The following is a 455,629-nucleotide window of genomic DNA, read 5'->3' as shown; positions in this document are numbered from 1 at the left end:
ATAGGGGTCGGCGTCGGAAGTGATCGTCGTCACCACCGCCTGAACCGGCGCCAGCCACATCGGGAAGCGTCCCTCGTAATTCTCGATCAGAATGCCGATGAAGCGTTCGAGCGAACCCAAAATCGCGCGATGCAGCATCACCGGGCGATGCTTGTTGCCGTCCTCGCCGATATAGGACGCATCGAGACGTTCCGGCAGCACGAAGTCGAGCTGCAGCGTACCGAGCTGCCATGAGCGGCCGATAGCGTCGCGCAGATGGAATTCGAGCTTCGGCCCGTAAAACGCGCCCTCGCCCGGCGCGAAGTCGAACTCCTTGCCAAGCGCCTTCAGCGCCTCTTCAAGTGCCTTCTCCGCCTTGTCCCACGTCTCGTCCGTACCGGCCCGCACATCGGGCCGCGTCGCCAGCCGGAGCTTCGTGCCCGTGAAGCCCATATCCTCATAAACGCTTTCGAGCAGCGCCACGAAGGCTTCCGTCTCTTCCTTGATCTGGTCTTCCGTGCAGAAGATATGCGCGTCATCCTGCGTCATCTGGCGCACACGCATCAGCCCGTGCAGCGCGCCATGCGGCTCGTTGCGGTGGCAGCAGCCGAACTCCGCCATCCGCAGCGGCAGGTCGCGATAGGATTTCACGCCCTGCTTGAAAATCTGGATATGCGCCGGGCAGTTCATCGGCTTGATCGCCATGAGCTTCGCCTTGCCGGAAAGCACAGGCGCGTCCTCATCCGTCGACGGCACCTCGTCCGGCACCACGAACATGTTCTCGCGATACTTGCCCCAATGGCCGGACTGCTCCCAGAACTTCGAGTCGAGAAGCTGCGGCGTCCTCACTTCCACATAGCCCGCCGCGTCGATCCGCCTGCGGACATATTGTTCCAGCGCCTGCCAGATGCGCCATCCCTTCGGATGCCAGAAGACCGAGCCCTGCGCTTCCTCCTGCAGATGGAACAGGTCCATCTCGCGGCCGATCTTGCGGTGGTCGCGGCGCTCCGCCTCCTCCACCATCGTGAGGTAAGCCTTGAGGTCGTTCTCGTTCGCCCAGCACGTGCCATAGATGCGCTGGAGCATCTCGTTGCGGCTGTCGCCCCGCCAGTATGCGCCCGCGAGCTTCGTAAGCTTGAACGCCTTGCCGAGCTTCCCCGTCGAGGGCAGATGCGGTCCCCGGCAGAGATCGAGCCAGTTCCCCTGCCGGTAGACGGACACCTGCTCGCCCGCCGGAATGGAGGCAATGATCTCCGCCTTGTAGATTTCGCCGATCTTCTTGAAATACTCGACCGCCGCGTCGCGGTCCCACACTTCCCGCGTGATCGTCTCGTCGCGGTCCACGATCTCGCGCATCCGCTGCTCGATCTTCTCGAGGTCTTCCGCCTTGAAGGGCTCTGCCCGCGCGAAGTCGTAATAAAAGCCGTTCTCGATCACCGGCCCGATCGTCACCTGCGTGCCCGGAAAAAGCTCCTGCACGGCTTCCGCCATCACATGCGAGGCATCGTGGCGCAGCAGGTCGACGCCGTCCGGCGTCTCGCGCGTCACGATCTCCACCTCGGCATCGCGGTCGATCACCGTGGAGAGGTCTTTCATCTGGCCGTCGATCTTGATCGCGACCGCCTTCTTCGCCAGCGACTTCGCGATGCTCTCGGCAAAGGCGAGCCCGTCGAGCGGCACTTCATGCTCGCGAACGGAACCGTCTGGAAGTTTCAGCTTTATCATTTGTCTCTCTCAATGCGTTCCGTGCGTGCAGTCGCGTTGTTCTTCCATCCGCCAGCTTCCATATCGCCACGGCGCCCAGAAAGGCTGGTCCGCCAGCCGCTCCGGCACCGGGTCGAAACCGTGGCTCCCCCATGGGTGGCACCGCGCGATCCGCGCCAGCCCCAGCCATCCGCCGCGCCATGCTCCATGCCGCTCGATCGCCTGCATCGTATAGTCCGAGCAGGTCGGCAAATGCCGGCATTTCGGCCCGATCAGCGGCGATATGAACCACTGATAGAACCGGATCAGCCCGCGCATGATGAGCGACAAAGGATCGCGCCGCATGGGATCGGAAGTCCCCTTGTTACACGCACTTGTTAGCTTTTAATTGGAATCGGCACAACTTGCAGGCACCCTCGGCGCCTTCCGGCCTATCCGTCTGATTCGTCTGGGAAAAAGCCGCCCGGGCGCGGGGTCGCGCGGGAGCGGTCGGGCCCGGCGCCTAAGCGGCCGGGCCGGTGCTAGTGAGGGTCCCGGTCTGCGGCGCAGTACCACTCCCTTTTTCGGCCAGCGCGGCGTCCACCGCCTCTTCCACCGCGTCGAATACGAGCAACGTCGAGGCATGCCGCGCCTTGTACTCGCGCACAGGCTCCAGCACTTCGAGGTCTTTCCACTTGCCGCCATAGATCTCGCGCGGCGGCTCGCCGCCTTCCTTCAGCATCCGCCTCATCGCAGCGCCGATCTCGTGCAGCTCGGCCGCGCTCGCGCCGATCACATGCCGCGCCATGATAGAGGACGACGCCTGCCCCAGCGCACACGCCTTCACGTCGGCGCCGTAATCCACAACCCGACCCTCGCCGTCGAGCTTCACATCGACCGTCACCTTGGAGCCGCAGAGCTTCGACACCGCCGTCGCCGAGGCGTCAGGCGCGGCAAGCCGCTCGCCATGCGGAATATCCGATGCGAGTTCGAGAATGCGCTTGTTGTAGATTTCGTTGAGCATCTAGCTCGCCACTCTCCAGCTTGTGCCTTGCGGCCCATCTTCGATCGCCACGCCCATCTCGGCAAGCGCGCCGCGGATGCGGTCGGCCTCGGCGAAATCCTTCGCCTTGCGGGCGGCATTGCGCGCCGCGATCAGCCGCTCCACTTCCTCCCCGTCTATATGGGAAGCCGCCCCCGCCCCTGCAAACCAGGCTTCGGGGTCCATTTCGAGCACGCCGAGAAGCCGGCCCGCCCCGATCAGCGCCGCCTTGAGCTGCGCCTTCGTGCCGGGGTCCGTCTCCGTATTGGCCCGCTTGGCTAGGTCGAACAGCACCGCCAGCGCCTTCGGCGTGTTGAGGTCGTCCGCCAGCGCCTCCATGAAGGCATCGGGCGCCGCGTCGTTTGTCGGCTCCGCCTTCACATCCGAAAGCGCCCGCAGCGCGCCGTAAAGCCGGTCGAGCATCCGCTTCGCCTGCGCCAGCCCCTCATCCGACCAGTCGAGCGGCTGCCGGTAATGCGCGTTGAGCAGCGCAAGCCGCACCGCCTCGCCCGGCGCCTGCGCGAGCAGCTCATGCACCAGCAGCACATTGCCGAGCGATTTCGACATCTTTTCGCTGCCCATGTTCACGAAGCCGTTATGCAGCCAGAACCGCGCGAGCGGCGTGTGGCCATGCGCGCAGGACGATTGCGCCAGCTCGTTCTCGTGATGCGGGAACTGCAGGTCGATGCCGCCGCCATGAATGTCGATTGTCTCTCCGAGATGCTTCTCGATCATCGCCGAGCATTCGATATGCCAGCCCGGCCGCCCGCGTCCCCACGGGCTATCCCAGCCCGGCTGCTCCGGCGTCGACGGTTTCCACAGCACGAAATCCGCCGGGTCCTTCTTGTAGGGCGCCACTTCGACGCGCGCGCCCGCGATCATGTCGTCCCGGTCCCGCCCGGAAAGCCGCCCATATTCCGCAAAGCTCGGCACGTTGAAGAGCACATGGCCCTCCGCCGCATAGGCGTTCCCGCTCGCGATCAGCCGCTCCATCATCGAGATCATCTCGGCGATGCTTTCCGTCGCCTTCGGCTCGATATCCGGCGCCAACACGCCGAGCGCGCCCATATCCTCGCGGTATATCCGCGCATATTTCTCCGTGATGACGGAAATATCGACGCCCGCCTCTTTCGCGGCGGCGATAATCTTGTCCTCGATGTCCGTGATGTTCCGCGCATAAACGACATGCCGGTAAAGCCGCCGCAGCAGCCGCGCCAGCACGTCGAACACGACCGCCGGCCGCGCATTGCCGATATGCGAGCGGTTATAGACCGTCGGCCCGCAGACATACATCGTCACGCGGTCGGGCTCCGCCGGCTCGAAGATTTCCTTCTGCCGCGTCAGCGTGTTGTAGAGCGAGAGCTTCAACTTGTTGGGCTGGGTATTCATCGGTCAGGCCTTGATGTGGTTCGGCGTGGGCTTCCCTGGCGGCCCGCCTTCATCACGGGCCTTCAGTCGGCGGTGCGGGTGCCTGCGCAGCAGTCCGCGCATCCACCCCAAAAAACGAAGGAGGGGTGGAGCGAAGTTCGACAACATGTCGTCCGGCGCGTCATGACCATCAAATCCTGTGGACCGTCTGCCACTCTGTTAGCCGAGCCGATGCTGCCCGGCAAGGTTTAAGAATTAACCAAAAACGCCGCAAAAGAGAACCGGCAGCCGCTTTTCTGCGTCCAAAACCCTGAAAATACGAACCGGCCCGCCCCCCGATTTTGCGCAACCCTGCGTTTAACGCACCCTTGATAGCCCCTTTCCGCAAGGCTATATGCATGGTTGAGACGATGTCACATCAGCTTCAGCATGGCATAAGACCCCGTGCTTGATGGGCAAAATGGGCGGTTCCGGCAATGGAACGGCCTGTGACTTGAACCGGACGAACGGTCCCGAAAGAAGGGCCGTATGGCCGGGAAACCCCTAGACGAGATTGGTCGAATGGACATGAATGCTGCAGTTGATGGGCTCCGCGCCCAGCCGGATGACGAGCGCCTGACGCAAGTCGAGAAGCCGAGCCGCGAGGCGGCGGAAGCCGCCGTGCGCACCCTCATCGCCTGGGCGGGCGACAATCCGCAACGTGAAGGCCTGATCGACACCCCCGGCCGCGTCGTGCGCGCCTATGAGGAGTTCTTCGAGGGCTACAACGAAGACCCCTACAAGGAACTGACCCGCACCTTCGAGGAAGTCGAAGGCTATAACGACATGGTCATGCTCCGCGACATCAACATCGAGTCGCATTGCGAGCATCACATGGTGGCCATTCTCGGCAAGGCACATGTCGCCTATGTCCCGACCAAGAAGGTCGTCGGCATATCGAAGCTCGCCCGCGTCATCGAGATCTATTCCAAGCGCCTCCAGACGCAGGAGACGATGACGGCCCAGATCGCGGAAACCATCAATGCCGCGCTCCAGCCGCAAGGCGTCGCCATCCTCATCGAGGCGAAGCATCAATGCATGACGACGCGCGGCATCAAGAAGCCGGATGTCGCCACCATCACCACGCAGTTCACCGGCGTCTTCCGCGACGATCCCCGCATGGAAAGCCGGTTCATGCAGATGATCCGCGGATACTGACCTTCAAAAGCCATACGGCTTTGACAAGAGGCCCCGCCTTCATCTGAATGGCGGGGCCTTTTCAATTGGAAACGAGAAATATGACTGGCACATCCCCCTTCGCCCCGCGCGGCACCGCGCAGGAAATCGAGGAAGGCACAACCTTCTCGCCCAAATTCGACCGCGACGGCCTCATCACCGCCGTCACGACCGACGCGAAGACGGGCGAGCTTCTCATGGTCGCCTGGATGAACGCCGAGGCGCTGGCCCGCACCGTCGAAACCGGCGAAGCCTGGTACTGGAGCCGTTCCCGCAACGAGCTCTGGCACAAGGGCGAAACCTCGGGTCAGGTGCAAACCGTTATCGAGCTTCGCACCGACTGCGATCAGGACACCGTCTGGCTCAAGGTCGATGTCGCGGGCGATGGCGGCTGCTGCCACGTCGGCTACCGCTCCTGCTTCTATCGCCGCGTTCCGAAAGGCGAGCCCGCGAAACTCGAAGCCACAGGCGCGACGAAACTGCACAGCCACGAGCACTGAACTTAAATAGTCCTGTCATTGCCGGGCTTGACCCGGCAATCCAGTAGCCGCAAAGCGGCGTCTCTCTTCACAAGACTCTTACGCCTCACTTCCTCGCCCTGGATGCCCGGGTCAAGCCCGGGCATGACATTGTATTTTTATCGTCACCGCCACTGACATCCTCCGCGCTCGAATTCCGTCACATTTCATCCCCATATACCGTCTGCCGCTTGGTATGAGAGCGGCCTTGTTGCATTCTTTCGAGTACCCTTGACCATGAAGCAGTTACGTATGCCCCGCCCAAAAATCGGCATAGCTCTCGGCGCCGGCGTTGCGCGCGGCTGGACCCATATCGGCGTCCTGAAAACGCTGAAGCGCGCGGGCATAGAAGCCGACATCGTCTCCGGCACCTCCATCGGCGCCCTGGTCGGCGGCTGCCTCGTCGCCGACAAGCTCGAACCGCTTGAGGATTTCGCGCGCTCGCTGACGCGCCGCCGCATGTTGGGCCTTCTCGATTTCCGCTTCCGCTCCTCCGGCCTCATCGGCGATTCCAAGCTCGCCGAACTGATGCGCGAACAGCTTGCCGACATCAACATCGAAGACCTGAAACAGATTTTCGTCGGCGTCTCGACCGAGCTCACCACCGGCCATGAACTCTGGCTGCACAAGGGCAATCTCATTCAGGCGATCCGCGCTTCCTATGCGCTCCCCGGCGTCTTCCCGCCGGTCGCTGTCGATGGCCGCTGGCTGATCGATGGCGCGCTGGTGAACCCGGTCCCCGTCTCCGTCGCCCGCGCGCTCGGCGCCCGCGTCGTCATCGCCGTCAACCTCAACACCGATCCCTTCGATCCCGCCGCGCGCCGCCGCGCGCATGAGGCGGTCTATCCGGGCTATATCCGCTCCTCGCCGCCGCGCTTGCCCGATGACGATCTTTTCCACGACATCGAGGAGAAGATCGAAGAGGAACTGAACCTGCAGAATGCCGCGGAACAGGAAGAAGACGGGGCCGCCACCGAAGGCGCGGCCGAGCTTGTGAAGGACGCCGCTGAAACGACCCCCGCCGTGGCCGACAGGATCAGGCAGGGTCTCAAGAATTTCAGCTGGAAACGCAATCCCGAAAGCGAGTTGATGCGCCGCGTCGTCGGCGGCAGCCAGCGTGGCCCCGGCATCGCCAGCGTCATGCTCGCTTCGCTCAACATTGTGCAGGACAGGCTGGCGCGCATGCGCATGGCGGGCGACCCGCCCGACATCATGATCGCGCCGCAGGTGGGACATCTGAGCCTGCTCGATTTCGACCGCGCCGACGAGTTGATAAGGCTCGGCGAGGAGGCCGCCGAGGAGGCGATCCCTCGGATCCTCGAAACCATCGAGATCATGCAGTAGAGCGTCTAGCCGTTGGCGATATAGAGCCGCAGTGCTTCCGTCTCCATCACCGTCTCGGCGATCCGGTGCTTCACCACGTCGCCGATCGACACGATGCCCACAAGCTCGCCATCCTCGATCACGGGAAGGTGGCGGAAGCGGCCCATGGTCATGGAATCCATCAGCTCGTCGACGGAATCATTGAGGCCGCAGGTCACGACACGCGACGTCATCACGTCCCGCACCGGCGCGCCGAGCGCCTGCGCGCCGGTGCGCGCAACGGCCTTCACGATGTCGCGCTCCGAAACGATGCCCAGCACCTTGCGGTCCTGCATGACGACAACAGCGCCGATGCGCCGCTCGGTGAGGAACGTCGCGACCTCCGACAATGTGGTCTGCGGGCTCACGGTCGCGACATCGGAGCCTTTGGCCTTCAGGATGGCTGCAACATTCATCGGCATTTCCTCCCAGTTGGACCGTCGAGCGGCCCCCCTTGCCGTTGCGCACCCCCCAGCAGCACCGGCAACCTTTCTGGCCAATGATGCGACATTCCGCCGCATCCGACAAGGAGATACATGCAAATCGCAGGAATCTCCCGTCCTTGCCGCCGTCCCGATCCGCGCTTTGACTTCGGGCCCCCGCCCCGGATAATCGGCTCCGTATCGGGTTTGAGTCGTCATCAGCCGTTTTCCCACCCGGAGAGAAACAGGGCTCCCCATGTGGCAGCGCATCTACTTGCAGCGCCTGAAGCACGATCTCGATCTGTGGATCGAGCGGGGCTGGGTCACACCGGCAAACGCCGAATCCATCCTCCTCTCCGCCCGCGAGCCTGCCGCCACGCGGCGCATGCCCGGCGTCCTCGCCATTCTCGGCGCGGTGCTGATCGGCTTCGCCGTCATGAGCTTCGTCGCCGCCAACTGGGCGGAGATTTCAAAGCTCGCCAAACTCATCATGATCTTCGGCGCCATGTGGGCGGCCTATATCGCCGCTTTCCTCCTCCAGAAGCGCGATCATCCGGCTCTGGCGCAAGCCGCCGTGCTGATAGGCCTCGGCCTTTTTGGCGCAGGCATCATGCTCATCGCCCAGATTTATCACATCGTCACCGACGATCCGGCGGGCGTGCTCGCATGGTGCATCGCCGCCCTCTCCACCGCATGGCTCCTTCCGTCACGCCCCGCCCTTGCCCTCGGCATTCTACTTACTGTCGTCTGGACATATTTCGTGGTGGAAATGCCCGGCGCCGTCTCGCCGCATTGGAGCTTCTGGCTGCCCTGGGCCGCCGCCCTCGTTTTGTCGCTGCGTCTTTCATGGTCGCCCGGGCTGCATCTCTCTCTGATCGCCGGCCTCATCTGGCAGGCGATGAACGCGCAAGCCATCGTCGAGACCTATGGCATCGTCGAAACGCAACTCGCCATCATTATTCTGCTGGAAATGCTGGCGATCTGGCTCGCCGCTGTCTTGCTCTCCGAGCGCGGCCCGCGCTTCGCTTCCATCGCGGAAGCATATGCAATCGCCTTTGCCTTCGCGATCTTCTGGATTTTCCAGACCGCGCCCTCCGATAATGAAATCGCCTCCTCCGCCGCCGGCCCCTTGGTGACGGGCCTCATGGCCGTGGTCGTCGCCGGGCTCGCCTTCCTCTGCATCGCAAGAAGCAAGCTCGAAGCCCGCCACATCATCGGCATCGGCGCGCTGGCGGTCCTCGCTCTTCTGTTCCCCGTGCTGAGATCGGGCGCCGGGGAAACCATTCCCTGGCTCTATGCCGCCGCCTTCCTCGTCCTCGCCGCATGGCTCGTCTCCTATGGCACCGGGCGCGGCAGCCGCTTCGCCGTCAATTTCGGCTTCGTCGCTTTCGCCGCCGAGGTCCTCTACCTCTATTTTGAAACGCTGGGCGATCTTCTCAGCACGGCGCTCTTCTTCGCCCTCGGCGGCGTTCTGCTCATCGCCGGCAGCATCGTCATGGAGCGAATGCGCCGCCGTCTGGTGAAAGCCGCGAGCGAAGGAGACGCGCCATGAACGCCCGCTTCGGCCTCGCCCTCATCGCCCTCGCGCTCGGGCAATCGCTTTTCCTCGCTGTCATGGTCTGGGACCGCGTCTCGCTGCTCCGCTCCGAAAGCGTCGTCACATTGAAGACAGAGCCCGTCGACCCGCGCGATCTCTTCCGCGGCGACTACGTCATCCTGAACTACGAAATATCGCGCCTCCGCCTCGACACCCTTGAAGGCGACGATGGCTTCGCGCAGGGCGACACGATCCATGTCGAACTCGCGCCCGCCGGCGATCTCTGGCAGCCCGTCGCCGCATGGCGCGACCATCGCGAACCGGCAGCGGGAAATGAAATCATCCGCGGCCGCGTTTCCTGGGTCATCGACGCCCGCCCCGTGGCCTCGCCCGCCGATGGCGAAGAAATGCCCTGCCTCGATTGCGGCACCGCCACCATCGCCTATGGCATCGAAAGCTACTTCGTACCCGAAGGCGAAGGCCGCTCGCTGGAGGACCAGCGCAACGCTGGAAATCTCACCGTCGATGTGGCGCTCGGCAGAGACGGCGAAGGGGCGATCAAGCGCCTTCGTCTCGAAGGCGAACCCGTCTACGAGGAACCGCTTTTCTGAAGCGGTTGCCGTCAGTCGGCCGCCTTGAGCGGAACACCCGCATCGAACGTCACGAACCATGAATTGACCTCGGCGGTGAAGATGCCGCCGGCAATCGCCGGATCGGCGGCAAGAAGCTCCGCCGCCTCATCCCTGTCGCGTGCGCGGATGACGGCAAGCCCGCCATTCGTTTCCAGCAAAGGCCCCGCCGCCAGCAGCCGTCCGTCGTCCATCAGGCGCTGCATGAACTCCGCATGCGGACCCAGCGCCTGTTCTCTCATGCTTCGCCCCTCTTCCCATGCGGGGCCCTGCCGATAGACAAATGCGAAGAGCTTCATCTCGTTCTGCGCTCCCTGTTCCGGCGACGCCGGTGCCGGCCCCGCCATGCCGAAGGAAATTGCGGCAGCCGCCGCGATCGCAAGTTTTCGCACCATGAAGACCGTCCTTTGGCTCAAGCTGGATTTGGCATGTGGCTAAACTGGATTGACATGCTTCCAATAACATACGATACCGTATGGTATGAAAGAACGGGAGTCCACACCTCGCGGCGGTAGCCGCTGGAACCGCGATCATTGGGTCGAGTTCGGCGTCCGCAGCCTCGCCCGCCACGGTCCCGGCGCGCTGACGGTCGACCGCCTCTGCGAGCGCGCAAAGCTGACGAAGGGCTCCTTCTATCATCACTTCAAATCGGTGGATGATTTCCTCGTCGCCGTCGGCGAACGATGGCGACGCACCGAAACCGACGCGATCGCACGCAATGCCCTGGCTGGCCCTGGCGCGGCCGAAAGCCTGAAAAAGCTCGCAAGCCTCTCCGACAGCGTGAACCATCGCCTGGAGATCGGCGTCAGAACGCTGGCGGCAAACAATCGCAAGGTCCGGGATCTGGTCAACAAGGCAGACATAGCGCGCGAAGCCATCATCTCGACCCTGCTGCAGCGCGCCTATGATCTGACGGAAGACGATGCGGCGAATGCCGCGCGTCTCTTCCACTCGCTTCATCTCGCCGCCTTGTTGCGCGCACCTTCGGATGTCGGTGGCTTCTCGTCCGCCTCGGCAAGGTTCCTGACCGCTCAGTTGCGGGACGCCGCTCCCTCCCGCACGACCCGCAAATCCATGCGCGCCCGCTAGCGCCCTTCAAAACGGGGATAAGTTTTTTCAGCCTGACGTGAACACGCACCATTGACTTACCGCCAGGATGTACGCTGCGCGTGCGCGCACATGTACGCATAAACGTCCGCGCGCGCGTATCGCCGCGCGCACGTCCGCCGTCACACGCGTGGCCTGACTTGCCGTCCGAAAGCCGTTTGCAACAGTTTGATGACGGTTCGATGACAGTCGCGGGGATAACCCGCTTTTATGCCCCGTTTCGCCAGTTCCCGTGGAAGCCGAAAGGCACCCTCATTGGCAGCTCTACTCGCGCCACCGGGCCCCTGGAAATATCGTCCGTGTCGAGAACGATGAAGTCGCTGATGTTTCGCGCCGTGTCGTAGCAGAGCGACACCAGAAAGCCGTCACCCTCCGCCGCACTCTCCTTGCGCGGCACGAAAACCGGCTCGTGCACATACCTCCCTACACCCGGCTCCCACTCACGCCGCTTGCCGCTTTGAAGATCGATATGCACAAACGTGTCGTAGGACGCACCCGGCGCTTCCTTCGGCCGCCGCATCGCGGCGTAATAGCCATGCCGGTTCTTGTGTCCCGCAAACCGCTCGTCGAAGCGCGGAAACTCGCCGCCGAGATCGGTCAGAACTTCTTCCGTGTAGGAATCCGAATTGCTGTCGAGATCGAACGTCCAGCGCACCAACAGGCTCTGCTCGTCGGTGAGACTGGCCGGCGCCTTGCTGCCATCCGCATTCGGAAAGAGCGGCACGCGGCTGTACTTCATCACATCCGCGATGACCCGCGTGCGCCCGCCTTCATGCGTCGTCCATGCGTTCATCGGATGATAGACATAGCAGGGGTCGCCCTTGAACCAGCGGATCGTATCGACACTCGCGTCCCGCGCCATGATGCCGATATGCGAGCCTGCATCGGGGTCCCATGCGATCACCGGTCCGCCCTTCATGATCCGGTCGACGTCGATCGTCGCCGGAAAGATCGGAAAGATCACATGCTCGTCGGTCACGATGAAGTCATGCACCATGCTCGCATAAGGCGCCTTGAACATGTCGCTGCGGATGAGCGCGCCATTGCGGTCCACCACCTGGTAGGAAATATCGGGCGTCGCCGGGCCTGCCGCCATATAGCCGAAGAAATGCATCTCGCCCGTGCGCGGATCGAGCTTCGGATGCGCCGTCATCGGCCCCTGGTATTTTCCCTCGAAGGTCCACGGCCCCGCCGTTTCCAGCGTGTCGCCATCCATCGCCACCGGCGAATTTCCCTCGTCCAGCGCCAGCAGCTTGCCGGCGTGCCAGACGATATTGGTATTGGCGACATTACGCTTCACATTCTCCGCGCCCTCCACCGGCGCTTCGCCGAAGCCCGTCGGCAGCAGGCGCTTGCCCGCCTTCCGCTGCGCTTCGTATTGCTCCGTATGCACCCATTTGTTCCGGTAGCTCGCCTTCCCGTCCTCCACGCGGATCGCATGGATCATGCCTTCACCGAGAAACCAGTGATGCTGGTTGCCGAGGGGCGGAAACATCGGGTTCGGTCCATTGCGGTAAAGCGTGCCCGTCAGCTCGCGCGGCAACTCCCCTTCCACCACCACAAGGTCCGGCGCATCGCACTCCGCCTGCACCGGCGCAAAATTCGCCTGTAGAAACGGATTGTTCGGATAAGGCTTCGACATGGTGGCTCTCCTCGCCCTCTGCCGCACGCATGGCGCAGCATCCATAACAGTGTTATAATCTCGTTATAGTTAGCGCTGGACTTGAGGTCAAGCCTGTTCGATAGAAAGGCCCATGAGCAACGAAACGTCCCCCGCCGCCGACAATCGCCGCACCGCGCAACGCGAAGCCCTTCTCGATGCCGCAAGCGAAATGCTGATGCTCGGCGGGCCGGACGCCATCTCCCTGCGCAAGCTCGCAACGAAAGTCGGCACCTCCACCATGGCGGTCTACACGGCTTTCGGCGGCAAGGAAGGCCTGATCACCGCGCTTTTCGAAGAGGCGTTCGATCGTCTCGCGGCGACAGAACTTGCCGTTCCGCGCAACCCGGAGCCCCTGCTCTGGCTGGCGGATCTCGCTCGCGCCTATCGTAGCTTCGCCCTGAAAAACCCGTCCTATTATGCGTTGATGATCAGCGCCACCTTGCCGGTGCCCGCATCGCTGCGTCATAGCAATCAGGCAGAAGGCGAACCGCCCGCGCGCAGCATCACGCGCCATCCCTCGTACCAGACATTGCTGGATGCAGTGGAGGCTTGTGTCGCCGACGGCAGTCTGCCCTCCGACATCGAGGCCGAAATATTGGCGGATGCCTTATGGGCCGCGGTTCACGGCTTGAGCAGCCTCGAACTCGCCGGCTTTCACATCAGCGCCGAGGCCGCGGAGAAGCGCTTCAACGTAACGGCTGGAGCGGTCCTGCGCGGCCTGTTGACGCCAGCGGGCCTGAAAAAACTGGACGGATTTACGCGGGGTTCGTGACCGACGGAAACCTGCCGAGAGGAAACGGCTTTTCCTCACGCGCAAACGTCACGAAGGCCAGGCACTCCCAGACATACTGAATGAGATTGCGGCTGAAGCTCCGCAGTTCCTCGTTCTTTTCGCCCGTCACGAGAATGACGATGAATTGCACCGCGCCCAGAAAGATCGCAACCGAGAAAGCAACATTGCCGAGAAACCAGAACGCGATCATGTAGAGAAAGCGAATCCACAATTCTTTGCGGCCAGACGATGCGTCATCGCTGTGAACGGTACGCTCATCCTCCGGCCCGGCGCCCGGATATGCGGATGTGTCGCTCATTGGACCTCCTCCTGAAAAGAACCCTTCATAAAGGGCCTTTCTTTTATGTGGTTCAGCCCGATCCGAATTCAACACGCATCTAGTCGAAGCGGTTCAGCCACTCGCCATAGCCGACATTGCCGGGCCCGCCGGAAGGCGACATCCGCGGCGGATCGAAAAAGCCGAAAAGCAGCAAGCCGAAAAGGAAGCCGCCCAGATGCGCCTCCCACGCAACCTGCCCGGCCACCCCCAGCACGCCGCTGAGCGGCGTTGCGCCGAAAAGAAAATTCACCCCGATCCAGAGCCCGACAAAGATCAGCGTTCGCCTGTCGGCGAGGGCCGCGAGTATGCCGGCCCGCCGCGTTGAGTGCCCGCCCCGGCCGCCAAGTCCACCCAGGGGGCCGCCGGCGAGAAAGACGAACCGCGCCGCTCCTCCCATCAACCCCGATATGGCGGCCGAGGCCCCCACGACAGGGATCGGCGATCCGGGATAAAGCAGCACATGGAGAAAGGCGCCCGCTGCGCCGCAGGCGAAATAGAAAATGAAAAATCGCGAAGCGCCGAAACGCCTTGCGACAGGCGTCCCGAATGCAAGTAGCCAGACGCCGTTCGCAATCAGATGCTCCCAGCCGCTATGAAGAAACGTATAGGTGACGGGGGTCCATAGTTCCGCCCCGAAGCCACCCGGAAGTTCTCCGTAAAGCGACAAGGCTTGCGGCGAATAGCGCGCCGGGAAGAGCGCGAAAAGCAGGATCGCCTGCTCCACCGTTTCCGGCGGCAGCAAACTCATCGCGAGGAACACGCCCACAATCAGCACAAGCAGCAGACCCACCGGTCCGGGCACGTTGAAGGCCGGCGGCTCGCGCCGCGCTTCGGTATCGGACGGCAGCGGTTCAGCCATTGGCGAGCGCAGCCTCGACGAGCGGCAGCCGGTCATTGCCGAAATACATATCCGTCTTATTGACGAACATCGTCGGCGAACCGAACCCGCCCCGCGCGATCACCTCTTCCGTGTTCGCCCGCAGCCGCCCCTTCACATTCTCTTCCTTGATGCGCTGGTTAACCATGTTCCAGTCGAGGCCCACCTCATTGCAGATCTCTTCCAGCACTTCCGGCTGGCTGATGTCCTTCAGCTCGCCCCAATAGCTGCGAAAGGTCGCCCAGGCAAAAGCCGGAAGCTTGCCCTCGTCCTGCGCCACAATGGCGGCCCGCATGGCATCCACCGACCGCACCGGAAAGACCGGCGGCTGGCCGATCTCCACGCCGCAATAGCGTGCCCAGTCCCTAAGGTCCTTGACGTAGTAGCGGCCCTTCACCGGGTGCGGGTTGGCGCGTGCTTCGTAAACGCTTTCGTTAACCGCGTTGAAGACCCCTCCGACAAGGATCGGCCGCCATTCGATTGTGGCTCCCGTCCGTTCGGCCACCGCCTCCACTCGCGCGAAGGCGAGATAGGTCCACGGACTGGAGCAATCGAAGAAAAATTCGAGGGTAGCCAAGGCTTTCGTCCACTTCATCTGTCTGAATTCCACTGCGCGGAGTGTCGCCCGCACGCATCCAACCCGCAACCCCGCCCGCCCTGTCCCGGCATTGGCACAATGAACCCTTGGCGTATCGAAGCGGGACGCGGGGCCGTGCCAGACCCGTAACGAAGCGGCTTCGCGCCAGCCTGCCCTGGTCCGGATCATCGGTCTGTGCCATTGAAAACCCGAGGTTTTCTGCGGTTCTTAACGAAAGGTAAGCGCTGGCATGCCGGTTGCAATCAAGCCTGCAACCAACCGGTCGGCGGCGCGCCGAGCAAGATCAAAAAATGATCGCCTGCGCTGACCTCCAACCGATGACCACCAGGAGGCCAAAGTGCTTACAACGGTTCTGTCGATCGCGAAGAAGAAGGGAGCACCCAAGCGTACGCTAGGCGCCCTCGCCATGGCATTCGCCCTCACCGGCTGCGTCAGCGCCAATGCGGGTTCGGATGGCCGTTACGTGGCGCCGATCGGCAACGCACCCGTCATCACCAACGAAACCCCCTATTCCAGCGCGCTTCGCTGCCTCGCCGGCCACGTGCCGTCCGCAGCCAATACGACGCGTATCGCCGTGGGCAACATCCGCGACTACACGGGCAAGGCCGAAGCCGACGGCACCGGCATGAAGGTCACTCAGGGCGCCTCGCTGATGGCGATGTCCGCGCTCGGCAAGGCCGGTGTGCCGCTGGTGGAGCGCTACGACACGTCGATCTCCGAACTGGAGATGAAATATACGAACAACAAGCTTATCGGCGACGCGGTCGACGGCGAATACCGTAAGATCTATGCGGGCGAAATCCGCGGCAGCGACTACTATCTCGTCGGCGGCATCACCGAACTGAACTTCAACATCCAGTCCGGCGGCATCAACGGCTCCTACGCCGAAGGCGGCGATATGGGCGCTGCGGCGAATGCGTCGGCCGCAACCTACGTCATGAATATCGGCCTCGACCTGCGCCTCGTGAACAGCCGTACGCTCGAAGTCGTCGACTATGTGTCCTACCAGAAGCAGATCGTCGGCCGCGAAATCAAGGCTGGTGTGTTCGACTTCTTCGGCGGCAACCTGTTCTCGCTCGGTGTGGGCTCCAGCGCCCAGGAGCCGATCCAGCTCGCGGTGCGTGCGGTTGTCGAACGTGCGGTCCTGAAGCTCCTCGTTCCGCTCTACGGCGTGAAGCCCGCCGACTGCGCCCGTTTCCCTGGCAACAAGGACCCGATGGGCGAGATCGACTACCGCCAGGCCAATCCCGGCGCCAAGGTAAAGCCCGCCGCGCGCATGGCGGCAAAGCAGCCGGAAACCGAACCCTACGCCTACTACAGCGAGCTCGCCTTTGAAGACAGCGGCCTTCGCGGCGGCGCCTACTGATCCTCTGACCAAAACAGCATTACCGGCGGCACCGCCGCCGGTTCAACCCCTCAAGCCTGTTCGGCCCGGCGGCCTCCGGTCGAACCTTGAGAGCTACGGCGGAGCTTTGCCCGCCAACCGGAACGGGGCCTTTTTGAGTTTCGTCTCATTCCGGAAGACCACTTGGGGAGGGCTGTGCCCTCCCCCTTTTTTCCGCCGGACGGCCGGCCTAGCCCTCCACCACTTTGAGCATCACGACCCCGGCGACGATTAAGGTAATCGCCCCGAGCCGCGCTGGCGAAGCACTCTCTCCCAGAAGAATAACGCCGAGTATGGCGGCACCGACGACGCCTATACCCGTCCAGACGGCATAGGCAGTGCCGAGCGGCAGGGTACGCATCGCCTGCACGAGAAACCAGACCGCCACCAGCAGCGCCGCGATATTCAGTGCAATCATCGATGGCCGCGTAAAGCCCTCGCTCGCCTTCAACGTGAAGGCCCAGACGATTTCTGCCGCGCTTGCAATGAGAAGATAAATCCAGGCCATGCCGCCTCTCCTTCCGGAAGAAGCGAGGCCGTCCCCGCGATGGGATGAGGCCTGTGAAGCGCCTCACGCAGGGTCGTCCCTGCCTGCGGCATATATAGCACCCCGATACGGAACTGGAAGCCTTACCCCGCGTTCACAACCAAGAAATCCGGAGCGTAAGGGGCGTTTCGTGAATTCATGGGAACAATGAACATGTTTGCCAGTCACACATTCATCGCCGTGGGATCCGCCGTGTTTGTTGCTGTCGTCTCCCACACTGCGCTCGGCACCCTCGCCCAGGCGGTTACGCAGGAAACTCCTGTGGGCACCTGGCGGGTGATCGACGATAAATCCGATCGTGCGAAAGGCATCGTCGAAATAAGCGAAGTTAATGGCGAACTGAAGGGCAAGGTTGTCCGTGTGCTTGATCAGGAAAATCAGACAGGACCGGCCATCTGCAAGAGTTGCCCGGGGGAGCTGAAAGGTGAGCCGATAGAAGGCATGACCGTCCTTTGGGGTTTTGAGCGCGAAGGCGACCAATGGGCCGATGGCAAAATTCTCGATCCGAGCAATGGCCGGATTTACAGCGCCTCTCTCCAGATGGACGAAGCAGGCGAGAAGCTCGACGTGCGGGGCTATGTCGGGATTTCGTGGCTTGGCCGCACCCAAGTCTGGGAACGGGCGGACGAGGCAGCCGAGCTCGAAAATAAATAGACACACCGACTGCCATAACCTCTTGGCGGCCCGTGTGAGCGGTGTTATAGTGGCACACACAATGCCAATATAACGGCTGGGAGAAAAACATGACAGTCAGAGGCTTTGGAGCGGCGCTGCTGCTGGCGGGTGCCTGTACCTTTTCGGCGGTGCAGCCCGCCGCGGCCGACACATCGTCGCCGGGCGGCAAATGGCGCATCTATCATCCGCAGAGCGGCCAGCCCCACATGATCATCGAGATCGAGGAAAAAGGCGGCGCGCTTGAGGGCCATATAGTGGAACTCGCGGACGGACCGAAAGATGCGGTCTGCTGGAGCTGCTCCGGCGAAAATCACAACAAGCCGCTCGCCGGCATGAAGATCATCTGGGACGCAAGACAGGACGGACAAGGCTGGAGCGGCGCCCTGCTTCGCCCCGCGACAGGCATGGTCTCCCCCGCCTATTTCGAGCTTGTGCCGGGCGGCGCAGCCCTTCAGATGACAACCGGCCGGGGACCGCTCCGCGTTACGCAGAAATGGGAACGGATCGAATAAGACGATTCATGAAACGCGGCTAGACTTGAACCGGCCTTCCGGCTTGTTCGGTGCTACACATGTCAAAGATCGCAGGGGAGAGAAACATGGCTTTACGTGGTTTGACTGCAACGCTGCTCCTCGTGGCGGCGTTTGCGATACCCGCAGCAGCGGACACACCCTCGCCCCTCGGCAAATGGCGGACCTTCGATCCCGATACCGGCGCCCCAAAAACCGTCGTGGAGATCACCGACGCCAATGGTGCGCTTGAGGGGAAGATCATCGAACTGCTGGACGACGGTGAGACCGTCTGCTCGCAATGCGACGGTGACCTGAAGAACCAGCCGCTTGTCGGCATGATTATTCTCTGGGACGTGAAGCCGAAAGGCAACGAATGGACCGGCGGCACCATCCTGCGCCCCGCCAACGGCAAGACAGCAAACGCGAGCGCGACACTCCTTGATGGCGGGCAGAAACTTGAGGTCACCGGCTCCAAGGGAATAATGAGCCGTTCGCAAACCTGGGAACGGGTTGAGTAAACACAGGCAAGACCGCGAGCGGCTGCCCCTCCGCCGTTCGTCCCTTGCTCTCGCTGTTTTCCGTCTCGCGGCTTCACATTCCTCGCAATGCGACAGCGGAATCGGCGAGAGCTTTTCTTTGCTCCGCGCCAGAACGAAAACGGGGAGAGCTTTCGCTCTCCCCGTTCCTCGTGCCCCCGGTGATCCCCACCCCGGTTGTCTGATTTAGTAGCCCACACCGCCCGAGAAGAAGGCGCCGCCCGTGGCGGCCACTTCCTCGCCGCGTTCGTTCTTGCGGATGAGAACTTCCGCATAGGCCATGCGAGTGCGCGCGGGAATTTCGCTGTAGCCATATTTCTGCTGCGGCACGCAGGCAAGCATCCCGTTCGAACCATGGCGCAGGGCCTCGCCGGCGCGGCACTCGATGACATAGCCACCCGTGTAATCTGCGCGTGCGTTTTCGTCCTTGCCGGCCATGCGGCCCAGCGTGGCCACAAGCATGTCGCCGGCAACGCAATGGAACAATTCGATATCATCGGCCGGATCGACTTCCGTGACGTTGGAGCTCATGCGCGCGGCTTCTTCAAGACCCTTCGCGCTGACGCAGATCGCCTTGACCGGCTTCACAACGCGCGCGGTGCGGACGATGACATTGAGCGAGCCCATCGGTGCCGCCTGGGGCGCGGAGACGTAGAAGCTGGAACCGCCGCCGCCATATCCGCCGCCGCTGCCATTGCCGACGGCAACCGAGCTTGTACGGTCGAGGGCCGACGAGGCGCTGTCCGCCGCCGCATTGGCATTCGCGATCGCCGTCGCGGTGGCGCTCACCTGATTGTTCACGTTCACAATCACATCGATGTTGTTCTCGTTGTGGTTGTTGTTCGTGTTGGTATTGGTGTTGTTATTGACGTTGGTGTTCTTGTTGTAGTTGTAGTTGTAATTCTTGTTGTAGTTCTTGCCGCCACCCTTGCCGCCGCCATCGCAGCCGCAATCATGGCTCGGCGGGGGCGGAGGAGGCGTGCAGCCGCCGCCGCACGAACCGGCCTGCGCCGTGCCCGCGAACGCATAAAGAAACAGGGCGGCACCAGCCACCATCGAAGTCAAAGCCAGCTGGCCGCTGGTAAGGGGGAAATTCATCGTCTTCATTCCTGACACTCCCGGCCCATAAGGGCACGTTGGCCTGCGTCGTTGAGAGTTCTGCGGGAGAGAATGCAGAAGCCGTGCCGGTCGAAACGGATGTTGAGCACCCCTTACTGACGCTCCTTTCGATACGCGGCGCCGGTACGAGCTGTCCCGGAAATTAACGTTTACGCTTCCCCCTCCCTGACCAAGCGCGAAACAACCTCCTGATTTAATTGATAAAACTCCATCCGCGCCGCGCCCTTCCCGTCACGCGTTAACGGCTGGCATGTTTTCTGCTCCTCCACCCACGTCCGCGGGGACCGGCGCCAAACGCCGTACCGGATCGAAACGAAGACCGGGAGCGAACCAGCGGAAGACGGTGAGACCCGAAACGGGACGATCCGCAGGGAATGAGCTAGTATCTCGTTTTGGGGCAATCGGGGGTTTTCTCCAGCCGGAACGGGACCAGGCCGGCAGGGGAACGAGTATGAAGCACAAGACCAATCAGGCGCTGTTCGACTATTGGAACGCCCTCCGCGCGGGCCGTCCGGCGCCGCGCCGTGCCGAAATCGAGCCCGGCAGCATCCGCCGCATCCTGCCCTATGTGTTCATTCTCGAGCGGAAAGACCGGAATGATTACCGCTTCCGCCTGGCCGGTACCGGCCTTTGCAGCGTCTACGGGATGGAGTTCCGCGGCCACAACATGCTTTCCATGTGGCAGGACGATTGCGTGGAAAACCTGAAAGAGGCGCTGGACGATGTGGCGAACAACGCAACCATCAGCGTTGTAGAATATACCGCAGCGACCAACGACAAGCGCGAAGCAACTTTCGAGATGATCCTGCTGCCGCTTGCGCATGAAGACGGCTCTATCTCGCGCGTTCTCGGTGCCGCCGTCCCGATCGACCAGTTCCAATGGATAGGCGACCGTTTGCTTGCTCGTCAATGGATCGACCGCCTGCGCCGTCTCGACCCGGAGCGTATGCCGAAGCGCAAGCCCACCGCCGAAACCGTTGCGCGCCGGATCGTTGCCGAAAAACCGCCGGTAGCGATTTCGAGCATCGCCAGCCACGCCGGCCGCACGCCGCCACTCAGAAGCGAACGATCCTATCTGCGCCTTGTGAAAAATGTGCTCAGCGGGGACGAAGGCCACGGATAGGTCTGCGTCCACCTGAAACCAGACAGCAAAAAAGCCGGTGTCCTTCGACACCGGCTTTTGTCTTCTTGGGAGACGTCCGTCAGGCTGCGTTGCCGATACGGTCTTCCGCAATCGTCACATTTTCGGCCGGCAGTGGCGCCTTGCCGAGCATGTCATCGGAAATTTTTTCCGCGATCATGATCGTCGGAGCATTGGTGTTGCCCCCAACCAGTGTCGGCATCACGGAGGCATCGACGACACGGAGCCCTTGGAGCCCATGAACGCGGCATTTCGCGTCGACCACAGCCATCGGGTCCGTGCCCATCTTGGCGGTGCCGACCGGATGATAGATTGTCTCCGCGGTTTCGCGGATCCACGCATCGATTTCCGCGTCCGACTGCTTGCCCGCACCCGGCCAGAACTCCGGCCCGCGATAGGGGTCCATCGCGCGCTGCGAAATAATATTGCGCACCATTTTCACACCGTCGCGCATCACCTTGCGGTCGTATTCGGCCGCCAGATAATTCGGCTGGATCAGCGCATAATCGGACGGGTTGGTCGATTTGAGGCCGATATAGCCACGGCTTTCCGGTCGAAGTTGACAGATGTGCACCGTGAACCCGTGACGATCAGATTTTATCCGCGCATGATCGCGCATCATTGCGGCCACGAAGTGAAGCTGGATATCGGGAATTTCGAGCTCCGGCCGCGTCTTCAGGAAAGCGCCGGATTCAAGACCGTTCGACGTCGCAAGGCCGGTTTTGAAGAAGGTGTACTGCATGCCGCTCATCAGCTGCTTCAGCGGATTGCTGACCGTGCTGTGCAGTGTGATCGGCTGCGTGCATTCGTTGATGACGACGCAATCAAGATGGTCCTGCAGGTTCTGGCCGACGCCCGGTAGGTCCGCGACCACGTCGAGGCCGAACTTGCGCAGATACTCGCCCTTGCCGATGCCCGAAAGCATGAGGATTTGCGGCGTGTTGACCGCACCGCCGGAGACGACGATTTCCTTCGCCGCACGTGCGACTTTCGTTTCGCCCTTCTGCGTATATTCGACGCCGACTGCCTTCTTGCCTTCGAAGATCACGCGTGAAGTAAGCGCTTCAACCTCGATCTTGAGGTTCGGACGGTTGAGGGCCGGCACGAGATAACCCTTGGCGGCGCTGCAGCGCTGACCGTTCTTGATCGTGAGCTGGTAAGGACCGACGCCTTCCTGCTGCGGCCCGTTGAAATCTTCCGTATAGGGATGCCCCGCCTGCTTGCCCGCTTCGACAAAGGACTCGAAGAGCACATTGGTCTTGCGCGGATTGCTGACGCCGAGCGGGCCTTCGCCGCCATGAAAGGCGCTGTTGCCGTTCTCATTGCCCTCCGACCGGCGGAAATAGGGCAGAACATCGGAGAAGCCCCACCCTTCCAGACCAAGCTGACGCCACATGTCGTAATCGCGCGCATGACCGCGAATATAGATCATGCCGTTGATAGAGGACGACCCGCCGAGAACCTTGCCGCGCGGCCAATAGAGCTTGCGGTTGTTCAGGTGGGGCTGGCCTTCCGTGTCGTAGCACCAGTTGGCGAGATCCGTGCCGATCAGCTTGCCGACGCCTGCCGGCATGTGAATCATGAAATTGGAATCTTTCGAGCCTGCTTCGAGCAGCAGCACCTTGTTCGCCGGGTTCTCCGACAGGCGGTTCGCCAGCACGCATCCCGCGCTGCCGGCACCGATGATGATGTAGTCGAAATCGCTCATACGCTTGTTTCCAGTTATTTGTTGTTTTGCCGTTCGCGGTACCGCCCGCCGCGACGTCTGATGCCTGTGCGGCAACATCGGCGCGCGGCTCCATTCATGGCCGGCTCCCTGCCGATTTCCTGCAATCAGCGTGACTGATCGGAATTTTCACGATTGTCGGGAATAGCGGAAGCTGACGCAAGCGTCATTTTGTTGAAAGTCGGTCCAAAAGCTTCGGTTCGGCTGGAAAATATTCGAGTCCGCCACCACCCCGGTAAAAAATCGTTAACCGTGACGCGGGTACTCTGGCCGGAGATTCGGCGCCTCAGCGCCACCAAATTACAGGCGACCCGATGCAGCCAGAGCAGGAATCAGACAGGAACGGAGACGAGCGCCGCCGCTATCCACGGGTTGCCGTGGAAACGCCCGGACGCTTTCTCGCTCCCGACGGCTCCGAACATCAATGCGCCCTTCGCGATATTTCGATTGGTGGCATCGCCATTTCGTCGCCCGTCCCGCTCCAGATAGGGGCGCAGATCATCGTGTATATCGACGATTTCGGGCGTTTCGAAGGAAAGATCGTGCGCGTCTTCGACGGGGGCTTCGCCATCGAAACCGCGATCAGCGGCCCGCGCCGCGAGCGTCTGCAGCAACGGCTTGAAGCCCTTGCCCGCGGCGAAAAGATCGACGTGTCAGCCCGTCGTGCCTTCGCGCGCTACGTGCCGGGCGAGGCTGGTCTGGAAGAAAGCTCGGTGCTGACGATGACGGACGGCTCGTCCATTCCATGCCGCATCATCGATATGTCGCTGGGTGGCGCGCAGGTGGCTATCGATCCCCGTCCCATGATCGGCACCCAGGTCTCGATAGGCAAAATGCAAGGCCGCATCGTGCGTCACACCGAAGAGGGCGTCGGCATCCAGTTCACGAATGTGCCCGAGCACTCCAACGCACTTTCCCGGCCTTTCGGCTAGGAACGCGCCGGTCTAGAGTGCCCCAAACAAATGGGGGGCAACATGACCGGATCTATTCTTTCCACCGTCATCGAAAACGATATCGCTATTCTGACCATGGATGATGGCCGCGCCAACGCGCTCGGCTTTGCCATGATCGGCGAGATCAACGCCGCGCTTGACCGCGCCGAGAACGAAGCGAAAGCCGTGCTGATTGCCGGCCGGGAGAAGCGCTTTTGCGCCGGCTTCGACCTTGAGGTCATGGCTTCTGGCCCCGACAATGTGCGCAAGCTCGTCACTGCGGGTGCCGAACTTCTCATGCGCCTCTACGAATTCCGCCTGCCCGTCGTCATCGCCTGTACCGGACATGCCCTCGCTGCGGGCGGCTTGCTGCTGCTTGCCGCCGATAGCCGCCTCGGCGCAGAGGGTGATTTCAAGATTGGCCTGCCGGAAGTGGCCATCGGCATGACCATGCCGGTGTTTGGCCTCGAGCTCGCGCGGGACCGGTTGGCACGGAACCGGCTGACGGAGGCCGTCACCCAGGCTCGCATCTACGCTCCCGCCGAAGCTGTCGCTGTGGGCTACCTGGATGAGACCGCGCCCCTCGCCACGCTGATCGAAGCGGCAAAGACTCGCGCCGCCGCCCTCGCCGCCCTTTCCCAACCCGCCTTCGCGAATACGAAGCGGAAGGAAAGGTTCTTAACCATTAAAGGCGTGCGTGAGACACTGAATGCGGATTCGGAGACATTCAACGGCGCAAACCCCTCCTGAAAACGGCAGAAACCCGCGCTGCGACAATTTTTCGCAAAAAATCCCGCAGGAGTAAAAGTGTCTCGCGAAACACCCGCCTATGGCAAATCATTGCCTCCACTTGAAACATTCGTGTCGGCTAAGTGGTTGAAAGAAAAATATTTTTCCTGTGTGAGTGAATGGTCGAAATTTTACTCAAACAGAAACGATTCAAATTTTATGAAAAGCTGAATCCACTTTGATCCGTATTTACGTCAAAGACGTTTCACACGTTTAAACAGACGCAAATTCATTGGCTTCATTGTGCACCTCAGCGACCCGATAGGCGGGGTCGGTTGTTGAGGTGAACGGAAATGTCGTGGTTGCGTATCGTTGCGTTGGTGAGTGTCGCTGCTGGAATGGTCGGCTGTCAGGCGCCCGGCCAGGTCGGCAGCATCGGCCCCTCTTTTTTTGATGAAACGGCGAGCGTGCAACTGGTTGTCGCCTCGATGCCGGAGGGCCAGCGGGTCATGGCGCCCTACGGCTATATCGGCTTCTGCGTGCGCAATCCCGATGAGTGCGGCGGTGGCACAAACATGCCGCAGGATACGGCGCTGACGCCCGAAAGCTGGGCCGAGCTCAACAAGGTCAACGACTACGTCAACCGCTCGATCCCCCAGGTCTCCGATTCCGCGCTTTATGAGCGCGCCGAATGGTGGGCCTACCCGACCGCGAGTGGCGGCGATTGCGAAGACCTCGCGCTGATGAAGCGCAAGCTCCTGATCGAGCGCGGCTGGGCGCCGGAAAACCTGCTGCTCTCCGTCGTGCGCGAATGGAATGGCGACGGCCACGCGGTTCTTGTCGTTAAAACCGATCGCGGGGAATTCGTTCTCGACAACAAGAACTGGGAAATCGTCGCCTGGTCCGATGCTCCCTATCAGTGGATAAAGCGGCAGTCGCGCGAACGGCCCTATCTCTGGGTGAACCTTGACGCCAGAACCTTCAGGAACGTGGCTGAGGCCGAGTTGCCGCCTCTCGGCGAACCCGCGCCCTTCCTCGCCGCGATCCAGAAAAACAATCCCGCCATGCTTCGCCCCGGCGTGGCCGACGCGCCCACCGCCGCATTCAATTGATCTGCTGACCGGGCTCCGCCGCCCCCCGCTTGGGGCCTGGTCCTGTCGAGGCCGGCTCTGCTGCTCCCCCCGCAGCAGGGCCGGTTCTTTATTGCGTGCCTACTTGCCCTTCCAGACAGGCTTGCGCTTCTCGGCGAAGGCGCGCGGACCCTCGATGAGATCCTCGCTTTTGAAAAGCGCCGCAACCGCCGGGTACTTCCCGGTGACGGCCTTTTCCAGATTGGCTTCATTGAGCCCCTGATAGACAGATTCCTTGGACGCCCGAATGGACATGGGCGAGCATTCCATGATGAGGCCTGCCCAGCGCTTCGCGGCGTCGAGCAGCTCGGCAGCGGGAACCACTTCATTCACGAAGCCGAGCTCTTTCCCCTCCTTCGCCGGCACCTGGCGGCCGGTAAGGATCATGCCCAGCGCCTGCTTGGTGCCGATCTGTCGCGGCAGCCGGTGCAGACCGCCCGCAAGCGCGGCCAGTCCGACCTTCGGCTCGGGCAGAGCGAAAACAGCGTTGTCCGACGCAATGATAAGGTCGCAGGCAAGCGCGATTTCAAACCCGCCGCCCATCGCAACGCCATTGACCGCCGCTATCACCGGCTTGTTCAGGTCGTAGCGCGAGGTGAGACCGGCGAAGCCCGACTTCGGCACTTCCATCTTGTTGCCTTCGGCCTGCCAGCGAAGATCGTTGCCGGCGCTGAAGGCGCGTTCGCCCGCACCCGTGATGATCGCAACCCACAGGTCGTCATCGGCGGCGAAATCGTCGAAAATCTTTTCCAGCTCGAAATTCGCCGGTGGATGCAGGGCGTTCATGCGTTCAGGTCGGTTGATGGTGACGATGAGCATGTGCCCGTCGCGCTCGGCCTTGCAGAATTCGGTCATCGGCGTTTCCCGTTAAAATCTATTAATCATTGGCGCTTCTAATGCGCTTCGGAGGGGACTTTGCCTCGTTGTCCCGACCCCGGCAAGCGTCGCGCGTTGACGTTGCGGTAACCAAAATTCTCTAAAAATAGAAACAGAAAACCGGTTCAAGGGTCGCGCGAGCGATCCTCCAATCTCATGAATGAAGAGCGATGGCGCAGACCGACATGGCGCAAACAAACGAAATATCGTCCCAGCCGAGCGTCGACAATGCCGCCGCACAACGGTGGGTGTTGAAGTATGGCGACCGCGTTTACGGGCCCTACAGCTTCGAAACGATGAAGACCTATGTCGCCGAAGGCCGTGTCGCGGAGCACAGCCTGCTCGCGCCCGAAGGAACACCCGCCGGCGCCGGCATGTGGCGCTATGCGATCGACCTGCCGCTTTTCGCCGAACTTCTTCGAAATCTTTCCCAGCCTGAAGCGGAACCGGATGCAGACGCGAGCGTTGACCCGGAAGCGCTGCAGCCCCAATCCCCCGCGGAAGCGGCGCATGAAACTGCCGTCAGGGCGGAAGACACAGATCTGACGGAACGCGACGAGGCCGATCCCGTTGCTGCGGCGGATGAACCCGGGCAACAGGATCGGCCCTTCGCGGAACCTGCCTCTATCACCCAGCCCGCCGATGAACGCCGTGTCTACGGCCCAGCCAAGGGCCAGGTCGACAGACGCAAGCAGCCCGAAACGGCAAACTTCCTCATCATCATGGACATCAAGGCGCGCTTCGCAGGCCCGCTGGAGCAGGCGATCATGTCGCTTGGACCCGCCTACAAGCTCGCCGCAAATGTCTGGTGCGTGAACACGGACGCGACAGCGCCCGGCCTGCTCAATGATCTGAGCCCCTATATCGGCCGTTCCGACAGCATGTTCATCGCCGACACAACGCGCGATCGTACAGCCTGGAGCTCGATGGGCCCGGAAGTTGACGCGAAAATCCGCCGCGTTTGGCGCAGGACTTATTGATCCGAAAGGTGGCCACGCCCGCCTTCGGCTGTTAAAGTTTGTGTGGCGATGATTTGGGGGCCTTCAGGTGCAACACCTGAAGGCCTTTTTCGTTTTAATCAGGTCTGATCGGCCCGCTGATACATCAATAGCGCGGACCTTGGCCAAAAGGACATGGCCGCGCGGAAAGGCACGCAAATGGCAGCACAGAATGGCGACAAGGTTCGGGTGCATTACACTGGCAAACTGAAAGACGGCACGGTGTTCGACTCGAGCCAGGGCGGTGAACCCATAGAATTCGCGATCGGCAGCCAGATGGTCATTGCCGGTTTCGAAAACGCAGTCGTTGGCATGGAACCGGGCGACACGAAAAGCGTGACCATTGCTTCGCAGGAAGCTTATGGTGAGCATGATCCCCGCCTTGTGCAGGATATCCCCCGCACCGAGCTTCCGCCGGAACTCGAGCCGCAAACAGGCATGCGCCTGACGGCGAGCGGCGGAGATGGACGCGAAATTGCGCTCGTCGTAACGGAAGTGAACGACAACGTGGTGCGGCTCGACGCCAATCATCCGCTTGCGGGCGAGGACCTCACCTTCGAGATCCAGCTCGTTGCGGTCGCCTGACGGCGACTGAGAATCCGGCTAGCGCGGCCTCGCAAGCGGCAGACGATAATTTGCCGCCTCGCGGGCCTGTGTGGCCGCGACATCCGGCTCGAAATCCGAAACGAACTCGCCCTCCGCTGTGGAAGGGTTGCCGCCCGGTCGTGCAAGCGGCACGGGACCTTGTATCTCCGGCGGCACGGCTAGCCCGGTGCCAGAAGGGGCCTCCTCAGGTATCGCTTCTTCTGTTTCAGCGGTGGGCTGCGCTGCCACGCGCTGGTCCGCCGGCACAAGCCCGCCCATAATGGCTTCGGCGCGCCGCCACCGCAGAATGAGCGGGGCGCCAAGTGCACTTACATCAGCACAACGGGCGGCGGCGGTTTCCCGGCGGTCGCATAACACCGTCGCGCGCACCAGCTCGAGCTGAAACTGCGAGCGCCTGAGAAATTCCGGAAAGAGTCCCCCGTTGCGCGCCGCTTCCACCAGCTGCAGATAGGCGGTGCATTCCGTGTGTTGCCGCTCCTGCATTTCCGCAAGCCTGATCGCTTCAAGCGATGCCTCGGCAGGCGCCGCCTCGCAAATGCGCCACATCAGTTCCGCCGTCGCATGGTCGTAAAGAAGGATGAGGCCGCGGTTGCGGTCGTCGAGTTGCGCATAAAGCCGCGCCGTATCGCTGGGGCTCCAGCCGCGAAAGCCGTCGAGAAACACAAGAATATCGACAGGCTCCGAAGGCGCCGGACGGTATCGCTTCTCCTCTTCCGCGGTGATGGTCGGCCGTACGCCGCGCTTCAGAAATGAATATTCCCGCGCCGAGCCAAGGTCCGGCGTACCGTCAGCCCCGGCCGGAATGAAGAGGAACTGCAGGCCGAGCGGCCGCTCCTCGATATGGAAGAAAGCGCCGTCATTATCCGCGCCCACGGCTCGCAGCGCACCCTGCGCACTACCCTCATATACGTCCGCACGCTCGCCGTTCAGCGTGTAACCCGTCCCGCCCGGCGTAGTGAACCGGCCGACGACCCGCTTTTCGGATTGCGTCAGCGTGAGCGTCATACCTGCCGCCTCGCCGATCCCGTCGAAACCGCCGCCAAACTCTGCCGCGCCCGAAGGCGGCGCAAGCATGATGAAAGCCAGCAAAGCCGCCGCTATGCATCTTGCCCTCGCCCAAGTCTCCGTTGCCGCGAAAGTCGCGGCCAGCCCCCATATCATTCGTCTTTGCTACTCTCCGGGCGTCCAGCACCGCCACTTCAGACGCCAACTCTACAGCATTCACCGCAGTGGCGGCGATCACCTGCCCTTGAACTTTGGCTCCCGTTTCTCGACGAATGCCATCATTCCCTCTTTCACGTCTTCCGTCCGCATCAGCGGCAGAAGCTGAAGATAGACGTGATGCACATGCTCCGGGAAAGGCTCGTTGAGCCCCATGCGCATCATCCGCTTCGCTGCCTTCACGGCGAGCGGCGCATTGGCTGCGATCTCTCCGGCAACCGCGCGTGCGCGCGCCATCAGCTCCGCATCCTCGACAACTTCGGAAGCAAGGCCCCATGCGACCGTTTCATCCGCCGACAAGGTACGGCCCGTAAAGATCAGCTCAGCCGCTTTCGACCAGCCGATGAGGCGCGGAAGATACCATGTGCCGCCCGATTCCGGCACAAGACCGCGCTTGCAGAAGGCCGCCGCGAGTTTCGCCGACCGGCCCATGATCCGGATGTCGCAACCGAGCGCCGTATCCATGCCATAACCGGCAGCGCCACCATTTACGGCGCAGATCGTCGGCGTTTCCATTTCCTGCAGCACGGTGGGCGGCGTGTTCTTGAGATCAAGCGTCGTCGAGGTGACACCGCCACTCGAGCCGATCGAAAGGCCGCCGCCCTGTGTCTGCGCGCGAAGGTCGAGCCCGGCGCAGAATGCGCGGCCAGCGCCGGTAAGGATCACGCAGCGCACCTCCGGGTCCGCGTCCGCTTCCTGAAGACGCTTTGTGAGCTGGTTCAGCATCGGACCCGAAATCGTGTTCATGCGCTCGGGCGCATTGAGCGTGATGGTCGCTATGTGCCCATCCACGCCGTAGAGAACTTCCTGTGCTTCCTGCGTCGCCGCCTGTGCCTGGCTCATGGCCCCTCCCGATGTTCTGGTTTTGACGGAATATGTGTTGCGCGCAGTCTAGCCGATAAAATCAGCCGCAAGTAGCCTTGCCGCCCTCGCCGAACCACGGATGGCGGACATAGTCTCCCTCGGCAATGCCCAGACGCTGCGTCAGCCCGCCATTTATTTCGAGCACACCGTTTACCGGTCCGGCCGAGCGATAGATGGCGAGTGTTTCCGGCTCCGTATTCCGCTCGATCCCGGAAATCCGCCCATCCGCTTCGATGAAGATCATGTCGAGGGGGATGTAGGTATTCTTCATCCAGAACTGCGCCGTGTCGCATCGCGGATAAAAGAAAAGCATGCCCCGCTCATCGGCCAGCTTCTCGCGGAACATCAGCCCCCGCTGCTGCTCCTCGTCGTCGACAGCAAGCTCCACGATGAATTCATGCACCTCGCCGCCTGCCGTCTCGATCGTTAGGTTGGCGTCCTGCCCCGGCTTCTCCGTACATCCGGATGAAACAAGAACGGCGCCAAGCACCATCAAAAAGGCATATATGCGCATCAGTCGATCCGCTTCAGTCCGGCGGCGTAGCGTTTCCAGTTCTGGACGTAATGATCGGCGGACAGACGCAGCGCCTCTGCGGTTTCCTTATCCAGTGTACGAACGATCTTGCCGGGCGAGCCGAGCACCATCGAATAGTCCGGGATATCCTTGCCTTCCGAAATCAATGTATTCGCGCCGATCAGGCAGCCCTTGCCGATTTTCGTATTGTTGAGAACGATGCTGCCGATACCGATGAGGCTTCCGTCGCCGATGGTGCAGCCATGCAGCATGACCATATGGCCGATGGTGACGTCGCGCCCGATCGTGAGAGCGGAACCGGGATCGGTATGCAGAACCGAGCCGTCCTGTACGTTGGAGTTTTCGCCGATGGTGATGAGGTCGTTGTCGCCGCGCAGCACCGCGCCGAACCAGACGCTGGCATTCTTCTCCAGCTTCACATTACCCATGACTTCGGCATTGGGCGCGATCCAGTAGTCGCCGGCAGCGGGCAGGATCGGTTTCGTATCGCCGATAGCATAGACGGGCATGAGCTTTCTCCCTGACGGTTGCTTTTGATGCGACTATGGCACGGGCGCGGCCGGGAGACGAGACTTGCGAAACGCTGTAAAACAAGGCTGTCATCGGAGCGTCAAGGCGGAAGCCTAGGGTTGGGTATACGAAACGGGGGCTGAAGGATGAGTGAGTGCGATTCGCGAGGCGAGCAACTCGAAGCCGCGGACGACGAGCCGGTGGCGCGCGCAACCGCGCCCTCGCTCGCCACGCTCTGGCAACGCCGCATCGGCCGGCGCGATCTCCTCTCCGGCTTCGGCAAGGCGGCTCTCCTCGCCACGGTTTCGCCCGCCATCCTCTCGCTCGCAGCCTGTGACGACACGCCCCAATACACGCCCGATGATATTTTCGGTTTCGAGGAAGTGCCGCACGGCATCGACGAAACCCACCACATAGCCGCGGATCACAACGCCGGCATCCTCATCCGCTGGGGCGACCCCGTCCTGCCGGGCGCTCCGCCCTTCAACGTCCTCGAACAGAGCGCCGCTTCTCAGCTTGCACAGTTCGGCTACAACAACGACTACATCGGCTTCATTCCCCTGCCCTATGGGTCGAACGCCAGCGATCGCGGCCTGCTCTGCATCCATCACGAATATACCAATGACGATCTCATGCATGCGGGCATGGCTGACGCGGACCCGCGCGAGTTCTACACGCGCCGCATCGCGGAAATATCGATGGCCGCGCATGGCGGAACGATCGTCGAGGTCGCGCGCGACGGCAACGGCAACTGGCAGGTCGTGACGGAAAGCAAATACAACCGCCGCATCACTCCGCTCTCCACCACCATGAGCATCTCCGGCCCGGCCGCCGGCCATCCGCGCCTGCAGACGAGCGAGGACCCCACCGGTCACAATGTCATGGGTACGTTCAACAACTGCGCCGGCGGCATCACGCCTTGGGGCACATGGCTTATGTCGGAGGAGAACTTCAACTTCTACTTCATCGGCCAGCCCTCCGACGAGGCGGAAGCCGCAAACCATGAACGCATGGGTTTCCCCGCCGGCCGCGCCTATCCCTGGGGTGCCTATCACAAGCGGTTCGACCTCGCCGCCGAACCGCGAGAGCCAAACCGTTATGGCTGGGTGGTGGAGGTCGATCCGCTCGATCCCGCCTCCACGCCGGTCAAGCGTACGGCGCTCGGCCGCTTCAAGCATGAAGGCTGCGAGAACGCGCTGACGAAGGATGGCCGCCTCGTCGTTTACATGGGCGACGACCAGCAGTTCGAATATCTCTACAAATTCGTCACCGCCGGAATGGTCGATGCCGGCGATCGCGCGGCGAATGCAGATCTCCTCGACAATGGCACATTATATGTCGCCCGCTTCGAGGAAGACGGCGGCAGATGGCTGCCGCTCGTGCACGGACAAAACGGCCTCGACGAGACGAATGGCTTCGCCTCCCAGGCGGATGTGCTGATCGAAGCGCGCCGCGCGGCCGATATTCTCGGGGCAACCCCGCTCGACCGCCCTGAAGATGTGACCCCCAGCCCCGCCACCGGCAAAATCTATGTCGCGCTCACCAACTCGAAGGAGCGAGCGCCCGAACAGGTGGACGCCGTAAACCCGCGCGCCGCAAATCTCTGGGGCCAGATCGTCGAGATGGAACCCGAAGGTGGCGATCACGGTGCGGAGAATTTCGCCTGGACGCTCATCGTCAAATGCGGCGATCCGCGCTTCCCCGCCATTGGAGCGGCGTGGCATCCCGATACGGGTGAGAACGGCTGGTTCACCTGTCCTGACAACATGGAGGTGGACGCGAAAGGCCGCCTCTGGGTCGCGACCGACCAGGGGTCCGGCTGGAGCGCCTCCTCAGGCGGGGCCGATGGGCTCTATGCTCTGGCAACGCAGGGCGAAAAGCGCGGCCTCGCGCGGCGCATCTTCCGTGCGCCCATCGGCGCCGAAGTATGTGGCCCCTGCTTCACCCCCGACGGCACCACGCTCTTCCTCGCCGTTCAGCATCCAGGCGCCGACGGAACGAAAAGCTTCAAGGGCTTCGAGCGCACCTCCACATTCGAGGATCCGGCAACACGCTGGCCCGATTTCGATGCCGCCATGCCGCCCCGGCCCTCGGTTCTCGTCATCACGGCGAAGAATGGCGGCCCTGTCGGCGGCTGATCCGTGGACGGCACTTCCGCTCCCGGATGGAACCAGGTCCCGAGCCGCGGGTTGCGTATGGGGCCATGATGGCCCAAGCTTGCCACGCGGCTTTCAGCATGGGCGTTCCTGTATGCGATTTCTCTTCACTCTCGTCATTTTCCTGCTCGTCCTGCCGCTTGTATTCTTGTTCGCCTTTCAGCAAGGCCTGCTTGATGACTATGTGGCGGATGATGAAATTCCCGCCGAACCCTTCATCATTGCGGAGCTGCGGCAGGAGACCAGCGGCGCGGATCTGAGCCGCCGCATCGACAAGGCGCTCGACGAAAACGCCTATGACGATGCCGTGATGTATGCCGAAATCGCGAACTATATCGAGGAGCCGCTCAACGCCGACACGGCCATGCGCCTCGAAGCAGAAGACGCCTATGCCCGCCGCCTCACCCGCAATACAACGAGCTTCGCTCAAGGCTTCGTCACTGGCGAGGGCAACGACACGCCCGCCTTCATGGGCGCCGTGGCATCGGACCTCACCGTCATCGGCGACGTCCGCGACATCGGCTCCGAAGGCGCGAAACTCGCGCGGGGCGAGGAATACTCAAAAATGATCCTCGGCCTGTCGGTCGTCGGCCTCGCCGCGACGACGGCAACAGTCGCAACCGGCGGCGGCGGCCTTCCCGCCCGCATCGGCGTCTCCCTGCTCAAGATCGCCCGCAAGACGGGCACCATTACCGCCGGCCTGACGCGCGACGTGACGCGGGCGCTCCAGGAAGCCGTCAATTTCGAGAAACTCGGCGGCACCCTCCGCGCAGTGGATCTCACCAATCCGCAGGCGACGCGACGCGCCGTGACCGAATATGCCGATGGCATTTCGATGGCCCGCATCACCCCCATCCTCGACGATGTGGCGGTGCTGGAAAAGAGTGTCGGCCCGGCCGAAACCGTGCGTGTCATGAGATATGTGGATAGCGCCGACGATCTCGCCCGCGTCACGAAGATGAGCGGCACACTCGGCACCAAGACGCGCGGTATCATCGAGATCACCGGCAAGACCAGCCTGCGGGCCTTCAAGACCGCTTGGAATCTGTTGCTGGTCGCACTTGAATTCGTCTGGGCAATCGTCGCGGGCATCGGCGCCCTCTTCGCGACTGCGCTTGGCCGCCGCGTGGTGCGCGGCCGCCGGCAAAGAGCTTAGGCTGAAAGCATCACGCCGAGCAGGAAGACGCCGGAGAGAAAGCTCCACATCATCGCGATGCAGCCGGAAAGCACCATCCAGAATGGCGGGCGGTTCTCGAACACCTGCGCGCGCAGCGCATTGCGAAGGATGACCGTCGGCCCGGCGAAGATCAGCGTGACGATGCCAACGACCTGCCAAAGCATCGTCTCAGATGCGAGCTGGAAGCTCGGCGGCTTGTTCGTCACCAGTCTGTAAAAGCTGCTGACCAGACCCGCCGCGATGAAGCCCGTCGCGACCGAGAAGAATAGTGCCGAAAACTGATGCATGTGCCCCTGTCCGCCCTGTATCGTTCGATCCGGCCGCCTCAGCGGGCGCCGGTTTCGATCCCCGCAATAAGTTGAGTTGCAACGGCCGCAAGGCGGGTGTGTGCCGCCTCCACCGCGAAATCCGGAATGACCTGTTCGTCGAGCAGGCTGGCGAGGCGCGGATCGGCAAGCGACCGCCTGAAATCTTCGGCAGGGTTGCCGTGTGCCCGCGCGGCCAGCGCCGCCATGAGCGGCGAACGGTCGCCGAGCGCGACTTCCGTCTCGCCAAGCCGGCAGGAACCGAGATCGGCCTCACAGGCAAATTGCGGCACCGCCAGCTCTGCATCTCCCGGCAGCGGCAGATGTCCCCCGAAAAACAGGAAGGCCCCGGCAATCATCAGCGATTTGAAAACGAACTTTGTCATGCCCCCTTGTCCGCAAGCGCCATACCAGCCGCCTCGGGGGAGCGTCCAAGGCGCGAGAATTTGAAATGATCTTTTAATTTCAGCGGGTTATAAGAAGAGGACGGCCCGAAAGGCGGGCACTGGGAATGTGCCCTGTGGGCCGGGCCGTACCGGATTGCGCCGCAACCTGTACCAATTGGAGACAGGCCGCAGGCCATGGTCAGGGAGAATGAAGGTGGCGCGGGGCGATAGGAACAGGAGAGGATCGGGCGACGAACTCGTTCGCGAGCGCCCGGCCTGGATTATCCCTGTCCTCGTCTTTATCGGCGTACTGACCTTTTCCGGTGTCTTCCTCTATTATTATTTCGGCCCGACACCTGCGGAACTCCTCGGCCTCGACCCTCGCGCCAGCACCCGCAGCAGCCGCGTCGAGGCAATCGTCGGAGATACGCGTTTCCTTATCCCGGAACATTATACGCGCTACCCCAGTCAGCGAGGCGGCGGCCGCCAGATGCGGGTGGACATGCAGGCGCTGCTGCCGGACATGACCCCCTACCAAACCGGGCTGCAGGAAGAATTCGGCGACCACTCCGCCGAATCCGACGTCGTGTTCTTCTCGCTGAGTGAAACCTCGACACCGTTGAACGCCACGCGGCGCCTGAAGGACATCTATTCGAAATATCTGGAAAGCTCGGAGCCGCGGCCGGGCCCGGCGGGTCTTCAGCTCTTCACCTTCCGCTCCGACAGCGGATATGCCAATCAGGACCTTCTCGTCGGCAAGGACAAGGAGGCGCGGATGGTGCTCATTGTGTGCGACCGGACCGGTGCCCTCGTCGACAGTCCCAATTGCTCACGCTCTCTCCTGCTCGGCAGCGAGCTTGAACTCGTCTACCGCTACAAGCGCGACCATCTGAGTGACTGGTACGAAATAGACGAGGCCCTGACTTCCCTCGTCGCAAGCTTCGAGACGGTCGAGCCGACGGACGACCTGCAGGGAACGATCCTGGACTGAAACTACTCTTCCAGATCGATATCGAGGATCGCCATGTTGAAGGCGTAGGATGTCTCACCCTCATCCACATCCTTGAAAATGACGCCGATGAATTCGTCGCCGATATTCACCTCGGCCGAGTCGTCTTTCTGCGGCCGCTGCCGCACCGAAATCGCGGGCAGCTGGAATTTGCGGCGAAGATAGGCCTCGATACGTTTGATTTCGGTCTTGTCCAAGAAGGTCTCCCGTCACCGCGTAATTGAAAAGTCAGGCCTGAATGGCGTGGAGGCGGCCCCTCCGGCCGCGCCTGAGGTTGTAACCATTTGGCCCGTGTCATGTAAACCCGCGCCTGCGGCGGTTCGTCCAATAGCGGGGTTTTCCGGTCCGTGCCACGGTTCTCACTTGCCGTGGGGGCCCCGGGAGAAGCGGAATGTCGCAGCGCACTCGAAAATGGCTGACAATTTTCGCGGTCGCCTTGACCGTCGGCGCCCTCGTGGCCCTGTCGCAAAGGGGCGAGGGCGCGCAAGAGGCTCACATCATCGCCGAACCATCCGGCAAGGTGGTATGGGCACCGCGCTAGCGGGTCGTATATCCCCCATCCACCACGACTTCCGATCCGGTCATGAAGGTGGATTCGTCGCTCGACAGGAACAGGATCGCGTTTGCAATTTCCTCCGCAATACCGAGCCTTCCGATCGGATGCTGCATGATCAGCATTTCGCGCATCTCGTTCGCGCCTACGGTCGCACCGCCCATCACGCCGCGATTGATGACGTTCTTCACCATCGGCGTATCTATGTAGCCGGGATGCACGGAGTTCACGCGAATATTGTAGCCCGCATCGGCGCATTCCAGCGCAGCCGATTTGGTAAGAAGCCTGACGCCCCCCTTCGCCGCATTGTAGTCGCTGGCGCCGGACTGCCCGACAAGTCCGAGGATCGAGGAAATGTTGACGATTGCACCGCCCGCGCCGCCCTTCGACGTATATTTCTTGATCGTGCGGATGCCGTGTTTGCAGCCAAGAAACACGCTGTCGAGATCGACCTCGATCGTGTGCCGCCAGTCGGCCAGCGTCTTCTCCTCGATGGGGCCGGCCTCCGGCGCGATGCCTGCATTGTTCACAACCACATGAAGCCCGCCGAATTTCTCCTCCGCCAGCTTCACCACGGCTTCCCATTGCGCCTCGTCGGTCACGTCATGCCGGAAGAAGGTTGCCGTCCCACCCTCGCCCGCGATTTCGTCGGCGACAACCTGGCCGTTCTCCGCGTCGAAATCGCTGCACACGACCTTCGCCCCCTCGCGTGCCAGCGCCTTGGCGGTCGCCGCCCCGATCCCCTTTGCCGCGCCCGTGACGATCGCTACCTTGCCCTGCATACGAGCCATTTTCGGCTGTCTCCCCATTATTTATGTTTGTTGAGCGCCATTCTGCCGCGCTCTTTCCCACCCGCAAAGCGCGAAAGCGCCGCACCCATATGTTATAGAACGGCACCGCCAAGGAACCGCCCGCTCGAACGGGCAACAAAGAGGAATACCGATGCCCGTCGCCCTGCTGATTACCTTTGAAACCTCGCAAGCTGACCACATCCTCACACAGCTCCGCGCTTACAAGGAGCGCGAGTTCGATCGGAATCCGCCCCGCGGCTTCCTGCGGTCCAGCGTCGAGGAAAGCGCAGGCAAGGTTGTCTTCCGCAGCGAATGGGAAAACGACGACGCGCTCGAATATGTCCGCGACAGCGCCCCCTTCGAGGCCTGCCTCGACCTTTGCGACATCTATGCCGATGACCGCAAGGACGAGAAAATCGAGATATAAAAGCGCATGGCTTATCCCTCCTCCTACTACGCTGCAACAGCGAACGACACGCCTCCCCTCGTCTCCCTGAGCGGCGACGAGACGGCGGATGTCTGCATTGTTGGCGCGGGCTACACCGGCCTCTCCGCCGCGCTTCACCTCGCGGAGCGCGGCTATTCGGTGGTGGTGCTGGAGGCGGAACGTGTCGGCTGGGGTGCATCGGGCCGCAATGGTGGTCAGCTCGGAGCGAGCCAGCGCAAGGATCAGCGTTCGCTGGAAGAAGCCCTCGGCAAGGAATGGGCGCGCCGGCTCTGGGATCTCGGCCTCGAAAGCAACGCGCTGGTGAAGGACCTGATCGCACGTCACGAGATAGACTGCGATCTGAAGCCCGGTCTCCTTCAGGCGGGCTGGAAGAGAAGCTGCGCCACATGGCTCCGGTCAGAAGTCGACTACCTCAATACGCATTACGGCTATGACGCGGTGCGCTATGTGCCGCGCGCGGAAATGCACGAGATGCTCGCGACGGATCGCTATCATGGCGGCCTTCTCGACAGCAACGGCGCCCATCTTCACCCGCTGAATTACGCCCTCGGCCTCGCCCGCGCCGCCCGCGAAAAAGGCGTGCGTATCTATGAGGAATCGCGCGTCCTCGACATAACGCATACCGATCCCGCGGATGTGAAAACGGCCGTCGGCAAGGTCCGCGCGCGCCACGTCGTCCTCGCCTGCAATGCCTATCTCGGCAAGCTGGAGCCGCGTGTCGCCGGCTACATGATGCCGATCAACAATTTCGTCGCGACCACCGAACCTCTCGGCAATGAGGCGCGCCGGCTCATCCGCGACGATGTCTGCGTGCAGGACACGAAATTCGTCATCGACTACTACCGGCTAACGGCGGATGGCCGTCTCCTTTTCGGCGGCGGCGAGAGCTATTCGCCCTCGCTTCCCGCCGACCTCGCCGCCTTCGTGGAAAAACCCATGCTGCGCGTCTTCCCGCAACTTGAAGGCAAGCGCATCGACTACGCATGGTCGGGCGCCGTCGCCATCACGCTGAAGCGCATGCCGCATTTCGGCCGCCTCGCGCCCAATGTGGTATTCGCGCATGGCTATTCCGGCCAGGGCATCAACATCGCCACGCTGGGCGGCAAGCTGATCGCGGAAGCGATCGCCGGACAGGCCGAACGCTTCGACTGGATGGCAAACCTCAAGACGCCGAAATTCCCCGGCGGCACATGGCTGCGCTATCCGGCGCTCGTCGCCGGCATGATCTTCTATGCAATGAAGGACAGGTTGCCTTGAGGCAACCTTAGATGCCGTCGCCCTCTTCCCGGATCATCTGATCCATGGAATGGCTCGGCTTGTCGCAGCCCGCGCAGCCGACGATCTTGGCCGGCACGCCGACAGCCGTGCAATGCGGCGGCACCTCGTGAAGCACCACGCTGCCTGCCCCGATGCGGCTGAACTCGCCCACCTCGATATTGCCGAGCACCTTCGAGCCGACGGAAATCAGTACACCGCGCCGCACCTTCGGATGGCGGTCGCCGGTTTCCTTGCCCGTCCCGCCAAGCGTCACGCCATGCAGCATCGACACATCGTCTTCCACCACCGCCGTCTCGCCGATCACGATGCCGGTCGCATGGTCGATGAAGATGCCGCGCCCGAGCTTCGCGGCGGGATGAATATCCACGGCGAAAAGTTCGGAAATGCGGCTCTGCAGATAAAGCGCCATCGCCCGGCGGCCATTGCTCCACAGCCAGTGCGCCACGCGGTAGCCCTGCAGCGCGTGGAAGCCTTTGAAATAAAGCAGCGGCTGGATATAGGAGTGGCAGGCCGGGTCACGGTCGAAATAGGCGACGATATCCGCCCGCGTCGCCTCGCCGATATCGGGCGCCTCCGTCAGCGCCTCGTCGAACAACTCGCGAAGCTGCATCGAATGCACTTCGGCATTGCCGAGCTTCTGCGCCAGGTGATACGCGACCGCATCGTTGAAACTGCGATGATTGAGAATGGTGGAATAGAGGAAGCTGGCAAGGATCGGCTCGCCGAGTGCCATTTCGTCGGCCTCGGCGCGCACGCGCTCCCACACGGGATCGCACACGGACAGCCCCTGATTCTTCTCGACCGGCTTCGACATGACCCCGCTCCTTCCCTACCGGGCCCGCCCGCCCGCAAGGGACGTGAGACAAGGCCGCAACAGCGGACAGCCCATAAAAGAGCATGGGCCACCTTATAAGAGCTTAATACATAGAACCGCCCCATGCGAGTTCAATGGCGGAACCCTCACGCCCCTTGTGTTAATCTTTTCAAAAGCAACAGGGAGCGCACCATGCCATTCGCCAAATCGGGCGGCATCGACATTTTTTACGAGCGCATGGGCTCCGGCCCCCGCCTCCTGTTCATTTCCGGCACGGGCGGCGATCTCCGTAATCGGCCGAACGTGCTGGATGGGCCCTTCCCGAAGAGCTTCGACATGCTGGCCTATGACCAGCGCGGCCTCGGCCGGACCTCGAAGCCGGACACCCCCTACAGCATGGCGGAATATGCCGAAGACGCCGTCGGCCTCATGTCCGCCATCGGCTGGGGCTCTGCCCTCGTCATCGGCGTCTCCTTCGGCGGCATGGTCGCGCAGGAGCTGGCGATCAATCATCCCCATGTCGTGGAAGGCCTCGTCCTCGCCTGCACCTCTCCCGGCGGCGCGGGCGGCGCGTCATACCCGCTCCACACACTCCTCCATATGAGCCGCGAAGAGCGCGCCCGCCACATGATCCCGATTTCAGACACCCGCCACGACGCCGGATGGGCAAAAGCCTATCCCGAGACATACGAAACGCTCGTCGCCATGGCCGCCGCCGATCCGTATACGGATGAACCCGGCCACGAAATGGGTCAGCGCCGCCAGCTCGAAGCCCGCGCCGCCCACGACACATGGGACAGGCTCGGCGAAATCCGCTGCCCCACCCTCATCTGCGCCGGAAAATACGATGGCATCGCCCTCCCCGAAACGCAGGAGAAAATGGCCTCGCGCATCAAGGGTGCCGAACTCCGCTTCTTCGAAGGCGGCCACCTCTTCATGCTGCAGGATCGCGAGGCGCTCCCCGCCATGACGCGTTTTTTGAAGGGCGAAGACGCGAACTGATCCGAAACGGTACAGCGCGCAAAGAAAGCATTAAGGCCCGAAGTCTAACCTCGGCATGAAATCCGCTTCATGTCCCGGGGCCTCATGTCCGTATCGAACCTCGCCGCCGCAGCCGCCGCCAGTCAGCAGAGCCAGCTTCAACTGGCCATGCAGACGGCCATGCTGAAAGCCGGTCACAATCAGGACATGGCACTGGTCGAGATGATCGCGGAATCCGCCGAGACCGCCGCCAAACTCAACGCCAGCGCCCCGCCCGGCACGGGAACGCAACTCGACATCAAAGTCTGACCCCGGGCTGCCGCCATGGCGCAGATCCTCCCCTTCTCCCCACCTGCGCGCCGGAGGCACTTCCGGCAAGGAAACATCGGACGCGGCGCAACGCTGCGGCGGCTTCTCTCCCTCGTGCCGCGCTACGCAGGCTTCGTCGCTCTCCCTTTCCTCCTTGCGGCCATGCTTGCCCTTACCCTCCAACGCTATCCAGTCTTTCCGCTATAGCCGGAATAACCGCTGCTGCAACGAAACTATTCACGCCGGTGATAAAACTATTCGCCGCGCCTCGGTAAGATATAAACGCTGAAAAATCGGCATCCCTCTTGCCGTATAGCCGCCTCGCCCTCTAACATAATGAATAACATTAATGCGACGCGGGCGAGCGAAGCCGGCGCTGGAGAAACCCATGGGCCGGAAAATTCTTTTCATCACCACCGATCAGATGCGCTTCGATGCCATCGGCGCGAATGGTCAGAAGGTCGCGCGCACACCCGCCATCGACGCGCTGGCAAAAGCCGGCATCAACTACACCCGCGCGCATAATCAGAACGTCGTCTGCATGCCCGCCCGCTCCACCATGATCACCGGGCAATATGTGTCGACGCATGGCGTCTGGATGAACGGCGTGCCGCTTCCCGTCGATGCGCCCTCCGTCGCGCAATATCTCAACGAAAAAGGCGGCTACAAGACGGCGCTGATCGGCAAGGCGCATTTCGAGCCCTTCCTCGATCTCCATCAGCAATTCTACGAAAGCCAGATGGCGCGGCGAGGCGAAAACGGTCCGCATCGCGGCTTCGACTACATGGAGCTCGCCACGCATTCGCCGCTCATCCTTCACTACAATGAATGGATGAAGAAGAACGAACCCGAGGCGCTCAATTATTTCTACCAGAACCTCAACGACAAGTTTCAGGTGAACGCTGCCGGCGGCGGCGAGACCGGCGGCTGCCAGCTCCATTTCAACAAGATCGCGCGCGAGCACTACCACACCGACTGGGTCGCCGACCGCACCATCGACTGGCTCGCCTCCGTCGGCGCAGGCGACGACTGGTTCTGCTGGATGAGCTTCCCCGATCCGCACCACCCGTGGGACCCGCCGCAATCCGAACTTCACCGTCATCCCTGGCGCGATACGCCGCTGCCGGAATTCTATCCGGGCTCGAAGGAAAAGATCGAAGCCGTCCTCGCGGACAAGCCGCGCCACTGGATGGAATGGTACACCGGCGAGCGCGTGACGAACTTCGAAGCCCCGCCCGAATTCCGCGCGCAGGACATGACCGCCGATCAGGTGCAGGAGATCAACGCCTTCACCCATGTCGAAAACGAATTGATCGACGAAGCCATCGCGAAAGTCATGGCCTATGTCGAAAAGCGCGGCTGGGGCGATGATGTCGATGTCGTCTTCACCACCGACCACGGCGAATTCCAGGGCGAATTCGGCCTGCTCTTCAAGGGCCCCTATCACGTCGATGCGCTGATGCGCCTCCCCATGATCTGGCGCCCCGCGAAATCCGCGAAGGTCGCGCCCGCCGCCGTCGAAAAACCCGTCGGCCAGGTCGACCTCGCGCCCACCTTCTGCGAAATCGCCGGCCTCCCCGTGCCCGAATGGATGCAGGGAAAGCCGATGCCGAAAACCGATGCCGAAGGCGACGCCCAGGGCCGCGAGCGCGTCTTCACCGAATGGGACTGCAAACATGTCGACGGCACCACCGTCGGCCTCCGCACCATCTATCGCGACGGCTACACCATCACCGCCTATCTCCCCGGCACCATCTACGACGGCAGCGAAGGCGAGCTTTACGACCACGCCAACGATCCGCGGCAGTTCCGCAACCTCTGGAACGACCCGGCCTACGCCAAGCTGAAATCCGATCTTCTCGCCGATCTGAAAGACAACCTCCCCCCCGTCCGCGACCCCCAGCTCGAATACGTCGCCCCTGTTTAAAACAAGAATGTCATTGCCGGGCTTGACCCGGCAATCCAGGGCGGCACGGCTCGGTGCAAGAGACTCCTGGATGCCCGGGTCAAGCCCGGGCATGACAGATTGGGTAGCCTGTTGCCAGCATCCCGCCCCGCCTGTATCCCAGACGGCAGCGAAACATCTGATCCGGGAACAGCCTCTTGTCCATCTCCTCCCCCACCTCGAAAATGATCGCCGAGAAAACCGGCGCGATCGGCTGGATGATCTTCAACAATCCCGAACGCCTGAACGCCGTCGGCCTCGAGATGTGGCAGGCCGTGCCGCAAATCCTCGCGGATTTCGAGAGCGATCCGGAGATCCGCGTCATCGTGCTGAAGGGCGCGGGCGGCAAGGCCTTCGTCGCCGGCGCCGACATTTCGCAATTCGGCGAAAGCCGCTCCACGGCGGAAGGCATCCTCGCCTACGAAACGGCAACCGAAGTGGCCTTCAACGCCATCGCCGATACTGCAAAGCCCACCATCGCCATGATCGACGGCTACTGCATCGGCGGCGGCCTCGGCATCGCGCTCTCTTGCGACATGCGCATCGCCGCCGAAGGCTCCACCTTCGGCATTCCCGCCGCAAAGCTTGGCCTCGCCTATGGCGCCGGCGGCACCGGCCGCCTGGTGCATGTCGTCGGCCCCTCCTTCGCCAAGGAAATCTTCTACACCGCCCGCCGTTTCACGCATGAGGAAGCCCTCGCCATGGGCCTCGTCAACCGCGTGACGACAAAGGACGCATTGGAAAATTTCGTCCGGGATTACTGCGCCCTCATCGCCGAAAACGCGCCGCTCACCGTCGGCACCGCCAAACAGGTCGTGGACGAATTCACGAAAGCACCCGGCAATTTCGACGCCGCGAAATGCGACGCCCTCATCGCCCGCTGCTTCGCCAGCGACGACTACAAGGAAGGCCGCGCCGCCTTCATGGAAAAAAGAAAGCCGGTGTTCAAGGGCCGGTAGCGCGGCCGTACATCTTCCCACCCGCCCTGGGGGGCGGGTCGAAAAATCCGAGCGGAACGCGAAGGATTTTTCGGGGCGGGGGCACGGCCTCGCAGCTCACCCCGCCCCGAAATTTGTTCCGCTAATGCTTCACAAATTTCGACCCTCCCCCAAGGGGAGGGTGGCCGTTAATATGCTCTTCAAAACAATCACAACAAAACAGGGAGAAACATCATGGGACGTCTCGACGGCAAGGTCGCCATCATCACCGGCGGCACAAGCGGCATTGGCCGCGGCACGGTCGATCTCTTCCTGAAGGAAGGCGCGAAAGTCGTCGCCGCCGACTTGCAGGATCACAAGGGCGAGGCGATGGAGCGCGAACTGGGAGAGAACTTCTCCTATTGCCGCGCCAATGTCGCCCATGAAGACGAAGTGAAAAACCTCGTCGATCACACGGTGAAGAAATTCGGCAAGCTCGACATCCTCTTCAACAATGCCGGCTATGGCGGCGTCGGCGGCGAGCTTCAGGAAATCGACATGAACGGTTTCGATGAAACCGTCGGCGTCCTGCTGAAAGGTGTCGTGCTCGGCTACAAATATGCCGTGCCGCACATGAAGGCGCAGAAATCCGGCTCCATCATCTCAACGGCTTCCGTCGCCGGGTTGCAGGCAGGCTACGGTCCCTTGGTCTACTCCGCCTGCAAGGCCGCCGTGCATCACTTCTCGCGCTGCGCCGCCCTCGAACTCGCGCCACATTTCGTGCGCTCGAACGCGATCTGCCCCGGCGGCATCGCCACCTCGATCTTCGGCTCGGGCCTCGGTCTCGGCACGCAGGTGGCCGACCAGTTCGCCGAAGTCATGAAAACGCATCTCGCGAAAATCCAGCCGACGCCCCGCTCCGGCCTGCCGGAAGACATCGCGAACGCCGCGCTCTTCCTCGCCAGCGACGAATCCACCTTCGTCAACGGCCAGACCATCGCCGTCGACGGCGCGCTGACGGCGGGCCCCATGGCCACGCTCGGCAAGCGCATCGACTTCGAAAAGGTGATCGGCGATTTCCTGTCGAGCCTGCCGGAAGACCAGCGCAAACCGGCCTGACATATTGCCGGCCTGAGCAAGCCTCAGGCCGGCTCCACCTCGAACTCGACCTTGTTGGGATAGAACGCCAGATAATCTTTTATCTCGGCCATCTCGACAAACGGGTCTTCGTAGGACCAGACCGCGTCCTGCCCGCCCTCGCCTTCGAGCGACCAGTAGCTCGCCTCCCCCTTGAACGGGCACCAGGTCACGCTTTTGGTCGGCGTCAGCAGCTCCATTTTCACGTCCTCGCGCGGCAGGTAGAAGACCGGCGCATACTCCCCCTCGAAAAGCTCCAGCGCCCTCGTGCTGTCGGCCAGCAATTCGCCGTTGAAGCGGACACGGACGCGCCGTCCGGCGGGCATCAGGCGCAACAGATGGCCGGGATGACTTTCATAGCCAGATTTATGTTCCTTGCCGGACATCAATTGACCCATGGGTAAAGCTCCTGCTTCCTGTCGAAACCTGTTTTCCGCTGCGCCCTGGAAATGGGGGCCCGGCAATCATTTGGCAACCTGCCTGCCTTAGCTTCGGGGCAGGAGTGTCTCATGGCCGAACCGCTGCACCATCCGCAATCCACAACGCTCGAAGACCGCCGCCGGTTTCGTCGCATCGCCACGCGTGTCGAAGGCCGCATCGTCTTTGCCGGGGTCGATGCCGAATGCCTCATCCATGAAATGTCTGCCACCGGCGCCGTTGTGGAAGTCGCGCCGCTGCCCGCCCTCGGCGCCGAAATCGCTCTCGATGTTCCTGGCGTCGGCTTCGCACGCGGCCGCGCCACGCGCTATCCGGCCGATGGTCTCGTCGGAATAGACCTCGCCGTCCCCGAAGACCGTCAGGACAAGCTGACCGACCGGCTGATCCTCGCCGCCTTCCGAAACCCGCCCCTGCACGATCCGGCTGACGAATAGTCGTAATCCGGCCCTTCGCGCGATCTCCTGTTGGGCCCGGCCGCTGCCCTCGCTACACTCCCCGCAAATCAAAACGCAGGGAGAACATCATGTCGGCGCTCAAGAACAAGGTTGCCATCGTCACAGGCTCGGCCACCGGCCTCGGCGCCGCCGTCGCGCTGCAGCTCGCGGACAAGGGCTGCAATGTCGTCATCAACTACACAAAAAGCGAAACCGAAGCGAAGGAAACGCTTGCCGCCTGTCAGGAAAAGGGCGTCGAGGCGATCCTCGCGCAAGGCGATGTCGGCGAGGATGCCGATTGCCGCCGCATCGTGGATGAAACCGTGAAGAAATGGGGCCGCGTCGATGTGCTGGTCAACAATGCGGGCGGCACGAAATTCGCCAACCATGCCGAGCTCGACGAACTGAACGCCGAAGACTTCCTCTGGATCTACAAGGTGAACGTCGTCGGCGCCTATCAGATGATCCGCGCCTGCGCGCCGCATATGAAAGAGGCGGGCAAGGGCTCGGTGGTGAACGTCTCGTCCATCGCGGGCGTCACAGGCATCGGCTCTTCCGTCGCCTATGCCGCATCGAAGGGCGCGCTCAACACCATGACGCTCTCGCTCGCCCGCTCGCTCGCTCCGAAGATCCGCGTCAACGCGGTCTGCCCCGGCTTCATCGGCACGCGCTGGTTCTCGGATCGCTTCGGTAGCCAGACCTTTGAAGGCATCAAGCGCCAGCAGGAAGAATCCACCCCCCTCCAGCGCGCCGGCACACCGGAAGACATCGCCACTGCCGTCGTCTTCTTCTGCGGCGAAGGCTCCGACCACATCACCGGCGAAACATTGATCACCGACGCCGGAATGCACCTCGGCTTCGCTCCGCTGACGGCGCGGTAAGAAGACGCCGCGCCTTTTCTTCCCACCCTCCCCTTGGGGGAGGGTCGACAAAATTCGAGCGGCACGCGAAGAATTTTTCGGGGCGGGGTCGCCGAAGAACCCACACATACAATCGGCAGCGTTCACTCCACTTGCAAGCCGAGCCCCCGCCCCAAACGGCTTTCAGCCGTTTGACCCTCCCCAAGGGGAGGGTGGGAAGATTTAGCGCGCCGTCTCACCCCTCCAGAAACTTCAGCACCGCTTCTTTGTAGGCGCGGTCGCCCACCGTCTTCATGTGGTCGCGCTTGGGCACCGTGAAGCCGCGCGCATTCGGTATCCGCGCCGCAAGCACCCCCGCCGCGCCTGCTTGGCTGTCCGTCTCCCCCGCCACCACCAGCACCGGCCGCGAAATCCGCGAAAGCCCCTCCGCCGGAAAGGGTGCCCGCACCGCCTCGAAACAGGCCGCAAGCGCCGCGCGGTCCTGCCCGTTCTGATCCGCGAACACACGGAACATCCGCGCGCCCGCGTCCTCCACGCTTGCGGGGTCGTCCGCCAGCAGCGCCTCGATCACCGGCCTCGGGTCGCGGTCCGCCGCGAGCAGCCGCGCGCCCACGCCCGCCGCGATCACCCGGTCGAACCGGTCCGGCCATTCCGTCGCCGCGACCAGCGCCACCATCGCCCCCATCGAATAGCCCATAAGGTCCGCGCCCGGCTCGCCCAGATGATCGAGCAGCGCCACAAGATCCGCCGCCATCGCGGAGAGTGTGTAGTCCTCCGCATCATGCGGCTTGTCGCTCTCCCCATGTCCCCGCATGTCCGGCATGATGACGCGAAACCCCGCCTCCATCAGCGCCCGGCTCCACCCCGTCGCGATCCAGTTCACCCGATGCGTCGAGGCAAACCCGTGCGCCAGCACGATCGGCGTCCCCTCGCCCTCCGCGAAATAGGCCAGCCTCAACCCGTCGGATTCGAAATAGTCCATGTCGCCCTTCCCGCATGAATTCCAGCGCCGCCGCATGGCTGGAAAACCATGCCGCAACAGTCTACGCTTCGTCAAAACGGGGAGAAGAAAAATGACCGAAGCCGCCGCCCTCAAGCGCGAAGTCTGCGATGCCATCGACGCCATGTCCGCCGAGCTCCTCGGCGTCAGCCATGAAATCCACGGCAAGCCCGAACTCGCCTTCCATGAGCACGAGGCCGCGCGCATCCTCACCGCCCGCCTCGACGCGGCGGGCCTTCCCGTCACCCGCGGCGCCTTCGGCCTCCCCACCGCCTATGCCTCGCGCTTCGGCGAGCGCGGCCCCGAAGTCGCGATCCTCTCCGAATATGACGCCCTTCCCGGCATCGGCCATGCCTGCGGTCACAACATCATCGCGACGACAGGCCTCGGCGCTTCGCTCGCGCTTGCAAAGCTCGGCGCGAAACTTCCTGGCCGCGTCCGCTATCTCGGCACCCCGGCCGAGGAAATGGGCGGCGGCAAGGAGTTGATGGCGCGCGAAGGCGCCTTCGACAGGCTCGACGCCGCCATGATGGTGCATCCGGCCGGCGTCGATCTCGTCACCATGCCCTGCATCTGCGTCTCCGAAGTCGCCGTCACCTATCGCGGCCGTTCGGCGCATGCCTCCGCCATGCCGCATATGGGCCTCAACGCGCTTGATGCGCTCATCACCGCCTATCAGGCAATCGCGCAGCTCCGCCAGCACATCAGGCCGACCGAGCGCATCCACGGCATCATCAAGAAGGGCGGCAGCGCGCCCAACATCGTGCCGGATGAAACCTCCGGCCTCTTCTATGTCCGCGCCGCCTCCGCCGAAGAGCTCGCGCCGCTGAAAAAGCGCGTACAGGCCTGCTTTGAAGCCGGCGCGCTGGCGACCGGCTGCACCGCGGAAATCATGTGGGCCAAGGCCGACTATCTCGACCTGAAGACCAGCATGGCGATTGCGGATTCATACGAAGCCAATGCCCGCTCGCTTGGCCGTGACTTTTTCCCCCTGTCGAAAATGCCCTCCGGCTCCGCCGGCAGCACCGACATGGGCAATGTCAGCCACCGCGTGCCGTCGATCCATCCGATGATCGCCTGCGCCCCGCCCCATGTCGTGATCCACAATCCGGAATTCGCGAAATGGGCCGCCTCCGAACTCGGCGACAAGGCCTGCCTCGACGGCGCCAAGGCGCTCGCCATGACCGCCATCGACTTCATGACGGACGCCGCGATGCGCGAAAAGGCGAAGGCGGATTTCGCGGTAACGGCCGAAAGCTCCGCCCGCTCCGTCGCCGCCGCCTACGATCCGGACGGCGCCGCCCATATCGGCGGCTGCGGCTGCATGTAACGCCTCACGGCAGGTTCGGCACCCGCTCCGTCTGCTCCACTTCCTCGACGAAACGCTCGTCGAGCTTGCGGCGCAACTCCGCCTGCTCCTTGAGCCCGATCGGATAGAACCAGATGATCGCCGCCACCAGCGCGTTGCAGATCATCGGCACGGCGACGAACACATAGGACAGCCCTTGCACCGCGCCCGGCGCATTCTCCCCTTCCGGGTTGAAGCCGATCAGCGCCAGCGTCCAGAACACGACGCCGACCGCCACCGCCCCGCCGATCTTCTGCGTCAGCGTCAGCAGCGCATAGAAAAGCCCCGTCCGCTTCTGCCCCGTCTCCAGCTCGTCGAGATCGGCCACATCCGCCATCATCGAGCGATAAAGCGTCGTCGTCGTACCGACATTGACGCCGAGGAAGAACAGCACCGCCGCCGCCACCCAGACATTGCCGAAGGGAATGAGGAAAATGACCGGCGGAAAGCAGACGTTGAACAGTCCCGCCACCACCACCGTCCGGTGCTTGCCGAGATAATAGCTGAGCTTCAGCACCAGCGGGATGAAGCCGATGCCGCCGAAGAAATAGAGCAGCAGCAACAAGCTCGCCGACGAACCGACGCCCCAGACCAGCGTCGCCTCATACATATACATCGACGCCAGCGCCGTGCCAGCGAAGCCCGAAAGGAAATCCGCCGCCAGCAGCCGCCTGAGCGGGCTGTTCCGGAACAGCGGCACGACCGACGCGATGAAGCTCACATGCCGCTCTGGCTTCGCCTTCTTCTCCGGCACCAGCCAGAGGTTGAGGCCGATCGCGATGGGCAGCACGATGATGATGAACCAGCCCATCGAGGCGACGCGCGCCGCCTCCATGTTCTCCGGCCCCATCCGTTCGATCATCGCCGGCAGCAGCAGCACCAGCGGCACACCGAGCAACTGGAACGCCTCGCGGAAACCCTGAATGCGCGAGCGTTCGTTATAATCGTCGGAAAGCTCCGCCGCCCACGCCATATGCGACAGCGTCAGCAGCGTCCAGCCGATATAGAGAAAGAACATCCATGCCAGCAGATAGAAGCTCGACACCGGCGCCGTCGGTACGAAGACCATATAGGCCGAGAGCATGAGGATCGGCACCGACAGCACGATCCAGTGCCGCCGCCTGCCCCAGCGCGAGGGAAACTTGTCGGAGAGCACCCCCATCGCCGGATCGGTGAAGACGTCCCAGAACCGCGCCAGCATGAAGATCGTGCCGACCGCCGCAAGTCCGAGCCCCATCGGCCCGGCATAGAAATGCGGCAGGTAGACGCCGATCGGAAGGCCAAGCGCGCCGATGGGAATAGCGGGCCCAGAGAACGCGGCCAGACGCCACGACGACAAGCGGGTCATTTACGGTTGTGCCTCGACAGTTCGAACTCAAACATAGCCGGTGAGAAAATCCATCACCGCGCCCTTGAACATCGGGTTCGGCAGCGCGAACATATGGTCCGTACCCGGAATGGTTTCCGCCTTCGCGCCTGGAATGCGCGCCGCCAGCACCGCCGGGTCGCCCGCCATGTCGTCCCGCGCGCCTGCGATCACCAGCGTCTCGTTGCGTATCTCGCCGAGAAAATCCGTTGCCGCCCCCTCGCGCGGCGCCCGCGCGCAGGCGGCAATCGCGCGGAGGTCCTGGCCGAGCCCCTCGGCATAGAGTCGGAAGCCCCGCGCCGTCCGGTCGCTGATCGTTTCGGGGTCTGCGGCTTCGAGCGCCTCGGCCGTCGCCGCGCCGAAGGAGGACGGCTCCAGCATCCGCCCGCCCACGCCGCCCAGCACCACGAAGCGGAACCGCGCGCCGTGCCGCGCCGCAAGCCGCATGGCGATCCCCGCGCCCATCGAATAGCCGATCAAGTCCGCCCGCTCGATCCCCAGATGGTCGAGCAGCGCCACCGCGTCCCCCGCCATCTTTTCCATCGTGTAATCGGTGGGCTCGTAAAGCTTGCCGCTCTTGCCGTGTCCGCGCAGGTCGAACGTCACGACCTGCCGCTTCGCCCGCGTCAGCGCCTGCACCCATCCGGTGCGGCCCCAATTATCCTCGGCCGTGCCCGCGAAGCCATGCACCAGCAGGATCGGATAGCCCTCCCCCGCGACTTCATAGGCAATGTCGGCGCCGCCTGACGAAAACACCGCCATCTTCAGTCCGCCGGAATGCCGGAGGATTGCGCGTCGGAGGGATGCCCCGTCCGCATGGCAACGGCGGTCGCCGCCGCTTCGATGCCGCGCATTTCGAGGATGCGGCGGTTCTCCACCTGCTGCTTCTCGTCGATCGGATAGAACCAGAGAATGCCCGCCACCGCCGCGCTGATGATGCAGGCCGGCCAGACGTAAACCGCCCGCAGGCTGTCGAGCACGGATTGCGAGTTCTCGCCGCCCGCCTGAAAGCCGATTGAGTCGAGCAGCGAATAGGCGATGAAGATCGCGAAGGCCGCGCCCACCTTGCTGGTCGAGGTCAGCAGCGAATAGAACAGCCCCGTCCGCTGCTGCCGCGTGATCACCGTGTCATGATCCGCCACATCCGCCATCAGCGAGCGGAACAGGAACGGCCCCGCCGCCATGTTGACGCCGCACAGCACCCAGACGCCAAGCGCCATCATCGCATTGCCCTGCGGCACCAGCAGGATGAGCGGCACGGTCAGCGCGTTGAACACCGCCGATGCGGCCGCCGTCTTGTGTTTGCCGAGCCGCCGGCTCACCGCCAGGATGAGCGGAATGAAGCAGACGCCGGAAATGAAATAGCCGAGCAGCATCAGGCTCGAATATTGCCCGAGCTTCAGCGCGTCCTCCGCAAGGAAGAGGAACATCGACGCCACAAGCCCGCCCGACACGCCGCCGAGAAGATCGGCCGCCAGCACCACCTGCAGAGGCCGGCTCTGCACCAGCGCGCGGATCGCCTGCCGCATCGGCACATGCGCCGGCGCCGTCGTCGGCCGCTCCGGCACCTTCCACACGGCAAGGCCGACAGCGATCGGCAGCAATATCAGCACAAACCAGCCCATGGAGGCGACGCGCGCCGCCGCCAGGTTTTCCGGGTTCGTCTGCTCGATCAGCACAGGCAGCGTCAGCACCAGCACCATGCCGAGAACAAGCGCCACTTCGCGTGCGCCCTGCACGCGCGAGCGTTCGTGATAGTCCGGCGTCAGCTCCGCGCCCCAGCTCATGTGCGAGATGGTGAGCAGCGTCCAGCCGACATAAAGAACGAAGAGCCAGAAGATGAGATAGAAGGCCGTCACCGCGACGGGCGGCATGAAGATCATGTAGACGGAGAGCAGCATGATCGGCACCGACAGCACGATCCAGTGCCGCCGCCTGCCCCAGCGCGTCTCGAACTTGTCGGAAAGAATGCCGAGCACCGGGTCGGTGAACACGTCCCAGAAGCGCGCCAGCATGAAGATGGTGCCGACAACCGTCAGCCCCAGCCCCAGCGAACCCGCATAGAAGGGCGGCAGGTGAACCACCAGCGGCAGCCCCATGGCCGAAATCGGCGCCGCCGGCAGCGCAAAGGCAAACAGCGTCCAGCGCGAAAGGGGCCCCTGTGCGCCGCGCGCATCGGCAGGGCCCTTCGAGGCCGCGTTCGTCATCGTGAGGGTTCCTCCCATATGAGTGGCCGCGGGCTCTTGGAGGCCCGTCTCGCCGCGCCGCGATTATGCCGATGGAACCCCGCCCAACCAAGCACCTTCGATCCCCCGACCCTCACATTTTCGTATGCTCATACGGAGGTGGGGGCATTATCCGTCGGTGGGCACCCGCTCCCGACGCGGCGCGCCAAGAATGCGGTGCAGCATCGGCTCGAAAAATTCCAGCGGAAGCGAGCGGTATTCGGGATCGAAGGCCGGCGCATCATACTTCGCGCAGAACTCGGCCGTCCGCTCGTAAAGCGGATTGTCCTTGAAACGGTCCCGCCCGTTCCGGTCCATGCCGAGATAATGGAAAAAATAATAACCCTGGAAAATTCCGTGATGCGCCACCATCCAGTGGTTCTCCGGGCTTACGAAAGGCTTCAGGATCGCCGCGGCGATGTCCGGGTGGTTGTAGCTGCCCAACGTGTCGCCAATGTCGTGCAGCAGCGCGCAGACGACATATTCCTCGTCCCGCCCGTCGTGATGCGCCCGCGTCGCCGTCTGCATGCTGTGCGTCAGTCGGTCGACGATGAACCCGCCATAATCCCCGTCCAGCAGCCTCAGATGATCGAGCACCCGCAGCGGCAGCTTCGCTGCGAAAGGCAGAAACTCATCGGCGATCCGGCTCCAGTCCTCCTGCGTCCCCTCCGCCATATCGGTAAATGTCGCGCGCTTGTTCATGGACATATCTCCTTCAATTGCGTTGTTCTTCTCCCACCCTCCCCCTGCGGGAGGAGCCTGCCCCCGGGCTCGCCCCGGGGGTCATACCGCTTGCAGCGGTTTGGGGAGGGTTAAGGCTCCGGGCGCTCACTCCCGGAACGAAGAATCGAGCCGCTCCATCTTCCGCATTACCGCCGGCCACACACGGTTCGAGCCGCTGTTGCCGAGCGTCTGCTTCACCTGGGCGCCGATGCCGTCGAGGATCGCGCGCGGTATCTCGATCAACTCGGCCCCGCCCGCCTCCGCCATCACCTGCACTTCGCAGGCGCGCTGCAGCGTGAACATGGCGAGAAAGGCGTCGCCGACACTCCGCCCGCATGTGAGCAGCCCGTGATTTTCGAGGATCATCATTTTCGCTCGCCCGAGATCGGCTTGCAGCCGCGGCTTCTCATCCGCCTCCAGCGCCACGCCCTCGTAAGGGTGATAGGAAATCGACGCCAGCGCGTAGAGCGCCGTCTGCGACACGGGCCTCAGCCCGCCCTTCCGGCACGACACGGCAACCCCCTCTGGCGTGTGCAGATGGATGACGCAATGCGCATCTGGCCGCGCATCATGCACCGCGCTGTGGATGGTGAAGCCAGCAGGTATCACATCATAAGACGACGGCAGAACCTTGTTGCCCTCGATATCGAGCTTCACAAGCGAAGACGCTGTCACCTCTTCGAACATCAGCCCATAGGGATTGAGCAGGAAATGCCCCGCCTCCCCCGGCACCCGCGCCGAAATATGCGTGAAGACGAGATCGTCCCAGCCGAGATGCGCGATCATCCGGTAGCAGGCCGCAAGCTCCACCCGGAGCGCCCATTCCGCCTCGCTCACCAGCTCCCTCACCGGCGTTTCCGCCAAAGCGCTCATGGCCATTCCGCATCTCCTCTTGTTGATGCGGCCGAGGCTAGGCCCCTTCGTCAAATCGAATTGTCAGGTACTTGACAATTCGCGCGCTTTTCCCGCCAATGCCGGTCTGCCGGATGTATAGGTGCCGAATGAACGGGAAAGCCCTGCGCCATATCCTCGCGCGCTCCGAATGGTTCGCCTCCCTGCCGCCGGCGCTGGCGGAAGGCATCGTCGCGGAAGCCCGCATCCGCCGCTTCCGCAACCGGCCGATCTATCTCACGGGCGACGCACCGAACGGCCTCTTCCTCCTGCTCGCGGGCGAGGTCCGCATCGTCCACCACGCGAGCGACGGCAGCCCCGCCCTTCTCGGCGCCACCAATCCCGGCACATGGTTCGGCGAATCCTCCATGCTGGATGGCCGCCCCCGCTTCTCGGACGCCGTTGCCATCGGCGAGGCAAGCGTGCTCCAGCTCACCCCCGCCGCCTTCCGCAAGCTCACGGAGGGAAGCGCGGCGCATTACGCCGCCTTCACCCGGCTGCTCTGCGAGCACTACCGTCTCGCCATCGCCCATATCGTGAGCACGGCCACGCTCCCCGCCATGACCCGCCTCGCCCAGCGCCTCCTTTATTTCGCCGAGGAAGAAGGAAAATCCCTCCCCGGCCGCCGCGCCGTCGAATTCCGCCTCTCCCAGCAGAACCTCGCCACAACGGTCGGCATCTCCCGCCAGACGCTGAACGGCCTCCTCAAGCAACTGGAATCGCAAGGCCTCATCGAAACCGGCTACGCCAAAATCACCCTGAAAAAACCCGCCGCCCTGCAACGCCTCGCCAGAAGAGAGCCGGAGCAACTACCACCAGGCGGAAGCTGAGGGCGCTCCTCTCCTACTTCCCACCCTCCCCCTGCGGGAGGGTCAAAATTCGCTCTCGCGAATTTTGGGGAGGGGTAAGCCTCACACACCGGCAAAGCGAGAGCGCATCCCCGCCCCTCCGACACAAAAGCTTGACCCCGCCCCCGCGAAAGGCATGCTCTCCCCCAAGGCAAATCGGGGGAACGTATGCGGCTGAGCTGGAACGAGATTCGCGCCCGCGCAGCGCGTTTTTCCGAGGAATGGAAAGGTGTCACGCGCGAACGCGCCGAGACGCAGACCTTCTATAATGAGTTCTTCCAGATTTTCGACATCCCGCGCCGTCGCGTCGCCTCTTACGAAGAGCCGGTAAAGGGCCTTGGCGACAAGCGCGGCTATATCGACCTTTTCTGGAAAGGCACGCTTCTTGTCGAGCACAAGACCACGGGCCGCGACCTCAAAAAGGCAAAGATTCAGGCGCTCGATTATTTCCCGGGCCTGAAGGACAAGGAACTCCCACGCTACCTCCTCCTCTGCGATTTCCAGAGCTTCGAGCTTTACGATCTGGACGAAGACACCGAGGTCCGTTTCCGCCTCGCCGATCTGAAAGATCATGTGGAAGCCTTCGGCTTCATGATCGGCGTCCAGAAGCGCACCTTCAAGGATCAGGACCCCGTCAACATCGAAGCCTCGGAGCTGATGGGCAAGCTCCACGATGCACTGAAGGAATCGGGTTACGACGGCCACGACCTTGAGCAATATCTGGTCCGGCTTCTCTTCTGCCTCTTTGCCGACGACACCGGCATTTTCGAGCCCAAGGACATCCTTCTCGATTTCATCCAGAACCGCACAAGCGCGGATGGCAGCGATCTCGGCTCCCGCCTCAATGAATTGTTCGAGGTGTTGAACACGCCGGAAGACAAGCGCCAGAAAACCCTTGATGAAGACCTCGGAAATTTCCCTTATGTGAATGGCGCGCTTTTCGCCGAGCGTCTGCGCACGCCTGCCTTCAACGCCGCCATGCGGCTGATCCTTATCGAAGCCTGCGAGTTCAAATGGGAGGCAATCTCGCCTGCCATTTTCGGTGCTCTGTTCCAGTCCGTCATGAACAAGACAGAGCGCCGCGCCCTCGGCGCGCATTACACGACCGAGAAAAACATCCTGAAACTCATTCAGCCGCTTTTCCTCGACGGCCTGCATGAAGAGTTCGCGCGCGCAAAGGCGCTGAAGCGCGGCCGCCAGCAGGCGCTGGAAGCCTTGCACGAGAAACTCGGCCAGCTCACCTTCTTCGATCCCGCCTGCGGCTGCGGTAACTTCCTCGTCATCGCCTATCGCGAGCTACGCGCGCTGGAACAGGAAATTCTGCGCGTCCTGCACGACGGCAAAGACCAGCGCATTTTCGACGTGGCGCAATTGTCGAAAGTCAATGTCGATCAGTTTTACGGCATCGAAATAGGCGAGTTTCCCGCCCGCATAGCCGAAGTCGCGATGTGGATGATGGACCACATCATGAATAACAGGCTCGGCCTCTCCTTCGGCTCCAACTATGCGCGCATCCCCCTTCGGACCTCACCGCACATCCTCCATGCCGACGCGCTGGAAGCCGATTGGGCCGCTCTCCTCCCGCCGGAAAAATGCTCCTATGTCTTCGGCAATCCGCCTTTCATCGGCTCAAAATTCCAGACGGCGGAACAGCGTCGGCAAGTGCGTGACATCGCAAAGCTCGGCGGCTCCGGCGGCACGCTTGATTTCGTCACCGCATGGTTCCTGAAGGCCGGCGAATATGTGCAGCATGGAAAAGCGGACATCGCCTTCGTCGCCACCAACTCAATCACGCAGGGCGAACAGGTCGCCCAGCTCTGGCCGCTCCTCTTTCAGCGCTGCAAGCTCGAAATCGCCTTCGCCCACCGTACCTTCGCCTGGGGCTCGGACGCGCGCGGCGTCGCCCATGTTCATGTCGTCATCATCGGCCTCACAAGGCGCGACCGCGAATGGCCCGAGAAGCGCCTCTTCTCTTACGCCGACATCAAGGGCGATCCGGTCGAGACACGCCACAAGGCTCTGACGGCTTATCTTTTTGATGCCGTCAATGTAGCTGACAGACATCTAGTAGTCGAAGAACGAAACACTCCTTTGTGCGAAGCGCCGAAACTCAAAACTGGCGTTCAGATGATCGACAACGGCATCCTCACTTTCACGACAATGGAAAAGGAGGAATTTCTTCGTCAGGAGCCGGAAGCGGAACCGCTGTTCCGCAAATACATCGGTGGCGATGAGTATATAAATGGATTTTTCCGATGGATACTCTATCTCGCAGATGCCGAGCCGAGTTTTCTTCGACAGCTTCCGCTTGTTCAAGAAAGAATACGGCAGGTACGTCAATACCGGTTATCGAGTTCTCGGCCCAGCACGGTGAGAATGGCGGACTATCCAACGCAGGTTGGTGTGGACGAGCGATTGAGCGGACCCTATTTGGTGATACCCAATACAAGCTCGGAGCGACGCGACTACGTACCGATCGGCTGGCTGACTCCCGAGGTAGTAGCCAATCAGAAATTGCGCATTCTTCCTGACGCAGATCCGTGGATATTCGGTTTGCTGACAAGCGGCATGCACATGGCTTGGATGCGCGCAATCACCGGTCGCATGAAAAGCGACTACATGTATTCTGTCGGCGTCGTCTACAACACTTTCCCTTGGCCGGATATTACCGAAGCTCAGAAACAGAAAATCCGTGCGCTAGCGCAAGCTGTGCTCGACGCCCGCGCGCTTTATCCCGGTGCAACGCTGGCCGATCTCTACGATCCCGACCTGATGAAACGCGAACTCCGTCAGGCTCACCGAGCCCTCGATGCCGCCGTCGACAAACTCTATCGCGGCCAAGCCTTCGCAAATGACCGCGAGCGTGTCGAACACCTCTTCGGCCTATACGAAAAACTCTCCTCCCCGCTGACAGCAGCACCGAAGCCCATTAAGCGGAAACGAAAGAAAGAGTAGCAACGCTAGATGGAAAGGCGGACCGATAGTGCGTGCGCATCGGTGCTTGTCTGGAAAAAGCTGTCAATTCTTCCTGCTTTCTAGCTCTCGTCTGGTGCACTCGCGCGCCATTTCTGCTCCGCGAACTAAATCGTGGACAAGCTCATGTCCATCAACAAGTTGATCTCGACGCTCACCTCTGGCGGTGTGATATCGCGCTTCCAATCTGTACGCAAAACTGGTCGTCAGATTCCCTGCGTCTATCGAATCTGTAATACGTGCCGTCAAAGAGATGCGGCGGCGGGAGAGCCTCTCCTCTGACAGAAATTGCATCTCTTCCGAGCGCACCTCAGAAGCGTCTTCTGTGCTGGAATAGACGCTAAGCACATTTGTTTGCACGAGATCGACGAGATGGCTCGAATTGCAGTCTCTCCATCCCTGTTCGTCGAGCAAGCACGCCCGCCGTGCACGACTTTGAGCATAATTTATTTCTGTATAAAAACTGTCTGGTGCAGGGAAGATGTAATAATAGTAAGGTTTCGGGGTGCCTTCTGAATAATGAGCCAATACCGCTCGAGCTGCAGCATCCCTTACATAACAAGAATACTCCCCGGTAAAAGTATCCGTGGATTCAGACATATGCCAATTGGCCTTATCCTCTTTCCAGCCTGCTGTCTCATTTGAACGACCGATACTCCACACTGCCGTCAATAAAACGAGAAAAGACGCGGAGACAAATCCTGCTATCTTCCATTTTTCTTTTAACATTCCCCGCCAACCCCTTGGTTTTCCCTGCCCTAAAATTTCTTCTTAGTATGTACACGAACCTCTCAACGCTAACCCAGCTAAAAGCACCATTCGATTACTGTCTCTAAATCTTACCGCCGACGTCCCACTCGCGTTGGAGCCGCCGAGAAAATCGAAGTCGCGAAGCCGCCTTCGCTGGCATCTGATTTCCCTCCCCTTATCCCCGCTGTGACCCCATCGCCACGCATTTTCCATTCGCAGCGGTCCCCCTTCGCTCCTCGCCTCCCCGGGGATAAAGCATGCGCCTGCGTCCGCCGCGCTTCATCCCCTCCTCTCTCTTTGCGCCTCTCCTCGGCCCGCGAGCGAGCGCGGACCCGTGGACGTGCCACCCTCCCCCCACCCGGCAATTCCCCGTTTCAAGTGGGGATATCCCGAAAGCCGCCCGCCTGCCTCCCGCCGCCCTCGCCGGGGCGCGACAGTCATCCGCCTACGGAACATATACCGCTTTTCCGCCGCCCGCGCGCGGGCTTGTCCCCGCCCCGCCGCGCCGGGCGATCCGGTGTTCAAGTGGGGAAATCTCGGGCCCTTTTCCGGCCTCCCGCACCCCGCCGGAGACCCCGGAAAACGCTTTGTGACAGTCTCGTTACAGTTCGATGACAATCGGCCCGAAAGAGCCCCCGGATCGCCCTTGCGGATGCCCCCCGGCGGCTCTAGTTTGGCCTCGATTTCACGCGGAAACGGAGCAGCGGAAGATGAGCGGCGGAGCCACCCCGAAATTCAGCAACCAGGCCGGCGTCCGGGAAATCCGTACTGGCGTCAAGGAGTTCGAGTGCATCGGCGCCTTGCCGCCCTTCGACCATCCGCATGTCTTTCTCGACATGGGCCGCGAGAACGAGATCGTCTGCGGCTATTGCTCGACGCTCTACAGATTCGATCCGGCCCTCAGTGCCGATGCCAGCCTGCCGCCCGAGGCCCGCTACCACGAGCCCACCTACGCCACCAAAGGCCACCGCTAGCCTATCGCTCCGGCTTGCCAACCCTTTGATTTTCCTGCCAATTCGGCGCGTGATAAGCGTCCGCCGTCGAAGCCGGCAGGAGCGGCTTTCCGAGAATATGGTCCGCCGCCTTCTCGCCGATCATGATCGTCGGGGCATTGATGTTGCCGTTCGGCAGCGTCGGCATGATGGATGAGTCGACCACCCTCAGCGCCTCGATGCCATGCACCCGGCACTCGCTGTCCACCACCGCCATGCCGTCCGCGCCCATCCGGCAGGTGCCCGCGGGGTGATAGGCGGTCTCCGCCGTTTCCGCCACCCACTGGTCGATTTCCGCATCGGTCCGCACTTTCGGCCCCGGGGATATCTCGTCCCCCCGATAGGGATCGAAGGCCTTTTGCGCGAAAATCTCGCGCGTCAGCCGCAATCCGTCGCGATAGGCCTGCTTGTCCGCCTCTTCCGTCAGGTAGTTGAAAACGAGCTTTGGCGGTGCTTCGGGGTCGGCCGAGTTGAGGCTCACCCGGCCGCGGCTTTTCGGCTTGTTGGCGCCCAGATGGACCTGGAATCCATGTCCCTCCGCCGCGCTGGAGCCGTCATAAGCGATGGCGCCGGCAAGGAAATGATACTGCAAATCCGGATACTTGAGGCCCGCGCGGCTCCTGATATAGCCGTTCGACTCGAACTGGTTGGAAATGCCGAGGCCGCGCTTGAGGAAGAACCATTCCATGCCGATCAGCAGCTTCGAAATGGGCCCCAGCGTCCCGTTCAGCGTGATCGGCTGCGTGCAGGTTTGCTGCACCCAGACCTCCAGATGGTCCTGCAAGTTATCCCCAACCCCCGGAAGATCGTGGATGACCGGAATTCCGTGTTCCTTCAGATGCGCCGCCGGGCCGATGCCGGACAGCATCAGCAGTTTCGGCGAGTTGAAGGAGCTCGCCGAGACGATGACCTCGCGCCGCGCCTTTACGCGATGGAGCTTGCCGCGCCGCCTGTATTCGACGCCGACCGCGCGCTTGCCCTCCATCAGAATGCGCGTCGCCAGCGCGTGCATCTCCACTTCGAGGTTGTCGCGCTTCATCGCCGGTTTCAGGTAAGCCACTGCCGTAGAACAACGAATCCCGTCCCGCACGGTCATGTCCATGCGGCCGAAGCCCTCCTGCCGGTAGCCGTTATAATCCTCCGTCATGCCATAGCCGGCCTGCCGCCCCGCCTCGATAAAGGCGCGGTAAAGGGGGTTTTTCATGTTGTTGCCATTGGTGATGCCGACCGGCCCGCCTGTGCCGCGATAGGCATCCTCGCCATAGAGGCAGTCCTCGGAACGCCGGAAATAGGGCAGCACGCTCGCATAGTCCCATCCCGCCGCGCCCAGCTCCGCCCATTCCTCGAAGTCGCCCGCGCAGCCGCGCACATAGGCAAGCCCGTTGATCGACGACGATCCGCCGATCACCTTGCCCCGCGCCTGGTGCAGCCGCCGCCCATTGAGCCCCGGCTCCGGTTCGGCATGCATGCCCCAGTCGTATTTCTTCATGCCAAGCGGGATGGAAAATGCAGTCGGCATCTTGATATAGACGGAGTTGTCCCTTCCGCCCGTCTCAAGCACCAGCACCTTGTGCCTGCCCTCCGCGGTGAGACGGTCCGCCAGGACGCAACCCGCTGATCCGGCGCCGACAATCACATAATCGGCCTCGCGTTCGAAGGATTGGTCCCTCATCGTTCACTCTCCTTGCTTGCTCTCCATGAAGGTGTGCTGCCTTCAGTCCGGCCCCTTGGTGCTGTCGTCCGGCATCCGGGTTGCCCCGCCCGGCGCCTCGCGCTGCGTATGAAGGAAATGCATGTGCCGCTCGAACTGATCGAGGATGTCCTCGATCACTTGCTCCTTCGTGTAGCCCATCAGGTCGTAGCCCTGGCTGCCCTCGAAGAGATGCACCTCGGCGCGGTAATACTCCGAAGCCGTCTGTTGCGGCCGTACCGCGAAGGCAGGCATCGTGCCGCATACCGGCCAGACCTCGTAGGTGAAGTCCTGGTCGTCGGCCATTGCGACATTGAGCGACAGGCAGCCATCGTCCCCCTCGCCCTCGACGATCCGGGCCGGAAATCCCCGCTTTTCAAGCGTTTCCCGGATCTCTTCCATCGCCGGCCTCACGGCGTCCCGCATGAAGCGCCGTACCTGCGCCAACGTCGGGAAGCTCGTCGCCCGCGCAATCCGCTGCCGCCAGTTGGACGCAGGCGCGCCGATCCTGCCGGAGAGGTAGCCGGAAAGACTGGCGCGATGGCTGTCTTCCTTCATGCCCTCGACCCTGAGCGCCCTGAAGAGGCCCAGCATCATCAAGAACAGCACGATGGAGAATGGCAGCCCCATGATGACGACCGTGCTCTGCAGCGCCTCAAGCCCCCCTGCAAGGAGCAGCGCCAGCGTCAGCACGCCGATAATGGTCGCCCACAGAACCCGCATCCAGACCGGCGCATCGGAATTGACGTCCTTGAGGGTCGACGTGAAGTTCGAAAGCACCAGCGAGCCTGAGTCACCCGAAGTGATGAAAAAGACGATGCCGAGAAGCGTAACGACGATGGTCGTAACCGTGGCTAATGGCAGGCTCTGCATGAACAGGTAGATCGCGGAACCTGGATTGGCCATCGCCTCATCACCGAACTCTGTCGCACCGGACATCACAAGTTCGATGGCGCTGTTCCCCATGATCGACATCCACCCCATCATGAAGACGAGCGGCAGGATCAGCGTGCCGGCCACAAATTGGCGAATGGTGCGGCCGCGCGAAATGCGGGCAAGAAAGAGCCCGACAAAGGGTCCCCATGCAATCCACCACGCCCAGAAAAAGACCGTCCACGCATTCAGCCAGTCGACAGGCGGGTCAAACGCATAGGTGTTGAAGGAAAGGCTGACGAAGTCGGAAAGATAATCCCCGATATTCATCACCAGCGCATTGAGCAGGAAGGTCGTCTCGCCCACGAACAGCACGAAAAGCAACAGGAGCAGCGCCAGCGCCATGTTGAATTCCGAAAGGCGGCGAATACCCCGCTCCACACCCGTCGCGGCCGAAAGCGCGGCGAAAACGATGATCAGGATCACCAGGGCGCCTTGGGTAAGGGTGCTCTGCGGAATACCGAACATATGCTCCAGCCCGTAGTTGAGCTGGATGATGCCGATGCCGAGGCTCGTCGCGATGCCGAACACGGTCCCGATAACGGCGGCGATATCGACCGTATGGCCGATCACGCCATAGATGCGCTGGCCGAAAATGGGAAAGAGCGCTGAACGAATGGTCAGCGGCAGGCCGTGCCGATAGCTGAAATAGGCAAGCGACATCCCGACCAGCGTGTAAACGCCCCACCCGGACAAGCCCCAATGGAGAAAGGTGAGCTGCATCGCGTGCCGCGCCGCCTCGACCGTGCTGCCCTCGCCCTCGGGAGGCGCAAGGAACTGCGTGACAGGTTCGGAGACGCAGAAGAAGAGGAGATCAATACCGATACCCGCCGCGAAAAGCATTGCCGCCCAGGTGATCGCGTTGAATTCCGGCCTGGCATGGTCGGGACCGAGACGTACCTTGCCGAAGCGGGATAGTCCGATGCCGATCACAAAAACCAGATAGAGAACCACGGCAACGAAGTAGAACCAGCCGAACACATCGGAAATCCACGCCAGCACTGAATTGATGACGAAATTCGCGGAATCGATGAAAAACATCGTCCAGATGGCAAAAAGCGCGATGCCGACGGCGGATGTGTAGAAGACGGCCGGATTGATCCGGTCTTCTCTGTCCTTCGTTCCGGCGCCGTCCGTAACATCGCTCATTGCATGTCTCCTTCGGCCGCGATGCTCCGCGCCAGGCCGGTTTCAGTGTTCCCTAAAAAGCAAATGAGACGCTGCCCACCACGGCACCGACATTGTCGCTGCTTGCCAGCGCCGATGTGACGCCGACAGCATCGTGCCAACGCAAATCGAGCGTGATGTCGTTCCAGTCCTTGGACACGCCGAAGTCGTAATAGGTGTAATCCTGATCGCCGATCCCGCCCGTCTCATCGAAAGTCTGGCGGCCAAGCGTGCCGGACACAGACAGGTCCCACGGCAACGCCTGTGTGACCGTCACGTCGACGGCGGTAGCCGAAACGTCATTGAAAAAGTCCTCGCCGAAATAATTGTCGGCATACCAGACGGCGCCCGCGACGCTCGTCGTCTCGAAGTCGTAGGTCAGGATTCCGTAGACTTCCCAGTAGTCGTAATCGAAATCGGAGCCTGGATAGGCGTAGTACCAGAAGCCCAGATCGTAGGTAAAACCGCTGTCGCCGATCGGGTTCGAAAAGCCGATGAACGGGTCGATTTCCACCGAATTGCCGGGCCCGCCAGCGTCGGTATTCGAGGCCCACATACCCACATAGAGCCCGCTGTCATGAGTCCACGTCACATCGCCTTGTAGCTGCGGACCGTCATCCGTTTGGGAAATTCCACGGAACATGTAGTTGGTCGCGAGACGGAGATTGCCGCTGATCGATCCGTAGCCGCTGCTTTCATCCTCCAGCGCAAGCTCCCCTTCATCTTGCGCCAGCGCGTTCCCCGGTTGAGTAACACTGATTGCGACGAGTGCAGCAACGCTCAGTCGGTGCCAATCGGTCATCCGCCCCTCGATTCTTATGGAGATTTCAGGGGAATAACTTCAGGCTTGATAAAAGGTTCCATAGAAACGGTTTTCTACGCGAACCTGAAATTTGCTTGGTCGCAGACTCGGTATCCCGCACGATGCTGAGCCAGCTGTGTGACTGGAGTAAATGGTGGCCCCTGCGGGACTCGAACCCGCACTCCCTTACGAGAAGCAGATTTTAAGTCTGCTGCGTATACCAGTTTCGCCAAGGGGCCTGCCGCTGTGTGCGCGACACTAGGTATGCCCGCTCGCGGGCTTCTGCGCAAAAGCAAAGAAAAACGGCGGTCCCGAAGGACCGCCGTTTGTCATTCCGTCGAAGCGACGAGAGCTTAGCCCTCAAGGCCCTGCCATACCGGCCAGCAATTCGCGCCGGCGCTCGCGGCGAGCGAAGCCTGAGCTTCTGCGGCGTTGGAGCCCTGCGCGGTTTGTTCGCTGTCCGCACCGCCGGTGCACCAGACATAGAACTTGTGAGTGCCCGACTTCGACTGCGCGTCGAAGCTCGAGTCAAGGGCCGAGGCAGCGCTCGAAAGCATCATCGCAGCGCCGGCAACCAGGCCCAAAATTCCGATGGTCTTCTTCATGTCGTATCTCCCTCCGGGTACCGTGACCCTAAATCGTTCCCAGGCTATTTTTTTAGGTCGAAGCCTGTTTCCCCTCTGCCAGCCTCTCGTGCGAAACAAGCCGCAGATCGCGACCGACAGACCCTTCAAGCCCAGAACTCTAGTCGGTTCGCTGGAAATTGTATCGCGCCTGAACCGGCCGGGATGCTGAAACTTTCGTAATGTTGCTGCCGCTGTTGCAGATATGCGACAGAAAACCCAGCTTTTCCGCCATTTACGAGGTAGGATCGCCAATAGCGGGCTCCACACCGAAGCCACGCATCATTTCCGCCACCTCACCGGCGACGATATCGAGCTCCGTCGAATCGACGGCGCGCATGACGATGCTGGTGCCGAAAACCTTGCCCTTGTAGTAGGGATAGCTGCCAATGCCGACATCCGGGTGGCGGGCTTGCAGGTCGCCTAGTTTTTCCGCGATGGTGCCTTCGCCGATCTGGGCGGTGACGGTGCGGCTTTGCATGGCTGCGCCGCCCTTGAGGCGGCCGGTCAGACTGTCCAGCATGACCTGCATGACCATGGGCACGCCGGCCATCACGAAGACATTGCCGATCTGGAAACCGGGCGCCTTGCTCAAGGGGTTCTCGATCATGGTGGCGCCTTCCGGCAGCCGCGCCATCCGCATCCGCGCCTTGGTGAACTCGCCGCCGGTCGCCGCGTAATGATCGCCGAGCAGCTTCACGGCTTCGGGATGATAGTCGATGCCGACGCCGAACGCCTTGGCGACCGCATCCGCCGTGATGTCGTCATGCGTCGGACCGATGCCGCCGGTCGTGAAGACATAGTCGTAGCGGGCGCGGACTTCGTTCAGCGTCGCGACAATCGTCTCCTCTATATCGGGAATGACGCGCGCCTCGCGCACCTGCACGCCGATCCTGTTCAGATGCGTCGCGATATAGCCAAGGTTCGAATCCCTGGTCCGGCCGGACAGGATCTCGTCGCCGATCAGCAGCACACAGGCGGTGACGAGTTTCGTATCAGACATGGGTCGCATCCTCTGCTCGGCGGGCCGGCCGCTATTTATACAGGATAGCGCCCCGCGCATCGCCCTTTCAAATGCGCAGGGAAGCCCCGAAAAAAGGCGGAAAATCGGGGGCTAGGCCCGGCGCGCGGCCGATACTATGTTAGGGTCGGAAAACACGGTTCTTTCTATTTGCGAGACGAGATGAGTTTTACCGACGCAGCCGAAGCCCCGGACATCAATATCGGCCGGATCAAGCTCCACGACGCCGAAGCCTTTGAAGGCATGCGCCGCGTCGGCCGGCTTGCCGCGAGCGCGCTCGACATGCTGGTCGCCGAAGTGCGGCCCGGCGTGACGACGGACGCGCTCGACAAGCTCGTCTTCGACTATGCGATGGACCACGGCGCCTACCCCGCGCCGCTCAATTATCGCGGCTTCCGCAAATCCTGCTGCACCTCGATCAACCATGTCGTCTGCCACGGCATTCCCGGCGACCGCGTGCTGCGCGACGGCGACGCGGTCAATATCGACGTGACCTACATCCTCGATGGCTGGCACGGCGACACCAACCGCATGTATTTCGCCGGCGAAGCGCCGCGCAAGGCGCAGCGGCTTGTCGATGTAACATATGAATCCATGATGCGCGGCATCGCAGCGGCAAAGCCCGGCGCGACGCTCGGCGACATCGGCTGGGCGATCCAGGAATTCGCCGAAAGCCAGCGCTGCTCGGTGGTGCGCGAATTCTGCGGCCATGGCCTCGGCCGCGTCTTCCACGATGCGCCGAACATCCTCCACTACGGCCGCAAGGGCCAGGGCGCGGTGCTGAAGCAGGGCATGTTCTTCACCATCGAGCCGATGATCAATCTCGGCAAGCCGGGCGTGAAGATCCTGTCCGACGGCTGGACGGCGGTCACGCGCGACCGCTCGCTCTCCGCGCAGTTCGAACATTCGATCGGCATCACGGCGGACGGCGCGGAAATTTTCACGAAATCGCCGGCGGGCCTCGACTGCCCGCCCTACGCCTGAGCCCGACGAATGGATAGCGGCGCCGCCGACGCCAAGCCGCATTATGCCGGACATCGCGAAAGACTCCGCGAGCGCTTCCTGAAATCGCCGGAAACGCTGCCCGATTACGAACTCCTCGAACTCGTCCTCTTCCGCGCCGTGCCGCGCCGCGATGTGAAGCCGCTCGCCAAGGAACTGATCGCACGCTTCGGCGGCTTCTCCGAGGTGATCAATGCGGAACCTTCGCGTCTGCGCGAAACGAAAGGTGTGTCCGACGCCATCGTGACGGAATTCCGTATCGCGCGCGAAACTGGTTTGCGGCTCGCGCAGGCGAAGGTGATGAAGAAGGAAGTGCTCGGCTCATGGGCGGCACTTCTGGATTATTGCTCCGCGTCCATGGCGCACAACCCGACCGAACAATTCCGCATCCTCTTTCTCGACCGCAAGAATGTTCTGATCGCGGACGAAGTGCAGCAGAAGGGAACGGTCGATCACACACCGGTCTATCCGCGCGAAGTCGTCAAACGCGCACTCGAACTCAACGCCTCCGCCCTCATCCTTGTGCACAACCATCCCTCAGGCGACCCGACGCCCTCCACCGCCGATGTCGAGATGACGCGACAGATCGTCAATACGGCAAAGCCGCTCGGCATCGAGGTGCATGACCACCTCGTCGTCGGCAAGGGACGGCACGCGAGTTTCAGGACTTTGGGACTGATCTGAGTACGGACGATCAGGCTGAAAAACGCGGTTTTCGCGCGAAAACTGTCGAATGGCGAAAATGCCCATCAACCTGTTGAAAGATCACGTCTTTCCGGCTTGCCCCCGGTCCGACCGTCATCGAACTGTCATCAGACTGTCATGAAGGGGCGTTCGGCTTGTTATCCCCGTCTCCCGACGCAGTTTGCGCGCACTAATCCCCGGGGTGATTTCGACGGCCTCTGCATGGAAGACGGACCATCGGTGGCAATGGCAAAGCGCCTGAAACCGGGGATAAGAAATCTCGGCCCTGTGTCCGGTTTGCACACTGTGACATTCCGGTTTTGACGCGATTGCCACAGATGGGGAAAAGATTCTTGTCCCCGGTTTTTGGAAGCGGGCACCCTGAAAAAGAAATGTCATCCCGGCGAAAGCCGGGACCCACTCGCAGATCAACTTGCCGCAGCCACTGGCTTGTATCGGACCGTGGCTGCGACGAATGCCTCCTTCGACATCCCTTGCCAAGGGAACCAATGGGTCCCGGCTTTCGCCGGGATGACATTTATTATTTGGACAACCTTCTGGAAGGCCGCCGTCGGAAGAGCGATAGCTACCCGGCGAAGACCGGCGGCATTTTGTCCGCCCACGGACGGGCTTGCTCCAGTTCGAAGGCGAGTTCGAGGAGGACTTTTTCCTGCCCGGGCAGCGCAGCGAATTGCGAGCCGATGGGAAGGCCGGCCTTGTTCCACGACAGCGGCACGGACATGGCGGGCGTGCCCACCACATTGTGGAGCGGCGTGTAGGTGACGTAGTTGAAGACGCGCTCATAAAGCGTGTCGAAAGGCACGGTGGGCGCCTGCTCGCCGGTCTTCGGCGGCACCGTGGCCAGCACCGGTGTCAGCCAGACATCGTAATCCGCCATGAAGGCTTCGGTCTGCGCCGTGACTTTCGCAAAATGGGCGAGCGACTTTTCCAGCGTGCCGGCGGGCTTGCTGTTGAAGAGTTCGGCAAGGCCGAGGGTCCAGGGCTCAAGCACGGCTTCAGGATCGAGGCCCATCTGCTTCACGAGCGCGACAAGCTCCGCCGGGCCCGACGCCCAGGCCGCGAGGAAGGCATCTTCGAAGGCAGGACCGTCGATCCGGTTCTGGGCGGGGACAATCTCGTGACCGAGATCGGCGCAAAGCTGCGCGACATCTTCGAGTGCCGCCTTCACATCCGGCGCGGGCTCCCGGCCCTTGTAGTCCATGGTGCCGAAAGCGATCCTGAGGCGCTTCTTGCCCGGACCTTCGACACGGCCGACCGGCGGCAGCACGGCATCCTTGCCCGTGAGCTCGGTGAGCGAGAGCAGCGTCGCACTGTCGCGAACCGAACGGCTGACGCAATGCTGGAAACCGATATCGCCCGGCAATTGGCGCTCGCCGAGATAGATGCGGCCACGGCTCGGCTTCAGCCCGAAAACGCCGCAACAGGAGGCGGGAATGCGGATCGAACCGCCGCCATCCGTTGCATGGGCGACAGGCACCATGCCGGAAGCGACCGCCGCCGCCGCGCCGCCCGACGAACCGCCCGGCGAATGCGCGAGGTTCCATGGATTGTTGCAGGCGCCGAGCAGCAGCGATTCCGTCGTGCCGAGCAGGCCGAATTCCGGCGTGTTGCTCTTGCCGACCATGACGAAGCCGGACTTCTCCTTGCCCGCGATGATGGGATCGGTTTCCGGCGAGATATTCTGCGCGAGAAAGCGCGAACCGGAGGTGGCGCGCGTGCCTTTCAGATTGTCGAGATCCTTCACGAGGTTCGGGACGCCGGTGAAAGGCCCCTCGGGCAGCTTGCCCTTGGCCGCTTCGCGCGCCCGGTCGTAGAATGTCTCCACCACGGCGTTGACCTGCGGATTGACCTGTTCGATGCGCGAAATGCCGGCTTCCACCAGCTCCAGCGCCGTCAACTCGCCCTTGCGCACCAGTTCGGCCTGCGCGGTCGCGTCGAGCTTTGCGAGTTCCGGCATGACCGGCTTCGCGCCCTTCAGATTGCTGTCCATGAGCCCCTCCCTCGTTTTTGTTTCCGCTCGTGCGGTTTAACCCAAGGGTAACGCCGGGAAGGCCCCGAAAGAAAGGGTTTCCACCATGAGTGTTGAGGGAGAGGTGCCCAAGTGCTAAACCCTGCCCATTCCTTCCCCCTGCCCCGCCAACCTTGAGAGGCGCCTGATGATTCCGCGCTATTCGCGGCCCGAAATGGTCGCCATCTGGGAACCCGATACGAAGTTCCGCATCTGGTTCGAAATCGAGGCGCATGCCTGCGAGGCGCTGGCGGAACTGGGCGTGATCCCGAAGGAGGCCGCGAAGAACATTCGCGAACGCGGCGACAAGGCGGTCTTCGACGTCGCGAAGATCGACGAGATCGAACGCGAGGTGAAGCACGACGTCATCGCGTTTCTGACGCATCTCGCCGAATTCATCGGCGAGGATTCCCGCTTCGTCCATCAGGGAATGACGTCTTCCGATGTTCTGGACACTTGCTTCAATGTGCAGCTTGTCCGCGCCGCCGACATCATGCTGAAGGATATCGACGAGCTGCTGGCCGCCATCAAGCGCCGCGCCTTCGAGCACAAGGACACGGTTTCCATCGGCCGCAGCCACGGCATCCATGCCGAGCCCGTGACCTTCGGCCTGAAGATGGCGGAAGCCTATGCCGAGTTCACGCGCTGCCGCGAGCGGCTGGTGAACGCGCGCAAGGAAGTCGCGACCTGCGCGATCTCGGGCGCGGTCGGCACCTTCGCCAATATCGACCCGCGCGTGGAAGAACATGTCGCGAAGGCGCTCGGCCTCGAGCCGGAGCCCGTGTCGACACAGGTAATCCCGCGCGACCGGCACGCGATGTATTTCGCGACGCTCGGCGTCATCGCCTCCTCCATCGAGCGAGTGGCGACGGAAATCCGCCACCTGCAGCGCACCGAGGTTCTGGAAGCGGAAGAGTTCTTCTCCGAAGGCCAGAAGGGCTCGTCGGCGATGCCGCACAAGCGGAACCCCGTGCTGACGGAAAACCTGACCGGCCTCGCCCGGCTCGTACGCGGCATGGCGTTGCCCGCGATGGAGAACGTGGCGCTCTGGCATGAGCGCGATATTTCGCACTCCTCCGTCGAACGCATGATCGGCCCGGACGCGACAGTGACGCTCGACTTCGCGCTGGCGCGGCTAACCGGCGTCATCGACAAGCTGCTGGTCTATCCCGAGCAGATGCAGAAGAACCTCGACCGGCTCGGCGGGCTCGTCCATTCGCAGCGCGTGCTGCTGGCGCTGACGCAGAAGGGTGCCTCCCGCGAGGACGCTTACCGCCTCGTGCAGCGGAACGCCATGCCGGTCTGGCGCGGCGAAGGCAATTTTCTCGAACTGCTGAAGGCGGACAAGGACGTCTCGGCGAAGCTTTCCGATGCCGAACTCGAAGACCTGTTCGACCTCGGCTACCACACCAAGCATGTCGACACGATCTTCGCGCGGGTGTTCGGGAAAGAGGCGATGGCCAAACAGGGCAAGGCGGCGGAATAGGCTTCCTCCCCTTGCCTGACGCCGAGAGAAGTATTACTATCAATTCAAAGGTAATACTTTCAAGGCAAGTTGATGGGCACAATCGTCACAAGCAAGGGGCAGGTCACCATTCCAAAGGCGGTTCGCGACCGTCTCGGGATCAAGCCCGGCACCGAGGTACAGTTCGAGCCAACGGAAGACGGCCGCTTTCTGCTGACGACGGCAGGACGCAAACGCAGCCTGAAAAAAAGTCCCTTCGCGCGCCTTCGTGGAACGGCGACCGTAAAGATGAGCACGGAAGAGATCATGGCTCTCACGCGGGGCGAAAGTTGAAGCCTTGATTCTGGTCGACACAAATGTGCTGCTCGACCTCGTCCAGGACGATCCCAACTGGGCTGACTGGTCCCAACACCAGCTGGAAGTTGCCGCCGCCCGCGACCGTCTCGCGATTAATACCGTCATATATGCCGAGCTTTCCGTCGGTTTTGCGCGCATCGAGGAAACGGATAACTTTCTCGATGCGGCAGGCATTACTGTGCTCGACATTCCGCGCCCCGCTCTCTTCCTTGCCGGCAAGGCCTTCCGCGAATACAAAAAGCGCGGTGGAACGCGCACTGGCGTGCTTCCCGATTTCTTCATCGGCGCACATGCCGCCGTTGCTGCGGTGCCTTTGCTGACGAGAGACAAGGGCCGCTACGAAAACTATTTTCCCACTGTCGATCTGATCGCGCCCTGAGAGGCTTCACCTCTCCGTCACATTCCGCCCTATACTGCGCGGCATCGACATTCCGCTACCGGAGGGCTTTTCATGCTTCGCACCGCTTTCGACGGCTCGCGCCGCCGCCGCATCTATCTGTTCCGCCATGGCGACGTTTCCTATGTCGACGACAAGGGGAACCGGGTGGCGGATGCCTCCGCCGTGCCGCTGACGGATTGGGGCCGCGAGCAGGCGACGCTGACCGGCAAGGCGCTTCAGAAAATTCCGTTCGACCGGGCGGTGACGTCGAGCTTTCCGCGTTCGGTGGAAACGGCGCAGCTCATCCTTGAAGGGCGCGGGCTCGAAATCGAGCCGCTGGAACACTTCGTCGAGTTCCAGAGCAACAGTTCCTTCCGAGACCAGATCAAGGACCTGAACGACATCGCCTATTCGTTCCGCGACGCGCACCTGCCCGGCGCGCGCTACAATGGCGGTGACAGTTTCGAGGAAGTGAATACGCGCGTCGTCTCCGCGCTTGAAGAGGTGATCGCCGAACCCGAATGGGAGACGCTCGCCCTCGTCGCGCATGGCGGCATCAACCGCCTGGTGATCGGCTGGGCGCTTGGCTCCGGCCTCTCGACCTTTGCCGCGATCGACCAGAACACCTGCTGCGTCAACGTCATCGACTTCGACGAGCACCCGGAGACGAGACAGATCGTCCGCAAGACGCTCCGGGCACTGAACGTCACGGTCTATGACGTCGTGAAAGAAGGCAACCACCTCTTCTCGCTCGAACAGATCGCGGCACGGCTGAAGGTGAAGGAAGCCGTCTGATCCTCACTCCGGCAGCGCGAAGGCGACGACGGAGTCGCCGAGCCTCGTCGTCGCGCGAGCATGGCCGCCGGCGGCGATGACGACATATTGGCGGCCTTCCCATTCATAGGTCATGGGCGTGGCCTGCCCGCCCGCGGGGAGACGACCTTTCCAGAGTTCCTCGCCTGACGCCGCATCGAAGGCACGCAGGTAATCGTCCATCGCCGCGCCGATGAAGACGACGCCGCCCGCCGTGACGATGGGTCCGCCGAAATTCGGCGTGCCGAGTTTCCACGGCAGGGGCACGGGCGCGAGGTCGCGCACAGTGCCGAGCACGCTTTCCCATGCGATGGTGCCGTCGGAAAGATCGACCGCCGTCAACATGCCCCAGGGCGGCGGATTGCAGGGGAGATCGAGCGGCGAGAGCACAAGCTCGCGCTTCACCGCCCAGCGCGTCGGCGCCTGCGGCGAGATTTCCTCGTTCGGCTCGGCCGCCTTCGCGGCGGCGAAATCTTCCGACGGGATCAGCGTGATGAGATGCGCGGCGCGGCTCGTGTTGATGTACATGAGCTGGCTTTTCGGATCGAACGCCATGCCGCCCCAGTTAGCGCCACCACCGGTGAAGGGATACATGATCGTGCCTTGAGGGCTCGGCGGCGTGTAGAGACCTTCGGAGCGCGCGCCGGCGATCTTTTCGCGGCAGGCCTTGCGGTCCCAGTAAGTGAGGCCCCAGGCATCGTCCGGCGACAGCGTTTGCGGCACCAGCGGCGGCGGCGCGACGGGGAAAGGCTGCGTCGGCGAGAGAAACTCGCCCGCCGCGCCGCCCTGCGGCACGGGACGCTCTTCCACTTCGAAGATCGGCTTGCCCGTATCGCGGTCGAGCACGAAGACGAAGCCCGTCTTCGTCACCTGCACCACGGCATCGAGTGGCTTGCCTTCGCGCGTCAGCGTGACGAGGCTCGGCTGCGCCGGCAGATCGTAATCCCAGACATCGTGATGCACGGTCTGGAAGTGCCAGCGGACATCGCCGGTGCGCGCATCGAGCGCGACGACGGAATTCGCATAGCGGTTGTCGCCGGAACGCTCGCCGCCGAAGAAATCGGGGCTCGGCGATGATGTCGGCAGGAAGAAAAGCCCGCGCGTCTCGTCCGCCGACATCGGCGCCCAGACATTGGCATGGCCTGTATGTTCCGCGACGCCGCGCGGCCAATCCTCGGGATGATCCTTCGCGCCGCGTGTCACCGGATTGAAATCCCAGAGCGGCTTGCCCGTGCGCGCATCGAAGGCGCGGACGGTGCCCTTCGGCGCATCGACGCGGCGATTGTCGCTGATGGCGGAGCCGATGACGACGACGCCATCCGCAACGGCGGGTGGCGACGTGATCTGGAATTCGCCGGGCCATTGGAGATCCATGCCGGGATCGATACGGACTTCGCCATCCATGCCGAAACCAAGGCAGGGCTGGCCTGTCCCCGCATCGAGCGCGATGAGGCGGCTGTCGACCGTACCCATGAACAGCCTGGTGGCGCAGAGGTCGCCCTCCCCCGCCGCCGCATCCACCCAGGGCGTGACGCCCCGGCAGATGAACTGGTTGCCCGGCCGGTAGCCGGTCGTAACCTTCGGGTCGTAGCGCCACTTCTCGGCACCCGTGCCGGGATCGAGCGCAATTACCTCGTTGAAGGGCGAGCAGAAGATGAGCGAGCCTGCGACGAGAACCGGCGTGCCCTCGAAGGCGCTGCTCTTCATGTCGTCAGCGCGCGCCGTCAGGTCGCCCGTGGAGTAGGTCCATGCGGGCGCGAGATTGCCCACATTCGCCGGGGTGATCTGCGCCGAGGCCGAATGGCGCTGCCCGCCCGCATCGCCGCCATAATGACTCCAGCCCGCAGCCTGCGCGGGCAACGACATCAACAGGATGGACAACAGGAAAAACGCGAAGCGGGTCATGATCTCTCTCCCAAGCTATCTTGACTGAATGATTCATTCATTTATTCTAAGAGTCAAGACGATTCGGGGAGATACTCGCGTCGAGGCAACAAAGGAGCGAGGAATGGCCCGGAAGAAAACGCCGCAGAAAGTGGACGACATCGCGGAAGCCGCGATCGCCTGCTTTACCGACCTCGGCATCCGCCGGACCCAGATGGCGGACGTGGCGAAGGTTGCAGGCGTCTCCGCAGGTACGCTTTATCTCTATGTGACGAGCAAGGAGGCGCTCTTCCATCTGGCGATCCTGAAGGTCTGCGCGCGGCCGCTGGAAAACCTCGCCTTCCCGCTCGCCGACCCGGGCATGAAGGCGACAGCCGCCATTTTCGCTGCACGAATCGCTGAGGTCCGCCACTGGCCGGCGCTCGACGAGGCCTTGAAGCCAAACGCCAAGGCCGGCATGGAGACGCTGCGCCAGATCGGACGCGAGCTTTACGACATGCTGAGCGAGGCCCGCCGCGCCATCTGGCTGGTCGACCAGTGTTCTTCGGAGATAGCCGAGTTCGAACAGATGCATGCACGCGATCTCCGCGCCCGGCACCGCGACCAGCTCGCGGAGGCGGCGGTGAAAGCCGCCGGACGGAAAGCCGCCCCCTCGCCCGCCCTCATCCTCGCGGCACGGCTCGGCATCGAAGTCGTGGCCTGGGCGGCGATGCACCGGCTGCGGGAATCGCCCGTCAATTTCATTCGCGGCTTGAGCGAGGCGGACGCAAGGGAAACGGCGGCCCGGAGCTTCGCCACCATGCTGATCTCGGCGGCAGAGGCGGAATGATGCCGATCTGGACCCAACAAGGCGTGTTTTAAGCGGATTTTATCGCTTTGCTGGTCACATCGAAGCAGGGGCCGGCAGGCGGTCCCGATAAAAACCGGGATAGCGGCGATGTATGCCGATGCGCGACCCAGAAATCACGAAAATCCGGCGATACGGATCGAGACGAATGTGGCGCCGATCCCGGCCGCATCCCACCCTCTTTCGCTGGCGCTGATCGACTTCTGGGAGCGGCATCGCAAGGACGGCCGCCTGCTCAGCCGCGCCGAACTCCCCTGCCGCGAGGCAGCCCCTTTGCTTCCCAATGTTTTCGTGCTGGAGCCGACCGACGCCTCGGCCCGGGACTGGCGCCTGCGCCTCGTCGGCACAACGCTGACCCGTTGGCTCGACTTCGATCCGACAGGCATGACAATCTCAGAGTTCTACCACCCGGACCATGTGGACCATAATGCCGGCGTCTACCGAAAGGTCACGACGCAGCAGGAGCCGCACATCACCCGGGGCCGCCTCTGCGGCGTCAAACGGGATTTCCTGGAACTCGAAATCGTCCACCTGCCGATGGAAGGCGCGTCGAAAGACGAGATACTGCTGCTTGGCTGCGTCTCGATCTTCCAATAATTCCGTGCGTCAGGCCTGAATCTGGCGGACGGCTTCGTCGAGCAGGCGGGCCATGGCGGCGCGGATGTCGGCATCGGACTGGGCCACACCCTTCGCGTCGAAATCGCGGCGCACCTTGCGGAAGACATCTTCCTCGCCCGCTTCCTCGAAATCCGCCGAAACCACCTCGAGCGCATAAGCCGCGGCCGCATCGCCCGACAGCCCGAGCAGCTCCGCCGCCCACAGGCCGAGCAGCTTGTTGCGGCGGGCCGTGGCCTTGAAGCGCAGCTCCTCGTCATGTGCGAACTTCTTCTCGAAGCCTTCCTCGCGCTTGTCGAAGGTGGTCATAAGCGGGTCTCTCCGTTACATGATGCAAAGCCTGCTACCGGAAAATGGCGGCAAGCCTGAATTCTGCCCTAGGCATAGCCGCCCGGCCTCCCCAAATCAACCGTGATCGGAGGCGGCGCGGCGGCCTGCGACGAATTAGCTAAAGCCCTGATTTCCAGCCGTTTTTCGCAAGGGTTGCGCCGCACCAAAGGCTCGTTGTATCGCTTCTGGCCTTGGGGTACTTTGCGCACGCCGGAGGGCCGATTCCGCTGCCTCTTCCGGCTCTCCTACCGCTTTGGAGCGGCCCCAAAATTCGCGCGGGCGGACCTCGCGCACCCACCTCCGGGCTAACCGATTGGAATCATGACATGAGCCGGCGCAGACGCGTTTATGAAGGCAAGGCAAAGGTACTTTACGAAGGCCCGGAACCCGGCACGCTCATTCAGCATTTCAAGGACGATGCGACTGCCTTCGACGCGCAGAAACGCGCCACCATCGAGGGCAAGGGCGTTCTCAACAACCGCATCTCCGAATTCATCTTCACGCGGCTGAACGAGATCGGCGTGCCGACGCATTTCATCCGCGCGCTCAACATGCGCGAACAGCTCATCCGCGAAGTCGAGATCATCCCTTGCGAGGTGGTGGTGCGGAACGTGGCGGCGGGCTCGCTCTCCAAGCGCCTCGGCATCGACGAAGGCACGGTGCTGCCGCGCTCCATCATCGAGTTCTATTACAAGAACGACGAGCTGCACGACCCGATGGTGTCGGAAGAACACATCACAGCCTTCGGCTGGGCAACGCCGCAGGAAATCGACGACATGATGGCGCTCGCCTTGCGCATCAACGACTTCCTGACCGGCCTCTTTCTCGGCATCGGCATCCGCCTCGTCGACTTCAAGGTCGAGTTCGGCCGCCTCTACGAAGGCGAGATGGTGCGCGTCGTTCTCGCGGACGAGATCAGCCCGGACTGCTGCCGGCTGTGGGATACCCGAACCAACGACAAGATGGACAAGGACCGCTTCCGCCGCGACATGGGCGGGCTGATCGAAGCCTATTCGGAAGTCGCAAGGCGGCTCGGCATCCTGTTCGAGAATGAACCCAAGCGTAGCGGCCCGAAACTGGTCAAGTGACACGAGGAAGTATGAAAGCGCGTATCAAGGTCACGCTCAAGAACGGTGTTCTCGACCCGCAGGGTAAGGCGATCGAGGGGGCGCTCGGCTCGCTCGGTTTCTCCGGCGTCGAAAGCGTGCGGCAGGGAAAATACATCGAGGTCGAACTGGCCGAGACCGACCGCAAGAAGGCCGAAGCCGCCATTGACGAGATGTGCAAGAAGCTTCTCGCCAATACCGTCATCGAAAACTACGCGATCGAGCTGGACGAGAAGTGAGCATGAAATCTTCCGTCGTCGTCTTCCCCGGCTCGAACCGCGAGCGCGACATGATGTACGCGCTTGAAACCATCACCGGCAGCAAACCGACCGCCGTCTGGCATGCGGACCGGGAACTTCCCGAGACGGACCTCGTGGTCCTGTGCGGCGGCTTTTCCTATGGCGACTATCTGCGCACCGGCGCCATTGCCGCACGCGGCAACATCATGCCCGCCGTGGCGAAGGCAGCGGACAGGGGCGTACGCATACTCGGCGTCTGCAACGGCTTCCAGATTCTCTGCGAAGCGGGACTTCTGCCCGGCGTGCTGATGCGCAATGCCGCTCTCAAATTCGTCTGCAAGCATGTCGATCTAGAAGTTGCGAATGCCGATACGGACTTCACGCGCAAATACGAAGCCGGTCAGGTGTGGCGCTGCCCGGTCGCGCATGGCGACGGCAACTACTTTGCGGATAGCGAGACGCTGAAGCGCCTCGAAGGCGAAGGCCGCGTCGGCCTGCGCTATGCGCGCGGCACCAACCCGAACGGTTCGCTGAACGACATTGCCGGCATTCTCAACGAGCGCGGCAATGTGTTCGGCCTGATGCCCCACCCTGAAAACATGATCGAACCGTTGAACGGCGCGACCGACGGACGCGCTCTCTTTGAAAGCGTGCTGGAGGCTGTGGCGTGATACCGAACGATGTCAGGATCACCCCGGAGCTGATCGCCGAGCACGGCCTGAAGCCCGACGAGTACCAGCGCATTCTCGACCTGATCGGGCGCGAACCGACGCTGACCGAACTCGGCATCTTCTCCGCCATGTGGAACGAGCACTGCTCGTATAAATCCTCGAAGAAGTGGCTGCGCACGCTGCCGACCACGGGGCCGCGCGTCATCTGCGGGCCCGGCGAAAATGCGGGCGTCGTCGATATCGGCGACGGACAGGCGATCATCTTCAAGATGGAAAGCCACAACCACCCCTCCTACATCGAACCGCATGAAGGCGCGGCAACGGGCGTCGGCGGCATTCTGCGCGACGTCTTCACGATGGGCGCGCGCCCCGTCGCGGCGCTGAACGCGCTGCGCTTCGGCGCGCCGGATCATCCGCGCACGCGGCACATCGTGTCGGGCGTCGTCGCGGGCATCGGCGGCTACGGCAACAGCTTCGGCGTGCCGACCATCGGCGGCGAGGTGAATTTCGATCCGAGCTATAATGGCAACTGCCTTGTGAACGCCTTCGCGGCGGGCCTCGCCGATGCCGACAAGATTTTCTATTCGGAAGCGAAGGGCGTCGGCCTCCCGATCGTCTATCTCGGCTCCAAGACCGGACGCGACGGCATTCACGGCGCGACCATGGCCTCCGCCGAATTCGGTGAGAACTCGGAAGAGAAGCGCCCGACCGTGCAGATCGGCGATCCCTTTTCCGAAAAGCTGCTGCTCGAAGCCTGCCTTGAACTGATGGCATCGGGCGCCGTCATCGCCATTCAGGACATGGGCGCGGCGGGCCTCACCTGCTCCGCCGTCGAGATGGGCGCCAAGGGCGACCTCGGCGTCGAACTCGACCTCGACAAGGTGCCGTGTCGCGAAGACGGCATGACGGCCTATGAAATGATGCTGTCGGAAAGCCAGGAGCGCATGCTCATGGTGCTCGATCCGGCGAAGGAAAAAGAGGCCGAGGCGATCTTCGTCAAATGGGGCCTCGACTTCGCGATCATCGGCAAGACGACGGACGACCTGCGCTTCCGCATCAAGCGGCACGGACAGGTCATGGCCGATCTGCCGATCAAGGACCTCGGCGATCAGGCGCCGGAATATGACCGGCCATGGATAGCGCCTGTGAAGCCGGAGCCTCTCGACCCTTCCAGCGTGCCCGCGCCGAACAATATCGGCGAGATACTTGTGCGGATGCTTGGCCTGCCGGACATGTGCTCGCGCCGCTGGGTCTGGGAGCAATATGACCACCTCATTCAGGGCAACACGGCAATCGGACCGGGCGGCGACGCCGCTGTGATCCGCGTGGAGCGCGGGCCAAAGGGCCTCGCCTTCACGCTCGACGTGACGCCGCGCTATTGCGCCGCCGATCCGCGCGAAGGCGGCAAGCAGGCAGTCGCCGAATGCTGGCGCAACCTGACGGCTGTCGGCGCCGAGCCGCTTGCCATTACCGACAATCTGAATTTCGGCAATCCCGAGAAGCCGGACATCATGGGCCAGTTCGTCGGCTGCATCGAAGGCATCGGCGATGCCTGCCGCGCGCTCGACTTCCCTGTCGTCTCCGGCAATGTGTCGCTCTACAACGAGACCAACGGCAAGGGCATCCTGCCGACGCCCGCCATCGGCGCGGTCGGCCTGCTCGACAATTTCGAAGAGCGCGTCACCATCGCCTTCAAGGCGGAAGGCGAAGCCATTGTGCTGATCGGCGAGACGAAGGGCCATCTCGGCCAGAGCATCTATCTGCGCGACATCGCCGGAAAGACCGACGACCGCAGCGCGCCGCCGCCTGTCGACCTTGCCGTCGAACGCCGCAATGGCGACTTCGTGCGCGCCGAAATCCGCGCCGGAAGAACCACCGCCGTTCACGACATTTCGGATGGCGGAATTCTGGTGGCGCTCGCCGAAATGGCGATGGCGGGCGGCATCGGCGCAAGCGTCAAACCGGAGACCGCCCTTCCCCTCCACGCCTGGGCTTTCGGCGAGGATCAGGCACGCTACCTGGTAACCATGCCGGAAAATGAGGCGAAAGCCTTCATCGCACGGGCGGAAAAGGCAGGAATTCCCGCCACCCGCCTCGGCACGACCGGCGGTAACGAATTGACACTCAACGGGGGCGTTCCCATATCATTGGCGGGTATCAAAGCCGCCCATGAGGGCTGGCTGCCCGCCTATATGGCGGCAGGCGCCGAATTGTGAACGCCAACGCCAAACGGGAGACCCGCACGACATGGCCATGACCGCCTCGGAAATCGAACGTCTCATCAAGGAGGCCCTTCCCGATGCGATCATCGACATTCGCGATCTGGCAGGCGACGGCGACCATTACGCCGCGAACGTCGTCTCCGCCGCCTTCAAGGGCAAGACCCGCGTGCAGCAGCACCAGATGGTCTACAGCGCGCTGAAGGGCGGCATGGGCAACGAGCTTCACGCATTGGCGCTGCAAACCAGCGCGCCGCAGGACTGACACAAGCGCCGGCATCGAGCCGCGAAAGGACGAAACGACATGAGCGAAAATCCGGTCTTCGACCGCATCAAAGGCGAAGTGGCGAGCCAGGACGTGGTGCTGTTCATGAAGGGCACGCCGGTCTTTCCGCAATGCGGCTTCTCCAACGCCGTCGTGCAGGTGCTGACCTATCTTGGCGTTCCCTTCAAGGGCATCAACGTGCTGGAGGATGACGACATCCGCCAGGGCATCAAGGAATTCTCGGAATGGCCGACCATTCCGCAGCTCTATGTGAAGGGCGAATTTGTCGGCGGCTGCGACATCGTCCGCGAAATGTTCGAACAGGGCGAACTGCGCGACTACCTTGCGCAGAAGGGCGTCCAGACGGAAGCCGCGTAAGAACTCCCCGCCATCGGGCAACAAAAAAGGCCGCGCAGTGCGCGGCCTTTTCTTTTGCCGTGACGCGGCAGACTAGCTGCGCGAATAGAATTCGATAACGAGGTTCGGTTCCATGTGAGCGGCGTAGGGAACGTCGCTGAAGGCCGGAATACGGACGAACTTCGCAACCATCTTGTCGTGATCGACTTCGATGTAGTCCGGCGTGTCGCGCTCGGCCGACTGCGAGGCTTCGAGAACGATCGCGAGCTGCTTCGACTTCTCGCGCACCTCGATCACATCGCCTTCACGAACGCGGTAGCTCGGCACGTTGACGCGCTTGCCGTTGACCAGAATGTGGCCATGGCCGACGAACTGGCGCGCGGCGAAAGGCGTCATCACGAATTTGGCGCGGTAGACGACCGCATCGAGGCGGCGCTCCAGCAGGCCGATCAGGATTTCGCTGGTATCGCCACGGAGACGGTTCGCCTCCTTGTAGATGCCGCGGAACTGCTTTTCGGAAATGTTGCCGTAGAAGCCCTTGAGCTTCTGCTTGGCGCGCAGCTGCACGCCGTAATCCGAGAGCTTGCCCTTGCGGCGCTGGCCATGCTGGCCGGGGCCGTATTCGCGGCGGTTAACCGGGCTCTTCGGACGACCCCAGATGTTTTCGCCCATCCGGCGGTCGATTTTGTACTTGGACTCCTGGCGCTTTGTCATCGCGGTTTCCTTGGTCAAGAATGACGGAAACGCGCCCTCCTCTGCCCTTTTTGGGCCGACAGGGGATGGCTACAAGCGTCGCCTTCCCCGCGGGTGCGTAGTTAAATAAAACAGGCCCCCAAATCCGGGAGCCCGTTTCGAGGCGGGTTTTAGCCCGGCCCGTGCCTGCTGTCAAACAGCCGCCACCCTGACCACAGGGCCAAAACCGCCATCGAGCGGGCGGCGGAAGGTGAGGAGGAGGTCCTGGCCGACGGGGCTGCCGTCGGCGAGGAGCTTGCCCTCGCCCGTCAGCGCCACATTGCGCAGGCGCAGGCTCTCACCTGCCGGTCGCCCGAGGATAAGAATATTGACCATGCCGTCCCGCTGCGTGAAGCGGACGGGGAGGCCGTCCGCCGTCTCCGTGTCCGAGGTCTCGCCGGCCTTGCCCCATGGCTTGCTGCCATAGACCGCCGATCCATTGGCGCCGAGCCAGTCGCCAAAGGCGCTGAGCCGCGAGAGCTGCGCCTCCGGAATGCCGGCATCCGCACCGCGCGGCCCGATATTCAGCAGGAGATTGCCGCCCTTCGAAACACCGTCGATGAAATCGCCGAGCAGCGTGTCCGCCGCCTCATAGTCTTCGTCCTTGTCGTCGCGGTTGAAGCCGAAGGAATAGCTCATGCCGCGCGTCGCTTCCCACTTCTTCTTCTGGATGGTGGAGAAGCGCGTGTATTCGGGCGTCCGGAAATCGCTGTGCGGAATGGGCTGCGGAATGATGCCCTCGACCGCTTGCGGATTCTTCGCGATGTAGCGTTTGGCGAAATAATCGACGAGGCGGCGTACCGGCTTTTGCCGCAACAGGCGCGAGGCGAAGCGTGCATGCGGCCAGCGGTCATTCACCACGCCTTCCGGCACGGCATTGTAGTAATCCGCAAAGAGCGTCAGCAATTCATCGAGCCCCGTCGGCCAGGATATGTCGTTCCACAACACGCTCGGCTCATACCGCTCGATCAGTTCTCGCGTCTGCGCCAGCGCATAGGCCGGATAATCGCCCGCCGGCATCGACCCGAGGAAATCCACCAGCGTGCGCAGCGGTTCGCGATTGAAGGTCCAGTCGATGCCGCCGGAATAATAGACGCCGAAGCGCAAGCCCTGCGCGCGGACGGCACGCGCGAGTTCGCCGACAATGTCGCGCTCCGTCGTCCAGCCTTGTTCGTGACGGTTCGCGACGCCGCTCGGCCAGAGGCAGAACCCGTCATGATGCTTCGTTACCAGCACGAAATATTTCGCGCCGGAGCGGGCGAAGGCTTCGGCCCAGCTGTCCGGATCCCAGCTTTTCAGGCCCGCGGCGAAGGCTTCCCGGAAATCGCCATAGGGCCGGTTGCCATAATGCTCGGCGTGAAACTCAGCCGAGGGCGTCCGGGCACCTTGATCGCGGTCGCATACCACTCGGTGTAAGGCGTCATCGCGACGGCGCGATCGTAATCCTTCTTGAAGGCATCCGAGATGCTGCCGAGGCGGGGCGCGAAGGCGGGAATTGAAAAGAGGCCCCAGTGAATGAAGATGCCGAACTTGGCGTCGTCATACCATTGCGGCAGCGGCCGCGCGCCCAGCGACGCGAGCGTACCCGAATAGCGCTCCATGTGTTTCTCCCCCTTTGGCGAATCCCTCATCCGCCAGCATATCAGTCCGGCGGCCCCTCGCCTTTCGGATAGCGCCGCGTCAGCGCCGCGACGACACCGCGCAAGGTGCGGACCTCTTGCTCGGTGAGGACCGCGCGCTGGAACATGTTGCGCAGGTTCCGGATCATCGAGGGCCGCTTCTCCGGCGGCTTCAGGAAACCGAAGCGGTCAAGCTCGCCCTCGAGGTGATGGAAGAAGCCGACAAGCTCCTCCTTGGTGGCGGGCCGCGTCTGCGGATATTCGATCCGCGCGGCTTCCGTAGCGTCACCCGCCTTGTGCCACTCATAGGACATCAGCAATACGCATTGCGCGAGATTGAGCGAGGCGAAGGCGGGATTGACAGGCACCATCATCAGCGCATCGGCAAGGACAATGTCGTCATTCTCGAGCCCCGTGCGCTCCGGCCCGAAGAGGAGCCCGGCACGCCCGCCCGCGCCGAAGGCCACGCGCATCTGAGTAGCCGCCGTCTCCGGCGTCAGGATCGGCTTCACCATGTCACGGGAGCGGGCTGTCGTCGCAATGACATAATCGAGATCCGCGATGGCCTCTGCCGTGGTGGCGAAAAGCCGCGCCCCGTCTATCACCTCGTCCGCGCCCGAAGCCGCCGCGCGGGCACGCTCGTTCGGCCAGCCATCGCGCGGCCGCACGAGGCGCAGGTCGGTGAGCCCGAAATTCAGCATGGCGCGCGCGGCCGTACCGATATTCTCGCCGAGCTGCGGCGCCACGAGAATCACCGCAGGCCCTGCTTCCCGGAGCGCCTCGTCTTTCCTGGTTTGATCCGTGCCGGCCATGCCGCTCCGCCATATTCTCTCTGTTCCCTAGGGGAACTCGGCCCGCGCTCAATAAGCGATTGCCCGCCTTTAATCAATCGGCCCGCAATGTTATAGGAAGAGGGCCCTTTACCGGCCCCGCGCGCCTGCCCGCGCATCCCGCCCGTTACAAGTTCGAAGGATCCCCCATGCCGAAGATCAAAGTCGCAAACCCCGTGGTCGATCTCGATGGCGATGAGATGACCCGGATCATCTGGCAGATGATCAAGGACAAGCTGATCTTCCCCTATCTGGATCTCGACATCGACTATTACGACCTCGGCATGGAGCACCGCGACGCCACCGACGACAAGGTGACGGTGGAGAGCGCGGAAGCGATCAAGAAATACGGCGTCGGCGTCAAATGCGCGACCATCACGCCGGATGAGGCGCGCGTCGAGGAATTCAAGCTGAAGAAGATGTGGAAGTCGCCCAACGGCACCATCCGCAACATTCTCGGCGGCACCGTCTTCCGCGAGCCCATCATCTGCCGCAACATTCCGCGCCTCGTGCCCGGCTGGACGGAGCCGATCGTGATCGGCCGTCATGCCTTCGGCGACCAGTACCGCGCCACCGACATTCTGATCCCCGGCAAGGGCAAGCTCACCATGAAGTGGGTGTCCGAGGACGGCAAGGACACGATCGAGGAAGAGATTTTCGATTTCCCCTCCGCCGGCGTCGCCATGGGGATGTACAATCTCGACGACAGCATCCGCGACTTCGCCCGCGCCTGCATGAAGTTCGGCCTCGCCAGGAAGTATCCGGTCTACCTCTCGACCAAGAACACGATCCTGAAAACCTATGACGGCCGCTTCAAGAACCTTTTCCAGGAAATCTACGAGAAGGAATTCAAGGCCGATTTCGAGGCCGCGAAGATCACCTATGAGCACCGCCTGATCGACGACATGGTGGCCTCGGCGATGAAGTGGTCCGGCGGCTATGTCTGGGCGTGCAAGAACTACGATGGCGACGTGCAGTCGGACTCGGTGGCGCAGGGCTTCGGCTCGCTCGGCCTGATGACATCCGTGCTGCTGACGCCGGACGGCAAGATCATGGAAGCAGAAGCCGCGCATGGCACGGTGACGCGCCACTTCCGCGCCCATCAGCGCGGCGAGGAAACCTCGACCAACTCGATCGCCTCGATCTTCGCCTGGACGCGCGGGCTCACGCATCGCGCCAAGCTGGACGGCAATGACGAATTGGCGAAGTTCGCCCAGACGCTCGAAAAGGTCTGCGTTTCGACAGTGGAAAGCGGCCACATGACGAAGGACCTGGCGCTGCTCGTCGGCTCCGAACAGTCATGGCTGTCGACGGAAGGCTTCCTCGACAAGGTCGCCGCCAATCTCGACAAGGCGCTCGCGAAACAGGCGTAATCTGCAGACGAACAGACCAGCCAGCGAAAGAACGGCAGGATCACCGCTCAGCACGAACAGCCCCGCAAGGCACGCGCCTTCGGGGTTTTCTTTTCGTTTGCGGCCTTCAGGAAAAGAAGGTTGCGCGGAGCGGCGGCGACGCCGCCTTTGTTTGTTTATATTGGCGGGATGCGTCCTCCTCCGACGCTCCGCGCACGGCGATTCTTGAACCTGCCACCCATAACCCAACGGTGCTCCGGCTTTTATCGGCCGGCCGCTTGCGGATCGTAGTGTCCGCTCCACAATCAGATCCTCCCGGGATGCACGGTACGTTACTCCGCACACCGCAGGACGCCGCTCCCTCTCCACGCAACCGGCCGTCCGGACGCGCCCTTCGCGGAGCGAGATGAAACTAATATGGGGACGGAGGAATGGAGGGGGACAAGTTTATTTTCGCGGACGCTCCTCTCTACCACCCTCCCCTTGGGGGAGGGTCAAACCGCTGCAAGCGGTTTGGGGCAGGGTCGCGGCTTGACTGCAATTACGAGCGGGAAAGTTCATCGGGGCGGAAGCACAGCCCCCGCCCCGAAAAATTCGGCGCGTTCCGCTTGAATTTTGTCGACCCTCCCCCAAGGAGAGGGTGGTAGAGAGCGAGGCGCTTCTCTACGCAGCACCGGCAAGTTCGCCGACCGCCGCCTTCACCGCGTCGAGCGCGGCGTCGGCCTTTTCGGCTTCCGGGCCGCCGGCCTGCGCCATGTCGGGCCTTCCGCCGCCGCCCTTGCCGCCCATTGCCGCCGCACCCGCCTTCACGAGTTCGACCGCGTTGTAGCGCGAGGTGAGATCGTCGGTGACGCCGACGGCGATGGCGCCCTTGCCGTCTTCCGAAATTGCGACAAGCACCACGACGCCGGAGCCGAGCTGCTTTTTGCTCTCGTCGATGAGGCCGCGCAGATCCTTCGGGTTCACGCCTTCAAGCTTGCGCGCAATGAGCTTCACGCCGCCGAATTCCTGCACTGGTGATTCCTGCCCGCCGGAACCGCCGCCGCCGGACATGGCAAGCTGCTTCTTCGCCTGCGCCAGCTCGCGCTCCAGCCTTTTGCGCTCTTCCATCAGCGAGACGACGCGGGCCGGCAGGTCTTCCGTCGAAATGCGAAGCGCGCTTGCCGCTTCCTTCGCGATCCTGTCCTGTGCGACGAGATAGGCGCGAGCGCCCTCGCCCGTCAGCGCCTCAATGCGGCGGATGCCTGACGCGACCGCACTTTCGCTGACGATCTTGAAGATCGCGATGTCGCCGACGCGGCGCACATGCGTACCGCCGCAAAGCTCGACCGAATAGGTGCCGTTGGGGTTTTCGTCATCGAGCCCCATGGCCAGCACACGCACTTCCTCGCCATATTTTTCGCCGAAAAGCGCCAGCGCGCCCGCCGCGATCGCATCTTCCGGCGTCATCAGCCGCGTCGTCACTTCCGCGTTCTGGCGGATCACGCGATTGACGATGGTCTCGACCTCGGAAATTTCTTCCGGCGTCATCGGCTTCGGATGGCTGAAGTCGAAGCGCAGCCGCTCCGGCCCGACCATCGAGCCCTTCTGCGTCACGTGATCGCCGAGCACGCGGCGCAGCGCCTCATGCAGCAGATGGGTTGCGGAGTGATTGGCGCGCGTTGCATCGCGCAGGGATTTGTCGACCTTCATCTCGACGATGTCGCCGAGCTTCAGCGTGCCGCGCGCGAGCTTGCCGATATGGACATGCAGCGCACCAAGCTTCTTCATCGTGTCGATGACGGGGAACTCCGCGCCATCGGCCGAGAAGACGATGCCGGTGTCGCCGACCTGGCCGCCGGACTCCGCATAGAACGGTGTCTGGTTGGTGATGAGGGCGGCGTCCGTGCCGGCCTCCACCTTGTCGACAGGCTGGCCATCCACGAGGAGCGCGACGACCTTGCCTTCCGCAATCTCGCTTTCATAGCCGAGGAATTCCGTGGCGCCGACCTTGTCGCGGAGCTCGAACCAGACAGCTTCCGTTGCCTTCTCGCCGGAACCCGACCAGGCGGCGCGCGCATCCTGCCGCTGCTTCGCCATTGCCTCGTCGAAGCCGGTCTGATCGACGCTCATGCCGCGCGAGCGCAGCGCATCCTGCGTGAGATCGAGGGGGAAACCGTAAGTGTCGTAGAGCTTGAAGGCGACCTCGCCCGCCAGCACGCCCTTGCCGCCGAGGCTTTCGATTTCCTCGTCGAGCAGCTTCAGCCCGCGCGTCAGCGTTTCGCGGAAGCGCGTTTCTTCGAGCCGCAGCGTTTCGGTGACGAGCGCCTCGGCGCGCCGCAATTCGGGATAGGCATCGCCCATCTGGCGGACAAGCGCCGGAACGAGCCGCCACATCAGCGGCTCGGCAACGCCGACGAGCTGCGCGTGGCGCATGGCGCGGCGCATGATGCGGCGAAGCACATAGCCGCGGCCTTCGTTCGACGGCATCACGCCGTCGGCGAGGAGGAACGAGCTTGAACGGAGATGATCCGCGATGACGCGGTGGCTGACGGCGTGCGGCCCGTCCGGATCGCTTTTCGAGGCCTCGGCGGAGGCGACGATGAGCGAGCGCATCAGGTCGGTCGAATAATTGTCATGCGTGCCCTGCAACACGGCGGCGATGCGCTCGAGGCCCATGCCGGTGTCGATCGAGGGCTTGGGCAGCCGCGTGCGCGAGCCGTCTTCATGCTGCTCATACTGCATGAAGACGAGGTTCCAGATTTCGATGAAGCGGTCGCCATCCTCGTCCGGGCTGCCGGGAGGGCCGCCGGGGATCTTGTCGCCGTGATCGTAGAAGATTTCCGAATTCGGGCCGCAGGGACCGGTATCGCCCATCTGCCAGAAATTCGACTTGGCGCCGAGGCGGACGATCTTGTCGTCGCTCAGGCCGGTGATCTTCTTCCAGAGCCCGTGCGCCTCGTCATCATCCTCATAGATGGTGACCATGAGGCGGCTTTCGGGCAGCGCCAGTTCCTTCGTGATGAGATCCCAGGCGAACTCGATCGCCTCGGCCTTGTAGTAGTCGCCGAAGGAGAAGTTGCCGAGCATCTCGAAGAAGGTGTGATGGCGCGCCGTATAGCCGACATTGTCGAGGTCATTATGCTTGCCGCCCGCGCGCACGCATTTCTGCGAGCTCGCCGCGCGCTTGTAGGGCCGCGTCTCCTGACCGGTGAAGACATTCTTGAACGGCACCATGCCGGCATTGGTGAAAAGCAGCGTCGGGTCGTTATTCGGCACAAGGGGACCGGAGGCCACGACCTCATGGCCCTGCGCCCGGAAAAATTCCAGATACTTGCTTCTGATCTCGTTGACGCCGGCCATTTTCCGCTCGTTTTCGGGATAAGGGGCGGAAGGGACGAGGCCCGCAATCCGCCCGTTTCTCAAGGATATATAGGGTGTCAGCTTTTACCTGTCGCCCCGTCCCCTGTCCAGAAAGGCCCTGAGCGGCGCGGAAAGGTGAAATGACGGGACAAGGGCGCAAAAAGAAAGCGGCGCCGGAGGGTACCCGGCGCCGCCCTGCACATTCGGCTAGAGAACCGAAGTAAAACCCTATGCGCTGGCTTCCATGTCGCCGGCATCCTCGTCGCCATCGCGCTCGCTGCCGGGAACATCCATGATCTTCTCGGCAATGAGGCCCGCATTGGCGCGGATCGCCGCCTCGATCTCGGCAGCCATCTCGGGATTGTCCCGGAGGAACTGCTTGGCGTTCTCGCGGCCCTGTCCGATACGCTGGCTGTTATAGGAGAACCAGGAGCCGGACTTCTCGACGATGCCGGCCTTGGAGCCGAGATCGACGAGCTCGCCCATCTTGGAAATACCCTCGCCATACATGATGTCGAATTCGACCTGCTTGAAGGGCGGCGCAACCTTGTTCTTCACCACCTTCACGCGGGTCTGGTTGCCCACCACCTCGTCCCGGTCCTTGATCGCGCCGATGCGGCGGATGTCGAGGCGGACGGAGGCGTAGAATTTCAGGGCGTTGCCGCCGGTGGTCGTTTCCGGGCTGCCGAACATCACGCCGATCTTCATGCGGATCTGGTTGATGAAGATGACCATCGTGTTCGACTTGGAAATCGAACCGGTGAGCTTGCGGAGCGCCTGGCTCATCAGCCGCGCCTGAAGGCCCGGCAGGCTGTCGCCCATCTCGCCTTCCAGTTCGGCCTTCGGCGTCAGCGCCGCCACCGAGTCGATCACCAGCACGTCGACCGCGCCGGAGCGGACCAGCGTATCGGCGATTTCAAGCGCCTGCTCGCCGGTGTCGGGCTGGGAAATCAGCAGGTCGTCGAGCTGCACGCCGAGCTTGCGGGCATAAATGGGGTCGAGCGCGTGTTCCGCGTCCACGAAGGCGCAGACGCCGCCGCTCTTCTGGGCCTCGGCCACGGTCTGCAGCGCCAGCGTGGTCTTGCCCGACGATTCCGGCCCGTAAATCTCGATGATGCGGCCGCGCGGCAAACCGCCGATGCCAAGCGCGATGTCGAGGCCGAGCGATCCGGTCGAAACCGACTCGATCTCCACGATCTGCTCGTTCTTGCCGAGCCGCATGATGGAACCCTTGCCGAACGACCGCTCGATCTGGCTGAGAGCGGCGTCCAGCGCCTTCTTCTTGTCCGAATCGTCTTTCACGAGGCTCACTACATTCTTTGACATGACCGATTTCCCCTTATTCCATCACCCGCCGAGTCGCGCAACGCGCCGTTCCTTGACGGTCAATGTACTTATTTTGTTCTCATTGGCAACGGATTTTTCAAGCCATTGAGATTAAAGGGAAAATCAGCACATGTTCGCGCGGCGTTCCGCTTCGCTGTCCGCGACGGCACGACCCGGCGCCTCTGCCGCCACGCCGGCCCGCGCCATGCGCGCGCCCGGCGCGACGCCCGCCAGCGGCCGTGCCGCCAGCCCGCCGCGCTTCCGGTCCCAGGCATGGGTCCAGTCATGGATGACCGCCCCTTCCGCCTCGAGGATCGGCCGCATTTCATGGAAGGCGGCGCCGATCCGGTAGAAGGGGATGCGCGGGAAGAGGTGATGGATGAGGTGATAGGTCTGGTACATGTCGAGCACCGTCACCAGCCGGTGAATGGCGCGCGGCAGCAGGAAGACGCCGCTGTCCTTGTAACGCTCCTGCGAGAGATGCGGCCGGTGCGGCAGGTAGTTGAAGACGAGCCCGATCAGCGCGACGTTGAGGAAGGTCGGGAAGATCCACAGCATCAGGATCTCCCAGCCCCATCCATAGACGAAGCCGACGGCAACAAGCGTCCACGCCGTCAAATGATGCGCGCCGGCGATGAAATACTGCTTCCGGTGCGCCGGGTCTTTCCACATGCCCATCCGCGTCATCATGAAGACGTAGTGCGGCGTCTGCGTGAAGAAGCGGAACACCAGCACCAGCGGGTTGCGGGAGGCGCACCATGTATCCGGGTCGCGCTCGAAATCATTGGTATAGCGGTGATGGACGAGATGCATCACATCGTAGCCGCGATAGGGAATGAGCGTGGCGATGCCGCCGATCCAGGCGAGCGTATCGTTCAGCCATTTGTAGCGCCGGTCGTCGCCCGAGATCGCGTCATGGATGCCGTCGTGAACCGCCATGAACTGCATCAGCAGCAGATAGCCATTCACCAGCATCGACACCCAGAGCGGCCATGTGCCCGTGAGCCCCGCCGCCGTCGACACGGCAAGCGCCACCAGCGAGCCGAGCGACACGAACACCGTCGGCCAGGCGACATGCCCCGTATGCCGCCGCGCCACGGCGAGCGCGGCCCGGTGGTTCTCCGCGCTCGTGCGCGCCGGCCGGGAGCTGTCCGGCTGGAGGGTACTCAGATCAATGGACATCAGGCGAAACCGCTTGCCCCGTCGTTTCATACCGGCACAGGATACATGGTCCCGCATGGTGAAACCAGCATTCGCTACTTCGCGCTCATGACTTCCTTAACGGCGGCGGCCAATTGCTTGAGCGAAAAGGGTTTCGGCAGGAAATGAAACTCCTGGCTCGGGTCGAGGCTCTTGGCGAAGGCGTCCTCCGCATAGCCCGAAACGAAGATGATCGGCGTGTCGGGAAGCATGCCCTTGAGCGCCTTGGCCATGGTGGGCCCGTCCATGTTCGGCATCACGACGTCCGACACCACGAGGTCGATCCGGCCCTCATATTGTTCGACCACGGCCAGCGCCACCTCGCCGCTTTCCGCCTGCAATACGTCATAGCCCCGCGTCTGAAGCGCCCGCGCCGCGAAGGTCCGCACCGCATCCTCGTCCTCGACGAGAAGGATGGTGCCCTTGCCGGTGAGATCGGCCGGCTCCACCCGCGTCGCCGCCGCAGCCGCCTCCTCCGCCACACGGTCGGCGGCGGTCTCGACATAGCGCGGCAGATAGATGCGGAAGGTCGTGCCCTTGCCGATCGTCGAATAGGGGAAGATGAAGCCGCCGGTCTGCTTCACGATGCCATAGACCGTCGACAGGCCGAGCCCCGTGCCCTTGGAAGGATCTTTCGTCGTGTAGAAGGGCTCGAAGATCTTGCCGAGATTTTCCTTCGGGATGCCGTGCCCCGTATCGGCCACTTCGATCAGCAGATATTCGCCATGCGGCATCAGCGGGTGATCGAGCGCGCGGCTGTCCGCCTCCGACACATTGGCGGTGCGGATGGTGAGCTTGCCGCCATCCGGCATCGCGTCGCGCGCATTGACGGCGAGATTGATGATGACCTGTTCGAGCTGGTTCTGGTCGACCTTCACAAGGCCGAGATCGCGGCCATGCACGATCTTGAGTTCGACTTTCTCGGTGAGGAGCCGCGCCAGCAGGTTCTGCAGTTCCGCCACCGCGTCGGTGAGCGAAAGAACCTTCGGCCTGAGCGTCTGCCGCCGCGAGAAGGCGAGCAATTGCCGCGTCAGGTTCGCGGCGCGATTGGCGTTCTGCTTGATCTGCACGACATCCGCGAAGGAAGGATCGCCCGCCTGATGCCGCGCCAGCAGCAGGTCGCAAAAACCGATGATCGCCGTCAGCAGGTTGTTGAAGTCATGTGCGACGCCGCCCGCGAGCTGGCCCACCGCCTGCATCTTCTGCGACTGCGCGAATTGCAATTCGAGCGACTTCTGCTCCGTCGCGTCGATCAGGTAGACAACGAGGGAAGCGCCCGCCCCGGTATCGACGCGCGCGGCATAGAGCTGCCCCACCCGCTCGGCATTGCGCACGAGGCGTACATCCACCGGCGCCGCCGAAAGCCGCCCCGAAAGCGCCTGCCCGATCGTTTCCGCAACGGCCGCACGGTCTTCTTCCACCACAAGATCGGTGAGCTTCGTACCGCGCTCCACACCTTCGCCGACATAGGCAACAAATGACTTGTTGGCGTTGTCGATCCGGCAATCCGCATCGACGGTTGCAATGCCGATCGGCGCATTGTTGAAGAAGCGCGCAAAACGCATCTCGGCATCGCGCGCTGTTTCTTCGGCCTTGTCGCCCGTCGTCCGGTTCAGCACCAGCGCAAAAATGCGCCCCTGCCGTCCATTCTCCGCCCTGACGCGCGTCCGCATGATGCGAACCGGAATGATCCGGCCTTCCGCGCCCCGCAGGTCGACATCGAGCGGCGGCAATTGTCCGCTTTCCTCCGCCTCACCTTCCGCCAGCGCCGGCGCCTCGCCCTGCACAAGCTCGTCGAGCTTCATTCGCCGTTGGACGATGCTGAGAGGTTCCATGCCGAGCCAGCCGCCGAGGCGGGCATTCATGAAAATGAGGGTGCCGTCGCTGTCCGCCGCGAAAAAGCCGAACGGTGCATGTTCGACATAGGCGAGCGAACGCTTGTGTATGTTTTCCGCCGCTTCCGCCCGTTCGCGCTCCGCCGTCAGGTCGCGGAAAAGCCAGACCGCGCCACCCGCGCGCCCGCTGAGCGGCCGGACGACGACACGGTAGATGCGTGGCCCCCCGCGCGGCCCGAGCCGCACTTCTTCCTCGGCGGCAAATCCCGTTCGCGCCGCCTGCGCCAGCCGGAACACGACCTCCGCCGCATCGCCCTGCCCCGCCAACAACCGTTCGAGCGGCGCCGGCCGCCCGGCATCGAAATCGCCGGCCAGCGAGCGATAGGCCTCGTTTGCAAACAGCACCGAACCGCGCCGGTCCGTCACATAACAGGGATCTGGAAGCGCCGTCAGCGCATCGGCCGCGGCAAGCGGCGAGCGGGTCAACGCATCGGCATTGCTGCCGGAAAGCCCGTAAAGCACCACGGTGGCGATGGAGAAGAGGCCGAAAACGGTGAGCCCGCCAGGCACGCCGAACGCATGGACGCCCAGGGCATCGAGAAGCGTCGCCACGATACCGATGGCCACCCCGCCGATGACGATCCAGCGCCGCGCGGGCAGCGCCCAGCCGCTCTCGCCGGCGGCTTCGTCGCTGTCATCCAAATTATCGATCGTGTCGGCGTAATCGGCCGGTGTCTCGGCCATGAGCCGCTCCCGCTATAGTCCTGAAGCCCGCGAGCCCCGAAGCCCGCGCCCCGGCTCGAATCATCTCCGGCCGCGCCCGCCGATCTTAGCCTTAAGACGCATGACATATCCAATAACCTCGGCCACCGCCTTGTAGTGCTCCGGCTGGATTTCCTGGTCGATGTCGACGGTCGCGTGAAGGGCACGGGCAAGCGGCGGATTTTCGATGATCGGCACCTCGTGCTCCTGACCGACCTCGCGGATGCGGAACGCGACGGCATCGACACCCTTGGCGACGACGACCGGCGCGCCCATTCCCTGCTCGTATTTGAGCGCCACGGCATAATGCGTCGGGTTGGTGATGATGACGGTCGCGGTCGGCACCGCAGCCATCATGCGTTTGCGCCCGCGCTCTGCACGGATCTGGCGGAGCTTCGCCTTCACCGTGGGGTCGCCTTCCATCTGCTTGTATTCGTCCTTCACTTCCTGGATCGACATGCGCTGCTTCTTCATCCACTGCATCCGCTCGAAGAGATAGTCGAGCGCCGCAACGACAGTCATGACCGCGATCACGCCGGCAAACATCTTCAGCGCCAGCATCTGCACCAGCGGCAGAAGTTGCGCAATCTCCCAGGTCATCATCAATGCCAGCCGGTCGCGTTCCGGCCAGATGATGAGCACCGACACGGATCCGACGATGGTGAGCTTCAGGATTCCCTTGGCGAGGTTCATCAGGCTCTTCGGCCCGAACAGCCGCTGCAGCCCTTCCTTCGGCGAAATCTTCGAAAGTTTCGGTTTCATGTTTTCGGCGGTGAAGACCGGCGCATGCTGGATCAGGTGGCCGACCAGCGCGGCACCGACCAGAACGGCCAGCGGCCCGATCATCGACATGAAGGCGCTGCTGCCGACATTCAGCCAGATCCGCCGCAGATGCTCGGCATCCATCGGGATCGTTTCCGGCTGTGCGAGAAAAACGGTGAGCGAGCCCATCAGCGACGATGCCGTGGACGGCGCCATCAGCGCGATCGCCGTCGCGCCGCCGATCATCACAAACCAGGTGCTGACTTCCTGGCTTTTGACGAGGTCGCCCTTCTTGTGGGCTTCCTCTAGTTTTCGGTGGGTTGGTTCTTCTGTTTTTTCCGAATCGTCCTGGTCGGCCATCTGTCTCTCTCCGGCCTAACCGACGAACATCGAAATATACTGCTCGAAGCCCTGCAGGAACCAGGTCATCAATGCGCCGAGCAGCAACAGAAGCAGAATGAAACCGAGCGCGATGTTGGCGGGCATCGCAATGAAGAAAATCTGAATCTGCGGCATCAGCCTCGAAAGAATGCCGATGCCGAGATAGAAGATCAGGCCGAAGACGAGGAACGGCGCGGCAAGCTGAAGGCCGAGCCGGAACGAGCCCGACACCATCTTCACAGCCATCGCCAGGAAATCGCCGACCGGGATCGGCTCGCCCGGCTTGAACAGTTCATAGCTGTCGCGCATCGCCGCGATCAGCACGTGATCGAGATTGGTCGCGAAAATAAGCGTCACGCCGAGCAGCGACAGGAAGTTCGCGATCAGCACGCCCTGCTGGCCCTGCGAGGGATCGACGTTCATCGCGAAGGAAAGGCTCATCTGCGCGGCGATGATGTTGCCCGCCACATGCAGCGCACTCATGATGAGGCGCGCGGCCGTGCCGATAAACAGGCCGACGGCGATTTCCGAGCAGACGATGAAGACGAGACCGGGCACCGTTGCCGGGATCGCGCCATAGCTGCCCGCGACCAGCGGCATCATCACGAAGGAGAGCAGCAGCGCCAGCATGAGCCGCACCTGCGCCGGAATGCTCGCCTCGCCAAGCGCGGGCATCAGCATGATCATCGCGGCAAGCCGCGAGAACACCAGCATGAAGGTGAAGGCCGTTTGCGGCAGGAAATCTATGGTGATCATAACGGCCCCGCCCCGTCAGCCCGTAACGATCTTCTGGGCGACCAGGGTCATGAAGCCGGAAAGAGCCTGCGCCATGAATGGCAGGGATATCAGCATGGTAAGAAAGATCGCGACGATCTTGGGCACGAAAACGAGCGTCATTTCCTGCACCTGCGTCAGCGCCTGCAAGAGCGCAATGGCAAGACCCACCAGCAACGCTACCGCCATCATCGGCGCCGACACGATCAACTGCACGTAAATCGCCTGTCGCGCGAGATCGAGAACTTCAGGTCCGCTCATACTCTGTTCTGCCCTGCCCAGCTGCGATCTTTTTCAGATCGGCATCCTCAAGATTTCCTGATAGGCGGCGATCACCTTGTCGCGAACGGTCACGACCGTCTGCAAGGTGGTTTCCGCTTCCGCGACCGCCGTCACCACATCGACGATGTTGCCGTCGCGGGTGCCGGTCAGGGCCGCCATTTTCATTTCGCCGGATTTCGACGTTTCAACCGTCTCGTCGAGCGCCTGCTTCAGCATGTCGCCGAAGCCGCCGCCTGCTTCCTTGAGCCCGCCCGTCTGCGGCGACTGCGCGCCGCCGCCCATTCCCGCGGCGCGGGCATAGGCGTTGAGAGCTGTGGATGCCGGTATGGTGGTCATGGTCTAGCTCCCGTCACTTCCGCAGAATGTCGATTGTCTGAGAGATCATGCGGCGCGACGCCTGAATGAGATTGAGGTTGGCCTCGTAGGAACGCTGCGCCTCGCGCATGTCCATCGCCTCCACCATGCCGTTGACATTCGGCATTTTGACGTAGCCCGCCTCGTCCGCGGCCGGATGGCCCGGCATGTATTTGAGCTGAAATTCGGTCTTGTCGAGGACCGGCCGGCCGAGCGACACGGTATTGGCGCCGATCTCCCGGTTGAGCTTGTCCTCGAAGGTTACGATCTTGCGGCGATAGGGATCGCCGCCCGCCACGCGCGAGGTCGAATCCGCGTTGGCGATGTTTTCCGCGATCACGCGCATGCGGCCGCTCTGGGCCTTGAGGCCGGAAGCTGCCACCATCATCGATTTGATCAGGTCCATGGCGCTCATGTTCGATATTCCTTTCAGCGCGGCTCAGCTACGGCCGAGCGCGATCCTGATGAGGCCGAGGCTCTTCGAATAGAGCCCCGTCACGGTCTGGTAATCCATCTGCGTCTCGGCGACCTTGATCATCTGTTCTTCAAGCACGACCGAATTGCCGCTCGGCGAGGTTTCGAAATCCGCCTTCTTCACCACCTGCCCGCCCGTGGACTGCCCCGGACGGAAAAAATTGCCATGGCCGGAAACCGGGCTGCCGATATGTCCGCCCTGCGTCGCTACCGGCGTCAATGAGGGGCCGCTGCGCTTCACCAGCGCGCCGAAATCGAGTTCCTTCAGATCCTTCGCGGCATAGCCCGGCGTGTCGGAATTGGCGACGTTCTGCGCAAGCACCTGCTGGCGCGCTGTCAGCCAGTGCAGCCGCTGCTTCATCATGTCGAAGATGGGAAGATCGCCGATTGCCATTAGCCCGCGTGCCCCCGCGACCGGCTCATCGCGCTCTCATTCTGAGTGCTTGAACGTCCGGATCCGAAGCCACGCATTTCTTGGCGGCAACCCGGAGTCTTGCTCTGGAGAGTTAAGATCATGCTAACGCGGCAAAATGGTTCTAGTGCGTTCATAAATCGGTAACCAGAGAAATGCGCGGAAACGCTTGCCCTTAACCCGGCATTAAGCCTGACGCGGCAAATTCTTCCCATGACAGGGCGTGCCGGGCGGCCGCTCTTTGGTGGGGATGCAATCCAAAATGGACTTCTCGGAAATCTTCCGGTTCGTCGCCGCGCTTGCTTTTATCATCGGCCTGATCGGCCTTTGCGCGGTTCTGGCGAAGCGTTTCGGCCTTGTGCCGGGTGGCGTCACGGCGCCGGGTTCGCAGCGCCGCCTCGGCATCGTCGAGGTAAAGCAGATCGATCCGAAGCATCGTCTCGTGCTCATTCGCCGCGATGGCAAGGAACATCTTCTTCTGACGGGCGGCGACCATCCGCTTCTCGTCGAAACCGGCATCGAAGCGCCCGTGCCGGCAGAGGTTGCGCCCGCCGAGGCCGCGCCCGTTCTGCCGTTCGAGCGCCCCGCCGCCCAGTTCCAGCGCATTGTCGATTTCATCAGGGAGCGCCGCGCGTGATCCGTACCCTTTGCAAGTTCCTGCCCGCGCTCGCGCTCGTCCTGCTGAGCTTCGGCGTCGCACAGCCCGCCTTTGCGCAGGCGATCCAGGTGGATCTGTCCGACAATCTCGGCCTGACCGATCACATCGTTCAGATCGTCGCCCTGGTCACGGTGCTCAGCCTCGCACCCTCGATCCTGATCATGGTGACGTCCTTCGTCCGCATCATCGTGGTGCTCAGCCTTCTGCGCACGGCGCTCGGCATGCAACAGTCGCCGCCCAATGCCGTGCTGGTCAGCCTCGCGCTTTTCCTCACCGCCTTCGTCATGACGCCGACTTTCACGACGGCATACAATGAAGGCATCGAGCCCTTGATGAACCAGCAGATCGAGACGGCGGAAGCCTTCGAGCGGTCGAGCGTTCCTTTCAAGACCTTCATGCTCTCCCAGGTGCGCAAGCAGGACCTGCAGCTTTTCGTGGACCTCTCACAGACCGAGCAGCCCGAGGAAGCAACCGATATCGGCCTTCAGGTGATCGTTCCCGCCTTCATGATCAGCGAGCTTCGCCGCGCCTTCGAGATCGGCTTCCTCGTCTTCCTGCCCTTCATCGTCATCGACATGGTTGTCGCCTCGGTGCTGATGTCGATGGGCATGATGATGCTGCCGCCGGTGATCATCTCACTGCCGTTCAAGCTCATCTTCTTCGTGCTTGTGGATGGCTGGTCGCTGATCGCGGGAAGCCTCGTCCAGAGCTTCGGGACCTAGTTCAGCACCGTCGCGTCGTCCGTTTTCAGCGAAGCGAGAAACCGGTCGAGCGTATCGATCGATGCGATGCGGCTTGCCATCTCGCGGAAGGCGACGCCTTGCTGCACGATCGGATCCGACACGATCGCAAAGGCGCTCGCATCCGGGCTCGCCGCCATCGCCTCACCGAATTTCGTCCTCAGCCGCGAGAGACCGCCCTCCTCTCCGGCGAGCGAATAGGCAATGGCGCCACGCATCACCAGAAGCCGCATCTCATCGGACAGCGGCTCCTCCGTCTTCCATGCGTCGCCGAGAAGGGCCTCGATTGCCGGTCCGGCATCCTGCCAGCGGCCGCTGTCCCACAGCACATCGACCCGCAGCCGCACGGAGAGATCGTCCGTCTTCTCCTCCAGTAGATCGAGCGCATTGTCATATTGCTTGAGGTCCGCCAGGGCGCGCGCTTCGAGCAAACGCCGCCGCTCCGCCAGGGCCTCCGGCAGCAGGTTCTGCTTCGTCGCCCGAAGCGCCGCCAGCGCCCGGTCGGCCTTCTGGTCGAGAAGGTAGATAGCCGCAAGCCGTGCCGCGACCTGCGCCTTGGCGATGCCGCCATGCAGCCGGTTTGCCACCTGATAATCGAGCAGATGTTCGGCTTGCGGCAGGAGATCGACCGCAACCAGGCGTTCCGCCAGGTGGCGGATCATCTCGTCGCCCTTGCTTCCGATGGGCGTCAATTCCTTGAAGGCATCGAAAAAGGCGAGCGCCTGCACCGGCGGCATCTCGTTCGCCTTCTCGCTCAGGAAATAATCGGCGAAGATGTCCGACATGCGCATGTTCATCCGGTGCGCTTCGTCGCTGTCCGGATAATTCGCCGTCGCGATCTGCATGAGCTTCAGCGCATCCGCGATCTCGCCTTGCTCCAGCCGCAGCGCCGCCAGTTGCGTCAGCACATCGAGTTCCAGATCGTCGCCGCGCCACGCGAAACGCAGCGACTCGAGCTCTTTCGCATAAGCCTCGTCGTCGAGCTCGCCCGCCTTGTGAAGCAGCACCGCCTTGCCGAAACGGGCCCGCGCCGCAACCGGCGGATAGCCGTTTGCGATGGCCGCCTCATAGCGCCTGACCGCCTCTTCCTTCCCGCCTCGCGCATCCGCGATCATCGCATTCACGAGCAGGATTTCGGCTTTGGCCTGTTTTCCGGGGGGCGCTGCGGGAAACCCTTCCGCGTAATGCTGCGCGGCGGCCAGATCGCCGCCCCTCAGCGACGCCTTCGCCGCCCGCGACCGGAACAGCGTCCGCAGATCGTCGTCGAAAGCGTCTATGACCGCACCGGCCAGGCCGAACTGCGCCCGCGCCGCTTCCCAATGCCCGAGCTCCGTCCGCGCGAGCCCGCGCCAGACCGCCGCATGGGGCGCGTTCTCGAGGCCGGTGGAGGAGAGATCGTTGATCGCGTCCACATAGCGTCCGCTCATCACGCCCGCCACGCCCTTCACCGCGCGGTAAGTCGGGTCGATCCCATAGCGCGTATTCGCCTCCGCCGCCTTTTCGAGCATGGAGCGTGCTTCCGGTGCGAGCCCATAGGCCAACAGGAACCGCCCATATTCGAACCGCAGCTTGCCGAGCTCATGCGCCTGCGCCTGCACGAAACGCGAAAGATAATGCTGGCGCCGTTCCGTGAACGTCTCGCCCGGCGCCTTGCGCCATTCCTCGAAATTCATCAGCGACGTCACCGGCACCGACGCAACGGACGCGCTTTCGCTATCGCCGCTCCCGTCCCGGTGATCGTCGGCGGAGAGTGTCAGCCCCTCACGCCGCGACACGAGCACATTGTCCGGCGCCGCCGCGACATTCACATCGTCGGCCACGGGCACGATGGCGATCCCCTGCGCCGTCTGCAATGCCTGGAATTCGACATAGCTGCGCGCCGTCTGCAGCGATTGCACCGGACCGCGCGCCGTCGCAACAACGATCGTGTCGCGCACCAGCGGGTCGCCCACCGTCAGAATGCGCCGCGCGCCGGCGAAATCGAATGTCACGCTGCCCCGCCCGTCGTCCCGCCAGTCCCGCGAAGTCGCAATCGGCCGCCCCGTCGTCGTCAGCGTCTCGCCCGCCGATATCCGCCAGGACGCGCCTTCCTCGATGGCGCCCACAAGCACCCGCTCGCGGAGCGGCAGCACCAGCGCCGTTCCTCCCTCGAAACGCACTACTTCCGGCGCGCCGAAGGGACCGGACGTTTCCGCCTCGATCCCGGAAATATCCATCGGCAGCGCGGCATCGAACACCGCCCACAGCCGCCCCGCCCGCTCGAAGACCGCCGCGCCGACAGGCTCCGGCCATGCGACAATGACATCCATGCCGCTGCGCCCCGGCTGAATGCGGACGACGGCCTTTCCTTCAGGCCGCCCGCCTTGCGGCATCGCATTCGTCTTCCCCGGCGCCGCCGCCATCTCTTCCGCCGGCGGAACATCTTCCGGCGCCTCCGCCGTGGCGGCCGGCTCTTCCGCTCCCCGCGCGGTCTCAGGCCTGATGTCCCTCGGCGCGGGCGCCTTCTTCTCATCCGTCAATGCCGCGGCTGCGGCTTTCGCTTCATCCTCGATGCCGCCCTGCGCGGGCTTCAGGTCCAGCACCACGCCCATATCCTCGCGGAAGTCGGCGATACTCACGCCGGGCTTCAACGTCAGGATCACGGCGAGGCGTCCGTCATGTTCGGTCGCGCTGGCATGGCTGAGATAAGGCGGCGGATCGACACGGAGCGACGACAGGTCGACCTTTGCCGTGCGATCGAATGTGATGGTTGCGAGCCCCTGCCGCTGCACCAGCGAGTAAAGCACCGGCTGGTTCCAGTCGAAGACGAGCCGCGTCATGCCATCGCGCGCAACCACGCGCACGGCAAGGCCCGGCGGCGGCGCATCGGGCTCGACGATGCCCTGCGCCTTCGCTAGTCGCGCGGCTTCTTCCGCCTTCTGTTTCGCCTCTTCCGCAGCCGCGACACGCGCGACCACATCGGCCGGCAAGGGCGGCGCCTCGCCCGCCCAGTCCGGCGGCAACAGGTCTACGTAAACGGCGTTCTCGGCCTTTTTGACATCAAGCCGGAACTCGGTCGTAAGAGCGAACCGCAAGGTGCTTTCATTGCCATCCTGCCGCACCATTGCGAAATAGCGCGGCATGGTCCGCAGGAAGAGATCCGGATCGAGCCCGCTCGCCTTGCCGAACGCGATCACCAGAACGCCTGAACTGATGGAAGCGCGAACGCTGGGCTCCCCGCCCGGCGCGGTGAAGACCATTCGGCCGTAGCCATCCTTCTCGCTCAGCGCAACGCGCATGGCTTCCGCCCGCGCGTCGGGAACGAAGGCAGCGAGCATCAGCAGCAGGGCGGCCATTCCCATGAGAAAATGGCGCGGCCTTCCGACCCCGCTGTGTCGCGCGATATGTGGGTGGATTCGGTTCACGCCCGGTATGCCCCTGAAGCTTCTGCTGGCTCGCAACGGCTTTCTGCCGCGCATGACCCGCAGTTTATGGGGCTGTCGGTTAAGTGGGATTTAAGGCCGAACCGTATTTTCGCGGATTAGCTGGCTTTTTGCGCAGGTGCCAGCGCCGCTTCCGGTGTTGCCTGCGGCATCTCGTCCTCGGAGGCTGCGGGCGCCACGTTCAGCCGGTCGCCCACCGCAAGTTCTACCGTCAGATCCTGTGCCACAACGGGATCCATCGCCGCGAGCACGGCGGCCATCTTGCGCGGCTGCATCCGCTTGACCACGTCGAGCAGCACGCCCATGTCGAGCCGCTCGAAAATGCGCGCGGCATCCTTCGGCTTCATCGTTTCATACATCGACACGAGCCCGGCCAGCCGCTCTTCGCCCTCGGCATCCTGGCGGCTGATCTGCTGGTTGATCCGCGCCTCGATTTCCTTCAGCTCGGCGACCCGCTCCTCCACGCGCTTTTCGGCGGCGGCCAGCAGCCGCTCCCGCGTGTCGAGACCTTCGGCGCGGCTGTCGAGCTCCTTGCGGCGCTCGGCGAGGCTTTCGAGGACGGAAATTTCGGATTTGCTCAGCCGCGGCGCCGCTTCTTCCGCAGCTGCGGCTTCCGGCTGCATGCCGGCCGTTTCCGCCTCACCCTCCGCCGCTGTTCCGGCCTCGGCCTCGGCCTCGGCCTCGGCTTCCGCTTTCGGCTCTTCCGCCGGCTCCGGTTCGGGCGCATTCGCATGAGCAACCGAGATGGCCCCGAGCGATGCCGTGCTTTCACCACCCGTCGCCACTTCGGCGAGTTTCAGCACCAGCAGCAGCGAGGCGCAGAGGATGACGGTCGGCAAAAGGCGGAGACGGTCGAGCATATGCGTTAGGCCTGTTCCTGTGTCTCAGCGGCTGCGCTTCAGCGCATCCAGAAGCTGGTGGGCGGCACGCGCGGCCGTGGCCGAGTCGCGGCCGGAGGCGGGTTTGGGCACCGGCGTCGAACGCGGTCCGTTGCCGGGCTGGAAAGTGGCCGAAGGCGACGGCGCGCGCGGCAAAGCCGGGCGGTCGCCATGTCCAAGCCGTTCCGCGATGCTGTTTCCCGCTTCGATCATCAATGTCAGTTCGTCGGCAAGAATGCGCCCTGTCCGCACCCGTTCGCCCAGTTCGTCGTTCGTCGCGGCGCTTGCCTGCTTCAACCCGTCGATGGCCGTTACCGCGCGCTGCGTCGCCACGTTGAGTTCGCGAACAAGGTCGCGCAATCCGTCCTGGCCGGAGCGCATGGCGCGCAACCGCCGGTCGAGCATCGCGCAATAGGCGATCGTGGCCGCGAGAAACACGCAAACGATGATCTCGAGGAATACCCCGAGCGGCAGATCTGGCGTCATTTCCCAGCTCCTCCGGGCTTGACTGCGGGTGCATGAAGTTCAAGCGGCACCGAGGGCGCCGCCGCATCGGGCGCGGCGGCGAGAACGGCGCGCCGCGCATTCTTTATCGCCTGCTCCACGCGCACGGCGACATGATTGCCGACCCGGCCCATCTTGCCCTTGCCGAGGCGCACGCCGCCGCAGCGCAGGTCGATCGCGCCCTCCGGCCCGCTATTGAGCATCAGCGTCTGTCCGACGCGGAAATCCATCACTTCGCGCAGCGAAAGCTGTTGTTCGTCGAGCACCGCCTCCAGCGGCACTTTCGTCGCCCACAACTCCGTCGCGAGATGGCTTTCCCAGATCGTGTCCCGGCCGAATTTCTCGCCCATGAACATCTGCAACAGCAGCTCGCGGATCGGTTCGAGCGTCGCATAAGGTAGCAGCAGCTCGATGCGGCCGCCGCGGTCTTCCATGTCGACGCGCAGCTTCACGAGAATGGCGGCGTTTGCAGGCCGCGCAATGGCCGCGAAGCGCGGATTGGTTTCCATCCGGTCGAGTTCGAGCGTCACCGGCGACAGCGGCTCGAAAGCCGACTGCACGTCCTGCAGCACCACTTCGATCATGCGCTGGACGAGATTGAGTTCGATGGTCGTATAGGGCCGCCCTTCGATCCGCATGGCTGCCGTGCCGCGCCGTCCGCCGAGCAGCACGTCGACGATCGAATAGATCAGGTTCGAGTCGACCGTGAACATCCCGTAATTGTCCCACTGCTTCGCGCGGAAAACCGCAAGAATGGCGGGCAACGGAATGGAATTGAGGTAATCGCCGAAGCGAATGGACGACACATTGTCGAGCGACACTTCGACGTTGTCGGATGTGAAGTTACGCAGCGAAACCGTCATCAGGCGGACAAGCCTGTCGAACACGATTTCAAGCATCGGCAGGCGTTCATAGGAGACCAGCGCCGAATTGACGATGGCATCGATGCCATGCCGTTCCGGCGTGGAATCGCCGTCGAGCTCGAAGCCCAGCAGGCTGTCGATCTCGTCCTGGTTGAGCACGCGCTCAGGCGCCTTCGTCGCGGCCTCCGCGGCGGCGGCGAGCGCTTCCTGTCCTTGTTCCTGAAGATCGGTGGCGGTCATGTAATCTGTTCCCGCGCCTTCTGCTGCTTATTGAACGATGATTTCCTTGAAGAGCACGTCCGTCACCAGCGGCTCCTGCGTGGCGAGCGCCAGGCGGCGCATGAGCTCTTCCTTGAGGTTGAGCATGCCCTGCGATCCTTCGAGATCTTCCGGGCGCAACTCGCGCAGGAATGTCTGAAAACCGTCGAGCACGCGCGGCATCTCCGCTTCGAGACGCGCAACGGTTTCCTTGCTCGGCACTTCGAGTGCGACGCGAAGCTTCAGGTAATGTTGCGGCGGCGGCCCGCTGAGATTTACGAGAAAGTCGGGGAGATCGTAAAAGACAGGTGCGGGTGCGGCCACGACCGCATGTTCCTCTTCGGAAGTGCCGCCCAGAATGCCGGACATGTAGACGCCCACGCCCGCGCCCACCAGAAGCAGAACCGGCAGCACGACATAGAGCACCAGCACCTTGCCCGCGAGCCGGCGCTTCGCCGGCGGTGCGGAGGCGTCTTCCTCGTCTTCGGAGATGTCAGCGTCGACTGCTGCCATTTGAAATACCCCAGCTGAAACCGGCACCGGATGTCATCCGGCGCCGCAAGCGCGCGGCATATTTGCCGCTACAACCGGATGCTCGCCGACTTTGGTTAACGAAGCGTTGGCGGATGGCGCTCTCGTGTAGTTGTCTTAATAGAATATGTCTGCCTCCCCGCCCGCTTCGCCGCCGCATCCGGCAGAAACTGCCCGGTAAAGCCTTCCGCGAGCCACCCCGCAAGCCCCAGGGCACAACACAAGCCATTGATTTTATTTGATTTTCAGAGTGGCACAGCCCCTGCACATCTGCGAGCGGCGCCATGCTTGCGCCAGGAATTCAACCGGACGCCGGCTTCGACATGGAAAACGCTCTTCTCATAGGTCTTTCGCGCCAGATGGCGATGTCGCGCGAAATGGCGACCATCGCGAACAACATCGCGAACATGAACACGACCGCTTACAAGTCGGAAGCGATGCTGTTCGAGGAGTTTCTGGCGAAGGACGCTTCCGAAGACAGCCCCGACAGCACCATCCGTTTCGTCCAGGATGTCGGCCAGCACCGCAATCTCCGCGACGGCGCGCTCCAGACGACCGGCAACCCCTTCGATGTGGCAATCACCGGCGAAGGCTTTTTCCGCGTCGAAACCGGCCAGGGCGTCCTCTATACGCGCAACGGCAACTTCCAGCTCGACGCCGACGGCCAGCTCGTAACCTCGAACGGCGACCCGATCCTCACCGATGCCGGCACACCCATCACCTTCGCCCGCGACGAAATCGGCATCACCATTGCCCGTGACGGCACGATCTCCAGCGATCGCGGCCTGCGCGGCAAGCTCGCCATCGTCACCTTCGAAAACCAGCAGGAAATGAGAAAGGCCGGCAACAGCCTCCTGAGCACCGCGCAGGAAGAAGTCCCGGCTGAAAACATCAGGCTCGTGCAGGGCGCGCTCGAAGGGTCGAACGTCAATCCCATCCTCGAAATGACCAACATGATCGAGGTTACGCGCTCCTACGCAAGCGCACAGAAGCTTATCGACCAGGCGGACCAGATGCGCCGCAAAGCCATTCAGGATCTCGGAGCGGCGGCGTAAGGCCGGCCCGCAAGTAAGGAAGAAAGTCCATGCAGTCGCTCAGCATCGCCGCCACAGGCATGATGGCCCAGCAGCTCAATGTCGAGGTGATCTCGAACAACATCGCCAACATGAGCACCACCGGCTTCAAGCGCGGCCGCGCCGAATTCCAGGATCTGCTCTATCAGAACCTGCGGCGCGTCGGCGCGAACTCGTCGGATGCGGGCACCATCGTCCCCTCCGGCGTGCAGGTCGGCCTCGGCGTCAAGACGGCTGCGGTCAACCGCATCATGACCCAGGGCAACATGAACAACACGGAAAACAAGCTCGACGTCGCCATTCAGGGCCGCGGCTATTTCCGCATCGAATTGCCGAGCGGCGACGACGCCTATACCCGCGCCGGCACCTTCGACATCGGCCCCGACGGACAGCTCATCACCGCCGACGGCTATACGCTCGCCCCCGGCATCACCATTCCGCCGGAGGCGACCGACATTGCCATCAGCGCCGACGGCCAGGTGCAGGTCGCCATTCCCGGCCAGACCGCGCCGCAGATCGTCGGCCAGATGGAACTCGTCGCCTTCGCCAATGAAGGCGGCCTCGATCCTCTCGGCGGCAATCTCTTCGCGGAAACGCCTGCCAGCGGCGCGCCGACCATCGGCACACCCGGCAATGACGGTCTCGGCAGCGTGCTTCAGGGTTTCCTCGAAACCTCGAACGTGAACGCGGTCAGCGAAATCACCTCGCTCATCACCGCCCAGCGTGCATATGAGATGAATGCCAAGATCATCACCGCCTCGGACGAGATGATGTCCGTCACCTCGAACATGAAATAAGGGCTGAGAGATGTTGTCGCGTATCCTTTCCCTCGCCGCCGCCCTTCTCGCTTTCGCCTCTGTCGCGCAGGCGGCCGAACTTCGCCCCGCCATCACCGTCGCAGGGCCGGTCGTCACGCTCGGCGATCTCTTCGATGATGCGGGCAACGCCGCTTCCGTCGCTGTCGCCAATGCGCCCGCGCCCGGCCTTCGCGGCGAGATCACCGTCTCGCGCATTTCGCTTGCCGCGCGCCGCAACGGTATCGAGTGGCGCAACGATGCAGGCCTTACCCATGTCGCGGTCGCGCGCACCGGCGTTGCCGTCAGCGACGAGGACATTGCCGCTGCCGTCGCTGCCGCCGTTGAAACGCGCTCTTCGAGCCTTCCCTCCGCCGCCCGGCTTCAGGTCGACTTCACAAACGGCATGGCAGGCATCCAGGTCGCCGAGGGCGAGGAGCCGACGGTCAGCGTCGAACAGATTTCCTTCAACACGCGCAGCGGCGCTTTCACGGCCATTGTCCGCGCACCCGCGCATGACGCGCTGAGCCCGCTCCGCCGCGTCACCGGCCGCGCCTATCCCGTTCTCGACGTGCCGGTCCTCGTCCGCGACATGCAGCCGGGAGACATCGTCCGCCATCAGGATATCGACTGGGTGCGCATGCCCGCGAACCGCGTCAGCCAGAATATGATCGCCTCGATCGATCATCTCGTCGGCATGTCGCCGCGCCACCCCGCCCGCGCGGGAGAGCCGCTGCGTCTTTCCGACATGCAGCCGCCGCTCGTTGTCGAGAAAAATGCTCAGGTGGACATGACCTTCGTTTCCGGTGCGCTGACCTTGACCGCACGCGGGCGCGCGCTCCAGAGCGGCGCCGTTGGGGACATCGTCAATGTACTGAACATCCGGTCCAACCGCACCGTCCAGGGCATCGTTACCGGGCCGAACCTCATCCGCATCGACGCGCCCGGCGCCGCCCACGCGGCGAGCATTGCCGGCACAGCAAACAATTCGTAACGCCGATCGCAAAGGCAGATAAAATGTACGGTAACGCTTCCCGCCTCGTTTCGATCGTTCTCATCGCCGCCGCGCTTGCCGGCTGCAATGCCGCCGACCGCGTATCCAACATCGGCAAGGCGCCGGACTTCGCGCCCATTTCCTCGCCGGCAACCACCATCGCAATGCCGATGCCCGAGCCCGAGCAGATCGTCTACCAGCCGAACTCGCTCTGGCGCTCCGGCTCGCGCGCCTTCTTCCGCGATCAGCGCGCCGCCCGCGTCGGCGACATTCTGACCGTCCTTATCGGCATCGCCGACAGCGCCAAGGTCGACAACTCGACAAAACGCAGCCGCGCCAACGCCGAGGACGCGGAACTCGGCAACCTGTTCGGCTACGAAAATTATCTCGGCAAGGTCTTCCCTGACGGCGTCGACAACGACAACCTCGCCCGCCTGGGCAGCAGCAGCTCGAGTGCCGGCGCCGGCTCCGTCGACCGCAAGGAAAAGATCGACCTCACCGTCGCCGCCGTGGTGACGCAGGTCCTCCCCAATGGCAACCTCGTCATCGCCGGCCGCCAGCAGGTCCGTGTGAACTACGAAGTGCGCGACCTCGAGGTGACGGGCATTGTCCGGCCGGAAGACATTTCCAACACCAACACCGTCGCCCACACCCAGATCGCCGAAGCCCGCATCGCCTATGGCGGTCAGGGCCAGATCAGCGACGTTCAGCAGCCGCGCTACGGCCAGCAGCTCTTCGACATCATCATGCCGTTCTGACGGCAACCAGGCGCACCAAAAGAAAACGCGGCCTCGCAAGGGCCGCGTTTTTCATTTCACGCTTGTGAAGAAAGCGCCGTCAGTCGTCGCGGTAGACCTTCTCGCGCCGCTCATGCCGCTCCTGCGCCTCGATCGACAATGTCGCGATCGGCCGCGCATCGAGCCGCTTCAGGCTGATCGGCTCTCCCGTCTCTTCGCAATAGCCGTATGTGCCTTCGTCGATCCGGCGGATCGCGGCGTCGATCTTGGAAACGAGCTTTCGCTGCCTGTCGCGCGTCCGCAGTTCGAGCGAACGCTCCGTCTCGGAGGAGGCGCGATCCGCAATGTCGGGATGCTGAACGGAATCATCCTGAAGATGCTGCAGCGTCTCCCGGTTTTCCTTGAGGATATCCTCTTTCCATTTTTCGAGCTTGCGGCGGAAGTATTCCTTCTGCCGCTTGTTCATAAACGGTTCGTCGTCTGAAGGCATATAGCCCTTGGGCAAACGGACAGCCATCCTTGGCGATCTTTCTCGTAACACGGAACCCCAGCCGAAACGCGGCGGAGTATAGGGACGGGCTTTGCGATTCTCAACCGCTCAAAACCCGCCAAGCCGGTGAAATATCTGTGAAATCTCGAAAGCCCCGGCTGCGCCGGGCGGACGGCAGGACCTAGCCTTTAGTATAGGTCCCGAACTTCGCCAGTTCCACCCGCGCCCGCAGCTCGATCTGGTCGAGCACCTCGCGCAGCATCGGGTCGGCAACCGCCCCCATTTGCCGCTCGACAATGCTGAGAAGCCGCGAAAGCTTCGCCTTCGGCACCCCGCCCATCAGCAGCGCCAGCTTGATATCGTCCAAGATGTCTAGCATTTCCTCGCCCCGGGCCACCGCCTTGCGGCGTGGCGCGTGCAGCGCGTCGTCCGTCTCCTGCAAGGCCAGCAGCGCATCGACCGCGCCGAGCGAAACCGGGCCCGAAAGCCCTGCCGCGCCGCGGGTCGCGCCTGCGCCGGCCGGCGCGAAGCCGCTGCCGCCGCTGCGGACGGAGGCCGTGCGTCCGCCCCCCGCCTGCGATGTCGCCCTGCTATTGCCGATCTTCATCTGGGTCGCCCCCGATCCCGATCCTCGAATGCCGGAACGTTCCGGTTCCTCCAAAATGGACCTTCAGGTCTTAAAGTGGCGTTAACCCTGCGGTCAGGCGGGCAGGATTTGCCGGGTGCCACGGCCACCGCCCGGCAATCCGCGTCTCCACCGCGCCCTCCCAGCCCGCCGCCGGAAATAAAATCCAATTATTTCAATGGCTTGGGCCAGAGCCCGGCATGGCACGGCTTTCGCTTCAGGAAGCCCGTAATCGCAGCGATTAAACGGTCGTTTCATGTCCTGGCTTTCCGCCCTCCATCTCCGCACCTTCCTGACGCTGGTCCTTGCCGGCCTTCTCGCCGCCGGCAATCCGGGTGGCGCGCAGGCCAGTTCCCGCATCAAGGACATCGTCGATGTCGAGGGTATCCGCGACAACATGCTGGTCGGCTACGGCCTCGTGGTCGGCCTGAACGGCACCGGCGACACGCTCCGCAACGCCCCCTTCACGCAGCAGAGCCTCATCGGCATGCTTGAGCGCCTCGGTGTCAACACGCGCGGCACCTCGCTGAAAACCGCCAACGTCGCCGCCGTCATGGTCTCGGCCAATCTCCCCGCCTTCGCCTCGCAGGGAACCCGCATCGACGTCACGGTGAGCGCGCTGGGCGATGCCACCAATCTTCAGGGCGGCGTCCTTCTCGTCACCCCGCTCATGGGCGCCGACGGCCAGGTCTATGCCGTCGCCCAGGGCTCGCTTGCCACTGGCGGTTTCGCTGCCAAGGGCGAAGGAGCCTCCGTCACGCGCGGCGTGCCGACCAATGGCCGCATCGCCAACGGCGCCATCGTCGAGCGCGAACTCGACTTCCAGCTTTCCGACCTCCGCGCCCTTCGTCTCTCGCTCCGCAACCCGGACCTGACGACCGCGCAGCGCGTCGCTTCCGCCATCAACGCCTTTATCGGCACGCAGACCGCCACCGCCGACAACCCGACAACGGTCCAGCTCACCGTACCTCCCGCCTATCGCGGCGGCGTCGTTGCCTTGCTCACCGACATCGAGCAGCTCCGCGTCCAGCCCGATCTCACCGCCCGCGTCGTCATCGACGAAAGCTCCGGTGTCATCGTCATGGGCCAGGATGTGCGCGTCAGCATGGTCGCCATCGCTCAGGGCAACCTGACGATCTCCGTCAGTGAATCCCCGCAGGTCAGCCAGCCCTCTCCCTTCTCCACCCAGGGCGATACCGTCGTCGTGCCGCGCACCGACATCGATGTCGACGAGGAAACCGGCAAGCAGCTCGGCATTCTCGACGGCAGCATCAGCCTCAAGGAGCTTGTCGACGGCCTCAATGCGCTGGGCGTCAGCCCCCGCGACATGATCACGATCCTGCAGGCGATCAAATCCTCCGGCGCCCTTCAGGCCGAAATCCAGGTGATGTGATGGAAGCCCTCTCCGTCTTCCCCGCCTTCATCCACACGCCCGCGCAGCCTTCCGTCCATACCGGAAAGCCCGCCGCGAAGGATGAGGCGCGCGACGCCCGCATCTGGGAAACCGCGCAGGATTTCGAAGCCCAGTTTGTCTCCACGCTCTTCCAGTCGATGTATGAAGGCGTCGGCGAGGACGATCCCTTCAGCGGCGGCCCGGGCGAAACCATGTTCCGCTCCATGCTCGTCGATCAGTACGGCCGCCAGATGGCCCAATCGGGCGGCATCGGCATCGCCGACGCCGTCTACCGCGAAATGCTGCAAATGCAGGAGGTGCAGAAATGAGCGAACCCCGCCGCATCCCCGCCGAAACCCTGGCGCCCATGGATCTCGTGGACCGCGTGATCGCCCTCACGACAAGCCTTACCGGCATCGTCGCCCGCGAAACGGAGCTGCTGCGCGACCGCGCCCAGGCCGAGGTCGCCGCCCTCCAGCCCGAAAAAATCCGCATCGCCAACGACTACGCGATGGATGTGCAGGCGATCCGCGCCCGCAAGGAACTCATCGACCGCGCCCCCGCCGAGCGGGTCTCGCGCCTCAAATCGGCAATGGCCGAGCTTGATCGCGTCCTCGCCCTCAATGCCGAGGCGTTGCAGGCCGCGAAATCCGTCTCCGAAAGCCTCATTCGCATGGTCGCCGACGCCATGAGCGAGCGCGCCGCACCCTCGCTCGGCTATGGCCGCAACGCCGCCCCGGCCGCGCGCTCCGCCTCGAACCCGGCCGGCGCCGGCTCCCTCACGCTCGACTCCCGCGTCTAACCGCCGCCGTTAACCCGGTGGTAACCATACTGGCGCCGAAATGGCGTATACGAAGCATCGGGCAGTCGCGGGGCAGCTTCCACCATGTCGACCATGAGCAATCGGCGCCTTGCCGCGGGAAAATCCGTCACCGGCGACCTTCAGAAAAAATACGAACAGGGTCTCCGGCTCCTGGATCAAGGCCGCGCCAACGACGCCCTCACCCGCTTCCGCAAGGTGCTCGCCGCCGACCCGCGCCATGTCAACGCGCTCAACGCCCTCTGCCGCTCGCTCATCGCGGTCGGCCGCCCCGACGAAGCCGTCCACGCCCTTGATGCCGCAGCCGCTTCCGCGCCGGAGGACAAGCAGCACCTTCTGGCCCTCGCCGGCATTTGCTTCGCATACAAACATGTTCGCGCCGAAGAGCTATATCGCCGCGTCCTGACAATCGACCCGGATGCCTTCGTCGCCCTCGGAAATCTCGCCAGCATAATTGTCGAGAAGGCAGGCTATCAGGAAGCGGTGGACCTGATCTCGCACGCTCTCGAGATCAGGCCCGATACGGCCGAATGCTACAACACGCTGGGCCGCGCGCTTGCGGGCGCCGCCATGTACGACGAAGCCGAGGCAAGCTACCGCCGCGCCATCGCCATCAATCCCGAACTGCCCACGGTTTACGCGAATTACGGCGCCCTTCTCGATGTTGTCGGGCGGCAGCAGGAGGCCCTGCAGCTCCTCCAGATCGCGCTCAACATGAACCCGGACTGCGACGGCACGCGCTGGAACCTCGCCCGCGCCCTCCTCGCCACCGGCCATATAGAAGCCGGCTGGGACATGTATGGCTTCGGCTTCGCCTGCCGCGAGCGGTCGCCGTACCGCCCCTTCCCCGGCCTCATCTGGGAAGGCGAGGATCTCTCGGACAAGACGTTCATGGTCTGGCGCGAACAGGGCCTCGGCGACGATCTCTACTTTTCGACCTGCTACCACGATCTGGTCCGCGAAGCCGGCCACCTCATCATCGAAACGGACCGCCGCCTCGTCTCGCTCTACCAGCGGACCTGGCCTGAAGCGACCGTCCGCGCCGAAACCGGCACCTCGACCGGCCTCGGCAATTACGGCGAGGTCGATTTCGACGTCACCGCCCCCGCCGGCATCGTCGCCTCCCGCCGCCGCCGTTCGCTGCAAAGCTTTCCCGCAAATCCGCGCCCGCTCGTCGCCGATCCCGCAAGGCGGCAGGCCGCGCGCGACTGGCTCGCCACCCTCGGCCCCGGCCCCCGCATCGGCTTCTGCTGGCGTTCCAGCGTACGAAATCCCATCCGCGCCTCCTTCGCCACAAGGCTGGAACATTGGCTGGATTTCCTGAAGCTCGACACTGTCCAGGTCGTGAACCTGCAATATGGCGAGGCCGACGAGGAAATAATCGAGGCGGAGGAAAAATACGGCATCCGTATCCACCGGATGCCCGGCCTCGACACCATGAACGACCTCGAAGGCACCGCCGCGCTCACCGCCGAGCTGGATTTCTTCGTTGCCCAGTGGAATGCCTCTTCCGAAATGGCCGGCGCGCTTTGCATTCCGGGCGTCGTCTATCTCGCGGCCGGCAACCCGGTCCTGCTCGGCACCGGCGGCATCCCCTGGCACCCCTGCCTGAAGCCCTTCCAGATCAGGCCGGGCTTCGACCCCCTCGCCCTCACCCGCGCCATGACCGATGAAGCCCTGACCCGGCTTCGCGCCGCCGGCAAGCTGTGACACCGGTTTCCACGCCGCTTCTGTCCGACCGGCAAGCGACGCAATTTTCCGGGTAAGACGGAAAATTTTTCCCCCGGTACGGCAATCCATGCCCACAACGCCGCCTGCGCAAAATACCAACCAATTGATTTCATTACATTTTTTGACTTGGCCCGCGTCTTGCCAATGAGAGGGCAAGCAATCTTGTGGATTCGAAACTCGGCATGGCCGGTTCCTGCATCCGGATTGAGCGCGAAGCGGCTGAAGACCCGAATAGTCGGACTGACAGTCAAATCGCAATGCAGTTTGGTTCGTTTACGTCGAATTAATGATTAATGCCGAGTGTAGTGCCCGTGCCGCCATGAGACGGCCTGGCCAAACCCTGGAGGGTAGAGAAAATGGCTGATGTAGTCCTTTCCGGCGCGATCCGGTCGAACCTGCTCAGCATGCAGAACACCGCGAAGATGCTCGACGAGACGCAGCTGCGTCTGGCGACGGGCCTCAAGGTGCGCAGCGCTGTCGACAGCCCGACCTCATTCTTCACCGCGCAGGGCCTCAACAACCGCGCATCCGATTTGAACAGCTTGCTCGATGCGATGGGCCAGGGCGTCCAGACGCTCGAAGCCGCCGACCAGGGTATCAAGTCGATCCTGAAACTCGTCGACAGCATGAAGGCCGTCGCGAACCAGGCGCTTGAAACCAAGGTCAAGGCCGCCGTCATCACCGGCAACCAGACCGGCGCCGCGCTTTCCGCCGCCACGGCCCTCAACGGCCTCGGCGATCTTGCCACCGGCAACACCATCACCATCACGGTCGGCGAAGTCACCGAGACGGTCACGATCGGCGCCGCCTCCGGCAACATCGCGACGGTGCAGGACCTCATCGACTGGGCGAACGACACTTTCGACGGCGACGAGCCGCTGACGGCCGCGCTCACCCCGGAAGGTCAGCTCACATTCGAAGGCGCCAACGGCCGCGATGTCGCCGTCACGGCGGCGAGCGGTGTCACCCCGGTCAGCCTCAGCGGCCTGCTCGGTTCCCGCACCACCGCCACCGACGGCGTGAACCGCGACAAGTTCGAGCGCGACTTCAACAATCTCCGTGAACAGATCGAACAGCTCGCCAGGGATGCCAGCTACAAGGGCGTCAATCTCCTGAAGGGCGACACGCTCAGCGTCTTCTTCAATACCGAGCAGACCAGCAAGCTCGACATTGAAGGCGTAGACCTGACACCGGAAGGCGATCTCAACATCGGCGCCGTGGACAATGAATCCGGCAATCACGGTTTCGCTCTCGATGCGGGCATCAAGGCCTTCGTCGATACGCTGAACTCCGCCACCAACGTGCTGCGCCAGCAGGCCTCGACCTTCGGTGCGAACCTCGGTGTGGTGCAGATCCGTCAGGACTTCACGAAGTCCCTCGTCAACACGCTGGAGACCGGCGCGTCGAACCTCACCGTCGCCGATACCAACGAAGAAGGTGCGAAAATGCTCGCCCTGCAGACCCGCCAGCAGCTCGGCACCACTGCCCTGTCGCTTGCGAACCAGGCCGAACAGGGTGTGCTGCGTCTCTTCGGTTAAGAATAAAATCTCTGCGAACACAAAGGGCGGACCGCACGGTCCGCCCTTTTTGTTTAACGGCCTGAAAAAAGCTTTTTGAAAAACAATCGAAAAAAATCGGGCGATTTACCGCCTTTTAACATCCGTCCTGCATGCTTCGAACATGGCTCAGAAAGAGCCGGTCAAGACAGTTCCTAGGAAAGGACTACGACGATGGGTGATATCACCATTAACAGCGCAGTGCGCACGAACCTCGAAACCCTCCAGAGCACCGCGAAGATGATGGCGCAGACGCAGAACCGTCTCGCTTCCGGCCTGAAGGTTTCCAGCGCTCTCGACAATCCCCAGTCTTTCTTCACCGCCGCTGGCCTGAATGCCCGCGCGAGCGATCTTAGCGCCCTGCAGGACTCGATGAGCCTCGGTGTGCAGACGCTGAAGGCCGCCGATGAAGGCATCAAGTCGATCCAGAAGCTCGTCGACCAGGCGAAGTCGGTTGCCAACCAGGCTCTCCAGGCCAAAGCCACCACGACCACGCTGACGACAACTGCGGCTCCCGACGCGGACACCGACTACTCCGCTTCCGGTGCCAGCGCCACGTTCACGGTCGCACTGGGCGACGCTTCCGCCGACACCATCACGCTCGACCAGGACTACGGTTCGCTCGCGGCGATGGTTTCTGACATCAACGACCAGCTGTCCGCCGCCTCGGCGGGCGTCACCGCCGAAGTCTCCGGCACGGGCGTGACCTTCAAGGCCGTCAGCGGCGAAGACATCACGATTGCCGGCGCGGACTCGGGCGATTTCGGCTCGACGCTCTCCTCCGACAACGGCGAAACGCTCACGGAAGCCCGTGCGACCTACGTCACGGACTTCAACGGCCTCCGCGATCAGATCGACCAGATCGCGAACGACGCTTCCTTCAACGGCATCAACCTGCTGAAGGGCGATACGCTGACGGTGAACTTCAACGAAGACAGCACGTCCAAGCTGGACATCACCGGCGTCACGATGACGGTTGGTGACGATCTCGGTATCGACGAAGCTGACTTCTCCACCAATGCGGACATCGAAACAGCCGTTGCTGGCCTGAATACGGCCACGGCGACCCTCCGCGCCCAGGCCTCGACCTTCGGTGCGAACCTCTCGGTCGTGCAGAACCGTCAGGACTTCACCTCGAACATGATTTCGGTTCTCGAAACCGGTTCGGGCAACCTGACGCTGGCCGACACGAACGAAGAAGCGGCGAACCTGCTCGCTCTGCAGACCCGCCAGTCTCTCGCGCAGACCTCGCTGTCGCTCGCGACACAGGCCGAACAGAGCGTTCTCTCGCTCCTGCGCTAATACCCGCCCGCGCTCGCGCGGACAGGCAAACGGCAAAAGACGGCGGGAACCCCGGTTCCCGCCGTTTCCTTTTGGTGCCGCATATTCCGGCGGAACGGCCCGCGGTCGCCCGCAAGAAAATATGACAAAACGAGGAATCCGCCCGCGATTCAGTTTAGACTGGGCAGGAAATTTTCCGAGATTCTCCGTCAGGACGGCCCCGCAATGGCTCTCAAAGTCGAACTCAAGCCCGGTGAGCGTTTCATCCTGGGCGACAGCGTCATCACAAACGACGACCAGCGCACCCGCCTGTTCATCGAGGGCGAGACGCCGATCCTCCGCGAAAAGGACATCCTCCGCGCGGCGGACGCCGATACGCCCTGCAAGCGTCTCTATCTCCTGGTTCAGATGATGTATCTGGCGCCCGATCCCCGCCCCCACCACGATCTCTACTTCCAGATCGTCAAGGACGTGATCGACGCAGCCCCCTCGACTGCGCCATTTATAGACGCGGTGAACAGTAAAATCTTAACCGGCGAAATGTATAAAGCTCTCAAGGAAGCTCGTAAGTTGATCGAGTACGAACGGGGGCTACTGGAGAATGTCAAGACCTCATGACGCGTATGCCAATGCATCGCGTATGGCGACCAAGGACCCGCGCGAGTTCGAGGCGACCATCCTGACCCGCGCCGCCGGCCAGTTGCAGCGCATCCGCGACAACTGGACGAACGAAACGGCCAGCGCCCTGCGTGACGCGCTCCTCTACAATCGCCGCATCTGGACCGTCTTCGCCGCCTCGGCCGCCGAGAAGGAGCACCCGCTCCCCCGCGAGATCAAGCAGAACATCGCCAACCTCGCCATCTTCATCTTCAAGCGCACGAGCGAAATCGAGTCGAGCCGCGAACCCGCGCCGCAACTCCTCGACACCCTCATCATGATCAACCGCGAAATCGCCGCCGGCCTCTACAGCCGCGGCTGATCGGCAATCCACACGACGGTTTCCCTTTCTTCCCACCCTCCCCCTGCGGGAGGGTCAAAATTCGCCTGCGAATTTTGGGGAGGGGTCACTTCGCCTGCGCGATCTGTGTATAACCCCCGCCATGTCATCGCCTCTCGCAAAGCTGCTTCGCCGCTCGGTACGCGCTCTTGGTCCCGCCATTCCCGGCGTTTCCCTGCGGGAGACCCTGCGCGCGGGCGGCGGCGCGATTGCGGGTCTCGGCGTCGCGGGGCTCTTCGTCCTCTCGCCGAAAGTCGACCTCGAACTCGGTCTCTTTCTCATTGCTCCGTTCGGTGCATCCTCGGTCCTCCTCTTCGCCGCGCCGAACAGTCCGCTCGCCCAGCCCTGGTCGGCGATTGTCGGCAACACGCTTGCCGCGCTGGTCAGCGTCGCGGTGTGCCTGAGCATTTCGGATCCGCTTCTGCGCGTCGTTCTTGCGGTCAGCCTCTCCGTCGCCGCGATGAGCGTCGCCCGCGCCATTCATCCGCCGGCGGGCGCAGTTGCGATGACGGCAGCCCTGAGCCCCGACATGGTTCGCGAACTGGGCTTCATGTTCGCTCTGATGCCAGTCGCTCTCGGAACACTGATCCTCGTGCTCATCGCCGTCATCTATGCCCATCTCACGGGGCGCCGTTATCCGTTCCGGCAGTTCGAGGAAGACAACGCGCTCGGCACCGCCGATCCGCCGCCGCTGCAGCGTCTTGATCTCAGCGAGCAGGAACTGACCGGCATTCTTCAGCGCTATCGTCAATCGCTGAACCTCGGCGTCGAGGATCTCGCTCGCCTCATCGGGGCCGCCGAGTTGCAGGCGGCCACGCATAGGACGGAGCCGCTCACCGCTGCCGCCATTATGTCGCGTGACCTCGTGACAGTCGCCTTCGACACGCCGCTGTCGGAAGTCGCGGACCTCTTCCGGCAATACAGCTTCACATCCCTGCCTGTCGTGGCTGAAGACGGCCGCTTCCTCGGCATCATCTATCAGATCGACCTGATCCGCCGCGCCAGGGAAGATACGCTCAGTCTCGACCGTGGCTTCGTCGCCGCCATGACGCGCCTCTTCGACACGCGGAGTGCTGCTTACGTGAAAGCAGGCGAGGTCATGTCGGTCAGCATCCCGAAGGCGGCGCCCGACACGCCGGCTGGCGCCTTGCTGCCGATGCTGGCGGAAAGCGGCTGCGACGCTGTGCCCGTCCTCTCGGAGGAATGCCTCGCCGGCATCGTCACCCGCACGGACCTTATCGCCGCCCTCGCTCGGCGGACGCTTGGCTCCGCCGCCTAGGCGCCCGCAATCAGCGCGGCGGCATTCTGATGGCGCCGTCGAGACGCACCGTCTCGCCGTTGAAATACCCGTTCCTCAGCATCGTCAGCGCCAGATCCGCATATTCCGACGGATCGCCGAGCCTTGGCGGAAAAGGCACCGACGCCGCCAGATTGTCGAAAATCTGCGGCGCGCGGTCCTTCACGCCCAGCATCGGCGGCGTCGCCATGATGCCGGGAAGGATCGTGTTGATGCGTATGCCTTCGCGTGAAAGGTCGCGCGCAATCGTCAGCGTCATGCCCTTGATCGCCGCCTTCGCCGCCGAGTAGGCCACCTGCCCGATCTGCCCGTCCTCCGCCGCGACCGATCCCGTATTCACGATGGCGCCGCGCTCGCCGCCTTCCAGCGGATCGAGCGTCGCCATTCCCGCCGCGCTTTTCACGATGCAGCGAAACGTGCCCACCGTGTTCAGTCCCAGCACATATTCGAAATCCGCGATCTTGAAGGGAACGATCTCGCCCGTCTTCTTGTCGCGCGCAATCGTCTTGCCGCCGCGCCCGCCGCCGGCGCAGTTCACGAGGCACCGCTCCTGCCCGTTCTCCGCCCGCGCCTTCGCGAAGCCCGCATCGACGGATGCCTCATCCATCACATTGACCTCGCAATAAAGCGCGCCGAGCTCCTTCGCCACCCGTTCTCCGTTCTCGCGGTTGAGGTCGAAGATCGCCACCTTCGCGCCGAGCGCGCGCAGCGCCGTCACGGTCGCCTTGCCAAGGCCCGACGCGCCGCCGGTCACGACCGCGGAAATGGAACTGTCGAGCTTCATGATCGAGCCTCCCTCTCTTCTTTTTCTGTTCGGCTGAATGCCTTGATGGCGCACAGAATGCCGCCTTTTTCCCGGCGCGCAAATTTCGCGGCGCGGTGCGGCGCCTTGCCGTTGCGGAGAGCTGGCCTGATCTCCCCTGTTGACATGCTGGCTCGCCCCTCATAAAAACATACCAACTAGTCGGTACTGAGGTTTGAAATCATGGCCGCTGCCAAAGCCCCCGCCGCAAGACACGGTGCGAAGGAGAAAATTCTCGACGCCGCCCGCCGCCTCATTCGGGAGCGCGGCTACACCGCCACCACGGTCGATCATCTTTGCGCCGGCGCCGGCGTCACCAAGGGCGCCTTCTTCCATCATTTCGAGAGCAAGGAGGCGCTCGCCATCGCCGCCGCCTCCTCATGGACCGAGACCAACAAGGACTTCTTCGGCAACGCCCCCTTTCAGGCGCCGAAGGACCCGCTCGACCGCGTCCTCGCCTATGTCGATTTCCGCAAATCGCTCATGAAGGGCGATCTCGCCGGCTTCACCTGCCTCATGGGCACCATGCTGCAGGAAACCTACGCCTCCAATCCCGCCATTCGTGAAGCCTGCGCCGCCGACATCTTTTCCCATGCGCGCATGCTCGAGGCCGACATCGCGGCAGCCATGGCGGATCGCGGCCTGGATGCGGACTGGAGTGCGCGCAGTCTCTCGCTCCACATCCAGGCCGTCCTGCAAGGCGCCTTCATTCTCGCCAAGGCGGAGAACGGTGTCCGCAGCGCCCGCCAAACCTGCGATCACCTGAAGCGTTACATCGAAACGCTTTTCGAAACCCCTCGAACCCGCAAAGGAGCTGTCTCATGAGCCCGCAGCAGGAAATCGCCGCCCTCGGTGCCAGGATTCAGGAGGCGCATGCCGCGAAGGATGCCGGCGCGCTGGCCGCGTGCTATGCGCCGGAAGCCTTCTTCTTCGATCTCGCCCCGCCCCTTCTCCATCGCGGTTTCGACGCCGCCTCGACCTCCGCATGGTTCGCGACATGGGACGGCCCCATCCGCCTCGAAACACGGGACCTGGAGATCGTGATTGAAGGCAGCAGCGCCTGGGCCGCCGCGCTCCAGCACATGCGCGGCACCAAGACGGATGGCGAGAAGGTCGATCTCTGGTTCCGCACCACCACCTGCTTCACGAAGCGGGCGGGCAAATGGCTCATTCTTCACGACCACGCCTCCGTGCCCTTCCACATGGACGGCAGCTACCGTGCCGCCATCGGCCTCACCCCCGAGCAAGCGGACGCCTGATGCCGCAATAAAAAAGGGCCCGCAACCGCGAGCCCTTCTTCTTTCATCCGCCGTGAGCCTTAGAGATAGTTCGCCAGCGACATCTGCGACAGCATCGCCGTCACCTGATAGCTCGCCTGAAGCTGCGTCTGCAGCATGGTCAGCTTCACGCCGACCTCGTAATCATCGGCATTCTGTATGTCGCCCAGCAGCTCGTTCGACGTCGCCATCACCAGGTCATGCCGGTCCTGCGTATTGGAAAGCGTCGCCGCCGTCAGGCCGAGCCCCGTCACGATGCTCTCGAGCGACTGCACGCCCTTGAAGCTGAGCTTGTCGCCCACCCGCGTCGAAAGCGCCGCATAGGATTTGCGCTGCGAAAGATCGTCCGCGTCCGAATACTCGACCGCCGACAGCAGCGCCGACATCTTCAGCGTGTCGCGGATCGCCGCCTGGTCGGCCCGCGCGCCGTAGCTCACCTGCCGCCCGCTGTCGATCTGCGCCACCATGTTGTTTCCGGCCGTGCCGCTGAGATCGCCCTTGTACCAGAACACCGTGTCGGCATCCGTCGCGTCCCGCAGCCCCGTCGCCGAGGCGAAGGGCGGCCCGTCCACGCGCTGCGGCGAACCGCCCGCCTGGTAGTCGAAGAAATTGTTCGAGGCTTCCACCGCCGATGCCGCCTTCAGCGTGACGCTTGCTTCCGTCTGCACCGCCGTGTCGAGCGCCGCCTGGAAATTCGCCGCCGTCGTCGCCGCGTCGGTGCCGATGGTGAATTCGCCCGCCGCCGGCGGATTGTCCATCGTCGCCTTCAGCGTCACCTTTGTCGTCGTCCCGTCCGGCAGCCGCATGTCGAGCGTGATCTGCTGGCCCGCCGCCGGCAGCCCGGTGAACTCGACGTCCACGCCCGCGGGCGCCCCCGCCGGTCCCGTCACCGTCGCATTGCTCAGCGTCGATGTCGCGCCCTCGAGCTTGAAACCGAAAATGCTCGGCGCCGCGTCTTCCGCCAGCGTCACCGTGGCGCCCGCTATGCCGAGCGTCAGCCGCCCGCGCCCGTCCGCGCCCATATCGGCCTGCGCCCGCTCGTCGATGAATTGTTTCAGCCCCGCCTTGGCGCCGCTGCCATTCATGATCTCGTCCGGCAGCGCCACCGGCCGCGTCTGCGTGTCGACGCCGCCGAAGAGATAGCGGTCCTCCACCTGCAGGTTCATCAGGTTGACCATCTCGTCGAACTGCATCGCCGCCGAAATCTGCGCCGTGGTCTGCTTGCCGTTGACGAGTTCGAAGCCCGACGTCAGCACCCCCGTCTTCATCTCGCTGGAAATGCTGTTCACCCGCGTCAGCGCGTCCGACATCACCTCGATCCGCATCTGCGTCTTCGAGATCGTGTTGGTATAGGCCGAGATCTGGTTGAGCTGGTGCGACAGCGACAGCACCACGTTGCGGTCCGTCCCGAGCTTCGCATAGCTGTCCGTCTTGAGCCCGGTCGACAACTGCCGCTGCAGATCGTCGAACTGCGCCCGCATGTTGTTGATCGACTGGCGCAGCGCGAGAGATTGGGAGAGCGTGGAAATCTGCATGATCTTACCTGCCGATGCTCAAAAGCACATCGAAGAGTTGCTTGATGGTGGTGATGACGCGCGCATTCGCCGAATAGGCGTTCTGCAGCAACAGAAGGTTGGACATCTCGTCGTCGATATTGACGCCCGTCTGCGCGTCGAAACGGTCCTGCAGCGAGGACGCCACGACCTGCTGCGCTTCCGCGTCGCGCGTCGCATTCGCCGCCTGCCCCGACTGGAACGAAACGATCCGCCGCGCAAAGGCGTCGACCGAGCCGTTGAACGGCGTCGACGTGCCGCCGATCCCTGTCCCCGGCGCATAGTCGCGGCCATTGCCGGTCAGCCGCTTCAGAAGCTCCAGCGGCCGCGTCGCGTCGCCCAGCGGCGTGCCGGTGTCGTAGGAAACCAGCAGCGTATCGTCCGCCACGACCGCGGGATTGATCTGGATGCGGCTTGCAAAGCCCGTCTTCTGTCCCGGCTCGTTGGAGAAGATCTTGCCGCCCGAGCCGTCGACGAAGAGCGCCATACCCATCGTCCCGTCGCTCAGTCCGGCCGGCGTCACGGTCGCGCTCACCGAATTGATGTCGCTGTTGCCCGCCGCGCCATCATCGAGAAAGCGGATCGTATCGCCGCCCGGGTTCGACACCACGACATCCGCCGGCAAAGCCGCCTGCAGGTCCGCGATGATCCCCGCCATCGGCTGGTTGAAGTCGATGCCGACCACAATGTCGTTCGGCTTCGCCGTGAAATCATTCGCAAGCGGCAGCGACGCGGGATCGTCCACCCGCACAATGGTCACGTTCTGCGTAACGCCGCCCACCGTATAGCTGAGGCTGATCGTGTTGCCCGCCATCATCGAGGCGGTGTCGATGTCGAAGCCCGTCGCCGCGCCGTCCACCGCCGCTTCGCTCGCCACCTGTTCCTCGGAAAGCGCCAGCGCCAGTTGCGCCGCCAGTTCGTCGAGCTGCGCCTGCGCCTTCGGCAGAATATCGTCGCGCAGCGATACGAAGCCCGCAATAGCGCCGGAGCGGATGGCGCCCGCCGCCAGCAGGTCGATGCTGTTCGAGCCGGAAATCAGCGAGATGGTGCCCACCCCGCCATTTTCCCGCGTCGATGTCGGGTCCATCTGCGTGCGCTCGTCGAACCGCAGTTCGACAGGCGTCCGGTCGAGCAGCAATTGCCCGCCCGACGTGAATATCGTCACCGTACCGTCGTCGCGGTTGACGACCTTCACATCCATCAGCCTCGACAACTCGTCGATGGCCATGTCCCGCTTGTCCTGCAGGTCGCCGACCGAAAGATTGCCCGCCTGGCGCTGCGCGATCTGGTTGTTCACATCCGCGATGGTGCCGAGCAGCGCATTCGCGCTCTCCACAGCCGCCGCGATGTTCCGCTCCGCTTCGAGCCGCATCTCCTGCACGGTGCCGGACATGTTGTTCAGCTTCGCCGCCAGGTTCCCCGCCTCGTTCAGCAGCGATTGCCGCGCCGCGTCCGATTCCGGGTTGCCCGCCAGCTCCTGCAGCATCGTCGCAAGCCCGCTGATCGCGCCCGCGATGGAGGAATTGGAGTCCGGCGTGCCGAACATGCTGTCCACGCGGCCAAGCATGTTCGCCTTCACATTGGCAAAGGCCGATCCGGCCGATGCCGTGCGGAGCTGCTGCTGCAGGAATTCGTCGATCTGGCGCTGCGCCGCCTCGCGCCGCACGCCGATGCCCTCGCCGCCCGCCAGCGCGTTCACCTGTTGCTGCACCTTGCGGGTGTAGCCGGCCGTGCCGACATTGGCGATGTTGCGCGAGGTAACGTCGATCCCGGCCTGGGTGACGTTCAACCCGCTCATTGCGGCGCCGAGTGCGGAGGAAAGGCTCATCTGGAGACCTGTAACTTTTTACCTTGAGAGCGGCCGGTTCGCGCCGGGTGCCGTGGAGGCTCCCGCCGCGCCCCTCATCAGCGCTTCATGTTCAGCGTTTCGCGGATAAGTTCGTCCGCCGTCGTCACGATGCGCGTACCGGCCGTATAGGCCTGCTGCGTCACGATCAGCTTGGAAAACTCGTCGGCGATATCGACGTTGGATGCTTCCCGCGCCGAGGCGATGATGTCGCCGCCGCCGCCAAGCATCGGCTCGCCGGATTCCTGCGTCGCCGCAAAGGCCGTGCCGTCGAGCTTCTTCAGCTTGTCGGAAGCATTGAACGTCGCCAGCGAAACCTGCGCGAGGTCCACCGTCTTGCCGTTGGAATAGGTGCCGGTAATGCGCCCGTTCTCCGACACCGCGATGCTCACAAGCTCGCCGGAGGGATAGCCGTTCTGGTCGAGCTCGGTCGTCTTCACCGTGCCGTTATCGTCCTCGAACTGCGTCACGTTCGACGCGCCATGATCGAGCGTCACATTGCCGAGGCTGACGCCGTTCACCGTCAGGCCGGTAATCGTCGTCGAGTCCACGGCGGGTGTCAGCCGGCCCTGCCCGTCAAAGGCATAGTCCTGCCCCACATTCACCCATTTGTCGGTCGCGCCGGTCGCGCTGTCGCTGGTCTTGTAGAACAGGTTCCAGGTGTCGCCGCCGCCATCCTCATTGTCGATCTTCGCCCAGCGGAACTGGACGTTCGCCGGTGCGCCAAGCTCGTCATAGCCCGTCACCGCGCCGCCCGAGAGCGAGTTGTCGAGGAAGATGTCTTCATTCGCCGCCGAGATGACGCTGAGATCGGCCAGCGCCGGCGTGAAGCGGCCCACCGTCAGAAGCTCGCTGTTGGCGATCGCCGGATCGGCGTTCACCGTCTTCGGCCAGGCCGGCAGGTTCGCCTTGTAGCTGATGGTCGAGGTCGTGCGCGCCGCCAGGAAATCGCGGTTGATCTGGATGCGGCTCGGCGTGTCGCCTACCGGATTGCCCGTCACCGGATCGATGGCCAGCCCCTGCAGCGTGTAGCCGCCGCCATTCACGAGGTAGCCATACTTGTCCATCGAGAAGTCGCCGCGCCGCGTGTAGTAGTTCACATTGTCGAAGACCGGGTTGCCGTCGACCGTCGCCACCCGCGCCGACACGACAAAGAAGCCCGAACCGTTGATCGCCATATGCGTCGGCACTTCGGAAGCGTCGATCGAGCCCTGCACATTATTGGTGAAGGAAGGCGCTGCCAGCACCGCGCCCGGAAGGTGGTTGCGGCTCGTCGAAGCCGTCACGATGTCCTGGAAATTCGTGTCCGTCCGCTTGAAGCCGATGGTCTGCGAATTGGCGATATTGTCCGAGATGTGACCGAGCGCGCTCGACTGGGCGCGAATACCCGTGATGGCGGTGGTCATCGATCCAAAGAAACTCATGGTCCTGTCTCCATGCGGTAGGTCCCGGCAAGGCGCTGGCGGGACACGTGCTGGACCATGGGGAGCAAGGAGCGGGCCATAGTTTTATTTGAGCATTTTCAATGGGTTACGATGGACGAACCCTCCCCGCACCGGGTACCTGCTGCCCTTTGCCCGGCAGAAATTGCCGCAGGGGCGGCGGCGAAACCGCCCTTTTCCCTCCCAATTTCGGGGGCCATGCCCTTCCGAAACGAACAGGCGTTTTCCTTGAACCCGCCAGTGTCAGCCATTAGCTTCACACCCGTTTCGCAATTAGATAAGCGGCGGCCTGCGCATCAAGCGTCTGTTCCCGCGTCCAGGGGAAAGTCCATATCCATGAAGTTCGAGGGTACGAAGAATTACATCGCCACCGAAGACCTGCGCGTCGCCGTCAATGCGGCCATCACGCTGCAGCGTCCGCTCCTCATCAAGGGCGAGCCCGGCACCGGCAAGACCGTGCTTGCCGAGGAAGTGGCGAAGGCGCTCGACGCCGAGCTCATCACCTGGCACATCAAGTCGACCACCAAGGCGCATCAGGGCCTTTATGAATACGACGCCGTCTCGCGCCTGCGCGACAGCCAGCTCGGCGACGAGCGCGTCAAGGACATCCGCAACTACATCTCCAAGGGCAAGCTCTGGGAGGCCTTCGAGCGCAAGAAGCGCCCCATCCTGCTGATCGACGAAATCGACAAGGCCGATATCGAATTCCCGAACGACCTGCTTCAGGAACTCGACCGCATGGAATTCTACGTCTACGAGACGAACGAAACCATCAAGGCCGACATCCGCCCCATCGTCATCATCACCTCGAACAACGAAAAGGAACTGCCGGACGCGTTCCTGCGCCGCTGTTTCTTCCACTACATCAAGTTCCCGGACGAAGACACGATGAAGGCGATCATCGACGTCCACTTCCCGGGTCTCAAGGGCAAGCTCGTGCAGGAAGCCCTCTCGATCTTCTACGAGATCCGCGAAGTCCCCGGCCTGAAGAAGAAGCCCTCGACGTCGGAACTCCTCGACTGGCTGAAGCTCCTCCTCTCGGAAGACATCTCGCCGGAAACGCTCCGCGAAAAAGACCCCACCAAACTCATCCCGCCCCTCCACGGCGCCCTCCTGAAGAACGAGCAAGACGTCCACCTCTTCGAACGCCTCGCCTTCCTCGCCCGCCGCGAGAGGAACTAGCCTCCTCTCTCCTTCGTCATTGCCGGGGTGAGAGGCGTTTCGCATAGCGAACGAAAAGGTCCGGTGGACCTTTTCGAGCCTCGAACGCCCGAAGCGCAAGCGAAGGGCAAAAGCCGGCAATCCAGAAGCCGCGAAAGCGGCGTCAGGAAAAGACTCCTTCTTCAAGCCACCAAAGCCCGCGCCTCACCGCGCGGGCTTTTTCATGTCCAAAACAAGGTGTCATCCCGGCGAAAGCCGGGATCCATAAGCGTCATGCTCAGTGAAGTTGACGCTTCACCAGAACGTAATTTTCCGGCACCTTCTCTGCGGGTATCTAAATGGGGGATTCAGCATGAGATTTTTTGGTGTGGCGATCCTGCTCGGCGTTGCGGCCATTCTGGCCGGCTGCGCCGACAGCGTATCGAAACCTGTTCCTGTTCTGGCGCTCGCGCCGGAGCAGAAGTCATCGCTCAAGATTGCGGAGGTCACGGCCGAGGCCGCATCCGGCGTTCAGATAACGCAATACGACCTAGATCGGATTGCGGGCAAGTTGATGGGGGAACTGGCGCTTCAGGCCGCCGACATGATGGCGGCCGAGGGTGAAACGGCGCCCGTGACGATGAAGGTCGTCTTTACCGAATACGATGAAGGCAATGCCTTCGCCCGCGCCATGCTTGCAGGTCTCGGCCAGATCGAGATCGAGGCGGATGTCTTTCTGATCGACACGGCGGGCAAGACGTTCGCTCAATACGAAGTGTCGAAGACCTTTGCCTTCGGTGGAGTGTATGGCGCGTCCACATCCATCGAAGATGTCGAAGTCGGCTTCATCAGGTCGGTCGTCGAGATCGTCAAGGAAAAGAAAGCCTGAGGGCGTTGACCGGTGTGCCGGTCGCCGCACGAGATCGAAGCCCGCGCCTCACGCGCGGGCTTTTCTATATGAATGCCGGAGAGAGCTGCGCGGATGACTGAAAAAAACCACGACACCAAAACCCTCGCCTTCTACGACACGGAGGCCGAAGCCTATGCCGCGCGCGGCGACAGGACGGATGTGGGCTCGTTTCTCCACCCCTTCCTCGCCCGCCTCGCACAAGGCGCGCACGTCCTCGACCTCGGCTCCGGCGACGGCCGCCACTCGGCGGCGATGATGGAAGCAGGCTTCGAGGTAACGCCCCTCGACGGCTCCGCCGGCCTCGCCGCCATCGCCGCCCGCCGCCTCGGCAAACCGGTGCGCATCGCCCGCTTCGAGGAAATCGACGACGTCGCAGCCTTCGACGCCATCTGGGCCCATGCCTCGCTGCTTCACGTTCCCGTCGAAGGCATGGCCGGCATCCTCGCCCGCCTCCACCGCGCCCTGAAACCCGGCGGTCTCCTCTTCGCGAGCTTCAAGAGCGGCAACGCCGAAGGCCGCGACGGCTTCGGCCGCTACTACAATTATCCGTCCAGGGATCAATTATCCGCCTGGCTCACCGCGAGCGCCTCATGGCACCAAATCGAAATCAAGGAAACCGCCGGCAGCGGCTATGACGGCAAACCGACGGATTGGCTGTTCGTTCAGGCCGTGAAACCCAGCTAGCTGAAAAGCCACAACATGCGATTGCCTCCCCCTTGCGGGGAGGCCGGAAAATTCGCGGCTTCGCGGATTTTCCGGGTGGGGGTCGCAGCGCCCACCACAACCACAACCCCCAATACAACCGTCATTGCCGGGCTTGACCCTGCAATCCAGAAGCCGCAAAGCGGCGTTACCCTTCGCAAGACTGGTCCGCCGGAATTGGATAAGAGACAGGCCGGAGGCGATGCACATGACCAACAATAGGAGTTAAGGTCAAAACAAGTTGGTGAGATTCAACTGCGTCCGTATGTCCTCCAAGGACAGTTGGAACGTGCAGGTATCGCTATCTGCCTTGGGAGACGTCTGTCCCAACAGGACGAGAACATGAGATTGAACGTGTTTGAAGACACCTTGATCCAGAAAGAACTGGCGGTAATCGGCTACGACCGCCTCAGGAAAAGCGTTTACCGCGCCACATGGAGCACGGCGGAAGTCGAGCATTTTCTCTATTTCGGACAAGACTCCCGGCAGTACTTCACGGCTCAATTCGGATTGCGGAACCCTGATGCCCAGAAGTTTGGCATTGAGGCAATGGTGAAATATGGCCACCCCAACTTCCAGCTATGGGCGAAAGAACGTGATGTTGTTGTGGAGTGCAGCATGACGTTTCACTTCGCAAGCCTGGATAAGTTCTCGCGGACCTCTTTTCCGAGAGTTCGCGTCCCCGATACTAGCGGCGACGAACTGGTGAATTTGGTCATGGGTTTTGTTGTCCGGAATTTACTCCCGATCATCAAGAGCATCATTGATCTTGAGACCTATCTCGCATTCCTTGTTGCCGACCTAGAACCAAATCGGTGGTTGGTAAGTAGTAATCATATGATCAGGGTAGCCCAAATTGTCGCCGTAGCCGCGCAACTCGGTCGCAGCGACGCCGAAATAAAGGAACTCCTGAAACCGTACGATTGCCAAATCGAGAAGCGGATGCGCCACATTGCGAACGACACCGTGACTGGCATCGACATGTATGTAGACAAGCTTCTTTCGGATTGGGCATTACGGGCATGAACGATGATCGGTGCATATCCAGGCGCTGTTCAGTTCACTTTAGTCCACACCCGGTTCTACTCTCTTACTGAAACGCCACCTTCGCTAAGTTCCTGAGCGTGCGTGAATACGGCCTGCGTTCGGATTCCACCGGCTGGCTCTTCCTGCAAGCCGCGAAACCGGCCTGACCCAAATTCTGCCTACCATCCTCTCGCTGAGGGAGGGTCAAACGACTGCAAGCCGTTTGGGGAGGGGACGCAGCGCTCACCACAACAGCACCACCCAATACGACCGTCATTGCCGGGCTTGACCCGGCAATCCAGAAGCCGCAAAGCGGCGTCGGAAAAAACTCTTTCTTCACGAGGCCCAAAAAATTGCTATCCCCGAGATAAAGCATCTAGTTGGGGCCGGCAGGCCGCAACAACTCCGCCACTGGCGGCAATACAATCGATCCACAGCGAGCGTCTGCCACCTTAAGATAGTGCTGTGGCACTTTGCTAAAGTAAGCATAAGAGACACCTTCAGCGACAACGGTTCCTTGCTTTGATTCAATGAACGATCTTCGCCTATAGACCGTCTCGTCTGGAGTCGACCAAGGAAGGACTTCTTGTTCCAGCCCGATCCGATACAACGCGGAAAAATTTTCAATCCTGCTCGCGACAACACACTTGTCTGCAATTGTGGCGGCGTATTCTTCGAACTGTTTAGCGAAGAAATACATGGACGGGTCGGCAAAGGCAGGATTGATTTTCGTCAATCCTCTTGTCTCATGCCGTATACGGTCAAACGTGTCGCACCTCTCACCCGCTTCGCTTCTCTCAAGAAGTTCGTACCGATACAGTCCTGTCTTTGACGTGTAGTAGTCCCGCTGCCGGCCTAGCACCGGTTGTCCTTCCCGGTCTGCAGCCGCTATGTAATAAGCTTCTATATATTGGTATCCATCCCTCACCAGTTCATCGAAACACGGGAAGCATCCACCACGAGCTCGGCTTTTGGGAGGGCGACCGCCTACGATCTCTTCAATTGACGGCGCGTCCACCCCGGGCATCTCGGAGTATCCTGCAACATCAATCGGCCGATCATAGACTCTGACTCCTGCGTCGACTTTGCACGTGTTTTCAAAAGTAGAACTGGAAATCGCTGCGAACGACGCAAGTCCAGGGAAACTTGAACTACCGAATATCAGTCCGCATCCCAGTAGGGCCAACCCTGCTACCACCCCAATTGCCGCGCCGACCTGAGCCTGACTTCTCACCTTTGTCTTCTCCAAAAGCCGACCACAAGCTGACTGGCGACCACCTCTCCGAAGAAACGGGAAAATCTATTCCGGTCGAATAACCGTTCGCAGCCTCCAATTGTCATGCTGAGTCCCCCAACCCTTGAGTGAAAATAGTGCACTCAGGTCGTTCGCCCTGTCTACTCGCAACGGGCCCGCAGACGACGACTGCCAGTGCTACACCTTCCCACGCGAAAACTATTTATCCCCACCCGCCCTTCTTCGTGTTTCGCGCACCCGCCATCGCCTCCCCACCCGTGAATAAACCCGAACTGCTCCGTACACAGAACACATAAACCCGCCTTTATGACAGTTCGATAACAGTCTCATGACAGTCGCTGGCAAAGTGCTTCCACGCCCCGCCCTAACCGCCCGCCCCGGCTGACAAAAACGCCCTTTGCGGGATAAATTCGTTCCGCTCGCAAAACGGCCTGTTCAAGACCGCCCGGAAGCCCCCCGCAAATGGACCTTCAAACTGCCGTCCATAAGCCCTAGACTGCCGCCAACAAGCCATTAAACCCGCGGAAATGCTCATGTTCGTCCACTTCTTCCATGAACTGAAAAAAGCCAACGTCCCCGTCTCGCTCCGCGAATACCTGACGCTGCTGGAGGCCATGGATTCCGACATCATCGAGCGCAGGGTCGAGGATTTCTACTTCCTGTCCCGCGCCGCGCTGGTCAAGGACGAGCGCAATCTCGACAAGTTCGACATCGTTTTCGGCCATGTTTTCAAGGGCTTGGAGCAGGTCGGCGATGGCGAGATCGCCAACATCCCCGAAGAATGGCTCCGCGCCCTCACCGAGAAATTCCTCACCGAGGAAGAGAAGGCACAAATCGAGGCGCTGGGCGGTTGGGAAAAGATCATGGAGGAGCTCCAGAAGCGTCTGGAGGAACAAAAGGAACGCCACGAAGGCGGCAACAAGTGGATCGGCACCGGCGGAACTTCTCCTTTCGGTGCAAATGGTTACAACCCGGAAGGCGTTCGCATCGGCCAGAAGGAAGGCCGCCACGGCAAGGCCGTGAAGGTCTGGGACAAGCGCGAATACAAGAACCTCGACGACCAGGTCGAGCTCGGCACGCGCAACATCAAGGTGGCGCTCCGGCGGCTCCGCCGCTTCGCGCGCGAGGGCGCGCCGACAGAACTCGATCTCGACGGCACAATCAAGGCGACCGCGCATCAAGGTTATCTCGACCTGATCATGCGTCCCGAGCGCCGCAACAAGATCAACGTGCTGATTTTCTTCGATATCGGCGGCTCGATGGACAGCCACATCAAGCTATGCGAGGAACTCTTCTCCGCCGCGCGCAGCGAATTCAAGAACCTCGAATATTTCTACTTCCACAATTGCCTCTATGAAGGCGTCTGGAAGGACAACCGTCGCCGCCACGCCGAAAAAATGTCGACCTGGGACGTCCTCCACAAGTATCCCTCTGATTACAAAGTGATTTTCGTCGGCGACGCCACCATGTCCCCCTACGAAATCACCTATGCCGGTGGCTCCGTCGAGCATTGGAACGAGGAACCCGGCGGCATCTGGCTCGAGCGCGTCAACCAGATCTACGAAAGTGCCATCTGGATCAATCCGATCCCTGAAAGGCATTGGGAATACACGCCTTCTCTGCAGATCATCAAGCAGATCATGGGCGAGCGCATGTTCCCGCTGACGCTGGAAGGCCTCGACCACGCCATGCGCGAGCTTTCCCGCTAACGCCTTGTATCGCTGTCGATTTTTCCGTCCACGAGATGGACGTTGCGCGACGCCGCGGCCGCGAATTCCGGGTCATGCGTGACCGCGATCACCGTTCGCCCCTCGTCGCGAACGAGCTTCGCGAATATCCCGTACACGATCTCGCTGTTCTTTGTGTCGAGGTTGCCTGTCGGCTCGTCGGCAAGAATGAGCGCCGGGTCGTTGGCGAGCGCCCGCGCAATCGCCACGCGCTGCCGCTGACCGCCTGAAAGCTGGTCCGGGCGCTTCTTCGTCTGGTCGGCAACGTCGAATTCATTGAGCAAAAAATGGCCGCGTTCCGCCATTTCTCTTTCGCTCAGTCTGCCCAGCCGGCGCATGGGCAGCATCACATTGTGAAGCACGGTGAATTCCGGCAGCAGGAAGTGAAACTGGAAAACGAAGCCGATCTTGTTGAGCCGGACCGCCGCCAGCTCATCCGCGTCGAGCCCCGTTGTGTCTTTCCCCTCGATTGACACATGCCCCGCGGTCGGCACGTCGAGCAGTCCGAGCAAATAGAGCAGAGACGACTTTCCCGAGCCCGAAGGCCCGGTAACGCTCACGAATTCGCCCTTTCCGACGCTGAGATCGATCTCGCGCACCAGCGTCACCGGCACGGTTTCCTGCAGCACGCGCGTCACCCCGCGCGCCTCGATGAGCGCCGCCCCCGTCATGCCGCACCCCGGATGATGTCGACCGGCCGGACTTGCGACGCCTTGCGCGCCGGATACCACGCGGCCCCCACAGCCGAGATAACGGAGAAAAAACCGCCCAGCGCGAACTGGAAAAAACCCCGGTCGAGCACCATTCCCTGCTTTTCCGACATGCCCGGAATGGTGAACTCGACCGATGCCAGCATCTGCAACAGGCCGAGCCCGACGCACCAGCCCATCAACATGCCGATCAGTCCCACGACTGCGCCCTGTACGAGAAAGATCGCCTGAATGTCGCGCGCGCGGAACCCCATCGACATGAGAATGGCGATATCCCGCCGTTTTTCCATGACGATGGTCGAGATGATGTTGAAGATACCGAACGAGGCGACGACCATGATCGCCCCCACGATGGAATAGGTGATCGTGTTCCTGATGGCGAAAAGCCCCAGGAAATCGCGGTTCACTTCCTGCCAGGATTCCGAGCGATATCCCCAGCGGCTTTCTATCCGCGCCGCGAAATCCTCGGCATTGTCCGGGTCGCCGACCTTGATGCGAATGCGATTGGCAATGAACGGCTTGTCGAGGAGCACCTGCGCATCCTTGATGAGCATGTAAACCTGCCCCTCATCGAGCAGCAGATTGCCGGTCCGGAAAATACCCACCACCTTCATCCGCCGCACAAGCCCCGTAGGCGAGACGACGGTCGCCAGATCGTCCATCCCGAGCCCCAGGCGCACTGACATGCCGCTGCCGATCACAATGCCCTGCGAGGCCGTCTTGAGCCGCATGAGGCTCCCCTGCCGCATGTCCCGCTCGACGGTAGTTAGTTGGCGCTCCTTCTCCGGATCGATCCCGGCGATCGCTGCGCCGACATCCTTGCTCGCATAACGCACGATCGCCTGCCCGGTCAGCGCCGCCTCGGCAATTACGCCGGGTTGCTGCGATAATTCCTCAACGATTGCGCCGTAATTCTTGATGCCCCGCAGATATTCCCGGGGCTTCGTATTGGTGAGCTTCACGGTCGCATCCGGAAATGCCAGGAAAACCGGCTGCTTCGCAGCGGTACGAAACTCGTCCTTGATGGTGATGTGCGGCGCATTATCCACGAGCCGCTGCGTCAGGTCTTTTTCCGATCCCGACATGACCGAGGACGTCGCAATGAAAAACCCCACGCCCAGCGCCACACCAAGCGTCGAAACAATGGTCTGCCGCCGCCTGAACGTAAGGTGTGCCGCTGCGATGCTGAAGACGACCTGCCAGAACATCGGACCCTCTAGGACGTTCCGTCAGGCGCAGCCTGTTCGGCGCGCACCCTGTCGCCCTCCGCGATACCGGATGAAGGATTCGCGATGACCAGCGCATCCTCGGGGAGACCGGAGAGAATTTCCGCCGTATCGCTGCCAACCGCGCCCAGCTCGACCTCCACCCGTCGCGCCCTGCCGCCGGAGACGGTCCAGACCGAGTTTCCCGACAGCGCGGATACCGGCACCAGCAAGGCCTCTTCCTCACGTCGCACAACGATATTGATTTCCGTCGTCATGCCGGAAATCAGCGGCGTATCCGCGGGAAGAGAGATGTAGACACGATAGGTGCGGCCCACGGGATCGCCATAAGGCGTAATCCTTTTTACCGTGCCTTTGAGCGCCCGGCCCGGAAAGGCATCTGCGCGGATCAGCGCCTCCTGTTCCGGCGCAACCTTGGTAATGTCCTCCTCATCTACCTCGGCGTCGATCTGCAACTCCGCCGTATCGCCGACCATGAAGAGAACGTGCCCCGGCTGCGCCATGTCCCCGACCCTGATCTGGCTTTCGGAGCGCAACACGGTTCCGGCCATAGGTGCGGTGATGAAATGATCGTCAAGCCTCGCCTTTGCGCCGCGTAGGGCCGCTGCGGTGGCGGATTGTGCGCTTTGCGCCTGGTCGAGCGCCGCTTCGCTGACATTTCCCGATCGCCGTAACGTACGCGCCCTGTCGAGATCCGCATTTGCTAGTTTGAGTCGTGCTTCGAGCTCATGCACTCGAGAGATATCCTCACCCAGTTCGATGATCGCTAGTATGTTGCCCTTCTCCACGGGCTCGCCTTCGCGCTTCAGCACATTGGTGATACGTCCGGAAATTTTTGCTCCAACCCGCGCGTAGTTTACCGGCTCGACAGTACCGGTCGCGTAAACCGCCTCTACCGCCATTCCACGGAAAGGCGTCACGACAACAGCGGCAGGCGCTCTCAGAAACAGGAAAAAGGCTCCAGCAACCACAAGAACCGCCAGCACAACCGCACCGCCGGTCCAGATCATACGCTTGGTCAAGATGTCTCCGCCCGTCATCCGGCTATTTTCGCCACTCCACGCTCGATAGATACTAGCAGAATCGCGCCAAACTCCGCGCATGATCTAGCAGCGGAATGTCGCATGTACAAAAGGATACGAAATGCAGGAGAGGACAATAAAGGCAGTAGCTTGGTGCGACCTCGCGCTAACAGCACCTTTCGCCATTCCTTTCGTTGCCGAAGCATTGATCTCCCTTATCCATGAAATGGACAGGCAAGCAGGCTTCGGCACGCCAGTTACCTTGTTCGAGATGGGGCCGCTCTCCATGATGTTCGTTCATATCATGGGCGTCCTCGGTGTCGTCTGGGCTTTCGCCCGGCTGAGAACACCTATCCCAGCTCTCGCGCGCATTGATGCGGGTGCGAGACTCGCGGTCGCGGCGTTGATTGCCTACGCAATCGCGCAGGGCGCCACGCCGGTCCTCTGGCTCTTCATTGCTTCGGAAATTACAGGCAGCATGGCACAGTTTTTCGCACTTCGACGCTATCAGTGAAAATCGCGGCTCTTCGGCACAAAGCGGGCGGCGCGCATTCTTTTCTGTTCCTCACGCGTATGGTTGCCATCGCGCGGGTCTTGTCCGGGATGCTTCACCCCGTCAGCCGGGGAAATCAAAGCTTCGCCGATATCCGCTTCTGAAGACAGATGTGCAAGTTCATGTGTCCAGTCTTCCAGATCATCCGCCACGATATGGATCACGATGCCTTCCTTCTGTATCCGCCCCCGTACGAACAGAAGACGTGACGTAAGAACGATCCGGCGCCGTTTTTCGTAAAGCTTGGGCCATATGATGATATTGGCGATGCCTGTCTCGTCCTCAAGCGTCGCGAAAATAACGCCGCTGGCAGTTCCCGGCCTCTGACGCACGAGCACAAGACCTGCAATGCTTATACGCTTGCCCGCTTCCGTTTCCTTCAATTGCCGGCTGGATATTGCACCGCAAGCGGCAAAACGAGGGCGGAGAAAGGAAATCGGATGCGCCTTGAGAGAAAGCCGGAGCATTGCGTAATCGAGCACGACATGCTCGCCGGGCGGCATAGCCGGTAAGGATACGTCTTCTTCAACCTGCAGACCTCCCTCTTCCAGAGTGGCAAAGAGTGGCAAAGCCGCCGGCGTTGTGCCGTTCTGTCCGTTCCCGTATCCCCCCAGCCCGCGAACTGCCCAAAGCGCCTCCCGCCGGTCGAAGCCGATGGATCTGAATGCATCGGCATCGGCAAGCTTCTCGATGACCCGTGGCCCAAGTCCCGTCTTCAGCCATAAATGTCGGATGGAATCGAACCCCTTTCCTCGCTTCCCTTCGATCGTTTCCCCTGTTGCAATCTGCACGCCTTTCACCTGCCGCAAACCGAGCCGGACAGCGCATTTTCCTCCCGTTGTCTTCTCAAGTGTGCAGTCCCAGTCGCTATGGTTCACATCGACGGGTCGCACCTCCACGCCATGCTCGCTTGCATCGCGAACAAGCTGCGCCGGCGCATAGAAACCCATTGGTTGAGAATTCAGAAGAGCCGCGCAGAATGCATCCGGATAGTGATACTTGAGCCATGCAGAAATATAAGCCAGACGCGCAAAGCTGGCTGCGTGGCTTTCCGGAAAACCGTAATCGGCAAATCCTTCGATCTGCTTGAAGCAGCGCTCTGCAAAATCTTGTTTGTAGCCATTCTTGAGCATTCCTGCGATGAACTTGTCACGATACATGCCGATTGTTCCGGACTTGCGGAAGGTTGCCATCGCACGGCGTAGCTGGTCCGACTCACCGGGTGTAAAGCCGGCAGCGACGATAGCGATCTTCATCGCCTGTTCCTGAAAGAGCGGCACGCCGTATGTCCTTTCAAGAACTTCCTCCAGGACAGAAGAAGGATATGTGATTTCCTCCTTTCCGCTCCGCCTCCGCAAATAGGGATGCACCATGTCACCCTGTATCGGCCCCGGACGCACGATCGCGACCTCGACGACAAGGTCGTAGAAATTCCGGGGCTTCAGGCGTGGCAGCATCGACATCTGCGCCCGGCTTTCGACCTGAAATACGCCGATGGCATCCGCTTCGCAAAGCATGTCATAGACTGCCTTGTCGCCCTGCGGCACACCGGCGAGGGTCATTGGTCTGGCGTAATGCTTCTCGATGAACTCGAAAGCCTTCCGGATGCAGGTGAGCATTCCCAACGCCAGGACATCGATTTTCAGGATGCCGAGCGTGTCGAGATCGTCCTTGTCCCATTCGACGAAAGTACGGTCATCCATTGCAGCATTCTGTATCGGCACGACTTCATCCAGCGGACCTTTTGTAATAACGAATCCGCCGACATGCTGCGAAAGATGGCGGGGGAATCCAATCAGCTCTCCGGCAAGTTTTAGCGCAAGCCGAAGCCGTCGATCGGACGGATCGAGGCCTATTTCGCGTGCATCCTTTTGCGAGACACCACTGCTCGACCAGCCCCAGGTAGAACGCGACAAGGCGCTTATGACATCTTCCGAGAGACCGAATACCTTGCCCACATCGCGAATGGCGCTTCGCGACCGATAGGAAATCACGGTCGCGGCAATCCCCGCGCGGTGTCGCCCATATTTTTCATAAATGTACTGGATTACCTCTTCGCGCCGTTCATGCTCGAAATCGACATCGATGTCGGGCGGTTCATTACGGTCTTTTGAGATAAATCGCTCGAACAGCAAGTCTATCTCGGAAGGATTGACGGAGGTAATACCCAGGCAAAAACAAACAGTGGAATTGGCTGCGGAGCCTCGTCCCTGACAAAGAATATTCTGACTACGCGCATATCTGACAATATCATGAACGGTCAGGAAATAGGGCGCATAGGCCATTTCCTCTATAAGCTTCAGCTCATGGTCGATGGCCTTCCGTATCTTGTCATCCACACCTTGCGAGAAAAAATCGCGCGCCCCTTCCCATGTCAGCCGGACAAGCAACTCCTGAGGTGTTTCATGTTCGGAAAAATTGTCGGCTGGATATTCATAGCGGAGCTCTTCAAGGGAAAAAGAACACCGTTCAACAATATCGAACGTGGCGGAAAGAGCCTTCGGCACATGCGCCAGAAGACGCGACATTTCTTCTGGCGATTTCACATGCCGTTCTGCATTCGCCGCGAGCCGAAACCCGGCTTCCTTCAATGTGCAATGCTCTCGAACGCATGTAACAACATCATGAAGCGGTTTCCTGTCCGGTGAATGATAAAGAACATCATTGGTCGCCACCAATGGCACCTGGGTTTTCCGCGCCAGTAGCTCCAGCACATGATGCCGCCTCACATCATCGGCCCGGTAAAAAGGTGTGAGACCAAGCCAGATCGAATCCGGGAACGTCTCCGCTATCAGCCTCAGCTTCGCCTCAAAATCCTCGTCCGGAACGGGGGGCGGCATGGCAATGAAACAGTGGCCTTCGCCATGCTCCAGAAGATCGCTCATGGCAAGAAAGCATTCCCCTTTCGGCGCCCGCCTGTTGCCAAGCGTCAGAAGCCGCGTCAGCCTTCCATAGGCAGCGCGGTCCTGAGGATAGGCAATAACCTCGAATCCATCCTGCAGCACCAATCGGGCACCGACGAGAAGGCGTATCTTTTCTTCTTTCGCAGCTGCATGCGCCCGCACGATACCGGCCAGTGTGTTCCTGTCGGCAATACCGATTGCCGAAAGTCCCTGGGCTTTCGCCGCAAGAACCAGTTCTTCGGCATGTGAAGCGCCGCGCAGAAAACTGAAATTAGTGGCAACCGCAAGTTCCGCGAACGAAGCGCTCATTCGAACACTCCATGCAGATACCAGCGCGGCCCTTCATTATCCCGATGGTAAAGTCCATCGCGATAAAGCCAGAAACGCCGTCCTTCGATATCTTCCACGCGGTAGTAATCCCGCGTGCGGTGCTTTCCCTCTCGCCACCATTCCGGAGAAAGCCGTTCCGGTCCCTCAGCGCGGGCAACCTGGTGGGATATGCGCCGCCAACGGAAAATACGAGGGGGACCTTCAGGCACCTCCGCCATTACATCCACGGCTTCAGGGGACGGCAAAAGCCGAAGAGGACGAGGCAGGCTTCCTCCAAGAACCGAAGCCATCTGTTCGCTCACATAGGTTTTCCAGCCTTGCATGGCCGGCATATGGCCGTGCAAGGCTGGAACGGCGACAGCTGCGCGTTCGGGAATATGGCTTGCACGTGGCTCCAGTCGCAGAACACGATCAGCCCCGAAGCGATTGCTCAGCCTGTCGATAAATTGTTCCAGCGCCTGCGCGCGACTGCTTTCATTTTCGAAAGTTTCCTGTGCAGGCTTCAGTTCGTCGACGGCAAGGCAGGAAAGCGTGAGAGCTTCCACCCCGAACCCCGTGTCAAAATCATCTCCCAGTTGGGCGAGTTTCTCGCGAAAAAGACGAGAGAGATGAAAGGCATCATGTGAAGCAATGCCTGTTCCGGCTTGCAATCGCGTCACTTCCCCATCGACACGGAAAAGCTGCAATTCCAACCGTCGCGCACCCTGGTGCTCCCGCTCAAGCACTTCGCAGAGATCGGCAGCGATCCGCTTTACAGCATCTTCGATATGCGCGTTTCGCGTCAGGCCTTCGGAAAAAGTAATGCTGGCCCGATAGAACACAGGCGGAAGCTCCGGCGATATCGGCTCCGGTTCAAATCCGAGCGCTTCATCGAGACGGCGCGAAACCTCCGGTCCGAAACGTGCCGTAACAGGTGCCCGGGGCTTTCCATAGAGATCGCCGATCTTTTTGAGCCCGAGACGCATGAGGCCGTTGACGATGGCCTCATTCAATCGAAGTGCGGCTACAGGAAGCGAACGGAGAGCATCGACTTCTCCGTTTACCGGCAAAACAAGAGCAGGCTGGTTACCGAAGCGAGCCAATGCCCAGGCTGCTCCCCTCGTCGATGCGATGGCGGCTCGTGTCGTCAGGCCAAAGCCCTGAAGCCGTCTCCGCAATTCTTCGAGAAGCTTCGCCTCACCGCCGAAAAGATGATCGCACCCGGTGATGTCCAGCAGAATGCCATCGGGTTCATCTCCGATCCCTTGAGGATCAAGCGCCGTCCAGGGAGTGTAACGCCCGCACCATCCTGCCAGCCGGACCAATCCCTTGCGATCGCCTTCCCTATCCGCTGAATGCAGCTCTAGCCCCGGACAAAGTGCCGTGGCGTCGGAGACCATCTGCCCCGGTCTTATCCCTGCAGCATCTGCAAGTTCGTTGCGCGCGGTCACACGGAGCCCACCCACCCCCGGCATGGCTAGAGCACGTGGCTTCTCCGGCACCCGCAAGGGCCGCGCTCGTCGCGCGAGATCGCGCTCAAGGCGTTCGATGGCCCAGTGAGGCCACCAGACTGCAACAATCCTGCGTTCGCCTCCCATACGTCTACCCGAGAAGCTGGATGGAACAAAAAGGGAACATATCATCGGGCTTACCCGAAAGGCGAGTCCAATCTGAATTGCCTCTTTCTTGCCTGAAACAAGGATAGGATTAGTTGGATAAGAACGGACGAAACAGGATCCAGCCGGAGAGGCAGAGCATGCTGACGCGAATTCAAACCAGACGCCTGGTTTTGGGCGTGATGTTGACGGCACCGCTGGCGCTCGCCGCATGCAGCGATCCCGCGGCCGAGCAAGCGCGGCTCAATGCTCTCGATCACCAGAACTGCGTGGAATTGGGCTTCCAGCCGGACACAGAGGCCTATGGCAATTGCCGTCTTAAAATGAAGGAAATCCGCGCCAAGGAAGAAGCCAATCGCTCTCCCAATATTGGCTTTGGCGTGGGCATCGGCGTCAGCAAAGGGTTCTGACGTACGGAGGTAATGTAGATGCGTATGATCCCGTCAGCATTGGCCATCGGTTTTCTGCTCGTTGTTGCCGCTTGCGCAAGCCCGCAAGAGCAAGCCGCTCGCGAAGCTGCCCAACGGCAGTCGGACGAGGCTGAATGTCAGAAAATCGGCTTCACGCCAGGGTCGGAAGCTTTTGCCAATTGCCTGCTGAAACTGCGGGAAATTCGGGCGCAGGAAGCAAACACACGTGAATTGAGACGAGCGCAAACACCCTCGCCCTGGTGGGGCGGCCCTTATCCTGGCTACTACCCCTATCCTTATCCATACCCCTATCGCCGCTGGTAAGACCTCCAGCCGTCAGCCCATTCTCCGCAATGGGACCAGAGCCTCCACGTTCGCATAGCCGGCAACAAGACCGGGCTTTGCGCGATGCGTTTCTTCTGCGTCGATGACGGAAAAAAGATTTGCCGCGCCACTCCACTCCACCAGCCAGTGACCGGGCTGGCCTCCACGCGACCGGACCAGATCGACCTCCCAGCGCGGAATGCCGGGTAGTCTTTCTTTTTCGTCTGCATAAGAGACCGGCGCACTGGGGGCCGCCTTCACCTGCCAGCGGGTAACGGCAGCACTTGCACCACCCGCCGCTTTCCTGCAACCGGTGGAAAGGAACACGGGGATCTTGGCCTCCTCCGCCGCAAGCTGCAGCCGCCGTGTTGCGGTAAGGTCGAGAGAGGCAGATGAACTCTCCACCTCCCCCACCACAGCGGCAAAGGCATGGCTGCGAAGCGCTTCTTCCATCACCCACAGACAATCGCTGTCGCGTGGCGGCGCAACGAGGATGAGCCTCGCCGGATCGAGACCGAAGGCCGCAATGCCGGGCCCATAAAGCCGGCCCATATCAAAGGGGGAACGCCCTGCGTCGCACCACAGGATGGGTGCGGTGGACCTGCTCATGACACAAACGGCAAGCCCCGCAAGGAAGCCGCCCACCGCGCCCGTATCATGATAGGTAGCCGCCACAATCTCATGCAAAGCCCCAAGCCGAAGACCTCCATCGGGGAGCATGCGATCGATTTTGGCATCGCCCAGAGACATCGCGGCGCAGCCGTCCCCCCCAATCGAGAGAGGGCTGGCGATCCTGGATTTAAGGTCTGCGATAAGGGCGGCTTTGGCAGCTTGTGACATGAGAAAACCATTGTTCGCTTTTTGTTCTAATTTCCTCCTGTCGGTGAGTCAAGGGGAGCCAGCATCCTCCGTTCAGGCTTGGGCCACGCCCCAGTAATTGAACCCCGCGAAACGCGGCGTTGAAGGCAGATACATGGTTTGAAGATCCGCCACCTTGAAGCCGCCCTGCTCGATCAACGAGGGGACCTTCCGGTTCAGGTTGCAACCGCCGAAAAGAACCTTCCAGACCGGATTTATCCGGTCCTGCCACTTCGCAACATCGGCGTCGGGCGCCGCACCATGCTCGCAGAAAACCAGTTTGCCGCCCGGCCTCAGGACACGACGCATCCCTTCCAGAGCTTTCACGGGATCGGGGATCGTGCAGAGACTGAAAGTACAAAGGACCGTATCCACACTCTTGTCGTCGAGCGGAATCTGTTCGCCGGGCAAACCGATGAATTCAACGGGAAAGGACAAATCCTTCGCGCGCTCACCGGCAAGTTTCCAGGACTCTTCCGACGGATCGAGACCGATCACGCGCGCAACTTTCGATGGATCGTAATAGGGAAGATTAAGCCCTGTGCCGATGCCGATTTCGAGCACCGTACCCTCCGCCATCGGCACGACTTTCTTGCGCTGATAGCGGATCGGCTTCGTGCCACAGGCACAATTGATGATGTGAGGAACGATATGCCGTTCGTAAAAGCCCATCTTCAACCCCTCCCCGGACTCTGATGAGTGTGAGTATGGCCTCGCACCTCCGTCAGCGCCACTCCGAAACACCGAAACGCAATAGCCTGTCTCCATCAATCGGACCGATCGTCCGGCCCCGTCCTTTCAAGCCCAGAGCGGCCGCGCGGAGCAATCTCTTCTCGCGAATTGCCATTGCACATCTGACGGATGAGGACAGAGCTTCCCAGACCTGCTCCGGCTCGACAAACCCCGTTGCAGCGCTGACGGGGCGGTTTCGCCAAGCCAGCTCAAGTAATCTGTCCCGAGGCTTCCACCCGGAATCTACAACGGCTCCGATTGCCGCATCCGCTATGGTCGCGGCGGCCAGTCCCGCGATTGCGGCACTTTTCGATTGCACGGTAACGCTGTCGAGCAAACCTCGTGTCGGAATACCCGAACGAATGCCGCCCATGGCAACGCCACCTCGAACATCGCTTCCCAGTGCGTTCAGAAACTCGGCAAGAACCGGGGGCATGCTTGCGTCTTGCACAAGGATGGCTCCCGGCTCCTGATGGATTGCCGCCACATCCCCAAGGGAGACCAGAGCGACCTCGACACCGCCCTTCCCGCTCCCTGCCCCGAGCATCGCGGCCAGTACGGCATCGCAAACGGCACCTGGTACCGCCGTCAATGACGGCGGCATGGCCGCAACCGGCAGCAAGTCCCGGAAGACACTCATCGCCTCGACAGCAAGACGCCCGGCCCTTCCGCGCGGCAATGGATTCTCGGTTCCGGCCGACAAAAGCTCCGCATCGGCAAGCAATGACAGGGAAAGATCGCGAGCGGCATCCATCCCCGCATCGACGGCATCGCACGCGCCTTCTCCGGATGCCGCGAGATTGAGTTTACCCGGCCATACTTCGAAACTTTTTTGGATAAACAACGAAACCGCAGCCATCGAAAATTCTACTCCACAATCCGTGTGGGAGACTCGGTATGGAAAACCGATTTCTGGTGAAAGAGTTCGCTATAGATCGATTTCAATTCACCAATGGAAGCTTCAGTGGCGGGCGTCTTGGGATGAACGATGATGAGAATTTTCGTGACTTCCCGAATGATTGGCGCCTCTGCAACATCAGGATCACGCCATTGTCCATGGGCCTCCACAACGCTGAAGCCCCCGGGAAATCGCGGCGTTACGACATCCCTGAGAAACCCATCCCAATCGTCTTCGCTCACGCTGCCACCATCGGCGAGACCAAGACCAAAATAAAGCGTGGTCTCTACCGCAGGCGCCGGCTCCGCAAAAGCGTTGCCCTGCACAAAAAGTGCAAACACCAGAATGAGAATGAAAGAGAGTCGCTGCACGTATGCCTCCTGCACCATTCTTGGCAGGTTGCAGCAGGACTTGTCCAGCGGCTGCCGGTCAGGCAGCTTTGCGGATCGCGATATCGGCAAGGCGCACGCGCAGCCCGTCGAGCTTCGCGTTCATGAGAAGCTGACAGGACAGGCGTGACCATTCGCCGCCGTAATTCTGGTCGAGCATATCCAGCTCTTCCTCTCGCGGCTCGTGAAGTTTCGCGGCCCAGTCCGGATCGACTTCGACCTGGCAGGTACCGCAGGCGCAGGCGCCCCCGCACTCGGCCACAATGGGAAACCCGTAGTCGCGGATGATCTCCATCACCCGCCAACCTTCCGCGGCCTCAAGCGTGTGCTCGACGCCTTCGGTATCGATTAGAATGATACGCATGACTGACCTCGATAAGCTTATGCGACACCCAGCTTCTTCTGCAGGCTTGTCGATGAGGTGGTGTACTGGAAGGTGAGCTTCGCATCGGGGTTTGCATATCTGAAGGCGGCCTGGGCCATCAGCGCCGCTTCGTGGAAACCCGAAAGGATCAGCTTCAGCTTTCCCGGATAGGTATTGATGTCGCCGATCGCGAAGAGGCCGGGCTCGCTCGTCTGGAATTTTTCGGTATCGACCGGAATGAGGTTCTCGTGAAGGTTGATGCCCCAATTTGCAATGGGCCCAAGCTTCATCGTGAGACCGAAGAACGGCAACAGCGTGTCGCATTCGATCTGATAATCGGCGCCATCATTCCCTTTTACGGTCACGCCTTCGAGCTGCCCGTTATCGCCATGCAGCGACGTAATCTGACCGAGATGAAATTGCATTTTCTTCTCTTCGACCAGCGCATGCATCTTGTTGACGCTGTCCGGCGCGGCGCGGAAGCCATCGCGCCGGTGAATGAGCTGCATGGATTGTACGATGGGGTGCAGGTTGATCGTCCAGTCGAGCGCACTGTCGCCGCCGCCGGAAATCAGGACGTTCTTGCCCCGGAAAGTTTCCATGCGCTTCACCGCATAGAAAACGGATTTGCCTTCATAGGCTTCGATGCCGGGGATCGGCGGCTTCTTCGGCTGGAAACTGCCCCCGCCCGCCGCAATGACGACCACCTTCGCTTCGAAGACGAGGCCGCCATCGGTCTTTACGCGCCAGCGCCCGTCTTCGAGCTTCTGAACTTCTTCCACCATCTCGTTGTAATGGTACTGCGGGCCGAACGGCGCGGCTTGTTCCATCAGCCGCTCGGTCAGTTCATGGCCGCTGACAACCGGAAGGGCCGGAATATCGTAGATGGGTTTTTCAGGATAAAGCTCTGCGCATTGGCCGCCCGGCTTGTCGAGAATATCGACCAGGTGACACTTCATATCGAGAAGACCGAGCTCGAATACCGCGAACAGGCCGCACGGCCCGGCACCGACAATGACCACGTCCGTGGTGATCGTTTCTTGCGTCATCTCAGCCACCTGTCGTTCAGGCCCAGCGCTCGGGCCACAAATAACTTTCAAATTCTGTGGTTATTTATATTTCACAACCGCTGACGCCTATATAGGTCGCCCGCCCCCCAACGCCAAGCAAAAAAATCGCCGGATTTGGCCGTGACAATCTGGCGGGCGTGCCTATGTTACGGCGCGAAAGTGCGGAGGCAGTCGCACCTCATTGCCGGAGAATGCCCCATGGTCAAGTGCAACACGATGCCGGAGGTCCGCAGCGAGATCGACCGAATCGATCGGGAACTGGTCCGGCTCCTCGCCGAGCGGCAGACCTATATCGAACAGGCCGGCGCGATCAAGGGCGAGCGGTCGGCGGTGCGCGACGAGGCGCGGATCGAGGACGTGGTGGCGAAGGTGCTGGCGGAAGCGGAACGCGCCGGCTTGAGCCCCGCGATCGCCGAACCGTTATGGCGGCTCCTCATCGAAAAATCGATCGAGCACGAATTTACGGTCTTCGACGAAAAGAAAAAGAAAATCGCCAGCGCCTGACGCGACGGATCAGAACTGCTTTTCGGGCAGGTTGACCTTCAGCCCGTCGAGCTCGTCCGTCACCTTGATCTGGCAGGACAGACGCGAGTTCTCGCGCACGTCGAAGGCGAAATCGAGCATGTCTTCTTCCATGCTCTCCGCCGGGCCGACCTTTTCCGTCCAGCCTTCCGCGACATAGACATGGCAGGTCGCGCAGGCGCAGGCGCCGCCGCAATCCGCATCGATGCCGGGGATCGAATTCTTGATGGCGCCTTCCATCACCGTCATGCCGTTTTCGACATCGATGGTGTGTTCCGTGCCGTTGTGCTCGATATAAGTGATCTTCGCCATCTTCGTTTTTCTGTCGGAGGTGGAACGGACCGGACGCCGCCGGCTGGAAAGCCCCGAGCGTGAGGCCGCACATACATGACGCAGGCGGTTTTTCTTTTCAACCCCTCTTTCGGGGCATGGCGCCGCCCCTGCCCCGGAAAGCCCCGGATAACCCGGCGTCAAAGCCCGTTGTCGGCCCGTCACAGAGGCCGCATAGTCTCGGGTAAAGGTAAACGGGAGGCGGCACATGACGGACCAGCTCGACATTCTTTTCATCACCGCCGACCAGTGGCGCGGCGAGTGCCTCTCCGCCCTCGGCCACCCGATGGTAAAGACCCCGAACCTCGACGCGCTGGCGGCGGACGGCGTTCTCTTCAAGCGGCACTATGCGAACGCCGTTCCCTGCGGCCCGTCGCGCGCCTCGCTTCACACCGGCATGTATCTCCAGAACCACCGCTCCGGCACCAACGGCACACCGCTCGACGCGCGCCATACCAACTGGGCGAAGGAGGCGGCGCGCATCGGCTACGACCCCGTGCTCTTCGGCTATACGGATACGAGCCAGGATCCGCGCGAGGAAGACCCGGAAAGCCCGTGGCTTAGGACTTATGAGGGCCCGCTCCCCGGCATCCGCCCCGTCTGCATGATGGGCACATGGCCGACGCCCTGGACAAACTGGCTGAAGGAAGAGGGCTACGAAGTGCCGGAGGACATCCGCTTCGCCTATGGCACGCGGACACCGGGCGACGATTATGAGGACGGCGCGCCCGTGCCGCGCCCGCTCATCTATCCTCAGGAGGCGGACGATACGAGCTTCCTCACCAACCGGCTGATGGACTACATCGCGGAAACGAAGGGGCGCTTCGTCGCGCATCTCTCGCTGCTGCGCCCTCACCCGCCCTTCGTCGCCTCGGAACCCTGGAACGCGATGTACGACCCGGAAGCAGTGCCGGGCTTCACGCGCAAGGAGAAGCCCGCGGATGAAGCGGAGCAGCACCCCTGGCTCGAACATCAGCTCGGCCGGAAACTTTACCGCGCGCCCGGAAACGAAAGGAAACTGCGGCGCATGAAGGCCGTCTATTACGGGCTGATGTCGGAAGTGGACGCAGCCCTCGGCCGCGTCTTCGATTTCCTGAAAGCGAGCGGCCGCTGGAACCGCACGCTCATCATCTTCACGTCCGATCACGGCGAACAGATGGGCGATCACTGGCTGCTCGGCAAATGCGGCTACTTCGATGCCTCCTATCGCATTCCGCTGATCATCCGCGATCCGCGCAAGGCGGCGGACGGCGCGCGCGGAAGCGTGGTCGACCGCTTCACGGAGAATGTCGACATCATGCCAACCATGCTCGAACTCATCGGCGCGGAGATACCGGTGCAATGCGACGGCGCATCGCTCCGCCCCTTCCTCGAGGCGCGCGAACCCACGACATGGCGGCGCGAGGCGCATTGGGAATTCGACTTCCGCGACCCTGCCGACGACAGCGCCGAGAAGCGGCTCGGCCTCACCATGCATCAATGCACGATGAACATCATTCGCGACGAGAAATACAAATATGTCCACTTCACGAAACTGCCGCCGCTCTTCTTCGATCTCGAAAAGGACCCGGACGAATTCGTGAACCGCGCCACCGACCCGGACTACCTGCCGCTGGTGCTGGAATACGCCCAGAAGCTCCTCTCCTGGCGCATGAACCACGACGAGCAGACCCTGACCCATATCGCAATCACCGATGACGGCCCGGTCGAACGCCGCGCCGCGAAATATTGATCTGTATACGGATTCGGATGGGGCGGAAAAACCGAGGATTATTTATTTTCGGGTTCCAAAGCGGGGATAAACGCAACGACTGTCATCGAACTGTCACGAGACCGTCACAAAGCTTTTTGGGGTGTTCGCGAGACGTCAGCCTCAAGCGAAATGCACGCTTCGCGGAGCGGGTTTGCGTGCGCCGGGAGGTGCTGAATTACGTACGACGCCCCTCCTTTCGCAGCTGCATGAGGGGATATGTTGCGCTGCCATGAGCGCGGTGAGTTATGCCCGGGTAGAGATTTTCCGAAAATAAATAATCCCCTCTTTTGCCTGCCCAGCGCGGCCCATGGTTCCCGGCTTCCGCCGGGATGACACTTCTATATAGGGCGGCCTCCGAACATCACGCGCCTCAGCCGCCCCTTGCCACCCTCCCAATTCTCCGTCACTGCTTGGACTGTGACCTGAGGGAGAGAGTATTTGGCGGCGGATGCGGAAATCGGGGCGGTGGTGGTGGGCGCGGGTGTGATCGGGCTTGCTTCAGCGCGGGCGTTGTCGCGGGCCGGGCGTGAGACCATCGTGCTGGAGCGGCATGAGGCTGTCGGGACCGAAGTCTCGGCGCGGAACAGCGAGGTGATCCATGCCGGCCTCTATTATCCCGAAGGAAGCCTGAAGGCGCGGTTCTGCGTGGCGGGGCGCGGGATGCTTTATCGCTATCTCGACGCGCATGGCCTGCCCTACCGGCGGACGGGGAAGCTGATCGTCGCGACGGAAGAGGCGCAACTGGCCACGCTGGGCGGCGTGGCGGAGAGGGCACGGGCGAACGGCGTCTCCGACATTCAGGAGATGAGCGCGGCGGAGGCCCGCGCGATGGAGCCGGCGCTCCATTGCGTGGCGGCGCTGCACTCACCCTCGACCGGCATTCTCGATGCCCATGCCTATATGCTGAGCCTGCAAGGCGAGTTCGAGGATGCAGGCGGCGCGATTGCCTTCGGGTCGCGGGTGACGCGGGTGGAGCGGGACAGGAACGGCTTCATCGTCCATGTCGAGGGCGAGGAACCCATGAGGCTCCGTACACGGATCGTCATCAATGCGGGCGGACTCTGGGCCCCTGCCCTCGCCGCGCATATTGAAGGGCTCGACGCGGCGCATGTTCCGGCCGCCTCTTTCGCCAAGGGAAATTATTTCACGCTGACCGGCCGCGCGCCTTTCAGCCGCCTCATCTATCCGGTGCCGGAAGCGGCGGGGCTCGGCGTGCATCTGACGCTCGACATGGGCGGTCAGGCGCGCTTCGGGCCGGATGTCGAATGGATCGAACCGAAAGACGGCGATCTCGACTATGCGGTGAACCCGGCGCGGGGCGACGCCTTCTATGCCGAGGTGCGGCGCTATTGGCCGGGCCTGGCGGATGGCGCGCTGGCGCCGGGCTATGCCGGCGTGCGGCCGAAGATCAACGCACCCGGCGAAGCGGCGGCGGATTTCGTCATCTCGGGGCCGGAGGCACACGGGATAACGGGGCTCGTCAATTTGTTCGGCATCGAGAGCCCGGGGCTGACGGCATCGCTGGCGATTGCCGAGGAGGTTCTGGGGATGGTGCGGGGGTGAAGCTCTCTATACGGATAAATATATAGATGTCATCCCGGCGAAAGCCGGGACCCAATCCACTTCGCCATAAAACAAAAAGCCGATGGGTCCCGGGAATAAATCCCGGGATGACACTTCTATTTTTTGATGAAAGCAGAACCCGGCAGCATTTGCTGGGAGAACCAATGGGTCCCGGCTTTCGCCGGGATGACAATTGTTTTTACGCTTCCGCGACGCTGTCGATGAAGGCGTTGACGTCGGCGATGGCGGCGGCGATGCGGTCCATGATCGCGGGACGGGCATCGGCGGCGGCGAGGAGTTTTTCGGCTTCTTCGGCAAGTTCGGCGAGTGCCCAGGCACCGAGACCGCGCGCGGAGCCCTTGAGACTGTGGGCGGCGTTTTTCCATTCCATGTCGTCGGCGGCCTCCACGAGGCGCGCGAGATAGACGCCGGCCTGCGTGCGGAAAAGACCGAGCAGCTCGTTTTCAAGCGAGCGGTTGCCGAGCGTGTATTTCGAGAGATGGACGAGATCGATCGGGCGGCGGGACGCCGGACCGGCAATGACGCCGGAGGAATGTTCGGCCAATTGTGCCGTGGAAGTTTTCATGGCCGCGCTCCATCACGCCTGAACTGATGGAGAAACTTTACGCGCCAGACAGTACCGATTCGTTAAAGCGCGGCTTTCCGCGGGATTCCGGGCGTTGTATTTATGGTTAACCGTCTTTAAGCTGTTACACACGCAAGTATCGCCAGGTGCCCCAAAGAGCCCGCCGCGAGGCTTGAAACGCCCCGTCTTTTCGTCCCCGTCATGCCCCCCGTGCACGGGGACTTTCTTTGTTTGCCTCTGTTGGCCGAGGGGGCGGCGCAGGCAAGGTTGACGGCCATCATGGCATCCGACAATTTGATATGGCCGAAGGGGGCGCTCAGGCCGGGAAAGCTCATGAAAAACAACGATCTGGTGCCGGACGAGGCGCCCGCAGACGCCGCAGCGAAAGCCGAAGCCGACACGGCGCTGGCGATCCGCGCCGCGAACGAGGACAGCCCGACCGGCGGCGCGCTCTACCGCATGATCGCGCGGCGGCCGAGCAAGCGCATCATCGGCGTGGCGGCGCTGGCGAGCATCTTCTGCATCGGCGCGGAAGCGGCCTACCTGATCGGGCTTTACGGCATCGACGGATTGCAGGCGCTGGCGCCGCTCGAACAGGGGCTGATCGCGGCTGTGGTGCTCGCCCCTCTCACGCTGATCTGGATGCTGGCCTGGACGGTCTGGCGCGGCGCGGAAATGCGCCTGATGTCGGAGGCGCTGGCGCGGACGGCGATCCGCCTGTCGGACCCGGAGGATTTCGCGACCGGCCAGATCACCACCATCTCCGAAGCCGTGCGCCGCGAACTGGGCGAGATGCGCGCGGGCCTCGACGCGGCGCTGAAACAGGCAGCCGAGCTGAAGGAGCTTGTCGAGCGCGAGGTGGAGGAAATCGACCGCGGCACAGGCCGCGCCGAATTCCGCGCACGGACGATGGAGGAGCTGCTCCACCGCCACAAGGACGGACTTGAGGAAATATCGAAGACGCTGGGCGCGGAAAGCGACACGATCTCGCGCGCCATCCGCGAACAGGTGGATGCCGTGCGCGGCCTCGCCGGCAAGGCGGAAGGCGACCTTGAAGCGGCCAGCAAGCGGCTGTCGGAACAGGCGGAAGCCCTGTCGCGGACAAGCGAAGCGGCGCGCGCGGGCGCCGACCAGACGGCGACAATGCTCGACCGGCAATCCTCGCGGCTTGAAGTCGTGGCGAACGATGCGCTGTCCAAGGCCGACGAAATCGGCCAGCGCTACGAGCGGCAGCGCGAAACGATTGCCGAAGCCGCCGGACGGCTGGAGCAGGAACATCAGCGGCTGCAGGCCGTGTTCGAGGCGCATCGCGACGGCATGACGGCGGCCGACAAGGCGCTCGCCCATCACACGGCGGAAATCTCCCGCGCGGTTTCCGGCCTGAGCGCCGGGCTCGACGTGACCTTCGAGGCGGCGGCGGCGCGCGCGGCGGCGCTGCGCGAAAGCATCGCCGACCAGATCCGCCTCGGCGCGAGCGAGGCGGCGGACGCCTCGACATCGGTCAGCCGCTCGGCGGGCGCGGCGACGCGCGCCATCGGCGCGACCGTGGACGAGCTGAAGGCGGCGACAGGCGCACTGGCAAATGATGTCAGCCGCGCCGCGACCGAAGCGATCGAGACGACGACGGGCAAGCTGACCGCCGCGACCAATGCGATGAACCACGAGGTGACGCGCGTGACGACGACGCTGGCCGAAGAGATCGGCCAGCGGACCGAGGAAATGCGCAAGCTGGTGGAAGCGGCAACCGCCGATGGCGAGACGGCGTCCGAACGCTTCAACGCCGCCATGATCCGCCTCGGCGGCACGGCGCGGGAAGCAGGCCGCGCCCTGCACGAGGCGACGGACGAACTGGCGAGCCGCATCGACGAATTGCCGGGCGAAGCGGCAGTGAGCGCCGAGGCCCTGAAGGACGTGCTGGAGGAGCAGATCGGCGCGCTGGCGGCCATTGCCGAAATCGTGGTGCGCCATGCGCGCACGCTCGACCGCTCCGCGCCCGCACCGCTGCCGCGCGAAAGCGCCTTCCCGCAGCGCATGGCACCGCAGCCGGAACTGCCGCGCGTTGCCGACAGGCAGCGGCGCTGGGGCATGTCGGAACTGCTTGCCGCCGCCGAGCGCAAGAGTGGCGGCGCGCAGCACGACCTCGCCCATGGCAGCGATCAGGATTTCCAGCGCGCCTCCCTCCACGTCATCGAGACGCTGCAGGCGCTGGCCATCGATCTCGACCGGGCGCTGGAGCAGAGCCCGCCGCCGGAACTCTGGCAACGCTACCAGGCGGGCGAGCGCAACGTCTTCACGCGGCGGCTCTACAATCTCGCGGGCCGCGAACTCTATGACCGGATCGCGCAGAAATATCGCAAGGAAGCGGAATTCCGCAGCCATGTTGACCGCTTCGTGGCGAGCTTCGAGGAATTGCTCGGCGCCGCATCGACACGCGACCGCGACAATATCCTGGTCGAGACCTACCTCACCTCGGACACGGGCAAGGTCTACCTGATGCTTGGACAGGCGATCGGCAAGCTCGTCTGAGGCAGGCTCAACTGGCGAGGCGCGCTTCGTCGGCCATGGCCGCGAGCGACTGTTCGAGCGTCCATGCCGTTATGTCGCTGAGGGCGGTGTCGAGCGCCGCGTTATAGGCGGCGACGATGTCGTCCATCCTGCCGCTGGCCGACGCGGCTTCCGCTGTGAACTCCCTGCCCGCCAACACGACGCCGCCTCGCGCGCGCACGAGGCGCACGAAGAAGGCGACGCGAACTTTCGTTGCGCCTTCGCCGAGGCCTGCCCCATCCCTGAAGGCACTGAAGGCGCGGATGTCGCCGGTCAGCGCGAGATCGGTGCGGGCTTGCGTTTCCGGTCCGAGAATGGCGGGGAAGCGGCCGGTATTCGTCAGCGTCTCGACGAGCAGCGAGGCGATCATGCGGGGCGCCCGATCGCTCCAGCGCGCGCCCGCATAATATTTGATTTCGTTCGGCGAAGGCTGGAAGACGATCCGTCCCGTGTCGATGGCCGACGGCGCTTGAAACTCGCGCACGGAAAGCTGCGTATTCGCTGCCATGGCGGTGCCCGGCAAGGCGGGCGTTGGCGCCGTCAGCACATAAAGCGACGGCGCCGGGCCGCTCGCGACATCGGCCAGCGCGCAGGCACCGAGCGGCGCGAGCACGAGGACAAGCGCGGCGAGCCTCGTCAGTTTTGCAATGGCGGTCTTCATCATGGCCCCTCTCATTCCGCTTCCACCTCGGGCACATCGCGCCCGATGAAGTATCGCGCCGGATCGTCCTGCGCCCGCGAGGCGAACCTGTCGAGCGAGGAGACGAGAGCGCGCGTCTCCGCGACCAGCTGCGGCAATTGCGACAATCCACTGGCAATGCCCGGCCCGCCCTGCTTCAGAATGGCGTCGAGTTCGTTCGCGACTTCGCGGTAGGAGCGCGCCGCCTCCCGCGCATCGGCGATGAAGGCCTTCACGTCTTCCTTCATCAGCCCGTCGGCGCTGCGGCTGATGCTGTTGAGGTGGCGCGACGCCTGCGCAATCTGGTCGAGCGCCGTGGTGACATCGCCCGAACTGTCGGCCAGCGCCTTCGAAATGGTGTTGAGATTGGCGAGTGCTTCGGAAATCGACCGCTGGTTGTCGGCGACGACCTTGTTCAATTCCTTGATGAGCTCATTCGCGTTCTGCAGCGTTTCCGGGCCGCTCTTCAGAAGATCCTGCAGCGAGGACGGCGCGGCCTTGATGACCGGATAGTCCTGGCCGGGACGTGCCTGAAGTTCGGCGGATTCAGGACTGCCGCCCGTGAGCTGGATGAAGGCGACGCCGGTGAGGCCGGACAATTCAAGCTGCGCGACGGAGTCTTCCTTGACCGGCGTGCGCGCATCGACCTGGATGATGGCAACCACCTTGTTCGGATTGCGCGCCATCAGATAGAGGTCCGTCACCTTGCCGACGGGCAGGCCGTTATATTGCACCGGACCCGACTGCGAGAGACCGGAGACGGAACCGTCGAAGATGATCTTGTAATAGGCGAATTGCCGGTTGAACTGAACGCCGCTGATCCACAGAAGAAAAAGGAACATGCCGACGACAGTAACCAGCGTGAAGACGCCGATGAGGACATTGTTGGATTTGATTTCCATGGCCGCTATTTGCCTGCAAAGGCCGCGCGCGCTCGCGGCCCGTGAAAATATTCGTGAATCCAGGGATGACTGCTACGCAACATATCCTCGATCGTCCCGATCAGAATAACATGCTTCTCCGCGAGAACCGCTATCCGGTCGCAAGTGGCGTAAAGCGTATCGAGATCGTGGGTGACGAGAAAGACCGTGAGGCCGAGCGTTTCCTTCAGATCGTTGATCAGTTCGTCGAAGGCGGCGGCGCCTATCGGATCGAGCCCGGCGGTCGGCTCGTCGAGAAAGAGGATTTCGGGATCGAGCGCGAGCGCGCGGGCAAGCCCCGCCCTCTTCCGCATACCGCCCGAAAGCTCGGAGGGATAGAGCGATCCCGCCTCGGGCTTCAGCCCCACCATCGCGATCTTCACCGCGGCAAGCTCATCCATCAGTTCCTGCGAGAGATGAAGATGCTCGCGGTAGGGAACCTGCACATTTTCCGCGACCGTGAGGGCCGAGAAAAGCGCGCCATCCTGGAAGAGTACGCCCCAACGCTGCTCGTTCAGCCGGCGTTCGTCTTCGCTGAGTGTCGAGAAGTCGATGCCGAAGACGCGAATGCGCCCGGCATCTGGCTTCTTCAAACCGAGGATCGTCCGCAGGAGGACGGATTTGCCGGTGCCCGAGCCGCCGACAATGCCGATCACCTCGCCCCGCCTCACCGTGAGATCGAGATTCTCGTGGATGACATTGTCGCCGAAGCGCGTGTCGATGCCTTCGACCTCGATGATGGGCTCGCCCTTTTTGCCGGTGCTCATATGCCCACCGCCGTGAAGAACATTGCGAAGAGCGCATCGAGAATGATGACGAGGAAGATCGACCGGACGACCGAACGCGTGGTCATGGCGCCGACCGATTCCGCGCTGCCGGTAACGGAAAGGCCCGAGCGGCAGCCGACAAGCGCGATGACGACGGCCATGAAGGGGGCCTTCACGAGACCGACACCGAAGGTCCAGAAGCCGACCGCCTCCTGCACGCGGCTGATATAGACGCCGGGGGGCATGTCCAGCATGACCTGGACGACGAGACCGCCACCGATCAGCCCCATGATGTCGGCGACGAAGGTGAGAAGCGGCAGCGTGACCATGAGCGCGAGCACGCGCGGCAGCACCAGCATCTCCATCGGATCGAGGCCGAGGGTGCGCATGGCGTCGATTTCCTCGCGCATCTTCATCGAGCCGATCTCGGCGGTGAAGGCGCTGCCGGAGCGGCCCGCCACGATGATCGCGGTGAGAAGAAGCCCGACCTCGCGCAGAAAGATGATCGCGATGAGATTGACCGTGAAGACTTCCGCGCCGAACTGGCGGAGCTGGACCGCGCCCTGCTGCGCCACGACCGCGCCGATCAGGAAAGTCAGCAGGCAGACGAGCGGCAGCGCGTCGAAACCCGCCTTTTCCATATGGTGCACGAAGGGCGTCCAGCGGAGCCGGCTCGGACGGGCGATGGTGCGCCCTGCCGTCGCCATGACCGCGCCGACGAAGCCGAGCATGGCGAGCCCCTCGGCGCCGATGTCGCGCATGGTGGCGCCGATCTTATCGATGATCTGAATATGAAGCGGCCGCCACGGCACATGAGCCGGCTCAGGCATGCCGCAGGAATCGATCTTGTCGAGAAGGAGGCGCTGGGCATCGCTGACATCCTCGAAATCGACCTTGATGCCCTGCTCGCCGAGATGGGCGGCGGTGCGGCCGAGAATGGCGGCGGCGGCGGTGTCGAAGCGGGTGATGTCCTTGAAGCCGATAATCGCGCGGCCCGTGCCGGGCCGGGCACCGATGGCACGGAGCTGGCGATCCACGGGATCGAGATGGACGATAGACCAGTCCCCCGCCGCCTCGATGCGAAGGACATTGCCGTCGGCCTCGATATGACAGGAAGCAGGCGCGCCCGCCATCTCCCTCGGATTATTCGCCTCGGCCAATCTTCCCCCAATCCAGCGTCCGCTCTCCCCTTAAATATGCCTTTGCCGCGCCAGCTTGTCACATGGCGTTCCCATTACAGCGAAATAGGGTAAGTTCCGTTCCGCGCCGGCGGTTTTTTCGGCGGAAACGGTGTTGATTGAAGGAGTTACCATGCGCGACCTGTTCCACGGATTTGCAGCGATTTCCCTTGCCATGACCATTTCGGGCGCCGCGCTGGCCGAAGGGCCGGACCTCGCGGACGGCAAGAAGATCTTCGCCCGCTGCAAGGCTTGCCATACCCTCGAGGAAGGCGGCAAGGACGGCATCGGCCCGAACCTTCACGGCGTATTCGGCCGCACCGCCGGCACCAAGGAAGGCGTGAAATTCTCCAAGGCGATGACGGCAAAAGGCGCCGAGGGCCTGGTCTGGTCGGAAGAGACCCTGTCGGTCTATCTCGAAAAGCCGGCTGCCATGGTTCCCGGCACGAACATGGCTTTCCCGGGCCTCAAGAAGGAAGAGGACCGCGCCAGCCTGATCGCCTATCTCAAATCCGAAACCGGCGCGGAATAAGCCCGCTCTCGACTGCCCCCTTGCGGCCCGGAACTCTGGAACGAAAGCTGCAACGGTGGAACTGACGGCTCCTTTCCACGTTCCATAACGGGACGCGGTGGAGCCGGAAGGTTCAATTTGGGGCAATCCCTGCACCTGCGTCCGGGTGTCGGGGCAAGTAGAGACATGAATCCTACACCGGCGTTCCGCAGACTTTCCGCCATCCTGCCCGGCCTTGTGCTGGTGCTGAGCGTATTCGTGGCGATCAACGATCCGCACGGTGCGGGCACATTCCTGCAGAACCGGGCCTTCGACCTCTATCAGCGCATCCTGCCGCGCGAAGCGGGCGCGGGCGGACCTCACGCCGTTTATGTCGATATCGACACCGAGACCGCGAAACGCTTCGGCGCCTGGCCCTGGCCGCGCAAGCGCCTCGACATGCTGGTCGAAAAAGTGCGCGACGCGGGCGCGAGCGCCATCGTGATCGACATGACACTGGCGGACGCCGACCCGACCGCGACGAGCGAATTGCTGCGGCTCTGGTCTCCTTTCCCCGCCGGAGAGAAGTTCAACGGCTTCAGCCGCACGCTGAGCGGCCTGCCGAACCACGAACGCGAACTGGCGGCGCTCCTTTCCTCGTCGAAATCGGTCGTTTCCTTCGTTCCGGGCAAGACATCCTTCGACGGCCAGCACACGCCTGCCCGCCCCGCCAGCATTACGCCCAGCGGCGGCGACCCGCGCCATTACATGCGGGACTACGAGACCTGGCGACCGAGCCTGCCGCTCTTCGAGGCGGCGGCGACCGGCAATGGCGCGAGCCTGCCCGAGCGGGATCATGGCGAGACGATACGCGGACTGCCGATGCTGACCGCGCTCGACGGCACGCTCTATCCATCGAACGTGCTCGAAGCCTTACGCGTCGCCAGAGGCGGCGCCGGCTATCGCGCGGTCGTGCGCGCACCGGAGAGCGGCTTTTCCTTTGAAATCGAACCGGGCCTGGAGCGCGTGGAAATCACGGGCACGGGGCTCCATGCGCTTACACAGAAAAATGGCGAGCTGCGGCTCTATTTCGGCGGCGAAGCGACGCGCCGCTCGATCCCGGCCGGCAGCATCCTGTCCGGCGGCGCCAATCTCGGCGCGCTGGCGGGCCGCATCGCCATCATCGGCGTCTCGGCCAATGGCAGCCTGCAATTGCACGACACGCCGCTCGGCATTCCGCTTGCCTCCGGCGCCATTGCCGCCAATGCCATCGACCAGATTGCCGATGGCGCCTTTCTCGTAAGACCGGGCTGGGCCGGCGTGGCGGAACAGGTGTTCGTGCTGCTGGGCGGGCTGATCGTCATTCTGGTGGTGCGGCGCTTCCGCTTCCGCTGGGGCTTTGCGCTGACGCTGCTGCTGATCGGCGGCGCGGCCTATGGCTCCTGGTGGGCATTCGAGACGCATCGCTGGCTGATCGACCCGACGCTGGGCGGCGTGACGCTCGTGCTGGCGGCGCTGACCTGCGCCCTGATGACACGGCTCCACACCGAGGACGAAATCCGCTTTGTCGAAACGCAGTTCGGCCGCCGCCTCTCCTCCTCCGGCCTTGCGCGCGTGAAGGCGAACCCGCACATGATCCGCGCCGAGGGCGCGCTGCGCGACGTGACCTCCGTCGTCGTCGGCCTGCGCGGCTTCAACATCATCGCCGACCGCTACCTGGAAGACCCGACCGCCTATGCCGACATCCTGAACCGCTTCTTCTCGCCGATGACCAAGATCGTGCAGGACCGGAACGGCATGGTGGACCGCGCCGTGGGCGACACACTTTATGCCGTGTGGAACGCCCCGCTGGATGTGGCCGATCATGCCTCGAAAGGCTGCGATGCGGCGCTCCGGATGGTCGAAAACCTGGAAGCTCTCAACGAGTTCCTTGAAGAGGACGCGCGCCGCCAGCACCTGAGCCATGTGCCGCTGAGCCTCTCCGTCGGCATCGACACAGGGACCGCGATCACCGGCAACATGGGCGCCGTGCAACGCTTCGACTATGGCGTGCTGGGCGAGCCGGTGAGCTTTGCGGCCTATCTGCAGAAGAACGCCCGGCACTACGGCCCCGCCATCATCGTCGGCGAAGGCACGCAGCGCGCCGTGGGCGGCCGCTATGCGCTGCTCGAAATTGACCTCGTATCGACCTCGCGCCACCCGGAAGGCCGCCGCATCTTCGCCCTGCTTGGCGACCCGATCATGCGGGCCAACCCGAAGTTCCGCGCGCTTCAGGAAGCCCATGCCCTGATCTTCTCGGCCTATCGCAGCCAACGCTGGGCGGAAGCACGGGCGGCCATCGCCGAATGCCGCAAGCTCAACGGCGCCATTCCGACGCTCTACGACTTCTACGAGACGAGGATCGCGCAATACGAGGCGAATCCGCCCGGCGACCACTGGAACGGGGCCTTCTTCGCCGGCCGCATCTAGACCGTATCGGATCGGGAAAAAATTTCAGGGCTTGGAGGTAGCGCACACAAAGGCCATCATTCGGCGCAATGTTCCGCCCCCGCCTCCTTGCCCCGAGTTCCCAGATGCGCGAAATCACCGTCGAAGCAGAGTCATGGCCCATCGCCGGGGCGTTCACAATCTCTCGCGGCTCGAAGACCGAGGCGCGGGTGGTCGTGGTCACGGTGACGGAAATGGGCCTGACGGGACGCGGCGAATGCGTGCCCTATGCCCGCTACAATGAAAACGAAAAGGACGTGATCGCCGCCATCAAGGCGCAGGTCCAGGCAATCGGCGAAGGCATGAGCCGCGAAGACCTGCAACGCGCCATGCCGCGCGGCGCGGCACGCAACGCCCTCGACTGCGCGCTGTGGGACCTCGAGGCGAAGCTCGCCGGCAAGGAGGTTTGGGAAATGGCGCAGCTTGGCGCCGCCCCCCGGGCCCTCACCACGGCCTATACGCTGAGCCTCGGCACGGCTGCCGAAATGCAGGAAGCGGCAAAGCGCGCATCGCACCGGCCTCTCCTGAAACTCAAGCTCGGCGAAGGCGGCGACGAGGACATTGCGCGCGTGGAAGCGGTGCGGGCGGGCGCGCCCAACGCGGCGCTGATCGTCGATGCCAATGAGGGCTGGAAGCCCGAACAGGTTCTGCCGATGGCGCATGAACTGGCGCGGCTCGGCGTTTCGCTGATCGAGCAGCCGGTGCCGGCGGCGGAAGACGAGGTGCTGCGCGGCATCGACAGCCCCGTGCCGCTCTGCGCGGATGAAAGCGCGCATGGGCTGGAAGGCATGAAGCGTCTTGTCGGGCTCTATGATTTCATCAATGTGAAGCTCGACAAGACCGGCGGGCTGACCGAGGCGCTTTCGGTGATGCGCTGCGCGAAGAAGCGGAACCTGCGCGTTATGGTCGGCTGCATGGTGGCGACCTCTCTCGCCATGGCGCCTGCCATGCTGATCGCGCAACAGGCGGATTATGTGGACCTCGACGGGCCGCTGCTTCTGGCAAAGGACCGCGAACACGCGCTGCGCTATGAGAGCAGCCTCGTCTATCCGCCGGAGCGGGCACTCTGGGGGTAGGCCGTCTCAACGGCCCTCTCGTCCCACCTTCCCCCTCATCGCCACCAATTGCTCTTCCCACCAGCCGCCCTGCATGGTGAGGAAGGCGCGGTCGCTGAGGCCGTGGCGGGCGGGATGATCTTGCGGCAGGGTTTCCCAGCCGCGATGTTCGAGCGTGATGCGCGTTCCGGCATCGACCGCCTTGAACTTGAGTTCGACTTCCGTCACCTGCCCCTCGCGGAAATTGGGCCCACGCCACTCGAAGACGAGGCGATGGCCCGGCTCCCAGACGAGAATACGGCCGACCTCATAGAGATCGCCCTTCGCCTCATCATAGATTTCGACCAGACGGCCGCCCTCCCCCGGCTCGAACTTCATGGTGCCATGGGCGCGCGGGCGGAAGCGGAACTTGGGCCCGCGCTGCCACCAGACATCCACTTCCTCCGTGAACAGACGGAAAGCCTCTTCCGGCTCGACATCGAGCGTGATGCCGACCATGACGGCGGCGCTCACTTCTTCCTGCCTTTGCGGGACTTGCCTTCCGCGTGTTTCTTGAAGGCGGAAAGCTGCACGGTCCAGAAGGCCGCCACTTCCTCGAGCCATGATTGCAGATCGGCGAAAGGCGCGGCGCGGAGCCGATAGACGCGGAGACGGCGGTCGTCGCCCGCCGCCTCCTCCTCTATCAGATCGTTTTCGCGCAGCACGCGCAGATGGCGGCTGACAGCAGGGCCGCTGATGTCGAAGGCGGCGGCAAGCTCGCCCGCGCGCATCGGGCCGTCGCGCAGAAGATCCACCATGCGGCGGCGCGTGGGATCGGCGAGCGCGGCGAGGATGCGGTCGATCTCCTCCGGCTCAGCGGGCGCGGCGCTCATCCCTTGCCTTCGACCTTAAGGCCGGACGCTTTTTCCATCTCCTCGTTGGAGAGGACGCGCATCGACTGTCCGAAGGTCCAGAAATGGCCTTCGGGATCGAAGACGCGGTAGACCTTGTCGCCATAGAACTGGTCTTGCGGTTCGGCAGCAATATTCGCGCCCGCATCCTTCGCGCGCTTGAAATGCGCCATGACGTCCTTCACCTGCACATGAATGCACTGGGTGTTCTTGCCGCCTATGGCCTTCGGGCTTGCCGGCCATTCGGCCCAGTCGACGCCGCCAATCATGACGCGGCCATTGCCATATTCCATTTCCGCATGCTGGATGACGCCGTCATCATCCGTGATGCGGAGCGCGATCTCAAATCCGAACGCCTTTTCGAGCCAGTCGAGAGCGGCGTTCGGATCCTTGTAGAAAAGTGCGGGCACGATGTGCGGCGCCCCGCTTTCTGTCTTCCCGGCCATGCTGTTTATCCTCCCTGTCTGGTCACAGGAAGATATTTAACACCAAAGCTAATATTTAATCAAGACGTTATATATCTAGCACGATCTTGCCGAGATGCGACGCCCCCTGCATGAGCCGGAAGGCGGACTGCGCATCGGCGAGCGGGAAACGCTCGTCGATGACGGGGTGAATATCGTTCTGCTCGATGGCACGGGACATTTCCTCGAAATGCGTCCGGCTGCCGACGGTGATGCCGCTGATCTTGAGGTTCTGCGAGAAGATCGCCGCGACGTTCACATCCTTCGTCATGCCCGACAGAAGGCCGATGACGGCGACATGACCGCCGACGCGCGACGCCATGATGGATTGCGGGAACGTGTCCGCGCCGCCGACCTCGACCACATGATCGACGCCGCGCCCGCCGGTGAGCTTGCGCGCCTCGCCCGCCCAGTTCGGCGTGGCCTTGTAGTTGATGAAATCGTCCGCGCCGAGCTTTTTGGCGCGTTCAAGTTTTTCATCCGAAGACGAAGTGACGATGACGCGCGCGCCCATCACCTTGGCGAATTGCAGGGCGAAGATCGAGACGCCGCCCGTGCCCTGCACCAGCACCGTGTCGCCGGCCTTGATGTTTCCTTCGACGACGAGCGCGCGCCATGCGGTGAGCCCGGCGCAGGGAAGACAGGCGACTTCCGCATCGGAGAGATTGGCCGGGGCCTTCGACATGCCTTCGGCGGAGAGGCACATATATTCCTGCGCGCAGCCGTCGATCGGCCCGCCAAGCGCGGTGGCGCCGAGCACTTCCGCGCGCGGCCCGCCGGCAAACCAGCCCTGAAAGAAACTCGGCGCGACCCGGTCGCCGACTTTCAGCCGCGTGACGCCCTCGCCCGCCTCGACGATTTCACCGCAGCCATCCGACAGCGGCACGAGGGGGAGAAGTTTCGGATTACCGCCCATGCCGACCACGGTCGCGAGATCGCGGTAGTTGAGCGAGGCGGCCTTCATCTTCACGACCACCTGCCCCGGCCCGGCCTTGGGCACGGGCCGCTCAAGCGGCTTCAGATTGTCGATGCCGAATTCGCCCTGAATGGCCATTGCGAGCATGGTGCGTTCTCCCGTTTATTGAATGCTGTTGATGCAATAACTGGCGCATCCACGGGAGATGTCAAACGCGGGAAAATTGACGCAACGTAGGCGGGAGGTCAGCGCGGCCGGTCGCCCTTGATCTGGGTGCGGTGCATGACACGCCGCTCGCGCCCGTCGAAACTGGCGCGGCGGTGAATCGCCGAACGATTGTCCCAGACGAGAAGATCGCCGACCGCCCATTTATGCGTCCACGAAAATTCAGGCTTCGCGCAATGCGCCCAGAGCCGGTCGAGAAGCTTCTCGCTCTCCTCGACGGAACAGCCTTCGATATATCCATTGAGGCGGCGGCCGAGATAAAGCGCCTTGCCGCCTGTCGCCGGATGCGTGCGGATGGCTGGGTGCTTGGCGCCAGGCGCGGTACGCACATCGAGAACGGCATCGGCGCCTGCGCGCAGCTCGCCGACACTCGTCGTGCTCGCATCGTGATTGACCATGCGGGTTTCGATGGCGGCGCGCAGATCCGCCGGCAGTTCTTCAAGCGCCTTGTACATATTGGCAAAGCTCGTATCGCCGCCCGCGCTCGGAATTTCGAGCGAATAGAGGACGCTCGCCATGGGCGGCTGCGCGACATAGGACATATCGGTATGCCACTCGGCTTCCTTGTCGCCGAGCGCGCCGATCGGCTTTCCGTTCTCGATCACGTTGGAGATGATCCAGATTTCCGGCCGCGACTTTTCCTGGCCGCCCGCCATGTCGGTGGCGCTGGCAGGCGCGATGTCGAGTTCGCCGAAATGCTGCGAGAAGCGGATGAGATCGTCGTCGGAAATTTTCTGGCCGCGGAAGAGGAGCACGATGTGATCGTACCAGGCCTGCTGCACGGCTTCGAAATCGTCCGCGCTCAAGGGCTTCGAGAGATCGAGACCGCGCACCTCCGCGCCGAGCGCCGCACCTGTGGGAATGACTTCAATTGCCATTTTCTTCTTCCTGTTCTTCTTCCGGCACGAGCACGTCGCCGTTCCAGCACATCGCGACAAGAACGGCACCGGCGAGGGCCACCGCCCCCGCGCCCGCCATCACGAAATAGGCATAAGGCCCAAGCCTTTCATAGATGGGCCCCATGCCGATGGTCACAAGGCCCATCATAACGCCGGACGCCATGGCTGCGTATAGGCTCTGGGCCGTGGCCGCAAGCCTTGGCGGCGCCGCCTGCGCGACGAACTGCACCGCGCCGAGATGTGCCGCGCCGAAGGTGAGGCCATGCAGCGCCTGCATGACGAAAAGCAGGGCGAGAGGCGGGCTCAAGGCCGTGACGGTCCAGCGGAGAATGGCGGCGGCGGCGGCCAGCATGAGCAGGCGGACCGCCCCGAAACGCGCCATCAACGGCCCGGAAATGTAGAAAAGGACGATCTCGGCGAGAACGCCCGTCGCCCAAAGAAGGCCGATCACGCTGTCCGAATAACCCTGAAGCTGCCAGGCGAGCGAGCCGAAGGCGTAATAGACGGCATGGGTCGCCTGGGTGAGGCTCGCCGTCAGCACGAACAGGATGAAGACCGGGTGGCGGCCGATCTGCAGCACATCCGCGAACTGGCGGCCGCTCGGCACGGGCTTGCGCAGACGCCCGACCTCGCGCGGCAGGAGCCAGAGACCGGCAATGTTGAAGGCAAGCGCCGCGACGAGGCAGACGGCGATGATGGAAGGCGGGTTCCATTCGAGAAGCCAGCCCGCGCCAACGCTCGCGCCCACGAAGGTGATGGAGCCCCATAGACGGACGCGGCCGTAGTTCATGCCGTGATCGATACGGGCGCGCATGGAGATCGTTTCGACCAGGGGGCCGATGGACGGAAAGACCGCGTTCAGCACCAGCGAGACGAGAAGGATGGGCCCGAAGCCCTCCACCAGCAGAAAGAGCGCGCCGACGGCGAGCGACACCCATGCGAGCCACAGAATGACGCGGCGGCGGTCGCCCAGCCTGTCCGCGACGGCGGCGAAGAAGGGACTGACGACGATGCGCAGGAACAGGGACAGCGCGACGACCAGCGAAATCTCGGTCGGTGCGAGGCCCTCGGACTTCAGCCATACCGGAAAGAACGGCAGATAGACGCCCGTGAACAGGAACATCGTGCCGTAGACGGTCGCAAGGCGGATGGCGAGAGACATGGATTGGTGAGCCCCGGGCGGTGCTCACTGATAGCGCGGCGGCGAGGCGCTGGGAAGCCCCTAGCCAAGCGCCGGAAAAGGCAGCTTTCTTCGCTCGACCGAGGCCAGGAGATAGTCCCATATGCGGGCTTCGAGACCGGCGGCGTGAGGCGCCGTGCTTTCCTCCGCATGGACATGAAGCTCGATCAGCAGTGCGGCAAGTGCCGAATTTTCCTTGTCGAGCGCGCTGACCCGGAGAGAGCCGTCCCTGCCCTTCGCGGCTTCCGCAAGTTTCGCCTTGAGCCCGGCATCATCGACGAGGCCCGCAGCCTCGGCGAAGAGCGCCCGCATTTCGGCATTCTCGGCGGCACGGATATCCGCCGCGCGGTCATATTCCTCGGCGGTCATGAAGATCATCATGCTCATGATGCCGATACTGCCGGCGGAATACTCGGCGGTGAGGTTCGGCGCGATCTCCGTCAGCATGGTGCCGAAGAGACCGCGCATGACGACAGGCACATCGGGTTTCATGAGCGGGCTTCCTTCGACAGCGCGGCCAGACGATGTGCCAGCACGCGGTTGTGAACATCGGTGCAGTACCAGCTCGGAAAAGCGAGGATCGGATCGCTGCTCGCGCCCGACTGATATTCCTTGCCCGACGAAATCCAGATTGCGAGGCCTTTCAGCGAATTGAAGACCTCCCACCAGCGCAGCCTTACGGGATCGATCTTCATGCCGCTCGCCTCTTCCCAGAGACGGAAGGCATCCGCCCGCGCGATCATGCCGCCCGGCCGCTCCGTCTGCTGGAAGGCCCAGAGCGGATCGGCCGCCCAGGCGACATCTTCCAGCGGATCGCCGAGATGGCACATTTCCCAGTCGAGAATGGCGCGGATCTCGCCCTCACCGTCGAAAAGGAAATTGCCGGTGCGGTAATCGCCGTGAACGGCGGTGACGCGCGGCGGCGGCGGCGGCGGATTGCGCCGGAGCCAGCGGATGGCCGCACGCGCAACGGGCTGCGGCACAAGCTCGTCCTCGTCGATCACCTTTTCCCATTTGTCGAGTTCAATCTTCCAGCAGGCTTCAGGCGCGACCGCTTCCATGTTCACCGAAAATCCGGTCTTTGCCGGATCGGCGGCGGCGATGCGGCCGAGATGCGTCCAGAACTGCGCGCCGATCTTGTCTCCGAGCGGGCCGTAAGGCGTGGCATTGAAGGGCGAGCCCGCCTGGCAATTCTCGATCTGCTCCATCACGAAGAAGGGCCGGTCGAGCCATTTGAGATCGGTTTCGAGGAAGAGCGGTTCCGGCACGGGGAGACCCGTCGGATGGAAGGCGCGATAGGCGTTGAACTCGACGTCGCGCTCCGTCTCGATGAGGCTCGCCACCGGGTCCCGGCGCAGGATGAGCGGACGGCGCATCTGCTTGCCGCCTTCTTCCCATGTCGCAACGAAGCGATAGGTTTCGCGGCTGGCGCCGCCCGGAATGCGCGAGACGCCGCTCACCTCGACATTCGAGGCGGCGGGCATCCTGTGCTCGAGATAGGCGGCGATGCGGGGAGCGATATCTTCCATGATCAACGCCTACTTCGCCGGATCGAGAACATCCTTGAAACCCGACGGCGCGTGCGGCCCGATCACGAGCTGCTCGAGAATGCCGCAACCCTTTCGCGTCGACCCGTCCGGCAGCGTCATCACCGCGTCCGAGAAAGCCTGAATATGCAGGTTCGGCGGCGCAAAGCTCGTCACTTCCGAGAGCTTGTATTCGTCATAGCCCATCGCATTGTCGCCCTTGTGCGCGCCGTGACTCCACTCGGGATGCCCGTAGCCGATGCCCTGCATGTAGAAATGGAATTTCGGCGTGAGGTCGATGCGCGTCTTCTCGCCCTTGCGCGTCTCGAAGAAGATCGAGAAGGACTTCGCGTGGCGCGAGCCCGACTTGTAAGCGACTTCGTAGCTGACGCGGTCCATCTCCTGCGACACGGCATCCGCGCCGAGCGGACACATGACGCCGGAGAGATTCCAGGGCTCGCCATGTTCGTCGTCATTCACATGGAAGAGCGTGATGCGATCGTCGAAATTGAGCGGCGCCCACATCCAGAAGAACTGGAACGGCATGGGCGGCACCAGCGGCTGCGGATCGGGCGCACCGATGGTGCGCACGCCCCAGGAGCGGTCGCGCGTGCCGACATAATCCTGCGGCTTGATCTCGATGCGCTTGCCCTTGACCTCGATCCAGCCTTCCCAGGTGCCGTTCTGCGTCATGCGGGTGAGGTCCATCAGCGTGCGCGGACCGTTGCGGCGCGTGAAACGCGGCTCCTTCAATGCGGGCGCACGGCCACGAAAAGTTACATCCGCCTTGATGCCATGCTCGTTATCGGCGACGCGCACACGCAGCACCTGAAGCGGCTCCACGATATCGACCGAGAGCGGCCCGACGCGCGTATCCATGCGTTCCATGTTGAGGAAGCGCGAGACATGAAGATTGTGCTGCACACCATCGACGATGACGCTGAAGGCACCATCCATGATGTTGAGATGCGGATAGACGCCGAGCGCCGCAGCGAAGAAGACATCGCCACCGCGCGTATAACCGTTGAAAAAGAAGCGGTCGTAGAAATTACGGTCGGTGCCCGCGAAAGCGATCGGCTCCGGCGTCTGGTGAATCGGAAAATCGTCTGCCTTGGTGAGCATGTCGTCCCTCCCTGCCCCGGCTTGTTGCCGCCGGGTGCTGCGCGTGTTCCTGATTGACGCCACAATGGCCGTGCGCCAGCACGCGGTCAACGCCACACAAGCTGACGTAGCGGCAGCGCCGCCAGCCTTGCGCATTGCGCTCAAAGCGTCTTTGACCGATGCTTCCGGCACCCTGGCAGGAGGAAATGACATGCGGATGTGGCTTACTATCGGTGCGCTGAGCGGGCTCATCTCGGTCGCACTCGGCGCTTTCGCCGCGCATGGATTGCAGAACCGCGTCGGGCCGACAGAGCTTGCCGCCTTTGAAACAGGCGCGCGCTACCAGATGTATCACGCGCTGGCACTCATCGCCGTTGCCTGGGCATCGACGCAGGCAGGCGGCGGCTTCTCATCGCTCTCAGTTTCGATTGCCGGCTGGGCGTTCCTTATCGGCTCGGTGCTTTTTTCCGGCTCGCTCTACTATCTCGGCATCACCGGCAGCCGCTCGCTGGTGCTGGTGACACCTGTGGGCGGGGTCGCCTTCCTTGCCGGCTGGGTGGCGCTGGCGCTGGCCGGCTGGGCAATGAAAGCCCCCTGATCCGCCGACAAAGAACGACGTTTGGCCTCTGGACAGGCTCGAAAAGGCTTCCTATTTTAACTAGACCGTGGTCTATTTTTAGGGTATCCGCGGCGGCGGACACTCGAGGAGGCTTTGAACTATGGGCGAACGGATCGTGATGGTGGGCGGCGGTATCGCCGGTTTGTGGACGGCGCTGGCGCTTGCGCGCAGCGGCCGCGAACTGACTGTGCTGGAGCGCGACCCGCCCCCGCCCGAGACCTCCGCCGACGAGGCTTTCGACGCCTGGGAGCGCAAGGGCGTGGGCCATCTCCGCCACAGCCACGCCTTCCTCGCCCGGCTCCATATCCTGATCCGCGACCACTATCCGGACCTTATGGCCGACCTCCTGGCCGCCGGCTGCCGCGAGATCGTTTTTGCCGACAACCTGCCTATGGCGCTGCGCGAGAAATATTCTCCGGTCCCGGGCGATGAAGACATGACGATCCTGACGAGCCGCCGCACGACGCTTGAACTCATCATGCGCCGCTATGCCGCCCGCCAGCAAAACATCCGCTTTGTCACGGGCGCGCTGGTGCGCGACGTGCTGACGGAGAAGGACGAAGCCGGCAACCTGCGCACGACCGGCGTGCTTGTGGATCAGGATGGCGAGACGAAGGAATGGCCCGCCGACATCCTCATCGATGCCGCAGGCAAGAACAGCCAGGCGATCGAATGGCTGAACGCCAAAGGCGCCGGCATCACGGAAGAGAACGAGCGCGCCGGCATTCTCTATTTCACGCGGCACTACCGCCTGCGGGACGGCGTGGCCGAACCGGCACGCACGAAAGTTCCCGGTGCGGGCGATCTGGGCTTCATCAAATATGGCCTCTTCCCGGCCGATAATGGCTGCTTCTCGATCACGCTGGCGGTGCCGGAAATCGAGATGGAAATGCGCCGCGCCATCGTGCGCCCGGAAAACTTCGACGCCGTTTGCGCGCAACTGCCGGGCATCGCGTCATGGACGTCGCCCGAAACCTCCGACGCCGTGAGCCGCGTTTTCGGCATGGGTGAACTCATCAGCCGCTGGCGCCACATGACGAATGACGGCGAGCCGCGCGTGCTCAACTTCTTTCCGATCGGCGACAGCGTGATCCGCACAAATCCGCTTTACGGACGCGGCTGCTCCTTCGCAGCCATCGCGGCGGAAGCCCTGCGCGAAACGCTGGACAAGACCGACGATCCGCGCGAACGCGCCAGGGTCTATCATGCAAGACTGGCGACGGAGTTGCGCCAGCACTACGACGACATGGTGAAGCAGGATCTCGCGGCGACGAAGCGGGCGCGAAACGCGCTCGACCCCGATTACAAGCCGGGCCTCAAGGCCCGTCTCGTCAAGAGCTTCGCCGAAGATGCCATCATGCCCGCCATGCGCGGCGACGTGGACCTGCTGCGCGGTTTCATGCGCTCGTTCCACATGGTCGACCGGCCGAATGTGTGGCTGCGCGACCCGCGCAATGTCTCGAAGGTGCTGGTCACCTGGGCGCGCGGCAAGAAGCGCAACGCCGATCTCTATCCGCCGAAACTTGGCCCGGGGCGCAAGGAGATGCTGACATCGCTCGGCCTCTCGCCAACCGCGGATTCCGAACGGCTGAAATCGGCATAGGAATTTCAGAAAGCAAATCCGAAGAACAAAACAAAAGGGGGGACGGCCATGAAATTTCCTGAGCCGCGCTATATCGACACGAACGGCATCAAGATGGCCGTCTACGAAGACGGACCGAAAGACGGCGTGCCCGTACTGCTTTCGCATGGCTGGCCCGAACTCGCCTATTCATGGCGCCACCAGATACCGGCACTTGCGAAGGCCGGTTTCCGCGTCATCGCGCCGGACCAGCGCGGCTATGGCAATACCGGCGGACCGAAGGGCGAGGAAAACGTGCCCCTCTACGACATAGAGCACCTGACGGGCGACCTCACCGGGCTGCTCGACGCACTGGAGATCGACAAGGCGGTTTATTGCGGCCACGACTGGGGCGGCATGGTGGTGTGGCAATCGGCGCTGATGCATCCGGACCGCGTTGCCGGCGTGATCGGCGTCAACACGCCCTTCCTGCCGCGCAGCCCTGTCGATCCGATCATGGCGATGCGGATGATGTTCGGCGAGGACATGTACATCGTCTATTTCCAGAAATTCGGCGTGGCGGAACAGAAGGTCGGCGCCGATACGAAGCGCACGCTGAATTTTCTCTATCGCCGCTCCGGCATCACGATGCAGGAATGGGAAAAGCTGCCCTCCTCCGACAAGAACCTCGCCTTCATCAAGGCGCTCGACACGCCGGAGTCGGAATGGCGCGGCAAACCGCTGCTCAACGAGGAAGAGCTCGCCTACTACACGGCGGCTTTCGAAAAGAGCGGTTGGGAAGGCGGCATCAACTGGTACCGCAACTTCACGCGCAATTGGGAGCGCAGCGCCGGCCTCGTACAGAAGGTAACGGCCCCTGCCCTGATGATCTCGGCGGCGGACGACGTGGTGCTGTCGCCGGCCATGACCGAGGGCATGGAGCAATATGTGCCCGACCTTGAAAAGCACATCATCGCGGATTGCGGACACTGGACGCAGGCCGAGAAGCCGGAAGAGCTGAACCGGCTGATGATCGACTGGCTGAAGCGCCGCTTCGGCTGATCTCCATAATGTGACTTGCGCCTCCATACCCCTGCCCGGCAAACTGACCGAAATTGATAAATGGGTCAGTCCGGGGAGGGGATATGGATACCGTCGCGGCTCTCATCGGACAGATATCGCAGGCGCCGTATGCGCTGCGTGGCGGCATTTACTGGCTCGTCTTCATCAATTCCGCCTCTCTCCTCTTCGTCTTCACCCGGATGATGGAAGCGCGCTGGATATTCGCGGCATCGCTCTGCAGCATTGCGTTGTTCGGCCTCGCCTTCGATTTCTCCGGCTTCACCGCGCTTTTGGCGGCGGTTCACTTTTCGGTATGGGCGCCTCTTCTCATCTGGCTCGTCTGGCGGAACCCCGTGGACGGGGTGCGCGAGGCCTGGAGCTTTTATATGGTGCTGATGTTCACCTCGAACCTCGTCGCCCTCGGCTTCGATGTGGCGGGCCTCTATCATTGGACGGAGGCGGACCGGCTGCCCGCCTGAGGGGAGACATGCAAATGCCTTCCGCCGCTGTTAAGCTCAGTCACGCAACCCACGCATGGTCTTCCCATGGCCAAGGACCGCTCACTCGACCGAGACCGCGCCTCGTTGCTCTTTGCCAACGAGACTTTCTATCGCGCCTTCGCGGACAGGGACGTGCCACTGATGAATGCGCTCTGGTCCGAGCGCGAGCCGGTGACCTGCCTCCATCCCGGCTGGCCGCCGGTGGAAGGCCGCGACGCGGTGATACAAAGCTGGCATGCAATCCTGACCGGGCCCGCAAGCCCCGACATCGAGTGCCTCCATGCGCGGGTGGGCATCCACGGGGACGCAGGGATCGTCATCTGTTATGAGCGGATTGCGCAGGATTTCCTGCTTGCCACCAATATCTTCATACGGAACGGAGAGGGCTGGGTACTGGTTCATCACCAGTCCGGGCCGGCCCCCGAGCCCGGCGACGGCCCGCCGCCGCCGCGACGGAGCATCAACTGAGAGGGCTCGCTGACATTCTTGTTAGCGGGTTGTTGCCCTGTAGCGAACCCGTTATGATCCGCCGCGATTTGAATGCGTCGCAGCATGGGCTTACATGTACGACGGATCGCGCGCGCTTCCGCGCCGCGAGCTACCAGTAAAAGACAAGGGACAGATGTATGTCGCAGGCGCTTGAGCGCGACACCGAAGACGCCGCGCTGGCAGCGCCTGCCGTCAAAACCCTCCCGGAAAGCCCGCGCCTCGCCGCGGGCGCCGGCGACAAGCCGCTGCGCATCCTGCTGCCGAGCTACCGCTCCAATCCGACGACGGGCGGCCAGGGCGTTTACATGCGCCATATCGCCAAGGCGCTGGTCGAGCTCGGCCATCAGGTGGATGTGATTTCCGGCCCGCCCTATCCCGAACTCGACCCGCGCGTGAAGCTCATCAAGCTGCCCTCGCTCGACCTTTATGCGAACCCGCATCCGATCCGCTCGCTCAGGCCCTGGATGTTCGCCTACCCGATCGACCTGTTCGAATGGTTCAGCCATGCGACGGGCGGCTTCTCCGAGCCCTACACCTTCTGCGAGCGCATGGCGCGCTATGTCCGCGGCACGGTGGACGAATACGACGTCTGCCACGACAACCAGACGCTCGGCTGGGGCCTGCTGAAGCTGCGCGACATGGGCCTGCCGATCGTCGGCACCATCCACCACCCCATCACGATGGACCGGCGCATCGACATCGCGCATGCGAAGACACTGTCGCTGAAGCTGCTGAAAAGGCGCTGGTACTCGTTCCTCAATATGCAGATCAAGGTGGCGCGCCAGCTCGACCCGCTGATCGTCGTCTCCGAAAGCACGCGCCGCGATGTTGTGCGGGAATTCGGCGTCGATCCATCGAAGACGCGCCTTGTGCTGCACGGCATCGACCACCTGCAATTCCGCCCGATGCCGCATGTAAAGCGGCGCGACGACCTCATCGTCGCCTGCGCCAGCGCCGACGTGCCCTTGAAGGGCCTGATCTACCTCATCCGCGCCTATGCGGAATTGCTGAAGACGCGGCCGAACCTCAAGCTGAAAGTGATCGGCCGTCTGCGCGAAGGCAACACCACCGACGAGCTGCGCGCCTATGGCATCATGGACAAGGTGGAGTTCGTGAGCGGCGTGACCGACGAAGACATCACCGAAATCTACAACGAAGCGACCATCGCCGTTTCGCCATCGGTCTATGAAGGCTTCGGCTTTCCCTGCGGCGAGGCAATGTCCTGCGGCACGCCGGTGATTGCGACCAATGGCGGTTCGCTGCCGGAAGTCGTCGGCGATGCAGGCATCGTCGTGCAGCATTCCAATCCGCCGGCGCTTGCCGCCGCCATCGCTTCGATGCTCGACAACCCGGAGATGCGCGAGGCTTACGGCCGCGCCGGACGCGAGCGCATCCTCGCCAAGTTCAAATGGGAACGTGCCGCGCGCGAATGCGCCGACATTTACAGGCAGACAATCAGAGATGCAGACAATCGACTTGAACGTGCTCGGGCTTAGGGACGGCCAGCGCGCGCTCGACCTCGGTTGCGGCGCCGGCCGGCATGTCCATGCCATGTATTACCACTCGAAGTGCCATGTGGTCGGGCTCGACCTCGGCTTCGAGGACGTGCGCCGCACACGCGACGGCTTCGGCACCTGCCCCGACATGGACCCGGACACAAAACGCTCGTTCTCGCTGACGGTGGGCAACGCGCTGTCCCTGCCCTTCCCCGATGCGAGCTTCGACAAGATCCTGTGTTCGGAAGTGCTGGAGCATATCCCCGACTACGAACAGGCCGTGGCGGAGATCGATCGCATCCTGAAGCCGGGCGGAACCCTTGCCGTCAGCGTGCCGCGCTACTGGCCCGAGCGGGTCTGCTGGACGCTGTCGGACGACTATCACAACGAACCCGGCGGCCATGTCCGCATTTTCCGCGAAAGCCAGCTCAAGGGCTCTGTCGAGGCGCGCGGCCTTTCCTTCTTCCATCGCCATTTCGCGCATGGGCTTCATTCGCCATACTGGTGGCTGAAATGCGCCGTGGGCGTGAAGCGCGAGGACGTTAAGATCGTCAATCTCTACAAACGCTTTCTTGAATGGGACATCCTGCAAGGCCCGTGGCTGACCCGCGCGCTGGAGAAGATCGCCGGCCCGCTGATGGGCAAGAGCGTCGTCCTCTATTTCACCAAGGGAGCGGCGTAGGCAGATGACGCATCTCACCTGGGGCGACCGCGTTCCCGATGATTTCTTCGACGGCTCGCGTGCGCGCATTCTCGAACTGCAGCGCGATAATGGCGCGATCCCCTGGTATGACGGCGGCGTGATCGATCCGTGGAACCATACGGAAGCGGCGATGGGGCTGACGGTGCTCGGCGAGATCGAACATGCGCGCCGCGCCTTCAATTATCTCGCGGAGACGCAGTTGAAGGACGGCTCCTGGTGGGGCCAGCTCGGCGCCGCCGTGCCCTTCGACGAAACGGAGCAACGCTTTACAGGCGAGGAAAAGGACGCGGGCCACCACATCCGAGATACGAATTTCGCCGCCTATATCGCCACCGGCGCGTGGCACCATTATCTCGTCACGCGCGACCGGAAATGGCTTGCCGGCATCTGGCCGCATGTCGAGGCAGCCATCCGCTTCGTCCTCTCCTACCAGAGCGAGCATGGCGAAATCCGCTGGGCGGCCGACGATCCGCATACGCCGGAAGACGACGCGCTCATCACCGGCTCGTCCTCGATCTACAAGAGCCTCGAATGCGCGGCGCAGATCGCCCGCGAACTCGGACATCCCTCGCGCGACTGGATGGAAGCCCGCGCAAAGCTCGGCGAAGCCTTGCGCGACAAGCCGCACCGCTTCGACCGCACATGGGAACCGAAAGACCGATACTCGATGGACTGGTATTACCCGGTCCTCGCGGGCGTCGTGACCGGAGAGGCGGCGAGAAAACGGCTCGCCGCCAAGTGGGATATTTTCGTTGCCGAGGGCAAGGGTTGCCGCTGCGTGATGGATCAGCCCTGGGTGACGGTAGCCGAGAGCGCGGAACTCACCATGGCGCTCCTCGTTTCCGGACAGCGCGCCAAGGCCGAAGCGATGCTCTCATGGCAGCATCAGTGGAAAGCCGATTGCGGCGCCTACTGGATGGGCTATCAGTTCGCCGATGAAGTGGCATGGCCCGCCGAGAAACCGGCCTGGACGGCAGCGGCCGTCATTCTCGCCACCGACGCCATCGCCGGCATGACCCCCGCCGCTCATCTCTTCGCCGAGCGCACGCTAGCCGAGGCGGCTGAGTAGCGCCTGAGGCTGGGGCTCCTCAAACGTATATTTCTGGCGTCTCGCCCGATCGAGGATCGGCTTCTCGAGATAGCAGTACGAAACGGCAGCCGCAAGAAACGTCAGGCTGAGGACAATAATCGGCAGGTATGCATCTCGCCACTCGGCGATGAGTGGATTTCCACCGTGCACAGCTCTGTGGATCGTGAAGTTTATGAGCTGGTGGTACATGTATGCTGCATAGGAAACCAGGCCTACCCGGACCAGAATTGGGTTGGACAAAAAAGATCTCAGAGCGCCAGCGCCCGGAAGATACAGCCTCAGGATAATCAAGGCGTACATCATCGCCAAAGCCGAATACCGGAGCGTACTCACAAACAAACCATGCGTATGATAGGTCGTGGTTGCGAGCAAAGGCGCAGAGGCATAATTGAACATATCCGCCGCAACTAAAGCCGCGAGAAAAACGATGATGATGCCAATCGCCATTCGTAAGCGAGAGAGCACAGAGATCACATGCTCATTGCGCACCGCACACGCAATAAGCACACCCCACATCACCGTATCCATGCGCGCGGGTGAGAGAAGATAGCTCGCCTGCCAATCGATATTCTGCCAGAGGATCGTCCTGACGAAAGGCGCAGCAAATATTGCCAGTACTGCGATGACAACAATTTTCCCTCTTGAAAGGAGGAATACCAACGGTGGCAGGATGAGATAAAATTGCTCCTCCACGGCAAGCGACCAAGTCACCCCGAGGAAATTCCCAAAAACGCCTTCGGACACCATGTAAAAATTCTGGATGAACGTGGCGTAGGCCCACACAGGCAACTGGTTGTAGAGAAGACCGGAGATGAGCGGCGTTTTGTAGAACCAGTCCACAGCATAGAGCGCAATCAGAACCAGAATCATCACGTAGTAGACAGGAAATATCCGTCCGATTCTCCGTCGCCAGAATGTACGAAAATAGTTCGTGGACTCCTTGTTATCGAGAAGGATTCCGCCGATCAGAAAACCCGACAGGACAAAAAATAAATCCACGCCGCCGATCAAGAACGGCTGGATAGCGATGCGAAACTGATCGTAGGAAGACCCGGCCTCCGCCTGTATCGCACCAACAACCGTATGCAACAAAATTACCGACAGGCATGCGACCCCCCGCACGCCATCCAGATCCCTGCGGTGCTCCATCGTCCCCCCAACAAAGCAAGCCTATCTCGATTACTTAGCAGAAGTTGCTCCGGAAACCTTGAGGAAAAATCAGGGCGGCGACTGAGCTCTTCTGGCCTAGCCGAGGCGGCGGAGTAGCCTCAGGCTCTTCACGGCCTTCTCCTCCGCGAAAAGCTGAGACGCCAGCGCCATCTTGTAGATCTCGTATGGCGGGCGGCCGCCGTCCTTCGGGTCGGGAAAGACGTCGTGAATCGCGAGGATGCCGCCCGGCATGACGCGCGGCGCCCAGTGGCGGTAGTCGGTGAGCGCGGGTTCCATGCCGTGGCCACCATCGATGAAGACCATCGCCAGCGGCGTCGCCCAGCCCTTCGAGACGACTTCCGACGGCGCAACGAGCGGCACTACCGTGTCTTCGAGCTTCGCCATGCGCATGGTCCGGCGGAAGAGCGGGAAGGTGTTGAGGCGGTCCGTCTCGGCGTCGTAGAGGGCTTCGTCGTGATGCTCCCAGCCCTTCTGGTTTTCCTCGGACCCGTAATGATGGTCGAGCGCGTAGAGCACCGCGCCATTAAGCTGGCAGGCGGTGCCTATATAGACGGTGGACTTGCCGCAATAGGAGCCGATTTCCAGCACCGGGCCATGGCGGGACGCATCCAGCGCCGCCTCGTGGAGCGCCCTACCCTCCGCCGCATCCATGAAGCCCTTGACCGTCTCGATATCGATGGGAAGTTGCATTCCGAAGCCCCGTGCTGCCTTGCAGCCGTTTCCCTCGCATGTCCGGCCCGGAACGGCAAGCAGCCACCGGCCAAATCAACAAATGCGAAACCAATCATCCCGATAATAGCGGCTTTCCAGCCGCCGGGTGCCCGGCACGGAGCCCGAAATGAGCCACGCAGCGCCGGTCATCGAGACCGAGGATGAATATACGGCCATCGAGCGGGCCGTGCTTGAGACGCCGCGCGGCCGCTGGTTCCTCCAGGAATTCGGACAGCGCAACCGGGCCGCCGATACCGGCGAAGTCATTGGAGCCATAGAGCGGCTCTACGATCTTGCGCGGGAGACGCGGGCGGATGCGCGCTTCGGGTTCCTCTACCACGAGATGCAGGAGATGCGCCGCGCTCTGGGGGCCGCCTGCGAGACCATGGCAGCCATAAAGCCGGGCAGCCGGCGCAACGACCATGATACCGGCACGGAAGAACTCGCGGCCATCGCCGAAGCGGCCAACCGCGCGGCGGGCGACATCGCACATGCGGCCGGTCGGCTCCAGGAAATCAGCGAGGCGCTGCGCGGCAGCGGCGCCGACACCGATCTCTGCGACGAAATCGAAATGCACGCCAGCGGCATCTTCATGGCGTCCGCCTACCAGGAGATGACCGGCAAGCGGATCGGCGCGATCATCGATGCCCTTGGACAAATGGAAGCGCATATCACGCGCAGCATCGCCCTATGGGAAGAGGAAGCGGGACGGAGCTAGCCAGCCGAGAGAACACGGCTGAAGAGCGCCGCATCCACATTGCCTCCACTCAGGATAATCGCGACAGCGGCACCTCTCGCATCGTGTTTACCGGACAGCAGCGCGGCAAGCGCGACAGCACCACCCGGCTCCACGACAAGCTTCATTTCTTCAAATGCAAAACGCATGGCCGCCTCGACTTCGCCATCTGTGACGGAGAGGCCGCCCGCGAGGCGCGGGCCATTGATCGCGAAGGTAACTTCGCCCGGCAACGGCGCCATCAATGCGTCGCAAATGGAATGGCCCCCCGAAGGATTTTCAATCCGTGCGCCGCTCGCCAGCGATTGCGCGTGATCGTCGAATTGAGCCGGCTCGACGCAATACACTTTCGCATCCGGCAGCAGCGCGCCGATGGCAAGAGCGGTGCCCGCCGCAAGACCGCCGCCGCCAGCCGGCACCAGCACAGCGTCGAGCCCGACGCCCAGCCGCGATGCATCTTCCGCGATCTCAAGAGCCGCAGTCCCCTGCCCTGCGATAATATCCGGGTCGTCATAAGGCGGCACGATGATGGCGCCGCGCGCCGCCGCCAGACCCCGGCCTATCTCCTCGCGGTTCTCTTTCAGGCGATCATAAAAAACGATTTCCGCGCCGAAACCACGCGTCCGCGCGACCTTGAGCTGCGGCGCATCGGACGGCATGACGATACAGGCGGCGAGCCCGCGCAATGCGGCGGCAGCGGCAACGCCCTGCGCATGATTGCCGGACGACCATGCGACAATGCCGCCTGGCGCTTCAGCCGACGAGAGCTGAGACAAGCGGTTGCACGCGCCGCGGAATTTGAAAGAGCCGGTCCGCTGCAGCACCTCCGGCTTTACGAAAACGCGGCCGCCAGTCCGCGCGTTCAGCGCCGGAAACTCGAGAAGCGGCGTTCTGACCGCCACGCCGGCGATCCGCGCCGCCGCAGCGCGAACATCCGCCGCATCCGGCAGGTCCGTCTTCATCCCGCCAGCTCCAGATTGATGCAGCCAACGCTCCATTGCGCTGCGCCATTCACGACGCGGCATCCAAGCCGCGTGATCGATAGCGGCGCGATTTCGATACGTAGCGCCGTCGCAAGATCTATCCCGAGGGCATGGGCGATTGCCGCGCGCACGACATTGGCATGGGCGACCGAAACAATGGTGTGGCCGGCATAATGCGCGGTCAGCCGCTCAATGCCGTCAAACACGCGCGTCGCGACATCGACAAAGCTTTCACCTTCGGGGGGCAGAATTTCGGCGGGCTTTGCCCAGTCGAGCGTTCTGTTTGCGGCGAACACGTCATTGAAGCTGCGGCCTTGCCACAAACCGTAATTCTGGTCGTTGAAATCGCCTACCGGGATTGGATCGGCATCGGCCTTGAAGGCAAGCGCCGTTACCCGCGTGCGCGTAAGGGGAGAAGAAAGCCAGACCGCGACGGCGGGAAGGCGGCGCGCGATGGCCGCCGCAAGTGCAGGGTCTACCGGCTCGGGCGCCACATCGAGACGGCCGTAATAGCGGCTTTCCTGCCCCTGAACCGCGGCATGGCGGATCCATATCCATTCGGTGCGCGCGGGAGAACTGCTGTTCATAGCCAACCGCGATACTTGAAGAAAAGATAAGGCAGCACGGCGAACAGGACCATCAATCCAAGCGCCATGGGATATCCGTAGCTCCAGGCAAGCTCCGGCATGAATTCGAAGTTCATGCCGTAAATACTTGCGATCAATGTCGGCGGAAGGAAGACAACCGCGGCAACCGAGAAAATCTTGATGGTGCTGCTTTGCTCGTTGTTGATGAGCCCGAGCGTCGCGTCGAGCACGAAGCCGATATTATTGGCGAGAAAACTCGCATGATCGCTGAGCGCCGTGACATCGCGCGAGATTGTTTTGAACCCTCGTTCCGCCGACTTTGTCAGTTTTGCTTCGCTTGGCCTTGCTACAAAACCGACAAGCCGTCCGAAACTGACAAGGCTTTCACGCGCCTGCGACGTCAGCGCATGGTTACGGCCGATACGCGCGAGAATGGCGTTGTAATCCTTCTTGCCTCTGTGCTCTCTGGTGAAAATTTCGCGCGAGAGCGTTTCGATATCCACCTGCACGCGCTCCAGAATATCTGCGATGCGGTCGGTAATGGCATCAAGCAAACCTGCCAGTACGTCCTCTCCCGTCGCGCAAGGCATGTTGTGCCTGGACGCTTGCGCCGCGTAGACACGAAACGGCAGCGGCTCGGCATAGCGCAGCGTCAACAGGCGATGATGCGCCAGGACGAAGGAAACAGGAACGCTGAGAGGTTGCGGCATGTCCGATTGCGTAATCATCGTCGCGGTCATGTAAAACGCGTCCTCCTCCTGATAGAGGCGGCTCGATATTTCGATCTCCCGCATGTCCTCTTCTGTGGGTACGTCGAGGTTCAGGGCCCGGTCCACAAAGACCAGTTCCTCGTCGCTCGGATGAAGCAGGTCGATCCAGACCGCGGCATCGGGAATTGGCTCGCCGGCTGCAAGGGTGACGGGCTTGAGGGAATTATCGGCAGGGACGTAGGCGGTAATCATTCGAATCTGCTGCTTTCAGCTTCAGGTGGCGCGATGATGCCCACTTGAGGCCCCCGCGACAATCTGTTGCGGGGGCGTCAGGTCCTCTACCGGCGCGATTTACCGCGCGTTCCCGCCTGAAACTCGGCTATTAACCGACGCTTTGCTTGACATTCCGGCCGGAAAGGCTCATGTCACGGCTAATTGTTTTCGTGTGCGCGCCTTTGCGCTGCCTATCGGCACCGCCTGATCCCGAAACAATTCGACCCCTTCCCGATTCCAAGCGCGTTGGAACGCGGCAAGAACCCGCGTTAAGCGCCGGCCATGGTGGCCGGGCGCACGACGTTTGACTTGAAAGAACCTGATTAATATGACGACTGTAACTTTTGCGGATCTTGGCGTTGCCGAGCCGCTGTGCCGCGCCCTTGCTGCCAACAACTACACCAACCCGACGCCGATTCAGGCGCAAGCCATTCCCGCCCTGCTGGAAGGCCGCGACCTGCTGGGCCTCGCCCAGACCGGCACAGGCAAGACCGCCGCTTTCGCGCTGCCAATACTCCAGATACTTGCCGCCGCCAACGAGAAGCGCCAACCCAAGGAAGCCCGCGCGCTCATTCTCGCGCCGACGCGCGAACTCGCGGTTCAGATCAGCCAGAGCATTGAAAGCTATGGCAAGAATTTCAAGCTGCGCCACACGGTCATCTTCGGCGGCGTGAACCAGTTTCGCCAGGTAAAGGCGATGACGGCCGGCGTAGACATTGTGGTGGCGACACCGGGCCGCCTGCTCGACCTCATGAACCAGAAGCACGTCAATCTGAGCCGCACGTCCCTTCTCGTGCTCGACGAAGCTGACCGCATGCTGGACATGGGCTTCATCCGCGACGTGCGGAAGATCATTGCCGCGATGCCGCGTCAGCGCCAGTCGCTGCTCTTCTCGGCGACGATGCCTTCCAGCATCCAGCATCTTGCGGACGAGATCCTTCGCGAGCCCGTACGTGTCGAAGTGACGCCGGAAGTCGTGACGGTCGACAAGATCGACCAGCGGGTTCTCCATGTGGACGGCAAGCGCAAGCGCGAGCTTCTGGCGAAGCTGCTCGACAATTCGGAGCTTTCGCGCGTCATCGTCTTCACGCGCACCAAACATTGCGCCAACCGCGTGAGCGAACAGCTGGACAAGTCTGGCGTGCTCTCGGAAGCCATTCACGGCAACAAGTCGCAGGGCGCACGCCAGCGCGCGCTCGACATGTTCCGCAACGGCAAGGCACGCGTCCTTGTCGCGACAGACATCGCCGCGCGCGGCATCGACGTCTCGGACATCACGCATGTCATCAATTACGAGCTGCCGAACGAGCCGGAAAGCTATGTTCACCGCATCGGCCGTACGGCCCGCGCGGGCAAGAGCGGCATTGCCCTCTCCTTTTGCGATGCTTCCGAACGTTCGCACCTTCGCAGCATCGAGAAGCTGACGAAACGCCCGTTGACGGTTATGGACACCACGGAATGGCTCGGCGAGCAGGTAGCCGTTCCCGCCGGTGAACCCATGGCCAAACGTGCAGGCAATCGCAATGGCGGCGGCCCCCGCAACGGCAACAGCAATCGCCAGCCGGGCAAACCGCGCCGGTTTGGCGGCAAGCCCGGTGGTGGCGCCGGCAATCGCGGCCAGAAGCCCGGTCAAAAGGGTGGTCAGCAGAGTCGGCGTCAGTCGACCGCTTCCTGATTCTGTCCGATCGCGGGCAATCTCCGCTAGGCACGAAGACACGGCTCTGGTTTGCTCCAGAGCCGTTTTTCGTGCCGAGCGCCCATGACACTCCGCCCTCTTCTACTTCTTCTGTTTCTGGCTGGCCTGACCGCGACGGCCTGTACCACGCTGCCCGACCCGGGCGAGCGCAAGGCCCGCGCGGACAAGTTGGCGGCGGCACAAGGCATGGAGCCGTCAACGATCCCCGCCGGTGATTTCGACCTCTACAGCCTTATCCGCGCCGACCGGCCTTCCGGCCTGCTCATCGTCTATCTGGAAGGAGACGGCCTCGCATGGACGAGGCGGAACGAGCCTTCGCCGGACCCGACCCCTGTCTCACCCGTCGCGCTGCAGCTAGCCGTAAAAGACAATGGACCAGCCGTCGCCTACCTCGCCCGGCCGTGCCAATACACACAAGGCCAGGCACGGCGAAATTGCGGCAATGAGACCTGGACCAACGCTCGCTACAGCGAAGCGGTGGTGCAGTCCGTCGACGCGGCTCTGGACAAGCTGAAGGAGCGAACAGGCGCCGCACAGCTCGGTCTTGTCGGCTACTCCGGCGGCGGCACTGTCGCGGCACTATTGGCAGCACGACGCCATGACGTGGCGTGGCTCAAGACCGTCGCCTCGCCTCTCGACACGGCAGCATTCACCAGACATCACCAGGTCAGCGGGCTGAGCGGCTCGCTCAATCCGGCGGATGACGCCATCCGCCTCGCGGCCATCCCGCAAATACACTATGTGGGCGAAGAGGATGACATCGTTCCCGAAGCGATCAATCGTGCCTTCATGGCCCGTCTGGCCGACCGGCGCTGCGCAACGCTGCATGTCATGCCGGGCCTCGGCCATCGCGATGGCTGGGACGAGGCGTGGCAGGGGGTCCACTCCACGCGTCCCGCTTGCCGAAAATAGACACTGATCCCCGGGGGAAATTTGGTGGGCGCACCAGGACTCGAACCTGGGACCCGCTGATTAAGAGTCAGCTGCTCTACCAACTGAGCTATGCGCCCGCCGAGCCGCCTGAGCGGCTGGTGGGAGGCCACCATCCCGGCCACCGAATATGTGGGGGAGCGGTGCTAATAGCAAAGGAACGGTGGCCTGTCCAGCGACACGCGCTCGAGGCAAAAAACACCTGCAAAAGCGCGTTTCTGATGCTCGGAGAGCCTCACCAGAAGGCGCTGGGGCCCCTGGAAATTTCCAGATTCCTGTGGATATAGACGCTCATCAAAAGCCCGAAGGCGAACATCAGCGACAGCATCGACGTGCCGCCATAAGAGACGAGCGGGAGCGGCACGCCCACAACCGGCAGAAGCCCCATCACCATCGCCGTATTGATGAAAACATAGAAGAAAAACATCATCGAAATGCCGATCGCGAGAAGGCGGCCGAACTGGTTGCGGCACTGGAGCGCGACATTGAAGGAGAACATCAGCACGATGAAATAAAGAGTGAGGAGCGCCAGCCCGCCCACCAGGCCGAGCTCCTCGCCCAGCATCGTGAAAATGAAGTCGGTATGCTTTTCCGGCAGGAAATTCAGCTGGCTCTGCGTGCCTTCCATAAATCCCTTGCCGAAAATGCCGCCCGAGCCGAGAGCGATCTTCGATTGCAGGATGTGGTAGCCGGTGCCGAGCGGATCGCTTTCGGGGTCGAGAAACGTGAAGACGCGATTGCGCTGATAGTCGTGCAGCCGGCTCCAGATGACGGGGATCGCTGCCAGGACACCCGCGCCGGCAAAAATGAAATACCGCCAGCGCAGCCCCGCAGAGAAGAAGATAATGGCTCCGGCGGCGACCAAAAGGATAGCTGTTCCCAGGTCGGGCTGCAGAACGACAAGCGCAACGGGAGCTCCGACCAGAGCCAGCGGGATCAAGAGATTTCTGATACGCGAAACCTCATCTAGCGTCAGCCCGTGAAAATAACGCGCCAGCACCAGCACCAGCGTCACCTTCATGATCTCCGAAGGCTGCAGCTGAATGATGCCGAGATCGAGCCAGCGCTGCGCGCCCATGCCCGTAAAGCCCATGATTTCAACCGCGATCAGCAGAGCCAGCGACATTCCGTAAAGCGGATAGGCCAGCCTCATCCAAAGCCGCAAATCGATCATTGCGACGACGATCATGATGCAGGCGCCCGCGGCGAAACGCGCCGCCTGACGCAAGGCCCAGGGCGTGAAGCTGCCATCGGCCACCGAATAAAGCATCGCAAAGCCGATCGACGCGATCAGCGCGAGAAGAAGCAGGAAGCCCCAGTTGAATTCGACCAGCTTTTCGCTGAGCCGCAACTCTTGCCCTGTCAGGCGGCGCAAATCCAGCATCAGCCTGCCCTCGCCGTCTTGGCGCCCGTCGGCGGGACCGTCGCTTGCGGACGCACCGGATTGCGGATCAAAACCTCGTGCATGATATCGCGCGCCACCGGCGCCGCGGCGCCCGAGCCGGATCCGCCATGCTCGATTACGACCGACATTGCATATCGCGGTGCATGAACCGGAGCGAAGCAGACGAAGAGCGCATGGTCGCGCTGGCGCCACTCTATGTCTTCATTTTTCAGAACGCCACTCAGGCGCTCGGCACGACTGATGCGTCTCACCTGCGCGGTGCCCGTCTTGCCGGCAAGCTCCATCCCGGGATCGGAAATACGCGAACGATAGGCCGTCCCGCCGATTTCGTTTGAAACGGCGTTCATCCCGCCCTGAGCGACCTCAATTGCCCGCTCGCTTACGCCAATACGTTCCGGCTGCGGTATCGGCAGCAATTCGCCGCCAATGGCGCGCGTCAAGCGGGGCGTCACCGCAAAGCCGCCATTGGCGATGCGGGCCGTCATCACGGCCAACTGCAGCGGGGTCGCGAGCAAGTACCCCTGGCCAATGCCCGCGATAACGGTCTCACCCGGATGCCAGGGTTCGCCTCTCGCAGCGCGCTTCCATTGCGGTGTCGGCACCAGTCCCGGCTTCTCGCCCGGCACCTCGAAATCGTAGACCGATCCAAGGCCGAAACGCCGGGACATATCCGCAATCGCTTCGATGCCAATGCGCTTTGCCGTGTCGTAGAAATAGACGTCGCAGGAATGCTTGATTGCATCGTGCATGTTCATGGCGCCATGCCCGCCCTTCTTCCAGCAATGGAAGTCGTGGCTCCCCAGCGAATAATGACCGGGGCAGACAATGCGATGATTGGGATCGATACCGGCTTCCACCGCCGCCATGGCGACGACCATTTTGAAAGTGGAACCTGGCGGATACATCCCGGCCAGTGCCTTGTTGATCAGTGGTTTATAAGGATTCTCGACCAGCGAGGCCCATTGCTGGGTGCTGAGGCCCATGTTGAACTGGTTTGGATCGTACGCGGGCGCCGACACGAACGAGATAACGTCGCCGGTGTGAATATCGAGCACAACGGAACTCGCGGATTCGCCTTTCAGGCGGTTCCAGGCGAATTTCTGTACGTCCATGTCGAGCGTAAGCACAACCTCGCCACCCGGTTTCCCCGGATCCTTGGAGAGTTCGCGGATGACGCGGCCATAAGCATTGACCTCAACATGGCTCGACCCCGCGACGCCACGCAACTCCTTGTCATATGTCTTTTCGATGCCTTCCTTGCCGATACGAAAGCCCGGCAACTTCAGGAGCGGCTGGTCGCCCTGCGCTTGCTGAAGATCTTTTTCGGAAACGGCAGCGACATAGCCGAGGATATGCGCAAGCTCCTCTCCATAAGGGTAATCTCTCGTCTCACCCACATCCGGCTGAATACCGGCCAGATCAGGCTCGTTGATATTCACTTGCGCAAATTCGCGCCAGGTCAGGCCCTCGGCAACCGTCACCGGCATGAAACGCGGCGAGCGCTGAATGTCGCGCAGAATACGCTTCCGTGTGAATTCATTGATTTCGATAATGCGAGACAGGCGGTCGAGCGTTGCCTCAACATCCGGCGTCTGCTCCGAAATCAGCATCGCGCGGTAGTTTTGCCGGTTCGACGCAAGGATACGGCCGAAACGGTCAACGACATTGCCGCGGAGCGGAGCAAGAAGCCGCATCGCCACACGATTTTCTTCCGCCAGCATTCTGTACTGATCGGTCTTCAGCACTTGCAGATAATACATACGGCCGGCCAGCGCGACAAAGGCCGCGCCCTGCGCAGCGGCAAGAAGCGCCGCCCGCCGGGTGAACGTCTGATAGCGGCTGCTGTCCCGTCCACTTATCTGCATGTCGCGCTTCCCATCGTCCTGCCCTCAGTTACCCAGCAAGACGCGCGCCTGAATGCGCCCAAAAAGCATAGCAAAGATCGGAAATACTGCCACTGTAACCGCCATGTGCCGGCTGACTGGGCCAAGTGGAACAAACATGCCATGGGAAATGGAAACCACGCCCCAGGCCAGCGCCCCCGCGAAGGCGGCGGCGACAAGAAAACCGATCCAGAAAACCGAGAACGGCGCATTCATGACCAGCATGCGCTGAGAGATGACGACGGCATAGGTGACGACATAGACGAAAGCCCATAAGCCGATCGCCCCGCCCGACAGCAGGTCGAAGATGAGTCCCACGGTGAACACTGCGAGCGGCGGAAACATTTCCGGCCGTACGATGGCCCAGTAGTAGATCGCCATTAACGGGAACGCGGGCGTAAGCGGTGAACCGACGATGCGGCCCAACGGAACGAAGGACAGAAGCACGCAAGCCAATCCCATCGCGAACGGCATCACCGTCATGACGATGCGCCCGGCGCGCGCCGCTGGCGTGGGTGAATAAGGTTCGAGGCGGGGCATGCGTTTACTGTGCTCCCGCTTGCGGCGATGGCGCTGTTCCTGCCGCGCCGGGACCCGGCAAAGTCACCGGCTCCGGCGGCGGAGCAGACGTCACCGGCGGTCCTTTGAGGACTTCCGGCGGATCCTGCCGCTTTACTTGGGCGGGGAATTCATATTGCAGCACACGGACGAAATCGAGCCGCCCGCGATCGCTGAAAGTCTGGACACGCAAACTACCGTCGCTCGTCTGGATCACGAGACCGACCGGCAGGCCAGCCGGAATGAGGCCGCCATCGCCCGAAGTGACGACACGATCGCCCGGCGACACCGCGCTCTGCGCGGCAAGATACTCAAGTCGCGGCCAAGCGGTGTTGTCGCCGGAGAGAACCGCATTGTAATGCGCCGGCTCAATGACCACCGGCACGCGGCTGTTGAGGTCCGTGAGGAGGAGAACACGGCTGGCACGCGGGCCCGTCGAGACAATTCGCCCGACAAGACCGTCCGTGTCGATAACGGCCTGGCCGCTTTCCGCGCCTTTGTCCGCGCCGACATTTACCAGCACCGTATCGACAAAGGGGCCACCGGAATCGCTGACGACGCGTCCGCTGATGTAATTGATCGAAGGATCCACCTGCACGTTGAGCAGTGCCTCGTAGCGCGCGACCTTGGATTGCAGCTTCAGCGCCTCTTCCTTCCAGGCGAGAAGGCGGGCGTTCTCGGCCCGCAACCGCTCGTTCTCATCGAAGACATAGGCATACTCGTCTGTCCGCTCGATGATACGGCGCGTTGCCGCAACGGGTCGCGAAGCAACCTCCAGAAGCGGCGCCGCAAGGTCGGTCACCACCTGTCGCGCCCTGTCAAACACATAGGTTTCCGCGCGGCCGAGCAGCAGCAAAGCCGCCGCCAGCGTCAGCATGAAGACAAGCGATATCCTGTGCGAGAACTCACGAAATGGCAGCGCTGTGCGGTTCGAGTCCATTACGACTTACTGTTCTCTCGTCACGGTCGGACGCCCGCTCCTGTCAGACGCTCCCTTCCGGAAGCCCGGTATTCTAATATACCGAGGACAACACGTGCTTCATGGTTCTGATGTGTTCAAGCGCCTTGCCCGTGCCGAGCGCCACGCAGGACAAGGGATCATCTGCAATGCTGACGGGAAGCCCGGTCTCATCGCGCAGCACCTGATCGAGGTTCGCAAGCAGCGCGCCGCCGCCGGTGAGAACAATGCCTTTGTCCACGATATCCGCCGCGAGTTCCGGCGGCGTCGCTTCGAGAGCAACCTTGACGGCCTCCACGATCGCACCCACGGGCTCGGCAAGACTTTCCGCAATCTGCCTCTGGCCGATTGCAATTTCCTTGGGCACCCCATTCATCAGGTCACGCCCTTTTATTTCGATCGTCATGCCGTCGCCATCCGAAGGAATGGCTGCGGAGCCGACTTCCTTTTTGATGCGCTCGGCACTGGCCTCGCCGACGAGAAGATTATGGTGACGGCGGATATAGGCGATGATCGCCTCATCCATCTTGTCACCTCCGACGCGCACCGAACGCGCATAGACGATGCCCCCAAGCGACAGCACCGCGACTTCCGTCGTGCCGCCGCCGATGTCGACCACCATCGAGCCGGTCGGTTCCGTCACAGGCAGTCCGGCGCCGATCGCGGCAGCCATCGGCTCCTCAATCAGATAGACGCGGCGGGCACCGGCGGAAAGTGCCGATTCCTGAATCGCTCGCCGCTCAACCGCCGTCGAGCCGGACGGAACGCAGACGATGATTTGCGGGTTGGCAAATGAGCGGCGGTTGTGAACCTTGCGGATGAAATGCTTGATCATTTCTTCCGCGATTTCGAAATCGGCAATCACGCCGTCGCGCATCGGGCGGATCGCCTGGATGTTGCCCGGCGTGCGGCCGAGCATCATCTTGGCCTCCTCGCCGACGGCAAGTACCTGCTTCTTTCCGCCCTTTTCAATGATTGCGACAACCGAGGGCTCGTTGAGCACGATTCCGCGTCCCTTGACGTAGACAAGGGTGTTCGCGGTCCCGAGATCGATTGCCATATCGGCCGAGAACATGCCGAGCAGACCGGAAAGCATGCGAGTTTCAATCCTCTGACAGAATGTCGCCAGGCACGCCATGCACCGCAGCAACGGTTAAGAATGCACCACTCAAAGTGGCTATTTTGTTAAAACGCGCCCGGAACGGCCACGAAATGCGAAGTAGCTGACGAATGCGGCAGGCCGGCAGCTCCGCCAATTTCCCCGTGTGAATTACCTACCGGCCGGACCGCGCCGGGCAATCGCCCGTCGCAAGACTCACTGCCGGAATTTCTGATTCTCAGCATACGAACAAGCTGCGACGAAAGTGAGGCGAATTCGGAAGCGCGTGGCAGGTGCCGCGCATTTGCGCGCTCTCCAGTCAGCTCGCTTGCAATCATCCCCGGCCCTCATCGCCTTCCGCCAGCCTCGCCGGCAAAACCCCGAGCCGGAATCCCGAATCTCCCACGCAGCACTGACGGTAGCGGCCTGGGAATTAAGAGCGCGTTAAGGCTAACGGAACCCGCATCGGCACAAGTTTTTACGCTGAAACATTGCGCAAAAGCAATGGCCGGAAGCGAATTTCGACGGATTTTCAATGGTTTGAGCGAATGCGGGGTGGAAGCTCCCTGACCTCGTGGTCGCGTCCCTCAAGCCGCGCCCGGTGACGTTTAACTGCATCCACCACGAACTCCATAACGGCGCGGACATGGGCAAGCTGCGCGAGATCGTTGCGCGCCATCAGCCACATTTCCAGCGAACCGATATCGTCCGGGCCGAACACCCGTTCGAGATCAGCATCCGCATCGCCGAGAATGCAGGGCAGCGCCGCAAGACCGAGCCCCTGACGTGCCGCTTCCGCCCGCGCCAGGACACTCGACGAACGAAGCGCCACCCTCGCCGATTTCTCCGCACGCGAAAACCACCAGACAGGACCAAGAGGTGTTTCCGATTTCGGAAAGCCGATCAGGTCGTGGCCTGCGATAGCTGCCATGCCGGATGGACGGCCGTGTTTGTCGAGATAGGTGGGAGTCGCGTAGAGACCGTAGGCCATGTCGCCGACCTTGCGCATCAGCATGTCGCCCTGGGTCGGGCGCGCGAGACGGAGAGCGACGTCTACATCCTTGAGAGGATTGCCGATTCTCGGCGCCGGGCCGACGGAGGCGAGGCGCGGATCGGTGAGTATTTCGAGCTCGAGGCCTGGATGATCGCGACGGAAAGCGGCGAGTTCGGGGGCGAGAAGGGAAGAGGCAACAACCTCCCCCGCCGCCAGCCGCACGGTGCCCTCGGCCCCCTCCCCGGCGGCCGCAAAATCGCGCGGAAGCGCAGAAAGCCGCCGATCTACGGGCTCCAGAGCCTCGACCAGCTTCTCTCCGGCAGCGGTCAAACGGTAGCCGGTGCGCTCGCGTTCGAAGAGGCGGGCACCCAGATCGTCCTCAAGGGAGGCCACGCGACGCAAGACGGTGGTCGTGTTGACGCCAAGCTGTTGCCCGGCGCCGGAAAGACTGCCCGCTGCCGCTACGGCAAGGAAGAATCTCAGGTCATTCCAGTTCATGAAAGCGAGGCTAGCGGCTCTCCGGACGGATTGGAATGCGGAAAAGCAAAAGTCACTTTGCGAAAACGCGAGGCGACTGTCACGTTACTGCAATAAAACCGTCACATAAGCCCCGTAGCCGCCCAGCAGCAAAAGCGCCTCCACCCGCCCGATCCGCGACCCGGTCCAGGCGAAAACCAGAAACAGGAGCGACGCGGCACCCATGACCCAGATGTCGAAGCCGGCGATGTCGGCCGGCACCGGAACCGGCTTCACCACGGCGACCATGCCGGCGATACCGAGCACGTTGAAGATGTTGGAGCCGACGACATTGCCGATGGCGATGTCCGACTGACGGCGGAAGGCGGCGAGCACCGAGGTCGCCACCTCCGGCAAGGAGGTGCCGACGGCAACGAGGGTGAGGCCGATGACCGAATCGGAGACGCCGTGCCTGGTCGCGATCTCGACGGCCGCATCCACGAGCAGCGAGGCGCCGGTGACAAGCGCGACGAGCCCGCCCAGCGCCATGACGATCTCAACGAGCAGAGAGGTTTTGGGTCCCGTCGAGGTCAGGAACTCCGCCTCGCCGGCATGAAGCTTCGCGGTGCCATCCTGGAGCCTGCGGTCGGCGCGGTAGGTATAGATGAGATAGACAGAGAGAAGCGCGAGGAAGCCCAATCCGACTTCGCGCGACAGCACGCCATAAAGGCAGGCGCCCATCATGATGGCGGCAGCCCCGAGCATCATGCTGCCATCCCGCTTCAACGCACCGCGATCCACCGTCATCGGAAAGATGAGACCGGCAATGCCGAGAATGAGGAGGATGTTGGCAATGTTGGAGCCGACGACATTGCCGACCGCGATGCCCGGATAGCCCTGAAAGGCGCCTTCAAGGCTGGCGACAAGCTCCGGCGCGGACGTGCCGAAGCCGACAAGCGTGAGCCCGATGAGAAAAGGCGAAACCCCGAGCCGGGTCGCGAGCGACGCTGCGCCCTTGACCAGAAACTCCGCCCCACCGAGAAGCAGCACAAGGCCGACGACGAGAAAGAGATAGGTCAATTCTTGCTCCCTGAACCGGCGCCCCGACACGGGCAAGCCAACATGGCGCAAGAGATAGCCCCCGCGCAACGGGACTGCGAGAGGCTGGAAGCCGGAAAGGGAAATTTATTTTGTCCCGGAGACGGGTCTGACGGTTACACCCCACCCTCGATATGCCTCAAAGGCTGAAGCACGATATCGGCAATTGCTGCTTCTCCGACCTTGAACGCAATCTGGTATTCCGGATCGTCGACCATGCTCTTGAACGCGGCTCGACGCGGATATTGAACCAGCACGGCGGCATCCCAACCCTGCGCCTGCCCCGTCGTGAGCACCGGCAGGCCATCGCCGCCGAACAGGATTTTCGCACCAAATCGAGCGAGAATCGGCTTGGCCATTTGCAGGTATTCCAAATATCTCTCCCGCCCGCCATCCGGCGCGAACCGCAGGAGGTTCAACATGACGACGGCTGAATCATCGTCTTCGGCCAGAAAGGCCTCGAAGGCGGCAGGTGAAAACGAAACCATTGGTCATTCCTTTGACATGGCACCGGTAAGGGCACCCGCCGATTGGTAGCGTTTCGGCGTGTCAGAAATTGTCAGCATGGAACGCCAGTCGCGATCCTGCTGCCGCCACTGCGTCACGATCGATTGACGTCTCCCGGGGTAGCGTTCCTCCAAAATCGTTTTCACACGCAAACGATCGATGCGGAAATGACGGAAGGCATGTCTGCGTTCGCACCAGGCCGCCAGCACACGGACATCGTCGAAATAGACGATGGTGATCGGCCAGATGACACGATCCGACAACGAGCCTTGCGCGTCTTCATAGCTGATCGCAACTTTCCGTTGCCGGCGGATCGCATCCCGCAACAATGCGGCCTGCGGAGGGACCGCAGGCTCAGACGTCGAGGCCGCCGTTACGACAGCAGGTAATTGGGCGCTCATTGAGCCGTTATTTTTCGCGGAAAATATTTTTGCCAGGGCGCTTTCGCTGCATCGTGCCAGAGCAGGATCGGCTCGCTGCCGCACCCAGCCCAGACCGAGAGTCAACGCGTCGAGTTCATCGGGCGAAAATGCGAGATCCGGAAGAAAAAAGCCTTCTTTCAAAGAATAGCCGACACCCGCCTGGCCTTCGATAGGCGCCCCTAGCGAACGCAATGTGTCGATGTCGCGGTATATACTCCGCGGCGAGACACCAAGTTCGCGCGCGAGATCGGGGGCTGTAACAGGCATCCTGCGTGCGCGTAACACGCCGAGCAGCTCGAATAGCCGACTTGTTCTCGACATGTACGGAACCTCCTCGACAAATGCTTTGGGTCAGGCAACCGGGATCGCATCGGACATGAGCGAATGTCCGCTTTTGCGAGCATGCCATACTTCAGTCGAACGAGATTTATTTTGTCCCGGAGACGGGTCGGACGGCATCCGCCGCCTGCTTCGCGACCTTGCGTGCCTCGTCGGTATCTCCGGCGCGGGCAAGCGCGACGCCCATGCGGCGGCGCTCGAAGGATTCCGGCTTGCCGAAAAGCCGGATGTCGGTGCCGGGCAGCGCGAGCGCCGCCTCGACGCCCTCGAAGGCGATGCCCTTTTCTTCGAGCCCGCCATAAATGACGGCGCTGGCACCGGGCGAAATCATGTCCACGGTGACGGGAAGGCCGAGAATGGCGCGCGCATGAAGCGCGAACTCGCTCTGATATTGCGTGATAAGCGTGACGAGGCCGGTGTCGTGCGGACGCGGGCTCACTTCGGAAAACCAGACCATGTCGCCCTTCACGAAAAGCTCGACGCCGAAAATCCCGCGTCCGCCCAGCGCCGCCGTAACCTTCGCCGCGATGTCGCGCGAGGCGGCGAGCGCCTTGTCGCTCATTTTCTGCGGCTGCCAGCTTTCGACATAATCGCCCTTGACCTGACGATGGCCGACCGGGGCGCAGAACTGCGTTTCGATCTCGCCGCCCTGCCCGCGCGCACGAACCGTGAGCTGCGTGATCTCGTAATCGAAGTCGATCAGCCCCTCGACGATGACGCGCGGGCTCTCGACGCGGCCGCCTGCCATCGCATAATCCCAGGCGGGCTGAACATCGTCCGGCCCGCGAAGCAGGCTCTGCCCCTTGCCGGAAGACGACATCACCGGCTTGACGAAGCAGGGAAATCCGATACCCGCCGCTATTGCATCCTTCAGCTCCTGCGCGGTGGAGGCGAAGGCATAGGGCGAGACGGGAAGCCCGAGTTCCTCCGCCGCGAGACGGCGAATGCCCTCGCGGTTCATGGTGAGCTGGGCGGCGCGCGCGGTCGGAATCACTTCGGCGAGACCGTCCGCTTCGATGCGCGCCAGTTCATCCGTCGCTATTGCCTCGATTTCCGGCACGATGAGATGCGGACGCTCCTTTTCGACAAGCGCGCGAAGCGCCCCGGCATCCGTCATGGCGATGACATGGCTGCGATGCGCGACCTGCTGCGCGGGCGCGTTCTCGTAGCGATCGACGGCGATCACCTCGGCGCCGAGCCGCTGAAGCTCGATCGCGACTTCCTTGCCGAGCTCGCCCGAGCCGAGAAGCATGACGCGGAACGCGGAAGGAGAAAGCGGTGTGCCGATGCGCATGGAGCCTCCGGAGGTTGGACGGAGGGGGTTTAGCACATCGGGTGGCATGCCGGAACGGAAGCCGGAACGGCCTCAGCGATGAAAAGTCACGGTTTCGGCAACCGGCGCCTTGCCAAGCGGAAAAATGTTCACCGGATTGTCCGGTTCGGGATAGCCGAACGAGATGCCGAACAGCATCCTGAGCGAAGGATCGATACCGAGAACGTCGCGCACGGTACCGGCAAAGAGGCTGAGCAGCGTCTGCGGCACCCCGGCGAGCCCATGCGCCGCCAGCGAAAGCAGGAAGGTCTGGCCATACATGCCGACATCTCCCGCCACACGCACCGGCTCGTAGACCGGCGCCATGAAAAGCAGGCAGACATGCGGCGCACCGAAGAACTCCAGGTTGCGCAGGATGGCGAAGCGGCGTTGTTCGGCTGCATCGCGCGAGATGCCGGCCGCCTCAAAATAAGCGGCCCCCTGCGCCTGCTGGCGCTCCCTGTAGACGCCGTAAAGATCGTCGTAGCTGAACGGAAAGTCGGGGGTCATCCGCTCTTCTGCCGCCGCTTCGAGCAGCGCCTTGCTGAGCCTGTCCCGCGCCGCGCCGGACGCGATGTGAACGACCCAGGGCTGCACGTTGGAATTCGACGGCGCGTGGCGGGCATCCTCGGCCACGGACTGGAGCAAGGCTTCGGGCACGGGATCGGCAAGGAAACTGCGCGCCGATTTGCGGACGCGAACCACATCATGAAACGGCATCGCTTCCTGCATCTTGCCCGCCTCCCCTTTCAGCTTCATCATCGAGAACAACGCCACCCTCCGATGGCTCGAAAATATATCTAGCGCACTAGATATAAGCGTGCAAGAGAATAACCGATGCCCAAATCCGCCGGCCGAACGCTTCCCGATGTGGGCAAGCAGCTTTCCTTCGCTCTTTACGGCGCCGCCAATCGCCTTGTCCGGATGCACAAGCCGTTTCTCGACCCGTTGGGACTGACCTTCCCCCAATACCTCGTGATGCTTGAGCTTCTCGGTTCCGGCCCACGCTCTGTCGGCGAGTTGGGAACGAAACTTGGCATGGATACAGGGACGATCACGCCGCTGGTGAAGCGTCTGGAACAGGGTGGCTTCGTTTCCCGCCGCCGCGACGCCAAGGACGAACGGCGGGTACTCGTCGACCTCACAGCTTCGGGCGAAGCCATGCGCGAGCGAATCCGGGTGGTGCCGGACCGGATCAAGACCGCCTGCCAGATCCCCGACGACAGGGCCGATGAGCTGCGCGACGTGTTGAACGGCATCGGCCGGTCGGACGAGGACTGAGGCGCGGCGGCTCTGTGACGGCGGGCTTGCCACCCGCCTCTCCCTCTGATAACAGTTGAACAGTTGTTCAATTGAAAGCTTACCGCATGGCTTCCACCGCCGGTCTGAAAAAACATGCCCCCTTCCCCGTCCCGTCGCTGCGCGATGACAAGACGATCGAGCTGGCCGACATGTTCAAGATGCTGGGCGACCCGAGCCGGCTGCGCATCGTGATCGCGACGCTGGAGGGGCCGCGCTCGGTGGGCGAGATCGCGGAGGCGCTTGGCCTGTCGCTGTCGCTGGTGAGCCACCATCTGCGGCTGCTGCGCGCGGCGCGGCTGGTGACGGCGGACCGGCGCGGCAAGCAGATTTTCTACATGATCCACGATCAACATGTGGCGCATGTCATCGCCGACATGATCGCGCATGTGAATGAGGACGCGGAATGAGCGCGCATCAGCATAGCCACGATCATCACGACCATTCGCATCACGGACACGCGCACGGCATGGGCAATGAGCGGCGGGTGATGCTGGCCATGTGGCTGACCGGCGGCTTCATGATCGTCGAGGCGGTGGGCGGGGTCATTTCCGGCTCGCTGGCGCTGATCGCCGATGCGGGCCATATGCTGACCGACACGGGCGCACTGATGCTGGCCTGGATGGCGACACGCTTTGCCCGGCGGCCGGCGGATGTCGCCCGCTCCTATGGCTATGCCCGCGCGGAAATTCTCGCGGCCTTTGCAAACGGCATCGTGATGATCGGCGTCGTTCTCTGGATCTGCTTCGAGGCGGTGGGCCGCATCATGACGCCCGCCCCCATTCTCGGCGGACCGATGCTCGCCATCGCGGCGGCGGGACTTGCCGTCAACATCGTCGCCTTCAAGCTGCTGCATGGCGGCGAGAGCAATCTCAACATGCGGGGCGCGGCGCTGCATGTCGTCGGCGACATGCTCGGCTCCGTCGCTGCCATTGTTGCTGCCATCGTGATCCTTTTCACCGGCTACACGATTGCCGATCCGATCCTCTCCGTACTTGTGGCGCTGCTCATTCTCCGCAGCGCCATCGCCATCACGAAGGAGAGCGCACATATCCTGATGGAAGGAACGCCCGCGGGCACCGACGGGAAGAAGATCGCCGACGACCTGATGGAAAATGTCGAGGGCCTCGCGGATGTGCACCATGTCCATGCCTGGTCGCTCGGCTCCAACCGCGCGGTGGCGACGCTGCACGCGCAGTTGAAGCCGGAAACGAACGCGGGAACGGCGCTCGACGCCATCAAGGCGCGGCTCGCGGGCAAGTTCGGCATCGGCCATGCGACAGTGCAGATCGAGCCGGAGGAGTGCCCGGACCACAAGGACGCGCCTCACAAGCATTGAAATCCGCGATGTCATGAACCGTCATGAAACCGGATAAATATCCCGCGCCTTCGATGCTGCAATGCGGTATGCTCGGCCCCTGTTCGCAGAGGGGCCGCGATGACTTATTCCATCGATCACTGGGGCGACTATCGAAACGATGACGACGAAATGACCGAACCAGGCTGGCTGTCGCGCCTCGGCGAACTGCGCATCTTCGCGGAACTCGGAACGCTGGTGCCGGCCCTTCCGGCGCTGCTGGCGGCGCCGCGCGGCGACGGGCACGCCGTGCTCGTGCTGCCCGGCGTGCTGACCGGCGACGAGAGCACCTTCATCATCCGCCGCTATCTCGACGAACTCGGCTATGTGACGCATCCCTGGAAGCAGGGCCACAATTGGGGGCCGAGCCGGGAGCTGCATGAGCGGCTGCGGGCCCGGCTGCAGGAACTGGCCGCGCGCTACGAACGGCGCATCAGCATTGTCGGCTGGAGCCTTGGCGGCATTTTCGCGCGCGAACTGGCGCGGGAATTTCCCGCGCTTGTGCGCCAGGTGGTGACGCTTGGCAGCCCCTTCGGCTCGGACTACAGCATCGACGGCAACCGCAGGCCCGACGCCGCCGCGCGCCGCCGCATTCCCCCGCCCGTGCCCTGCACCTCGATCTATTCGCGGAGCGACGGCATCGTCTCATGGGAAGCCTGCCGCGAAATGGATGCTCCGGAGACGGAGAATATAGAAGTCTCGGCCACCCATATCGGCATGGGCTTCAACCCGCTGGTTCTCTGGGCCATCGCCGACCGGCTGGCACAGCCCGAAGGCGAATGGTCGCCCTTCGACCGGACGGGATTTCACAGCGTTTTTTACGGGTAGTTCGGCCTCAGCCGAAAGGCCGCCGCCATCTCTCCTGCCGCCGTCATTGCGAGGAGCGCAGCGACGAAGCAATCCAGAGCGGCAGGCTCGGAGATCGACGCCCTGGATTGCTTCGCTTCGCTCGCAATGACGAAGTGAGTTAGTCTTGGCGAGCAAAAGGCCAAGGGAGGCACTCATGAGCCTGACAGAACAAGAAAAACAGCTCATCGAAAAATCCATCGAGCGTGTGGCGGATGTCGCGGGCGATCCGGCTTCGCATGTCTATGCGCGGCTCTTTGCGCAGCAGCCGGAGATGGAGGCGATGTTCGTTCTCGATACGGACGGGAATGTGCGCGGGCATATGCTGTCGGAGGCGCTGGACTGCGTGTTCGATTTTCTGGGGCCCCGCGCCTATGCGCCGGTGCTGATCCAGAGCGAGCTGACCAATCACAGCAATCTCGGCGTGCCGCCCGCCGTCTTCGCGACATTCTTTCGCGTGGTGATGGAGACGTTTCGCGAGCTGCTGGGCGCCGAGTGGACGGCGGAGACGGACGCGGCATGGGCGAAACTTCTCGGCGAGTTCGACACGACGATTGCCGAGCATGCGGAGAGGAGCGGGCTTGCGTTGGTGTGAGAGGGGAGATGCTTCTCGTCCACCAAATATAAAGCTGTCATCCCGGCGAAAGCCGGGACCCACTCGCCAATCAACTTGCCGCAACATTTGTTTGTCTTGCGGTTGTTACCGCAACTGATCGGCTTTCACCAACCTCTGCTGAGGGAACCAATGGGTCCCGGCTTTCGCCGGGATGACATTTCTTTTTTATTCTCTTTCTCATTCTTCCCCCCTCACATCCGAACGCCCGCAATCTTCGCCGCCGCTTCAAAACCGATACGCGGGCTCGAAAGGAGCGGCGCGCGCAGGGCGCCGGCGAGCGCGGCGGCGGGGGCCATCGAGGCTTGCGCGAGGACGAGAAGGTCGACCTCTTTCGATGCGTCCGACAGGCGCGCGGCGATCCCTTCGTAGTAATCGTCGAGGCGGCCTTCGCGGAAGGCTGGCCAGACATCGTCGAACAGGAACTCCCGTATCTCGCAATCGCGCCCTGCCCGCGCGGCGGAACTGGCAATGAGTTCGCGCGTCGGCGCGAGCGTGGGCGAGAGTGCGGCGCAGATGCCGATACGCGCGGCGGCGCGCACCGCGCGATCCGCCATCGGCCGGTCGATCCGCATCACCGGCACATCCGCCTCGCGAGCGGCTTCTTCCGCCGCTTCGCCGAGCGTCGAACAGGTGCAGACGACGACGCGGGCGCCGCCCTGCGCCAGCGCGAGCAAGGCCTCCTGCGTCTTCAGCGAAATCGCCGGTGTGAGGCCGCCCGCTTTCTCCGCCGCGATCAACAGGTCTTCGCGCACCGCATGGGTGAGCGCGAGGCCCGGCGCAAGTTCGTCGCGCAGCGCATTGAAGGTTTCGATATGGATCGCGGCGGTGTGCAGAAAGGCAATCGCCGCGCCGTGATGCCTTAATGATGGAGGCATGGCCCTCTCCTCAAAGAAAAAGGCCCCCCGCGATCTTCGCGGAGGGCCCCATGTAAGTCGGGCTGATGCGAGATCGCGTCAGTTCTTGGCCTTGTCTACGAGTTTGTTCGCCGAAATCCACGGCATCATCTCGCGCAGACGGGCGCCCACCTCCTCGATGGGGTGGGCGGCGGCGGCGGCGCGCGTCGCCTTGAAGCTCGTCTGGTTGACCTTGTTCTCGAGCATCCAGTCGCGCGTGAACTTGCCGGACTGAATGTCGTGCAGCACGCGCTTCATTTCCGCCTTCGTTTCCGGCGTGATGATGCGCGGGCCGGTGACGTATTCGCCATACTCGGCCGTGTTCGAAATCGAGTAGTTCATGTTGGCGATGCCGCCTTCATAGATGAGGTCGACGATCAGCTTCACTTCGTGCAGGCATTCGAAATAGGCCATCTCCGGCGCGTATCCCGCTTCCGTCAGCGTTTCGAAACCGGCGCGGATGAGCTCGACCAGACCGCCGCAGAGCACGACCTGCTCGCCGAAAAGGTCGGTCTCGCATTCTTCGCGGAACGTCGTCTCGATGATGCCGGCACGGCCGCCGCCATTGGCGGAAGCATAGGAAAGGCCGACGTCATGGGCGTTGCCCGTCGCGTCCTGGTGGACGGCGATGAGGGACGGTACGCCGCCGCCGCGCTTGTATTCCGAACGCACCGTGTGGCCCGGGCCCTTCGGCGCGACCATGAGCACGTCGATGTCCTTGCGGGGCTCGATCAGGTTGAAATGGATGTTGAGGCCATGCGCGAAGAGAAGCGCGGAACCCGGCTTCATGTTCTCGTGCAGGTCGGCGTAATAGATGTCGGCCTGAAGCTCGTCCGGCGTCAGCATCATGAGCACGTCGGCCCACTTCGCGGCATCGGCGACCGTCATCACCTTGAGGCCCTCGCCTTCCGCCTTCTTGGCGGTGGCGGAACCGGCACGGAGCGCCACGGCGACTTCCTTCACGCCGCTGTCGCGCAGGTTCAGCGCATGGGCATGGCCCTGGCTGCCATAGCCGATGATGGCGACTTTCTTGCCTTTGATCAGGTTCACGTCCGCGTCGCGGTCGTAATAAACGCGCATGGCTTCTATTCCTTCGGTTCGTCTCTAAATCACATCGCTTCCGGACCGCGGGCGATTGCCACCACGCCTGTCCGCGACACATCCACCAGCCCCAAGGGGCGCATCAGCCCGATAAAGGCGTCGATCTTCGACGGCGTACCCGTCACTTCGAACACAAACGACGTATGCGTCGTATCGATGACGCGGGCGCGGAAGGCATCCGCGAGCCGGAGCGCCTCGACGCGGCGCTCGCCGGTTCCCGCCACCTTGATGAGCGCCATTTCGCGCTCCACCGAATTCGTTTCCACCGTCAGGTCCATGACCCGGTGCACGGGCACGAGACGGTCGAGCTGCGCCTTGATCTGCTCGATCACCATCGGCGTGCCAGCGGTGACGACGGTGATGCGGGACGTGTGCTCGGCCTGGTCGACCTCGCCCACCGTCAGGCTCTCGATATTGTAGCCGCGGCCGGAAAACAGGCCGACGACGCGCGCGAGCACGCCCGCCTCGTTGTCCACGAGGACGGCGATGGTGTGCCGCTCGACTTTTTCCTCAATGCTCATGCGCGTCTCTGTATTGTGAAAGGGCCTTTTGGGGAAGCTTATTCTGGTATTTTCCCCGTCAGACCAGCATTTTGCCTTCTTCCGAGACGGTTGCCCCGTCCGCATCGTCGCCCAGGATCATCTCGTTATGGGCGGCGCCCGACGGGATCATCGGGTAGCAGTTCTCGAACTTGTCGACCAGGCAGTCAAAAATGACCGGACCGGGCGTTTCGATCATCTTCTTGATCGCCGCGTCGAGTTCGGACGGCTTTTCGGCCCTGATGCCTGTCGCGCCATAGGCTTCGGCAAGCTTCACGAAATCGGGCAGCGAATCCGAATAGGAATGCGAATAGCGGCCCTCATGGAGCAGTTCCTGCCACTGGCGGACCATGCCCATATATTCATTGTTCAGGATGAAGATCTTGACCGGCAGCATGAACTGAACGGCGGTCGAGATTTCCTGCATGCACATCTGGACCGATGCCTCGCCCGCGATGTCGATGACGAGGGCATCGGGATGCGCGATCTGGACGCCGACGGCGGCGGGCAGACCGTAACCCATCGTGCCGAGACCGCCGGATGTCATCCAGTGCTTCGGCTCCTCGAAGGGAAAGTGCTGCGCGGCCCACATCTGATGCTGGCCGACTTCCGTCGTGATGTAGGTATCGCGGTGCTTCGACAGTTCATAAAGCCGTTGGATCGCCTGCTGCGGCTTGATGACATCGTCATTGGTCTTGAAGGAGAGCGACTTGCGGCCGCGCCACGTCTCGATCTGCTTCCACCAGTCCGCCAGCGCATCCTTGTCGGGACGGCGCGCCTTCGACTTCCAGATGCGCAGCATGTCTTCGAGCACATGGGCGCAATCGCCGATGATGCCGACATCGATGCGGACATTCTTGTTGAGCGACGAGGCGTCGATATCGACATGAATCTTCTTCGAGTTCGGCGAGAAGGCATCGAGACGCCCCGTCACGCGATCGTCGAAGCGCGCGCCGATATTGATCAGCACGTCGCAATCATGCATGGCGTTGTTGGCCTCGAAGGTGCCGTGCATACCGAGCATCCCGAGCCACTGCTTGTCGGACGCGGGATAAGCGCCGAGCCCCATCAGCGTTGAGGTGATCGGATAACCGGTGAGGCGCACGAACTCGCGCAGCAACTGGCTCGCCAGATTACCGGAATTGATGATGCCGCCGCCGGTATAGAAGACGGGCTTCTTCGCATTGGCGATGAGATCGACCGCTTCCTTGATCTTGTCGATGTCGCCCTTGACCTTTGGACGATAGGTGCGGTGAACGACGTTTTGCGGGCCGGCATATTCGGCACGCTGGAACTGGACGTCCTTCGGAATATCGATGACGACCGGACCCGGACGGCCATTGGTCGCGACATAGAAGGCCTCATGCATGACGCGCGACAGCTCCGGCGCGGACTTCACCAGCCAGTTATGCTTGGTGCAGTGGCGCGTGATGCCGACCGTGTCGCATTCCTGGAAGGCGTCCGAGCCGATCAGATGCGTCGCGACCTGCCCCGTCAGGCAGACGAGCGGGATCGAATCCATCAGGGCGTCGGTGAGGCCGGTGACGGCATTGGTGGCGCCGGGGCCGGAGGTGACGAGGACGACGCCGGGCTTGCCGGTCGACCGCGCATAGCCCTCGGCGGCATGAACCGCGCCTTGCTCGTGGCGGACGAGGATGTGGCGGATCTTGTTCTGCTGGAACAGCGCGTCATAAATCGGCAGCACGGCACCGCCGGGATAGCCGAAAATCGTGTCCACGCCCTGATCGACCAGCGCCTTGATGACGATTTCCGCGCCTGTCAGTTCCTGAGCCGCCATTGTTCCGGTCCTTCTGCGCCGCCCCCGAGGGGCCGGCAAAAACAACAAGGCGGCACGCGCGAGCCCGGAATCCGGGCTTTTTCGAACGCATAGCCGCCGAAAGCGCGGGCAACCTAGCCGCGCCTCAGGACCGGGTCAACCCTAAATCGTCAATAAATGACAAGATTTCAGCATTAAGGCTTTCCGAATGTTGCGTGGAGAAGCCTTTCCACGCAATCATTTGCGTACGAAGCCAGGTTTCCTGCCGCTTCGCATAGGCCCGCGTTTCGGCTTTTCCGGCCGCAGCCGCCTCTTCCAGCGTGATCTCCCCGGCGAGATGCCGCATCAGGGGCCGCAGGCCAAGGGCCTTGGCGGCGGGGAGCGCCGGATCGAGCCCTAGGGCGGTCATCGCCGCCGCCTCCTCCAGCGCCCCCTCCTCAAGCATGAGATCGAAGCGCCGATCGCACCGGGCCTGCAGCCAGGCACGGTCCGGCATCAGCATGATTTTCGCGAACGTCCCGCTCACCAACGGCTCCGGCGGTATCTGCTGCCAGGCGCTCAAGGGACGGCCGGTCGCGCGGGCAACCTCTATCCCCCGCGCGATGCGCTGAAGATCGGAAGGGCGGATTGTGGCAGCCAGCGCCGGATCGGCCTCGGCAAGGAGCGCATGGGCATGAGGCCCGGCATCGCCCACCTCGGCGCGCACGGCGGCGCGAACATCGTCGGGGATGGCCGGAATGGGCGCGAGACCTTCGATGAGCGCACGAAAATAAAGACCAGTGCCGCCCACCACGACCGGAAGCCGGCCGCGCGCCGCGATCTCGCGCATTTTCTCCGCCGCCAGAACCGCCCAGCGCCCCGCCGAGAGCGGCGCCGAGGCCGCCGTCACGCCATAGAGATGATGGGGAACCCGCGCCTCTTCCTCTTCCGAAGGGCGGGCGGTGAGCACCCGCATCTCGCGGTAAAGCTGCATGGAATCGGCATTGACGATCTCGCCGCCGAGCTTTTCGGCAAGCGCAAGCGCCAGCCCCGACTTGCCGCTGGCGGTTGGCCCTGCAATAAGGACGGCTCTGCCGACAGGCTCACTCAACTGATGGCTCCGATACGGTTTTCGCGATGAAACATGTCCTGACGCTGATAGGCAACAAAGCAACGCCGCTGGCAAGCGCCCATATCGAAAAGGCTCTCGCCGCCCTGCCCGCTCCCGGCAAACCGGACTGGCTGGCGCCCGATAGCGCCTGCGATATTCCCTTCGAGGGCGACACGGCAAAAGCGGAAGCGGAAGTGCGCGCGGCCCTCGCGGGGATTGCAGTCGACCTGTCGGCGCAGCCGGCGGACGGGCGGAAGAAGAGGCTTCTCGTCGCGGATATGGATTCGACCATCATCCAGCAGGAATGCATCGACGAATTGGCCGCCGAACTCGGCATCAAAACGCAGATTGCCGAAATCACCGAACGCGCCATGCGCGGCGAGATTGAATTCGAACCGGCGCTTCGCGAGCGCGTCGGCCTGCTGAAGGGATTACCGCTCGACGCGCTGGAAAAGGTCTATCGCGACCGCATCACCGAAACGCCCGGCGCCCGCGCGCTGACCGGAACCATGCGCGTCCATGGCCACGCCTGCGCACTCGTCTCGGGCGGCTTCACCTTTTTTACCGAGCGCGTGGCGCATGCTGTCGGCTTCAACACGAACCAGGCGAACCGGCTCATCTTCGTCGACGGAAAACTCACCGGCGGCGTCGCCGAGCCTATACTTGGCCGTGAAGCGAAGATCGCGGCGCTGGTTCGCCTGCGCGATGAGCTGGGGCTGGCCCATGAGGAAACGCTGGCGGTGGGCGACGGCGCCAACGATCTCGGCATGATCGGTGAAGCGGGACTTGGCGTCGCCTTCCACGCAAAGCCGGTCGTTGCGGAAGCGGCAGATGCACGCATCGACCATGGCGACCTGACGGCGCTGCTCTATCTGCAAGGCTACCGGGAAAGCGAGATTACCGAGGGACGCGCCTAGGAGCCGAGACGCAAGGCGACAAAACGGATTTCGCCGCCGAGCGAAAGGCGCAACAGCACCGTGTTGCGCCCGGCCTTCTCTTCGGACAATACGATCTCCTCGACTTCCGCCGGCGATGAGACGGACCGCTGCGCCACCTCCACGATGACCTCGCCGGGACGAATGCCCTTCTCCGCAGCCGCGCTCAAGGGATCGACATCGGTGATGAGGACACCCGGCACGCCCTCGGGCACGCCGAAACGCTCGCGCAGGTCATCGTTCAATTCGCCGAGCACAAGACCGAGCACAACCGTCTTGTCGGGCGTCGACCCGGCCGCCCCCGGCACTTCGACAGGTTGTGCTTCCTCATCTTCAAGCCGCCCCACCACGATCTTCCGTGTCAGCGTGTCGCCGCCGCGAAAAAGCTGCACATTCACGGTGCTGCCGATCTCGGCTTCGGCGACCACGCGCGGCAAATCCCGCATGGCGGTTATGATCTTGTCGTCGAAGGCGAGGACGACGTCTCCTGTTTCGATACCGGCTTCCTCCGCGGGGCCGCCGGGGCTCACGCCCGCGATGAGCGCACCGCGGCTAGGGCCAAGGCCGAGGCTTTCCGCAATTTCCGGCGTGACAGATTGTATACGCACGCCGATCCAGCCGCGCCGCGTTTCGCCGAACTTCAGGATTTGCGCGACGACCGGTTTCACCGTGCTTGTCGGCACCGCGAAACCTATGCCGACGGATGCACCAGAAGGGGAAATGATCGCCGAATTGACACCGACCACGCGGCCTTCCATGTCGAAGAGCGGGCCGCCCGAATTACCGCGATTGATGGCCGCGTCCGTCTGGATGAAATCATCGTAATTGCCGGCGTGAATGTCGCGGTTCAATGCGGAGACGATGCCCGCCGTGACCGAGCCGCCGAGACCGAAGGGATTGCCGATCGCAATCACCCAATCGCCGACGCGCGCCTTGTTGCTGTCGCCAAGCTCGACAAAGGGAAGCTTCTTGCTGCTTTCGACCCGTAACACCGCGATATCGGTTTTCGGATCGGTTCCGGCGACGGTCGCCGGCAGCGTGGTTCCGTCCGTGAACGTCACTTCGATCCTGTCGGCGCCTTCGATCACATGATTATTCGTAATGACGATGCCGTCCGGGTCGATGACGAAGCCGGAGCCGAGCGACTGGACGCGCTGCGGACGCATGCTTTCCTGCTGTTCCAGAAACTCCTCGAAAAAATCGTTGAGCGGCGATTCCGGCGGAATACTCGGAATGGCCATGTCGCCGGGAGAGAGGACCTGAGAGGTGGAGATATTGACGACGGCGGGCGACAGGCGCTCCGCCAGATCGGCGAAACTGTTCGGCGCGCCCTGCGCGAAGGCCGGCAGCGGCGGCAGGGAAATGAGCACGGCCGAGAGAAACACTCCGGCTATTCCCGAGAGGAAACGCCTTGTCAGTCTCTCACCGGTCGTAAGCGTCATTCTGCCAATTCTCCCCTCGCCTCCCCGCGGATCAGCGGGGTTTACACCTATTGTCCGTCCGATTATGGGGGAAATGAGGCGCAGTTATTAACCGCGCACCAGCCAGACGATGACGACACCAAGCGCAAGCGCGATGAGGCCGCCGATCCGCAATGCCTGTTCCGGCTGGACCGAGACCGACAGGAGGGCCCGCCGCATTGCCCCCGGAAAAGCGGCATAAAGCGCGCCTTCCAGGGCAATGGCGAGGCCGAGCGCGGAAAGAAGCTCAATCAATCCGGCTGCCCTTCAAAGACGTCAGCGACGACCGCTCTCATTACCGAAATAGCGGAAGAACTCGCTGTCCGGTGTCACGATCATCGTCGTGTTGTCGCCCGCGAGGCCCTCTCTATAGGCTTCCATCGACCGGTAGAAGGCGAAGAACTCCGGGTCCGCCGAATAGGCTTCGGCATAGATGCTGTTGCGCGTTGCATCGCCTTCGCCTCGGACGATCTGCGCATCGCGCTCGGCCTCGGCGACGATAACAGTGACTTCGCGGTCGGCGCGGCTGCGGATGCGCTGGCCTTCTTCATTACCTTGCGCGCGGATTTCGGCGGCTTCGCGTTCGCGCTCCGTCTGCATCCGCTGGAAAATGGCCTGGCTGTTCTGCTCCGGCAGGTCGGCGCGGCGGATGCGGACATCCACCACCTCGATGCCGAACTGCTGGGCGGCGCCGTTGAACGCCGTCTGAATACGTTTCATCAGGCCGGCGCGATTATCCCGGACAAGTTCCTCGAGCGTATGATCGCCGAGCACGTTGCGGAGCGACGACACGAAGTTCGGCTGCAACCGGTTGGTCGAATTGCGCGGATCGCCGACCGATTGATAGAAGCGCAGCGAGTCGACGATGCGGTAGCGGGCAAAGGCATCGACCACGAGGCGCTTGCGGTCCTTCGCGATGATTTCCTCGGGCGGCACATTGAGGCTGAGGATCCGCTTGTCGATATAGACGACGTTCTGGACGATAGGCAGCTTCCAGTGAAGGCCCGGCTCGGTGACGACCGCGCGCGGATCGCCGAACTGCAGCACGATGGCCTGCTGCGTCATGCCGACCGTAAAGGCCGAAAGATAGGCGACGATTGCCACAAGAAGAGCGACGACGCCTGCGCCGATGGCGACAGATCTGTTCATCAGCGGCCTCCCGTCATTGTCTGGTTACCATTGGAAGGAGCGGAGGAAGCGGCGGGCGCCGACGATTTGCGGCCCGCTGGCTTCAGCTCGTTGAGCGGCAGATAGGGCAACACGCCCGCCCCCGCGCCGGACTGATCCATCAGCACCTTGTTCATGCCGCCGAATACGTCCTGCATGGTTTCGAGATAGATGCGCCTGCGCGTTACCGCCTCGGCCTTCTTGTATTCATTGTAGATCGAGGTGAAGCGCTTCGCGTTACCTTCCGCTTCCGCCACGATCTGCTCGCGATAGGCTTCGGCGGACTGCGTGATCTGCGCCGCATCGCCTCGGGCGCGCGGGATGACCGTGTTCGCATAGGTCTGCGCCTGGTTGCGCAAACGCTCCTGGTCGGCGCGCGCGGCCTGCACGTCGCGGAAAGCATCGAGCACCTGCGCCGGCGGATCGACCTTCTGAAGCTTCACTTCCGTAATCTCGATGCCGGCGCCATAGCTGTCGAGCGTGGCCTGGAGGCCCTCGCGCACCTGGTTCTGCACTTCGTTACGTCCGACGGTCTGCAGCACTTCGATCTTCGACTGGCCGACAGCCTCGCGCATCATGCTCTCGGCGACCGCCTTGATGGCGAGATCCGTATTCTCGACATTGAAGAGGAAATCGGCTGCATGGCCCGGCTTGATGCGCCACTGCACCGAGAAGCTGATATCGACGATGTTCTCATCGCCCGTCAGCATCAGGCTTTCCTCCGGCACCGCGATGGGCGTGCCGCCGGACTGGCGCATGCCGATATCGACGCTGCTGATGTTTGTGACAGCCGGCGTCAGCACTGTTTCGATCGGATAGGGAAACTTGAAATGAAGGCCAGGCGCGACGGTGCGAACATGTTCGCCGAAGCGCAGCACGATGCCTTCCTGGTTCGTATTGACACGGAAGAACGACGAATAGGCGACAAGGCCGAGGAAGATGAAAGCGATGAGGAAATAGGGCCCCTTGCCGCCGCCCGCACCAACGCCCGTGCCCGACCCCGGACCGCCGCCGCCCGGAAATATCTGCCGGATCTTTTCCTGCGCGCGGCGGATAAGCTCATCGAGATCCGGCGGCTGATTGCCGCCGCCCGATGGCCCCTGGCCCCACGGACCCCGATTATTGCCGCCTCCGCCACCCTGCCAGCCGCCGCCGCCGTTATTATTGCTCCAGGGCATCAAAAATCCTTTGATTGGGAAGTGATAGATCGGTTGGAAAGCCACACACCCGGGGTTATATGACAGAGACCAAGCCCACGCAACGCGAACCGGACCGGCGGGGCCCCATACCGCACCGGTACACGCATTCGTGACAATTCCAGAGATGCATCCGAGAGAATTACAGCCATGACCCGCGTGACCCGGGACGATATTGCCGCCGCGCTCGCGGGCGTAACCGACGACGAGAGCGGCAAGGACGTGATGAGCGCCGGGATCGTGCAGGGGCTTGTGGTCCGCGAGGGGCATGTGGGCTTTTCGCTGGAGGTCGATCCGGCCAAGGGCGCGGCGAAAGAGCCGCTGCGCAAGGCCTGCGAGTACGCGGTGAAGCAGCTTCCCGGTGTGCTGAGCGTGACGGCGGTGCTGACCGCTCATCGCGGAACCGCCTCGCCCGCCGCCACGAAGGGACATTCGCATCCGCACTCACACGGCGGCGAACGGCAGCAGCGCGCACCGCAGGGCGCGATCTCCATTCCCGGCGTGAAGGCGATCATCGCCGTGGCCAGCGGCAAGGGTGGCGTCGGTAAATCGACCGTTGCAGTCAATCTCGCCCTCGCCCTCTCGAAGCTCGGCCGCCGCGTCGGCCTGCTCGACGCGGATATTTACGGCCCCTCCATCCCCCGCATGATGGGTATCAAGGGCAAGCCGGAAAGCCGCGACGGCAAGAAACTCATCCCGATGAAGAACTACGGCATCGAGACCATGTCGATCGGCTATCTCGTCGCGGAAGACGCGCCCGCGATATGGCGGGGACCGATGGTGCAATCGGCGCTGACGCAGATGATGATGGATGTCGAGTGGAGCGAGCTCGACGTGCTTGTCGTCGACATGCCGCCCGGCACCGGCGATGCGCAGCTCACCATGGCGCAGCGCGTGCCGCTGGCCGGCGCCGTCATCGTCTCGACGCCGCAGGACATCGCCCTCATCGACGCGCGCAAGGGCTATGCGATGTTCGAGAAGACGCATGTGCCGGTCTTCGGCATTGTCGAGAACATGGCCTATTTCATCAGCCCCGGTTCGGGCGAGAAGTCCTACATCTTCGGCCAGGGCGGCGCGCGGCGCATGGCGGAGACGCTCGGCTGCGACTTCCTCGGCGAAGTGCCTCTCCACATGACGATCCGCGAGAAGTCGGACAATGGCGAGCCTGTCGTCGCCACCGCACCCGACAGCGAAGAAGCGCGGCCATTCATCGAAATTGCACGTCGCGTCGCCATGCATCTCGACATGGCGCTCGGCGCAAGCGCCCGCAAGGCGCCCTCCATTACCATCGAAGACTGATCCTGCTTTCGCCATGAAATTTCGCGCCGGCAACACCTCGCGTCTTTGACTCAGTCTATTTGCTTTGATATCAACGCTTCAAGGGCAAACCGACGGAGAAGCCAAATGTCATATGTCGAGGGATTTCTGGTTGCCGTGCCGGCCGCCAACAAGGAGCTCTATCGCAAGCATGCGCAGGAGGCGTGGTCCATATTCGCCGAATTCGGCATGAGCCGCCTGGTCGAAGGCTGGGGCGACGACGTGCCGGACGGCAAGGTAACGGACTTCAAGCGTGCCGTGGAATTGAAGCCGGACGAAGTGGCGCTTTTTTCCTGGTTCGAACTTCCTTCGAAGGAAGTGCGCGAAGCAGCAAACCAGAAGCTCATGACCGATCCACGCATGCAGCAAATGGGACAGATGCCCTTCGATGGCATGCGCATGGTCTTTGGCGGCTTTTCGGTGATGGTGGATGAAGGCCCGGGCGGCAAGATGGGACACATCGACGGTTATGTTCTCGCTGTGCCGAAAGCCAACAAGGAAGCTTATCGGGAGATGGCGGCGAAAGCCGCGCCCGTCTTCCTCGATCACGGCGCAACGCGCGTTGTCGAGTGCTGGGAAGACGATGTGAAGGACGGCAAGGTAACCGATTTCCGTCGCGCGGTGAAAGCAACGAAAGACGAGGCAATCGTCTTCTCCTGGGTCGAATGGCCTTCGAAGGAAGCGCGCGAGAAGGGCTGGCCGAAACTCATGGAAGACGAGCGCATGAAATACGATCCGGCATCCACACCCTTTGACGGGCAGCGCATGATCTATGGCACCTTCACGCCGATCGTCGATGAAACGGTGAAAGGCGAGAAGCGCAAGACCGCCTGACACTTCTTCTGCTGAAATGAAAACGGCCGGTCCCTGGAGACCGGCCGAATTCGTTTCGCTATGACCTGGCTCAGCGGCCCGCGACGAGCGTCGCCGTTTCCGTCGAGCCGTCCGGCGCCTTCAGCTCCCATGTATCGCCCACATTGCGGGCTTCAGCGGGAACGCAATAAGGCTGTTCGCCGCCGAGGAAACAGGCGGTATCGCCCTCGACCGTGTATTTGCCTTCCGCCGTGCTGCCATCCGGCAGCTTCTGCGAATAGCTGCCGCCCTCGTCGATGAACACGGAGCGTTCACCGGCCGCACCCGACACTTTCACGGTATTGCCATAGAAATTCGCAAATGGATCGGCGAGAGCCGCTCCGGAAAACGCAACCAACGCAACGAGTACACTCAACAAAAGGCGCATTGTATCCTCCCTGATAAAAATAAACGCCGTGTACCCCAAAGGCGGCGCATGGTTGCACGGCCCTTGTGATGGTTAAAGATACGTTCCGCTGCCGGAACATATCGAAACTGTCATTTGTTGAGGAAGTTGAGAGGCAACCCCGCCACCGGCCAGTCCGTGGAGACAAGCCGTCCGCTGGAAGAAAGCGTGATATAGGCCGTCTTCAGATCCTTGCCGCCGAAACAGATATTTGTGGTGATGAAATCATCCGTCGGCGTATGGGTAATCTTCGAACCGTCAGGTGAGAAGGTCGTGATGCCGGCGTTGAAGATCGTCGCGACGCAGATATTGCCTTCCGCATCGACTGCAAGGCTGTCGAAGAAGCAGAGCTGCGGGCCGGAACCGACAAAGCGGCCGGGCAGCGGGCCGGGATTGGGCGCAACTTCACCCGGCGCCGTAATGTCGAAGGCCCAGAGACGGCCGGGGATCGTGTCGGCGACATAAACCGTCTTTTCGTCGGGCGAGAGGCCGACGCCGTTCGGCGAGGTGATGGGAAACACGACTTCCTTGATGAACGAGCCGTCGATCTTTGCGTAGTAGAGCCCGCCACGATCCTGCGTGCGGCCGCGCCCCTTGCCAAGATCGGTGAACCAGAAGCCGCCCGACTTGTCGAAGACGATGTCGTTCGGCCCGTTCAGCGGAATGCCGTTGCACTCCTTGTAGAGCACCTTGAATTCGCCGGTCTTGAGATCGACACGCTCGATGCGGCCGCCCGAATAATCCGCCGGAGCATCGCCCGGCACAAGCGCGCCGTTGACCTCATGGAATTCGAAGCCGCCATCATTGCAGACATAGCAGGCACCGTCGGGCCCGATAGCCGCGCCGTTCGGGCCGCCGCCAAGCTCCGCGATCACTTCGACTTTTCCCGCCGCCGTGACGCGCGTCAGCGTGCCGCGCGCGATCTCGACGAGAACGACGCTTCCATCCGGCATTGCGATCGGGCCTTCCGGAAACTTCAGGCCATCGGCAATGAGTTTCATCTCCGCCATTTTATCCTCCCTGTTTTTGTTCTCTAGTTCTTGTTGACCCGTATTCTGTCAACGCCCGCGCGCCTCCGCAATGGCACGGCCGAGAAAAGCGGCCGCCCTGTCCGCCGCTTCGATGCCGGTGACATGCGCGCCCTGAACGGTGGAGAACCAATCGGCAGAAACCGCCTCTCCGGCGAGAAAGAACCGCTCGCTCACGGGCTCCGCGAGCACCGCGCGCTGGCGGGCTTCACCGGGCAGCGCGCATGAATAGGCGCCGCGCGTGTGCGGGTCGGTGGTCCATGCAGTCGCGGCAACGCCGGCCAGCTCCTTGAAGATGCCGGTGCCGAACATGTCGCCAAGAACGGCACGGGCGAAATCCACCATCTCCGCTTCGCCGGCACGCTCGAGATTGTCCGCGAGATCGCCGCCGAGATAGGCGATGGCGAGGTTCGTCCCGAAGGGCCTGATCTGAAACGAACAGGCGGGGCGCGCTGCATCGCGCTCATCCATGAAATTCACATAGCTGGTATCGGGAAGACCGAATACATCGCCGCGGAAATGAAACGCTACCTTGTTCGCGCTACCGGTGGGCACGCCCGCAAGCGCCGTTTGCACCGCTACGGGCAAGGCCGGGGTGAAACGGATCGTGCCGGAAGCAAGCACATTGGTCGAAACCGTGACGATGAGGCTGCGGGCGCGCGCCGTCCCGCGTGGCGTATCGAGCACGATGTCAGTGCCGCTGGTGTCGATCCCGGTCACAGGGGTCGAGAGCTCCACCGGAAGCCCCGCATAATGCGCTTCCAGAAGTGCACCGTAGCCGCGCTCCAGCGGCCAGTTCGCCTCCGTATCGCGATAGGCGGCAAGGTCGGCTGTCGAGATGTCGCTCGGCGGCTGACCCGAAATCGCCGTGAAGATGTGATGCACCATGCGCCGCCAGCGGGAAGCATTGTCGAGCAGGTCGGAAACGACGATGTCCCTCCCCTCCTCACCCGCCTCTACGGCGCGCGTCATCGCATTTTCGAATTCGTCGCGATAGGCGCGCCAGTCTTCCTTGCCGCCCCAGCCCTGGCCGAGATGAAACCTGCCGTCGAACGGGCGAGGACGCACGAGATAGGGATGTCCCAACTCATCGGCAATCCGCGTCAGCGGATTGGCATCCGCCGAGTGAAGCCAATGCGCACCGCGATCCCATGGGATGCCGAATGTACCGGTATCTGTGAAGGCGCGGCCGCCTATGCGCGGCTTCGCTTCGAACACAAAAACGGAAAGCCCGAGCTCATCGGCCCGCCGCGCAGCAGCGAGGCCCGCCGCACCCGCGCCGACAATCGCCACATCCACGGTTCTCATGCGAGATGCCGGGCGTGAAACTCCAGATGCTCGCCGATGAAGGACTGAATGAAATAGTAGGAATGATCGTAGCCCGCATGGCGGCGAAGCGTGAGCTTCTGCCGGTGCGTCGCGCAGGCGTCCTCGAAGAGTTCAGGTTTCAGTTCCTTCTCCAGAAAACTGTCATCGAGTCCCTGATCGATCAGAATATCGTCGAAATGCCCGACGGCGCTGCCGCTCATCATCAACGCCGACGCATCATGCGCAGCCCAGGAGGAACGGTCCGCGCCGAGATAGGCGGTGAATGCCTTCTCGCCCCAGGGACAGCGGGTGGGCGAAACAATCGGCGCGAAAGCGGATACGGAATGATAGTGATCGGGATATTTGAGCGCGAGGGTGAGCGCGCCATGCCCGCCCATCGAATGACCGGTAATGCTCTGGCGCTTCCCGTCCACGGGAAAATTATCCCGAACCGCCGCCGGCAGATCGCGCGCGATATAGCTTTCCATGGCGAAATGCGGCGCCCACGGCTTTTCCGTCGCATCGATATAAAAACCTGCGCCCTGCCCAAGATCATAGGCCGGATCGTCCGCCACGCCGCTTCCACGCGGACTTGTATCCGGCGCAATGATGGCAAGGCCAAGCTCAGCCGCCTTGCCATAAGCGCCGGCCTTCACCGTGAAGTTTTCTTCCGTACAGGTGAGACCGGCAAGAAAGGTCACGGTGGGGAAAGGTCCCTTCCCTTCCGGTACGAAAATGGAAAACCGCATCGGCGTGCCTGTTGCCGCCGACTGGTGGCGGCAGATGCTCACCGTGCCGCCGAAGCAACGATGACTTTCAAGCGTCTCAACCGTCATCAGTAAACCACCACCGAGCGGATCGACTTTCCCTCATGCATCAGATCGAAGCCCTTGTTGATGTCTTCGAGCGGCAGCGTATGCGTGATGAGGTCGTCGATGTTGATCTTGCCGTCCATGTACCAGTCGACGATCTTCGGCACGTCGGTGCGGCCGCGTGCGCCGCCGAAGGCCGAGCCTTTCCAGACGCGGCCCGTGACGAGCTGGAACGGCCGCGTCGAAATTTCCTGGCCGGCGCCCGCGACGCCGATGATGACGCTCTCGCCCCAGCCGCGATGGCAGCATTCGAGAGCCTGCCGCATCGTGTTCACATTGCCGATGCACTCGAAGCTGTAATCCGCGCCGCCACCGGTCAGCTCCACGATATGACCGACAACATCTCCCTTGATCTCTTTCGGATTGACGAAATGGGTCATGCCGAATTCGCGGGCGAGGCCTTCGCGCGACGGATTGATGTCGACGCCGACGATCATGTTGGCGCCCACCATCTTTGCGCCCTGAATGACATTGAGGCCGATGCCGCCAAGACCGAACACAACGACATTGGCGCCGGGCTCCACACCCGCCGTGAAGATGACGGCGCCGATGCCTGTGGTGACACCGCAGCCGATGTAACAGATCTTGTCGAAGGGGGCGTCCTTGCGGACTTTTGCCAGCGCGATTTCCGGCAGCACGGTGTAATTCGAGAAGGTCGAGCAGCCCATGTAATGCAGCACGGGCTTGCCCTTGTACGAGAAGCGGCTGGTGCCGTCCGGCATCACGCCCTTGCCTTGCGTGGCGCGTATGGAGGTGCAGAGGTTGGTCTTGCGGCTGGTGCAGCTTTTGCACTCGCGGCATTCGGGCGTGTAGAGCGGGATCACATGATCACCGACCGCGAGCGACTTCACCCCCGCGCCGACTTCGACGACAACGCCGGCTCCCTCATGGCCGAGGATCGCGGGGAAGGCGCCCTCGGGGTCTTCGCCGGACAGCGTGAACAAGTCCGTATGGCAGATACCGGTCGCCTTGATCTCCACCAGCACTTCGCCGGGTTTTGGGCCTTCAAGCTGTACCGTCTCTATTTCAAGCGGTTTACCCGCCTCGAATGCCACCGCCGCACGCACGTCCATCTGTCGTCTCCGTCTGGGAAAGCCGCAAAAATGCCGAGACGCGCATTGTGGGACGCCCGGGCGCGAAACTCAATCGCAGCGGCTTTCAAAAGACGGAAACCTCATTTCTTCGCGAGCCACGCCTCCCCTTCGAGATGGAGCGCGGCGAGTTCCGGGCCCTTGTCGAGAACGGTTGCCTTCGAAAGCTCGACGCCGCCCTTGTCGAGACTGGATGCAAGAAACCTCAGTTCCGCCGGATAACGGTCGAGCCCCTCGAAGAATGCCTCCGGCAGCGCGGGGCGATCCACGGGGTCGGCGCGATCCTTTTCATATACGGCCGTCCGCTTCAGAAGTTTCCACTTGCCGTCCCGCTTTTCGATACGGTCGATGAAACGCGCATAGGACGTCGTATCGATCTCGCCGGCAGGTGTCTTCACGCGCACCATGATGGTCACGTTCACTTCGCTCAACGCCCGGTCCCCCTCGACCCTGATCCTCGGCACGCCGACATAATGCTTGAGCAGCGCGCGATTGTTTTTCGCCAGGTTTTGCGATGCCGCGACGAAGCCCTTGTGTGGGCCATCGAACCAGCTCAAAGAGATGGTGCCCTCGTCATGGAAAGTTGCGCCGAGTTTGCTCCACGCTTCCTGGTCGCGATAAAATGCCCAATTGTTGACGAGGTCGGCGATTTCGGTTCTGGCGTCGCTCATGGCGGTTCTTTCCTGCCCTGCTTTCCCTTCCCAACACCCGGCGAGCAGAAACGAAAAGAGAAGTACTGAAATTTTTTTCATGGAACTGCCCCGCGGCGAATGAGCCACGGAGTATGGGATGCAGCACGGAGCAACTCAATCGGACGGGCGCTCAATTGACTGATCGTCAGAAAGGAGCGGTATCAGCCGTGCCGTTCCAGAACGACGAAGGAATAATCCGCACTGTCCTTCTCGCCCGCCTTGTGCCGCTCGCGCGACACTTCGCGCCAATGCGCCGCGTCGAAGGCCGGGAAACTGACATCGCCTTCCGGGGCCGCGTGGACCTCCGTGATATAGAGACGCGTCGCATCGTCGAACATTTCGGCGTAAAGCTGCGCCCCACCGATCACCATGACCTCGTCCGCGCCGCTCGCCGAGGCGAGTTCGCGGCCGCGCCTCAGTGCCTCAACCGCCGAGGCGGCGATTTCGGCGCCTTCCGCCTCGTATTGCGCGTCTCGCGTGACGACGATGTTGGGCCGGCCCGGCAAGGGCTTTCGCGGAAGCGATTCCCATGTCTTGCGGCCCATGATGACCGGTTTGCCCATGGTGATGCGCTTGAAGAAAGCCATGTCGCCCGACAGCCGCCACGGCAGTGAATTGTCGCGGCCGATGACGCCGTTATCCGCGATGGCGACGACATAGGAAACATGCATGGTCACGCCGCCACCTCGATGCCGTCCATGGACGAGAAACCCGGTGTGCGCATCGCTTCCGGATCAAGCGGGCGAATGCTGACAAGAATTGCGAACATCGCGAAGGCAGCAAGGAACAGCACCGCGATCGTCAGGGCGAAAAGCAGCATCCGTTGCCGCGTGCGCATCAGACGGCGACGGGCGCGGAAATATGCGGATGCGCCTCGTAGCCTTCGAGCGTGAAGTCGTCATAGGTGAAGTCGAAGAGGCTCTTCACGTCCGGATTGATATGCATGACCGGCAGCTTTTTCGGCTCGCGCGCGAGCTGCTTGTCCGCCTGCTCCAGATGATTGAGATAAAGATGAGCATCGCCGAAGGTGTGGATGAATTCGCCCGGCTTCAGCCCCGTCACCTGCGCCACCATCATGGTGAGCAGCGCATAGGACGCGATGTTGAACGGCACGCCGAGGAAGATGTCCGCCGAACGCTGATAGAGCTGGCAGGAGAGCTTGCCCTCCGCCACATAGAACTGGAACAGGCAGTGGCACGGCGGCAGCGCCATGCTGTCCACATCCGCGACATTCCATGCCGAGACGATGAGCCGCCGCGAATCCGGATTTGTCTTGATCTGCTCGACGAGATTCCTGATCTGGTCGATCTTGCCACCGTCCGGCGTCGGCCATGACCGCCACTGATGACCATAAACGGGGCCGAGCTCGCCATTCTCATCCGCCCAGTCGTCCCAGATGCTGACGCCGTTCGCCTTCAGATAGCGGGTGTTCGTGTCGCCCGCGATGAACCAGAGCAGCTCATGGATGATCGACTTCAGGTGCAGCTTTTTCGTCGTGACGAGGGGAAAGCCCTCCGAAAGATCGAAGCGCATCTGATGGCCGAATATGCTGCGCGTGCCCGTGCCCGTGCGGTCGGTCTTGGTTACGCCCGTGTCGCGAGCGAGGCGCATGAGATCGAGATATTGCTGCATCGGCTGATCCTGAGATTCGGCCTCCCAGTCTAGCCCGCCCCGCCCCACCCCGCCACCGCCCGCCTGACCGGCATGGGCGATATCCACAACATATGAAGTGACAATATCCAGAGAATGGCTGGAAAATCTGGTGCGGCGCCGTCCCTCCGGCCAGAATGCCCGGCAACAACATCAGGGGGACGAGTTCCATGAAGCGCATTCTGATCGGTCTCGGGCTTGTCATTGCCATACTGCTGGTGACGGGCCTCGCGCTCCTGCCCGGCATTCTTGAGGACCGGATCAACCGGATCGTCGAGCACGAGCCCTACGAGATCGCTCCCGATGCCGCAGCCCGCCATGGGCAGCTCGCCGTCGTCGATCTTCATGCCGATACGCTACTCTGGGCGCGCGACCCCCTCGACCGCGCCAGCCGCGGCCATGTCGATCTTCCCCGCCTCGTCGACGGCAATGTAGCCCTGCAGGTTTTCTCCGTCGTGACGAAGGTGCCGCGCGATCAACGCTATGTCGGCACCAGTGGCGACAGTGACATCATCACCCTTCTCGCCATGGTGCAGCGCTGGCCCGCGCGCACCTGGGACAGCCTGCTGGAACGCGCGCTCTATCAGGCGGAAAAGCTGCACCGCGCGGAAGAAGCCGCCCCCGGTGAACTGAGGATCGTGCGAACGGCGGCCGATATCGACGCGCTCCTGGCCGCGCGCGGCGGCGGTAGCCGCCCCGTCGGCGGCCTCCTAGCGACCGAAGGCTCGCATGCCCTCGAAGGCAAGCTTGAAAACATCCAGCGCCTCTATGATGCCGGCTACCGGATGATGGGCCTCACTCATTTTTTCGACAATGAGCTCGGCGGCTCACTGCACGGGATTTCCGGCGGCGGCCTTACCGATTTCGGCCGCGAGGCGGTGCTCGAAATGGAACGCCTCAACATCATCGTCGACCTCGCCCATGCCTCGCCCGCCGTCGTGGCGGACACGCTCGACATCGCAACGAGACCGACCGTCGTCTCCCATACCGGCATCAAGGGGGCCTGCGACAGCCCCCGCAATCTCGACGACGCGCTGATGAAGCGCATAGCGGGTGCAGGCGGCTTGGTCGGCATCGGCTACTGGGCGGGCGCCATCTGCGACCCCGCCCCCGCAGAGGTGGTGAAGTCGATCCGCTATGCCATCGATTTTCTGGGCGTCGATCATGTCGCCCTCGGCTCCGATTATGACGGCGCGGTACCGGTCGCCTTCGACACATCGCAACTCGCCGTCCTGACCGATGAGATGCAGAAGGCCGGTTTTACGGACGAGGAAATCGCCAAAATCATGGGCGGCAACGCCATTCGCTTCCTTCGTGAGCAACTTCCTGCCGATTAGACTTCAAATAAGGAATTTTGCCCCTATATTGATGGGTGCCGGACGGATTTCCGACCGGCTATGGCGATAAACGGATTGTGTAATAAACCATTCGGACCCGGGGGCAGTACCCGGCGCCTCCACCAATTTTCCCTGTCGCGGCAGGGACCTTGGGGGCGAACCAGGATCGACGAGGGTGTAAAGACAGTCTTTTTGCCCGGCATGGTTCCGCCGTCATCGGGCCGTTTTATAGTTGCCAACGACAACTATGCTGAGGCGCGTCTCGCTGCTTAATGCAGTGCGACAACCTCGATTTAAGTCCTTACCTTTAGCCGGGTAAGGCGGGGTTCGGGGGCACCTGGCAACAGAAGCCCCCACTTTTTTGTCCGCATTCCGGTGTCGCCAGCGCCACAAAAAGGGAAATCTCTCCCGCGAAATCGCTGCGCATGACGGCTGCATCTGGATTTAAACCTTAAACGCTGATTGAATCGCGGCATTGGCATTCACGACTCGACGCTTGGAGCACTGACTTGGCTGAAGACCAGATGCGATACGACATGCTGGCGCAGGACGCCCTCCGGGGCGTGGTGCGCCGCGCGCTCAAGATCGCACGCGACGAAGGGCTGCCGGGCGAACATCATTTCTACATCTCGTTCCGCACCGACGCACCGGGCGTCGAGGTTTCGGAAAAGCTGCGCAAGCAATATCCCGAAGAAATCACGATCGTGCTCCAGCACCAGTTCTGGAATCTCGAAGTGAACGAGGAACGTTTCTCCGTCGACCTCACCTTCAACAAGATTCCCGAACGTCTCGTGGTGCCCTTCGCCGCCGTTCAGGGCTTCTTCGACCCGAGCGTACAGTTCGGCCTGCAGTTCCAGGTACAAGGCGTAAGCGCCGGCACCAATGTCGCAAAGGACAACGCAACCGGCGGCGTCACCGAGGCCTCGAAGCCGGAAGAACCGGCGCCCGCGGCCGGCGACGTGGTGAGCCTCGACGCCTTCCGCAAGAAATAGCCCATCCCGCTATTGCCGCCGATCGCCGAACGCGTCCTTCTTGGCGTTCGGCCACCCCGCATGCTAAACCGGCGCCCATCCGATTTTCCCGCCGGACAGCCGGCGACAGCCTGCTGGAGCGCGACCTCATGGCCAATACGCCCAAAACCCGCACCGAAACCGACACATTCGGCCCGATCGAAGTCGCCGCCGACAAATACTGGGGCGCACAGGCCGAACGCAGCCTCGGCAATTTCAGGATCGGCTGGGAAAAGCAGCCACTTCCGGTGGTTCGCGCGCTCGGCATCGTGAAGCGCGCCGCAGCGGAAGCGAACATGGCGCTCGGCCGCCTCGATCCAAAAATCGGCGAAGCAGTAGTGAAGGCGGCCCAGGAGGTGATCGAGGGAAAGCTCGACGACCATTTTCCCCTCGTGGTCTGGCAGACCGGCTCCGGTACGCAATCGAACATGAACGCGAACGAGGTTATCTCCAACCGCGCCATTGAAATCATGGGCGGCGAGATGGGCTCGAAGAAGCCCGTGCATCCGAACGACCACGTGAACATGAGCCAGTCGTCAAACGACACCTACCCGACGGCCATGCATGTCGCCTGCGCTGAGGAAATCCACCACCGCCTGCTCCCTGCCCTGCAGAAACTGCGCAATGCGCTGAACAACAAGGCACAGGCCTGGAACCACATCATCAAGATTGGCCGCACGCACACTCAGGATGCGACGCCGCTGACGCTCGGCCAGGAATTCTCCGGATACACGGCGCAAGTTGAAAACGGCATTACGCGCATCGAGCAAACGCTGCCGAAGCTGATGGAACTGGCGCAAGGCGGCACCGCCGTCGGCACCGGCCTCAACGCGCCGGTGGGCTTTGCCGAAAAGGTCGCCGACAATATCGCCGCTATCACACACCTGCCTTTCAAGACCGCGCCGAACAAGTTCGAAGCACTCGCCTCGCATGATGCGATGGTCTTCAGCCACGGTGCGATCAACACGGTCGCCGCCTCGCTCTTCAAGATCGCAAACGACATTCGCCTGCTTGGTTCCGGCCCGCGCTCGGGCCTCGGCGAACTGTCACTGCCGGAAAACGAGCCCGGCTCGTCGATCATGCCGGGCAAGGTGAACCCGACACAGTGCGAGGCGATGACGCAAGTCTGCGTGCAGATTTTCGGCAATCACGCTGCGCTCACCTTCGCCGGCAGCCAGGGCCATTTCGAACTGAATGTCTACAATCCGGTCATGGCCTACAACTTCCTACAATCCGTGCGTCTCATGTCGGATGCAGCGGTAAGCTTCACCGATAATTGCGTGGTCGGCATCGAACCGCGCGAGGACAACATCAAGGCGGCGCTCGAACGCTCGCTGATGCTCGTCACCGCCCTTGCGCCGAAGATCGGCTACGACAACGCGGCGAAGATCGCCAAGACCGCGCACAAGAACGGCACGACACTGCGCGAAGAAGCGGTCGGCGGCGGCTATGTCACCGACGAGGAATTCGATGCTTACGTCCGCCCTGAAAAGATGATCGCACCGGAGTAACGCGAGGCAGAAGCATGAGCGGCCCCCGACCGGACAAGATCGACACGGGCGAAATCAAGCGGTCCGTCACCATTGCCGGCCACCGCACCAGCATTTCGCTCGAGCGTCCGTTCTGGGATGTGCTGAAGGAACTCGCCTGCACCGAAAAAACATCGGTAAACGAGCTTGTGCGCCGCATAGATACAAGGCGCGACGGTCAGGGCAGTCTCTCCTCCGCCATACGCCTCTATGTGCTCAATGCCTTGCGCGAAAAGACAGGCAAGGTCTGCGACAAGGGCGAATGATCCCGAAGCTCTAGAGAGAAGGCCGTGGCAGCGGCACAGCCGCATTGTCTTGCGGCAGATCCATCAGGTCACGCAGGTCCTGCGGCAAGTCTGCGCCTGCATCCCGGACATTCTCTCTGAGTATCCGCCGCGCAACGAAATTCTGCAGCGCGAGCGTCTCCGTCTCGACAGTCATTTGAGTGCCCTTTCCCGCAGCCTCGATCGAGAAGGTGGGAGCACTCGCGGGTTCGTTCAGCGTGACCGTCAGTTCGGCCTGCGAAATCAGGCGCGGCAGATCGTAGAGCGCGGTGATCTGCGCTGAGCCCCCCTCGATCGACACCGCGTCATCGGCAAAGCGCAGCACGCCGTCTTCGAGCATGAACTCGCCGCCAATATCGCTCGCTGCCGTCGCTCCTGCGCGCAATGTCTTTTCCACGAGCGGGGCAAACGCATCCACCGACTGAAGCTCCACCAGCGCAGCGCCAAACCCGGCCACATCAACAGGCCTGAACGCCGCATCCGTGAAGCGGATTGTTCCGGCCCCCGTCACCGACGACACAAGGGAGAACCAACTCCGCCCTTGGCCCTGCAACTGGACATCGAGATCGAACTTGCCGGTTCCCGGCGTTGCGCCAAGAGCGGCACCAAAAGCGCGCGCGACATCTGCCTCTTGCACAGCCAGGGTCAATCCAACACCCGGCTCCCCCGCACCACCCTCGACACGCGCACCGGCAGAAACGCGGCCTCCCGCAAAACGCCCTGCGAAAGGCGAAGCGGTGAGAACACCATGCGATACGGTAACCTGGGTCTCCACATCGCTGATTGCGACCGTACCGAGTGAAAGACGCCCCGCTTTCAACTCCACGCCACCGTCGAAAGCTCCCAGCAACGACCAGTCGAGCGCCGCCACGGGCCAGATGTCGCCATCTTCTTTATCCGCCACTGCGAGCGACGTGAGGTCCAGTGCATTGGCCTCGAGCACACCGGAAACAGAAGGCAACCCTCCCTCCGTGCCGGCTTTCCATCCTGCCGTTCCCGAGAGATGGAAATTGCCGGCCACGCTCTCGAAACCTTTCAGTTCGAGGCTTTCCTTGTCCCAGACGACATCTGACGAGAAAACGAAACCGGGCCCCGACGCCTGCTCACCCACCCAAGCGGTCAGCGCAGCCGGAGCGCCGAAAGCACCAAGTGCATGCAGGACGCCCGAAGCCGCGATTTCCGCGCGCCCGGTAAACCGGAGTGCTTCAAAAGGCTGGGCAACCTCGCCTCGCGCCGTGAGCGTCGTACCATTTACATTGGCGCGGAAATTCGTGTCGTAGGTGCCGTTCCGGCCGCCGACAAGCTGCACCGCGACTGAACCGGCGCCCGGCAGGTCGGCCCGCGGCGAAAGCCCCAACTGCTCAAGCAGAATGCGTCCTTCGCTGTTGGTGGCGTTGGCAATGATATCGAGCCCTTCGAGACCGCCCGACGCCTCGTGCCGCCTCTTCACCACGCCGTCCACGCGGCTGCCACGGACAGTACCCTGCAGCGTCAGCGTATCCACCCGCGCCTGACTGTCATCCGCCTCGCCGGAAGCTCCTGTCACCAGAAGTTCGACAGGGCCTTCGACATCCGGAACATCGAAACCGCCAAGATCAAGCAGGCCGCCGAAATGTTCCGCTCTGATCGTCCCTGAAAAATTTCCTTTCACATCGTCTCGCTTGCCCGTCGTCACACCATCGAGTGCACCGGAGAAGGAGAGGCTCGCGCCGGCAATGTCATCAACATCAAGTGCGGAGACGGTGACCTTGCCCGCAGTCAGAGACATGTCGGCGTCCACACCGCGCAATGTTCGTTCGAAGGCCGTGAGACGCTCTGCGTCCAAGGCGAGTTCGACGTCGTGGCTGGCGAGGAAAGCGAGCGGATCCGCCTCTTGCGGCAGAAGCGCCATCAGCGGGTCGAAGTCGAAATCCCGTATGTCGAGCGTGAGAGCAAGGCTTGGCCGCTCTTCGGCCGCGCGATAAACCACGCCGCCTCGAAGATCGGGCGCCGTCAGGTCGCGCGCATAATCGGCTACGAGATTTTCGACCGCGAATTCGCCCGGCGTGGCTCGCAATCTCGCTCTCGCTGCAAACGGACTGCCGCGTGGTGTCGCGCGCGCGCCATTCGCGGTGTCGGTGATTGACGAAATCCAGTATGCGAAGGCGGCGATATTGCCGCTTTCCATCTGCGCCGTGCCGTCAAAATGAGGACCGTCTTCACGCTGCTCAAGCGCACCGGACATGGAAAGTTGCGTCGAGCCGCCAAATTCGCCACGCACCGTGTCGAGGTCAAGCGTACCGTCACGCAGCGAAGCCTCAATCAGGGCACCTCGCACCAACGCCTTTCCGACAGTCAATGCATCCGCCTCGAAATGCACGTTCCCGTCCAGCCAGGCCGGCACCGGTACCGAAAGCAGCGCCGGCAGCAAATGGACGACTTCCTTTCCTTCGCTCTCCGCTGTGATTTTTGCGAGTATCGCATCGAGCGAAAAACTCTCCGCCGTCAGCCGCAGCGTCATACTCGGCCGCTGCTCCCAACGCGCCTCCGCGGAACCGCGCAACGCAGCGCCATCCGCCACGACCGAAAGGTTGCGCAAACTTGCGCGGCGCGCATTCAGCACCATCCCCGCATCCACGCGGATCGGCGAGGTCTTTGTACCGTCCTCACGGTCCGTTTCCGCGCCGACCTCAAGCCGCCCATTGCCATCCAGCCGCGCGGCGAGCGAGAAATCGGTTGCGACGCCCGAGAAGAGGAACTTCACCGGATGGTCCAGCGTCCGCATCTCGGTTGTCACGCGAAAGGCCTTGTCGCCAGCGAAGTTTCCCATGCCGATACGAAACGCGAGCGGTACATCCCCGATCGTCGCCTCGAATTCCGAACGCAGGGGCCCAAGCAGCGACGTTGCGATCACGCTTCCCTGCACCTGCTGCGCCTTCCAGCGGCGGCCGTTCACCCGGTTGCGATAATTGACCGTGCCGTTTTCGAAGCTTGCTTTTTCCAGGCTGATGGATGCGAGAGAAAACATGCCTTCCTTCGGTATGCGGCTGGCGACATTCAACCCGCGCCAGTTGACGGAACCGTCGGGCAAGACTTCAAGATTGATCTGAGGCCTTACGATGCGCACACTCGTGATCTGGATATCGCCGCTGAGAAGCGGCGCCAGCGCCATCTCGGCGTCGATCTCCTCGAAAGTCGCGAAGTGAGGATCGGAAGGCAAGGAGCTCGCGTCCGGATCGTTGCCGATCTTGATCTTGCCTAGCGTCAGGTGAGGCGCGGGAAGAATCCGGAAGCGGATATCGCCGTCAATGCTCACCGGCCGGGCCGCAGCTTGCGAGGCTTGAGTTTCTATCTCCGTGCGGAACTGATTCCAGTCGACAAGACTCGGACCGACCAGCGCCGCAAACAGCAAAACGACCAGCAGCCCCGCTATGTAGGTCAGTATCGAATTCAAAAGTATCTCCAGCTTTCAAGCCAGAAGTGAACCGCTCGAGCGTTTCCCCGCATCGGTCTTTGGCTTAAGCTTGCGGGCGTGCATGGCGATTGTTCGCCGTACAGCCATGGCAGGCAAATTATGGGTTCGGATGGCGGAAATATAGTTAATTTCTCTTCTTTCAGGAAAATCTCGCGCGAAGAAAAAAAGCGCGCCGAGAAAAAGCGGAAAGACGAGCAGGCAGCGGCGAACCGCGTTCGCTTCGGGCGCACCGGCGCGGAAAAGAAGACCGGGAAACTCGAACGCGAGCGCCAGCGGAAAGACCATGACGGTAAGCGCCGCGAGGATGCGAACGAAGACGGCGACACTTCTTCCTGAAGTCCCTCCTCTCATCCATCCAATTGGTCACGCGGCGACGCCATAGCCACGTCTGAAATTCCTTTGTGATTAGAAAGGCTTGGCGAGAGCGATTGACGACAAATTCAAACCGCCTTAATAACTGACTGGTCAGTTATTAATTTACATGCGGACAGCTGAAAAAATGACCGCCTCTCCCAGCGAGCAGAAATGGCAAAGGCGGAAGGAGGACCGGCCAGCGGAAATCATGACGGCCGGCTTGCGGCTCTTCGCGGAACGGGGCTTTGCAGCTACGCGGCTGGAGGACGTCGCCGAAGCGGCGGGCGTCAGCAAGGCGACGATCTATCTTTATTTCGACAGCAAGTCCGACCTCTTTGCCGCGATCGTGCGGGACACAGCGGCGCCTCGCTTGGACGAAATCGAAAAGCTGGTCGAAACGTATGAAGGGCCGAGCGCCGACCTCATTACCCTGCTGATCGGACAATTGCGGGAAATCACGACGCCGACGCAGCTTCCCGCCCTCGTCAAGGTCATCCTCGCGGAAGCCGGAAACTTCCCGGAGATACGAAATTTCTACCGCGACCACATCATCCCGCGCGGCTTCGGCAATCTTTCGCGCGTCCTTCATCGCGGTATCGAGCGCGGCGAATTCCGCCCTTGCAATGTCGAGGCAGCCGTTCAAAGCATCATCTTCCCGATCCTCATGAATGCACTCGCACGAAATACCTTCGGCGAACTCCCGCAGCTCGATCCCGACAGCTTCTTCGCCGCCCATGCGGAGTTCGTTCTGCGCGGCCTCGCCGCGGACAGGGAAGCGTAGGCGATGCGCCTCCATTCCCTCCTGTTCGCGAGCGCGGCCGCGCTCTTCCTCATCGCCTGCGACGAGCAGCCGAAGGACACATGGCAAGGCTATGCTGAAGGCGAGTATGTGCGCGTCGCCCCGATCGACGGCGGCACGATCGAAACAATCGAGGTGAAGCGCGGCGACCGCGTGAAAACGGGCGCGCTCCTCTTCCGGCTCGAAGCGAAATCGGAAAAAGCCGCGCGCAACGCCGCCGCTGCCAATCTCGCCGAGGCGAAGGCAACGCTTCAGGAAGCGCAACTGGACCTTCAGCGTAAAATGGAATTGCGCAAACAGCGCAACGTCGCGCAAGCAGAACTCGACACGGCACGCGCGCGGCGCGACCGCGCAGGCGCGGCGACACTTGCCACGGCTTCGGCGCTCGACCAGGCGGAATGGCGCTTGAAGCGGCGCGAAGGCCATGCACCCACGGATGCGCTGGTACAGGACGTCTTGTTTCGCGCGGGCGAGTTCGCGGCGGCAAGCCAACCCGTCGTCTCGCTGCTGCCGCCGCAAAACATCAAGGTACGCTTCTTCGTGCCCGAAGCGGAGCTTGGCCGCATACGTGAAGGCGGCACGGTGCTGTTCTCATGCAGCAGTTGCCCGGAAAATTTCGCGGGCACCATCCGTTTCGTTTCCACGGACGCGGGATTCGCCCCGCCCGTCATCCATAGCGACCGCTCGAAGGAAGAACTCTTCTACATGGCGGAGGCGACGCCGGACGAAACGCCTGAAGCTCTGCATCCGGGACAGCCTGTAACGGTAATGCTGCGCGAGTAAGCGCGATGGACGAAAAACGGGGATAAAACGGGCTTATCCCCGCGACTGTCATCGAACCGTCAATGAACTGTCACAAATGATTTTGGGACGATGTTGTCCCCGCTTCGTTTCGGTTACGTGACCGTATTTTCGCTTTTAGAAAATTTGTTATCCCCGGTTTGGACGAGGAGACGATCAAAAACAGGTGTCACCCCGGCGAAAGCCGGGGTCCATGAGCCTCTTGTCATATGGCGAGAGTGGATAAGTTCACCGGGTGGCACACCGTCCATGGATCCCGGCTTTCGCCGGGATGACAGTATTTTTGGTTTGTATACAGAGTAAAAAGGCCGTCAGGCAGAAAATATCTTCCCCGGGTTCAAAATCCCCTTCGGGTCGAGCGCCTGTTTGATGGCGCGCATGACGGCGACGCCGGTTCCGTGCTCCGCTTCGAGGAACTTGATCTTGCCCTCGCCGATGCCGTGTTCGCCGGTACAGGTGCCGTCGAGGGAGAGGGCGCGGGCGACCATGCGGTCGTGGAGGCGGGTGGCTTCCGCGAGGTCCTGCGGGTTTGCGGGGTCCATCAGCAGCAGCATGTGGAAATTACCGTCGCCGACATGGCCGACGATGGGTGCTTTCAGGAACGAGGTTTCGAGATCGGCCAGCGTGCCCCTTATCGCTTCCGCGAGGCGCGAGATCGGCACGCAGACATCGGTGACCATGCCCTTCTTGCCGGGCGCATAGGCGAGCGCGGCGTAATAGGCGTTGTGGCGCGCTTCCCAGAGCTTCGTGCGGTCTTCGGCTTTCGTCGCCCATTCGGACGCGCCGCCGCCATGCTCCGAAGCGATGGCGCCGAAGCGTTCCGCCTGTTCCGCGACGGAGGCATCCGTGCCGTGAAACTCGACAAACAAGGTCGGCACTTCGGCGAGCGTCAGTTTGGAATAGGCGTTGCAGGCGCGGATCGACAGGGGATCGAGAATTTCGATGCGGGCGACGGGCAAACCCGACTGGATGGTCTCGATGACGGCATCGACCGCGCCTTCGATGCTGGCGAAGGGGACGACGCCCGAACGGATAGCTTCCGGTATGCCATAGAGCCGGAGCGTCACCTCGGTGACGATGCCGAGTGTGCCTTCGGAGCCGATCAGCAACCGCGTGAGGTCATAGCCGGCGGAAGACTTGCGGGCCCGCCGCGCGGTCCGCACCACCGAGCCGTCCGCCATGACGGCAGTGAGGTTCAGCACGTTTTCGCGCATGGTGCCGTAGCGGACTGCATTGGTACCGGACGCGCGCGTCGCGACCATGCCCCCGATGGTGGCATTGGCGCCGGGGTCGATGGGAAAGAACAATCCGGTGTCGCGCAGATAGTCGTTGAGCTGCTTGCGCGTGACGCCCGCCTCGACCCGCACATCGAGATCGGCCGCGTTCACCTCGAGAATGGCATTCATCTGCGAGAGATCGAGCGACAGGCCGCCATGCACCGCGGAGACATGGCCTTCAAGCGAGGTGCCCGCGCCGAAGGGGATGACGGGCATGTCGTAAGCGGAACAGATGCGGATGATGGCGGCGACCTCCTCCGTCGTCCGCGCGAAGGCGACGGCATCGGGCATCGCGACGGCATGCCAGCTCTCGTCGCGGCCATGAGCCTCGCGCATCGCAGCCGCTGTCGTCAGCCGGTCGCCGAGAAGCGCCTGCAATTCACCAAGCGCCGCCACCCTTCCCTCGTCCCTCGCCGCTGCCCTGCTCATGGCCGCGCTCCCTGATCGCCGTTTTGGCCAGCTTAACACGGAATTTTCCATTCACGTCATTGCGAGGAGGCGTAGCCGACGAAGCAATCCAGCCTTACGATGCCGCTGCTGGATTGCTTCGCTTCGCTCGCAATGACGAAAATAAAAAGGAAACGCCGATGACTGCCCTCTTCACCGCCGGACAGCCACTCGAATGCCCGCTTCGCAAGGTCGAGAAGCAATGGGTGGATTTCAACGGACATCTCAACATGGCCTATTACCATGTGCTGTTCGATGAATCGCTGGACGTGGCTTTTACCGGACTGGGCATCGGCTGGGATTATACCAAGCAGGGCGAAGGCTCATGCTTCACGGCGGAGGTGCATGTCTGCTACCTGGACGAGCTGAAGGAAGGCGACCCGGTTCGCATCACTTATCAGTTACTCGACGCAGACGAAAAACGCATCCATGTCTTCGGCCATATGTATCACGCGGAGAAGGGCTATCTCGCCGCGACGAGCGAACAGATGTGCATTCACGTCGACATGAAATCGCGCCGTGCCTCGCCCTTTCCCGACATGCAGATGGGGCGGATCGCGGAACTGATGAAGGCGCATGAGGGGATGACGCGGCCGGAACAGGCAGGGCGGGTGATCGGGATAAAGCGGAAGTAGAAGAGAGGCTCTCTGGCTTGCCAAATCAACAGTGTCATCCCGGCGAAAGCCGGGACCCACTCGCAATTCTTCTTGCCGCAGCAGAAGAGATTCTCGTTGGAGATGCCCAGCAGATAGTCGCCCCTGCTGAGGGAACCAATGGGTCCCGGCTTTCGCCGGGATGACAATTTTGTTTTGTGTTCCCTACCCGATCTGCGTTCCGATAATCGCGTCCGCGATCTGCGGCTTGCCGATCACGCCGAGGACGTCGGCGGCGCGGGGGATGCCGGGTTTGTCTTTCACGACCAGGGCGAGCTTCGCATCCTTTTCTCCAAGGCGCCGCATGACCTCTTCAAGGATGTTGTTCTCACGCACGAGAATGTAGTCCTGGATCGCCATGTCGGAGAGCGTTTCGACATCCCTGCCGAAGAGTTCCGGCACGCGAATGCGGCTGTCGAAGGAGACGACACCCTGAATGCGGCCCTGCTGCTGGAGCACGATGAAATTCGGCATGCCTCCTTCCGCCGCCCATTGCGCGGCCTCTTCCACCGCCAGCTCCGCCGACATGACCGAGATATTCGCATCCATCACCTCGCGGGCGCTGAGGACGAGATAGAGATTTGAATAGCGGTCTTTCGGCACCGGCCGCCCGCGCCGCACCAGCTCCGCACTGAAAATATTGTCCCGTGTGAGCGCACGTCGCATGCCGATGGAGACGGCAACCGCGATGATGAGCGGCACGATGATGTTGTAGTCGCGCGTCATCTCGAAATTCATGGTGATCGCTGTCATCGCCGCGCCCGTGCCGCCGCCAACGACAGCCGCCATGCCGATGATGGCGTAGTCGGCGACCCCGATGCCGTGATCCGCGTCGAAGATATGCAGCAAGGCGCCGAAGGCACCGCCGAGCGAGGCGCCGATGAAAAGCATGGGCGCGAAAACGCCGCCAGACGCGCCGGAGCCGATACTGAGAGAAGTGGCGAAGACCTGCGCCACGCAGAGGGCGGCGAGCAGCAGGAAGGACGTTACATGGCCTTCGAGAATGGCGGCGATGGCATCGTAGCCGCCGCCGATAATGTAGTAATGGCCGGTGAAATGCGCGAACAGGAAGAGCGCGATGCCGATGCCGGTGAAGCCTGCCGCCGCGCGCATATATTCATTCGGAAAGCGGCGCGGCATGACATCGCCCGCGAAGAGAAGCGTGCGCAGGAAGCCCCATGCGACGAGGCCGGACATGAGCCCGAGCACGACGAAGGCACCGAGATTGAAAATGTGGTCCATCTCCGACGTCGCAAACGACATCTGGGGCAGCACGAAGGCGGGGTACGAACCGAAGACGACGCGGCCGACATAGGTGGCCGAGCCCGTCGCGATGACGACGGGAAGAAAGGTGCGCGCGCTGATCTCGGGAAGGATCAATTCGAGCGCGAAGAGAACCGCGCCGAGCGGGGTGTTGAAGGTGGCCGAAATGCCGGCCGAGGCGCCTGCCGCGAGCAGCGTAATCCGCTGCCATGACGGGAGACGGGAGAACTGTGCGATGGCGGAGCCGATGGCCGAGCCGATCTGCACGATGGGCCCTTCGCGCCCGACCGTTGCGCCTGAGCCGATGGAAAGCGCCGAGGCGATGGTCTTCACCACCGCGACGCGCGGGCGGATTTTCCCTTCGCGGTGATAGACCGCGTCCATGACATCGGTGATGCCGCCGCCTTTCGCCTCCGGCGCGAAACGCCGCGTAATCCAGACGACCGCGATGCCGCCAAGGACGGGCACGAGAATGATGAGGGCGCCAAGCGGGCTGAGCGGCCCCGTTGCGCCCGATGTCGGCGTGAGCGAAAGCTGACCGAAAAAGAAGAGATTATGGAGCCCCACCAGCATGGAACGGAAAATCACCGCGCCGACACCCGTGGCGAGGCCAACGGCGAGCGCCAGCAGGGAGAGGACGACCATATTGACCTGTCTGGTATCTTCCGCCTCGCGCACCCCGCCCTGCCCTTCTTTTCCTTGATACTCCAATATGTTAGGCAGTATGACCAGCCCGACGCGCGGCATCTGCGGCGCTTCCGCCGCATGGCGAAGCCGCCTGCCGCTCCCCATGTTATGCTGTCGGCGCGGATTCGCCACGGGCGCCCCGATCTCACACCGGAAGAGTAATGACGAGTGACCCCTTCGATCTCGGGAACATCCCCGAGGAAACGACTGCCCGCTCCACAAGCCAGCAGGCCATGGCGGGCATGCGCGCGCCCTATCTGGAAGGCTTGAACGCGGAGCAGCGCGAGGCTGTGGAGGCGCTGGACGGCCCTGTGCTGGTGCTGGCGGGCGCGGGCACCGGCAAGACGCGCGTGCTGACGACGCGGCTGGCGCATCTGCTGGCGACGCGGAAGGCCTGGCCGGGGCAGATATTGGCGGTGACTTTCACCAACAAGGCGGCGCGCGAAATGCGCGACCGGATCGGCGCGCTGATCGGCGGCGTGGTGGAAGGCATGCAATGGCTCGGCACCTTCCATGCGCTGGGCGCGAAGATATTGCGGCGGCATGCGGAACTGGCGGGGCTGCGCTCCGACTTCACGATATTGGATGCCGACGACCAGATGCGGCTGATGAAGCAGATCATCGTGGCCGAAGGCATCGACGAGAAGCGCTGGCCGGCGCGCCAGCTCGCCTCGCATATCGACGGCTGGAAGAACCGCGGGCTGACGCCGGACAAGGTGCCCGCCGGCGAAGCGCATGCCTTCGCCAACGGCAAGGGCGGCGAACTCTATGCCGCCTATCAGGCGCGGCTGAAAGTTTTGAACGCGGCGGATTTCGGCGACCTGCTGCTGGAAGTGCTGCGCATCTTCCAGGAGCACCCGGAAGTGCTGGCCGACTATCAGGACCGCTTCAAATACATGCTGGTGGACGAGTATCAGGACACGAACGTCGCGCAATATCTGTGGCTGCGGCTGCTGGCGCAGAAGCACAAGAATATCTGCTGCGTCGGCGACGACGACCAGTCGATCTATGGCTGGCGCGGCGCGGAGGTGGACAACATTCTCCGCTTCGAAAAGGACTTCTCCGGCGCCAAGGTGGTGCGCCTCGAACGCAACTACCGTTCCACCGCGAATATTTTGGGCGCGGCCTCGGGCCTGATCGCCGCGAACGAGCAGCGGCTCGGCAAGACGCTGTGGACCGAAGCCAACGACAATGAAGGCGACCCGATCAAGATCGCCTCCTATTGGGATGGCGAGGAGGAAGCGCGCGCCATTGCCGAGGAGGTGGAGCAGCTGCAGCGCAACGCCCATCTGCTGCGGGACATGGCGATACTCGTCCGCGCCTCGTTCCAGATGCGCGAATTCGAAGACCGCTTCATCAATCTCGGCATCCCCTACCGCGTCGTCGGCGGCCCGCGCTTCTATGAGCGCGCCGAAATCCGCGATGCCAACGCCTATCTGCGCCTTGTCGCGCAGCCGGATGACGACCTTGCCTTTGAGCGGATCGTGAACAAGCCACGGCGCGGGCTCGGCGATGTTGCCGTGCAGACGATCCACCGGCTGGCGCGCGCGGAGAACACGACGCTTTTCCGCGCCTCGAAAATGCTGGCCGCGAGCGAAGAACTGAAGCCCGCGGCGCGGCGGGCGCTGGCCTCCTTCATCGAGCAGGTGGACCGCTGGCGCGCGCTGGTGCCCGGCATGCCGCACACGGAACTGGCGGAAATCATCCTCGATGAATCCGGCTATACCGAGATGTGGCAGAACGACAAATCGGCGGACGCACCCGGCAAGCTCGAAAACCTGAAGGAACTCGTGCGCTCCATGGAGTTTCACGAGACGCTGGCCGGCTATCTCGAACACATCTCGCTGGTGATGGAGATGGAACAGAGCGACACCGCCGACAAGATCAACCTGATGACGCTGCACAGCGCCAAGGGGCTCGAATTCGAGACCGTGTTTCTGCCCGGCTGGGAAGAGGGATTGTTTCCGCATCAGCGCGCGCTGGACGAAAGCGGCCTTGCCGGGCTCGAAGAGGAACGCCGCCTCGCCTATGTCGGCATCACGCGGGCGAAACAGCGCGCCTATATTTCTTTTGCCGCCAACCGGCGCATCCATGCGCTGTGGCAAAGCTCCATCCCGTCGCGCTTCGTGGACGAACTGCCGAAACATCATGTGCAGGTGACGGAAAGCGCGATGGCGGGCGCGAGCTACCAGAATTACGGCCAGAGCCGCTTCGCGCAGGACTTCGCGCAGAACAGCAATTATTCGAGCCCCGGCTGGCGCCGCGCCCAGGCGAATACCGAAATGACCGCGCGGACGAGGCCGCCCGCCTATGAGGTCCATGCCGATCTCGTCGCGACAAGCGACCCCGCCGCCGAAAGCTACGGCAAGGGCGAACGCGTCTTCCACCAGAAATTCGGCTATGGCCATGTGACGGAAATCGACGGCAACAAGCTGACGGTCGATTTCGACAAGGCGGGGCGGAAGAAGGTGATCGACAGTTTTCTGGAGCGGGCGTGAGCGGCTTGGGTTTTCTTTCAACAATACCGTCATTGCCGGGCTTGACCCGGCAATCCAGAAGGCGCGGTACGCGCCGCCCCGCTTCACAAGAAGCCTTTCAGCGGCACATCTCAATGAAGTCATGCGAAGAGGGACGCCGCCTTCGGCGGCTTCTGGACCCCCGGGTCAAGCCCGGGGGTGACATGTTAGGTTTAGGCGGCGCTACGGAATGACCTCCCTCTGGAAAGCCGCCTTCACCGTGCCTTACGAAGCGGCGGAGACATTCTCCGATGCGCTGGAAGCCGCGATCTGGCCGGAGGCGCTGGCCGTTTCGACGACGGAGGCGGAGCCTGGTTCCTCGCCGCTGGTGAAGACGGCATCGGACTGGAACGAGGTCGAGGCGCATGGCCTCTGGCGCGTCGAAGCTCTCTATGCGGAGGAACCGGAGGAGGAGACGCTGCGCGCGGCGATTGCCCATGCGGCGGAAGAAACCGGCATCGCCGTGACGGCGATCGCGATAGAGCCGATGCCGGATGAGGACTGGGTGACGCGTTCGCTGGAAGGGCTCGACCCGGTGCGCGCCGGGCGTTTCTTCATCCATGGCAGCCATGACGCGGATAAAATTCCGGCGGGCACTATCCCCATTCTGGTCGATGCGGCGCAGGCCTTCGGCACCGGCCACCACGAGACGACGGCGGGCTGCCTCGAATTCATTTCCGAACTGGTGCGGCCGGGCCGCCCGGTCGACGCGCTCGACATCGGCACCGGCACCGGCGTGCTCGCCATCGCCATCGCGAAACTCGCCCGGGTGAATGTGCTCGCTTCCGACATCGACCCCGTTTCGGTGAAGGTCGCGCGGGAGAACGCGCGCAAGAACGGTGTCGGCCCCTTCGTCACGGCCGTGACGGCGAAGGGCTTCGGCCATACGGCCCTCCATGCCCGCGCGCCCTATGGCCTCATCGTCGCGAACATCCTGGCGCGGCCCCTCGTCTCGCTGGCGCCCGCCTTCGCCGCCCACCTGAAGCCGGGCGGCACGCTGATCCTGTCGGGCCTGCTCGCCACGCAGGAGGCGATGGTGACGAGCGCGATGCGGATGCAGGGCCTCCGCCTGGTGGCGCGGAAGCCCAAGGGGGATTGGCTGACGCTGCGAATGGCGCGCTGAGCCCCATTGCCGCCTTCCCTGCCTGCCCTTACATTCAAGCCATGTTCCAGACTTTTGAAGACAAGGCCAATCCGGCCCTCGGGATCGAACGTGCGGCGAAGCTTCGCGAGGAGCTGAAGCGGCGCGGGCTCGACGGTTTCCTCATTCCCCGCGCCGACGAGCATCAGGGCGAATATGTGCCGCCCCATGCGGAGCGGCTTCTCTGGCTGACCGGCTTCAACGGCTCGGCGGGCATGGCGATCGTGCTGAAGGACCGTGCCGCGATCTTTGTCGACGGGCGCTACACGCTGCAGGTGCGCGGCCAGGTGGACATGGACACTTTCGAGCCGAAGCACCTGATGGATGAACCGCCGGCGCGCTGGATCGAGGAAAACCTGCCGAAGGGCGCAAAGCTCGCCTACGACCCGTGGCTGCACACGATCGACGCGGCGGCGCGCTACAAGAAGGCGGCGGAGAAGGCGGGCGGCGAACTGGTGGCGGTGGACACGAACCCGCTCGACGCCGTCTGGGCCGACCAGCCGGAACCGCCTGTGGCGAAAGTCGTGCCCCACCCGCTCGACGTCGCGGGCGAGGCGGCGAGCGACAAGATCAAACGCATCGCGACGGCGCTGATGAGCGAGGACGCGGACGCCGTGGTGCTGACCATGCCGGATTCGATTGCATGGCTCTTCAATATCCGCGGTGCGGACGTGCCGCATACGCCACTGCCGCTCTCCTTCGCGCTGCTGCATGAGGACGGCCATGCCGACCTCTTCATCGACGAGCGCAAGCTCGATGGCGAGGCGCGCGCGCATCTCTCCGGCATCGCGACGCTGTACGGACGGGACGACCTCGGCGCGGCGCTCGATGCGCTAGGCCGCGCGAAGAAGACCGTGCTGGTGGACCCAGCAACCTGCGCCGCATGGATCGACGCGCGGCTGAAGGCGGCGGGCGCCGAGGTGAAGCGCGGGAACGATCCGTGCGAACTGCCGAAAGCCTGCAAGAACGAAGCGGAAGTGAACGGCACCCGCGCCGCGCATCTGCGCGACGGACGCGCGCTGACGAAGTTTCTCGCATGGCTCGGGCGCGAGGCGCCGAAGGGTGGCGTCGACGAGATCGCGGCGGCGAAGAAGCTCGAAGCCTTCCGCGCGGAAACGAACGAACTCCGCGACCTGAGCTTCGACACGATTTCGGGCGCGGGCGCGAACGGCGCCATCGTCCATTACCGCGTGACGGAGGCGACCAACCGGCCGCTGAAACCGGGCGAATTGTTCCTTGTCGATTCCGGCGCGCAATACCGGGACGGCACCACCGACGTGACGCGCACGGTCGCCATCGGCACGGCGGGCGCGGAGGAGCGCGACCGCTTCACCCGCGTGCTGAAAGGCCATATCGGCATCGCCACCGCGCGCTTCCCCGAAGGCACCTCGGGCGCGCAGCTCGACGCCTTCGCGCGCATGGCGCTCTGGAAGTCCGGCCTCGACTACGACCACGGCACGGGCCATGGCGTCGGCTCCTATCTCTCGGTGCATGAGGGGCCGCAGCGTATTTCCAAGATGGGCCACCAGCCGCTGAAGGCGGGCATGATCGTTTCCAACGAACCCGGCTATTACAAACCTGGCGGCTATGGCATCCGCATCGAGAACCTCTGCGTCGTGACACCCCCCGCCCCGATTGAAGGCGGCGAGCGCATGATGATGGGCTTCGAAACGCTGACGCTCGCGCCGATCGATCTTGCGCTGGTGGAGAAAAGCCTGCTGACGGCAGAGGAAGTGGACTGGCTCAACGCCTATCACGCCCGCGTCCGCGAGGTGCTGTCGCCGGGGCTCGACGCGGAGACGAAGGCGTGGCTGGAGACGGCGACGCGGGCGATTTAAGGGCCGGCTACTGGATTCTGAGAAACCGCAAGGCCTGTCTCGCCTTCAGCGGCAGGCGCGCATAAAGCGTCTTGGCGGCGGGACGCAGGCAGGCGGCGTAGACGTAAGCCGCATAGCCCTTCCATGACAGCACCACGCCATAGCCGCGCACGGCGACACGGCGGTTCGACCAGGCGAGCTTGTAATCGTCGGCGGGCGGCAGCGGATCGTATTCGCCGAGGCCGTCTTCGATGCAGGCGCGGATGGTGAGTTCCGTCACGACGAAACCGGGGCTGTGTTTCGCGAAGCGGGGCGAGAAGGTTCCCATATAGGCGTAGTGGCTGCCGCCATGGCGGAAGCCGATCTCGACCGCCGCCGTTTCCCCGCCGACCGAGAGATGGGAGAGCGCAAGGCCGGAACGCGCCGTCTCGTCGCCCGCCAGTTCCATCAGGCAGGCTTCGACGCGCGCATCGGCGAAGGCGCGGCCGTAATGGCCGCGGGCTTCCAGCCAGTGCCGCTTGAAGGCGAAGGCGCGGCCCATCAGCTCCACGGCGCGGGGGCCGGGACCAACGATTTCAAAGCCGACATCGCCGAGCGATGCGAGCTTCTTCATGCGCTTCGCGTTGCGCTTTGCCTGCGGCCAGCCCGCCCCGTTGAAATCCGCCGCCGAGTCGAAAGGCGAACTGTCGAGCGCGGGCGCTTCCGTGGGCGGTCCCAGCACGCTGCCGCGCCCCGCCGCCCAGCCGGCAATGGCGCTGTCGGCGCGCACCCCGGCGAGATTGAGAAAATCAACATCGCCCCATTGCGCGATTTCGAGAAAGGCGGCTTCGATCCACGCCGCGCGGCCCGGCGCATCCTCGGCGACGACATCGCCATACTGGCCGACGGGATCGCCCGCCCATGACGCAACGCGGCCGAACGGCGTGCGGCGCACCGCAACCGGCCAGACCAGCACCAGCCGGCCCCGCTCCCGCACGGCGACGAGCCGCAGCTCGGTCTGCTCATCGCAGAAATGCCGCGCCCAGACGAGATGGAAATCGCAGGACTGAAAGGCCGTGGCCGCCCCGCAGGCCCGCGCCTCAAGCGCGCGCCATTCAGGCGCGAGCGCCTTCGCCGCTTCGAAACGGCGATGGGTGTCGACCCCGAGCACGGACGCAGCTTCCACCGGCGGCTTGCGCGTCAGCAACGCGCCCACCGCATAGACCAGTTGGTCCAGAAACAGCGTCTCCTGCAGGATCAACACAGCTTCCATGAAGCCCTCAAGCGCAATCGGGCGGTCCTTCCGGGGAACCGGAGGGCCGAAAAGCTCAATTTCGCAGAGGCAAGGTTAAGATCGTCTAACCGGGAACCCGAAATCGCCCCCTTCGGGGCGGAAACCCGCTTCTCAGCCCGCCAGCTCGATCCATTGGTCTTCATCGAGGATCTCGATGCCGAGTTCCCGCGCCTTGGCGAGCTTCGACCCTGCATCCGCCCCGGCCACAAGAATGTCTGTCTTCGCCGAAACGCTGCCCGCCACCTTGGCGCCCAGTTGCTCCGCCCGCGCCTTGGCCTCGGACCGCGTCATCTTTTCGAGCGAGCCGGTGAAGACCACGGTCTTGCCGGCGACGGGGGAGGAGGTTTCCTGCTTCGGCAGCGGCACGCCCTTTACCCCTGCCTCCCGCAGCCCGTCGAGCACCTCGCGATTATGTTTTTCGGCGAAGAAATCCACGATCGACTCCGCCAGCACCTCGCCCACCCCGTCGATGGAGAGAAGCTCGGCATAGGCCTCGTCCTCGCGGTCTGCCGCCGCGCGCATCTGCTCCTCGAAATGATCGAGCGTGCCGTAGCTCCGCGCCAGCAGCCGCGCATTGGTCTCGCCGACATGGCGAATGCCGAGCCCGAAGATGAAACGGTCAAGCTCCACCTCGCGCCGCGCATCGATGGCGTCGAAAAGCTTTCGCGCGGATGTCGCGCCCCAGCCTTCGCGGTCCTTCAGCTTCTTGAGGCTTTTCGCGTCGCGCGCCGCCAGCGTGAAGATGTCGTCCGGCTTCTTGATGAGGCCGTCCTCAAAGAAAGCGGCAATCTGCTTCTCGCCGAGCCCTTCTATGTCGAAGGCATTGCGAGATACAAAGTGACGAAGCCGCTCCACCGCCTGCGCCGGGCAGACGAGGCCGCCCGTGCAGCGGGCCACGGCATCGAGCTTGCCCGTCTTCGGGTTCACCTCGCGCACGGCGTGGCTGCCGCATTCGGGGCATGTGTCGGGAAACACGAACTTCTTTTTCCCGCGCGGACGATCCTCCACCACGCGCACGATCTGCGGGATGACATCGCCCGCGCGCTGCACCACCACCGTATCGCCCGGCCGCACGCCGAGGCGCTCGATCTCGTCGGCATTGTGGAGCGTCGCGTTCGACACCACGACGCCGCCGACCGTGACCGGCGTGAGGCGCGCGACCGGCGTCAGCGCGCCGGTGCGGCCGACCTGGATCTCGATCTTCTCCAGCACTGTCATTGCCTGCTCGGCCGGAAACTTGTGCGCCAGCGCCCAGCGCGGAGAACGCGAGACGAAGCCGAGGCGGTTCTGCCAGTCGAGCCTGTCGACCTTGTAGACCACGCCGTCAATGTCGTATCCGAGCGTCGCGCGGCGCTCTTCTATGTCGTGATAGAAGTCGATCAATGCTTCCACGGTATCGCAGCGGCCGAACAGCGGATTGACCGTGAAGCCCCATTTGCGGAACGCATCCATGACGCCGGATTGCGTATCCGCCGGAAGGTCCGACATTTCGCCCCATGTATAGGCGAAGAAACGGAGCGGCCTGCTGGCGGTGATCTTTGCATCGAGCTGGCGGAGCGAGCCTGCCGCCGCGTTGCGCGGATTGGCGAAGACGGGCTTGCCCGCCTCGCGCTGCCGCTCGTTCAACGCTGCGAAATCCTCATGGCTCATATAGACTTCGCCGCGCACTTCCACGACATCGGGAATGTTCTTTCCCTTCAGCTCCGCCGGAATGTCGCCGATGGTCTTCAGGTTCTCCGTAACGTTCTCGCCCTCGCGCCCATCGCCGCGCGTTGCGCCCATCACGAACTTGCCCTTCTCGTAGCGCAGCGCCGCCGACAAGCCGTCGATCTTCGGCTCCGCCGTGATGGGCAGGATGTCTTCTTCCTTCAGGTTGAGAAAGCGCCTGATGCGCAAGGCAAAGTCGCGCACATCTTCATCGTCGAAGGCATTCGACAGCGACAGCATCGGCACCTTGTGCACGACCTTGCCGAAGCCGTCCGCCGGCTGCGCGCCGACGCGGTGGCTCGGGCTGTCCTCGCGCACAAGCTCGGGATAGCGCGCCTCGATGGCCTCGTTGCGGCGGCGCAGCGTGTCATATTCCGCATCGGAAATACGCGGCGCATCCTTCTGGTAGTAAAGCTTGTCGTGCTTCTCGATCTCGGCGGCAAGCCGCTCAAGCTCTTCCGGCGCCTCTTCCAGCGTCAGATGATCGACATCCTTCTGCGCCAGCGCCTCATCGAAGCTTTTCCGTTTCGCACTCATATCGCCTCACTCACGGATGGCTGCCGATCAGCCTGTCTGCGGCGGCGCGCGCTTCATCCGTTACCGTTGCGCCGGCGAGCATACGCGCGATTTCCTCGCGCCGCGCCGGTGCGTCCAGCGTCTCGACCCGCGTCGCCACCTTTGCCGCTTTCGCCTCGCCGCCCTTTGAGATGCGGAAATGATGCTGCGCGCGGGCGGCGACCTGCGGCGAATGGGTGACGACGACAACCTGTGCCATCCTGGCGAGTTCCGCGAGCCGCAGGCCGACGGCTTCCGCCACCGCGCCGCCGACACCTGAATCCACTTCGTCGAAAATCAGTGTCGGCGCGCTGCCGCGCGAGGCAAGCGCAACCTTCAGCGCCAGCACGAAGCGCGAAAGCTCGCCGCCCGACGCGATCTTGATGAGCGGCCCGAGCGGCGCGCCGGGATTTGTCGAAATGAGGAAGGAGACGCGGTCGATGCCGTCCGGTCCGCCCTGCCCCTCGGGGAGAACGTCCATCTGCGTCTTGAAAGTCGCCTTGTCGAGCTTGAGCGGCTTCAGCTCCTTCATCACTTCCTTGTCGAGCTTCGCCGCCGCCTTTGCGCGCGCGGCGGACAGCACTTGCGCATGAGCCCTGTAGGCCGCGGCTGCCTCATCGGCGGATTTGCGCAGCCGCGCAAGCGTCGCCTCGCCGCCCTCGATTTCGGCAAGCTGCCCGCGCAGCTTGTCCGCAAGCTCGGCGAGATTGTCCACCGCGACATTATGTTTGCGCGCGGCGGCGCGAAGCGCGAAGAGCCGCGTCTCCGCCTGTTCGAGGCGGCGCGGATCGAACTCCAGCGCCCGCATCGCAAGCGCCACCTGGTCGCGCGCTTCCGCCGCTTCGTTCAGCGTCCGGTCGAGGGCGGCAATGGCGCCGTCGAGCCGGCCGCCCGCCTGCTCCGCCACACGGGCAAGACGGCGCAGCGCCACGGTGAGGCGCGCATCGAGCCCGCCATCGCCCGACAGCGCCTCTTCCGCCTCAGCGAGATCGCCCGCGATCTTTTCCGAATGCATCATCAGCGTGCGCTCTTCGGCAAGCGCCGTTTCCTCGCCCGCCACCGGCTGCAGCTCGTCCAGCTCGGCGACGACATGGGTGAGATAATCCTGCTCGGCTTTCGCCCGCGCCAGCATCGCTTCATGGGCGGCGAGCGCATCCCGCGCCTCCGTCGCAGCCGCCCAGAGCCGCCGCGCCTTCGAGACATCGGCTTCCAGCCCGCCAAAGGCATCGAGGATCGCGCGGTGGCCGGATGCATCGAGCAGCCCGCGCTCATCATGCTGGCCATGCACTTCGACCAGCGCATCGCCGAGCTGCCGCAATAACCCGATGCTTACCGGCTGGTCGTTGACGAAGGCCCGCGAGCGGCCGTCGCGCGTCTGCACGCGGCGAAGAATGAGATCGCCTTCGGCTTCAAGATCGTTTTCGGCGAGGAGAGTTCGCGCCGGATGCGCGGGCGCAATGTCGAAGACGGCCGTGACGCTGCCCTGCTCCGCCCCTTGCCGCACAAGGCCTGCATCGGCCCGCGCGCCGAGCGCAAGGCCGAGCGCGTCGAGAAGGATGGACTTGCCGGCACCCGTTTCGCCCGTGAGTGTGCACAGGCCCTTGTCGAGCGCCAGTTCCAGCCGGTCAATAAGGACGATATCGCGGATCGACAGCGCGGCGAGCATGAAACACGCCTTCTAAAAAGAAGACCGGAAAATCAGAAAACGGAGTTCCATGTCCTGCTGATCCAGGAATCCTTGTTCTCCACCGGCTCCAGTCCCTCGTTGGACAGCATCGCATAGCTGTCTTCATACCAGTCGCTGCCGGGATAATTGTAGCCGAGGATCGCCGCCGCCGTCTGCGCTTCGGTTTTGACACCAAGCGCGAGATAGGCTTCCGTCAGCCGTTCCAGTGCTTCGGGCGTGTGCGTCGTCGTCTGGTATTTTTCGATAACGACACGGAAGCGGTTGATGGCGGCAACATAGTCGCGGCGAATGAGATAGTAGCGGCCGATTTCCATTTCCTTGCCGGCGAGATGATCGAGCGTGAGGTCGATCTTCAGGCGCGCATCGCGCGAATATTCGCTGGAGGGGAAACGCTGCGTCAGTTCGTAGAACGAGTTGAGCGCGTTTTCGGTCATCTTCTGGTCGCGGCCCACATCCGAAATCCGCTCGTAATAGCTCAGCCCGATCAGATAATAGGCGTAAGGCACATCCTTGTTGCTCGGATGCAGCGAGATGAAACGCTGCGCGCTGAGGATCGCCTCGTCATATTCGTTGATCTTGTAGTGCGCATAGGCGCTCATCAGCATCGAGCGGCGCGCCCATTCCGAATAGGGATGCTGGCGCTCGACCTCGTCGAACTCCTTCGCCGCGGGGATGTAGTCGCCCGCCGCCATGTGGTCCATCGCCTTGTTGTAGATCTGCTCGACCGGCCGCTCTTCATAGGGAAGCTCGTCGTCGGAGGAACACCCCGCCAGCCCGGCCACCGCAAGCGCCAGCGCGCCCGCAAGGGCGGCGCGGAAATACGGCAGCGATGAACCTGTGTGACGTCGGATGGGCAGGTTGGCCTCACTCATTCGGGCAAAGTCCATTTCATTCGATGATCCGGCGGGCTTCGGCCTGAAACCTCGCCCGACTCGCCGGCACGGGACCGGCAGGAGCCTTTTTCTATCTCAATAAGCGGCGCGAAACCATAGCGGCCCCGCCCCCCGCGCGGCAAGCCGCACCGGGGCGGATAAAGGGCCTAAAAGGGTGAGAAAAGGAAAAGGCGCGAGCTTTGGGCCCGCGCCTTCCAGACAAGAGAGCGAGGAACGGTCAATCGGCCGGGATGGCCACCAGTTCCGGGCCGGAATGGGCCGCAGAGGAAGCGTCCGTGAAATCCACCACTTCCCAGGCCGAACGGTCGGCCATCAGCGCCCGCAGCACGCGGTTGTTCATGGCATGCCCGGCGCGCGAGCCTTCATAGCGGCCGATCAGCGGCCGGCCGGACAGCGCCAGATCGCCCACGGCGTCCAGCACCTTGTGGCGCACGAATTCATCTTCGTAGCGCAGGCCTTCCTCATTGAGGATACGGTCCTGATCCACGACCACCGCATTATCGAGCGAGCCGCCCTTGGCGAGACCCGCCGCCCACATCGCCTCGATGTCGCGGCGCAGGCAGAAGGTGCGGGCGCGCATGATATCTTCGACGAAGAAATCATCATGCAGGTCCACTTCAAGCGCCTGACGGCCGATCAGCGGATTGTCGAAATCGATCTCGAAGGACACACGGAAACCATCGCCCGGCAGCAAGGCCGCGCGCTTCGCGCCATCTTCGACGATAACGGGCTTCAGGATGCGGATCGCCTTGCGCGGCGCATCGAGCTTTTCGATACCCACGCCCTCGATCGCATCGATGAAGATTTCCGAGCTGCCGTCGAGTACCGGCACTTCCGGTCCATCGATTTCCACCAGCGCATTGTCGATGCCGAGCGCCGAGAAGGCGGACATCAGATGTTCGACCGTGCTGACGGTGGTGCCGGCGGCATTGCCGATGGCGGTGGAAAGTGTCGTATCGACGACATGATCGAATGTCGCGGGAATGTCGGAAACCTCGCGGCCCTGGGCCACGAGATCGGTGCGCCGGAAAACGACGCCACGGTCGGCTTCGGCGGGATGCAGAACCATGTGGATCGCCGCGCCGCTGTGCAGGCCGATGCCGTCGATCACGACGGGGCGCACGAGCGTCTTCTGCGGAAAGGCGATCGCGCGGATACGCCGTTCCCGCCGGACATTCTCCAGCATGATGGTTTCAAATTCCGATTTCTGCACTCTGAACACCTGGCACCCCTGAAGTCAGACCCGCCCCCGCTGATCTGCTTCTTTATGTAGCAGTGCCGTGAATCGGTCACAAATAACAGATTTTTACTGAATGTTACCTTTCGGAGGCGACGTCTAAGTATTTGATATAAAAGGGGAATTTGCAGATTTTCGCCGCCTCCGCGCGGCGGCCGATTAACATTACCCTTGATGGCCGGTGGAGGGGAAAGGAGGAGTTTGACACCCCCTGGGCGCACATCTATTACAGCTCGCAAATGAAATATGATCGGCGGCCTCAGGGGGGCGGTTGAGCGTATCCCGGGGCCGCTTCCATGACTGTGCCTTACCGACCCTCAGTCGACGGCCTGCGCGCTGTCGCCGTTATCTCCGTTATGCTGTTTCACGCCGAAGTGCCGGGCTTCTCAGGCGGCTTTGTCGGTGTAGATGTATTTTTTGTGATCAGCGGCTATTTGATCACGGGCATCATTCTACAGCAGCAGGCGACGAAATCGTTTTCCCTGCTCCACTTCTACGAACGGCGGGCGCGGCGCATCCTGCCTGCCCTCTTCCTGATCATGTCCGTAACTCTCGTTGCCGCTGCTTTGCTCACGGCGCCGTTCCGCTTTGCCGAAATTGCGGAATCGGCGGCGGCCGCGCTGTCCTTCACGGCAAACATCTATTTCTGGGCAAGCAGCGACTATTTCGCGACGGCGGCCCGTATCCAGCCTCTCATTCACACCTGGTCGCTCGGCGTCGAGGAGCAGTTCTACATCGTCTTTCCGCTCCTAATGCTCGTCTTCGCGCGGGCGAAGCGGGCCTCGCTCGGCATTGCTATCTCGAGCCTCGCAATCGCATCGCTGATCGTCAGCGAGATCATGGCCCGGCATCATCCGAACGCCGCCTTTTACCTGCCGCACTCGCGCGCATACGAACTGCTTGCTGGATCCCTGATCGCATTGTACCGGCCGACCGGCGACACATTGGGGCCCCGAATAAGCGCCGTGCTTCGGGCAAGCGGTGCAATAATGATTGCAGCTTCGGTGGGAACCTATCACGAGGGCATGGTTCTGCCAGGCTTTGCCATGCTCCTGCCCGTGCTGGGAGTGGCGCTCATGCTCCTTGCCGATGACCGCGATGAGCCGCTTGCACAGGCGCTCTCCTGGCGGCCATTGGTCTTCGTCGGATTGTGCTCATACTCATTATATCTTTGGCACCAGCCGATATTAGCCCTCGCAAGAATTGCCACCACCGATCATCTCAATCTCGGTGGCAGCATTGTCATTCTTGCGCTGTGCGTCCCGCTTTCGTGGCTCTCATGGCGCTATGTCGAACAGCCGTTCCGCGACGGCAGAAAAATAAATATCAAGCCGTTCGTACTCACGGCAAGCGGTGTCGGCGCCGCCATACTCGCAACGAGCGCGGTAATGATACAGACGCGCGGACTTGAGTTCATGGCGCGCCCTGAATATGTCGATATGCAGGCTCATTTCGACCGCGGCGGAAAAGAGCGGGCCGAAGGCATTCATTTGAGCACATGCCATTTCCGCAGCGACACCGGCTCGCCCGACCTCTTCCTGAAGCAGTGGAACTGCCTCGGCAGCGGAAAAGGCGCTTCGGTGTTAATCCTCGGCGACAGCCATGCAGCCGACAAGGCCTTCGCGTTGCGCGCCGTCGGTATCGAACCCGCTCAAATGACGGCGCCCGGCTGCGGTATCGTTCAACACGCGTTTTCAGAACACTGTCTCGCCTTGTACCGTACCGCGATAGAACGCCTGAAGGACCGCCCCGACCTTCGAATCCTGTTCACCCAATCCGTCACTCATCACCCGCTGACTAAAGACGATATCGCCACAGCGGCGGAGCTGTTCAAATCGTTCGGCAGGACCGTCGTCTGGCTGTCGCCCATGCCTTCATTCCCGAACATTCGCGACGAGATGGCAAATCGTGCTTTAAGTGGCAACAATCCATTCTCCGGCACATATCCGTTTAAGAATGACGCCGCCGTGAGCGCAAAGGCCCTGATGGTCGAGGTAGCCACCGACGGCGCCGTATTTGATACGCAGAAAGCATTTTGCGAAGCGGGTGAGATCGAGCCGTGCAGCCCCTACGCCAAACAGGACCTGCTGCTGGTCGATCAGGACCATGTTTCCTCAGCCGGAGCACGCGCAATCGGTGCAGCCATGAGCCTCTTCCTGTTCGGCGAGGCAGCCCCCGCGGGCGGGGCCAAGGCCGTTCCCGCACCCTGAACCGTCTTTCAAAACGAAAGCGGGGCCCCCGTTTCCGGAGGCCCCGCCGAACGTTTCAAGTGCTGGCGTCTAGTTCGCCTGGCGGCGCAGGAAAGTCGGGATCTCGAGTTGCTCTTCTTCGTAGGAAGGCTGCACGAGGCGGCTTTCCGTCGAGGCCGACAGACTTTCAGGCCGGTTCTCCGGCTGCATGCGCGGCTCCGGCTTGGCGGCCCGCTGGGCCACCGTCGGCTCGCGGCGCTGCTGCGGCGCCGGCGCCGGCTCCTCGTTCTCCTTGCGGCGGTTGCCGGTCAGGCGTTCGAAGAAGGTCGGGCCCTTTTTCGGCGCCCGGGACTGCTGGACAGGCGCGGCGCGCTGGCCCAGGAAGCCCGGAATGTCCGCCTTCTGCACCCGGTCGAGATCGCCCGGGATGCGCGGTGCCCTCGGTTCGGCGCGAACCGCCTCGGCCCGCACCACCGGTGCCTCCACTTCCGCCCGCACCGGCTGCTGCCGGGGCTCAGGCTTGTGGATGATGACCTCGGCTTCATAGTCCTTCGGATCGAACTGGCCGTTCGACCGCGCGGCAGGCGCGGTCTCCGCCGTTTCGATGCCGAGTTCGCTCTGCGCGGCGGCAGGAGCAAGACGCTCCTCGATCCGCTCCACCTGCGCCTGCACCGGATTGAGGGTGCGGACGGTCTGCGCCGGGAAGGGGGCGGCAGCGCTGCGGCCGGCAGGAGCCTGCACGGCGCGGACCTGCGCCGGTTGGCTTTCGGGCCGCTGCACCTGGCCTGCTTCCGCTTCGATGCCCGTCGCCACGACAGAGACGCGCATGCGGCCCTCGAGCGAATTGTCGAAGGTCGAGCCGACGATGATGTTGGCGTCCGGATCGACTTCCGAGCGGATGCGGTTTGCCGCCTCGTCCACTTCATAAAGTGTCAGGTCCATGCCGCCGGTGATGTTGATGAGCACGCCCTTGGCGCCCTTCATCGACACTTCGTCGAGCAGCGGATTGGAGATCGCGGCCTCGGCGGCTTCGATGGCGCGGTTTTCGCCGCTCGCATCGCCCGTGCCCATCATGGCCTTGCCCATCTCGTTCATCACGGTACGAACGTCCGCGAAGTCGAGATTGATGAGGCCCGGCTTCATCATGAGGTCGGTGATGCCGGCCACGCCCGAATGCAGCACCTGGTCCGCCATGCCGAAAGCATCGGCGAAGGTCGTGTTCTCGTTCGCGACCCGGAAGAGATTCTGATTCGGGATGATGATGAGCGTATCGACATATTGCTGCAGGTCGCGGATACCCTCTTCCGCGAGCCGCATCCGGCGCGAGCCTTCGAACTGGAACGGCTTCGTGACAACGCCGACCGTGAGAATGCCGTTTTCGCGCGCCGCGCGGGCGATGACGGGCGCCGCGCCCGTGCCCGTGCCGCCGCCCATGCCGGCGGTGATGAAGACCATATGAGCGCCCTGCAGGTGCTCCGAGATCTCATGCAGTGCCTCTTCCGCCGCCGCGCAGCCGACTTCGGGCCGCGAACCGGCACCGAGGCCTTCCGTGATCGACGCGCCGAGCTGGATGCGCCGGTCGGCCGAGGACAGTGCGAGCGCCTGTGCGTCGGTATTCGCCACCACGAATTCCACGCCTTCGAGGCCCGCCTCGATCATGTTGTTGACCGCATTGCCGCCGGCGCCGCCAACGCCGAACACTGTGATGCGGGGCTTGAGTTCCTGCGTCTGGGGAACCGAAAGTTTGATGCTCATGAAAGCCTCCTGGGAGCGAAATTGAAAATCGGGGTCGGTGTTGCCGCTTTTCGCGGCGGGGGTTCGGTGCCCCTTTTGCCGGGGGGCGCTGCGAGCCGGCCCGTTCGCCACCGGCTTCTTGCCCTTTCCGGCCAGCCGCCCCTGCGCCTGCCTTGGATTGCGCGTTCCATCAGAAGTTCTCCTTCAGCCAGCGGCCGAACCGGCGGATCTGTCCGCGCGGCATGGCCGCCTCGTCGCCGTCATCGCCGCCGGCGGCATCGAGAGGAGAGATTTGCGAATAGGCGAGAAGGCCCGCGCATGTGGAGAAGGCGGGCCCGCCCGTCGCCTCGGCAAGCCCCGTCAGGCGGACCGGCTGGCCCACCCGCACCTGCTTGTCGAGCATACGGGCCGCGAGTTCGCGCGCACCGTTGAGCTGCGCCGCGCCGCCCGTCAGCACCACGCGCCTGCCCGCGAGCCGGCCATAGCCGCTCGCTTCCATCCGGTCCCGCACAAGCTCGAACGTCTCCTCCAGCCGCGGCTGGATGATGCCGGTCAGCATCGACCTCGGAATATGGTTGGCCGAATCGGCATCGCTCTCGCCTACCTGCGGCACGTCGATCATCTCTCTTTCGTCCGAGGGGCTCGCAAGCGCGCTCCCGTATAACGTCTTCATCCGCTCTGCATGTGAGAGCGGTGTGGAGAGCCCCCGCGCAATATCATTAGTAATGTGATTCCCGCCAATTGACACGGAATCGCAGTAAACCATCGCGCCTTCGAAGAAGATGGCGAGCGACGTCGTGCCGCCGCCCATGTCGATCATCGCGACGCCGAGATCCATCTCGTCCTCGACCAGGCAGGCAAGCCCGCTCGCATAGGGCGACACGGCGATGCCCGCCACGCTGAGGTGGCAGCGTTCGATGCAGAGTTCGAGGTTCCTGAGCGGCCCGCGCAGCGCGCTGACCATATGCACCTCGACACCGAGCTTCTCGCCGAACATGCCGCGCGGATCGCGCACGCCCCGGCTGCCGTCGACGCTGTAATTGGTCGGGATCGCATGGAGAACGTCGCGCCCTTCCGGCTGGAAATTCGCCTGCGCGTGATGAATGAGCCGCGACACATCGGCATCGCCGACCTCGCCGCCCGTGATCGAGGCGCGCACGCCGACCGTCTGGCTCTTCGGCTCCGCGCCGGAAAAGCCGACAACCACGTCGCGGATCGTGACACCCGCCATCCGCTCCGCCGCATCGACCGCCACACGGATCGCCTCTTCCGCCGCATCCATGTCGACCACCGCGCCCGCGCGAATGCCGCGCGATACCTGATGCCCGATGCCGATGACGCGCACCGGCGCATGGCCGTTCGCAAGCCGCCCCGGCTCGATCTTCGCAATGAAGCACGAGATCTTGCTCGACCCCACATCGAGCGCCGCGATCGTGCCGGACCGTCCCGCCGCGACGGGCCTGCCCTGAAAACTCCTCGACCCCAGACTGACCATATTCATGTATTGCCTCCACGGCCGGCCTGCCCCGGCCGGACCACGCTTTTCTTCAACGTCGCGTCGGTCGCGATACCCTTGCCGCTCGCGGCGTCTTCCGTCAGCTCCACCGAGACGCGATCGGGAAGCCGGAGATCGACGGCGACGATGTCGCGCGACAGAACCCTGTATTTCGTGTCGTAGGCGGTAAGATCCGCCAGTGCCTTCGCAACGCCCACCTCGGGCAGCTTCACGTCGACGCCGTTCTCAAGCCGCAAATTCCAGCGCCGGTCGCTGACGCGCACGAAGGCGCGCACGCGCTGCAGCAGCTCCGGCCGCTCTTTCTGCATCAGCGTCAGCAGTTCCGGCGCCGCCCGCGGCGCGCCGAAGCCGACGATGAAAGGCAAATGCGCGAAATCCTGCACGCCCTCATCCGTGATCGGACGGCCTTCGGCATCGACGATGGAAAGCTCGCCCCCGCGCTGCCAGAGCGCGAAAGGCCGCCGCTCGCTCACCTCGATGCGGATCGTGTCCGGCAGAAGCCGCGTGACGGTTGCCGAGCGCACCCAGTCGAGCCGCTCGATCCGCTGCCGCGCCGCTTCCGTGTCGAAGCCGAAAATCGGGTCGCCCCGCTCGATGCCGACAGCGGTGAGAAGATCGTCTTTCCGGGTCTGCGCACGGCCGGTCACGGTCACGTCCTGGATGCTGAAACCGGACAGCGCCAGAAGGCGATTCACGTGATGCGTCACCGCATTGGCGCCGTTCTCCGCATGGCCGCCGATCACCGTGCCGTAAAGGATCACGCCTGCGATCATCGCCAGCGCCACATAGGCGAAGGGCCGCATGCCGAAATTGCCTTCGCGCATATTCTCGATCCAGAGACCGATAGGGCCCGACGGCCGCTCCGCGCGGCGGCCGAACGTCCGGTTCGCGGCGCCGTTGCGGCGCTTGCCCGGCGCGATCTTCGAGCCCTTCTTGCGCGGCGCGGCGCGCACGCCCGTGCGCGACACTTTCTTCACCTGTCGCATGATGCTTCCTCCACCATCCAGCTCACCAGCTCGCCGTAGGAATAGCCGGCGAGATTGGCAAGCTCCGGCACGAGCGATGTCGGCGTCATGCCCGGCTGCGTGTTCACTTCGAGGAGAATGAGTTCGGGCTTGCCCGGCCGCGTATCGTCGAAGCGGAAATCGGCGCGGGAAACGCCCCGGCAGCCAAGCGCCTTGTGCGCGGCCAGCGTCACGCGCTGCACCTCGGCATAGATGTCTGCATCGATGGGCGCCGGGATGATGTGGCGCGAACCGCCGGTCTGATACTTCGCCTCGTAATCGTAGAAAGTCGTATTGGCGATGATTTCGGTGACGCCGAATATTTCCTCACCCATCACGGCGCAGGTAAGTTCGCGGCCCGCGATATAGCGTTCCGCCATCACCTCGTCGCCGAGGTTCCATTCCGCCGAGGTAAGTTCGGCGGGCGGCCTGTTGTCGCCCGCGCGCACGATGAAGACACCGACGGAGGAGCCTTCGCTCACCGGCTTGATGACGTAGGGGGGGTCCATCACATGGCCATGCGCCGCCTGCTCGCGCGGCACCACGACGCTTTCGGCGACCGGAAGACCGGCGGCGCGGAAAACGAACTTCGCCCGTTCCTTGTGCATCGCCAGCGCGGAGGCGAGCACGCCCGAATGCGTGTAAGGCACGCGGAGAATTTCAAGCAGCCCCTGGACGCAGCCATCTTCGCCCCAGCGGCCATGCAGCGCGTTGAAAGCGACGTCCGGCTTCACTTTCAATATCTGGTCGGCAAGATCGCGCCCCGCATCGATCTCGGTCACGCGGTAGCCATGCTTGCGCAGCGCCTCGGCACAGCCCTTGCCGGAGACGAGGCTCACCTCGCGCTCGGCGCTCCATCCGCCTTTCAGAACGGCGACATGCTTTGCCTGGCTCATGCCCCGCCCCTCTCTTTACGAATGCCGATGCGGCGGATTTCCCATTCCAGCGTCACGCCGCTCGTCTCCTTCACGCGCGCGCGCACTTCCTCGCCAAGGTCTTCGATGTCGCTGGCGGTTGCGTCGCCCGTATTGATGAGGAAGTTGCAATGCAGCTCCGACACCTGCGCCCCGCCCTTGCGCAGCCCGCGGCAGCCCGCCGCGTCGATCAGCTGCCAGGACTTGTGACCTTCGGGATTCTTGAAGGTCGAGCCGCCCGTGCGCGTGCGGATCGGCTGTGTCGCCTCGCGCGACGAGGTGATTTCGTTCATGCGCCGCAGGATGTCCTCGGCATTGCCCGGCGTGCCCTGAAACAGCGCCTCGACGAAAATGAGATCGTCCGGCGCGCCGCAATGGCGATAGGTGTAGTGCATGTCGGCATTCGTCAGCACATGCCGCTTGCCTGCCCGGTCGATGGCGACGGCCTCCACCAGCACATCCTTCGTTTCGCGGCCATAGGCACCGCCATTCATGCGCAGCGCGCCGCCGATGGAGCCCGGAATGCCGCGATAGAATTCGAGGCCGGCAAGTCCTGCTTCCTGCGCCGCGCGGGAAACCGCAACGTCGAGCGCCGCGGTTCCCGCGCGAACACAGGTCCCCTCGATCTCGATATTCATGAACCCCCGCCCGAGCCGGATGACGACGCCGGGTACACCGCCCTCGCGCACCAGCAGGTTGGAACCGACGCCGATGATCGTGACAGGCACATCCGCCGGCGTCCCGGCGAGGAACGCCGCCAGATCATCCGCATCCGCCGGACGGAAGAGCACTTCCGCATTGCCGCCCGCGCGAAACCAGGTGAGCGGCGCAAGCGGCGCATCGGCGACAAGCTCGCCGCGAACCTTGGGCAGCCGGTCGATGAGAGCGGCGGTGGCTTCGGCAGCCATCATTTCCCCCTCCCTTTTTTCGGCTTCGCCTTGGTCTTCGCTGCGCTCTTCGCGGCGGCTTTCTTCTTTCCGCCGAGCTTCGCCAGATCGTCCGGCAGCGCGTTTGCCCAATAGGTGATGCTGCCCGCGCCGAGGCAAACGACAAGGTCGCCCGGCCTGGCGGTTTCGGCGATCAGACGCGGCAGGGCTTCAGGCCCGTCAAGCGCCATCACGTTGCGATGTCCACGGTCGCGCAGGCCTTCGACCAGCGCATCGCGGCTCGCGCCCTCGATGGGCTTCTCGCCCGCTTCATAGACATCGGCCACGATCACTGCATCGGCATCGTTGAAGCAGGCGCAGAATTCGTCGAAGAGATTGTGAAGCCGCGTATAGCGATGCGGCTGCACCACGGCGATGGTGCGGCCCTTGGTGGCGGAGCGCGCCGCCTGCAGCACCGCCGCGATCTCGACGGGATGGTGGCCGTAGTCGTCATAGATGTTGACGTCGTTCCAGCTTCCCACAAACGTGAAGCGCCGCTTCACGCCGCCGAAACCTTCCAGCGCCGCGCGGATCTTGTCGTCCGCAATGCCCATCTGCGTCGCAACGCCGATAGCCGCGAGGCTGTTCAGCATATTATGCGTGCCGTGCATGGCGAGGCGCACGCCCGTCATCTCGCGCGCGGTACCCGTCTTGCGGTCGGTGATGGCGACGTCGAACACATTGAAACCGTCTTCGACGCGCGCATTGGTGGCGCGGATATCGGCCTGCGGATTGGTGCCGTAGGTCACGATGCGCCGGTCGCGCACGCGGCCGATCAGCGCCTGCACTTCCGGATGATCGATGCACATCACGGCGGCGCCGTAGAACGGCACGTTTTCGACGAAAGCGAGGAAGGCGTCCTTCGCGGCGTCGAAGCTGCCGTAATAGTCGAGATGTTCCGGGTCAATATTGGTGACGATGGCGATGGTCGCGGGCAGCTTCACGAAGGTGCCGTCGGATTCATCGGCCTCGACCACCATCCACTCGCCGCCGCCGAGCCGCGCATTCGTGCCATAGGCATTGATGATGCCGCCATTGATGACGGTCGGGTCGAGCCCCGCCTTGTCGAGAATGGCCGCGACGAGCGATGTCGTCGTCGTCTTGCCATGCGTGCCGCCGATGGCGACGCAGCTCTTGAGACGCATGAGCTCCGCCAGCATTTCGGCGCGGCGCACGACAGGAAGAAAGCGCGCGCGGGCTTCCATCAGTTCGGGATTGTCGGCGCGAATGGCGGACGACACCACAATGACTTGCGCTTCCGCGAGGTTTTCCGCCTTCTGTCCGATGAAGACCTTGATGCCAAGGCCTTTCAACCGCTTCACATTGGCGCTGTCGGCAAGATCGCTGCCCTGGACCGTGTAGCCGAGATTGTGCATGACTTCGGCAATGCCGCTCATGCCGATGCCGCCGATGCCGACGAAATGGATATTGCCGATGTCGAGAGGTGCCGGGCGCATCATGCACCTCCTATCGCGAACTTGAGGAGCTTGGCGTCGCCGTCGCTCTTGCCGCCATTGCGGCCGCGGCGGCGAAGCGCACGGAATTCGCCGCGCCCCAGCGCCTCCACGAGATCGGCAAGATCGCGCACGGCATTGGGCTGCCCTTGCGCCTTGGCGGCGCGGGCGGCGGCTTCAAGATCGGCGGGATCCTCGAACAGCTTTTCCAGCCGCTCGCAAAGCGCATCCTCGGTGAAATATTTCTGCTCGATCATCCAGGCTGCGCCCGCCTGTGCGAGCTTCTCGGCATTTGCCTTCTGGTCGTTGTCGAGCGAATGCGGCAGCGGCACCAGAATGGCGGGCCGGCCGATCACGGCGAGCTCGCTTACCGTCGATGCGCCGGAGCGGCCGATCACGAGATGGCAGGCGGCAATACGGGCCGGCATGTCGTCGAAGAAGGCATTGAGTTCGGCGTCAATGTCCGCCGCACTATATATTTCGCCGACCCGCGCAATGTCTTCGGCGCGGCATTGCTGCACGACGGAGAGCCGCCGCCTTAGCCGTTCCGGCAAACGCGCCAGCGCGAGCGGCACGATATCGCTCATCACGCGCGCGCCCTGGCTGCCGCCGAAAACGAGAAGCTTGATCTTGCCTTCGTTGCCCGGGGTCTCATAGGCAGCGCCCGCCTGCGCGATCACGGCATCGCGAACGGGATTGCCGGTGAGCACGAGCTTGCCCGCATCGCGCGCCTTCAGAAATTTCGGTGCGTCGAATGTAGAGGCGATGGCCTGGACATGCGGACCGGCAAGCCGGTTCACGCGGCCGAGCACCGCGTTCTGCTCATGCACACAGGCCGGCACACCGCGCAGGATCGCGGCAAGAACGGGCGGCAAGGTCGGATAGCCGCCAAAGCCGATCAACGCGGCGGGCTTCACCCGCTGCAGGATGGAGAAGGAGCGCGCCACGCCCGCCAGAATGGACGGTGCGGCGCGCAGCAGACCGGCGATGCCTTTGCCTGAAGGTGTCGCCGAAGGTACCGCATAGATATCCGCGTCCGGGAAAAGCTTGTCGAAGCGTTGCACGCGCTCATCCGTCATCAGCACGATGCGGCGGCCGCGGCGGCGCAATTCCTGCGCCAACGCCTGACCGGGGAAGAGATGCCCGCCCGTGCCGCCGGCGGCAATGACGATGGGACCGTTCGGATAATGCGTCATGCGTAGGTCCTCCGTCCGCTTGGAGGAGCCACATTGCTGCCGGCGCGGCGGCGCGTCAGCGCGAGCAGCATTCCCATCGCAAAGGCAAGCGCCAGCAGCGACGAGCCGCCATAGGAGATGAACGGCAGCGTCATGCCCTTGGCCGGCATGAGGTTCACGTTCACCGCCATGTTGATGAGCGCCTGCAATCCGAACAGCGCCACCAGGCCGCAGGTCGCGAATTGCAGGAAGAGGTCCTGCTCCTCCATCGCATGGCGGAGCGCCCGCACCACGATGAAAGCGAAGAGACCGATGATGATGAGACCGGCGAGAACGCCATATTCTTCCGCCGCGACGGCGAAAATGAAATCCGTATGCGCGTCGGGGAGAATGCGCTTTACCTCGCCCTCGCCCGGCCCGCGCCCGAAAAAGCCGCCGGTGTGGAACGCGTCGAGCGCCCTGTCGATCTGGTAGGTGTCGCCCGATTCCGGATCGAGAAAGCGGTTCACGCGGCTCGCCACATGCGGCATCAGCGTGTAGGCCGCAACGGCGCCGGAAGCGGCAAGCGCGCCCAGGGATCCGATCCATCCCCAGGAAAGCCCGGCCATGAAGAACATCGCACCGAAAACGGCGGTGACGAGCATGAGCTGGCCGAAATCCGGCTGCAGCGCCAACACCGAAACCACCATGGCGTAAAGTCCGAGGCCAAGCGCCGTGCCTGGAACGCCGGGCGTGCGCTGCGCCTCCGCAAAAAGCCAGGCAACCAGCACGATGAAGGCGGGCTTCACGAATTCGGATGGCTGGATGGCGAGCGGACCGATCTGCAGCCAGCGATGCGCGCCCTTCACTTCCGGCCCGATGATGAGCGTCAACGCCATCAGCACGAAGCCAGTGGCGAAAACAATGGCCGCAAGCCGCCGCACCTGCCGCACATTGAGCAGCGATACGCCGATCATCACCGCGATGGCGGGAATGAAGAAAACCATCTGCCGGTATACGAAATGGAATGGCGGCAGGTTGATCCGCGTCGCAACGGCCGGGCTCGCCGCAAGCGCCAGCACGCCGCCAAGCAGCATCAGGCACATCAGGACGAGCAACGTCCACTTGTCGACGGTCCACCACCATTCGGCGATGACGCTGCGGTTTGTGCGCGCGAGACGGATCATGCGGCGGCACCCCCCATGGTCGCGACCCGCTCCTGCACGGCGGCGCGGAAAGCATCTCCGCGCTGCTCGAAATTTGCGAACTGATCGAACGAGGCACAGGCCGGAGAAAGCAGCACCACCTTGAGGTCGCTCGCATCGGCGCGCGCATCGCGCGTCGCGGCCTCGACGGCGCGGTCGAGCGTGCCGCACTGCACGGCTTCCACTTTTCCCTTCAGCGTCTCGCCGAAGCTCTTCGCCGCATCGCCGATCAGATAGGCCCTGCGGATGCGAGGGAACCAGGGCTCGAGACTTTCGATGCCGCCCTCCTTCGCCTTGCCACCCGCGATCCAGTAGATGTTGTCATATGTGCCGAGCGCCTTCGATGCCGCATCCGCATTGGTCGCCTTGCTGTCATTGACGAAGCGCACGCCCTCCGCCTCGGCGACGATCTCCATCCGGTGCGCGAGGCCCGGGAAACTCTCGAATGCCGCGAAAATCCGCTCGCGCTGATAGCCGAGCGCGCGGCCCGCCGCATAAGCCGCCGCCGCGTTCTGCCAGTTATGCGCACCCGCCAGCGTCTTGATCGTCCGCAGGTCGCCCGCCTTCGCCGTCTGCGTGCCCGTGCTGTCGTAAAGCACGCCGTCCAGCGCATAAACGCCGCGCGACAGCGCCTTGCCGACCGACACCGGCACAACCTTCTCCACCCGACGGGCGCTTTCCCGCGTGCAGATGTCGCTCGACCGCCGCTCGTCGATGCCGATGACGGCCGTATCCGCCGCCGTCTGCCGCGCGAAGATGCGCGCCTTCACATCCGCATAATGCTCCACCGTGCCATGCCGGTCGATATGGTCCGGCGTGATATTGAGCAGCACCGCGATATGCGGCGCAAGGCTCGGCGCGAGGTCGATCTGGTAGGACGATACTTCCACCACATAAACGCTGCTCGCGGAGGGCGCTTCGAGCTCCAGCACCGCCTTGCCGATATTGCCGCCCACCTGCGCGTCGCCGCCGCAGCGCCGCACCATGTGACCGATCAGCGCCGTTGTCGTCGACTTTCCATTGGTACCCGTGATCGCGACGACCTTCGCGCCCGTACCCGTCACCGCACGCTGGAAAAGTTCGATGTCGCCGATCACCTCGACGCCCGCCGCCTTCGCGGTCAGCACCGCCGGATGCGGCTCCGGATGCGTCAGTGGAATGCCGGGGCTCAGCACCAGCGCCGCGAAGGTCTTCCAGTCCCAGCCGCTCGCATCCGAAAGCGTGAACCCCGCCTTCGCCGCTTCCGCGCGCTTCTCGCCCGCATCGTCCCACGCAAAGACGTTCGCGCCGCCGGCCTCGAGCGCGCGCACGGTCGCCATCCCGGACTTGCCGAGTCCCAGCACCGCCACGTTACGCTTTTCGAATCCGGTCGCCGCGATCATGTCCTCACCTCAACTTCAATGTGGCGAGGCCCGCCATGGCGAGCACGACGGAGATGATCCAGAAGCGCACGACGACGGTCGGTTCCGCCCAGCCCTTCTGTTCGAAATGATGATGCAGCGGCGCCATCCGGAAGACGCGCTTGCCGGTTAGCTTGAACGATGCCACCTGCACGATGACCGACACCGCTTCGAGCACGAAAAGCCCGCCGATGATTGCCAGTACCAGCTCGTGCTTCGCCGCCACCGCAATCGCGCCGAGCGCGCCGCCAAGCGCAAGCGAGCCCGTGTCGCCCATGAACACCATGGCGGGCGGCGCGTTGTACCAGAGGAAACCGAGCCCCGCCCCGATCAGCGCCCCGCAGAAGACCGCAAGCTCGCCCGTCCCCGGCACGAAATGGATCTGCAGGTAATCCGCGAACACCGCATTGCCGACGAGATAGACGATAAGCCCGAGAGACGCCGCCGCGATCATCACCGGCACGATGGCAAGCCCGTCGAGCCCGTCGGTTAGGTTCACCGCATTGGACGATCCGACGATCACCAGCGCGCCGAAGAGAAAGAAAAATCCGCCAAGCTCGATCAACAGCGTTTTGAAGAACGGCACCGTCAGCGCCGTCTGCAGCGGCTCGCTCGACACAAGCACCAGCGCCCACATCGCGATCAGCGCAATCACGAATTCGAAAAAGAGCTTCACGCGGCCAGGCACGCCTTTCGGCGAAATCTTCGAAACCTTCAGATAGTCGTCTGCAAAACCCACCGCGCCGAAGCCGAGCGTCACGAAGAGAACGATCCAGACATAGCGGTTGCTCCAGTCCGCCCACAGCAGCACCGAGGGAACGAGCCCGACGAGAATGAGAAAGCCGCCCATCGTCGGCGTGCCCTGCTTCTGGATGATATGGGTCTGCGGCCCGTCCTCGCGGATCGGCTGGCCGCGCCGCTGCTTGGCCTTCAGCAGAGCGATGATGCGCGGCCCGAACAGGAAGCTGATGAGCAGCGCCGTCACCGTCGCGCCGCCGGTGCGGAAGGTGATGTAGCGAAAGACATTGAGTGCCTGAATGTCGCCCGCCATGCCGCCGAGAAGATCGTAGAGCATCAGTTCGTCCCCCTGTTGCGCCGAATGCTCTCGCCCTCGTCATCGCCCAGCCCCCTGAGCAGATCGACAAGCGGCCCCATGCGGGAACCGAGAGACCCCTTCACCATCACCACATCGCCCGGCTCCACCGCGTCGCGGAGCAACGGCCCGAGCTCGGCGGATGTTTCCGCGTATGCGCCTTGCGCCGCCGCCGGCAGCGCCTTGTAGAGTTCGCGCATATGCGGCCCGCAGGCGAAAACGAGATCGATGCCGGCCTCGCGCACCGCATCGGCAAGCCCGCGATGCATCTCGATCGACGTCTCGCCGATCTCCAGCATGTCGCCCATAACGGCGATGCGGCGGCCATTGCCCTCCGGCTTCGCCCGTCCGAGCGCGTCGAGCGCCGCACGCATCGACACCGGATTGGCGTTGTAGCTTTCATCCACCAGCGTGAACTGTCCGAGCGGCGCTGAAACGATGTGCCGCTCGCCGCGCCCCTTCGGTGCCTTGAGGCTTGCCATGGCCAGCGCCGCCATCGCCAGGTCGGCCTCCAGCGCATGTACGCAGGCAAGCATCGCTAGACTGTTCATCACGATGTGGCGGCCCGGCACGGCCAGCTTGTAGGTCACCTTCTGCCCGCAGATCGTCGCCGACACGCAGGAGCAGTCTTCCTTCAGCGCCGCTTTCTCCAGCCGTGCATCCGCTTCTTCATGTTCGCCGAATGAAATGATCCGTCCGGCCCCGCTCTTTTCCGCTTTCGCGCGCAGCCGCTCGTAATGCGGATTATCGCGATTGAGAATAGCGACGCCGCCCTTCTGCAAACCGTCGAAAATCTCGCCCTTCGCATCGGCGATCTGCTCGACAGAGTCGAAAAATTCCATATGCACCGCTTCGACCGTCGTGATCAGCGACACGAAAGGTTCGACAAGCTTCGATAGCGGCGTGATCTCGCCGGGATGGTTCATCCCCACTTCGAATATGCCGAAGCGCGTTGCTGCCGGCATCCGCGCGAGGGAAAGCGGCACACCCCAGAGATTGTTGTAGGAAGCGGCGGAGGCATGCGTCGCCCCCTGCTCGGAAAGAATGAGCTTCAGCGCCTCTTTCGTCCCCGTCTTGCCGACGCTGCCGGTCACGGCAACGACCTTCGCCTTTGTCCGGGCCCGCGCCGCCCGGCCAAGCGCGTTCAAGGCCGCCAGCGTGTCGGTCACGATGACAAGCGGCCCCGCCGCGCGCATCGCTTCCGTCGGCGCGCTCACAATGGCTGCTGCCGCGCCCTTCTTCAGCGCGCCTTCCACATAGGCATGGCCATCGGAATTCTCGCCGATGATGGCGACGAAGAGGTCGCCCGCTTCAAGCGTCCGGCTGTCGATGGAAACACCGCTCGCGCTCCACGCCGCGCCTTCTGCCTTTCCGCCCGTCGCGGCCAGCACGTCTTCTTTCGTCCACAGAGGCGCGCTCATGCGGCACCTCCTATTTTCTTCGCTGCCTCGCGGATCGCCTCATGGTCGGAGAACGGCAGCACCTTGTCGCCGACGATCTGCCCGGTCTCATGGCCTTTCCCCGCCACCACGAGAACGTCGCCCGGCTGCAGCGCCCGCATCGCCGTTTCGATGGCCGCTGCCCTGTCGCCGATCTCGATCGCCCCCGGACAGCCTTTGAGCACGGCCGCGCGGATTGCATCCGCCGCCTCGCTGCGCGGATTGTCGTCGGTCACATATATAATGTCGGCAAGTTTCGCTGCCGCGGCGCCCATCAGCGGCCGCTTGCCTGCGTCCCGGTCGCCGCCGCAGCCGAACACGATGGAAAGCCTTCCCGCCGTATGCGGGCGGATCGCCTCCAGCGCGTTTTCGAGCGCGTCCGGCGTATGGGCGTAATCGATATAGACGGAAGCGCCGTTCGGCAGATGCGCCGCCTCTTCCATCCGCCCCTTTGCGCCCGTCAGCTTCTCGAGCGCCGCGAAAACCTTCTCCGCCGCGCCGCCGCAGCCTATGGCCAGCCCCGCCGCCACCAGCGCGTTCGATGCCTGGAAGCCGCCGACCAGCGGCAGGTTCACGGCATAATTCTTTCCCTCATGCACCAGCTCCAGCGTCTGCCCGCGTGGCGTCGGCCGCGCGGCGGCGAGGAAAATGCCCTTGCCCTTCCGCCCGACGGAGATGATGCGATGCCCGCGCGCCCAGCACACGGCTTCGAATTCAGCATATTGCGCGCTGTCGGCATTGAGCACGGCGATGCCGCCCGGTCCCATCACCTCGCCGAAAAGGCGCAGCTTCGCATAGAGGTAGTCGTCGAAGCTGGTGTGATAGTCCATGTGATCGCGCGTGATATTGGTGAAGCCCGCCGCGCGCAGCTTCACGCCGTCGAGCCTGTATTGTGCAAGCCCGTGGCTCGATGCTTCCATCGCCAGATGCGTCACGCCTTCTTTCGCCAGCGCCGCCAGCTCCGCCTGCAGCGCCACGGGATCGGGCGTTGTATAGCCGAGCGACCGCTCGCCCTTCGCGCTGGTGACGCCAAGCGTGCCGAGGCTTGCCGCCTCTTCGCCGAGCGCGGCCCAGATTTCGCGCAGGAAGGTCGCGATGGATGTCTTGCCGTTGGTTCCCGTCACCGCCGCCACGGTGCGCGGCTGGTCGCCGAAGAATGCGGCCGCCATCAGCGCCAACCGGCGGCGTGGATTGCGATCCGCGATCACCGGCACATTCGCCGCCACCGCCGCATCGAGCGGCACCAGCAGCGCGGCGGCACCTTTTTCGATGGCCTGGGCGATGAATTTCGTTCCGTCGAGCTTCGTGCCGGGCAGCGCCGCGAAGAGATAACCGGGGCGCACCGCGCGGCTGTCCGCCGTCAGGCCGAGTATCTCCGTCGCCCCCCCTTCGGGAAGCGCGGGACCTGACCCCATCAACGCCGCCAACTGCATGTCACCCAACATTCCGTCTATCGTCTCGTCAACTTGCGCCGGTCATTGCCGGCACTTTTCTTCTCACTGTCCGCCCGTCATCGTCTCGAAGGACACAAGCTTCGCCTCCCTCAATCCCTCCGGCAGCGCCTTCGGGGCCGGCCGAATGCCGAGCAGCGGCGCAACGCGCGACACCACGCGCGCCGTTACCGGCGCCGCGTTCCAGCCGGCGGTCGCGTACCCATATGTGTCCTTGGTTGCCTTGGGCTCATCGAACATCACGATCATGGCGTAGCGGGGATCGTTCGCCGGAAAGGCGCTGATGAAGGAAGTGATGAGCTTGTTGCGTGCATAGCGTCCGTTTTCCGGCTTTTCCGCCGTGCCCGTCTTTCCCATCACCGGAAAGCCCGGCACATCCGCCTTCTTGCCCGTGCCCTCGGCAACAACCATCCGCAGCAGACCGCGCATTACGTTGCTCGTTTCCGTCGAGACCACGCGCTCTCCGAGCCGCGGTTCGTTGTGGCGCAGGAAAGTCGGCTTCACCTTGAAGCCGCCATTCACGATGGTCGACACCGCGCTCACTACTTGCAGCGGCGTCACGGCAATGCCGTGGCCGTATGATGTCGTGATCGTGGCAAGCTCGCCCCAGCGCGCGGGCAGCAGCGGCGCCCCCGCCTCCGGCAGCTCGATATCCGGCCGCGTGAGAAGGCCGAAGCGGCCGAGATAGGCCCGGTGCTCCTCGCCGCCGAGCTGCAGGGCGATTTTCGCCGTGCCGATATTCGACGAATGGATGAAGACTTCCGGCACGCTGAGCCAGCGGTTCTCGGCATGGAAATCGTGAATGGTGAAGCGCGCGACCTTCAAGGGCTTCGTCGCGTCGAAGCTGCCATTGAGATCCACCTTGCCGCTGTCCAGCGCGGCAGCAAGCGTCACCGCCTTGAAGACCGAACCCATTTCATAAACGCCGAGCGTCGCCCGGTTGAAACGCGTTTCATCGGGAGACGACATCGGATCGTTCGGATCGAAATCCGGCAGCGAAGTCATGGCCACCACTTCGCCCGTATGCACATCCATGATGACGCCCGCCGCGCCGAGCGCGCTGAATTCCCTCATTGCCTTTTCGAGCTCGTCGCGCAGCGCATGTTGAACATGCAGGTCGAGAGACAGCATGACGGTTGTGCCGCGATCGAAACGCGGCAAGTCGAATTCGTCCCTGCGCGCCAGTTCACGGTCCATGTAGCGTTCGATGCCCGCCGTGCCGCGATTGTCGAGATCGACCATGCCGAGCACGTTGGAGCCCGTCTTGCCGTTCGGATAGACGCGCCGCTTCTCATTGCGGAAGTCGAGGCCAGGCAGGCCGAGATAGTGAACCGCGTATTGCTGCTTCGGCGTAAGGTCGCGCTTCAGCCAGATAAAGGCTTTGCCGGAAGCGAGCTTCCGCGCCACATCCGCCGCGTCGAGGTCGGGAAGCACACTCACAAGCTGTTGCGCCGTTTCCACCGGATCGATCACATAGCGCCCATCCGCAAACAGCGATGCCGTCGCGATATCCGTCGCCATTACCTCGCCATTGCGGTCGACGACATCGGGCCGGTGGATCTGCGTCGGGCCGGCGGCGATGATGGTGCTTTCCATGCTGTTGCCGACGATCGCAAGGCCGACCAGCCGCGCGCCGACCAGCGTGAAACAGGCGACGAAAATCGTGAGCGCGAGAAAAATCCGGCGCTGCGACGGCGTACGGCCGCTCGCGCCCTCGCCCGCTCGCTGCTGGCGCGGCTTGGCGATGGCGTCATAACCGAGCGGCAGGTAGCGTGCGGAAGACCTCGTGTCTGTGCGGCGGCCGATCATCTGACGGTACTCCCTGTCATGCCGGACACGGCAACGCCCGCATAGCCGCCGAGCGGCTGGCGGTTCGACGGCGCATAAAATTCATCCGCCATATGCGGCATCGGTACGTCCTCGAAGGAGCCGATCTGCGCCGCCGTCAGCGGCTTCAGCGCCGAATAGCGCGCGGCAAGCTCCTGCAGCCTTTCGGGCTGGTTCAGATAGCTCCACTCGGCGCGGAGCACACGAATCGCTTCCTGTTCCTTCGCAATCCGCTGCTCGAGCTGGCGCGCCTGCCGGTCGGCGCTCTCGGCGCGATACTTGATGTCGTAGAGACCCACCGATAGGCCGATCACCGCCATGACGAGAAGAAGGTTGATGATGCGGATCATGCGAGGCTCCCATCGAGCGTGGGAACGGCGCGAAAGCCGAGCGCGGCCAGGTCGAGCGGCAGCGCGGGTGCGGCCGTGCGTTCCGCCGCCCTCAGCTTTGCGGAACGCGCGCGGACATTGATCTCGACTTCCTCTTCCGATGCCTTCATCGCCTTGTGCGCGATTTCGCGGAAAGACGGTGCCACTTCGTCGCGTTCCGGCATGTAGCGGTTGGCCCGGCCTGCCCGCCCCGTCCGCGCCGTGAGGAAGCGCTTCACGATCCGGTCTTCGAGCGAATGAAAGGCAACGACGGCAAGCCGGCCGCCCTCATGCAGCAGGTCTTCCGCGCCGGAGAGCCCGCGTGCGAGCTCGCCCAGTTCGTCATTCACGAAGATGCGCAGCGCCTGGAAGGTCCGTGTCGCGGGGTGAATACGGTCCTGCGGCTTGCGGTGGATGACACTGGCGACAAGATCTGCAAGCTCGAGCGTGCGGTGGAGTTCCGCCGTCTGCCGTGCCGCCACGATGGCGCGCGCCACCGCCCGCGCCCGCTTCTCCTCGCCATAGACGGCGATGATGCGCGCGAGATCGGCTTCGTCGAAATGATTGACCACATCGGCGGCGGAAGGCCCCTCGCCGCCCATGCGCATGTCGAGCGGCCCGTCCTGCTGGAACGAGAAGCCCCGCTCCGCCTGGTCGAGCTGCATCGACGAAACGCCGATATCGAGCACCACACCGTCGACCGTGCCATGACCGAGTTCGCGAACGAGGCGCTTCATGTCGCCGAAGCGGCCTTCGATCAGCGTCAGCCGGCCGGCGAATTCGGTTGCGAGCGCGCGGCCGCGAAGGATCGCCGTCGGGTCGCGGTCGATCGCCAGCACCGCGCAATCGGCCGAGCCGAGGATCGCGCGCGTATAGCCGCCCGCGCCGAAAGTGCCGTCTACATATACGCCGCCATCGCGGGGCTTCAGCACATCGAGCACATCGGCCAGCATCACCGGGATATGGGGGGAGGCGCTGTTCTGGCCGTTATCGCTCATCGGCCGCCCCCGCCCTCAGGTCGCAGGGAAGCTTGTGTTGATTTCAGCAATTCGCGGAAGCCCGGAACCCGTTTCTGCGCCTCGACCGCAAAGGCCGCATAAGCGCCGGGTTCCCAGATCTGGAAGCGCGGGCCGGCACCGACGAAAACCACCTCATCGGTGAGCCCGGCCAGTTCGCGCAGATTGTCCGGCAGGTTCACGCGTCCATCCGCGTCGAACATCAGCTCCGCGCTCTCGCCGAGCAGCACGGAGGCAAGCATGTCGCGCTCCTCGGAGAACGGGTCCAGCCGGTCGAGCATTCGGTCGATTTCTTCGGAAAAGGCGGGGCCGCAGCCCTCGATGAACTTGCCCTCGCTCAACGGCGGAAAGCAGATGATCCCGTTGAGTCCCTGGGCGATCGAGACGGCACGAAACTTCGCAGGAACGGAAACGCGTCCCTTCGAGTCGATCTTGTTCGTGTAACGCCCCCGGAACGAGTTCATCGTCCGACTACTCCCTCTATCGGACCGCCCCCTGCCATGGAGCGTCCATTGTCCGCGGGACCGGCAGGTGCCATTCGGGGCAGCATGGCCGTTTACGGGACATCATGGGATAGCATGGGATACTATGGGCGTCAACGGGAAAGCCTAGTATTTTCGCGGTTTTGCGCGCCATTCGACATGCTTAACAGGTCGTTAAAATTGCAAATACTTTGAGAACATAAATAGAACATTCATCTGCTTCAATACTCGCTTCGTGCCAGTCCGGGACGCCGCCTCCCCCTCGCCACTACATCCTCCTCCACCCGGCACGATCCGGCGCGCGTCACGCGTTGCTCCTTCCACGTTTCCCCTCAAAACGTGTTTGTGACAGTTTGATGACAGTTCAATGACAGAGAAGGTGTCAGATGGCCTGTAAGCCGGGTTCTGTGCCCTTGCGGGCGATGGCCATTCATCTGGGACGCCCGTTGCCGGACGCCTCGAGCAACCAACCCGGGCGGCGGCCCGGAAACGGGTTGTCAGGCTAAATGCCTGAAATGCCGCCCCTATTTGGTTTTGCTCCCGGTGGGGTTTGCCGTGCCGCGTCCGTTACCGTCCGCGCGGTGCGCTCTTACCGCACCCTTTCACCCTTACCGGCCCCGAAGGACCGGCGGTTTGCTTTCTGTGGCACTTTCCCTGAGGTCGCCCCCGCCGGCCATTAACCGGCACCGTGTTTCCGTGGAGCCCGGACTTTCCTCTGCGCTTGCACGCAGCGGCCATCCGGCCATCTGACGGAGTGGAAATGGGCCTAAAAGGCGCGTAGGTCAAGGCTATTGCGATTGCCGCCGCCCGTACCGATATGGGGCAGGACAGAAACTCAGTACCGGGAGAAACAAAATGAAAGCTGCGGTCTATTACGAGAACGGTCCGCCGAGCGTATTGAAATACGAGGACGTGCCCGACCCCGAATGCCTGCCTCAGGGCATCGTCATCAAGGTCGAAGCCGTCAGCATCGAAGGCGGCGATACGCTGAACCGCGCGCGCGGCGAACTCGCCTCGAAGCCCCACATCGTCGGCTACCAGGCGGCCGGCACGATCGTCGAAGTCGGCGCCGAGGTCACGCATCTGAAGCCCGGCCAGCGCGTCACCACCGTCAACATGCACGGCTCTCACGCGGAACTGCGCTCGGTCTTCGCCCGCACCGCATGGGTCGTCCCCGACAACATGGACATTCGTGAAGCGGCGGCGATTCCCGTCCCCTTCGGCACGGCACATGATTGCCTCTTCGAATTCGGACGCCTGCAGCCCGGCGAAACCGTTCTCGTGCAGGCAGGCGCCGGAGCCGTCGGCCTGGCCGCGATCCAGATCGCAAAAAGAGCCGGCGCCACCGTCATCGCAACGGCATCGAGCGACGAACGGCTCGAAAGCCTGAAGAAATACGGCATGGACCACGGTATCAACTACAAGACGCAGGACCTGGTCGCCGAAGCAAAACGCCTCACCGACAATCGCGGCGTGAACCTCGTCGTCGATCCCGTCGGCGGCTCGACCCTCCAGAAGTCGATCCTCGCCCTTGGCTATCGGGGCCGCATCTCGATGGTCGGCAATGCCGGCCGCGAAGAAATGCGCGTCGACGTCTCAACCATGATGGGCGGCAATCAGTCCCTGTCCGGCGTCTTCCTTGGCGCCGAAATTTTCAGCGACCGCGTGCACGACAACATCCAGAAACTGATCGACGACATTGCAAAGGGCGAACTGAAAGTCGTCCTCGACAAGTCCTTTCCGTTGAAGGAAGCCGCCGCCGCTCATGAATATATCGAGAGCCGTCAGGCTATCGGACGCGTCACATTGATCCCTTAAGCGAGGGACTTCACGGCCTCGAGAAGCCGGCGGAGCGTGGTGACGGTGGAAACATCCGCCACCCCGTCGACTTTTTGAGGACGGAAGTGACGCTGAAATGCCGTCACGACAGCCTTCGTCGCTTCGTCGTACCGGCCAAGCACTTCAAGCCCGTAGCCGTAATCGGCGAGCAGATATTGCAACTCCGCAACCGTGTCTCCACGGTCTCCCTCGCGAAGAACGGGTCCTTCTCCGACAGGCTCCGGTTCGACCCAGACACCCACGCCAGCACGCGCGAGCCTTGCCCAGTCGAACCATTCGCCCGGGTCCGCCTTTCGCGCCGGCGCGATATCCGAATGGGCGAGCACGCGCCGCGCCTGTATCGGATGGCGGGAAAGAATTTCAAGCGAAAGGGCTTCCACCGCTTTCATCTGCGCTTCGGGATAAGGCGGACAGCCGAAATCATGCCCGCCATTGACGATCTCGATGCCGATCGAACATCCGTTGATATCGGTCTCGCCTGCCCAGTTGCCGACACCCGCATGCCAGGCGCGCAGATGCTCCGGCACCATGCGTGTGACCGCTCCATCCTCATCGACGAGATAATGTGCGGAGACCTTCGCCGCCGCATCGCATAGCCGCGAGGCCGCGGCCTCGCCGCTTTCCATGCCGGTATAATGCAGCAGCAGAATATCGACAGCGCGGCCCGCCGGCCGCTCGTTGAAATTGGGTGAAGGCCGCTCCGTGCAAGGAATGTGCATCAGGGTCCCGTAGCCACAATCCGCTTCTGTCTTATCGACACGATCAGAACGCCGGTCAGGGCGACCAGCGCGCCGACCAGCATACGCGACGTGAGCACTTCGCCAAGGAGCATAACCGCGAAAAACACCGTAAACACGGGCGACAGCAGCGTGAGTGGCGCCGTCTGCGTCACCTCGTAGCGTTGCAGCAGGTAGTAGATGCCCGCATGACCGACAAGGCTGGACGCGAAGGCGACGTAAAAGACGCCCGCCCAATCCAGCAGATCGGCCGTGAGAACGAGCCCAAGGAGATCGCGCTCAAAGATCGCCGAGGCGCCGAGCATGAGGGGCGCCGCCGCAATCGCGATCCATGCCTGCAACTCGAAAACGCCGACATTCTTCAACTGGCGCTGGAAGATGGTGCTGACCGAGCCGACCAGGGCGGAAGCGACGACGAACAGAAGTCCGTCGATATAGGTGAAGACGGCGGGATCGAAGCTGATGATCATGACGCCGAGGAACGAGAGCGAGATACCGAGCCAGCGCCGCCAGTGGACCTGCTCCTTCAGGAAGAAGATCGACATGATGGTGGCAAAAGGCACGCCGAGCTGGCTGGTGACGGCGACGACGGAGGCATTGGACAGCGCAAGGCCGACAAAGAAAAAACCGAACCCGACAGGCCCCGCGCAAAGCGCGATGATGATGACCTCTTTCATCCGTCCACGATGTATCTTCAGGAACGGAAACAGCACCAGCACGATCAGCGTGAAGCGCAACGCCGCGAAGAGCAGCGGCGGAAAATGGTCGAGCGAGACCTTCGCCGCAATGAGCGCGAAACCCCAGATCAGGTTGATGAGGACCATGAAGCCCAGATGGAGGGGGGTCATCGCGAATCCATGTCTTTCCGGCGGCTCCGTCCGGCCGGCGCCTTGCGGCCCGTTGTTAGCGCAGGCGCAGGCCCACGCATAGGGCGGAAGAGAGAAAAAAGGGGGTCAGGCTCGGTGCGGCGCGCAGGCGCCGCGCGGGGATAAATACCCCGTTTGCGGCCGACTGTCATCAAACTGCAATCGAACCGTCATAAAGAGCAACACCCGGAATTAGGGTGCCCTTTTCCCGGCCCTGTTTCCCGGAAAACTTGTCCCCGCCGCCCCCGGAAAACGCGATATCCCCGGCCTTTGAAAACGAGATATCCCCCGGCTTCGCACACGGGATATCCCCTGCTTGAGAGACGGGATATCCCCGGCTTTAGAAGACGCCGGAAATACTTCGCGAATACTTGGTGGTCTAGGCGGCGATGCCGCGTTGAGCCACGATCTTTCCATAGGCGACATTGATCGCCGCCAGCTTCTCGTTGGCGATGGTCACAAGCTCCTTCGGCACGCCGCGCGCGATCAACGTATCCGGATGGTTCTCCCGGACCAGCCGGCGATAGGCTTTCTTGAGGTCTTCATCGGAAATACCGGGCGTGATGCCGAGCACGAGATAGGGATCGCCTTTCTCGTGGCCGAGATGGCTGGCGCGGATACGGGCGAACTCGATTTCGGAGAAGCCGAAAATATCCGCGACGATGCGCAGATATTCGAGCTCCTGCACGTGAACATGACCATCCGCCTTCGCAATATGAAAGAGCGCGTCAATCACGTCTTCGAGGACGGCGGGCCGGTCCTGATAGATACGGGCCACCTGCCGCGCATAGGCCTCGAAGCCGGCAACATCCTGCTGCGCCACCTTGTAGACCCGCGAGACATTCTTCGCCTCGCCGGGCGGCACCTGGAAGATCTCTTCAAAGGCCCTGATCTCGGCATCGCTGACTTCGCCGTCGGCTTTCGCCATCTTCGCCGAAAGCGCGATAAGGGCGATCGTGAACACGACCTCGCTGTCCTGGAGTGCGCGGTCGACGACGATATGCCCGGCGACCGCTCCCAGAAGCGCACCCAAGGGCCCACCGACGGCTAAGCCAACGCCGGCGCCCGCGATTTTTCCCCAAATCGACATGCCGACAGCTTAAGGCGTTTTCGGGAGTCTCGCACCTGCGAAATGCAAGCATCCCCTTGCGGAAATGCGACGTGGCGGAACCCGCAGGCTTTCCGCTCCCGGCCGCCTGTGGCAGGTTGCGCGGCATGACGACAGAGCATACGCCCTCCGCGCGCTGGGACTTCTGGATCGATCGCGGGGGAACATTTACCGATATTATCGGCCGGGCGCCGGATGGCGGCCTGCATGCGCTGAAGCTCCTGTCCGAAAATCCCGAGAATTATGAAGACGCGGCCCTGCAGGGCATTCGCGATCTTCTCGCCGTTCCCGGAAACGAACCCCTGCCCGCAGGCCGCATCGGCGCGGTGAAGATGGGGACGACGGTGGCGACGAATGCGCTGCTTGAGCGCAAGGGCGACCGCGCGCTGTTTCTCACCACGCGCGGCTTTCGCGATGCGCTTGCCATCGGCTATCAGGCGCGGCCCCACCTCTTCCGCCTGAAGATCGAAAAACCCGAACTGCTTTATGAGCGCGTTGCGGAGGTGAACGAGCGCGTGACGGCGGAAGGGGAAGTGCTCGCACCTCTCGACGCCGGGGAAACCCGGGAGGCATTGCAAAGAGCCTTCGACCAAGGCATCCGCTCCGTCGCCATCTGCTTCATGCATGGCTATCGCCATCACACGCATGAAGCGGAAGCCGAACGCCTGGCCCGCGACATCGGCTTCACGCAAATCTCGACGAGCCACAACACAAGCCCGCTCATCAAATTCGTCTCGCGCGGCGACACGACCGTTGTCGATGCCTATCTCTCCCCTCTTCTCCGCCGCTATGTCGACCGGATTGCCGCCGAAATCGACATGGAGGAAAGCGGCACGAGGCTCTTCTTCATGCAGTCTTCCGGCGGCCTGACCGATGCGGGCCTCTTTCAGGGGAAGGATGCCATTCTCTCCGGCCCGGCCGGCGGCGTGGTCGGCGCGGCCATGACGGCGGCACGCGCGGGCTTCGCGAGGGTCATCGGCTTCGACATGGGCGGAACCTCCACCGACGTCTCGCACTACAATGGCGACTATGAGCGAAGCTTCGAGACGCAGGTCGCGGGCATACGCATGCGCGTGCCCATGCTTCGCATCCATACCGTTGCCGCGGGCGGCGGCTCTATCCTGCGCTATGAAGACGGACGCTTTCAGGTGGGTCCGCAATCCGCGGGCGCAACGCCCGGTCCCGCCTCATACCGGCGCGGCGGGCCGCTTGCCGTGACCGACGCGAATGTGATGCTGGGGAAGCTGCAGCCGGACCTCTTCCCGGCCGTTTTCGGCCCGGAGCAGAACCAGACGCTCGACGCGGAGACGGTGCGCCGGCAATTCGCCGAACTCGCGGCGCGGATCGGCGGCGGCAGGACGCCGGAAGACGTAGCCGATGGCTTCCTGCGCATTGCCGTCGAGAACATGGCCAACGCGATCAAGAAAATCTCCGTCGAGCGCGGCCATGATGTGACCTCCTATGTGCTTGCGAGCTTCGGCGGCGCGGGCGGCCAGCATGCCTGCCTGGTGGCCGACGCGCTCGGCATGACGACCGTGCATGTTCATCCCTTGTCCGGCCTGCTTTCCGCTTATGGCATCGGCCAGGCGAGGATCACTGCCTCGCATGTGCGCGCCGTGCTGAGCCCCTTGAACGAGAAGCTGCTGCCTGCACTTGACGATGCCCTCGCCAGCCTGACGGCGGCCGCGAAGCGTGAGATCGAAAGCCAGGGCGTGGACGGGGCCGCGATCAACACGAGGCCCCTTCTCCACCTTCGCTACGAAGGCAGCGACACCATCCTGCAGATCGATTTTTCCGCGCGGGACCGGCAGGCGGCAGCGGAAGCCTTCAGGCAGGCGCATGAGGCTCAATTCGGCTTCAGCTTCGAGGGAAAAGGCATCGTGGTGGAGGCTGTGGAGGTGACCGCGGAGGAGAACGCGGTGCCCGATGGCGCCGCCACGAAACGCGCATCCGCAAGCGGCACGCCCGAGGCATTCGACAGGCGCCGGATCTACATGGCCCATGCGTGGCGGGAGGCCGAAATCTTCCTTCGCGAGACACTGCAGCCGGGCCACGGGCTGACGGGGCCGGCGCTCATCGTCGAGCCGAACCAGACGATCGTCGTCGAGCCCGGCTGGCGCGCCGAGATTACGCCCGATGATGACGTGGTGATGCGGCGGACGGAGCCGCTGCCGCCGCGCGTGGCGATCGGCACGGGGGCGGACCCTGTGATGCTGGAGATTTTCAACAACCGCTTCATGTCCATTGCCGAACAGATGGGCGCAACGCTTCAGAACACGGCCTCCTCCGTCAACATCAAAGAACGGCTCGATTTTTCCTGCGCCGTCTTCGACCGCGAGGGCGGGCTTGTTTCAAACGCGCCGCATATGCCGGTTCACCTCGGCTCGATGGGCGCCAGCGTGCGCGCGGTGATCGACCAGAACACCGGGATGGGACCTGGCGACGTCTTCGTGCTGAACGCGCCTTATAATGGCGGCACCCACCTGCCCGATGTGACGGTGGTCGCGCCTGTCTATGACGAAGCCCGGCGGGAGCGGCTTTTCTATGTTGCCGCGCGCGGCCACCACGCCGATATCGGCGGCATATCGCCCGGATCGATGCCCGCGCATTCAAGGACCGTCGAAGAAGAAGGCGTGCTGATCGACAATTTCCGCATCGTGACGGGCGGCATTTTTCACGAGACGGAAATGAGGTCGCTGCTGGCAGGCGGGAAATACCCCGCGCGCAATCCCGATCAGAACATCGCGGACCTGCGCGCCCAGATTGCCGCCTGCGAGAAAGGCAGCCGGGAACTGCGCCGCATGGTGGCCGAATTCGGCCTGCCTGTCGTCGAGGCCTATATGGGCCATGTGCAGGACAATGCGGAGGAAAATGTCCGCCGCGTAATCGACCGGCTGAAGGATGCGCATTTCGAGCAGCGCATGGATGATGGTTCGGTGATCTGCGTGCGCGTGACCGTGGACAAGGAGCAGCGCAGCGCAAGGATAGATTTCAGCGGCACGAGCGGCGAGCTCGCCAGCAACCTGAATGCGCCATCGGCCGTTGCGCGCGCGGCGGTGCTCTATGTTTTCCGCTGCATGGTGGACGAGGACATTCCGCTGAATGAAGGCTGCCTGAAGCCAATCGAAATAGTCATTCCCGAAGGCTCGATGCTGAGCCCGCGCTATCCCGCGGCCGTTGTCGGCGGCAATGTGGAGACGAGCCAGGCGGTGACGGACGCGCTTTTCGGCGCCTTCGGCGCGATGGCATCGGCGCAAGGCACGATGAACAACCTCACCTTCGGCAATGACAGGCATCAATATTATGAAACGATTGCCGGCGGTGCGGGCGCCGGCCCCGATTTCGACGGCGCGGATGCCGTGCAGACGCATATGACGAATTCGCGGCTGACCGACCCCGAAATACTCGAATGGCGCTTTCCCGTGTTGCTGGAGGATTTCAGCATTCGCAAGGGCTCGGGCGGCGGCGGCAAACACAAAGGCGGCGACGGCGTCATCCGCACCATCCGCTTCCGCGAACCGATGAGCCTTTCCATCCTCTCGACGCATCGCATCGTCGCGCCGTTCGGCCTCGCGGGCGGAAAGGACGCGGCGCCCGGCGAGAATGAACTGCGCCGCAGCGACGGCCGAACCGAGTTACTCGATGGTTCGGCGCAGGCCGAACTGGCGGCGGGAGATGCCGTCATTGTGAAGACGCCCGGCGGCGGCGGCTACGGCAAGGCCTGATCCGCTTGCATCTTTGCCTGCCTCGCGCATGATGCGCGCCGGAAACTTCGGCAGGGAAAAGCAAATGCAAGCGATCCGCTGCGTCAGTTATGGCGCGCCATCCGATCTCAAGCTCGAAGAGATGGACGATCCGTCGCCGCGAAAAGGCGAAGTGGTGATCGAAACCGAAGCGGCGGGCCTCGGCTATGTCGACGCGCTGTTCGTTGCCGGCACCTATCAGGTGAAGCTGCCCCTGCCCTTCATTCCCGGCAGCGAAGTCGCGGGCAAGGTTGTCGCGCTTGGCGAAGGGGCGCCCGATGCGCTGATGGGCAAGCGCGTCATGGCGCTTTCGCCGCGCGGCGCGCTTGCCGGGAAAATCGCCCTCCCCGCCGCAAGCTGCATTCCCGTGCCGGACAGGATGAGCGCGGAAGCGGCGGCGGGCTTCATCGTCTCCTATTGCACGGCGCTTTACGGCTTCGAGACCTGCGGACATTTGCGCGAGGGCGAAACCGTTCTCGTGCTGGGTGCTGCGGGCGGCGTCGGCATGGCGGCGATAGATGTCGCGAAGGCCATGGGCGCCCGCGTGATCGCCGCCGCTTCCACCGGGGAGAAGCGCGCGGCGGCAAAGGCCCGCGGCGCCGACTTCACCCTCGATTACACAAATCCGGAATGGCGCAAGGAACTCGAGCCGCTCACCGGGCGGCGCGATGTGGACCTCGTCTACGATCCCGTCGGCGGCGATTTCTCGGAAGCCGCCTTGCGCAGCCTCGCGCCGGGCGGCCGGCATCTCGTCGTCGGCTTCGCGGCGGGCGCCATCCCGAAAATTCCGCTGAACCTCGCACTGCTGAAACGCTGCTCGATCGTCGGCGTCGATTGGGGCGGCTATATCCGCGCCAACTCGGCCGACAATATTCCCCTTCTGAAGACATTGACGGCGTGGATAGAACAAGGCCGCATCGACCCGGAACCGGCGGCGAGCTTTCCCCTGGCGCAAGCGCCCATGGTGCTGCAGCGGCTTCTGGATCGCCAAAGCCTCGGCAAGCCCGTCATCCGATTCCACTCATGAAGTACAATTCGCAACGGGAAAATGCGCGCGGGTGAAAACCGAGTGACACAACCCCCGCCCGAAACGCATAACAGGGTAAGCTGACAGAAATTCATCCACAGAGGATTCCTCGGGCAGAATCAATCGCTTGGCGAGCGATCTTGCGACACCCGCACGGACCGGCCGGGAAGGCGCCACGATTTTGCTTGCGAGCAGCCGTCTTTCGGCCTGAAATTTTCGTCTGACCACGACGAGTGGAGGCTGAAATGCTGGCAATGAAGGTTGGATATCTGGCGACCGGGCTTGCGTTTCTGTTCGTCGGCGCCGTGACGATGGGTTTCATCTGATCCAGACGCGGCAGGCCGAATGCGGAAAGAACGGCCGGCACAAGAATTTCAGAGGGCGCACCGCAAAGTGCGCCCTCTTTGCTTGTTCAGGCCGCCGCTTCCGGAAAGCGCGCCGCATAGTCTTCCAGCGGCAGCCGCGTCGCGTTCACGACGAACGAAACCATGTGATAGAAGCCCGTGAGAACGATCAGCTCGAGCAGCTGTTCGTCGCTGAACTCCCCCTTCAGGGCGGCCCATAATTCGTCGTCGACAGTGTTTGCTTCGTGCAACTGATCGACCAGCCGGACGATCAGCCTTTCGCGTGCATTCCAGCATTCTGCGTCGGCGCCCGGCGCAACCGTAGCGGCTACCTCCGCCGGACCGAAACCCACGCGTTCCGCGAAGAGCGCGATATGCACACCCCATTCATACTCGCCGCCGCAGCGCGCGCATGCCCGATCGATGGCGATTTCGCGCTCACGCATTGAAATGGTTCCCTTGTCGAGCAACCCGCCCGCCATGAAGCGGCGGAAGACACGCGGATTGCGCGCCAGCGTCCGAAACAGGACGAGAGGTTCGACGCCCGGCGGCATCAGCTTCTCGAGCGTTTCTTCCATGTCCTTGTCGTAGGGCCTCGCGGCCGGTTCGATACGTGCCGACATACCCGTCTCCTGCTACCATTTCAGTAGCAATACATACTGCTTCTCTTTTAGTAGCACAAGGGGTAATCTTACGATCATGACCAGGACACAAACCTCCCCGCGCCCGGGCCGCCGCGTACGCGGCTCGACAACCGGCCGCCCCGTGATGGCGCTTCTCGACCTGCTGGGGCGGCGCTGGGTCTTGCGAATCGTCTGGGAACTGCGCGAGCAGCCGCTCAATTTCCGCGAGCTGCAGGCGGCCTGTGGCGGGCTTTCGCCGAGCGTCCTCAACAGCCGCATGGCCGAGCTGCGGGAGGCGCTGATTGTCGAGCTGAGGCCGGATGAAGGCTATGCCCTGACAAAGCTGGGGCGCGAACTGCTTTCGCAACTCGCGCCCCTTACCTCGTGGTCGGAAAAATGGGCGAAGGCGCTCAAGTGAGCGTCAGGCCGCCGCTTCCTCAGGCTCGGCACCCGGCGTGTAATTGAGGATCGGCGCGAGCCACCGCTCGCATTCCTGCAACTCCATGCCCTTCCGCCGCGCATAATCCACGACCTGATCCTTGCCGATCTTGCCGACGCCGAAATATTCGGATTGCGGGTGGCTGAAATAGAGGCCGCTCACCGCGGCGCCCGGCCACATCGCACAGCTCTCGGTCAGCTTCATGCCGATCTTCGCTTCGGCATCGAGCAGCTTGAACAGCGTGCGCTTTTCCGTGTGGTCGGGCTGCGCGGGATAGCCCGGCGCGGGACGGATGCCCTGATATTTCTCGCCGATGAGATCTTCGTTGCTCAGCTTTTCCTCCGCCGCATAACCCCAGAACTCGCGCCGCACACGCTCATGCATGTGTTCGGCGAAAGCCTCGGCCAGACGGTCGGCCAGCGCCTTCGAGAGGATCGCCTTGTAATCGTCATTCGCCTGCTCGAACCGCTTCGCTACCTCATCCTCGCCAAAACCGGCGGTGACGGCAAAGCCGCCGACATAATCTTCGATGCCGGTTTCCTTCGGCGCAACGAAATCGGCGATAGCCATGTTGGCGCGCTCCGACGTGCGCTTCATCTGCTGGCGCAGCGAGTGCAGCACATCGAGCGTTTCTTTTCGGGCATCGTCGGCATAAAGCTCGATGTCGTCATCTCCGATCTGATTTGCCGGCCAGAAGCCGATAACGGCGGAGGCCCGCACCCACTTCTCCTCGACCATCTGCTTCAGCATGGCTTGCGCATCCTCGAAGAGACCGCGAGCGGCTTCGCCGACCTTGTCGTCCTTGAGGATTTGCGGGTACTGGCCGGCCAGCTCCCAAGTCTGGAAAAAGGGCGTCCAGTCGATATAGGGCACGAGGTTTTCGAGCGGGTAATCCTCGAACACCTTGGTGCCGAGGAACGAGGGACGCGTTGGCTTGTAGCCGTCCCACTTGATCTTGAGCTTGTTTTCCCGCGCGGCTTCGATCGTTTGCCGGTCCTTTTTCTCCCGGGCGCCCGCATGCGCCGTCGCCATCTTCGCGTATTCGTCGCGAATATCGGCGACGAACTTCTCCCGCGATGTTTCGGAAATCAGGCTGGATGCCACGCCCACGGCGCGGCTCGCATCGGTGACGTAAATCGCCTGGCCGCGCCGGTAGTTCGGATTGATCTTCACCGCAGTGTGGATACGGCTTGTCGTCGCGCCGCCGATGAGAAGCGGAATGTTGAAGCCTTCCCGCTCCATCTCCGCCGCAACATGGCACATCTCGTCCAGGCTCGGCGTGATGAGGCCGGACAGGCCGATGATGTCGACATTCTTTTCGCGCGCCGTGGCGAGAATCTTGTCCGCGGGCACCATGACGCCGAGGTCGATCACCTCGTAATTGTTGCACTGGAGAACGACGCCGACGATGTTCTTGCCGATGTCGTGAACATCGCCTTTCACCGTCGCCATGAGAATGGTGGCAGCGGCCTCCTTCTGCGCGGCGCCTGTCAGCTCCTTCTCTTTTTCCATGTAGGGCATGAGATAGGCAACGGCCTGCTTCATGACGCGGGCGCTCTTCACCACCTGCGGCAGAAACATCTTGCCCTCGCCGAAGAGATCGCCGACGACATTCATGCCGTCCATCAATGGCCCTTCGATGACGTGCAGGGGGCGCTCCGCCTGCTGCCGCGCCTCTTCCACATCCTCCTCGATAAAGGCGTTGATGCCCTTGACCAGGGAATGAGTGAGCCGTTCGTTGACGGGACGCTCGCGCCAGGAGAGGTCTTCCTCCCGCTTCTTGCCGGCGCCGCCTTTATATTGCTCGGCAGCCTCCAGCAGCCGCTCGGTCGCATCCGCCCGGCGGTTCAGGATCACGTCCTCGACGAGTTCGCGCAATGACGGTTCGATGTCGTCATAAATCGCAAGCTGGCCTGCATTGACGATCCCCATATCCATGCCCGCCTTGATGGCGTGGTAGAGGAAAACCGAATGCATGGCCTCGCGGACAGGCTCATTGCCGCGAAACGAGAATGAGACGTTCGATACGCCGCCCGAGACATGCGCATAAGGCAATTGCTGGCGGATGCGCTGCGTCGCCTCGATGAACTCGACGGCATAGTTGTTATGCTCCTCTATACCCGTCGCGACCGCGAATATATTGGGATCGAAGATGATGTCTTCCGGCGGGAACCCGACGACTTCCGTCAGCAGCTTGTAGGCGCGTTCGCAAATTTCGAATTTGCGGTTGGCCGTGTCCGCCTGCCCTTCTTCATCGAAAGCCATGACGACGGCGGCGGCGCCGTAGCGCTTCACCTTCCGCGCATGTTCGAGAAAGGCCTCTTCGCCTTCCTTGAGGCTGATGGAATTCACCACCGCCTTGCCCTGGACGCATTTGAGGCCCGCCTCGATGACGTCCCATTTGGAGGAGTCGATCATGATCGGCACGCGCGAGATGTCTGGCTCGGATGCGATGAGGTTCAGGAACCTCACCATCGCGGCCTTCGAATCGAGCATCCCCTCGTCCATGTTGATGTCGATGATCTGCGCGCCGTTCTCGACTTGCTGTCGCGCAACGTCCAGCGCCTCGTCGAAGCGATCCTCGACGATGAGTTTCTTGAACTTGGCCGATCCCGTCACATTGGTGCGTTCGCCAATGTTGATGAAGTTCGCGGTCGATTGAGTCATGAGATACTTGTCTAACTTTTTTTGAAGGAATGGTACGGCGGCCCGTAAAATCAGGCCGCCGTGAAAGCTTCGAGACCGGAGAGGCGAAGGCGCGGCTCTATCTCCGGCTTGGCACGCGGCGTTGCGCCCTTCACGGCCTCGGCAATGGCGTGAATATGCTCCGGCGTTGTGCCGCAGCAGCCGCCGACAATGTTGACGAGACCTGACTTTGCGAACTCGCCGACCAGAGCCGACATCTGCGCCGCATCCTGATCGTACTCGCCCATCTCGTTCGGCAGGCCCGCATTCGGATGCGCGCTGACACCCGCATCCGCGATGCGGGAGAGGGTTGCAACATGGGGCCGCATTTCCTTGGCACCCAGCGCGCAATTGAGACCGATCGAAAAAGGCTTCACATGGCGCACGGAATTCCAGAAGGCTTCCGGCGTCTGGCCTGAAAGCAGACGGCCCGACATATCGGTGATGGTTCCCGAAATCATGATCGGCAGCTCGAAGCCCAGTTCGTCGAACACTTCTTCGATGGCGAACAAGGCCGCCTTCGCATTCAGAGTGTCGAAGATCGTCTCCACCAGAATGGTATCGGCGCCGCCTTCGATGAGCCCCTTCGTCGCTTCCTTGTAGGATTCGACCAGCTGGTCGAAGTTGACATTGCGAAAACCGGGATCGTTCACCTTCGGCGAGATGGAAGCCGTACGATTGGTCGGCCCGAGAACGCCTGCAACGAAGCAGACACGCCCCGGCGTTTCGCTCTCCGCGATGTCGGCCGCCTCGCGGGCAATGCGGGCACTTTCGACATTCATCTGATAGGCGAGATGTTCGAGGTGATAATCGGCCTGCGCGATGGAGGTTGCGCCGAACGTATTGGTCTCGGCGAAATCGGCACCGGCGCGATAATATTTCAGATGGATTTCGCGCAGGATGTCGGGCTGCGCCAACGAGATCAGCTCATTGTCGCCCTTCACGTCGCTCGCATGATCCTTCAGCAGCTCGCCGCGATAATCGGCCTCGGTGAGCTTGTAGCCCTGGATCATCGTGCCCATTGCGCCGTCAAGCACCAGAATCCGCTCCTTGGACAGGGCTTTCAGCTTTTCAATTCGTTCTTCTCTGGTCATGGAAATATCCTCAAGCCGGCTCTGCCGGCGTCAGTGCTGCCTGCGGGCGCAAGCCCAGCACATGGCAGATCGCGAAGGTGAGATCTGCCTGGTTCAGCGTGTAAAAATGAAAGCGGTCGAAGCCATAGGCCCGCAACCGGTTGACCTGTTCGGCCGCCACATAGGCGGCGATGAGCTTTCTTGTTTCCAGTTCATCGTCCAGCCCGGCGTAATAGCTCTCCAGCCATTGCGGGATGCTGGCGCCGCAGCGCTCCGCCATGCGCTTTGTACCTTTGAAATTCGTCGTCGGCATGATCCCCGGCACGATCGGCACATCGATGCCGGCCTTGGTCGCCTTCTCCAGAAAGCGGACATGCTTTTCGGTATCGAACACGAATTGGGTGATGGCGCGCGTGGCGCCCGCATCGACTTTCCTTTTCAGCAATTCGATATCGGCTTCGAGTGAAACCGATTCCGGGTGCTTTTCGGGATAGGCCGACACGATCACATTGAAGTCGCCGATCTTGCGAATGGCGGCGATAAGCTCGGGCGTCGATTGATAGCCATCCGGATGCGGCTGGTATGGCGCGCCCAATTCCGGCATGTCGCCGCGCAGCGCGACGATGTGGCGAATGCCCGCGTCCCAATAAGCACGGATTACATCATCCACTTCCGCGCGCGACGCACCGACACAGGTGAGATGGGCGACAGGCTCCAGCGTCGTTTCATCGAGAATGCGCTTGACCGTCGCATGCGTGCGCTCCCGCGTCGATCCGCCCGCGCCGTAAGTCACCGACACGAATTCCGGCTGCAGGGGCTCCAGCCGCCGGATCGAGCGCCACAGCGTCTCTTCCATCTCGGGGGTCTTCGGCGGAAAGAACTCGAACGAAACGCGGGTCCGCTCGCGCTGCTCCTTTTTTTCTGGTTTTCCCATTATTTTGCTCCTTCGAATTCCATCGCCTTTTCGGGTTTGCGTGCCGGCCCGGCGGCCTTGTCCGCAACCCAGATCGAGACGGTAAGTTTGGCGTCCTCGCCGCCTTCCGGCGGCAAATGCCTTGTCTCTCTTATTTGAAGGCCGGCATCCGCCAGCCATTCCTTGACCTCGTCCTCGCCAAACCCGAGCCGCCGATGCGCATGCGTCTCGCGCAGATAGTCGAGTTCATGCGGCGCGAAATCCGCGATCAGCAGGCGTCCGCCCGGCTTCAAAATCCGCACAGCTTCCGCGATGGAAGCCGCCGGGTCGTCCAGGTAGTGCAGCACCATGTGCAGCGTCACCAGGTCGGCCGTCTCGTCCTGCATTGGCAGGTCGTAGAGGTCGCCCTGACGGATCGAACAGTTTTGCAGCGGCGCCTGGGCAAGCTGCGTCCGCGCCAGCGCAAGCATTTCCGGGCTCAGATCAATCCCGACGCCGCTTTTTGCCTTGGGCCCGAACAGTTCCAGCATCCGGCCGGTGCCGGTACCGAGATCCGCGATAAGGCCGATATCGTCCCGCGCGCCGAACTCCAGCATCGTCTGCTCGACCTTGTCCTCCGGGACATAAAGAGACCGGATGCGGCTCCATTCCTCGGCATTGGCCCGGAAATAGGCTGCAGCCTTCTCGGCCCGCGCCGCGCGCACCGCCTCGAGGCGCTCCATATCCCTCGCGATCACAATGTCTTCCTGCGGGATCAGGTCGCTCAGGACTTCTGCCAGCTCAGCCACCGGACCCGAGCCCGCCAGGCGGTAGAAAACCCAGCTTCCCTCCCGGAACCGCTCCAGCAAGGCGGCTTCGCAGAGAAGCTTCAGGTGGCGGCTGACGCGCGGCTGGCTCTGACGCAGGATCTGCGTGAGCTCGGTCACGGTCAGTTCCCCGCGCGCCAACAGAGCGAGCAAACGCAGGCGGGTTGGTTCACCCGCCGCTCTCAGACCTGCCAGAAGTTGCTCCATGCGCCGTCATTCCCTGATTTTGAAAAGCATATAAACATATCTTTATGTCTTTCAAAACCTTTTTGTGCCGAAGCTTTTAGGCAATAACAGCAGAAAATCGGCGCCTGGGAGGGTCGCTCGTGCTGGTTAACCTTGGTGCCGTATGATAGCTAGATGAGGGCAAAGTTGCGGGAATCGGCCAAAATTCGTGAATCCTAGCCATATTCACGCGGATTTAATGCGGGACAGGGAATGCTCGCAGAGGGCGCCCTGTCGGGGCAGCTATTCTTTTGGGGACGGGGCTACATGAAGATGAAGGACGGGTCCGGCATGCCGAAAGCGATGAGGAACATGGCGCTTGCGATGGTGGCGCTCATTGCGTTCGCCGCAGCGCCGCATGTCGCCATGGCCCAGGCCGAAGCGCCGGCGGCCGTCGACAACGGCGTCGACGAGAACGATCCGCTGGAGCCGATGAACCGCTACTTCTTCGAGCTCAACAAATTCTTCGACACCATTCTGCTGAAGCCGGTCGCCACCTGGTATGACGGCGTCGTGCCGGAACCGGGCCGCGACGGCGTCCGCAACTTCCTCGACAATCTGCGCAGCCCCGTCATTCTCGCGAACGACATGCTGCAAGGCGAGTGGGAGCGCGCGGGCACGACGGCAAGCCGCTTCGGCATCAATACGACTGTCGGCGTACTCGGCCTGTTCGATCCGGCATCGAGCTGGGGAATGCCGCAGCACAGTGAAGATTTCGGCCAGACACTCGCTGTCTACGGTACGGGCGAAGGCGCCTATCTCTATCTGCCGGTGCTCGGCCCTGCCCCGCCCCGCGACCTGACGGGCTTCTTCGTCGACCAGTTTTTCGACCCCTTGACCTATATCTATTGGGACAAGCCGAAGACGGTGCCGACGATCCGCTTCGTCGTGAACGGTATCGATCAGCGCGCACGCAGCCTGAAGACGCTCGACCAGATCGAACGGACCTCTGTCGATCATTACGCAACCATCCGCAATCTCTATCGCCAGATCCGCGCGAACGAGATCGCCAACGGCCAGCGCGACTTCGACGACTTGCCGGATATCGACAACCTAAATTTCGACACAAACGAAACAAACAATCCCGGCATGCGTTTCTAGAACGCCACGCCGCCGAAGACGCGCCGCACTCCGCGAGCGGGTTTCGTGCGCGTATCGACGAGCAGGAGGACTATAGATGTTCACGACACGGATTGCCCTGCGAACGCTGGTCGCACCGCTCGCAATTTGCGTGGCGCTCATGACCAGCGCCGCCCATGCGCAAGCATCGACGGATCAGGCCGCAGTGAGCTTCGTGGAAGATGTCTCGACACGCGCCATCGACATCATCAGCGACAAGTCCGCCTCGAAGGCGGAACGGGAAAAGGCGTTCCAGCAGCTGCTTAATGAAACGGCCGACATGCAGCGCATCGCCGCCTTCGCGCTCGGCCAGTACCTGCGCACACCGACGGAAGAGCAGAAGAACGAATATCTGAAGCTCGTCGAGACATTCATCGTGAAGGTCTATGTGACGCGCCTCTCCGACTACAATAATGAAAAGCTCGACGTGCTCAGCGCGAAGGCCAAGGGCGACACCCAGGCGATCGTGCAGAGCGAGATCAAGTTCACCAATGGCCGCGAACCCGTCAAGGTCGACTGGTGGCTTGTGAAGAATGGTAGCGACTTCAAAATCTTCGACGTGAACGTCGTCGGCATCTGGCTGGCGCAGGAGCAGCGCTCTACCTTCACCACCGTCATTCGCAACAATGGCGGCAATTTCGAAGCCCTGCTGGAGCATCTGCGCTCGCAGATCGCCAAGGCGGAAACGGGCGATATTTCGGGCATCAGCGCAGCGAACTGATCTCGCCGGCATAAAATTCGTATACGGACGGCGCGCCCTTCAAAGGCGCGCCGTTTTCGTTTCAGGCAGGCCGGAAACGGCACTTATCCCGCAGATCGTCATCGAACTGTCACGAAACCGTCGCACGGAGTTTCGCGGGCCGGCGACAGACGCTTATCCCCGCTGCGGCAGGACGGCCACAAGCCGATGCCACAGTGACGGAAACATCGCACCGGCCGGAAAATCGCCGCCAACTTATCCCCGGATTTGAACTGCCGCGGATTCAGCCGCCGTTAACCGGCCTCGCCGACAATGCCCTTTGTATGTTTCAGTAAAAAGAGGTGGGACCGTGAGTATCCGGTCGGCCATTATGGAAGGCGCCGCGCCCGCCTGCCCCGTGCGCTCGGCGAAGAGCATCGCCTTTCAAGAGGCGTGGGCCGAAATTCCGAAATCTGCGCTCATACCCGACAAAGCCGACTTCCGGCCCGAACGGCTGAAGACATTTCTCAACGACATCTATCTGGTGGAGCTGCATGAGGAGGCGGAGCGGCGCGTGCTCTTTCGTCTTGCCGGACAATCGGTGCGCGATGGCCTTGGCATCGAGATGCGCGGCCTGAACTATGTCGACTTCGTTCCGCCGGAGCACCGCGAAGCCTCCGGTATTTCCATGCGCAAGATGTTCGGACCCGTGCCCTGCGGAAGATGGGTGCGCAAGGAAATCGTGCATAGCGACGGCTTTCGCGAACGGATCGAACTGACCCAGATGCCGATGACGGACATGGCGAGCGGCTGCTGGCTGGTGATCGGCATTGTGGAAGGGTTTGGCGAGAACCACGCGCATGCGGCAGCCGACAATGGACAGTTCCGCTTCGAAAGCCTCGACGCGGAGCATTTCATCGATATCGGCGCGGGACTCCCGGAATAGCGCAAACCGCTCAGGCGCGGCGCAGATCCGGCATGGCTTCGCGCGGCATGGGTGCGCGGCCATGCTTTTCTTCCAGCACGCGGCCGATTTCCAGAATGAGATCGCGATGGTCCATCGGCTTGCCGACATAGCCATCGGCGCCGAAATCGCGGTAGCGGGAATTGTCGGGGCCGAGCGAGTCAGCCGTCAGCGCAATGACCGGCAGGTCGCGGATATGCGGCTCATGCGCACGAATATGAGCCAGCGTCTCCATACCGTTCATCACCGGCATGTGCATGTCGAGCAGCACAAGGTCGAAGGGTTGCGTCTGCAACCAGCGCAGCGCCTCTTCACCGTTTTCGGCTTCCGTGATTGCGATGCCGAGCGGTTCGAGGAAAAGACGCGCCACCTTGCGATTGAGCGGATGATCGTCGACCAGCAGGACGGCGAGACCTTTCGCCCAGCGCGCGCCGCCTGTCTGGTCGACATCGGCGTTTTGCGGCGCTTCGCTGACGCGGCGGCCTTCGGCGGCGCGGAAGGTGAGCGTGAAGAGGGAGCCCCTGCCCTCCTCGCTCTCGGCCACCACATCGCCACCCATCAATTGCGCGAGCTTGCGGCTGATCGACAGGCCGAGGCCGGTGCCGCCGAAGCGGCGCGAGGTGGAAGCATCGGCCTGTGTGAAAGGCGCGAAAAGCTTGCCGAGTGTCTCGCCGCTCATGCCGATGCCGGTATCCGAAATTTCGACAAGCACATCGAACTCGCCTTCGCCGGCGGGAACGCAGCGCGCGGCAACGCGCACGCTGCCCCGCTCGGTGAACTTGATCGCATTTGAAACGAGGTTGGAGACGCATTGGCGCACGCGGATCGGATCGAACCGCAAGAGCTCCGGCATGGCGCTGTTTATATCGAGCGTGAGGACGAGCCCCTTTTCCGACGCGCGGGGCGCCCAGAGCTTTTCCATGCGGCGCAACAACTGCCCGAGATCATTGTCGATGGGCGAAATGTCGAAGCGGCCGGCTTCGATTTTGGAGAGGTCCAGCACGTCGTTGAGAAGCGCCATCAGCGTCTTGCCGGAATCGAGGATCGTCTCGATCTGGTCCTTCTGCCCGGGCGTGAGATCGCCTGACGCCATGAGCTGCGCCATGCCGAGAATACCGTTCAGCGGCGTGCGGATTTCATGGCTGATATTGGCCAGGAATGCGGACTTCGCCTCATTGGCGGCCTCGGCCTGCTTGCGCGACTTTTTCAATTCGCGTTCGCGCTCGCGAAGCGCCGTAACATCGGCCCCGACAGCAACCCAGCCGCCGAAGGAAAGCGGAATCTCGATGACCTGCATGACCGTGCCGAGATGGGTTCTCAACTCGACCGGCTCACCCTTCGCCAATGTATCGTGAATGTTTCGCGCCACCGAAAGCGCCACTTCGTCCGGCAAATCGGGCGCGACCTTCTTGACCGCGAAATGCGTCGCCTCGAGATAAGTCTTGCCCTGGCGGAGCGCCTCGTTGGTGAAGGGAAAATCGCGCTCGTTCTGCGCGTTGGACAGAAGGATTTCGTGGTCGGGGCCAAAGATGACGAAGCCGCCGGGCAGACGGTCCACCGCCTCCCGCACGATCGCCGCCATTTCCTGATCGCTCAGATATTTCTCGTCCATAGGCACGTGGCCGCCCGATGCGCCAATGACGCCTCGAAACGCTCCTCCTCATCCCCCAACGGGAAAGAGACTAGGCGGAGGGGCTTAATGTGCCGTGAACAGCCCCTAAAAACGCGGCCGAAGGCGGTATTTTCCCGGAATAAGGGACCGGACGGCAGGCCCACCGGAGCCTGCCGCCATGTCCGGCCGCCTGTCAGATGCCCTGACCGCCGGACACCTCGATCCGCTGGGCATTCACCCAGCGATTTTCCCCGGAAAGAAGGCCGGCAATCATCGGCCCTATATCATCCGGCAGGCCGACGCGGCCCAGAGCCGTCATCTCCGCGAATTGCCTGTTGAGTTCAGGAGTGTCGCGGACCGCGCCGCCGCCGAAATCGGTCTCGATGGCACCCGGCGCCACCGTGTTGACCGCGATGCCGCGCCCGCCCAGCTCCTTTGCCATGTAGCGGGTGAGGACCTCAACCGCGCCCTTCACCGCCGCGTAAGCTGCATAGCCGGGGTAAGACAGACGTGTGAGCCCGGAGGAGAGGTTCACAATGCGGCCGCCATCCGCGATCAGCGGCAGTAAGGTCTGGGTAAGGAAATAGACACCCTTGAAGTGGACATCCACCAAACGGTCGAACTGCGCCTCGGTCGTGTCGCCGATCAGGGCATAGTCGCCATGACCGGCATTATTCACCAGGTGATCGAATGTCTCGCGTCCCCACGTGTCGCGTAGGACCTTGCGCAAACGATCGGCAAAGGCCGCGAAGGCCGACGTGTCGCCGGTATCGAGCTGCAGGGCCGCCGCCTTCCGGCCAATTGCCTGAATCTCCGCGACCACTGCTTCGGCCTCGGCGGCCTGGCTCCGATAGGTGAGAACGACATCGCCGCCGCGCCGGGCGATGCTGAGCGCGGTATTGCGGCCAAGGCCGCGGCTCCCGCCGGTAACAAGAGATATGCTGGTCATGAGATGGCTCCTTCACTTGATGTTGGCACCGCCTTGATATTGGAACGGGGAGCGGGGAGTCGTTGCCGGAACCTCGACGTTCCTTGCCTATTCCTGCAAATCCGGTTTACCGAACCGCCAGCCGGGGATTAGGATCGCGACATGACCGAGACATTGCTCAGCACCGTTCGCCGCCATGGCGAGGCCCATGCTGATCGGGCCGGCATCGCTCCGACGCCTATTCCAGGCGTGATGACCGTTCGCGCGACCGCGCCGAGCGACCTGCAACACGCCATCTCCAAGCCGCTGGTCTGTCTCGTCGTGCAAGGGGCAAAGCAGGTCACGATGGGGAATCGGGCCTTCACCTTCAGCGCCGGAGACTCGCTATTGATCACGGCGGATGTGCCGAATTTGCGCAAACGCTGCGGGTCGAACGGCTGGCGGATGTGGCGGGGATGAGCGCGTCATCCTTCCACAAACATTTCCGCGCCGTGACCTCGCTCTCACCGCTGCAGTTCCAGAAGCAACTGCGTCTGATCGAGGCACGCCGATTGATGTTAGCGGCGGGAAATACGGCGAGCAGCGCCGCCTTCGCTGTCGGTTATGAAAGCGTCCCCCAGTTCACGCGGGAATATCGCCGCATGTTCGGCTTGCCGCCTGCTCGAGATATGGAGGCGGCGAAGGAGAAAGTCCGCGCAGCGGCTTGAACTATCGGACGGCGAGCCCGAAAGGCGCTTTTGTGGCTCGCGGCAATGCCGCGGCAGAGGCAGGCCGCATCCGCCTGACGGGGCCTGCCCTCCACTGCGTTACCGGCTGAAACGCTTGTACTTGATCCGCGTCGGAATTTCGGCGGCGGGGCCCATGCGGCGCTTCTTGTCTTCCTCGTAATCCTGGTAGTTGCCCTCGAACCATTCGACATGGCTGTCGCCCTCGAAGGCGAGCATGTGCGTGGCGATGCGGTCGAGGAACCAGCGATCATGCGAGATGACCACGGCGCAGCCGGCGAAGGCGACGAGCGCGTCTTCGAGCGCGCGCAGCGTTTCGACGTCGAGGTCGTTGGTCGGTTCGTCGAGGAGAAGGAGGTTCGCGCCGGACTTCAGCATCTTGGCGAGGTGAACGCGGTTGCGCTCGCCGCCTGAGAGAAGGCCCACCTTCTTCTGCTGGTCCGAACCCTTGAAGTTGAACGAGCCCACATAGGCGCGGCTCGGCATGGTGATCTTGCCGAGTTCGACGATGTCGGTGCCGCCGGAGATTTCCTCCCAGACGGTCTTGTTGCTGTCGAGCGAGTCGCGGCTCTGGTCGACATAACCCATGACGACGGTCTCACCGATCGTGAGCTTGCCGCTGTCGGGCTTTTCCTGACCCGTCAGCATACGGAAAAGCGTGGTCTTGCCGGCGCCGTTCGGGCCGATGACGCCGACAATGCCGCCGGGCGGCAGCTTGAAGGAGAGATCGTCGATCAGGAGCTTGTCGCCGAAACCCTTGGAGATGTTTTCGGCCTCATAGACATTGCCGCCGAGGCGCGGGCCCGCCGGAATGACGATCTGGGCCCTGCCTTCCTGCTGCTTGCCGGCCTCGGCCAGCAACTCGTCATAGGCGCTGATACGGGCCTTGGATTTCGCCTGGCGCGCCTTCGGGCTCTGCCTGATCCATTCGAGTTCGCGCGCCAGCGTGCGCTGCTTCGCCTCCTCCTGGCGGCCTTCCTGTTCGAGGCGCTTTTCCTTCTGTTCGAGCCATGAGGAATAATTGCCTTCATAGGGAATGCCCGAACCGCGATCGAGTTCGAGAATCCAGCCCGTCACATTGTCGAGGAAATAGCGGTCATGGGTGACCATGACGACGGTGCCTGTATATTCCTTCAGGTAGTTCTGGAGCCAGGCGATCGATTCCGCGTCGAGATGGTTGGTCGGTTCGTCGAGGAGCAGCAGATCGGGCGAGGCGAGCAACAGGCGGCAGAGCGCGACACGGCGCTTTTCACCGCCCGAAAGATTGTTCACATCCGCTTCCGGGTCCGGGCAGCGCAGTGCATCCATCGCCATCTCGACCTGGCTGTCGAGATCCCAGAGGTTCTGCGCGTCGATGATGTCCTGCAGCTTCGCCATTTCCTCGGCCGTCTCGTCCGAGTAGTTCATGGCGAGTTCGTTGTAGCGGTCGATGAGCGCCTTCTTCTCGGCCGCACCTTCCATGACGTTGCCGAAGACGTTGAGCGCCGGGTCGAGCTCCGGCTCCTGCTGGAGATAGCCGACCTTCGCGCCCGCCGCCGCCCAGGCCTCGCCCGTGTGATCCTTGTCGACGCCCGCCATGATGCGGAGCAGCGTGGACTTGCCCGCGCCGTTGAGGCCGACAACGCCGATCTTGACGCCGGGGAGGAAGGAAAGACGGATGTCCTTCAGAACCTGCTTGCCGCCCGGATAGGTCTTCGACAGGCGGTCCATGACATAGACGTACTGATAGGCGGCCATGACGGCGGAGTTCCTTGCGCTTCGAGGGCTGATTGGCGCCTCTTCTAGCGGATCGGGACAAAACGGGCAATCGGGAGCGGCTTGACATGCAACCAAATAGTTGCATTATACGGCCATGACGCTCGACGCCGCCTTTCGCGCCCTCGCCGACGCCAGCAGGCGCGAACTGCTGGACCGGCTCTATGCACGAAACGGACAGACGCTGGGCGAACTCTGCGAGGGGCTTGCCATGACGCGGCAGGCCGTGACGAAACATCTCGCCATTCTCGAAGAGGCGAACCTCGTGGCGACCGCCTGGCGCGGCCGCGAAAAGCTTCACTACCTGAACCCGGTGCCGATTGCCGAAATCGCCGACCGCTGGATCAGGAAGTTCGAAAGGGCGGAAGTCGACGGGCTGATCGACCTGAAGAAATCGCTCGAAAGAAAACGCAACGGCAAACCGGCTGAAGGACAAGACAAATGACCAAGGCACCTGCGATACATGCGGAACGCGACCCGGACTTCCTCTATGTGATCCATATCGATGCGAAGCCGGAAGATGTCTGGGCGGCGCTGACCGACAACAAGACGGAACGCGCCTGGTGGGGCGGAACGCGCCAGGACTCGAGCTTCGAGCCGGGCTCGCCGATCATCTATCGCCGCAAGGGCGGCGTCGATGTGCGCGGCGAAATTCTCGAAAGCGAGCCGCCGCGCCGCCTCGTCTACACCTTCCAGGTCGAAGGCCCGGGGCCGCAGCATGACGAGGGCCCTTCCATCGTCACCTATGACGTGGCGGCGAACGGCAAGCTGACGAAGCTGACCGTCAGCCACACGAATTTCCCGAAGAACTCGGCCGTGCTGAAAGGCATTTCGAGCGGCTGGCCGGGCATTCTCTCCGGCCTCAAATCGGCGCTGGAACGCGGCGTCGTGCCGGCCTTCTTCTGAGACAGAGGGACCGGGGAGGAAGCCGCCCGCAAGGCGCGGCTTCCTTTCCCAAACCGGCGGCAGGTCATGTACCGTGAGGCAGCACGATCAGCACCGCGGCGAGCCACAGCCAGCCAAGCATGGCCGCCCAGTAGAAGGCGATGCCGGGAGCGACAACCATGGACATGCCGAGGCCGATCAGCAGCGGCAGCACAATGCCCGTAGCGAGCGACGCCACCGCCCAGAACAGTTGCTCCGTTTGCCAGAAATGAAAGGCAAACACGAAGCAGGAAAGAATGAGACCGCCAAAGGCGATCATGAAGGCGAGGCTGTGCAGAGTGGCGGCAGTCGTCATCACCGGCTGCTGATCGTCCGGCGTGCCTTGCGGAAAGCCGAGCCCCGCAGGCGCATCGAAAATGCCGGCAAGGACCAGCCCGACGCCATAGGCGCCGATGAGCAAGGGGGCGGCGATGCCGCCCTGCCCCCGCGCAAGCTCCGCATGAATGCCCCAGGCGCAGGCAAGCACGAAGAGCCCGCTCACGATGAAGACCGCCTTCATCATCCAGCCGCCCTCGCCAAGGCTCAACATGCTGATCGCGTGGCGCTCGATGTCGAAGCCGGGGCGCGTGAACACGAGGATCGTGGGTACGACGAAGAACAGAAGTCCCGCGACGATGCCGGAATGGAGAAGGAGGCGGTCCGCCGTCAGTCCTGCAATCATGATCGCGCTCCCTAGATCGTCTTCATGTATTCGGCAAGCTGGTCCACAACGGTGTTCCAGCCTTCATGGAAACCCATTTCCTCGTGACGCTTCGCCGAGGCCTCGTCCGGGTGCTTGGCGATGGCGGTGTATTTCGTGCCCTGCCCCTGCGGCTCCATGAGAATCCAGGCGGTGAAGAAAAGATCGTGCACCCGCGCCACGGCCGGCCGGTAGCCGGGGCCTAGCGCCGAGGTCCAGACGAGCTTCCGCTCCTTCTCGATTTCGAGATAGCAGCCGGAGCCGCCCTCCATGTCCTTGCCTTCGGGCGAACGCATCTGGGTGTAGAACTCGCCGCCGGGCCGCAGGTCGATCCGGCATTCGACCGTCGCCCAGGGGCGCGGGCAGAACCACGGCATGAGATGCTCCGGCTCCGTCCAGGCGCGCCAGACGAGGCGCGGCGGCACATCGACGGTGCGTTCGAGCACGAGGTCGAGCTTCGGGTCTATATCGGGCCTGGTCATTCTTCTCTCTCCTTCATTTGCATGAGGTAATCGTCGAGCTGGTCGAGGCGCTTCTCCCAGAGGGAACGCTGCTCGACCATCCAGCTCTCGGCCGCCTTGAGCGGCTTCGGCACAAGCTGATAGGTGCGCACCCGCCCCGCCTTGCGCGAGCGGACAAGGCCGCACTCCTCCAGCACGTTCAAATGCTGCGTAAAGGAGGGCAGCGCCATCTTGAAAGGCCGCGCCAGTTCGCTGACGGCGGCAGGACCGCCACTCAGCCGCCGGAGAACGGCCCGCCTTGTGGGGTCGCCAAGGGCGTGGAAAACACGATCGAGCTGTATCTGCTGTTGATTAGGCATATGCCTAAGTAACAGCAGGTGGATGGTTAGGTCAAGACCTAAGTATGGAAAAATGAGATCGGGAGGCGGCGGATGAAGGGCGGGTTCAGAACCGGAAGCGCAACGTCAGCTCCAGAAAATCGATATCGGCGGACGAGCCGGTCGATTCCAGGAAATCCCCCGCGGAGAAATGCGTGTAGATCGCCGTGGCGTCGATCCGTTGCGAGAGCGTGTGGCTCGATGAAAGGGAAAATGCCGAGCCGACGAAGCGTTCATCGCTGCCGCCGGGTCCGCGCAGAAGACTGCCGCCCGGCGTATAGACGCCATCTTCCGTCTCGAGGCGCCAGAAGAAATTCACATCCGTCGTCAGCGTCCAGTCTTGCGCGGGTTCGACGGTGAGGAAGGCGTGGAGATTGTAGAAATTCCGCGGGCCGAGAACAGCCGCTTCCGAGAAGTAATTGCCGCGCGGGAACAGTGGGCTGAAGGTGCCGAGGTCGCCATCCGCCGGATCGTCATCACCGCTGGCAATATTGGCACTGAGGGCGACGCGCGGCTGCCATGCCGCGGTCTCCCAGCGGTAGCCGGTCTCGCTCGCCACCGTCCATGCGCTTATATCGCCTGCTCCGAAGCTGCCGAACTGGTAGAGAGATTCCAGGTTCCAGTCCCAGCCGTCGCGCGCGCCCCACAAGCGCGCGCCGATGGAATGGCGATGCTCCTTCGCCGTTCCCTGCACGAAGACCGACGCATCGCTCTGGAATCCGAGATAATAGAGATCGAGACCGGGCCCTGCCGCATAAAGGCCCCAGAGCGACTGGCCATGATTGGTCTTGTCGTCGAAAGCGCCCGGTCGCGACAGGCGCGGACGAACGGCAAGGGCATCCACGCGCCAGCCGCCCGCCGCGACGAAGGCGCGAATACCGTCGAAGCTGCGGCGTACATTCGGGCCTTCGCGGACATCGACGAGACGGCCCGAGCCGAACTGAAGTTCCTGACGGCCGGCACGCAATGTGAGAGGCACCTGAAACGGCGTCACATCGGCAAAGGCGTTCTGTATCTCCAGCCGGTTTTCGTCGACAGGACTTCCGCCCCCTGCCCGCCCGCTCTCCAGCGCGCTGCTCAACTGCCCGAAGAGGCGGAGACGGGAGCCGAGATGCAGGTCGCCGTGAAGGACGTAGCGCTGCAGCCAGACGCCGGCCTTGTCCTGGCGGGCAGCGCCGAAGGCCGGGTTATTTGTATATTCATAGCGCTGACGGATTTCACCGCCCATTCCCAGCCAGACGTCTCCGTCCCGATCCAGGGGCATGAATTTGAGCCGGTCGAGAGCGTCTCCTGGCGCTTCTGTCCGAAAGCAGGACGGGTCTTCGTCAAAGCGCAACTTCATGAAGCCGGTGCCGCAGGCAGCCTTCACCGCATCGGGAAACGCCACGAGCAAAAGGGCAAACGCTACCGCACGCATTGCTCAAGAACGGCCGAGGGACAGGGCGCCTGGCCCCCGCGCCGCGAGAAGAAGAAAGCCGCCGACAATGGCCAGATGCTCGAGCGCAACCGTGAGCTGGCGATGAAAATCCTCACCCTCGAACCGCCAGAAGGGATGACCGATCATCGTGGCCACAATGGTGAAACCGGCAAGGACGAGCGCAGCCGTACGCGCGCCATAACCGCTGGCGACCGCGAGGCCGCCCGCAAGCTGCACCGCGATGGTCGCGAGCACCGCCAAGGCGGGAAACGGCAATCCGAGCCCGGAAAATTCGGCAAGCGCGCCTTCCCAGCCGACCAGTTTCGTCACGCCGCTATAGATGAATATGGCGGCGAGGCAGAGGCGCGCGATCAGGAGGTGAATATCGGCGTTCTTCATGGAGCACCTGCAAGATCAATCGGTACCGGAAAGCGGACAGGGGACATTTTCATTGCAACTCTCCGTCACGCGGCGGTGGAGGCACCACAGCGGCGCCCGGCGCCGGCGCGAGATAATGAGTGACTACGGGATCGTCCGGACCCAGATGGAAGGCGCGGACTTTCTGCTGGAGAAGGCGATCGGACTCCGCCACACGCTCATGATGGCGCAGATGGGCGAGCCATGATTCCTCGGTGAAATATTCGATATAGCGGCCCGGCATGGCGACATCTTCGAAAAGACCCCAGGCATAAGCCCCGTCGCGGCGGCGCGCGGCACGGAGATCCTTCATGGCGGCGGCAAAATCAGCGGCGGTTGCCGGTGCGATCCGATATTCGACGGTGATCATCACGGGCCCGCGATCATGCGCTACATCGCCCGCCACAACCGGTGCGGGCCAATGCATGGAGGGCGAAAGATCGAGCGCATCGCCCTGCCGCAGCTTGAAGGGCCAGGAGAGAACCGCGCCCAGCAGCGAACCGGCGGCGGCCAAAAGCAATGTGAACGGAACGCCGAGCAGCGAGGCGGTCTGTCCCCAGATCATGCTTCCCAGAGTCATAGAGCCGAAAAAAACGGTGATGAAGACCGAAAGGCCGCGAGCGCGAACCCAATCCGGCAGGACCATCTGCGCCGATACATTGAGGCTGGAGAGCACCATGATCCATGAAGCGCCCGCGATGAAGCTGACGGCGATCGCGGCTGCCGGAATGGCGACGAGAGCGAAGACGGCGAGAACAAGCGCCGTTCCCGCGGTTCCGGCGGCGACGAGAGTATCCGGCCCCATGCTCTTCTTCAGGCGCGGCAGAAAGAGCGCGCCGCTGACGGCCCCGATGCCGACGGAAGCGAGCATGAGACCGTAAAGCTCTGGCCCCCCCTGCAATTCCCGGCGGGCGATAATGGGAAGCAGCGCCCAATAGGCACTGGCGAAGAGGAAGAAGGCTATAGCGCGAACCAGCGTGGCGCGCATGGGGCTGCTCGCGCGGACATAGCGCAGACCCGAGCGGATGGCGCTCCAGAAGCGTTCGACAGGCAGGTCGCTTTTCGGCTGCGGCGGCGGTCGCCACCACAGAAGTGCGCCGATGACGATCACATAGCTCAGGGCGTTGAGCATATAGGGCCATGCGATACCGAAAGAGGCAATGATGAGGCCAGCAAGCGCCGGACCTATGGCGCGGCTTATGTTGATCCCGACGCTGTTGAGCGCCACCGCCGACGAAAGATCGGGTCTTGGAACGAGTTGAGGGACGATCGCCTGCCATGCCGGTGCAACAAAGGCAGCCCCTGCCCCGGACAGGAAGGTGAAAAGCAGCAGCATCCATGCATTGACGAGGCCAAGTAGCACCAGCACGCCGAGGCCCAGCGTGACGATGACGAGCGCGGTCATGATCACGATGAGCAAGCGACGCCGGTCCACGAGATCGGCCATCGCGCCGGCGGAAAGCGCGAAGAGGAAAATCGGCGCCGTGGTCGCCGCCTGCACCAGCGCCACCATCAAGGGCGACGGCGAAAGCGAGGTCATCAGCCAGCCGGAGGCGACGTCGTGCATCCAGGTGCCGATGTTGGAAACGACCGTCGCTGTCCAGAGAACGGCAAAGGCGGCGTGCCCGAAGGGCGCCCAGGCGGAGACCGCATCTTTTTCCGCTTTTGCCGCGTCCGTCACATCATCCTCCGCTGTTCAGACAGCAAAACAGGAGCAGCCAAGCGCACCCCAGAAAGCCGTCTTGTCGGCGACCGGCAATGGCGCTTCCCATGCAATCCCGTGTGCGTGCCCATGAATGCCGCAGCCCGAGGCGCAGGCATCGTGACAGGCCCGTGCGAACTGGCTGGTGCCGGAGCTCTCCGCGCGCATGGCGGGGCTTGGGATCAGTGCCGCGGGGCTCCATGCCGGAGACGCGGGCGGCATTGGCGGCGACAGCGAAGCGAAGTCGCCTTCGCCGTAAACGATGCGCCCGCCGACCATGGTGAGGACGGCGTTGATGCGCCGGATGGCTTCAGGCGGCACGCTCATATAGTCGGCCGAGAGAACGGCCAGGTCGGCATAACGTCCCGGTTCCAGCGTACCCTTGACCTCCGCCTCTCCGGAAAACCACGCCGACCCTTGCGTCCAGATACGCAACGCCGTTTCCCGGTCGAGCACATTGTCCTCGTCATAGAGCGACAGACCGCCCAGCGTCTTGCCCGTGGTCAGCCAGTAGAGCGCAACCCAGGGATCGTAGGAGGCAACACGCGTCGCATCCGTGCCGCCGCCGACGGGCAGGCCCGCCTGCAGCATCTTCGCGATTGGGGGCGTCTGCTTTGCCGCTTCCGCGCCGAAGCGATCGACGAAATATTCGCCCTGAAAGGCCATACGATGCTGGGTGGCGATGCCGCCGCCCAGCGCCGCAATACGCTCCATGTTGCCTTCGCTCACCGTCTCCGCGTGATCGATGATGAAGCGGGTCTGGAAAGGAATTTTGCCGTTCACACGTTCAAAAACCGAAAGGAACCGCGAGATCGACTCGTCATAGGTTGCGTGAATGCGGAAAGGCCACTTGTTCGCGGCCAGCAGTTCCACCACCGGCTCGAGTTCGCTTTCCATGATGGGCGCGAGCTCGGGGCGCGGCTCCAGAAAATTCTCGAAGTCGGCGGCCGACCAGACGATGTTTTCGCCGGCGCCGTTCATGCGCAGGAATGCATCGCCAGCGCCCGGCTCTGTCATTTCAAGCCAACGCTCATAGTCGGATAGCTCGCTCCCCGCCTTCTGCGCGAAGAGATTATAGGCGATGCGCAAGGTGAGGTTGCCGTCCTCGTGCAGACGGCGGATGACATCGTAATCTTCAGGATAGTTCTGCCCGCCACCGCCTGCGTCGATGACACTGGTGATGCCAAGCCGGTTCATCTCGCGCATATAGTGGCGCGTCGAATTCACCTGGTCCTCCACCGGCAGTTTCGGGCCGCGCGCCAGCGTCGAATAGAGAATGAGAGCGGAGGGCTTTGCGACCAGCATGCCGGTCGGCTCGCCTCTCGCATTTTTCTCGATCAGGCCGCCCGGCGGATTTGGCGTGTCCTTGGTGATGCCGAGAACATCGAGGGCAGCCTTGTTCAGCAGAGCGCGTCCATAGAGATGCAGGATGAAAACGGGCGTTGCGGGCGCGGCGGCGTTGATCTCGTCCAGCGTCGGCATGCGCCTTTCCGCAAACTGAAACTCGGACCAGCCGCCGACGACGCGCACCCATTGCGGGACAGGCGTTCGGTCTGCCTGTTCCTTCAGCATGCGAAGTGCATCCGCGACGGAAGGAACGCCCTCCCACCGCAGTTCCATATTGTAGTTCAGCCCGCCGCGGATCAGATGCGTATGGCTGTCGTTGAGGCCGGGGATGACGCGCCTGCCGCCGAGATCGACAATCTTGGTATTCGATCCTGCAAGGCGCATGACTTCTTCGTCACGCCCGGTCGCCATGACGAGGCCGTCTTTTACGGCAATCGCCTGCGCCTCCGGCTTCTTGCGGTCGAGCGTCGTGATGCGCCCGTTTTTCAGGATGACGTCTACCATTTGCTGTCCGCTCGTTTCGCTTCCCCAGGCGCGGCCCATACCGGCCGCCGTCACGAGGGCGGCTGCCGCCATCCCCTTTACCGTGTCGCGGCGCGTCGGCGTGCGGCTCATCGGCCTACCCTCCTTCAGCGGTGGCCATGCCAGCCGGCACCGGATCGAGGCGCTGGCCATGCTTCACGCGTTCTTCCGCCTTGTGGACCATCGTGTAGGCATAATCGACGCCCATGCCGTAAGCACCCGAATGTTCCTGCACGACCTTCATCACGGCGTCATAGGTGTCGCGATGCGCCCAGTCGCGCTGCCATTCGAGCAGGACCTGCTGCCAGGTCACCGGCACCACACCCGCCTGGATCATGCGCTGCATGGAATAGTCATGCGCCTCCTTGGTCGTACCGCCGGACGCATCGGCGACCATGTAGATTTCGTAGCCGCCTTCGAGCATCGCCGAGAGTGCGAAAGTATTGTTGCAGACTTCCGTCCAGAGGCCTGAAACGACCACTTTCTTGCGGTCGTTCTTTTTCAGGGCGTCCCGGACTTTCTGGTCGTCCCAGGAATTCATGGAAGTGCGTTCGAGCAGGGGATGGTCGGGGAAAACGTCGAGCAGCTCCGGATAGGTGTGACCCGAGAAGGAGAGCGTTTCGACGGTCGTGATGACCGCCGGAATGTTGAAAATCTTCGCGGCCTTGGCAAGACCGACCACATTGTTCTTCAGTGTCTGCCGGTCTATCGACTGCACGCCGAATGCCATCTGCGGCTGCTGATCGATGAAAATGACCTGCGAATTCCGCGGGGTCAGGACCTCAAGTTTCGGATTGGACATCTCGGTCTCTCCAGTTCTGGCGTCAGTTGTTCATTGCGGATTGCGGGTGTCGCGAAATGCGGCTGACGGTCAATTTCTCTCTCCCATGGCCGCGCGAAGGCAGCGGAGCAATTCCTCCGGGTCGAGCGGCTTTGAGAGGTAGAACAGCATGCCTGCGTTCAGCGCCTGGATGCGCGTGGCGTCATCTTCATGGGCGGAGACGAGGATCGTCGGGATCCATGTACCGGCTGCGACCAGCTCGGCGTGGAGTTGAAGTCCCGACATATTGGGCATCCTCATATCCGTGATCAAACAGGCGGTCCGCCGCCTGCCGTCCGAGAGGAGAAAATTCTCTCCGCTTGAAAAGCCGAGAGCTTCGTATCCCAAAGCCCTCACCAGCTCGACTATCGCCTCACGTGCCGATTCATCGTCATCGACAACCGCCACCATTGCACTCGCGAGCATGGCTCCTGCTCCTGTCTCGACCCGGCATGACAAGCCGGAGACGCAGAGCGGTTGCCGCGTCGTACTGCCGAGAATGGAGCAAGAGGCGTGAGTGCTACAATTATACTGAGGTGTCGCCCGCTACGGCTTTGAGGTATCCGTGAGGAGCCGGTCTGCATATCGCACGAGATCGGGAAGCGTCTTTGCCTGCATCTTGCGCATCACCTGGGCGCGATGAACCTTGACGGTCACTTCACTCAGGTTGAGCTCGGCGGCAATCTGCTTGTTCATCTGCCCGGTCACCACGAGAGCGATAATCTCGCGCTCGCGAGGGGTCAGCGTCTCGAACCGGCTGCGCAGCTCGGCGAGCGATGTCAAGGCCGCGCGGCGCTCCCGGTCGATCTCGACGCCCCGGTGAACGGCGTCGATAAGCTCCTGCTCGCGAAAAGGCTTGGTCAGAAATTCGATGGCACCAGCCTTCATCGCCGCGACCGACATCGGCACGTCGCCATGACCGGTGATGAACACAATCGGCAGATCGAACCCGAGACGCAGGAGCTCGAGCTGCAACTCGAGCCCGCTCGCCCCCGGCAGTCTTACGTCGAGGACGAGGCAACTCGGCATGTCCGGCAGGTCGCTTTCCACAAGCTCCCGGCCCGTCGCAAACGCACGTGCCTCATGCCCGAGCGATCGAAACAGGCTTTCGAGCGACTCCCTCATCGCCAGGTCGTCGTCGATGATCAGAACGCAGACCTCGGTGTCGCTCATCCTGCGTCTCTTAAATATTGCGGAGCCACCTCTATACTACATGGCAGTGTGAATCTGAATACCGCGCCGCACGGTTTGTTTTGTTCAACCCAGAGATTTCCCCCGTGGCTCTCTACAGCCGAGCGGCAGAACATCAATCCCATTCCCATTCCATCCGGCTTGGTCGTGTAGAACGGCTTGAATATCTCCCCTGCATGAGCCGGCGTAACGCCTGCACCGCGATCTGCCACTGAAACCAGCACGGTGAATTCGTCTCCGAGGCCGGTGACGATACTCAAGCGACGTTCCCGTTCCGATATGCTCCGCATCGCGTCGATGGCGTTCGTGACGAGATTTGCGACAGCCTGCTCTATCTGGATGCGGTTGACGGTGACGACCGGCATATCCGCCTTGAATTGCAGGTCGAGAGCTACATGGCTCTGCCGCATCTCCGCTCTGTGCCGCTCCACGACTTCAGCAATCAAGTCGTTGATGGAAGTCGGGACCCGAACCTGCGAATCCCTGTTGAACATGCTGCGCACACCACGGATTATGTCCCCCGCGCGATGGCCATCCCGAACGATCCGCGTCAGTGCTGCCTTTGTCTCATGCGCCTCCGGATATTCCCGCTCAAGCCAACGCAGCCCCGCATTGGCATTGGTCGCCATGCTGGCGACAGGCTGGTTTACCTCATGCGCGATCGAGGCCGACAGGGCTTCCATTTCCGACAGCCGCGCATCGCGGATTCGCCGTTCCTGTGCAAGCGCGCGGGCGAGCCGCCCGTAGAGCATCGCGGTTTCCGACAACAACACCACGAGCACCATACTGGCGGAGATGAGCCCGCAAATCCTGCCGGCCCACCAGCCAATGCTGAGGCGGATGCCGCCGCTCACATAGGAAAGCAGCACAATCTCGATACAGAGTGTCGCCAGCACCACCATCAGCCACAGATCGAGCACAGAGCGCCGCTGCCTCCAGAGCAGCACAATGCCCGTCACATAGAGTGTCACCGATACTGCGGGCACATAGCTCCACAGTGGTGTGACATTGCGCGTATCCTCCATGAAGCCCGGCAGCAGGTCATCTCCAAGCACGATGAGCCAGGTTGCAACACCGACAAAGGCGGTGACGCCGAACACCATCCCGACGATCCGCATCTGGACCGGACCCGTTTCCAGCTTTCCTGCTGCGTCCTCGTCCTTCAGCAACACATAGGCAATGACGCAAAGCGGAAAGCCGATCCGCCTCATGACGGCGATCATCGCTGTGCTCTGCAGCCCCATATCAAAACCCAGCGCGTTGAAAACGCCGGGAAAGGACATCGCCCAGGGCACGACGAGAAGCCCTGTGAACAGATAACCTGCCGCGAGAACGAGAATGGCGGCGGACCGCTGTACCGCATAAATCGCAACAAGCAGCGCCGCCGTGAACAGCTCATTGACGAGAATGGCCGAGGCATAGGCAGGCAGGAAAATTTCGGTGTTCTCGAGGGGCGTGCGTGCGAAAGGCATGGTGATGAGGAGCGCGACGACCAGACTGGCAAGCATCCACACCGCCAGCTGCACCTGACGACGGGTCGGCCGTGCGGTGGTTATCAGGAACGTTTGTTCCTTTTCATGCGCAATTTCCGCCATCGCTCCCGCCCCCGATTCGCTCTCTGGAACTTTCCCTTATCTGATGGGGCACCCATTCCAACCTACAGTATAATTGTTCCGCTGCACGCCTTCATCCTACCGTCGCCTCTTCACAGAGAGGTGATTGGATGACGAAAGCAGCCGGATCTATCGAAAAGAAGCCCGCCTATCACGGCGCACCCTGGGAAGAGGCATTCGGATACGCGCAAGCCGTTCAGGCCGGGCGCACGATCTACGTATCCGGCCAACTCAGTCATGACGAGACCGGCAACTTCATCGGAGCTGCCCCGGTTAATTCCAACGGCGAGATTCTGGATTCCTCGAACATGGAACTTCAGATGCGCATAACCTACGAAAATGCTTCCAAGATTCTCGCGAAACTGGGAGCCACACTCGATCATGTCGTCGAAGAGACGATATTCGTGACAGACATGGCTGCGGCCTTCGCCATTTCCGGGAAGGTGCGCAAGGCGGCCTACGCCACCGACCGGCCAGCATGCGCAAGCACCATCGTGGCGATATCGGGCCTTGCGCTTCCCGGACAACTTGTCGAGATCAGTTTCACAGCGGTCTTGCCCGAGTAGAAAACAACTTCTCGAGCGGCCGATCTACTGCTGCCTGGAGGCTGGCATATTGCCGAGCGGTTCCGGAATGAGCTGGGTATGTATCCGATCGCGACCCGACATGATGTCTCCCTGCACTTGCTCGGACAGACGCTCGACATCCCGCTGGCGGATGTCGGCAGCGGCCTCTTCGACTTCGAGTTCGGAAAAACCCAGCGCACGAAGTCCTTCCGCTCCCATGAGGTAGGCGGATTCAACGGTCTCGCGGATCTGATAATCGACGCCCGCGCGGATCAGCTCAACGGCATGTCCACGGTCATAGCTTCGCACCAGCAATCTGGCCTGCGGAAATTCGTGTTGGGCGAGTTCCACGATCTGCAATGCCGCTTTCGGATCATCTACACAAATCATGATCGCGTCGGCTGTGGCCGCACCCGAGTGGCGCAGCGTATCGAGCCGTGTGCCGTCGCCGAAGAAGACCTTGAACCCAAATCGTGCCGCATCGCGGATCCGGTCGGGGTCTCTGTCGATGACGGAAAGGCTGACACCTCTCGATAGCAGGAGCTGCGACGCAATCTGGCCGAAGCGGCCGAAGCCGATGACAAATATCCGCCCTTTCAGATCCTCGGCAATGTCGATCCCGTCCATCGACGCTTCGCTGCGCAGCAGCCGGTCCGTCGCGATTATCAGGAGAGGCGTCAAGGCCATGGAGAGGATGACAACGGTCGTGAACAGAGAATTTTCCCGCGCATCGATCACACCGCTTGCCGCCGCAGCGGCATAGAGCACAAAGGCAAACTCGCCGCCTTGCAGAAACATGGAAGTCCGGTGCAGAGCCTGGTGGTTTGAACCGCCGAACAGGCGCGCGACCGTGTAGACCACCACTCCCTTGGCAAGCGTGAACGCAAACAACACGGACACCAGGAACAACGGCTCAGCCGCGACGATGGAAAGGTCGAGCGACATACCGACAGCGAGGAAGAACAGCCCCATGAGGAGACCGCGAAACGGCTCGATATCGCTCTCGATCTGGTGGCGATAGCTTGAACTCGAAAGCATCACGCCAGCGAGGAATGCACCCATTGCCATCGACAGGCCGGCGGCCTCCATCAGCAGCGCCGCGCCGAGAACAACCAGCAGCGCGCCGGCGGTGAGCACCTCTCGCGTCCTGGTCCGCGCCAGCAGGGCGAAGAACGGGTTCAGGCCCCAGTATGACACCGCAAGGAGCGCGAGCAGCGAGGCCAGAGCCACCATGATATGTGTCCACCCCGCATCCCCGGTCGCGAGTGGCGACAGGAAGGCGACCACCGCGAGCAGCGGCACGATCATCAGATCCTCGAAAAGCAGGATAGAGACCGACTTCTGGCCTTCGCTGCTGGCGATCTCGCCCCTGTCCTGAAGCATCGACATGATGACCGCCGTCGAGGAGAGGACAAAACCCGCACCGGCGACGAAGGCAACCGGACCGGGCAGGCCGAAGACGAGGGCCCCCGCCAGAGCGAGGGCTGTCGTTGCAGCGGCGACCTGCACAAGGCCCAGGCCGAATATCTGTCCGCGCATCGCCCACAGCTTGCGGGGGCGCAATTCCAGTCCGATCACGAACAGGAACATGACGACCCCGAGCTCCGAAAAATGCAGGATGGACTGCGTATCGGTGATGAGCCCCAGCACCGACGGCCCGACGAGGAGGCCCGCCGCGAAATAACCAAGGACCGAGCCGAGGCCGAGCCGTTGAAACAGGGGTACGGCAACAACGGCCGCTCCCATCAACAGGACCGCCGGTCCGATCGTATGCACCAGGCCCGCTTCAGCCATCGACTTGCCTTTCCAGTATGTTGCCCCGACGCGCGGAGATGTTGAGCCGATCAGGCCTGAATCAGAGATATCCGACAAGGCGTCGGCGTCAGCTCTTGCGCATCAGGATCATCTTTTCCTGCGTCATGTCGCGCATGGTGTAGGGAATGCCGCCGGTGCCGTATCCGGATTCCCTGCGGCCGGCGAAGGGCATCCAGTCGGTTCGGAAGGCGGTGGGATCGTTGACCATCACAGCCGAGGCGTCGAGACGATTTGCGGCGCGCATTGCCACGTCTATGTCCTGTGCGAAGACGCTGGCCTGGAAGGCGGTCGGCAGGGAATTGGCCTGGCGAATGGCCTCGTCGAGCTCGACATAGCGATAGACCGCGACAAGGGGGCCGAAGACCTCCAGCGTCGATATCTTCGCATCGGCTGGGGGGTCAAGCAGTACCGCCGGCTGCAGCGTCGTCTCGGACAGGCGTTGGCCGCCGGTCGCGAGGGTGGCTCCTCCCCCGACAGCTTCCTTGATCCACTGCGCGACCCGGTCCGCCTCGCGCGGCAGGATCAACGGACCGACCTCGGTATCTTTCAGCGTAGGGTCGGCGGTGCGTAGTTTCTTGACGCGGGCGACGAGCATCTGCGTGAACTCTTCGGCGACGTCGTCGTGGACGAAGATGCGCTGCGTCGAAACGCAGACCTGCCCGGCATGGTAGTAACCGCCCTTGACGATGGGTTCGATGACCTTGCCGAGGTCGGCGCTGCGGTCGACGATCGCCGGCGCGGCGCCGCCATGCTCCAACGCCGAGCGCGTGCCGGGGGCAAGCCTGGAATGCAGGTACCAGCCGACCCGGGCAGAGCCGATGAAACTGAGGAAAGCGACACGCTCGTCGGTCGCCAGCTTTTCGGCGAGTGAGTTGTCTTCTGTGATGAAGGTCTGACACCACGGCTCGGGCAGACCGGCTTCCCGTACAAGCGCCACGAAGTCGAGGCAGGACAGCGGCGTCGTGCTCGCCGGCTTCACGATCACCGGGCAGCCGACCGCGATGGCCGGCGCGACCTGATGGACGATCAGGTTCAGCGGATGGTTGAAAGCGGAGATCGCCGCGACGATGCCGATGGGCTCCTTGGTCGTGAAAGCCCAACGGTTCTCCGCCGCCGCCGATAGCCCCATGGGAATTTCCCGGCCGGCGAAATTGCGCAACTCGTCGGCGGCATTCTGGACACCGTCGATGGCGCGGTTCGTCTCGATAATGGCATCTGGAAGCGGCTTGCCACCCTCGCGCGCGATCTGCAAGGCGAGATGATCGCGCTTGTCTTGCATCAATGCGGCCAGCTTGCGGAGGATCGTGATGCGCTGGTGAGGCTTCAGCCAGCCATCGCGATCCCTGAAGACCTTTTCGGCGGCTCGCAACTTGCGCTCCAGCGCAGCGGCATCGTCGGTCGCGATCTCTGCGATCGGCGCGCGGTCGAAGGCTTGCACAACTGTCAGCATCGCCTCTCTCCCTATGCCGGAACTAGGCACACTCTACATCCGGCGCCCGGTTGCGCAACTCGTCGACCAGCACACGCGTGTTCTCGGAATAGTCGATGGGCACGTCAACGAGATGAACCCCGCCCCTGGCGAATGCGGCCTCGAGCGTCGGCACGAGATCCTCGACCGCGCTCACCCGGGAGCCTTTTGCGCCATAGGCCTCGGCATAGCGCACGAAATCGGGGTTGCCGAAGCTCATGCCGAAATCCGGGAAACCGTCCACCGCCTGCTTCCAACGGATCATGCCATAGGCGCTGTCGTTCAGGACGACCACCACGAGGTTCAGTCCAAGCCGCACCGCCGTTTCCATCTCCTGCGAGTTCATCATGAAGCCGCCATCGCCGCAGACCGCCATGACACGTCTCTCGGGGTGGAGCATTGCCGCCATCATCGCCGAGGGCAGGCCAGCTCCCATCGTGGCAAGTGCATTGTCGAGCAGCAGCGTGTTGGCGACATGGGTGCGGTAGTTGCGGGCGAACCAGATCTTGTACATGCCGTTGTCGAGGCAGACGATGCCGTCTTCCGGCATGACCTCGCGGACATCATGGACGATGCGCTGCGGCGTCGGCGGGAAGCGGTCTTCCTCGGCGCGGTCGTTTATGCGGGCCAGAATCTTCTGGCGCAGTTCCAGCATCCCCGCATCTGCGGACAGCCGGCCTTCGAGCCGCGCGCCGAGCGCCTCGACGGAAGCCCCGATATCGCCGATCAGCTCGATATCCGGGTGGTAGACCTGTTCGACGCTGGCGGACTGATAGCCGACATGGATGACCTTGGACCCGCCGGCACTCTGCATCAGGAAGGGTGGCTTTTCGATCGTATCGTGGCCGATCGCGACGATCAGGTCAGCGCGCGCGACGGCCTCGTGCACATAGTCGCCCTCCGAGAGCGCGGCGGTCCCCATATAGAGGTTGGAGCCACCGGTAACCGCGCCCTTGCCCATCTGCGTATTGAAAAAGGGCAATCGCGTGCGGGTCACGAAAGTCGACAGCGGCTCCACCAGCGACGGCCGGTTGCCGGCCGCGCCAATCATGACCAGCGGGCGCTTTGCAGCGAGGATCGCCTCCGCCACCCTGTCGAGCGCGGCGGCATGGGCCACGGGGCGCTCCAGCGCATGAGGCGGAATGAGGGAGACATTGTCCACCTCCGCGCCCGCGACATCCTCGGGAAGCTCGAGATGCACCGGCCCCGGCCGCTCTTCCGTCGCGATGCGAAACGCATCGCGCACCGTAGATGGGATCGCCGCTGCACTGACGATCTGGCGCGTCATCTTGGTCAGCGGCTTCATCGAGGCGACGATATCGACGATCTGGAAACGGGCTTGCTTGGCGCTCATGACCGCCTTCTGCCCGGTGATGAGAATCATCGGCATGGCACCAAGATGCGCATAGGCCGCGCCGGTCGAGAAGTTCAGCGCGCCGGGACCCAGCGTGGCGAGGCAGACGCCGGGCCTGCCGGTAAGCCGCCCATGCGTGGCCGCCATGAAGGCCGCGGCCTGCTCATGACGGCTCAGGACAAGTTCGATGCCGGAGGTTCTCAACGACTCCAGCAGATCGAGGTTCTCTTCACCCGGCACGCCGAAGATGCGATCCACGCCTTCATTTTCAAGCGCGGCGACCAGAAGGTCCGATCCTTTCGGCATGACCCAAACTCCTGTGTTGATTGTCTCGACGAAACTCGCGACGACCATACACGGGTTGCACAATCGCCGCCTGTTCTCCCTGTTTCACGGAACCGGGGTCCGCGTCGTTCCGCCAATCACCATGCCGGAATATTCAGATGCGGTATCGGACAATGATGCTTGAGATGATACGACGAAGGCAGCCTTTCCGGGCAGCTTTCTCGCAATCCGTCCGCCCCGCTTGAAAAGGTATGGGTGGCGCCAAGGATGACGAGGCCTGAACCGTTCCGGGTTGCCTCGTCATCCTCGCTCAGATCAGTCTGCGGCGCGTGAAAGCGGCGTGTTGAGAAGCTGCTGCTCCCAGAGGAAGGCAATGCCGCTACCCGCGCCATGCTGAATGACAACATCATTCAGCGCGAAGGCGGTTTCGGCCCGTGCCCAGTCGCGCTGCCATTCCGCGGCCAGCGCCATCCACGTAATCATGTTGACCCCGGCTGCGATCATGCGCTGGATGGCGATCTCGTGTGCCTCCACCGAAACGGCGCCCGATGCATCCGTGACCACTGTCACATCCCAGCCTTCGCCGGCAGCCTGTATCGCCGGCATGGCGACACAGACTTCGGTCCAAAGACCTGCGATGATCAGCTGCTTGCGACCGGTCGCCTTGACCACATCCACCACGTTCGGATCTTCCCAGGTGTTGATGAAGGTGCGGTCGATCACTTCCTGATCGGGGAACACTTGGGTGATCTGCGGAAAGATATGACCGCCGCGATCCGCGACCACGCTCGTCAGGATGGTGGGAACGCCAAAGACCTTTGCGGCCTTCGCCAGCCCTGCAGAATTGTTGACCACCATATGCGGATCATGGCTGTTCAGGTTTGCGAGCTGATAGGGCTGATGGTCGATCAGCACGAGGACCGAGTCTTCGGGACGAAGAAGCGAATCCAGACCGTTGCGAAAAGTCATTGGAGTTCCTTTCTGTGCCGCTATGGGGGGCAATGGGTTCAGGGAGGTGACATGCGCCAGCGGACGACGGTGCCTGAACGCACTTTGCTGTTCCTTTCTCCGACGCGGTAGTGCCATAGTCGGGCAAGCTGTGTCGCGAAACGAGGAACACAGAGTTGGATATCGAAGATCTGCAGACATTCGTTGCGGTTGCCGATGCGGGGGGCATATCGGCCGCAGCGCGCCGCCTCAGCGTCTCCAAGTCGATCGTGAGCCGGCGGCTTTTTCGGATCGAGGCGGAACTTGGCGTCCAGCTTCTCGCGCGCACGACCCGCGGCGCCGCACTCACCGAGGCTGGGCTCACATTCAGGGACCATGCGGCCCGAGCCACCGCCGAGATTGACACTGCGCGGGATACGCTCCTTCCCGCCGGTGCCCTGTCCGGCCGGCTGAGAGTCGCCATACCGCTGTCTCTCGGGCCCACACACTTCGCCCCCGTGCTGGCGGAAATGGCGCTTCGTAACCCGCAGCTCCATATTCATACCTCCTACAGCGATCGCTTCGTCGACCTGATCGCCGAAGGCTTCGACTGCGCGATCCGCGTCGGTTATCTCCAGGATTCCAATCTTGTCGCGAAGCGCGTCGGACCGATCTCTGGAAAGCTCGTTGCAAGCCCCGATTACATCAAGGCGCATGGCGCACCCGAGAAGCTGGAACAGATCGCCGATCATCAGGCGCTCATGCAGGGCATGGAGACCTGGCAGTTCATGGATGGCGACAAGATCGTCACGGTTCAGCCGCAAGGGAGGTTCAAGGCCGACAATGCAACGGTACTTGCCGCCGCCGCAGCCGCAGGACTGGGCATCGCCTGGCTCCCGGATTGCGTCACACACGACTATGTGGCGTCCGGTGCGCTCGTTCCGGTGATGATGCGGCATCCCGTGCCTTCGGCAGGCACATATGTCGTCAGGCCGCCGGGGCAGCACCCCGCACGGAAAGTCCGGGTGCTTACCGAAATGCTGATCGACTACTTCGCAAGCAACCCGGACATCTGGGGCCGGGAAGACTGAGACCGGGCCTCATCGAGGAACTGCGTTCGGCCTCCGCTTCGCGTCAGGCCACCAGGCTCCACGTTCCACTTCCCGCGACACAGCTTGACGTATCCCAGGGCTAGTTAAGCGGACGGCTCCCCGCCAGTCTGGGCACTCGTACCGGCAAGGCCAAAGCCTCCGGAAGCCCAGAAAGGATGACGTGCATGAGCTGGAACCCCGCCCTCGCCCCTGGCTGCCCCGATCAGGTGGCCGTCGACGCAATCGAAACGCTCATCATTCCGCGCGCTCGCGACCTCGGCGGTTTCGAGGTTCGCCGCGCCCTGCCCGCGCCGAAGCGGCAGATGGTGGGCCCCTTCATCTTCTTCGACCAGGCCGGCCCGGCCGAGCTTCTTGCCGGACAAGGCATTGACGTGCGGCCGCACCCGCATATCGGTCTCGGCACCGTCACTTATCTCTATCGCGGCGACTTCCATCACCGCGACAGCACCGGCGCCGACCAGATCATCCGCCCAGGCGAGTTGAACTGGATGGTCGCCGGGCGCGGCGTCACCCATTCCGAGCGCACATCGGAAGCTGCCCGCAAAGGCCCGAACGGTCTCTTCGGCATTCAGACCTGGCTGGCGCTGCCGGACCGGTTTGAGGATGTGGCACCGATGTTCGAGCATCATGGCAAGGAGACGTTGCCGGTAATCGAGGATCATGGTGTTTCAATCCGTCTCATCCTCGGCACGGCCTATGGTGAAACCGGCCCCGCAAAGATGTTCTCCGAAACATTCTACGCCGACGTGCTGCTCGACGCCGGAAGCCGGCTGCCGATGCCGGACGACCATGAAGACCGGGGCATCTATATCGTCGAGGGATTAATCTCGATTGCCGGACAGGAATTCGACGCGGGCCAGATGATGGTCTTCCGTCCCGGCGACCGGATCACGGTCGCAGCCAGCGGCAGAGGCGCGCGGTTGATGATCCTCGGCGGCGCAACGCTCGAAGGCCCGCGCTATGTCTGGTGGAACTTCGTCGCCTCCTCACAGGAGCGCCTCGAAGAAGCGAAAGCCGAATGGCGCGCCGCAGACTGGGGCAAGGGACGCTTCGATCTCCCGATCGATGACCGGGATGAGCACATCCCGTTGCCGGATTGACCGGCGCCGGCATGCGCGCGCAGGTTGAGAGTGACTCAGCCCGGCATTGAATTCGTTGAACTTTTTTGGGAGCCCGTGACTCGTTTCACCAGCTTAACGTGACTCGGATGGGCTGGTTTTCAAGTTCGTCTGACTCAATACGGCCAACCCCCTGATTTCTCTGGATTTTCGGAATCGTGCCACCGAGTGAATATTGTCCGCAAAGTGGGATCACAAGCAGCCTGAACTTGCCCCAACCCTAGACTAGTTGGGCTGATAAACTCCGACCTCACCTGATCAGAGCGACCTGTCCGATCGCACTGTGCGTTGGAACCGGGTTACCGGACGGCATATCTATGTTTCCGGGTATGATGGGCGTCGCTTCGACTGCAAGTCCCGGCAACAAGCATCCTAGACTATGAGGTCTGAGTCGTAAGTTGATCTGACCCACGTCGGCAAGCGTGGCAAGGCGAACACCAATCGCCCGTTCGCGAATGTCAGGCAGTGGCGCGGCGGCAGGTTGAGGCGGGAATTGTCAAATACCATCCCGCGGTCGGCCTGGAGAACAGCATCACGGATGAGCGGCGCGCTGCGGTTATACCGCGCGTGGATCTTGTCCACCGGCACGATATGCCCGCCTTCTTCGACTCTCGCTTCGACACGGGCCACGGAGAGTTCGGCCGTCTCGACCCCAACATGCATCACGATGACGGTAAATCCGTTGGCGCGGGCTTCGCCGATCAGTTCAAGCTTGGAGGGGTGCGAGAAGACGGTTTCGGTGACGAAATCCCGCCGCTGGATGACAAACTCCGCACGGCGCGAGGAGGCGATGCGCGCTGCTTCATAGGACGCCTCTGGCGAAGGATCGCGTAGTTCGTTGCGCTGGATGATGTCGGCATTGATGAACGGACCCGCGAAGCCGGGAGCGACGCGGGTCGCATAGAGCGTAGACTTGCCGGCGCCGTTCGGCCCGGCAAGGACAATCATTGTCGGTTTCAAGTCTCGCCTGCGGTCTTCTCGCGCACGAAGTTGCCGTTGGTATCCAGACCGACACCGAGGCCAAGCTGCCGTCGCCGGGCAAACCAGGCCTCCTCATCGGATCCGGGCTGCCCCATTTTCTCGACGAAGCTGTCGAGCCAGACGTCCTTTTCCTCGCAGGTGAGATCCACAGTCCCGATTTCCCCCGAAAGGGCTGCCGTTATCCGGGCGTAATCGAAATTACCCGACTTCTCGATCGCGCGACCTATACGCACCCAATGTGCAACCTGTCCCGAGACCGATCGGCTCTGCAGTTCGGATTCGCGCCGCACGATCTTCATGATGTCGTCGGCAAGCTTGATGGATTGGGCCATGTGGAACCTCCGCACCAAAGGTGGCATTTTGCCACCTCTCTTTCAAGTCTGCGGGCACAGGCTCGAAACGGAGGCGGGCGCGAACCCGGTGTGCCGTTCAGCATTGTTGTAGTTTGTCCAGATATGGACTATATCTATATTTGGAATGGAGGCGAAGATGGCTAATCAGAAGAAGCGGCCCGTTAGGGAAGGAGATGGCCTTCAGCGACTCGACGTGTCCCGGTTCGCACCGGCCAACCGCCGCCGTCTCAGCGCGCCCGCTCTGCGGACCTTCCTGACTATCGCGGACCTCTGGGGCCTGACAGAAGAACAGCGCCTTCTGGTCCTGGGCCTTCCGGCCCGATCCACCTATCACAACTGGTGCAAGCGGGTGCGCGAGCACGAGGCCATCACGCTCGATGTGGATGTGCTGTTGCGGATTTCGGCGGTTCTGGGCATCCACCAGGCGCTCGGCATTCTTTTTCCCGATGAGCGTTCCGGCGTCGAGTGGCTGACGACGTCGCATGGCGCCCTTCCGTTCGGCGGCAGACCACCGCTCGATCTCCTCACAAGCGGCTCTCAGGATGGATTGCTGAGCGTGCGCCGTTTTCTCGACGGTGCCCGCGGCGGGCTCTACATGCCGCCGGGCAGTATCGACGAAGCGTTCGAGCCCTATACCGACGATGAGCTCGGTTTCCAGTGACGGATGCGTACGCTGCCGCGCCGCAGCCCTCGCATCGGCTGATCCCTTCGCGATTTCCGCCCGTCGGACTGTTCGACACGGTTGCGACGGCGGCCGACCTCGAAGCCGTGATGGAACTTGCCGGCTGGACCAATGACCGGCTTGTCGCCGAACGCATCGATCGTCTACCCAAGGACGAATGGGTCTATGGCGTGCCGAATGCGAGTGTGGTCATGGCCGCCTTTCTTCATGCCGCCCCCGGCGGCATGCGGTTCAACGGCCCGGATCTCGGCGCATGGTATGCCGCCGGTGATATCCGCACCGCGGCCGCGGAAGTCGGGCATCATCTGCGCCGCGAAGCGGTTGCCCGCGGCGTGCCGGGAATGACCCGGATTTACCGCGCCTACACGGCAACGCTTCAAGGCGAGTATCTCGACATCAGGGGGCAACAATCAGTCCGCCCTGATCTCTACGCAAGCGATAGCTATGCCGAGGCACAGAAATTCGGCGAGGCGGTTCGCGCGTCCGGCGGCGCAGGCATTCTTTACGACAGCCCGCGACGGCGCACAGGCGTCAATGTCGTCGCGCATCGGCCGCGCAACATTGCCGGTATTGCGCAGACGGATCATTTTGAAATCACCGTGTCCTCAACCGGACGAAATATCGAAATCCGTAAATTGAAGGCCTGACCCGCATAAAGCTCGAAGCATTCGGTCGCCTTGCACGAGAACGCTATTTCAAGCAAAGGGCCAATGGCGCGCCGGGGACATCAAATCTGAAACATGCCTCAGCTCGGCCTCCCAACTTCAGTAGCTCTGCGCCAATCCTTGCCACACAAGAATATTTTTGTGTGGCAAGGACTCCCATGTCAGGAGAACATCCTCGTGATCGTATCGCGGGGAGAGCCAAGCCTGTAGAAGCGAGACATTGTGCGCGCCCAGCCTAGATCAGGAGCCATCACGCGCAGCTCAGATGTGAGAGCAGTCGCCGTGCCGATAACCGGGTGCGCAACGACCCTTCCCTTGAGAGCGGGTACGTCCCGCAAGGTGATTTCGTAATTGTCGAGAAGAGGTGCGTCTTCGAGGTCCTCGATCGACGGCAACACACCGGCTCGGAGCCATTCGAGGTCGAGGCAGAGCGCTTTCAGCCGCTCGATCTCTTCGTTCAGATAGCGGGTTTGCAGAACACCTTCACGTGCAACCACGATAACCATGCCCGTCCTCCTTTTGCGGTGCGGAGAAGGCTACGGCGACGCCGAGAACATAACAAGAACAAAGGCGCGGACGATATCCCGAGTCAAGGTTCTTTCAGCAACATAACACCCGCAATTCCGCGGCTTCAGCGAAGCGCTGATTGCTGCTTTCTTGTGGAAGTGTTGGCTGGCAGCAACAACGCCGTCTCGAAGTTGGCGTTGCTAGTTGCTGGCGTGACGTAGACGGATCATTGCCCTTTTTGGCTAACCTGTTGAAAGCAAAGACTTTGCCCCAGAAATTCCGGCTTTTCGCTGATTTTGGGGCAAACGCCGCAATATCAAAGAGTTAGCGCTTCTGATGGGCTGAAAAGGTCACCGTTGCCCTGCATGCCTACGAAGCCTCCCATACCTTGTTGAGGACCTGCGCCGCGAGCGCCGCCTTGTCGTGCGGCAGGAACCGGCCGTAGTGCTTCGCCACCATGTCGGGTGTGTCCTGAATGGCGTAGCTCGCCTGCTCGTAGGAGCCGGTCTTCTTCAGGATATGAGTTGCGAGTACGTCCCGGACGTTATGCGGACCATGGGGCAGCAGGCCTTCAATAGCGCCTCGTCCGGTATAGGGGTTGTAGATGCCGTATCGCTGGATCGCGAGCCGCCACGCTTCGTAGAAGGTCGTCTGATTGTAGGCTGCGTTCGCCGAGGTGGTCTTCACGGTCTTCACGAAGAAGGTTCCCGGATCGGATGCCTGGCGGAGCAGTCGTGGCCGGTGCCGGCTGACATAGGCATCTATCGCCTCATAAAGGCCGCCGAGATCCGGAAGCACGAGCTGGAACGGTTTGCTCCCGAAGTAGGATGAGTTCGCGTTCTTGAAGGCGGCGGACGGAATGAAGAGCTCCCATCCCGAAGAGCGGTTGTTCCAACGGAGTTGACCCCGCTTGAGTTCTGTCAGACGCCGTTCCGACAAGGGCACCTCGTCTCGGCCGCAGATGAGAAGCTGGCGCAGGTTCTTCTGACGGAGACCGGAGTGCAGCCCGATCCTCAGCATCAGGAACGAACGAACGGCCTCGGATGCCGCAATGGGATACCGTCGCTCGTCGGGCATATAGCGGAGGATTTCTTCGGTGATCTTCCGGTACTCGGCAAGAGGGCTTTCCGCCTCCAGGATCGGAAGGATGGGCTCGAACGGATCGCGGTGGACGCGTGACACACGCTCGATCTCCTACGCGCGTGCCGTGGCAAAGCTGTGCAGCCTGTCGCAGGCTGCGTTCCAGTCCGCCCGTGTCTCTGCAATGTCCTCTGCCGACACGAGCCCCTCGATGGGATTCAACATCTCTGCGAGACGCGGCGTCTGCCGGACCCAGCCCGTGTCCTTCCGGGTGAGCGCCAAGGCCGTCCGAAGCATGTCGACCTCCCAGTTGGTGAAGAAGCCGCGGCGGCGCTCTCTCCATCGGAGGTACCAGTCCCACACCGCCGGAAAGACCAGAAGGCCCAGTGTCAGATTCTCGAGCGCGATGCCGTATCCTCTGACTTCGCTGTCGGGCGTGGCTGTGAGCGCACCAAGCATCAGACCGAGGTGCTCAAGTTTCTGGGACGCCGTCTCCTCACCCCATTGCCCCTGTCTCTGGAAGCCGATTGCCGTCAGGGTGGCCGTCTTGAAGCCCATGAGATCGGCCATCTCCTGCCTGAGTTGAGCAGGGGCTTCGACTGGCGTTACGAACCCGGTGGCACCTTCGCTCGCAGGGCGGCGACGGCGGGCCTTCGTGTTATCCAGCCCCGTGAACTGGACGGAGAACCGCTGCTTGCACATCGCCGCCTGGTAGCGGCGATAGTCCGTCGTTCCCGTGATGATCACCCGCCTTACCCAATCGAGGATCTCGTTGCGTTCCTCCTCGGGGCGGCGGTCGAAGTCGGTAGGCAGATGCCAGGCCATGCGCCTGCGTTCCGACGCCGAGATATCCGGCAGGCGCCGGTGTCCGGAGACAGAGCGTTTCCGGCCCTGCAGTTTCGCCTGAAAATAGCCCGCGGGCAGACGGTAGCGATGCTCGATCCGCCGCAGCATTTCGAGGCTGTCGACATTTGCGGGAAGGTTTTCTCCTCGCGCCCATGCCAGGATGGTTCTTCTGTCGAAGGCATCCCTGGGCTTCGCGATCGCCTTGTGCAGGTGCCAGGCGCTGTCGCCGTGCCTTCGCATGTGAAGCTGCAGCGCGGCGTGGAATTCCACCAGATCCTCCCAGTCTCCCGGTTGAGCTTCGGGAAACTCCACGACGGGTCTTGGAATTGGCCCGGGCTTACGAGATCCATCCTTCCTTTGCCTCGTCCTGCTGATTTGCCGCCGCGGCGCTCGTTTCCTCGGACCTACCTCCGGCACCTTCTCAACCCGTTTGGATGTTCGCTTTGCGGCTGGTGCGGCGGAATCCGCTTCGGGCATTTGTGGAGGCAGGAATTCCCTCTCCGGCAGCCTCGGGATTTCGCGCGCGAGTGCATCGAAGCCGTAGGTGAGGCTTTTAGCCACCGCCCTGAACCTTTCGGGATCGATCCCGGTAGCAAACGCTATCGACTGCCAATCGAACTTCGTTCCCGTTCTTGGTGGAAGCTGACGCTCTTCGATCAGCCGTTGGCAGTACCTGCAGAGGTCATCGACCTCATCATCTGAAAGTCCCGTCGCGGCGCGCTGACGGCAGAAAGTGTCGATCATCCGGACAAGCAATTGATCTGGCCCCATCGCGAGCACTCCAGGTTGTGAGTCGATCTTGCGATGATGCCATGCACCGCCACATGTCGGATGGGCGCAGCGATGCTTGATGATAGGTGAAGACGAGCGGAGGGGCCGCTTTCTGTCCAAAGCGACGCCTGCGCAACTTCCCGTTGACTTGCTCCCCCGGTGGGCATACGGAGTTGCCCATGAAAACGGAAACGAACATCGCCAATTTCTGGTGGCTGGCCTGCTGACAACGCGGCCGGACGTTTCTTTGCATCTTCAGGGCCGCCGTATTGAGCGGCCTTTTTTAATGATCCCTCCATGCGGCGTCTCCCTCACCTCGAGAGGATGATACCCCATGACCAGACCTGTAATTCTGACCGGCGACCGCACCACCGGTCCCCTGCACATAGGCCACTTCGCGGGATCGTTGCGCAATCGGCTTCGGTTTCAGGAGAGCCACGAGCAGTTTCTGCTCCTGGCCGACACGCAGGCCCTCACCGACAATGCCCATGATCCAGGCAAGGTGCGTCGCAACGTAACCGAAGTCGCTCTGGACTATCTTGCAACAGGGATCGATCCCGAGAAGACGACGATCTGTCTGCAATCGGGCCTCCCGGCCCTGGCCGAGCTCTCGATGCTCTATCTGAACTTCGTGACAGTCTCCCGCCTAGAACGCAATCCGACGATCAAGGACGAAATCAGGGCACGTGGCTTTGGGCGCGACATTCCGGCAGGCTTCCTTTGTTATCCTGCGGCGCAAGCAGCGGATATCACAGCCTTCAAGGCAACGGTGGTGCCGGTGGGCGAGGACCAGGCTCCGTTGATTGAACAGACCAACGAAATAGTGCGCCGCATCAATGCTACGGCGGGCAAGACGATCCTGCTGGAAGCACAGGCAATCATTCCGAAAACCGGGCGGCTGCCGGGGATCGACGGCAAAGCCAAAATGTCCAAATCGGCGGGCAACGCCATCTCACTCTCTGCTCCGCCCGAGGTCATCTCGACAGCGGTAAGGGCGATGTTTACCGATCCCAACCATCTGAGGATAGAAGATCCGGGACAGGTGGAGGGTAACGTCGTCTTTGCCTTCCTCGACGCTTTCGACGAGGACCTCATCACTCTCGAGGAGCTGAAGGCTCAGTATCGGCAAGGCGGATTGGGAGACGGCAAGATCAAACGGCGTCTCGACGAAATTCTGCAGGCGCTCATCGGGCCAATCCGGACACACCGCGAAGAGTTGGCCAAAGACCTGCCGTACGTGCTCGACGTGATACGCAGCGGGACCGAAAGGGCCCGGAGCCGTACCGAGACCACAAAGCGCGAAGTGGTTGAGGGCCTCGGTCTGTTTGTGTTGTAGTGAAAGATACTGAAAGAGACATCGAGTAGAAGGTTGGTTCCGAGGCGTCTCGGCTTTCAACGATGTCGACGCTCATCGATCCGCAACACGCGGTGGCGACGCACTTGTCGCGAACAGGGCGGGCAAGTTGCCCGCCCTTCCACTCACCGAAGTTCCTGCGATTACGCCTTGATGAAGTCGAGAAGGTCGGAATTGATCAGGTCGGCGTGGGTCGTGCACATGCCATGGGGGAGCTTTTCATACACCTTGAGCTCAGCCTTTTTCAGCAGCTTTGCCGAGAGCGGTGCGGAGTCGGCGATTGGCACGATTTGATCGTCATCTCCGTGCATGACGAGAACAGGCACATCGATTGCCTTGAGGTCCTCCGTGAAATCGGTCTCGGAAAAGGCCTTGATCCCGTCGTAGTGCGCCTTGACGCCGCCCATCATGCCCTGACGCCACCAGTTCTCGATAATGCCCTGTGACGCCTTTGCGCCCGGCCGGTTGAAGCCGTAGAAAGGCCCGCTTGCGAAATCGAGATAGAATTGGGCGCGGTTGGCGGCAAGCTGCTCACGCAAGCCATCAAACACCTCGATCGGCAGACCACCCGGATTCGCGGACGTCTTCACCATGATCGGCGGCACTGCCCCGATGAGAACCAGCTTGGCGACGCGTCCCCGTCCGTGGCGAGCGACGTAGCGCGCGGCTTCGCCGCCGCCGGTGGAATGACCGATGTGAATTGCGTTGCGAAGGTCGAGATGCTCGACAACGGCCGCCGCATCGGCCGCATAATGATCCATGTCGTGGCCGTCGCCGACCTGGCTCGAACGGCCGTGGCCGCGCCGGTCATGAGCGATGACGCGATAACCCCGCTTGACGAAATAGAGCATCTGTGCGTCCCAGTCGTCGGAACTCAGCGGCCAACCGTGGTGAAATACGATCGGCTGTCCCGAACCCCAGTCCTTGTAGAAGATTTCGATGCCGTCCTTTGTGGTGATTGTATTCATGATCTGCTTTCCGTTGGTTGGAGTTGAGAAGGAGATTGCCTTTGCCGATGTTGTTTGAGCCAAGGCAGCAGCAGATAGTCCCGCGGCTATGGCAGCGGATGCGGCGCCCAACATGACGTCGCGGCGGGATGCGGTAGGACTTAAGGGAGGATCGGTTTCCATTGTCGTTATCCTTCGGTTTGAAATAGGCGGTGTGGATTGCTTGGCCGGCTCGTCGAGCCACGTGCGTGGCAGCTCAGGTCAACGACATCCCGCCATCGACATGCAGCTCTGTTCCATTGACGAAGCTGCTCTCGTCCGACACCAGAAACAGCGCGGCACGCGCGAGCTCCCTGACGTCGCCGAAGCGGCCGGCAGGAATCTTCTCGCCCATAGCCTCCAGAAAGGCGGGTCTGTCCGCGTCGGACACGCCCAACTTGGTCACGACTGGCGTATCCACTGGTCCCGGACTGAGAACATTCACGCGGATACGCCGTGCTTTCAGCTCGAGCGCCCAGTTGCGAGCGAAGGCTGCGAGCGCCGCCTTCGTTCCGGCATAGACGGCGTGGTTTTCGAGGACTTTCGTGGCTGCAAGAGAGCCCACCAGCACGATGCTGCCGCCGTCGCGCAAGAGCGGCAGCAGCGCCTGTACGCCGAAGAAGGTACCTCGTGTATTGACCGCAAACTGCCGATCGTAGTCGGCGACCGTTACATCGGGGGTTGCCGCGAGGCTGATGACGCCAGCATTGGCCACGAAAATGTCGAGGCCACCAAAGCGTCGCCGGATTTCCTCTACCAGGCGTGCGTGATGGTCCAGTTCCGCGACATCACCGGTCAGTCCTATGACGCCATACCCGATCTCCGCTGCGGCGGTCTGTACTGCGTCCCGCCGGCGACCCGTGATGACGACCTGTGCGCCCCGCTCGGCAAACAGCCGCGCCGTTGCCTTGCCGATTCCGCTATTGCCGCCGGTGACTACGGCGACCTTTCCCTTCAGGTTTTCCATTGTTCCTGATCTCCGAGTTGCCAGACTTTCATCGCACTACGGGACCGCACCGACGCCGGAAGGCCGGTGGATCTCGGCTGGAACCAAGGATGACGGGATTTATTCGACGCCAGTATTGTGCGACCGGCGAGGTTTCAATCGCCGATCGTCAGGCCGACCTGACCTGTTGCGGGGTTCCGACCATCTTCTTTTCTTCGCGGCCGGAAATGCGTCCCAGCACGATTTTCACCGTCACCAGTACAGGCGCCGCGCCGACGAAGAACAGCGCAACGGCAAAGAAAGCCGTGTCGAAAGCGATGACGCTCGCCTGCATGGTGAGCTCTCTGGCGAGTATCTGAACGGCGGCTCTGGAGGCGGTGTCGAGCTCGACTCCATGCGCAGCAAGACCATCGGTCAATGCTGCAAGACGCTCCGTTACAGCTACGCGGCCGGGAACGATATGTGCGGTCAGAACAGACCGGTTAAGCGCCGTCTGGTGGTCGATCAGTGTTTCGAGAAAAGCCACACCGAAGAGCCCGCCTGTCTGGCGGCCGACGTTGAAGAGCGCGACTCCGTAAGCAATTTTCCGTCCAGGAAGATCAAGCAGCGTGATCAGCGTGATCGACAGAAAGAGGAAGCCAAGCGCGAGGCCGCGCAACAGAACCGCCGGCATCAAATCCGGGAAGCCGCTTTCGCCGGTAGAACCGGACAGCATCCACATCGCCACCATGAGGCCAATGATACCGAGAGGCACTGTAGCGATAGGCTTAATTCCGTGCCGCTGAACCAGTAGGGCGGTCAGGAGAAGCGTGCCGATAAATGCGAGCGCTCCAGGAAGGAGCAACCTGCCAGCTGCGGTCAGCGTCATGCCGAGGATGGTGACGACGAAAGATTGGATGAGGTAGGTGCTCCCGGCCAGGGCGATGCCCGCGGCAATGCTTGCGACAAAGCCGAAGGCAAATCCACTGAACCGGAAAATCGAAAGGTCGAGGAGCGCGTCAGTGCGTCCGGCGCGAAGCTGATAGACCATGAACAGCGTCAGGGAAACGGTGCCGCCAAGCATCAGCCGCAGAATCGAAAGCTCTTCCAGCCATTGCCAGCGGCTGCCCTGGCTAAGGACGTAAGTCAGACAATATGCAGCGATGGAAAACAGCAAAAGTCCCGGCCAATCGGGTCTGCCTGCCTTCGCGTGCACACCGGCTCCCGGTTGAGCCAGGACAAGAAGCACCAAAGCAGCAAGACCGATGGGCACTATGCTCAGGAATATCCATGTCCATGCCAGGCTGTCGACGAGCCAACCTTCCATGTAAGGGGCGAGCGTTGCTGGCGCGACGACCGCTCCCATGGCAAAGAAGCACTGGACGACAGGCTGACTGGAGCGGGGAAATGTCTGAAACAGCATGGTCTGTCCGCTGACGAGCAGCACTCCCCCCGCCGCTCCCTGCAGCAGTCGCAAACCGACGAGAATATCCAGATCGAAAGTCAGCGCGGCCGCGCCGCAGGCGAGTGTCATGGCGCCTGTCGCGGCACGCAAGCATGTCCGTGCACATACCTTGCCCAAAAGCCACGGGCTCAGGACAAAACCCGTCAGTTTGGCCGCCGCATAGACAACATCCAGCCTCGAGAACTCGTCCGTAGTTGCGTAGATGTCGCCGATCATGTCGAACCGCGCCGTCGCCAGAACCGTACCTGCTACCGCTTCGGTAAGCGCGGCGAGGAGAATGCCTACGACAAGTGGAAATGCCGCAAGGTTCATGACTATTCCTCCACTCCGGCGGTATCGATCGTCACACGTGCGGACAAGCCGGGAACCAGGCGTAGCTGCGGGACAACACTCGTCAACCTGATATTGACGGGCACGCGCTGCACAACGCGGACGAAGTTACCCGTCGCGCTATCGGGAGGAATCAGGCTGAATGCGGCACCGCTTCCCGGCGAAAGACTGTCGACGACGCCTCGGACTTCTGCGTGTGGATAGGCATCGACCGTGACGCGCACTGGCTGACCGACCCGAACATGCTCCAGTTGGCTCTCCTTGAAATTGGCGACAACCCAGATGTGGGGGATTGGCACGAGATCGAGCAGCGGCATTCCCGCAGTCACAAGCCGGCCAACCCGCACTTGACGATTGCCGACAACGCCGCTGACGGGAGCTTTTACAATCGTATTATCGAGGTCGATCTGAGCCAGAGCCCGAGAGGCTTCGGCTTGCGAAAGCGCCGCTTCCGCAGCTTCTCTTTGGGCGGCGAGAACATTCAACTTCTTGCGTTGCACCTCGACAGCGGCTCTCGCCGCCCCAACGGCGGCATCTGCCTGCGTGCTGGCAGCCTCTCTTTGCTCCAGCTGAGCCCGGCTGACGACATTCGTCCGAACCAGCGAACGATATCGTTCGAATTCGCGGGCGAAGAATTTTTGCGAGGCCCGCGCGGCGTCGAGTTGAGCCTCGCTCTGGGCGATCGTCGATTCCTGAAGATCTCTCTCGGCTTCCATGTTCAGGAGGGACGCATGAGCGGAAGCGACATCTGCCTCTGCCCGTGCCAGGCGTGTCCGGTAGTCTTTGTCGTCGATGCGGAAGAGAATGTCGCCCGCCTCGACGGTTTCGTTGTCGGCGACGTCGACACCGACGACGTATCCGGACACCTTTGGCGCGATGGATGTGATATCGGCCCGCAGATAGGCGTTGTCGGTCTCTTCCTCGAAGCGCCCTGCGTAGAGCCACCCGAACGACAGGATGATGAGCAAGCCAGCCGTGACGGAGACCCCGAGAAGCTGCTCCTTCATTCTGTGTCGCATAACGACTCCTGTCGGTAGTAGCTGCTACCCCGTTTGAAGAGCTGCGGCCCTATTCCATTTCGATCCCTCCCGGAATCGATCGGGTGACATGCCCGGTACGAAAGGGCCTGCGGGTTCCCGGTGCGTTGAAGCAAGAATGGAGACGTCGGCCTGGCGCAGACATCGTGCGATCGGCTATGTCGCTGTCGCCGATCGTCAGGCTGGCGTGATCTTCCGTATGATGTGCCGAAGTGACGCGCCTGCATTGCATCAATTCGTGCCCTTGCGCGGCAAGTGAGTCTCTCGCCTGGAGGGAAGACGATCACAGCCATCTCATGCGAGGGCTTGGCCTTCCTCAACGATCGGCGACAGGAACCTGTCTGATCGCATGGTATCGACGCCGGTTCCGGCAGCGCATCGTCGTTGCGGCGCCAAATGGGGTCGCCAACAGGGCGGCAAACCTTGCGCAGAGCTGCCTTCATCAGCACTCAACGGAGGACGACCATGCGACAACGACTTCTCATCATCGGCGCCGGCTTCGCCGGCATGTATGCGGCGCTTTCCGCGGCGCGGTTGCGTGACGCCGAAGGCGTCCCGTCCGACGAACTCGAAATCGCGCTCGTCGCGCCGGAGCCTCGTCTGGTGATCCGTCCGCGCCTGTATGAACCGAATCCGGAGACCCTCACAGCGCCTCTGGACGAAGTCTTCAAGGCGATCGATGTTGTCTATCTGCAGGGCAATGTTGAAACCATCGACACTTCTGTCCGCACCGCCGAAATTCTCGGCGCCGATGGCGCGCGCTCCACCATCACATATGACCGCCTGGTGGTGGCCACAGGAAGCAGGCTGTTCCGTCCGGACATCCCAGGCCTTTCGAAGCATGGTTTCAGCGTCGACCAGTACGACCAAGCCGTTGCGCTCGATCGGCACCTTCACCGCCTGGCCGATCGTCCCGCATCGGCGACGCGCAACACGGTGGTTGTCGCGGGCGGAGGCTTCACCGGTATCGAGGTGGCGACGGAAATGCCCGAGCGTCTGCGCGCCATCCTTGGCATGGACGCTGCGATCCGTGTTGTGATCGTCGAACGCAATGGAACGGTGGCACCCGAAATGGGATCCGATCCTCGCCCGATCATTGAAGCTGCTTTGCGCGATCTCGGAATAGAAACCCGTCTCGGCGTCGGCGTCGCGGCGCTGGACGAGAGCGGGGTTACGCTCAGCGATGGCGAGCACATCGAAAGCGCCACCGTGATCTGGGCGGCCGGGATGCGAGCGGCACCGTTGACAGCGCAGATTCCAGCCGAACTCGACAGACTCGGACGTCTCCCGGTCGACCGCGAGCTGCGAGTCCATGGCGTTCCCGGCGTCTTCGCTACGGGCGATGCTGCAAAGGCTGCCTGCGACGACATCGGCCACGACGCCCTGATGTCGTGCCAGCACGCGACCCGGATGGGCGCATTCGCCGGCAACAACGCAGCGGCTGAGTTGCTCGGCGTGAGCACGTCACCCTATCACCAGGAAGCCTATGTGACCTGTCTGGATCTGGGCGCGGCAGGTGCGGTCTTCACGCGTGGCTGGGACTGTATGGTCGAGATGGCCGGAGAAACGGCAAAGAAGACCAAGCAGGAGATCAACACGATCTGGATCTACCCACCCAAGGCCAATCGCGAAATCGCGCTCGCCTCGGCAGACCCGGAACGTGTTACCGATCTCTGAAGGCGCAGGGCATGTCAGGGATGAATCCCGGCATGCCCTTTTCTTTGCGTGCTGTACGAGGGCGAGAAGTCGGTCCGGTCCAGGCGGCCACTCACTCGGCGGAACGGGCCGGCGATATCATACCGAGTACCTTCTTCGTACAACTCATGGCGCAGATACGCCGGCAGCACTTTGGACGCCGCCGCCAACACCTGTCAGAGAACGGGTCGCGCAGCAGCTTCACGCAATTGTGGGGGCAGCGATTCCCACGCCCGGATCAACTCACCGATAGAAGCAGCCTCCATCTTGCGCATCACATTGCCGCGATGCAGCTTCACGGTGACTTCACTGATACCCAGGTCGAATGCGATCTGCTTGTTGACGCGTCCCCGCGCGACTTCATACAGGACTTCATGCTCTCGTGGTGTCAACGTCCTGTAACGTTCGATATTGCGCTCCGTGACCGCAGATTCCGCTCTCCGTTGAGCATCGACGGTAATGGCAGCGTTCACCGCGTCGATCAGAGTCTGGTCCCTCACCGGTTTGGTCAGGAAGTCAACGGCACCCGCCTTCATCGCCTGCACGGTCATTGGAATATCCGCGTGTCCCGTCAAGAAGATGATCGGCTTTGTGTTTCCGCTCTCCGCGAGATGATGCTGCAGATCGAGACCGCTCGCCCCTGGCATGCGGACGTCGAGAATCAGGCAACCGTGACTGTCCAACGCGTCACCGTCCAGCAGTTCGCGGGTCGAAGCAAAACAGGCCATTTGGAAGCCCGCCGAGAGGATCAACTCGGACAATGCTTCACGGACAGTGGGATCGTCATCGACAATAATGACGATTGGCTGTTTTTCCGCATTCTCCGGTGCCGATGAAAATGGCGCCGAACTTCGCCTTTGCGTCTGATCAAGCCTCATGTTCACCCTCCTTGTTTCGATCGTCCAAGACCCTTTCGACAGCCGCAAGCAAGGCGCGGGCATCGAAGGGTTTGCGGAAGAATCCGCTTGCGCCCATGGTTCGACCCTGTTCGACATTTTCGTGCCGTCCGGTGATGAGGAACACCGGTAGCTCCGGTCGCGTTCTTTTCATGAGGTCGCGAAGTTCAAAACCATTCATTCCCGGCATGCCGATATCGGTGATAAGAACGTCCATGTTCGACAGCCCGCTGACGATAAACGCTTCCGCCGATGAAAAGCTGTGGGGAACATATCCGGCGGATTCCAACAGGTTCTCCATCGACTCAAGCAGCCTCGGATCGTCATCAACGATAGCGACGCTGGGATTTGCCTTCTTCACGCTGAGCCATCCTTCGATCGACGCGAGTGCGCGATCGGAATTTCCAATTGCCCCGCGATACGCACGAGATCGGCGAGCGATGCCGCCTCCATTTTCTTCATGACGTTTCTTCTGTGAATTTGCAGAGTGACCTCACTGATGCCCAATTGTGCCGCTGCCTGCTTGTTGAGAAGACCGCTCACCACGAGCGGCAACACTTCGCGCTCGCGCGGTGTCAGATCTCGATAGCGTTCCTGAAGTGCATTGAGTTCGGCTCTCCGCGATCTAACTTCACGATCACGCCCAATCGCCACATTGATAGCGGCCATGAGGTGCGCTTCATCGAAAGGTTTTGTCAGGAAATCGACAGCGCCTTCCTTGATTGCCCGTACCGATGACGGGATATCGCCATGCCCAGTTATAAAGACGATCGGCGGGTGATTGCCTTCAACGATCTGCCTCTGGAAGTCGAGGCCATTGATGTCCGGAAGCTCGACATCGAGGATGAGACATGCGGGGACATCCGGCTTTTTCGCCGTCATGTAGTCGCCGGCCGATGCAAAGGTGCGGGAGTCGATTCCGTGCGCGGCCAGAAGTTCGCCCAGTGCCTCTCTGAGGCGCGCATCGTCGTCCACGACGAACACAATATGTTCGTCCGTCGTCATGCCGCCGCCGTTGCTTCAACTGGCAGCGCAAAAACAAACGTCGCGCCGTGCGGGGTGTTGTTCTCTGCCCAGAGCCGGCCGCCATGGGACTCTACAATCGAGCGGCAGATGGCGAGCCCCATGCCCATTCCGCGCTCCTTCGTCGTGAAGAAGGGCTCGAATATCTTTTCGGACAGTTCAATTCCTGGACCGCTGTCACTGAGCTCAACCCGAATGGCATCTTCGATAAAGCGCACACGGAGACGAAGCTCTCTCCTGCCAGGTACAGAGCCCATAGCCTCCATCCCGTTTCGGATGAGATTTATCAGAACCTGTTGAATCTGGACCCGGTCGAGGGCGATCGGTGGAAGGCCATCAGCTATGTCGACCTCCATGTGCACGCGTCTCCGGGTCACTTCATCCGTCAGAAGCTCGCGTATCTCGGTGATGACGCTACTCAGCGGCGTGACTACCCTCGTCTCCGTTGATTGTTTGAACAAGGCGCGAATACGGCTCACGATGTCGGCGGCACCGTTCGCGTCCCGGATAATGCGCTCTACCGTGATCTTCGCACGCTCCATGTTCGCCGGCTCCGCCGAGAGCCAATGGTGACAGGCATGAGAGTTGGCGACGATTGCTGCCAAAGGCTGGTTCACCTCATGCGCAATCGAGGCCGAAAGTTCGGCCAGCCCGGCCGCATGACTGGCTCGTGCAAGTCTGTCCTGCGCCAAACGAAGTTCTTCCTGCGTCCTCACCTCGCTATCGATGTCTATGCAGACACCGTTCCACTGCACAATCTCACCTTCGTCATTGCACATTGGTGCGGCGCGTGTCTCGACCCAGCGATAGACGCCATCGAAGCGCCGTAGCCGGTGCCTGAGCGCATACGGCTTCCCGGTAGCCAGCGAATGGCCATACTTTTCATGGACGAGCGCAAGGTCATCGGGATGGATGATGGCGTCGAGCGTGCTCACCAGACGCGATACTCCCGTTTCGTCCTTGTCATCGAGGCCGAATCCCAGAAATTCGGTGAGCTGCTGACTGCGATAGGTCGGCTTGCCGTCCGGTGCGGCGCAGTAGATAAGCGCAGGCAACGTTTCGATGAGTTGGCGTAGCGTGCGCTCGCTCTCTCGCAATGCCTGTTGCGCATGCATCTCCTCTTCGATGTCGATAGCAGCGATGTACCATTGCACGATCGTGTCGTCGGTATCGCGTAACGGGTGCGCGCGTGCTTCTATCCAGCGATAGACGCCATCTTTTTCGCGCCGTCGAAACCGGCTAACGAAAGGCGTGCCTGCTGCGAAGCCATCCGTCGCCCTGCGGAACATCACAGGAAAGTCTTCAGGATGAGCTACGTCCCGAGCCAGCGTGTCGAAATTCCTGATATGCGGTGGTATGCCGACTCTCTCCAGATAGCGCTTGCTGGCATAGGTCATCTCGCCCGAAGGGGAGAAGCTCAGAATATTGACAGGCAGGGCATCGATCATCTGCTCCAGCTGCCGCTTGCTGGCTCTGAGAGCTTCCTCCGCCCTTACTTGATCGTCGATGTCGATGGAGACGCCGTACCAGTGCAGGATCGTTCCATCGCGGTTGTGCAGAGGCTCGCACCTGCCTTCCATCCAGCGATAGGCACCGTCCTTGGAGAGCCGTCGGTATCTCATGGCGAAAGCGTCGCCGCTCGCAAGAGAGGCCGCCGCAGTGGCCTGAACCCCGGGAGCATCGTCCGGATGGACCAATTCCTGTGCCACTCGCGTGAAGTCTTCGAAGTTTGCTTCTGAGAGACCTAGATGTGCCAGATAGCGCTTGCTGACGTAGGCCAAATCGCCTGACGGTGTCCAACTCCAGATATGAACCGGTACGGCGTCGATGATCCCCTGAAGCTGCTGCTCGCTTTCCCGCACTGCCTCCTCGGCCTTCACCTGGTCGTCTATGTCGTGACAGAGGCCGTACCATTGAACGATCCGGCCGACGTGATCCCGTAGCGGTTCGGCGCGGCTCGACATCCAGTGATAAACACCGTCGGTCCTGCGTAGACGATACCGCATGACAAAATGCTGACCTGTGGTGAGACTTTGGGCGAGCGCTTGCTTCATCGCATGGGCGTCATCCGGATGGACGAAGGAGTCGATCAGATCCTCCATCCGGTTCCGTCGCGAATTGCCGAGATCCCCCACGTCCATGCCGATAAACTCGATCATGCGCCTGTTGAAGAAGATCGGCTCGCCATCCGCCGTGAGCCGCCAAAGATGGCTGGGAACCATATCCACAAGCTGCGACAGCTCCTGTTCTCGGTCGCGTAATGTGGCCTCGGCCTGCTTCTGGTCCTCGATATCTATAGTCGTGCCGTACCATTGGGTGATACGCCCCTCGCTATCGCGTGAAGGGCGGCCCGAATTGCGGAACCAGCGATACACTCCGTCCGTACGCCGCAGTCGATGCTCGGTGTCATAGTGCTCGCCTGTACGAAGACAGTGGCGCCACCGTGCCGCGACTCGATCGTAGTCATCCGGATGGACGACCGTGCGCCATCCGAATTCGTCCTCTTCATCGGCCGTATTGAGATCGGCGCTGGTATTGCCGAGAAAGACCAACGCTTTCGGACTGACATAGGTGAACTGCCCGGCGCTGTCCGCCGACCATGCAAAGCCTGGCATGCTTTCGATGATTTGCAGCGCACGCATTGATTCAGGATCGGTTTCGCCAATCGAGTTGGACGCTGTCGTCATGGGGCTCTCCCGCCGGACAAGGAAATCGGGGATGGACGTTTCCTGGGGACCTCAACGGTTAGCTCGAACGATGAGCCGGCAAGTCATCTTTCATCTTAGCCCCGGGATGACCGAAGTACACTTCATGGAAATCCATGTATTGCCTTTGAAACCGCCCCAAAAGCGGCCCCCCGAGGGGTGGTGCGCGGCCGGTCCCCAGGTTGCCGATGTGGAGCATCTGGCGATTGGCGGTGGCGACCTATACCCGTGAACGGTATCGGCCGCTGAGAGCGGCGGTGCACGCTCAACTCCTGGGCGGCGGCCGCTCTCGCGCCGGAGGCGTGGCGTTCGCCTGAGATTTCTCATTTGAGCAACAGGAGAACGACATGACGACGCATCTGAGCTACGTCCCCCAAAAAAGCGGAGCAGAGTTCGAGGAACTGGTCCCGTCGCGCTACGCGCTGCGGATCGGTGAAATCGACGTGCTGGTGGTGAGCGACGGGGTCCTTCCGCTGCCGACCGAAACGATGGCCACCAATGTGGCCCCTGCCGTCCGCGCCGCCTGGTTCAAGGACATGTTTCTGGGACCCGACATGTTCGACTGGGCGCTGAACGTCCTGGTCGTGCGAAGCGGCGACAAGACCATCCTCATCGATGCTGGTCTGGGAGGGCAATTCCCCGGCTTTCCGCGGGCCGGGTTATTTCCGAAGCGGCTGGAGGCGGCCGGCATCGACCTCGCATCGGTGACCGACATTATCGTCACCCATATGCACATGGACCATGTCGGCGGACTGCTCGTCGACGACGTGAAGAAGCGGCTGCGTCCGGATGTGCGGATTCACGTTTCGGCCACCGAGGTCGACTTCTGGGGGACGCCCAATTTCTCCCAGACTGCGATGCCGACGCCGGTTCCCGACGTTCTCAGGACCACTGCCACGGAGTTCTTGAAGGTATATGGTGCCAATCTGCAGACCTTCGCCGAAGAGCGCGAGGTGGCACCGGGAGTGGTCGCCAGGCTTACCGGCGGCCACACGCCGGGACATAGCGTCGTCCATGTGACGTCCGGCGGCGAGCGGCTGACATTCGCCGGAGATGCCCTGTTCCCGGTCGGCTTCGATCACCCCGACTGGCACAATGGCTTCGAACATGACCCGGAAGAGTCGGTTCGCGTCAGAGTCCGCCTGTTGCAGGAAGCAGCGGCCACGGGAGAACTCCTCGTGGCTACCCACTTGTCCTTCCCATCCGTCGGCAGGGTTGCGCTGGATGGCGAGGCCTTCCGTTGGGTAGCGGCCTCCTGGGACTTCTGACCGCTTTCTGGTCATGCCTCCGTTCGAGTCCCGCGCGCGAACGAGCATCGGACGGAGGCGGTTGACTGAAGGCTGGATTCGTCTGCCCTGGCGGTTTGTACGGGGGGCTTGGCGAGGCCGGCCTTTCGATCTGCTCCGAGAGAATACGGTGCGTTGTCCTGCCTGTCGGGCTCCCGCACTGTGGATCTGCGCCGTTATCGCATAAAGTGACTCGACAGTTACTTTTAACCACCCTAAATTTCGAAATGCATTCAGAGGGATAGACTGCGACTCTTGGCGAAAAATTGGAATATATAAGCGTCTGCCTTCAATGCGCGGCCACATCGCGGATAAGACCGATTTGGCCGCAGCCACCAGGAGAAGCAGACAATGACAGCAGTTTTCACTTGATCCCCTGATCGCGTTCCTGCGGGAAGCGCGGCCGAGACGTGAGGCCGTGAGTTTTCCGGATCCGGAGCCGCGCCGCCATATCTGGCGGCACCACCAATCATCAACGACAAGTCCTTGCGACGCAGACCGTTGTCCGGCTGCGACAGGATTTGCTTGTCCAATCCACTGGGAGACAGCATTTGAACAAGCACCTCAGAGAACCGCGATCCTTTACCGACCTCGAGAAGATCAAAACCGATGTCAAAAGGATGAGCAGGGAGGCACGGGTCGTCTTCAGCACCACCCATGGCCCTCTTCGCACGATCGTGACGGGAACCAAGTGCCGTCCGACAGGCGTCTATAACAGCGTCAAGACCGGCCATGCTCAGCCTTATGAATCCCAGGCCGAACTGTTTTTCATGCGGCAGTGCGAAGCCGACCACGAAGTAGTTGCCTGGCTTGCTCAGCCCCACCGGCTGGAAATCTTCGTCGAGGGAAAGAAGCTCATCTATTTCCCGGATTTTTCAGTGCTCTATGCCGACGGCCGGGAAGAGGTCGTCGAGATCAAGAGGGACAAGGCAAGGGAAGTATTTGGTGAATTGGCCACCAAGTTGGAACGGGCAGAACGCATCTATCAAACCGCCAACGTAGGGTTCCGTATCCTCGATCTGTCTGACTTGAGAGTAGAGCCCCGTTGTTCAAACGCCGAAGAAATCCAACGGCACTCGAGAACACACTTCGTGCGCAGCGAAGTTTTCTGGTTGATGGATGAAGCCTGTCGCGATCCAAGCGGGACCATACCCTTTGCCCGAGCGGCTGAGATTCTGGGTGGCGGTGTCGTCGGCCACAAGAAGCTCTGCGCGATGATTGTCAGGAGACATTTCGGTTTGGATCTCGACGCCAGGCTGGTCGCCGACACGCCTGTATCTCCCGTCTCGACCTAGAAATTTCGAGGAAATCGCCGTGTATCTCAGACTTTCCGTTGGCGACATCGTCTCCTGCCTCAAGGGCGACTACGAACTCAAACAAGTCATGCCCGATGGTCATCTCGTGCTACAGAAGCAATTCGGGCATGAGAGCATTTTCATGTCGCAGGATGAGCTTCTCAAGCAACACGCGGAACGACAGCTCAGGGTGTCGAGACGTATCGATTATTGGCGTGACAGGGCAGCGTCGCTCAAGGCATACACGCCTCGTGACCCCAATGTTGAACTTGGCCCGAAAGCAAAGATCCGTCAGCTACTGCTTGTCCAGTACGACAAGTCGCCCGTTGCGCTCTCCGACAAATCGCTGAAGGCGTTCATTCGAGACGCCGACCTGCCGAAGGAACTTGAGGCCGCTGGCTGGCGACCGAGTGCGGGCACATTCAGGAGAGACATTAGAAACAGAACCGAGAATGGCCTGAGACCACTCGCGATCATGGGCCGGCGGAGAAAACGCTCTTCCTCTGCCCGCATGTCCGACGAAGTGTCGAGGCTGCTTATCAAATGCGTCCATTGGTACTATGCGGCGCGGAACAGAACCGTTTGCGAAGCCTACGACCGCCTCAAGATCGTGGTTGATGAGCTCAATCTGCGTGCTCGGCGATACGGTCGCATTTCCAGACTGACATGCCCGAGCCATGAGACTGTCCGCAACTGGATCAGGCGCTGCGAGAACTACGATTTCTACAAGAAGAAATTCGGAGAAAAAGAAGCGCGGCGGCGCTACTCCGGAGCCGGCTCCGGGCGGGAGGCAAAGCGACCACTTGACGTCGTGATGATCGACGCGACGCCCATGGATGCGTTTGTCATCGTTGATCCGGATACGGGTAACGTACTTGGGCGCCCGACGCTTCTGGTTGCAATCGATGTATGCACCAGGATGATCCTGGGGACATTCATCACTTTCGAGCCACCGAGCATCTACTCGGTCATGAACTGCATCAAGAATGCACTGACTTGGAAGAAAGAACTTGTCGCCCAGAAGTTTCCTGACCTCCGGAAGCCATTCGTTGCGTTTGGTTGCCCTAGACTCATCATACTGGATAACGGTCTCGAAAATGTCGGCTCCTCAATGCAGGACGCACTGCGCGACCTTGGTATTGACGTCGAATGGGCACCCATCAAGACGCCGGAATTCAAAACCTATGTCGAGCGATTCTTCGGTACTCTGAACAAGGGGCTTCTACACAAGTTGCCGGGAGGTGTGTCGGCGCCGCCCAAGCAGCTGCGTGAACAAGGCATCGATCCGCGCAAGCAAGCATGCATGACGCTTGATCGTCTTGAGGAACTCGTTCTCCAGTTCATTCTGGAGGTCTATCAGTGCCGACCTCATCGAGGTATCGACGACATACCCCTCATGCGTTGGGAAGAGTTGACCAGGAAATACGGCATCGACTTTATTGATGATCTGAGGCGTATCGATGACGCATGCGGATACGTCAAGAATGCGACTTTGACGCGTGACGGCATAAAGGTGGAGGGGCTCAGGTTTCACGACAGGGATATCGTTACGGGACTCCTTGCCGACCTGCTGCCAGCGGCTCCGCGTGGAAGACGACGGAAGGCATCCAACAGCGTCCCCGTCAAGATAAAGCTCGATCCAGGGGATATTTCGGAGATCCGGGTATGGAACTCCGTCACTAGCTCCTATCAACCTCTACCGAACGAGCAGCAACGCTATAGCCGGGGCACGTCTCTCTGGTTCCACCGGCACCTCAAGAAAGTGGCGCTACAGAAACAAGAAGGATTCATTTCCGAAGATGAGCGACTGAAAGCTCGCAGGCGGCTGGTCAAGTCGATTGAGAACGCTGGCATGATCGACAAGTGCAAACGGAGTCGTTTGGTGAGCCAGATCTCGTCTTCGTCCTCGGTGGAGATCAGCTATGCGCCTCCTCGCCACGATGGCAACGCCACAACGGTGGAGGTTTCGCCGGGCATGGAGAATCGCGCGGATGGTGGAGAAAAGCCCGCCGGCTTCCTGAGGGGAAGGGCTGCTCAAGCGAGAGCTAAGAAGAAGCGCGAGAAATCGGACGCGCCTCGTCAAAAGGATCCAGCCCAGGCGCCGTCAGAGGATCTGAAGCTGGAAAATCCGCAGGCCTTCATGGCACACATCGGCAACTCTGATGGGTGGGACGACGATGCTTGATGATCAACAGTTCGCTCGCCTGCAGCGCTTTGAGGGAATCATCATCCGCTACCCCCGGATGAATGAGGTCTTCAAGAGCTTCGAGTTTCTTCGCAAGAAAGCTCGCGCGGTGCGTGGCCTCAACGCGTCCGAGAAACTCAATGTGACCAGTCTCTTTGCCTTGCCGCTCATAGCGCCTACGGGGACCGGCAAGTCCCGCATTATCAACGCGTACATGCAGAAAGTTCGCGAGGAGGAGCATCCGCCTGGAGCAATTCCGGTACTGGTCGTAGAGCTTTCAACCAAGCTCACCGTCAAAGGCTTCTATGCGGATGTTCTGAAGGCCTTTGGAGATCCAAACTCCGCCCGGGGAACACAGCAGCAGCTCGAGATGCGGACGCAGGCGTTCATCCGCAAGTGTGGCGTGGAACTCCTGATTGTTGACGAGGTGCATCACTTGATCAACGCGGAAACCAACAAGGTAAGTTGGGATGTTGCCGAACTCTTCAAAGGTATCCTGAACAACAAGAGTTGTTGTCTCGTGTTGAGCGGCGTCGAGAAGTCGACCGTTCTGTTCGAGCGGGGAGGACAGCTTGCGAGAAGATGTATCAGCCCCGTTCCGCTTGGCCCTCTGGATATACAGAACAAGGCCGAGCGCGAGATGTTTCTCGGCTTCATAGGGCGGCTCGACGAAATGATGCTGAAAGAGAAGGTCACGGACCAGAAGAACGGTCTTCTTGAGGGGGACGTGCCGGCATGCCTGTACGAGATTTCGCGCGGCGTTGTCGGGATCGTCCACCAACTTGTCTACCATTCCCTCATGTGCTGCTTCATGCGCGGCGCAACGATCCTTGAGCGAGAGGATTTTGTGAAGGGCACGGATGGTTGGGCTCTGGCATATGGAATCTCCACAACCAACCCGTTCAAGGCGCACAAGAAGGTCTGACGACATGACGCATCCGAAGTTCGTTGTGCCGGTTTCCCCGTTGCCTGGAGAGAGCCTTGCTGGGGTCGTGGCTCGCGCCGCCCACGAGAATCTGTTCACGAACCCGGCCAATATCTTTCTCCATCTGAATATGCCGGTCGTGCGCCTGGGGAGCATCGCAACGCGCTACGCTGGAAATTGCGACGAATTGGCAAGCCTTATCGGCTCGAGCCCGGCTGACCTCCGTCCTCTTTTCTACAAGCGGATGGATAGGTGCATCTCCGGCTTTGGTGCAGAAATCGAATTTCTGGGCTCGCATCTTGCTCTGCGATGCCGGGAGTCGAAGACGAGACGCCTCTCTCCGGCAAGCTTGCGTGTGTCGGCGTATCATCGAGTTGCCTGGGAGCTTCGGTTTCTTCACTGGTGTCCCGAGTCCTTCGAGTACCTCCTTGGGGAATGCACGATGTGCAGCAAGAGCTTCGGTTGGCACAAGCTGGCCGGGGTCCACATCTGCGAGAACTGCGGAGGGGATGTTCGCGAACAGACGTCGGAATGTGTTGCCGAGCACGACAGGGACACTGCGCGCCTTTTGTCCGATCTTGTTCTGAATCGGGAAGCGGCGACACGCATCAGGGCGTCGCTACACGAGGACCTGCGTCATCTCGTGGACGTGGACCTGCTTTGTCTTGCCGTCATGCTGGCATCCGGCTTCGAATGGTCGCCGAAGATGGTCCATAAAGCGCTGTACGACATGAACAGGGCCACCGCACCTTCCCTGGAAATGTGGCGTGTCGGTTTCGAACGTATTCGCGATTGGCCGGACTCCGCCTACGAGATCGTCTGGAAGCAGCTGGAGACGCCCAGAGAAGACGCAGGCTACGGCATGATGGAGGAGCTCGGTCCCGTCGGTTTGCACCTCATGCCGGCGAATGCTGACCTTGCGAAGGTGCTCCGCAAGATGGTTAGCGACAGCTACCTGCAGAAAGGTGTCGTCGCCTTGCGCCCCATCGGCAACAGCGCCCAGTGGCGGCGGCCTGGCTGGTTGCCATCAAGCGAAGCAAAGAAGAAGCACAAACTAACGGACTGGACGATAGACCAGGCGCTGCGCTCTCCGGAAGTCAGGAGGATTTCTCACGAGGGAGGGGAGAGGTCGCCGACACTCCTACATGAGACGGACCTGCTCACGTGGGTAGAAAAGCTGAAGGCAGCCTTGGATGCGCCGACCGCCATGAAGCGTATCGGTATTCCCGAGCATGCGCTCTGGGAACTGCTCGAAAGCGGACATCTCAAGCTTCTGACCTCCGAAGACAGAATCCTGACTCCACGAAAGGGCTTCATTGAAACGAAATCCGTGCAGGATCTGGGCGATCGTCTGTTCTCACGTTGCTCGCCCACGACTGGAGACGAAAGCCTTGTGCCCTTGAGGGAGGCGATCGCTTCCTCAAGCTGTCCGGTTCCGCCTTGGGTGGCGGCGATTGATGCCATTCTGAAAGGAACGCTGAACGCATGGAGGCATGACGCGCCGTCTTCGACTTACGTCGATGCCTTGCTCGTTTTGCCTGATCAGTTCGAAGCAAAAATCGGTCGCGGGACTGTTCTCCCCGAATTTCGCGAAGCGCCTGTTCTGATGACCTACAACGACGCTGCGGTCCTGCTGCGAACTTCGCCGGAGGTCATTGTTCAATTGGCTTGGGCTCAGAAGATCGACACCGAGAGCGGTGGGCCGGGCCGGAGAGCTGTGCGGCGATCGGTTTACGCATACGCGACGAAGTATCCGAACGCCGCCAAGGCTCTTGCTGCTTCAAAGGTTTGACCATGGCGCATACTAAACTGTCCTAGGTACTCTGTAGAAACATCTACAGCAAAAACCCGTATTGACAGATATGACGCCATGCAGTTTCCTGTAGGAGTACTTACAGAGAAATGCAATGCGCCTGACGGAAGTATGCTCGATTTTCCCTGGATATACAGCGCGGGCGCGCCTGGAGCCCGCGGGGGATAGGGGCATGGCTGCAATCCAGCTTCGAGATGTTTCGGCGGATGGGCTGGCACACCCCGACGAGCTGATCCGGGTCGATCTGGGGGATGTTGCAGAGCGCTATATGGTTTCGGCCGGAGATGTGGTCTTCCGCTCTCGCGGCGATCGCAACACCGCTGCCGCCCTTGACGGGTGTTTCATCGAGCCTGCGCTCGCTCTCCAACCACTTCTGATCTTGAGGCCCAAGCGGGATGCGGTATTGCCCGAGTACCTTGCCTGGGCGATCAATCAGCCGTCTGCACAGCGTCACTTCGACGAGGGAGCCCGCGGTACGAACATCCGCATGGTGCCGAAATCCTGTCTCGACGATCTCGACATCGACGTCCCTGATCTTGAGGCACAGCGCAGAATTGTCGCCGTCGATGCGCTTGCCGAACGCGAGAACCAATTGGCTCTGGTTCTCGCTGAAAAAAAACGACAATTGAGCCGCCTGCTTCTCGCCCAACACGCCCAACGAATATGCCGGACCATCGAGCCGGAAAGGAAACGCAAATGACCGATCAACTGACGCAGCAGCAAGTCAACCAGACGGCGTGGGCGGCGTGCGATACGTTCCGTGGCGTTGTCGATGCCGGTCAGTACAAGGACTACATCCTTGTCATGCTGTTCCTGAAGTATATCAGCGATCTCTGGAACGATCATGTGGAGGTCTACCGCAAGCAGTTTGGAGAGGACGAAGCTCGTATCCGCCGGCGCCTGGAACGCGAGCGCTTCATTCTCCCCGAAGGCACCAGCTTCTATGACCTCCATGCTCAGCGTACCGAAGCGAATATTGGCGAACTGATCAACATAGCGCTCGAGAAGATAGAAGACGCGAACCGGGCCAAGCTCGAAGGCGTGTTCCGCAATATCGACTTCAATTCGGAAGCCAATCTCGGGCGGGTGAAGGATCGCAACCGGCGCCTGAAGAACATGCTCGAGGATTTCGCGAAGCCGGCGCTGGACCTGCGCCCCAGCCGGGTGACCGAGGACATTATCGGCGAGTGTTACATCTATCTGATCTCACGCTTTGCCTCGGACGCAGGCAAGAAGGCCGGCGAGTTCTACACGCCCTCCGCTATCTCCCGCCTGCTGGCGAAGCTGGCAGCCCCCAAGCCGGGCGACACGATCTGCGACCCGGCTTGCGGCTCCGGATCGCTGCTGATCCGGGCGGCGGAGGAGGTCGGATCCGAGAACTTCGCCCTCTACGGCCAGGAAGTGAACGGTGCCACCTGGGCGCTGGCGCGGATGAACATGTTTCTCCACGCCAAGGACGCCGCGCGCATCGAGTGGTGTGACACACTCAACAGCCCCGCGCTGGTCGAGGGCGATCACCTGATGAAGTTCGACGTAGTGGTGGCCAATCCCCCGTTCAGCCTCGACAAGTGGGGGGCGGAGAACGCGGACACCGACCAGTTCAAGCGCTTCTGGCGCGGGATCCCGCCGAAGTCCAAGGGTGACTACGGCTTCATCACCCACATGATTGAGATCGCCAAGCGGCAGAGCGGCCGTGTCGCGGTGATTGTACCGCATGGCGTTCTGTTCCGGGGAGGAGCCGAGGGGCGTATCCGCCAGGCGCTGATCGAGGAGAACCTGCTCGACGCGGTGGTGGGGCTGCCCGCGAACCTGTTCACGACCACGGGCATTCCGGTGGCCATTCTGGTCTTCGACCGCTCCCGCGAACAGGGCGGCGCGAACGAGGACCGCCGCGATGTGCTGTTCATCGATGCCAGCAAGGAATTCACGCCCGGCAAAACCCAGAACGTGATGGATGAGGCGCACATCGCCAGGGTGCTGGAGGCATACGCCTCGCGGGCCGAAACTCCGAAATACTCCCACCGCGCCAGCCCCGAGGAGATCGCCGAGAACGACTTCAACCTCAACATCCCCCGCTATGTCGACACCTTCGAGCCGGAGGAGGAAATCGACGTCGCCGCCCTGCAGAAGCAGATCAACACCATCGAGGCTGAGCTGGCCGAGGTACGCGGCAAGATGGCTGGCTACTTGAAGGAGCTGGGTGTTGATGTCTGAGGGCGAACTGATCCTTTACAACACCGACGATGGTGCCGCGACCATCGGCCTGCGGGCCATCGACGGGACGGTCTGGCTGACCCAGTTGGAGATGGCGGAGCTGTTCGACACCTCCAAGCAGAACGTCAGCCTGCACATCAACAACATCCTGTCCGAGGGGGAGCTGGCGGCGGAATCAGTTGTCAAGGAATCCTTGACAACTGCGTCGGACGGCAAGGCCTACCGCACGAAGGTCTATAATCTGGACGCCATTCTGGCGGTGGGCTATCGCGTCCGCTCCCCGAGGGGCACCCAGTTCCGCCGGTGGGCCACCACCGTCTTGCGCGAGTACCTAGTCAAGGGCTTCGCCATGGACGATGCGCGGCTGAAGCAGGCCGAGCAATGGGACTACTTCGACGAGTGGCTTGCCCGCATCCGGGACATCCGCGCCTCGGAGAAGCGCTTCTACCAGAAGGTCCGAGACCTCTACACGACCGCCATCGACTACGACAAGACGTCCGAGCAGGCGCAGGCCTTCTTCAAGAAGGTGCAGAACAAGATGCTCTGGGCAGTCACGGGCCAGACGGCCGCCGAGCTGATCGAAAACCGCAGCGATCCGAGCGCCCCCAACATGGGCCTGACCAGCTGGAAAGGCTCGATCGTTCGCAAGGGCGACGTCGGCACCGCCAAGAACTACCTGAAAGCCGAGGAGGTCGAGGAGCTCAACCGCATCGTCGTGATGTACCTCGACTACGCGGAAGACCAGGCAAGGCGCCGCCGCCCGGTCGCCATGGCCGAATGGGCCGACAAGCTCGACGCCTTCCTGTCCTTCAACGAACGCGACGTGCTGACCCATGCCGGCCGGCTGCGGATGGACGTGGCCCAGAAGCTGGCCGTAGAGCGCTTCGAGGTGTTCGACGCCAAGCGCCGCGCTGCCGAGGCGCTGGCGGCGGATGAGGCCGATATCGCTCAGCTGGAGGAGATGGAGAAGGCTGCCAAGGATCGAAAGAAGGGGGCGGCAAATGAATAGGCTGTTCGCCAAGCTCCCAATTTCCGAGATTGCTTCCGTTGAGCGAGGTAAGTTCTCTGCGCGTCCGCGCAACGACCCCCGATATTTCGGCGGTGACATTCCCTTTCTGCAAACAGGTGACATTGCTCGCGCCGGACGCTTCATCGTCGGTTGGGACCAGACACTGAACGCACAAGGGCTTGCGGTCAGCCGGCTCTTCCCTCGAGGAACGATATTCATGTCAATCGCAGCCAACGTCGGTGACGTGGCTATTTCTACATTCGATGCCGCGTGCCCTGACAGTGTTGTTGCAGTCATCCCCAGGAATGGGGCTGATGCAGAATGGCTCTTTCAAATCCTAAGGCACTGCAAGGACGGACTATCCTCTTTGGCAACGCAAAACGCGCAGGCCAATCTCAGCCTTGAGAAGATTACTCCATTCAGGGTTCCAGTTCCCCCACTCCCCGAACAATGCAAGATCGCCGAAATCCTGCGGACATGGGACGAGGCCATCGAGAAGCTGGAGGCGCTGCGGGCGGCGAAGCGTGACCGCCTGACAGGACTGACGCAAAAGCTGCTCGGCATTGGCGGAGCTTTCCCCGACAGGTGGAAGCAGCGCCCACTTTCGGCCATCTCGACCCGTGTGCGTCGCCAGAACGGCGGCGGCGATCATCCGGTCATGACCATTTCGGCAAAGTCCGGTTTTCGTCTGCAATCCGAAAAATTCAGCCGTGATATGGCTGGCAGCAGCGTTGATCGCTACATCGTTCTGCATGAGGGCGAATTTGCTTACAACAAGGGCAACTCTCTCACGGCGCCTTATGGCTGCATTTTCCCCTTGGATCGTCCGACTGCGCTGGTGCCGTTCGTCTATTTCTGCTTTGCGCTCAAGGCGGACCTGAGCCGCGAGTTCTTCGCCCACCTGTTTGCGGCCGGTGCTCTGAACCACCAACTGTCGCGCCTGATCAATTCCGGCGTCCGGAACGATGGCCTCCTGAACCTGAACCCGGAGGATTTCTTCGGCTGCAAGGTGCCGGTTCCCCCTGCCGACGAACAATCGGCCATCGCATCGACCCTGACGACCGCAAAGCAAGAGATCGGTCTACTGGAGACCGAAATCGAAACCCTCACCCGCCAGAAACGCGGCCTGATGCAGAAGCTGCTGACGGGCGAATGGCGCGTCGCTGTCTGAAGGAGAAGCGCATGGCCAGAAAACACATCGAGATGGCGATCGCCTACGACTTCGACGGCACGCTGGCGGACGGCAACATGCAGGAGCACCAGTTCCTGCCCGACATCGGCATGAAGCCGAAGGATTTTTGGGCCGAGGTGAAGCGCCTCACCAAGCAGCATCAGGCCGACGAAGTGCTCGTCTACATGAACCTGATGCTGCGCAAGGCCGCCGCCGCCGGCGTTCCGGTGAGGCGCGACGATTTCAAGGCGCGGGGCAAGGCGATCCAGTTGTTCGAGGGGGTCGAGGACTGGTTCGACCGCATCACAGGCTATGGAAAGGCGCAGGGTGTCCGCGTCACGCACTATCTCGTCTCGTCGGGGAATGCCGAGATCTTCGCTGGTACGCCCATCGCCTCCAGGTTCGCCCAAGTCTATGCGTCGAAGTTCATGTTCGATCAGAACGGCGTCGCCGCGTGGCCGGCCCTTGCGGTCAACTACACGACCAAGACGCAGTATCTGTTCCGCATCAACAAGGGCGCTTTCGACCTGAGCGACAACAGCAAGGTCAACCAGTTCGTCGAGAAGCGTGATCGACCCGTGCCCTTCGAGAACATGGTGTTCATCGGCGACGGCTCGACCGACATTCCGTGCTTTCGACTCGTGAAGGAACAAGGCGGCCTTTCGGTCGCGGTGTTCAAACCCCACACCAAGGGCGCTCGCGGCAAGGCCGACAACTACATCAAGGATGGCCGGGTGCACTGCGCCGTGCCCGCGATCTACACGGACGGCAGCGAACTCGACCACGTCATCAAAGCGAGCATCAACGCTGTCGCCACACGCGCGGCGCTGTCCGGACTGTTTTCGGAAGGCCTGCAATGACCTTCAACGCTGCCGAGAAGTATCAGTCCCAGATTCCGGCTCTTCAAATGCTGGTAGCACTGGGATTCAGGCCATTGTCTCAGGCGGACGCTGCACGCTTGCGGGGTGGCCGCTTGCGCAATGTGGTGCTGGACGATGTTCTTGCGGATCAGCTGCTGAAGATAAATAGCTTCACCCATCGCGGCCGGGAGTATCCCTTCGATCTCGAGGATGCACATGAAGCCATTCGGCGGCTTAAGCCTACGCCTGATAGACAGAAGGGTCTTCGCGGTACCAACCAGGACATTTACGACACGCTTGTTCTTGGGACGACCATCACCAAGACAATTCAAGGCGACTCGAAGTCCTACTCTTTCCGGTTCATCGACTGGGATACGCCGTCAAACAATATCTTTCACGTCACCGCCGAACTTGCCGTCGAGCGAACGGCCAGCACGCAAACGAAGCGGTGCGACATTGTTGGCTATGTGAATGGCATTCCCTTTCTCGTTGTCGAAAACAAGCGATCGACCGAAAGCCTGAAGAAAGCCAAAAGCCAGTTGATCGGCTATCAGAACGAAGACAACATCCCGCAACTGTTTCATTTCGCCCAGCTTTTGATGGTGATGAATCGAGCGGAGGCGCGCTATGCGACTGTCGGCGCTACCCAGCAGTATTGGCAGACGTGGCGCGACGATGAAGACAGGGACGAAGATATTGCCAAACAAGCAAACCGCCCCCTGTCGCGGGAAGAGGCGGATGCGATCTTTTCCGGAGATTTTTCCGATGCCCGTGCATTCTTCGAAGCCATGGCGGCCGAAGGACCTCGTGCGATAACAGCGCAGGACAGGGCGATCCATGCCCTGTGCCGACCGGAGCGGCTGCTCGATCTGGTGCGCCGGTTCACTGTGTTTGACGGAGGCGTGCGAAAAATTGCCCGTCACCAGCAATTCTTCGGCATCCGGGAGACGGTGGAGCGCATTCGTCACTATGACATTGGCGGCCGGCGAAAGGGGGGCGTGATATGGCATACCCAGGGATCCGGCAAGTCGTTGACGATGGTCATGCTCGGCCGGGCGCTGGCACTCGACAAGGCGATACCGAACCCGCGGATCATCATCGTCACGGACCGCGAAGATCTGGACAAGCAGATCAAGGACACGTTCAAGTCGTGCGACATGAAGCCGATCCGCGCGACGAGCGGGAGTGATCTCGTCGAACACATCCACAACAAGACGGCCCTCGTCACGACGATCATCAACAAGTTCGACAGCGCGGCAAAGAATGCCGCGGAAGTCGATGAGGATAGCAATATCTTCGTGCTGGTTGACGAGAGCCACAGGTCTCAAACCGGCCGCTACGGTGGCCATAGCCAGTTCGCCACGAAGATGCGCCGCCTGTTGCCCAAGGCTTGCTATATCGGCTTCACCGGCACGCCGTTGCTGAAGAAGGAAAAGAACACTCTCGCGACCTTTGGCGGTCTGATTCACAAGTATCCGATCGACGAAGCTGTGGCAGACCGTGCGGTTGTGCCTCTGCTCTATGAAGGGCGGCTTGTCGAGCAGCAGGTGAATGCGGGTGTGATTGATCGCTGGTTCGAAAAGATCAGCGAGGGCCTCAGCAAGAGTCAAAAGGCCGATCTAAAGCGCAAATTCTCTCGCACCGACGCGCTGTCGAAGACCGGCCAGGCGATCCGGGCCAAGGCTTTCGACATTTCAGAGCACTACCGTCAGCACTGGCAGGGCACCGGGTTCAAGGCGCAGCTCGTTGCTCCCTCAAAGGCGGCCGCCGTTCGCTTCAAGGAAGTGCTGGACGAAATCGGCCATGTGACGAGCGAAATCATTATCTCGGCGCCTGATGAAAACGAAGGCAACGAGGAGGTGGATCGCGAGTCGAAGGATATCGTTCGTGCGTTCTGGACACGCATGATGGCGCGCTACAGGAACGAGGACGAGTATAACAGGCAGATTACCGAAGCCTTCAAAGGATCCGGGGATCCGGAAATCCTGATAGTTGTGTCGAAGCTCCTCACCGGCTTCGATGCACCTCGCAACACAGTACTCTATGTCTGCAAGACGCTTCGCGAGCATAACCTCCTGCAGGCTATAGCGCGTGTTAACCGGCTCTATGAAGAGGATGGGACTGAGAAGGAATTCGGATTCATCATCGACTATGAGGGCCTGCTAGGCGAACTCGATGCTGCGCTGACGACCTATAGCGCCTTCGAGGGATATGAAGACGCCGATCTCATTGGTGCCGTTCATGACGTCCGCGAACAGATCCGCAAGCTTCCGCACGTGCATGACCGGCTCTGGGACTTGTTCAAGTCGGTGAGAAACAAGAAGGATATGGAGCAATTCGAGCAGTTCCTCGGTGACGAAGCTATCAGGAACGAGTTTTACGAAAGGTTGCGTGCCTTCAGCCGGTGTCTTCACATGTCGCTGTCATCGGACAAGCTTTTCGACGTCTTCGACGAAGCCAGGGTCGAGACCATGAAGCGGGACTGGAGGCAGTTCACGGAATTGCGGCGGTCGGTCCAGCTGCGCTATCAGGAGACAGTCGACGTCACCGAATTCGAGCCGAAGATACAGAAGCTCCTCGACGATCATGTCGTCGCCATGCCGGCAGAGACCATCATCGAAATGGTCAATATCAACGATCCCGACGCACTAAAGGCTGTTGTCGACGATAAGGGTGTATCCGAGGCGTCGAGGGCTGATCGGATTGCGAGCGCCACTCGCCGGGTTATCACCGAAAAGATGGAGGAAGACCCGACCTTCTACATGCGGTTCTCGGAACTCCTGGAAGAAACCATTCGGGACTATCGGGCGAGGCGAATATCGGAGCGCGAGTATCTCGCTAGTGTGGTCGATCTTTCAAGCAAGATTGCCCGCAAATATCGCGGACGCACGGTTCCGGAGGTGATCAAGGGCAACGACGATGGGCAGGCGTTCTTCGGTGTCCTTGAGGGAACCATGATATTCGCCGATGGCCGTGCGATGGAGGAAGATGAAGTGGCCGGCATCGCCCTTGCAATCATCGATATCATCAAGGAGCACCACATCGTCGATGTCTGGTCCAATGACCTGGCCCAGAACAAGATACGCAATGCGATCGACGATTATTTCTTCGATGTTGTCCGCGATGAGAAGGGGATCAACCTTTCCGTCGGAACTCTCGATGACCTCGAAAGTCGTATTATGAACCTCGCAAAGGCGCGGTTTCCTGGATGAAGGCAGAGCGGCATGAAATTCGGTATGGCGATCATGTGATCGGTTTTTCGGTCACCCGGCGGAGCCGTAGAACGCTGGAAATTGCCGTCGAGCCAGATTCGTCGGTCGTGGTTGCCGCTCCTCTGGATGCATCCATTGAAGTCATCAAGTCCAAGTTGCACCGCCGCGCTGCATGGATAAGAAAGCAGCAGATATTTTTTCACCAGTATCTACCGCGAACGCCGGAACGAAGGTTTATTGCGGGAGAAACGCATCTCTATCTTGGCCGCCAGTATCGGCTGAAAATTGAAGCCCACGTGCAGGAGAAGGTAAAACTTTCTCGCGGGTTCATTGTCGTTCAAAGCCATAGACCAGAACGAACGGAGGTCGCGCGCAACCTTGTCGAGGCGTGGTATCGCGAGAGAGCGCATATAAAGTTCAGAGATCGCATCGAAATAAATCTGCACCGCTTCAAGGAGCCAGAGTCATTTCGCCCTCGAGGACTGATTATTCGTCAACTGCGACAGAGATGGGGATCGATGTCTCCCTCCGGTCGGCTCTTGCTCAATCATCGCCTCATCGAGGCGCCGGTAGATGCCATTGACTACGTCATTACGCATGAGCTCTGCCATATTGCGGAGCCGCATCACGGGCCGAAGTTTTTCGCACTCGTTGATCGGGTTATGCCTGATTGGGCAAAGCGCAAGGAACGCCTGGAGCGAATAATGGCCTAGCAGCGAGCTATCCCTCGGGCGGATATTCTCCGGCTCAATGTCCGCTTTGCGCCAGAAGCGGACGCAACCTTTTCACGCAGCCGGTCGAAATACTGCTTGCAAAACGGCAGCTTGAGATTCGCTGGAAACCATTGCGACGAGCAAGTGCCTAACTGCACCATCGTGCGTTCGCCCCGGGCGGCGCGCGCCCCGTTTCTCCACACCGATAGCTGCAAAGTCGAGCCAGACGTTATAGCCTTGATGCAGGCGTATTTGGTCACCACTTCGCCCCAGAGGTTTCATGTGGACTAAAACTCCAGATGGTTCGATCCAAGACGCGAGCGGAAAGGTTATCTTCTTCAGCGCACAGCGCTTTGTCGATGATATCTGTCTGGGGCATTGCTGCTTTATCTGCGGCGCAAAGCCTGGATCGAAACCTTTTAATAATGAGCACATTCTGCCGGCCTGGCTGCTGCGGCGATTCAATTTGTTTGATCGTACGATTACGCTCCCCTACGGCCACAAGGTTCGCTACGGCACCTACACTGTTCCCTGTTGTCAGGACTGTAATAGCCTCATGGGCACGCAGATCGAAACGCCGATCAGTGCAGCAATGGCTGGCGGCCTGTCGGCGATCAATGCGTTTGTGGAGGGTGGGGACCTCCTCAAATTGTATGTATGGATGGGGCTGATCTACCTAAAGACTCATTTGAAAGACCGCGCCATGCGGATTCATCTCGATAAACGCGAGGGTGAAGAAAAGATCGGTGACGACTACAATTGGGCAGACCTCCACCATATTCACAGCGTCGTACGGAGTTTCTGCAACGGTTGCTTCGTCGAGAAGGAGGCACTCGGTTCGTTCCTCACCATATCGGTGACCCATCAGGCCGGGCGTGATCGATTCGATTTTTCTGATCTTTATCTCGCGCAGACCATGGTGCTTTGCGTTGATGATTGCGCGCTATTCGCCGTGTTCAACGACTCTGGCGGTGCGCTCAGCCGTTTCTATCCGCAGTTAACGCGCATCTCGGGTCCTCTGTCTCACATCCAAATGCGCGAAGTCATGGCAGAACTGGCCTTTTTGAATTTGAGCCTAAAGGAGCGGCCAACATTTCATACTGAGTGCGACATGGAGGCCGAAACGAGCCGTATATTTGCGGTGAGACCGGAGTTGGACTTGGTACCAGTCGACTTGCGTATGCGCGGCCGTCTGCTCAGGCACGCGCTCTACAACGTGCCCGAGGGCATGCAGTTCGCAGGCGTCGCTCGGGAGGAAGCACTGGCGGCAATCGACGCCGGAACAATGACATTTCTGTTCGACGACAACGGTGAGTTCATCAAAGAATCGATGACGTCGGAACTGCCTGTTCCAGAATCCTAACGCGTAACGCTCTGCGCCGGGAGCGGACGTTACCTCCGTTCCTGACACTACTTCGGACTAGACCGACAGCGCTATACCGCCCGCCGCGGCCATCTCGTTCAAAGATATACAGTTGACGGAAGTTCCCAGCGTTGCCGTCGCGATGTCCAGCAGATGGTGATGGTGCGTGAAGAACAGTACCTGTGTCTTCTCTGCCATCTGTCCCAATAGCCGAAATCCAGCTGCGGCCCTGTCATTGTCGAAGTTGATGAACAGATCGTCGGCGACAAACGGCAGCGCCTGCGCCCGTTCAAGATAGTCTTCAATCGAGGCAACCCGCAGCGCCAGGTAAAGCTGATCGGCGGTGCCGGTGCTCATGCCGGACACCGGCACAACGCTCTCATCCGGCCGCACCCCGGTGAGGTGGGCATTGTCCTGGTCGTCAAAGTCAACCTGCAGGCTGGTGAACGAGCCGGCGGTCATGACCTGAAACAGCTGTCCTGCGCGCTTGAGCAACGGTGCCTGCTTCTCCCGACGGTAGCGGTCGATTGCCCATTGCAGCAAGATGGCGGATGTTTTCACCTGAACGTATCGCTCGGCCGCCTCGCCCATTTCAGTCAGTGCCACTTCCCGGGCTGCCGCAGCCTGTGCGGCCGCATCGTCGCCGCCGATGGCCTGGTACGCTTGGCGTGTCTGCGAGCGAACATCGCCTGCCTCGCCCTGCTGCTTTCTCAAGTCCTCCAGTTCCGCCTGAACGGACTCTTCCCGGGCCGCCACTTCATCGATGGCCAGCCCCTCGCACTCGGCTTCCAGCTCGTCAACGGTCTTGCCGTCACCGTCCTGCTGAAGCTTTTCTGTGATCTTCTGCCGTTCCTCCCAAAGCGCCCGCTGGTTGTCGGACCGCTCGATCGCGGCCTTCAGCTTGTCGTTGTTATCGACGTCTGCGGTCTGCTTAAGGTGGGATATGGAAGCTGCCAACTCCTGCCGTTGACCTTCAAGCGTCTCGATCTGCTCTTTCAGGCTTTCAACGTCCTCGTCCTGCTTCTCCCGCAGTCCCTGAATCCGCTCGGCCTCGTTGAGCCGCGTCTCCAACGCCGCAACAGCATCGTCCGCCGCCTTATCAGCAAGGTCCGATGCAACAATCTGCACAAGCTGACTGACAACATTTTCGAAGTCGGCAACGTCCCATTGAATCTTCTCGATGCGGTCGTGTCGCAGCGAGTTGATCCGACCAGCCGTCTCCCGCATTTGATCGACAATGCCGATCTGAGCATCAACAGCGTCAGCGGCGGTATCGACAGCAAGGCCAAGATCGCCAAGCGCGACAGTCCATTTATCCTGCCATTCGGCCAACGCTTTCTTCGCCGCCTCAAGGTCCCGCTGCCGGCGCGCAACGAGCTTGCCAGCTTCCGCGACATCCTTTTCGAGCTGGGACTTCCTGTCGGCTTCGGCCTCGCGAAGCCGCAGCTCTTCCGCCGCCCGTTCGACAACGATGGGCAAGCCGTCCGATTCCAGTGTGCCAACATCGACACCTAGCGCAGCCAGCTCATCAATCAGCTGCTGCCTTGCCGCCTGTTCTTCGCCACGAACAGCCTCCAGCGCGCTGTCAGCTTCGTCCCGCGCTTCAATGGCCTCCAGTATCCCGTCGCGGTCTTCAAGCCATTCCAGCATGGTCTCTGGCGCTTCCGGCTCAAACAGCGCCCCGGTCCACAGCGCGGCCCAATCGGCTTTCAGCTGCTCGCCTTCCTCCACGAGTTTCTTCTCGTTGTCCTGCACCTGGCCGAGAAGCGTTTCCTGCTCCTCGATCTTGCGCTTGATCTCGGCGATGCGCCCGGCGGCTTCGGCATGGTCAAAGCGCCGATCGGCCAGCTCATCGGCCCTGACGACGGCAGGCTCGAAGGCGCCTGCTAGGTCCTCGATCTCGTCCTTGTACTGCGCGGCCTGATCCGGCGGGATCGGCTGTCCCTTGATGTGCTTGAGCTTCACCAGCCGCCACACAACGTCGCGGCGACCACGCGCGTCCTTCAGTTCTTCGGCGGTGACCACCTGCTCATCGCGCATGGCCTGCTCAAGGGCTGCAACGGCACCGTCCAGCTCCTGCTGAACGGATGCAACCCGCTGCTGCGTTTCCGTCAGCCGCCGCTGACAGTCATCCTGCTTTTCACGCTGCGCCTGCACTTTGGCCCGCGCAGGCACACTCATGCTGGTCAGCGCCGCTTCATCGCCAATACCGGGATCAAGTGCACTAAGCCGCCGGGCGACCCGGCTCCTGGCGTTCTTCAGTCCCTCTGCCGCAGAGCGCACGCGACCGGCGATATCACCCTGTTCGCGCACACTCTTCAGCACGATGGCCATCCGTGACGCGTCAACAGGCTCACCGGCCTCGGCAAGCTCGTCCTTCAGTCCGGCATGCTCTTCCATCGCTTCGTCCAGTAGCCGTGCGTTGCCGGAAACATCGCTCTCCAGCTCACCTTTCTGGTTGAGCAGCGATCGCACGACGCTGACCTTCGGCCGCGGCGGAATGCGCTCGATCAGCGCGGCTGGGTCTCCATCCCGCCAGCCAAGTTCCGCCGCATCGTCTTTCAGCTTGCTTTCCGCGGCATGAAGCTCGGCCTCGCGCTTGGGCAGATCAGCCTTTTCAGCGCGAATCTCGATGCGTCTCTCGCAGGCTTGGCGGACATCCGCCGCCCGCTGGATAATCGTCTCGTCGTAAGTCAGCTTTTCCAGCGCCTCTTCGGCGCGCTGAAGCTGTTCCGTCAGCGTGCCGATACGCGCAGCCGCCTCGGCATCCTTGCGCTCAGACTCGGCAACAAGCCCGGCCGCGTCCTCGGGCAGGGCAATCACATCGCCGAGTTCCTCCAGAAGCCTGTCCAGCTCTTGCTTTCGCCGCACATCCCGAAACACCCGCCGAATCCGGCTCAGCCGGTTCCGGCTGGTTGTCGCGTCGCTGATCGCCTTGTCGATGTTACCGCAGGCCTCTTCGGCCTCTTCGTACGCGTTTTTCAGCTCCCGCCATTTTGCGGCACTGAGCGTCTGCTCTCGCAGCTCCCGCTGGGCGGCATCCAGCTTGTCTTCGGCGATGGAGAACTTGCGATACCGCGCGCGCCTCCCCGGACTCCACAAGCTGTCCGCCTCGGTGGAAAGCTGGGTCAACCGTTCCCGCAGACCTCCGATACCGGCACCGGCGGAGAACAGCATCTGACCGACGTCGTCCTTGGCCTCTAGGATTTCCCGGCCGCCGGCTTCAAGGCGAGTATGGTCAAGGCTGAACATGCGCTGGAAAAATGTCCGGTCCGCGCCGGCAAGGTAGGGGCGGAGTACCGCTTCCCCACCGGGCACCGGCGAACCTTCCGGTCCCAGCAGCGTGTCCTTGTTGCCTTTTCTCCGCAGCACCTCCAGCACATCGGTGCCGTTCTCCAGAACGGCACCGATCCGCATGCTGCCGTAGTCATGCAGAAACCCGTACTGCGTCTGCCCGTGGATGCCGAACAGAATATCCTCGATGGCGGACAGCGCCGTGGACTTACCGGCCTCATTCGGGCCGAAGATGATGTGGAAGTCCGACGTGTCGACAGGCAGTTCAAGCGACCTCTCGGTGAAGTGGCCGTAGCGCAGCAGATCGAGTCGTCGTATTCGCACGCTCAATCCCCCTGTGCCGTGAGTCGTGCGGAGAGATACGGGGAAACCTCGCCGATCAGCGCGGCATAATCGCCGTCAACTGCGGCTTTCAGCACGCTGTCGTTGATGTCGCCGCGCACCTCGTGGGGCAGCTGGCGCACCAGCTTGCCGATATCGTCCTCGATTTGCGCCAGCAGGGCATCGTCCCTGGTGGCCTCCTGCAACAGGCGCTGAAGCTCGCCGATGGCGTCTTCGCGCTTGGCCAGCGTCTCGGCATCGACCTCAGGCCGGGTATTGATGACCACCTTCTCCACCCAGGCGACTTCGTCGCCGAGTCCAAGTGCGCCGGCGCGAGCTTCGGCCAGCATCCGGTCCTCGGAAGCAATAAGCTGATCGTGAACAGCGGTGCGCCCTTGAAGGACAATACGACAGGCCAGAAGCCGCCCGTCAGCCTCAGTCACGGCCGTTTCCACGGCATCATGAATGCGATCAATCACTTCGCCAAAGCGCTCCGCATCGGCCAACGATACGGGCAACACTGCCCAGCGCACCACATCACAGGGGACTGTCGCCAACTCGACGATGTCACCGTCTTCTACAGTGGCGAGGCTTGCGCCCTTGGCTCCGGTCTCGCGGGCATGACGACCCTGAAGGTTGCCGGGGAAGACGACGTGAGGCTTTTCGCGCAGCACGCCTGCCTGATGGACGTGGCCGAGCGCCCAGTAGTCGTAGCCCTTGTTGGTGAGGTCTTCGATGGCGCACGGGGCATAGTTCTCATGGCCACCCATGCCGCCGAGCCCCGTGTGCAGCACGCCGATGTTGAAGACGCCGGAAACGGGCCCCGGGTAGTTGGGCACAAGATTGTGTGTAATGTCGCGTTGCCGGAAGCTCTGTCCGTGCAGCGCGACCTTCAGCTTATCGAGTGCAAATGTCTCCGGCTTGCGAGAGCCGAAGACGTGCACGTTATCAGGCAGGTCGAGCCGCCGGGTAATCTGACTTTCGGCATCGTGGTTACCGTGGAGCAGGTAGACCGGGATACCTTCCTTGTTGAGCCGCCCCATCTGCGCGGCGAAGAACAGTCCGGTCTTGTAGTCCCGCCAGTCGCCGTCATACAGGTCCCCGGCGATAACAAGAAAATTGACCTCTTCCTCAATGGCCAGTCCGACCAGCGTATCGAGCGCATCGCGGGTCGCGGTGCGCACCCGTGCGACGGCGGCACCTTCCTGGCCTGCAAGGCCCCGTAGCGGGCTGTCGAGATGGATGTCGGCGGCGTGCAAAAATCGGAAGGACGTCATCGTATCTTCCCGCACATTTTTCTGGCTCTTTTGACATTGATTTGTCTCATGTCAGCAGAATATCAATCTATGTGAGCACCGCCAGAAAAAGGGCATTGTCACAGTAAACTTGATCGAGCTGGAAGCGTGTCGTCCGTGTCGGAGCATGATGAGAAGTCCCGTTTCGCTATTTTAACAGCTCGTCGGAAGTGATCTGTGCCGGCGAGATGTCGGTAGAGGGTCGCTTTGTGGTCGACCAGTGCAGCCGTAGCTATTGTTACGGTGCGGGAACGAAATATCAGGCGCTCCCGCACGGAGTTCATAGCTCAATTGACTCCGCAATTTTAAGCGCATCATCAACCTCGATACCTAAGTATCGGACAGTGCTTTCCAACTTCGTGTGGCCAAGAAGCAGCTGAACCGCTCTCAAATTTCCTGTCTTGCGATATATCTGAGCCGCCTTGGTTCTCCGCATCGAGTGCGTTCCGTATCCAGACGGATCTAGGCCGACGGAAGCAATCCACGTATTGACGATGCGCGCATACTGACGCGTTGAGATGTGGCATGCGCTATGCACCCGGGACGGAAATAGAAATTCGGCCGAAGACATAGCGGGATGATGAAGCCACCCCTCAAGTGCGGCACGGGTGGTGTCTGTAATTTCGAACTGAACTGGCCGGCCAGTCTTTCGCTGAACAACGGTAGCGCGCTGGCGAGGCTGCCCACCGACGAAGACGTCGTTCACCTTCAAAGCAACCAGATCACAAGCTCTAAGCTTGCTATCAATTGCCAAATTGAACAGGGCAAGACCACGTCGGTCATCAGCCATTTCGAGTCGAATTCTGATCGACCATACGTGTTTCGGGGCCAGAGGACGCTTCTGTCCCACCAAGCGCCCCTTATTCCAGGGATTCGGTCTATAGATGGGAGCATTGGCAGGTGAGGTGGACATGGTCTTGCCTCCTGCCACCCCGCCCAACCCATCTTCGGCCCAGTGCCGAGTCGCTAACATACGGCAAAGAACAAGGGCGCTCATGACCCACAGCCGACGTCTGGAATGTCTGCTCGTGGGCGGTCTTCGTTAAATTTATTCCCCTCCGACGTCAAAGCTCTTCAACGGTTCAAAACGCATTCAGCAAGGCATATTCTGTTAGATGGGTCGGCACACCCAGCGATTCCATGCGCTTACTCAGCCCATCAAGATCCCCGTAGTAGCTAACCTTCCAGCGCACCCGCTTGAAGGCGATAGTCGCGATGACCTCCTCAAAATACGGGTGATCGACCTCCGACACCGAATGTCCCATCACCACAATCCGATCGATATCCGACAGTCTGGCAAAGAAGGCTGCGTTTTTCTCTATGACTTTGGCGGTGGGTTTGAACGTGTCCCTGAAGTAGTCGTCGATAATCTCCTGCCCTTCGACGACACGCATGTCTGCACCCTCCGGATCCTGCTCGAAACGGTAGGGATCCGGGTTTGGATCGGGCTCCCATCCATGGCCCAGCACCAACGTCTCCGTTGGATTCGCCGCCGCTCCATGGATGTGCAACACGTTGATATCGGGAACCCCATACAGGCGTTGCAGCGACGGCGTGTAATTGAAGTTCAAGAAGACCGCCGACGGATCTAGCGTTACGCGCTGCCCGCTGAACTCAGCAGCCCATGGGACAGGAAGCTGGCGTATCCATTCGGCGAAACGCAACCGCAACGTCTTCGAGATCGCCTCGACCGCCTGCTGAATCTCGTACCGGTAATCGTGGTGGTATGCGTCGCTCCAATCCTCGGCACCATATCCGACCAGAAAGTTGGAAGCGTCCTCGATCAGCGAATCGCTGTCGAAATAGGCCAACCGATCCTCGAATTCGGCCCAGAACTGGGCATCCATCGCGAAGAATTTCTCGACGACCTCATAGGTCTTGGCATCTGACCGCCGGAGATACTCGCCGAACGCCTTATAGGATGATGGAATTCCATGGTGGAGATCGAAGCCGTTTCCGATGATGTAAAGCGTTTTCCCCATCCCAGCCCTTCACGGTTTTCCCGTTTGCCAACTCATTCCCTCATCTGAGATGCTCTTCAATCGCTTACGTCCATATCCGGCTCCGCGATCAACTCCTCCGCCAATTCCGAAAGCCAGGGCGAAACATCCTCGATCTGAACCGCGCTGGCGTGAGCCGCGTAATAATCGCCGACCGTCCGGAAGCGCTCCCCGAACCGCTCCGTAAACATCCTCTGCAGCTTGGCGTTTCTGCTCAAGACGCTCGACATGGCGCGACCACCTCGCAAGAACCTGATCGCATGCTCCGTTCCGAGCAAATAGAGGTGCTTGCGCTTCGCGGTCGAATGCTCCGCAAGCAGCAGGTAATCCTTGAAAACCGAATTCTGACGGATCGTCTCTGGCCCGCCTCTCCACTGAATGAATTTGAACTCGGCGACCCGAACATTCGTCTCCAGATCGAAATCGCGGCCCGTATTTCCCGCACCGAGAGACACAGATTGGACGCGCTCGTCCGGCTCGAGAATATGTGGCAGGCACATGAGGATGCCGAGCGCGTGGATCGTGACATTGATCTGTCCGGCAAGTCGTTTCATGCCGGCCGCGGCCGCCAACACCTCACGGCCAGCCCCGACATTTTCGAGAAAACCCGTGCAATCGCCGGCCGACACGCCTCGCACCGCGCCTTCGATGCTCGATAATGTCCGCGTCAAATCCGGCCCGGTAAATCGGCCGAGCAGTTTTACGATCTCAACAGGATCCGCAGTCAATCTGCTGACCCCAGCTCGGCGCGCATCCACTCTGTCAACTCTTCGTCCAGCGCAGCGTCGACATAGACATCGCAACGCGGCGCGATCCCCGCCTTCACGTCTATCACCAGATGAAGTCCAACCAGATACCCGTAAACCCCAGCCTGCTCCGTCATTCCCTTCAGTTTCCAGATGTCCCCATCGAAGTCCTTGTTGGTAGACTTCTTGACCTCGACGACGAGCAAATTTTCACGCTTCCCGACCCGATGTACGATCAGGTCAGGCACGATCGCGTCCTTCCCAATCAACTCATCATCGCTCAGGCCATAGCGAAGGCGCTTAATCACATCCTCGCGGCGATTCCATTCCAGATCGATCGACCAGCCGGCATATTCCCTATGAAGGAGATCCCGAATCCGAGCGACAAGCGCCCGCTCGGCAGGATCCGCATAGGCAAGGCCCTTATCCAGCAAAAGTGCTCGCACCGCAGCCGCGAATACTGAAAGTATCTCTTGAAACTCATCCCTCATAACATTCATCTACCATGAAATACCTCAATGAAAATCGAGATCGCGAAGTGGAAACCGAATTCTCCCACAAGAACACGAAACCCAACGCTTTTTGCTTTTCCTATATGCGTGCCTATGGCAGCTGGCTCCCGCGAAATTCTGTCAAGAAACGCCAGCCACACCAATTCTTTCGGAGCTGTTTCCCGTGACCGAACAGCGATCGCGCACTTCGCAATGGCTTGCCTGGATGAATGACTATGTCGACGCTGCCAGGCGCTTCACTTCAGAAGATCCGATCGACGTCACCTCAGACGAGGAGCGTGAGCTGATTGCGCTCAAAATGGCGCTATACGCCCGAGGGTTGACGCTGTTCGAGAGCGCCTTGCTCCTGCTCGAAAACGACCGACAGCTTGATTTTCGCATCTATTCTCGCGGCGTCCTTGAGGCCACTATGTACCTCATCGCGCTGGACCGAAATCCCGCTTTCGTATCAAAGATGAAGGACGACGACTTCAAGAGCCGGCATTCGCGGGCTGCTCTTCATCTCGATGCGAAGACGTTCAGCGGCGCCGACGACGTCAAGCAACAGCTGCAGGAATTTGTCGATCAAGGGTTCCGGGGCGCGAAGGCAATCCGACTCGATACGCTTCTGGAGGGTAGCGACTTCGATCGGCTTTATCGCAGCTATCGCGATATTTCCGGGGATGCCGCTCACGTGAGCATCACCGCTCTCAACCGGCACTATATCGAGCATCCCGAAACGGGCTTGGCAACGCTAATTCTTCATCCGGCGCTCGACGACGACGATTTTCACCACACCATGACAGAGCTCGGCATTTCTATGACAGTCGCCACTCTGCTCATCATGAAGATCAAAGCAAAAACGGACGTTTGGGACGAATTTCAGACGCTACTTCGACGTTACCGGGCCTTGGCAAGTGAATGGTACCGCGACGACCAACAGTTGCAGCAGGAAGACAACGTCTAATAATTTCAAAGTCAGTCTCTGGGGGAGTCCAGATGGGAAATTTCATTGCAGTAGTTAACGGCGCTCGACAGGTTATGGTCGGTCGCATCCTCACGATGGATGGGAACGGTAGCCAGTCCGAACAGTCGAAGGCGACGTAATGCGAGAAATCCCGCAGTGGGAGTTCGATTTCTACGCATTGTCGCTCCCCCGCGGCCACGGTTTCGGCGAAGAGCCTCCCATCGGAGCGTGGGGTGGGTCGGACGGCCTCGCCTGCGGGATTCTCACCCGGAATGTCGCCACCAAGACGTTTGGCACGATTGTAATGCGCCGACGCGTGGACTCGGTCTGGACGATCACCGGGCGAGCGAGCGGCTTCAACTCAATGGATGCGGCAGTTGAAGCTTTAGCGCCCTCGCTGGCGGAGGGCATGCCGCCGGAACCTGTCCCCTCCGGGGTTGTCGCACACGCGCCCCTTTTTGACCTCAAGGATCGTGAGCCGAGCGATTCATTTCGACTGTTGGCAACTGCCGCGCGCCGGCCAGCCGCATGGGCTCTGAACCAACTCTATCTCGCCCTGCCAAGGCCCGACCGCAATTGGGTCGGCGACTGCCAAACAACCAATTTTCACACGCGTATTTGGGAGGCTCAGCTCCTCGCCTCGTTTCGAGAACAGGGGCTGCTGGTCGAGCAACCCTTCGAGTCACCCGATTTTCGCATCGAGAGCCGCCATGGCGGAGAAGCTTGGATCGAGGCAGTCACGGCAAATGCGCCGGCGCCCTACAATCACGTCAATGCGCCTTTCGCAGAGATACCGACCGACAGGGAGGAGATTTTCTTCGGCAGCGCCGCCCTGCGCTTTGCAAAGACGATCGGTAACAAGCTCGCGAGACGGTACGATCAGCTCCCCCACGTCATTGGAAAACCCTTCATCCTGGCGGTCGCCGACTTCCACGCGTCCGGATCGATGATGTGGAGTCGTGAGGGCTTAATCGGCTATCTTCAGGGGTCCGGCGCGACCGTGGCCGAGATCGACGGCCGACTTCAAGCTGTGTCAATGCCAGCTGATGCGCTTCTTGGCCCTGCCCAATTCCCGGCCGGTCTATTCGCAATGACCGCCATGCAGAGCTTTCAGCCGTCATTTTTTCTAACGCGTGCTCAATCTCAAAGTTGAACCGGGTGCCGATTTCCGCGTCGGGTGCGCCAGCTGGCTACCGGTATATGAGATTCGGTGAATTCTTTGATCGGGCACCGGGCGCGCTTAAGGGCATCCCGTTTTGCCTCGACATAACGAGCGAAGAATATCGCAACCTTTGGCCACATGGGTACGAACCCTGGGTCGCCGAAATGGAGGTCTTTCACAACCCCTTTGCCCGCCATCCCGTACCGTTCGAACTTCTGCCGGAAGCACAACATTGGTTCGAGGCGGATGGCGAGTGGCAGTGCAGCTCGGTCTACGAGACATCAATCCTGTGGTCGCAGACATGGGTCACCGACGCCGACAAACCGGCCCCAACGCTGCAAGATTTTATGGAGAGAAAGAAGCGAAGTGCCGACGCTTCTTCATTCGGCGATAGCTGAAACCGAATTCGGCGACGCCGAGCGTCTCGGCAATAAGGGCGAGCGTAACGGACGCCGAGACTTTTATCCCAGAGATGCAAACCGATAATCGAGACAGACTTCGCGCGACAGGCGTTCTGCTTGGATGTTCGCTTTTCGGCTAGGCGCCAATGACGGATATTGGCGCAAAGCGGACGACAGGTAATTGCCCACCTGGAAGGGTTTGGCTTTAGCTCAGATTGTCATGAAGCTGATTGTAGAAAGAATGAGAAGATTCCACGCCAGTTTGTGAGAAACGGTTCCCGTGAATGATCAGATTGGACGTAGACTTCAAAAGCAGAATGGCAGTGCGCGCCTTCAAACGCGCGCGCCGTTATCAGGAAGTAAGTGTCATGCGGTGCGCTGTCCTAGCAGTCCTCTTCACGTTTTCTTTGTCGCTGCACACGCTGCCTGCTTTCGCGGTCGAACCTCTGCCCGCCGTGAGCTTCCGGCTCTCCTGCTTCAACGACGACCGAACAGACACGGAAGGAGAAACGGACGCCATCCTCGCGCTGCTTGCTTTCGCGGCGGCACATAATGGAGAGCCGGTCTATCTCGATGCGTCGATCGAGGCAGATGCCGGGTCGGGTTTCTGTTCCCGCGACCTGGCGATCCGCAATCCCCACGGCGGCCGCGAGGACAGCAAGCCGAACCGGATTTCATTTAACGGCTGCATGGCCGGGGAAGAAACGCCCTGCATCGAGACGGACATGGTGCAGATCGATGCCGACGGCCCGCCCCTCGCCTATCGCCATTCCGTCGTCCTGCCGCCCGAGGCGCTTCTTCCCAAAAACCTTCCCTACCGGATGGGAAACTATGGTGACTGGCTGAACTACCGGGGCCCCTTCATCGCGCATCATTACGAAGGCACGGGCTATGCCTATGCCACATTCCATGTGCCGGACGCGGCGCTGGCCTATGTCTGGGAGCGCGCGGCGGAGATGTCGAAGCGGACAAGCACGGATGAATAGAACCGCGGCCCTCGCCGCCGCCATCCTTTGCGCCGCGCCCGCTCTCGCCTCTGATTGGGCCCTGTCGCCGAACGGATATGGGCCGGTGACCATCGGCATGTCGTCCGACGAGGCGTCGCAAGCGCTTGGGCTGCGCCTGCAAAATGACGGCGAAGGAATGCCCGATGCCGCCTGCCACCATCTCGCTGCACCGGCCGGTGAGGACAAGCTGCGCTACATGGTGCAGAACGGACGGATCGTGCGTATCTCGCTTTATGAGGGACCGAGCGCCGTCGCAACCGACAAGGGCATCCGCCTCGGCGATCCGGCGAGCAGGATCATGGACAGCTATGGCGAGGAACTGGAGATCGAAGCCCATGAATATGTGAAAGGCGAATATTTCACATCCTGGGACGAGACAGCGAAGCGCGGCATCCGCTACGAAACCATGACGGACGATCCCGGCCCCTTCATCGCCCCCGGCGCCGCGATGGTCTTCCGCATCCACGCGGGCGGCGAAGCGATCTTCCTCATCGAAGGCTGTTCCTGAGCGCACCTATTCCGCGAGCACCGTCACGTTGCAGACGGCCCTGTATCCGCCGTCCGCCCATGTGAAAAGATCGGTTCCGCCGGTAATGAAATCGGGATGATCCGTCTCCCCCGTTCCCGGAAACCGAACCTCTTCCTTCCAGCCCGACCAGACCGTCTTGCATTTGCCAGCCTCGCCCTCCTCTACCGTGCAATCGTAAAGCGTCATGGTGCAGCCGCCGGAGCCGCACCATTCCGGATCCCAACGCTGGATAAAGAAAAGCGGGGTCTTTCGCGCAGCGGGCACGGCGACAAAAGCGAACTCCTCTGTCCGCAGAAGCCGCCAGTCGAGCCCGAGCGCCTGTTTGGCCCAGCCTTCATCGTGTCGTGTGAGGCTGCGCGTGGGCTCGCCCTTCGTCCAGCCTGCCGGAGACGGAATGGTCAACCTCTCCACCTCATCGTCCTCGCAGGGAAACGCCGCGAAAGCCTGCACGACCGGGAGAAAAAACGATCCGGCGGCGAGTGCTAGAAGAAGACAGGTCCGGAACAAAACCAACATGGATTGATTCCCCGTTCGATACAGATCGGACAGCTTCCGGCGCTTCAAAGACGCGGCGGAAAGTTGACGCAAACGATCCAGATTAGTGAGGTGAAAGAGACCTGCCAACAAGGAAGGCGGCGAGAGACAAAAAAATCCGTCGAATGACGATTCCCGTTGAAGTGCCGCTTGAAACTTCTTGTCGATGCCTCCAGTTCGCACGAACATCAGTTTGCTGACAGTCGTTTTCCATCGTTCACCGGCCGCGGCCGCTCATGGAGACATGCATGCCGATCCTCATCAGGGGCGGGGGACTCCATCACAGGCATGCCGGCGCGTTTCTGGCTGCGCTCCTCTTCTGCGCTCCCGCCTCGGCCAATCCCGACCTCGAAAACTTCCGTGACTTTCTCGACGCGCGCGAGAACAACGGCAGCATCACCGGTGTAACAGGCTGTCAGCCCGCCTCCTTCGAAGCGGCCTGCCGCGGGACCGCCGTTTCCACCGGCGCCAATGCCAATCCCGGCTGGCAGGGGGCGAATGCGGGGGACCCCGTTACCACCGGCATCAACGCCAATCTCGGCTGGCGGGTCGGCATGCTGGCGGGCCAGCCGCTGGTCGAAATGGCGATCAACTGGACGCCGAAAAGCCTCGAAGGGATGCTGCCCGCCGGCTATGCGAAAGCCGATCCCGGCCTTGTCGCGGGGCTCGACCCGGCCGCCAATGCGAAACTCGACCTCTATGACGTGCATATCGCCATCGCCTTCGAGCATGAAGGACGGACCTACACCATCACCGACACGGTGGGCGTGCCGGCCCGGGCCGGCAACGAGTCGAGCTTCAACGTGGCCGGCAGCTATGACTGGGGCGGGTTCATCCGGGACGGCAATGGCAACCTTGTGGACGGCGAGACCGCCAAGGCCATCGTGAAGGCCGGCGTGAAGCCCATCGGGGCGGCCATCGTGCAGGCGAAGGTGAATACGTTCGACCTGCAGACCTACTGGCACGACAAGAACGTCGACCGATACAACGCGCCGTTGCGCGAGGCGGTGGAGAGCCAGCTCCTGCTGCTCGACGACACGTTCGGCCTGCCGGTGGACGAGATCAGGGTGGCGCTTGCGAACTACGAAGCGGAGCACAGCCCACAGGAGGTGAACAGGAAGCTCGTCTCCATGTTCGAGCGGCTGACGCCCGCGAACCTGCCGGAGAAATATCTGGGCACCGGCCTCGCGCGCGACATCAAGCTGCGCATCTATGCCAATGCCGTCGGCGGCATAGACGGCCGGCTCCGCAACCAGATGCAGGAGCTGCCGCCGCAGCCCGGCGGCGGCGCATCGGGCTACGAGAGCTGGCTCGAGCAAACAAAAGCCCTGTTCAGGACGCGCGAATTGCGGCTTGCACAGCTTCGCGACGACGGGCGCGAGGCATAGCGGATCGAATACGAGATCAAGGAGGAAGAGCGCCGCGAGGCAGAGCGCCGCGCGGAAAAACGCGCCGAGGAAGAACGCGAGGCGGCCCGGGAAGCCGAACGCCGCGACGAGGAGCGCGCGCGGCGCGAGGCGAAAGCGCGGGCGCGCTACCGGGATGTCCATCGTCCCTATGGCGAAAGCGACGGCGGCTGGAACGGCATTACCGCGAGCATCAACCAAATGGTGCAGCAGACCTATGGCGGATACAACGCCAATGCTTATGCCGATACGGGTGGAAACTACATCAGTAGTAGCTCCAGCACGTCCTATAAACCATCTGGGTATGTGTTCAAATATCCCTGTGAGGTAAATGGCGAACGGATCTGCGCACCATGAGCGGCGCCAGCATGCAGATCACATCCGCCGACTACTCCGCAGCGTTGAACCATGTCGCACGCATCGCCCCACGCTATGAAAAACTCAATCCGGAAGCGTTGAACTGGAGCGAAACGGACTGGCGCAATCTTCATGAGCTGCGCGAGAAGCTGCTGGCCGATGTCGGCGCGTCGATGCGCAAGCGTGGCGTGGCGGAGGAGGCAGTTTCGAAGCAGCTTCGCCTGCTGACGCTCGCCATGCTCGACTACGAGCTGACACATCTTCTGCCGCTGCACATGAAAGCCTGGCTCGAAGGCTTCGACACGGAGATTCCGGGCGGGGCCTATGCCGCCTTCTTCGCCCCCTGGCACGATCACCTCGCCCCCTCGGCTGCGACGCAGGACGATCTCGTTGCGGTGTACGACGATCTCTCGCATCACTTTCCGGGCTATGCGACCTGGCGGAAGATGGAGCATGACGCCGCAACCGGCATCGAGGACGTGATCCTGGATGCGGAACTGATCGAATATCAAAACGCTTTCCGAACGGCGAAGCAGAAAGAAGCAAAGCCTGCGGCGCCGAACACTCCCGCTCCCGCCGCCGCTGCACCGAAGGCGGAGGCTGCACCCGCAACGGCGAAGCCGCAGGTCACACTCTCCTTTCGGGAGCGCCTGCGCCGGCAAGGGGAAGACGAGACAGCGCCCGGCTGGACGGCGGTTTTCTTCTTCTGGCTCCTGCTGGCGACGGTGCTCACCGCACCGGTGGCGGCGGTTGCGGCGCTGATCGGACATGAAGGCATCGCACCGAACTTCGGGGCGATTGCCGGAGCTGCACATGTTCTTGCAGCGGCGCTGATGCTGGGCGTCAGGTTTCTTACCGGCCGCAGTCTCGCCGCATGGGCGACGCCGCGGCAGTGGAGGTCGGAGGCCGGCTGCTTCTGGTTCGGCATCGTTGCGGGGCTGACGGTTCTGGCCACGCTGGCGGGTGGCCTCGCAAACTATATCGGCCCCAACATGGACCGCGCCGAGACCGTGCCGCTCGCCATCGGCACTGCGGTCTTTTTCGGACTTGCCGCGCTGGCCGGCTATTTCTGGCATCGCCATGAAAAAGATTTTCCGGCGGCGCGGCGCACGACCGAGCTCTACGAGGTGGATGACAATCCGATCCAGTGGTGGCAGGTCGCGGCCGGCCTCTTCTTTCTTCTCGTATTCGCGGCCTATGGCTTCCTCGCCTTCGATGTGCTGCCGCCGGTGGCCTTTGCGGGCGGCCTGTTCGTGGCGGCGCTGGCGGGGTGGTTCTTCAGCAATGGCGGCAGCCTGGTCTTCACGCTCGTTGCGACCGCCTTCGTCGCGACCGTGCTGCACGCGATGGTGGCGCCGCCGCCCGCGCTTCTCTTCGCGCTGCTCGCGGGCGCGGCTTTCGCGCTGGGGCTCAAGCTTTTCCATACGCTGCGCCGCCAGCGGCGTTCATGGGTCATGAACGCGCTTGTCATCGCCTCGGGCGCTTTCCTCTTCGCCTATCTGCCGATGGAAAGGCCGGTGGCCTATTATCTCTCCTACGTGGCGGGGCCCCTTGCCCGGCCCGCCGCCGACGCGTCGATCGACGCCTATCTGGCGCTGGAGGAAACGCCGCTCGGCAAGTCTTTTCTCGACACGCTTGGCGGCGTCGACGAAAAGGCGACGGCGGTGCGGGTCGTCGAGGCGACGAATGTCGACAAGGACCGCACGGAAATTCTTTTCGTGATGAGCAATGCGGGCGACCTGCTGATCCGCGAAGTGACATTCACGGTGAACGGCAGCTGCGCCGGCAAGCCGATGCCCCTGCGTTTCGCCAAGGCAATCGCACCGGGCGACGAGGCGGGGCTGAAGATCACCCTCTCCCGCCCGGACGATTGCAGCGACGATGACTGGTCTAACTGGACGAAAAGCGTGTCGCGCGGCTGGTGGGAGAACCGGTCGAGCCCCATCATGGTGACGGTTATCGAGGCGGAGAGCTACGACCCGAAAGCACTCTTCAAGGAAGAAGCACTTGCCTGGCTCGAACTGAGGGAGGAGTAGATGCGCGCTCGCGCCGCCGGTTTTGCCTTCGTTATCCTTCTCTCCCTCGCGGCAGGCGAGGCGGCGGCGCGGCCCGGCGGCCATGGCTACGATCCCGCAGACGCCTGCGCGCAGAGCTTGGACCTATTCCGTCGTGGTTGACATGCCGCTGTCGCGCGGGCTGGGATAACGGTCGCGCGACGAAAAGGGGGGCGCATGATCATGGAGCGGTTTCGCGCCGCGAGCCACGCCGAGAAATGGCAGCTAGACTATCTTTTCGATCTGAGTTTCCAGGCTTGGCTCGTCCATATCGGCGTCGTCACCGCGGTGATGGCGCTGCTCGTCTATGTCTGGCCGGGCGAGGTCTGGCCTTTCGTCTGGTACGCCGCCATGTGCGCCTTCTCCGGGGGCCTCGCGGCGCTTGCCTGGTACTACACGCATCGCCGCCCGGCGGATGAGGGCGAAGCCCATCCCTATGGCCTCGCCCATACCGGGCTCACCACACTTGTCGGCATCACCTGGGGGCTCGGCGCTTTCGGTGCGGCCACCGGCGATTTCCACCATCTGCTCGTCTATTCGCTGGCGCTCGGCGGCACCGCGCTCGGTGCGGTTTCCTCGCAGCATGTGCTGCCGCGCTCCTGCTTCGTCAGCCTCTGGACTTCGGTACCGCTGCTCGGCCTCGCGCACATCTTTCACGACCCGGGTTTTTTCGGCGCCACGATCTTCGGCATGATCATGCTCTATGCGGGCGTGCTCTCGATCCTCACCGTCCGCATGCTCCGCTTCATGCGCACCAATGTCGATCTCACCCGCTCACTCGATGCGAAGCTCGCGGAGATCACCGAAATGGCCGCGGAGCTGGAAGAGGCGCGGCACGAGGCGGTGGAAGCCAATCTATCCAAGTCGCGTTTTCTCGCTCATGCCAGCCACGACCTGCGCCAGCCCATTCACGCCATAGGCCTCTTCACCGCCTGCCTGCGCGATCTCGATCTCGAGACCGAGGCGCGCCAGCATGTGAGGAGCATCGACGATGCCGCGCGCTCGGTGAGCCGTCTTCTCGGGTCACTACTCGACATTTCGCGTCTCGATGTCGGCGGCGTCGAGCCCCAGCCCGAACGATTCGCGCTTGAGGAGTTTCTGCGCGGCATCATCCGGCAGAACGCCGACGCCGCGCGCGACGGCGGCGGCACGATCGAAATGGAAACCAGGGATATCTGGGTGAATACCGATCCCGCCCTCTTCTCCACCATGATCCAGAACATCGTCTCCAACGCGCTGAAATATGCGCCCGGATCGAATGTGCGGATCGTCGTCCGCCGCGAGGGAGGCCGCGCCGTGCTGGAGATTTCAGATGACGGTCCCGGAATCGCCGAGCAGGATCTCCGCCACATCTTCGACGAGTTCTATCGCGCCGAAGGCGGGGACGCGCCCAAGCCGGATGGCCTCGGCCTCGGCCTCGCCATCGTCCGCCGTCTCGCGGGGCTTCTCGGTCTTGAGGTGGAAATCGCATCCGCCGCGGGCCGGGGCACCACGTTGCGCATCTCGGGCCTCCCCTTGTCGGAACCCGGCGCCGCCACCGTGCCGCGCGCTCATCGCCAGCATCCCCTGACTGGGCTTCGCGTCTGCGTCGTCGATGACGATGCGGAAGTGCTGGCGGCGACGGCGACGCTGCTGAAGCGATGGGGCTGCGAAGTGGCGGAATTCACCGGTCTGCCGGAGGCGGCCTGCGGCTGCGACGCCATCGTCAGCGACTTCGATCTCGGCGGCGATCTCGGCGGGCTCGATGTCATAGCCCGGCTGCGCGAGATGGAGGGGTGGGAAGTGCCGGCCGCCATTCTCACCGGCCGCTCCGAGCCGGAAACGCTGAAGCGTCTTGCTGGCTCCGGCATCCCCCTCCTGCGCAAGCCGGCGCACCCGGCGGAGCTTCGCGCGCTCCTGACCGGCTTCGCGCTTGGTGATGAAGCGCTGGAGGACGAGACCGCGGCGTCCTGACGGGCTAAAGCAGTTTCATCGCCACGCCCGCCGCCGCCGAGCGGCTGGCGACACCGAGTGTCCGAAGCAGCGCCGATACATGCATCCGCGCTGTCACAGGCGAGATGCCGAGTTCGCGCCCGATCTCCTTGTTGGTCATACCCGCTGCGACGAGCTTCAGCACTTCGCGCTGGCGCGGCGAAAGCTGCACGTCGCTTTCGCCCGCGCCCGTCCTTGCGCCGCCGGGCGTCGGTAGATGCGCAGCCGCGGACTTCACCACGATCTCGCCGTCATGGATCGCGCCGATCGCCTCCGCGATCTCGTCCGGCGGTACCGCCTTGCCGACAAAACCGTCCGCGCCCGCCGCCATCACCACGTCGATGGTTTCGCTGTCATCCGCCATCGAGACGATGGCGAGTGTCGCGCGCGGGAAGCGCCGCCTCAGCGCCGCGATGGAGGTCTCTGCGGCAAACCCCGGAAAAATGAGGTCGAGCACGAACATGCCCGGCGCCGCGCCGCTCTCCGCCAGTGTCAGCACTTCCTCGAACGTGCCTGCCTCCTCGATCGCGGCTCCAGGCGAAACACGCGCCAGGATATGGCGCATCCCCATCCGGAAAACCGGATGGTCGTCGGCCACGATGATGCGTTCTGCGCTCAAGCTTCCCGTCCCCTTATGCCGCCATGGAGGCGAGTCTATCCATGGCCGTGGTTAATGGCACCTGTACACCTGTACATCTGTCGTCCAGCCCGCCCGCCGCTGATTATGCCCGTGATTTTCTTCAATGACGGGCTGTGGGGACCGATCATGGGCGTGGCAAGCGGAAATCGGGTAGCGACAGGGCGGCGCACCATGCGTGTAACCACTTGGCGCTTCATGCGTCTGCGGCGCAAGGCTGTGCCACCCGTCATCCTCCGACGCAATCTGACGCGGCGTCTCCTCTCCAGCGTCGGCGTTGCCGCCCTTCTCGCGGGTGTTAGCCTCGCGCTTCTTCCAGCCCCCACCCGCGCGGATACCTCATGGACGGGCGCTGCCGACAGCGACTGGAACAACGCAGCCAACTGGTCAAACGGTCTGCCGGTCAACACTTCGGGAACGACGAAGATCGAAGGGCCGGTCGCCGCGACTGTCGATGGTGTCAGTGTGGCGGACTCTGGCCGCACCAATATCGGCTCCGCCGCGCAGGACGGTTCGCTCATCGTGCAGGGCGGCGGTACGCTGAATGCGGGTGTATTTGAGCTCTTCGGATATAATGGCTTCAGCGGTACCGCAACCATCCGTGGCGCCGGGTCCGGGATATCCACTTCGTCGAGCCTCTTTGTCGGCGCCTACACGGGCGTCGGCCATATCTTCATCGAGGACGGCGGAACGCTGACCACCCCCTATTCTACATATATGAGCCAGTATAACGGCTCGCTCGGTACCGTAACGGTGACTGGTTCAGGTTCGACCTGGAACAGTAACTATGAGATCAATCTCGGCGGTGCCGAAGGCAATTACGACGCGACGGGTATCCTGACGATCGCGGATGACGGCCTGGTCAACATAAACAATGGCAACAGGAATCTGAATGTCGCCAAATCGACCGGCTCCACCGGCACGCTGAATATCGGCGCGGCGGAAGGCGATGCCGCCGTCGCGGCGGGATCGTTGCAGGCAAAGAGTGTTGTGTTCGGGGCGGGCGACGGTACGCTCGTCTTCAATCATACGGAAACGGATTACACCTTCGCTCCGTCCATCTCGGGCAATGGCGGCGTACATCAGCTCGCGGGCACCACCAACCTCTCCGGATCGAATAGCTGGTCGGGAAGCACTCTGGTCGAAGGCGGTATTCTGCGCGCGGGCGCGGCGGGCGCTCTTTCCGCCAACGCCGCCTACACGGTCAATGGCGGTACGCTCGATCTCAACGATTTCGACCTCACCGCAACCGAACTCTCGGGCACGGGCGGAACGGTCGATCTCGGGACCGCCGAACTCGAAGTCGACCAGGACGGCGACTCCGTTTTCGATGGCCTCATCGCGGGTGCGGGCAGTCTGGTGAAGCTCGGTTCCGGCATCCTCTCGCTGACCGGCGCGAACACCTATTCCGGCGGCACAACGCTCGGCGAGGGTACGCTCCGCCTCGAAGACGACGATGCCATTGGCACCGGCGCACTCACCGTCACCGGCGGCACCCTCGACTATGATGACGGCATCGACCTGTCGAACGACATCGACTTGCGGGCGCAGGCGACCCTCAACGTCACCACCGGCTCCGCCACCCAGTCCGGCAATATCGGCGAGACGGGCGGCAGCTTCGGTATCGTGAAGTCCGGCGCGGGCATCCTCTCGCTCACCGGCGCGAACACCTACACAGGCACCACCACTGTTTCCGGCGGCACGCTGCGTGCCGGCAGTGCCGACGCTCTCGTCTCCGGCGCCTACATCTTGAACGGCGGTACCCTCGACCTCAATGACTTCGATCTTTCCGCCTCCGGACTTTCCGGTGCAAGCGGTACCGTCGATCTCGGCAGCGCCGAACTCGAAGTCGATCAGGACAGCGACGGGGTCTTCGGCGGCATCATCTCGGGCGCGGGAAGCCTCCTGAAGCTCGGCTCCGGTATGCTCACCCTCACGGGCGGGAGCACCTATACGGGCCTCACCACCATACGTGAGGGGACGCTTGCTCTCGACGGCGGCTCTGTGGAGTCGTCCGACGACGTCATCATCGGAGATCTGGCCCATACGGTGGGTGAAGTCACGGTGACTGGTGCGGGAGCCTCGCTCGACACCGACAGCAGTGTGCTTGTCGGAGAGCTCGGTGAGGGAACACTGAACGTCGAAAATGGCGGCGTTGTGACGGCCGATGTTGTCATTGCCGGGCATCTTTCGGGTTCGGACGGAGCGATCCGTGTCACCGGAACCGGATCGCAGGTCAACAGCACCAGCTTGCTTCGGATTGGCGATGAGGGCGTCGGGCGCCTGATCGTGTCTGAAGGTGGCGCCGTGACGAATACAAGCACAGGCTATATCGGCGCAGGCACGAATGGTGAGGGCGCCATGACTGTCACCGGCACAGGATCGAAACTCGACAATTCCGGCATCCTCTATGTTGGCGGCGAGTACAATGGCGCGATTGGTGTCCTGACCGTTGCCGGCGAAGCCGCTGTCAATGTAGGGGCCGGCAGCGGCACAGTCCGTGTCGCGCATCATTCCGGCGCCACCGGCACCCTCAATATCGGTGCGGCGGAAGGCGATGCCGCCGTCGCGGCCGGCACACTGAATGCCGCCAGCCTGCAATTTGGTGCGGGTACCGGTCAGATTGTCTTCAATCATCTCGACGATGACCATGCCTTCTCCAGCGATGTTTCCGGCGCCGGCGAAGTGCTTCATCTTTCCGGCACCACCATCCTGACCGGCGAGAACACCTATACCGGCGGCACCACCGTTTCGGGCGGCACGCTCCGCGCGGGCCGCGTCGGCGCATTCACCTCCGGCGGCTACGAAGTGAATGGTGGCACGCTCGACCTCAACGATTTCGACCTTTCCATGTCCGAGCTCTCCGGCATCGGCGGTGCCGTCGATCTCGGCAGCGCGGCGCTCGCGGTCGGCAGCGGCAACACGGACGCGAATTTTGCGGGCGTGATCTCAGGTATCGGCAGCCTCGAAAAGACGGGCCTGGGTTCCTTCACCCTCGCCGGCGCGAACAGCTACACTGGCGGCACGACGGTTTCGGGCGGCACGCTGCGCGCGGGCGCCGCGTCGGCCTTCGTCGACGGCAGCGCCTATACGGTCGATGGCGGCACGCTCGACCTCAACGATTTCGATCTTTCCATGTCCGAGTTGTCGGGCACCGGCGGCACGATCGATCTCGGCGGCGCGACGCTTACCGTCGGCAGCGGCAACACGTTCACGAACTTCGCGGGCGCGATCGAAGGAACGGGCGGTCTCGAAAAGACGGGAACGGGAGAACTGACGCTGACCGGCGCGAACAGCTACACCGGCGGCACGACGATTTCCGGTGGTACGCTCGAAGGCAGCACGTCGAGCCTCGTCGGCGATATCGTGAACAATGCCACGCTCGCCTTCACGCAGGCATTCGACGGCACGTTCGGCGGCGTCATATCTGGCACGGGCAGTCTCGTGAAGTCCGGTTCCGGCGTTCTGACCCTGACCGGCGCGAATAGCTGGTCAGGCGGTACGACGATCCGGCACGGCACGCTCGAAGGCAGCACGTCGAGCCTCACCGGCGACATCGTCAACGACGCGGCGCTTGTCTTCGCGCAGGCGGGCGACGGCACCTATGCGGGCGCGGTCTCGGGCACCGGCAGCCTCGAGAAGACCGGCGCGGGCACGCTCACGCTCACCGGCGCGAACGGCTACACCGGCGGCACCACGGTTTCCGGCGGTACGCTCGCGGGCAACACGTCGAGCCTTCAGGGTGACATCGTCAACAATGCGAGCCTCCTCTTCGACCAGTCGGCGGACGGCACCTATGCGGGCGTCCTGTCCGGCAACGGCGACATCGTGAAGTCCGGCGCGGGGAGCCTCGTCCTCTCCGGCATCAGCGGCGCCTTCACGGGCGGCCTGGAGGTGCTGTCGGGCAGCCTCGTCGTCGACGGCACCTTCGGGGGCGGCCTTCTCGTCTCGGGCGGCTTCCTCGGCGGTTCGGGCACGGTCGGCAGCACCACGCTCGGCGGCGGCGCGACGCTCGCGGCGGGCAATTCGATCGGCACGCTCACCGTCGCGGGCGATCTCGCCTTCTCTGCCGGTTCTGTCCTCGCGGTCGAGGTGAATGACGGCGGCGACGCCGCGGGCGTCAATGCCGATTTCGTCCATGTGACGGGCGCGGCGACGATCGCGAGCGGCGCGGTCGTCGAGGTCGCGCCGGCGAACGGCACGGATGACGGCATCACCTATGCGCCCTCCACCACCTACCGGATCCTCACCGCCGATGGCGGCATCAGCGGCGTCTTCGACGGCGTCACGGCGGGCTTCGCCTTCCTCATGCCGGAAGTCTCCTACGACGCCACCAACGTCTTCCTCATCCTCACGCAGATGGCGGCCTTCGAGGATGTGGCGTCGACGCCGAACCAGCAGGGCGTCGCGGCCGCGGCCGAGGCGCTCGGCGCCGGTAACCCCCTCTATGACGAGATCATCGGCATGTCGGAGGAAGAGGCGCAAGCGGCCTTCGACGCGCTCTCGGGCGAGGCGCATGCAAGCTCGACCGGCGTCTTTTCCAGCTCCGCCGGGATCGTCCGGCGGACGATCTTCTCCCGTCTCTTCTCGCGCTTCGGCGCGCCGCGCGGCTTCGCGGCGGCGGAAGGCTATGTGCCGGCGGCGGGCGACGAGACGCCGCATGGCTATACGGTATGGGGAGAACTCGTCCGCGGCTGGGGCGAGACGGACGGGTCGGTGTCGGCGGCGGGCATCGAGCGCAATTCGACCGGCTTCCTCGGCGGCGTTGATCGCGAGATCGGCGAGGCAAGCCGCATCGGTATCGCGCTCGGCTACAGCCATGCCACCTTTGACGTCTCGGGGCGCGCCTCCTCGGGCGAAAGCGACAACTTCCATGTCGCGGGCTATGCGGGAACCGAACTCGGTCCCATGGACCTGAAGGGCGTCCTCGGTTACAGCTACCAGATGGCCGAAAGCCGCCGCCGTGTCGTCGTCGGCGGCGTCATCGACGATCTCTCGGCGGACTACGGCGCCCACACCTTCCAGGCATCGGGTGAGGCTTCCGTCGATCTCGCAGCGGGTCCCGTCACCCTGACGCCTTTCGCGGGCCTCGCCGTCGTTCATGTCGAGACGGAAGCCTTCACCGAGACGGGCGGGCCGTCGGCGCTTTCCATCGCCTCCTCCAGCAACACCACCGGCATCTCTGAGCTCGGTCTGCGCGCCGCGCGCGAGGCGGGCTCCCTCACCCTTTTCGGCTCAGCCTCCTGGCGTCACGTTTTCGGCGATGTCGAGCCCCTTTCCCGCGCCTCTTTCGCAAGCTCGCCCGCTACCACCTTTTCGGTTCGCGGCACACCCCTCTCCGAGGACGTCGCCTCCATCGGCGGCGGGGTCGAACTTCTCATCGCCGAGGAAACGACGCTCGAGTTTTCCTATCGCGGTGAATTCGCCTCCGACAGCCGCGACCATGGGCTGAAGGCGAAAGTTTCCATCCGCTTTTGAAAAGCAAAAATCAGCAACCGCGCGTTCGAGGAAATCATTGTCTCACAATAACGGGGCCCCTGCAGGTGCCAGCCGTTCGGGTAACTGGTGGTTTTGGGTAGAACATTCCCGAAACTCTGTCTAAAGTGACAGGCGGGACAGCCACTTGGCGGCTGTCCCGCTTTTCATTGGATCGCGAAGATATCTTCGTGAGGCGGAATGGCCGGGCAAGGACGGAAATCAACATCTGGTATGCCCCGGATTCCCGGCGCTTTCCGGGATATCCAGGTCAATTCCTGCCGCAATCCCACCTGCTCGAATTTCGGCAATCCGGCCAGGCCGTTCGTTCCCAGAGGTCGTCCCTCGTCGGGCGCGCCGGCAGCGCGGGACGACTATGTTCTGTCCGGGGACGCAAAGTTGGCGCCGGATAGCTTCCTCAAATGTAAGCGGTGCCTTCGAACCCACTCAATCAAGAGCAATGCGGCAATCGCCGCGGAGATGTCTCGCATCTCTGCCTATCTGGAGCCGCGGCCGGAGCCATCGTGCCCGGCACCGGCCTGCGCGAATGCCGGCGTGGGCGTGTATTCCCGACCCGAAGCCTATGCGTCGCAGGGAAGCCGCGGAGGGGCGCAGCGGTTCAGATGTAAGGCTTGCCAAAGAACCTTCTCGGTAGCGTTGAAATCGACGGTGCGGCAGAGGGCACCTCATCTCAATCGCACCGTCTTTGCCGAAGTCGTATCGAAGAAGCCGCTCCGCGGCATCATGGAGGTGACGGGACTTTCAGCGGCCGCCGTATATGACAAGCTCGATTTCCTCTACCGCCAGTGCCGGGGGTTCGCCGGCGAGCGCGAGAGCCGTGCCCATCGCATCGAAAGAAAACGCGTGCGGCTCTGCGTCGACCGGCAGGACTACATGATAAACTGGCGCAGCAAATCGGCGCGCAAGAACATTCAGCTCACCGCCATCTGTACGGTTGAAGCCGATAGCAGCTACGTGCTCGGTCATCACCTCAACTTCGACCCCGATATCAACCAGACCGAGGTTGAAGACGCCGCGGCCGTGAATGGTGACTTCGCACCCGGCACGAGGAGCTATTTCCGGGCCCAGCCGCAATATTGGCTGAATGCGGAGTTCGACCGGATGGCCGGGATCTCGCGGATGGAAGTCAGGCCGGATTTCGACGGCGAGACATTGACGGTGGACGAGCTGATTGCCGTGAAGAGCCGATGGGAACGAAACCTGCCGGACCCGGAACGTCCGGACTTGCCCGGCCGCGGAAATCAGCTGTCGCCCGACGGCGTGATGACGCATCTCGATTACACCGCCTATGCGCATGCCAGGCTCGTTCGCCGCTTCGTATCGGGCGCCAGATACGCGACCATCTATAGCGACCAGGACGAAGTCCTCCGCGCCGCCTTCATCTCCGCCTTCGCGCCGAAGATTCTGATGGAAGAGGCCGAGATGGCTTACGTCCAGTTCCAGAAGCAGATGACCATCGACGAGAAGAAGGACCTGATGCGCAAGTCCAACAAGGTCGTTGCCTCGCTCACACAAGCTTCCGACGATACGGAGCAGGCAGCAATCGTGAAGTTCATGGCGGATGAGTATGCGGCGGCCGCTTCAAGCGAACCGGACTGGCGCAAGCGCTGGATACCTCATCCCAGGAGCACGATAAACGAGCCGAAGCGCCGCATCCTTTATCTGACCGATACCGGCAACAAGACGCCGGAGCGCATCGGCTGGACGCTATCCGGCGCGACGCTGGCGCCGGTGGACAACTACTTCATGCGTCTGCGGAGGAAAATCAATTATCTTGAGCGCCCCATCCCGACCCGCTCGAACGCCAGCCGTCTCTGGAGCGGCTATCATGCCTACGACCCGAAGCGTGTTTTACAGATGCTCGAGATATTCCATGTCTATACGAACTACATCCGCACGAAAGACGGCAAGAGCACACCGGCGGTGAAGTTCGGTCTGGCGAAGGGGCCTGTGAGATTCGAGGACATCATCTATTGGATGCCAAAAGCGCCAACGTATCCTATATAGGCTGAACACAGATTTCAGCTTCAGGGACGGTGGGGTCTCGAGAGAATGAGATGGAGGGAGTTTTACTGCGAGGGTGAGACTTACAATCTCGAGCACCTGCATCCATTTTCATTCGACATGGTTATCCCGGCGAAACAGGGACAGCCTGAACAGCGATATAACATCAATGTTCGCTTCTCTCTTCATTGTTTCTCACGTGGGGTGAAACCCGGCGAAAAAATTCCCGATCATTTGGCCTATAGCGACGACAGGGAGACGCGCATTTTTGATTTCGACCGATATCACAGGTCGAGAATGCTCCCTGATATCGTGCGGTACCTGGGTGAAAGGAAGTGCTTTCACGACAACCACGGGAATTTCTACGTTTTCGAAATAACGGAAGAGGACGGAACAACCGCCTACTACTCGGTCTTTTTCACCTTGTCGAAGGCCGGCAGAAAGGCAGGGCTGAATCTCTTCATCAGCTCCGCTCATTTGCGTGAAGAGCGACCTTACGTCCGACAGATAAAGCCAATCCGATTCCGGGTTCTGGTTTACAACACGTGGAAAGGTAAGGCCGTAAAGCCCGCCCCATAAAGAAAAAGGCTCCCGGAGGAGCCTTTAATTGGACGCTTCTTGGATATTCCACTCTTGGGTGTGAACCGGTTCCCCGGCGAGCTGCCGCTAAAAGTCCATCTCTGCGACACTGAATACCTAGGGGATCTTCCTCGTTTTGTCAAGGATTAATGCCTGGCATGTAGAGCAACGGCGGGCTTTTGCCCGCCGCGCGCCCGGCGACCGAAGCCGACCGGGGGAATAGTAGTCTCAATATAGGTGCGAAACCACCTGTTGGCAAATCCCCATAGGCCCGCTGATTTTGGTCTGTCGTCTTCCAAAATCAGGGCAAAAAGCCCCAAAACACCATCCCCGCATCTTTATTTCTTGTGGTCGGCGCAGCGGACAGTACGCCAATTGGCGGCCGCCACTAAATGTAGCCAAAATGTTCCTGTCCAAACCACCAGTTGCCAGAACGGCTGGCCTGCAGGTGGATGCCTGTTAGGCTGCATTTACTGCTTCAGGAGGTGTGACTGAGTCCACTCCTGGCGCAAAGCGGACGCGAGGCTTGGAACGCTCTAGGCACTAAATTTTCCAGGCTCGTACTAGATCCGTGGTTGATAATCCGGGCGTCACGGTATGTTTCGCGGCGTGTCTTCTGAAGCGTCGTCTCGATGCTGACATATCGCGTTCGCGACCACTCCAAGAAGAAACGTGGCCGCCTCTGTACCGCCGCCAGCTCGTGCGGCCAAATCTTCGCAGAAAGCTCGAACAGCCTCCGCCACCTGTCGAGCTCGTGGGTCGGGGTTCCCTAGGCTCCAGCCGATGAGGTCTCCCAGCTCGGGTTGGCTTTGAATTTTCTCATGCAGTTTGGCCGCAACATCTGGCAAGCGTTTTGGTGTGTCCGCACCACTTTCCGACTCCGCCGAAATATCGAGATCAAGCAAATCAAGGCAAGAAAGGATCGCATCGTCGACCAGCGCTTCTACCGAGCCAAAGTGCTTGTAAATAAGAGCTTTCGATACCTTCGCATGACGCGCAATTTCAGATGGGCTGAGAGGATTACCGCGACTCTCGGTCATTGCGGCAAACACAGCGCTTTTCAGCCGTCCCTCTCGTGCCTCGCGGTCCCACTTGCGAACGCGAGGGCGCGGTTCCGGTACCCATAGAAAGCTTCGTCGCGGCATGTCCTGCCAATCCGAAATTGGAAAAACGTATTCTGGAAGATGTCGATAAATCCGAAAAGAGCAGTATCGGTCTTAAAGGTCGGATGACGTTTGCGTTCGGTGCTGATAGGCGACGACTTATCCGGCAAATTGAGTCATTCCGAACCTGTGAAACAATTCTGAGGCGCCATTTTATGACGCACCGAAGTTGCTTTCTTGGAGGACCGAAACGACCGATGGCAGATGCTGGGGAAGGAGTGCCTGGATACTCAGCGCCAATCGGAGGTTTTGTCCCGCCGAAAGCGGAAGCAGATTTTTCTTTAGTTCTCAAGGGCTTGCCACTCCGCGAGCAAGCTCGGCATCCGCAAGGCAACTTTGACCGATTCCAAGCTTGAATCACTTCAGCTTGGATCTGAGTCACTTATGACTTGTGCCCGCACGGCAGACGGGAGGTGGTGGGCCCGGCAGGACTCGAACCTGCGACCAAACCGTTATGAGCGGTCCGCTCTAACCAACTGAGCTACAGGCCCCCAATTCGCGCACCGCCATATAGCAGCAAGCGGCGAGCGCCGCCAAGCCGGGAGCGGCCTCCTGCCGCAATTTTGTCCCAATCCGGTTCGAAGCTCCGGCCAGCCTTAAAGGAGGCCCCAGAAAATGCCGAAGAACCGGAATACCATTCTCGCCGCCACCCCCCTAGCCGCTATCGCCACCCTCGCCCTCTTTCTCGGATTCGTCCTTGCCGCACCCGCCCATGCGCAGGAGAAGAACGAACCCCGCACCATTACCATCACGGGCGAAGGCAAGGCCATGGCCGCGCCGGACATCGCCTATATCTCGACCGGTGTCGTGACCGAAGGCGCGACGGCGGCTGAGGCCCTTGCCGCGAACACCAAGGCGATGGCCGAAGTCTTTGCCGGGCTGAAGGATGCCGGTGTCGCGGAAAAGGACATGCAGACGTCGCAATTCTCCGTCTACCCCGTATATGAGCAGCAGGATCCGCAGAAGCAGGAACCGCGCACGCCGAAAATCGGCGGCTATCGCGTGCAAAACCAGTTGACCGTGACGGTCCGCGACTTGACGGCGCTGGGCGGCATTCTCGACAAGGTCGTCTCGCTCGGCTCGAACCAGATGAACGGCATCAGCTTCTCCATCGACAAGCCGGAGCCGCTGCTCGACGAAGCCCGCAAGGACGCCGTGAAGGACGCGCTGCGGAAGGCAAAACTCTATGCCGGCGCGGCGGGCATCTCGCTCGGCCAGATCATGTCGATTTCGGAAAACGGCATCGGCATGCCGCCGCAGCCTTACTATGCGAAGGACATGATGATGCGCGCCGAAGCCTCATCCGTTCCGGTCGCAGCCGGCGAACAAACGATTACAGCAAGCGTCAACCTCGTCATTGCCATCGACTGAAGGGGACTTCAGCCGACACTGCCCCCCAGCTTGGCAAAGGGCGGAACCTGAAAGATGGTTCCGCCTTTTTCTTTGGCAGAAAATACGCGTCACCTGTCCTTTCCGCCTGCGCGTCCCCGCGCCAGCATGAGGCATCGTCCCGAACGACTTTGCCGGAGAGCTGCCATGCGTGGATACAACATCGCCATTCCCTTCTTTTTCTTTCTGGTGCTCGGCGCGATGATCGCCGCGACGGCGGCGGGTGCGGCGACACCCTCGCCCACTGGCGGCTTCGAGCCTAAAGAAGGCCGGACAAGCCCGGTCGTCGCCGTCGCGGCGCTGAATGCGGGGACGGAAGTGACGGACTTTCTGGTTCCTTACGGCATCCTCAACCAGGCCGGCGTGGACGTGTTTGCCGTTGCGCCGACAATGGACCCCGTCGCCTTCTGGCCGGCAAGTTCGGTGCGGCCCGATGCCGACTTCGCGGGCTTCGACGCGCAATTTCCGGACGGCGCCGACATCGTGATCGTGCCCGCCATGCACGACCCCGAAGACCCGGCCATGCTCGCATGGCTGCGGGCGCAGGAGGCGAAAGGCGCGCTGATGGTGTCGATATGCGAGGGCGCCAGCGTGCTGGCAGCGGCAGGCCTGCTCGACGGCAGGCGCGCCACCGGCCATTTCTACGAGCATGAAAGCCGCGTGGAACGCTATGGCGCCGTCGATTGGCAGCGGAACATCCGCTATGTCGAGGACGGCAAGCGCATCTCCTCCGCCGGCGTCAGCGCATCGCTGCCGGTGTCGCTGATGCTGGCCGAACGGATCGCCGGACGCGAACGTGCGGAAGAAATTGCCGCGCGCTACGGCGTGCGCGGCTATGGGCCGGAGCATGACAGCGAAGCCTTCACCATCGGCGCGCGCGAAATGGCGACGGCGGTGAAAAACATGCTGCTGGGCTGGCCGCGCCGCCACTATCTGGTTGAAGCGTGGGAAGGCGTCGACGAGGTGGACATGGCCTTCCCGCTCGATTTCGCAGCGCGCACCTGGCGCGGCTCGGCGGGCACCTATGCGGCGGCGAAGGAAGTGCGCAGCCGGCACGGCCTCGTCTTCCTTGCCGACGAGACCGGCAAAGTGCCAGAAAATGCGTGGCTGGTGCGCCTACCGGGGGCGGAGGAGACCGGCGAGGCGGCGGTGACGCTCGCCCGCTCCGCAACGCTGCGGGAGGATTTCCTTACCTTTATCGGCAGGGAAATGGGCGGCGATACGGCCCATTTCGTGGCGGTTCAGCTCGAATATCCCGCGAATTGAGGCTTTATCCCCGCTCTGCCTTGTTTTTGCGCGCCGCCGCCCCATATAGCTCCTAGCGATACTTGTCGCAGGCGCCCAGCGCGTTACGGCGCAGCGGGAAGCCGGACAAGTCTTCATCTCAAGCTTTGACCACGGATGTAATGGCAGGGCGGTGAGATGACTGGAAAGGCCGGGAATACCCGGCCTTTTTTCGTTTATGCGCCTGAAAGGAGAGCCGACATGGCCACGTCCGCCAAGACCGCCGCCGCCTTCAAGCCGAAGGCATCCGATGTCCGCCTCGCCAAGGCCGACCAGACGACCGAGGCCGCCCGCGCCATCAACGAGGCGAATGCCCGCGCCCATGCGGCCAAGACCGAAAAGCTGAGGGCGCTGCGGCTCGAAAGGGAAGCAGCGGAGGCGGCCGAAAAGGAAGCCGCGCCGAAAAAGAAGGCGACGAAAAAGGCCGTCTGACCCCTCCCCAACTTGTGACTGGACCGTGATGCCGCCGCCCGGCAGGGTGGCGCCGTCGCACGCAACGGGAGACGGTCCATGTCGGTCGAGTCGGTGAAGGAATATTACGGGCAGACACTGAAAGGCTCCGCCGACCTCAAGACCGATGCCTGCTGCGACCCCGGCGCGACGCCGCCCCACATCCGCGCCGCCCTTTCCGACATTCATGACGACGTGCTGACGCGCTATTACGGCTGCGGCCTCGTGATCCCCGACAAGGTGGAGGGGATGCGCGTGCTCGACCTCGGCTGCGGCGCGGGGCGCGACGCCTACGCGCTGGCGAAGCTCGTCGGCGAGACGGGCTCGGTGACGGGCGTGGACATGACGGCGGAACAGCTCGCCGTCGCCCGCGCGCATGTCAGCTGGCACATGGAACGCTTCGGCTACCGGCGCGCCAATGTCGATTTCCGCGAAGGCTATATCGAACGGCTGGGCGAACTCGGCCTCGAGCCGGAAAGCTTCGACATCATCGTTTCCAACTGCGTCATCAATCTCTCGCCGGACAAGCGCGCGGTGCTGGAAGGCGCGAGGCGGCTTCTGAAGCCGGGCGGCGAATTCTATTTCGCCGATGTCTATGCCGACCGACGGCTCGACCCTTCATTGCGCGACGACCCCGTGCTGCTCGGCGAATGCCTCGGCGGTGCGCTTTACTGGAACGACTTCCTGACCCTCTCGAAACAGGCAGGCTTCGCCGATCCGCGCCTCGTCACCGACCGGCCGCTCGAGGTGCGCGAACCCTCGATCCGCCGGGCGCTGGGGAATGCGCGCTTCTTCTCCACGACCTACCGGCTCTTCAAGCTCGACGCGCTGGAACCCGCCTGCGAGGATTACGGCCAGGCCGTGATCTACAAGGGCGGTATTCCGCATGCGGAAGATGCCTTCACACTCGACGCGCATCACCGGATCGAGAAAGGCCGCGTCTTCCCGGTTTGCGGCAATACGTGGCACATGCTGAAAGCCACGCGCTTCGCGCCGCATTTCGACTTCATCGGCGACTTCTCGCAGCATTACGGCATCTTCGAAGGCTGCGGCACGCAGATGCCGTTTGGGGCGGGTGGCGGCGAGGCGGCGGCGGGGGCTTGTTGCTGAGGACGCACCGGATCGAATAGGCCCGGTTCTAATTCTTGCGAAGAAGCCCCTCACCCTTCCCTCTCCCCGTTGGGGAGAGGGAAGGGTGAGGGCGCAAGCCCGCGGAAGGGTGAGGGGCCTTGAAGCTTAGTTGTCGAGGAACGAGCGCAACTTCCGGCTGCGGCTCGGGTGCTTCAGCTTGCGGAGCGCCTTGGCTTCGATCTGGCGGATGCGTTCGCGCGTTACCGAGAATTGCTGGCCGACTTCTTCCAGCGTGTGGTCGGTGTTCATGCCGATGCCGAAGCGCATGCGGAGCACGCGCTCCTCGCGCGGCGTGAGCGAGGCCAGCACGCGGGTCGTCGTCTCGCGCAGGTTCGACTGGATCGCGGCGTCGATCGGTAGGATCGCGTTCTTGTCCTCGATGAAGTCGCCGAGGTGGCTGTCTTCCTCGTCGCCGATGGGCGTTTCGAGCGAGATCGGCTCCTTCGCGATCTTCAGCACCTTGCGGACCTTTTCGAGCGGCATGCCGAGCTTTTCGGCGAGCTCTTCCGGCGTCGGCTCGCGACCGATTTCGTGGAGCATCTGGCGCGAGGTGCGCACCAGCTTGTTGATCGTCTCGATCATGTGGACCGGGATGCGGATGGTGCGCGCCTGGTCCGCAATCGAGCGCGTGATCGCCTGACGGATCCACCACGTCGCATAGGTCGAGAACTTGTAGCCGCGGCGGTATTCGAACTTATCGACCGCCTTCATGAGGCCGATATTGCCTTCCTGGATGAGATCGAGGAATTGCAGCCCGCGGTTCGTGTATTTCTTGGCGATGGAAATGACGAGGCGGAGGTTTGCTTCCACCATTTCCTTCTTGGCGATGCGCGCCTCGCGCTCGCCCTTCTGCACGCCCGAAACGATGCGGCGGTATTCCTGGATGTCGAGGCCGGTTTCGGAGGCGAGCGTCTGGATTTCCTGACGGAGATCCTTCACCTGGTCGCGCTCATCCTTCGTGAAGTTGACCCAGCCCTTGCCCTTCAGGCGGCTGACGCGGCGAATCCAGTTCGGGTCGAGCTCATTGCCGAAATACTGCTTCAGGAATTCGTCGCGCGGGATGCCGTGGCTTTCGGCGAGACGCAGCAGGCGTCCTTCGAGACCCATCAGGCGCTTGTTGATCGCGTAGAGCTGCTCGACAAGGCTTTCGATGCGGTTGTTGTTGAGCGAAAGGCTCTTCACTTCCTCGATGAGGTCCGATGTGAGCTTCTGGTATTTCTTTTCCTGCGCGGAGGAAAGCGCCTCGCCCTGCAGCGCCAGTTCGACCTTCTGGTCCTGCAGCTTGCGGAGCTTCTTGTAGTCGGCGGCGATGGTGTCGAAGGTTTCGAGAACCTTCGGCTTCAGCTCGGCTTCCATCGCGGCGAGCGACATGGAGTTGTCGTCCTCGCCATCCTCGTCGACTTCTTCCTCTTCCGGTTCGATGCGCGGCGGCGCCTCGCCGGCGAGTGCGGCCTGGCTGTGGTCGACCTTCTTCGCATCGGGACCGGCGAAAGTGGCGTCGAGATCGATGATGTCGCGAAGGAGAATCTTTCCCTCGTTCAATTCGTCGCGCCAGATGATGATGGCCTGGAAGGTGAGCGGGCTTTCGCAGAGCCCGGCGATCATGGTTTCGCGGCCGGCCTCGATGCGCTTGGCGATAGCGATTTCGCCTTCACGCGACAGAAGCTCGACGGAACCCATTTCGCGCAGATACATGCGGACCGGATCGTCCGTCCGGTCGAGCGAGGACGAGGTGGTGGTCGTGGTGGCGACGGCCTTGCCAGTGGGCGCCTCTTCGTCGTCGCGGTCTTCATCCGCTTCGCCGTCGGCGCCTTCGGCGTTGTCCTCGGCCTCGTCGTTCTCGACGACATTGATGCCCATTTCCGAGAGCATCGACAGCGTGTCCTCGATCTGCTCGGAGGAGAACTCCTCGGACGGCAGAACCTTGTTCAACTCGTCATAGGTGACGAAGCCGCGCGCCTTGGCGGCCTTTATCATCTTCTTGACTGCCGCATCGGACATGTCGAGAAGCGGCCCATCCTGCGGCGCCTCGGGTGCCGCTTCGGGTGCTTCCGTCTGTTCCGCTGTCTTCGCCATCCAATAGTCTCCGCCTTTTCCGGCCCGTCGCGCATCGTCGCAGGGATGCGCCGGACCGGCCCAATACCGATATGAAGTAGGCCTCTATTCCCTCAGGACCAGAGCGCAGAACGGTGCCGACGCTTTTGCCGCAGCAAAACGGAGCGGAAGTATAAAAAGAGGACGGACATCCGGGGTCTGCCCGGTTGCCTTGCCCTCGCCTGTTTCCGTTCCTGTCGTCTGGATGCCCCGGCGGTCCCCTGAACGGTGACCCGCTCGCCTGCCGAAGCCGCTCTGCCCTCAAATCCCGCTGGTTGACCGACCCCGATTACTTATCCTAGCCCAACCCGTCCGCCACTTCCGAGCGCTCGAGTTGCGCATGGATGGCTTGCAGGCGGGCGAAATTCTCTTCCGTCATCTCTTCCGCCAGCGCGCGCTCGGCGGCCTTCAATTCAGCTTGCAGGACGATTGCCCGGCGATGCCGCGCCAGCGTGTGCAGAAAACCTGCCTCCGCCTCATCCGGCGCCGCATCGGGCCAGGCAAACCGGTCGCTTTTGAAGGCCGAACCGGCCTCCAGCCGCCGCGCAATTTCCGCCAAATCCCTGCTCAGCAAGTGGTTCCTCAGCGCTTCTCTTTCAAGGGGCGCATGGAGGGCGGCTATATCTATGATTTCATTGCGTAATCTGTCAAGCGCCGGGGTGCCGATCTCGACCCGGGAGACCTCTTCGGCGTAATTCTCCAAGAGTTCCGGGTGGTTAAGGAGGGTCAGCAGCAGCAACGCCTCCCGGCTGCGCTCGCCCCCGCCGCCGCTTGCGAGCGCCGAACGGCGCAATTCGGGCGTGATCGGAGGAATGTAGTCCCGGTCCCGGTTAAAGGTGCCTTTCTTGAAGGGCCGGCCGAACTGGCCGCGCGGGAAACGGTTCTGGCCGAGCCCCGCCCGCTGGCCGCCCCGCGCGCTGCCGCCGAAGAACTGCTGGACCTTGGCCCTGAGATTGTCGCTGTAGTGGCCGCGCACTTTCGGGTCCGAAATGGTGGCCACCGCCGCCTCGAGATCGGCTTCGAGCTTGGCGCGGCGCTCCGGCGTGTCCCATTGGCCGGCGGAGATTTCCTTCTCCCAGACCATCTCCGCGAGCGGGCGCGCCTTCGCCAGGATGTCGCGCATCGCCTGCCCGCCTTCCTCGCGCACGAGATCGTCCGGGTCTTTCCCTTCCGGCAGCAGCGCGAAGCGGAGCGAATGGCCGGGCTTCAGCAGCGGAAGCACGCGCTCGACCGCCCGGTAGGCGGCGCGGAGCCCCGCTTTATCGCCATCGAAACAGAGGATGGGCTCCGGCGCCATCCGCCAGAGAAGCGCGATCTGGTCTTCGGTGAGCGCGGTGCCAAGCGGCGCGACCGCATTGTCGATGCCGCCCTGCGAAAGCCCGATCACATCCATATAGCCTTCGACGGCGATCACCGTGCCTTCGTCATAGGCGGGCTTGCGGGCGCGGTTGAGGTTGTAGAGAACACGGCCCTTGTGGAAGAGCGGCGTGTCCGGCGAGTTCAGATATTTGGCCTTCGCGTCCGAAGCAAGCGCGCGGCCGCCAAAGGCGATGACGCGGCCACGGGCATCCGCAATCGGAAACATCACGCGGTTGCGGAAACGGTCATGTGGCTCGCGGATGTCAGGGCCGGAGATGATGAGACCCGCTTCCGCCATCTGCTCTTGCGTCACGTCGCGCGACTTGAGGTAGCGCATCAGCGCGGTGCGGTCGGCCCGCTCGTCTCCCGGCGCATAGCCGACGCCGAAATCGTCCAGCGTTTTCGCTTTCATGCCGCGCCGGTCGAGATAGGCCCGCGCTTCCGCACCTGCGCCCTCCTGCAATTTCTGCCGGAAGAACTGCGCCGCCATTTCCATCACGTCGATAAGGGTGGCCGCCTCCTTCTCGCGCTCGGCGACGAAGGAGTCTCGCTTCGGCATTTCCATGCCGGCCTCGGCGGCGAGCCGCTCCACCGCCTCGATGAAGGAGAGGTTCTCGGTCTTTTCGAGGAACTTGATGACGTCGCCATGTTCGCCCGACGAGAAGCAATGGAAGAATTGCTTGTCGTCATTGACGGTGAAGCTTGGGCTCTTCTCGTTGGAGAAAGGCGACAGGCCCACGAACTCCCTGCCCCGCCTTATGAGCTTCACCTTGCGCCCAACGACCTCCGAGACGCGAATGCGCCCCTTCAACTCGTCAAGAAAGGCCTTGGGGAAGGACATGGAGTAAAGCGCTCAAAGCTCGGGGATCGGGGGGCCATTGTGCCACCCGGCCCCGGCCTTAGCGAGTCGGACAGCTCAGGTCAGCTTCGCCTTCACAATGGCGCCGGCCTTGGCGAAGTCCATTTGTCCGGCATGGCGCTTTTTCAGCTCGCCCATCACGCGGCCCATGTCCTTGATGCCGGAGGCGCCGGTTTCGGCGATCACGGCGGCCACGGCGTCTTCCGTCTCGCTGTCGGAGAGCTGCTTCGGCAGGAAGCTCTCGATGATCTCGATTTCTTCCTTCTCCTGCTGGGCAAGCTCCATGCGGCCGGCGGATTCGTACATGCCGACCGATTCGCGGCGCTGCTTCACCATTTTGGAGAGGACTTCGAGGATTTCGGCATCGCTCACGCCTGCGTCCCGCCCATCGGTGCGGCCGGCGATGTCGCGGTCCTTGAGGGCGGCCTGGATGAGGCGCAGCGTCGACATGCGGCGCTTGTCCTGGGCCTTGGTGGCTTCGGTGAGCCCTTGCTTGATGCTGTCCCGCAGGCTCTGGCTCATCGGTTTTCTCCAACAGAAGAGGAAGCGGCGGCGGCTCCGCCCGGCGCGCTCCCGGAAAAGCGGCACGCTAAACCAAAGGCAGCAGGGGCGCAATCGGAGACCGCACTGCAGCACTATTCACAACCCATTGAATTCATTGATATTTTTTGCCGGACAGCCTGCTTGACGGAAATCGGTCCATCCCTTAGTGTCCGCGAAATTCAACGGGAAACTGAGTCTGCCGCGCGGGATTTCTTGCCGCGCCAAGTCATGGCGGACCCTTCCTCCCCTGGAGTTGCCAGTATGAAGGTGTCGACGAAAGCCGCCACGGAACGGCGCGCGCCCAAGGGCCCGCAAAGTTCCGGGGAGGAATCGGCATGAGTGCGCCTTCTTCCGACAAACCGATCAACGCGACGAGTAGCCCCATGACCGCGACCGAGACACCGACCGCCCTCCTCGTTCTGAAGGATGGCACGGTGCTTCCAGGGCGCGGCATCGGCGCGGTCGGCGACGCGGTCGGCGAGGTCTGCTTCAACACGGCGATCACGGGCTATCAGGAAATCCTGACGGACCCCTCCTATGCCGGCCAGATCATCACCTTCACCTTCCCCCATATCGGCAATGTCGGCACCAATGACGAGGACATCGAGACCTCCAACCTCGCCTCGCTGTCCGGCGTGCGCGGCATGGTGATCCGGGCCGACATCACCAGCCCCTCCAATTACCGCTCGGCGAAACATCTCGATCAGTGGCTGAAGACGCGCGGCATCATCGGCCTTTCCGGCCTCGACACGCGCGCGCTGACGCGGCGCATCCGCGAGAAGGGCTCGATCGACGGGCTGATCGCGCATGATCCCTCCGGCAAGTTCGACATTCCGGCGCTAATCGCGAAGGCGCGCGAATGGCCCGGCATGGTCGGCCTCGACCTCGTGAAGGACGTGACCTGCGGCCAGAGCTACACCTGGAACGAGGCGCGCTGGAGATGGGGCTGCGGCTACGAGCCGGGCCACGAGATGAAACACCGCGTCGTCGCCATCGACTACGGCATCAAGCGCAACATCCTGCGCTGCCTGACGAGCACGGGCTGCGAGGTGACGGTCGTTCCCGCCGAGACCAAGGCCGAAGACATATTGGCGATGAACCCCGACGGCGTCTTCCTCTCGAACGGCCCGGGCGACCCGGCCGCGACCGGCGAATATGCCGTGCCGGAAATCAAAAAGCTCGTCGCGAGCGGCAAGCCCGTCTTCGGCATCTGCCTCGGCCACCAGATGCTTGCGCTGGCCTTGGGCGCGAAGACCGAAAAGATGCATCAGGGCCATCACGGCGCGAACCATCCCGTGAAGGACTACACGACCGGCAAGGTCGAGATCACCTCGATGAACCACGGCTTCGCCGTCTCTCGCGAGTCGCTGCCCGGCACGGTCGAGGAAACGCATGTCTCGCTCTTCGACGGCTCGAATTGCGGCATCCGCCTGAAGGACCGCCCCGTCTTCTCCGTGCAATACCACCCGGAAGCTTCGCCGGGCCCGATGGACTCCCATTACCTCTTCGAACGCTTCGTGAAGCTGATCGAGGAGGGGAAGTGATTACTGCGGCGCAGTTCAAAAGCGAATGTCACACCACTTCAGCACTTACCGGTAACCGATAGCATGCCCAAACGTACAGATATCAAAAGCATCATGATCATCGGCGCGGGGCCGATCATTATCGGGCAGGCGTGCGAGTTCGATTACTCCGGCACGCAGGCCTGCAAGGCGCTGAAGGACGAGGGCTACCGGATCATCCTGGTGAACTCGAACCCCGCCACGATCATGACGGACCCGGAGCTGGCGGACGCGACCTATATCGAGCCGATCACGCCGGAAGTCGTCGCGAAGATCATCGAAAAGGAACGGCCCGACGCACTGCTGCCGACCATGGGCGGACAGACCGCGCTCAACACCGCGCTGGCGCTTGCCGACATGGGCGTGCTGGAAAAATTCGGCGTCGAGATGATCGGCGCCAAGCGCGAAGCGATCGAGATGGCCGAAGACCGCCAGCTCTTCCGCGACGCGATGGACCGCATCGGCCTCGAAAGCCCGCGCTCGCGCGTCGCCCACAATATGGAAGAAGCCCTTGCGGCGCTTGAGTTCGTCGGCCTGCCCGCGATCATCCGCCCCTCCTTCACCATGGGCGGCACGGGCGGCGGCATCGCCTATAACCGGCAGGAATTTTCCGACATCATCGAAAGCGGCCTCGACGCGAGCCCGGTGAACGAAGTGCTGGTCGAGGAAAGCGTGCTCGGCTGGAAGGAATACGAGATGGAAGTCGTCCGCGACAAGGCGGACAACTGCATCATCATCTGCTCCATCGAAAACGTCGACCCGATGGGCGTCCATACCGGCGACTCGATCACGGTCGCCCCCGCGCTGACGCTGACAGATAAGGAATACCAGGTGATGCGGAACGCGAGCATCGCCGTGCTGCGCGAGATCGGCGTCGAGACCGGCGGCTCCAACGTGCAGTTCGCCGTCAACCCGAAGGACGGCCGCCTCGTCGTCATCGAAATGAACCCGCGCGTCTCGCGCTCCTCGGCGCTCGCCTCCAAGGCGACGGGCTTTCCGATCGCGAAGGTCGCCGCAAGGCTCGCCGTCGGCTACACGCTGGACGAACTCAGAAACGACATCACCAAGGTCACGCCCGCGAGCTTCGAGCCGACCATCGACTATGTTGTCACGAAAATTCCGCGCTTCGCCTTCGAGAAATTCGCGGGCGCCGAAAAGCTGCTCGGCACGGCAATGAAATCCGTCGGCGAAGCCATGGCCATCGGCCGCACCTTCCAGGAGTCGCTCCAGAAGGCGCTGCGCTCGATGGAAACGGGCCTCACCGGCCTCAACGAAGTGACCGTGCCCGGCATGGGCGAAGGCGACGACAAGAACGCCATTCGCGCCGCGCTCGGCCGCCCGACGCCGGACCGCCTGCTCGTGATCGCGCAGGCGCTGCGCGAGGGCATGAGCCACGATCAGATACAGGCCTCCTGCTCCTACGATCCCTGGTTCATCGAACAATTGCAGGGCCTCATCGACGCGGAAGCGGAAGTGCGTGGCAAAGGCCTGCCGCAGACGAAAGCGGAAATGCGCCGCCTGAAGGCGATGGGATTTTCCGATGCGCGGCTCGCGGAACTTGCAAGGAGCGAGGAGGAAGCCGTGCGCAAGGCGCGGCGCGAGATGGGCGTGCGCCCGGTCTACAAGCGCATCGATACCTGCGCGGCCGAGTTCGAAAGCCTGACGCCCTACATGTATTCGACCTATGAGACCGATTTCGACGGCAAGGCCGATTGCGAGGCCGATCCTTCCGGCCGCAAGAAGGCGATCATCCTCGGCGGCGGACCGAACCGCATCGGCCAGGGCATCGAATTCGACTATTGCTGCTGTCATGCGGCTTTCGCACTCGCCGAAATCGGCATCGAAAGCATCATGGTCAACTGCAACCCGGAAACCGTGTCGACCGACTACGACACGTCCGACCGGCTCTATTTCGAACCGCTGACCGCCGAAGACGTGCTGGAACTGATCGACCTTGAAATGTCGAAGGGAACACTGCTCGGCGTCATCGTTCAGTTCGGCGGGCAGACGCCGCTGAAACTCGCGAACGACCTCGAACGCGCCAAGGTGCCGATCCTCGGCACCTCGCCCGACGCCATCGACCTCGCCGAAGATCGCGACCGCTTCTCCGCGCTGCTCGAAAAGCTCGGCCTGAAGCAGCCGCCGAACGGCATCGCGCGCTCCGCCGCCGAAGCGAAGATGATCGCCGAGCGCATCGGCTACCCGGTCGTCATCCGCCCCTCCTACGTGCTGGGCGGCCGCGGCATGGAAATCGTGCGCGACGCGGCGCATCTCGACCGCTACATCAACGAAGCGGTGATCGTGTCCGGCAAGAGCCCTGTGTTGATCGACTACTATCTGCGCGACGCCATCGAGGTGGACGTCGATGCGCTCTGCGACGGCAAGGACGTCGTCATCTGCGGCATCATGGAGCATATCGAGGAAGCTGGCGTTCATTCCGGCGACAGCGCCTGTTCGCTGCCGCCCTATTCGCTGAAACGCGAAACCATTGCCGAGATCGAACGTCAGACGCGCGACATGGCGCTGGCGCTGAATGTCGGCGGGCTGATGAACGTGCAATACGCGATCCAGGACGGCACGATCTATGTGCTCGAAGTGAACCCGCGCGCCTCGCGCACCGTGCCCTTCGTCGCAAAGGTGATCGGCGAGCCGGTGGCGAAGATTGCGGCCAAGGTCATGGCGGGCGAAAGCCTTGCAAGCTTCAACCTGAAGCCGGATGCGCATGGCCGCGTCGCGGTGAAGGAAGCGGTCTTCCCCTTCGCGCGCTTCCCCGGCGTCGATACGATCCTCGGGCCGGAAATGCGCTCGACCGGCGAAGTAATGGGCCTCGACAGGAGCTTCGCCGTCGCCTTCGCCAAGAGCCAGCTCGGCGGCGGCACCAAGGTGCCGGTGACCGGCACCGTGTTCGTGTCGGTGAAGGACAGCGACAAGGCGAAGATCGTGGCGCCCGCGAAGAAACTCCTCGACATGGGCTTCAAGCTGGTCGCGACGGGCGGCACGCAGCGCTATCTCGCGGAACAGGGCATTGAGGTCGGCACCATCAACAAGGTGCTCGAAGGCCGGCCGCACATCGTAGACGCGATCAAGAACGGCGAGGTCGCCCTCGTCTTCAACACCACGGAAGGCGCCCAGGCGCTCTCCGACTCGATGTCGCTCCGCCGTTCGGCCCTGATGATGAAGGTGCCTTATTATACGACCGTGGCGGGCGCCCGCGCGGCCGTGGAAGGCATCGACGCCATCCGCAAGGGTCAACTGGAAGTCGCGTCCCTCCAGTCCTATATTTAAGGACAGGCGGGCCCGTATCCGGGCGGGCATCGCAAATCGCATTTGACCTGCCCCGCCGTGCTCCCCACAATCGGATGGTTGTCCCGCCTTCGGGGCTCCGAAAGGAGCCCGGCGGGATTTTCATCAAGACACGAGGCCAAAGCCCGGCGAAACCCGCCAAGGGCGGATAAACCCAAGAGAGATCGTCGAGAGAAATGGAAAAGGTTCCAATGACTTCCGAGGGCTACAAGTCCCTGGAAGAGGAGATCAGGTTTCTTAAGTCTGTGGAGCGGCCGCGCATCATCAAGGCGATCTCCGAGGCGCGCGCGCATGGCGATCTCAGCGAAAATGCCGAGTATCACGCGGCGAAAGAGCAGCAGGGCCTGAATGAGAGCCGTGTGGCGGAGCTTGAGGACAAGATTTCTCGCGCCGAAGTCATCGACGTCTCGAAACTCTCCGGCGACACAGTGATGTTCGGCGCGACGGTGAAGCTTGTCGACGAGGACACGGAAGAGGAAGTTAGCTACCAGATCGTCGGCGAGATCGAAGCTGACGTGAAGCAGGGCCGCGTTTCCATCACCTCCCCCATCGCCCGCGCGCTGATCGGCAAATCGGTCGGCGACAGCGTCGAAGTCGTGACGCCCGGCGGCGGCAAGAGCTACGAAATCCTGAAGATCAGCTTCGGTTGAACGCCTCTACTCTTCTTCGAGCATTTCAACGGGCACTCCAGGCAGGTGTTTCGACTGCCGGATGGTGAGCGAGGTGCGCACGCTGGCGACATTGGGAGCCGGCGTAAGTTTTTCGGTGAGAAAGCTCTGGAAGGTGGAGAGGTCCGGCGCGACACACTTCAATATGAAGTCGATTTCGCCGTTCAGCATGTGGCACTCGCGGACCAGCGGCCATGTCGCGACTTCCGCCTCGAACGCCTTGAGGTCGGCTTCCGCCTGGCTGTGAAGCCCGACCATCGCGAAAACCGTCACCTCGAAGCCGAGCGCGCGGCCATTGAGATCGGCGTGATAGCCGCGGATCAGCCCGGCATTTTCCAGCGCCCGGACCCGGCGGAGGCAAGGCGGCGCCGAAATGCCGACACGCGAGGCAAGGTCGACATTGGTGATGCGCCCATCCGCCTGCAACTCGGCGAGGATCTGCAGGTCGATATGATCGAGCTTGGCCCGCTTCATGGCCCAGTCCCCCGAAGAAGCCGGAGAATAGTTCCGGCGTGACTTGTGGATGGCGGCGTTTTACTTACTCTGAATGCCAGCCCGATTCAGCAATAAAATTACCCGATAGCGCACGAATATGACCGAAACCGGCTCCAAAAGCGACGCCGACGCCCATTTCCGCCACGCAGCGGCTGGCCTCAGCGTCTGGGTGCTGACCAACGGCATGGCCGGTTTCGAAACGCAGGTCATCGGTATCGCCGAGGCGCTGGGGGCAACGCCTGTGATAAAGCGCGTGACGCCAGGCAAGCCCTGGCGTTGGCTGGCACCTTGGGGCCCAGCCCAACCGAACCCGGAAATAGCCCCTCCCTGGCCGGACCTGCTGATCGCTTCCGGCCGCCAGTCCATCCCCTATGCGCGGATGATCCGGCGGAAATCCGGCGGCAAAACCTTCACAGCGATCCTGCAGGACCCGCGCGTGGCGCCGTCGCATTTCGATTTCGTCTGGGCACCCGCCCATGACCGGCTGGAAGGCCCGAACGTGCTGTCGACCGTGGTTTCGCCCCACCGGCTGACGCGCGAACGGCTCGCGACGGAAGCAGCAAAATTCGCGCCCGAAGTCGCCTCCCTGCCCCGCCCGCGCGTCGCCGTACTGCTGGGCGGCACAAATTCCGTATACAGCCTGACCGAAGCCGTCGCCGCGCGGATTGGCGCACAACTTGCCGGACTGACAGAACATTATGGCGCGGGGCTGATGGTGACGCCGTCGCGCCGCACCGGCGAGGCGCAGTCGCGGATCATCCGCGAGGCACTGGCGGGCCGCCCCGCGCTCATGTGGGACGGCACGGGCGACAACCCCTATTTCGGCTTTCTCGGCCTTGCCGACGCCGTGGTCGTCACCTGCGATTCCGTCAACATGGTCGGCGAGGCGGCATTCACCGGAAAGCCGGTATATGTGATCGAACTCGAAGGCCAATCCCCGAAGTTCCGCCGTTTTCTGGATGCGGTCTACGCCACGGGCGCGGCGCGGCCTTTTGTCGGCCAGCTTGAAAGGTGGGAGTACGAGCCATTAAATGCTACCGATGAGATTGCGCGCGCCATAGCGGCGCGGCTTGAGAAGCACAAGGCACAACCCGAAAAGGGTTAATCCGTGCGGCAATTGGCAGCCGCGACATTTGGATCATTGCCAGCGGCCCGGTCGCTTCCGCAAGATCGCCAATATAAAGCGCCCGCCACACGAAGCGGGCACGACAACAAGGCAGACGGCACAATGAGCTTGCTCGACATCGACGCGCTGCGCGCAACACCGCTGAAGACCGAACCTTATGAATATCTCGTCGTTCCCGCCTTCGTGACGGGCAAGGCGCTCGACAGCGTGATCGCGGATTTTCCGAAGATCGACTCCACCGGTTCGATCCCGCCGAGCGAACTCGACATCTATGGCAGCTTCGACAAGTTGCTCGCCGAGATGAACGGACCGGAATTCCAAAAAGTCATCGAGGAAAAATTCAACGTCGATCTTTCCGGCCGGCCGACCATGTTCACCATCCGCGGCTATTGCAGCCGCTCGAACGGCAAGATCCACACTGATACGCCGTCGAAGATCATCACCGTGCTCCTCTACCTCAATCAGGATTGGGAAGCAGGCGGCGGGCGGCTTCGTATCCTGCGCTCCGGCACCGACCTGAACGACGCAGTGGAGGAAGTCTCGCCCAATGGCGGCACCCTCCTCATCTTCAAACGATCCGACAATTCTTGGCACGGCCACGAGCCCTTCGAAGGCCAGCGCCGCGCCATCCAGATGAACTGGGTGCGCGATGAAGATGTGGTGCAACACGAGCAACGCCGTCACCGCTTCACCTCGACGCTGAAGCGCCTCAACCCGTTCGGCTCTCGCGCCACCCGCGAAGCCGCCCAAGACAATTATTGAGAACGCGGCGCGACGAGGCGCCCAGGGTATAAAGCATGACGCTCGCTATCGAGACCTTCAAGAATGCCGACCTGTCGCATGGCTGGCGGCCCGGTAACAACGCCGGTGGTGCGACGCTCTTCAAGGCGCTCGGCCACCCGCTGACCGCACCGAAGGGCCATGCGCTGATCGCGGACCTTGCCAAGGCGGGGCCCGTCGCCATCTACGATCCCTCCGGCACAATCGGCAATTTCCACGCTTACTACGACCTCTCGCGTCTCGATGTCGCCGGCTATTTCGTGCAGCGCATAGAGGATTTGGATGCGGTCTTCCTGGGCCATGACGCGCAGCCCGTGAATGCGATGAAGAACAGCCGTGCCAAATCCGTGCTGGTCCTCGCCTTCGACGCACAGAAGACGCTGCCCTCCATTTCTCATGTCTTTCCGGACGGCGCGCGCATCGCAACGCTGGACGATATTCGCCTGCCCGACGACATGCTCACAAACAAGTCGAACTATCTCGACCCGTTGAACTTCGCCACCAACTTCGCGCTGATGCGCGAGAAGAAAGGGGCGAATGGCGTCGACGGTATTCACACGCGCGTCGCCAGCGCGAATTACTGGGGTCTCCACGGTGCGGATAATCCGGAGCTTTGGCTCTGCCTCTTCGGCGAAAAGGGCGAACAGCTTGCAGAGTGGCGAGAGACCTTGCCGTGCGCTGGCGCACCCTTCGCCATCGACAGCGCCGAAGTGCGGAACCGCTTCGGCCTCGATGACTTCACCGGCTCACTCTTCATCCATGCCGTGCGCATCAAGGGCCACGACGTCGTCAAATATGCACTCGACATGTATGGCGAGAACGGACTGGCGCTCTCCTGCAGCCACGACGCGAATGCCTGGCCGGCGGATTATTATGCCGGCATGCCCGCCGGCGACGCGGACGAGCGCGTGACGCTCTTCGTGCAGAATTCGCATCCGATGCCGATCCCACCGCGCACGGTCGGTCTCAACATCATGGGCGCTCAGGACGTTTCCTGGTACGAGGACGAAATCCCGCCCTTCGGTACGCGCGGCATTCCGGTGGAGAGCCTGCTGCCACACGCCAAATGGCCGGACCAGATCGAGGTTGTGGCAGGCCGCTATTTCGTGCGTCCGCGTTATGAGGTGAAGCGCGAAGGCGGCCAGCGCCGCATCGCGCATGCCAATGTCGAACGGACAGACCTGAAGCCGAACCCGGAAATCGCCAAGCTCGAAAAACATATGGGCAAGGGCTACATCATGCCGCTGCCCATCCTGCCGCGCGACCACTTCGCAACCGTGATGCTGCCGACGCCGATGGCGCGCGACGAACACGAAATGCCGCTGCGCGCGGAGATGATCGACGCAACCGGCGAAATCGTCTCCACCAAATTTCTCGGCCGCATCCCGCGCCGCGAAAGCGTGGAAGTCGATATCGAGGCATGGATGAAGGAGGAAGCGCTGAAGCTTCCCTCAGGCTACGGCCATGTCGAATTCCTCTACGACTTCCGCGACGGCGGCGACGGCAATGGCTGGCTCCACGCACTCGGCCGCTTCGAGCAGAAATCGAGCGGCCACCGCGCCGAAACGATCTTCGGCGCGCATATCTACAACACCGCCGTCATCTACAAGGACGAACCGCAGAGCTACACCAACAAGCCGCCGGGGCTGACGACGCGCCTCTTCCTGCGCGTGGCTGGCCCCGCGCTGGAGAACGGCGCGCTCGATACGCTCTGCCACCTGATCTACCCGGCCTCGACGCCCTGGCACCCGAAAAGCTCGACCATGCTCATCCTGCATGATGCGGAAGGAAAACCGGTCGCGGAAACGAAAGTGGAAATCGCCTGCGGCGGCTCCTTCCACTGGCGCCTGTCGGAAATGTTCAGCCGCGAAGACCGCGAGCGCATGGGCGGCGCCGGCTATGTGATCATCCGCGACACCACCTGCCGCCTCTTCGGCTTCCACGGCATGGTCAACGGCGACAAGAGCTTCTGCCTCGATCACATGTTCGGGTTTTGAGAGATAAAAAAGCCACCGCAATCGCAATGCGGTGGCTTTTGTCTTTCTACAGCCGGTCGAGCGTGATGGCGCCCGGATCGAACGCGGCCTTGCGCAGCAGTTCCGCCGTATAGCTCACCGCCCCGTCGCCCGCGGCTTCCTGCGCCTTCATCAGCCCGTAAAGCGACCACGCATTGTTGGGGTGACGAACCAGCGCGGCGCGAAACCGTGCCACCGCCGCGTCCGCGTCGCCCGCTTCGAGCAACACCGCTCCAAGCGTCTGCTCGACCGGATAGTACCAGTAAGGCGGCTCCGAATAGATGAGGCCGTCCTGGAGCGCGAGCGCCTCTTCGAGCTTCGCGCGCGCGGCATCGAGCGCGCCCTCGCGCTGGTCGATACGGGCGCGCAGCACCGTTTCGGAGAGAAGCAGAATGTTGCCCGCCGGCACATTTGCGGCGGCGAGCGGTGCCAGCGCTTCGTCGCTCCGAAGCGCCGCTATGGCATCGGCTTCCGTTCGCGCCGCCGCGAGATCGCCCGCGCGCACAGCGGCCACGCCCTGCACATAGCGCCATATGCCCTTGACGAAAGGAAGATTGTCCGGCGGCTCCGGCATGTTGGCGATGTCATCCGCCGATCCGAATTCGAGATAGGCATAGTAGGGCGCGACCTTGACGGGCTGCACGATTGCAGCGGAAGTCACTGCTTCGAAGGGAATAAGCCCGTCGAGCTTCCGCGCATAGTCGAGCGCCGTCTTCGCATCGCCCGCCATCTGCGCCGAGACCAGAACGAAATGGACGTTGTGCGGGTAATAGCCGTAGCGATAGATGGGGGACCCCTCCGTCTTCGCCAGATAGGCTTCGTCCACCGCGACCGCGCGCACATTCGTTTCGAGCGAGTCGAGATAGCGTCCGACACGGAAATAGATATGGCCCGGCATATGGACGAGATGCCCCGCCCCCGGCATCAGATCGGCGAGACGCCCCGCGCCTTTCTCCGCCCGCTCCGGCATCGCGGAGGCTTCCATCAGATGAATCTGGAGATGGATCGCGCCCGCATGGTTCGGGTTCGCGGCGAGAACCCTTTCCACCGCTGCAATCGCACCGGCAATATGGGGCCTCGGCGTCTTGTGATCCCGCTCCCAGTAATTCCACGGCGAAAGATCCATCTGCGCTTCTGCGTAGAGGACCGCAATGTCCTGGTCGCCGGGATAGCGCTTGTGAATTTTTTCCATGGCCTCCGCATAACGCTTGTCGAGTTCCGCGCGGGTCTCTTCGCCATCCGCCACGTAGCGCAGCGCCAGCGCCTCGATCAGCGCCCGCTCTTTCGCGGATGCCTTGCCCGCGAACGCCTTCGCCTTTTTTATCGCGGCAACCGCCGGATTTTCCTCACCCGCATCCATCGGCGCATTGATGTTGGGGCCGCGCGCCTTCGCCTCGCCCCAGTAGCACATGGCGCAACCGGGATCGATCCGCTGCGCCTCCTGAAACGCGCGGATCGCCTCCCAGTGATTGAAGCCGTAAAGCAGTGCAAATCCCTGATCGAAATAAATCTGCGCCTCTTCGCTCGCGGTCGTGATCCGGACCGTACGGTCGCCGAGGCCCGGCCAGAGCGGCAGCTTTTCGTCGGCGGCGTTCGTCGCCGCTCTCGCCGAGGCCGCCAGCGCCAGCTGAAATGAGGGTTTGAAGAAAGCCGCGCGCTCCCTGCTCCCGCGCCCGCACTGGTTCTGCGCGACCAGCCGCGGATCGAGCAATATTTCAAGTTCGGCTTGCGACGGCTTCGCCTCCTGCGGCGGAACGCTCGCGAACAAGGCAGCGCCTGCAACGGCTGAAGCGCCGATGGCGAGCAGGAAAGGCGATCTGGCCATGGTGATTCCCCTTTTGTCCGGATGATGCGTGCCGGAACCTACTCAAGGCCGCGCCGGCGTACAAAAGCAAACGGGAGGAAACGGCGGAACGGTCAAATGAAAAGATGTCCCGGTCAAAGCTGCGGATAGCGGCAGCGCGGCGACAGGCCAAAAAGGGCCTTCAACCCTCTGGCAACCGCATCCGAATCTCCCTAAATCCTGTGAGTTCCCTGAACCATCCACCCCCATCTATTGCCCTGCTATTTTGTCGCAGCGCAGCAAATTCCCTTGAATATGTTTTAGAATGCGTCTAAATAACGGGAAATCACCGGCCCCATCCATTCAGTTCAAAGGAGTTTCCCGAATGGCCGTTCTCGTAGGCAAACAGGCCCCCGATTTCACCGCCGCTGCCGTCCTGCCGGATGGCGATATCGTGGAGGACTTCAATCTCCGCAATTATCTCAACGGCTCTTACGGGCTCGTTTTCTTCTATCCGCTCGACTTCACCTTCGTTTGCCCTTCGGAAATCCTCGCTTATTCGAACCGCGTGCCGAAGTTTGAGGCGATGAACGTCAAGGTGATCGCGGTCAGCGTCGACAGCCAGTTTACGCATGCCGCCTGGCGCAACACCGCTCCGAACGATGGCGGCCTCGGCCCGGTCAAGTTCCCGATGGTGGCCGACATGACGAAGCAGATCGCGCGCGACTATGACGTGCTGATCGAAAAGGACGGCGTGGCGTTGCGCGGCACCTTCCTGATCGACCGCGAAGGCGTGGTCCGCCACCAGCTCGTCAACGACCTGCCGCTCGGCCGCAACGCCGACGAGGCGCTCCGCATGGTCGATGCGCTGCAGTTCCACGAGGAACATGGCGAAGTCTGCCCCGCTGGCTGGCAGAAGGGCCAGGAAGGCATGAAGGCGGACGCCGCCGGCGTTGCCAAATATCTCGGCGCCCACGCCGAGGCCCTCTAAGCTGCCTTTTGGCGGGCCCTCCCCGTCCCTATATAGTGGACAGGCGGGCCCGCCACCCCACACTCGCATCGCCCGAAGCGTAAAGCCGAACGGAAGCATCATGTCGGAAAAGAAGCACTCGAAAGTCCTCATCGTCGGCGGCGGCGCCGCCGGCTACACGGCCGCGATCTATGCCGCGCGCGCCATGCTTGAGCCGGTGCTCATTCAGGGCATCCAGCCGGGTGGTCAGCTCACCATCACGACCGATGTCGAAAACTATCCAGGCTTCGCCGAGGCCGTTCAGGGCCCCTGGCTGATGGAGCAGATGGAAGCGCAGGCGCGCCACATGGGCACCGAGATGGTGGCCGACACGATCGTCTCCGCCGACCTTTCGAAGCATCCCTTCGAGCTCAAGGGCGACAGCGGCACGCTCTACACGGCCGACGCGCTCATCATCGCGACGGGCGCACAGGCGAAGTGGCTCGGCATTCCCTCCGAAGAGAAATTCCAGGGCTTCGGCGTCTCCGCCTGCGCCACCTGCGATGGTTTCTTTTATCGCGGCAAGGAAGTGCTGGTCGTCGGCGGCGGCAACTCGGCCGTCGAGGAAGCGCTGTTCCTCACGAACTTCGCCACCAAGGTGACGGTGATCCATCGCCGCGACACGTTCCGCGCCGAAAAGGTCATGCAGGAGCGTCTCTTCAATCATCCGAAGATCGAAGTGATCTGGGATTCGGCAATCGACGAGATTCTCGGCACCGAAAACCCGCCCGGCGTCACCGGCGCGCGCATCAAGAATGTGAAGACCGGCGAGACGCGCGAGCTGAAAGCCGACGGCGTCTTCATGGCGATCGGCCATTCGCCCGCCACGGAACTCTTCAAGGATCAGTTGAAGACCAAGGCCGGCGGCTACCTCGTGACCGCGCCGGACTCGACCGCGACCAGCATCCCCGGCGTCTTCGCCGCGGGCGATGTGACGGACGACATCTACCGTCAGGCCGTCACTGCCGCTGGCATGGGCTGCATGGCGGCGCTCGAAAGCGAACGCTGGCTTGCCGGCAAGGATGCCGAAAAGGCCGGCATCGGTCCCGACCCGGTGGAGCGTGCCCGTCAGGCGGAAACCGCCTGAACGGACAGCGGCCGAGCACGAAAACAACCGCCCGGGGCCAAGTTCCGGGCGGTTTTTTGTGCCTCCCCTACTTCCCCGATCATCCGGGCAGGGATAATCTCCCGGCGAAATTGACGTCTCGCTATACGTTTCGGGGGGAACGATGACGACGCCGGATATCGCGTGGCCGAAAAAACGCCGCGAAATGCACAGCCATCACTTTGAATCGACCGTCTGGAACGACTTCAGGTTTCGCGACGGCGACATCATCATCTCGACCTATGCGAAATCGGGAACGACCTGGACGCAGCAGATCGTCGGACAACTGATTTTCAACGGCGCCGAGAATGTGCCGGTGAACGAGCTGTCGCCCTGGCTCGATCTGCGTGTACCACCCGCCGAAGTGAAGCTGGCGACGATGGATGCGCAGACGCATCGCCGTTTTCTCAAGACGCATCTTCCTGTGGACGCACTCGTCTATTCGCCGAAGGCCAGATACATCTATATCGGCCGCGACGGGCGCGACGTGCTCTGGTCCATGTACAACCACCACGCCAACGCGAACGATGCCTTCTATGAGGCGTTGAACGAAACGCCCGGCCTTGTCGGCGAAAAACTCGATCGCGTCACGACGGACGTCCGTACTTATTTCAACGATTGGGTCGCGCGCGACGGCTATCCCTTCTGGTCTCTCTGGGAGAATGTTTCGAGCTGGTGGGCGATCCGCCACCTCCCGAATATCCACTTCATGCATTTCGACATGATGAAACGCGACATGGAAGGCGAGATCCGCCGCCTCGCGAGATTTCTGGACATTGAGGTGGACGAAACGCGCTGGCCGGCGATCGTCGAACATTGCACCTTCGACTACATGAAGAAACACGCGGACAAGAGCGCACCGCTCGGCGGCCTGCTCTGGGAAGGCGGCGCCTCCACCTTCATCAACAAGGGTACGAACGGCCGCTGGCGCGACGTGCTGAGCGCAGAAGAATGCGCCAACTACGAGGCTCTCGCACGGGAGAAGCTGGGCGCGGAATGCGCGCACTGGCTGATGACCGGCGAAGGACTGGACGTGGTGCGCGCGGCCTAATTGCCGGCAAGCAGATCGAGCAAGGCGCTCATGTCGCGAATGACATGGGCGCCTTCGCTTTTCAGGCCCGCTGCATCCGTATGTGGATCGCCCGCATAGCCGACGACCGGCATGCCCGCCGCCACCGCCGCCTGCACGCCGGGCACGCTGTCCTCGATCACGAGACAGGCTTCCGGCGCATGGCACATTTCCTTCGCCGCATGGAGAAAGAGATCCGGTGCGGGCTTGCCTCGCGCCACCTGCTCCGCGCTGAAGAGAACATCCTCCACCAGCGGCAGCAGTCCCGTTGCACCAAGCGTGAAGCGCATCTTCTCGAACTTGCCCGACGAGGCGACGCAGAAGGGAATGCCCTTCGCGCGCAACGCCAGCAGGGCTTCTTCCGCCCCCGCGACAGGCTCGATACCTTCGCCAAAGGCCTTCAGCGTTTCCTCGCGGATATAGGCGGGCCAATGCGCGCCCAATGACCGGCCAATAGCCGCCTCCACATGCTCCATCACGGCCTGCATGGTGCGGCCGACAAAGAGCCGGCGGCATTCCTCATAGCTGACATGGAAGCCATCTTCCGCCAGCACGCGCACAAGCAGCCGGTTCGACACCGTCTCGGTATCGACCAGCACGCCGTCGCAATCGAAAATGACAAGAGAGGGAGAAAAAGAAAACGCCATGCCGCGGAACATATCCGCGAACATGGCGCTTTCGGCATCAAATTTGATGACGGACGGTTACAGCCTATTCGAGAAGGCTGTGCAGCATCCAGGCGTTCTTCTCGCTCGCCTGCATCCGCTGCACCATCAGATCGGCGGTCACCTCGTCGTCTGCTTCATCGGCCTCCTTGAAGAGATCGCGCGCCGTCTTCACGACCTGCTCATGCCCCTTCACCAGGTTTTTCACCATCTGATCGGCGCTGGGCACGCTGTTGTCTTCCTGCAGCGAGGTGAGCTTGCTGAATTCGGCATAGGTGCCGGGGGCATAGGCGCCGAGCGCCCGGATACGCTCCGCGATTTCGTCCGTCGCCGCCCAGAGCTCCTGATACTGCTCCTCGAACATGAGGTGAAGCGAGCGGAACTGCGGGCCTGTTACGTTCCAGTGGTAGTTATGTGTCTTGAGATATAGCGTGTAGGTGTCCGCGAGCACGCGCGACAATCCTTCCGCGATATCGCTCCGGTCATTTGCTGCGATGCCTGTATCTACTTTCACGTCGCACCTCCTTTGTTCGATCCTGGGGCTTGTCTGCACTTTTATATAGTCTGCAAACAAAGATATGCAAGGTAGTTTAGAGTAATTCTAATCTAACGCGTGCCGCTGACAGCCAGGCGGCGCTGTCCTAAACTGACCCGCTATTACCGAACGGGAGAGCCGGAATGGACGTCAATCTTACATTTCTCGACCAGAAGCCGATTGAACTGAACCGCCGCCAGCTCGTGAAGGGTTTGGCTGCCGGCTATATCGTCGCGCTTTCGGGATGCGTAGACAATCCGGCATTGGGCAGGCAGCAACTGCTGCTCGTCTCCGAAGCGCAGATGACCCAGCTCTCCGCCTCCGCGTGGTCCCAAATCCGCGAGCAGCAAAAAGTTTCCACGAACCGGACCTTGAACAACCGCCTGAAGACGGCCGGTCCGCGTCTTGTGCAGGCGGCGGGCCTTCAAAACCAGGCCTGGGAATACACCGTCTTTCAGGGCGATGAGGCCAATGCCTTCGTACTGCCCGGCGGCAAAGTCGGCTTCTATGAAGGCATCTTCAAGCGGATGGAAAACGACGACCAGCTCGCCACCGTTCTCGGCCACGAAATCGCGCATGTCGCCGCCCGCCATTCGGCGGAGCGATACAGCCAGCAGGTGGCGTCGGGCATCGGCATGCAGGCGGCGCAGGTGGCGCTACAGGCAGGCGATGTCGGCGGCGCGGGCACCATCGCGGCCGTGCTCGGCGCGGGCCTGCAATTCGGCGTACTGCTCCCTTATTCCCGCACGCATGAACTGGAGGCCGACAGGCTTGGCCTCACCTATATGGCGAAGGCCGGCTACGACCCGCGCCAGTCGCTCCGCTTCTGGCAGAACATGACGGCTCAGCGCGGCAACGCCGCCCCGCCGCCGGAACTCATGTCGACACACCCCTCGGACACAACGCGCATAGCCGCGCTGCAACAGCAGCTCCGCAGCATGGGTTATCAGGTATGAAATGAAAAAAGCCCCGCGCCTTCCAGCGCGGGGCTCTTCAATTATGGCTTCGCTCAGCGCAGGCTGGCGCAGAAGCGCTGAATGCGCTCGCAGGCATCCGTCAGCTCTTCCGTGGAGGTCGCGTAGGAGATCCGGAAGAACGGCGACAATCCGAACGCCGCGCCATGCACGACCGAAACGCCTTCGGCTTCGAGCAGCGCCAACGCAAAGTCCTCATCGCTCTCGATGACCTTGCCGACCGTCGTCTCCTTGCCGATGCATCCCTCGCAGGACGGATAGACATAGAAGGCGCCTTCCGGCGTCGGGCATTTGATGCCTTTCGCCTGGTTCAGCATCGACACCACGAGATCGCGACGCTCCTTGAAGCTCGCGGCCCGCGTCGGAATGAAATCCTGCGGACCGTTCAGCGCCTCCACCGCCGCCCACTGGCTGATCGAAGTGGGGTTCGACGTCGACTGGCTCTGCACTTTCGTCATCGCCTTGATGAGCGGCTCCGGGCCCGCGCAATAGCCGATGCGCCAGCCCGTCATGGCATAGGCCTTCGACACGCCGTTCATCGTCAGCGTGCGCTCGTAAAGCCCGGGCTCGACCTCTGCCGGCGTCGCGAACTTGAAGCCGTCATAGGTCAGGTGCTCATACATATCGTCCGACAGGATCCAGACCTGCGGATGCTTCATCAGCACATCGGTGAGCTTCTTCAGCTCGTCATGCGTATAGGCAGCGCCCGACGGGTTGGATGGCGAGTTGAAGATGAGCCATTTGGTCTTCTTCGTGATCGCCTTTTCCAGTTCCTCCGGCTGCAGCTTGAAGCCGTTCTTCAGCGTCGTGTCGACCGTCACCGGCGTTCCGCCCGCGAGCAGCACGATGTCCGGATAGGACACCCAGTAAGGCGCCGGAATGATGACCTCGTCGCCGGGGTTCAGCGTCGCGATCATCGCGTTGTAGATGATCGGCTTGCCGCCTGGCGCAACGAAGGCCTGGTTCGGCTGATAGTCGAGCCCGTTCTCGCGCTTGAACTTGGCGCAGATCGCCGCCTTGAGTTCGGGAATGCCGTCGACGGCCGTGTACTTCGTCTTGCCCTCGCGGATCGCCTTGATGGCGGCTTCCTTGATGTTGTCGGGCGTGTCGAAATCGGGCTCACCGGCCGCAAGCGAGATCACGTCGCGGCCCAGGGCTTTCAGGTCGCGCGCTTTCTGCGTAGCGGCAATGGTTGCCGACGGCTGAATGCGGTTAAGCGCGTCCGAAATAAAGCCCATGTGAGTTCTCCATGAAGGCGGACAAAGAAACGGGCGCAACCTAAGCCCGCTCGCCCACCCGCGCAACAGGCTTCCTTCGGCAGGGGCCGACAAAGCTCACGCTGTCTCCTTTTCGGATTTCATGGCCGCATCCGGCACGTCCCGAACCGGTTCGCCGAACATGACCTGCATCGGCACCACACCTGCCCAGACAGGCAGGTCCATGTCTTCAGGATCGTCCAGCGGCCCGCCCGTCCGCACCTTGGCCGCAACCTCCACAAGTGGCAGCCGCAGCACCGCCGTCGCCTTCAATTCCTGTGTGTTGGTGGGCCTGGTCTCCTGCGGCCGCCCTGCCCGCGCCCGCCTGATGAACAGATCGAGAGCACGCGGCTTCTCCGCATCGGTCACCGCCTCCGCCACGCCATGCACCATCACCGAGCGGTAATTCATCGAATGGTGAAAAGCCGACCGCGCCAGCACCAGCCCGTCCATATGCGTGACGGTGAGGCACAGGGGCGCGCCGCCGCCCAGCACACGCATGAAGCGGCCCTTGCGCGCGCCGTGAAACAGCACGCTCTCGCCGTCCCGCACGTAAAAGAGCGGCAGCGATACCGGCCCCGCCTCATCCATGAAGGCGACATGGGCGACATAACCGGCATCGAGAATCGCATGCACGGTCTCGCGGTCATAAAGCGCGCGCTTCGCCACCTGCCGCACACGATAGGCCGGTGATGTCTCGTAATCGCTCATCGGCTGGTTCTCCTAAAGGTCCAGCATCCGCTTCGGCCGGGGCAGAAGCTCGCCGCCGCAATTCGGGCAGACATGCGCCATCGCTTCCGCGCAGGGCGGGCAGAAGGTGCATTCGAAGCTGCAGATTTCCGCCGCGCCGTCCCTGGGCGCGGGTGCCTCGCATTTCTCGCAGGCCGGTTTCATCTCAAGCATCGCTCTCTCCTTTCGATTGCGGCCCGGACTATTTGCCGAAATTGGACCTATCGAAAGGTCCATTCATGGAAATAGAATGGAGCCATAAACATGGAACAATCTCATGGCTTCTCCCCTCCCCCTCGGTACCCTCGCCCTCGACAATGAGGCCCAGACCCCGCTTTACCGCCAGCTCTATGATGCCTTGCGCGAGGCCATTCTCGACGGACGTCTCCATCCCGGCGCCCGCCTTCCCTCCTCGCGGGTACTCGCGGGCGATCTCGGCGTCGGCCGCAACACCGTGCTCGCCGCTTACGATCAATTGACGGCGGAGGGCTATCTTGAAGGTCAAGTGGGCTCGGGAACGCAGGTGGCTGCGATCCTGCCGGACAGCCTCTTGCAGCTTGACCGTCAGGCGCGGGCGATGCCGCTGAAAATCGCCGCGAGCAACATGCGCAAACTCTCGAAGCGCGGCGAGGCCCTGTCCGCCACGCGCCGCCTCGCCCCCGCCTACAAGCGCGGTCAGGGGCAGGCCTTCCAGCACGGCCTCCCCGCCATCGACCAGTTTCCCGCCTTGCTTTGGAGCCGCCTCCTCGCCCGCCACGCGCGCGACCCCCGCAATGGCTGCTTCGGCTACGAGGTGGGAATGGGCCTACCGGCCCTGCGCGAGGCGATCGCCGCTTATGCGGGCGCGGCGCGCGGCGTCGTCTGTACGGCGGATCAGGTAATCGTGACCGTCGGCGCACAAGGCGCTCTCGATCTCGCGGCGCGCATGCTGCTAGATCCGGGCGATCCGGTCTGGGTCGAGGACCCCGGCTATCTCGGCGCCCGCGGCGCATTTCTCGGCGCCGGCGCAGAACTTGTCCCCGTTCCCGTCGACGGCGAGGGCATCGACGTCGAAGCAGGCATCGCGCGCCACGAAACGCCGAAGCTCATCTATGTGACGCCCTCCCACCAGTTTCCGCTGGGCGCGACGCTCTCTCTTCCCCGCCGCCTCGCCCTCCTCGATCACGCCCGCCGCTCCGGCGCCTGGATCCTCGAAGACGACTACGATTCCGAATACCGCTATCAGGGCCGCCCCATCGCCTCGCTTCAGGGCCTCGACCGCGCCGGCACCGTCATCTACATGGGCACCTTCGCCAAGACGCTCTTTCCCGCCTTGAAGATCGGCTATCTCATCGTCCCCCAAAATCTCGTCGACGCCTTCGCCACCGCCATCCGCATCACCGGTCACGTGCCCCCCACCGCCGTCCAGGCGGCGCTGGCGGATTTCATCGGCGAAGGCCATTTCGGCGGCCATGTCCGCCGCATGCGCGCGCTTTATGCAGAGCGCCGCAACATCCTCCTTCGCGCGCTGGAAAACGAATTGTCGCCCTGGCTCCGCGCGGCTCCCGGCGAGGGCGGCCTGCAGCTATCGGCCTTCCTCGCCGACACCGCCGACGACAGGGCGATGGCGAGGGCAGCTTCCGAAGCCGGCATCCATGTGAGCCCGCTCTCGCTCTACCGTCTGGAAGAAGGCCGGCCGGGCTTGTATATGGGCTACGCCTCGGTGCCCGAGACCGACCTCGCCAAATCCGCCGGGCGCCTGGCCGCCACCCTGAAGGCTGCCGGATGCCCCCGGCACATATGAGAGAACCACCATGCGGCTCTACCAGATGCAGGACAGCGGCAACTGCTACAAGGTCCGCCTCCTCGCTCACAAGCTTGGCCTCCCCCTCGAACTCGTCGACATCGACATCCTGAAAGGCGAAAGCCGGACCGAAGACTTCCTCGCGCGCAATCCCAATGGCCGCGTGCCTGCGCTTGAGCTGGAAGACGGCACAACGCTGGCCGAGTCGAACGCCATCATGTTCTATCTCGCGGAAGGGACGCCCTTCCTGCCGCAGGACAGGCGCGCCCGCGCCCGGGCGCTGCAATGGATGTTCTTCGAGCAATACAGCCACGAGCCCTATATCGCGGTTGCCCGTTTCTGGTGGACCATCAAGCCGGGTGGCCGCGAGGAACGGAAGGACCGCTTTGCCGAATGGCACGAGCGCGGCTATCAGGCGCTCGCCGTCATGGAGCGTCACCTCGCCCGCCACGACTGGTTCGCCGGCAATGCCTGCTCCATCGCCGATTTCGCGCTTTATGCCTATACCCATGTCGCCCATGAAGGCGCCTTTGACCTCGCGCCCTACAAGGCAATCGGACGCTGGATGGACCGTATACGGAACGCGCCCGATCACATCCCGATGGAGTGGCGTTCGTCCGTGTGAACCGGCTTGAACACAAAATAGCCGCGAAAAGGGTCCGGTCTCGACGGGTTTAAAGAAATAATCCGCCCCAATTCCCCGCGACACTTTGTCCGCCTGAGGAGGGCTTGCCCCAGGCCACGAACACATTCGCGGGGAACATCATGTCGCAAATCTCACATCGCACCGCCGCGCCGCTTGCGCCGCGCGGCTGGTCCCATTCGCTTGCTCTTTTTGTCACTTTTATCTGCGTAGTGCTTTTCGCCATTGCCAGCTTCGCCCAGCACGCGGCGCGCGCCGACAGCTCCGGTCTTGTCCGAATGGCCGACGTTGAAAGCGGCGCCCTGCTTCTGAATTCAACAGAGCCGGGCAAATACGTGCCGGCACCTCTTCTCGCCACCGATGTGAAGATCGACGTCACCGGCCCCATCGCACGCACGCGCGTCACCCAGCATTTCATCAATCCGGGCGACGGCTGGGTGGAAGGCAAATACATCTTCCCCCTTCCCGAGAACTCCGCCGTCGATACCCTGAAAATGGTCATCGGCGACCGTGTGATCGAGGGCAAGATCAAGGAAAAGGAAGAGGCGCGCCGCGTCTACGAGGAAGCGAAGGCGCAAGGCCATAAGGCAAGTCTTGTCGAACAGCAGCGGCCCAACGTCTTCACCAATTCGGTCGCAAATATCGGACCGGGCGAGACGATCATCGTCCAGATCGAATATCAGCAGACCGTGCGCCGCGACGGCGACAGGTTCTCGCTCCGCTTCCCCATGGTCGTCGCACCCCGCTACACGCCGAAAACGGCCGATCCACAGCTTGTCGACTTTGCTCCCGGCGGCGGTTGGGGCGAGGTCCGGCAGTCCGAACCGGAAAACGATCTGGAGCAGCCTCCTGTCCTTCACCCGGCTCAGGGGCAGATCAATCCCGTCAGCCTCGCTCTTTCTCTCGATGCAGGCTTTGCTCTCGGCGACATCTCGAGCACACACCACAAGATCGCGCTCAACCGCGACGGCAAGCAGAAGGCGACGCTGAAACTTGCCGAGGAACTCACTCCCGCGAACAAGGATTTCGAACTCGTCTGGAAGCCGGCCGCGGCGAAAGCACCGGCCGCCGCCCTCTTCCGCGAGCGCGTTGGCAATGAGGATTATCTCCTCGTCATGCTGACGCCGCCCTCGGGCAGCGTGCAGCCGGAAGCAAAGCCCCGCGAGGCGATTTTCGTCATCGACAATTCCGGCTCCATGTCCGGCCCGTCGATGGTTCAGGCGAAAGAGAGCCTTCTCTGGGCGCTCGACCGGCTGAAGCCCGGCGACACCTTCAACGTGATCCGCTTCGACGACACGCTGACGGTCCTCTTCCCGGATGCTGTGCCCGCGCATGGCGAAAACCTCGCGGTCGCGAAGAAGTTCGTGAAGAGCCTCGAGGCGAATGGCGGCACCGAAATGCTTCCCGCCCTTCGCGCCTCGCTCATCGACCGCAACGTGAATGACGGCACGCGCCTGCGCCAGATCGTCTTCCTGACCGACGGTGCGATTTCCAACGAAGCCGAACTCTTCCACGAGATCACGTCCAATCTCGGCCGCTCCCGTCTTTTCACGGTCGGCATCGGCTCCGCGCCGAACAGCTACTTCATGACGCGCGCTTCCGAAGCCGGTCGCGGCACCTTCACCCATATCGGCAAGGAAACCGAGGTGACGGAGCGCATGGCCGAACTTTTCGAAAAGCTGCAAAACCCGGTGATGACGAACATCACCGCCACCTGGCCGGACGGTCGTACCACCGAGAGCTGGCCGAACCCCGTGCCCGATCTCTACAAGGGCGAACCCGTGGTGCTTTCCGCGCGCATGCCGAAGGCAACCGGCACCCTCACCCTGAAGGGCGATGTGGCGGGCGAGCCTTGGGAGGTCCGCATGCAGCTCAATGCCGGCGAAACCCGCCCCGGCATCGGCAAGCTCTGGGCACGCAACAAGATCGGTCAGCTTGAAGCCGATGCGCAGATCGCCGGTGACTGGGAAAAACACGACGCCGAAATTCTCCGCGTCGCGCTCGATCACAATCTTGTAAGCCGCCGCACCAGTCTCGTCGCTGTCGATGTAACGCCTTCGCGCCCTGCCGGAGAAAAGCTGGCCTCGAAGGATATGCCCGTAAATCTGCCTGAAGGCTGGGACTACGAGAAAGTGTTTGGCGTTCGGGCAATGCCCGCGCAGAAAAGCGCGGCCTTCGCTCCCGCCGCGGCACCGATGCTCGCCATGGCTTCCGCGCCTGCCGAAGCTGACACATCAAACACCGGCCTCAGCCTGCCACAAACATCAACCGATGCTCCCGCGCTGATCCATAGTGGAGCACTCGCGCTTCTTCTTGCGGCGGTGCTGGCAGCCTTGTGGTGGCTGCAGGGACAATGGACAACAGGCGGTCTGATGAGGCGGCGCCGGTGACCATCGGCCGGAAAGGAAAAATGACTATTGGTCAAAAAAAGAAAGCGGTGGCCCTCGCCTGGGCCACCGCCATTCTTCTTTGCCTCGGCTTCGGCACATGGCAACTCGGCCACGGGCTCTACATCAATGCAAAGGCCCAATTGGCACAGGTACTTCTCGAGCGCGCATGGCAGATGACGCTGGCGGATGGCAAGCCGCACAAGGCCTGGCCCTGGGCCGATACATGGCCCGTCGCAAAGCTCGAAATTCCCTCGCTGGGTCTCACCCAAATCGTTCTTTCGAATGCCAGTGGCGAAGCCCTGGCCTTCGGTCCGGGCCATCTCGTCGGATCGCCGCAACCTGGACGCGGGGGAATGACCGTTATCGCGGGACATCGCGATACGCATTTTTCGTTCTTGAGCGGACTAAAAAATGACGACCACGTCATTGTTTCGACGGCGGATGGTGTGAGCCATCGATACATCGTCGGACAAAGCGAAATTCTGGACTCCGGTCTCGTGCGCATCGACCCCTTCTCGCGGCCGGGTATCGCCTTCGTCACCTGCTATCCCTTCGACAGCAAGGAGCAAGGTCCGTTGCGCTACGTGGTTTTTGCCTCGCCGGCCCCTGACGCCGGCTGAAAAAAAGAACTGTCCCACTGATCCGTTTTGCTGCTTCACACGTAACTGGACTAGGACACTATGTCTCAAACGAAAGAGGCATATTTCCGGGAATAACTTTGGCACCCTGCATGCTATTAGGCGTATAAATTGACAGGGGCGCAAAAGACTTTGGTCTTTGTTTGGGGGGCGTTTTCAGTTGGGACTCGCAAGTTACAGACGTTCGATAAGTGAATCGAAGCGCGCATCGATCCTGAAGGCGGCGCGCGAAAACTTCCTCGCAGACGGATATAGCCGGGCGGCCATGGCTGAGATTGCCAAGGGCGCGGATGTTTCCACGGCCACGCTCTATAAACATTTTTCGTCGAAGGAAGAATTGTTCGCCGCCGTCGTACATGCGACGTATACGGACACGAAGTCCCTCATGGCTATGGACATCCGGAATATGCCGGCCGCCGAGGTTTTGAAGCAACTTGGCGATGCCTATGTCTATCAGCAGTTCGATGGGCAGATGAACGAACTCCTTCGTGTGGTAATCGCCGAAGTGCCATCTTCGCCGCATCTCGCAAGGGAAGTTTACGAGAAGAGCGTTCTCCGCCGTTACCGGGAAGTGAAAGACATTATCGAGGCCCTCGTCGCCCGCGGCGACCTGAAGCCCCACGATACGGATGAAAGCGTCCTCTGCCTCGCCGGAATGGTGAAGGAATTTGTTGTCTGGCCCGCCTTGTTCGCGCAGAATTTCAAAAAGCCCGATGACGTGGATGAAAAGATCGGCGTTTGCATCGGTGCCTTTCTGAAAATCTATCAAGCCTGAGAACGCGAAAAGGCGCCGCTCGACCATGCAAACCGGGACCCGCGGCGGCAGAAAGAAGATCAGCGAAGCCAAGCACTCCGCGATCCTCGGAGCGGCGCGCAGGATATTTCTCGCTCAGGGATTTACCAGCGCCGGCATGGCCGAAATAGCGCGCATGGCCGATGTGTCGACGGCGACGCTCTACAAGCATTTCAACTCCAAGGAAACGCTCTTCATCGCCGTCGTGACGCAGACGGCGCAGGACGCAGGCGATTATTCCGGTCTCCTCGATCAGGACGAAACCGCGCGCGGCATTCTCGACAAGGTCTGCCGCACTTACCTGAACGTGCAATTCGATCGGGAAACGAATGCGCTCATGCGCATCGTCATCGCCGAGGTGCCGAACGCGCCACAACTCGCCCGCGAGATGTACGAGGTGCTGGGCAACCGCCGGAACGAGAGTCTGAGGGAATTGCTTGAAGGCATGATAGCGCGCGGTCTGCTGCGCCCGCATGATGCTGCCTTCGGCGCGCGCCTCGGCTCCGGCCTTATCAAGGAGTTCTTTGTCTGGCCGGCGCTCTTCGATGCCGACTACAAGCTGCCGCTCGATACGGACGAAAAGATCCGGCGCTGCATCGACGCTTATCTCGCTCTTTACGGCCCCGAAAAATAGCGCTAGCGCACCGCGAGAAACGCATAGCGGTTCACGCTGAAGAAAAATTCCCCGCGCTCGATAAGCCGCAACTGGTCGTCATACCAGCCCTGCACCTCATCCGCCGAAAGTCCGTGCCGCGCGCCATTGCCGCGTGCGAAGCCGTGGATCGTCCGCATGATGCCCGCTGCATAGGAAACCGGCTGCCACTGCGCCGCCAGCATCGGCACGATCTCGACCCTGATCGTCTGGAAGCCCGCGCGCGCCAGCAGCCGTCCGAGCTTCGCCGGCAAATGCGGATCGGCCAGATGGTCGTCCCAGCAGGTGAGCACGCGCGCCATCCGCGCCTCGTCCGATGAATGCCAGACCACGCTCCGCCAATCCGTATCGAGAATGAGCGCCCGCCCGCCAGGCCTCAACACGCGGCGAAGTTCGCCCAGCGCCTTCGGCATGTCGGCAACATATTCGTAAACCTGCGTCGAGACGGCGGCATCGAACGCGCCATCCGCGAATTCGAGCGCGGCCGCATCGCCCGTCACGCATTCCGCCTGCGGCAGCGCCGCCAGCCTTGTCCGCGCCATGGTGATCATCGCCGGCGCCATGTCGAGTCCGGCGACCCGCCCCGCATCGCCGACAAGCCGCGCAATATCCTGCGCCAGCAGCCCCGGCCCCACGCCGACATCGAGGATCCGCTCGCCCGGCTTCGGCGCCAGCATCTCGAGCACGCGGGCGCGCTGGCCGGCCACGTCCGGCGTCAGGTACATCGCTTCCAGCGACCGCGCCGCCGCCTCGTCGAATTCCAGCATCTGGCTCATGCGGCGTCCTTTTTCCGGTTCTTCTCGTTGATGGCGGCGGCAATCTCCTCCGGCCGCGCCAGATCGGCAATGAGATACCGCTTGCCGTCCGCGCCGATCAGCGCCAGCGCGCCACCGCCGAAATAACGCTGCGCATAGGAGCGCCGCACCTGCGCGAGCGCAATGTCGGCAATATCGAGCCGCAGCTTCCGCTTCAGCGGAAATCCCCACTCGATGGCCGCAGCCTCCCCCGCCACTTCCGCCCGCAGCACCCGCGCCCGCAGAAAGGCATGGCTCAGCAGCAGCGGAACCACCACCGCCTCGATCGCCAGCGCAATGGCGCGGATCGCCGTCAGCGGCGGCTCCTGCCGGTCCGCCCAGAAATAGACAACGGTCCAGGTCAGCGCCACGACCAGCGTCGGCAGATAGATGGTCCAATGCGCGCCGCTGCGCGCTGGCCGTCCGGAACTCTCGGGATTCGCGGTTTCGTTCATGAATCAGAGAATTGCAGAAGCCCACACTCATGGAAAGCGCCGCAATCCGCCGACAAACCACTCTTGTCCGGCGCCCGCCGGGCGCTAGTTCATTCATCGAGACGAAAGACAGACAAGGAGAGAAAATGGCTGGCCCCATCAAAGACACCGACCAGGCGCGACAGGGCACCACCGGTACCGGCACCCGCTACGTCTTCGCGATCTCCTTCGCGGCGGTCGTCATATTGCTCTTCGCCGTCGCCTGGGCCTTCTTCGGCCCGCCCAATCTGGGGATGGAAGACGCCCAGACCGGCATGACCCGTGAAAATCCGGCCATCACGCCACCGGTGGAAACACCCGACTGGCAGGAACCGGCCCCGGTTCAGAACCCCTCTCAGTAAACGCAAGAGGAGCCGGTTCTTTTTGAACCGGCTCCTCCGGCTGCCCCTTTGAACTGCGCCTGACTCGCGCCATATTGAGTTCATGGCGCGAGACAAATTCAAATCTTTCGGGCGGTCCTCCGAGCGGCCGTTGCCGAACGGGGGGGTCGGCTTTGCCGAAGCCCCGGCCAGCTTCATGCGCGACAGCCTCGCCGCGCTCGACCGCGAGACATGGGCGGGCGCGCTTCAGGGCGACCCCGCCAACTGGCCCCTCTTCGAGCCGCACCGCCCCGAGCGCCCGGAAAAATCCGAAGGCGGCCGCCGCCTCAACCTCGTCTCCGAATACCAGCCCGCCGGCGACCAGCCCACCGCCATCGCCGAACTCGTCGAGGCCGTGAACAAGGGCGAGCGCGACCAGGTGCTGCTCGGTGTCACCGGCTCGGGCAAGACCTACACCATGGCGCAGGTGATCGAGCGCACCCAGCGCCCCGCCCTCATCCTCGCGCCCAACAAGACGCTCGCCGCCCAGCTCTATGGCGAGTTCAAGAGCTTCTTCCCGGAAAACGCGGTCGAGTATTTCGTCTCCTATTACGACTACTACCAGCCGGAGGCCTATGTCCCCCGCACCGACACCTACATAGAAAAGGAAAGCTCGATCAACGAGCAGATCGACCGCATGCGCCACTCGGCGACGCGCGCCCTGCTGGAGCGCGACGACGTCGTCATCGTCGCCTCCGTCTCCTGCATCTACGGCATCGGCTCGGTAGAAACCTATTCGGCCATGACCTTCTCGGTGAAAGTCGGCGAGCGCCTCGACCGCAAGCAGCTGATCGCCGATCTCGTCGCCCTTCAATACAAGCGCAACGATCAGGCTTTCGGCCGCGGCACCTTCCGCGTGCGCGGCGACACGGTCGAAGTCTTCCCCGCTCACTATGAAGACCGCGCCTGGCGCATCGGCATGTTCGGCGACGAGATCGAGGAGATTTCCGAATTCGATCCGCTCACCGGCCACAAGACCGACAAGTTCACGGAAGTGAAGCTCTACGCCAATTCGCATTACGTCACGCCCCGCCCCGCCCTCAGCCAGGCGATCGAGGAGATCAAGCACGACCTCCAGGTCCGCCTTCAGGAACTGAAAGGCCAGGGCAAGCTTCTCGAGGCGCAGCGCCTCGAACAGCGCACGCAATTCGACATCGAGATGATGGAGGCGACCGGCTCCTGCGCCGGCATCGAAAACTATTCGCGCTACCTCACCGGCCGCAAGCCCGGCGAGCCGCCGCCCACCCTCTTTGAATATCTCCCCGACAACGCCCTCGTCTTCGCCGACGAAAGCCACGTCACGATCCCGCAGATCGGCGGCATGTTCCGGGGCGACTACAAACGCAAATCGACGCTCGCGGAATATGGCTTCCGCCTGCCCTCCTGCGTCGACAACCGCCCGATGCGCTTCGAGGAATGGAATGCGATGCGCCCGCAATCCGTCTTCGTCTCGGCGACGCCCGGCCCGTGGGAGATGGACCAGACAGGCGGCGTCTTCACCGAACAGGTGATCCGCCCCACCGGCCTCATCGACCCGCCCACCATCATCCGCCCGGTCGCCACGCAGGTCGACGATCTCATCGCCGAGTGCCACGAGGTTGCCGCCAAGGGCCAGCGCGTCCTCGTCACCACGCTGACGAAGCGCATGGCCGAAGACCTCACCGAATACATGCACGAGCAGGGCATCCGCGTCCGCTACATGCATTCCGACATCGAAACGCTGGAGCGCATCGAGATCATTCGCGACCTCCGCCTCGGCGCCTTCGACGTGCTGATCGGCATCAACCTGCTGCGCGAAGGCCTCGACATCCCGGAATGCGCCCTCGTCGCCATTCTCGATGCCGACAAGGAAGGCTTCCTCCGCTCCGAAACCTCGCTCATCCAGACCATCGGCCGCGCCGCGCGAAACGTCGATGGCCGCGTCATCCTCTATGCCGACAAGATCACCGGCTCGATGGAACGCGCCATCGCGGAAACGAACCGCCGCCGCGAAAAGCAGAAGGCCTATAACGAGGAACACGGCATCACGCCGGAGAGTATCCGCCGCAACATCGGCGACATCCTCGAAAGCGTCTATGAGCGCGACCATGTCCGCGTCGATACCGGCGAGGCCGACGAAGCCTTCATCGGCCACAACCTCCGCGCCCATATCGCGGACCTCGAACGCAAGATGAAGGACGCCGCCGCCGACCTCGAATTCGAAACCGCCGCAAGACTCCGCGACGAAATCAAACGCCTCGAAGCCACCGAACTCGCCATCGCCGACGACCCCATGGCGCGCCAGTCTGCGGTAGAAGAAAGCGTCGCAAGAACAGCCACCAAAGGCCGCTCCACCTCAGGCAAGCCGGGGACAAGGGCGCGGAAATACAAGAAGCGCTAACGGCATCTCCTCCCACCTTTCCCTCGGGGAAGGTCAACCCATAGAGGCGGTTTGGAACGGGGGCATTCTTCAAAACCTCCGTTCTCCGTCGTCATTGCGAGATCGCCGCAGGCCAGCGAAAAAGTCCAGAACCCAAACTGACAAAATCTATAAAATAACTGAAAGTTCCCAGTGTAGGCGGAGCTTGTTTCACGGGCACAGCGTCACGAATAGTCGGCACATAGAAATATTGCCGTCAAACCATTCGGCCTCTGTGATTCTTATAAGTTTTCTCATCGTGCACAATTTTCACCGAACAAAATTTCTTTAGCTTATTATTTGGTTTCATCTTTTTTCGACACTTCGCCAACCGATCATCTTGAGTAAAAAGGTACTTTGCTCGTCCAACGTAGCACATTGAAAAAAGATGATGGTCATCACACTCGCTGCAGTTTGCCTGAGGGTGAGAGACAATTTCTGCAATGCACTTGTTTACGTCATCAATAGGCAGATTTTTTACCCTGCCTTGTCGATCCATCTCAATCAACCACCTGCCAACAAGCACAACCTTCTTAATCTCCGTTCGGTACTGGCCTTCGGTAACCACTATGCTCGCCGATGAACTTTCAACCTCACGCCTAAGATCTCCGTACCACTCAGCGCCCGTCACCATGTCCCTTAAAGGGCCAATATCAAAGCAGAGATTCATCTCCCCCCCTTAACGCCACAGCATGTCAAATAGCCGATTGTCTTCCTGTAGAAAAAACTCTCTGTACCCTGAAGGAGCGTCACTCACCCCGCCGTTGCCGTCTATATTGATTTCGCTAATACGATTTCCTTCCGGTGTATTCTCCGAAAGCAGTATTCCACTCTCAAATCCCGCTTCTTTCTTCGACTTGAATAGACAGTAGCGGAAGCGATCAATGATATAATCACTGTGGGTTTCGATGAAAAAGGCTATCCCCTCCCCAGCAAGTTCGTAGACCAGCTCTCCAAATGCCGCCTGAGCTTTGGGATGAAGGTGCAGTTCCGGTTGCTGAATCGAAATCATTGTGTCGCTCGATCCGATGCTCCGAATTGCATCAATAATAATTGGCAGCACCTGAGATACTCCGTATCCCACCTCATCAATTGAAAATATGTGACCACGTTTTTCTATGTGGATGCCAAACGGAGCCTTTGAATCTCTCTTATTGTAAGAATTGACAATTACTTGGTCGAACATTCCACTTTGAACGCCGAACTTGTTGATCTTCTCAATTATTCTCGAACTCTTAGAGGTTTTCCTGCTGTCGTAGATTTTCTTGAGCATCGCGGGAGTGTGCGCTCCCCGGTGATCTTGAGGAATAGCGTGTCCGCTGTAAACGTGTTCAGGGCTAATCCTCATTGGGCCGTACTGAATGAAATTGACTAGGGGTGTTGTTCGCATATAAGGCATGGAAATCGAATTTTTTTCCTTGTCCACATCGACCAGCACTACCGACCAATGCTCGCCGGATATTTCAAGCGTCGGCGGAAAGCTTATGTAGCGATTATAACTAAGCGACTCATCGCTCCACCCCTCAAAAAAACTTTCAATTTTCTTCTCAACCGCTCCTTCTTCGATAGTTACGTTCTTGCGGTAGAAAGTTCTGTTTTTTCGCAAAACGAACCGAGCCTGTTTATCCCGCAAAGCGCCAATCTTCGTGGCGACGCATTCATGTTTTCCCGAATGCGTGTACTCGGCGAATCTAGCCTCTACGCTTGCTCGCTCTTCGCCACTGTCGTCAAAATGACGCCGCACCAGACTGAAGCCAACGACGGTCTTATCTCCAGTCACAAATGGAGACCGAACATCATCAATCGTGGAAAGGGGAGAGGAGTCAGAAAAAATATCAAACTGATTGCCAAAATCTCTGCTCGCAATCACCGACAGCAAGTAGATCAAGGAAGTTTTACCTGAGCTGTTGTCACCAACGACAAAAGTTACATCTTTAATTTGAAAATCGATTTTAGCGAAGCCGCGAAAGTTTTCAGCATACACGCGCCGAAAAACTTTCTTCTGACTGCGCACCTTCTTTGAATTCGCTTTGCGCTTAGTTGCCGCCCTAGCCATCACCCCTCCAAATGCCCGACTCAACAAGCCGAAGAGTTACCTCCCTTAAGCCAGAAGCTACCCTAGGCCAAGATCTTCTGCATCCAAATTATCGAGCTGTGCGAACGATCCTTGCTCCTCATATTTCCAAATAGAACGAGCGGGACCCCGCAGTATAACTGCGGTTGCCCCTAATGGACGAAAAGCCCTCACACCTCCAACAAATACTCCACAAAATCCTTCACATCGAACACCAGCGACACCGCCAGCGTCGCCGTCGCCACGACGAACCAGACGCCGAACACGCTCTTCTTCGCCACCAGCGGCCAGCGCCGGATGTAATAGACAAGCACCGGCGTCCAGAACACGAGATGCGTGACGCCCCAGAGCTTGTTCCAGCCGACCGCCATGCCGAGCGCCATCGTCGCGATCATGGTGACGACGAAGGAGAGCAGCATCCACCGCGCCTCCACCCGGAAAAACGAAAACACCAGGCTGCCGAGCCCGAGCACGGCCAGCATCCAGTACATCCAGTAATGCACCCACACCGGCAGCGTCGCCACATAGGCATCCTGCGACGCGCTCGCCGCCTGCAGCGCTTCCATGAAATCGGCCATCGTCTCCACCCCTTCTGTTGCCTGCGGGAAATGTGGGAGCCGCGCCGCCCTCCCTCAAGTCAACTTTCTGTCAATGGTCCTCGCCTGCCCGCGCGGCCCCGGTCTATGCTCGCGCCACGCCCGGAGGAGAGATGGAACGGAAGCCTGCAAGCCCCGCGAAGAAGCGCACCCTCGCCCATGTCCAATGGGCACAGGGCAAGTGCCGCTGCGGCGCCGTCCGCTTCGAGATCATGGTCCCCGCCCTCTGGGCCTGGCACGATCATTCGCAGGCGACGCGCGAAACGACCGGCGCCGCCGCCATGTGCTGGGTCGGAAGCTGGAAGAAGCGTTTCCGCCTCACCTCCGGCGAAGACGACATCACACGCTACGAAGAGCCCGGCACCGCCCGCAGCTTCTGCCGCCGCTGCGGCACGCCCCTCTTCTACGAGCGCGACCGCTCCCGCCACGTCATCAACATCCCCCGCGCCCTCTTCACCGCCCGCACCGGCCGCGAACCCCGCTACCATGCCGGCCTGAAGGAGATGCCCGACTGGGCCTATAATGGCGAACCCCTGGCCCCGCTCAAAGCCTATCCCGGCATCATGATCGAGCGGAAAAGGAAGAAGAAACCGCCGCCGGAAGGCATGTTCTGACCTGCACGCTTTCGCCATATTCCCCGCATATGGTCCCCGCGAGACCGAGACCTTTCATGGAGACACACACATGCGCGCGAAACTCGCGATCGTTGCACTGACGATCTCGCTGGCGATCCCCGGCGCCGCTTCCTTCGCAAAGGATGGCGACGGCAACGAGCGTTCGCCCGTCGGTCAGGCCGTGGACGGCGTCAAGGAAGGCGGCCGCACCATCGGCCATGGCGCGCGCGACGCCACCACCGCCATCGGCCACGGCACCCGCGACGCGGTCCACACGGTCGGCGACACCGCCGACGAAGTGACGACCGAGATCGGCCACGGCACGCGCGACGCCGTCAAGGAAACCGGCAACTTCTTCACCCGCATCGGCCACGCCTTCCGCGACGGCTGGAACGACCTCACCGACTGATCCGGCGGAGGCCAGCCGTGACGACAACCCTCCTCCTCGGCACCACGGGCATGCTGAACGCGGCCTCGGTTCACGCCGTCGCCCGTTCGGACAAGGCGGTGCTCGTCTCGCGTCGCGCCGGCGGCTTCTCCTTCGGCGCCGATACGCTCGACACGAAACTCGTCCGCGTCGCGCAGAGCTATGATGATGAAGCCGCCTTCCTCGCCGCGCTGGAGCCTCACGCCCCCTTCGACGTCGCCCTCACCTGGATTCGTCCGCGTGCGGAGCTGCTGCGCGCCGCGCTCGATGCGCTCATTGCGCCGGGCGGCCTCCTGATCGAGGTCATGGGCAGCCGCTCGCTCCTCACCGGCGAGAACGGCGAACCCTCCATCGCCACGCTCCGCGCCGAGGCGCTGGCCCACCAGCCGGACCTGACCTATGCACAGGTGGTCCTGGGTTTCGTCCGCGAGGGCGAGACCTCGCGCTGGCTCAACCACGAGGAAATTTCCGCCGCCGCCATCGCCCAGATGGAAATGCCGCTCCCCCGCCGCATCGCCGGCGTGCTGGAGCCGTGGGATGCCCGGCCGGCTTGAGCCTCAGGCGAGCCGCGCCCGCAGCCGCTGCACCAGCGCCATCAGCCGCCGGTCATTCTTGACGAACCGCTTCGCCGCAAGCTGTGCCCGGATCGCCGCGGCGGCCGGCCATCCCGCCACGCTCACGCCCATGATGCCGTTCCGCATCTCCATCGGCGTGTCGCAGAAACTTTCCTTGTACGGCAGATACCCGACCGAGAGATCGTAAACCGCAATGCCGCGCTCGATGCTCGATTGCAGAAGTTTCAGCAGATGCAGCCGCCCCGGTGAAAGCCGCGCCAGTTTCGCCGGATCGTAGGTATGCACCATCAGCGTGCTGCGCCCGTTGCGGATATGGCCGATGCTGCCCGAGAGAAATTCTCCGTCGAGCCGCAGCTCCGCCACCTCAAGCAGCCGCCGCTCTTCCGGCAGCGCCGCCAGTTCGCGCCACGCCGCCAGATAATTTTCCTTCTCGAAGATCGACGAAATGCCCTGCGCCGCAAGCTGCGCCGCCTTGCGCGCCAGAATGTTTTCCGTCATCTCGAGCGTTTCCGCCGCCGTCTCCGCGAAACGGAACGTCACCTCGCCCATCGCCTCGAGCTTGCGCATCTTCGAGCGGTCGATCCGCCGCGTCTCCGCCCGGTAGCGTTGAGAGAATGCCTCGAATGTCGAAGGCAGGTCGAACACATAGGCCGCGTCCGGCGCGGCCCCGCCCGCCAATCCGGCAAAGGGGTTCGCAAGCGGCGCCGAGGGCGAGCCGAGCCACACCGGCTGGCTTTCCAGCATCACGAGGTCATGGCGCGGCAGCGCGCGGCGGATATGCCGCCACAGCACCTTGAATTCCGCGTCGCTCATCGCGAAGCCCGCCGCCAGCAGCGGCGCCTTGTAGTCCGCCAGCTTCCCGCCCATCCAGACGAGACGCCGCAGCCCGAAGCGGCGCTCGATGGCAAGCGGCGCCAGCATCAGCGGCTCGCCCTGCTGCGCCACCACCACGATCGCCGGCGTCATGTCCTTCGCCACATGCCTGCACCAGGCCGAAAGCCAGTCGAAGCTCTGAAAAGCCGTCCCCGTCGCGCGCGCCTCGAAGGCCCGCCATGCCGGCTCCGCCGCCTCCAGGCTCTCGTAAACCGTCACCCCCGCCGCATGCGCGAGCCGCGCTCCATACCCCGCCCTGAAACGGGCCGTGCCGCCGCGCGGCCGCCGGGCCGCCTCCTGGGGAAAAACTGTGTCGCTCGAAAGGCTCATCGTCTGCTCCTGGCACGGCCTGTCCCTTTTCGGGACAGACCTTCGCTCTGGAGCAAAACCAAGCAAGCTTCCGGCCAGCCCTCCCCGTCATGCTAGGCTGCCGCCGCACGCACCAACCGGAGCCTTCCTGATGACGACCGCGCTGATCCCCTTCGCCATTGCCGGCCTCGCGCCCGAGAAAGGCGCCCCCGCCCCTGACAGGATCGTCTCCGGCACGCCCGAAAGCCGCACCTGGAACCTCTATGCCTCGCCCGATGGCAAGTTCTTCTCCGGCATCTGGGAAAGCGAGCCCGGCGCCTGGCGCATCCACTACACCGAGCATGAGTTCTGCCACATCCTCGAAGGCGAAAGCCGCATCGCCGAGGACGGCGGAAAAACCGTGACGCTGAAGGCGGGAGATGCCTTCGTCATCCCGGCCGGCTTTACCGGCACCTGGGAAGTCGTCACGCGAACGCGCAAGCAATACGCGATCTACGAAGCCTGAGCCTACTCGTCCTTCGCCGCCACCTGCCGCTCATAGACCTCGCCGCGCACGCGGTCGATCAGCGTCGTCGTCGCGTCGTTCGGCGCGCCGATCGCCTTCAGCACATGCCCCGAAAGCTGCAGCGACGCTTCGAGGGCTTCATGCACAACGGCGCTCGCCCCTGCCTCTTCCAGGTCCAGCATGTGTTCGCGGTCCCGCGCCCGCGCGAATATCGGAACATCGGCCCATTTCGTCCGCAGCGCCCGGACGAGCCGGCTCGCCGCCGCGCTGTCGTCAAGCGTCACCACCACGGCCGATGCCCGCTCGATGCCCACCCGCTCCAGCACCTCGGTCCGCGCCGCATCGCCGTAATAAACGAGCTCGCCGCGCGTCCGCGCTGCTCGCGACAGCGCCGCATTGAGATCGAGCGCCACATAGGGCACTTGCTGCTCGCGCAACAGCCGCCCGATGATCCGTCCGACGCGGCCATAGCCCGCGATGATGACATGCGCCTCGAGCCCTTCCGCCAGCGTATCGGCATTGCGCTCCCGTTCGCCCTCTTTTCCCTCGAGCCGCGTCTGCAGCCAGCCGCCAAGCACGGCAAGCCCCGGCGTCAGCGCCATCGAGATCGCCGCTGCAAGCTGCACGACATGCGCGACTTCGAGCGGCAAAACGCCGCCTGTCGCCGCGCCCGAAATCACCACAAAAGCGAACTCGCCGCCGGACGCCAGCAGCAGTCCGGTTCGCAGCGAACAAAGTTTCGACAATCCGAAAGAAAAGGTGAGAAGCCCGATCAGCACCGTCTTCAGCGCCAAGAACATCGCAATCAGTCCGAGCACCGCACCGAAACTGTCGCGCAACACGGTGAAATCCATGCCGAGCCCGACGCTGATGAAAAAGAGCCCGAGCAGCAGCGATTTGAATGGCTGTATATCCGTCTCGATCTGCGGCCGGAATTCCGTATCGGACAGCAGCAGCCCGGCGAGAAAAGCGCCAAGCGCCATCGAAAGCCCCGCCGCCCCCGTCGCCACCGCCGTCAGCAGCGCCGCCAGCAGCGACAGCGCCAGAAAGAGTTCCGGGTTGCGCGTCCGCGCGACAACGCCATAGACCCAGCGCAGCACATATCGTCCAACGGTAAGGATCAGCAACACCGCCACGGCGGCTTTCAATGTCGCCATCCCGGCAAGGCTGAAAACATTCACCTCGTCGCCGCCTTGCGCCTGGGCGCTGAAGATCGACACCATGACGAGGATCGGCACCACCGCAAGGTCCTGCATCAGCAGGATCGAAAACGCGATCCGCCCCGGCTGCGCCGCGAACTCGCCGCGCTCGATCAGCAATTGCGTCACGATCGCCGTGGAGGAAAGCGCCAGCGCGAAACCGAGAATGGTCGATGCCGGCCCCGATAGTCCCGTCAAAAGGAAAACGCCGGCCAGCGCCAACCCGCAGAGGAGAACCTGCGCGCCGCCCAGCCCCAGCACATAGGTTCGCATGGAGCGGAGCCGCTGCCATGAAAGCTCGAGCCCGATGGTGAAGAGCAGGAACACCACTCCCAACTCGCCGATCTCGGAAAGCCCGATACCTTCCGCAATCAGCGCGAAGCCATGCGGACCGATCACCGCACCGATGAAGAGATAGCCGAGCACCGTGCTCGCGCGAAACCAGTGAAACAGCGGCATCACCGCCACTGCCGCGATCAGGAAGACAATCACCTCCCTGAGGTAAGGAACGTGAATCCCTCCCGCGACCGCTTCGACAGCGGCCTCCGCCGCCTGAACCTCGCCGCCCACTTGCACCTCATCTGTCAGAGCGTGGCCGCAGAATACCGCAATTTATGCCTCCATGGCGGCGGAATCCGGCGTCATTCTTGCCTTGCTGGGGTTCACGCCCTATATGCGTCCGGGAGTGGGGCCGGGGGCGGACCAAGCCGAAATGGAGAGGATACAGGGTCACATGCGGATCGAATGCCGCCTGCATTGCCGTGAAAAAGCAGGCACCTTCCTGCCTTGCCATCCCTTTGCGGGGCGCGGCTGATGATTGAAATGTATGCCTATCTCATTGGCGGCCTGGTCATCCTTCTTGTCTGCGGCGATTTCCTGGTCCGCGGCGCCACCGCGCTGGCTGCCCGCTATGGCGTCTCGCCGCTTCTGATCGCGCTCACCATCGTCGCCTTCGGCACCTCCGCCCCGGAACTCCTCGTCTCCATCCGCGCCGCCCTTGCCGGCTCGCCCGGCATCGCGCTGGGCAATGTCGTCGGCAGCAACATCGCAAACATCTTCCTGATCCTCGGCCTCCCGGCGCTCATCTATCCGATCGCCTGCACCGGCCGTACCGTGCCGCACAACATGATCGTCATGATGGCGGCAAGCGTTCTGCTCATCGTTCTCTGCTTCGTCGGTACGCTCTCTTTCTGGCAGGGCGTGCTGCTCATCTCGCTGCTCACCGCCTATCTCGTCTATTCCGGCTGGGACGCGCGGATGCACCCCTACGACCCGCCGCCCCTCGCCGCCGAGGAAGAGGCCATCCCCGCGGTCGAAGCGCCCGCCGACGCCTTCTCCGACACAAGCCATTTCATTACGCATGACCTGCCGCATGGCGACATTCATCCGCCGCATCTCTCGCGCCTCGCCATCGCCGCCAAGCTTCTTGTCGGCATTGTCGGCCTGCCCATCGGCGCACATCTCGTCGTCGATGGCGGTACGGAAATCGCTCAGGCTTTCGGCGTCTCCGATGCCGTCATCGGCCTGTCGCTGATCGCCGTCGGCACCTCGCTGCCCGAACTCGCCACCTCCGTCATGGCCGTCTTCCGCCGCAACAACGACATGGTGGTGGGTAACATCATCGGCAGCAACATCATGAACATTCTCGCGATCCTCGGCGTCACCGCGCTGATCGCGCCTTTGCCGATAGACCCGGATTTCCTCCGCTTCCATCTCTGGGTCATGCTCGCCGCCGTCGTCATGCTCCTGCCCATGACCATGACGCGCGGCAAGGTCGGCCGCCTCACAGGTGTTGTTTTCCTCTGCGCTTATGGCGCATATCTCTATGCCATGTTCGCCATGAGCCAGGGCGGCACTTTTATCTGAGAGACCGCATTTTGACCGGCAAAAGCCGAAACGCATTGGTGACAGGCGCAGCGCGCCGCATCGGAAGGGAGATCGCGCTGGCGCTCGCCGAAGACGGCTGGTCCGTCGCCCTCTGCATTCGTCACGACCGGTCGGATGAGGACGCTCGGGAGGTACGGCAGGAAATCGAAGCCAAAGGCGTCCGCGCGGTCATTCTGAAAGCCGACCTTTCCGATCTTGCGGCGACGGAAGCTCTCGTGCCGGACGCGGCAAAGGCGCTCGGCCCTCTCGCTCTCCTCGTCAACAACGCTTCCGAATTCTATCCCGATGAAGCCGGCACCATGACCCCGAAGTCATGGAGCGACCATATGGACGTCAACCTGCGGGCGCCCGCCTTTCTCTCGCAGGCTTTTGCCGCCCAGCTCCCCGCCGGCGCCAAAGGCAATATCGTCAACATCATCGACCAGCGCGTCTGGGCGCCCACGCCGAAATTCCTGTCCTACACCTTGAGCAAGATGGCCCTGTGGGACATGACGCAGGTACTGGCGCGCTCCCTCGCGCCCCATATCCGCGTAAACGGCATCGGCCCCGGTCCCACTCTCGCCAACCAGCGCCAGTCGGCGGCCGATTTCGAGCGCCAGACCGCGTCCACTATTCTCGGGCGCGGCACAACCCCGGAAGAGATTTGCGCCGCGCTCCGGTTTATCCTTGCGGCACCCGCCATGACCGGGCAAATGATCGCCCTCGATGGCGGGCAGCATCTCGCCTGGGAGACGCCGGACGTAACCGGCATTTCGGAATGAGGTTCGAGCGATGACCCAGCCAGACAATGTCCTGCCCCTGAAAATCGCCAATGCCGGCCGTGCGATCCGCCACGTTTTCATCCGCGACTTGGCTCTCGACGCGCATATCGGCGCCTACAGGCATGAGGTCGGCAGGGCGCAGCCCATCCGCGTGAATGTGGATTTGACAGTCGCCGAGGCCGCTCATGGCGACAGCCTGGAAAATGTCGTCTGCTATGCAACGGTCGTGGACAAGATCAAGAGCATCGTCTCCGAAGGCCATCTGAACCTCGTCGAAACCCTGGCCGAGCGGATTGCCTCGGCCTGTCTCGAGGACGAAAGGGTCGAGGTCGCGCTCATCCGTGTGGAGAAGCTGGCGGTGATCCCGGAAGCGTCCAGCGTCGGCGTCGAAATCGAGCGCATACGTCATCATTCCTGACGCTGCATACTCTCCAAAAAGCGGCAATGGAATCAACGGTTTGACGCATTCAAGCGCCGCACACGGAGGATTTGTGCACAGCAGCGGCAAGGCCCTCCGGCTGCCGCCTCTCCCTCGGCCCTTGAAGCCGAAAAACGGAAACCGGGGTTTCATAGGAAAGAAAAACCCATATGTTTCAATGCCTTGAAACGGAACGGGTTTTTATCCGGTGTCACAAATCCTAATTATTACAAGACCTTGACGATTTCCGGCCTCGCCGGAGGCCAACTCTTTCAACAAACTTATCCACAGGTTGGCCGTCTCGTTTCGTCTTCTTCCGGTAGGTCCGCCGCCCTGTCGCCGCAGCCTGCCCGGGCAATGCTATACAGAGGCCGATGAACGACATCGAAGACAACGCTCCCGAAGCCCCCACCGTCCCCGGCGACGGCGCGGAAACCCGTGCGATTTCAACGCCCGGCGGGGCGGCCCTGATTGCCGAAAAGGTGAAATTGCTGCCGGACAGCCCCGGCGTCTACCGCATGTACGGCACCGGCGGCGAGCTTCTCTATGTCGGTAAGGCGCGCAGCCTGAAGAAGCGCGTCGCAAGCTATACCAAGCTTGCCGGCCATTCGAACCGCATCGCCCGCATGATCGCGTCCACGATCCAGATGGAATTCATCTCGACGGCCACCGAGACGGATGCCCTGCTCCTCGAAGCCAATCTCATCAAGCGCCTGAAGCCCCGCTACAACGTGCTGATGCGGGACGACAAGTCCTTCCCCTATATCCTGCTGACCGGAGACCATGATTTCCCGCAGGTCGTGAAGCATCGCGGCGGGCGCTCCCGCCCCGGCGATTATTATGGGCCCTTTGCCAGTGCCGGCGCCGTCACCGCCACGCTGAATGCCTTGCAGAAGGCGTTCCTGCTCCGCTCCTGCTCCGACAGCGTCTTTGAAAGCCGCACCCGTCCCTGTCTCCTGTTCCAGATCAAGCGGTGCAGCGCCCCTTGCACCGGCGAAATCGACCGCGAGAGCTACGCCGTCCTTCTCGCCGAGGCGCGCGACTTCCTGCGCGGCCGCAGCCGCAAGACGCAGCAGCAGCTTGTCGAATTGATGGAGAAGGCTTCGGCCGACCTCGATTTCGAGCAGGCCTCGATCTATCGCGACCGCATCCGCGCCCTGACGCAGATCCAGCAGCATCAGGGCATCAACCCGCAAACCGTGACGGAAGCCGATGTCTTCGCCGCATGGACGGAAGGTGGTCAGACCTGCGTCCAGGTCTTCTTCTTCCGCGCCGGGCAGAACTGGGGCAACCGCGCCTATTTCCCGCGCCACGACAAGGAACTCTCCACCGAGGAAGTCCTCGATGCCTTCCTGGCGCAGTTCTACGAAGACCGTCCCCCTCCCCGCCTCGTGCTTCTGAGCCATGACGTGCCGGGCCGCGCCCTTCTCGCCGAAGCTCTCACCATCCGCGCCGGCCGCAAGGTCGCCGTCGGCTTGCCGAAGCGCGGCGAGAAGCGCCAGCTCGTCGACCATGCGCTGCTGAACGCGCGCGAAGCCTTGGGCCGCCGCCTCGCGGAAAGCTCCTCGCAGCGCAAACTGCTGGAAGGCGTCGCCGAGGCTTTCGGCCTCGAACAGCCGCCCGCCCGCATTGAAGTCTACGACAACAGCCATATTTCAGGCTCCCAGGCCGTGGGCGGCATGATCGTCGCGGGCCCGGACGGCTTCATGAAAAACCAGTACCGCAAGTTCAACATCAAGGGCGACGACATCGAGCCCGGCGACGACTACGCGATGATGCGCCAGGTGCTCACCCGCCGCTTTACGCGCCTCCTGAAGGAGAGCGAGGGCAAGCCGGCGGATGAAACCTGGCCGGACCTCCTCCTCATCGACGGTGGCGCGGGGCAGTTGAAGGTGGCGCTCGAAGTGCTGGCCGAACTCGGCATAGACAACGTCACCGCGGTCGGCGTCGCCAAGGGGCCCGAGCGTGACGCGGGCCGCGAGCGCTTCTTCATGGCCGGGCGGCCGGATTTCATGATGGAACCGCGAAATCCCGTTCTCTACTACCTGCAACGTCTGCGCGACGAGGCCCACCGCTACGCCATCGGCAGCCACCGCGCCCGCCGCTCGAAGGCGATCGGCGTAAATCCGCTCGACGATGTGCCAGGCGTCGGCCCCGGCCGCAAACGTGCCCTGCTGCAACATTTCGGCTCGGCCCGCGCCGTGGCGCGTGCCGGCCTCGCCGATCTTGAATCCGTGGAGGGCATCAGCGCCAAAGTGGCGCGCGCCGTTTACGATCATTTCCACGGAAATCCGGATAGCGCGCCTTGATTCTCTCCCTTCACCTCGCGACATACGGGCGTCGGGTGTTAAGCTGGACGAGACCAGACCGGAGCTGACGCAGAATGGCGACAAACCTGCCCAATCTTCTGACCTATTTCCGCATAACGCTCGTCCCGGCTGTTGTGTTGTGTTTCTACATTCCCGGTGACGCCGCGCACTGGACAGCCCTCGGCCTCTTCGTCATTGCCGGTATCACCGATTTTTTCGACGGCTACCTCGCCCGCGCCTGGGAGCAGCAGTCAAATCTTGGGCGCATGCTGGACCCGATAGCCGACAAGCTCCTTGTCGCCGCCGTGCTGATTGCCCTCACCTGGATCGACATCATCGCCGGTTTCTCCCTCTGGGCCGCGATCATCATTCTCTGCCGCGAAATACTCGTCTCCGGCTTGCGGGAGTTCCTGGCGGAGCTGCGCGTCAGCGTGCCGGTCACGCAGCTCGCCAAATGGAAGACCACCATCCAGATGGTCGCGCTCGGCTTCCTGCTCGCCGGTCCCGCCGCCGACAAGATCGTGCCTGGCGTCACCGAAGCAGGCCTCACGCTTCTCTGGGCCGCCGCCATCCTGACGCTCTATACCGGCATCGACTATTTCCGAGCCGGCATCCACCATCTCGGCGACGAAAAGCCGGAGCATCGTCCGCCCGCGCCGACCACCGCCGCCGCTGCCGAACGGGAAGGCCGGATGTGAAGCTGCTCTATTTCGCATGGGTAAAGCAGAAGGCGGGCGTCGCGGAAGAAGACGTGACGCTCCCTGGCGAGGTACGAGACGTCGCCGGTCTGATCGCCTGGCTGAAAACGCGGGGCGAAGGCTTTGAAGCCGCCTTCGCCGACATCTCGGTCATCCGCTGCGCCGTCGATCAGGAACACAGCGAATTCGATGCGCCGGTAGCGGGTGCCGCCGAGGTCGCGTTCTTCCCGCCGGTCACGGGCGGCTGATCCGATGATCCGTATACAGACGGAAGACTTCGACATCGGCGCCGAAATCGCGGCCCTGACCGAGGGCCGCACCGACATCGGGGCCGTCGTCACCTTCTCCGGCCTCGTGCGCGAAACAGGCGGCATCGCCTCCATGGAACTCGAGCACTACCCCGGCATGACCGAAAAAAAGCTCGCCCGCATCGAATCGGAAGCCACCGCCCGCTGGCCCCTTCAAGCCACCCTCATCATTCACCGCGTCGGCAAGCTTCTGCCCGGGGATAACATTGTTCTCGTCGTCGCCGCCTCCGCCCATCGTCAGGCCGCTTTCGACGCCGCCTCCTTTTTGATGGATTACTTGAAGACCCGCGCCCCCTTCTGGAAACGGGAGCAAACCGGGGATAAGTCGCACTGGGTCGATGCCCGCGAGAGCGACGGCACCGCCGCGGCCAAATGGGACACATGACGGTTTCGTGACAGTTCGGTGACAGTCGGGCCTTTTAGCCCCTTTTTTGCCATCCCATTTGCGGCAAAAGCGCGTTCAGCAAAGCCTCCGCCAGGCGTATCACTGGTCCATCTCGCAATCTTTCAGGACCGGAAACATGACCTCCGAAATCCATCTTGATCCGCCCACGGAAGGCTTCAAACGCCACTTCCGGCAGAGCCCTTTGACCAATCCCTGGGGGCCGCTCTACTCGAAAAACACAGGCTCTGCCATCCACATAGGTCTGTGGCTTGCTGAGCCGCACACCAATTCGCGCGGCCTCGCCCATGGTGGCCTCATCACCGCGCTTGCGGACAATGCGATGGGGCTTTCCTGCGGCCTGGGCATTGAAAACATTGCAGGCCTTGTAACCGTCGGCCTCACCGTCGACTTTCTCAGTTCCGCGCGCATCGGCCAGTGGCTGGAAGTTCAACCGGAAGTCGTGAAGACAGGCTCGACGTTGAGTTTCGCGCAATGTCTTGTCACCGCCGATGACAAAGCCTGCGCGCGCGCCAACGCCACCTTCTCCGTTCTGAAACGCTGAAAACAAAAAGGGCGGCTCGAAAGCCGCCCTTTCAAATACCCGCGTCGGATTGGCGTCAGGCGCTGGCCGCTTTAGCTGCCTGCTTCGGGTTCACCGCCGCCATGTAATCGCCGAACAGCGTCGCCGTAATCTGACCCGGCGTGTAACGATGCGGTCCGATCTCGCCCACCGGCGTCACTTCCGCCGCCGTCCCCGTGATGAAGCACTCCGAGAAGGTCGGCAGTTCATCCGGCATGATGTGGCGTTCGAGAATCTCGTAACCGCGCGCCTTCGCAAGCTCGACCACCGTCTGCCGCGTGATGCCGTCAAGGAAGCAATCGGGCTTCGGTGTATGAATGACGCCATCTTTCACGAAGAAGATGTTCGCGCCGGTCGCTTCCGCGACATAGCCGCGATAATCATACATCAGCGCGTCGGCATAGCCCCTGTTCTCCGCCGCATGCTTCGAGATGGTGCAGATCATGTAGAGCCCCGCCGCCTTCGCCATCGACGGCGCGGTCTCGGGCGATGGACGCTTGTACTTCGCGATATCGAGACGGATACCCTTCTTGCGCTGCTCCGGATCGAAATAGGACGGCCACTCCCAGGCAGCCACGGCGAAGTTGATCTTGTTCTTCTGCGCGCTGACGCCCATCATCTCGCTGCCGCGCCACGCAACCGGCCGCAGATAACCGTCTGTCAGTTTCTGCGCACGCACCGCGGCGATGCAGGCCGCGTCGATCTCCTCGACGCTGTAGGGAATTTCAAAGCCGAGAATTTCAGCCGACCGGATCAGCCGCTCCGAATGTTCGCGCAGCTTGAAAATTTCGCCGCCATACATCCGGCAGCCTTCGAATACGCAACTGGCATAATGCAACCCATGTGTCAGCACATGAATCTTGGCATCCGCCCAAGGAACGAGCTCGCCATTGAACCAGATAAATCCGTCGCGTTTGTCGAAGGGAATGTCTGCCATCGCCTTGTTTCCTGGTGTGCTTCCACGGTGCGCCGGGTTCTTCGCCACCGAGACTGTCCGGCTGCACTCGGTCCCGTTCAACGGGAGATTTGCACAAGACAGTCTTATCGCGCGACATCCACTATACTAGGTGGCAGATTCGATCTGCCCGGCCTTCGCGCCCAGTCTGTCTCATGCAGTCTGCAACAGGTAGCACTTAGCGGAAAATATGTCAACATGGCTGACATAAAATGGCAGTAACGGCAAAGCCCCTCAAATCCTCCAACCGCCCTTTGGCGGCGGAAGCCGACCGCCTGACCGAGGCCATCGAACTGCTGTTTTTCGCCTATCGCGACTTCATCAGCGATCCTGACGAGCTCCTCGCGGAGTATGATTTTGGCCGCGCCCATCATCGTGTGGTCCATTTTGTAGGCCGGAATCCAGGCATTACCGTGGCCGAATTGCTGAACATTTTGCGGATCACAAAACAGAGCCTCGCAAGGGTGCTGAAGCAATTGATCGAGCGCGGCTTTATCGAGCAGGAAACAGGAAAGCAGGACCGGCGTCAGCGGCTTCTCTTTTTGACCCCCAAGGGCAGCGAACTGGCCGAGCGTCTGGCCATACCGCAAAGGAACCGTGTCGCCCAGGCGCTCGAGAAAGCAGGCCCCGGCTCGGATGAAGCATGGCGGAAAGTTCTGCTGGCACTCGTCAATGATGAAGACAGACCCGAAGTAGAACATCGCATTGCCAAAGCACCGGCACGCGGCTAGGCGACCAACAGCAATAGAAAGCGGGCGCAGTGACCGTGGACGAAATCGCAACGGCCGGAAAACAAGGCAGCGGCAAGGCACCGCCGCCCGACGACGCGCCCCATGTGCTGGTGGTCGATGATGATCGCCGTATTCGCGAATTGCTGAAACGCTACCTCTCCGACAACGGATACCGCGTCACAACGGCCGAACATGCCGCCGAAGCCCGCGCCCGCCTTGAAGGATTGTCATTCGACCTTCTGGTGCTGGATGTCATGATGCCGGGCGAAAGCGGCCTCGACCTCACCCGCGATCTTCGGCAGAAATCATCCATCCCGATCCTCATGTTGACGGCGCGCGGCGAGGCCGGAGACAGGATCGACGGTCTGGAGCGCGGCGCGGACGACTACCTGGCAAAGCCCTTTGAACCACGCGAACTCCTTCTTCGTATCGGAACCATTCTGCGGCGGACCCAGGCAGCGGGCGCGCGCCGCCATGACGAGATAAATCTGGGGCCATGCCGCTTCAACATCACCCGCGGCGAGCTCTGGAATGGAGATACGCAGATCCGCCTCACAACCCGCGAAATCCAGCTGATGCGCATTTTCGCGGCCAATCCGGGGAAACCTCTTTCCCGCCTCGATCTCTGCGACAATGAAGCGGCGGAAAGATCGATAGACGTGCAGATCAATCGCCTGCGGCGCAAACTGGAAGCCGATCCGAAAAATCCGCTTTACCTGCAAACCGTGCGCGGCGAAGGCTACGCGCTGATGCCGGATTGATGTTGCCGATATGGATAATGACATACACAGCCATGCCGGATCGACATCGGGCAAAGATGTGCGGCGCCCCGGCGCTGCGCTCCAGCCTTTCCAGCTGCTGAAGCGGATAATGCCTCGCGGTCTTTATGGCCGCTCTCTCATCATCATTGTGGCACCCATGGTGCTGCTGCAATTCGTGGTGACATACGTCTTCCTCGAACGCCACTGGCAACTCGTTACCGAACGCCTCTCAGCAAAGACGGTGGCGGAGATTGCCTTGCTCCTGAGTGAATATGAGGAAGACCCCACGCCCCAGCACGGCGCAAGGATCGTCGCCCGCGCAAGCCAGCACCTGGGACTACCCGTCGCATTCCTGGATGGCGAAATCCTTCCCGAAGCACCGTCCTCGACGGAAGGTCTTCTTGCGGACTCGCTGGGAGATGAATTGCGCCAGCGCGTCACGCGGCCCTTCTGGCTCAACACCGATCAGTACACCCGGTATGTCGACATCAGAATTGCCTATAATGGCGGGGTGATGCGCGTATTGTCGCCCGCCTCCCATGTTTATGCGTCGAACTCCCACATTTTCCTCGTCTGGATGTTCGGAACCTCTGTCGTACTCATTTTCGTCGCCATCATCTTCCTCCGAAACCAGATACGTCCGATCGAGCGCCTCGCCACGGCTGCGGAATCCTTTGGTATGGGCAGGGATGTCCCGAGTTACCGGCCGCAGGGCGCGTCCGAAGTACGCCGCGCTGCGCAGGCTTTCATGGAGATGCGTGCGCGTATTCAACGCCAGATCGAACAACGCACGGCCATGCTCGCAGGTGTAAGCCACGACCTCCGCACTCCGCTCACCCGCTTCAAGTTGCAACTCGCCATGCTGGGGGAAGGCCCCGAAATCGACGAACTGCGCGCCGACATAAACGAAATGGAGCGGATGCTCGACGATTATCTCGAATTCGCGCGCGGGCATCAGGGAGAAGCATCGGAAGAAACCGATCTGACCGAGCTGATAGAGGAAGTGAGAGACGACTCTCTTCGCAAGGGTCACGACGTTCGCCTGGAATTGCACGGCGATCTCAATGTCCAGCTCCGCCGCAATGCCTTCAAACGCTGCCTTACCAACATCGTCGATAATGCCGGCAAATATGCGAACCATGTTTGGGTCACGGCAATCCGCGACGTGGACAATGACGACAATGGCGGCAGCATCGACATCTTTGTCGACGATGATGGTGAAGGCATTCCGGAGGAACAGATGGAAGAAGTTTTCCGCCCGTTCTACCGGCTCGATGCAGCGCGCAATCTCGACGAAGGCGGCACCGGCCTCGGCCTCGCCATTGCCCGCGACATCGCGCGCGGACATGGCGGCGACATCACGCTCTCCCGCAGCCCGATGGGCGGCCTGCGCGCGGTCATTCACCTCCCCGTCTGACACGCCGGCACTCAGGAAAGGTCAGCACTGTTGACTAATCTCGGCGTCCGTGCGGAACTGGCCGCAATCAGCAAGGGAGGTTCTCATGAAACTGCCGTTGATGGTGGCCCGCTGGCGTGACGCGTGGCAGAGCCTCGACCCCGCCGTCATTGCCGCACTTTATGCGCCTGATGGAACGCATATGAGCGCCGTTGTGGCCGGCCGCATGAAACGGCCCGATGGAACGCTTCGCGGCCGGGAGGAAATTCGCGCTTATGCAGAAGCGACGGCCGCGCGTCTGAAAAGTTTTCAAGCGGAAATCACGAGCGTGATCGCAGAAGAAACAACGGATGGCGGCCGCGCTTCTGTCGAATACTGGCGTACCATCAATGGCGATGAAGGAGGCCGCGCGCGCGTCGTCGAGATTATCGAATGGCGGCAAGATGCAATCACAGCCTGCCGCGTCTTCCATTTCTGATCGCTATGCCGCGTCTTTCTCGTTGCGGGCCCGGGAGCGCGTGCCCAGACGGGAAATACGCTGAATGAAATCCTCGCCCTGCCGCAACCTGCTGTCGAGTTCAGCCATCGTCCTCGACTGGTCCGGCTCATCCTCAAGCCAGACGCGAAAGGCGGCACCCCACACAAGCGCCAGTCCGCGCACGCGAACCGCGCCGCGAATGCCGGACGAGTCGATCCCCGCCGCTTCCAGCATCCATCCCATGGATTGCAGAAAGGGCCGTCCAAGCGGCGCCGATGCAAGAGGGTCGCGGCGGAGATCGCGCGCAATCCGTTTCAATGCTTCCTTGTCGGCGGACAGGGCATCGAAACGCATCATGAGAACATCGAACAACCTGTCCCGAGGCGCCTCCCCCGCATTGTCTTCGCGGAAGGCTTCTTCAAGCACCAGCGCATCAACGCGCCGTCCATAAGCCGCAAGGATCTCGGCCTTCGACGCAAAGAGCTTCGACAGGTCGGACAAGCTGACCCGCGCCGCTTTTGCGATCTCGGCAAGCGAGAGCTCGCGCCAGCCCTGCTTTGCAGCAAGCTTCATCGCGGCTTTCACTATTTTCTCTTCGGGATCGATTTTGGCTGCCATCGGATCTTCCTCTGGAAAGACAATAGGTTTCCGGGAAGCATTTGGCGAGCGGGTTGCGTTATTTGCCCAGCGCCCGCGCCCTGTCTCTCGCGGCAAGCGCCGCGCGGCGCATCAGCGGCGACAGGCCACCCTCGCCCATCAACACATCGAGCGCCGCCGCCGTCGTCCCGCCGGGAGACGTGACATTGGCCCGCAACACGGCCGCAGGCTCTTCCAGCCGATGCAGCATCTCGCCCGAACCGCTCACCGTCTGCCGCGCAAGCTTCATGGCGAGGTCGGGATCGAGGCCAAGGTTTTCGCCTGCCGCAGCGAGACATTCCACCAGATAAAAAACATAAGCCGGACCGCTGCCTGAGATTGCCGTCACGGCATCGATCTGCGCCTCGTTTTCCACCCAGCCGACATCGCCCACCGCCGCAAGGAGACTGTCCGTCAGGGCCCTTTGCTCGGAAGTGACCAGCTCGTTTGCGCAGGCAATTGTAATGCCCCTGCCGACAGAGGCAGGCGTGTTCGGCATTGCCCGGACGGCATGCGCATCCGCACCCAGCAACTCCTTCAGACGATGCAGGCCGAGACCGGCCGCGATCGAGAGAAACAGCGTCTCCGGTTGCACAAGCAGTGCGAGTTCCGGCAGCACTTCAGGCATCGCTTGCGGCTTCACCGCAAGCAGCACGACCGCGGGGCGTGTGAGGGCGATGTCATGAACCGAAGGATTGAGAGACAGCCCCTTGGCGGCCAGGCCAGTGATTTCCGGCGAAGCCGCTGGATCGCGCACGCTGACGAGGGAAGGTGAAAGACCTTCAGCCAGCCAACCGTTCAGCAGGGCACTGCCCATCTTGCCCGCCCCCACAAGAACGAGTGGGCGCTTGAATGAAAGTGTCATGTCTGAAACCGCCGCTCTGAAACCGCCAAAATGTCCGCGTGTGAAACTTACGCGCATCCCTGCGTTTCGAACATGGCGGCGGCAATCGCCTCTTCAGCCGATTTACCTGCCCACATCACGAACTGCAGGGCCGGATAATAGCGCTCGCAGGCTTCCACGGCGAGACGAAGCAGCGCCTCGCACTGTTCCGGTGTTGCCGCCGCCCCGCCGCAGAGAAGCAGGCTGTTGCGAAAGAGAACCACGCCGTCATCGGACCATATGTCGAAATGGCCGGACCAGAGCTGCTCGTTGATCAGTGTCAGCAAATGGCGGATTGCGGGCCGTTTTTCCGGGGGCACCCGAAGGTCGAGCGTGCAGGCAATGTGGAGCCCCGAGAGATCGTTCCGCCAGTTCAGGGAAAGCTGGTAATCGCGCCACTCGCCGGCGACGCAGATATTCAGTTCGTCCTCGTGACTCCTCTCGAAAAACCAGTCGCGGACTGTGGCGACCTGTTCGAGAAGATCGAGTGGATTGCCGTCGAATTCTTCAACTTCGGCGACAGAGCCTGACATCCTGTACCCCGCTCGGGCTCCACCTTGAGGAGGGCGGCATCCGCCTTCACCCGCTATATCTGGTGGGAAACCCGCCCCAAAACACTAAACAAACCGTGCCCGAAGCTTTGAGTCGGCGCAACCCTTGAGGGCGTCCAAGGGGGAGAATCACAACAGAAGCTGTGGAAAAAGCCGTCGTTTACCCGAGCGGTGAGGTATCGCCTTGCGGGCCTCCGGCAGCAGGATGCTCCGAAGCCGATGGCTTTTTGGGCGATGGCTTCTTTTTGGCGCCCGCCTCCAGTGCCTCGATGCGCGCCTTCAAGGCCTCGTTTTCTTCCCGGGCCAGCTGGGCCATTGCCCGCACCGCGTCGAATTCCTCGCGCGTCACCAGATCCATATCCGCGATCAGCCGCTCCGCCTGCCCCTTCAGCACCGTTTCGATTTCCTGACGAACACCTTGCGCTGCGCCGGCGGCGTTCGTGAAAAGCTTGCCGAGTTCGTCGAAAATGCGGTTCTGGGTCTGGGTCATGGCACTGCTCCGTGGCTATGAGGAGAACATAGCTTCTCGCCCGCGAAAAGCGAATCCTCCGGCTTTCTTGACAGGGCGGGCGCCGGGAGCAAACTAGCGCGCCATCGGCGAAGCGCGGCGCCTGATTGCCGCAGATTTCAGGCTGGAGCCACATGCCATTTCCCGACATCGATCCCGTCCTGATTCAAATCGGGCCCTTTGCAATCCGCTGGTACGCTCTCGCCTATATCGCGGGGCTCATTCTCGGCTGGCGCTATGTCGTGGCGCTCACGCAAACACCCCGCATCTGGCCGGGCGCTGCTCCCGTCACCAAACTGGATGTCGACGACGCGCTGCTGTGGGCGGCGCTCGGCGTCATTGTTGGCGGCCGTCTCGGCTATGTCCTGGTCTACAATCCCGCATACTTCGCCTCGCACCCGCTCGAGATTTTCTATGTATGGCAAGGCGGCATGAGCTTTCATGGCGGCGCTTTCGGTGTCCTGATCGCCATGATCTTCTTCGCGCGCTCGCGCGGCATCGCGCCGCTTGCGATGACGGACATGGTGAGCGCCGCGGCACCCATCGGCCTCCTCTTCGGCCGCCTCGCGAACTTCATCAACGCCGAGCTCTGGGGCCGCGTGACCGACGCACCATGGGGCGTGATCTTTCCAAACGGCGGGCCGCTCCCCCGCCACCCGAGCCAGCTCTATGAGGCGGCTCTTGAAGGCATTCTCCTTTTCTTCTTGCTGCGCCTTCTGACCCACCGCTTCGATGTGTTGAAAAAACCCGGTGTCGTGACCGGCCTCTTCGTCGCCGGCTACGGCGCCGCGCGCACGGTGGTGGAATTCTTCCGCGAACCCGATCAGCAAATTGGGTATCTGCTCGGCGGCTGGCTCACAATGGGAATGGTGCTTTCGATTCCGATGGTGATTGTGGGTGTGGGGCTCGCCTGGCATTTCTCCAACGCCAAGCCCGCGCCCGCCGTCGCCACGAAGCGGAAATGACCTCACCGCTCGCGCGCCAAATAGCCCGGCTGATCGAACAGACGGGCCCCATCCCGCTTTCTCAATATATGGCGCTCGCCCTCGGTCACCCCGAGCACGGCTACTACATGACCCGCGACCCTCTCGGCGCGCGGGGCGATTTCGTGACGGCGCCTGAAATCAGCCAGATGTTCGGCGAATTGGTCGGCCTGTGGCTTGCCGATCAATGGCTTGAACAGGGCTCACCGAAACCATTTGTTCTGGCCGAGCTCGGGCCTGGACGCGGCACACTTATGGCCGACGCCCTGCGCGCCATTGCTGCCGTGCCGCACATGGTGGAAGCGGCCTCGATACATCTGGTCGAAACGAGCCCGGTGTTGCGGAATGCCCAAAGCAAACGCATTCCGCAGGCGCATTGGCATGAGCATGTCGACGATTTGCCCGACCTCCCGCTCTTTCTCGTCGCCAATGAATTTTTCGATGCGCTGCCGGTGACGCAATATCAGCGAACGGAGCGCGGCTGGTGCGAACGGTTTGTCAGCATGGCGGAAGGACGTTTCGTTCCCGTGCTCGCACCGGTGCCGCTTGCGGACGACAGCGGCCTGCCCGCTGCCATGAAAGCAGCGCAGGAAGGCAGCATCGCCGAGGTTTCTCCCGCCTCCACTTCTATTACAGAAACGATTGCCCATCGCATTGCCCGGCGCGGCGGCGCGGCGCTCGTCATTGATTATGGCCATGTCTCAAGTGCTCCGGGCGACACGCTGCAGGCCTTGAGGGACCACAAGTTTGCAGATCCTTTCGAGGCTCCGGGTGAGGCCGACCTCACGGCACATGTCGACTTCGAAGCTCTCTCACACGCGGCGAGCGCCGCCGGAGCGGCCGCTCATGGAGCGGTGGAACAAGGCAGGTTTCTCATGGCATTGGGGATCGAGGCGCGTGCCGAAGCGTTGAGCAGAAACGCAACACCCGCCCAGCGGGAAGATATCGCTTCGGCCATGCAGCGGTTGACCGCAAGGGACGGGATGGGCAGCCTTTTCAAGGTACTGGGTATCACCCCGCGCGGCGCGCCTTCGCCCGCCGGCTTCTGACAGGAATTTGCATGCTGAAGGCGAAGCCTCTCGACGTACTTGCCCATATAAGGCACGGCTTCTTCACGCGTGAGGGCGGTGTGTCGAAAGGCATCTATGCCTCGCTCAATTGCGGCTATGGCTCAAACGACGACAAAGCGGCTGTTCGCGAGAACAGGGCCCGCATTGCGGCGAAGTTGAGCGTCGAGCCGGAAAAGCTGTTGACCGTCTATCAGGTGCACAGTGCCGACGTCATTGAAGTGACCGAACCCTGGACGCCCGAAACGGCGCCGCAAGCGGATGCCATGGTGACGGCAAGGCCGGGTATCGCCCTCGGCGTGCTCGCCGCCGATTGCGCGCCCGTCCTTTTCGCGGACAAGAACGCGCATGTCATCGGTGCCGCTCACGCGGGCTGGAAAGGCGCTTTTACCGGCGTGCTCGAGGCAACCATAGACGCGATGGTAAAGCTCGGGGCGGAGCGAAGCAGCATCTCGGCGGCAATCGGCCCCTGCATCTCGAAAGAGGCCTATGAAGTCGGGCCGGAATTTCGCGAACGCTTTCTGGATGCGAGCGGCGAAAATGGAAGATGGTTCGAACCATCCGAAAAGACCGGCCACTTCCTTTTCGATTTGCCGGGCTACGCCGGCGCCCGGCTTAAAGCGGCCGATATCGGCACAGTCTCGGTTCTCGGCAACTGCACCTACCAGGACAGTAAGCGGTTCTTTTCCTACCGCCGGGCAACGCACAGGCAGGAGCCGGATTATGGCCGCCAGTTGTCGGCTTTGATGCTGCGAAGCTGAGCCCCCGCCTTTTTGCCGAATCGCGCTAAACTGCGGCCCGCGCCCACCGGGGAGTGGCGCAGCGGAAAGATCGGCGGCGCGGATGGCGGCAGAGCCAGCCACAACCAAAATCGATAGCTGGAGACGGGCGGGCTCGCGCCGGTTGAAGATGGGTGCTGCCCTCGCGATCTTCGCCATGGCCGCCTGCGCGGACAATATCGCATCCGAAGAGACCACGAGAGACGTTCGCCTTGTGGAGGGGAATACAGCAAAATCCGCCCCGGTCTCGAAAGTGGCCATCTCCGCGCTGACAGGCGTACCGCCGACAGAGGCCAATCTTTTTTCCGAATTGCTGAAAGAAGAAATGGCGCGGACGAGCATTCCCCTTTCCGGCGAAGGCGGTCTTTCTTTCGACGTGACGGGAGCCATGGGCGCCGGCAAAAACCCCGACGGCACCTATATCGTTGCCGTCATCGACATCGGGGATGCGGGCGGGGCGCGGTTGCACCGCGTACTCAACGAAAAGACCATACCCGGCGGGAAGCCAAGCGAAGACCCGTGGAATGCCGTCGGCAACAACACCCTTCGCAGCTTCGCGGCGGCAACCGCGCAAAAAATCGCAAGCTGGTATTCGCAAGCCGCGGGACCGGGCGCGACAATAGCCAGCCGGCTCCCGGCAGAGAATGACAGCGTCATCACGGGCAGCATCGGAGAAGAGAAAGCCGAAGCCCGCCTGCCCTTCGATATCGCACTCGGACCGACGCCGGGCGACGGCAATGCCGCGCTGAGCGGCGCGCTGAATGGGGCCCTCTCCCGCCGGGTTCCAACGGCAAGCTGGGTCGATGCCCCGCGCTACCGGATCGAAGGCAGCGTCGTTACAGCCTCGCGGAACGACGGACGAACGGATGTATCCATACGCTGGCTGGTAAAATCCGCCGATGGCGAAATTCTGGGCGAAGTGCTTCAGCAAAATGCACTTGATGCCGAAAGGATCGCAGGCCGCTGGGGCGAAGTGGCGGAAATGGCGGCGGAAGCTGCGGCGGACGGCGTGCTGGCGGTTCTGGGAAGAACGGACACATCCATGGCTGCCAATTCGCAAGACCGGGCGCCGCGCCGGGACGGTTAATTTTGGGCGGTGAGTTGCGTGTTTACAGGGGGTGGACCCCTTGTTACAACGCGCTCGCGCCGTCACCGGAACGTCATGTCCGGCGGCGATTTCTGGTTGGGGAACATGGCGCCTTCGGCGCATGAAGCGATGGCAGGGGTGTCGGAATGAAACTGGTCGCGGGTAATTCCAACAGGGCACTCGCCGAAGCCATCGCCGCATACCTCAATCTCCCGCTTACGAAATCGGTCGTCCGCCGCTTCGCGGACATGGAGGTCTTCGTCGAAATTCAGGAAAACGTCCGCGGCGAGGACGTCTTCGTGATCCAGTCGACCTCCTACCCGGCCAACGACCACCTGATGGAAACGCTCATCATCATGGATGCGCTGAGGCGCGCTTCGGCGCGGCGCATCACGGCCGTGATCCCCTATTTCGGCTATGCGCGGCAGGACCGAAAGCCCGGCGCCCGCACGCCCATTTCGGCAAAGCTCGTCGCCAACCTGGTCGTAACGGCAGGCGCCGACCGCGTGCTGACGCTTGATCTTCATGCCGGCCAGATCCAGGGCTTCTTCGACATTCCGACGGATAATCTGTTCGCGGCGCCGGTCCTCACGCGCGACATCGAACAGCATTACAAGACGAGCAACGGCGTCATGGTCGTCTCGCCCGACGTCGGCGGCGTGGTCCGCGCGCGTGCCATTGCGAAACGCATCGGCGCCGACCTCGCCATCGTCGACAAGCGCCGCGAACGCGCGGGCGAGTCCGAGGTCATGAACATCATCGGCGACGTGAAGGGCCGCTCCTGCATTCTCGTCGACGACATCGTCGACAGCGCGGGAACCCTCTGCAACGCCGCCGAAGCACTGCTGAAAGAGGGCGCGACCGAAGTCTCCGCCTATGTGACGCATGGCGTTCTCTCCGGCGGCGCGGTCGCCCGCGTCTCCGCCTCGCAGCTCAAGGAACTCGTCATCACGGATTCGATCCAGGCGACGGAAGCCGTCCGCGTCAGCCACAATATAAGGGTCGTCTCCATCGCCCCGCTGATCGGCGAGGCCATGCGCCGGACCGCCGAGGAACGCTCGGTTTCGAGCCTTTTCGACTGACGGGCTCCCACCCGCCTTCTCCTTCTTGCAGTTGAGTTTTCGGGTGTTCGGCGCTATAAGGCCCGCAATCCCGCACTTCCACACCCCTGGAGGAGACTTGCGGGTTTTCACGCGGGCCGCTAAGGCCCCGTTTTTATTGGAGAATTTGTCATGGCCGAGACCCAGACGCTCAAGGCCGAGGCGCGCGAAAAAGGCAGCAAGGGGGCTGTCCGTTCGCTCCGCCGCGCAGGCCGCGTCCCCGCCGTTATCTATGGCGACAAGCAGTCGCCCGAACTGATCGCCGTCAGCTACAAGGACGTTTCCGCGCTCTACCAGACCGGCACCTTCATGAGCCATGTGCTCGATGTCGAGATCGGCGGCAAGACCGAGCGCGTCATTCCGCGCGACGTGCAGTTCGAACCTGTGCGCGACTTCATCATCCATGTCGACTTCCTGCGCCTTGGCAAGAACGCGACGGTCACCGTCGACGTGCCTGTGCACTTCCACAATCATGAAGCCTCGCCCGGCATCAAGGCCGGCGGTGTGTTGAACATCGTGCGCCATGAAGTCGAACTCGTCTGCCCGGCGGACGCGATCCCCGAGCAGCTCGATATCGACCTCACCGGCTTCGAGATGGGTTCCTCGATCCACATCTCGGCCGTGAAGCTGCCCGCGAAGGTTTCGCCGACCATCACCGACCGCGACTTCACCATCGCGACGATCGCGGCCCCTGCCGCTGTCGTCTCGGCGGACAATGAAGCCAAGACCGAGGAAGCGGGCGAAGACAAGTCCGAGGAGAAGTCTTCCGGCAAGGAAGACTGATCCAGCGCGCCTGAAAGGAGCCGGCGATGATCCTGCTCGTCGGTCTCGGAAATCCAGGCGAGAAGTACGCACGGAACCGGCACAATATCGGATTCATGGCGGCGGACGGCATCGTTCGCCGCCATTCCTTTTCGCCGCCGCGCGCACGCTTTCAGGGCATCGTTTCGGAAGGCACGCTGGACGGCGAAAAGGTCATCGTCCTGAAGCCGACCACCTACATGAACGAAAGCGGACGCGCCGTCGGCGAAGCGATGCGCTTCTACAAGCTGACACCGGCGGACGTGGTCGTCTTCTATGACGAACTCGACCTCGAACCCGGCAAGGTCCGCATGAAGACCGGCGGCGGCGCGGCAGGCCATAACGGCATTCGCTCCATCGCCGCCCATATCGGCCCGGAGTTCCGCCGTGTACGGATCGGCATCGGCCATCCGGGCGCCAAGGACCGCGTGCTCGGCTATGTGCTTGGCGATTTCTCGAAGGCCGAAACCGCCGACTGGGTGGAGACGCTGATCGAGGCGATTGCCGATGCGGCGCCGCTGCTCGCGACGGGCAAGGACGCGACATTCGCGAACAAGGTGCATCTCGCGCTCAACCCCGAGCCCGAGAAGAAGCCGAAAACAAAAGAGAAAGACGGAGACGAGTAGGTCATGGGATTCAAGTGCGGCATCGTCGGTCTGCCCAATGTCGGCAAGTCCACCCTCTTCAACGCGCTGACGCAGACGGCGAGCGCGCAGGCCGCGAACTATCCCTTCTGCACCATCGAGCCGAATGTCGGCGAAGTGGCGGTGCCGGATCCGCGGCTCGAAAAGCTGGCATCCGTTGCAAAGAGCAAGGAAATCATTCCGACGCGCCTTACCTTCGTCGACATCGCAGGCCTTGTAAAAGGCGCATCGAAAGGCGAAGGGCTCGGCAACCAGTTCCTCGCCACGATCCGCGAAGTGGACGCGGTGGCCTATGTGCTGCGCTGCTTCGTCGATGACGACATCACGCATGTCGAGAACCGCATCGACCCGCTTTCCGATGCCGAAATCGTCGAGACGGAACTGATGCTCGCCGATCTCGACAGCCTCGAAAAGCGCGTCGTCGCGAACGAGAAGAAGGCAAAGGGCGGCGACAAGGAAGCGAAGCTGCAGGTAGAGATGATGAATATCGCGCTCACCTATCTGCGCGACGGCAAGCCCGCCCGCCTTGCAACGGCGGAGAAGAAAATCTCCGATGACGACATGAAGGCATGGGAAGGATTGAACCTCCTCACCTCGAAGCCGGTCCTCTATGTCTGCAACGTGGAGGAAGCCTCCGCCGCGACGGGCAACGACTATTCGAAGCGCGTGGAAGAAAAGGCGAAAGCGGAAGGCTCGCAATCCGTCGTCATATCCGCCCGCATCGAGGAGGAAGTGGCGCAGCTTCCAGCCGAAGACCGCACCGAATATCTGGAAACACTGGGACTGACGGAGCCCGGCCTGTCGCGCCTCATCCGCGTCGGCTATGCGCTGCTCGACCTCATCACCTATTTCACGGTGGGACCGAAGGAGACGCGCGCATGGACGATTACGCGAGGCACGCGCGCGCCCGCGGCTGCCGGTGTCATCCACACGGACTTTGAAAAAGGTTTCATCCGTGCCGAGACGATTGCCTATGACGACTATATTGCGCTGAATGGCGAACAAGGGGCGAAGGACGCAGGCAAGATGCGTCTCGAGGGCAAGGAATATGTGGTTCAGGACGGCGATGTGATGCATTTCCGCTTCGCGAACTAGAGGACGAAGACGGCATTTCGACACGCGCCTGAAGGGCGAGGACAAGATTTTTCGAGGGCCTGAAACGGGGATAAGCACCGTGACTGTCATCGAACTGTTACAAGACCGTCACAAATGACAAATCTCCCGCCGGAGAGATTTGTTATCCCCGGTTTCGAGGAAAATGGCGGACCGCTTTTTCGAGTCGAAAACAGGTAATCCCCGCCTTCCTACCGCCCGCGACGGAGGATAAATGCAGTCCAAGACTCCAAAATATTTCTGGGAAGATTTCCCCGTCGGTGAAACCGTCGAATTCGGCGAGAAGCACGTAACGAAGGAAGAGATACTCGAATTCGCCAGCGAGTTCGACCCGCAGCCCTTCCATCTCGACGAGGAAGCGGCGAAGCAGTCGATCCTTGGCGGGCTCTGCGCAAGCGGCTGGCATTCCTGTGCGATGATGATGCGGATGATGTGTGACGGATACATCCTCGAAAGCGCCTCTATGGGCGCGCCGGGCGTGGACGAAGTGCGGTGGAAGAAGCCGGTCTATGTCGACGATGTGCTCCGTGTACGGCGGACCTGCGTCGAGGCCCGTGCCTCGAAGAGCCGCCCGGAGATGGGCCTCACGAAATTCCGCATCGAGATGCTGAACCAGAAGGACGAGGTGGTGCTGACCTCGATCGGCTGGGCGATGTATGGCCGCCGCCATCCGGCTGGGGAGGCAAACTGATGCCCTGGTTCGAGGATATTGAAGTCGGCACGCGGACGGAACTCGGCACCTATACCTTCACCGAGGAGGAGATCGTCGCCTTCGCGAGGAAATACGATCCTCAGGTTTTCCATACCGATCCGGAAGCCGCCAAGGCAGGCCCCTTCGGCGGGCTCGTCGCGAGCGGCTGGCACACGACGGCGACATGGATGAAGATGATGATCCGCGCGCGGACGGGACGCGAGGAACCGGCGGATGCCGACGGCCGCAAGCCGCCGGCGGGCGGCCCCTCCCCCGGGTTCCTCGATCTCAAATGGCCGACGCCCGTGCGCCCCGGCGACCGCATCAGCTATTCCTCGACGGTGAGCGAGAAGCTGGACATGCGGTCGCGGCCGGACTGGGGCATCGTCAGAAGCCACAATGTGGGCGTGAACCAGAACGGCGAGACGGTGCTGACATTCACCGGACAGGGACTGGTGCAGCGCCGCAATCCCGCCAAATGAATTTGCGAACAGAAACGACCGAAACCGAAATAGGGAGAGACAGGCCATGGCGCACAAGGGCAAGACGATCACGCTGAAGAGCGGCGACGGAGCGGACATCCTCTGCTACCACGTGAAGGCGGAGGGCACGCGCCCGAACGGCAAGAAGGCTGGACTCGTTCTCATCATGGAAATCTTCGGCGTCACCGATCACATCAAGGATCTCTGCGACGAATATGCCGCGCGCGGCTATGACGTGCTGGCGCCGCAGCTCTATGACCGGCACGTGAAGGACTTCCAGGCGACCTACGAGCAGGCGGATATCCAGAAGTCGCTCGAACTGCGCGCAAAGAACCCTTACGAGAACACGGTGCTCGACGCGCAGATGTGCATCGACAAGCTGCGCGCCGATGGCTGCGAGAAGGTCTTCATCACCGGCTATTGCTATGGCGGCACGGTGAGCTGGGTGGCGGCCTGCCGCGCGAGCGGCCTCGACGCCGCGTCCTGCTATTACGGCGGCGCAATCAAGGACTTCATCGGCGAGACCCCGAAATGTCCGACGATCTGCCATTTCGGCGAGAAGGACCACGGCATCCCGATGGAAGACGTGCGCCGCATCGACGCCGCGCATCCCGAAGTGAAGGTCTATGTCTACGACGCCGACCACGGCTTCAATTCGGACCGCCGCAACAATTACGACAAGGCATCGGCGGAACTGGCGCTGGAACGGACGCTGGCGCTGTTCGACGGAGCGTGAGAGAGCCTATCCTCCAATGTCATCCCGGCGAAAGCCGGGATTCATGGGCCTGTCTGCGGTTTTCATCCAACGCCTTTATGCCGGGCCGATGCCCATGGGCCCCGGCTTTCGCCGGGGTGACACTTTTGTTTGGGGCGATGCTTCCTGTCCCGCACTCGCTGCTCCTCTCCTACTGCACAATTCCATTGCGTCATCGCTAATCGCGCCCATATTGGGGGAATGTGACGCAAGGAACACCCGATGGCCAAGTCCGACAATCCCCTTCTCCTCGAGAACCAGCTCTGCTTTGCGCTTTATTCCTCGTCGCTGCTGATGACGAAGCTCTACAAGCCGCTGCTGGCGGAAATCGGGCTGACCTATCCGCAATATCTCGCCATGCTGGCCTTGTGGGAGGAGGACGGCGTGACTGTGGGCGCGCTGGGGGAGCGGCTTTATCTCGATTCCGGCACGCTGACGCCGCTGCTGAAGCGGCTGGAGACGGCGGGGCTTTTGAGCCGGGAGCGGAACGAAGCGGATGAGCGCCAGGTGCTGGTGCGGCTTACCGGTGCCGGCAGGGCGCTGAAGCGGCAGGCGGCGGGCATCCCGAAAAAGGTTGCGGTTGCGGCGGGAATGCCTCTCGCCGAGATCGTCAACCTGCGGAAAAGACTGACAAATTTGCGCGATACGCTGGCGGAGTGAGGGCACCGCCCGTTTCAGGCGGCCATCCACGCCCTTGTCTCAATCGAAAAAGACGGACGATCCGCACAAGCCGGGCCATGCCGAAAATGATATTTCCTCAAGGGCGTCCCGGGCCACTCACAGACACGTGAATATAATTAGATTGTGTACAATCTAATTGCTTCCTATATGATGGTCGTAACGGACATTCCTTATCGAAGGAGCATTCTCATGAACATTCTCTATAAAGCGCGCGCGAGCTCTTCCGGCGGCCGCACAGGCGAAGCCAAAACGGATGACGGCAGGCTCGACGTGAAACTCGACACCGTGAAGGAATTCGGCGGCGCGGGCGGACCGGGCACCAACCCCGAGCAGCTTTTCGCGGCCGGCTATGCCGCCTGCTTCCACTCGGCGCTGAAATTCGTCGCCGGGCAGAAGAAGGTGAAGGTACCGGCGGATTCGGCCGTGACGGCGGAAGTCGGCATCGGGCCGCATCCGAAGGGCAAGGGCTTCGCGCTCGACATCGACCTCATTGTGTCGCTGCCCGGCCTCGACCGAGCGGAGGCGCAAGCCCTCGTTGCCGAGGCGCATGAAGTGTGCCCCTATTCCAATGCGACGCGCGGCAATGTCGACGTGCGGCTGAGCATCGCGTGAACAGAAAGCAAGGCAGGAGCCGACCCATGACCGGGAAAACCGCTTACGATTTCGATTTCCTGAGCCTGAAGGGAAAGCCCCTGCCGCTCGCCGACTTCGCGGGCCACCCGCTGCTGATCGTCAACACCGCTTCGAAATGCGGCTTCACGCGGCAATACAAGGAGCTGGAGGCGCTCTGGCAGAAATATCGCGACGACGGGCTCGTCGTTCTCGGCGTGCCCTCCAACGATTTCGCGAACCAGGAGCCGGGCGGCGCCGCCGAGATCGCGAGTTTCTGCGAAACCAATTTCGGCGTCGACTTTCCGCTCACCGAAAAGGTGGCCGTGAAAGGCCGGGCCGCGCATCCGCTGTTCCAGTGGCTGGCGCGCGAGGGCGGCTTTCTCTCGCGGCCGCGCTGGAACTTCTACAAATATGTGATCGGCAAGGACGGCAAGCTCGTCGACTGGTTCGCCAGCACCACGACGCCGGGCTCGGCGAAGGTCGAGCGCGCGATCGAGAAGGCGGTGCGGGGGTAGCTTTCCTCTTTTACGTCACCCCCGGGCTTGACCCGGGGGTCCAGGGTGAGGAACGAAGCACGGCTCCATCCATTGCTGACGCTGAAGAGTCCTTGCGAGAGAGACGCCGCTTCGCGGCTACTGGATTGCCGGGTCAAGCCCGGCAATGACAATGAGGGAAGGTTGAGGCCGCGCCCCTACCCGCGCCTGCCGTAATTCCTGAACTTCTCGACATTCACTGCCATCTCTTCGTCGGAGAGCAGGTCCGGTTCGCCGATTTGCAAGGCGCGCCAGTATTGCGCGGCGAGCGTTTCGACTTCATGGGCGAGGTGGAGGGCGGCTTCGACGGTTTCGCCGATGGCGATCTGGCCGTGATGGGCGAGGAGGCATGCCTTGCGGTCCGCGAGGGCGGCGACGGCATGGGCGGCCAGGTCCGCCGTGCCGAAGGTGGCGTAGGGCGCGCAGCGGATGTCGCGCCCGCCGGCGACGGCCACCATGTAGTGGAAGGCGGGGATGGGCCGCTTCATCACGGCGAGCACGGTGGCGAAATCGGAATGGGCATGGACGATGCCGCCTGCCTCCGGCCGGGCCTTGTAGATCGCGCAATGCATCTGCCATTCGCTCGACGGCGGAAAGGGGCCGGAGAGGATGCGCCCGTCCAGCGCGATTTCGGAAAGATCGTCCGGGATGAGATCGGTATAGGCGATGCCCGATGGCGTGATGAAGATGCTGTCCCCTGCCCGTGCCGAAACATTGCCGGACATTTGCGGCGAGAGGCCGGTGGCGGCGAGGTCGAGCGCCGCATCGACGACGCGCTGGCGGAGCCATGCCTCGTCTGTCGCGGTCATCCCTTTCGCTCCGGGTAAAGCGAGGTGAGGCCCTCGCGGCTGGCGGAACAGACGCCGCGCTCCGTGATGAGGCCGGTGACATATCGCGCGGGCGTGACGTCGAAGCCGTAATTCAGCGCGCCGCTGCCGGGGGCAGAAATCTCCACCGTGACGATCTCGCCATTATCGGCACGGCCCGTCATATGCGTGACCTCGCGAGAGCTGCGCTCCTCGATCGGGATCTGCGCGACGCCGTCCGTCAGCGTCCAGTCGATGGTCGTGTGCGGCAGAGCGACATAGAAGGGAACGTCGTTCGCATCCGCCGCCAGCGCCTTGAGATAGGTGCCGATCTTGTTCGCGACATCGCCCGTCGCCGTGGTGCGGTCGGTGCCGACGATGCACATATCGACAAGCCCATGCTGCATGAGATGGCCGCCGGCATTGTCCGGCACGATCGTATGCGCGACGCCGTGGCGGCCGAGTTCGAAGGCGGTGAGCGAGGCGCCCTGGTTGCGCGGGCGCGTCTCGTCGACCCAGACGTGGACGGGGATGCCCGCATCATGCGCCATGTAGATCGGCGCAAGCGCGGTGCCCCAATCGACGCAGGCGAGCCAGCCGGCATTGCAATGGGTGAGCACGTTGACGGTCTGGCCGGGCTTCGCCTCCGCAACGCCGCGAATGAGACGGAGGCCGTTTTCGCCGATCCGGCGGCAGGTCTCGACATCTTCGTCGCAAAGCCGCGCCGCCTCCGCATAGGCCGCCTCGGCGCGCGCATTGTGGCCGACCTTGCCGACGGCATCGCGCATCGCATCGAGCGAGTATTTGAGATTGACGGCGGTGGGACGCGTTGCGGCCAGCATGTCATAGGCGCGGGCAAGCGCCTCGTCCGACGGGTCTTCGCGGAGCGCGAGGCAGAGGCCGTAGGCCGCGGTGGCGCCGATGAGAGGCGCGCCGCGCACGGCCATGTCCTTGATGGCGCGGGCGGCATCGTCTGCCGTCTGCAGGCGGATGATGGTGAACTCGTGCGGCAGCCTCGTCTGGTCGATAATCTCGACCGACCAGCCATCATCGGCGACCCAGATGGTGCGATAGTGAATGCCGTCGATTTTCATATCGCCTCCTTGGCGCGGGGCTTCAATGTCCCTCGAAGGAACAGAGCGAGAGCACCTCGATGTCGAGCGCTTCGAGGCGGGCGCGGCCGCCAAGCTCCGGCAGTTCGATGACGAAGCTCGAGGCGAGGACATTGCCGCCCGCCCGCGCGATGAGCTTCACGGCGGCTTCCGCCGTGCCGCCGGTGGCGATCAGATCGTCGATCAGCAGCACGCGCTGATCCGGCTTCACGGCGTCGGTGTGGATCTCGACCATGTCGGTGCCATATTCGAGATCGTATTCCTGGCCGATGGTGGTGAAGGGCAGCTTGCCCTTCTTGCGGACGGGAATGAAGCCGAGACCGAGCTGATGCGCGACGGCGCCGCCGAGAATGAAGCCGCGCGCCTCGATGCCGGCCACGACATCGAACTTCGCGCCCTTGTGCAGCGACACCAGCGCATCGACCGCGCCGCGAAACCCTTCGGGGTCGGAGAGCAGCGTGGTGATGTCACGGAAAAGGATGCCCGGCTTCGGATAATCCGGGATGGTGCGGATGAAGTCTTTCACGTCCATGGGTCTCCGTTACGCCTGATTGAGGACACGGCCGGCGACGGCATCGAGCTTTTTCACAAGCGCCGGATCGCGCTTCGCGGGCGATGTGATGAGCGCCGTGTCGAGCACGCGGTCGAGACCCTGCGGAGAGGGCTCGCGCTCCGGGCCGAAACTTGTCGCCACCGCGCGGATGACGGCGCGGGCATGGCCGGCATTTTCTTCCAGCACGCGGATCACGTCCGAGACTTCGACATGCGCATGCGTGGGATGCCAGCAATCGTAATCCGTGACCATCGCGACCGTCGCGTAGCAGATCTCCGCCTCGCGGGCGAGCTTCGCCTCCGGCATGTTGGTCATGCCGATGACCGAACAGCCCCAGGAGCGGTAGAGATTGCTTTCGGCGAGCGTCGAGAATTGCGGGCCTTCCATGACCATGTAGGTGCCGCCGCGCGTATAGGCGATATTGTTGTCCTGGCAGGCGGCCTCGATATGGTCGCCGAGGCGCGGGCAGACGGGGTTTGCCATCGAGACATGGGCGACGAAGCCCTCGCCGAAGAAGCTTTTCTCGCGCGCGAAAGTGCGGTCGATGAACTGGTCGACAATGACGAAATGGCCGGGCGGCAGCTCTTCCTTGAGCGAGCCGACGGCGGAGACGGAGATGATGTCGGTGACGCCGGCGCGCTTCATGGCGTCGATATTGGCGCGGTAATTGATGCTCGACGGCGAATGCGGATGGCCGCGGCCGTGGCGCGGCAGGAAGACCATCTGCACGGTCTTGCCGTCGCCAAGCGGCAGCTCGCCGAAATGCAGCTCGTCCGACGGCTCGCCCCAGGGTGTCTCCACGCGCTCCCAGCGCTCGTTTCTGAGCCCCGGAAACTCATAGACCCCGCTGCCGCCGATTACGCCGAGAACTGTCTTCGTCATGCCTTGTCCTTCTTGCAGAAATCCGCGCGACATTAACAAACCACGGCGACGGCGCCATGAAAAAGGGCCTCCGAAGAGGCCCTTTTCCGTCTGTTCAGTCCCGAACCGCTCAGTGGGCGTCGGCCCAGACCTTGCGCATCGTGAAATAGAGGATGCCGGTCAGCGCGACGAGATAGAGCAGCACCTGGAAACCCATGCGGTGGCGCTGCTCGAGTTTCGGCTCGGCTGTCCACATCATGAAATGGGTCACATCCTTCGCCATCTGGTCGACCGTATTCGGCGTCCCGTCTTCATAGTCGACCTGCCCGTCCGACAAGGGCGGCGGCATGGCGATCTGATGGCCGGGGAAATAGAGGTTGTAGGAGCCGGTGGTGAGTTCGAAACCCTCCGGTGCTTCCTCGTAGCCCATCAGCAGCGAATAGACATAGTCCGGTCCGCCGGGGCGCGCCTTGGTCATCAGCGAGAGATCAGGCGCGGCGGCGCCGAGCGCGGCGGCGGAGGCCTCCGGGTTCGGATAGGGCGACGGGAAGGCGTCCTTCGGCTCGCCCGGACGCTCATACATGTCGCCGGCGGAGTCCGGACCGTCCACAACGGTGATCTCCGCGGCAAGCGCCTTGACCTGGCCTTCCGAAAATTCCGGCCCGCCCGGCTCGGCGAGATTGCGGAACTTCACATATTCCATCGAGTGGCAGACGGCGCAGACTTCCTTGTAGACCTTGTAGCCACGGCGCAGCGCGTCGCGGTCATAAGTGCCGAACATGCCTTCGAACGACCAGTCGACATGGATCGGCTCGACTTCGCCTTCGGCAGCCTGAACGGAAGGGGCCGCGAAGCTGAACCCGATGGCGGCGACCGCCGCCAGCGAGACGAGCCGGGCCTTGCGCGAGATATTCATCATCTTGGTTTTCACTTTCGCGTTCCCCTAACTCGTTGCCTTTTCCTGCCTCGTTCCCGGCAGCACCGACGCGGCGATGCTTTCGGGCAGAGGCTTCGGCTTCTCAATCAGCCCCAGCACGGGGAAGAGAATGATGAAGTGCGCGAAGTAGTAGATCGTCAGGATGCGCGAGAGATCGGTGACGTCGAAGCCGCCATCGCCGACCGCGATCAGGATCTTGTCGGGCGACTGGCCGCCGCAATAGCCGAGCCCGATGCAGACCGCGACGAAGATCCAGAAGAACTGCTTGAACAGCGGACGGAACCGCGCCGAGCGAACCTTGGACGTGTCGAGCCAGGGCAGCACGAAGAGGATCGCGATGGCGCCGAACATCAGCACCACGCCGCCGAGCTTGTCCGGCACGGCGCGCAGGATCGCGTAGAACGGCAGCAGATACCATTCCGGCACGATATGCGCGGGCGTCGAAAGCGGGTTGGCGACGATGTAGTTGTCCGGCTCGCCGAGGCCGTTCGGATTGTAGAAGACGAAATAGGCGAACAGGATCGCAAAGAGCGCGAGGCCGAAGGCATCCTTGATGGTCGCATAGGGCGTGAAGGGGATCGTGTCCTTCTTCGGGTCCTTGACCTCGATGCCCGCCGGATTGCCCTGCCCCGACACATGCAGCGCCCAGACGTGAAGGATCACGACGCCGGCGATGAGGAAGGGGAAGAGGTAATGCAGCGAGAAGAAGCGGTTGAGCGTCGGATCGCCGACCGAGAAACCGCCCCAGAGCCAGGTGCGCAGGCTCTCGCCGACCAGCGGAATGGCGCCGAACAGGTTGGTGATGACGGTGGCGCCCCAGAAGCTCATCTGGCCCCACGGCAGCACGTAGCCGAAGAAGGCGGTCGCCATCATCAGCAGATAGATGAGTACGCCGAGAATCCACAGCACTTCGCGCGGCGCCTTGTAGGAACCGTAATAGAGACCGCGGAACATGTGGATATAGACGGCGATGAAGAACATCGACGCGCCGTTTGAATGAACGTAGCGGATGAGCCAGCCGTAATTCACGTCGCGCATGATGTGCTCGACGCTGGCGAAGGCGAGTTCGGTGGTCGGCACGTAATGCATCGCAAGCACGATGCCGGTGACGATCTGAACCGCGAGGCAGAAAGTCAGGATGCCGCCGAAGGTCCACCAGTAGTTGAGATTACGCGGCGTCGGGTAATCGACGAAGCTGTCATTGACGAGACGCATGATCGGCAGGCGCTCGTCCATCCAGCGGGAAAACCCGTTGCCGGGCGTATAGGTGCTTTGATGGCTCATCTTTTTTATGCCCCTCAGCCGATCTTGATTCTGGTGTCGGAGATGAACGCATAGGGCGGCACCTCCAGATTGGTCGGCGCGGGGCCTTTGCGGATGCGGCCCGAGGTATCGTAGACCGAGCCGTGGCAGGGGCAGAAGTAACCGTCATACTCGCCGCGATAGGCGAGCGGCACGCAGCCGAGATGGGTGCAGATGCCGATGACGACGAGCCACTGCTTGTCCACCTCGCCGTTGGGACCGGCCACGAGCCGCTCTGCATCGGTCTGCGGATCGGGCAGCGTCGCCACATCCACGCTTTCGGCGGCGGCGATTTCGGCTTCCGTGCGGTGACGCACGAAGACCGGCTTGCCGCGCCACTTGAACGTGGTTTCCTGGCCGACGGGAATGTTGGAAATATCGACTTCGATGGATGCCAGCGCGAGAACGGACGCGTCGGGGTTCATCTGGTCGATGAGCGGCCAGACCGTGAAAGCCGCGCCGACGGCGGCAAGCGATCCGGTGGCCACATAAAGGAAATCGCGCCGTGTCGGCTCGACCGCGTGGATATCTGCCACGGTTCAGGTCTCCTCGTTGAATAGGTCGAAAGCCGCGTTCGCCGCCGCTGATTGGCGGCACCCCCAGGACAGGGGCTCCCCCGAGGAGGATGAGCTCGGCACGGCGTTTCAAAACACCCGTTACATCGGTCGAAAGCGTTACGAATCCCCCGCTTTCGCCCCATGCGTTGCGTGGTTTTGTGGCATCCAATCGGCGCATTGTCCAGCCCCGCCCGCCCTGTGGCAGGATGACGCATCGCCGCACCTGACGCCCCCATGACCGGGCCACGGTTTAAGGTCACGCGCAATCTGTACAGAAGGCTCGTTTCCATGCGTCTTGCGCTATACGAACCGGACATTCCACCCAATGTCGGAACGCTGATCCGGCTGGGGGCCTGCCTCGGGGTTCCCGTCCATATCATCGAGCCATGCGGCTTTCCCTGGAGCGACCGCGACCTTAAACGCGCGGCGATGGACTATGGCGCGCTGGCCGATGTGACCCGTCATGCCTCATGGGCGGCATTCGCCGAGACCCGGACTGCGGCGTCGCGCCTCATTCTCCTCACCACCAAAACCCATAATAATTTTATGGATTTCACGTTTCGCCCCGGCGACACGCTGCTGATCGGGCGCGAAAGCGCCGGCGTCCCCGCCGAGGTTCACGACGCGGCGGATGCGCGGGTGACGATCCCCATGCGGCCCCCTGCCCGCTCGCTGAACATGGCGGTGGCCGCCTCGATGGTACTGACGGAGGCCCTGCGCCAGACCGGCGGCTTTCCGGGGGCGGGCGAAATCGAAAGGTGAAGTCGCGCGTCAACGCGGCTAAGAGAGGTAACAGGATGACGATGCTGCAGCGGAATGTACCGGCAATGGACAAGACAGACGGCACGACGGAGCGCAAGGCGCGCGCGGAAAGCTGGTTCCGCGAATTGCGCGACCTGATCTGCGCCGAATTCGAGAAGCTCGAAGACGAGTTGACAGGCACTTTCGCGGACCGCCCGGCGGGCCGCTTCGAGCGCACGCCCTGGAAGCGCGGCGACGGCTCACGCGACGAGGGCGGCGGAGAGATGTCGGTCATGCATGGCCGCGTCTTCGAGAAGGTCGGCGTCCACATCTCGACCGTGCATGGCGAATTTTCCGAAGACTTCCGCAAGCAGATGCAGGGCGCGGAAGAAGACCCGCGCTTCTGGGCGAGCGGCATTTCGCTGATCGCCCATATGCAGAACCCGCGCGTGCCCGCCGTTCACATGAACACGCGGCATGTCTACACGACGAAGAGCTGGTTCGGCGGCGGCGGCGACCTGACGCCGGTGCTCGACGTGCAGCGCCGCGACGATCATCCGGACACGGTGGATTTCCACGCTGCCTACAAGCGCGCCTGCGACAGGCACGATGCGGACTACTATCCGAAGTTCAAGAAGTGGTGCGACGAATATTTCTTCCTGCCCCACCGCAACGAACCGCGCGGCACCGGCGGCATTTTCTACGATCATCACAATTCCGGCGACTGGGAGAAGGACTTCGCCTTCACGCAGGATGTCGGCCGCGCCTTCCTCGAGATTTATCCCGAACTCGTCCGCCGCCACATGAACGAAGCCTGGACGGAAGCGGAGCGCGAGGAACAGCTCGTGCGGCGCGGCCGCTATGTCGAATTCAACCTGCTCTATGACAGGGGCACGGTGTTCGGCCTGAAGACGGGTGGCAATGTGAACTCGATATTGTCGTCGATGCCGCCCGCGGTGAAGTGGCCGTGAAGCAAGTTTAAAAAAGAAATGTCATCCCGGCACTTGTTGCCGGGACCCAATCCACGTTGAGGCAAAACGGAAGGCCAATGGGTCCCGGGAATAAATCCCGGGATGACACTCTTCTATTCTTCTCTATTCTTCCTCCGCGATCACCGCGCGGAGCGA

At 62.3% G+C, this 455,629-nt stretch carries 430 protein-coding genes, 3 tRNA genes, 2 other RNA genes and 2 pseudogenes (2 of these 437 cut by a window edge); 208 read left to right on the top strand and 229 right to left on the bottom strand.

The window, feature by feature from the left end; genetic code table 11:
• The 4 genes from thrS to cysS form a co-directional block, all read right to left on the bottom strand.
• A protein-coding gene (gene thrS / locus PLAV_RS13520; RefSeq protein WP_012111589.1) for a threonine--tRNA ligase crosses the window boundary here: on the bottom strand, positions 1–1,704 show its 5' portion. 255 nt of this gene lie to the left of the window's left edge; the window shows 1,704 of its 1,959 coding nt (coding positions 1–1,704); it begins with the start codon at positions 1,702–1,704; its stop codon lies off the left edge, out of view.
• Between the two features lie 9 nt (positions 1,705–1,713).
• Positions 1,714–2,028: a membrane protein insertion efficiency factor YidD gene (gene yidD / locus PLAV_RS13515; RefSeq protein WP_012111588.1), complete on the bottom strand. Its 315-nt coding sequence runs from the start codon at positions 2,026–2,028 to the stop codon at positions 1,714–1,716.
• 157 nt (positions 2,029–2,185) lie between these two features.
• Positions 2,186–2,686 carry an iron-sulfur cluster assembly scaffold protein gene (locus PLAV_RS13510; protein WP_012111587.1) on the bottom strand — a complete coding sequence of 167 codons (501 nt, stop codon included), beginning with the start codon at positions 2,684–2,686 and terminating at the stop codon, positions 2,186–2,188.
• Positions 2,687–4,093 (bottom strand): cysteine--tRNA ligase, encoded by a 1,407-nt coding sequence (gene cysS / locus PLAV_RS13505; protein ID WP_012111585.1) that lies wholly within the window; start codon positions 4,091–4,093, stop codon positions 2,687–2,689. It lies immediately after the preceding gene.
• Between the two features lie 546 nt (positions 4,094–4,639).
• On the opposite strand from cysS, the gene folE reads away from it, so the two are divergent.
• The 3 genes from folE to PLAV_RS19910 all read left to right on the top strand — a co-directional run bounded on the left by folE (position 4,640) and on the right by PLAV_RS19910 (position 7,149).
• Positions 4,640–5,269, top strand: coding sequence for a GTP cyclohydrolase I FolE (gene folE / locus PLAV_RS13500; RefSeq protein ID WP_041536735.1), 630 nt, complete (start codon positions 4,640–4,642; stop codon positions 5,267–5,269).
• An 80-nt stretch (positions 5,270–5,349) separates the two neighbouring features.
• Complete coding sequence (hisI, locus tag PLAV_RS13495) at positions 5,350–5,787, top strand: phosphoribosyl-AMP cyclohydrolase (RefSeq protein ID WP_041536019.1); 438 nt, start codon at positions 5,350–5,352, stop codon at positions 5,785–5,787.
• 270 nt (positions 5,788–6,057) lie between these two features.
• Positions 6,058–7,149 carry a patatin-like phospholipase family protein gene (locus tag PLAV_RS19910; protein WP_041536018.1) on the top strand — a complete coding sequence of 364 codons (1,092 nt, stop codon included), beginning with the start codon at positions 6,058–6,060 and terminating at the stop codon, positions 7,147–7,149.
• Positions 7,150–7,154: 5 nt separating this feature from the next.
• Here the strand turns inward: PLAV_RS19910 and PLAV_RS13485 are convergent, their stop codons facing one another.
• Entirely contained in the window at positions 7,155–7,583 is a 429-nt protein-coding gene (locus PLAV_RS13485) for a CBS domain-containing protein (RefSeq protein ID WP_041536017.1), read from the bottom strand.
• Positions 7,584–7,845: 262 nt separating this feature from the next.
• Here PLAV_RS13485 and PLAV_RS19055 point away from each other — a divergent pair, with 262 nt between their 5' ends.
• Both PLAV_RS19055 and PLAV_RS13475 read left to right on the top strand, forming a co-directional pair.
• Positions 7,846–9,141 (top strand): DUF2157 domain-containing protein, encoded by a 1,296-nt coding sequence (locus tag PLAV_RS19055; protein WP_012111580.1) that lies wholly within the window; start codon positions 7,846–7,848, stop codon positions 9,139–9,141.
• Positions 9,138–9,737: a GDYXXLXY domain-containing protein gene (locus PLAV_RS13475; RefSeq protein WP_012111579.1), complete on the top strand. Its 600-nt coding sequence runs from the start codon at positions 9,138–9,140 to the stop codon at positions 9,735–9,737. The genes PLAV_RS19055 and PLAV_RS13475 overlap by 4 nt, the downstream gene beginning before the upstream one ends.
• 11 nt (positions 9,738–9,748) lie before the next feature.
• Here PLAV_RS13475 and PLAV_RS13470 read toward each other — a convergent pair whose 3' ends face one another.
• Positions 9,749–10,150, bottom strand: a complete 402-nt coding sequence (locus tag PLAV_RS13470) for a YciI family protein (RefSeq protein WP_012111578.1) — start codon at positions 10,148–10,150, stop codon at positions 9,749–9,751.
• Positions 10,151–10,235: 85 nt separating this feature from the next.
• Here PLAV_RS13470 and PLAV_RS13465 point away from each other — a divergent pair, with 85 nt between their 5' ends.
• Positions 10,236–10,844 carry a TetR/AcrR family transcriptional regulator gene (locus PLAV_RS13465; protein ID WP_012111577.1) on the top strand — a complete coding sequence of 203 codons (609 nt, stop codon included), beginning with the start codon at positions 10,236–10,238 and terminating at the stop codon, positions 10,842–10,844.
• A gap of 226 nt (positions 10,845–11,070) precedes the next feature.
• On the opposite strand, the gene PLAV_RS13460 is transcribed toward PLAV_RS13465, so the two are convergent.
• On the bottom strand, positions 11,071–12,504 hold the full coding sequence (locus PLAV_RS13460; RefSeq protein WP_012111576.1) for a carotenoid oxygenase family protein: 1,434 nt from the start codon (positions 12,502–12,504) through the stop codon (positions 11,071–11,073).
• Positions 12,505–12,616: 112 nt separating this feature from the next.
• On the opposite strand from PLAV_RS13460, the gene PLAV_RS13455 reads away from it, so the two are divergent.
• Positions 12,617–13,297 (top strand): TetR/AcrR family transcriptional regulator, encoded by a 681-nt coding sequence (locus tag PLAV_RS13455; RefSeq protein ID WP_012111575.1) that lies wholly within the window; start codon positions 12,617–12,619, stop codon positions 13,295–13,297.
• On the opposite strand, the gene PLAV_RS19050 is transcribed toward PLAV_RS13455, so the two are convergent.
• From PLAV_RS19050 to PLAV_RS13440, 3 genes are all read right to left on the bottom strand, one after another.
• Positions 13,281–13,616, bottom strand: a complete 336-nt coding sequence (locus tag PLAV_RS19050; protein WP_012111574.1) for a DUF4389 domain-containing protein — start codon at positions 13,614–13,616, stop codon at positions 13,281–13,283. The two genes, PLAV_RS13455 and PLAV_RS19050, sit on opposite strands and share 17 nt — an antisense overlap.
• A 79-nt stretch (positions 13,617–13,695) precedes the next feature.
• On the bottom strand, positions 13,696–14,496 hold the full coding sequence (locus tag PLAV_RS13445; RefSeq protein ID WP_012111573.1) for a rhomboid family intramembrane serine protease: 801 nt from the start codon (positions 14,494–14,496) through the stop codon (positions 13,696–13,698).
• Positions 14,489–15,109 (bottom strand): 2-hydroxychromene-2-carboxylate isomerase, encoded by a 621-nt coding sequence (locus PLAV_RS13440; protein ID WP_041536015.1) that lies wholly within the window; start codon positions 15,107–15,109, stop codon positions 14,489–14,491. Before PLAV_RS13440 ends, PLAV_RS13445 begins: the two co-directional genes overlap by 8 nt.
• 340 nt (positions 15,110–15,449) lie before the next feature.
• On the opposite strand from PLAV_RS13440, the gene hfaB reads away from it, so the two are divergent.
• Positions 15,450–16,478, top strand: coding sequence for a holdfast anchoring protein HfaB (gene hfaB, locus PLAV_RS13435; RefSeq protein ID WP_012111571.1), 1,029 nt, complete (start codon positions 15,450–15,452; stop codon positions 16,476–16,478).
• Between the two features lie 208 nt (positions 16,479–16,686).
• On the opposite strand, the gene PLAV_RS13430 is transcribed toward hfaB, so the two are convergent.
• On the bottom strand, positions 16,687–17,004 hold the full coding sequence (locus PLAV_RS13430) for a DMT family transporter (RefSeq protein ID WP_012111570.1): 318 nt from the start codon (positions 17,002–17,004) through the stop codon (positions 16,687–16,689).
• Between the two features lie 192 nt (positions 17,005–17,196).
• Here PLAV_RS13430 and PLAV_RS13425 point away from each other — a divergent pair, with 192 nt between their 5' ends.
• The 3 genes from PLAV_RS13425 (at position 17,197) to PLAV_RS13415 (ending at position 18,748) form a co-directional block, all read left to right on the top strand.
• Positions 17,197–17,697 carry a DUF2147 domain-containing protein gene (locus PLAV_RS13425; RefSeq protein WP_012111569.1) on the top strand — a complete coding sequence of 167 codons (501 nt, stop codon included), beginning with the start codon at positions 17,197–17,199 and terminating at the stop codon, positions 17,695–17,697.
• An 89-nt stretch (positions 17,698–17,786) separates the two neighbouring features.
• Positions 17,787–18,230, top strand: coding sequence for a DUF2147 domain-containing protein (locus PLAV_RS13420; protein WP_012111568.1), 444 nt, complete (start codon positions 17,787–17,789; stop codon positions 18,228–18,230).
• 86 nt (positions 18,231–18,316) lie between these two features.
• Positions 18,317–18,748 carry a DUF2147 domain-containing protein gene (locus PLAV_RS13415; protein WP_012111567.1) on the top strand — a complete coding sequence of 144 codons (432 nt, stop codon included), beginning with the start codon at positions 18,317–18,319 and terminating at the stop codon, positions 18,746–18,748.
• Positions 18,749–18,952: 204 nt separating this feature from the next.
• Here PLAV_RS13415 and PLAV_RS13410 read toward each other — a convergent pair whose 3' ends face one another.
• Positions 18,953–19,873, bottom strand: coding sequence for a hypothetical protein (locus PLAV_RS13410; RefSeq protein WP_012111566.1), 921 nt, complete (start codon positions 19,871–19,873; stop codon positions 18,953–18,955).
• A gap of 463 nt (positions 19,874–20,336) precedes the next feature.
• Here PLAV_RS13410 and PLAV_RS13400 point away from each other — a divergent pair, with 463 nt between their 5' ends.
• Positions 20,337–21,008, top strand: a complete 672-nt coding sequence (locus PLAV_RS13400) for a PAS domain-containing protein (protein WP_012111565.1) — start codon at positions 20,337–20,339, stop codon at positions 21,006–21,008.
• A 79-nt stretch (positions 21,009–21,087) separates the two neighbouring features.
• Here PLAV_RS13400 and PLAV_RS13395 read toward each other — a convergent pair whose 3' ends face one another.
• Positions 21,088–22,734: a choline dehydrogenase gene (locus tag PLAV_RS13395; RefSeq protein WP_041536013.1), complete on the bottom strand. Its 1,647-nt coding sequence runs from the start codon at positions 22,732–22,734 to the stop codon at positions 21,088–21,090.
• 332 nt (positions 22,735–23,066) lie between these two features.
• Between PLAV_RS13395 and PLAV_RS13390 the strand changes: the two genes are divergently transcribed.
• The 3 genes from PLAV_RS13390 (at position 23,067) to PLAV_RS13380 (ending at position 25,525) form a co-directional block, all read left to right on the top strand.
• Entirely contained in the window at positions 23,067–23,684 is a 618-nt protein-coding gene (locus tag PLAV_RS13390) for a PilZ domain-containing protein (RefSeq protein ID WP_012111563.1), read from the top strand.
• A 42-nt stretch (positions 23,685–23,726) separates the two neighbouring features.
• Positions 23,727–24,434 (top strand): crotonase/enoyl-CoA hydratase family protein, encoded by a 708-nt coding sequence (locus tag PLAV_RS13385; protein ID WP_012111562.1) that lies wholly within the window; start codon positions 23,727–23,729, stop codon positions 24,432–24,434.
• Between the two features lie 332 nt (positions 24,435–24,766).
• Positions 24,767–25,525: a transglutaminase-like cysteine peptidase gene (locus PLAV_RS13380; protein ID WP_012111561.1), complete on the top strand. Its 759-nt coding sequence runs from the start codon at positions 24,767–24,769 to the stop codon at positions 25,523–25,525.
• A 99-nt stretch (positions 25,526–25,624) separates the two neighbouring features.
• On the opposite strand, the gene PLAV_RS13375 is transcribed toward PLAV_RS13380, so the two are convergent.
• Entirely contained in the window at positions 25,625–26,398 is a 774-nt protein-coding gene (locus PLAV_RS13375) for an enoyl-CoA hydratase-related protein (protein WP_012111560.1), read from the bottom strand.
• Between the two features lie 191 nt (positions 26,399–26,589).
• Here PLAV_RS13375 and PLAV_RS13370 point away from each other — a divergent pair, with 191 nt between their 5' ends.
• Positions 26,590–27,399, top strand: a complete 810-nt coding sequence (locus tag PLAV_RS13370) for a hypothetical protein (protein ID WP_012111559.1) — start codon at positions 26,590–26,592, stop codon at positions 27,397–27,399.
• A gap of 177 nt (positions 27,400–27,576) precedes the next feature.
• Positions 27,577–28,002, top strand: a complete 426-nt coding sequence (locus PLAV_RS13365; RefSeq protein WP_143710223.1) for an FKBP-type peptidyl-prolyl cis-trans isomerase — start codon at positions 27,577–27,579, stop codon at positions 28,000–28,002.
• Between the two features lie 18 nt (positions 28,003–28,020).
• Here PLAV_RS13365 and PLAV_RS13360 read toward each other — a convergent pair whose 3' ends face one another.
• From PLAV_RS13360 to PLAV_RS13345, 4 genes are all read right to left on the bottom strand, one after another.
• Positions 28,021–29,097, bottom strand: a complete 1,077-nt coding sequence (locus PLAV_RS13360; RefSeq protein WP_143710222.1) for a hypothetical protein — start codon at positions 29,095–29,097, stop codon at positions 28,021–28,023.
• 165 nt (positions 29,098–29,262) lie between these two features.
• Complete coding sequence (locus PLAV_RS13355) at positions 29,263–30,087, bottom strand: enoyl-CoA hydratase/isomerase family protein (protein WP_012111556.1); 825 nt, start codon at positions 30,085–30,087, stop codon at positions 29,263–29,265.
• A 61-nt stretch (positions 30,088–30,148) separates the two neighbouring features.
• On the bottom strand, positions 30,149–30,622 hold the full coding sequence (locus PLAV_RS13350; RefSeq protein WP_012111555.1) for a DUF192 domain-containing protein: 474 nt from the start codon (positions 30,620–30,622) through the stop codon (positions 30,149–30,151).
• Positions 30,622–31,152, bottom strand: coding sequence for a gamma carbonic anhydrase family protein (locus PLAV_RS13345; protein ID WP_012111554.1), 531 nt, complete (start codon positions 31,150–31,152; stop codon positions 30,622–30,624). The genes PLAV_RS13350 and PLAV_RS13345 overlap by 1 nt, the downstream gene beginning before the upstream one ends.
• A gap of 147 nt (positions 31,153–31,299) precedes the next feature.
• Between PLAV_RS13345 and PLAV_RS13340 the strand changes: the two genes are divergently transcribed.
• Positions 31,300–33,291: a PhoX family protein gene (locus PLAV_RS13340; RefSeq protein WP_012111553.1), complete on the top strand. Its 1,992-nt coding sequence runs from the start codon at positions 31,300–31,302 to the stop codon at positions 33,289–33,291.
• Positions 33,292–33,403: 112 nt separating this feature from the next.
• A complete protein-coding gene (locus PLAV_RS13335) occupies positions 33,404–34,465 on the top strand; it encodes a hypothetical protein (RefSeq protein WP_041536011.1) in 1,062 nt (353 codons plus the stop codon).
• On the opposite strand, the gene PLAV_RS13330 is transcribed toward PLAV_RS13335, so the two are convergent.
• Both PLAV_RS13330 and PLAV_RS13325 read right to left on the bottom strand, forming a co-directional pair.
• The gene (locus tag PLAV_RS13330; RefSeq protein WP_012111551.1) at positions 34,462–34,773 is read right to left on the bottom strand and encodes a DUF6949 family protein; all 312 of its coding nucleotides are present in this window, start codon (positions 34,771–34,773) and stop codon (positions 34,462–34,464) included. The genes PLAV_RS13335 and PLAV_RS13330 overlap by 4 nt on opposite strands.
• A gap of 38 nt (positions 34,774–34,811) precedes the next feature.
• Entirely contained in the window at positions 34,812–35,177 is a 366-nt protein-coding gene (locus tag PLAV_RS13325; RefSeq protein WP_012111550.1) for a hypothetical protein, read from the bottom strand.
• Positions 35,178–35,391: 214 nt separating this feature from the next.
• Between PLAV_RS13325 and PLAV_RS13320 the strand changes: the two genes are divergently transcribed.
• Positions 35,392–36,168, top strand: coding sequence for a hypothetical protein (locus PLAV_RS13320; protein ID WP_012111549.1), 777 nt, complete (start codon positions 35,392–35,394; stop codon positions 36,166–36,168).
• Positions 36,169–36,170: 2 nt separating this feature from the next.
• Here the strand turns inward: PLAV_RS13320 and PLAV_RS13315 are convergent, their stop codons facing one another.
• Complete coding sequence (locus PLAV_RS13315) at positions 36,171–36,383, bottom strand: DUF3126 family protein (RefSeq protein WP_012111548.1); 213 nt, start codon at positions 36,381–36,383, stop codon at positions 36,171–36,173.
• Between the two features lie 194 nt (positions 36,384–36,577).
• Between PLAV_RS13315 and PLAV_RS19690 the strand changes: the two genes are divergently transcribed.
• Positions 36,578–36,727: a hypothetical protein gene (locus tag PLAV_RS19690; protein WP_168713203.1), complete on the top strand. Its 150-nt coding sequence runs from the start codon at positions 36,578–36,580 to the stop codon at positions 36,725–36,727.
• Here PLAV_RS19690 and PLAV_RS13310 read toward each other — a convergent pair.
• The gene (locus tag PLAV_RS13310) at positions 36,724–37,530 is read right to left on the bottom strand and encodes an SDR family NAD(P)-dependent oxidoreductase (protein WP_012111547.1); all 807 of its coding nucleotides are present in this window, start codon (positions 37,528–37,530) and stop codon (positions 36,724–36,726) included. The genes PLAV_RS19690 and PLAV_RS13310 overlap by 4 nt on opposite strands.
• 151 nt (positions 37,531–37,681) lie before the next feature.
• On the opposite strand from PLAV_RS13310, the gene PLAV_RS13305 reads away from it, so the two are divergent.
• Complete coding sequence (locus tag PLAV_RS13305) at positions 37,682–37,957, top strand: hypothetical protein (protein ID WP_012111546.1); 276 nt, start codon at positions 37,682–37,684, stop codon at positions 37,955–37,957.
• Between the two features lie 6 nt (positions 37,958–37,963).
• Positions 37,964–39,235 (top strand): NAD(P)/FAD-dependent oxidoreductase, encoded by a 1,272-nt coding sequence (locus PLAV_RS13300; RefSeq protein WP_012111545.1) that lies wholly within the window; start codon positions 37,964–37,966, stop codon positions 39,233–39,235.
• A 7-nt stretch (positions 39,236–39,242) separates the two neighbouring features.
• Here PLAV_RS13300 and cysE read toward each other — a convergent pair whose 3' ends face one another.
• Positions 39,243–40,070, bottom strand: a complete 828-nt coding sequence (gene cysE, locus PLAV_RS13295; protein ID WP_012111544.1) for a serine O-acetyltransferase — start codon at positions 40,068–40,070, stop codon at positions 39,243–39,245.
• 192 nt (positions 40,071–40,262) lie between these two features.
• Here cysE and PLAV_RS13290 point away from each other — a divergent pair, with 192 nt between their 5' ends.
• From PLAV_RS13290 to PLAV_RS13270, 5 genes are all read left to right on the top strand, one after another.
• Positions 40,263–41,072, top strand: a complete 810-nt coding sequence (locus PLAV_RS13290; RefSeq protein WP_012111543.1) for an alpha/beta fold hydrolase — start codon at positions 40,263–40,265, stop codon at positions 41,070–41,072.
• Between the two features lie 69 nt (positions 41,073–41,141).
• Complete coding sequence (locus PLAV_RS13285; RefSeq protein ID WP_049767785.1) at positions 41,142–41,360, top strand: putative motility protein; 219 nt, start codon at positions 41,142–41,144, stop codon at positions 41,358–41,360.
• Positions 41,361–41,748: 388 nt separating this feature from the next.
• Positions 41,749–43,287: a sulfatase family protein gene (locus tag PLAV_RS13280; protein WP_012111541.1), complete on the top strand. Its 1,539-nt coding sequence runs from the start codon at positions 41,749–41,751 to the stop codon at positions 43,285–43,287.
• 176 nt (positions 43,288–43,463) lie between these two features.
• Entirely contained in the window at positions 43,464–44,264 is an 801-nt protein-coding gene (locus PLAV_RS13275) for an enoyl-CoA hydratase (protein ID WP_012111540.1), read from the top strand.
• Between the two features lie 213 nt (positions 44,265–44,477).
• On the top strand, positions 44,478–45,341 hold the full coding sequence (locus PLAV_RS13270; protein ID WP_012111539.1) for an SDR family NAD(P)-dependent oxidoreductase: 864 nt from the start codon (positions 44,478–44,480) through the stop codon (positions 45,339–45,341).
• Positions 45,342–45,364: 23 nt separating this feature from the next.
• On the opposite strand, the gene PLAV_RS13265 is transcribed toward PLAV_RS13270, so the two are convergent.
• The gene (locus PLAV_RS13265) at positions 45,365–45,757 is read right to left on the bottom strand and encodes a DUF427 domain-containing protein (RefSeq protein ID WP_012111538.1); all 393 of its coding nucleotides are present in this window, start codon (positions 45,755–45,757) and stop codon (positions 45,365–45,367) included.
• A gap of 111 nt (positions 45,758–45,868) precedes the next feature.
• Here PLAV_RS13265 and PLAV_RS13260 point away from each other — a divergent pair, with 111 nt between their 5' ends.
• Together PLAV_RS13260 and PLAV_RS13255 are read left to right on the top strand one after the other, a co-directional pair.
• Positions 45,869–46,231, top strand: a complete 363-nt coding sequence (locus PLAV_RS13260) for a PilZ domain-containing protein (protein WP_012111537.1) — start codon at positions 45,869–45,871, stop codon at positions 46,229–46,231.
• 89 nt (positions 46,232–46,320) lie between these two features.
• Positions 46,321–47,112, top strand: coding sequence for an SDR family NAD(P)-dependent oxidoreductase (locus tag PLAV_RS13255; RefSeq protein WP_012111536.1), 792 nt, complete (start codon positions 46,321–46,323; stop codon positions 47,110–47,112).
• Positions 47,113–47,326: 214 nt separating this feature from the next.
• Here PLAV_RS13255 and PLAV_RS13250 read toward each other — a convergent pair whose 3' ends face one another.
• A complete protein-coding gene (locus PLAV_RS13250; protein ID WP_012111535.1) occupies positions 47,327–48,073 on the bottom strand; it encodes an alpha/beta fold hydrolase in 747 nt (248 codons plus the stop codon).
• A 91-nt stretch (positions 48,074–48,164) separates the two neighbouring features.
• Between PLAV_RS13250 and PLAV_RS13245 the strand changes: the two genes are divergently transcribed.
• The gene (locus PLAV_RS13245) at positions 48,165–49,421 is read left to right on the top strand and encodes a M20 family metallopeptidase (protein WP_012111534.1); all 1,257 of its coding nucleotides are present in this window, start codon (positions 48,165–48,167) and stop codon (positions 49,419–49,421) included.
• A gap of 4 nt (positions 49,422–49,425) precedes the next feature.
• On the opposite strand, the gene PLAV_RS13240 is transcribed toward PLAV_RS13245, so the two are convergent.
• The 5 genes from PLAV_RS13240 to PLAV_RS13220 form a co-directional block, all read right to left on the bottom strand.
• Entirely contained in the window at positions 49,426–50,787 is a 1,362-nt protein-coding gene (locus tag PLAV_RS13240) for an MFS transporter (protein WP_012111533.1), read from the bottom strand.
• Between the two features lie 27 nt (positions 50,788–50,814).
• Positions 50,815–51,567: an alpha/beta fold hydrolase gene (locus PLAV_RS13235; RefSeq protein ID WP_012111532.1), complete on the bottom strand. Its 753-nt coding sequence runs from the start codon at positions 51,565–51,567 to the stop codon at positions 50,815–50,817.
• A gap of 2 nt (positions 51,568–51,569) precedes the next feature.
• On the bottom strand, positions 51,570–53,012 hold the full coding sequence (locus tag PLAV_RS13230) for an MFS transporter (protein WP_012111531.1): 1,443 nt from the start codon (positions 53,010–53,012) through the stop codon (positions 51,570–51,572).
• A gap of 147 nt (positions 53,013–53,159) precedes the next feature.
• The gene (locus PLAV_RS13225; RefSeq protein ID WP_012111530.1) at positions 53,160–53,732 is read right to left on the bottom strand and encodes an HD domain-containing protein; all 573 of its coding nucleotides are present in this window, start codon (positions 53,730–53,732) and stop codon (positions 53,160–53,162) included.
• Between the two features lie 126 nt (positions 53,733–53,858).
• Positions 53,859–54,632, bottom strand: coding sequence for a class II aldolase/adducin family protein (locus PLAV_RS13220; RefSeq protein ID WP_012111529.1), 774 nt, complete (start codon positions 54,630–54,632; stop codon positions 53,859–53,861).
• A 122-nt stretch (positions 54,633–54,754) separates the two neighbouring features.
• Between PLAV_RS13220 and PLAV_RS19045 the strand changes: the two genes are divergently transcribed.
• Both PLAV_RS19045 and PLAV_RS13210 read left to right on the top strand, forming a co-directional pair.
• A complete protein-coding gene (locus tag PLAV_RS19045) occupies positions 54,755–55,474 on the top strand; it encodes a Crp/Fnr family transcriptional regulator (protein ID WP_012111528.1) in 720 nt (239 codons plus the stop codon).
• A gap of 186 nt (positions 55,475–55,660) precedes the next feature.
• Entirely contained in the window at positions 55,661–58,447 is a 2,787-nt protein-coding gene (locus PLAV_RS13210) for a class I SAM-dependent DNA methyltransferase (RefSeq protein WP_012111527.1), read from the top strand.
• A 63-nt stretch (positions 58,448–58,510) separates the two neighbouring features.
• Here the strand turns inward: PLAV_RS13210 and PLAV_RS19525 are convergent, their stop codons facing one another.
• Positions 58,511–59,194 carry a hypothetical protein gene (locus PLAV_RS19525; RefSeq protein WP_012111526.1) on the bottom strand — a complete coding sequence of 228 codons (684 nt, stop codon included), beginning with the start codon at positions 59,192–59,194 and terminating at the stop codon, positions 58,511–58,513.
• Between the two features lie 731 nt (positions 59,195–59,925).
• On the opposite strand from PLAV_RS19525, the gene PLAV_RS13205 reads away from it, so the two are divergent.
• Positions 59,926–60,189, top strand: a complete 264-nt coding sequence (locus PLAV_RS13205; protein WP_012111525.1) for a zinc-finger domain-containing protein — start codon at positions 59,926–59,928, stop codon at positions 60,187–60,189.
• Position 60,190: 1 nt separating this feature from the next.
• Here PLAV_RS13205 and betA read toward each other — a convergent pair whose 3' ends face one another.
• The 6 genes from betA to PLAV_RS13175 form a co-directional block, all read right to left on the bottom strand.
• Entirely contained in the window at positions 60,191–61,879 is a 1,689-nt protein-coding gene (betA, locus tag PLAV_RS13200) for a choline dehydrogenase (protein ID WP_012111524.1), read from the bottom strand.
• Between the two features lie 42 nt (positions 61,880–61,921).
• The gene (gene betT, locus PLAV_RS13195) at positions 61,922–63,979 is read right to left on the bottom strand and encodes a choline BCCT transporter BetT (RefSeq protein ID WP_012111523.1); all 2,058 of its coding nucleotides are present in this window, start codon (positions 63,977–63,979) and stop codon (positions 61,922–61,924) included.
• Positions 63,980–64,031: 52 nt separating this feature from the next.
• Positions 64,032–64,799 carry a TorF family putative porin gene (locus PLAV_RS13190; RefSeq protein WP_012111522.1) on the bottom strand — a complete coding sequence of 256 codons (768 nt, stop codon included), beginning with the start codon at positions 64,797–64,799 and terminating at the stop codon, positions 64,032–64,034.
• 152 nt (positions 64,800–64,951) lie between these two features.
• Positions 64,952–65,038 (bottom strand) — tRNA-Leu (locus PLAV_RS13185).
• A gap of 114 nt (positions 65,039–65,152) precedes the next feature.
• Complete coding sequence (locus tag PLAV_RS13180) at positions 65,153–65,404, bottom strand: hypothetical protein (RefSeq protein ID WP_041536008.1); 252 nt, start codon at positions 65,402–65,404, stop codon at positions 65,153–65,155.
• A gap of 253 nt (positions 65,405–65,657) precedes the next feature.
• Positions 65,658–66,425, bottom strand: coding sequence for a competence/damage-inducible protein A (locus PLAV_RS13175; RefSeq protein WP_012111521.1), 768 nt, complete (start codon positions 66,423–66,425; stop codon positions 65,658–65,660).
• 180 nt (positions 66,426–66,605) lie between these two features.
• Here PLAV_RS13175 and map point away from each other — a divergent pair, with 180 nt between their 5' ends.
• A complete protein-coding gene (gene map, locus PLAV_RS13170; protein ID WP_012111520.1) occupies positions 66,606–67,427 on the top strand; it encodes a type I methionyl aminopeptidase in 822 nt (273 codons plus the stop codon).
• A 9-nt stretch (positions 67,428–67,436) separates the two neighbouring features.
• Positions 67,437–68,129, top strand: coding sequence for a RadC family protein (gene radC, locus PLAV_RS13165; protein WP_012111519.1), 693 nt, complete (start codon positions 67,437–67,439; stop codon positions 68,127–68,129).
• A gap of 586 nt (positions 68,130–68,715) precedes the next feature.
• Here radC and PLAV_RS13160 read toward each other — a convergent pair.
• Positions 68,716–70,140: an amidase gene (locus PLAV_RS13160; protein ID WP_012111518.1), complete on the bottom strand. Its 1,425-nt coding sequence runs from the start codon at positions 70,138–70,140 to the stop codon at positions 68,716–68,718.
• A 166-nt stretch (positions 70,141–70,306) separates the two neighbouring features.
• Here PLAV_RS13160 and purB point away from each other — a divergent pair, with 166 nt between their 5' ends.
• The 4 genes from purB to PLAV_RS19040 all read left to right on the top strand — a co-directional run bounded on the left by purB (position 70,307) and on the right by PLAV_RS19040 (position 73,154).
• Positions 70,307–71,644, top strand: coding sequence for an adenylosuccinate lyase (gene purB, locus PLAV_RS13155; RefSeq protein WP_012111517.1), 1,338 nt, complete (start codon positions 70,307–70,309; stop codon positions 71,642–71,644).
• 72 nt (positions 71,645–71,716) lie between these two features.
• Complete coding sequence (locus PLAV_RS13150) at positions 71,717–71,956, top strand: AbrB/MazE/SpoVT family DNA-binding domain-containing protein (protein ID WP_012111516.1); 240 nt, start codon at positions 71,717–71,719, stop codon at positions 71,954–71,956.
• Positions 71,957–71,960: 4 nt separating this feature from the next.
• On the top strand, positions 71,961–72,359 hold the full coding sequence (locus PLAV_RS13145) for a type II toxin-antitoxin system VapC family toxin (RefSeq protein WP_012111515.1): 399 nt from the start codon (positions 71,961–71,963) through the stop codon (positions 72,357–72,359).
• Positions 72,360–72,431: 72 nt separating this feature from the next.
• A complete protein-coding gene (locus tag PLAV_RS19040; RefSeq protein ID WP_012111514.1) occupies positions 72,432–73,154 on the top strand; it encodes a histidine phosphatase family protein in 723 nt (240 codons plus the stop codon).
• A gap of 3 nt (positions 73,155–73,157) precedes the next feature.
• On the opposite strand, the gene PLAV_RS13135 is transcribed toward PLAV_RS19040, so the two are convergent.
• On the bottom strand, positions 73,158–75,077 hold the full coding sequence (locus tag PLAV_RS13135; protein WP_012111513.1) for a pyrroloquinoline quinone-dependent dehydrogenase: 1,920 nt from the start codon (positions 75,075–75,077) through the stop codon (positions 73,158–73,160).
• A gap of 103 nt (positions 75,078–75,180) precedes the next feature.
• Here PLAV_RS13135 and PLAV_RS13130 point away from each other — a divergent pair, with 103 nt between their 5' ends.
• Positions 75,181–75,885: a TetR/AcrR family transcriptional regulator gene (locus tag PLAV_RS13130; protein WP_012111512.1), complete on the top strand. Its 705-nt coding sequence runs from the start codon at positions 75,181–75,183 to the stop codon at positions 75,883–75,885.
• 108 nt (positions 75,886–75,993) lie between these two features.
• Complete coding sequence (locus PLAV_RS13125; protein WP_012111511.1) at positions 75,994–76,500, top strand: PAS domain-containing protein; 507 nt, start codon at positions 75,994–75,996, stop codon at positions 76,498–76,500.
• 9 nt (positions 76,501–76,509) lie between these two features.
• Here the strand turns inward: PLAV_RS13125 and PLAV_RS13120 are convergent, their stop codons facing one another.
• Positions 76,510–76,827: a DUF1476 domain-containing protein gene (locus PLAV_RS13120; protein WP_012111510.1), complete on the bottom strand. Its 318-nt coding sequence runs from the start codon at positions 76,825–76,827 to the stop codon at positions 76,510–76,512.
• A 347-nt stretch (positions 76,828–77,174) separates the two neighbouring features.
• Here PLAV_RS13120 and purC point away from each other — a divergent pair, with 347 nt between their 5' ends.
• From purC to grxD, 6 genes are read left to right on the top strand one after another with little or no spacing between them, the layout of a single operon-like run.
• Positions 77,175–77,936, top strand: coding sequence for a phosphoribosylaminoimidazolesuccinocarboxamide synthase (purC, locus tag PLAV_RS13115; protein ID WP_012111509.1), 762 nt, complete (start codon positions 77,175–77,177; stop codon positions 77,934–77,936).
• Positions 77,937–77,947: 11 nt separating this feature from the next.
• Positions 77,948–78,193, top strand: a complete 246-nt coding sequence (purS, locus tag PLAV_RS13110) for a phosphoribosylformylglycinamidine synthase subunit PurS (protein ID WP_012111508.1) — start codon at positions 77,948–77,950, stop codon at positions 78,191–78,193.
• Positions 78,194–78,195: 2 nt separating this feature from the next.
• Positions 78,196–78,864, top strand: a complete 669-nt coding sequence (purQ, locus tag PLAV_RS13105; RefSeq protein WP_012111507.1) for a phosphoribosylformylglycinamidine synthase subunit PurQ — start codon at positions 78,196–78,198, stop codon at positions 78,862–78,864.
• Entirely contained in the window at positions 78,864–81,080 is a 2,217-nt protein-coding gene (gene purL, locus PLAV_RS13100; RefSeq protein WP_041536719.1) for a phosphoribosylformylglycinamidine synthase subunit PurL, read from the top strand. The genes purQ and purL overlap by 1 nt, the downstream gene beginning before the upstream one ends.
• Before the next feature lie 31 nt (positions 81,081–81,111).
• The gene (locus PLAV_RS13095) at positions 81,112–81,348 is read left to right on the top strand and encodes a BolA family protein (RefSeq protein ID WP_012111505.1); all 237 of its coding nucleotides are present in this window, start codon (positions 81,112–81,114) and stop codon (positions 81,346–81,348) included.
• 39 nt (positions 81,349–81,387) lie between these two features.
• The gene (gene grxD / locus PLAV_RS13090; protein WP_012111504.1) at positions 81,388–81,726 is read left to right on the top strand and encodes a Grx4 family monothiol glutaredoxin; all 339 of its coding nucleotides are present in this window, start codon (positions 81,388–81,390) and stop codon (positions 81,724–81,726) included.
• Positions 81,727–81,798: 72 nt separating this feature from the next.
• Here grxD and rpsD read toward each other — a convergent pair whose 3' ends face one another.
• From rpsD to PLAV_RS13075, 4 genes are all read right to left on the bottom strand, one after another.
• Positions 81,799–82,419, bottom strand: a complete 621-nt coding sequence (gene rpsD, locus PLAV_RS13085; protein WP_012111503.1) for a 30S ribosomal protein S4 — start codon at positions 82,417–82,419, stop codon at positions 81,799–81,801.
• A 171-nt stretch (positions 82,420–82,590) separates the two neighbouring features.
• Entirely contained in the window at positions 82,591–83,844 is a 1,254-nt protein-coding gene (locus tag PLAV_RS13080; RefSeq protein WP_083762577.1) for an alpha-L-fucosidase, read from the bottom strand.
• Positions 83,733–84,038 (bottom strand): alpha-L-fucosidase, encoded by a 306-nt coding sequence (locus PLAV_RS19980; protein ID WP_049767782.1) that lies wholly within the window; start codon positions 84,036–84,038, stop codon positions 83,733–83,735. Before PLAV_RS19980 ends, PLAV_RS13080 begins: the two co-directional genes overlap by 112 nt.
• 41 nt (positions 84,039–84,079) lie before the next feature.
• Positions 84,080–84,868, bottom strand: coding sequence for an RNA methyltransferase (locus PLAV_RS13075; protein ID WP_012111502.1), 789 nt, complete (start codon positions 84,866–84,868; stop codon positions 84,080–84,082).
• A 167-nt stretch (positions 84,869–85,035) separates the two neighbouring features.
• Between PLAV_RS13075 and PLAV_RS13070 the strand changes: the two genes are divergently transcribed.
• Positions 85,036–86,259, top strand: a complete 1,224-nt coding sequence (locus tag PLAV_RS13070) for an NADP-dependent isocitrate dehydrogenase (protein WP_012111501.1) — start codon at positions 85,036–85,038, stop codon at positions 86,257–86,259.
• Positions 86,260–86,901: 642 nt separating this feature from the next.
• Here PLAV_RS13070 and alaS read toward each other — a convergent pair.
• From alaS to PLAV_RS13020, 10 genes are all read right to left on the bottom strand, one after another.
• Complete coding sequence (gene alaS, locus PLAV_RS13065; protein WP_041536007.1) at positions 86,902–89,580, bottom strand: alanine--tRNA ligase; 2,679 nt, start codon at positions 89,578–89,580, stop codon at positions 86,902–86,904.
• 228 nt (positions 89,581–89,808) lie between these two features.
• Entirely contained in the window at positions 89,809–90,906 is a 1,098-nt protein-coding gene (recA, locus tag PLAV_RS13060) for a recombinase RecA (protein WP_012111499.1), read from the bottom strand.
• Positions 90,907–91,029: 123 nt separating this feature from the next.
• Positions 91,030–92,088 (bottom strand): fatty acid desaturase family protein, encoded by a 1,059-nt coding sequence (locus PLAV_RS13055; RefSeq protein ID WP_041536006.1) that lies wholly within the window; start codon positions 92,086–92,088, stop codon positions 91,030–91,032.
• Between the two features lie 74 nt (positions 92,089–92,162).
• Positions 92,163–94,685, bottom strand: coding sequence for a PAS domain-containing protein (locus tag PLAV_RS13050; RefSeq protein ID WP_012111497.1), 2,523 nt, complete (start codon positions 94,683–94,685; stop codon positions 92,163–92,165).
• 60 nt (positions 94,686–94,745) lie between these two features.
• Positions 94,746–95,825, bottom strand: coding sequence for a flagellar biosynthesis protein FlhB (flhB, locus tag PLAV_RS13045; protein WP_012111496.1), 1,080 nt, complete (start codon positions 95,823–95,825; stop codon positions 94,746–94,748).
• Between the two features lie 15 nt (positions 95,826–95,840).
• Positions 95,841–96,602: a flagellar biosynthetic protein FliR gene (gene fliR, locus PLAV_RS13040; RefSeq protein ID WP_012111495.1), complete on the bottom strand. Its 762-nt coding sequence runs from the start codon at positions 96,600–96,602 to the stop codon at positions 95,841–95,843.
• Positions 96,603–96,617: 15 nt separating this feature from the next.
• Positions 96,618–96,881 (bottom strand): flagellar biosynthesis protein FliQ, encoded by a 264-nt coding sequence (fliQ, locus tag PLAV_RS13035; protein ID WP_012111494.1) that lies wholly within the window; start codon positions 96,879–96,881, stop codon positions 96,618–96,620.
• Positions 96,882–96,914: 33 nt separating this feature from the next.
• Positions 96,915–97,238, bottom strand: a complete 324-nt coding sequence (gene fliE / locus PLAV_RS13030; RefSeq protein WP_012111493.1) for a flagellar hook-basal body complex protein FliE — start codon at positions 97,236–97,238, stop codon at positions 96,915–96,917.
• 13 nt (positions 97,239–97,251) lie between these two features.
• Positions 97,252–97,662: a flagellar basal body rod protein FlgC gene (gene flgC, locus PLAV_RS13025; RefSeq protein WP_041536718.1), complete on the bottom strand. Its 411-nt coding sequence runs from the start codon at positions 97,660–97,662 to the stop codon at positions 97,252–97,254.
• Between the two features lie 33 nt (positions 97,663–97,695).
• Entirely contained in the window at positions 97,696–98,124 is a 429-nt protein-coding gene (locus tag PLAV_RS13020; protein WP_012111491.1) for a flagellar basal body protein, read from the bottom strand.
• A 280-nt stretch (positions 98,125–98,404) separates the two neighbouring features.
• Between PLAV_RS13020 and PLAV_RS13015 the strand changes: the two genes are divergently transcribed.
• Both PLAV_RS13015 and fliP read left to right on the top strand, forming a co-directional pair.
• Positions 98,405–98,779 (top strand): FliO/MopB family protein, encoded by a 375-nt coding sequence (locus PLAV_RS13015; RefSeq protein WP_012111490.1) that lies wholly within the window; start codon positions 98,405–98,407, stop codon positions 98,777–98,779.
• Positions 98,776–99,522 carry a flagellar type III secretion system pore protein FliP gene (fliP, locus tag PLAV_RS13010; RefSeq protein ID WP_012111489.1) on the top strand — a complete coding sequence of 249 codons (747 nt, stop codon included), beginning with the start codon at positions 98,776–98,778 and terminating at the stop codon, positions 99,520–99,522. Before PLAV_RS13015 ends, fliP begins: the two co-directional genes overlap by 4 nt.
• On the opposite strand, the gene PLAV_RS13005 is transcribed toward fliP, so the two are convergent.
• The 5 genes from PLAV_RS13005 to PLAV_RS12985 form a co-directional block, all read right to left on the bottom strand.
• On the bottom strand, positions 99,519–102,881 hold the full coding sequence (locus PLAV_RS13005) for a tetratricopeptide repeat protein (RefSeq protein WP_143710221.1): 3,363 nt from the start codon (positions 102,879–102,881) through the stop codon (positions 99,519–99,521). The genes fliP and PLAV_RS13005 overlap by 4 nt on opposite strands.
• A gap of 179 nt (positions 102,882–103,060) precedes the next feature.
• Complete coding sequence (locus PLAV_RS13000; protein ID WP_012111487.1) at positions 103,061–103,822, bottom strand: MotE family protein; 762 nt, start codon at positions 103,820–103,822, stop codon at positions 103,061–103,063.
• Between the two features lie 24 nt (positions 103,823–103,846).
• Positions 103,847–104,326, bottom strand: a complete 480-nt coding sequence (locus tag PLAV_RS19030) for a DUF6468 domain-containing protein (RefSeq protein ID WP_012111486.1) — start codon at positions 104,324–104,326, stop codon at positions 103,847–103,849.
• Positions 104,323–105,447 carry a flagellar motor switch protein FliM gene (gene fliM, locus PLAV_RS12990; RefSeq protein ID WP_012111485.1) on the bottom strand — a complete coding sequence of 375 codons (1,125 nt, stop codon included), beginning with the start codon at positions 105,445–105,447 and terminating at the stop codon, positions 104,323–104,325. The genes PLAV_RS19030 and fliM overlap by 4 nt, the downstream gene beginning before the upstream one ends.
• Positions 105,448–105,474: 27 nt before the next feature.
• Positions 105,475–105,978, bottom strand: a complete 504-nt coding sequence (locus PLAV_RS12985; RefSeq protein ID WP_012111484.1) for a flagellar basal body-associated FliL family protein — start codon at positions 105,976–105,978, stop codon at positions 105,475–105,477.
• Between the two features lie 302 nt (positions 105,979–106,280).
• On the opposite strand from PLAV_RS12985, the gene flgF reads away from it, so the two are divergent.
• From flgF to flgH, 4 genes are read left to right on the top strand one after another with little or no spacing between them, the layout of a single operon-like run.
• Positions 106,281–107,051, top strand: a complete 771-nt coding sequence (gene flgF, locus PLAV_RS12980) for a flagellar basal-body rod protein FlgF (RefSeq protein ID WP_012111483.1) — start codon at positions 106,281–106,283, stop codon at positions 107,049–107,051.
• A 29-nt stretch (positions 107,052–107,080) separates the two neighbouring features.
• Positions 107,081–107,866, top strand: a complete 786-nt coding sequence (flgG, locus tag PLAV_RS12975) for a flagellar basal-body rod protein FlgG (RefSeq protein WP_012111482.1) — start codon at positions 107,081–107,083, stop codon at positions 107,864–107,866.
• Positions 107,867–107,876: 10 nt separating this feature from the next.
• Positions 107,877–108,857, top strand: a complete 981-nt coding sequence (gene flgA, locus PLAV_RS12970) for a flagellar basal body P-ring formation chaperone FlgA (protein WP_012111481.1) — start codon at positions 107,877–107,879, stop codon at positions 108,855–108,857.
• 23 nt (positions 108,858–108,880) lie between these two features.
• Positions 108,881–109,615: a flagellar basal body L-ring protein FlgH gene (gene flgH / locus PLAV_RS12965; RefSeq protein WP_012111480.1), complete on the top strand. Its 735-nt coding sequence runs from the start codon at positions 108,881–108,883 to the stop codon at positions 109,613–109,615.
• Between the two features lie 79 nt (positions 109,616–109,694).
• Here the strand turns inward: flgH and dksA are convergent, their stop codons facing one another.
• Together dksA and PLAV_RS12955 are read right to left on the bottom strand one after the other, a co-directional pair.
• Positions 109,695–110,111: an RNA polymerase-binding protein DksA gene (gene dksA / locus PLAV_RS12960; RefSeq protein ID WP_041536004.1), complete on the bottom strand. Its 417-nt coding sequence runs from the start codon at positions 110,109–110,111 to the stop codon at positions 109,695–109,697.
• A gap of 154 nt (positions 110,112–110,265) precedes the next feature.
• Positions 110,266–110,691, bottom strand: a complete 426-nt coding sequence (locus tag PLAV_RS12955) for a flagellar assembly protein FliX (protein WP_012111478.1) — start codon at positions 110,689–110,691, stop codon at positions 110,266–110,268.
• Between the two features lie 274 nt (positions 110,692–110,965).
• Here PLAV_RS12955 and PLAV_RS12950 point away from each other — a divergent pair, with 274 nt between their 5' ends.
• The 9 genes from PLAV_RS12950 (at position 110,966) to PLAV_RS12910 (ending at position 119,766) form a co-directional block, all read left to right on the top strand.
• On the top strand, positions 110,966–112,102 hold the full coding sequence (locus tag PLAV_RS12950; protein WP_012111477.1) for a flagellar basal body P-ring protein FlgI: 1,137 nt from the start codon (positions 110,966–110,968) through the stop codon (positions 112,100–112,102).
• The gene (locus PLAV_RS12945) at positions 112,102–112,431 is read left to right on the top strand and encodes a rod-binding protein (protein WP_012111475.1); all 330 of its coding nucleotides are present in this window, start codon (positions 112,102–112,104) and stop codon (positions 112,429–112,431) included. The genes PLAV_RS12950 and PLAV_RS12945 overlap by 1 nt, the downstream gene beginning before the upstream one ends.
• The gene (locus PLAV_RS12940; protein ID WP_012111474.1) at positions 112,428–112,904 is read left to right on the top strand and encodes a hypothetical protein; all 477 of its coding nucleotides are present in this window, start codon (positions 112,428–112,430) and stop codon (positions 112,902–112,904) included. The genes PLAV_RS12945 and PLAV_RS12940 overlap by 4 nt, the downstream gene beginning before the upstream one ends.
• An 84-nt stretch (positions 112,905–112,988) precedes the next feature.
• Positions 112,989–114,632 carry a tetratricopeptide repeat protein gene (locus tag PLAV_RS12935; RefSeq protein WP_012111473.1) on the top strand — a complete coding sequence of 548 codons (1,644 nt, stop codon included), beginning with the start codon at positions 112,989–112,991 and terminating at the stop codon, positions 114,630–114,632.
• A 377-nt stretch (positions 114,633–115,009) separates the two neighbouring features.
• Complete coding sequence (locus tag PLAV_RS12930; RefSeq protein WP_012111472.1) at positions 115,010–116,191, top strand: flagellin N-terminal helical domain-containing protein; 1,182 nt, start codon at positions 115,010–115,012, stop codon at positions 116,189–116,191.
• Positions 116,192–116,383: 192 nt separating this feature from the next.
• Positions 116,384–117,511, top strand: coding sequence for a flagellin N-terminal helical domain-containing protein (locus PLAV_RS12925; RefSeq protein ID WP_012111471.1), 1,128 nt, complete (start codon positions 116,384–116,386; stop codon positions 117,509–117,511).
• A 204-nt stretch (positions 117,512–117,715) separates the two neighbouring features.
• Complete coding sequence (gene flbT / locus PLAV_RS12920; RefSeq protein ID WP_012111470.1) at positions 117,716–118,108, top strand: flagellar biosynthesis repressor FlbT; 393 nt, start codon at positions 117,716–117,718, stop codon at positions 118,106–118,108.
• A 22-nt stretch (positions 118,109–118,130) separates the two neighbouring features.
• A complete protein-coding gene (gene flaF / locus PLAV_RS12915; protein ID WP_202943983.1) occupies positions 118,131–118,469 on the top strand; it encodes a flagellar biosynthesis regulator FlaF in 339 nt (112 codons plus the stop codon).
• A 121-nt stretch (positions 118,470–118,590) separates the two neighbouring features.
• Entirely contained in the window at positions 118,591–119,766 is a 1,176-nt protein-coding gene (locus PLAV_RS12910; RefSeq protein WP_012111468.1) for an HPP family protein, read from the top strand.
• 10 nt (positions 119,767–119,776) lie between these two features.
• On the opposite strand, the gene PLAV_RS12905 is transcribed toward PLAV_RS12910, so the two are convergent.
• A complete protein-coding gene (locus PLAV_RS12905) occupies positions 119,777–120,568 on the bottom strand; it encodes an SDR family NAD(P)-dependent oxidoreductase (protein WP_012111467.1) in 792 nt (263 codons plus the stop codon).
• Positions 120,569–120,769: 201 nt separating this feature from the next.
• Here PLAV_RS12905 and PLAV_RS12900 point away from each other — a divergent pair, with 201 nt between their 5' ends.
• Positions 120,770–121,411, top strand: a complete 642-nt coding sequence (locus tag PLAV_RS12900; RefSeq protein ID WP_012111466.1) for a TetR/AcrR family transcriptional regulator — start codon at positions 120,770–120,772, stop codon at positions 121,409–121,411.
• Entirely contained in the window at positions 121,408–121,845 is a 438-nt protein-coding gene (locus tag PLAV_RS12895) for a YybH family protein (RefSeq protein ID WP_012111465.1), read from the top strand. The genes PLAV_RS12900 and PLAV_RS12895 overlap by 4 nt, the downstream gene beginning before the upstream one ends.
• Positions 121,846–121,904: 59 nt before the next feature.
• Here the strand turns inward: PLAV_RS12895 and PLAV_RS12890 are convergent, their stop codons facing one another.
• The 3 genes from PLAV_RS12890 to PLAV_RS12880 form a co-directional block, all read right to left on the bottom strand.
• On the bottom strand, positions 121,905–123,398 hold the full coding sequence (locus PLAV_RS12890; RefSeq protein ID WP_012111464.1) for a flagellin N-terminal helical domain-containing protein: 1,494 nt from the start codon (positions 123,396–123,398) through the stop codon (positions 121,905–121,907).
• A gap of 4 nt (positions 123,399–123,402) precedes the next feature.
• On the bottom strand, positions 123,403–125,244 hold the full coding sequence (flgK, locus tag PLAV_RS12885) for a flagellar hook-associated protein FlgK (RefSeq protein WP_012111463.1): 1,842 nt from the start codon (positions 125,242–125,244) through the stop codon (positions 123,403–123,405).
• A gap of 77 nt (positions 125,245–125,321) precedes the next feature.
• Positions 125,322–126,686 carry a flagellar hook protein FlgE gene (locus PLAV_RS12880; RefSeq protein WP_012111462.1) on the bottom strand — a complete coding sequence of 455 codons (1,365 nt, stop codon included), beginning with the start codon at positions 126,684–126,686 and terminating at the stop codon, positions 125,322–125,324.
• Positions 126,687–127,040: 354 nt separating this feature from the next.
• Between PLAV_RS12880 and PLAV_RS12875 the strand changes: the two genes are divergently transcribed.
• From PLAV_RS12875 to PLAV_RS12860, 4 genes are all read left to right on the top strand, one after another.
• Positions 127,041–127,886 (top strand): AAA family ATPase, encoded by an 846-nt coding sequence (locus PLAV_RS12875; RefSeq protein WP_012111461.1) that lies wholly within the window; start codon positions 127,041–127,043, stop codon positions 127,884–127,886.
• 331 nt (positions 127,887–128,217) lie between these two features.
• On the top strand, positions 128,218–128,733 hold the full coding sequence (locus tag PLAV_RS12870) for a DUF4410 domain-containing protein (protein ID WP_012111460.1): 516 nt from the start codon (positions 128,218–128,220) through the stop codon (positions 128,731–128,733).
• A gap of 93 nt (positions 128,734–128,826) precedes the next feature.
• Positions 128,827–129,438 carry a class I SAM-dependent methyltransferase gene (locus PLAV_RS12865; RefSeq protein WP_012111459.1) on the top strand — a complete coding sequence of 204 codons (612 nt, stop codon included), beginning with the start codon at positions 128,827–128,829 and terminating at the stop codon, positions 129,436–129,438.
• A 360-nt stretch (positions 129,439–129,798) separates the two neighbouring features.
• A complete protein-coding gene (locus PLAV_RS12860) occupies positions 129,799–130,482 on the top strand; it encodes a hypothetical protein (protein WP_041536002.1) in 684 nt (227 codons plus the stop codon).
• 376 nt (positions 130,483–130,858) lie between these two features.
• On the opposite strand, the gene PLAV_RS12850 is transcribed toward PLAV_RS12860, so the two are convergent.
• Positions 130,859–131,218, bottom strand: coding sequence for a hypothetical protein (locus tag PLAV_RS12850; protein ID WP_143710220.1), 360 nt, complete (start codon positions 131,216–131,218; stop codon positions 130,859–130,861).
• A 1,052-nt stretch (positions 131,219–132,270) separates the two neighbouring features.
• Here PLAV_RS12850 and PLAV_RS12845 point away from each other — a divergent pair.
• Entirely contained in the window at positions 132,271–133,446 is a 1,176-nt protein-coding gene (locus tag PLAV_RS12845; protein ID WP_041535999.1) for a vWA domain-containing protein, read from the top strand.
• Here PLAV_RS12845 and PLAV_RS12840 read toward each other — a convergent pair.
• Genes PLAV_RS12840 through PLAV_RS12830 form a run of 3 tightly spaced genes read right to left on the bottom strand, consistent with a single transcriptional unit; the run spans position 133,443 to position 136,422 of the window.
• The gene (locus PLAV_RS12840) at positions 133,443–134,135 is read right to left on the bottom strand and encodes an ABC transporter ATP-binding protein (RefSeq protein WP_012111455.1); all 693 of its coding nucleotides are present in this window, start codon (positions 134,133–134,135) and stop codon (positions 133,443–133,445) included. The two genes, PLAV_RS12845 and PLAV_RS12840, sit on opposite strands and share 4 nt — an antisense overlap.
• Positions 134,132–135,382: an ABC transporter permease gene (locus PLAV_RS12835; protein ID WP_012111454.1), complete on the bottom strand. Its 1,251-nt coding sequence runs from the start codon at positions 135,380–135,382 to the stop codon at positions 134,132–134,134. The genes PLAV_RS12840 and PLAV_RS12835 overlap by 4 nt, the downstream gene beginning before the upstream one ends.
• A gap of 8 nt (positions 135,383–135,390) precedes the next feature.
• Positions 135,391–136,422 (bottom strand): efflux RND transporter periplasmic adaptor subunit, encoded by a 1,032-nt coding sequence (locus PLAV_RS12830; RefSeq protein ID WP_012111453.1) that lies wholly within the window; start codon positions 136,420–136,422, stop codon positions 135,391–135,393.
• 121 nt (positions 136,423–136,543) lie between these two features.
• On the opposite strand from PLAV_RS12830, the gene PLAV_RS12825 reads away from it, so the two are divergent.
• On the top strand, positions 136,544–136,936 hold the full coding sequence (locus PLAV_RS12825) for a hypothetical protein (RefSeq protein WP_012111452.1): 393 nt from the start codon (positions 136,544–136,546) through the stop codon (positions 136,934–136,936).
• Here the strand turns inward: PLAV_RS12825 and PLAV_RS12820 are convergent.
• Both PLAV_RS12820 and PLAV_RS19395 read right to left on the bottom strand, forming a co-directional pair.
• Entirely contained in the window at positions 136,930–140,187 is a 3,258-nt protein-coding gene (locus PLAV_RS12820) for an error-prone DNA polymerase (protein WP_012111451.1), read from the bottom strand. The genes PLAV_RS12825 and PLAV_RS12820 overlap by 7 nt on opposite strands.
• Complete coding sequence (locus PLAV_RS19395) at positions 140,184–141,998, bottom strand: DNA polymerase Y family protein (RefSeq protein WP_245545151.1); 1,815 nt, start codon at positions 141,996–141,998, stop codon at positions 140,184–140,186. Before PLAV_RS19395 ends, PLAV_RS12820 begins: the two co-directional genes overlap by 4 nt.
• Here PLAV_RS19395 and PLAV_RS12805 point away from each other — a divergent pair.
• A complete protein-coding gene (locus tag PLAV_RS12805) occupies positions 141,986–142,213 on the top strand; it encodes a hypothetical protein (protein ID WP_143710219.1) in 228 nt (75 codons plus the stop codon). The two genes, PLAV_RS19395 and PLAV_RS12805, sit on opposite strands and share 13 nt — an antisense overlap.
• Before the next feature lie 18 nt (positions 142,214–142,231).
• On the top strand, positions 142,232–142,537 hold the full coding sequence (locus tag PLAV_RS19520) for a hypothetical protein (protein WP_012111448.1): 306 nt from the start codon (positions 142,232–142,234) through the stop codon (positions 142,535–142,537).
• A gap of 12 nt (positions 142,538–142,549) precedes the next feature.
• Here PLAV_RS19520 and PLAV_RS12800 read toward each other — a convergent pair whose 3' ends face one another.
• From PLAV_RS12800 to PLAV_RS12775, 6 genes are all read right to left on the bottom strand, one after another.
• The gene (locus PLAV_RS12800) at positions 142,550–143,146 is read right to left on the bottom strand and encodes an ImuA family protein (protein WP_143710218.1); all 597 of its coding nucleotides are present in this window, start codon (positions 143,144–143,146) and stop codon (positions 142,550–142,552) included.
• A 303-nt stretch (positions 143,147–143,449) separates the two neighbouring features.
• Entirely contained in the window at positions 143,450–144,067 is a 618-nt protein-coding gene (locus PLAV_RS12795; RefSeq protein WP_012111446.1) for a class I SAM-dependent methyltransferase, read from the bottom strand.
• 52 nt (positions 144,068–144,119) lie between these two features.
• Complete coding sequence (locus tag PLAV_RS12790; protein WP_012111445.1) at positions 144,120–144,986, bottom strand: hypothetical protein; 867 nt, start codon at positions 144,984–144,986, stop codon at positions 144,120–144,122.
• 8 nt (positions 144,987–144,994) lie between these two features.
• The gene (locus PLAV_RS12785; protein WP_168713202.1) at positions 144,995–145,396 is read right to left on the bottom strand and encodes a DUF3574 domain-containing protein; all 402 of its coding nucleotides are present in this window, start codon (positions 145,394–145,396) and stop codon (positions 144,995–144,997) included.
• Positions 145,397–145,454: 58 nt separating this feature from the next.
• Complete coding sequence (locus PLAV_RS12780) at positions 145,455–145,778, bottom strand: 2Fe-2S iron-sulfur cluster-binding protein (RefSeq protein ID WP_012111443.1); 324 nt, start codon at positions 145,776–145,778, stop codon at positions 145,455–145,457.
• A 17-nt stretch (positions 145,779–145,795) separates the two neighbouring features.
• Positions 145,796–146,827 carry an NAD(P)/FAD-dependent oxidoreductase gene (locus PLAV_RS12775; RefSeq protein WP_012111442.1) on the bottom strand — a complete coding sequence of 344 codons (1,032 nt, stop codon included), beginning with the start codon at positions 146,825–146,827 and terminating at the stop codon, positions 145,796–145,798.
• Between the two features lie 219 nt (positions 146,828–147,046).
• Here PLAV_RS12775 and PLAV_RS12770 point away from each other — a divergent pair, with 219 nt between their 5' ends.
• Complete coding sequence (locus PLAV_RS12770; RefSeq protein WP_012111441.1) at positions 147,047–147,352, top strand: chorismate mutase; 306 nt, start codon at positions 147,047–147,049, stop codon at positions 147,350–147,352.
• A 9-nt stretch (positions 147,353–147,361) separates the two neighbouring features.
• On the opposite strand, the gene PLAV_RS12765 is transcribed toward PLAV_RS12770, so the two are convergent.
• Positions 147,362–147,682, bottom strand: coding sequence for a 2Fe-2S iron-sulfur cluster-binding protein (locus tag PLAV_RS12765; protein ID WP_012111440.1), 321 nt, complete (start codon positions 147,680–147,682; stop codon positions 147,362–147,364).
• A 226-nt stretch (positions 147,683–147,908) separates the two neighbouring features.
• On the opposite strand from PLAV_RS12765, the gene PLAV_RS12760 reads away from it, so the two are divergent.
• Positions 147,909–149,432, top strand: a complete 1,524-nt coding sequence (locus tag PLAV_RS12760) for an alkaline phosphatase family protein (protein WP_012111439.1) — start codon at positions 147,909–147,911, stop codon at positions 149,430–149,432.
• A gap of 459 nt (positions 149,433–149,891) precedes the next feature.
• A complete protein-coding gene (locus PLAV_RS12755) occupies positions 149,892–151,016 on the top strand; it encodes an NAD(P)/FAD-dependent oxidoreductase (protein ID WP_012111438.1) in 1,125 nt (374 codons plus the stop codon).
• A 199-nt stretch (positions 151,017–151,215) separates the two neighbouring features.
• Here PLAV_RS12755 and PLAV_RS12750 read toward each other — a convergent pair whose 3' ends face one another.
• Positions 151,216–151,602 (bottom strand): Hpt domain-containing protein, encoded by a 387-nt coding sequence (locus PLAV_RS12750; protein ID WP_012111437.1) that lies wholly within the window; start codon positions 151,600–151,602, stop codon positions 151,216–151,218.
• A gap of 333 nt (positions 151,603–151,935) precedes the next feature.
• Between PLAV_RS12750 and PLAV_RS12745 the strand changes: the two genes are divergently transcribed.
• Positions 151,936–154,128, top strand: coding sequence for a coiled-coil domain-containing protein (locus tag PLAV_RS12745; protein WP_143710217.1), 2,193 nt, complete (start codon positions 151,936–151,938; stop codon positions 154,126–154,128).
• Positions 154,129–154,135: 7 nt separating this feature from the next.
• Here PLAV_RS12745 and PLAV_RS12740 read toward each other — a convergent pair whose 3' ends face one another.
• Genes PLAV_RS12740 through PLAV_RS12725 form a run of 4 tightly spaced genes read right to left on the bottom strand, consistent with a single transcriptional unit; the run spans position 154,136 to position 157,672 of the window.
• Positions 154,136–154,810 carry an ABC-type transport auxiliary lipoprotein family protein gene (locus tag PLAV_RS12740; RefSeq protein WP_041535995.1) on the bottom strand — a complete coding sequence of 225 codons (675 nt, stop codon included), beginning with the start codon at positions 154,808–154,810 and terminating at the stop codon, positions 154,136–154,138.
• Between the two features lie 8 nt (positions 154,811–154,818).
• On the bottom strand, positions 154,819–155,727 hold the full coding sequence (locus PLAV_RS12735) for an MlaD family protein (protein WP_012111434.1): 909 nt from the start codon (positions 155,725–155,727) through the stop codon (positions 154,819–154,821).
• Between the two features lie 5 nt (positions 155,728–155,732).
• Complete coding sequence (locus PLAV_RS12730) at positions 155,733–156,512, bottom strand: ABC transporter ATP-binding protein (RefSeq protein WP_012111433.1); 780 nt, start codon at positions 156,510–156,512, stop codon at positions 155,733–155,735.
• Positions 156,509–157,672, bottom strand: coding sequence for an MlaE family ABC transporter permease (locus tag PLAV_RS12725; RefSeq protein ID WP_012111432.1), 1,164 nt, complete (start codon positions 157,670–157,672; stop codon positions 156,509–156,511). The genes PLAV_RS12730 and PLAV_RS12725 overlap by 4 nt, the downstream gene beginning before the upstream one ends.
• A 151-nt stretch (positions 157,673–157,823) precedes the next feature.
• Between PLAV_RS12725 and PLAV_RS12720 the strand changes: the two genes are divergently transcribed.
• The 3 genes from PLAV_RS12720 (at position 157,824) to dgcA (ending at position 161,743) form a co-directional block, all read left to right on the top strand.
• Positions 157,824–158,222, top strand: coding sequence for a c-type cytochrome (locus tag PLAV_RS12720; RefSeq protein ID WP_012111431.1), 399 nt, complete (start codon positions 157,824–157,826; stop codon positions 158,220–158,222).
• 165 nt (positions 158,223–158,387) lie between these two features.
• Positions 158,388–160,649 carry a CHASE2 domain-containing protein gene (locus PLAV_RS12715; RefSeq protein ID WP_012111430.1) on the top strand — a complete coding sequence of 754 codons (2,262 nt, stop codon included), beginning with the start codon at positions 158,388–158,390 and terminating at the stop codon, positions 160,647–160,649.
• Between the two features lie 104 nt (positions 160,650–160,753).
• Positions 160,754–161,743 (top strand): N-acetyl-D-Glu racemase DgcA, encoded by a 990-nt coding sequence (gene dgcA / locus PLAV_RS12710; RefSeq protein WP_041536703.1) that lies wholly within the window; start codon positions 160,754–160,756, stop codon positions 161,741–161,743.
• Between the two features lie 6 nt (positions 161,744–161,749).
• Here the strand turns inward: dgcA and PLAV_RS12705 are convergent, their stop codons facing one another.
• From PLAV_RS12705 to PLAV_RS12665, 9 genes are all read right to left on the bottom strand, one after another.
• Entirely contained in the window at positions 161,750–162,235 is a 486-nt protein-coding gene (locus PLAV_RS12705; RefSeq protein ID WP_012111428.1) for an SRPBCC family protein, read from the bottom strand.
• Positions 162,232–162,594 (bottom strand): ArsR/SmtB family transcription factor, encoded by a 363-nt coding sequence (locus tag PLAV_RS12700; RefSeq protein ID WP_012111427.1) that lies wholly within the window; start codon positions 162,592–162,594, stop codon positions 162,232–162,234. Before PLAV_RS12700 ends, PLAV_RS12705 begins: the two co-directional genes overlap by 4 nt.
• Complete coding sequence (locus PLAV_RS12695) at positions 162,591–163,058, bottom strand: VOC family protein (protein WP_012111426.1); 468 nt, start codon at positions 163,056–163,058, stop codon at positions 162,591–162,593. The genes PLAV_RS12700 and PLAV_RS12695 overlap by 4 nt, the downstream gene beginning before the upstream one ends.
• A 67-nt stretch (positions 163,059–163,125) precedes the next feature.
• Positions 163,126–164,139 (bottom strand): zinc-dependent alcohol dehydrogenase family protein, encoded by a 1,014-nt coding sequence (locus PLAV_RS12690; protein WP_012111425.1) that lies wholly within the window; start codon positions 164,137–164,139, stop codon positions 163,126–163,128.
• Positions 164,140–164,237: 98 nt separating this feature from the next.
• Entirely contained in the window at positions 164,238–165,095 is an 858-nt protein-coding gene (locus PLAV_RS12685; RefSeq protein ID WP_012111424.1) for a TauD/TfdA dioxygenase family protein, read from the bottom strand.
• Positions 165,085–166,278 (bottom strand): MFS transporter, encoded by a 1,194-nt coding sequence (locus PLAV_RS12680; protein ID WP_012111423.1) that lies wholly within the window; start codon positions 166,276–166,278, stop codon positions 165,085–165,087. The genes PLAV_RS12685 and PLAV_RS12680 overlap by 11 nt, the downstream gene beginning before the upstream one ends.
• 60 nt (positions 166,279–166,338) lie before the next feature.
• A complete protein-coding gene (locus tag PLAV_RS12675; RefSeq protein ID WP_012111422.1) occupies positions 166,339–166,788 on the bottom strand; it encodes a type 1 periplasmic-binding domain-containing protein in 450 nt (149 codons plus the stop codon).
• The gene (locus tag PLAV_RS12670; protein WP_012111421.1) at positions 166,785–167,825 is read right to left on the bottom strand and encodes a phosphotransferase family protein; all 1,041 of its coding nucleotides are present in this window, start codon (positions 167,823–167,825) and stop codon (positions 166,785–166,787) included. Before PLAV_RS12670 ends, PLAV_RS12675 begins: the two co-directional genes overlap by 4 nt.
• A gap of 9 nt (positions 167,826–167,834) precedes the next feature.
• Entirely contained in the window at positions 167,835–168,944 is a 1,110-nt protein-coding gene (locus PLAV_RS12665) for an Rv3169 family protein (RefSeq protein WP_012111420.1), read from the bottom strand.
• 190 nt (positions 168,945–169,134) lie between these two features.
• Here PLAV_RS12665 and PLAV_RS12660 point away from each other — a divergent pair, with 190 nt between their 5' ends.
• The 8 genes from PLAV_RS12660 to PLAV_RS12625 all read left to right on the top strand — a co-directional run bounded on the left by PLAV_RS12660 (position 169,135) and on the right by PLAV_RS12625 (position 176,422).
• Positions 169,135–169,521, top strand: coding sequence for a DUF423 domain-containing protein (locus tag PLAV_RS12660; RefSeq protein ID WP_012111419.1), 387 nt, complete (start codon positions 169,135–169,137; stop codon positions 169,519–169,521).
• A 121-nt stretch (positions 169,522–169,642) separates the two neighbouring features.
• On the top strand, positions 169,643–171,145 hold the full coding sequence (locus PLAV_RS12655; RefSeq protein ID WP_012111418.1) for an FAD-dependent oxidoreductase: 1,503 nt from the start codon (positions 169,643–169,645) through the stop codon (positions 171,143–171,145).
• Between the two features lie 48 nt (positions 171,146–171,193).
• Positions 171,194–172,165, top strand: a complete 972-nt coding sequence (locus PLAV_RS12650; protein WP_012111417.1) for an alpha/beta fold hydrolase — start codon at positions 171,194–171,196, stop codon at positions 172,163–172,165.
• Positions 172,166–172,248: 83 nt separating this feature from the next.
• Positions 172,249–172,644, top strand: a complete 396-nt coding sequence (locus tag PLAV_RS12645; protein ID WP_012111416.1) for a hypothetical protein — start codon at positions 172,249–172,251, stop codon at positions 172,642–172,644.
• A gap of 66 nt (positions 172,645–172,710) precedes the next feature.
• On the top strand, positions 172,711–173,133 hold the full coding sequence (locus PLAV_RS12640; RefSeq protein ID WP_012111415.1) for a nuclear transport factor 2 family protein: 423 nt from the start codon (positions 172,711–172,713) through the stop codon (positions 173,131–173,133).
• 158 nt (positions 173,134–173,291) lie between these two features.
• Entirely contained in the window at positions 173,292–174,650 is a 1,359-nt protein-coding gene (locus tag PLAV_RS12635) for a glycosyltransferase family 4 protein (RefSeq protein WP_012111414.1), read from the top strand.
• Entirely contained in the window at positions 174,616–175,332 is a 717-nt protein-coding gene (locus PLAV_RS12630; RefSeq protein WP_012111413.1) for a class I SAM-dependent methyltransferase, read from the top strand. Before PLAV_RS12635 ends, PLAV_RS12630 begins: the two co-directional genes overlap by 35 nt.
• Positions 175,333–175,336: 4 nt before the next feature.
• Positions 175,337–176,422, top strand: a complete 1,086-nt coding sequence (locus PLAV_RS12625; protein WP_012111412.1) for a hypothetical protein — start codon at positions 175,337–175,339, stop codon at positions 176,420–176,422.
• Here the strand turns inward: PLAV_RS12625 and PLAV_RS19025 are convergent.
• Positions 176,402–177,592: an acyltransferase family protein gene (locus PLAV_RS19025; RefSeq protein WP_012111411.1), complete on the bottom strand. Its 1,191-nt coding sequence runs from the start codon at positions 177,590–177,592 to the stop codon at positions 176,402–176,404. The genes PLAV_RS12625 and PLAV_RS19025 overlap by 21 nt on opposite strands.
• Before the next feature lie 96 nt (positions 177,593–177,688).
• Positions 177,689–178,303: a class I SAM-dependent methyltransferase gene (locus tag PLAV_RS12615; RefSeq protein ID WP_012111410.1), complete on the bottom strand. Its 615-nt coding sequence runs from the start codon at positions 178,301–178,303 to the stop codon at positions 177,689–177,691.
• A 148-nt stretch (positions 178,304–178,451) separates the two neighbouring features.
• Here PLAV_RS12615 and PLAV_RS12610 point away from each other — a divergent pair, with 148 nt between their 5' ends.
• Complete coding sequence (locus PLAV_RS12610) at positions 178,452–179,042, top strand: hypothetical protein (RefSeq protein WP_012111409.1); 591 nt, start codon at positions 178,452–178,454, stop codon at positions 179,040–179,042.
• Here the strand turns inward: PLAV_RS12610 and PLAV_RS12605 are convergent.
• Genes PLAV_RS12605 through PLAV_RS12595 form a run of 3 tightly spaced genes read right to left on the bottom strand, consistent with a single transcriptional unit; the run spans position 179,039 to position 181,592 of the window.
• Positions 179,039–180,022, bottom strand: a complete 984-nt coding sequence (locus PLAV_RS12605; RefSeq protein ID WP_012111408.1) for a threonine ammonia-lyase — start codon at positions 180,020–180,022, stop codon at positions 179,039–179,041. The two genes, PLAV_RS12610 and PLAV_RS12605, sit on opposite strands and share 4 nt — an antisense overlap.
• Positions 180,019–180,630: a histidine phosphatase family protein gene (locus PLAV_RS12600; RefSeq protein ID WP_012111407.1), complete on the bottom strand. Its 612-nt coding sequence runs from the start codon at positions 180,628–180,630 to the stop codon at positions 180,019–180,021. The genes PLAV_RS12605 and PLAV_RS12600 overlap by 4 nt, the downstream gene beginning before the upstream one ends.
• Positions 180,627–181,592 carry a magnesium transporter CorA family protein gene (locus PLAV_RS12595; protein WP_012111406.1) on the bottom strand — a complete coding sequence of 322 codons (966 nt, stop codon included), beginning with the start codon at positions 181,590–181,592 and terminating at the stop codon, positions 180,627–180,629. Before PLAV_RS12595 ends, PLAV_RS12600 begins: the two co-directional genes overlap by 4 nt.
• A gap of 349 nt (positions 181,593–181,941) precedes the next feature.
• Here PLAV_RS12595 and PLAV_RS12590 point away from each other — a divergent pair, with 349 nt between their 5' ends.
• Entirely contained in the window at positions 181,942–183,288 is a 1,347-nt protein-coding gene (locus PLAV_RS12590) for a DEAD/DEAH box helicase (protein WP_012111405.1), read from the top strand.
• A gap of 84 nt (positions 183,289–183,372) precedes the next feature.
• Positions 183,373–184,221: a dienelactone hydrolase family protein gene (locus PLAV_RS12585; RefSeq protein WP_012111404.1), complete on the top strand. Its 849-nt coding sequence runs from the start codon at positions 183,373–183,375 to the stop codon at positions 184,219–184,221.
• 22 nt (positions 184,222–184,243) lie between these two features.
• Here PLAV_RS12585 and PLAV_RS12580 read toward each other — a convergent pair.
• The 12 genes from PLAV_RS12580 to PLAV_RS12525 all read right to left on the bottom strand — a co-directional run bounded on the left by PLAV_RS12580 (position 184,244) and on the right by PLAV_RS12525 (position 196,032).
• A tRNA-Lys gene (locus PLAV_RS12580) sits at positions 184,244–184,319 on the bottom strand.
• A gap of 155 nt (positions 184,320–184,474) precedes the next feature.
• Positions 184,475–185,623, bottom strand: a complete 1,149-nt coding sequence (rodA, locus tag PLAV_RS12575; RefSeq protein WP_012111403.1) for a rod shape-determining protein RodA — start codon at positions 185,621–185,623, stop codon at positions 184,475–184,477.
• A complete protein-coding gene (mrdA, locus tag PLAV_RS12570; RefSeq protein ID WP_012111402.1) occupies positions 185,623–187,509 on the bottom strand; it encodes a penicillin-binding protein 2 in 1,887 nt (628 codons plus the stop codon). Before mrdA ends, rodA begins: the two co-directional genes overlap by 1 nt.
• Positions 187,510–187,533: 24 nt before the next feature.
• Positions 187,534–188,067, bottom strand: coding sequence for a rod shape-determining protein MreD (mreD, locus tag PLAV_RS12565; RefSeq protein ID WP_012111401.1), 534 nt, complete (start codon positions 188,065–188,067; stop codon positions 187,534–187,536).
• A gap of 4 nt (positions 188,068–188,071) precedes the next feature.
• A complete protein-coding gene (mreC, locus tag PLAV_RS12560) occupies positions 188,072–189,025 on the bottom strand; it encodes a rod shape-determining protein MreC (protein WP_012111400.1) in 954 nt (317 codons plus the stop codon).
• 73 nt (positions 189,026–189,098) lie between these two features.
• Positions 189,099–190,139 carry a rod shape-determining protein gene (locus PLAV_RS12555; RefSeq protein ID WP_012111399.1) on the bottom strand — a complete coding sequence of 347 codons (1,041 nt, stop codon included), beginning with the start codon at positions 190,137–190,139 and terminating at the stop codon, positions 189,099–189,101.
• Between the two features lie 535 nt (positions 190,140–190,674).
• Positions 190,675–191,634, bottom strand: coding sequence for a LysR family transcriptional regulator (locus tag PLAV_RS12550; protein WP_012111398.1), 960 nt, complete (start codon positions 191,632–191,634; stop codon positions 190,675–190,677).
• Positions 191,635–191,718: 84 nt separating this feature from the next.
• Entirely contained in the window at positions 191,719–192,672 is a 954-nt protein-coding gene (locus tag PLAV_RS12545) for a calcium/sodium antiporter (protein WP_041535994.1), read from the bottom strand.
• Between the two features lie 134 nt (positions 192,673–192,806).
• Positions 192,807–193,178, bottom strand: a complete 372-nt coding sequence (locus tag PLAV_RS12540; protein ID WP_012111396.1) for a DUF1330 domain-containing protein — start codon at positions 193,176–193,178, stop codon at positions 192,807–192,809.
• A 3-nt stretch (positions 193,179–193,181) separates the two neighbouring features.
• The gene (locus tag PLAV_RS12535) at positions 193,182–193,940 is read right to left on the bottom strand and encodes a helix-turn-helix transcriptional regulator (RefSeq protein ID WP_012111395.1); all 759 of its coding nucleotides are present in this window, start codon (positions 193,938–193,940) and stop codon (positions 193,182–193,184) included.
• 106 nt (positions 193,941–194,046) lie between these two features.
• Positions 194,047–195,252: a formate-dependent phosphoribosylglycinamide formyltransferase gene (gene purT / locus PLAV_RS12530; protein WP_012111394.1), complete on the bottom strand. Its 1,206-nt coding sequence runs from the start codon at positions 195,250–195,252 to the stop codon at positions 194,047–194,049.
• Positions 195,253–195,324: 72 nt separating this feature from the next.
• The gene (locus PLAV_RS12525) at positions 195,325–196,032 is read right to left on the bottom strand and encodes a nitroreductase (protein WP_012111393.1); all 708 of its coding nucleotides are present in this window, start codon (positions 196,030–196,032) and stop codon (positions 195,325–195,327) included.
• Between the two features lie 75 nt (positions 196,033–196,107).
• On the opposite strand from PLAV_RS12525, the gene PLAV_RS12520 reads away from it, so the two are divergent.
• From PLAV_RS12520 to PLAV_RS12500, 5 genes are all read left to right on the top strand, one after another.
• Entirely contained in the window at positions 196,108–196,551 is a 444-nt protein-coding gene (locus tag PLAV_RS12520; protein ID WP_012111392.1) for a MarR family winged helix-turn-helix transcriptional regulator, read from the top strand.
• Positions 196,552–196,637: 86 nt separating this feature from the next.
• Entirely contained in the window at positions 196,638–196,979 is a 342-nt protein-coding gene (locus PLAV_RS12515) for an ArsR/SmtB family transcription factor (RefSeq protein WP_012111391.1), read from the top strand.
• A complete protein-coding gene (locus PLAV_RS12510; RefSeq protein ID WP_012111390.1) occupies positions 196,976–197,908 on the top strand; it encodes a cation diffusion facilitator family transporter in 933 nt (310 codons plus the stop codon). The genes PLAV_RS12515 and PLAV_RS12510 overlap by 4 nt, the downstream gene beginning before the upstream one ends.
• Before the next feature lie 99 nt (positions 197,909–198,007).
• Positions 198,008–198,754 (top strand): esterase/lipase family protein, encoded by a 747-nt coding sequence (locus PLAV_RS12505; protein ID WP_012111389.1) that lies wholly within the window; start codon positions 198,008–198,010, stop codon positions 198,752–198,754.
• Between the two features lie 175 nt (positions 198,755–198,929).
• Positions 198,930–199,367: a globin gene (locus PLAV_RS12500; protein ID WP_012111388.1), complete on the top strand. Its 438-nt coding sequence runs from the start codon at positions 198,930–198,932 to the stop codon at positions 199,365–199,367.
• A gap of 212 nt (positions 199,368–199,579) precedes the next feature.
• On the opposite strand, the gene PLAV_RS12495 is transcribed toward PLAV_RS12500, so the two are convergent.
• From PLAV_RS12495 to miaA, 5 genes are all read right to left on the bottom strand, one after another.
• Complete coding sequence (locus tag PLAV_RS12495; RefSeq protein ID WP_012111387.1) at positions 199,580–200,263, bottom strand: aspartate/glutamate racemase family protein; 684 nt, start codon at positions 200,261–200,263, stop codon at positions 199,580–199,582.
• 78 nt (positions 200,264–200,341) lie between these two features.
• Positions 200,342–201,361 (bottom strand): ketol-acid reductoisomerase, encoded by a 1,020-nt coding sequence (gene ilvC, locus PLAV_RS12490; RefSeq protein WP_012111386.1) that lies wholly within the window; start codon positions 201,359–201,361, stop codon positions 200,342–200,344.
• A 29-nt stretch (positions 201,362–201,390) separates the two neighbouring features.
• Positions 201,391–201,903, bottom strand: a complete 513-nt coding sequence (gene ilvN, locus PLAV_RS12485; protein WP_012111385.1) for an acetolactate synthase small subunit — start codon at positions 201,901–201,903, stop codon at positions 201,391–201,393.
• 58 nt (positions 201,904–201,961) lie between these two features.
• Positions 201,962–203,719, bottom strand: coding sequence for an acetolactate synthase 3 large subunit (locus tag PLAV_RS12480; RefSeq protein ID WP_012111384.1), 1,758 nt, complete (start codon positions 203,717–203,719; stop codon positions 201,962–201,964).
• A 124-nt stretch (positions 203,720–203,843) separates the two neighbouring features.
• A complete protein-coding gene (gene miaA, locus PLAV_RS12475) occupies positions 203,844–204,788 on the bottom strand; it encodes a tRNA (adenosine(37)-N6)-dimethylallyltransferase MiaA (protein WP_012111383.1) in 945 nt (314 codons plus the stop codon).
• A gap of 26 nt (positions 204,789–204,814) precedes the next feature.
• Here miaA and serB point away from each other — a divergent pair, with 26 nt between their 5' ends.
• Complete coding sequence (gene serB / locus PLAV_RS12470) at positions 204,815–205,705, top strand: phosphoserine phosphatase SerB (RefSeq protein WP_012111382.1); 891 nt, start codon at positions 204,815–204,817, stop codon at positions 205,703–205,705.
• Here the strand turns inward: serB and PLAV_RS12465 are convergent.
• From PLAV_RS12465 to hflK, 4 genes are all read right to left on the bottom strand, one after another.
• Entirely contained in the window at positions 205,702–207,165 is a 1,464-nt protein-coding gene (locus tag PLAV_RS12465) for a DegQ family serine endoprotease (protein WP_012111381.1), read from the bottom strand. The two genes, serB and PLAV_RS12465, sit on opposite strands and share 4 nt — an antisense overlap.
• 87 nt (positions 207,166–207,252) lie before the next feature.
• Positions 207,253–207,438, bottom strand: coding sequence for a DUF2065 domain-containing protein (locus PLAV_RS12460; RefSeq protein ID WP_012111380.1), 186 nt, complete (start codon positions 207,436–207,438; stop codon positions 207,253–207,255).
• Positions 207,439–207,459: 21 nt separating this feature from the next.
• The gene (hflC, locus tag PLAV_RS12455) at positions 207,460–208,332 is read right to left on the bottom strand and encodes a protease modulator HflC (protein ID WP_012111379.1); all 873 of its coding nucleotides are present in this window, start codon (positions 208,330–208,332) and stop codon (positions 207,460–207,462) included.
• Complete coding sequence (hflK, locus tag PLAV_RS12450) at positions 208,332–209,528, bottom strand: FtsH protease activity modulator HflK (protein ID WP_012111378.1); 1,197 nt, start codon at positions 209,526–209,528, stop codon at positions 208,332–208,334. Before hflK ends, hflC begins: the two co-directional genes overlap by 1 nt.
• A gap of 168 nt (positions 209,529–209,696) precedes the next feature.
• Between hflK and apbC the strand changes: the two genes are divergently transcribed.
• Entirely contained in the window at positions 209,697–210,845 is a 1,149-nt protein-coding gene (apbC, locus tag PLAV_RS12445; protein ID WP_012111377.1) for an iron-sulfur cluster carrier protein ApbC, read from the top strand.
• Between the two features lie 105 nt (positions 210,846–210,950).
• Positions 210,951–211,697: a DUF1428 domain-containing protein gene (locus tag PLAV_RS19390; protein WP_012111376.1), complete on the top strand. Its 747-nt coding sequence runs from the start codon at positions 210,951–210,953 to the stop codon at positions 211,695–211,697.
• 70 nt (positions 211,698–211,767) lie between these two features.
• Here PLAV_RS19390 and PLAV_RS12435 read toward each other — a convergent pair whose 3' ends face one another.
• From PLAV_RS12435 to PLAV_RS12400, 9 genes are all read right to left on the bottom strand, one after another.
• Positions 211,768–212,103, bottom strand: coding sequence for a hypothetical protein (locus PLAV_RS12435; RefSeq protein WP_012111375.1), 336 nt, complete (start codon positions 212,101–212,103; stop codon positions 211,768–211,770).
• A gap of 110 nt (positions 212,104–212,213) precedes the next feature.
• Positions 212,214–213,131 (bottom strand): SMP-30/gluconolactonase/LRE family protein, encoded by a 918-nt coding sequence (locus PLAV_RS12430; protein WP_012111374.1) that lies wholly within the window; start codon positions 213,129–213,131, stop codon positions 212,214–212,216.
• A 48-nt stretch (positions 213,132–213,179) separates the two neighbouring features.
• On the bottom strand, positions 213,180–214,457 hold the full coding sequence (locus PLAV_RS12425) for a flavin monoamine oxidase family protein (RefSeq protein ID WP_012111373.1): 1,278 nt from the start codon (positions 214,455–214,457) through the stop codon (positions 213,180–213,182).
• Positions 214,454–215,293 (bottom strand): S-formylglutathione hydrolase, encoded by an 840-nt coding sequence (gene fghA, locus PLAV_RS12420; RefSeq protein WP_012111372.1) that lies wholly within the window; start codon positions 215,291–215,293, stop codon positions 214,454–214,456. The genes PLAV_RS12425 and fghA overlap by 4 nt, the downstream gene beginning before the upstream one ends.
• Positions 215,293–216,402: an S-(hydroxymethyl)glutathione dehydrogenase/class III alcohol dehydrogenase gene (locus PLAV_RS12415; RefSeq protein WP_012111371.1), complete on the bottom strand. Its 1,110-nt coding sequence runs from the start codon at positions 216,400–216,402 to the stop codon at positions 215,293–215,295. The genes fghA and PLAV_RS12415 overlap by 1 nt, the downstream gene beginning before the upstream one ends.
• Positions 216,403–216,503: 101 nt before the next feature.
• A complete protein-coding gene (locus tag PLAV_RS12410) occupies positions 216,504–217,091 on the bottom strand; it encodes a nuclear transport factor 2 family protein (protein WP_049767778.1) in 588 nt (195 codons plus the stop codon).
• A gap of 182 nt (positions 217,092–217,273) precedes the next feature.
• The gene (locus PLAV_RS12405; protein ID WP_012111369.1) at positions 217,274–217,783 is read right to left on the bottom strand and encodes a dihydrofolate reductase; all 510 of its coding nucleotides are present in this window, start codon (positions 217,781–217,783) and stop codon (positions 217,274–217,276) included.
• A gap of 2 nt (positions 217,784–217,785) precedes the next feature.
• Positions 217,786–217,932, bottom strand: coding sequence for a hypothetical protein (locus PLAV_RS19685; protein WP_168713201.1), 147 nt, complete (start codon positions 217,930–217,932; stop codon positions 217,786–217,788).
• 17 nt (positions 217,933–217,949) lie between these two features.
• Complete coding sequence (locus PLAV_RS12400; RefSeq protein ID WP_012111368.1) at positions 217,950–218,744, bottom strand: thymidylate synthase; 795 nt, start codon at positions 218,742–218,744, stop codon at positions 217,950–217,952.
• A 188-nt stretch (positions 218,745–218,932) separates the two neighbouring features.
• Here PLAV_RS12400 and PLAV_RS12395 point away from each other — a divergent pair, with 188 nt between their 5' ends.
• The 5 genes from PLAV_RS12395 (at position 218,933) to PLAV_RS12380 (ending at position 222,904) form a co-directional block, all read left to right on the top strand.
• Positions 218,933–220,099, top strand: a complete 1,167-nt coding sequence (locus tag PLAV_RS12395; protein WP_012111367.1) for a dipeptidase — start codon at positions 218,933–218,935, stop codon at positions 220,097–220,099.
• Positions 220,098–220,457: a transfer-messenger RNA gene (gene ssrA / locus PLAV_RS19385) on the top strand. Before PLAV_RS12395 ends, ssrA begins: the two co-directional genes overlap by 2 nt.
• Positions 220,458–220,608: 151 nt before the next feature.
• Complete coding sequence (locus PLAV_RS12390) at positions 220,609–221,091, top strand: SspB family protein (protein ID WP_012111366.1); 483 nt, start codon at positions 220,609–220,611, stop codon at positions 221,089–221,091.
• A 128-nt stretch (positions 221,092–221,219) separates the two neighbouring features.
• Entirely contained in the window at positions 221,220–222,620 is a 1,401-nt protein-coding gene (gene fumC, locus PLAV_RS12385) for a class II fumarate hydratase (protein ID WP_012111365.1), read from the top strand.
• Positions 222,621–222,634: 14 nt separating this feature from the next.
• Positions 222,635–222,904, top strand: a complete 270-nt coding sequence (locus tag PLAV_RS12380; RefSeq protein WP_012111364.1) for a ribbon-helix-helix domain-containing protein — start codon at positions 222,635–222,637, stop codon at positions 222,902–222,904.
• A 10-nt stretch (positions 222,905–222,914) separates the two neighbouring features.
• On the opposite strand, the gene PLAV_RS12375 is transcribed toward PLAV_RS12380, so the two are convergent.
• Positions 222,915–226,355: an AsmA family protein gene (locus PLAV_RS12375; RefSeq protein WP_012111363.1), complete on the bottom strand. Its 3,441-nt coding sequence runs from the start codon at positions 226,353–226,355 to the stop codon at positions 222,915–222,917.
• A gap of 120 nt (positions 226,356–226,475) precedes the next feature.
• Here PLAV_RS12375 and PLAV_RS20070 point away from each other — a divergent pair, with 120 nt between their 5' ends.
• The 3 genes from PLAV_RS20070 (at position 226,476) to PLAV_RS12360 (ending at position 228,312) form a co-directional block, all read left to right on the top strand.
• Positions 226,476–226,712: a DUF4169 family protein gene (locus PLAV_RS20070; RefSeq protein ID WP_041535993.1), complete on the top strand. Its 237-nt coding sequence runs from the start codon at positions 226,476–226,478 to the stop codon at positions 226,710–226,712.
• 163 nt (positions 226,713–226,875) lie between these two features.
• On the top strand, positions 226,876–227,511 hold the full coding sequence (locus PLAV_RS12365; RefSeq protein WP_041535992.1) for a TetR/AcrR family transcriptional regulator: 636 nt from the start codon (positions 226,876–226,878) through the stop codon (positions 227,509–227,511).
• A gap of 3 nt (positions 227,512–227,514) precedes the next feature.
• Positions 227,515–228,312: an HlyD family secretion protein gene (locus PLAV_RS12360; protein WP_012111358.1), complete on the top strand. Its 798-nt coding sequence runs from the start codon at positions 227,515–227,517 to the stop codon at positions 228,310–228,312.
• A 329-nt stretch (positions 228,313–228,641) separates the two neighbouring features.
• On the opposite strand, the gene PLAV_RS12355 is transcribed toward PLAV_RS12360, so the two are convergent.
• Positions 228,642–230,036: an FAD-binding oxidoreductase gene (locus tag PLAV_RS12355; RefSeq protein WP_012111357.1), complete on the bottom strand. Its 1,395-nt coding sequence runs from the start codon at positions 230,034–230,036 to the stop codon at positions 228,642–228,644.
• A 158-nt stretch (positions 230,037–230,194) separates the two neighbouring features.
• On the opposite strand from PLAV_RS12355, the gene PLAV_RS12350 reads away from it, so the two are divergent.
• Positions 230,195–230,689: a thioesterase family protein gene (locus tag PLAV_RS12350; RefSeq protein WP_012111356.1), complete on the top strand. Its 495-nt coding sequence runs from the start codon at positions 230,195–230,197 to the stop codon at positions 230,687–230,689.
• Between the two features lie 183 nt (positions 230,690–230,872).
• On the opposite strand, the gene PLAV_RS12345 is transcribed toward PLAV_RS12350, so the two are convergent.
• Complete coding sequence (locus tag PLAV_RS12345; RefSeq protein ID WP_143710214.1) at positions 230,873–232,789, bottom strand: chloride channel protein; 1,917 nt, start codon at positions 232,787–232,789, stop codon at positions 230,873–230,875.
• 29 nt (positions 232,790–232,818) lie between these two features.
• Here PLAV_RS12345 and PLAV_RS12340 point away from each other — a divergent pair, with 29 nt between their 5' ends.
• From PLAV_RS12340 to PLAV_RS12330, 3 genes are all read left to right on the top strand, one after another.
• On the top strand, positions 232,819–235,155 hold the full coding sequence (locus tag PLAV_RS12340) for an ATP-dependent helicase (protein ID WP_012111354.1): 2,337 nt from the start codon (positions 232,819–232,821) through the stop codon (positions 235,153–235,155).
• Positions 235,156–235,363: 208 nt separating this feature from the next.
• Positions 235,364–236,296, top strand: a complete 933-nt coding sequence (locus PLAV_RS12335; RefSeq protein ID WP_012111353.1) for a 50S ribosomal protein L11 methyltransferase — start codon at positions 235,364–235,366, stop codon at positions 236,294–236,296.
• 41 nt (positions 236,297–236,337) lie between these two features.
• Entirely contained in the window at positions 236,338–238,152 is a 1,815-nt protein-coding gene (locus tag PLAV_RS12330) for an aminopeptidase P family protein (RefSeq protein ID WP_012111352.1), read from the top strand.
• A 7-nt stretch (positions 238,153–238,159) separates the two neighbouring features.
• Here the strand turns inward: PLAV_RS12330 and PLAV_RS12325 are convergent, their stop codons facing one another.
• From PLAV_RS12325 to lpxC, 5 genes are all read right to left on the bottom strand, one after another.
• The gene (locus PLAV_RS12325) at positions 238,160–239,383 is read right to left on the bottom strand and encodes a GNAT family N-acetyltransferase (RefSeq protein WP_012111351.1); all 1,224 of its coding nucleotides are present in this window, start codon (positions 239,381–239,383) and stop codon (positions 238,160–238,162) included.
• Between the two features lie 132 nt (positions 239,384–239,515).
• Positions 239,516–241,648 (bottom strand): NAD-dependent DNA ligase LigA, encoded by a 2,133-nt coding sequence (ligA, locus tag PLAV_RS12320; RefSeq protein WP_012111350.1) that lies wholly within the window; start codon positions 241,646–241,648, stop codon positions 239,516–239,518.
• A gap of 10 nt (positions 241,649–241,658) precedes the next feature.
• On the bottom strand, positions 241,659–243,332 hold the full coding sequence (recN, locus tag PLAV_RS12315; protein WP_012111349.1) for a DNA repair protein RecN: 1,674 nt from the start codon (positions 243,330–243,332) through the stop codon (positions 241,659–241,661).
• A 32-nt stretch (positions 243,333–243,364) separates the two neighbouring features.
• On the bottom strand, positions 243,365–244,225 hold the full coding sequence (locus PLAV_RS12310; protein ID WP_143710213.1) for an outer membrane protein assembly factor BamD: 861 nt from the start codon (positions 244,223–244,225) through the stop codon (positions 243,365–243,367).
• A 238-nt stretch (positions 244,226–244,463) separates the two neighbouring features.
• Positions 244,464–245,459, bottom strand: a complete 996-nt coding sequence (gene lpxC / locus PLAV_RS12305) for a UDP-3-O-acyl-N-acetylglucosamine deacetylase (protein ID WP_210160412.1) — start codon at positions 245,457–245,459, stop codon at positions 244,464–244,466.
• Positions 245,460–245,779: 320 nt separating this feature from the next.
• Here lpxC and PLAV_RS19015 point away from each other — a divergent pair, with 320 nt between their 5' ends.
• Positions 245,780–247,693: an acyltransferase family protein gene (locus PLAV_RS19015; protein ID WP_012111346.1), complete on the top strand. Its 1,914-nt coding sequence runs from the start codon at positions 245,780–245,782 to the stop codon at positions 247,691–247,693.
• A 69-nt stretch (positions 247,694–247,762) separates the two neighbouring features.
• Here the strand turns inward: PLAV_RS19015 and ftsZ are convergent, their stop codons facing one another.
• From ftsZ to rnpB, 17 genes are all read right to left on the bottom strand, one after another.
• A complete protein-coding gene (gene ftsZ / locus PLAV_RS12295) occupies positions 247,763–249,427 on the bottom strand; it encodes a cell division protein FtsZ (protein WP_041535991.1) in 1,665 nt (554 codons plus the stop codon).
• A gap of 169 nt (positions 249,428–249,596) precedes the next feature.
• On the bottom strand, positions 249,597–250,907 hold the full coding sequence (gene ftsA, locus PLAV_RS12290; protein ID WP_012111344.1) for a cell division protein FtsA: 1,311 nt from the start codon (positions 250,905–250,907) through the stop codon (positions 249,597–249,599).
• Positions 250,904–251,908, bottom strand: coding sequence for a cell division protein FtsQ/DivIB (locus PLAV_RS12285; protein WP_012111343.1), 1,005 nt, complete (start codon positions 251,906–251,908; stop codon positions 250,904–250,906). The genes ftsA and PLAV_RS12285 overlap by 4 nt, the downstream gene beginning before the upstream one ends.
• A complete protein-coding gene (locus PLAV_RS12280) occupies positions 251,896–252,822 on the bottom strand; it encodes a D-alanine--D-alanine ligase (RefSeq protein WP_012111342.1) in 927 nt (308 codons plus the stop codon). The genes PLAV_RS12285 and PLAV_RS12280 overlap by 13 nt, the downstream gene beginning before the upstream one ends.
• Positions 252,819–253,751, bottom strand: coding sequence for a UDP-N-acetylmuramate dehydrogenase (gene murB / locus PLAV_RS12275; protein ID WP_012111341.1), 933 nt, complete (start codon positions 253,749–253,751; stop codon positions 252,819–252,821). The genes PLAV_RS12280 and murB overlap by 4 nt, the downstream gene beginning before the upstream one ends.
• A complete protein-coding gene (gene murC / locus PLAV_RS12270; protein WP_012111340.1) occupies positions 253,748–255,223 on the bottom strand; it encodes a UDP-N-acetylmuramate--L-alanine ligase in 1,476 nt (491 codons plus the stop codon). Before murC ends, murB begins: the two co-directional genes overlap by 4 nt.
• Complete coding sequence (murG, locus tag PLAV_RS12265) at positions 255,223–256,416, bottom strand: undecaprenyldiphospho-muramoylpentapeptide beta-N-acetylglucosaminyltransferase (protein ID WP_012111339.1); 1,194 nt, start codon at positions 256,414–256,416, stop codon at positions 255,223–255,225. The genes murC and murG overlap by 1 nt, the downstream gene beginning before the upstream one ends.
• Positions 256,413–257,561 carry a putative lipid II flippase FtsW gene (gene ftsW / locus PLAV_RS12260; protein ID WP_012111338.1) on the bottom strand — a complete coding sequence of 383 codons (1,149 nt, stop codon included), beginning with the start codon at positions 257,559–257,561 and terminating at the stop codon, positions 256,413–256,415. Before ftsW ends, murG begins: the two co-directional genes overlap by 4 nt.
• Positions 257,558–258,961, bottom strand: coding sequence for a UDP-N-acetylmuramoyl-L-alanine--D-glutamate ligase (gene murD / locus PLAV_RS12255; protein WP_012111337.1), 1,404 nt, complete (start codon positions 258,959–258,961; stop codon positions 257,558–257,560). The genes ftsW and murD overlap by 4 nt, the downstream gene beginning before the upstream one ends.
• Positions 258,962–258,965: 4 nt before the next feature.
• Positions 258,966–260,054: a phospho-N-acetylmuramoyl-pentapeptide-transferase gene (gene mraY / locus PLAV_RS12250; RefSeq protein WP_012111336.1), complete on the bottom strand. Its 1,089-nt coding sequence runs from the start codon at positions 260,052–260,054 to the stop codon at positions 258,966–258,968.
• Positions 260,054–261,493, bottom strand: a complete 1,440-nt coding sequence (locus tag PLAV_RS12245; protein ID WP_012111335.1) for a UDP-N-acetylmuramoylalanyl-D-glutamyl-2,6-diaminopimelate--D-alanyl-D-alanine ligase — start codon at positions 261,491–261,493, stop codon at positions 260,054–260,056. The genes mraY and PLAV_RS12245 overlap by 1 nt, the downstream gene beginning before the upstream one ends.
• On the bottom strand, positions 261,490–262,956 hold the full coding sequence (locus PLAV_RS12240) for a UDP-N-acetylmuramoyl-L-alanyl-D-glutamate--2,6-diaminopimelate ligase (RefSeq protein WP_245545149.1): 1,467 nt from the start codon (positions 262,954–262,956) through the stop codon (positions 261,490–261,492). The genes PLAV_RS12245 and PLAV_RS12240 overlap by 4 nt, the downstream gene beginning before the upstream one ends.
• 51 nt (positions 262,957–263,007) lie before the next feature.
• The gene (locus tag PLAV_RS12235; RefSeq protein ID WP_012111333.1) at positions 263,008–264,771 is read right to left on the bottom strand and encodes a peptidoglycan D,D-transpeptidase FtsI family protein; all 1,764 of its coding nucleotides are present in this window, start codon (positions 264,769–264,771) and stop codon (positions 263,008–263,010) included.
• Positions 264,768–265,139, bottom strand: a complete 372-nt coding sequence (ftsL, locus tag PLAV_RS12230; protein ID WP_012111332.1) for a cell division protein FtsL — start codon at positions 265,137–265,139, stop codon at positions 264,768–264,770. Before ftsL ends, PLAV_RS12235 begins: the two co-directional genes overlap by 4 nt.
• Positions 265,136–266,155 (bottom strand): 16S rRNA (cytosine(1402)-N(4))-methyltransferase RsmH, encoded by a 1,020-nt coding sequence (gene rsmH / locus PLAV_RS12225; RefSeq protein ID WP_012111331.1) that lies wholly within the window; start codon positions 266,153–266,155, stop codon positions 265,136–265,138. The genes ftsL and rsmH overlap by 4 nt, the downstream gene beginning before the upstream one ends.
• A complete protein-coding gene (locus PLAV_RS12220) occupies positions 266,152–266,637 on the bottom strand; it encodes a division/cell wall cluster transcriptional repressor MraZ (protein ID WP_012111330.1) in 486 nt (161 codons plus the stop codon). The genes rsmH and PLAV_RS12220 overlap by 4 nt, the downstream gene beginning before the upstream one ends.
• Positions 266,638–267,033: 396 nt before the next feature.
• Positions 267,034–267,405, bottom strand: an RNA gene (gene rnpB / locus PLAV_RS19180) — RNase P RNA component class A.
• A gap of 105 nt (positions 267,406–267,510) precedes the next feature.
• Between rnpB and PLAV_RS12215 the strand changes: the two genes are divergently transcribed.
• Positions 267,511–268,473 (top strand): quinone oxidoreductase family protein, encoded by a 963-nt coding sequence (locus PLAV_RS12215; protein WP_012111329.1) that lies wholly within the window; start codon positions 267,511–267,513, stop codon positions 268,471–268,473.
• Here the strand turns inward: PLAV_RS12215 and PLAV_RS12210 are convergent.
• From PLAV_RS12210 to PLAV_RS12200, 3 genes are all read right to left on the bottom strand, one after another.
• Positions 268,470–269,213 (bottom strand): peptidoglycan recognition protein family protein, encoded by a 744-nt coding sequence (locus PLAV_RS12210; protein ID WP_012111328.1) that lies wholly within the window; start codon positions 269,211–269,213, stop codon positions 268,470–268,472. The genes PLAV_RS12215 and PLAV_RS12210 overlap by 4 nt on opposite strands.
• Positions 269,213–270,079, bottom strand: a complete 867-nt coding sequence (locus PLAV_RS12205; RefSeq protein WP_012111327.1) for a DMT family transporter — start codon at positions 270,077–270,079, stop codon at positions 269,213–269,215. The genes PLAV_RS12210 and PLAV_RS12205 overlap by 1 nt, the downstream gene beginning before the upstream one ends.
• 397 nt (positions 270,080–270,476) lie before the next feature.
• Positions 270,477–271,187 carry a TerB family tellurite resistance protein gene (locus PLAV_RS12200; RefSeq protein ID WP_012111326.1) on the bottom strand — a complete coding sequence of 237 codons (711 nt, stop codon included), beginning with the start codon at positions 271,185–271,187 and terminating at the stop codon, positions 270,477–270,479.
• A 125-nt stretch (positions 271,188–271,312) separates the two neighbouring features.
• Between PLAV_RS12200 and PLAV_RS12195 the strand changes: the two genes are divergently transcribed.
• Both PLAV_RS12195 and PLAV_RS12190 read left to right on the top strand, forming a co-directional pair.
• The gene (locus PLAV_RS12195) at positions 271,313–274,930 is read left to right on the top strand and encodes a hydantoinase B/oxoprolinase family protein (protein ID WP_012111325.1); all 3,618 of its coding nucleotides are present in this window, start codon (positions 271,313–271,315) and stop codon (positions 274,928–274,930) included.
• Positions 274,931–274,994: 64 nt separating this feature from the next.
• The gene (locus PLAV_RS12190; RefSeq protein WP_012111324.1) at positions 274,995–275,975 is read left to right on the top strand and encodes an NADPH:quinone oxidoreductase family protein; all 981 of its coding nucleotides are present in this window, start codon (positions 274,995–274,997) and stop codon (positions 275,973–275,975) included.
• Positions 275,976–276,387: 412 nt separating this feature from the next.
• Here PLAV_RS12190 and PLAV_RS12185 read toward each other — a convergent pair whose 3' ends face one another.
• Positions 276,388–276,942: a carboxymuconolactone decarboxylase family protein gene (locus PLAV_RS12185; RefSeq protein WP_012111323.1), complete on the bottom strand. Its 555-nt coding sequence runs from the start codon at positions 276,940–276,942 to the stop codon at positions 276,388–276,390.
• A gap of 76 nt (positions 276,943–277,018) precedes the next feature.
• Between PLAV_RS12185 and PLAV_RS12180 the strand changes: the two genes are divergently transcribed.
• Positions 277,019–277,360, top strand: a complete 342-nt coding sequence (locus PLAV_RS12180) for a winged helix-turn-helix transcriptional regulator (protein WP_012111322.1) — start codon at positions 277,019–277,021, stop codon at positions 277,358–277,360.
• Positions 277,361–277,363: 3 nt separating this feature from the next.
• Here the strand turns inward: PLAV_RS12180 and metH are convergent.
• The 3 genes and pseudogenes from metH to PLAV_RS12165 all read right to left on the bottom strand — a co-directional run bounded on the left by metH (position 277,364) and on the right by PLAV_RS12165 (position 283,065).
• Positions 277,364–281,160 (bottom strand): annotated as a pseudogene (metH, locus tag PLAV_RS12175) (methionine synthase).
• A 10-nt stretch (positions 281,161–281,170) separates the two neighbouring features.
• Complete coding sequence (metF, locus tag PLAV_RS12170; RefSeq protein ID WP_012111319.1) at positions 281,171–282,073, bottom strand: methylenetetrahydrofolate reductase [NAD(P)H]; 903 nt, start codon at positions 282,071–282,073, stop codon at positions 281,171–281,173.
• Positions 282,073–283,065, bottom strand: coding sequence for an ArsR/SmtB family transcription factor (locus PLAV_RS12165; protein WP_012111318.1), 993 nt, complete (start codon positions 283,063–283,065; stop codon positions 282,073–282,075). Before PLAV_RS12165 ends, metF begins: the two co-directional genes overlap by 1 nt.
• 285 nt (positions 283,066–283,350) lie before the next feature.
• Here PLAV_RS12165 and PLAV_RS12160 point away from each other — a divergent pair, with 285 nt between their 5' ends.
• The 3 genes from PLAV_RS12160 to PLAV_RS12150 all read left to right on the top strand — a co-directional run bounded on the left by PLAV_RS12160 (position 283,351) and on the right by PLAV_RS12150 (position 285,827).
• Positions 283,351–284,184: an MlaA family lipoprotein gene (locus PLAV_RS12160; protein ID WP_049767775.1), complete on the top strand. Its 834-nt coding sequence runs from the start codon at positions 283,351–283,353 to the stop codon at positions 284,182–284,184.
• Between the two features lie 76 nt (positions 284,185–284,260).
• Positions 284,261–284,923: an MlaC/ttg2D family ABC transporter substrate-binding protein gene (locus PLAV_RS12155; RefSeq protein ID WP_012111316.1), complete on the top strand. Its 663-nt coding sequence runs from the start codon at positions 284,261–284,263 to the stop codon at positions 284,921–284,923.
• A gap of 328 nt (positions 284,924–285,251) precedes the next feature.
• Positions 285,252–285,827 carry a PAS domain-containing protein gene (locus PLAV_RS12150; RefSeq protein ID WP_012111315.1) on the top strand — a complete coding sequence of 192 codons (576 nt, stop codon included), beginning with the start codon at positions 285,252–285,254 and terminating at the stop codon, positions 285,825–285,827.
• 10 nt (positions 285,828–285,837) lie between these two features.
• On the opposite strand, the gene PLAV_RS12145 is transcribed toward PLAV_RS12150, so the two are convergent.
• Both PLAV_RS12145 and PLAV_RS12140 read right to left on the bottom strand, forming a co-directional pair.
• A complete protein-coding gene (locus PLAV_RS12145; protein WP_012111314.1) occupies positions 285,838–287,457 on the bottom strand; it encodes an ATP-binding protein in 1,620 nt (539 codons plus the stop codon).
• 193 nt (positions 287,458–287,650) lie between these two features.
• A complete protein-coding gene (locus PLAV_RS12140) occupies positions 287,651–288,406 on the bottom strand; it encodes an SDR family NAD(P)-dependent oxidoreductase (protein WP_012111313.1) in 756 nt (251 codons plus the stop codon).
• A 141-nt stretch (positions 288,407–288,547) separates the two neighbouring features.
• Here PLAV_RS12140 and PLAV_RS19375 point away from each other — a divergent pair.
• Positions 288,548–289,092 (top strand): annotated as a pseudogene (locus PLAV_RS19375) (AraC family transcriptional regulator).
• Between the two features lie 99 nt (positions 289,093–289,191).
• Here the strand turns inward: PLAV_RS19375 and ettA are convergent.
• Positions 289,192–290,847, bottom strand: coding sequence for an energy-dependent translational throttle protein EttA (ettA, locus tag PLAV_RS12130; RefSeq protein WP_012111311.1), 1,656 nt, complete (start codon positions 290,845–290,847; stop codon positions 289,192–289,194).
• A gap of 115 nt (positions 290,848–290,962) precedes the next feature.
• Here ettA and PLAV_RS12125 point away from each other — a divergent pair, with 115 nt between their 5' ends.
• Positions 290,963–291,310, top strand: coding sequence for an ArsR/SmtB family transcription factor (locus PLAV_RS12125; protein ID WP_012111310.1), 348 nt, complete (start codon positions 290,963–290,965; stop codon positions 291,308–291,310).
• Positions 291,307–291,771 carry an SRPBCC family protein gene (locus PLAV_RS12120; RefSeq protein WP_012111309.1) on the top strand — a complete coding sequence of 155 codons (465 nt, stop codon included), beginning with the start codon at positions 291,307–291,309 and terminating at the stop codon, positions 291,769–291,771. Before PLAV_RS12125 ends, PLAV_RS12120 begins: the two co-directional genes overlap by 4 nt.
• A gap of 64 nt (positions 291,772–291,835) precedes the next feature.
• On the opposite strand, the gene PLAV_RS12115 is transcribed toward PLAV_RS12120, so the two are convergent.
• The 11 genes from PLAV_RS12115 to PLAV_RS12065 form a co-directional block, all read right to left on the bottom strand.
• Positions 291,836–292,471, bottom strand: coding sequence for a DUF998 domain-containing protein (locus PLAV_RS12115; protein WP_012111308.1), 636 nt, complete (start codon positions 292,469–292,471; stop codon positions 291,836–291,838).
• Positions 292,472–292,482: 11 nt separating this feature from the next.
• On the bottom strand, positions 292,483–292,971 hold the full coding sequence (locus PLAV_RS12110; protein ID WP_012111307.1) for an SRPBCC family protein: 489 nt from the start codon (positions 292,969–292,971) through the stop codon (positions 292,483–292,485).
• Complete coding sequence (locus PLAV_RS12105) at positions 292,968–293,309, bottom strand: ArsR/SmtB family transcription factor (RefSeq protein ID WP_012111306.1); 342 nt, start codon at positions 293,307–293,309, stop codon at positions 292,968–292,970. The genes PLAV_RS12110 and PLAV_RS12105 overlap by 4 nt, the downstream gene beginning before the upstream one ends.
• An 85-nt stretch (positions 293,310–293,394) precedes the next feature.
• The gene (locus tag PLAV_RS12100; RefSeq protein ID WP_012111305.1) at positions 293,395–294,744 is read right to left on the bottom strand and encodes an alginate export family protein; all 1,350 of its coding nucleotides are present in this window, start codon (positions 294,742–294,744) and stop codon (positions 293,395–293,397) included.
• Positions 294,745–294,747: 3 nt separating this feature from the next.
• On the bottom strand, positions 294,748–295,143 hold the full coding sequence (locus PLAV_RS12095; protein WP_012111304.1) for a DoxX family protein: 396 nt from the start codon (positions 295,141–295,143) through the stop codon (positions 294,748–294,750).
• A gap of 49 nt (positions 295,144–295,192) precedes the next feature.
• Entirely contained in the window at positions 295,193–296,842 is a 1,650-nt protein-coding gene (locus tag PLAV_RS12090) for an MFS transporter (RefSeq protein ID WP_012111303.1), read from the bottom strand.
• Between the two features lie 15 nt (positions 296,843–296,857).
• Complete coding sequence (locus PLAV_RS12085) at positions 296,858–298,825, bottom strand: amidohydrolase (protein WP_012111302.1); 1,968 nt, start codon at positions 298,823–298,825, stop codon at positions 296,858–296,860.
• 4 nt (positions 298,826–298,829) lie between these two features.
• The gene (locus PLAV_RS12080) at positions 298,830–299,534 is read right to left on the bottom strand and encodes a hydrolase (RefSeq protein WP_012111301.1); all 705 of its coding nucleotides are present in this window, start codon (positions 299,532–299,534) and stop codon (positions 298,830–298,832) included.
• 69 nt (positions 299,535–299,603) lie between these two features.
• Positions 299,604–299,978, bottom strand: coding sequence for a response regulator transcription factor (locus PLAV_RS12075; RefSeq protein ID WP_012111300.1), 375 nt, complete (start codon positions 299,976–299,978; stop codon positions 299,604–299,606).
• Between the two features lie 120 nt (positions 299,979–300,098).
• The gene (locus PLAV_RS12070; protein WP_012111299.1) at positions 300,099–300,725 is read right to left on the bottom strand and encodes a response regulator transcription factor; all 627 of its coding nucleotides are present in this window, start codon (positions 300,723–300,725) and stop codon (positions 300,099–300,101) included.
• Complete coding sequence (locus PLAV_RS12065; protein WP_012111298.1) at positions 300,722–302,338, bottom strand: MASE4 domain-containing protein; 1,617 nt, start codon at positions 302,336–302,338, stop codon at positions 300,722–300,724. Before PLAV_RS12065 ends, PLAV_RS12070 begins: the two co-directional genes overlap by 4 nt.
• Before the next feature lie 128 nt (positions 302,339–302,466).
• Here PLAV_RS12065 and PLAV_RS12060 point away from each other — a divergent pair, with 128 nt between their 5' ends.
• Positions 302,467–302,922 (top strand): RidA family protein, encoded by a 456-nt coding sequence (locus PLAV_RS12060; protein WP_012111296.1) that lies wholly within the window; start codon positions 302,467–302,469, stop codon positions 302,920–302,922.
• A gap of 24 nt (positions 302,923–302,946) precedes the next feature.
• Here the strand turns inward: PLAV_RS12060 and PLAV_RS12055 are convergent, their stop codons facing one another.
• The 4 genes from PLAV_RS12055 to PLAV_RS12040 all read right to left on the bottom strand — a co-directional run bounded on the left by PLAV_RS12055 (position 302,947) and on the right by PLAV_RS12040 (position 308,813).
• Positions 302,947–304,716 (bottom strand): monovalent cation:proton antiporter-2 (CPA2) family protein, encoded by a 1,770-nt coding sequence (locus tag PLAV_RS12055; protein WP_012111295.1) that lies wholly within the window; start codon positions 304,714–304,716, stop codon positions 302,947–302,949.
• An 88-nt stretch (positions 304,717–304,804) separates the two neighbouring features.
• Positions 304,805–306,187, bottom strand: coding sequence for an aldehyde dehydrogenase family protein (locus PLAV_RS12050; protein ID WP_012111294.1), 1,383 nt, complete (start codon positions 306,185–306,187; stop codon positions 304,805–304,807).
• A 22-nt stretch (positions 306,188–306,209) separates the two neighbouring features.
• Positions 306,210–307,865, bottom strand: a complete 1,656-nt coding sequence (locus PLAV_RS12045) for an acetolactate synthase large subunit (protein ID WP_012111292.1) — start codon at positions 307,863–307,865, stop codon at positions 306,210–306,212.
• 294 nt (positions 307,866–308,159) lie between these two features.
• A complete protein-coding gene (locus PLAV_RS12040) occupies positions 308,160–308,813 on the bottom strand; it encodes a hydrolase (protein WP_012111291.1) in 654 nt (217 codons plus the stop codon).
• Between the two features lie 155 nt (positions 308,814–308,968).
• On the opposite strand from PLAV_RS12040, the gene PLAV_RS12035 reads away from it, so the two are divergent.
• Together PLAV_RS12035 and PLAV_RS12030 are read left to right on the top strand one after the other, a co-directional pair.
• The gene (locus PLAV_RS12035; RefSeq protein WP_012111290.1) at positions 308,969–309,862 is read left to right on the top strand and encodes a LysR family transcriptional regulator; all 894 of its coding nucleotides are present in this window, start codon (positions 308,969–308,971) and stop codon (positions 309,860–309,862) included.
• Between the two features lie 185 nt (positions 309,863–310,047).
• Entirely contained in the window at positions 310,048–310,983 is a 936-nt protein-coding gene (locus tag PLAV_RS12030) for a pirin family protein (protein ID WP_012111289.1), read from the top strand.
• Between the two features lie 390 nt (positions 310,984–311,373).
• Here the strand turns inward: PLAV_RS12030 and PLAV_RS12025 are convergent, their stop codons facing one another.
• Both PLAV_RS12025 and PLAV_RS12020 read right to left on the bottom strand, forming a co-directional pair.
• Positions 311,374–311,949 (bottom strand): ATPase, encoded by a 576-nt coding sequence (locus PLAV_RS12025; protein ID WP_012111288.1) that lies wholly within the window; start codon positions 311,947–311,949, stop codon positions 311,374–311,376.
• 8 nt (positions 311,950–311,957) lie between these two features.
• Positions 311,958–312,314, bottom strand: a complete 357-nt coding sequence (locus tag PLAV_RS12020) for a ParD-like family protein (protein WP_041535988.1) — start codon at positions 312,312–312,314, stop codon at positions 311,958–311,960.
• A 157-nt stretch (positions 312,315–312,471) separates the two neighbouring features.
• On the opposite strand from PLAV_RS12020, the gene PLAV_RS12015 reads away from it, so the two are divergent.
• A complete protein-coding gene (locus PLAV_RS12015) occupies positions 312,472–312,996 on the top strand; it encodes an MbcA/ParS/Xre antitoxin family protein (protein WP_012111286.1) in 525 nt (174 codons plus the stop codon).
• On the top strand, positions 312,993–313,664 hold the full coding sequence (locus PLAV_RS12010; RefSeq protein WP_012111285.1) for an RES family NAD+ phosphorylase: 672 nt from the start codon (positions 312,993–312,995) through the stop codon (positions 313,662–313,664). The genes PLAV_RS12015 and PLAV_RS12010 overlap by 4 nt, the downstream gene beginning before the upstream one ends.
• Positions 313,665–313,843: 179 nt before the next feature.
• On the opposite strand, the gene PLAV_RS12005 is transcribed toward PLAV_RS12010, so the two are convergent.
• The 3 genes from PLAV_RS12005 to PLAV_RS20030 form a co-directional block, all read right to left on the bottom strand.
• Positions 313,844–314,188, bottom strand: a complete 345-nt coding sequence (locus PLAV_RS12005; protein WP_012111284.1) for a DUF6634 family protein — start codon at positions 314,186–314,188, stop codon at positions 313,844–313,846.
• 370 nt (positions 314,189–314,558) lie between these two features.
• Entirely contained in the window at positions 314,559–315,371 is an 813-nt protein-coding gene (locus PLAV_RS20035; protein ID WP_342612875.1) for a hypothetical protein, read from the bottom strand.
• Positions 315,372–315,383: 12 nt separating this feature from the next.
• A complete protein-coding gene (locus tag PLAV_RS20030) occupies positions 315,384–316,385 on the bottom strand; it encodes a hypothetical protein (protein WP_342612874.1) in 1,002 nt (333 codons plus the stop codon).
• An 835-nt stretch (positions 316,386–317,220) separates the two neighbouring features.
• Between PLAV_RS20030 and trpS the strand changes: the two genes are divergently transcribed.
• Entirely contained in the window at positions 317,221–318,222 is a 1,002-nt protein-coding gene (trpS, locus tag PLAV_RS11995; RefSeq protein WP_012111283.1) for a tryptophan--tRNA ligase, read from the top strand.
• A 161-nt stretch (positions 318,223–318,383) separates the two neighbouring features.
• On the opposite strand, the gene PLAV_RS11990 is transcribed toward trpS, so the two are convergent.
• From PLAV_RS11990 to PLAV_RS11975, 4 genes are all read right to left on the bottom strand, one after another.
• Positions 318,384–319,208 carry an alpha/beta fold hydrolase gene (locus PLAV_RS11990; protein ID WP_041535987.1) on the bottom strand — a complete coding sequence of 275 codons (825 nt, stop codon included), beginning with the start codon at positions 319,206–319,208 and terminating at the stop codon, positions 318,384–318,386.
• Between the two features lie 235 nt (positions 319,209–319,443).
• Entirely contained in the window at positions 319,444–320,193 is a 750-nt protein-coding gene (locus PLAV_RS11985) for an SDR family NAD(P)-dependent oxidoreductase (RefSeq protein ID WP_012111281.1), read from the bottom strand.
• 148 nt (positions 320,194–320,341) lie between these two features.
• Entirely contained in the window at positions 320,342–321,928 is a 1,587-nt protein-coding gene (locus PLAV_RS11980) for an MFS transporter (RefSeq protein ID WP_012111280.1), read from the bottom strand.
• A 2-nt stretch (positions 321,929–321,930) separates the two neighbouring features.
• Positions 321,931–322,953 (bottom strand): HlyD family secretion protein, encoded by a 1,023-nt coding sequence (locus PLAV_RS11975; protein ID WP_245545140.1) that lies wholly within the window; start codon positions 322,951–322,953, stop codon positions 321,931–321,933.
• 495 nt (positions 322,954–323,448) lie between these two features.
• On the opposite strand from PLAV_RS11975, the gene PLAV_RS11970 reads away from it, so the two are divergent.
• Complete coding sequence (locus PLAV_RS11970; protein WP_012111278.1) at positions 323,449–324,660, top strand: NAD(P)/FAD-dependent oxidoreductase; 1,212 nt, start codon at positions 323,449–323,451, stop codon at positions 324,658–324,660.
• Positions 324,661–324,854: 194 nt separating this feature from the next.
• Here the strand turns inward: PLAV_RS11970 and PLAV_RS11965 are convergent, their stop codons facing one another.
• The 4 genes from PLAV_RS11965 to PLAV_RS11950 are packed head-to-tail and all read right to left on the bottom strand — an operon-like array spanning position 324,855 to position 329,239.
• Positions 324,855–325,556, bottom strand: coding sequence for a response regulator transcription factor (locus PLAV_RS11965; RefSeq protein ID WP_012111277.1), 702 nt, complete (start codon positions 325,554–325,556; stop codon positions 324,855–324,857).
• A complete protein-coding gene (locus PLAV_RS11960) occupies positions 325,546–325,935 on the bottom strand; it encodes a response regulator transcription factor (protein ID WP_012111276.1) in 390 nt (129 codons plus the stop codon). The genes PLAV_RS11965 and PLAV_RS11960 overlap by 11 nt, the downstream gene beginning before the upstream one ends.
• The gene (locus PLAV_RS11955; RefSeq protein WP_012111275.1) at positions 325,932–326,579 is read right to left on the bottom strand and encodes a response regulator transcription factor; all 648 of its coding nucleotides are present in this window, start codon (positions 326,577–326,579) and stop codon (positions 325,932–325,934) included. Before PLAV_RS11955 ends, PLAV_RS11960 begins: the two co-directional genes overlap by 4 nt.
• Positions 326,576–329,239 carry a PAS domain-containing sensor histidine kinase gene (locus tag PLAV_RS11950; protein ID WP_425357301.1) on the bottom strand — a complete coding sequence of 888 codons (2,664 nt, stop codon included), beginning with the start codon at positions 329,237–329,239 and terminating at the stop codon, positions 326,576–326,578. Before PLAV_RS11950 ends, PLAV_RS11955 begins: the two co-directional genes overlap by 4 nt.
• A 410-nt stretch (positions 329,240–329,649) precedes the next feature.
• Between PLAV_RS11950 and PLAV_RS11940 the strand changes: the two genes are divergently transcribed.
• The 13 genes from PLAV_RS11940 (at position 329,650) to PLAV_RS11880 (ending at position 347,348) form a co-directional block, all read left to right on the top strand.
• Positions 329,650–330,570: an MBL fold metallo-hydrolase gene (locus PLAV_RS11940; RefSeq protein ID WP_012111273.1), complete on the top strand. Its 921-nt coding sequence runs from the start codon at positions 329,650–329,652 to the stop codon at positions 330,568–330,570.
• 569 nt (positions 330,571–331,139) lie between these two features.
• On the top strand, positions 331,140–331,883 hold the full coding sequence (locus PLAV_RS11935) for a TnsA endonuclease N-terminal domain-containing protein (protein WP_012111272.1): 744 nt from the start codon (positions 331,140–331,142) through the stop codon (positions 331,881–331,883).
• A gap of 19 nt (positions 331,884–331,902) precedes the next feature.
• Positions 331,903–334,068, top strand: a complete 2,166-nt coding sequence (locus PLAV_RS11930; RefSeq protein ID WP_012111271.1) for an integrase catalytic domain-containing protein — start codon at positions 331,903–331,905, stop codon at positions 334,066–334,068.
• Positions 334,061–334,993, top strand: coding sequence for a TniB family NTP-binding protein (locus tag PLAV_RS11925; RefSeq protein WP_012111270.1), 933 nt, complete (start codon positions 334,061–334,063; stop codon positions 334,991–334,993). Before PLAV_RS11930 ends, PLAV_RS11925 begins: the two co-directional genes overlap by 8 nt.
• Positions 334,994–334,997: 4 nt before the next feature.
• Complete coding sequence (locus PLAV_RS11920) at positions 334,998–336,785, top strand: TniQ family protein (RefSeq protein WP_012111269.1); 1,788 nt, start codon at positions 334,998–335,000, stop codon at positions 336,783–336,785.
• Between the two features lie 193 nt (positions 336,786–336,978).
• Entirely contained in the window at positions 336,979–337,506 is a 528-nt protein-coding gene (locus PLAV_RS11915; RefSeq protein ID WP_245545138.1) for a restriction endonuclease subunit S domain-containing protein, read from the top strand.
• The gene (locus PLAV_RS11910) at positions 337,503–339,020 is read left to right on the top strand and encodes a type I restriction-modification system subunit M (protein WP_012111267.1); all 1,518 of its coding nucleotides are present in this window, start codon (positions 337,503–337,505) and stop codon (positions 339,018–339,020) included. The genes PLAV_RS11915 and PLAV_RS11910 overlap by 4 nt, the downstream gene beginning before the upstream one ends.
• Positions 339,013–340,029: a virulence RhuM family protein gene (locus PLAV_RS11905; RefSeq protein ID WP_012111266.1), complete on the top strand. Its 1,017-nt coding sequence runs from the start codon at positions 339,013–339,015 to the stop codon at positions 340,027–340,029. The genes PLAV_RS11910 and PLAV_RS11905 overlap by 8 nt, the downstream gene beginning before the upstream one ends.
• Positions 340,022–341,200, top strand: a complete 1,179-nt coding sequence (locus PLAV_RS19370) for a restriction endonuclease subunit S (protein WP_012111265.1) — start codon at positions 340,022–340,024, stop codon at positions 341,198–341,200. The genes PLAV_RS11905 and PLAV_RS19370 overlap by 8 nt, the downstream gene beginning before the upstream one ends.
• An 11-nt stretch (positions 341,201–341,211) precedes the next feature.
• Positions 341,212–342,060, top strand: coding sequence for a haloacid dehalogenase-like hydrolase (locus PLAV_RS11895; RefSeq protein ID WP_012111264.1), 849 nt, complete (start codon positions 341,212–341,214; stop codon positions 342,058–342,060).
• Entirely contained in the window at positions 342,057–345,272 is a 3,216-nt protein-coding gene (locus PLAV_RS11890; RefSeq protein WP_041535984.1) for a type I restriction endonuclease subunit R, read from the top strand. Before PLAV_RS11895 ends, PLAV_RS11890 begins: the two co-directional genes overlap by 4 nt.
• On the top strand, positions 345,269–345,985 hold the full coding sequence (locus PLAV_RS11885; protein WP_012111262.1) for a M48 family metallopeptidase: 717 nt from the start codon (positions 345,269–345,271) through the stop codon (positions 345,983–345,985). The genes PLAV_RS11890 and PLAV_RS11885 overlap by 4 nt, the downstream gene beginning before the upstream one ends.
• A gap of 280 nt (positions 345,986–346,265) precedes the next feature.
• Positions 346,266–347,348: a hypothetical protein gene (locus PLAV_RS11880; protein ID WP_012111261.1), complete on the top strand. Its 1,083-nt coding sequence runs from the start codon at positions 346,266–346,268 to the stop codon at positions 347,346–347,348.
• Between the two features lie 57 nt (positions 347,349–347,405).
• Here the strand turns inward: PLAV_RS11880 and PLAV_RS11875 are convergent, their stop codons facing one another.
• The 6 genes from PLAV_RS11875 to PLAV_RS11850 form a co-directional block, all read right to left on the bottom strand.
• A complete protein-coding gene (locus tag PLAV_RS11875; protein ID WP_012111260.1) occupies positions 347,406–350,966 on the bottom strand; it encodes an ATP-binding protein in 3,561 nt (1,186 codons plus the stop codon).
• Between the two features lie 2 nt (positions 350,967–350,968).
• Positions 350,969–352,240 carry a metallophosphoesterase family protein gene (locus tag PLAV_RS11870; RefSeq protein WP_012111259.1) on the bottom strand — a complete coding sequence of 424 codons (1,272 nt, stop codon included), beginning with the start codon at positions 352,238–352,240 and terminating at the stop codon, positions 350,969–350,971.
• A 298-nt stretch (positions 352,241–352,538) separates the two neighbouring features.
• Positions 352,539–353,171: a tyrosine-type recombinase/integrase gene (locus tag PLAV_RS11865; protein WP_012111258.1), complete on the bottom strand. Its 633-nt coding sequence runs from the start codon at positions 353,169–353,171 to the stop codon at positions 352,539–352,541.
• Positions 353,172–353,340: 169 nt separating this feature from the next.
• Complete coding sequence (locus PLAV_RS11860) at positions 353,341–354,240, bottom strand: bacteriophage abortive infection AbiH family protein (protein WP_012111257.1); 900 nt, start codon at positions 354,238–354,240, stop codon at positions 353,341–353,343.
• A 56-nt stretch (positions 354,241–354,296) separates the two neighbouring features.
• Positions 354,297–354,986 carry a hypothetical protein gene (locus tag PLAV_RS11855; RefSeq protein ID WP_012111256.1) on the bottom strand — a complete coding sequence of 230 codons (690 nt, stop codon included), beginning with the start codon at positions 354,984–354,986 and terminating at the stop codon, positions 354,297–354,299.
• Positions 354,983–355,495, bottom strand: coding sequence for a hypothetical protein (locus tag PLAV_RS11850; RefSeq protein WP_143710212.1), 513 nt, complete (start codon positions 355,493–355,495; stop codon positions 354,983–354,985). The genes PLAV_RS11855 and PLAV_RS11850 overlap by 4 nt, the downstream gene beginning before the upstream one ends.
• Before the next feature lie 184 nt (positions 355,496–355,679).
• Here PLAV_RS11850 and PLAV_RS11845 point away from each other — a divergent pair, with 184 nt between their 5' ends.
• From PLAV_RS11845 to PLAV_RS11825, 5 genes are all read left to right on the top strand, one after another.
• Positions 355,680–356,462 carry a DUF5677 domain-containing protein gene (locus PLAV_RS11845; protein WP_012111254.1) on the top strand — a complete coding sequence of 261 codons (783 nt, stop codon included), beginning with the start codon at positions 355,680–355,682 and terminating at the stop codon, positions 356,460–356,462.
• A gap of 139 nt (positions 356,463–356,601) precedes the next feature.
• The gene (locus PLAV_RS19000) at positions 356,602–357,615 is read left to right on the top strand and encodes a hypothetical protein (RefSeq protein ID WP_202943981.1); all 1,014 of its coding nucleotides are present in this window, start codon (positions 356,602–356,604) and stop codon (positions 357,613–357,615) included.
• A gap of 47 nt (positions 357,616–357,662) precedes the next feature.
• Positions 357,663–358,022: a hypothetical protein gene (locus PLAV_RS19795; RefSeq protein ID WP_041535983.1), complete on the top strand. Its 360-nt coding sequence runs from the start codon at positions 357,663–357,665 to the stop codon at positions 358,020–358,022.
• A 371-nt stretch (positions 358,023–358,393) separates the two neighbouring features.
• On the top strand, positions 358,394–359,011 hold the full coding sequence (locus tag PLAV_RS11830; protein ID WP_012111253.1) for a hypothetical protein: 618 nt from the start codon (positions 358,394–358,396) through the stop codon (positions 359,009–359,011).
• Entirely contained in the window at positions 359,004–359,540 is a 537-nt protein-coding gene (locus tag PLAV_RS11825) for a hypothetical protein (RefSeq protein WP_012111252.1), read from the top strand. Before PLAV_RS11830 ends, PLAV_RS11825 begins: the two co-directional genes overlap by 8 nt.
• Positions 359,541–359,546: 6 nt before the next feature.
• Here the strand turns inward: PLAV_RS11825 and PLAV_RS11820 are convergent, their stop codons facing one another.
• A complete protein-coding gene (locus PLAV_RS11820; RefSeq protein ID WP_012111251.1) occupies positions 359,547–360,077 on the bottom strand; it encodes a hypothetical protein in 531 nt (176 codons plus the stop codon).
• 266 nt (positions 360,078–360,343) lie between these two features.
• On the opposite strand from PLAV_RS11820, the gene PLAV_RS11815 reads away from it, so the two are divergent.
• The 4 genes from PLAV_RS11815 to PLAV_RS18995 all read left to right on the top strand — a co-directional run bounded on the left by PLAV_RS11815 (position 360,344) and on the right by PLAV_RS18995 (position 365,865).
• Positions 360,344–361,483, top strand: coding sequence for a hypothetical protein (locus tag PLAV_RS11815; RefSeq protein WP_012111250.1), 1,140 nt, complete (start codon positions 360,344–360,346; stop codon positions 361,481–361,483).
• 371 nt (positions 361,484–361,854) lie between these two features.
• Positions 361,855–363,894 carry a hypothetical protein gene (locus PLAV_RS11805; RefSeq protein ID WP_012111249.1) on the top strand — a complete coding sequence of 680 codons (2,040 nt, stop codon included), beginning with the start codon at positions 361,855–361,857 and terminating at the stop codon, positions 363,892–363,894.
• A complete protein-coding gene (locus PLAV_RS19680) occupies positions 363,895–364,035 on the top strand; it encodes a hypothetical protein (RefSeq protein WP_168713199.1) in 141 nt (46 codons plus the stop codon).
• 54 nt (positions 364,036–364,089) lie between these two features.
• Positions 364,090–365,865, top strand: a complete 1,776-nt coding sequence (locus PLAV_RS18995) for a hybrid sensor histidine kinase/response regulator (RefSeq protein ID WP_012111248.1) — start codon at positions 364,090–364,092, stop codon at positions 365,863–365,865.
• Between the two features lie 4 nt (positions 365,866–365,869).
• On the opposite strand, the gene PLAV_RS11795 is transcribed toward PLAV_RS18995, so the two are convergent.
• Positions 365,870–366,502, bottom strand: a complete 633-nt coding sequence (locus PLAV_RS11795) for a LuxR C-terminal-related transcriptional regulator (protein ID WP_012111247.1) — start codon at positions 366,500–366,502, stop codon at positions 365,870–365,872.
• 192 nt (positions 366,503–366,694) lie between these two features.
• Between PLAV_RS11795 and PLAV_RS11790 the strand changes: the two genes are divergently transcribed.
• A complete protein-coding gene (locus PLAV_RS11790; protein WP_041535980.1) occupies positions 366,695–371,998 on the top strand; it encodes an autotransporter-associated beta strand repeat-containing protein in 5,304 nt (1,767 codons plus the stop codon).
• Between the two features lie 666 nt (positions 371,999–372,664).
• On the top strand, positions 372,665–374,023 hold the full coding sequence (locus PLAV_RS11785; RefSeq protein WP_041535979.1) for a hypothetical protein: 1,359 nt from the start codon (positions 372,665–372,667) through the stop codon (positions 374,021–374,023).
• 1,166 nt (positions 374,024–375,189) lie between these two features.
• On the opposite strand, the gene PLAV_RS19365 is transcribed toward PLAV_RS11785, so the two are convergent.
• A complete protein-coding gene (locus tag PLAV_RS19365; protein WP_168713198.1) occupies positions 375,190–375,651 on the bottom strand; it encodes a TetR/AcrR family transcriptional regulator in 462 nt (153 codons plus the stop codon).
• A gap of 525 nt (positions 375,652–376,176) precedes the next feature.
• A tRNA-Ile gene (locus tag PLAV_RS11770) sits at positions 376,177–376,253 on the bottom strand.
• Between the two features lie 124 nt (positions 376,254–376,377).
• On the opposite strand from PLAV_RS11770, the gene PLAV_RS11765 reads away from it, so the two are divergent.
• The 4 genes from PLAV_RS11765 (at position 376,378) to PLAV_RS11750 (ending at position 379,995) form a co-directional block, all read left to right on the top strand.
• The gene (locus tag PLAV_RS11765) at positions 376,378–377,133 is read left to right on the top strand and encodes an SIMPL domain-containing protein (RefSeq protein WP_012111242.1); all 756 of its coding nucleotides are present in this window, start codon (positions 376,378–376,380) and stop codon (positions 377,131–377,133) included.
• Positions 377,134–377,298: 165 nt separating this feature from the next.
• Positions 377,299–378,417, top strand: coding sequence for a DJ-1/PfpI family protein (locus PLAV_RS11760; protein ID WP_012111241.1), 1,119 nt, complete (start codon positions 377,299–377,301; stop codon positions 378,415–378,417).
• A 219-nt stretch (positions 378,418–378,636) separates the two neighbouring features.
• Positions 378,637–378,867, top strand: coding sequence for a hypothetical protein (locus PLAV_RS11755; protein WP_041535977.1), 231 nt, complete (start codon positions 378,637–378,639; stop codon positions 378,865–378,867).
• Between the two features lie 78 nt (positions 378,868–378,945).
• Entirely contained in the window at positions 378,946–379,995 is a 1,050-nt protein-coding gene (locus PLAV_RS11750; protein WP_012111239.1) for a methyltransferase domain-containing protein, read from the top strand.
• Between the two features lie 126 nt (positions 379,996–380,121).
• Here the strand turns inward: PLAV_RS11750 and rpoD are convergent, their stop codons facing one another.
• From rpoD to PLAV_RS11735, 3 genes are all read right to left on the bottom strand, one after another.
• Positions 380,122–382,092, bottom strand: a complete 1,971-nt coding sequence (gene rpoD, locus PLAV_RS11745) for an RNA polymerase sigma factor RpoD (RefSeq protein ID WP_012111237.1) — start codon at positions 382,090–382,092, stop codon at positions 380,122–380,124.
• Between the two features lie 316 nt (positions 382,093–382,408).
• A complete protein-coding gene (dnaG, locus tag PLAV_RS11740) occupies positions 382,409–384,310 on the bottom strand; it encodes a DNA primase (RefSeq protein ID WP_012111236.1) in 1,902 nt (633 codons plus the stop codon).
• Positions 384,311–384,385: 75 nt separating this feature from the next.
• Positions 384,386–384,850, bottom strand: coding sequence for a GatB/YqeY domain-containing protein (locus PLAV_RS11735; RefSeq protein WP_012111235.1), 465 nt, complete (start codon positions 384,848–384,850; stop codon positions 384,386–384,388).
• Positions 384,851–385,206: 356 nt separating this feature from the next.
• Between PLAV_RS11735 and carA the strand changes: the two genes are divergently transcribed.
• The 3 genes from carA (at position 385,207) to greA (ending at position 390,386) form a co-directional block, all read left to right on the top strand.
• Positions 385,207–386,415, top strand: a complete 1,209-nt coding sequence (gene carA, locus PLAV_RS11730; RefSeq protein WP_012111234.1) for a glutamine-hydrolyzing carbamoyl-phosphate synthase small subunit — start codon at positions 385,207–385,209, stop codon at positions 386,413–386,415.
• Positions 386,416–386,478: 63 nt separating this feature from the next.
• Positions 386,479–389,718, top strand: a complete 3,240-nt coding sequence (gene carB, locus PLAV_RS11725; RefSeq protein WP_012111233.1) for a carbamoyl-phosphate synthase large subunit — start codon at positions 386,479–386,481, stop codon at positions 389,716–389,718.
• A gap of 194 nt (positions 389,719–389,912) precedes the next feature.
• Positions 389,913–390,386, top strand: a complete 474-nt coding sequence (gene greA / locus PLAV_RS11720; RefSeq protein ID WP_041535976.1) for a transcription elongation factor GreA — start codon at positions 389,913–389,915, stop codon at positions 390,384–390,386.
• A 6-nt stretch (positions 390,387–390,392) separates the two neighbouring features.
• On the opposite strand, the gene PLAV_RS11715 is transcribed toward greA, so the two are convergent.
• On the bottom strand, positions 390,393–390,878 hold the full coding sequence (locus PLAV_RS11715; protein ID WP_012111231.1) for an Lrp/AsnC family transcriptional regulator: 486 nt from the start codon (positions 390,876–390,878) through the stop codon (positions 390,393–390,395).
• A gap of 118 nt (positions 390,879–390,996) precedes the next feature.
• Here PLAV_RS11715 and PLAV_RS11710 point away from each other — a divergent pair, with 118 nt between their 5' ends.
• From PLAV_RS11710 to PLAV_RS11700, 3 genes are all read left to right on the top strand, one after another.
• Positions 390,997–392,004, top strand: a complete 1,008-nt coding sequence (locus tag PLAV_RS11710; RefSeq protein ID WP_012111230.1) for a mitochondrial fission ELM1 family protein — start codon at positions 390,997–390,999, stop codon at positions 392,002–392,004.
• A gap of 123 nt (positions 392,005–392,127) precedes the next feature.
• A complete protein-coding gene (locus tag PLAV_RS11705; RefSeq protein WP_041535975.1) occupies positions 392,128–392,787 on the top strand; it encodes a 2OG-Fe(II) oxygenase family protein in 660 nt (219 codons plus the stop codon).
• Between the two features lie 35 nt (positions 392,788–392,822).
• Positions 392,823–394,802, top strand: a complete 1,980-nt coding sequence (locus tag PLAV_RS11700) for a hypothetical protein (RefSeq protein WP_012111228.1) — start codon at positions 392,823–392,825, stop codon at positions 394,800–394,802.
• Between the two features lie 46 nt (positions 394,803–394,848).
• Here PLAV_RS11700 and PLAV_RS11695 read toward each other — a convergent pair whose 3' ends face one another.
• Complete coding sequence (locus tag PLAV_RS11695) at positions 394,849–396,645, bottom strand: tetratricopeptide repeat protein (RefSeq protein ID WP_012111227.1); 1,797 nt, start codon at positions 396,643–396,645, stop codon at positions 394,849–394,851.
• A gap of 343 nt (positions 396,646–396,988) precedes the next feature.
• On the opposite strand from PLAV_RS11695, the gene PLAV_RS11690 reads away from it, so the two are divergent.
• From PLAV_RS11690 to PLAV_RS11680, 3 genes are all read left to right on the top strand, one after another.
• Positions 396,989–397,594 (top strand): peroxiredoxin, encoded by a 606-nt coding sequence (locus tag PLAV_RS11690; protein WP_012111226.1) that lies wholly within the window; start codon positions 396,989–396,991, stop codon positions 397,592–397,594.
• A 100-nt stretch (positions 397,595–397,694) separates the two neighbouring features.
• Complete coding sequence (gene trxB, locus PLAV_RS11685; protein WP_012111225.1) at positions 397,695–398,699, top strand: thioredoxin-disulfide reductase; 1,005 nt, start codon at positions 397,695–397,697, stop codon at positions 398,697–398,699.
• Between the two features lie 142 nt (positions 398,700–398,841).
• The gene (locus tag PLAV_RS11680; protein WP_012111224.1) at positions 398,842–399,768 is read left to right on the top strand and encodes a sulfotransferase domain-containing protein; all 927 of its coding nucleotides are present in this window, start codon (positions 398,842–398,844) and stop codon (positions 399,766–399,768) included.
• Here PLAV_RS11680 and PLAV_RS11675 read toward each other — a convergent pair.
• Together PLAV_RS11675 and PLAV_RS11670 are read right to left on the bottom strand one after the other, a co-directional pair.
• Positions 399,765–400,457, bottom strand: coding sequence for an HAD family hydrolase (locus PLAV_RS11675; RefSeq protein WP_012111223.1), 693 nt, complete (start codon positions 400,455–400,457; stop codon positions 399,765–399,767). The two genes, PLAV_RS11680 and PLAV_RS11675, sit on opposite strands and share 4 nt — an antisense overlap.
• A gap of 40 nt (positions 400,458–400,497) precedes the next feature.
• Positions 400,498–400,965 carry a Dps family protein gene (locus PLAV_RS11670; RefSeq protein ID WP_012111222.1) on the bottom strand — a complete coding sequence of 156 codons (468 nt, stop codon included), beginning with the start codon at positions 400,963–400,965 and terminating at the stop codon, positions 400,498–400,500.
• A 164-nt stretch (positions 400,966–401,129) separates the two neighbouring features.
• Here PLAV_RS11670 and PLAV_RS11665 point away from each other — a divergent pair, with 164 nt between their 5' ends.
• Positions 401,130–401,942: a M48 family metallopeptidase gene (locus PLAV_RS11665; protein WP_012111221.1), complete on the top strand. Its 813-nt coding sequence runs from the start codon at positions 401,130–401,132 to the stop codon at positions 401,940–401,942.
• Between the two features lie 53 nt (positions 401,943–401,995).
• Here PLAV_RS11665 and PLAV_RS11660 read toward each other — a convergent pair whose 3' ends face one another.
• From PLAV_RS11660 to PLAV_RS11650, 3 genes are all read right to left on the bottom strand, one after another.
• The gene (locus tag PLAV_RS11660; protein WP_012111220.1) at positions 401,996–403,198 is read right to left on the bottom strand and encodes a pyridoxal phosphate-dependent aminotransferase; all 1,203 of its coding nucleotides are present in this window, start codon (positions 403,196–403,198) and stop codon (positions 401,996–401,998) included.
• Between the two features lie 96 nt (positions 403,199–403,294).
• On the bottom strand, positions 403,295–403,927 hold the full coding sequence (locus tag PLAV_RS11655; RefSeq protein WP_012111219.1) for a pyridoxamine 5'-phosphate oxidase family protein: 633 nt from the start codon (positions 403,925–403,927) through the stop codon (positions 403,295–403,297).
• A gap of 12 nt (positions 403,928–403,939) precedes the next feature.
• Positions 403,940–404,119: a DUF1272 domain-containing protein gene (locus tag PLAV_RS11650; RefSeq protein ID WP_012111218.1), complete on the bottom strand. Its 180-nt coding sequence runs from the start codon at positions 404,117–404,119 to the stop codon at positions 403,940–403,942.
• A 103-nt stretch (positions 404,120–404,222) separates the two neighbouring features.
• Between PLAV_RS11650 and pdxR the strand changes: the two genes are divergently transcribed.
• The 6 genes from pdxR (at position 404,223) to PLAV_RS18985 (ending at position 410,826) form a co-directional block, all read left to right on the top strand.
• Positions 404,223–405,728: a MocR-like pyridoxine biosynthesis transcription factor PdxR gene (gene pdxR, locus PLAV_RS11645; protein ID WP_012111217.1), complete on the top strand. Its 1,506-nt coding sequence runs from the start codon at positions 404,223–404,225 to the stop codon at positions 405,726–405,728.
• 10 nt (positions 405,729–405,738) lie between these two features.
• Positions 405,739–406,353 (top strand): glutathione S-transferase family protein, encoded by a 615-nt coding sequence (locus PLAV_RS11640; protein WP_012111216.1) that lies wholly within the window; start codon positions 405,739–405,741, stop codon positions 406,351–406,353.
• A gap of 140 nt (positions 406,354–406,493) precedes the next feature.
• Positions 406,494–408,761: a marine proteobacterial sortase target protein gene (locus PLAV_RS11635; protein ID WP_012111215.1), complete on the top strand. Its 2,268-nt coding sequence runs from the start codon at positions 406,494–406,496 to the stop codon at positions 408,759–408,761.
• Positions 408,762–408,781: 20 nt separating this feature from the next.
• Positions 408,782–409,381, top strand: a complete 600-nt coding sequence (locus tag PLAV_RS11630) for a class GN sortase (protein WP_012111214.1) — start codon at positions 408,782–408,784, stop codon at positions 409,379–409,381.
• Positions 409,382–409,538: 157 nt separating this feature from the next.
• Positions 409,539–410,174 carry a TetR/AcrR family transcriptional regulator C-terminal domain-containing protein gene (locus PLAV_RS18990; RefSeq protein WP_083762569.1) on the top strand — a complete coding sequence of 212 codons (636 nt, stop codon included), beginning with the start codon at positions 409,539–409,541 and terminating at the stop codon, positions 410,172–410,174.
• Between the two features lie 25 nt (positions 410,175–410,199).
• On the top strand, positions 410,200–410,826 hold the full coding sequence (locus PLAV_RS18985) for a TetR/AcrR family transcriptional regulator (protein ID WP_012111212.1): 627 nt from the start codon (positions 410,200–410,202) through the stop codon (positions 410,824–410,826).
• 2 nt (positions 410,827–410,828) lie between these two features.
• Here the strand turns inward: PLAV_RS18985 and PLAV_RS19675 are convergent, their stop codons facing one another.
• Together PLAV_RS19675 and PLAV_RS19670 are read right to left on the bottom strand one after the other, a co-directional pair.
• Complete coding sequence (locus PLAV_RS19675; protein ID WP_012111211.1) at positions 410,829–411,620, bottom strand: class I SAM-dependent methyltransferase; 792 nt, start codon at positions 411,618–411,620, stop codon at positions 410,829–410,831.
• Complete coding sequence (locus PLAV_RS19670) at positions 411,617–412,093, bottom strand: hypothetical protein (RefSeq protein ID WP_012111210.1); 477 nt, start codon at positions 412,091–412,093, stop codon at positions 411,617–411,619. Before PLAV_RS19670 ends, PLAV_RS19675 begins: the two co-directional genes overlap by 4 nt.
• 125 nt (positions 412,094–412,218) lie before the next feature.
• Between PLAV_RS19670 and PLAV_RS19510 the strand changes: the two genes are divergently transcribed.
• Both PLAV_RS19510 and uvrB read left to right on the top strand, forming a co-directional pair.
• Positions 412,219–412,473: a hypothetical protein gene (locus PLAV_RS19510; protein WP_012111209.1), complete on the top strand. Its 255-nt coding sequence runs from the start codon at positions 412,219–412,221 to the stop codon at positions 412,471–412,473.
• Positions 412,474–412,555: 82 nt separating this feature from the next.
• A complete protein-coding gene (gene uvrB / locus PLAV_RS11600; protein ID WP_012111208.1) occupies positions 412,556–414,871 on the top strand; it encodes an excinuclease ABC subunit UvrB in 2,316 nt (771 codons plus the stop codon).
• Positions 414,872–415,568: 697 nt separating this feature from the next.
• Here uvrB and PLAV_RS11595 read toward each other — a convergent pair.
• Complete coding sequence (locus tag PLAV_RS11595) at positions 415,569–416,945, bottom strand: AAA family ATPase (protein ID WP_041535974.1); 1,377 nt, start codon at positions 416,943–416,945, stop codon at positions 415,569–415,571.
• Positions 416,946–417,133: 188 nt separating this feature from the next.
• On the bottom strand, positions 417,134–417,541 hold the full coding sequence (locus tag PLAV_RS11590) for a hypothetical protein (RefSeq protein ID WP_012111206.1): 408 nt from the start codon (positions 417,539–417,541) through the stop codon (positions 417,134–417,136).
• Positions 417,542–417,672: 131 nt separating this feature from the next.
• Between PLAV_RS11590 and PLAV_RS11585 the strand changes: the two genes are divergently transcribed.
• The 3 genes from PLAV_RS11585 to PLAV_RS18980 all read left to right on the top strand — a co-directional run bounded on the left by PLAV_RS11585 (position 417,673) and on the right by PLAV_RS18980 (position 419,154).
• Positions 417,673–418,173, top strand: coding sequence for a GFA family protein (locus PLAV_RS11585; protein WP_012111205.1), 501 nt, complete (start codon positions 417,673–417,675; stop codon positions 418,171–418,173).
• Between the two features lie 70 nt (positions 418,174–418,243).
• Positions 418,244–418,582, top strand: coding sequence for a hypothetical protein (locus PLAV_RS11580; RefSeq protein WP_012111204.1), 339 nt, complete (start codon positions 418,244–418,246; stop codon positions 418,580–418,582).
• A 17-nt stretch (positions 418,583–418,599) separates the two neighbouring features.
• Positions 418,600–419,154: a Rossmann-fold NAD(P)-binding domain-containing protein gene (locus PLAV_RS18980; RefSeq protein ID WP_012111203.1), complete on the top strand. Its 555-nt coding sequence runs from the start codon at positions 418,600–418,602 to the stop codon at positions 419,152–419,154.
• Between the two features lie 3 nt (positions 419,155–419,157).
• Here the strand turns inward: PLAV_RS18980 and PLAV_RS11570 are convergent, their stop codons facing one another.
• The gene (locus PLAV_RS11570; protein ID WP_012111202.1) at positions 419,158–420,378 is read right to left on the bottom strand and encodes a GNAT family N-acetyltransferase; all 1,221 of its coding nucleotides are present in this window, start codon (positions 420,376–420,378) and stop codon (positions 419,158–419,160) included.
• A gap of 130 nt (positions 420,379–420,508) precedes the next feature.
• On the opposite strand from PLAV_RS11570, the gene PLAV_RS11565 reads away from it, so the two are divergent.
• Positions 420,509–420,862 (top strand): cupin domain-containing protein, encoded by a 354-nt coding sequence (locus tag PLAV_RS11565; protein ID WP_012111201.1) that lies wholly within the window; start codon positions 420,509–420,511, stop codon positions 420,860–420,862.
• 2 nt (positions 420,863–420,864) lie between these two features.
• Here PLAV_RS11565 and PLAV_RS11560 read toward each other — a convergent pair whose 3' ends face one another.
• Positions 420,865–422,631, bottom strand: coding sequence for a cation:proton antiporter domain-containing protein (locus PLAV_RS11560; protein ID WP_049767771.1), 1,767 nt, complete (start codon positions 422,629–422,631; stop codon positions 420,865–420,867).
• 243 nt (positions 422,632–422,874) lie between these two features.
• Between PLAV_RS11560 and PLAV_RS11550 the strand changes: the two genes are divergently transcribed.
• The 8 genes from PLAV_RS11550 to PLAV_RS11515 all read left to right on the top strand — a co-directional run bounded on the left by PLAV_RS11550 (position 422,875) and on the right by PLAV_RS11515 (position 429,389).
• Positions 422,875–423,927 (top strand): calcium/sodium antiporter, encoded by a 1,053-nt coding sequence (locus tag PLAV_RS11550; protein WP_012111199.1) that lies wholly within the window; start codon positions 422,875–422,877, stop codon positions 423,925–423,927.
• A gap of 11 nt (positions 423,928–423,938) precedes the next feature.
• On the top strand, positions 423,939–424,709 hold the full coding sequence (locus PLAV_RS11545; protein WP_012111198.1) for an SDR family oxidoreductase: 771 nt from the start codon (positions 423,939–423,941) through the stop codon (positions 424,707–424,709).
• A 10-nt stretch (positions 424,710–424,719) separates the two neighbouring features.
• Positions 424,720–425,127 (top strand): dihydroneopterin aldolase, encoded by a 408-nt coding sequence (gene folB, locus PLAV_RS11540; RefSeq protein WP_012111197.1) that lies wholly within the window; start codon positions 424,720–424,722, stop codon positions 425,125–425,127.
• A gap of 374 nt (positions 425,128–425,501) precedes the next feature.
• A complete protein-coding gene (gene uvrC, locus PLAV_RS11535; protein WP_012111196.1) occupies positions 425,502–427,436 on the top strand; it encodes an excinuclease ABC subunit UvrC in 1,935 nt (644 codons plus the stop codon).
• 74 nt (positions 427,437–427,510) lie between these two features.
• Positions 427,511–428,134 carry a CDP-diacylglycerol--glycerol-3-phosphate 3-phosphatidyltransferase gene (pgsA, locus tag PLAV_RS11530; protein WP_012111195.1) on the top strand — a complete coding sequence of 208 codons (624 nt, stop codon included), beginning with the start codon at positions 427,511–427,513 and terminating at the stop codon, positions 428,132–428,134.
• On the top strand, positions 428,131–428,382 hold the full coding sequence (gene moaD, locus PLAV_RS11525; RefSeq protein WP_012111194.1) for a molybdopterin converting factor subunit 1: 252 nt from the start codon (positions 428,131–428,133) through the stop codon (positions 428,380–428,382). The genes pgsA and moaD overlap by 4 nt, the downstream gene beginning before the upstream one ends.
• Before the next feature lie 4 nt (positions 428,383–428,386).
• Positions 428,387–428,827, top strand: a complete 441-nt coding sequence (gene moaE / locus PLAV_RS11520; RefSeq protein ID WP_012111193.1) for a molybdopterin synthase catalytic subunit MoaE — start codon at positions 428,387–428,389, stop codon at positions 428,825–428,827.
• Positions 428,828–428,963: 136 nt separating this feature from the next.
• Entirely contained in the window at positions 428,964–429,389 is a 426-nt protein-coding gene (locus PLAV_RS11515) for a PaaI family thioesterase (RefSeq protein ID WP_012111192.1), read from the top strand.
• 55 nt (positions 429,390–429,444) lie between these two features.
• Here PLAV_RS11515 and PLAV_RS11510 read toward each other — a convergent pair whose 3' ends face one another.
• On the bottom strand, positions 429,445–430,344 hold the full coding sequence (locus PLAV_RS11510) for a branched-chain amino acid aminotransferase (RefSeq protein ID WP_012111191.1): 900 nt from the start codon (positions 430,342–430,344) through the stop codon (positions 429,445–429,447).
• Between the two features lie 230 nt (positions 430,345–430,574).
• On the opposite strand from PLAV_RS11510, the gene PLAV_RS11505 reads away from it, so the two are divergent.
• The 4 genes from PLAV_RS11505 to PLAV_RS11490 all read left to right on the top strand — a co-directional run bounded on the left by PLAV_RS11505 (position 430,575) and on the right by PLAV_RS11490 (position 433,728).
• A complete protein-coding gene (locus PLAV_RS11505) occupies positions 430,575–431,093 on the top strand; it encodes a MarR family winged helix-turn-helix transcriptional regulator (RefSeq protein ID WP_012111190.1) in 519 nt (172 codons plus the stop codon).
• Positions 431,094–431,122: 29 nt separating this feature from the next.
• Positions 431,123–431,854, top strand: coding sequence for a response regulator (locus tag PLAV_RS11500; RefSeq protein ID WP_012111189.1), 732 nt, complete (start codon positions 431,123–431,125; stop codon positions 431,852–431,854).
• Between the two features lie 10 nt (positions 431,855–431,864).
• A complete protein-coding gene (locus tag PLAV_RS11495; RefSeq protein WP_012111188.1) occupies positions 431,865–433,271 on the top strand; it encodes an ATP-binding protein in 1,407 nt (468 codons plus the stop codon).
• An 85-nt stretch (positions 433,272–433,356) separates the two neighbouring features.
• Positions 433,357–433,728, top strand: a complete 372-nt coding sequence (locus tag PLAV_RS11490; RefSeq protein ID WP_012111187.1) for a nuclear transport factor 2 family protein — start codon at positions 433,357–433,359, stop codon at positions 433,726–433,728.
• A gap of 3 nt (positions 433,729–433,731) precedes the next feature.
• On the opposite strand, the gene PLAV_RS11485 is transcribed toward PLAV_RS11490, so the two are convergent.
• The 4 genes from PLAV_RS11485 to PLAV_RS11470 form a co-directional block, all read right to left on the bottom strand.
• On the bottom strand, positions 433,732–434,346 hold the full coding sequence (locus PLAV_RS11485; RefSeq protein WP_012111186.1) for a TetR/AcrR family transcriptional regulator: 615 nt from the start codon (positions 434,344–434,346) through the stop codon (positions 433,732–433,734).
• A 58-nt stretch (positions 434,347–434,404) separates the two neighbouring features.
• Positions 434,405–435,229, bottom strand: a complete 825-nt coding sequence (proC, locus tag PLAV_RS11480) for a pyrroline-5-carboxylate reductase (protein ID WP_041536649.1) — start codon at positions 435,227–435,229, stop codon at positions 434,405–434,407.
• A gap of 47 nt (positions 435,230–435,276) precedes the next feature.
• Entirely contained in the window at positions 435,277–435,780 is a 504-nt protein-coding gene (locus PLAV_RS11475) for a type III secretion system chaperone family protein (protein ID WP_012111184.1), read from the bottom strand.
• Positions 435,781–435,958: 178 nt separating this feature from the next.
• Positions 435,959–436,288 carry an accessory factor UbiK family protein gene (locus PLAV_RS11470; RefSeq protein WP_012111183.1) on the bottom strand — a complete coding sequence of 110 codons (330 nt, stop codon included), beginning with the start codon at positions 436,286–436,288 and terminating at the stop codon, positions 435,959–435,961.
• 152 nt (positions 436,289–436,440) lie between these two features.
• On the opposite strand from PLAV_RS11470, the gene lgt reads away from it, so the two are divergent.
• The 14 genes from lgt (at position 436,441) to PLAV_RS11400 (ending at position 447,615) form a co-directional block, all read left to right on the top strand.
• Positions 436,441–437,271 carry a prolipoprotein diacylglyceryl transferase gene (lgt, locus tag PLAV_RS11465; protein WP_012111182.1) on the top strand — a complete coding sequence of 277 codons (831 nt, stop codon included), beginning with the start codon at positions 436,441–436,443 and terminating at the stop codon, positions 437,269–437,271.
• Positions 437,268–438,338, top strand: coding sequence for a class I SAM-dependent methyltransferase (locus PLAV_RS11460; protein WP_012111181.1), 1,071 nt, complete (start codon positions 437,268–437,270; stop codon positions 438,336–438,338). Before lgt ends, PLAV_RS11460 begins: the two co-directional genes overlap by 4 nt.
• An 11-nt stretch (positions 438,339–438,349) precedes the next feature.
• The gene (gene pgeF, locus PLAV_RS11455; protein WP_012111180.1) at positions 438,350–439,117 is read left to right on the top strand and encodes a peptidoglycan editing factor PgeF; all 768 of its coding nucleotides are present in this window, start codon (positions 438,350–438,352) and stop codon (positions 439,115–439,117) included.
• A 148-nt stretch (positions 439,118–439,265) separates the two neighbouring features.
• Positions 439,266–440,222, top strand: coding sequence for a hypothetical protein (locus PLAV_RS11450; protein ID WP_041535971.1), 957 nt, complete (start codon positions 439,266–439,268; stop codon positions 440,220–440,222).
• A 146-nt stretch (positions 440,223–440,368) separates the two neighbouring features.
• Positions 440,369–441,304 carry a ribose-phosphate pyrophosphokinase gene (locus PLAV_RS11445; protein WP_012111178.1) on the top strand — a complete coding sequence of 312 codons (936 nt, stop codon included), beginning with the start codon at positions 440,369–440,371 and terminating at the stop codon, positions 441,302–441,304.
• Positions 441,305–441,454: 150 nt separating this feature from the next.
• Entirely contained in the window at positions 441,455–442,105 is a 651-nt protein-coding gene (locus tag PLAV_RS11440) for a 50S ribosomal protein L25/general stress protein Ctc (RefSeq protein WP_012111177.1), read from the top strand.
• Between the two features lie 26 nt (positions 442,106–442,131).
• Positions 442,132–442,749, top strand: coding sequence for an aminoacyl-tRNA hydrolase (pth, locus tag PLAV_RS11435; protein ID WP_012111176.1), 618 nt, complete (start codon positions 442,132–442,134; stop codon positions 442,747–442,749).
• A gap of 3 nt (positions 442,750–442,752) precedes the next feature.
• Positions 442,753–443,862: a redox-regulated ATPase YchF gene (gene ychF / locus PLAV_RS11430; protein ID WP_012111175.1), complete on the top strand. Its 1,110-nt coding sequence runs from the start codon at positions 442,753–442,755 to the stop codon at positions 443,860–443,862.
• A gap of 232 nt (positions 443,863–444,094) precedes the next feature.
• Positions 444,095–444,571 (top strand): MaoC family dehydratase, encoded by a 477-nt coding sequence (locus PLAV_RS11425; protein ID WP_012111174.1) that lies wholly within the window; start codon positions 444,095–444,097, stop codon positions 444,569–444,571.
• Positions 444,571–445,053 (top strand): MaoC family dehydratase, encoded by a 483-nt coding sequence (locus PLAV_RS11420; protein WP_012111173.1) that lies wholly within the window; start codon positions 444,571–444,573, stop codon positions 445,051–445,053. Before PLAV_RS11425 ends, PLAV_RS11420 begins: the two co-directional genes overlap by 1 nt.
• A gap of 46 nt (positions 445,054–445,099) precedes the next feature.
• The gene (locus tag PLAV_RS11415) at positions 445,100–445,789 is read left to right on the top strand and encodes a dienelactone hydrolase family protein (protein ID WP_012111172.1); all 690 of its coding nucleotides are present in this window, start codon (positions 445,100–445,102) and stop codon (positions 445,787–445,789) included.
• A gap of 240 nt (positions 445,790–446,029) precedes the next feature.
• Positions 446,030–446,467 carry a MarR family winged helix-turn-helix transcriptional regulator gene (locus PLAV_RS11410; protein WP_012111171.1) on the top strand — a complete coding sequence of 146 codons (438 nt, stop codon included), beginning with the start codon at positions 446,030–446,032 and terminating at the stop codon, positions 446,465–446,467.
• A gap of 210 nt (positions 446,468–446,677) precedes the next feature.
• Complete coding sequence (locus tag PLAV_RS11405; RefSeq protein ID WP_012111170.1) at positions 446,678–447,100, top strand: organic hydroperoxide resistance protein; 423 nt, start codon at positions 446,678–446,680, stop codon at positions 447,098–447,100.
• 26 nt (positions 447,101–447,126) lie between these two features.
• A complete protein-coding gene (locus tag PLAV_RS11400; RefSeq protein WP_012111168.1) occupies positions 447,127–447,615 on the top strand; it encodes a glutathione peroxidase in 489 nt (162 codons plus the stop codon).
• Positions 447,616–447,791: 176 nt separating this feature from the next.
• Here PLAV_RS11400 and PLAV_RS11395 read toward each other — a convergent pair whose 3' ends face one another.
• From PLAV_RS11395 to petA, 7 genes are all read right to left on the bottom strand, one after another.
• Positions 447,792–448,442: a class II aldolase/adducin family protein gene (locus tag PLAV_RS11395; RefSeq protein WP_012111167.1), complete on the bottom strand. Its 651-nt coding sequence runs from the start codon at positions 448,440–448,442 to the stop codon at positions 447,792–447,794.
• A complete protein-coding gene (gene mtnA, locus PLAV_RS11390; protein WP_012111166.1) occupies positions 448,439–449,533 on the bottom strand; it encodes an S-methyl-5-thioribose-1-phosphate isomerase in 1,095 nt (364 codons plus the stop codon). The genes PLAV_RS11395 and mtnA overlap by 4 nt, the downstream gene beginning before the upstream one ends.
• Positions 449,534–449,555: 22 nt before the next feature.
• On the bottom strand, positions 449,556–450,083 hold the full coding sequence (locus tag PLAV_RS11385) for an adenine phosphoribosyltransferase (protein WP_012111165.1): 528 nt from the start codon (positions 450,081–450,083) through the stop codon (positions 449,556–449,558).
• A gap of 9 nt (positions 450,084–450,092) precedes the next feature.
• Entirely contained in the window at positions 450,093–450,986 is an 894-nt protein-coding gene (locus PLAV_RS11380; protein ID WP_012111164.1) for an S-methyl-5'-thioadenosine phosphorylase, read from the bottom strand.
• A gap of 109 nt (positions 450,987–451,095) precedes the next feature.
• Positions 451,096–451,896, bottom strand: a complete 801-nt coding sequence (locus PLAV_RS20025) for a cytochrome c1 (protein WP_245545123.1) — start codon at positions 451,894–451,896, stop codon at positions 451,096–451,098.
• Positions 451,897–451,908: 12 nt separating this feature from the next.
• Complete coding sequence (locus PLAV_RS20020; protein WP_012111162.1) at positions 451,909–453,186, bottom strand: cytochrome b; 1,278 nt, start codon at positions 453,184–453,186, stop codon at positions 451,909–451,911.
• A gap of 14 nt (positions 453,187–453,200) precedes the next feature.
• On the bottom strand, positions 453,201–453,740 hold the full coding sequence (petA, locus tag PLAV_RS11365) for a ubiquinol-cytochrome c reductase iron-sulfur subunit (RefSeq protein ID WP_012111161.1): 540 nt from the start codon (positions 453,738–453,740) through the stop codon (positions 453,201–453,203).
• A gap of 309 nt (positions 453,741–454,049) precedes the next feature.
• On the opposite strand from petA, the gene PLAV_RS11360 reads away from it, so the two are divergent.
• Together PLAV_RS11360 and hemF are read left to right on the top strand one after the other, a co-directional pair.
• Complete coding sequence (locus PLAV_RS11360) at positions 454,050–454,523, top strand: tRNA (cytidine(34)-2'-O)-methyltransferase (RefSeq protein WP_041535970.1); 474 nt, start codon at positions 454,050–454,052, stop codon at positions 454,521–454,523.
• 41 nt (positions 454,524–454,564) lie between these two features.
• On the top strand, positions 454,565–455,473 hold the full coding sequence (gene hemF / locus PLAV_RS11355) for an oxygen-dependent coproporphyrinogen oxidase (protein WP_202944041.1): 909 nt from the start codon (positions 454,565–454,567) through the stop codon (positions 455,471–455,473).
• A gap of 123 nt (positions 455,474–455,596) precedes the next feature.
• Here hemF and PLAV_RS11350 read toward each other — a convergent pair whose 3' ends face one another.
• A protein-coding gene (locus PLAV_RS11350) for a YqhG/Tai3 family protein (RefSeq protein WP_012111158.1) crosses the window boundary here: on the bottom strand, positions 455,597–455,629 show its 3' portion. 513 nt of this gene lie beyond the right edge of the window; the window shows 33 of its 546 coding nt (coding positions 514–546); its start codon lies beyond the right edge, outside the window; it ends in the stop codon at positions 455,597–455,599.

Source organism: Parvibaculum lavamentivorans DS-1, from assembly GCF_000017565.1.
Taxonomy (GTDB): domain Bacteria; phylum Pseudomonadota; class Alphaproteobacteria; order Parvibaculales; family Parvibaculaceae; genus Parvibaculum; species Parvibaculum lavamentivorans.
Note: the sequence above shows the minus strand (reverse complement) of the source record. Positions and strands in the feature narration are given on the sequence as shown.

Coding starts and splice junctions, on each gene's coding strand:
- yidD (WP_012111588.1), bottom strand. CDS start 2,028: ATGCGGCGCGATCCTTTGTCGCTCATCATGCGCGGGCTGATCCGGTTC.
- PLAV_RS13510 (WP_012111587.1), bottom strand. CDS start 2,686: ATGCTCAACGAAATCTACAACAAGCGCATTCTCGAACTCGCATCGGAT.
- cysS (WP_012111585.1), bottom strand. CDS start 4,093: ATGAATACCCAGCCCAACAAGTTGAAGCTCTCGCTCTACAACACGCTG.
- folE (WP_041536735.1), top strand. CDS start 4,640: ATGAATGCTGCAGTTGATGGGCTCCGCGCCCAGCCGGATGACGAGCGC.
- hisI (WP_041536019.1), top strand. CDS start 5,350: ATGACTGGCACATCCCCCTTCGCCCCGCGCGGCACCGCGCAGGAAATC.
- PLAV_RS19910 (WP_041536018.1), top strand. CDS start 6,058: ATGCCCCGCCCAAAAATCGGCATAGCTCTCGGCGCCGGCGTTGCGCGC.
- PLAV_RS13485 (WP_041536017.1), bottom strand. CDS start 7,583: ATGAATGTTGCAGCCATCCTGAAGGCCAAAGGCTCCGATGTCGCGACC.
- PLAV_RS19055 (WP_012111580.1), top strand. CDS start 7,846: ATGTGGCAGCGCATCTACTTGCAGCGCCTGAAGCACGATCTCGATCTG.
- PLAV_RS13475 (WP_012111579.1), top strand. CDS start 9,138: ATGAACGCCCGCTTCGGCCTCGCCCTCATCGCCCTCGCGCTCGGGCAA.
- PLAV_RS13470 (WP_012111578.1), bottom strand. CDS start 10,150: ATGGTGCGAAAACTTGCGATCGCGGCGGCTGCCGCAATTTCCTTCGGC.
- PLAV_RS13465 (WP_012111577.1), top strand. CDS start 10,236: ATGAAAGAACGGGAGTCCACACCTCGCGGCGGTAGCCGCTGGAACCGC.
- PLAV_RS13460 (WP_012111576.1), bottom strand. CDS start 12,504: ATGTCGAAGCCTTATCCGAACAATCCGTTTCTACAGGCGAATTTTGCG.
- PLAV_RS13455 (WP_012111575.1), top strand. CDS start 12,617: ATGAGCAACGAAACGTCCCCCGCCGCCGACAATCGCCGCACCGCGCAA.
- PLAV_RS19050 (WP_012111574.1), bottom strand. CDS start 13,616: ATGAGCGACACATCCGCATATCCGGGCGCCGGGCCGGAGGATGAGCGT.
- PLAV_RS13445 (WP_012111573.1), bottom strand. CDS start 14,496: ATGGCTGAACCGCTGCCGTCCGATACCGAAGCGCGGCGCGAGCCGCCG.
- PLAV_RS13440 (WP_041536015.1), bottom strand. CDS start 15,109: ATGAAGTGGACGAAAGCCTTGGCTACCCTCGAATTTTTCTTCGATTGC.
- PLAV_RS13430 (WP_012111570.1), bottom strand. CDS start 17,004: ATGGCCTGGATTTATCTTCTCATTGCAAGCGCGGCAGAAATCGTCTGG.
- PLAV_RS13425 (WP_012111569.1), top strand. CDS start 17,197: ATGTTTGCCAGTCACACATTCATCGCCGTGGGATCCGCCGTGTTTGTT.
- PLAV_RS13420 (WP_012111568.1), top strand. CDS start 17,787: ATGACAGTCAGAGGCTTTGGAGCGGCGCTGCTGCTGGCGGGTGCCTGT.
- PLAV_RS13415 (WP_012111567.1), top strand. CDS start 18,317: ATGGCTTTACGTGGTTTGACTGCAACGCTGCTCCTCGTGGCGGCGTTT.
- PLAV_RS13410 (WP_012111566.1), bottom strand. CDS start 19,873: ATGAAGACGATGAATTTCCCCCTTACCAGCGGCCAGCTGGCTTTGACT.
- PLAV_RS13400 (WP_012111565.1), top strand. CDS start 20,337: ATGAAGCACAAGACCAATCAGGCGCTGTTCGACTATTGGAACGCCCTC.
- PLAV_RS13395 (WP_041536013.1), bottom strand. CDS start 22,734: ATGAGCGATTTCGACTACATCATCATCGGTGCCGGCAGCGCGGGATGC.
- PLAV_RS13390 (WP_012111563.1), top strand. CDS start 23,067: ATGCAGCCAGAGCAGGAATCAGACAGGAACGGAGACGAGCGCCGCCGC.
- PLAV_RS13385 (WP_012111562.1), top strand. CDS start 23,727: ATGACCGGATCTATTCTTTCCACCGTCATCGAAAACGATATCGCTATT.
- PLAV_RS13380 (WP_012111561.1), top strand. CDS start 24,767: ATGTCGTGGTTGCGTATCGTTGCGTTGGTGAGTGTCGCTGCTGGAATG.
- PLAV_RS13375 (WP_012111560.1), bottom strand. CDS start 26,398: ATGACCGAATTCTGCAAGGCCGAGCGCGACGGGCACATGCTCATCGTC.
- PLAV_RS13370 (WP_012111559.1), top strand. CDS start 26,590: ATGGCGCAGACCGACATGGCGCAAACAAACGAAATATCGTCCCAGCCG.
- PLAV_RS13365 (WP_143710223.1), top strand. CDS start 27,577: ATGGCAGCACAGAATGGCGACAAGGTTCGGGTGCATTACACTGGCAAA.
- PLAV_RS13360 (WP_143710222.1), bottom strand. CDS start 29,097: ATGCTTGCGCCGCCTTCGGGCGCGGCAGAGTTTGGCGGCGGTTTCGAC.
- PLAV_RS13355 (WP_012111556.1), bottom strand. CDS start 30,087: ATGAGCCAGGCACAGGCGGCGACGCAGGAAGCACAGGAAGTTCTCTAC.
- PLAV_RS13350 (WP_012111555.1), bottom strand. CDS start 30,622: ATGCGCATATATGCCTTTTTGATGGTGCTTGGCGCCGTTCTTGTTTCA.
- PLAV_RS13345 (WP_012111554.1), bottom strand. CDS start 31,152: ATGCCCGTCTATGCTATCGGCGATACGAAACCGATCCTGCCCGCTGCC.
- PLAV_RS13340 (WP_012111553.1), top strand. CDS start 31,300: ATGAGTGAGTGCGATTCGCGAGGCGAGCAACTCGAAGCCGCGGACGAC.
- PLAV_RS13335 (WP_041536011.1), top strand. CDS start 33,404: ATGCGATTTCTCTTCACTCTCGTCATTTTCCTGCTCGTCCTGCCGCTT.
- PLAV_RS13330 (WP_012111551.1), bottom strand. CDS start 34,773: ATGCATCAGTTTTCGGCACTATTCTTCTCGGTCGCGACGGGCTTCATC.
- PLAV_RS13325 (WP_012111550.1), bottom strand. CDS start 35,177: ATGACAAAGTTCGTTTTCAAATCGCTGATGATTGCCGGGGCCTTCCTG.
- PLAV_RS19690 (WP_168713203.1), top strand. CDS start 36,578: ATGTCGCAGCGCACTCGAAAATGGCTGACAATTTTCGCGGTCGCCTTG.
- PLAV_RS13310 (WP_012111547.1), bottom strand. CDS start 37,530: ATGGCTCGTATGCAGGGCAAGGTAGCGATCGTCACGGGCGCGGCAAAG.
- PLAV_RS13305 (WP_012111546.1), top strand. CDS start 37,682: ATGCCCGTCGCCCTGCTGATTACCTTTGAAACCTCGCAAGCTGACCAC.
- PLAV_RS13300 (WP_012111545.1), top strand. CDS start 37,964: ATGGCTTATCCCTCCTCCTACTACGCTGCAACAGCGAACGACACGCCT.
- cysE (WP_012111544.1), bottom strand. CDS start 40,070: ATGTCGAAGCCGGTCGAGAAGAATCAGGGGCTGTCCGTGTGCGATCCC.
- PLAV_RS13290 (WP_012111543.1), top strand. CDS start 40,263: ATGCCATTCGCCAAATCGGGCGGCATCGACATTTTTTACGAGCGCATG.
- PLAV_RS13285 (WP_049767785.1), top strand. CDS start 41,142: ATGTCCCGGGGCCTCATGTCCGTATCGAACCTCGCCGCCGCAGCCGCC.
- PLAV_RS13280 (WP_012111541.1), top strand. CDS start 41,749: ATGGGCCGGAAAATTCTTTTCATCACCACCGATCAGATGCGCTTCGAT.
- PLAV_RS13270 (WP_012111539.1), top strand. CDS start 44,478: ATGGGACGTCTCGACGGCAAGGTCGCCATCATCACCGGCGGCACAAGC.
- PLAV_RS13265 (WP_012111538.1), bottom strand. CDS start 45,757: ATGGGTCAATTGATGTCCGGCAAGGAACATAAATCTGGCTATGAAAGT.
- PLAV_RS13260 (WP_012111537.1), top strand. CDS start 45,869: ATGGCCGAACCGCTGCACCATCCGCAATCCACAACGCTCGAAGACCGC.
- PLAV_RS13255 (WP_012111536.1), top strand. CDS start 46,321: ATGTCGGCGCTCAAGAACAAGGTTGCCATCGTCACAGGCTCGGCCACC.
- PLAV_RS13250 (WP_012111535.1), bottom strand. CDS start 48,073: ATGGACTATTTCGAATCCGACGGGTTGAGGCTGGCCTATTTCGCGGAG.
- PLAV_RS13245 (WP_012111534.1), top strand. CDS start 48,165: ATGACCGAAGCCGCCGCCCTCAAGCGCGAAGTCTGCGATGCCATCGAC.
- PLAV_RS13240 (WP_012111533.1), bottom strand. CDS start 50,787: ATGACCCGCTTGTCGTCGTGGCGTCTGGCCGCGTTCTCTGGGCCCGCT.
- PLAV_RS13235 (WP_012111532.1), bottom strand. CDS start 51,567: ATGGCGGTGTTTTCGTCAGGCGGCGCCGACATTGCCTATGAAGTCGCG.
- PLAV_RS13230 (WP_012111531.1), bottom strand. CDS start 53,012: ATGACGAACGCGGCCTCGAAGGGCCCTGCCGATGCGCGCGGCGCACAG.
- PLAV_RS13225 (WP_012111530.1), bottom strand. CDS start 53,732: ATGAACAAGCGCGCGACATTTACCGATATGGCGGAGGGGACGCAGGAG.
- PLAV_RS13220 (WP_012111529.1), bottom strand. CDS start 54,632: ATGGCCATGAGCGCTTTGGCGGAAACGCCGGTGAGGGAGCTGGTGAGC.
- PLAV_RS19045 (WP_012111528.1), top strand. CDS start 54,755: ATGAACGGGAAAGCCCTGCGCCATATCCTCGCGCGCTCCGAATGGTTC.
- PLAV_RS13210 (WP_012111527.1), top strand. CDS start 55,661: ATGCGGCTGAGCTGGAACGAGATTCGCGCCCGCGCAGCGCGTTTTTCC.
- PLAV_RS19525 (WP_012111526.1), bottom strand. CDS start 59,194: ATGTTAAAAGAAAAATGGAAGATAGCAGGATTTGTCTCCGCGTCTTTT.
- PLAV_RS13205 (WP_012111525.1), top strand. CDS start 59,926: ATGAGCGGCGGAGCCACCCCGAAATTCAGCAACCAGGCCGGCGTCCGG.
- betA (WP_012111524.1), bottom strand. CDS start 61,879: ATGAGGGACCAATCCTTCGAACGCGAGGCCGATTATGTGATTGTCGGC.
- betT (WP_012111523.1), bottom strand. CDS start 63,979: ATGAGCGATGTTACGGACGGCGCCGGAACGAAGGACAGAGAAGACCGG.
- PLAV_RS13190 (WP_012111522.1), bottom strand. CDS start 64,799: ATGACCGATTGGCACCGACTGAGCGTTGCTGCACTCGTCGCAATCAGT.
- PLAV_RS13180 (WP_041536008.1), bottom strand. CDS start 65,404: ATGAAGAAGACCATCGGAATTTTGGGCCTGGTTGCCGGCGCTGCGATG.
- PLAV_RS13175 (WP_012111521.1), bottom strand. CDS start 66,425: ATGTCTGATACGAAACTCGTCACCGCCTGTGTGCTGCTGATCGGCGAC.
- map (WP_012111520.1), top strand. CDS start 66,606: ATGAGTTTTACCGACGCAGCCGAAGCCCCGGACATCAATATCGGCCGG.
- radC (WP_012111519.1), top strand. CDS start 67,437: ATGGATAGCGGCGCCGCCGACGCCAAGCCGCATTATGCCGGACATCGC.
- PLAV_RS13160 (WP_012111518.1), bottom strand. CDS start 70,140: ATGGACAGCAATCTGAAGGGCGCGAAGCCGGTCATGCCGGAACTCGCA.
- purB (WP_012111517.1), top strand. CDS start 70,307: ATGATTCCGCGCTATTCGCGGCCCGAAATGGTCGCCATCTGGGAACCC.
- PLAV_RS13150 (WP_012111516.1), top strand. CDS start 71,717: ATGGGCACAATCGTCACAAGCAAGGGGCAGGTCACCATTCCAAAGGCG.
- PLAV_RS19040 (WP_012111514.1), top strand. CDS start 72,432: ATGCTTCGCACCGCTTTCGACGGCTCGCGCCGCCGCCGCATCTATCTG.
- PLAV_RS13135 (WP_012111513.1), bottom strand. CDS start 75,077: ATGACCCGCTTCGCGTTTTTCCTGTTGTCCATCCTGTTGATGTCGTTG.
- PLAV_RS13130 (WP_012111512.1), top strand. CDS start 75,181: ATGGCCCGGAAGAAAACGCCGCAGAAAGTGGACGACATCGCGGAAGCC.
- PLAV_RS13125 (WP_012111511.1), top strand. CDS start 75,994: ATGTATGCCGATGCGCGACCCAGAAATCACGAAAATCCGGCGATACGG.
- PLAV_RS13120 (WP_012111510.1), bottom strand. CDS start 76,827: ATGACCACCTTCGACAAGCGCGAGGAAGGCTTCGAGAAGAAGTTCGCA.
- purC (WP_012111509.1), top strand. CDS start 77,175: ATGAGCCGGCGCAGACGCGTTTATGAAGGCAAGGCAAAGGTACTTTAC.
- purS (WP_012111508.1), top strand. CDS start 77,948: ATGAAAGCGCGTATCAAGGTCACGCTCAAGAACGGTGTTCTCGACCCG.
- purQ (WP_012111507.1), top strand. CDS start 78,196: ATGAAATCTTCCGTCGTCGTCTTCCCCGGCTCGAACCGCGAGCGCGAC.
- PLAV_RS13095 (WP_012111505.1), top strand. CDS start 81,112: ATGGCCATGACCGCCTCGGAAATCGAACGTCTCATCAAGGAGGCCCTT.
- grxD (WP_012111504.1), top strand. CDS start 81,388: ATGAGCGAAAATCCGGTCTTCGACCGCATCAAAGGCGAAGTGGCGAGC.
- rpsD (WP_012111503.1), bottom strand. CDS start 82,419: ATGACAAAGCGCCAGGAGTCCAAGTACAAAATCGACCGCCGGATGGGC.
- PLAV_RS19980 (WP_049767782.1), bottom strand. CDS start 84,038: ATGGAGCGCTATTCGGGTACGCTCGCGTCGCTGGGCGCGCGGCCGCTG.
- PLAV_RS13075 (WP_012111502.1), bottom strand. CDS start 84,868: ATGGCCGGCACGGATCAAACCAGGAAAGACGAGGCGCTCCGGGAAGCA.
- PLAV_RS13070 (WP_012111501.1), top strand. CDS start 85,036: ATGCCGAAGATCAAAGTCGCAAACCCCGTGGTCGATCTCGATGGCGAT.
- alaS (WP_041536007.1), bottom strand. CDS start 89,580: ATGGCCGGCGTCAACGAGATCAGAAGCAAGTATCTGGAATTTTTCCGG.
- recA (WP_012111499.1), bottom strand. CDS start 90,906: ATGTCAAAGAATGTAGTGAGCCTCGTGAAAGACGATTCGGACAAGAAG.
- PLAV_RS13055 (WP_041536006.1), bottom strand. CDS start 92,088: ATGTCCATTGATCTGAGTACCCTCCAGCCGGACAGCTCCCGGCCGGCG.
- PLAV_RS13050 (WP_012111497.1), bottom strand. CDS start 94,685: ATGGCCGAGACACCGGCCGATTACGCCGACACGATCGATAATTTGGAT.
- flhB (WP_012111496.1), bottom strand. CDS start 95,825: ATGGCCGACCAGGACGATTCGGAAAAAACAGAAGAACCAACCCACCGA.
- fliR (WP_012111495.1), bottom strand. CDS start 96,602: ATGATCACCATAGATTTCCTGCCGCAAACGGCCTTCACCTTCATGCTG.
- fliQ (WP_012111494.1), bottom strand. CDS start 96,881: ATGAGCGGACCTGAAGTTCTCGATCTCGCGCGACAGGCGATTTACGTG.
- fliE (WP_012111493.1), bottom strand. CDS start 97,238: ATGACCACCATACCGGCATCCACAGCTCTCAACGCCTATGCCCGCGCC.
- flgC (WP_041536718.1), bottom strand. CDS start 97,662: ATGGACCTGATCAAATCGATGATGGTGGCAGCTTCCGGCCTCAAGGCC.
- PLAV_RS13020 (WP_012111491.1), bottom strand. CDS start 98,124: ATGGCAATCGGCGATCTTCCCATCTTCGACATGATGAAGCAGCGGCTG.
- PLAV_RS13015 (WP_012111490.1), top strand. CDS start 98,405: ATGGACTTCTCGGAAATCTTCCGGTTCGTCGCCGCGCTTGCTTTTATC.
- PLAV_RS13005 (WP_143710221.1), bottom strand. CDS start 102,881: ATGGGAATGGCCGCCCTGCTGCTGATGCTCGCTGCCTTCGTTCCCGAC.
- PLAV_RS13000 (WP_012111487.1), bottom strand. CDS start 103,822: ATGCTCGACCGTCTCCGCCTTTTGCCGACCGTCATCCTCTGCGCCTCG.
- PLAV_RS19030 (WP_012111486.1), bottom strand. CDS start 104,326: ATGACGCCAGATCTGCCGCTCGGGGTATTCCTCGAGATCATCGTTTGC.
- fliM (WP_012111485.1), bottom strand. CDS start 105,447: ATGACCGCCACCGATCTTCAGGAACAAGGACAGGAAGCGCTCGCCGCC.
- PLAV_RS12985 (WP_012111484.1), bottom strand. CDS start 105,978: ATGGCAGCAGTCGACGCTGACATCTCCGAAGACGAGGAAGACGCCTCC.
- flgF (WP_012111483.1), top strand. CDS start 106,281: ATGCTTGCGCCAGGAATTCAACCGGACGCCGGCTTCGACATGGAAAAC.
- flgG (WP_012111482.1), top strand. CDS start 107,081: ATGCAGTCGCTCAGCATCGCCGCCACAGGCATGATGGCCCAGCAGCTC.
- flgA (WP_012111481.1), top strand. CDS start 107,877: ATGTTGTCGCGTATCCTTTCCCTCGCCGCCGCCCTTCTCGCTTTCGCC.
- flgH (WP_012111480.1), top strand. CDS start 108,881: ATGTACGGTAACGCTTCCCGCCTCGTTTCGATCGTTCTCATCGCCGCC.
- dksA (WP_041536004.1), bottom strand. CDS start 110,111: ATGGCTGTCCGTTTGCCCAAGGGCTATATGCCTTCAGACGACGAACCG.
- PLAV_RS12955 (WP_012111478.1), bottom strand. CDS start 110,691: ATGAAGATCGGCAATAGCAGGGCGACATCGCAGGCGGGGGGCGGACGC.
- PLAV_RS12950 (WP_012111477.1), top strand. CDS start 110,966: ATGTCCTGGCTTTCCGCCCTCCATCTCCGCACCTTCCTGACGCTGGTC.
- PLAV_RS12945 (WP_012111475.1), top strand. CDS start 112,102: ATGGAAGCCCTCTCCGTCTTCCCCGCCTTCATCCACACGCCCGCGCAG.
- PLAV_RS12940 (WP_012111474.1), top strand. CDS start 112,428: ATGAGCGAACCCCGCCGCATCCCCGCCGAAACCCTGGCGCCCATGGAT.
- PLAV_RS12935 (WP_012111473.1), top strand. CDS start 112,989: ATGTCGACCATGAGCAATCGGCGCCTTGCCGCGGGAAAATCCGTCACC.
- PLAV_RS12930 (WP_012111472.1), top strand. CDS start 115,010: ATGGCTGATGTAGTCCTTTCCGGCGCGATCCGGTCGAACCTGCTCAGC.
- PLAV_RS12925 (WP_012111471.1), top strand. CDS start 116,384: ATGGGTGATATCACCATTAACAGCGCAGTGCGCACGAACCTCGAAACC.
- flbT (WP_012111470.1), top strand. CDS start 117,716: ATGGCTCTCAAAGTCGAACTCAAGCCCGGTGAGCGTTTCATCCTGGGC.
- flaF (WP_202943983.1), top strand. CDS start 118,131: ATGGCGACCAAGGACCCGCGCGAGTTCGAGGCGACCATCCTGACCCGC.
- PLAV_RS12910 (WP_012111468.1), top strand. CDS start 118,591: ATGTCATCGCCTCTCGCAAAGCTGCTTCGCCGCTCGGTACGCGCTCTT.
- PLAV_RS12905 (WP_012111467.1), bottom strand. CDS start 120,568: ATGAAGCTCGACAGTTCCATTTCCGCGGTCGTGACCGGCGGCGCGTCG.
- PLAV_RS12900 (WP_012111466.1), top strand. CDS start 120,770: ATGGCCGCTGCCAAAGCCCCCGCCGCAAGACACGGTGCGAAGGAGAAA.
- PLAV_RS12895 (WP_012111465.1), top strand. CDS start 121,408: ATGAGCCCGCAGCAGGAAATCGCCGCCCTCGGTGCCAGGATTCAGGAG.
- PLAV_RS12890 (WP_012111464.1), bottom strand. CDS start 123,398: ATGCAGATTTCCACGCTCTCCCAATCTCTCGCGCTGCGCCAGTCGATC.
- flgK (WP_012111463.1), bottom strand. CDS start 125,244: ATGAGCCTTTCCTCCGCACTCGGCGCCGCAATGAGCGGGTTGAACGTC.
- PLAV_RS12880 (WP_012111462.1), bottom strand. CDS start 126,686: ATGAGTTTCTTTGGATCGATGACCACCGCCATCACGGGTATTCGCGCC.
- PLAV_RS12875 (WP_012111461.1), top strand. CDS start 127,041: ATGAAGTTCGAGGGTACGAAGAATTACATCGCCACCGAAGACCTGCGC.
- PLAV_RS12870 (WP_012111460.1), top strand. CDS start 128,218: ATGAGATTTTTTGGTGTGGCGATCCTGCTCGGCGTTGCGGCCATTCTG.
- PLAV_RS12865 (WP_012111459.1), top strand. CDS start 128,827: ATGACTGAAAAAAACCACGACACCAAAACCCTCGCCTTCTACGACACG.
- PLAV_RS12860 (WP_041536002.1), top strand. CDS start 129,799: ATGAGATTGAACGTGTTTGAAGACACCTTGATCCAGAAAGAACTGGCG.
- PLAV_RS12845 (WP_041535999.1), top strand. CDS start 132,271: ATGTTCGTCCACTTCTTCCATGAACTGAAAAAAGCCAACGTCCCCGTC.
- PLAV_RS12840 (WP_012111455.1), bottom strand. CDS start 134,135: ATGACGGGGGCGGCGCTCATCGAGGCGCGCGGGGTGACGCGCGTGCTG.
- PLAV_RS12835 (WP_012111454.1), bottom strand. CDS start 135,382: ATGTTCTGGCAGGTCGTCTTCAGCATCGCAGCGGCACACCTTACGTTC.
- PLAV_RS12825 (WP_012111452.1), top strand. CDS start 136,544: ATGCAGGAGAGGACAATAAAGGCAGTAGCTTGGTGCGACCTCGCGCTA.
- PLAV_RS12820 (WP_012111451.1), bottom strand. CDS start 140,187: ATGAGCGCTTCGTTCGCGGAACTTGCGGTTGCCACTAATTTCAGTTTT.
- PLAV_RS12805 (WP_143710219.1), top strand. CDS start 141,986: ATGTTGACGGCACCGCTGGCGCTCGCCGCATGCAGCGATCCCGCGGCC.
- PLAV_RS19520 (WP_012111448.1), top strand. CDS start 142,232: ATGCGTATGATCCCGTCAGCATTGGCCATCGGTTTTCTGCTCGTTGTT.
- PLAV_RS12800 (WP_143710218.1), bottom strand. CDS start 143,146: ATGAGCAGGTCCACCGCACCCATCCTGTGGTGCGACGCAGGGCGTTCC.
- PLAV_RS12795 (WP_012111446.1), bottom strand. CDS start 144,067: ATGGGCTTTTACGAACGGCATATCGTTCCTCACATCATCAATTGTGCC.
- PLAV_RS12790 (WP_012111445.1), bottom strand. CDS start 144,986: ATGGCTGCGGTTTCGTTGTTTATCCAAAAAAGTTTCGAAGTATGGCCG.
- PLAV_RS12780 (WP_012111443.1), bottom strand. CDS start 145,778: ATGCGTATCATTCTAATCGATACCGAAGGCGTCGAGCACACGCTTGAG.
- PLAV_RS12775 (WP_012111442.1), bottom strand. CDS start 146,827: ATGACGCAAGAAACGATCACCACGGACGTGGTCATTGTCGGTGCCGGG.
- PLAV_RS12770 (WP_012111441.1), top strand. CDS start 147,047: ATGGTCAAGTGCAACACGATGCCGGAGGTCCGCAGCGAGATCGACCGA.
- PLAV_RS12765 (WP_012111440.1), bottom strand. CDS start 147,682: ATGGCGAAGATCACTTATATCGAGCACAACGGCACGGAACACACCATC.
- PLAV_RS12760 (WP_012111439.1), top strand. CDS start 147,909: ATGACGGACCAGCTCGACATTCTTTTCATCACCGCCGACCAGTGGCGC.
- PLAV_RS12750 (WP_012111437.1), bottom strand. CDS start 151,602: ATGAAAACTTCCACGGCACAATTGGCCGAACATTCCTCCGGCGTCATT.
- PLAV_RS12745 (WP_143710217.1), top strand. CDS start 151,936: ATGAAAAACAACGATCTGGTGCCGGACGAGGCGCCCGCAGACGCCGCA.
- PLAV_RS12740 (WP_041535995.1), bottom strand. CDS start 154,810: ATGATGAAGACCGCCATTGCAAAACTGACGAGGCTCGCCGCGCTTGTC.
- PLAV_RS12735 (WP_012111434.1), bottom strand. CDS start 155,727: ATGGAAATCAAATCCAACAATGTCCTCATCGGCGTCTTCACGCTGGTT.
- PLAV_RS12730 (WP_012111433.1), bottom strand. CDS start 156,512: ATGAGCACCGGCAAAAAGGGCGAGCCCATCATCGAGGTCGAAGGCATC.
- PLAV_RS12720 (WP_012111431.1), top strand. CDS start 157,824: ATGCGCGACCTGTTCCACGGATTTGCAGCGATTTCCCTTGCCATGACC.
- PLAV_RS12715 (WP_012111430.1), top strand. CDS start 158,388: ATGAATCCTACACCGGCGTTCCGCAGACTTTCCGCCATCCTGCCCGGC.
- dgcA (WP_041536703.1), top strand. CDS start 160,754: ATGCGCGAAATCACCGTCGAAGCAGAGTCATGGCCCATCGCCGGGGCG.
- PLAV_RS12700 (WP_012111427.1), bottom strand. CDS start 162,594: ATGAGCGCCGCGCCCGCTGAGCCGGAGGAGATCGACCGCATCCTCGCC.
- PLAV_RS12695 (WP_012111426.1), bottom strand. CDS start 163,058: ATGGCCGGGAAGACAGAAAGCGGGGCGCCGCACATCGTGCCCGCACTT.
- PLAV_RS12690 (WP_012111425.1), bottom strand. CDS start 164,139: ATGCTCGCAATGGCCATTCAGGGCGAATTCGGCATCGACAATCTGAAG.
- PLAV_RS12685 (WP_012111424.1), bottom strand. CDS start 165,095: ATGGCAATTGAAGTCATTCCCACAGGTGCGGCGCTCGGCGCGGAGGTG.
- PLAV_RS12680 (WP_012111423.1), bottom strand. CDS start 166,278: ATGTCTCTCGCCATCCGCCTTGCGACCGTCTACGGCACGATGTTCCTG.
- PLAV_RS12675 (WP_012111422.1), bottom strand. CDS start 166,788: ATGAAACCCGATGTGCCTGTCGTCATGCGCGGTCTCTTCGGCACCATG.
- PLAV_RS12670 (WP_012111421.1), bottom strand. CDS start 167,825: ATGGAAGATATCGCTCCCCGCATCGCCGCCTATCTCGAGCACAGGATG.
- PLAV_RS12665 (WP_012111420.1), bottom strand. CDS start 168,944: ATGCTCACCAAGGCAGACGATTTTCCGATTCACCAGACGCCGGAGCCG.
- PLAV_RS12660 (WP_012111419.1), top strand. CDS start 169,135: ATGCGGATGTGGCTTACTATCGGTGCGCTGAGCGGGCTCATCTCGGTC.
- PLAV_RS12655 (WP_012111418.1), top strand. CDS start 169,643: ATGGGCGAACGGATCGTGATGGTGGGCGGCGGTATCGCCGGTTTGTGG.
- PLAV_RS12650 (WP_012111417.1), top strand. CDS start 171,194: ATGAAATTTCCTGAGCCGCGCTATATCGACACGAACGGCATCAAGATG.
- PLAV_RS12645 (WP_012111416.1), top strand. CDS start 172,249: ATGGATACCGTCGCGGCTCTCATCGGACAGATATCGCAGGCGCCGTAT.
- PLAV_RS12640 (WP_012111415.1), top strand. CDS start 172,711: ATGGCCAAGGACCGCTCACTCGACCGAGACCGCGCCTCGTTGCTCTTT.
- PLAV_RS12635 (WP_012111414.1), top strand. CDS start 173,292: ATGTCGCAGGCGCTTGAGCGCGACACCGAAGACGCCGCGCTGGCAGCG.
- PLAV_RS12630 (WP_012111413.1), top strand. CDS start 174,616: ATGCAGACAATCGACTTGAACGTGCTCGGGCTTAGGGACGGCCAGCGC.
- PLAV_RS12625 (WP_012111412.1), top strand. CDS start 175,337: ATGACGCATCTCACCTGGGGCGACCGCGTTCCCGATGATTTCTTCGAC.
- PLAV_RS19025 (WP_012111411.1), bottom strand. CDS start 177,592: ATGGAGCACCGCAGGGATCTGGATGGCGTGCGGGGGGTCGCATGCCTG.
- PLAV_RS12615 (WP_012111410.1), bottom strand. CDS start 178,303: ATGCAACTTCCCATCGATATCGAGACGGTCAAGGGCTTCATGGATGCG.
- PLAV_RS12610 (WP_012111409.1), top strand. CDS start 178,452: ATGAGCCACGCAGCGCCGGTCATCGAGACCGAGGATGAATATACGGCC.
- PLAV_RS12605 (WP_012111408.1), bottom strand. CDS start 180,022: ATGAAGACGGACCTGCCGGATGCGGCGGATGTTCGCGCTGCGGCGGCG.
- PLAV_RS12600 (WP_012111407.1), bottom strand. CDS start 180,630: ATGAACAGCAGTTCTCCCGCGCGCACCGAATGGATATGGATCCGCCAT.
- PLAV_RS12595 (WP_012111406.1), bottom strand. CDS start 181,592: ATGATTACCGCCTACGTCCCTGCCGATAATTCCCTCAAGCCCGTCACC.
- PLAV_RS12590 (WP_012111405.1), top strand. CDS start 181,942: ATGACGACTGTAACTTTTGCGGATCTTGGCGTTGCCGAGCCGCTGTGC.
- PLAV_RS12585 (WP_012111404.1), top strand. CDS start 183,373: ATGACACTCCGCCCTCTTCTACTTCTTCTGTTTCTGGCTGGCCTGACC.
- rodA (WP_012111403.1), bottom strand. CDS start 185,623: ATGCTGGATTTGCGCCGCCTGACAGGGCAAGAGTTGCGGCTCAGCGAA.
- mrdA (WP_012111402.1), bottom strand. CDS start 187,509: ATGCAGATAAGTGGACGGGACAGCAGCCGCTATCAGACGTTCACCCGG.
- mreD (WP_012111401.1), bottom strand. CDS start 188,067: ATGCCCCGCCTCGAACCTTATTCACCCACGCCAGCGGCGCGCGCCGGG.
- mreC (WP_012111400.1), bottom strand. CDS start 189,025: ATGGACTCGAACCGCACAGCGCTGCCATTTCGTGAGTTCTCGCACAGG.
- PLAV_RS12555 (WP_012111399.1), bottom strand. CDS start 190,139: ATGCTTTCCGGTCTGCTCGGCATGTTCTCGGCCGATATGGCAATCGAT.
- PLAV_RS12550 (WP_012111398.1), bottom strand. CDS start 191,634: ATGAACTGGAATGACCTGAGATTCTTCCTTGCCGTAGCGGCAGCGGGC.
- PLAV_RS12540 (WP_012111396.1), bottom strand. CDS start 193,178: ATGGTTTCGTTTTCACCTGCCGCCTTCGAGGCCTTTCTGGCCGAAGAC.
- PLAV_RS12535 (WP_012111395.1), bottom strand. CDS start 193,940: ATGTCGAGAACAAGTCGGCTATTCGAGCTGCTCGGCGTGTTACGCGCA.
- purT (WP_012111394.1), bottom strand. CDS start 195,252: ATGCGCATCGGCACACCGCTTTCTCCTTCCGCGTTCCGCGTCATGCTT.
- PLAV_RS12525 (WP_012111393.1), bottom strand. CDS start 196,032: ATGATGAAGCTGAAAGGGGAGGCGGGCAAGATGCAGGAAGCGATGCCG.
- PLAV_RS12520 (WP_012111392.1), top strand. CDS start 196,108: ATGCCCAAATCCGCCGGCCGAACGCTTCCCGATGTGGGCAAGCAGCTT.
- PLAV_RS12515 (WP_012111391.1), top strand. CDS start 196,638: ATGGCTTCCACCGCCGGTCTGAAAAAACATGCCCCCTTCCCCGTCCCG.
- PLAV_RS12510 (WP_012111390.1), top strand. CDS start 196,976: ATGAGCGCGCATCAGCATAGCCACGATCATCACGACCATTCGCATCAC.
- PLAV_RS12505 (WP_012111389.1), top strand. CDS start 198,008: ATGACTTATTCCATCGATCACTGGGGCGACTATCGAAACGATGACGAC.
- PLAV_RS12500 (WP_012111388.1), top strand. CDS start 198,930: ATGAGCCTGACAGAACAAGAAAAACAGCTCATCGAAAAATCCATCGAG.
- PLAV_RS12495 (WP_012111387.1), bottom strand. CDS start 200,263: ATGCCTCCATCATTAAGGCATCACGGCGCGGCGATTGCCTTTCTGCAC.
- ilvC (WP_012111386.1), bottom strand. CDS start 201,361: ATGCGCGTTTATTACGACCGCGACGCGGACGTGAACCTGATCAAAGGC.
- ilvN (WP_012111385.1), bottom strand. CDS start 201,903: ATGAGCATTGAGGAAAAAGTCGAGCGGCACACCATCGCCGTCCTCGTG.
- PLAV_RS12480 (WP_012111384.1), bottom strand. CDS start 203,719: ATGGCGGCTCAGGAACTGACAGGCGCGGAAATCGTCATCAAGGCGCTG.
- serB (WP_012111382.1), top strand. CDS start 204,815: ATGAAACATGTCCTGACGCTGATAGGCAACAAAGCAACGCCGCTGGCA.
- PLAV_RS12465 (WP_012111381.1), bottom strand. CDS start 207,165: ATGACGCTTACGACCGGTGAGAGACTGACAAGGCGTTTCCTCTCGGGA.
- hflC (WP_012111379.1), bottom strand. CDS start 208,332: ATGAACAGATCTGTCGCCATCGGCGCAGGCGTCGTCGCTCTTCTTGTG.
- hflK (WP_012111378.1), bottom strand. CDS start 209,528: ATGCCCTGGAGCAATAATAACGGCGGCGGCGGCTGGCAGGGTGGCGGA.
- apbC (WP_012111377.1), top strand. CDS start 209,697: ATGACCCGCGTGACCCGGGACGATATTGCCGCCGCGCTCGCGGGCGTA.
- PLAV_RS19390 (WP_012111376.1), top strand. CDS start 210,951: ATGTCATATGTCGAGGGATTTCTGGTTGCCGTGCCGGCCGCCAACAAG.
- PLAV_RS12435 (WP_012111375.1), bottom strand. CDS start 212,103: ATGCGCCTTTTGTTGAGTGTACTCGTTGCGTTGGTTGCGTTTTCCGGA.
- PLAV_RS12430 (WP_012111374.1), bottom strand. CDS start 213,131: ATGGCGGAGATGAAACTCATTGCCGATGGCCTGAAGTTTCCGGAAGGC.
- PLAV_RS12425 (WP_012111373.1), bottom strand. CDS start 214,457: ATGAGAACCGTGGATGTGGCGATTGTCGGCGCGGGTGCGGCGGGCCTC.
- fghA (WP_012111372.1), bottom strand. CDS start 215,293: ATGACGGTTGAGACGCTTGAAAGTCATCGTTGCTTCGGCGGCACGGTG.
- PLAV_RS12415 (WP_012111371.1), bottom strand. CDS start 216,402: ATGGACGTGCGTGCGGCGGTGGCATTCGAGGCGGGTAAACCGCTTGAA.
- PLAV_RS12410 (WP_049767778.1), bottom strand. CDS start 217,091: ATGAGCGACGCCAGAACCGAAATCGCCGACCTCGTCAACAATTGGGCA.
- PLAV_RS12405 (WP_012111369.1), bottom strand. CDS start 217,783: ATGCATGTTTCCTATGTCGTCGCCATCGCGGATAACGGCGTCATCGGC.
- PLAV_RS19685 (WP_168713201.1), bottom strand. CDS start 217,932: ATGCTGCTTTTCGCCCTGACGATCGCGGTGCTGTTCCTTGCTGCCTTC.
- PLAV_RS12400 (WP_012111368.1), bottom strand. CDS start 218,744: ATGCAGCAATATCTCGATCTCATGCGCCTCGCTCGCGACACGGGCGTA.
- PLAV_RS12395 (WP_012111367.1), top strand. CDS start 218,933: ATGAAGCGCATTCTGATCGGTCTCGGGCTTGTCATTGCCATACTGCTG.
- fumC (WP_012111365.1), top strand. CDS start 221,220: ATGGCCAATACGCCCAAAACCCGCACCGAAACCGACACATTCGGCCCG.
- PLAV_RS12380 (WP_012111364.1), top strand. CDS start 222,635: ATGAGCGGCCCCCGACCGGACAAGATCGACACGGGCGAAATCAAGCGG.
- PLAV_RS20070 (WP_041535993.1), top strand. CDS start 226,476: ATGGGTTCGGATGGCGGAAATATAGTTAATTTCTCTTCTTTCAGGAAA.
- PLAV_RS12365 (WP_041535992.1), top strand. CDS start 226,876: ATGACCGCCTCTCCCAGCGAGCAGAAATGGCAAAGGCGGAAGGAGGAC.
- PLAV_RS12360 (WP_012111358.1), top strand. CDS start 227,515: ATGCGCCTCCATTCCCTCCTGTTCGCGAGCGCGGCCGCGCTCTTCCTC.
- PLAV_RS12355 (WP_012111357.1), bottom strand. CDS start 230,036: ATGAGCAGGGCAGCGGCGAGGGACGAGGGAAGGGTGGCGGCGCTTGGT.
- PLAV_RS12350 (WP_012111356.1), top strand. CDS start 230,195: ATGACTGCCCTCTTCACCGCCGGACAGCCACTCGAATGCCCGCTTCGC.
- PLAV_RS12340 (WP_012111354.1), top strand. CDS start 232,819: ATGACGAGTGACCCCTTCGATCTCGGGAACATCCCCGAGGAAACGACT.
- PLAV_RS12335 (WP_012111353.1), top strand. CDS start 235,364: ATGACCTCCCTCTGGAAAGCCGCCTTCACCGTGCCTTACGAAGCGGCG.
- PLAV_RS12330 (WP_012111352.1), top strand. CDS start 236,338: ATGTTCCAGACTTTTGAAGACAAGGCCAATCCGGCCCTCGGGATCGAA.
- PLAV_RS12325 (WP_012111351.1), bottom strand. CDS start 239,383: ATGGAAGCTGTGTTGATCCTGCAGGAGACGCTGTTTCTGGACCAACTG.
- ligA (WP_012111350.1), bottom strand. CDS start 241,648: ATGAGTGCGAAACGGAAAAGCTTCGATGAGGCGCTGGCGCAGAAGGAT.
- recN (WP_012111349.1), bottom strand. CDS start 243,332: ATGCTCGCCGCGCTGTCGATCCGCGATATCGTCCTTATTGACCGGCTG.
- PLAV_RS12310 (WP_143710213.1), bottom strand. CDS start 244,225: ATGAGTGAGGCCAACCTGCCCATCCGACGTCACACAGGTTCATCGCTG.
- PLAV_RS19015 (WP_012111346.1), top strand. CDS start 245,780: ATGACTGTGCCTTACCGACCCTCAGTCGACGGCCTGCGCGCTGTCGCC.
- ftsZ (WP_041535991.1), bottom strand. CDS start 249,427: ATGAGCATCAAACTTTCGGTTCCCCAGACGCAGGAACTCAAGCCCCGC.
- ftsA (WP_012111344.1), bottom strand. CDS start 250,907: ATGAATATGGTCAGTCTGGGGTCGAGGAGTTTTCAGGGCAGGCCCGTC.
- PLAV_RS12285 (WP_012111343.1), bottom strand. CDS start 251,908: ATGCGACAGGTGAAGAAAGTGTCGCGCACGGGCGTGCGCGCCGCGCCG.
- PLAV_RS12280 (WP_012111342.1), bottom strand. CDS start 252,822: ATGAGCCAGGCAAAGCATGTCGCCGTTCTGAAAGGCGGATGGAGCGCC.
- murB (WP_012111341.1), bottom strand. CDS start 253,751: ATGATGGCTGCCGAAGCCACCGCCGCTCTCATCGACCGGCTGCCCAAG.
- murC (WP_012111340.1), bottom strand. CDS start 255,223: ATGCGCCCGGCACCTCTCGACATCGGCAATATCCATTTCGTCGGCATC.
- murG (WP_012111339.1), bottom strand. CDS start 256,416: ATGACGCATTATCCGAACGGTCCCATCGTCATTGCCGCCGGCGGCACG.
- ftsW (WP_012111338.1), bottom strand. CDS start 257,561: ATGATCCGTCTCGCGCGCACAAACCGCAGCGTCATCGCCGAATGGTGG.
- murD (WP_012111337.1), bottom strand. CDS start 258,961: ATGATCGCGGCGACCGGATTCGAAAAGCGTAACGTGGCGGTGCTGGGA.
- mraY (WP_012111336.1), bottom strand. CDS start 260,054: ATGCTCTACGATCTTCTCGGCGGCATGGCGGGCGACATTCAGGCACTC.
- PLAV_RS12245 (WP_012111335.1), bottom strand. CDS start 261,493: ATGAGCGCGCCTCTGTGGACGAAAGAAGACGTGCTGGCCGCGACGGGC.
- PLAV_RS12240 (WP_245545149.1), bottom strand. CDS start 262,956: ATGTTGGGTGACATGCAGTTGGCGGCGTTGATGGGGTCAGGTCCCGCG.
- PLAV_RS12235 (WP_012111333.1), bottom strand. CDS start 264,771: ATGATCGGCCGCCGCACAGACACGAGGTCTTCCGCACGCTACCTGCCG.
- ftsL (WP_012111332.1), bottom strand. CDS start 265,139: ATGATCCGCATCATCAACCTTCTTCTCGTCATGGCGGTGATCGGCCTA.
- rsmH (WP_012111331.1), bottom strand. CDS start 266,155: ATGAGCGATAACGGCCAGAACAGCGCCTCCCCCCATATCCCGGTGATG.
- PLAV_RS12220 (WP_012111330.1), bottom strand. CDS start 266,637: ATGAACTCGTTCCGGGGGCGTTACACGAACAAGATCGACTCGAAGGGA.
- PLAV_RS12215 (WP_012111329.1), top strand. CDS start 267,511: ATGAAAGCTGCGGTCTATTACGAGAACGGTCCGCCGAGCGTATTGAAA.
- PLAV_RS12210 (WP_012111328.1), bottom strand. CDS start 269,213: ATGCACATTCCTTGCACGGAGCGGCCTTCACCCAATTTCAACGAGCGG.
- PLAV_RS12205 (WP_012111327.1), bottom strand. CDS start 270,079: ATGACCCCCCTCCATCTGGGCTTCATGGTCCTCATCAACCTGATCTGG.
- PLAV_RS12200 (WP_012111326.1), bottom strand. CDS start 271,187: ATGTCGATTTGGGGAAAAATCGCGGGCGCCGGCGTTGGCTTAGCCGTC.
- PLAV_RS12195 (WP_012111325.1), top strand. CDS start 271,313: ATGACGACAGAGCATACGCCCTCCGCGCGCTGGGACTTCTGGATCGAT.
- PLAV_RS12190 (WP_012111324.1), top strand. CDS start 274,995: ATGCAAGCGATCCGCTGCGTCAGTTATGGCGCGCCATCCGATCTCAAG.
- PLAV_RS12185 (WP_012111323.1), bottom strand. CDS start 276,942: ATGTCGGCACGTATCGAACCGGCCGCGAGGCCCTACGACAAGGACATG.
- PLAV_RS12180 (WP_012111322.1), top strand. CDS start 277,019: ATGACCAGGACACAAACCTCCCCGCGCCCGGGCCGCCGCGTACGCGGC.
- metF (WP_012111319.1), bottom strand. CDS start 282,073: ATGGGAAAACCAGAAAAAAAGGAGCAGCGCGAGCGGACCCGCGTTTCG.
- PLAV_RS12165 (WP_012111318.1), bottom strand. CDS start 283,065: ATGGAGCAACTTCTGGCAGGTCTGAGAGCGGCGGGTGAACCAACCCGC.
- PLAV_RS12160 (WP_049767775.1), top strand. CDS start 283,351: ATGAAGATGAAGGACGGGTCCGGCATGCCGAAAGCGATGAGGAACATG.
- PLAV_RS12155 (WP_012111316.1), top strand. CDS start 284,261: ATGTTCACGACACGGATTGCCCTGCGAACGCTGGTCGCACCGCTCGCA.
- PLAV_RS12145 (WP_012111314.1), bottom strand. CDS start 287,457: ATGGACGAGAAATATCTGAGCGATCAGGAAATGGCGGCGATCGTGCGG.
- PLAV_RS12140 (WP_012111313.1), bottom strand. CDS start 288,406: ATGACCAGCATATCTCTTGTTACCGGCGGGAGCCGCGGCCTTGGCCGC.
- ettA (WP_012111311.1), bottom strand. CDS start 290,847: ATGGCCGCCTATCAGTACGTCTATGTCATGGACCGCCTGTCGAAGACC.
- PLAV_RS12125 (WP_012111310.1), top strand. CDS start 290,963: ATGACGCTCGACGCCGCCTTTCGCGCCCTCGCCGACGCCAGCAGGCGC.
- PLAV_RS12120 (WP_012111309.1), top strand. CDS start 291,307: ATGACCAAGGCACCTGCGATACATGCGGAACGCGACCCGGACTTCCTC.
- PLAV_RS12115 (WP_012111308.1), bottom strand. CDS start 292,471: ATGATTGCAGGACTGACGGCGGACCGCCTCCTTCTCCATTCCGGCATC.
- PLAV_RS12110 (WP_012111307.1), bottom strand. CDS start 292,971: ATGACCAGGCCCGATATAGACCCGAAGCTCGACCTCGTGCTCGAACGC.
- PLAV_RS12105 (WP_012111306.1), bottom strand. CDS start 293,309: ATGCCTAATCAACAGCAGATACAGCTCGATCGTGTTTTCCACGCCCTT.
- PLAV_RS12100 (WP_012111305.1), bottom strand. CDS start 294,744: ATGCGTGCGGTAGCGTTTGCCCTTTTGCTCGTGGCGTTTCCCGATGCG.
- PLAV_RS12095 (WP_012111304.1), bottom strand. CDS start 295,143: ATGAAGAACGCCGATATTCACCTCCTGATCGCGCGCCTCTGCCTCGCC.
- PLAV_RS12085 (WP_012111302.1), bottom strand. CDS start 298,825: ATGAGCCGCACGCCGACGCGCCGCGACACGGTAAAGGGGATGGCGGCA.
- PLAV_RS12080 (WP_012111301.1), bottom strand. CDS start 299,534: ATGTCCAATCCGAAACTTGAGGTCCTGACCCCGCGGAATTCGCAGGTC.
- PLAV_RS12075 (WP_012111300.1), bottom strand. CDS start 299,978: ATGCTCGCGAGTGCAATGGTGGCGGTTGTCGATGACGATGAATCGGCA.
- PLAV_RS12070 (WP_012111299.1), bottom strand. CDS start 300,725: ATGAGCGACACCGAGGTCTGCGTTCTGATCATCGACGACGACCTGGCG.
- PLAV_RS12065 (WP_012111298.1), bottom strand. CDS start 302,338: ATGGCGGAAATTGCGCATGAAAAGGAACAAACGTTCCTGATAACCACC.
- PLAV_RS12060 (WP_012111296.1), top strand. CDS start 302,467: ATGACGAAAGCAGCCGGATCTATCGAAAAGAAGCCCGCCTATCACGGC.
- PLAV_RS12055 (WP_012111295.1), bottom strand. CDS start 304,716: ATGGCTGAAGCGGGCCTGGTGCATACGATCGGACCGGCGGTCCTGTTG.
- PLAV_RS12050 (WP_012111294.1), bottom strand. CDS start 306,187: ATGCTGACAGTTGTGCAAGCCTTCGACCGCGCGCCGATCGCAGAGATC.
- PLAV_RS12045 (WP_012111292.1), bottom strand. CDS start 307,865: ATGCCGAAAGGATCGGACCTTCTGGTCGCCGCGCTTGAAAATGAAGGC.
- PLAV_RS12040 (WP_012111291.1), bottom strand. CDS start 308,813: ATGACTTTTCGCAACGGTCTGGATTCGCTTCTTCGTCCCGAAGACTCG.
- PLAV_RS12030 (WP_012111289.1), top strand. CDS start 310,048: ATGAGCTGGAACCCCGCCCTCGCCCCTGGCTGCCCCGATCAGGTGGCC.
- PLAV_RS12025 (WP_012111288.1), bottom strand. CDS start 311,949: ATGATTGTCCTTGCCGGGCCGAACGGCGCCGGCAAGTCTACGCTCTAT.
- PLAV_RS12020 (WP_041535988.1), bottom strand. CDS start 312,314: ATGGCCCAATCCATCAAGCTTGCCGACGACATCATGAAGATCGTGCGG.
- PLAV_RS12015 (WP_012111286.1), top strand. CDS start 312,472: ATGGCTAATCAGAAGAAGCGGCCCGTTAGGGAAGGAGATGGCCTTCAG.
- PLAV_RS12005 (WP_012111284.1), bottom strand. CDS start 314,188: ATGGTTATCGTGGTTGCACGTGAAGGTGTTCTGCAAACCCGCTATCTG.
- trpS (WP_012111283.1), top strand. CDS start 317,221: ATGACCAGACCTGTAATTCTGACCGGCGACCGCACCACCGGTCCCCTG.
- PLAV_RS11990 (WP_041535987.1), bottom strand. CDS start 319,208: ATGAATACAATCACCACAAAGGACGGCATCGAAATCTTCTACAAGGAC.
- PLAV_RS11985 (WP_012111281.1), bottom strand. CDS start 320,193: ATGGAAAACCTGAAGGGAAAGGTCGCCGTAGTCACCGGCGGCAATAGC.
- PLAV_RS11980 (WP_012111280.1), bottom strand. CDS start 321,928: ATGAACCTTGCGGCATTTCCACTTGTCGTAGGCATTCTCCTCGCCGCG.
- PLAV_RS11975 (WP_245545140.1), bottom strand. CDS start 322,953: ATGAAGGAGCAGCTTCTCGGGGTCTCCGTCACGGCTGGCTTGCTCATC.
- PLAV_RS11970 (WP_012111278.1), top strand. CDS start 323,449: ATGCGACAACGACTTCTCATCATCGGCGCCGGCTTCGCCGGCATGTAT.
- PLAV_RS11965 (WP_012111277.1), bottom strand. CDS start 325,556: ATGAGGCTTGATCAGACGCAAAGGCGAAGTTCGGCGCCATTTTCATCG.
- PLAV_RS11955 (WP_012111275.1), bottom strand. CDS start 326,579: ATGACGACGGACGAACATATTGTGTTCGTCGTGGACGACGATGCGCGC.
- PLAV_RS11950 (WP_425357301.1), bottom strand. CDS start 329,239: ATGCGTGCGCTGCAAATCATCGAAAGCATGCCAGGCTTTGCATGGTCG.
- PLAV_RS11940 (WP_012111273.1), top strand. CDS start 329,650: ATGACGACGCATCTGAGCTACGTCCCCCAAAAAAGCGGAGCAGAGTTC.
- PLAV_RS11925 (WP_012111270.1), top strand. CDS start 334,061: ATGCTTGATGATCAACAGTTCGCTCGCCTGCAGCGCTTTGAGGGAATC.
- PLAV_RS11920 (WP_012111269.1), top strand. CDS start 334,998: ATGACGCATCCGAAGTTCGTTGTGCCGGTTTCCCCGTTGCCTGGAGAG.
- PLAV_RS11915 (WP_245545138.1), top strand. CDS start 336,979: ATGGCTGCAATCCAGCTTCGAGATGTTTCGGCGGATGGGCTGGCACAC.
- PLAV_RS11910 (WP_012111267.1), top strand. CDS start 337,503: ATGACCGATCAACTGACGCAGCAGCAAGTCAACCAGACGGCGTGGGCG.
- PLAV_RS11905 (WP_012111266.1), top strand. CDS start 339,013: ATGTCTGAGGGCGAACTGATCCTTTACAACACCGACGATGGTGCCGCG.
- PLAV_RS19370 (WP_012111265.1), top strand. CDS start 340,022: ATGAATAGGCTGTTCGCCAAGCTCCCAATTTCCGAGATTGCTTCCGTT.
- PLAV_RS11895 (WP_012111264.1), top strand. CDS start 341,212: ATGGCCAGAAAACACATCGAGATGGCGATCGCCTACGACTTCGACGGC.
- PLAV_RS11890 (WP_041535984.1), top strand. CDS start 342,057: ATGACCTTCAACGCTGCCGAGAAGTATCAGTCCCAGATTCCGGCTCTT.
- PLAV_RS11885 (WP_012111262.1), top strand. CDS start 345,269: ATGAAGGCAGAGCGGCATGAAATTCGGTATGGCGATCATGTGATCGGT.
- PLAV_RS11880 (WP_012111261.1), top strand. CDS start 346,266: ATGTGGACTAAAACTCCAGATGGTTCGATCCAAGACGCGAGCGGAAAG.
- PLAV_RS11870 (WP_012111259.1), bottom strand. CDS start 352,240: ATGACGTCCTTCCGATTTTTGCACGCCGCCGACATCCATCTCGACAGC.
- PLAV_RS11865 (WP_012111258.1), bottom strand. CDS start 353,171: ATGTCCACCTCACCTGCCAATGCTCCCATCTATAGACCGAATCCCTGG.
- PLAV_RS11860 (WP_012111257.1), bottom strand. CDS start 354,240: ATGGGGAAAACGCTTTACATCATCGGAAACGGCTTCGATCTCCACCAT.
- PLAV_RS11850 (WP_143710212.1), bottom strand. CDS start 355,495: ATGAGGGATGAGTTTCAAGAGATACTTTCAGTATTCGCGGCTGCGGTG.
- PLAV_RS19000 (WP_202943981.1), top strand. CDS start 356,602: ATGCGAGAAATCCCGCAGTGGGAGTTCGATTTCTACGCATTGTCGCTC.
- PLAV_RS19795 (WP_041535983.1), top strand. CDS start 357,663: ATGAGATTCGGTGAATTCTTTGATCGGGCACCGGGCGCGCTTAAGGGC.
- PLAV_RS11830 (WP_012111253.1), top strand. CDS start 358,394: ATGCGGTGCGCTGTCCTAGCAGTCCTCTTCACGTTTTCTTTGTCGCTG.
- PLAV_RS11825 (WP_012111252.1), top strand. CDS start 359,004: ATGAATAGAACCGCGGCCCTCGCCGCCGCCATCCTTTGCGCCGCGCCC.
- PLAV_RS11820 (WP_012111251.1), bottom strand. CDS start 360,077: ATGTTGGTTTTGTTCCGGACCTGTCTTCTTCTAGCACTCGCCGCCGGA.
- PLAV_RS11815 (WP_012111250.1), top strand. CDS start 360,344: ATGCCGATCCTCATCAGGGGCGGGGGACTCCATCACAGGCATGCCGGC.
- PLAV_RS11805 (WP_012111249.1), top strand. CDS start 361,855: ATGAGCGGCGCCAGCATGCAGATCACATCCGCCGACTACTCCGCAGCG.
- PLAV_RS19680 (WP_168713199.1), top strand. CDS start 363,895: ATGCGCGCTCGCGCCGCCGGTTTTGCCTTCGTTATCCTTCTCTCCCTC.
- PLAV_RS18995 (WP_012111248.1), top strand. CDS start 364,090: ATGATCATGGAGCGGTTTCGCGCCGCGAGCCACGCCGAGAAATGGCAG.
- PLAV_RS11790 (WP_041535980.1), top strand. CDS start 366,695: ATGCGTGTAACCACTTGGCGCTTCATGCGTCTGCGGCGCAAGGCTGTG.
- PLAV_RS11765 (WP_012111242.1), top strand. CDS start 376,378: ATGCCGAAGAACCGGAATACCATTCTCGCCGCCACCCCCCTAGCCGCT.
- PLAV_RS11760 (WP_012111241.1), top strand. CDS start 377,299: ATGCGTGGATACAACATCGCCATTCCCTTCTTTTTCTTTCTGGTGCTC.
- PLAV_RS11755 (WP_041535977.1), top strand. CDS start 378,637: ATGGCCACGTCCGCCAAGACCGCCGCCGCCTTCAAGCCGAAGGCATCC.
- PLAV_RS11750 (WP_012111239.1), top strand. CDS start 378,946: ATGTCGGTCGAGTCGGTGAAGGAATATTACGGGCAGACACTGAAAGGC.
- rpoD (WP_012111237.1), bottom strand. CDS start 382,092: ATGGCGAAGACAGCGGAACAGACGGAAGCACCCGAAGCGGCACCCGAG.
- dnaG (WP_012111236.1), bottom strand. CDS start 384,310: ATGTCCTTCCCCAAGGCCTTTCTTGACGAGTTGAAGGGGCGCATTCGC.
- PLAV_RS11735 (WP_012111235.1), bottom strand. CDS start 384,850: ATGAGCCAGAGCCTGCGGGACAGCATCAAGCAAGGGCTCACCGAAGCC.
- carA (WP_012111234.1), top strand. CDS start 385,207: ATGAGTGCGCCTTCTTCCGACAAACCGATCAACGCGACGAGTAGCCCC.
- carB (WP_012111233.1), top strand. CDS start 386,479: ATGCCCAAACGTACAGATATCAAAAGCATCATGATCATCGGCGCGGGG.
- greA (WP_041535976.1), top strand. CDS start 389,913: ATGGAAAAGGTTCCAATGACTTCCGAGGGCTACAAGTCCCTGGAAGAG.
- PLAV_RS11715 (WP_012111231.1), bottom strand. CDS start 390,878: ATGAAGCGGGCCAAGCTCGATCATATCGACCTGCAGATCCTCGCCGAG.
- PLAV_RS11710 (WP_012111230.1), top strand. CDS start 390,997: ATGACCGAAACCGGCTCCAAAAGCGACGCCGACGCCCATTTCCGCCAC.
- PLAV_RS11705 (WP_041535975.1), top strand. CDS start 392,128: ATGAGCTTGCTCGACATCGACGCGCTGCGCGCAACACCGCTGAAGACC.
- PLAV_RS11700 (WP_012111228.1), top strand. CDS start 392,823: ATGACGCTCGCTATCGAGACCTTCAAGAATGCCGACCTGTCGCATGGC.
- PLAV_RS11695 (WP_012111227.1), bottom strand. CDS start 396,645: ATGGCCAGATCGCCTTTCCTGCTCGCCATCGGCGCTTCAGCCGTTGCA.
- PLAV_RS11690 (WP_012111226.1), top strand. CDS start 396,989: ATGGCCGTTCTCGTAGGCAAACAGGCCCCCGATTTCACCGCCGCTGCC.
- trxB (WP_012111225.1), top strand. CDS start 397,695: ATGTCGGAAAAGAAGCACTCGAAAGTCCTCATCGTCGGCGGCGGCGCC.
- PLAV_RS11680 (WP_012111224.1), top strand. CDS start 398,842: ATGACGACGCCGGATATCGCGTGGCCGAAAAAACGCCGCGAAATGCAC.
- PLAV_RS11675 (WP_012111223.1), bottom strand. CDS start 400,457: ATGTTCGCGGATATGTTCCGCGGCATGGCGTTTTCTTTTTCTCCCTCT.
- PLAV_RS11665 (WP_012111221.1), top strand. CDS start 401,130: ATGGACGTCAATCTTACATTTCTCGACCAGAAGCCGATTGAACTGAAC.
- PLAV_RS11660 (WP_012111220.1), bottom strand. CDS start 403,198: ATGGGCTTTATTTCGGACGCGCTTAACCGCATTCAGCCGTCGGCAACC.
- PLAV_RS11655 (WP_012111219.1), bottom strand. CDS start 403,927: ATGAGCGATTACGAGACATCACCGGCCTATCGTGTGCGGCAGGTGGCG.
- PLAV_RS11650 (WP_012111218.1), bottom strand. CDS start 404,119: ATGCTTGAGATGAAACCGGCCTGCGAGAAATGCGAGGCACCCGCGCCC.
- pdxR (WP_012111217.1), top strand. CDS start 404,223: ATGGCTTCTCCCCTCCCCCTCGGTACCCTCGCCCTCGACAATGAGGCC.
- PLAV_RS11640 (WP_012111216.1), top strand. CDS start 405,739: ATGCGGCTCTACCAGATGCAGGACAGCGGCAACTGCTACAAGGTCCGC.
- PLAV_RS11635 (WP_012111215.1), top strand. CDS start 406,494: ATGTCGCAAATCTCACATCGCACCGCCGCGCCGCTTGCGCCGCGCGGC.
- PLAV_RS11630 (WP_012111214.1), top strand. CDS start 408,782: ATGACTATTGGTCAAAAAAAGAAAGCGGTGGCCCTCGCCTGGGCCACC.
- PLAV_RS18985 (WP_012111212.1), top strand. CDS start 410,200: ATGCAAACCGGGACCCGCGGCGGCAGAAAGAAGATCAGCGAAGCCAAG.
- PLAV_RS19675 (WP_012111211.1), bottom strand. CDS start 411,620: ATGAGCCAGATGCTGGAATTCGACGAGGCGGCGGCGCGGTCGCTGGAA.
- PLAV_RS19670 (WP_012111210.1), bottom strand. CDS start 412,093: ATGAACGAAACCGCGAATCCCGAGAGTTCCGGACGGCCAGCGCGCAGC.
- PLAV_RS19510 (WP_012111209.1), top strand. CDS start 412,219: ATGGCTGGCCCCATCAAAGACACCGACCAGGCGCGACAGGGCACCACC.
- uvrB (WP_012111208.1), top strand. CDS start 412,556: ATGGCGCGAGACAAATTCAAATCTTTCGGGCGGTCCTCCGAGCGGCCG.
- PLAV_RS11595 (WP_041535974.1), bottom strand. CDS start 416,945: ATGGCTAGGGCGGCAACTAAGCGCAAAGCGAATTCAAAGAAGGTGCGC.
- PLAV_RS11590 (WP_012111206.1), bottom strand. CDS start 417,541: ATGGCCGATTTCATGGAAGCGCTGCAGGCGGCGAGCGCGTCGCAGGAT.
- PLAV_RS11585 (WP_012111205.1), top strand. CDS start 417,673: ATGGAACGGAAGCCTGCAAGCCCCGCGAAGAAGCGCACCCTCGCCCAT.
- PLAV_RS11580 (WP_012111204.1), top strand. CDS start 418,244: ATGCGCGCGAAACTCGCGATCGTTGCACTGACGATCTCGCTGGCGATC.
- PLAV_RS11570 (WP_012111202.1), bottom strand. CDS start 420,378: ATGAGCCTTTCGAGCGACACAGTTTTTCCCCAGGAGGCGGCCCGGCGG.
- PLAV_RS11565 (WP_012111201.1), top strand. CDS start 420,509: ATGACGACCGCGCTGATCCCCTTCGCCATTGCCGGCCTCGCGCCCGAG.
- PLAV_RS11550 (WP_012111199.1), top strand. CDS start 422,875: ATGATTGAAATGTATGCCTATCTCATTGGCGGCCTGGTCATCCTTCTT.
- folB (WP_012111197.1), top strand. CDS start 424,720: ATGACCCAGCCAGACAATGTCCTGCCCCTGAAAATCGCCAATGCCGGC.
- uvrC (WP_012111196.1), top strand. CDS start 425,502: ATGAACGACATCGAAGACAACGCTCCCGAAGCCCCCACCGTCCCCGGC.
- pgsA (WP_012111195.1), top strand. CDS start 427,511: ATGGCGACAAACCTGCCCAATCTTCTGACCTATTTCCGCATAACGCTC.
- moaE (WP_012111193.1), top strand. CDS start 428,387: ATGATCCGTATACAGACGGAAGACTTCGACATCGGCGCCGAAATCGCG.
- PLAV_RS11515 (WP_012111192.1), top strand. CDS start 428,964: ATGACCTCCGAAATCCATCTTGATCCGCCCACGGAAGGCTTCAAACGC.
- PLAV_RS11510 (WP_012111191.1), bottom strand. CDS start 430,344: ATGGCAGACATTCCCTTCGACAAACGCGACGGATTTATCTGGTTCAAT.
- PLAV_RS11505 (WP_012111190.1), top strand. CDS start 430,575: ATGGCAGTAACGGCAAAGCCCCTCAAATCCTCCAACCGCCCTTTGGCG.
- PLAV_RS11495 (WP_012111188.1), top strand. CDS start 431,865: ATGGATAATGACATACACAGCCATGCCGGATCGACATCGGGCAAAGAT.
- PLAV_RS11490 (WP_012111187.1), top strand. CDS start 433,357: ATGAAACTGCCGTTGATGGTGGCCCGCTGGCGTGACGCGTGGCAGAGC.
- PLAV_RS11485 (WP_012111186.1), bottom strand. CDS start 434,346: ATGGCAGCCAAAATCGATCCCGAAGAGAAAATAGTGAAAGCCGCGATG.
- proC (WP_041536649.1), bottom strand. CDS start 435,229: ATGACACTTTCATTCAAGCGCCCACTCGTTCTTGTGGGGGCGGGCAAG.
- PLAV_RS11475 (WP_012111184.1), bottom strand. CDS start 435,780: ATGTCAGGCTCTGTCGCCGAAGTTGAAGAATTCGACGGCAATCCACTC.
- PLAV_RS11470 (WP_012111183.1), bottom strand. CDS start 436,288: ATGACCCAGACCCAGAACCGCATTTTCGACGAACTCGGCAAGCTTTTC.
- lgt (WP_012111182.1), top strand. CDS start 436,441: ATGCCATTTCCCGACATCGATCCCGTCCTGATTCAAATCGGGCCCTTT.
- PLAV_RS11460 (WP_012111181.1), top strand. CDS start 437,268: ATGACCTCACCGCTCGCGCGCCAAATAGCCCGGCTGATCGAACAGACG.
- pgeF (WP_012111180.1), top strand. CDS start 438,350: ATGCTGAAGGCGAAGCCTCTCGACGTACTTGCCCATATAAGGCACGGC.
- PLAV_RS11450 (WP_041535971.1), top strand. CDS start 439,266: ATGGGTGCTGCCCTCGCGATCTTCGCCATGGCCGCCTGCGCGGACAAT.
- PLAV_RS11445 (WP_012111178.1), top strand. CDS start 440,369: ATGAAACTGGTCGCGGGTAATTCCAACAGGGCACTCGCCGAAGCCATC.
- PLAV_RS11440 (WP_012111177.1), top strand. CDS start 441,455: ATGGCCGAGACCCAGACGCTCAAGGCCGAGGCGCGCGAAAAAGGCAGC.
- pth (WP_012111176.1), top strand. CDS start 442,132: ATGATCCTGCTCGTCGGTCTCGGAAATCCAGGCGAGAAGTACGCACGG.
- ychF (WP_012111175.1), top strand. CDS start 442,753: ATGGGATTCAAGTGCGGCATCGTCGGTCTGCCCAATGTCGGCAAGTCC.
- PLAV_RS11425 (WP_012111174.1), top strand. CDS start 444,095: ATGCAGTCCAAGACTCCAAAATATTTCTGGGAAGATTTCCCCGTCGGT.
- PLAV_RS11420 (WP_012111173.1), top strand. CDS start 444,571: ATGCCCTGGTTCGAGGATATTGAAGTCGGCACGCGGACGGAACTCGGC.
- PLAV_RS11415 (WP_012111172.1), top strand. CDS start 445,100: ATGGCGCACAAGGGCAAGACGATCACGCTGAAGAGCGGCGACGGAGCG.
- PLAV_RS11410 (WP_012111171.1), top strand. CDS start 446,030: ATGGCCAAGTCCGACAATCCCCTTCTCCTCGAGAACCAGCTCTGCTTT.
- PLAV_RS11405 (WP_012111170.1), top strand. CDS start 446,678: ATGAACATTCTCTATAAAGCGCGCGCGAGCTCTTCCGGCGGCCGCACA.
- PLAV_RS11400 (WP_012111168.1), top strand. CDS start 447,127: ATGACCGGGAAAACCGCTTACGATTTCGATTTCCTGAGCCTGAAGGGA.
- PLAV_RS11395 (WP_012111167.1), bottom strand. CDS start 448,442: ATGACCGCGACAGACGAGGCATGGCTCCGCCAGCGCGTCGTCGATGCG.
- mtnA (WP_012111166.1), bottom strand. CDS start 449,533: ATGAAAATCGACGGCATTCACTATCGCACCATCTGGGTCGCCGATGAT.
- PLAV_RS11385 (WP_012111165.1), bottom strand. CDS start 450,083: ATGGACGTGAAAGACTTCATCCGCACCATCCCGGATTATCCGAAGCCG.
- PLAV_RS11380 (WP_012111164.1), bottom strand. CDS start 450,986: ATGACGAAGACAGTTCTCGGCGTAATCGGCGGCAGCGGGGTCTATGAG.
- PLAV_RS20020 (WP_012111162.1), bottom strand. CDS start 453,186: ATGAGCCATCAAAGCACCTATACGCCCGGCAACGGGTTTTCCCGCTGG.
- PLAV_RS11360 (WP_041535970.1), top strand. CDS start 454,050: ATGCGTCTTGCGCTATACGAACCGGACATTCCACCCAATGTCGGAACG.
- hemF (WP_202944041.1), top strand. CDS start 454,565: ATGCTGCAGCGGAATGTACCGGCAATGGACAAGACAGACGGCACGACG.